The organism is Chitinophaga sp. HK235 (assembly GCF_018255755.1).
Lineage (GTDB): Bacteria > Bacteroidota > Bacteroidia > Chitinophagales > Chitinophagaceae > Chitinophaga.
The window spans coordinates 4,866,199-5,327,571 of record NZ_CP073766.1; the positions used below are offsets into that span (position 1 = coordinate 4,866,199).

At 46.7% G+C, this 461,373-nt stretch carries 398 protein-coding genes, 2 tRNA genes and 1 riboswitch (2 of these 401 cut by a window edge); of the genes, 174 read left to right on the forward strand and 226 right to left on the reverse strand.

Annotated elements, in window-relative coordinates; translation table 11 throughout:
* Positions 1-572: the beginning of a UDP-N-acetylglucosamine 1-carboxyvinyltransferase gene (gene murA, locus KD145_RS18000; RefSeq protein WP_212000463.1), read on the reverse strand. The gene continues 742 nt to the left of window position 1, outside the view; 572 of the gene's 1,314 nt are visible here — the first part of the coding sequence; it begins with the start codon at positions 570-572; its stop codon lies off the left edge, out of view.
* Positions 569-1,291, reverse strand: coding sequence for a DUF4290 domain-containing protein (locus KD145_RS18005; protein ID WP_212000464.1), 723 nt, complete (start codon positions 1,289-1,291; stop codon positions 569-571). Before KD145_RS18005 ends, murA begins: the two co-directional genes overlap by 4 nt.
* A 141-nt stretch (positions 1,292-1,432) precedes the next feature.
* Here KD145_RS18005 and KD145_RS18010 point away from each other — a divergent pair, with 141 nt between their 5' ends.
* Entirely contained in the window at positions 1,433-2,182 is a 750-nt protein-coding gene (locus KD145_RS18010) for an SDR family NAD(P)-dependent oxidoreductase (protein ID WP_212000465.1), read from the forward strand.
* A 105-nt stretch (positions 2,183-2,287) separates the two neighbouring features.
* Positions 2,288-2,998, forward strand: a complete 711-nt coding sequence (locus KD145_RS18015) for an alpha/beta fold hydrolase (protein ID WP_212000466.1) — start codon at positions 2,288-2,290, stop codon at positions 2,996-2,998.
* A 4-nt stretch (positions 2,999-3,002) separates the two neighbouring features.
* Here KD145_RS18015 and KD145_RS18020 read toward each other — a convergent pair whose 3' ends face one another.
* Together KD145_RS18020 and KD145_RS18025 are read right to left on the reverse strand one after the other, a co-directional pair.
* On the reverse strand, positions 3,003-3,932 hold the full coding sequence (locus KD145_RS18020; protein ID WP_212000467.1) for a tryptophan 2,3-dioxygenase family protein: 930 nt from the start codon (positions 3,930-3,932) through the stop codon (positions 3,003-3,005).
* A gap of 64 nt (positions 3,933-3,996) precedes the next feature.
* Positions 3,997-4,464, reverse strand: coding sequence for an Lrp/AsnC ligand binding domain-containing protein (locus KD145_RS18025; protein ID WP_029465139.1), 468 nt, complete (start codon positions 4,462-4,464; stop codon positions 3,997-3,999).
* Between the two features lie 468 nt (positions 4,465-4,932).
* Between KD145_RS18025 and trmB the strand changes: the two genes are divergently transcribed.
* The 9 genes from trmB to KD145_RS18070 all read left to right on the forward strand — a co-directional run bounded on the left by trmB (position 4,933) and on the right by KD145_RS18070 (position 11,448).
* On the forward strand, positions 4,933-5,640 hold the full coding sequence (gene trmB, locus KD145_RS18030) for a tRNA (guanosine(46)-N7)-methyltransferase TrmB (protein ID WP_212000469.1): 708 nt from the start codon (positions 4,933-4,935) through the stop codon (positions 5,638-5,640).
* Between the two features lie 25 nt (positions 5,641-5,665).
* Positions 5,666-5,812, forward strand: coding sequence for a DUF5522 domain-containing protein (locus KD145_RS18035; protein ID WP_249219851.1), 147 nt, complete (start codon positions 5,666-5,668; stop codon positions 5,810-5,812).
* Complete coding sequence (locus tag KD145_RS18040; RefSeq protein ID WP_212000473.1) at positions 5,742-6,164, forward strand: MGMT family protein; 423 nt, start codon at positions 5,742-5,744, stop codon at positions 6,162-6,164. The genes KD145_RS18035 and KD145_RS18040 overlap by 71 nt, the downstream gene beginning before the upstream one ends.
* Before the next feature lie 34 nt (positions 6,165-6,198).
* On the forward strand, positions 6,199-6,642 hold the full coding sequence (locus KD145_RS18045; RefSeq protein WP_212000475.1) for an IPExxxVDY family protein: 444 nt from the start codon (positions 6,199-6,201) through the stop codon (positions 6,640-6,642).
* A gap of 94 nt (positions 6,643-6,736) precedes the next feature.
* Entirely contained in the window at positions 6,737-6,967 is a 231-nt protein-coding gene (locus tag KD145_RS18050) for a 4a-hydroxytetrahydrobiopterin dehydratase (protein ID WP_212000477.1), read from the forward strand.
* Positions 6,968-6,988: 21 nt separating this feature from the next.
* Positions 6,989-9,067 carry a histidine kinase gene (locus KD145_RS18055; protein WP_212000478.1) on the forward strand — a complete coding sequence of 693 codons (2,079 nt, stop codon included), beginning with the start codon at positions 6,989-6,991 and terminating at the stop codon, positions 9,065-9,067.
* 30 nt (positions 9,068-9,097) lie between these two features.
* A complete protein-coding gene (locus KD145_RS18060; RefSeq protein ID WP_212000479.1) occupies positions 9,098-9,847 on the forward strand; it encodes a LytTR family DNA-binding domain-containing protein in 750 nt (249 codons plus the stop codon).
* Between the two features lie 294 nt (positions 9,848-10,141).
* Complete coding sequence (locus KD145_RS18065; protein WP_256441221.1) at positions 10,142-10,789, forward strand: TetR/AcrR family transcriptional regulator; 648 nt, start codon at positions 10,142-10,144, stop codon at positions 10,787-10,789.
* Positions 10,790-10,842: 53 nt separating this feature from the next.
* Complete coding sequence (locus KD145_RS18070; protein ID WP_212000483.1) at positions 10,843-11,448, forward strand: outer membrane beta-barrel protein; 606 nt, start codon at positions 10,843-10,845, stop codon at positions 11,446-11,448.
* Positions 11,449-11,645: 197 nt separating this feature from the next.
* Here the strand turns inward: KD145_RS18070 and rho are convergent, their stop codons facing one another.
* Positions 11,646-13,352: a transcription termination factor Rho gene (rho, locus tag KD145_RS18075; protein ID WP_212006809.1), complete on the reverse strand. Its 1,707-nt coding sequence runs from the start codon at positions 13,350-13,352 to the stop codon at positions 11,646-11,648.
* Positions 13,353-13,816: 464 nt separating this feature from the next.
* On the opposite strand from rho, the gene asnS reads away from it, so the two are divergent.
* The 4 genes from asnS to chrA all read left to right on the forward strand — a co-directional run bounded on the left by asnS (position 13,817) and on the right by chrA (position 18,574).
* A complete protein-coding gene (asnS, locus tag KD145_RS18080; RefSeq protein WP_212000485.1) occupies positions 13,817-15,256 on the forward strand; it encodes an asparagine--tRNA ligase in 1,440 nt (479 codons plus the stop codon).
* Positions 15,257-15,431: 175 nt separating this feature from the next.
* Complete coding sequence (locus KD145_RS18085; protein WP_212000487.1) at positions 15,432-15,962, forward strand: biopolymer transporter ExbD; 531 nt, start codon at positions 15,432-15,434, stop codon at positions 15,960-15,962.
* A 97-nt stretch (positions 15,963-16,059) separates the two neighbouring features.
* Positions 16,060-17,016: an isopenicillin N synthase family oxygenase gene (locus KD145_RS18090; protein ID WP_212000489.1), complete on the forward strand. Its 957-nt coding sequence runs from the start codon at positions 16,060-16,062 to the stop codon at positions 17,014-17,016.
* A 364-nt stretch (positions 17,017-17,380) separates the two neighbouring features.
* Positions 17,381-18,574 (forward strand): chromate efflux transporter, encoded by a 1,194-nt coding sequence (gene chrA / locus KD145_RS18095; RefSeq protein ID WP_212000491.1) that lies wholly within the window; start codon positions 17,381-17,383, stop codon positions 18,572-18,574.
* Between the two features lie 4 nt (positions 18,575-18,578).
* On the opposite strand, the gene KD145_RS18100 is transcribed toward chrA, so the two are convergent.
* The 5 genes from KD145_RS18100 to KD145_RS18115 form a co-directional block, all read right to left on the reverse strand.
* The gene (locus KD145_RS18100; RefSeq protein WP_212000493.1) at positions 18,579-19,910 is read right to left on the reverse strand and encodes a sigma-54 dependent transcriptional regulator; all 1,332 of its coding nucleotides are present in this window, start codon (positions 19,908-19,910) and stop codon (positions 18,579-18,581) included.
* A gap of 97 nt (positions 19,911-20,007) precedes the next feature.
* Positions 20,008-20,526 carry a DUF4199 family protein gene (locus tag KD145_RS18105; RefSeq protein WP_212000495.1) on the reverse strand — a complete coding sequence of 173 codons (519 nt, stop codon included), beginning with the start codon at positions 20,524-20,526 and terminating at the stop codon, positions 20,008-20,010.
* Between the two features lie 25 nt (positions 20,527-20,551).
* Positions 20,552-22,405 carry a DNA ligase D gene (gene ligD / locus KD145_RS18110; RefSeq protein ID WP_249219425.1) on the reverse strand — a complete coding sequence of 618 codons (1,854 nt, stop codon included), beginning with the start codon at positions 22,403-22,405 and terminating at the stop codon, positions 20,552-20,554.
* A 50-nt stretch (positions 22,406-22,455) separates the two neighbouring features.
* The gene (locus KD145_RS32315) at positions 22,456-23,076 is read right to left on the reverse strand and encodes a DNA polymerase ligase N-terminal domain-containing protein (RefSeq protein ID WP_249219427.1); all 621 of its coding nucleotides are present in this window, start codon (positions 23,074-23,076) and stop codon (positions 22,456-22,458) included.
* Positions 23,073-23,864: a Ku protein gene (locus tag KD145_RS18115; protein WP_212000501.1), complete on the reverse strand. Its 792-nt coding sequence runs from the start codon at positions 23,862-23,864 to the stop codon at positions 23,073-23,075. Before KD145_RS18115 ends, KD145_RS32315 begins: the two co-directional genes overlap by 4 nt.
* Positions 23,865-23,976: 112 nt before the next feature.
* On the opposite strand from KD145_RS18115, the gene KD145_RS18120 reads away from it, so the two are divergent.
* A complete protein-coding gene (locus KD145_RS18120) occupies positions 23,977-24,324 on the forward strand; it encodes a hypothetical protein (RefSeq protein WP_212000503.1) in 348 nt (115 codons plus the stop codon).
* Between the two features lie 161 nt (positions 24,325-24,485).
* Here KD145_RS18120 and KD145_RS18125 read toward each other — a convergent pair whose 3' ends face one another.
* Positions 24,486-25,052, reverse strand: a complete 567-nt coding sequence (locus KD145_RS18125; protein ID WP_212000505.1) for a ferritin-like domain-containing protein — start codon at positions 25,050-25,052, stop codon at positions 24,486-24,488.
* 32 nt (positions 25,053-25,084) lie between these two features.
* The gene (locus KD145_RS18130; RefSeq protein ID WP_212000507.1) at positions 25,085-25,288 is read right to left on the reverse strand and encodes a hypothetical protein; all 204 of its coding nucleotides are present in this window, start codon (positions 25,286-25,288) and stop codon (positions 25,085-25,087) included.
* Between the two features lie 307 nt (positions 25,289-25,595).
* On the opposite strand from KD145_RS18130, the gene KD145_RS18135 reads away from it, so the two are divergent.
* Both KD145_RS18135 and KD145_RS18140 read left to right on the forward strand, forming a co-directional pair.
* Entirely contained in the window at positions 25,596-27,026 is a 1,431-nt protein-coding gene (locus KD145_RS18135; protein ID WP_212000508.1) for an ATP-binding protein, read from the forward strand.
* Positions 27,027-27,082: 56 nt separating this feature from the next.
* Positions 27,083-28,546, forward strand: coding sequence for a hybrid sensor histidine kinase/response regulator (locus KD145_RS18140; protein ID WP_212000511.1), 1,464 nt, complete (start codon positions 27,083-27,085; stop codon positions 28,544-28,546).
* 6 nt (positions 28,547-28,552) lie between these two features.
* Here KD145_RS18140 and KD145_RS18145 read toward each other — a convergent pair whose 3' ends face one another.
* The 4 genes from KD145_RS18145 to KD145_RS18160 all read right to left on the reverse strand — a co-directional run bounded on the left by KD145_RS18145 (position 28,553) and on the right by KD145_RS18160 (position 33,323).
* Entirely contained in the window at positions 28,553-29,056 is a 504-nt protein-coding gene (locus KD145_RS18145) for a low affinity iron permease family protein (RefSeq protein ID WP_212000518.1), read from the reverse strand.
* Between the two features lie 123 nt (positions 29,057-29,179).
* A complete protein-coding gene (locus KD145_RS18150) occupies positions 29,180-30,613 on the reverse strand; it encodes a sigma-54 dependent transcriptional regulator (RefSeq protein WP_212000519.1) in 1,434 nt (477 codons plus the stop codon).
* Between the two features lie 66 nt (positions 30,614-30,679).
* Positions 30,680-31,078 carry a response regulator gene (locus KD145_RS18155; protein ID WP_249219429.1) on the reverse strand — a complete coding sequence of 133 codons (399 nt, stop codon included), beginning with the start codon at positions 31,076-31,078 and terminating at the stop codon, positions 30,680-30,682.
* Positions 31,047-33,323 (reverse strand): glycosyltransferase, encoded by a 2,277-nt coding sequence (locus tag KD145_RS18160; RefSeq protein WP_212000521.1) that lies wholly within the window; start codon positions 33,321-33,323, stop codon positions 31,047-31,049. Before KD145_RS18160 ends, KD145_RS18155 begins: the two co-directional genes overlap by 32 nt.
* A 606-nt stretch (positions 33,324-33,929) precedes the next feature.
* Between KD145_RS18160 and KD145_RS18165 the strand changes: the two genes are divergently transcribed.
* Positions 33,930-34,208, forward strand: a complete 279-nt coding sequence (locus tag KD145_RS18165) for a hypothetical protein (protein WP_113616295.1) — start codon at positions 33,930-33,932, stop codon at positions 34,206-34,208.
* A 14-nt stretch (positions 34,209-34,222) separates the two neighbouring features.
* Here KD145_RS18165 and KD145_RS18170 read toward each other — a convergent pair whose 3' ends face one another.
* From KD145_RS18170 to KD145_RS18220, 11 genes are all read right to left on the reverse strand, one after another.
* On the reverse strand, positions 34,223-35,251 hold the full coding sequence (locus KD145_RS18170; protein WP_249219431.1) for an NAD(P)H-dependent glycerol-3-phosphate dehydrogenase: 1,029 nt from the start codon (positions 35,249-35,251) through the stop codon (positions 34,223-34,225).
* A gap of 158 nt (positions 35,252-35,409) precedes the next feature.
* Positions 35,410-36,777 (reverse strand): efflux RND transporter periplasmic adaptor subunit, encoded by a 1,368-nt coding sequence (locus tag KD145_RS18175; protein WP_212000523.1) that lies wholly within the window; start codon positions 36,775-36,777, stop codon positions 35,410-35,412.
* A gap of 24 nt (positions 36,778-36,801) precedes the next feature.
* Positions 36,802-38,157, reverse strand: a complete 1,356-nt coding sequence (locus KD145_RS18180; RefSeq protein ID WP_212000524.1) for a TolC family protein — start codon at positions 38,155-38,157, stop codon at positions 36,802-36,804.
* A 146-nt stretch (positions 38,158-38,303) separates the two neighbouring features.
* Positions 38,304-38,969 (reverse strand): ABC transporter ATP-binding protein, encoded by a 666-nt coding sequence (locus KD145_RS18185; RefSeq protein ID WP_113616291.1) that lies wholly within the window; start codon positions 38,967-38,969, stop codon positions 38,304-38,306.
* Positions 38,970-39,056: 87 nt separating this feature from the next.
* Positions 39,057-41,465: an ABC transporter permease gene (locus tag KD145_RS18190; protein ID WP_212000525.1), complete on the reverse strand. Its 2,409-nt coding sequence runs from the start codon at positions 41,463-41,465 to the stop codon at positions 39,057-39,059.
* Between the two features lie 11 nt (positions 41,466-41,476).
* Positions 41,477-43,870 carry an ABC transporter permease gene (locus tag KD145_RS18195; RefSeq protein ID WP_212000526.1) on the reverse strand — a complete coding sequence of 798 codons (2,394 nt, stop codon included), beginning with the start codon at positions 43,868-43,870 and terminating at the stop codon, positions 41,477-41,479.
* 21 nt (positions 43,871-43,891) lie between these two features.
* Positions 43,892-46,297 (reverse strand): FtsX-like permease family protein, encoded by a 2,406-nt coding sequence (locus tag KD145_RS18200; RefSeq protein WP_212000527.1) that lies wholly within the window; start codon positions 46,295-46,297, stop codon positions 43,892-43,894.
* Positions 46,298-46,390: 93 nt separating this feature from the next.
* On the reverse strand, positions 46,391-48,781 hold the full coding sequence (locus KD145_RS18205) for an ABC transporter permease (RefSeq protein ID WP_212000532.1): 2,391 nt from the start codon (positions 48,779-48,781) through the stop codon (positions 46,391-46,393).
* A 10-nt stretch (positions 48,782-48,791) separates the two neighbouring features.
* On the reverse strand, positions 48,792-51,191 hold the full coding sequence (locus KD145_RS18210; RefSeq protein ID WP_212000539.1) for an ABC transporter permease: 2,400 nt from the start codon (positions 51,189-51,191) through the stop codon (positions 48,792-48,794).
* A gap of 31 nt (positions 51,192-51,222) precedes the next feature.
* Positions 51,223-51,912 (reverse strand): ABC transporter ATP-binding protein, encoded by a 690-nt coding sequence (locus KD145_RS18215; protein WP_113616285.1) that lies wholly within the window; start codon positions 51,910-51,912, stop codon positions 51,223-51,225.
* A 63-nt stretch (positions 51,913-51,975) separates the two neighbouring features.
* Positions 51,976-53,223, reverse strand: coding sequence for an efflux RND transporter periplasmic adaptor subunit (locus KD145_RS18220; protein ID WP_212000540.1), 1,248 nt, complete (start codon positions 53,221-53,223; stop codon positions 51,976-51,978).
* Between the two features lie 214 nt (positions 53,224-53,437).
* Between KD145_RS18220 and KD145_RS18225 the strand changes: the two genes are divergently transcribed.
* From KD145_RS18225 to KD145_RS18245, 5 genes are all read left to right on the forward strand, one after another.
* Complete coding sequence (locus tag KD145_RS18225) at positions 53,438-54,784, forward strand: sigma-54 dependent transcriptional regulator (protein WP_212000542.1); 1,347 nt, start codon at positions 53,438-53,440, stop codon at positions 54,782-54,784.
* Between the two features lie 47 nt (positions 54,785-54,831).
* A complete protein-coding gene (locus KD145_RS18230) occupies positions 54,832-56,172 on the forward strand; it encodes a PAS domain-containing sensor histidine kinase (protein WP_212000543.1) in 1,341 nt (446 codons plus the stop codon).
* A gap of 49 nt (positions 56,173-56,221) precedes the next feature.
* Complete coding sequence (locus tag KD145_RS18235; protein WP_212000545.1) at positions 56,222-56,893, forward strand: lysoplasmalogenase; 672 nt, start codon at positions 56,222-56,224, stop codon at positions 56,891-56,893.
* Positions 56,894-57,056: 163 nt separating this feature from the next.
* A complete protein-coding gene (nadB, locus tag KD145_RS18240; RefSeq protein WP_212000547.1) occupies positions 57,057-58,655 on the forward strand; it encodes an L-aspartate oxidase in 1,599 nt (532 codons plus the stop codon).
* A gap of 54 nt (positions 58,656-58,709) precedes the next feature.
* A complete protein-coding gene (locus KD145_RS18245; protein WP_212000548.1) occupies positions 58,710-59,582 on the forward strand; it encodes a lysophospholipid acyltransferase family protein in 873 nt (290 codons plus the stop codon).
* A gap of 55 nt (positions 59,583-59,637) precedes the next feature.
* Here the strand turns inward: KD145_RS18245 and KD145_RS18250 are convergent, their stop codons facing one another.
* The 6 genes from KD145_RS18250 to KD145_RS18275 all read right to left on the reverse strand — a co-directional run bounded on the left by KD145_RS18250 (position 59,638) and on the right by KD145_RS18275 (position 64,237).
* Entirely contained in the window at positions 59,638-60,009 is a 372-nt protein-coding gene (locus KD145_RS18250; RefSeq protein WP_212000550.1) for a LysM peptidoglycan-binding domain-containing protein, read from the reverse strand.
* A 19-nt stretch (positions 60,010-60,028) separates the two neighbouring features.
* Entirely contained in the window at positions 60,029-60,517 is a 489-nt protein-coding gene (locus KD145_RS18255) for a BON domain-containing protein (RefSeq protein ID WP_212000552.1), read from the reverse strand.
* A gap of 258 nt (positions 60,518-60,775) precedes the next feature.
* The gene (locus KD145_RS18260; protein ID WP_212000554.1) at positions 60,776-62,179 is read right to left on the reverse strand and encodes a rhodanese-like domain-containing protein; all 1,404 of its coding nucleotides are present in this window, start codon (positions 62,177-62,179) and stop codon (positions 60,776-60,778) included.
* Positions 62,180-62,315: 136 nt separating this feature from the next.
* Positions 62,316-62,675 (reverse strand): helix-turn-helix transcriptional regulator, encoded by a 360-nt coding sequence (locus tag KD145_RS18265; RefSeq protein ID WP_073084462.1) that lies wholly within the window; start codon positions 62,673-62,675, stop codon positions 62,316-62,318.
* A gap of 214 nt (positions 62,676-62,889) precedes the next feature.
* On the reverse strand, positions 62,890-63,567 hold the full coding sequence (tsaB, locus tag KD145_RS18270) for a tRNA (adenosine(37)-N6)-threonylcarbamoyltransferase complex dimerization subunit type 1 TsaB (protein WP_212000555.1): 678 nt from the start codon (positions 63,565-63,567) through the stop codon (positions 62,890-62,892).
* A 7-nt stretch (positions 63,568-63,574) separates the two neighbouring features.
* On the reverse strand, positions 63,575-64,237 hold the full coding sequence (locus KD145_RS18275; RefSeq protein ID WP_212000556.1) for a 3-hydroxyacyl-CoA dehydrogenase family protein: 663 nt from the start codon (positions 64,235-64,237) through the stop codon (positions 63,575-63,577).
* A gap of 298 nt (positions 64,238-64,535) precedes the next feature.
* On the opposite strand from KD145_RS18275, the gene KD145_RS18280 reads away from it, so the two are divergent.
* Positions 64,536-64,919, forward strand: coding sequence for a RidA family protein (locus tag KD145_RS18280; protein ID WP_212000557.1), 384 nt, complete (start codon positions 64,536-64,538; stop codon positions 64,917-64,919).
* A gap of 64 nt (positions 64,920-64,983) precedes the next feature.
* Here the strand turns inward: KD145_RS18280 and KD145_RS18285 are convergent, their stop codons facing one another.
* The 4 genes from KD145_RS18285 to KD145_RS18300 form a co-directional block, all read right to left on the reverse strand.
* On the reverse strand, positions 64,984-66,657 hold the full coding sequence (locus KD145_RS18285) for a murein L,D-transpeptidase (protein ID WP_212000559.1): 1,674 nt from the start codon (positions 66,655-66,657) through the stop codon (positions 64,984-64,986).
* A gap of 192 nt (positions 66,658-66,849) precedes the next feature.
* The gene (locus KD145_RS18290; protein ID WP_212000560.1) at positions 66,850-68,400 is read right to left on the reverse strand and encodes an Rne/Rng family ribonuclease; all 1,551 of its coding nucleotides are present in this window, start codon (positions 68,398-68,400) and stop codon (positions 66,850-66,852) included.
* Positions 68,401-68,856: 456 nt separating this feature from the next.
* Entirely contained in the window at positions 68,857-69,699 is an 843-nt protein-coding gene (locus KD145_RS18295) for a M48 family metallopeptidase (protein WP_212000562.1), read from the reverse strand.
* Positions 69,700-69,723: 24 nt separating this feature from the next.
* Positions 69,724-70,011, reverse strand: coding sequence for an HU family DNA-binding protein (locus KD145_RS18300; protein WP_073084475.1), 288 nt, complete (start codon positions 70,009-70,011; stop codon positions 69,724-69,726).
* Between the two features lie 219 nt (positions 70,012-70,230).
* On the opposite strand from KD145_RS18300, the gene mutY reads away from it, so the two are divergent.
* The 6 genes from mutY to KD145_RS18330 all read left to right on the forward strand — a co-directional run bounded on the left by mutY (position 70,231) and on the right by KD145_RS18330 (position 76,180).
* On the forward strand, positions 70,231-71,304 hold the full coding sequence (mutY, locus tag KD145_RS18305) for an A/G-specific adenine glycosylase (protein WP_212000564.1): 1,074 nt from the start codon (positions 70,231-70,233) through the stop codon (positions 71,302-71,304).
* Positions 71,305-71,502: 198 nt separating this feature from the next.
* A complete protein-coding gene (locus KD145_RS18310; protein WP_113616271.1) occupies positions 71,503-71,964 on the forward strand; it encodes a single-stranded DNA-binding protein in 462 nt (153 codons plus the stop codon).
* A gap of 167 nt (positions 71,965-72,131) precedes the next feature.
* Positions 72,132-73,442, forward strand: a complete 1,311-nt coding sequence (gene gldE / locus KD145_RS18315; RefSeq protein ID WP_212000567.1) for a gliding motility-associated protein GldE — start codon at positions 72,132-72,134, stop codon at positions 73,440-73,442.
* Between the two features lie 27 nt (positions 73,443-73,469).
* A complete protein-coding gene (locus KD145_RS18320; protein ID WP_212000569.1) occupies positions 73,470-74,072 on the forward strand; it encodes a hypothetical protein in 603 nt (200 codons plus the stop codon).
* 45 nt (positions 74,073-74,117) lie between these two features.
* A complete protein-coding gene (locus KD145_RS18325) occupies positions 74,118-74,714 on the forward strand; it encodes a DUF3109 family protein (protein WP_249219432.1) in 597 nt (198 codons plus the stop codon).
* Between the two features lie 89 nt (positions 74,715-74,803).
* Entirely contained in the window at positions 74,804-76,180 is a 1,377-nt protein-coding gene (locus tag KD145_RS18330; protein WP_212000571.1) for a LutB/LldF family L-lactate oxidation iron-sulfur protein, read from the forward strand.
* Here the strand turns inward: KD145_RS18330 and KD145_RS18335 are convergent.
* The 3 genes from KD145_RS18335 to purH form a co-directional block, all read right to left on the reverse strand.
* Positions 76,177-77,298, reverse strand: a complete 1,122-nt coding sequence (locus tag KD145_RS18335; RefSeq protein WP_212000572.1) for an energy transducer TonB — start codon at positions 77,296-77,298, stop codon at positions 76,177-76,179. The two genes, KD145_RS18330 and KD145_RS18335, sit on opposite strands and share 4 nt — an antisense overlap.
* Complete coding sequence (locus KD145_RS18340; RefSeq protein WP_249219433.1) at positions 77,291-77,851, reverse strand: RNA polymerase sigma factor; 561 nt, start codon at positions 77,849-77,851, stop codon at positions 77,291-77,293. The genes KD145_RS18335 and KD145_RS18340 overlap by 8 nt, the downstream gene beginning before the upstream one ends.
* A gap of 151 nt (positions 77,852-78,002) precedes the next feature.
* The gene (gene purH, locus KD145_RS18345) at positions 78,003-79,517 is read right to left on the reverse strand and encodes a bifunctional phosphoribosylaminoimidazolecarboxamide formyltransferase/IMP cyclohydrolase (protein WP_212000580.1); all 1,515 of its coding nucleotides are present in this window, start codon (positions 79,515-79,517) and stop codon (positions 78,003-78,005) included.
* A gap of 202 nt (positions 79,518-79,719) precedes the next feature.
* On the opposite strand from purH, the gene KD145_RS18350 reads away from it, so the two are divergent.
* A complete protein-coding gene (locus tag KD145_RS18350) occupies positions 79,720-80,589 on the forward strand; it encodes a hypothetical protein (protein ID WP_212000582.1) in 870 nt (289 codons plus the stop codon).
* Here KD145_RS18350 and KD145_RS18355 read toward each other — a convergent pair.
* The 4 genes from KD145_RS18355 to KD145_RS18370 all read right to left on the reverse strand — a co-directional run bounded on the left by KD145_RS18355 (position 80,586) and on the right by KD145_RS18370 (position 88,404).
* Positions 80,586-82,733 carry a ComEC/Rec2 family competence protein gene (locus tag KD145_RS18355; RefSeq protein ID WP_212000584.1) on the reverse strand — a complete coding sequence of 716 codons (2,148 nt, stop codon included), beginning with the start codon at positions 82,731-82,733 and terminating at the stop codon, positions 80,586-80,588. The two genes, KD145_RS18350 and KD145_RS18355, sit on opposite strands and share 4 nt — an antisense overlap.
* A gap of 438 nt (positions 82,734-83,171) precedes the next feature.
* The gene (carB, locus tag KD145_RS18360) at positions 83,172-85,988 is read right to left on the reverse strand and encodes a carbamoyl-phosphate synthase large subunit (protein ID WP_212000589.1); all 2,817 of its coding nucleotides are present in this window, start codon (positions 85,986-85,988) and stop codon (positions 83,172-83,174) included.
* Between the two features lie 468 nt (positions 85,989-86,456).
* A complete protein-coding gene (locus KD145_RS18365; RefSeq protein WP_249219434.1) occupies positions 86,457-87,617 on the reverse strand; it encodes an MFS transporter in 1,161 nt (386 codons plus the stop codon).
* Positions 87,618-87,657: 40 nt separating this feature from the next.
* Complete coding sequence (locus tag KD145_RS18370; RefSeq protein WP_212000590.1) at positions 87,658-88,404, reverse strand: DeoR/GlpR family DNA-binding transcription regulator; 747 nt, start codon at positions 88,402-88,404, stop codon at positions 87,658-87,660.
* An 84-nt stretch (positions 88,405-88,488) separates the two neighbouring features.
* Between KD145_RS18370 and KD145_RS18375 the strand changes: the two genes are divergently transcribed.
* Positions 88,489-89,025 (forward strand): 5'(3')-deoxyribonucleotidase, encoded by a 537-nt coding sequence (locus KD145_RS18375; protein ID WP_212000593.1) that lies wholly within the window; start codon positions 88,489-88,491, stop codon positions 89,023-89,025.
* Positions 89,026-89,252: 227 nt separating this feature from the next.
* Here the strand turns inward: KD145_RS18375 and KD145_RS18380 are convergent, their stop codons facing one another.
* Complete coding sequence (locus tag KD145_RS18380) at positions 89,253-89,864, reverse strand: helix-turn-helix transcriptional regulator (protein WP_212000596.1); 612 nt, start codon at positions 89,862-89,864, stop codon at positions 89,253-89,255.
* 460 nt (positions 89,865-90,324) lie between these two features.
* Here KD145_RS18380 and KD145_RS18385 point away from each other — a divergent pair, with 460 nt between their 5' ends.
* From KD145_RS18385 to KD145_RS18395, 3 genes are all read left to right on the forward strand, one after another.
* Positions 90,325-90,591: a hypothetical protein gene (locus KD145_RS18385; protein ID WP_113616258.1), complete on the forward strand. Its 267-nt coding sequence runs from the start codon at positions 90,325-90,327 to the stop codon at positions 90,589-90,591.
* Between the two features lie 277 nt (positions 90,592-90,868).
* Positions 90,869-92,782, forward strand: coding sequence for an acetate--CoA ligase (gene acs / locus KD145_RS18390; RefSeq protein ID WP_212000597.1), 1,914 nt, complete (start codon positions 90,869-90,871; stop codon positions 92,780-92,782).
* Positions 92,783-92,882: 100 nt separating this feature from the next.
* On the forward strand, positions 92,883-93,827 hold the full coding sequence (locus KD145_RS18395; protein ID WP_212000598.1) for an alpha/beta hydrolase: 945 nt from the start codon (positions 92,883-92,885) through the stop codon (positions 93,825-93,827).
* A 186-nt stretch (positions 93,828-94,013) separates the two neighbouring features.
* On the opposite strand, the gene KD145_RS18400 is transcribed toward KD145_RS18395, so the two are convergent.
* From KD145_RS18400 to KD145_RS18425, 6 genes are all read right to left on the reverse strand, one after another.
* The gene (locus tag KD145_RS18400; protein WP_212000599.1) at positions 94,014-94,577 is read right to left on the reverse strand and encodes a murein L,D-transpeptidase family protein; all 564 of its coding nucleotides are present in this window, start codon (positions 94,575-94,577) and stop codon (positions 94,014-94,016) included.
* A 107-nt stretch (positions 94,578-94,684) separates the two neighbouring features.
* A complete protein-coding gene (locus KD145_RS18405) occupies positions 94,685-97,627 on the reverse strand; it encodes a pitrilysin family protein (RefSeq protein ID WP_212000600.1) in 2,943 nt (980 codons plus the stop codon).
* 168 nt (positions 97,628-97,795) lie between these two features.
* Entirely contained in the window at positions 97,796-98,125 is a 330-nt protein-coding gene (locus KD145_RS18410) for a hypothetical protein (protein ID WP_212000602.1), read from the reverse strand.
* 29 nt (positions 98,126-98,154) lie between these two features.
* Complete coding sequence (locus KD145_RS18415) at positions 98,155-99,117, reverse strand: outer membrane beta-barrel protein (RefSeq protein WP_212000606.1); 963 nt, start codon at positions 99,115-99,117, stop codon at positions 98,155-98,157.
* Between the two features lie 17 nt (positions 99,118-99,134).
* Positions 99,135-100,220 (reverse strand): anti-sigma factor, encoded by a 1,086-nt coding sequence (locus tag KD145_RS18420; RefSeq protein ID WP_212000608.1) that lies wholly within the window; start codon positions 100,218-100,220, stop codon positions 99,135-99,137.
* Between the two features lie 40 nt (positions 100,221-100,260).
* Positions 100,261-100,746 carry an RNA polymerase sigma factor gene (locus KD145_RS18425; protein WP_212000610.1) on the reverse strand — a complete coding sequence of 162 codons (486 nt, stop codon included), beginning with the start codon at positions 100,744-100,746 and terminating at the stop codon, positions 100,261-100,263.
* Between the two features lie 384 nt (positions 100,747-101,130).
* On the opposite strand from KD145_RS18425, the gene kbl reads away from it, so the two are divergent.
* From kbl to KD145_RS18445, 4 genes are all read left to right on the forward strand, one after another.
* Complete coding sequence (kbl, locus tag KD145_RS18430) at positions 101,131-102,318, forward strand: glycine C-acetyltransferase (RefSeq protein WP_212000612.1); 1,188 nt, start codon at positions 101,131-101,133, stop codon at positions 102,316-102,318.
* A 163-nt stretch (positions 102,319-102,481) separates the two neighbouring features.
* Positions 102,482-103,288, forward strand: coding sequence for a class D beta-lactamase (gene blaOXA / locus KD145_RS18435; RefSeq protein WP_212000614.1), 807 nt, complete (start codon positions 102,482-102,484; stop codon positions 103,286-103,288).
* Between the two features lie 192 nt (positions 103,289-103,480).
* On the forward strand, positions 103,481-104,503 hold the full coding sequence (locus KD145_RS18440; protein WP_113616248.1) for a VWA domain-containing protein: 1,023 nt from the start codon (positions 103,481-103,483) through the stop codon (positions 104,501-104,503).
* Between the two features lie 15 nt (positions 104,504-104,518).
* Entirely contained in the window at positions 104,519-105,298 is a 780-nt protein-coding gene (locus KD145_RS18445) for a tetratricopeptide repeat protein (protein WP_212000617.1), read from the forward strand.
* 501 nt (positions 105,299-105,799) lie between these two features.
* On the opposite strand, the gene KD145_RS18450 is transcribed toward KD145_RS18445, so the two are convergent.
* Positions 105,800-106,663, reverse strand: a complete 864-nt coding sequence (locus tag KD145_RS18450; protein WP_212000619.1) for a helix-turn-helix domain-containing protein — start codon at positions 106,661-106,663, stop codon at positions 105,800-105,802.
* Between the two features lie 128 nt (positions 106,664-106,791).
* On the opposite strand from KD145_RS18450, the gene ispG reads away from it, so the two are divergent.
* From ispG to KD145_RS18465, 3 genes are all read left to right on the forward strand, one after another.
* Positions 106,792-108,753 carry a (E)-4-hydroxy-3-methylbut-2-enyl-diphosphate synthase gene (gene ispG / locus KD145_RS18455; protein WP_212000622.1) on the forward strand — a complete coding sequence of 654 codons (1,962 nt, stop codon included), beginning with the start codon at positions 106,792-106,794 and terminating at the stop codon, positions 108,751-108,753.
* Positions 108,754-108,833: 80 nt separating this feature from the next.
* Positions 108,834-109,232: a hypothetical protein gene (locus tag KD145_RS18460; RefSeq protein WP_212000624.1), complete on the forward strand. Its 399-nt coding sequence runs from the start codon at positions 108,834-108,836 to the stop codon at positions 109,230-109,232.
* 132 nt (positions 109,233-109,364) lie between these two features.
* The gene (locus tag KD145_RS18465) at positions 109,365-110,258 is read left to right on the forward strand and encodes a LysR substrate-binding domain-containing protein (protein ID WP_212000626.1); all 894 of its coding nucleotides are present in this window, start codon (positions 109,365-109,367) and stop codon (positions 110,256-110,258) included.
* A gap of 7 nt (positions 110,259-110,265) precedes the next feature.
* Here the strand turns inward: KD145_RS18465 and KD145_RS18470 are convergent, their stop codons facing one another.
* The 7 genes from KD145_RS18470 to KD145_RS18500 all read right to left on the reverse strand — a co-directional run bounded on the left by KD145_RS18470 (position 110,266) and on the right by KD145_RS18500 (position 114,506).
* Positions 110,266-110,802 (reverse strand): GNAT family N-acetyltransferase, encoded by a 537-nt coding sequence (locus tag KD145_RS18470; RefSeq protein WP_212000629.1) that lies wholly within the window; start codon positions 110,800-110,802, stop codon positions 110,266-110,268.
* A 25-nt stretch (positions 110,803-110,827) separates the two neighbouring features.
* Entirely contained in the window at positions 110,828-111,574 is a 747-nt protein-coding gene (locus KD145_RS18475) for a metal-dependent hydrolase (RefSeq protein ID WP_212000630.1), read from the reverse strand.
* 117 nt (positions 111,575-111,691) lie between these two features.
* Entirely contained in the window at positions 111,692-112,183 is a 492-nt protein-coding gene (locus KD145_RS18480) for a lipocalin family protein (RefSeq protein ID WP_212000632.1), read from the reverse strand.
* A 127-nt stretch (positions 112,184-112,310) separates the two neighbouring features.
* Positions 112,311-112,796, reverse strand: coding sequence for a hypothetical protein (locus KD145_RS18485; protein WP_212000635.1), 486 nt, complete (start codon positions 112,794-112,796; stop codon positions 112,311-112,313).
* A 130-nt stretch (positions 112,797-112,926) separates the two neighbouring features.
* Positions 112,927-113,406: a hypothetical protein gene (locus KD145_RS18490; protein WP_212000637.1), complete on the reverse strand. Its 480-nt coding sequence runs from the start codon at positions 113,404-113,406 to the stop codon at positions 112,927-112,929.
* Positions 113,397-113,876 carry an RNA polymerase sigma factor gene (locus KD145_RS18495; protein WP_212000645.1) on the reverse strand — a complete coding sequence of 160 codons (480 nt, stop codon included), beginning with the start codon at positions 113,874-113,876 and terminating at the stop codon, positions 113,397-113,399. Before KD145_RS18495 ends, KD145_RS18490 begins: the two co-directional genes overlap by 10 nt.
* Before the next feature lie 129 nt (positions 113,877-114,005).
* Positions 114,006-114,506, reverse strand: coding sequence for a GNAT family N-acetyltransferase (locus KD145_RS18500; RefSeq protein WP_212000647.1), 501 nt, complete (start codon positions 114,504-114,506; stop codon positions 114,006-114,008).
* Positions 114,507-114,670: 164 nt separating this feature from the next.
* On the opposite strand from KD145_RS18500, the gene KD145_RS18505 reads away from it, so the two are divergent.
* Genes KD145_RS18505 through KD145_RS18515 form a run of 3 tightly spaced genes read left to right on the forward strand, consistent with a single transcriptional unit; the run spans position 114,671 to position 117,546 of the window.
* On the forward strand, positions 114,671-115,942 hold the full coding sequence (locus tag KD145_RS18505; RefSeq protein ID WP_212000649.1) for an acetyl-CoA hydrolase/transferase family protein: 1,272 nt from the start codon (positions 114,671-114,673) through the stop codon (positions 115,940-115,942).
* 25 nt (positions 115,943-115,967) lie between these two features.
* Positions 115,968-116,975: a lipid A deacylase LpxR family protein gene (locus KD145_RS18510; RefSeq protein ID WP_212000651.1), complete on the forward strand. Its 1,008-nt coding sequence runs from the start codon at positions 115,968-115,970 to the stop codon at positions 116,973-116,975.
* A 31-nt stretch (positions 116,976-117,006) separates the two neighbouring features.
* Positions 117,007-117,546 carry a hypothetical protein gene (locus tag KD145_RS18515; protein ID WP_212000653.1) on the forward strand — a complete coding sequence of 180 codons (540 nt, stop codon included), beginning with the start codon at positions 117,007-117,009 and terminating at the stop codon, positions 117,544-117,546.
* Positions 117,547-117,551: 5 nt separating this feature from the next.
* Here KD145_RS18515 and KD145_RS18520 read toward each other — a convergent pair whose 3' ends face one another.
* Positions 117,552-118,016 carry an SRPBCC family protein gene (locus tag KD145_RS18520; protein WP_212000655.1) on the reverse strand — a complete coding sequence of 155 codons (465 nt, stop codon included), beginning with the start codon at positions 118,014-118,016 and terminating at the stop codon, positions 117,552-117,554.
* A gap of 157 nt (positions 118,017-118,173) precedes the next feature.
* Between KD145_RS18520 and KD145_RS18525 the strand changes: the two genes are divergently transcribed.
* Complete coding sequence (locus tag KD145_RS18525; RefSeq protein ID WP_212000657.1) at positions 118,174-119,649, forward strand: Ig-like domain-containing protein; 1,476 nt, start codon at positions 118,174-118,176, stop codon at positions 119,647-119,649.
* Positions 119,650-119,713: 64 nt separating this feature from the next.
* Entirely contained in the window at positions 119,714-120,331 is a 618-nt protein-coding gene (gene recR / locus KD145_RS18530; RefSeq protein ID WP_212000658.1) for a recombination mediator RecR, read from the forward strand.
* A 138-nt stretch (positions 120,332-120,469) separates the two neighbouring features.
* Here recR and KD145_RS18535 read toward each other — a convergent pair whose 3' ends face one another.
* A complete protein-coding gene (locus KD145_RS18535) occupies positions 120,470-120,682 on the reverse strand; it encodes a hypothetical protein (protein WP_212000659.1) in 213 nt (70 codons plus the stop codon).
* Between the two features lie 415 nt (positions 120,683-121,097).
* Here KD145_RS18535 and KD145_RS18540 point away from each other — a divergent pair, with 415 nt between their 5' ends.
* The 6 genes from KD145_RS18540 to KD145_RS18565 all read left to right on the forward strand — a co-directional run bounded on the left by KD145_RS18540 (position 121,098) and on the right by KD145_RS18565 (position 126,997).
* A complete protein-coding gene (locus KD145_RS18540) occupies positions 121,098-122,114 on the forward strand; it encodes a homocysteine S-methyltransferase family protein (RefSeq protein ID WP_212000660.1) in 1,017 nt (338 codons plus the stop codon).
* 42 nt (positions 122,115-122,156) lie between these two features.
* Positions 122,157-124,931, forward strand: a complete 2,775-nt coding sequence (gene metH, locus KD145_RS18545) for a methionine synthase (protein ID WP_308219026.1) — start codon at positions 122,157-122,159, stop codon at positions 124,929-124,931.
* 86 nt (positions 124,932-125,017) lie between these two features.
* Positions 125,018-125,782 carry an exodeoxyribonuclease III gene (locus tag KD145_RS18550; RefSeq protein WP_212000661.1) on the forward strand — a complete coding sequence of 255 codons (765 nt, stop codon included), beginning with the start codon at positions 125,018-125,020 and terminating at the stop codon, positions 125,780-125,782.
* Between the two features lie 49 nt (positions 125,783-125,831).
* Entirely contained in the window at positions 125,832-126,134 is a 303-nt protein-coding gene (locus tag KD145_RS18555) for a DUF4286 family protein (protein WP_212000662.1), read from the forward strand.
* A gap of 316 nt (positions 126,135-126,450) precedes the next feature.
* Positions 126,451-126,720, forward strand: a complete 270-nt coding sequence (locus tag KD145_RS18560) for an HU family DNA-binding protein (RefSeq protein WP_012788562.1) — start codon at positions 126,451-126,453, stop codon at positions 126,718-126,720.
* Positions 126,721-126,871: 151 nt separating this feature from the next.
* Positions 126,872-126,997 (forward strand): 30S ribosomal protein THX, encoded by a 126-nt coding sequence (locus KD145_RS18565; protein ID WP_212000663.1) that lies wholly within the window; start codon positions 126,872-126,874, stop codon positions 126,995-126,997.
* 110 nt (positions 126,998-127,107) lie between these two features.
* On the opposite strand, the gene pdxH is transcribed toward KD145_RS18565, so the two are convergent.
* Entirely contained in the window at positions 127,108-127,755 is a 648-nt protein-coding gene (gene pdxH, locus KD145_RS18570; RefSeq protein ID WP_212000664.1) for a pyridoxamine 5'-phosphate oxidase, read from the reverse strand.
* 86 nt (positions 127,756-127,841) lie between these two features.
* Between pdxH and KD145_RS18575 the strand changes: the two genes are divergently transcribed.
* Entirely contained in the window at positions 127,842-128,957 is a 1,116-nt protein-coding gene (locus tag KD145_RS18575) for a DUF3298 and DUF4163 domain-containing protein (protein ID WP_212000666.1), read from the forward strand.
* A 79-nt stretch (positions 128,958-129,036) separates the two neighbouring features.
* Here the strand turns inward: KD145_RS18575 and pyrH are convergent, their stop codons facing one another.
* From pyrH to KD145_RS18605, 6 genes are all read right to left on the reverse strand, one after another.
* The gene (gene pyrH / locus KD145_RS18580) at positions 129,037-129,750 is read right to left on the reverse strand and encodes a UMP kinase (RefSeq protein WP_212000668.1); all 714 of its coding nucleotides are present in this window, start codon (positions 129,748-129,750) and stop codon (positions 129,037-129,039) included.
* Between the two features lie 200 nt (positions 129,751-129,950).
* A complete protein-coding gene (tsf, locus tag KD145_RS18585) occupies positions 129,951-130,775 on the reverse strand; it encodes a translation elongation factor Ts (RefSeq protein WP_212000669.1) in 825 nt (274 codons plus the stop codon).
* A 115-nt stretch (positions 130,776-130,890) separates the two neighbouring features.
* Positions 130,891-131,895 carry a 30S ribosomal protein S2 gene (gene rpsB, locus KD145_RS18590; RefSeq protein ID WP_212000670.1) on the reverse strand — a complete coding sequence of 335 codons (1,005 nt, stop codon included), beginning with the start codon at positions 131,893-131,895 and terminating at the stop codon, positions 130,891-130,893.
* Between the two features lie 62 nt (positions 131,896-131,957).
* On the reverse strand, positions 131,958-132,347 hold the full coding sequence (gene rpsI, locus KD145_RS18595) for a 30S ribosomal protein S9 (protein WP_212000671.1): 390 nt from the start codon (positions 132,345-132,347) through the stop codon (positions 131,958-131,960).
* Between the two features lie 14 nt (positions 132,348-132,361).
* Positions 132,362-132,805, reverse strand: a complete 444-nt coding sequence (rplM, locus tag KD145_RS18600) for a 50S ribosomal protein L13 (RefSeq protein ID WP_212000672.1) — start codon at positions 132,803-132,805, stop codon at positions 132,362-132,364.
* 400 nt (positions 132,806-133,205) lie between these two features.
* Positions 133,206-133,898 carry a zinc metallopeptidase gene (locus KD145_RS18605; protein WP_212000673.1) on the reverse strand — a complete coding sequence of 231 codons (693 nt, stop codon included), beginning with the start codon at positions 133,896-133,898 and terminating at the stop codon, positions 133,206-133,208.
* 555 nt (positions 133,899-134,453) lie between these two features.
* On the opposite strand from KD145_RS18605, the gene radA reads away from it, so the two are divergent.
* From radA to KD145_RS18635, 6 genes are all read left to right on the forward strand, one after another.
* The gene (gene radA, locus KD145_RS18610) at positions 134,454-135,833 is read left to right on the forward strand and encodes a DNA repair protein RadA (protein ID WP_212000687.1); all 1,380 of its coding nucleotides are present in this window, start codon (positions 134,454-134,456) and stop codon (positions 135,831-135,833) included.
* A 26-nt stretch (positions 135,834-135,859) separates the two neighbouring features.
* Entirely contained in the window at positions 135,860-136,549 is a 690-nt protein-coding gene (locus tag KD145_RS18615; RefSeq protein ID WP_212000689.1) for a ComF family protein, read from the forward strand.
* Positions 136,550-136,658: 109 nt separating this feature from the next.
* Positions 136,659-137,180: a glutathione peroxidase gene (locus tag KD145_RS18620; protein ID WP_212000691.1), complete on the forward strand. Its 522-nt coding sequence runs from the start codon at positions 136,659-136,661 to the stop codon at positions 137,178-137,180.
* Positions 137,181-137,294: 114 nt separating this feature from the next.
* On the forward strand, positions 137,295-137,843 hold the full coding sequence (locus KD145_RS18625) for a hypothetical protein (RefSeq protein WP_212000693.1): 549 nt from the start codon (positions 137,295-137,297) through the stop codon (positions 137,841-137,843).
* Between the two features lie 34 nt (positions 137,844-137,877).
* Positions 137,878-139,017, forward strand: a complete 1,140-nt coding sequence (locus KD145_RS18630; RefSeq protein WP_212000695.1) for a hypothetical protein — start codon at positions 137,878-137,880, stop codon at positions 139,015-139,017.
* A 146-nt stretch (positions 139,018-139,163) separates the two neighbouring features.
* A complete protein-coding gene (locus KD145_RS18635) occupies positions 139,164-140,639 on the forward strand; it encodes a regulatory iron-sulfur-containing complex subunit RicT (RefSeq protein WP_212000697.1) in 1,476 nt (491 codons plus the stop codon).
* A gap of 190 nt (positions 140,640-140,829) precedes the next feature.
* On the opposite strand, the gene KD145_RS18640 is transcribed toward KD145_RS18635, so the two are convergent.
* Entirely contained in the window at positions 140,830-141,882 is a 1,053-nt protein-coding gene (locus tag KD145_RS18640) for a nucleoid-associated protein (RefSeq protein ID WP_212000699.1), read from the reverse strand.
* 146 nt (positions 141,883-142,028) lie between these two features.
* Between KD145_RS18640 and KD145_RS18645 the strand changes: the two genes are divergently transcribed.
* Complete coding sequence (locus KD145_RS18645; protein WP_212000701.1) at positions 142,029-142,898, forward strand: SMP-30/gluconolactonase/LRE family protein; 870 nt, start codon at positions 142,029-142,031, stop codon at positions 142,896-142,898.
* A gap of 82 nt (positions 142,899-142,980) precedes the next feature.
* On the opposite strand, the gene KD145_RS18650 is transcribed toward KD145_RS18645, so the two are convergent.
* The 8 genes from KD145_RS18650 to lptB form a co-directional block, all read right to left on the reverse strand.
* Positions 142,981-146,010 (reverse strand): glycoside hydrolase domain-containing protein, encoded by a 3,030-nt coding sequence (locus KD145_RS18650; protein WP_249219437.1) that lies wholly within the window; start codon positions 146,008-146,010, stop codon positions 142,981-142,983.
* 126 nt (positions 146,011-146,136) lie between these two features.
* A complete protein-coding gene (locus tag KD145_RS18655) occupies positions 146,137-147,624 on the reverse strand; it encodes a RagB/SusD family nutrient uptake outer membrane protein (protein ID WP_212000703.1) in 1,488 nt (495 codons plus the stop codon).
* 24 nt (positions 147,625-147,648) lie between these two features.
* Complete coding sequence (locus tag KD145_RS18660; protein WP_212000704.1) at positions 147,649-150,816, reverse strand: TonB-dependent receptor; 3,168 nt, start codon at positions 150,814-150,816, stop codon at positions 147,649-147,651.
* Positions 150,817-151,062: 246 nt separating this feature from the next.
* Positions 151,063-152,160, reverse strand: coding sequence for a FecR family protein (locus tag KD145_RS18665; protein WP_212000706.1), 1,098 nt, complete (start codon positions 152,158-152,160; stop codon positions 151,063-151,065).
* 71 nt (positions 152,161-152,231) lie between these two features.
* A complete protein-coding gene (locus tag KD145_RS18670) occupies positions 152,232-152,864 on the reverse strand; it encodes an RNA polymerase sigma-70 factor (protein ID WP_212000707.1) in 633 nt (210 codons plus the stop codon).
* A gap of 105 nt (positions 152,865-152,969) precedes the next feature.
* Complete coding sequence (fabG, locus tag KD145_RS18675; RefSeq protein WP_212000708.1) at positions 152,970-153,719, reverse strand: 3-oxoacyl-[acyl-carrier-protein] reductase; 750 nt, start codon at positions 153,717-153,719, stop codon at positions 152,970-152,972.
* 17 nt (positions 153,720-153,736) lie between these two features.
* A complete protein-coding gene (locus KD145_RS18680; RefSeq protein ID WP_212000709.1) occupies positions 153,737-155,269 on the reverse strand; it encodes a GH3 auxin-responsive promoter family protein in 1,533 nt (510 codons plus the stop codon).
* Between the two features lie 22 nt (positions 155,270-155,291).
* Positions 155,292-156,053, reverse strand: coding sequence for an LPS export ABC transporter ATP-binding protein (gene lptB / locus KD145_RS18685; protein ID WP_212000710.1), 762 nt, complete (start codon positions 156,051-156,053; stop codon positions 155,292-155,294).
* A gap of 172 nt (positions 156,054-156,225) precedes the next feature.
* Here lptB and KD145_RS18690 point away from each other — a divergent pair, with 172 nt between their 5' ends.
* Positions 156,226-157,179, forward strand: coding sequence for a methylenetetrahydrofolate reductase (locus KD145_RS18690; protein ID WP_212000711.1), 954 nt, complete (start codon positions 156,226-156,228; stop codon positions 157,177-157,179).
* Between the two features lie 286 nt (positions 157,180-157,465).
* Here the strand turns inward: KD145_RS18690 and KD145_RS18695 are convergent, their stop codons facing one another.
* The 5 genes from KD145_RS18695 to KD145_RS18715 form a co-directional block, all read right to left on the reverse strand.
* Positions 157,466-158,188, reverse strand: coding sequence for a porin family protein (locus KD145_RS18695; RefSeq protein ID WP_212000712.1), 723 nt, complete (start codon positions 158,186-158,188; stop codon positions 157,466-157,468).
* Positions 158,189-158,329: 141 nt separating this feature from the next.
* Positions 158,330-158,995: a porin family protein gene (locus KD145_RS18700; protein WP_212000714.1), complete on the reverse strand. Its 666-nt coding sequence runs from the start codon at positions 158,993-158,995 to the stop codon at positions 158,330-158,332.
* A gap of 214 nt (positions 158,996-159,209) precedes the next feature.
* Entirely contained in the window at positions 159,210-159,830 is a 621-nt protein-coding gene (locus tag KD145_RS18705) for a porin family protein (RefSeq protein WP_212000715.1), read from the reverse strand.
* A gap of 143 nt (positions 159,831-159,973) precedes the next feature.
* Positions 159,974-160,687 (reverse strand): porin family protein, encoded by a 714-nt coding sequence (locus tag KD145_RS18710; RefSeq protein ID WP_212000717.1) that lies wholly within the window; start codon positions 160,685-160,687, stop codon positions 159,974-159,976.
* A gap of 123 nt (positions 160,688-160,810) precedes the next feature.
* A complete protein-coding gene (locus KD145_RS18715) occupies positions 160,811-162,217 on the reverse strand; it encodes a TlpA family protein disulfide reductase (protein WP_212000719.1) in 1,407 nt (468 codons plus the stop codon).
* 97 nt (positions 162,218-162,314) lie between these two features.
* Between KD145_RS18715 and rlmD the strand changes: the two genes are divergently transcribed.
* The 12 genes from rlmD (at position 162,315) to KD145_RS18775 (ending at position 175,282) form a co-directional block, all read left to right on the forward strand.
* On the forward strand, positions 162,315-163,733 hold the full coding sequence (gene rlmD / locus KD145_RS18720; protein WP_212000721.1) for a 23S rRNA (uracil(1939)-C(5))-methyltransferase RlmD: 1,419 nt from the start codon (positions 162,315-162,317) through the stop codon (positions 163,731-163,733).
* A gap of 125 nt (positions 163,734-163,858) precedes the next feature.
* A complete protein-coding gene (locus tag KD145_RS18725; RefSeq protein WP_212000723.1) occupies positions 163,859-164,563 on the forward strand; it encodes a rhomboid family intramembrane serine protease in 705 nt (234 codons plus the stop codon).
* Positions 164,564-164,610: 47 nt separating this feature from the next.
* The gene (locus KD145_RS18730; RefSeq protein WP_212000724.1) at positions 164,611-165,555 is read left to right on the forward strand and encodes a rhomboid family intramembrane serine protease; all 945 of its coding nucleotides are present in this window, start codon (positions 164,611-164,613) and stop codon (positions 165,553-165,555) included.
* A 93-nt stretch (positions 165,556-165,648) separates the two neighbouring features.
* Positions 165,649-166,716 (forward strand): endonuclease/exonuclease/phosphatase family protein, encoded by a 1,068-nt coding sequence (locus KD145_RS18735; protein ID WP_212000726.1) that lies wholly within the window; start codon positions 165,649-165,651, stop codon positions 166,714-166,716.
* A gap of 66 nt (positions 166,717-166,782) precedes the next feature.
* Positions 166,783-167,889 carry an endonuclease/exonuclease/phosphatase family protein gene (locus KD145_RS18740; protein ID WP_212000728.1) on the forward strand — a complete coding sequence of 369 codons (1,107 nt, stop codon included), beginning with the start codon at positions 166,783-166,785 and terminating at the stop codon, positions 167,887-167,889.
* 159 nt (positions 167,890-168,048) lie between these two features.
* Positions 168,049-169,545, forward strand: coding sequence for a cysteine--tRNA ligase (cysS, locus tag KD145_RS18745; RefSeq protein ID WP_212000730.1), 1,497 nt, complete (start codon positions 168,049-168,051; stop codon positions 169,543-169,545).
* 21 nt (positions 169,546-169,566) lie between these two features.
* Positions 169,567-170,559: a M28 family peptidase gene (locus KD145_RS18750; RefSeq protein ID WP_212000732.1), complete on the forward strand. Its 993-nt coding sequence runs from the start codon at positions 169,567-169,569 to the stop codon at positions 170,557-170,559.
* Between the two features lie 54 nt (positions 170,560-170,613).
* Positions 170,614-171,240 (forward strand): DNA-3-methyladenine glycosylase, encoded by a 627-nt coding sequence (locus tag KD145_RS18755; RefSeq protein ID WP_212000734.1) that lies wholly within the window; start codon positions 170,614-170,616, stop codon positions 171,238-171,240.
* 39 nt (positions 171,241-171,279) lie between these two features.
* Positions 171,280-171,900, forward strand: coding sequence for an alpha-ketoglutarate-dependent dioxygenase AlkB (locus tag KD145_RS18760; RefSeq protein WP_212000736.1), 621 nt, complete (start codon positions 171,280-171,282; stop codon positions 171,898-171,900).
* 17 nt (positions 171,901-171,917) lie between these two features.
* Positions 171,918-172,796 (forward strand): hypothetical protein, encoded by an 879-nt coding sequence (locus KD145_RS18765; protein WP_212000738.1) that lies wholly within the window; start codon positions 171,918-171,920, stop codon positions 172,794-172,796.
* A gap of 109 nt (positions 172,797-172,905) precedes the next feature.
* Entirely contained in the window at positions 172,906-173,634 is a 729-nt protein-coding gene (locus KD145_RS18770; protein WP_212000739.1) for a DUF4377 domain-containing protein, read from the forward strand.
* Positions 173,635-173,734: 100 nt separating this feature from the next.
* On the forward strand, positions 173,735-175,282 hold the full coding sequence (locus tag KD145_RS18775; RefSeq protein WP_212000741.1) for an IS1182 family transposase: 1,548 nt from the start codon (positions 173,735-173,737) through the stop codon (positions 175,280-175,282).
* 153 nt (positions 175,283-175,435) lie between these two features.
* Here KD145_RS18775 and KD145_RS18780 read toward each other — a convergent pair whose 3' ends face one another.
* From KD145_RS18780 to KD145_RS18805, 6 genes are all read right to left on the reverse strand, one after another.
* Positions 175,436-175,804, reverse strand: coding sequence for an IPT/TIG domain-containing protein (locus KD145_RS18780; RefSeq protein ID WP_212000744.1), 369 nt, complete (start codon positions 175,802-175,804; stop codon positions 175,436-175,438).
* Between the two features lie 214 nt (positions 175,805-176,018).
* Positions 176,019-176,765, reverse strand: a complete 747-nt coding sequence (locus KD145_RS18785) for a succinate dehydrogenase/fumarate reductase iron-sulfur subunit (RefSeq protein ID WP_212000746.1) — start codon at positions 176,763-176,765, stop codon at positions 176,019-176,021.
* A 10-nt stretch (positions 176,766-176,775) separates the two neighbouring features.
* Entirely contained in the window at positions 176,776-178,686 is a 1,911-nt protein-coding gene (locus KD145_RS18790; protein ID WP_212000748.1) for a fumarate reductase/succinate dehydrogenase flavoprotein subunit, read from the reverse strand.
* Positions 178,687-178,692: 6 nt separating this feature from the next.
* Entirely contained in the window at positions 178,693-179,361 is a 669-nt protein-coding gene (locus KD145_RS18795; RefSeq protein WP_212000756.1) for a succinate dehydrogenase cytochrome b subunit, read from the reverse strand.
* Positions 179,362-179,402: 41 nt separating this feature from the next.
* On the reverse strand, positions 179,403-180,569 hold the full coding sequence (locus KD145_RS18800; RefSeq protein ID WP_212000757.1) for a porin: 1,167 nt from the start codon (positions 180,567-180,569) through the stop codon (positions 179,403-179,405).
* 143 nt (positions 180,570-180,712) lie between these two features.
* The gene (locus tag KD145_RS18805; RefSeq protein WP_212000758.1) at positions 180,713-182,875 is read right to left on the reverse strand and encodes a S46 family peptidase; all 2,163 of its coding nucleotides are present in this window, start codon (positions 182,873-182,875) and stop codon (positions 180,713-180,715) included.
* Between the two features lie 248 nt (positions 182,876-183,123).
* Here KD145_RS18805 and KD145_RS18810 point away from each other — a divergent pair, with 248 nt between their 5' ends.
* The 5 genes from KD145_RS18810 (at position 183,124) to recA (ending at position 188,139) form a co-directional block, all read left to right on the forward strand.
* Entirely contained in the window at positions 183,124-183,567 is a 444-nt protein-coding gene (locus tag KD145_RS18810) for a hypothetical protein (RefSeq protein ID WP_212000760.1), read from the forward strand.
* Positions 183,568-183,641: 74 nt separating this feature from the next.
* Entirely contained in the window at positions 183,642-184,244 is a 603-nt protein-coding gene (locus tag KD145_RS18815; RefSeq protein WP_212000761.1) for a ribonuclease HII, read from the forward strand.
* 121 nt (positions 184,245-184,365) lie between these two features.
* Positions 184,366-185,862: an RNA polymerase factor sigma-54 gene (rpoN, locus tag KD145_RS18820; RefSeq protein ID WP_212000763.1), complete on the forward strand. Its 1,497-nt coding sequence runs from the start codon at positions 184,366-184,368 to the stop codon at positions 185,860-185,862.
* 10 nt (positions 185,863-185,872) lie between these two features.
* Positions 185,873-186,568, forward strand: coding sequence for a hypothetical protein (locus tag KD145_RS18825; RefSeq protein ID WP_212000770.1), 696 nt, complete (start codon positions 185,873-185,875; stop codon positions 186,566-186,568).
* Positions 186,569-187,128: 560 nt separating this feature from the next.
* On the forward strand, positions 187,129-188,139 hold the full coding sequence (gene recA, locus KD145_RS18830; protein WP_212000777.1) for a recombinase RecA: 1,011 nt from the start codon (positions 187,129-187,131) through the stop codon (positions 188,137-188,139).
* 372 nt (positions 188,140-188,511) lie between these two features.
* Here recA and typA read toward each other — a convergent pair whose 3' ends face one another.
* From typA to KD145_RS18845, 3 genes are all read right to left on the reverse strand, one after another.
* Complete coding sequence (gene typA, locus KD145_RS18835) at positions 188,512-190,320, reverse strand: translational GTPase TypA (RefSeq protein WP_212000781.1); 1,809 nt, start codon at positions 190,318-190,320, stop codon at positions 188,512-188,514.
* Between the two features lie 317 nt (positions 190,321-190,637).
* Positions 190,638-192,869, reverse strand: coding sequence for a patatin-like phospholipase family protein (locus KD145_RS18840; protein WP_212000782.1), 2,232 nt, complete (start codon positions 192,867-192,869; stop codon positions 190,638-190,640).
* A 117-nt stretch (positions 192,870-192,986) separates the two neighbouring features.
* On the reverse strand, positions 192,987-194,030 hold the full coding sequence (locus KD145_RS18845) for a COX15/CtaA family protein (RefSeq protein WP_212000784.1): 1,044 nt from the start codon (positions 194,028-194,030) through the stop codon (positions 192,987-192,989).
* 183 nt (positions 194,031-194,213) lie between these two features.
* On the opposite strand from KD145_RS18845, the gene KD145_RS18850 reads away from it, so the two are divergent.
* Positions 194,214-194,663 (forward strand): hypothetical protein, encoded by a 450-nt coding sequence (locus tag KD145_RS18850; protein WP_212000785.1) that lies wholly within the window; start codon positions 194,214-194,216, stop codon positions 194,661-194,663.
* A gap of 126 nt (positions 194,664-194,789) precedes the next feature.
* On the opposite strand, the gene KD145_RS18855 is transcribed toward KD145_RS18850, so the two are convergent.
* On the reverse strand, positions 194,790-197,690 hold the full coding sequence (locus KD145_RS18855; protein ID WP_249219440.1) for a glycoside hydrolase family 3 N-terminal domain-containing protein: 2,901 nt from the start codon (positions 197,688-197,690) through the stop codon (positions 194,790-194,792).
* 357 nt (positions 197,691-198,047) lie between these two features.
* On the opposite strand from KD145_RS18855, the gene KD145_RS18860 reads away from it, so the two are divergent.
* The 4 genes from KD145_RS18860 (at position 198,048) to KD145_RS18875 (ending at position 201,275) form a co-directional block, all read left to right on the forward strand.
* Entirely contained in the window at positions 198,048-198,635 is a 588-nt protein-coding gene (locus KD145_RS18860) for an adenylate kinase (RefSeq protein WP_212000788.1), read from the forward strand.
* Positions 198,636-198,802: 167 nt separating this feature from the next.
* The gene (obgE, locus tag KD145_RS18865) at positions 198,803-199,840 is read left to right on the forward strand and encodes a GTPase ObgE (protein ID WP_212000789.1); all 1,038 of its coding nucleotides are present in this window, start codon (positions 198,803-198,805) and stop codon (positions 199,838-199,840) included.
* Positions 199,841-199,901: 61 nt separating this feature from the next.
* Positions 199,902-200,600 carry a hypothetical protein gene (locus KD145_RS18870; protein WP_212000791.1) on the forward strand — a complete coding sequence of 233 codons (699 nt, stop codon included), beginning with the start codon at positions 199,902-199,904 and terminating at the stop codon, positions 200,598-200,600.
* Between the two features lie 63 nt (positions 200,601-200,663).
* The gene (locus tag KD145_RS18875) at positions 200,664-201,275 is read left to right on the forward strand and encodes a hypothetical protein (protein ID WP_212000792.1); all 612 of its coding nucleotides are present in this window, start codon (positions 200,664-200,666) and stop codon (positions 201,273-201,275) included.
* A 64-nt stretch (positions 201,276-201,339) separates the two neighbouring features.
* Here the strand turns inward: KD145_RS18875 and KD145_RS18880 are convergent, their stop codons facing one another.
* The 4 genes from KD145_RS18880 to KD145_RS18895 all read right to left on the reverse strand — a co-directional run bounded on the left by KD145_RS18880 (position 201,340) and on the right by KD145_RS18895 (position 204,300).
* Complete coding sequence (locus tag KD145_RS18880) at positions 201,340-201,918, reverse strand: N-acetyltransferase (RefSeq protein WP_212000793.1); 579 nt, start codon at positions 201,916-201,918, stop codon at positions 201,340-201,342.
* Complete coding sequence (locus KD145_RS18885; RefSeq protein ID WP_212000794.1) at positions 201,905-202,270, reverse strand: hypothetical protein; 366 nt, start codon at positions 202,268-202,270, stop codon at positions 201,905-201,907. The genes KD145_RS18880 and KD145_RS18885 overlap by 14 nt, the downstream gene beginning before the upstream one ends.
* Positions 202,271-202,537: 267 nt before the next feature.
* Positions 202,538-203,758: a PepSY domain-containing protein gene (locus tag KD145_RS18890; protein ID WP_212000795.1), complete on the reverse strand. Its 1,221-nt coding sequence runs from the start codon at positions 203,756-203,758 to the stop codon at positions 202,538-202,540.
* A gap of 242 nt (positions 203,759-204,000) precedes the next feature.
* Positions 204,001-204,300, reverse strand: a complete 300-nt coding sequence (locus tag KD145_RS18895; protein WP_212000796.1) for a YbaB/EbfC family nucleoid-associated protein — start codon at positions 204,298-204,300, stop codon at positions 204,001-204,003.
* A 141-nt stretch (positions 204,301-204,441) separates the two neighbouring features.
* Between KD145_RS18895 and KD145_RS18900 the strand changes: the two genes are divergently transcribed.
* From KD145_RS18900 to KD145_RS18910, 3 genes are read left to right on the forward strand one after another with little or no spacing between them, the layout of a single operon-like run.
* A complete protein-coding gene (locus tag KD145_RS18900; RefSeq protein WP_212000799.1) occupies positions 204,442-205,677 on the forward strand; it encodes an NAD(P)/FAD-dependent oxidoreductase in 1,236 nt (411 codons plus the stop codon).
* A gap of 11 nt (positions 205,678-205,688) precedes the next feature.
* Positions 205,689-206,783, forward strand: a complete 1,095-nt coding sequence (locus KD145_RS18905; protein ID WP_249219442.1) for a DUF2891 domain-containing protein — start codon at positions 205,689-205,691, stop codon at positions 206,781-206,783.
* Between the two features lie 29 nt (positions 206,784-206,812).
* Positions 206,813-209,371 carry a DUF3857 domain-containing protein gene (locus tag KD145_RS18910; RefSeq protein WP_212000800.1) on the forward strand — a complete coding sequence of 853 codons (2,559 nt, stop codon included), beginning with the start codon at positions 206,813-206,815 and terminating at the stop codon, positions 209,369-209,371.
* Here KD145_RS18910 and KD145_RS18915 read toward each other — a convergent pair whose 3' ends face one another.
* The 4 genes from KD145_RS18915 to KD145_RS18930 all read right to left on the reverse strand — a co-directional run bounded on the left by KD145_RS18915 (position 209,372) and on the right by KD145_RS18930 (position 213,478).
* Complete coding sequence (locus KD145_RS18915; RefSeq protein WP_212000802.1) at positions 209,372-209,695, reverse strand: Dabb family protein; 324 nt, start codon at positions 209,693-209,695, stop codon at positions 209,372-209,374.
* A gap of 22 nt (positions 209,696-209,717) precedes the next feature.
* Positions 209,718-210,914, reverse strand: coding sequence for an FtsX-like permease family protein (locus tag KD145_RS18920; protein ID WP_212000804.1), 1,197 nt, complete (start codon positions 210,912-210,914; stop codon positions 209,718-209,720).
* Positions 210,915-210,923: 9 nt separating this feature from the next.
* Positions 210,924-211,583, reverse strand: a complete 660-nt coding sequence (locus tag KD145_RS18925; protein WP_212000806.1) for an ATP-binding cassette domain-containing protein — start codon at positions 211,581-211,583, stop codon at positions 210,924-210,926.
* Between the two features lie 110 nt (positions 211,584-211,693).
* Positions 211,694-213,478 carry a DUF4836 family protein gene (locus KD145_RS18930; RefSeq protein ID WP_212000808.1) on the reverse strand — a complete coding sequence of 595 codons (1,785 nt, stop codon included), beginning with the start codon at positions 213,476-213,478 and terminating at the stop codon, positions 211,694-211,696.
* A 223-nt stretch (positions 213,479-213,701) separates the two neighbouring features.
* On the opposite strand from KD145_RS18930, the gene KD145_RS18935 reads away from it, so the two are divergent.
* Positions 213,702-213,977, forward strand: a complete 276-nt coding sequence (locus KD145_RS18935; protein WP_113616158.1) for a YciI family protein — start codon at positions 213,702-213,704, stop codon at positions 213,975-213,977.
* Between the two features lie 50 nt (positions 213,978-214,027).
* On the opposite strand, the gene KD145_RS18940 is transcribed toward KD145_RS18935, so the two are convergent.
* Entirely contained in the window at positions 214,028-215,044 is a 1,017-nt protein-coding gene (locus tag KD145_RS18940; RefSeq protein WP_212000809.1) for a GyrI-like domain-containing protein, read from the reverse strand.
* Between the two features lie 82 nt (positions 215,045-215,126).
* Positions 215,127-215,612, reverse strand: a complete 486-nt coding sequence (gene msrB, locus KD145_RS18945; RefSeq protein WP_249219443.1) for a peptide-methionine (R)-S-oxide reductase MsrB — start codon at positions 215,610-215,612, stop codon at positions 215,127-215,129.
* 321 nt (positions 215,613-215,933) lie between these two features.
* Between msrB and mutL the strand changes: the two genes are divergently transcribed.
* A complete protein-coding gene (mutL, locus tag KD145_RS18950) occupies positions 215,934-217,835 on the forward strand; it encodes a DNA mismatch repair endonuclease MutL (protein WP_212000811.1) in 1,902 nt (633 codons plus the stop codon).
* 83 nt (positions 217,836-217,918) lie between these two features.
* Here the strand turns inward: mutL and KD145_RS18955 are convergent, their stop codons facing one another.
* Positions 217,919-219,379, reverse strand: coding sequence for a gluconokinase (locus tag KD145_RS18955; protein WP_212000812.1), 1,461 nt, complete (start codon positions 219,377-219,379; stop codon positions 217,919-217,921).
* A gap of 83 nt (positions 219,380-219,462) precedes the next feature.
* Between KD145_RS18955 and KD145_RS18960 the strand changes: the two genes are divergently transcribed.
* The 3 genes from KD145_RS18960 to KD145_RS18970 all read left to right on the forward strand — a co-directional run bounded on the left by KD145_RS18960 (position 219,463) and on the right by KD145_RS18970 (position 223,532).
* Entirely contained in the window at positions 219,463-221,202 is a 1,740-nt protein-coding gene (locus KD145_RS18960; protein WP_212000813.1) for a GMC family oxidoreductase, read from the forward strand.
* 47 nt (positions 221,203-221,249) lie between these two features.
* Complete coding sequence (locus tag KD145_RS18965) at positions 221,250-221,939, forward strand: gluconate 2-dehydrogenase subunit 3 family protein (protein WP_212000814.1); 690 nt, start codon at positions 221,250-221,252, stop codon at positions 221,937-221,939.
* A gap of 141 nt (positions 221,940-222,080) precedes the next feature.
* Complete coding sequence (locus KD145_RS18970) at positions 222,081-223,532, forward strand: Gfo/Idh/MocA family protein (RefSeq protein WP_212000815.1); 1,452 nt, start codon at positions 222,081-222,083, stop codon at positions 223,530-223,532.
* A 182-nt stretch (positions 223,533-223,714) separates the two neighbouring features.
* Here KD145_RS18970 and KD145_RS18975 read toward each other — a convergent pair whose 3' ends face one another.
* Entirely contained in the window at positions 223,715-225,463 is a 1,749-nt protein-coding gene (locus tag KD145_RS18975) for a RagB/SusD family nutrient uptake outer membrane protein (RefSeq protein WP_212000816.1), read from the reverse strand.
* Between the two features lie 10 nt (positions 225,464-225,473).
* A complete protein-coding gene (locus KD145_RS18980; protein ID WP_212000817.1) occupies positions 225,474-228,539 on the reverse strand; it encodes a TonB-dependent receptor in 3,066 nt (1,021 codons plus the stop codon).
* Between the two features lie 244 nt (positions 228,540-228,783).
* On the opposite strand from KD145_RS18980, the gene KD145_RS18985 reads away from it, so the two are divergent.
* Together KD145_RS18985 and KD145_RS18990 are read left to right on the forward strand one after the other, a co-directional pair.
* The gene (locus KD145_RS18985; protein WP_212000818.1) at positions 228,784-230,547 is read left to right on the forward strand and encodes a carboxypeptidase-like regulatory domain-containing protein; all 1,764 of its coding nucleotides are present in this window, start codon (positions 228,784-228,786) and stop codon (positions 230,545-230,547) included.
* Positions 230,548-230,653: 106 nt separating this feature from the next.
* Positions 230,654-231,301: a hypothetical protein gene (locus KD145_RS18990; RefSeq protein ID WP_212000820.1), complete on the forward strand. Its 648-nt coding sequence runs from the start codon at positions 230,654-230,656 to the stop codon at positions 231,299-231,301.
* Here KD145_RS18990 and KD145_RS18995 read toward each other — a convergent pair whose 3' ends face one another.
* The 3 genes from KD145_RS18995 to KD145_RS19005 form a co-directional block, all read right to left on the reverse strand.
* Positions 231,302-232,591, reverse strand: coding sequence for a D-alanyl-D-alanine carboxypeptidase (locus tag KD145_RS18995; RefSeq protein WP_212000821.1), 1,290 nt, complete (start codon positions 232,589-232,591; stop codon positions 231,302-231,304).
* 80 nt (positions 232,592-232,671) lie between these two features.
* Positions 232,672-234,006, reverse strand: coding sequence for a Gfo/Idh/MocA family protein (locus KD145_RS19000; RefSeq protein WP_212000822.1), 1,335 nt, complete (start codon positions 234,004-234,006; stop codon positions 232,672-232,674).
* 42 nt (positions 234,007-234,048) lie between these two features.
* Positions 234,049-235,014, reverse strand: a complete 966-nt coding sequence (locus KD145_RS19005) for an SUMF1/EgtB/PvdO family nonheme iron enzyme (RefSeq protein ID WP_212000823.1) — start codon at positions 235,012-235,014, stop codon at positions 234,049-234,051.
* A gap of 178 nt (positions 235,015-235,192) precedes the next feature.
* Here KD145_RS19005 and KD145_RS19010 point away from each other — a divergent pair, with 178 nt between their 5' ends.
* The 4 genes from KD145_RS19010 to KD145_RS19025 all read left to right on the forward strand — a co-directional run bounded on the left by KD145_RS19010 (position 235,193) and on the right by KD145_RS19025 (position 238,906).
* Complete coding sequence (locus KD145_RS19010) at positions 235,193-236,119, forward strand: hydroxypyruvate isomerase family protein (protein WP_212000825.1); 927 nt, start codon at positions 235,193-235,195, stop codon at positions 236,117-236,119.
* Between the two features lie 207 nt (positions 236,120-236,326).
* Complete coding sequence (locus KD145_RS19015) at positions 236,327-236,680, forward strand: phage holin family protein (protein ID WP_212000827.1); 354 nt, start codon at positions 236,327-236,329, stop codon at positions 236,678-236,680.
* 36 nt (positions 236,681-236,716) lie between these two features.
* Complete coding sequence (locus KD145_RS19020) at positions 236,717-238,690, forward strand: thiamine pyrophosphate-dependent enzyme (protein WP_212000829.1); 1,974 nt, start codon at positions 236,717-236,719, stop codon at positions 238,688-238,690.
* A gap of 72 nt (positions 238,691-238,762) precedes the next feature.
* A complete protein-coding gene (locus KD145_RS19025; RefSeq protein WP_211327105.1) occupies positions 238,763-238,906 on the forward strand; it encodes a hypothetical protein in 144 nt (47 codons plus the stop codon).
* Between the two features lie 87 nt (positions 238,907-238,993).
* Here the strand turns inward: KD145_RS19025 and KD145_RS19030 are convergent, their stop codons facing one another.
* The 4 genes from KD145_RS19030 to KD145_RS19045 all read right to left on the reverse strand — a co-directional run bounded on the left by KD145_RS19030 (position 238,994) and on the right by KD145_RS19045 (position 242,341).
* Positions 238,994-240,373, reverse strand: coding sequence for a TlpA disulfide reductase family protein (locus KD145_RS19030; protein ID WP_212000831.1), 1,380 nt, complete (start codon positions 240,371-240,373; stop codon positions 238,994-238,996).
* A gap of 111 nt (positions 240,374-240,484) precedes the next feature.
* Positions 240,485-241,027 carry an O-acetyl-ADP-ribose deacetylase gene (locus KD145_RS19035; protein WP_212000833.1) on the reverse strand — a complete coding sequence of 181 codons (543 nt, stop codon included), beginning with the start codon at positions 241,025-241,027 and terminating at the stop codon, positions 240,485-240,487.
* A gap of 4 nt (positions 241,028-241,031) precedes the next feature.
* Positions 241,032-241,778, reverse strand: coding sequence for an NYN domain-containing protein (locus KD145_RS19040; RefSeq protein ID WP_212000835.1), 747 nt, complete (start codon positions 241,776-241,778; stop codon positions 241,032-241,034).
* Between the two features lie 92 nt (positions 241,779-241,870).
* Positions 241,871-242,341, reverse strand: a complete 471-nt coding sequence (locus KD145_RS19045) for a Dps family protein (protein ID WP_212000836.1) — start codon at positions 242,339-242,341, stop codon at positions 241,871-241,873.
* Positions 242,342-242,517: 176 nt separating this feature from the next.
* Between KD145_RS19045 and KD145_RS19050 the strand changes: the two genes are divergently transcribed.
* Positions 242,518-243,702 (forward strand): MFS transporter, encoded by a 1,185-nt coding sequence (locus tag KD145_RS19050; protein ID WP_212000838.1) that lies wholly within the window; start codon positions 242,518-242,520, stop codon positions 243,700-243,702.
* An 81-nt stretch (positions 243,703-243,783) separates the two neighbouring features.
* On the opposite strand, the gene rmuC is transcribed toward KD145_RS19050, so the two are convergent.
* From rmuC to KD145_RS19070, 4 genes are all read right to left on the reverse strand, one after another.
* The gene (gene rmuC / locus KD145_RS19055; protein ID WP_212000840.1) at positions 243,784-245,244 is read right to left on the reverse strand and encodes a DNA recombination protein RmuC; all 1,461 of its coding nucleotides are present in this window, start codon (positions 245,242-245,244) and stop codon (positions 243,784-243,786) included.
* 142 nt (positions 245,245-245,386) lie between these two features.
* A complete protein-coding gene (locus KD145_RS19060; RefSeq protein WP_212000842.1) occupies positions 245,387-246,463 on the reverse strand; it encodes an iron-containing alcohol dehydrogenase family protein in 1,077 nt (358 codons plus the stop codon).
* A gap of 21 nt (positions 246,464-246,484) precedes the next feature.
* Positions 246,485-247,210, reverse strand: a complete 726-nt coding sequence (gene kdsB, locus KD145_RS19065) for a 3-deoxy-manno-octulosonate cytidylyltransferase (RefSeq protein ID WP_212000844.1) — start codon at positions 247,208-247,210, stop codon at positions 246,485-246,487.
* A gap of 69 nt (positions 247,211-247,279) precedes the next feature.
* Entirely contained in the window at positions 247,280-248,470 is a 1,191-nt protein-coding gene (locus tag KD145_RS19070; protein WP_212000846.1) for a DegT/DnrJ/EryC1/StrS aminotransferase family protein, read from the reverse strand.
* Between the two features lie 117 nt (positions 248,471-248,587).
* Here KD145_RS19070 and KD145_RS19075 point away from each other — a divergent pair, with 117 nt between their 5' ends.
* Together KD145_RS19075 and KD145_RS32325 are read left to right on the forward strand one after the other, a co-directional pair.
* On the forward strand, positions 248,588-249,025 hold the full coding sequence (locus KD145_RS19075) for a DUF4440 domain-containing protein (protein WP_212000848.1): 438 nt from the start codon (positions 248,588-248,590) through the stop codon (positions 249,023-249,025).
* A gap of 683 nt (positions 249,026-249,708) precedes the next feature.
* Positions 249,709-250,422 carry a CAP domain-containing protein gene (locus tag KD145_RS32325; protein ID WP_249219444.1) on the forward strand — a complete coding sequence of 238 codons (714 nt, stop codon included), beginning with the start codon at positions 249,709-249,711 and terminating at the stop codon, positions 250,420-250,422.
* Here the strand turns inward: KD145_RS32325 and KD145_RS19090 are convergent, their stop codons facing one another.
* The gene (locus tag KD145_RS19090; protein ID WP_212000854.1) at positions 250,423-250,713 is read right to left on the reverse strand and encodes a hypothetical protein; all 291 of its coding nucleotides are present in this window, start codon (positions 250,711-250,713) and stop codon (positions 250,423-250,425) included.
* 20 nt (positions 250,714-250,733) lie between these two features.
* Positions 250,734-251,486 carry a glycoside hydrolase family 25 protein gene (locus KD145_RS19095; protein ID WP_212000856.1) on the reverse strand — a complete coding sequence of 251 codons (753 nt, stop codon included), beginning with the start codon at positions 251,484-251,486 and terminating at the stop codon, positions 250,734-250,736.
* Positions 251,487-251,614: 128 nt separating this feature from the next.
* On the opposite strand from KD145_RS19095, the gene KD145_RS19100 reads away from it, so the two are divergent.
* Positions 251,615-252,640 (forward strand): SPASM domain-containing protein, encoded by a 1,026-nt coding sequence (locus KD145_RS19100; RefSeq protein ID WP_212000860.1) that lies wholly within the window; start codon positions 251,615-251,617, stop codon positions 252,638-252,640.
* 156 nt (positions 252,641-252,796) lie between these two features.
* Here the strand turns inward: KD145_RS19100 and KD145_RS19105 are convergent, their stop codons facing one another.
* The 3 genes from KD145_RS19105 to KD145_RS19115 are packed head-to-tail and all read right to left on the reverse strand — an operon-like array spanning position 252,797 to position 253,856.
* A complete protein-coding gene (locus KD145_RS19105; protein ID WP_212000862.1) occupies positions 252,797-253,150 on the reverse strand; it encodes a hypothetical protein in 354 nt (117 codons plus the stop codon).
* Between the two features lie 18 nt (positions 253,151-253,168).
* The gene (locus tag KD145_RS19110; protein WP_212000864.1) at positions 253,169-253,633 is read right to left on the reverse strand and encodes a hypothetical protein; all 465 of its coding nucleotides are present in this window, start codon (positions 253,631-253,633) and stop codon (positions 253,169-253,171) included.
* Between the two features lie 28 nt (positions 253,634-253,661).
* On the reverse strand, positions 253,662-253,856 hold the full coding sequence (locus KD145_RS19115; RefSeq protein WP_113616125.1) for a YtxH domain-containing protein: 195 nt from the start codon (positions 253,854-253,856) through the stop codon (positions 253,662-253,664).
* A 213-nt stretch (positions 253,857-254,069) separates the two neighbouring features.
* Between KD145_RS19115 and KD145_RS19120 the strand changes: the two genes are divergently transcribed.
* Complete coding sequence (locus tag KD145_RS19120; protein ID WP_212000866.1) at positions 254,070-255,125, forward strand: AI-2E family transporter; 1,056 nt, start codon at positions 254,070-254,072, stop codon at positions 255,123-255,125.
* A 1-nt stretch (position 255,126) separates the two neighbouring features.
* Here KD145_RS19120 and nadD read toward each other — a convergent pair whose 3' ends face one another.
* The 5 genes from nadD to paaA form a co-directional block, all read right to left on the reverse strand.
* Positions 255,127-255,696 carry a nicotinate (nicotinamide) nucleotide adenylyltransferase gene (gene nadD / locus KD145_RS19125; protein ID WP_212000868.1) on the reverse strand — a complete coding sequence of 190 codons (570 nt, stop codon included), beginning with the start codon at positions 255,694-255,696 and terminating at the stop codon, positions 255,127-255,129.
* A 93-nt stretch (positions 255,697-255,789) separates the two neighbouring features.
* A complete protein-coding gene (gene paaD, locus KD145_RS19130) occupies positions 255,790-256,284 on the reverse strand; it encodes a 1,2-phenylacetyl-CoA epoxidase subunit PaaD (protein ID WP_212000873.1) in 495 nt (164 codons plus the stop codon).
* Between the two features lie 7 nt (positions 256,285-256,291).
* Positions 256,292-257,056 carry a 1,2-phenylacetyl-CoA epoxidase subunit PaaC gene (gene paaC / locus KD145_RS19135; protein WP_212000874.1) on the reverse strand — a complete coding sequence of 255 codons (765 nt, stop codon included), beginning with the start codon at positions 257,054-257,056 and terminating at the stop codon, positions 256,292-256,294.
* Positions 257,053-257,421: a 1,2-phenylacetyl-CoA epoxidase subunit B gene (locus KD145_RS19140; RefSeq protein ID WP_212000876.1), complete on the reverse strand. Its 369-nt coding sequence runs from the start codon at positions 257,419-257,421 to the stop codon at positions 257,053-257,055. Before KD145_RS19140 ends, paaC begins: the two co-directional genes overlap by 4 nt.
* Before the next feature lie 87 nt (positions 257,422-257,508).
* The gene (paaA, locus tag KD145_RS19145) at positions 257,509-258,507 is read right to left on the reverse strand and encodes a 1,2-phenylacetyl-CoA epoxidase subunit PaaA (RefSeq protein WP_212000878.1); all 999 of its coding nucleotides are present in this window, start codon (positions 258,505-258,507) and stop codon (positions 257,509-257,511) included.
* 190 nt (positions 258,508-258,697) lie between these two features.
* On the opposite strand from paaA, the gene KD145_RS19150 reads away from it, so the two are divergent.
* Together KD145_RS19150 and KD145_RS19155 are read left to right on the forward strand one after the other, a co-directional pair.
* A complete protein-coding gene (locus tag KD145_RS19150) occupies positions 258,698-259,333 on the forward strand; it encodes a DUF922 domain-containing protein (RefSeq protein WP_212000879.1) in 636 nt (211 codons plus the stop codon).
* Positions 259,334-259,382: 49 nt separating this feature from the next.
* Positions 259,383-260,801: a S41 family peptidase gene (locus KD145_RS19155; protein ID WP_212000880.1), complete on the forward strand. Its 1,419-nt coding sequence runs from the start codon at positions 259,383-259,385 to the stop codon at positions 260,799-260,801.
* A gap of 68 nt (positions 260,802-260,869) precedes the next feature.
* Here KD145_RS19155 and KD145_RS19160 read toward each other — a convergent pair whose 3' ends face one another.
* The 4 genes from KD145_RS19160 to KD145_RS19175 all read right to left on the reverse strand — a co-directional run bounded on the left by KD145_RS19160 (position 260,870) and on the right by KD145_RS19175 (position 266,164).
* Positions 260,870-261,772 (reverse strand): M28 family peptidase, encoded by a 903-nt coding sequence (locus KD145_RS19160; RefSeq protein ID WP_212000881.1) that lies wholly within the window; start codon positions 261,770-261,772, stop codon positions 260,870-260,872.
* Between the two features lie 44 nt (positions 261,773-261,816).
* A complete protein-coding gene (gene feoB / locus KD145_RS19165) occupies positions 261,817-263,949 on the reverse strand; it encodes a ferrous iron transport protein B (RefSeq protein ID WP_212000882.1) in 2,133 nt (710 codons plus the stop codon).
* A gap of 150 nt (positions 263,950-264,099) precedes the next feature.
* Positions 264,100-265,788 (reverse strand): PspC domain-containing protein, encoded by a 1,689-nt coding sequence (locus KD145_RS19170; RefSeq protein ID WP_212000884.1) that lies wholly within the window; start codon positions 265,786-265,788, stop codon positions 264,100-264,102.
* A 37-nt stretch (positions 265,789-265,825) separates the two neighbouring features.
* Positions 265,826-266,164 (reverse strand): PadR family transcriptional regulator, encoded by a 339-nt coding sequence (locus KD145_RS19175; protein WP_212000886.1) that lies wholly within the window; start codon positions 266,162-266,164, stop codon positions 265,826-265,828.
* A gap of 404 nt (positions 266,165-266,568) precedes the next feature.
* On the opposite strand from KD145_RS19175, the gene KD145_RS19180 reads away from it, so the two are divergent.
* The 3 genes from KD145_RS19180 to KD145_RS19190 all read left to right on the forward strand — a co-directional run bounded on the left by KD145_RS19180 (position 266,569) and on the right by KD145_RS19190 (position 269,481).
* Positions 266,569-266,862 carry a hypothetical protein gene (locus KD145_RS19180; protein ID WP_212000888.1) on the forward strand — a complete coding sequence of 98 codons (294 nt, stop codon included), beginning with the start codon at positions 266,569-266,571 and terminating at the stop codon, positions 266,860-266,862.
* A 210-nt stretch (positions 266,863-267,072) separates the two neighbouring features.
* Positions 267,073-268,722 carry a SulP family inorganic anion transporter gene (locus KD145_RS19185; protein ID WP_212000889.1) on the forward strand — a complete coding sequence of 550 codons (1,650 nt, stop codon included), beginning with the start codon at positions 267,073-267,075 and terminating at the stop codon, positions 268,720-268,722.
* A 75-nt stretch (positions 268,723-268,797) separates the two neighbouring features.
* The gene (locus KD145_RS19190) at positions 268,798-269,481 is read left to right on the forward strand and encodes a carbonic anhydrase family protein (protein ID WP_256441224.1); all 684 of its coding nucleotides are present in this window, start codon (positions 268,798-268,800) and stop codon (positions 269,479-269,481) included.
* Between the two features lie 153 nt (positions 269,482-269,634).
* Here the strand turns inward: KD145_RS19190 and KD145_RS19195 are convergent, their stop codons facing one another.
* The 3 genes from KD145_RS19195 to KD145_RS19205 all read right to left on the reverse strand — a co-directional run bounded on the left by KD145_RS19195 (position 269,635) and on the right by KD145_RS19205 (position 272,930).
* Positions 269,635-270,768 (reverse strand): methionine aminotransferase, encoded by a 1,134-nt coding sequence (locus KD145_RS19195; protein ID WP_212000891.1) that lies wholly within the window; start codon positions 270,766-270,768, stop codon positions 269,635-269,637.
* Between the two features lie 93 nt (positions 270,769-270,861).
* On the reverse strand, positions 270,862-271,953 hold the full coding sequence (locus tag KD145_RS19200; RefSeq protein ID WP_212000893.1) for a mannose-1-phosphate guanylyltransferase: 1,092 nt from the start codon (positions 271,951-271,953) through the stop codon (positions 270,862-270,864).
* Between the two features lie 2 nt (positions 271,954-271,955).
* Entirely contained in the window at positions 271,956-272,930 is a 975-nt protein-coding gene (locus KD145_RS19205; protein WP_212000895.1) for an SIS domain-containing protein, read from the reverse strand.
* Positions 272,931-273,104: 174 nt separating this feature from the next.
* Between KD145_RS19205 and recQ the strand changes: the two genes are divergently transcribed.
* From recQ to KD145_RS19220, 3 genes are all read left to right on the forward strand, one after another.
* On the forward strand, positions 273,105-275,306 hold the full coding sequence (gene recQ, locus KD145_RS19210) for a DNA helicase RecQ (protein WP_212000897.1): 2,202 nt from the start codon (positions 273,105-273,107) through the stop codon (positions 275,304-275,306).
* A gap of 22 nt (positions 275,307-275,328) precedes the next feature.
* On the forward strand, positions 275,329-276,093 hold the full coding sequence (locus tag KD145_RS19215; RefSeq protein WP_212000899.1) for a DUF3050 domain-containing protein: 765 nt from the start codon (positions 275,329-275,331) through the stop codon (positions 276,091-276,093).
* Between the two features lie 85 nt (positions 276,094-276,178).
* Positions 276,179-276,251 (forward strand) — tRNA-Phe (locus KD145_RS19220).
* 265 nt (positions 276,252-276,516) lie between these two features.
* Here KD145_RS19220 and KD145_RS19225 read toward each other — a convergent pair.
* The gene (locus KD145_RS19225; RefSeq protein ID WP_212000901.1) at positions 276,517-277,074 is read right to left on the reverse strand and encodes a hypothetical protein; all 558 of its coding nucleotides are present in this window, start codon (positions 277,072-277,074) and stop codon (positions 276,517-276,519) included.
* Between the two features lie 202 nt (positions 277,075-277,276).
* Here KD145_RS19225 and KD145_RS19230 point away from each other — a divergent pair, with 202 nt between their 5' ends.
* Entirely contained in the window at positions 277,277-277,534 is a 258-nt protein-coding gene (locus KD145_RS19230; protein ID WP_212000902.1) for a hypothetical protein, read from the forward strand.
* Between the two features lie 46 nt (positions 277,535-277,580).
* Positions 277,581-277,757 carry a hypothetical protein gene (locus KD145_RS19235; RefSeq protein WP_212000904.1) on the forward strand — a complete coding sequence of 59 codons (177 nt, stop codon included), beginning with the start codon at positions 277,581-277,583 and terminating at the stop codon, positions 277,755-277,757.
* A 6-nt stretch (positions 277,758-277,763) separates the two neighbouring features.
* Here the strand turns inward: KD145_RS19235 and KD145_RS19240 are convergent, their stop codons facing one another.
* On the reverse strand, positions 277,764-279,134 hold the full coding sequence (locus KD145_RS19240; protein WP_212000906.1) for a hypothetical protein: 1,371 nt from the start codon (positions 279,132-279,134) through the stop codon (positions 277,764-277,766).
* A 128-nt stretch (positions 279,135-279,262) separates the two neighbouring features.
* On the opposite strand from KD145_RS19240, the gene KD145_RS19245 reads away from it, so the two are divergent.
* The 3 genes from KD145_RS19245 to KD145_RS19255 are packed head-to-tail and all read left to right on the forward strand — an operon-like array spanning position 279,263 to position 280,715.
* Positions 279,263-279,781: an RNA polymerase sigma factor gene (locus KD145_RS19245; protein WP_212000908.1), complete on the forward strand. Its 519-nt coding sequence runs from the start codon at positions 279,263-279,265 to the stop codon at positions 279,779-279,781.
* The gene (locus tag KD145_RS19250; RefSeq protein ID WP_212000910.1) at positions 279,762-280,019 is read left to right on the forward strand and encodes a hypothetical protein; all 258 of its coding nucleotides are present in this window, start codon (positions 279,762-279,764) and stop codon (positions 280,017-280,019) included. The genes KD145_RS19245 and KD145_RS19250 overlap by 20 nt, the downstream gene beginning before the upstream one ends.
* Before the next feature lie 12 nt (positions 280,020-280,031).
* A complete protein-coding gene (locus KD145_RS19255) occupies positions 280,032-280,715 on the forward strand; it encodes a ClpP family protease (RefSeq protein ID WP_249219446.1) in 684 nt (227 codons plus the stop codon).
* Here KD145_RS19255 and KD145_RS19260 read toward each other — a convergent pair.
* Complete coding sequence (locus KD145_RS19260) at positions 280,681-281,112, reverse strand: hypothetical protein (protein ID WP_212000912.1); 432 nt, start codon at positions 281,110-281,112, stop codon at positions 280,681-280,683. The genes KD145_RS19255 and KD145_RS19260 overlap by 35 nt on opposite strands.
* A gap of 207 nt (positions 281,113-281,319) precedes the next feature.
* Positions 281,320-283,737: an ABC transporter permease gene (locus KD145_RS19265; protein WP_212000913.1), complete on the reverse strand. Its 2,418-nt coding sequence runs from the start codon at positions 283,735-283,737 to the stop codon at positions 281,320-281,322.
* 219 nt (positions 283,738-283,956) lie between these two features.
* Here KD145_RS19265 and KD145_RS19270 point away from each other — a divergent pair, with 219 nt between their 5' ends.
* Together KD145_RS19270 and KD145_RS19275 are read left to right on the forward strand one after the other, a co-directional pair.
* Positions 283,957-286,095 (forward strand): alpha-galactosidase, encoded by a 2,139-nt coding sequence (locus KD145_RS19270; protein ID WP_212000914.1) that lies wholly within the window; start codon positions 283,957-283,959, stop codon positions 286,093-286,095.
* Between the two features lie 102 nt (positions 286,096-286,197).
* A complete protein-coding gene (locus KD145_RS19275) occupies positions 286,198-287,745 on the forward strand; it encodes an IS1182 family transposase (protein ID WP_212000915.1) in 1,548 nt (515 codons plus the stop codon).
* A gap of 124 nt (positions 287,746-287,869) precedes the next feature.
* Here KD145_RS19275 and KD145_RS19280 read toward each other — a convergent pair whose 3' ends face one another.
* Positions 287,870-289,888 carry a hypothetical protein gene (locus KD145_RS19280; protein WP_212000916.1) on the reverse strand — a complete coding sequence of 673 codons (2,019 nt, stop codon included), beginning with the start codon at positions 289,886-289,888 and terminating at the stop codon, positions 287,870-287,872.
* Between the two features lie 246 nt (positions 289,889-290,134).
* On the opposite strand from KD145_RS19280, the gene cls reads away from it, so the two are divergent.
* Positions 290,135-291,616: a cardiolipin synthase gene (gene cls, locus KD145_RS19285; RefSeq protein ID WP_212000917.1), complete on the forward strand. Its 1,482-nt coding sequence runs from the start codon at positions 290,135-290,137 to the stop codon at positions 291,614-291,616.
* 4 nt (positions 291,617-291,620) lie between these two features.
* On the opposite strand, the gene KD145_RS19290 is transcribed toward cls, so the two are convergent.
* From KD145_RS19290 to ybeY, 5 genes are all read right to left on the reverse strand, one after another.
* The gene (locus KD145_RS19290) at positions 291,621-292,049 is read right to left on the reverse strand and encodes a hypothetical protein (RefSeq protein ID WP_212000918.1); all 429 of its coding nucleotides are present in this window, start codon (positions 292,047-292,049) and stop codon (positions 291,621-291,623) included.
* Between the two features lie 128 nt (positions 292,050-292,177).
* On the reverse strand, positions 292,178-293,305 hold the full coding sequence (locus tag KD145_RS19295) for a hypothetical protein (protein ID WP_212000920.1): 1,128 nt from the start codon (positions 293,303-293,305) through the stop codon (positions 292,178-292,180).
* Positions 293,298-293,885: an RNA polymerase sigma factor gene (locus KD145_RS19300; protein ID WP_212000922.1), complete on the reverse strand. Its 588-nt coding sequence runs from the start codon at positions 293,883-293,885 to the stop codon at positions 293,298-293,300. The genes KD145_RS19295 and KD145_RS19300 overlap by 8 nt, the downstream gene beginning before the upstream one ends.
* Positions 293,886-294,324: 439 nt before the next feature.
* Complete coding sequence (gene mnmG / locus KD145_RS19305; RefSeq protein ID WP_212000926.1) at positions 294,325-296,193, reverse strand: tRNA uridine-5-carboxymethylaminomethyl(34) synthesis enzyme MnmG; 1,869 nt, start codon at positions 296,191-296,193, stop codon at positions 294,325-294,327.
* Positions 296,194-298,352: 2,159 nt separating this feature from the next.
* The gene (ybeY, locus tag KD145_RS19310) at positions 298,353-298,784 is read right to left on the reverse strand and encodes an rRNA maturation RNase YbeY (protein ID WP_212000933.1); all 432 of its coding nucleotides are present in this window, start codon (positions 298,782-298,784) and stop codon (positions 298,353-298,355) included.
* A 161-nt stretch (positions 298,785-298,945) separates the two neighbouring features.
* Between ybeY and KD145_RS19315 the strand changes: the two genes are divergently transcribed.
* Complete coding sequence (locus tag KD145_RS19315; RefSeq protein WP_078669684.1) at positions 298,946-299,182, forward strand: FeoA family protein; 237 nt, start codon at positions 298,946-298,948, stop codon at positions 299,180-299,182.
* 2,044 nt (positions 299,183-301,226) lie between these two features.
* Here the strand turns inward: KD145_RS19315 and nadA are convergent.
* Positions 301,227-302,234 carry a quinolinate synthase NadA gene (nadA, locus tag KD145_RS19320; protein ID WP_212000935.1) on the reverse strand — a complete coding sequence of 336 codons (1,008 nt, stop codon included), beginning with the start codon at positions 302,232-302,234 and terminating at the stop codon, positions 301,227-301,229.
* A 766-nt stretch (positions 302,235-303,000) separates the two neighbouring features.
* On the opposite strand from nadA, the gene KD145_RS19325 reads away from it, so the two are divergent.
* Both KD145_RS19325 and KD145_RS19330 read left to right on the forward strand, forming a co-directional pair.
* Entirely contained in the window at positions 303,001-305,097 is a 2,097-nt protein-coding gene (locus tag KD145_RS19325) for a peptidylprolyl isomerase (protein WP_212000937.1), read from the forward strand.
* A gap of 116 nt (positions 305,098-305,213) precedes the next feature.
* Positions 305,214-305,720, forward strand: coding sequence for a DUF2480 family protein (locus KD145_RS19330; protein WP_212000939.1), 507 nt, complete (start codon positions 305,214-305,216; stop codon positions 305,718-305,720).
* On the opposite strand, the gene corA is transcribed toward KD145_RS19330, so the two are convergent.
* From corA to KD145_RS19345, 3 genes are all read right to left on the reverse strand, one after another.
* Positions 305,717-306,835: a magnesium/cobalt transporter CorA gene (corA, locus tag KD145_RS19335; RefSeq protein WP_212000940.1), complete on the reverse strand. Its 1,119-nt coding sequence runs from the start codon at positions 306,833-306,835 to the stop codon at positions 305,717-305,719. The genes KD145_RS19330 and corA overlap by 4 nt on opposite strands.
* A gap of 127 nt (positions 306,836-306,962) precedes the next feature.
* Positions 306,963-308,222 carry a DUF3472 domain-containing protein gene (locus KD145_RS19340; RefSeq protein WP_212000941.1) on the reverse strand — a complete coding sequence of 420 codons (1,260 nt, stop codon included), beginning with the start codon at positions 308,220-308,222 and terminating at the stop codon, positions 306,963-306,965.
* 372 nt (positions 308,223-308,594) lie between these two features.
* A complete protein-coding gene (locus tag KD145_RS19345; RefSeq protein ID WP_212000942.1) occupies positions 308,595-308,984 on the reverse strand; it encodes a septal ring lytic transglycosylase RlpA family protein in 390 nt (129 codons plus the stop codon).
* Positions 308,985-309,103: 119 nt separating this feature from the next.
* Here KD145_RS19345 and KD145_RS19350 point away from each other — a divergent pair, with 119 nt between their 5' ends.
* Entirely contained in the window at positions 309,104-310,840 is a 1,737-nt protein-coding gene (locus tag KD145_RS19350) for a thiamine pyrophosphate-dependent enzyme (protein ID WP_212000943.1), read from the forward strand.
* A 66-nt stretch (positions 310,841-310,906) separates the two neighbouring features.
* On the opposite strand, the gene KD145_RS19355 is transcribed toward KD145_RS19350, so the two are convergent.
* From KD145_RS19355 to KD145_RS19400, 10 genes are all read right to left on the reverse strand, one after another.
* Positions 310,907-313,357, reverse strand: a complete 2,451-nt coding sequence (locus tag KD145_RS19355) for a BamA/TamA family outer membrane protein (RefSeq protein WP_212000944.1) — start codon at positions 313,355-313,357, stop codon at positions 310,907-310,909.
* Complete coding sequence (locus KD145_RS19360) at positions 313,357-318,426, reverse strand: translocation/assembly module TamB (protein ID WP_212000945.1); 5,070 nt, start codon at positions 318,424-318,426, stop codon at positions 313,357-313,359. The genes KD145_RS19355 and KD145_RS19360 overlap by 1 nt, the downstream gene beginning before the upstream one ends.
* A 234-nt stretch (positions 318,427-318,660) precedes the next feature.
* The gene (locus KD145_RS19365) at positions 318,661-319,302 is read right to left on the reverse strand and encodes a hypothetical protein (protein WP_212000946.1); all 642 of its coding nucleotides are present in this window, start codon (positions 319,300-319,302) and stop codon (positions 318,661-318,663) included.
* A gap of 103 nt (positions 319,303-319,405) precedes the next feature.
* Entirely contained in the window at positions 319,406-319,996 is a 591-nt protein-coding gene (locus KD145_RS19370; RefSeq protein WP_212000947.1) for a hypothetical protein, read from the reverse strand.
* A gap of 221 nt (positions 319,997-320,217) precedes the next feature.
* Entirely contained in the window at positions 320,218-321,693 is a 1,476-nt protein-coding gene (locus tag KD145_RS19375) for a glutamate synthase subunit beta (protein ID WP_212000948.1), read from the reverse strand.
* Positions 321,694-321,808: 115 nt separating this feature from the next.
* Entirely contained in the window at positions 321,809-326,338 is a 4,530-nt protein-coding gene (gene gltB / locus KD145_RS19380) for a glutamate synthase large subunit (RefSeq protein WP_212000949.1), read from the reverse strand.
* Between the two features lie 680 nt (positions 326,339-327,018).
* Complete coding sequence (locus tag KD145_RS19385; RefSeq protein WP_212000950.1) at positions 327,019-328,560, reverse strand: glycoside hydrolase family 10 protein; 1,542 nt, start codon at positions 328,558-328,560, stop codon at positions 327,019-327,021.
* 86 nt (positions 328,561-328,646) lie between these two features.
* Positions 328,647-330,503, reverse strand: coding sequence for a mechanosensitive ion channel family protein (locus KD145_RS19390; protein ID WP_212000951.1), 1,857 nt, complete (start codon positions 330,501-330,503; stop codon positions 328,647-328,649).
* A 90-nt stretch (positions 330,504-330,593) separates the two neighbouring features.
* Positions 330,594-331,046: a methylglyoxal synthase gene (locus tag KD145_RS19395; RefSeq protein ID WP_212000952.1), complete on the reverse strand. Its 453-nt coding sequence runs from the start codon at positions 331,044-331,046 to the stop codon at positions 330,594-330,596.
* Positions 331,047-331,101: 55 nt separating this feature from the next.
* Positions 331,102-331,617, reverse strand: coding sequence for a ferritin (locus KD145_RS19400; RefSeq protein ID WP_212000953.1), 516 nt, complete (start codon positions 331,615-331,617; stop codon positions 331,102-331,104).
* Positions 331,618-331,773: 156 nt separating this feature from the next.
* Here KD145_RS19400 and KD145_RS19405 point away from each other — a divergent pair, with 156 nt between their 5' ends.
* The 4 genes from KD145_RS19405 (at position 331,774) to KD145_RS19420 (ending at position 335,328) form a co-directional block, all read left to right on the forward strand.
* Positions 331,774-332,370, forward strand: a complete 597-nt coding sequence (locus KD145_RS19405; RefSeq protein ID WP_113616071.1) for a NifU family protein — start codon at positions 331,774-331,776, stop codon at positions 332,368-332,370.
* An 88-nt stretch (positions 332,371-332,458) separates the two neighbouring features.
* Positions 332,459-334,156, forward strand: a complete 1,698-nt coding sequence (locus tag KD145_RS19410; RefSeq protein WP_212000954.1) for a PNGase F N-terminal domain-containing protein — start codon at positions 332,459-332,461, stop codon at positions 334,154-334,156.
* Between the two features lie 30 nt (positions 334,157-334,186).
* Complete coding sequence (pnuC, locus tag KD145_RS19415; protein ID WP_212000955.1) at positions 334,187-334,810, forward strand: nicotinamide riboside transporter PnuC; 624 nt, start codon at positions 334,187-334,189, stop codon at positions 334,808-334,810.
* Entirely contained in the window at positions 334,807-335,328 is a 522-nt protein-coding gene (locus tag KD145_RS19420; RefSeq protein ID WP_212000956.1) for an AAA family ATPase, read from the forward strand. Before pnuC ends, KD145_RS19420 begins: the two co-directional genes overlap by 4 nt.
* A gap of 3 nt (positions 335,329-335,331) precedes the next feature.
* Here KD145_RS19420 and mtgA read toward each other — a convergent pair whose 3' ends face one another.
* Entirely contained in the window at positions 335,332-336,048 is a 717-nt protein-coding gene (mtgA, locus tag KD145_RS19425; protein WP_113616067.1) for a monofunctional biosynthetic peptidoglycan transglycosylase, read from the reverse strand.
* A gap of 173 nt (positions 336,049-336,221) precedes the next feature.
* Between mtgA and KD145_RS19430 the strand changes: the two genes are divergently transcribed.
* Positions 336,222-336,839, forward strand: a complete 618-nt coding sequence (locus tag KD145_RS19430; RefSeq protein ID WP_113616066.1) for an L-threonylcarbamoyladenylate synthase — start codon at positions 336,222-336,224, stop codon at positions 336,837-336,839.
* Between the two features lie 53 nt (positions 336,840-336,892).
* Positions 336,893-337,177, forward strand: a complete 285-nt coding sequence (locus tag KD145_RS19435) for a hypothetical protein (RefSeq protein ID WP_212000957.1) — start codon at positions 336,893-336,895, stop codon at positions 337,175-337,177.
* A gap of 230 nt (positions 337,178-337,407) precedes the next feature.
* On the opposite strand, the gene KD145_RS19440 is transcribed toward KD145_RS19435, so the two are convergent.
* The 3 genes from KD145_RS19440 to polA all read right to left on the reverse strand — a co-directional run bounded on the left by KD145_RS19440 (position 337,408) and on the right by polA (position 342,156).
* A complete protein-coding gene (locus tag KD145_RS19440; RefSeq protein ID WP_212000958.1) occupies positions 337,408-338,550 on the reverse strand; it encodes an aminopeptidase C in 1,143 nt (380 codons plus the stop codon).
* 104 nt (positions 338,551-338,654) lie between these two features.
* Entirely contained in the window at positions 338,655-339,179 is a 525-nt protein-coding gene (locus tag KD145_RS19445; protein ID WP_212000959.1) for a GNAT family N-acetyltransferase, read from the reverse strand.
* Between the two features lie 154 nt (positions 339,180-339,333).
* The gene (gene polA, locus KD145_RS19450) at positions 339,334-342,156 is read right to left on the reverse strand and encodes a DNA polymerase I (protein WP_212000960.1); all 2,823 of its coding nucleotides are present in this window, start codon (positions 342,154-342,156) and stop codon (positions 339,334-339,336) included.
* A gap of 94 nt (positions 342,157-342,250) precedes the next feature.
* Here polA and KD145_RS19455 point away from each other — a divergent pair, with 94 nt between their 5' ends.
* Complete coding sequence (locus KD145_RS19455) at positions 342,251-342,580, forward strand: arsenate reductase family protein (protein ID WP_212000961.1); 330 nt, start codon at positions 342,251-342,253, stop codon at positions 342,578-342,580.
* A 69-nt stretch (positions 342,581-342,649) separates the two neighbouring features.
* Here KD145_RS19455 and KD145_RS19460 read toward each other — a convergent pair whose 3' ends face one another.
* Positions 342,650-343,744: a glycosyltransferase gene (locus KD145_RS19460; protein WP_212000963.1), complete on the reverse strand. Its 1,095-nt coding sequence runs from the start codon at positions 343,742-343,744 to the stop codon at positions 342,650-342,652.
* 346 nt (positions 343,745-344,090) lie between these two features.
* On the opposite strand from KD145_RS19460, the gene KD145_RS19465 reads away from it, so the two are divergent.
* Both KD145_RS19465 and KD145_RS19470 read left to right on the forward strand, forming a co-directional pair.
* Complete coding sequence (locus KD145_RS19465; RefSeq protein ID WP_113616059.1) at positions 344,091-344,339, forward strand: hypothetical protein; 249 nt, start codon at positions 344,091-344,093, stop codon at positions 344,337-344,339.
* 120 nt (positions 344,340-344,459) lie between these two features.
* Positions 344,460-345,599 (forward strand): formimidoylglutamase, encoded by a 1,140-nt coding sequence (locus tag KD145_RS19470; RefSeq protein ID WP_212000965.1) that lies wholly within the window; start codon positions 344,460-344,462, stop codon positions 345,597-345,599.
* 77 nt (positions 345,600-345,676) lie between these two features.
* Here the strand turns inward: KD145_RS19470 and KD145_RS19475 are convergent, their stop codons facing one another.
* The 6 genes from KD145_RS19475 to KD145_RS19500 all read right to left on the reverse strand — a co-directional run bounded on the left by KD145_RS19475 (position 345,677) and on the right by KD145_RS19500 (position 351,545).
* Positions 345,677-346,084, reverse strand: coding sequence for a lysozyme inhibitor LprI family protein (locus tag KD145_RS19475; RefSeq protein WP_212000967.1), 408 nt, complete (start codon positions 346,082-346,084; stop codon positions 345,677-345,679).
* Between the two features lie 167 nt (positions 346,085-346,251).
* Entirely contained in the window at positions 346,252-346,647 is a 396-nt protein-coding gene (locus KD145_RS19480; RefSeq protein ID WP_212000968.1) for a lysozyme inhibitor LprI family protein, read from the reverse strand.
* Between the two features lie 117 nt (positions 346,648-346,764).
* Positions 346,765-348,045, reverse strand: a complete 1,281-nt coding sequence (locus KD145_RS19485) for a pitrilysin family protein (RefSeq protein WP_249219450.1) — start codon at positions 348,043-348,045, stop codon at positions 346,765-346,767.
* A gap of 36 nt (positions 348,046-348,081) precedes the next feature.
* A complete protein-coding gene (locus tag KD145_RS19490) occupies positions 348,082-349,320 on the reverse strand; it encodes a pitrilysin family protein (protein ID WP_212000969.1) in 1,239 nt (412 codons plus the stop codon).
* A gap of 94 nt (positions 349,321-349,414) precedes the next feature.
* Positions 349,415-350,326: an aspartyl protease family protein gene (locus tag KD145_RS19495; RefSeq protein WP_212000970.1), complete on the reverse strand. Its 912-nt coding sequence runs from the start codon at positions 350,324-350,326 to the stop codon at positions 349,415-349,417.
* A 13-nt stretch (positions 350,327-350,339) separates the two neighbouring features.
* The gene (locus KD145_RS19500; protein WP_249219451.1) at positions 350,340-351,545 is read right to left on the reverse strand and encodes an aspartyl protease family protein; all 1,206 of its coding nucleotides are present in this window, start codon (positions 351,543-351,545) and stop codon (positions 350,340-350,342) included.
* A gap of 159 nt (positions 351,546-351,704) precedes the next feature.
* On the opposite strand from KD145_RS19500, the gene mqnC reads away from it, so the two are divergent.
* From mqnC to KD145_RS19515, 3 genes are all read left to right on the forward strand, one after another.
* A complete protein-coding gene (gene mqnC, locus KD145_RS19505; protein WP_212000974.1) occupies positions 351,705-352,829 on the forward strand; it encodes a cyclic dehypoxanthinyl futalosine synthase in 1,125 nt (374 codons plus the stop codon).
* 181 nt (positions 352,830-353,010) lie between these two features.
* Positions 353,011-353,640, forward strand: a complete 630-nt coding sequence (locus KD145_RS19510) for a hypothetical protein (RefSeq protein WP_212000976.1) — start codon at positions 353,011-353,013, stop codon at positions 353,638-353,640.
* A 143-nt stretch (positions 353,641-353,783) separates the two neighbouring features.
* Positions 353,784-354,326, forward strand: a complete 543-nt coding sequence (locus tag KD145_RS19515; protein WP_212000978.1) for a GNAT family N-acetyltransferase — start codon at positions 353,784-353,786, stop codon at positions 354,324-354,326.
* On the opposite strand, the gene KD145_RS19520 is transcribed toward KD145_RS19515, so the two are convergent.
* Both KD145_RS19520 and KD145_RS19525 read right to left on the reverse strand, forming a co-directional pair.
* Positions 354,323-355,783: an amino acid permease gene (locus tag KD145_RS19520; RefSeq protein ID WP_212000980.1), complete on the reverse strand. Its 1,461-nt coding sequence runs from the start codon at positions 355,781-355,783 to the stop codon at positions 354,323-354,325. The genes KD145_RS19515 and KD145_RS19520 overlap by 4 nt on opposite strands.
* Before the next feature lie 120 nt (positions 355,784-355,903).
* On the reverse strand, positions 355,904-356,797 hold the full coding sequence (locus tag KD145_RS19525) for a hydroxypyruvate isomerase family protein (RefSeq protein ID WP_113616048.1): 894 nt from the start codon (positions 356,795-356,797) through the stop codon (positions 355,904-355,906).
* A gap of 361 nt (positions 356,798-357,158) precedes the next feature.
* On the opposite strand from KD145_RS19525, the gene KD145_RS19530 reads away from it, so the two are divergent.
* Positions 357,159-357,443 carry a hypothetical protein gene (locus KD145_RS19530; protein ID WP_212000982.1) on the forward strand — a complete coding sequence of 95 codons (285 nt, stop codon included), beginning with the start codon at positions 357,159-357,161 and terminating at the stop codon, positions 357,441-357,443.
* 80 nt (positions 357,444-357,523) lie between these two features.
* Here the strand turns inward: KD145_RS19530 and KD145_RS19535 are convergent, their stop codons facing one another.
* Together KD145_RS19535 and KD145_RS19540 are read right to left on the reverse strand one after the other, a co-directional pair.
* On the reverse strand, positions 357,524-360,391 hold the full coding sequence (locus tag KD145_RS19535) for a TonB-dependent receptor (protein WP_212000984.1): 2,868 nt from the start codon (positions 360,389-360,391) through the stop codon (positions 357,524-357,526).
* 38 nt (positions 360,392-360,429) lie between these two features.
* Positions 360,430-361,248 carry a GLPGLI family protein gene (locus KD145_RS19540; protein ID WP_212000985.1) on the reverse strand — a complete coding sequence of 273 codons (819 nt, stop codon included), beginning with the start codon at positions 361,246-361,248 and terminating at the stop codon, positions 360,430-360,432.
* A gap of 191 nt (positions 361,249-361,439) precedes the next feature.
* On the opposite strand from KD145_RS19540, the gene KD145_RS19545 reads away from it, so the two are divergent.
* The 5 genes from KD145_RS19545 to KD145_RS19565 all read left to right on the forward strand — a co-directional run bounded on the left by KD145_RS19545 (position 361,440) and on the right by KD145_RS19565 (position 366,767).
* A complete protein-coding gene (locus tag KD145_RS19545) occupies positions 361,440-362,861 on the forward strand; it encodes a cell wall metabolism sensor histidine kinase WalK (RefSeq protein ID WP_212000987.1) in 1,422 nt (473 codons plus the stop codon).
* A 121-nt stretch (positions 362,862-362,982) separates the two neighbouring features.
* A complete protein-coding gene (locus KD145_RS19550) occupies positions 362,983-363,669 on the forward strand; it encodes a response regulator transcription factor (protein ID WP_212000988.1) in 687 nt (228 codons plus the stop codon).
* 24 nt (positions 363,670-363,693) lie between these two features.
* Entirely contained in the window at positions 363,694-364,722 is a 1,029-nt protein-coding gene (gene pheS, locus KD145_RS19555; protein ID WP_113616042.1) for a phenylalanine--tRNA ligase subunit alpha, read from the forward strand.
* Positions 364,723-364,836: 114 nt separating this feature from the next.
* Positions 364,837-365,685, forward strand: coding sequence for a 3-hydroxyacyl-CoA dehydrogenase family protein (locus KD145_RS19560; protein ID WP_212000990.1), 849 nt, complete (start codon positions 364,837-364,839; stop codon positions 365,683-365,685).
* A 104-nt stretch (positions 365,686-365,789) separates the two neighbouring features.
* Positions 365,790-366,767, forward strand: coding sequence for an NAD-dependent epimerase/dehydratase family protein (locus KD145_RS19565; RefSeq protein WP_212000991.1), 978 nt, complete (start codon positions 365,790-365,792; stop codon positions 366,765-366,767).
* Positions 366,768-366,770: 3 nt separating this feature from the next.
* Here KD145_RS19565 and KD145_RS19570 read toward each other — a convergent pair whose 3' ends face one another.
* From KD145_RS19570 to KD145_RS19635, 14 genes are all read right to left on the reverse strand, one after another.
* Complete coding sequence (locus KD145_RS19570) at positions 366,771-367,451, reverse strand: hypothetical protein (protein WP_212000992.1); 681 nt, start codon at positions 367,449-367,451, stop codon at positions 366,771-366,773.
* A 96-nt stretch (positions 367,452-367,547) separates the two neighbouring features.
* Complete coding sequence (locus tag KD145_RS19575; protein ID WP_212000993.1) at positions 367,548-368,492, reverse strand: UDP-3-O-(3-hydroxymyristoyl)glucosamine N-acyltransferase; 945 nt, start codon at positions 368,490-368,492, stop codon at positions 367,548-367,550.
* A 510-nt stretch (positions 368,493-369,002) separates the two neighbouring features.
* Positions 369,003-370,361, reverse strand: coding sequence for an oxygen-independent coproporphyrinogen III oxidase (hemN, locus tag KD145_RS19580; RefSeq protein WP_212000994.1), 1,359 nt, complete (start codon positions 370,359-370,361; stop codon positions 369,003-369,005).
* Positions 370,362-370,366: 5 nt separating this feature from the next.
* Positions 370,367-371,074, reverse strand: a complete 708-nt coding sequence (locus KD145_RS19585) for a sulfite exporter TauE/SafE family protein (protein WP_212000995.1) — start codon at positions 371,072-371,074, stop codon at positions 370,367-370,369.
* Positions 371,075-371,096: 22 nt separating this feature from the next.
* Positions 371,097-371,534, reverse strand: a complete 438-nt coding sequence (locus KD145_RS19590; RefSeq protein ID WP_212000996.1) for a FixH family protein — start codon at positions 371,532-371,534, stop codon at positions 371,097-371,099.
* A gap of 26 nt (positions 371,535-371,560) precedes the next feature.
* On the reverse strand, positions 371,561-372,949 hold the full coding sequence (ccoG, locus tag KD145_RS19595; protein ID WP_212000997.1) for a cytochrome c oxidase accessory protein CcoG: 1,389 nt from the start codon (positions 372,947-372,949) through the stop codon (positions 371,561-371,563).
* A 4-nt stretch (positions 372,950-372,953) separates the two neighbouring features.
* Entirely contained in the window at positions 372,954-374,021 is a 1,068-nt protein-coding gene (locus KD145_RS19600; protein ID WP_212000999.1) for a cbb3-type cytochrome c oxidase N-terminal domain-containing protein, read from the reverse strand.
* 10 nt (positions 374,022-374,031) lie between these two features.
* Positions 374,032-374,211 (reverse strand): CcoQ/FixQ family Cbb3-type cytochrome c oxidase assembly chaperone, encoded by a 180-nt coding sequence (locus tag KD145_RS19605; protein ID WP_212001001.1) that lies wholly within the window; start codon positions 374,209-374,211, stop codon positions 374,032-374,034.
* Between the two features lie 20 nt (positions 374,212-374,231).
* Positions 374,232-376,394, reverse strand: a complete 2,163-nt coding sequence (gene ccoN, locus KD145_RS19610; protein ID WP_212001006.1) for a cytochrome-c oxidase, cbb3-type subunit I — start codon at positions 376,392-376,394, stop codon at positions 374,232-374,234.
* Between the two features lie 40 nt (positions 376,395-376,434).
* On the reverse strand, positions 376,435-376,596 hold the full coding sequence (ccoS, locus tag KD145_RS19615; protein ID WP_113616030.1) for a cbb3-type cytochrome oxidase assembly protein CcoS: 162 nt from the start codon (positions 376,594-376,596) through the stop codon (positions 376,435-376,437).
* 7 nt (positions 376,597-376,603) lie between these two features.
* On the reverse strand, positions 376,604-376,885 hold the full coding sequence (locus KD145_RS19620; RefSeq protein ID WP_212001007.1) for a cupin domain-containing protein: 282 nt from the start codon (positions 376,883-376,885) through the stop codon (positions 376,604-376,606).
* 206 nt (positions 376,886-377,091) lie between these two features.
* A complete protein-coding gene (locus tag KD145_RS19625; protein WP_212001009.1) occupies positions 377,092-379,530 on the reverse strand; it encodes a heavy metal translocating P-type ATPase metal-binding domain-containing protein in 2,439 nt (812 codons plus the stop codon).
* On the reverse strand, positions 379,530-380,084 hold the full coding sequence (locus tag KD145_RS19630) for a hypothetical protein (RefSeq protein WP_212001011.1): 555 nt from the start codon (positions 380,082-380,084) through the stop codon (positions 379,530-379,532). Before KD145_RS19630 ends, KD145_RS19625 begins: the two co-directional genes overlap by 1 nt.
* Positions 380,085-380,192: 108 nt before the next feature.
* Positions 380,193-380,903, reverse strand: a complete 711-nt coding sequence (locus KD145_RS19635) for a Crp/Fnr family transcriptional regulator (protein ID WP_212001013.1) — start codon at positions 380,901-380,903, stop codon at positions 380,193-380,195.
* 53 nt (positions 380,904-380,956) lie between these two features.
* Here KD145_RS19635 and KD145_RS19640 point away from each other — a divergent pair, with 53 nt between their 5' ends.
* The 6 genes from KD145_RS19640 (at position 380,957) to KD145_RS19665 (ending at position 385,926) form a co-directional block, all read left to right on the forward strand.
* Positions 380,957-381,553, forward strand: a complete 597-nt coding sequence (locus KD145_RS19640) for a pseudouridine synthase (RefSeq protein WP_212001015.1) — start codon at positions 380,957-380,959, stop codon at positions 381,551-381,553.
* Positions 381,554-381,690: 137 nt separating this feature from the next.
* Positions 381,691-382,566 carry a YicC/YloC family endoribonuclease gene (locus KD145_RS19645; protein WP_212001017.1) on the forward strand — a complete coding sequence of 292 codons (876 nt, stop codon included), beginning with the start codon at positions 381,691-381,693 and terminating at the stop codon, positions 382,564-382,566.
* Between the two features lie 15 nt (positions 382,567-382,581).
* Positions 382,582-383,070: a gliding motility lipoprotein GldH gene (locus tag KD145_RS19650; protein ID WP_212001018.1), complete on the forward strand. Its 489-nt coding sequence runs from the start codon at positions 382,582-382,584 to the stop codon at positions 383,068-383,070.
* Positions 383,067-384,089: a sensor histidine kinase KdpD gene (locus KD145_RS19655; RefSeq protein ID WP_212001019.1), complete on the forward strand. Its 1,023-nt coding sequence runs from the start codon at positions 383,067-383,069 to the stop codon at positions 384,087-384,089. The genes KD145_RS19650 and KD145_RS19655 overlap by 4 nt, the downstream gene beginning before the upstream one ends.
* A gap of 63 nt (positions 384,090-384,152) precedes the next feature.
* On the forward strand, positions 384,153-384,863 hold the full coding sequence (locus KD145_RS19660) for a response regulator transcription factor (RefSeq protein ID WP_113616023.1): 711 nt from the start codon (positions 384,153-384,155) through the stop codon (positions 384,861-384,863).
* A gap of 394 nt (positions 384,864-385,257) precedes the next feature.
* The gene (locus tag KD145_RS19665) at positions 385,258-385,926 is read left to right on the forward strand and encodes a sensor histidine kinase (RefSeq protein ID WP_212001020.1); all 669 of its coding nucleotides are present in this window, start codon (positions 385,258-385,260) and stop codon (positions 385,924-385,926) included.
* Positions 385,927-385,933: 7 nt separating this feature from the next.
* On the opposite strand, the gene KD145_RS19670 is transcribed toward KD145_RS19665, so the two are convergent.
* From KD145_RS19670 to KD145_RS19680, 3 genes are all read right to left on the reverse strand, one after another.
* Positions 385,934-386,710, reverse strand: a complete 777-nt coding sequence (locus tag KD145_RS19670) for an SH3 domain-containing protein (RefSeq protein ID WP_212001021.1) — start codon at positions 386,708-386,710, stop codon at positions 385,934-385,936.
* 19 nt (positions 386,711-386,729) lie between these two features.
* On the reverse strand, positions 386,730-388,685 hold the full coding sequence (locus tag KD145_RS19675) for a BatD family protein (protein ID WP_212001022.1): 1,956 nt from the start codon (positions 388,683-388,685) through the stop codon (positions 386,730-386,732).
* Positions 388,686-388,871: 186 nt separating this feature from the next.
* Complete coding sequence (locus tag KD145_RS19680; RefSeq protein ID WP_212001023.1) at positions 388,872-389,573, reverse strand: SDR family oxidoreductase; 702 nt, start codon at positions 389,571-389,573, stop codon at positions 388,872-388,874.
* A 96-nt stretch (positions 389,574-389,669) separates the two neighbouring features.
* Here KD145_RS19680 and KD145_RS19685 point away from each other — a divergent pair, with 96 nt between their 5' ends.
* Positions 389,670-390,365, forward strand: coding sequence for a YjjG family noncanonical pyrimidine nucleotidase (locus KD145_RS19685; RefSeq protein WP_212001024.1), 696 nt, complete (start codon positions 389,670-389,672; stop codon positions 390,363-390,365).
* A gap of 39 nt (positions 390,366-390,404) precedes the next feature.
* On the opposite strand, the gene KD145_RS19690 is transcribed toward KD145_RS19685, so the two are convergent.
* From KD145_RS19690 to KD145_RS19710, 5 genes are all read right to left on the reverse strand, one after another.
* Positions 390,405-390,653: a hypothetical protein gene (locus KD145_RS19690; RefSeq protein ID WP_212001025.1), complete on the reverse strand. Its 249-nt coding sequence runs from the start codon at positions 390,651-390,653 to the stop codon at positions 390,405-390,407.
* Between the two features lie 26 nt (positions 390,654-390,679).
* A complete protein-coding gene (locus KD145_RS19695; RefSeq protein ID WP_212001026.1) occupies positions 390,680-391,333 on the reverse strand; it encodes a phosphatidylserine decarboxylase family protein in 654 nt (217 codons plus the stop codon).
* A gap of 125 nt (positions 391,334-391,458) precedes the next feature.
* Positions 391,459-392,343, reverse strand: a complete 885-nt coding sequence (locus KD145_RS19700) for a phosphatidate cytidylyltransferase (RefSeq protein ID WP_212001027.1) — start codon at positions 392,341-392,343, stop codon at positions 391,459-391,461.
* Positions 392,344-392,410: 67 nt separating this feature from the next.
* On the reverse strand, positions 392,411-392,659 hold the full coding sequence (locus tag KD145_RS19705) for a DUF2007 domain-containing protein (protein WP_212001029.1): 249 nt from the start codon (positions 392,657-392,659) through the stop codon (positions 392,411-392,413).
* A gap of 28 nt (positions 392,660-392,687) precedes the next feature.
* The gene (locus KD145_RS19710; RefSeq protein ID WP_212001031.1) at positions 392,688-393,638 is read right to left on the reverse strand and encodes a type II CAAX endopeptidase family protein; all 951 of its coding nucleotides are present in this window, start codon (positions 393,636-393,638) and stop codon (positions 392,688-392,690) included.
* Between the two features lie 192 nt (positions 393,639-393,830).
* On the opposite strand from KD145_RS19710, the gene dusB reads away from it, so the two are divergent.
* The gene (gene dusB / locus KD145_RS19715) at positions 393,831-394,898 is read left to right on the forward strand and encodes a tRNA dihydrouridine synthase DusB (protein ID WP_212001033.1); all 1,068 of its coding nucleotides are present in this window, start codon (positions 393,831-393,833) and stop codon (positions 394,896-394,898) included.
* 44 nt (positions 394,899-394,942) lie between these two features.
* Positions 394,943-395,512, forward strand: a complete 570-nt coding sequence (locus KD145_RS19720; RefSeq protein WP_113616010.1) for an NUMOD4 domain-containing protein — start codon at positions 394,943-394,945, stop codon at positions 395,510-395,512.
* 98 nt (positions 395,513-395,610) lie between these two features.
* Here KD145_RS19720 and KD145_RS19725 read toward each other — a convergent pair whose 3' ends face one another.
* Positions 395,611-398,901: a DEAD/DEAH box helicase gene (locus KD145_RS19725; protein ID WP_212001035.1), complete on the reverse strand. Its 3,291-nt coding sequence runs from the start codon at positions 398,899-398,901 to the stop codon at positions 395,611-395,613.
* A gap of 88 nt (positions 398,902-398,989) precedes the next feature.
* On the opposite strand from KD145_RS19725, the gene proC reads away from it, so the two are divergent.
* Entirely contained in the window at positions 398,990-399,787 is a 798-nt protein-coding gene (gene proC / locus KD145_RS19730; RefSeq protein WP_212001037.1) for a pyrroline-5-carboxylate reductase, read from the forward strand.
* Here proC and KD145_RS19735 read toward each other — a convergent pair.
* From KD145_RS19735 to rimP, 6 genes are all read right to left on the reverse strand, one after another.
* The gene (locus tag KD145_RS19735) at positions 399,784-400,278 is read right to left on the reverse strand and encodes a histidine phosphatase family protein (RefSeq protein ID WP_212001039.1); all 495 of its coding nucleotides are present in this window, start codon (positions 400,276-400,278) and stop codon (positions 399,784-399,786) included. The two genes, proC and KD145_RS19735, sit on opposite strands and share 4 nt — an antisense overlap.
* Positions 400,279-400,451: 173 nt before the next feature.
* Positions 400,452-402,299 (reverse strand): amidophosphoribosyltransferase, encoded by a 1,848-nt coding sequence (locus KD145_RS19740; protein ID WP_212001041.1) that lies wholly within the window; start codon positions 402,297-402,299, stop codon positions 400,452-400,454.
* A 184-nt stretch (positions 402,300-402,483) separates the two neighbouring features.
* The gene (locus KD145_RS19745) at positions 402,484-403,863 is read right to left on the reverse strand and encodes a peptidylprolyl isomerase (protein WP_212001043.1); all 1,380 of its coding nucleotides are present in this window, start codon (positions 403,861-403,863) and stop codon (positions 402,484-402,486) included.
* 210 nt (positions 403,864-404,073) lie between these two features.
* Complete coding sequence (gene infB / locus KD145_RS19750; RefSeq protein ID WP_249219453.1) at positions 404,074-407,715, reverse strand: translation initiation factor IF-2; 3,642 nt, start codon at positions 407,713-407,715, stop codon at positions 404,074-404,076.
* A gap of 91 nt (positions 407,716-407,806) precedes the next feature.
* On the reverse strand, positions 407,807-409,054 hold the full coding sequence (gene nusA / locus KD145_RS19755) for a transcription termination factor NusA (protein ID WP_113616004.1): 1,248 nt from the start codon (positions 409,052-409,054) through the stop codon (positions 407,807-407,809).
* A gap of 16 nt (positions 409,055-409,070) precedes the next feature.
* A complete protein-coding gene (rimP, locus tag KD145_RS19760) occupies positions 409,071-409,535 on the reverse strand; it encodes a ribosome maturation factor RimP (protein ID WP_249219455.1) in 465 nt (154 codons plus the stop codon).
* Positions 409,536-409,743: 208 nt separating this feature from the next.
* On the opposite strand from rimP, the gene KD145_RS19765 reads away from it, so the two are divergent.
* The 3 genes from KD145_RS19765 (at position 409,744) to KD145_RS19775 (ending at position 410,728) form a co-directional block, all read left to right on the forward strand.
* Positions 409,744-410,040: a DUF2752 domain-containing protein gene (locus tag KD145_RS19765; protein WP_212001046.1), complete on the forward strand. Its 297-nt coding sequence runs from the start codon at positions 409,744-409,746 to the stop codon at positions 410,038-410,040.
* 6 nt (positions 410,041-410,046) lie between these two features.
* Positions 410,047-410,397: a TM2 domain-containing protein gene (locus KD145_RS19770; RefSeq protein ID WP_212001048.1), complete on the forward strand. Its 351-nt coding sequence runs from the start codon at positions 410,047-410,049 to the stop codon at positions 410,395-410,397.
* 100 nt (positions 410,398-410,497) lie between these two features.
* Positions 410,498-410,728: a hypothetical protein gene (locus KD145_RS19775; protein ID WP_212001050.1), complete on the forward strand. Its 231-nt coding sequence runs from the start codon at positions 410,498-410,500 to the stop codon at positions 410,726-410,728.
* A gap of 50 nt (positions 410,729-410,778) precedes the next feature.
* On the opposite strand, the gene KD145_RS19780 is transcribed toward KD145_RS19775, so the two are convergent.
* A complete protein-coding gene (locus tag KD145_RS19780) occupies positions 410,779-411,408 on the reverse strand; it encodes an HAD family phosphatase (protein WP_212001051.1) in 630 nt (209 codons plus the stop codon).
* 147 nt (positions 411,409-411,555) lie between these two features.
* Between KD145_RS19780 and KD145_RS19785 the strand changes: the two genes are divergently transcribed.
* The 3 genes from KD145_RS19785 to KD145_RS19795 all read left to right on the forward strand — a co-directional run bounded on the left by KD145_RS19785 (position 411,556) and on the right by KD145_RS19795 (position 414,578).
* Positions 411,556-411,629, forward strand: a tRNA-Ile gene (locus KD145_RS19785).
* A 123-nt stretch (positions 411,630-411,752) separates the two neighbouring features.
* Entirely contained in the window at positions 411,753-413,648 is a 1,896-nt protein-coding gene (locus tag KD145_RS19790) for a hypothetical protein (protein ID WP_212001052.1), read from the forward strand.
* 81 nt (positions 413,649-413,729) lie between these two features.
* Positions 413,730-414,578, forward strand: coding sequence for a hypothetical protein (locus KD145_RS19795; RefSeq protein ID WP_212001053.1), 849 nt, complete (start codon positions 413,730-413,732; stop codon positions 414,576-414,578).
* Positions 414,579-414,774: 196 nt separating this feature from the next.
* On the opposite strand, the gene KD145_RS19800 is transcribed toward KD145_RS19795, so the two are convergent.
* A protein-coding gene (locus tag KD145_RS19800; protein WP_374223485.1) for an IS3 family transposase occupies positions 414,775-415,871 on the reverse strand; the annotation gives its coding sequence in 2 pieces (ribosomal slippage) (positions 414,775-415,625 and positions 415,625-415,871; 1,098 coding nt in all).
* A gap of 84 nt (positions 415,872-415,955) precedes the next feature.
* On the opposite strand from KD145_RS19800, the gene KD145_RS19805 reads away from it, so the two are divergent.
* The 6 genes from KD145_RS19805 (at position 415,956) to KD145_RS19830 (ending at position 420,946) form a co-directional block, all read left to right on the forward strand.
* On the forward strand, positions 415,956-416,219 hold the full coding sequence (locus KD145_RS19805) for a helix-turn-helix domain-containing protein (RefSeq protein ID WP_212001054.1): 264 nt from the start codon (positions 415,956-415,958) through the stop codon (positions 416,217-416,219).
* A gap of 11 nt (positions 416,220-416,230) precedes the next feature.
* Entirely contained in the window at positions 416,231-417,130 is a 900-nt protein-coding gene (locus KD145_RS19810; RefSeq protein ID WP_212001055.1) for a toprim domain-containing protein, read from the forward strand.
* A gap of 73 nt (positions 417,131-417,203) precedes the next feature.
* The gene (locus KD145_RS32605; RefSeq protein WP_374223538.1) at positions 417,204-417,554 is read left to right on the forward strand and encodes a hypothetical protein; all 351 of its coding nucleotides are present in this window, start codon (positions 417,204-417,206) and stop codon (positions 417,552-417,554) included.
* Complete coding sequence (locus tag KD145_RS19820; RefSeq protein WP_212001061.1) at positions 417,535-418,698, forward strand: relaxase/mobilization nuclease domain-containing protein; 1,164 nt, start codon at positions 417,535-417,537, stop codon at positions 418,696-418,698. The genes KD145_RS32605 and KD145_RS19820 overlap by 20 nt, the downstream gene beginning before the upstream one ends.
* 788 nt (positions 418,699-419,486) lie before the next feature.
* The gene (locus KD145_RS19825) at positions 419,487-419,744 is read left to right on the forward strand and encodes a helix-turn-helix domain-containing protein (RefSeq protein WP_212001062.1); all 258 of its coding nucleotides are present in this window, start codon (positions 419,487-419,489) and stop codon (positions 419,742-419,744) included.
* Positions 419,745-419,920: 176 nt separating this feature from the next.
* Positions 419,921-420,946, forward strand: coding sequence for an AAA family ATPase (locus KD145_RS19830; RefSeq protein ID WP_212001063.1), 1,026 nt, complete (start codon positions 419,921-419,923; stop codon positions 420,944-420,946).
* Here the strand turns inward: KD145_RS19830 and KD145_RS19835 are convergent, their stop codons facing one another.
* Positions 420,947-423,391, reverse strand: a complete 2,445-nt coding sequence (locus KD145_RS19835; RefSeq protein WP_212001064.1) for a S8 family peptidase — start codon at positions 423,389-423,391, stop codon at positions 420,947-420,949.
* A 167-nt stretch (positions 423,392-423,558) separates the two neighbouring features.
* The gene (locus KD145_RS19840; protein WP_212001065.1) at positions 423,559-424,794 is read right to left on the reverse strand and encodes a site-specific integrase; all 1,236 of its coding nucleotides are present in this window, start codon (positions 424,792-424,794) and stop codon (positions 423,559-423,561) included.
* Between the two features lie 447 nt (positions 424,795-425,241).
* Between KD145_RS19840 and KD145_RS19845 the strand changes: the two genes are divergently transcribed.
* Positions 425,242-426,534 carry a hypothetical protein gene (locus tag KD145_RS19845; protein ID WP_212001067.1) on the forward strand — a complete coding sequence of 431 codons (1,293 nt, stop codon included), beginning with the start codon at positions 425,242-425,244 and terminating at the stop codon, positions 426,532-426,534.
* A 255-nt stretch (positions 426,535-426,789) separates the two neighbouring features.
* A complete protein-coding gene (locus KD145_RS19850; protein ID WP_212001069.1) occupies positions 426,790-427,869 on the forward strand; it encodes an acyltransferase in 1,080 nt (359 codons plus the stop codon).
* Here KD145_RS19850 and KD145_RS19855 read toward each other — a convergent pair.
* The 4 genes from KD145_RS19855 to KD145_RS19870 form a co-directional block, all read right to left on the reverse strand.
* Positions 427,801-428,277, reverse strand: coding sequence for a hypothetical protein (locus KD145_RS19855; protein ID WP_212001071.1), 477 nt, complete (start codon positions 428,275-428,277; stop codon positions 427,801-427,803). The genes KD145_RS19850 and KD145_RS19855 overlap by 69 nt on opposite strands.
* Positions 428,278-428,339: 62 nt before the next feature.
* Entirely contained in the window at positions 428,340-428,747 is a 408-nt protein-coding gene (locus KD145_RS19860) for a DinB family protein (RefSeq protein WP_212001072.1), read from the reverse strand.
* Between the two features lie 65 nt (positions 428,748-428,812).
* Positions 428,813-429,652 (reverse strand): AraC family transcriptional regulator, encoded by an 840-nt coding sequence (locus KD145_RS19865; protein ID WP_212001074.1) that lies wholly within the window; start codon positions 429,650-429,652, stop codon positions 428,813-428,815.
* Positions 429,653-429,725: 73 nt separating this feature from the next.
* Positions 429,726-430,112, reverse strand: a complete 387-nt coding sequence (locus KD145_RS19870; RefSeq protein WP_212001076.1) for a hypothetical protein — start codon at positions 430,110-430,112, stop codon at positions 429,726-429,728.
* Positions 430,113-430,499: 387 nt separating this feature from the next.
* Between KD145_RS19870 and KD145_RS19875 the strand changes: the two genes are divergently transcribed.
* Positions 430,500-432,512, forward strand: a complete 2,013-nt coding sequence (locus KD145_RS19875; protein WP_212001081.1) for a glycosyl hydrolase family 18 protein — start codon at positions 430,500-430,502, stop codon at positions 432,510-432,512.
* The gene (locus KD145_RS32540) at positions 432,446-434,866 is read left to right on the forward strand and encodes an Ig-like domain-containing protein (protein ID WP_308219028.1); all 2,421 of its coding nucleotides are present in this window, start codon (positions 432,446-432,448) and stop codon (positions 434,864-434,866) included. Before KD145_RS19875 ends, KD145_RS32540 begins: the two co-directional genes overlap by 67 nt.
* A gap of 127 nt (positions 434,867-434,993) precedes the next feature.
* On the opposite strand, the gene KD145_RS19900 is transcribed toward KD145_RS32540, so the two are convergent.
* From KD145_RS19900 to KD145_RS19930, 7 genes are all read right to left on the reverse strand, one after another.
* Positions 434,994-437,453, reverse strand: a complete 2,460-nt coding sequence (locus tag KD145_RS19900; protein WP_212001083.1) for a TIM-barrel domain-containing protein — start codon at positions 437,451-437,453, stop codon at positions 434,994-434,996.
* Positions 437,454-437,587: 134 nt separating this feature from the next.
* A complete protein-coding gene (locus tag KD145_RS19905) occupies positions 437,588-439,138 on the reverse strand; it encodes a RagB/SusD family nutrient uptake outer membrane protein (protein ID WP_212001090.1) in 1,551 nt (516 codons plus the stop codon).
* Positions 439,139-439,162: 24 nt separating this feature from the next.
* Positions 439,163-442,117 carry a SusC/RagA family TonB-linked outer membrane protein gene (locus KD145_RS19910; RefSeq protein WP_249219458.1) on the reverse strand — a complete coding sequence of 985 codons (2,955 nt, stop codon included), beginning with the start codon at positions 442,115-442,117 and terminating at the stop codon, positions 439,163-439,165.
* A gap of 375 nt (positions 442,118-442,492) precedes the next feature.
* Positions 442,493-444,094: a DUF6377 domain-containing protein gene (locus tag KD145_RS19915; protein WP_212001091.1), complete on the reverse strand. Its 1,602-nt coding sequence runs from the start codon at positions 444,092-444,094 to the stop codon at positions 442,493-442,495.
* A gap of 81 nt (positions 444,095-444,175) precedes the next feature.
* Entirely contained in the window at positions 444,176-444,634 is a 459-nt protein-coding gene (locus tag KD145_RS19920) for a copper resistance protein NlpE (protein ID WP_212001092.1), read from the reverse strand.
* Positions 444,635-444,690: 56 nt separating this feature from the next.
* Positions 444,691-445,842 carry an esterase-like activity of phytase family protein gene (locus KD145_RS19925; RefSeq protein ID WP_212001093.1) on the reverse strand — a complete coding sequence of 384 codons (1,152 nt, stop codon included), beginning with the start codon at positions 445,840-445,842 and terminating at the stop codon, positions 444,691-444,693.
* A 92-nt stretch (positions 445,843-445,934) separates the two neighbouring features.
* Positions 445,935-446,087 carry a lmo0937 family membrane protein gene (locus tag KD145_RS19930; RefSeq protein ID WP_212001094.1) on the reverse strand — a complete coding sequence of 51 codons (153 nt, stop codon included), beginning with the start codon at positions 446,085-446,087 and terminating at the stop codon, positions 445,935-445,937.
* A 260-nt stretch (positions 446,088-446,347) separates the two neighbouring features.
* On the opposite strand from KD145_RS19930, the gene KD145_RS19935 reads away from it, so the two are divergent.
* Positions 446,348-446,809, forward strand: a complete 462-nt coding sequence (locus KD145_RS19935) for a PA2169 family four-helix-bundle protein (RefSeq protein ID WP_212001095.1) — start codon at positions 446,348-446,350, stop codon at positions 446,807-446,809.
* 436 nt (positions 446,810-447,245) lie between these two features.
* Here KD145_RS19935 and thiH read toward each other — a convergent pair whose 3' ends face one another.
* The 7 genes from thiH to thiS all read right to left on the reverse strand — a co-directional run bounded on the left by thiH (position 447,246) and on the right by thiS (position 453,254).
* Entirely contained in the window at positions 447,246-448,352 is a 1,107-nt protein-coding gene (gene thiH / locus KD145_RS19940) for a 2-iminoacetate synthase ThiH (protein ID WP_212001096.1), read from the reverse strand.
* A gap of 15 nt (positions 448,353-448,367) precedes the next feature.
* Positions 448,368-449,144, reverse strand: a complete 777-nt coding sequence (locus KD145_RS19945; protein ID WP_212001097.1) for a thiazole synthase — start codon at positions 449,142-449,144, stop codon at positions 448,368-448,370.
* On the reverse strand, positions 449,144-449,773 hold the full coding sequence (locus tag KD145_RS19950; RefSeq protein WP_212001098.1) for a thiamine phosphate synthase: 630 nt from the start codon (positions 449,771-449,773) through the stop codon (positions 449,144-449,146). The genes KD145_RS19945 and KD145_RS19950 overlap by 1 nt, the downstream gene beginning before the upstream one ends.
* The gene (locus tag KD145_RS19955; protein ID WP_212001099.1) at positions 449,770-450,522 is read right to left on the reverse strand and encodes a hydroxymethylpyrimidine/phosphomethylpyrimidine kinase; all 753 of its coding nucleotides are present in this window, start codon (positions 450,520-450,522) and stop codon (positions 449,770-449,772) included. Before KD145_RS19955 ends, KD145_RS19950 begins: the two co-directional genes overlap by 4 nt.
* On the reverse strand, positions 450,498-451,100 hold the full coding sequence (locus KD145_RS19960; RefSeq protein WP_212001101.1) for a thiamine phosphate synthase: 603 nt from the start codon (positions 451,098-451,100) through the stop codon (positions 450,498-450,500). The genes KD145_RS19955 and KD145_RS19960 overlap by 25 nt, the downstream gene beginning before the upstream one ends.
* 13 nt (positions 451,101-451,113) lie before the next feature.
* The gene (gene thiC / locus KD145_RS19965; protein ID WP_308219029.1) at positions 451,114-452,967 is read right to left on the reverse strand and encodes a phosphomethylpyrimidine synthase ThiC; all 1,854 of its coding nucleotides are present in this window, start codon (positions 452,965-452,967) and stop codon (positions 451,114-451,116) included.
* Between the two features lie 83 nt (positions 452,968-453,050).
* Entirely contained in the window at positions 453,051-453,254 is a 204-nt protein-coding gene (thiS, locus tag KD145_RS19970; protein ID WP_212001104.1) for a sulfur carrier protein ThiS, read from the reverse strand.
* 50 nt (positions 453,255-453,304) lie between these two features.
* A riboswitch (TPP riboswitch) is annotated at positions 453,305-453,407 on the reverse strand.
* 117 nt (positions 453,408-453,524) lie between these two features.
* On the opposite strand from thiS, the gene KD145_RS19975 reads away from it, so the two are divergent.
* The gene (locus KD145_RS19975) at positions 453,525-454,004 is read left to right on the forward strand and encodes a lipocalin family protein (RefSeq protein ID WP_212001105.1); all 480 of its coding nucleotides are present in this window, start codon (positions 453,525-453,527) and stop codon (positions 454,002-454,004) included.
* A 6-nt stretch (positions 454,005-454,010) separates the two neighbouring features.
* Here KD145_RS19975 and KD145_RS19980 read toward each other — a convergent pair whose 3' ends face one another.
* The 3 genes from KD145_RS19980 to dnaN form a co-directional block, all read right to left on the reverse strand.
* Positions 454,011-454,262 (reverse strand): hypothetical protein, encoded by a 252-nt coding sequence (locus tag KD145_RS19980; RefSeq protein WP_212001107.1) that lies wholly within the window; start codon positions 454,260-454,262, stop codon positions 454,011-454,013.
* A 42-nt stretch (positions 454,263-454,304) separates the two neighbouring features.
* A complete protein-coding gene (locus KD145_RS19985) occupies positions 454,305-455,144 on the reverse strand; it encodes a sterol desaturase family protein (RefSeq protein WP_212001109.1) in 840 nt (279 codons plus the stop codon).
* Positions 455,145-455,484: 340 nt separating this feature from the next.
* Positions 455,485-456,603, reverse strand: coding sequence for a DNA polymerase III subunit beta (dnaN, locus tag KD145_RS19990; RefSeq protein WP_212001110.1), 1,119 nt, complete (start codon positions 456,601-456,603; stop codon positions 455,485-455,487).
* Positions 456,604-456,987: 384 nt separating this feature from the next.
* On the opposite strand from dnaN, the gene KD145_RS19995 reads away from it, so the two are divergent.
* From KD145_RS19995 to KD145_RS20010, 4 genes are all read left to right on the forward strand, one after another.
* The gene (locus KD145_RS19995) at positions 456,988-458,247 is read left to right on the forward strand and encodes a pyridoxal phosphate-dependent aminotransferase (RefSeq protein WP_212001111.1); all 1,260 of its coding nucleotides are present in this window, start codon (positions 456,988-456,990) and stop codon (positions 458,245-458,247) included.
* 618 nt (positions 458,248-458,865) lie between these two features.
* On the forward strand, positions 458,866-459,447 hold the full coding sequence (locus KD145_RS20000) for a TetR/AcrR family transcriptional regulator (RefSeq protein ID WP_212001112.1): 582 nt from the start codon (positions 458,866-458,868) through the stop codon (positions 459,445-459,447).
* A 10-nt stretch (positions 459,448-459,457) separates the two neighbouring features.
* Positions 459,458-460,072 (forward strand): TetR/AcrR family transcriptional regulator, encoded by a 615-nt coding sequence (locus tag KD145_RS20005; protein WP_212001113.1) that lies wholly within the window; start codon positions 459,458-459,460, stop codon positions 460,070-460,072.
* 9 nt (positions 460,073-460,081) lie between these two features.
* A protein-coding gene (locus KD145_RS20010; RefSeq protein ID WP_212001114.1) for a TolC family protein crosses the window boundary here: on the forward strand, positions 460,082-461,373 show its 5' portion. Its footprint extends 67 nt past the window's final position; 1,292 of the gene's 1,359 nt are visible here — the first part of the coding sequence; its start codon is at positions 460,082-460,084; its stop codon lies off the right edge, out of view.

The following is a 461,373-nucleotide window of genomic DNA, read 5'->3' on the forward strand; positions in this document are numbered from 1 at the left end:
GTGGTGGTTCCCTGTGCCAGTACTGCAGCCATCACGATGTTGGCGGTACCGGTAACACTGGGTTCATCCAGCAGCATATAAGTGCCTTTAAGTCCGCCGGCAGGGGCTTCCAGGCGGAAGTAGTTATCGTCTGCATCGTAAATGAAGCGGGCACCCAGTTTTTCAAAACCGATGATATGGGTATCCAGGCGGCGGCGGCCGATCTTGTCACCTCCGGGTTTGGGGATCAATGCCTTTCCAAACCGGGCCAGGAGCGGGCCGGCAATCATTACGGAGCCACGGAGCCTGCCGGATTTCTTTTTGAAATCGGCGCTCTGCAAATAGACCAGGTCGATATTGTCGGCCTGAAACTCACACTTATCACGGCTGATACGGTTTACTTTTACGCCTGCATCTCCCAACAGTTCTATCAACAGGTTGACATCTACTATATCCGGAATATTGTGAATGGTGACTTTCTCTGCAGTCAGCATCACGGCGCTAATGATTTGTAAAGCTTCGTTTTTGGCACCCTGGGGTATAATTTCCCCCTTCAGACGGTTGCCACCTCTTACTTCGAAGGCACTGCTCACTTGTTCCTGTTTTTGTATTTGTTATTGTGCTTGTTGTTATTGTTTTTGCCTCCGCCTCCGCTGTTGCCTTTGAACTTGTTGTTCTGCTGGAAGTTTTTGCGTTTGTTGGACCGGAAATGATCTCCGCCACCGGTGTTGCCGCTGGTATTGAAAGTCATGCCGCCGGTTTGTGTGTTGACACTGCTGCTAACGCTGGCATTTCCCGGCTGGTAGTCCAGTTCATTATTACTGATGGCCATCAGTTCACCCCTGATAGCATCGTCATGTACACTTTCCTTGTGCCAGTTGGAATAGGCGAGTTTCATGTAGTTGCCGATGCATTGAGTAAACCCTTCCTTCTTTTCCTGGTTGTCTTCATGGATGGCTTTGTCGATCACCAGTTCCAGGTTTTTACCAAAGTGACGGTTCCGGGGATATTTTTTAGGATATGGCAAACGGTCCGGTTTGGCCTGCAGGGCTTCCCTTGTGGGTGTCGGATATGGAGATTCCACATTCAGGTTGAATCCGGATATGTTAAAGATATGGTCCCATAGTTTGTGTCTGAAGTCCTCCACATTTCTCAGGTGCGGATTAAGCGTACCCATTAATTCGATCACTGCCATCGCATTGCGCTGGCGGTCCTCATCATCCTCTATGGTTACCAGGAATTCCACCATTTTCTGGATATTCCTGCCATATTCCTTCATTATCAGGTAATTACGCGTGGTATTATATTCCATTATATGTATTTAAAAATATTATTGATGTAGGAACATCTTAAAAGTGAAGATAGTAAAGTGACTGCATCCATGCAAAAATAACAAAAAAATACAAGGAACATTTAACTGTACAGCATTGTTAAACACCCAAAACGGGATGACATGGGACTTTTAACGGACAAGGTAGCCTTAGTAACCGGGGCAGGCTCCGGCATTGGCAAATGTGTAGCGGAAATTTACGCGCGTAATGGTGCCAGCGTGGTGGTGAGTGACATCGATGAAAAGGGTGGAAAGGCCGTCACAGAAGGGATTACACAAGCCGGTGGCAAAGCTGTTTTTATAAAATCAGATGTCAGCAGGGCGGCTGAATGTGAACAGCTGGTGGCTGCCACGCTGAAACAATACAAGCAGCTCGACATTGCCTGCAATAATGCTGGTATAGGAGGTGAGTCTGCTCCTACCGGTGCTTACCAGCTCAGTGAATGGGAAAAGGTGATCAGCATCAACCTGAACGGGGTGTTTTATGGCATGCGTTATCAGTTGCCCGTCATGGAAAAAGCCGGCAGCGGCGTGATCGTCAATATGGCTTCTATCCTGAGCGCTGTAGGCTTTGCCGGGGCCTGCGCTTATGTAGCGGCCAAACACGCGGTGATAGGGCTTACGCAAACAGCTGCCATGGAATATTCCGCCAAGGGTATCCGCATCAATGCTGTAGGTCCCGGATTTATAGAAACCCCTTTATTAAAACATCTGAGCCAGCAGGAGATGCAGGCACTGATAGCGTTGCATCCCATAGGCCGGTTAGGCAAGCCGGAGGAAGTAGCAGAACTGGTATTATGGTTAAGTTCTCCCCTTTCTTCCTTCGTGACTGGTGGTTATTACCCGGTAGACGGGGCGTACCTGGCCAGATGATTTTCAGGATTTGGAGATTTATGGATTCAGAGAAGTAGAGATTTTGTTATTTTGTTAAAGTAGCAAGACCTTCAGATAACAAAATTTCTAATCCATAAATCTCTAATGCAGCAAAATAAACTCCCCATACTCCTTCTCCACGGCGCACTTGGCGCCGGGATACAGTTTCAGGCGCTGGCCGCCCAACTGGAGCCTTATTACGATGTTCATATTATCAACTTCAGTGGTCACGGCGATGTGCCATTTTCAACCAATGGCTTTAGTATCCACGTGTTTGCCGCAGAAGTGCTGGAATACCTCGACCGGCAGCAGCTCGACTTTGTGCATGTATTTGGTTACAGCATGGGTGGTTATGTGGCCATGTACCTGGCCCGGCATTATCCGGAAAAAATAGGCCGGGTGATGACACTGGCCACCAAATACAACTGGAACGAGGCTACGGCCAGCAACGAGGTTAAACAACTGGATCCAGTACTGATTGAAGAAAAGGTACCGGGGTTTGCCAGAATACTGCAGGAAAGGCATGTGTCCAATGACTGGAAGGAAGTAGTATCACGTACGGCGCAGCTGATAACGGAGCTGGGGCATCAGTCGCTGTTAAAGCAGCAGGATTTTGCGCAGGTAGCATCGCCCTGTATGCTGTTGCTGGGCGATCGTGACAACATGGTATCTTTTTCAGAAACGATCGAAGTATATAAATCCTTGCCGGAAGCTCAACTGACGATATTGCCGGATACGGCACATCCGCTGGAAAAGGCAGATGTACCGCTGCTGGCATATTTTATTAAGAGGTTTACTACGCAGAAAATAGCATAGGGGGTTATTCGCCCATAGCCAGTTTTCCCCAGTTGTTCAATTCTTCTTCTGTCCATAATTCCGGGAAAAACACGATTCGTTTGTTTTTCGGGGGCAGATACTGTTGCCAGTTGGTGCCGCCGGTGGCCACGATGTCTTCCGGTTTTTTGTGCAGGTACCTTACGGCAGATTTGTAATGCATCAGGGGCCAGCGCACGTTGATATTCAGGTCATACTCCTTCAGCAGAGGGATGATGGCCTGTCTGTCTGCTTCCGGCAGCTGCAGATATGCTGACTGGATATTACGTTGTTCGTAACGGGTGGCCAGGTCCAGGAAGGGGCCCATATATTTGAGCTCAAACTGTCGCAGCGTCAGGGTTTTCTTACCGGTAGCCAGTTCTGTGGCACCACTTCTCCAGTAAATATTGTCCAGCACTGTATTCAGCTCACTGTTTATCAGGTCCGCACGTTGGGGCTCATACACCAGATTTTGCAGTCGGGTGGAGCAAATCTCGATCATACGGAACTGACCACTCTGGAATCCGCTGGCCGGCAGCAAAGCCATCCTGAACTGCAGGAACTGTTCTTTATCCATTCCGTCCACCATGATCTCGAAAGAGTTGATCAGGTTTCGGAAATAGTTGTTGATCCTTTTCAGTTGGGTGGTAAACACCGTTGCTGACAATTCCGGTGCCTGGCATATCTGATCGATAGCCTGCAGGGTCAGTTTAAAATACAATTCCGTTATCTGGTGATAAATGATGAAGATGTTTTCATCCGGAATCGGCGTGCGCGGATGTTGCAGGTTGAGCAAAACATCCAGTTGGATATAATCCCAGTATGTCAGATAGTCCGCGTATAGGAGCCCGTCGAGATAGGAAGACAGGTTTTGGCCCATGGCGGAATATTTTTCTTCCAGCCGTTTGATTTTTTCGGCAATTTCTGTTGTAACCATTGGTGAAAATTAAGCATTCCGGGTGAAAAAGCAACTACAGTAGCTTTCAGGGCCGGGCACTTAATTATTCCACCACGTTGATAGTGCGGTAAAAACTTTCTTCGAGAGAGATAAGGGTTTCGGTTCGTTCAATGCCTTTTATTTTCTGTAGTTCATCGTGGAGTATACGGCGTAACTGGGTGATGTCTTTACAAATAATTTCTGCGAACATGCTGTAGCTGCCGGTAGTGTAGTTGAGGCGTACCATTTCCGGGATTTTGCGGAGTTCTTTGGCGACAGTGTCGTACATGGAACTTTTTTCGAGATAGATACCAATAAAGGCGATTACATCATAACCAATCATTTTCAGATCTACATGTAATTTAGTACCTTTAACTATACCCAGTTCTTGCAATTTCTTCATTCTCACATGAATGGTGCCGCCGGAAACGAACAGTTTTTTCCCCAGATCGGCGTAGGAGATTTCAGCATTATTCATCATCTCGCTGATTATCTGCAAATCGAGTTTGTCAATATTCAAATTGTGGCTCATTTTTACAATTTGTTTTTGAATGTTTTAAAGTTATATGCAAATATTTAAAAAATATCGAAAATTCAAAAATTTTTCTTAAAAAATTTGCAAGAAATCAGCCTTACCTTTAGATTTGCATTATAATCATTATTCAAATGGCTATTGAAAAGCACTGGCTGTAATGATAATACAAAATTGTGGGATGATGAAACTGGCAGACATGCCCCCTTGTCTCGGGGGTGGGGAGTTCGGGATAAACGTAGTATAAATGGGTTGACCACTAATCTTAATTGTACTATGGCTAACTGCCCCGTGGAGGTTCGACTCCTCCTCCTACAGCCAATTGGTTTAAAGAGCTCGTAGATCACTGATCTATGGGCTTTTTTTATGCGATCCTGTCCCGCAGAGACCGCAAAGGAAGCCAGGCCAATAAGCTGGTTCTTTGCACCCTTTGTGCCTTTGCAAGAAAATAAGCTAATTTTGCCCTCAATGGGACAGAAAAAATTACAACGCTTTGCAGAAATAGAGACCTTCCCCAATGTATTGATATATCCGGAAGGCATGCAGGGAAAATGGAACGAACATTTTAAGAATAATCATCCGGTTACGCTGGAACTGGCCTGTGGTAAAGGAGATTATACACTTGGGCTCGCCCGCATGTACAAGGACCAGAATTTTATCGGCGTAGACCTGAAAGGCAACCGCATCTGGAGAGGCGCCAAAACAGCCATTAACGAAGCGCTCGATAACGTGGCCTTCCTCCGCACCCAGATTGATAAACTGGACAATTATTTTGCTCCCGGAGAGATCAAAGATATCTGGATTACGTTTCCGGACCCATTCCTTCGTAAATCGAAATCCAAGAAAAGGCTGACACATCCGAAGTTCCTGCAGCTATTCCAGCCACTGCTGGCAACAGGCGCTACCATCAATCTGAAAACAGATTCTCCGGAGCTGTACGCTTTTACACAGGAAGTGATTGCTGCCTCCGGACTGACGCTGCTGGAAGACATTCCGGATGTATATGCGCTGCCGGAAGTACCGTCACTGCTGAAAATACAGACCTATTACGAGGGCATGCACCTGGCAGACGGCCGTACCATCCGTTACCTCAGATTCCAGCTGCCCGCCTCCCGACTGGACTGGCGCAGCATAAAACTGCCTTCCGATGAAGCAACCGTTGGTGGAGAAGATTGATTTTTACTATAACGCGGAGGGTTATATGGTGTTTACCGAAAAGTATCATCTAGACCGCGGCTACTGTTGTGGCAACGGTTGTAAACATTGTCCATTTGCATATGAAAACGTACCCGAACCCAAAAAGTCCCTCCTCCTCAAACGACGCAGCGAAGAAAAAGACGGGCAGTGAGCCCGCCTCTTTCTTTGACGTGGTTTATAAAATAGTCCGTAAAATACCCAAAGGCCGTGTCACCACTTACGGTGCCATCGCGGAAGCCGCTGACATCAAACTCACGCCCCGGATGGTGGGCTGGGCTATGAACGGCGCCGGCCGTGTCAAGCCGGTCGTACCCGCCCATCGGGTAGTCAACCGTAACGGCGAACTTAGCGGACGACATTTTTTTGCCACCCCTACCCTTATGCAGGAACTACTTGAACAGGAAGGGGTTACGGTAAAAAATGACAAGATAACCGACTTTAAAACCGTATTTTGGGACCCGGGCGCCCGAAAAGCACCCTCCGCCGTAAAAAAGAAGGACTGATCACCATTCTCCCGTACAGCAATATTTTTATACTATGACTATACTCAAATTAAAACTGGACCAGGAGCAATTGGTAGAAGATTTTTTTGAGAACACCCACCTGATCGGTATCGCCTCTAGCGCCCGCGATTACCAGCTCTGCTGGCAGATCAACCGGCAGCTATATACCAACTTCAGGGTCAACAACCTCCTGGAAATTACCCTTTCGAAGAAAAACAGGTCCTTCCATTTTACAGTGATGGAGTTTAACGAGCCTACCAATTCCGTCTCCCACTACTTTTACAATAACCACTGCCAGGCAGAATTTTTGCTGCCTGAACTAAAGCACATCCACTTCCTCTGGCTGATCAAAGGAGATTATTACCAGGCTACGGATATAAAAAAATTATTGGACGAATTACGCCTCGTACCGCTTGTACAATTAGTATCTTTACTGGATACGAGAGAGATTAAAAATAGAATGAACCTCATTTTTTAGGACAGGATTTAAGACCGACAGCTGCTTCCAGCATAATATTTTGAACCAGCAACCTACTGAATTGCCTTGTTTTCACCTTTAAACATTCCGCTGTATGTGGGCAAAAAAAGACAATCAACTGTACCGGGCTTTTATCTTCAAAGACTTCCGGGAAGCATTCGCGTTCATGACCAAAGTGGCCCTGGTAGCTGAAAAGATGGACCATCATCCCTACTGGATCAATATCTACAATACAGTAGAAATATACCTCAGCACACATGATGCCGGCAACGTGGTGACAGAGAAAGACCAAAATATGGCGAAAGCCATCGATCAATTGTTATAATCAAAATCTCATACACCATCTGTGAAGCGCATTATTATCCTAATGCTGTTGTACTGTTATACTGCAGGAGCCTTTGCCATTAACCCCTCCCATGATACCCTGATAGCAAAAGACGGTTTTGCTGCCTCGGAACTGGACCTGCGTCCCTACATAAACAGCCTCTCCGACAAAGAGGGTCACCTGAGCATACAACAGGTGACACATCTGCCCTTTACCCCATCCCCACAACTCTTTCATGACTACAAAAAAAATAACGGACAGGTCAACAACTGCTGGCTGCAGTTAAGGGTAAAAAATGAAGGCGCTGCTCCCCTCAATGCCATTCTCTTTGCCGGATGGCACGACTTCATGTACTGGTACGAAAAACCACCCGGCGATACAGTCAGGCTGCTGATGCAAACCGGTCTGATGGCCGACAAGGGAGGCGTAGAAAGATGGGACCACTACGGGTTCAACATCAACATTCCTCCCCATCAGTTCCGCACATTCTATCTCCATATCATCAATAAATCATACAACGAAAATCCGCTCATGCCCATGCTCTTCAGCGAGCAGGCCTTTGCCCGCTTCCATAACCGGCAGCAGGACACCTACCGCAAGGAAACGGTAGTGATACAGGTATTGCTGGGCATGCTGCTGGTGTTTTTCAGCATCTCCGTCATCAACTATATACAGTTGCCTGACAGGTCGTACATCTATTTTGCCATCTATATACTGGGACTGATACTGTTCTTCGCCCTGCGGCTGGAAAGCAAACCCTATCAGCTTTCCTTCTTCCACCGCTGGCCTATGCTGAAGTACTACTGGGACATTCCGGGGCTGCTGTTTTGTTTCTATCTCATGTACCTGATGTTTGGCAACACCTTCCTGAACCTGAAAGAAAGATACCCTTTCATGGAACAGGTGTTTGCCTGGGTATCCACTATTGTGGGCGGGCTGATCATTGTATGTATGTATTGTATCATGATCGAACAATATCATTTGCCGGTGATCATCTATAGTTATGTATATTTTTGTACACTGATACCGCTGCTGGTAGTATTTGTAGCGCTGGCCAAACGCTCCAGGCATCACCCGCTGGTGCGTTTTTTCCTGTATGGGTCTGTATGTCTGTATCTGGCCTGCCTGGGCTCTTTCCTTATGCACATCCGGCCACTGGGGCTGCTCAGTGCACTGGGTGAACTGGCCGCCCCCAGTATGTTGCTGATCGGCGGCGTACTGCTGCAGGCCATGTTTTTCCTGGCCGGCCTCAGTTATCGTAACAAACTGGTACACCTTGAAAGAACACGGACGCAAGAACTGCTGATCAAACAGCTCAACAAAAACAAGGAGCTGCAACGCAAACTCAACGAGCAACTGGAAGAACTGGTAAAAGAACAGACCACGGAAATTCTCCGTAAAAAACAGGAGCTGGAAGAACAACGAAAGATACAGCTGGAGACAGAGTATGATAAAAAACTGACGGAGATAGAGCTGAAGGCCATCCGGGCGCAGATAAACCCTCACTTTATCTTTAACTGCCTCAACTCTATCCAGCTGTTTGTGATGCAGCGGGATTATGAGTATGCCCAGAAATATTTGTCGGACTTCTCCTATCTGATCCGCAAAACGCTTGATTTTTCACGGCGCAACTTCATATCCCTGGCCGATGAGATCACCTACCTGAATACTTATCTGGGTCTGGAGAAAATGCGTTTCGAAAACAGAATGGAGTATGAAATTGTAGTAGATCCGGAGATCGCCACGGCCGAACTGGAGATTCCGGCTATGTTGCTGCAGCCTTATGTGGAGAATGCCGTCAAACATGGTATGACTAATCCGCAGCAGCCGATTGGCCATCTCTCCATCCATTTTAATCAGGTAGCCGCTGATATGCTGGAATGCGTAATCGCCGACAACGGCATTGGTATTGCCCGGTCGAGGTCATTGCGCACCTTGCCCCAGCATCACCAGTCTTCCGGCATGGAGATGAGCCAGAACAGAGCGGAGCTGCTTAATAAGATGTATAATACGGAAATCCATATCGAGATAATTGACAGATCGGCACGTAATGAGGAAGACAGTGGTACTGTAGTCAGGATTCTCATTCCACAGCTGTAAAAAAGTATATTCTTAAACGTTAGTATTAAAATGATAAAAGCAGTCATCATAGATGATGAGAGGAATAGCCGGGATATTATAGCCCTGATGCTGGAGAAATATTGCCCGGAAGTAAAGGTGGCCGCTACCGCTTCTGACTGTGCAGCAGGTATTGCACAGATCAGGGAGCACCGGCCGGAGCTGGTATTCCTGGACCTGGAGATGCCCGACGGCACCGGATTTGATGTACTCACCGGCACTCAGCAGGAAGTGGCTTTTGAAGCGGTGTTTGTGACCGCATTTGAGAAAAAGTTTCTGCATGTGATCCGTTGCAGTGAAGTGGAGCTGATTCTAAAACCAATAGACAAGGAGAGCCTGCTGCAGGCGGTAACACTGGTCAAAACACGTATTGCCAATAATAGCAGTAAGCAGCGGTATGAGGTGTTGCTGGAGAATTTCAACAATGTACAGCATGCATCCTGGAAGCTGCTGATATATGACACTAACGGAGAAGAACGTACGATATTTTTACCTGCAGTAGAATGTTTTGAAGCGCAGCAGGACAACTGCCTGTTCCGGCTGGATTCCGGAGTGGAGGTGCAGGCAGAGCGGCCTTTCCGTTATTACGCAGATCTTTTTTCCACGTTGCAGTTTTACCAGGTCAACAATACCCAGATGGTGCAGCTGGCCAATATCAGCCAGGTGGATCCGCATTTGGGCAAGGTGATGCTGAAAAGCGGTATTGTGCTGGACATTACCGAACGCCGGAGAAAGGACTTACTGAACCGGATGCAGCGGTAGCGGGTATATACAGGGATTTACTTATTCTTATATACTGATATTTAAGGTATTTGCGCCTTTCTGATTGTTCAATTTCAATATTTTCTGGTGGCCCTTTCAATTTCATCCAAGAAAAACCACATTTTTTAACCGGTCTGACGCCCTCTACCCTTTTTTTTCCCTTTTTAACATTTTGCGCGGAGAATACGTAACAATAATTTAACAAAAAAATTTGGTGGAATAACTTTTGATCGTACTTTTGACCCGTCAAACAAAATAGTCAGACAGTCAGACTACAGTATTGACGGAGTATCTATGGCAGAACAAGACCAAAAGCGGACGTTAATTCTAGAGGCTGCTTTAAAGCGCTTCAAGCGGTTCGGTTTGTCTAAAACTACCATGGAAGAGATCGCCAGGGATCTGGAAATCTCGAAAGGTTCTTTGTATTACTATTTTTCAGATAAGGAATCCATTTACGTAGCGGTGGTGGAGCGTATGATAGCAGATTGTTTTTTTGATATGTCTGCTTATGTGGAAGAAGCCACTTCCACAGATGCGATCATCAACCGTTATCTGGAGCTGAAAGAGAGGATGCTGGTGGAGTATCATTTTTTATTCGGGATAAACGAATGGATCAAGGATGTTCCTTCCAGCCGGATGCGGCAAACGATAGAGTTGTTGCAGACCGTGGAAGTTTCTTTTCTTTCTGCCACTATCCGGAGGGGGATCAGCATTGGTGAGCTGAATGAAGCCACTGATCCTGAAGCTACGGCGCAGTTGCTTGTCAACGTATTATTTGGCTTATGGGTAATATGGTGCAAATGGCAGGCGACAGGTTTTGACCCTCATGACCGGAATGGCCTGAGATGCTTTATGGAAAGGGAAAGACAAGTATTGTATATTTTCTTTAATGGATTAAGATATAAACCGACAATCAACCAGGATCGGCATTCATGTATGTAGAAGAATCAAAGAAAGAGAGAACAGTTTTAATGTATATTTAAATTTTACGAAAGATGAAAAAGTTGATTGTAATGGCCGCAGTAGCACTGTTCGGCACACAAGTAGCAAAGGCACAGTTATCAAAAGGCGATGTTATCCTGGGCGGAAATGTTAACGTAAGCACCACTTCTGCTAAAGTAAAAGGCACTGATGCAAAAGAAACAAACACTACTTTCGGTATCAGCCCTAAAGTAGGTTATGCACTGAACTCTAACTGGGTAATCGGTGTATTTGCCAACTCTCAGTTCGGCACCGAAAAAGCAGTATCCGGCGTAAAAACTAAAACCCTGGAAATCACTCCTGGTATCTTCGCCCGTAACTACCATATGATCGGTCAGAGCAAATTTGCTTTCTTTGCTGAAGCTAACGCTGGCTACGGTTTTGGTAACACTAAAGTAGGTGACACAAAAACTGAAACCATCAATGGCTTTAACGTAAACGTACTGCCTGGTATCACTTACTTCGTGACCAAACACTTCATGATTGAAGGTGCATTCGGTGGTCTGGGTTACTCTTATGTTCAGCATAAAAATGAAGCAACCGGAGTTAAAACAAACGTTAGCAACTTCGACTTCAACTTCACTAAACAGCTGAACCTGGGTGTTAACTTCATATTCTAATCCAGAATTTGATTGATGTTATACATAAGAAAGTCAAAAGGTTAGATAGATTGGAGAATCCCGCTGCAGTATTACTGTAGCGGGATTTTTGCTTTTGGTACTTTTTAATTTGCCTGATACATATTGATGCACATGATGCACAACAAAAAGCCCCGCCGGTTGTCCGGCGGGGCTTCATTATGTTAGAAAGAATCTGATTATCCGTTCATGGAGATCAGGAACTCTTCGTTGTTTTTAGTGCCACGCATGTGCTGGAGCATAAAGTGCATAGACTCGTCAGTGTTCATATCTGCCAGGTGATTGCGCAGGATATGGATACGTTTGAGGGAGTCTTTGTCGAGCAGCAGGTCATCACGGCGGGTAGAAGATGCAGATACATCGATAGCCGGGAAGATGCGTTTGTTAGCCAGTTTACGATCGAGCGCGAGCTCCATGTTACCGGTACCTTTAAATTCTTCGAAGATCACCTCATCCATTTTGGAACCGGTATCTATCAGTGCTGTAGCGAGGATAGTGAGTGAACCACCATGTTCAATTTTACGGGCAGCACCAAAGAATTGTTTTGGTTTCTGCATCGCGTTGGCTTCCACACCACCACTCAACACCTTACCGGATGCGGGTGCCACGGTATTGTGAGCTCTTGCCAGACGTGTGATGGAGTCGAGCAGGATAACTACATCGTGCCCGCATTCTACGAGACGTTTGGCTTTCTGCAAAGCGATAGCAGACACTTTTACGTGTTTCTCTGCTGGTTCATCGAAGGTAGAAGCAATTACTTCTGCTTTCACACTGCGTTCCATATCAGTCACCTCTTCCGGACGTTCATCGATCAGTACCACCATCAGATAAATTTCAGGGTGGTTGGTAGCGATGGCGTTGGCCACTTCTTTCAGCAGCATGGTTTTACCTACCTTAGGCTGCGCAACGATCAGGCCGCGCTGTCCTTTACCGATAGGTGTAAACATATCCATGATACGGGTGGAGTAGTTATTGGAAGTAGTTGTCAGTTTCAGCTTTTCGAAAGGGAACAACGGTGTCAGGTAGTCGAAAGGCACGCGGTCACGTACTTCTTCAGGAGACTTACCATTGATGGTTTCCACTTTCAGCAGTGCGAAATATTTCTCTCCTTCTTTTGGCGGACGAACGGAACCCTTAACGGTGTCGCCGGTTTTCAGGCCAAAGAGTTTTATCTGTGAAGGAGAAACATAAATATCGTCCGGGGAACTCAGGTAGTTATAGTCAGAAGAACGGAGGAAACCGTAGCCGTCGGGCATCATTTCCAGCACGCCTTCGCTGAGGATTACACCATCAAACTCGATGTTGAAGATAGCATCCTTTTTAGGATACCGCTGTTTCTGCGCAGCAGGAGCAACCGTATCAATGCCTTCAGGCATCACAAAATCATCATCCTCTTCTTCCTCTTCTGCAGCCGGAACAGCAGTCACTTCTTCCTCCTCTTCTTCTTCCACTTCATCTTCAGTGAAAGCCGGGATAATGATATCATCATCATCATCGAAAGTGAGCGATGGAATGCTGTCCAGGTCTATATCAAAGTCTTTTATTTTGGATTTAGTTGCCGGAGCTGGAGCCGGTTCTGGTTCCATTTCTTTTGTTTTACCGGGAGCTTTTTTGGCAGATTTTTTTGCGGCTGGTTTTTCTTCAGCAACGGAGGGTTCTTCCGTTTCGTGATGCGCTTCGTCTTTCTTTACAGGTTTGCGTTTACGTGCTTTTTTCTCTTCTCCGTTGGACTGGTTATCTTCTGAGGCCATCACTGCTTGCTTGTCCAGTATTTTGTAGATCAGGTCCTGTTTGTTCAGTTTTTTTGCGTTGGGAACATCAAGCTTCTCAGCAATGTCAAGCAGCTCAGGAACGAGCATGTCGTTCAGTTGTAAGATGTCGTACATCATCTGTGTTGTCAAATTTTAGAAGTGTTGTGAGGCGGGTACCACTGCATACCAACATACACCAATTACAAATAATTGTTTTGTGTCAAGAAATTTAATTAGATTATTAAATTTGATAGGGAATGATTGAGTTTAGGAACTGCTGATGAAGATGTGAAAATGAACTTAATCAGTCAGATTATAACGCAAGATTAAAACAAGTTTTATTATTATCCAAAAAAACTTGCCCCCAAATGCCCCGCAGTCACCGTTGTTCAGCTATCTGGCCCCACTACTTCCGGCTATAAAAGCGTAGTAGCGCGGTCCTTAAATCTGAGCCTGATCATATATCCGTTTTAATATTATATCAATTTTTAACATTTCTTTTGCAACCAGACAGGAGTATATTATCTTGTTAAGCCACCATTAGTGTTATGGACTATGGCGGAGAACACTTATTTTTGCAATCCTAAAAAAATTAATTTATGAGCCAAAGAGTGAAAGTCAAGCAAATCCTGTCCGATGACAGGACGCATTACGAAGTAACAGTAAAAGGTTGGGTGCGTTCCTTCCGCAACAACCAGTTTATAGCGTTAAACGACGGCTCTACCAATAATAATCTGCAAGTAGTTATCAACATAGAAAATACCGATGCAGCCCTGCTGAAGCGGATCACCACCGGTGCAGCCATCAGCGCCACCGGAGAAGTTATCCCTTCTCTCGGCAAAGGCCAGCGCGTGGAACTGAAAGCCAGCAGCCTGGAAATACTGGGAGACTGCGATGCGGAAAAATACCCTTTACAGCTGAAAAACAAGCCCAGCCTGGAATACCTGCGTGAAATCGCTCACCTGCGTTTCCGCACCAACACCTTCGGCGCTGTTTTCCGCGTACGCCACTCCCTGGCTTTCGCAGTACACAAGTTCTTCAACGAACAGGGCTTCGTATACCTGCATACACCCATCATTACCGCTTCCGATGCAGAAGGTGCCGGTGAAATGTTCAGGGTTACCACCCTCGACATGAAAAACCCGCCCCGTACGGAATCCGGCGAAATTGATTTCAAAGAAGACTTCTTTGGGAAGTCTACCAACCTGACCGTTTCCGGGCAACTGGAAGGCGAACTCGGTGCGATGGCTTTCGGAGAGATCTATACCTTCGGCCCCACCTTCCGTGCTGAAAATTCCAACACCGCCCGTCACCTGGCGGAATTCTGGATGATCGAGCCGGAGATGGCCTTCTATGAACTGGAAGATAACATGGACCTGGCAGAAGCTTTCATCAAATCCCTCATCAGCCACATCCTGGAGCACAACCGCGAAGACCTCGACTTCCTGGCCGCCCGACTGGCAGAAGAGGAAAAACAAAAGCCACAACAGGAACGCAGCGAAATGGGACTGCTGGAAAAACTGGAGTTCGTACTGAACAACGAATTCATGCGCATCACCTACACTGAAGCCATCGAGATCCTGAAAAACAGCAAGCCTAACAAAAACAAGAAGTTCCAGTATCTCATTGAAGGATGGGGCGCAGACCTCCAGAGTGAACACGAACGCTATCTCGTGGAGAAACACTTTAAAAAGCCAGTAATCCTGACTGATTATCCGAAAGAAATCAAGTCCTTCTACATGAAGCTCAACGAAGACAATAAAACCGTAAGAGCAATGGACATCCTCTTCCCCGGCATCGGTGAGATGGTAGGCGGTTCACAACGTGAAGAAGATTACGATAAACTGGTAAAACGCATGGAAGAAATGCATGTACCGGTAGATGAACTGTCCTGGTACCTCGATACCCGCCGCTTTGGCACCGCACCGCACTCCGGCTTCGGTCTGGGCTTCGAGCGTATGATGCTGTTCGTAACCGGTATGACCAACATCCGCGACGTGATTCCTTTCCCAAGGACACCGAAAAATGCCGACTTCTAACTGTGATGAATAAATCATAACTACCCTGTATGAGCCTTGCTTGTACAGGGTTTTTTATGCTTTTATATTTTTTATTTTTTTGTTCCTCATGTTTTTATGGAAAGTGATGCAGGCTGCATCTATTTAGCAGAAAGCGCTTTCAACCATTTTTTTCGTATATGCAAAACCGTTAGTTATGGCTGAAATGAATACGACTGCTCCCAATGGCCGCCACTGCGGCAAAAGAACACGCAGCAACAAAAAATCAACCCGTGTGGATATGACCCCCATGGTAGACCTGGGTTTTCTGCTGATCACATTTTTTATGCTTACCACTACCCTGGCACAGCCCAAAACCATGGACCTGCTGATGCCCCGCAGTGACGGAGATCCTATGTCACTGGCTGCCAGCAAAGCACTGACTGTTATCCTGGGACCTCAGGGTCGCATCGCCTGGTATGAAGGCATCGGAGATGATCCTTCCCGGCCGCCACAGGTAAATTATACCTCTTTCGCCAACCATAACGGCATCCGCGATATCATCATCCGTAAAAAAGAAGCAGTGAGTAATGCCTTCCACAAAAATGATCTGATGGTGCTCATCAAAGCCGACAAGCAGGCCCGCTATGAAAATGTGGTGGACATCATGGATGAAATGCTGATCAACCAGGTAGACCGCTACGCTATTGTCGACATCCATCCCAAAGAAGAAGCCTATTTTAAGTAATGCTGCGACATGTCTGCAGTCTCCTTATCTGCTTCGGCTGCTGCACCATTCGTACCTGATATTCCGTACCTTTACCGCTCCAAAACAATTAAACGATATGGCAATTACCCACTCCATCCCATCAGTAGACCTGGCAGACTTCACCTCCGGTGATGCCGACAGGAAAGCTGCTTTTGTGCAGCAACTGGGAAAGGCTTATGAAGAAGTTGGTTTTGTAGCGGTAAAGAATCATGGTATTCCCGACGAGCTGATTGCAGACCTCTACAATTACGTACAAGCGTTTTTCAAGCTTTCCTTCGAAACCAAACATACATACGAAATTCCTGAACTGGCCGGCCAGCGCGGTTACACCTCCTTCGGTAAGGAACACGCCAAAGGTTATGAGGCACCTGACCTGAAAGAGTTTTTCCAGTTTGGTCAGACTGTGGAAGACAATGACCCTATCGGGGAAGAATATCCACCTAACGTAGCGGTGGCAGAAGTACCAGCTTTCACACCGACCTTTTTTAAAGCTTACCGCGGCTTTGAGACTTCCGGCAAGCACCTGCTGCAGGCTATCGCCCTGTTCCTGGGCCTGGACGAGCACTACTTCGATGACAAAATACACAATGGTAATTCCATTCTCAGGGCCATCCACTACCCTCCTATCACTCAGGAGCCTAAATCGGCTATCAGAGCGGAACAACATGAGGATATCAATCTGATTACCCTGCTGGTAGGCGCTTCTGCCGACGGCCTGCAGATCCTGGACAAACAAGACAACTGGGTGCCGGTAACATCTCTGCCCGAACAGATTGTGGTAAACGTGGGCGATATGCTGCAACGCCTTACCAACAACCGGTTAAAATCCACTACGCACCGGGTTGTCAACCCACCCCGCGAAAAGTGGCATACCTCCCGTTATTCCATCCCCTTCTTCCTGCATCCTAAATCCGGTATGAAGCTGGATTGTCTGGAAAGCTGCGTTACCGCCGAAAATCCGCTGGCATATGAGCCTATCACTGCCGGTGAATACCTCGATGAACGCCTGCGCGAAATTGGGCTGAAAAAATAAACTGTCTCCTGACATACAAAGTCCCGGCAAGGTTACTTACCGGGACTTTACATTTTATCCTGCGCACGGGCAAGTCTGGTTATTTTCTTTCGGCTTCTCTGTATGGTTATTTTTTCGCTGGTTTTTCCAATATGGTCAGACTTTTAGTCCGGGCACTCTTTCATGCCGGTGGGTTAAATCTTCGCAAGAACAAACTATCACAACGGATAAAAGGCCATATTCGATTAGATAGCCTCCCGTATTACAAGTATTGTGCCTTTGTTACATTACAGATTAGTATAATTAGCAACACTATTGTATTTTGTAGGATTATTTTTACTAACTTATTGAATCCTTTGGAGCGGAATTCACTTTATCAATAACTGTGTTTCTACGTCATATACCTTTTCTCAAAGCGGTGCTATTACATAGCATAACTGCCTACGGTGGCCCGCAGGGGCACCTGGCAATGATGATGAAAACATTTGTGTACCAGCGAAAAGATGTTACCGAGCAGGAGCTGATGGAATATAATGCTTTCTGCCAGTTGCTTCCCGGGGCATCATCATCCCAAACCCTTACCCTCATTGGCTATAAACGCGGTGGCGTATTACTGGCCATCTTTACCCTGCTTATCTGGATCACGCCGGCCTGCCTGATGATGGGCTCGCTTAGTTTCCTGCTGCAGTATTTCGATAAAAGGGCCTTACAAACAGATATTTTTAAATACGTACAGCCTATGGCGGTAGGCTTTCTGGCCTATGGCGGCCTCAAGGCATACCGGATCAGCATCAACAATGTGGCCACCTTTGTGATCATGATCGTAGCTATGTTTGCTGCCTGCTACCTCAAATCACCCTGGACCTTCCCCGCCCTGATCATATTGGGCGGCATTGTTTCCAACTTCAGTAACAAACGTATTCCGGATATTTCAGATAAACCCAAAAAAATACAGTGGGGAAATATATGGCTGTTTGTGCTCATCTTCGTACTGGCAGGTATCCTCTCGGAATATGCCCGCTCCCATGAATGGGTGACGCGCCGTCCCTTCAACCTCTTTGAGAACTTCTACCGTTTCGGCAGCCTGGTATTCGGCGGGGGTGATATCCTGATCGCCATGATGCTGGAACAGTATGTGACCCGTGCCAAATCGCAGTATCTGAGCGCGGAGGAACTGCTTACCGGTGCTGGTATTATGCGTGCGCTCCCTGGCCCCACCTTCTCAATATCCGCTTATGTAGGAGGCATGGCCATGCGTAATCTGGGCATGGGCTACCAGTTTTTAGGCTGTGTGCTGGCACCGATCGCTATTTTCCTGCCAAGCCTGTTACTGGTGCTCTTCTTTTTCCCTATCTGGCATAACCTGAAAAAATATGTGATCATCTACCGCGCCCTCGAAGGCATCAACGCAGTAGTAGTCGGTATCATGTGGGCCGCCACCTTTATTCTCTTTCTGGCGATCCCTACCAACTGGTACAACATCCTGATCATGATCTGTACCCTGGCATTACTGATATTTACGAAACTCCCATCGCCATTTATCGTAATTGCCTGCCTCATCATGGGCTGGATCCTGTAAGCTGCTAAATATTGTACTCTTTGATCTTATTGTACAGCGTAGTAAGGCCGATGTCGAGCAACTCTGCTGCCCTCGTCTTATTGCCCTTTACCTGACCCAGTACTTTGATGATATGGCTTCTCTCCATATCTGCCAGTCGAAGAGAAGATGCGTTGTCATCTTTCCCCTGCTGGAAATCAAAAGGCAGAGAAGACACATCCAGTATATCCGTGTCCGTGAGAATGGCCGCCCTTTCAATCACATTACGCAATTCCCTGATATTACCCTTCCAGCTATGTTGTTGTAAAGCCTGCAGAAAAGCAGGACTCATACCCGTCAGCCGTTTGTTCATCTTGGGCGCGAACTGCTGAATAAACCAGGTAGCCAGTAAAGGAATATCCTTTTTACGGTTGTTCAGCGATGGCAGTGATATCTGGAAAACGGACAGGCGATAAAACAGGTCTTCCCGGAAATGACCGGCAGCGATCTCCTGTTCGAGGTTGCGGTTGGTGGCGGCAATCACCCGGACGTCTGTTTTAATGGCTTTGGGCTCGCCTACTTTATAAAACTCCTGGGCCTCCAGTACACGCAGCAGTTTGGCTTGCAGCTCTACCGGCATCTCCCCCATTTCATCCAGGAAAATGGTACCGCCACGGGCTTCTTCAAAAAATCCTTTTTTATCTTTTACCGCACCGGTAAAAGCGCCGGCCACATGGCCAAACAGCTCACTTTCCAGGATATCTTTGCCGATAGCGCTGCAGTTGACCGCCACAAACGGCTGCTGACGGCGGTTGCTGCCTTCATGAATGGCATGGGCAAACACTTCCTTCCCCGAACCGGTTTCACCCAGCAGCAGCACCGTCATATCCGAAGGGGCTACTTTCCTCGCCAGTTCTATCGCGCTCATGATTTCAGGCGAAGAGCCCAGTATATTGTCAAAATTATATTTGCCGGCAATCTTTTTTTCCAGGTCGCGGATACGGAACTGCAGCCGGGCTTTGTCCATGGCTTTGCTTACCAGCGGCAGGATACGGTTGTTGTCATCTCCTTTGGTGATATAGTCGAAAGCGCCGTTTTTGATGGCCTGTACTCCGTCGGCGATATTGCCATAGGCAGTCAGGACGATGGTTTCAACCTGCGGAAAACGGGTGCGGATCGTTGGTACCAGCTCCACCCCATTGCCATCAGGTAGTTTCACGTCCGACAACACAACACTGATTTCTTCTTTTTCCAGGATTTTCATGGCAGACCTGATATTGCCTGCTTCATGCATCGTATAACCTTCCAATGCCAGCAAACGGCTCAGTAGCTTCCGTAACTGGTCTTCATCATCTATAATGAGTATATGGCCCTTCAAGGTATCTCAGATTTAATTATTTGGATTGTTGCCTGCGGGACTACGGGCCCCACCTATAACAACAACAAAATAACTAAATAAGTACATAACAAAATCCTTAAATGTTGTCCTTGGTGGCATCACCGGCAGACTTTTGATTGGCCTTAAAAACGAGTGCTCCCAGCATAGCGGCCAGCACACCCATAGCAATATCAGCAATCAACACATTGCCTACAAACAGAATCCAGAACCTTTCCTTTTCTGTTTCTATCCCTCTGATAATCCTGGGCGTCTGCTGAAAGCCCTGAGGTATCAGGCGATGAATAGTCCCATTTACTACCAGAACATGAAATATCAGGGCAAATATCCCCAGCAGGAAGGTAGCGAGGAAGGTGGTCCGGATACCCAGGTAAAAAGCAGAAGCCGTAGAAGTCTTCTCTCCATGCCTTCCGTTATAATGTATGATGGAGATTAAAATACCTACAAAAAACACCAGGGCGATACCAAAGCCTGTCCATAACGCACCGTATTGATCGGTTGCATAAAAAACAACTGTGAGTACCATACAAATAACGGCGATAATGATGCCGTATCCCTTCGAATGTACAACGGGAAGATGTAGATGAAACCGTTGCATAATAGGTAGTTTAAAGGTAAACAAGTCAGGCTTTTGTATGCTTTTCCACGTTACTGATGAATCTGTGCAGGTCATTTTTTGTTTGTAGTATATCCTCCCACAAATCTCCAACTTCGTTTATTCGTTGGAGTGAGTTAAAAATATCAAAGTCACTGATCCGCAGCGATTCATTCACTTCTTTCCAGGACAGCGGCATAGACACGGTGGCGCCGGGCTTAGGTCTTACCGAATATGGCGCGGCCACCGTTTGTGCCACCCTGTTCTGCAGATAATCGAGATACACCTTTTTATTGCGGGCCGATTTGGTCCTTGTTACACTGGTAGTCTGAGGCAGTTCGCGATGAACATGCCGGGCGATATACTCCGCAAATAAACGGCAGGTATCGTAACTGTATTTGCCTCCGGTAGGAATATAGATGTGTAGCCCTTCAGAGCCGGAAGTTTTACAGAAACTTTCCAGCCGGTACTGGTCCAGAAAAGCTTTAATATGCAGGGCTACCTCCACTACGTATTTAAAATCTATGTTTTGCGGGTCCAGGTCCATCACTACAAAGTCAGGATTATCCAGGCTGGAAGTACGCGACAGCCAGGGGTTAACCTCAATGCAGCCCAGGTTGATCATATAAACCAGTGTAGCCTGGTTGTTGCAGAGCAGATAATCTACCTTTTTACCGGTGGAAGCAGCCATCAGCGGAATGCTTTTAATCCAGTCGGGTGTTTGTTCCAGGTCCAGGTCTTTCTGGTAAAAAGACGGGTGTGTTATCCCGTTAGGGAAACGATGTAACGACAGGGGCCTGTCTTTCAGGTGTGGCAGGATATAACCAGCTATGGACAGGTAGTAATCGATCAGCTGTCCTTTGGTAATATTTTCTTTAGGCCAGTATATTTTCTGCTGGTTGGTGAGGGTCACCTTTTTACCGTTCAGGGTGATGACACGATTGTTTTCCGCTGTCGCTGTTGCCATAGTCATGGATTTAGGTGTTTCCGTATGTATGTCCGCAGCGGGTTTGTCTTCTCTCAGTCCCAGGAATACAGGCATACGGAGGATACCATCACCTGTCCATTCGGAGAACTTCACCTGGCATACCAGTTTGGGTTTAACCCAGGTAACGGGCATGTCTGTCTTTATTTTCTGCGTAAAAGGCGAAGTCTTTTGCACCAGCGGCATCAGCTTGTTGTACAGTATGGCGAGCATGGCATCATTAAAGCCTCCGCCACAGTTGCCGATATACTTCAGCTTTTTATCTTCATACAAGCCCAGTACCAATGCACCTAGTTTCTTGCGGCTGCCTCTGGGGGCGGTGAAGCCACAGATAAGGGCTTCCTGCTCGTTGGTAACTTTTATTTTCAGCCACGACATGGTCCTCCTGCCTTCTTCGTATGTGCTATCGGTTTTCTTCGCTATAATGCCTTCCCATTGCTGCTGTTGCGCCTTCTGGAAAAAATCCTTTCCCTTCTTCAGTACATGGGCAGAAAACTGTACCCTTTTATCATTCAGCTGGTCTACCAGATCTTTTAACAGGCTCTTTCGTTCCAGTAGTGAGAGCTGTTGTAATTCGCTGCCATTGAGGTGTAACAGGTCGAAGACCATGTATACGAGGTTACCTTTACCGGTAGTTTTATAATTCTGGAGTAATTGAAAATGGGAATTTTTTTTGTTGTCCAGCACGATGATTTCTCCATCCAGCACCACATTATGCGCAATATTCTCTACAGCAGCCACCACAGCGGGATAATCCCTGCTAAAATCTTTTTCATTGCGGGAATAAAGGGATACCTTATGTTGCTGTACAGTGGCAATAGCACGATAGCCGTCCCATTTAGTTTCGAATAACCAGTCAGCATCATTAAACGGAGCATCTACCAATGTGGCCAGCATGGGTTTATAAACTTTTTTGACCGCTTGTGTTTTCCGGGTGATGTGTTTTTTTATTGGCTCAGGTTCGGGTTCAGGAGTAGGTATGGAGCTTTTTTTTTACGGGAAGCTTCCTTTTCGCGGATACCTTTTGTTTTTACACTTTCCGGCGTATAGTCTTCACTGTTATATTGATCTACTGCATACTTATCCCGGTGTTTGATCATCAGCCAGGCGTTGTCGTTAGACGCTTTCATTCTTACGAGGGCAAACTCACCTTTCAGTTTTTTTCCTTTCAGCACAATTTTCAGGTCGCCGGATTCGATTTCTTTCTGTGCATCAGCATCAAAATTTTTTCCGCTGCCACGCATGAGTTCATAGGTGCCCTTATCCCATATATAGACGGTACCGGCACCGTAGTTGCCTTGGGGGATGGTCCCCTGAAAGTCTTTGTAATCATAGGGATGGTCTTCCACCTGCATAGCCAGCCGTTTATCTGCAGGATTCATAGACGGACCTTTTGGCACCGCCCAGCTTTTAAGGACACCAGCCACTTCCAGCCTGAAATCGTAATGCAGCCGGGTAGCATGATGCCGTTGTACTACAAACGCATGTATTCCCTGCTGTGGTTTACCTGCCACCGGTTCTGTAGTGGATTCAAAATTTCTTTTCTGCTTATACCTGCTCAGGCTCATGATGCACGTTTTTTACTGGGGGCAGCTGGTTTACTACCCAGGCTGGCCTTCAGCTGGTCAAAAAGATCATCGCTTTTGGTATGCACGACCTTCATTTTCTTCACTACCGGCTTTTTGCCGCTGGCTTTGGCTTTGATGATCTTCATCAGTTCTTCTTTGTATTCATCCTTATATCGGCTGATATCAAATTCGGCAGCATATTGTTTGATCAGTTCTATCGCCATATCCAGCTCCTTTTTACCTATCCTGACATCAGAAGGCAGCGTCAGGTCCTGCGAGGAGCGGATCTCTTCTTCATAGCGCAGTTGCTGCAGCAACAGATAATTTTCGCGGGGCCTGATCACAGAGAGATGTTCCTGGCTCCGCAATACAAAACGGCTCAGGCCGGCCTTAGCGGTTTTCTGCAGGGCTTCCAATAGCAGCTCATAAGCTTTTTCACCGCCTTTGGCGGGTTCCAGGAAATAGGGATTTTCGAAATAGATATCGTCAATGGAGGCTTCATCCACGAAAGATTCTATTTCGATGATCTTGCTTCTTTTAGGACTGGCTGCTTCGAAGTCTTCATCTTCCAGCACCACGTATTCGTCTTTGTAGAGATATCCCTTAACGATTTGTTCCCATGGTACTTCCTTACCGGTATTTTCATTGACCCTTTTATACCGGATATGAGCCAGCCCGTTGCTGTCCAGCATATCCAGGTCGAGACGGCTGTCCTGTGTGGCACTATATAGTTTTATGGGAATGTTTACCAACCCAAACCCGATTGACCCTGACCATATTGCACGCATGGTATAATGTTTTTGATGATCCGTTGATGATTAACACAAATGGTACCAGTATACAGGTAAAACAGCGCGGCATAACTTTTGGTTTTTCCGTTGTTAACCAAAACCTGTTTTTATGGAAAAGCCAGGAGAAATGACGACCCTCACACGGGTTTTACAACGGTTGCATGAAAAAGGATTTGATCACGAGTTAAAGATGAGTGATCAAGGCAGCATGCAATCACCGGATATACAGAAAGTGTATCATCCGGAAGATCTTTTGATCATTAAAACCTACCGTTTTGAAGGCGAATCAGATCCGTCTGACTCATCCATCCTCTATATTATGGAAGACAAAGAGGGGAACAAGGGTTATGTACTGGATGCATATGGTATGTATACTACTCACGAAGAAAGTGGTTTTGCTGATTTTATCCATCGGATAAAAGTAGAAGACCGGGAAGAGCAAATACTGTTTGGCTGACTGATCCTGCAGATCAAGAACACTTTTTCATTTTCACAAGGCCCGCCATACAGGTGGGCCTTGTTGTGTCAGTAAGACAATAAAAAAGCCCTTGTAAGTTATTACAAGGGCTTTTCCGTTCAACAACTATACAGATCTGTTTTATTAAGCATGGTTTTGGTTTATTCGGCAGCTGCTTCTTCATTAACGGTAGATTCAGCTATCTCTGTAAGCAGGCTGTCAGTATGTTTTTCTTCTTCCAGGGTTTGCTCCAGGAGCTCTGCTACATCAGCATGTCCCATTACATTGGCCAGCGTGCGCAGACATCCGTATGAAGCAATTTCGTAATGTTCGATTTTCTGCATGGAAATGATAATGCCCGCATCCCTGACCATGGAATCAGCTTCGGTATCATCCAGAAACACCTGTGCTTCCATCATCAGTCCTTCCATGGCTTCACATTTTTTGGTCTGGGGCTTTTTCCCCATTATTTCAAAAATTTCTTCGAGCCGCATGACATGATGTTTGGTTTCTTCCAGGTGTTCATCCAATGCATAGGTCAGTTCATCGGAAGTAGTTGCTTTCTGCATCTTTGGTATTGCCTTGAGCAGATTTTTTTCAGCCCAGTAAATATCTTTTAGTTCTTCCATAAAGAGTTCTGCGAACCGGGTGCGATTCATATGTCCATGGCTATTGGACTTATGGGCAGGCCTTCTGGCAGAACCGTGTGCGGATTTTGAAGCAGGCATAAAAATTAAATTTTAGGTTCAACATATGCTACTTATTCCGGCTTGTGTCTATCAAAGGCCTTTTCGGCCTCTGGTGAGGCTGGCTGCCGGGGGACTTCCCGTTCAGGCAGCTCTTCCGGAACAGTATCCGGCGGCTTTTCCGGAGGAGGCTGCACCGGCATCGGATCTTCCCTTCTGGGCTCTTCCCTGTTCGGCGTAGGCTCTTCGTCTGGCTGCTGTTTTCTTTCCGGGTTCATAATTTATGCTTTATGAGTTCAATTACTAAAAAATCAAAGTTCATTCCAATGCGGGTATACCGGCCACCAATATTACAGCACCTATTCATCAAATCCCTGTCAGCATTCCGTTTCACTGATCTACAACCTTTTCCGCAGGCATTGGTGGTACTCTTTCCCGTCGTAGTTTCATGAACCGTAGAAATAAAAAGCATACTGTGGAAATAGTTGCTCAGAAAGGACTTGCCGGATTACGCTGTTTTGTCATCTTTTTTTAAAACATAAAATAGTATCTTGATTGCACTGTAATCATCTATAGTAGAAATCAATGCACTTTCCAGTACATAAAAAAATACGCATCGGATTTTTCATCGCCTTCACAGTTATAATAGCTGCGTCCATATTTTCTTACCTGGTAGCTAAAAACCTGCTGGAGAATGCTGGCAGGCTCAATCATGCGATCGAAGTCTCCAAACGGCTGGAAGTGATCACCCGTCAGTTGAAGGAAGCAGAAGCGGCCATCAGGGGCTATAATCTCACTAAAGACAGTGCCTTCCTCGATCCCAGTATGAAAGAAAGAAGCAAGCGGATTGAGCGGGAATATCTGCTGCTCCGGCAAATAACCGCTGAAAGCCCCCGGCAACAGCAGCATCTCGATACGTTGCGCGATTTACTCGCCATCAAATACCGGCAACTGCTGTCTGGCAGTCATGCTGCTACTGTAGCAAGGCAGGAAAGCTCTGTTAAGGAAGGTGAAAAATCAATGGACAAGCTGGACCGTAAGGTGCAGGACATGATCCGTATTGAAGAAAGCCAAGTACATGAGAAGGCAAGGCTCTTTCATTTTTTCTCTGTTCTTTGGGTACCAGTGATCTTTATTTCGTCGCTTGTAGCGATCCTGATAGGGATCTATTCCTACGTGACTCTCACACGCGAATTCAGGCTGCAACTGCATATAGAGAGCAAAATGAAATCCTATCAGCGTGACCTGCAACAGAACATTTCCCTGCTCAACAAAACCAACCAGGAACTGGAACAGTTCGCTTATGTGGCCTCGCACGATCTGCAGGAGCCGCTGCGCAAAATTTCCACTTTCAGCGACCGGTTGCAGATGAAATACAAGGACCAGCTGCCCCCCGACGCCACCCAGCTGATAGATCGCATGGTATCTGCCGTGTCCCGCATGCGGGTATTGATCAACGACCTGTTGGTTTTTTCCCGGGCAGGCCGCATCACGCCTGAAAGTATCACCACTGTAGATATGAACGTGTTGCTGCAGGAAGTACTGGCTGATCTGGAAGTGACTCTGGAAGAAAAAAATGTAACCGTCACCACCGAAGCCCTCCCGATGATCGAAGGCAGCGCCACCTCCTTCCATCAGCTGTTCCAGAACATCCTGGCCAATGCTATCAAATTCGCCAGCCCCGATAGACCGCTGGAGATCCATATCCGCCAACAGGTACTATCCGGCCGGGAACTTGGCTTTGTAAAAGAAAACCGCTGGGACACCCCCTTCTGCCGCATCAGCATTGAAGATAACGGTATCGGTTTTGATCCCGCCTTCGCCGAACGTATTTTCCTCATCTTTCAGCGCCTGCATGGCATCAGCGAATATTCCGGCACCGGGATCGGCCTGGCCATCTGCAAAAAAATTGTTGACAGCCACAACGGTTTCATCTTCGCCGAAGGCATGCCCAACAAAGGAGCCTCCTTCATCATTGTGCTACCCCTTGCACAAAACAACAAAAATGAGAACTGATCCAGCCACCGATAAAGATTAGCACTTTTCTTGCTGTGTAAACCACCTGACAGCTATTGCCCGAATTTCAACTTACCCAGATGAGCGAGCGTCCGATACAAATACTCATGATTGATGATGATGAAGATGATTTTTTCCTGGTGACGGAATTACTGCGCGATATATCACCCGGACAATACACGCTGGAATGGGCCCCTACCTATCAGAAAGGAGTGGAAGCCATTGAACGCAGGACCCACGATATCTTCCTGGTAGATTACCGGCTCGGCCCACACACCGGTTTGGACATCCTGCATCTTTTCCAGGAAATGCAATACCGCATGCCCGTGATCATGCTCACCGGCAAAGGCGATTATGCAATAGACCAGGAAGCCATGAGGGCCGGAGCATACGACTATCTCGTAAAAGGAGAAATCACCGCCGACCTGCTGGAGCGCTCCATCCGCTACGCACTCGATGAATACAAACATCTGCGTACCATCGAAGAGAGTGAAAAAAAATATTATGGCATCTTCGAAAAAGCACATGATCTCATCGTTCTGGCAGACTGTGATAAAAACATCATCGATGCCAACCCTGCAGCGCTGAAAACCATGCAGTACACCAAAGCGGAAATACTGAAACTGCATCTGCGGGACCTTTTCATTTCCCGCGAACAAAGCGAACAATTCATCGAAAACATCTGCAACGACGGCATAGCCGGCACACAGGAATATGAGTTTAAAACACGGAACAGCAAAAAAATGGTGGTGCTTATCAATGCCGTGATGCTGGACGAAGCAGAACAGATCTTCCTTTGTGTAATACAGGATATCACAGAGAAAAAAAGAGAAGAACAGGAAAAACAACACCAGGAAAAATTTGTTATCACCGGTCGTATTGCCCGGGTAATTGCACATGAGGTCCGTAATCCGCTGACCAACATCCTCCTAGCAGTGAGCCAGTTCAAAGAGGAAGATGAAGTGGCCGCCAGTAATGAGTCTTCGCTCTACACCGATATTATCGAACGTAACTGCACCCGCATCAACCAGTTGATCACTGAGCTGCTGGACAGTACCCGCATGATAGAACTGCACACCGCAGAACATGGCATCAATCAGCTGATAGATAATGCACTCAGGCTGGCCCAGGACCGGATGCAGCTGCATGAAATGCGGCTCAACAAACAGCTGGCCGCTCCGGATATCCGGGTGAATGCAGATGATGAAAAAGTAGTGATCGCATTTCTTAACATCATTATTAACGCCATTGAAGCAATGGCGCCTGGCAAAGGTATTCTCACCGTTACCACCCGGCGTAACCAGGACAAAGCCCAGGTGCAGATTTCAGACAATGGCATCGGCATCCCCGGAGATAAATTATCACGCCTGTTTGACCCCTTTTATACCAGCAAATCCAAAGGCACCGGCCTTGGCCTTACCAGCACTCAAAACATTCTTTTAAATCATAAAGGAACCATACATGTAGACAGCGAGCAGGGTAAGGGCACAACCTTCACCATCACACTACCGGCGGTGTAAATGGCATCAGGCCTGCCCCTTATCCCCCAAACGTAGTTTACGCTTCCGGAGATGCTCTTCATGTTTGCTCAGCGCCCCTTCAATAGCCTCTTCTATAGAGTGTGATTCATTCATGGAAATCCGTTTTTTAGTTTCCTCTGCCATCGCCAGGTAATATCTGTGCAGGATGTCCAGTTCCTCTTCAGATAAATCTTCTACGTCGATCAGCCGGTTGCTGGCCTGTTGATGGGCAGCAATGAGTTCATTCAATTTCAGCTGTATGGATTTGGAGTCTTTATTCTGGGATTTCTGAATGATAAATACCATCAGAAAAGTAATGATGGTGGTTCCGGTATTGATCACGAGCTGCCAGGTGTCTGAGTAATGAAACAAGGCACCTGTTAATCCCCAGAGGATAATTACACTGAGTGCTACAAAAAAGGCCCAGGCGCTGCCAGTAGCGGCAATTACCGTAGATGCCATCGTTTCAAAAAATCTCTTCCCGGATTTTCCCTTAGTAAGAGGCTTCATAGCATTTGGTTATTGGAGTTGAAAATTTTCTCACAAAACAACAAGGTGAGTATATCCTGAAGCAAAAAAGGGAGCAAAGCACTTTAAGTACCCTGCTCCCCTTTTCTCTATAAACCAATACTTTTAATAGTTGATATTCAGCAAACGTAGTTTATTGTAAAGCGTTTTGCGGTCAATATTGAGCAGCTGCGCTGCTTTTGTTTTATTGTATTTCACTTCCTTGAGTACATTGATAATTTTGTTGTACTCTGCCTGTAATGCCACCGTTTTCAGATCGTTGTCATTGGCCATAAGGGCCAGTTCTCCGCTTAGCGGCATTTCTTCAACCGGTTGCGCGAAAGCCTCTTTCATTTCCAGTGGTAGTGCAGACATAGAGATCTCCTGCATTTCCGGAGTGAGCAGACAGGCGCGGCGGATAATGTTTTTCAGTTCACGGATATTGCCTGGCCAGTTGTATTGATGGAAACACTTCCATACTTCCGGAGATATTTTACCACAGGTTTTTTCCAGTTCTTTTTCCACCTGTTCTACAAAGGCTGCCACAAAGAGCGGCAGGTCTTCGCGACGTTCGCGCAAAGGTGGAATGTAGATCGTGAATTCATTAAAACGATGGAAGAGGTCTTCCCTGAACTTGCCACGCTGTACCGATTCAGAGAGCTTTTCATTGGAAGCTACAATAATACGTACGTCCACCGGTATCTCCTTGAGGCTTCCCACTCTCCGGATTACTTTCTCCTGCAATACACGCAGCATCGCTACCTGTATATCATAAGAGAGATTGGATATTTCATCCAGGAAAAGCGTACCACCTTGTGCCTGTTCGAAAGCGCCAATTTTAGTATTGATAGCCCCTGTAAATGAACCTTTTTCATGACCAAACAATTCGCTGGCGGCCAGTTCTTTCGAAAGGCTGCCGCAATCCAGTGCCACAAAAGGTTGTGAAGAGCGTTTACTATGATGATGGATCAGATGTGCAACAGATTCCTTACCGGTACCTGTTTCGCCGAAGATGATCACACTATAGTCCGTTGGTGCTACCAATTTGATCTGGCGAATGAGTTCACGGGCACCATCGCTTTCTCCGTACACATACTTTTCATTTTTTTCACTCTGGTTGCGGGACAACAATGTTTCCCGGGCTTCCGGGGCGCTGCCGGTATCTACCGGCTGTACAGCCATACGTTCTTGTTCGGATTCCTTATGAGCAAATGCCTTATGTACGAGGTTGAGGATTTCATCGGGATACAGTGGTTTGGACAAATAATCATAGGCGCCATTTTTCACCATTTCCACGGCTACACGAACATCGGTATAACCGGTGATGATGATGACAATGGTTTGCGGATTTATCTGTTGTATATCCTGCAACAACTGCGCACCGTCTGTATCTTTCAGCCTGTAGTCACAAAGCACCAGGTCGAATGTTTTTTCCTTCATCATTTTCAGGGCAGCGGCGCCCGTCATGGTGGTGTCCACATTAAATCCGTGTTTGCTCAGGAATTTACTCAGGAGCGTACAGATATTAATTTCATCATCTATGATCAGAATATTTTTCATACTTCTCTAATATGTGGTATTGTCAACAGCTAATTAAAATTACTAATAAATCCCGGCTCTTTCGTGCTAGTGCCTGATACTTCCGATTAATTCATCAACATGTTTTACACTAAAAGGTTTTGCGAGGAAGAAAGTTGCTCCTGCGCTCAAAGCCTTCTGTTTTTCCATGCCGTTATCGTAGGCACTAATGGTAATGACCGGTAAAGTTGGGCACTTTTTCCTGATCACTGGCAATGCTTCCAGCCCCGAACCATCCGGGAGGTGGATATCAAGAAACAGCAGGTCTGGCTGCTGCTGTTGCAGAAACGACAGACCTTCATTCAATGCATGGACATATTTAACATTATATCCATGTCGTACAAGTGTCAGCTGCAACAGTCGGCAGATATCCGGTTCATCATCTATGATCAGAATACAAGGACCTTTCCTTATATCATCCGTTGAACCCAATCCGGACAGGTTCAAGGTTGTCTTTTTTGGTTGTAACATATTTATGTTTGTTCCATTGTTCCATCAAAAGACGTGCGATCAAATAACACACTGTAGACTCTGCTCCCTGGTTCTGGTTGACGTTGTAACGTTCCAGACCATCATAGCAGCCATATGTCAGTGGGTTATAAATCAGCTGTTTGAGATGATTATTTCCCAGGTACCAGCTGAAAGCGACACGCATTTTTTCAAGGTACAATTGATTTTTTGTGATATTATAAAATGTATCCATTGCCAGCATAGTATAAGCTACTTCGATTGACTGTTCTCCACCAGGTTCATTATTGGGAGGTGTATTTTTATGGTACCATGTTTTATTACTGATGACTTTCATGTAACTGTCAGTGAATGTTTTGTTACAAAGGAAAGTCAGGCTTTCTTCTGCTGTTTTGCGGTAATTATGATTACCTGTTACCTGGAAGGCCATCATCATGGCTTCCGGGAGTACGGCATTACCGTAGGTAAGACTTGCTTCAAACCATTTCCATTCTTCATCAGCTTCCAGCACATAATACCCCTGGAGTCTGGCAGCGAGTATATCGAGCAATGTCACAGCCTGTTCCGAGGCGCGATATTGCAGGGAATAATACAATCCCTTCATGGCAAAGGCCATAGCCCTGGGTGAGATAAGGCTGTCTACCCAACGGAGGCCAGGCCTGAAGAGCGATATCACATCCTGTACCGCATCAAAAGGTAGCGACCGGTGATTGGCCAGTGCAAATCCCAATGCCCATATAGCACGACCATTGGCATCTTCCAGATTGACATCATCATTTTGTGTGGTAAAGCCTCCGTCTTTATCTACGTAATTCAGGAACTTACCGGATGCTTTCTGGCAGTAGCCGATAAAGTCGATGTATTTACGCAGCAACGTGGTTGTGAAGCTGCTGGATTTAATTTCCGAGATATACATGCACATAGCGATCAGCGCTCTGGCATTGTCATCGAGGGTATATCCGTAGGCTGGATCGGGCACATCATGCCGGGCAAACTGCAGCATGCCAAATTCATCTGTCATGCGGTCTATATGATCGAGGTATGGCGCCGGTAAGTTAGGCATCATAACCTTATTATCTACCAGCACTTCATTGAACATTGACATGTGGGCGATGGCTACATTATCCCAGATAGAGTTGCGTGTTTTTTCGATGGCATTGATGCTCATCTGCCGGCGCAGATCAGCGTTGCCCAGCAGGTTGATGGCTACGCTGGCCAGCTGTTCCGCGTTATTGAAATCGATGAGGCAGCCGCAGCTTTCATCGAGCATTTCCCGGGCCTGTACAAAAGCGGTGGAAATAACCGCACAGCCGGCGCTCATGGCATATACAAAAGTACCGCTTACAGCCTGATGAGGGTCTTTGGAGGTGAATAGGTAAATATCCGTTAATGATAAGTAGTCCAACAAGGTGTTGAGGGACAGGTAGGTGTTAACGAACCTCACATTGTTTTCCAGCTGGTATTCCTTTACCAGCTCTTCCAGGTGTTCACGGTACTTTTCTCCTTCCCTGGCAACTATTACAGGGTGGGTTTTACCCAAAATCAGGTAGATGGCATCAGGAAAATCCTTAATAATCTCCTTCATTGCGCGGATGCCTGTTTCCAGGCCTTTATTGGCGCTCAGGAGACCAAAGGTGCTCAGTACCAGCTTATTTTCCAGATCATATTGTTTTTTTAGCGCATCTACATCCTCGGTGATACGGGCATGGGTACCATGGGGGATGTAAACGATTTTTGTGTCCGGCACCTGGTATACTTCCCGCAGGAGGTTGACCGAGGCATGCGTCATCACGGTCACTTTAGCGGCCAGGGCACTGATCAGGTTGACTACTTTGCGACATTTCTGATCAGGGGCGGGCAATACCGTATGAAAACGGACAATAAATGGTTTATCCAGTAAGGATAACATGGCCAGCAGATTATGGCCGTATTCTCCGCCGTAAAGACCAAATTCGTGTTCAAAGCAGAGAAGGTCTATTTTGCTATTTTCGTTGATCTGCTGGGCAAATGTGATACAGCTGTCGATATCAAAAGGGTTTACACAATACGTAACAGGGGCCTGCTTGTTTAACCATGGTTTTTCCGAGGCTTCCAGCGCACATACTTCGATATTCAGTTTTCCTGCGAAGCTTTTGTCCAGCGCGTTTACCAGGTCCTGTGCAAAAGTAGCAATACCGCATTCCCGGGGCGGAAATGATGATACAAAAAGCAAGGTCTTAGTCATCGGTTAAATATTTTTAAGGCTTCAATTCATCCCGTTCCGATCGGTGGCCCGGGATGGAAAGCTGGTCAAATATCAATCCAATGCGAGTGTGCTGCATTTTACCGAATTCATCAAACCGAAAGTGTGGAAAATCATCCCCATATATCTATCCCCCTTTTTCCCGCTGTGGAACTTTTTTTTGTTAATTCCCGAGGACGTTAAGATTTCATTAACACTTCGAATAGCTATTTATAATTACAATTGTAAAAAGTTATGCAAATGTAAAGCTTATCATGTAGCGGGGGCTTTAAAGTAAGTATCCTGATGTCCTGTTTTTCTAAAAATAATTTATTATCAAGGGAATTAATAGTAAATATATCAAGGGAATGATTGTTTTCAGGAACGATACAAGCTGTGTAAATGGGATCATTGGAATTTTACACTATCATTTTTTATATTGACAAAAAACGTTAAAACGTATACAATTTTGTTAATTGTCCAAACTTGCTTATTTTTAAATTCATAACCATGTCGATCCCATTTAACCAATAATTAACAACTCCTGGATTGTAACAGTAAATCGCAACTAAATCTATCTATTCATTATAAAAAAACCTTACCGCGCTTATGCGACATATTGCATGTACCCTCAACGTGGATGGTGTCCCCACCAAAATCAACATCCGTAAAGTAGCCAAGGAAAGAAGGTTCCTGGCCATTGTAGATCAGACTGTTACAGAATACATCATTTCTGATGAAACCAATGAAGTGGAATACTACGAAGGACCTGTTCTTAATAACTACCTTACAGAGAAAATAGCCGCCCTGATCAAGCAGTATTTCCCCAAGGTGAAAGCCATTGTGAAAGTGGGTGAAGATAATTATGAGGATTATGACGACTACTAGTCGTCATTGCCCCATTAGATAAAGCCTTTTTCCAGTGACAGGAAAGCCTCGGAAGGATGTACCTGCTGCCATAACACTGCGTATACAGCCTGTGCAACAGGCATATAGGCCCCTATGTTTTTATTCATCTCGTACATGCATTTGCTGGCATAATAACCCTCTGCAATCATATTGAGCTCCAGCTGTGCAGCCTTCACGGAATAACCTTTTCCGATCATATTCCCGAACGTACGGTTCCGACTGTGGAGTGAATAACAGGTCACCAGCAGATCCCCGAGATAAGCACTGGCACTGTAGTTATGTATCATCGGGCCAGTCCCTCGCAGGGCAGCCTTCTGTGCTTCATATTGCTCCAGGAATGTCTGCATCTCCCGGAAACAGTTGGTAATATAAACACTCAGGAAATTATCACCATATTCCAGCCCATGTGCAATACCAGCACCCAGGGCATAAATATTCTTCATCACAGCAGCCAGCTGTACTCCTATCATGTCTGTATTCACGATTGTTTGCAGGTAGCTGCCCGTAAATCTATCGGCGATAGCTTGTGCGGACGCCTGATGTATTCCGGAAAAAGTAAGATAGGACAGTTTTTCATTCGCCACCTCTTCCGCATGACAGGGACCGGTTATCGTGAAATACTGTGTAGCAGGCAACTGAAAACGTTGCTCCAGGTATTCATTAATCAGGAGATTGTTGCCTGGCACCAGACCTTTGATAGCAGAAACCACCTGTTTTCCTTCCAGCGCCTCAGCAGGCAGCTGATCCAGCACATCCACCAGGAATGCAGAAGGAACCGCCAGCACCAACACATCACATGCTGCAACCACCGCCCGGATATCGTTGCTCAACGATAACAGGCCGGTATCAAAATATACGGAAGTGAGATAGTGCTTATTATGATGGCGCTGCTGCATATGACGGATCGTGTCTTCGTTTCTAATCCACCAGTGAATATGCTGTCCATTATCCGTCAATATTTTCGCCAGCGCAGTGGCCCAACTGCCACTACCAATGATACCAATGCTATTCTCCTTGCTCACAATCAATGCAAATTTTACGCAAGATAACACTAACCGCTGATTTATCTGATGTTTCTGATGCGAAGACCCACCGTTATCAAAGCGAAGAAGCCCATGGATGTATGCATCCATGGGCTTCTTCACTTAAATATTTTCCTATATAAGCAACATCAGATAAATCACTTATTCCCTTCGAAAAGTTTGCTCTTAGGCACCACCTGCACCTTTTTACCATTGTTCAGGGTGCGGGACACAGCACTGTAGGGGGCGCTGATCACCTGGTCACCTTCCTGCAGTCCGGAGAGTATCTGGATATTGGTATCATCCTGTACCCCTGTTTTCACGGTTACCATTTTCACGGAATTATCTTTCTGCAATACAAACACCACTTCGCTCATCTCAGATTGGGTGTTGGAGGAATTATCGCGATCGCGGTCATGTTGTTTTTTATCTGCTGTTTTAGCAGAGTCCAGATCGCGGGTAGTTACTGCATTGATAGGGATAGACAGCACATTGTTTTCATGTCTTGTCTGGATATCTACGCTGGCGCTCATTCCCGGGCGGAAAGGAAATGCTTTGTGATGTTTTGCCGCCAGGAGGTCTGCGTATGTTTCAGGCAGGATACGTATGTGAACAATATAGCTGGTCACCTGTTCAGCGGAGGAGGCAGAGGCAGCGGTAGCAGTAGCTGCGCCTTTGCTGGAGCTGGCGATCTGTGTAACGATACCTTTAAAGCGACGGCCGTTGTAGGCATCGACTTCGATCAGGGCGGTATCGCCATATTTTACTTTAGGAACATCGTTTTCTCCGACATCCACCTGTACTTCCATTCTGTTAAGGTCAGCGATGCGCAGCATTTCGGTACCGGTCATCTGGGCGGTACCAACTACACGTTCTCCTTTTTTAACATTCAGCAGGGAAACGATACCATTCATCGGTGCTACGATGGTAGTACGGCCGAGGTTTTTGTTAGCCTCGTTAAGGTTAGCCTGGGCACTTTGAACGCCATATTTACTGCTGTTGATCTGCTGAAGGGCAGCGTTGTAATCTGCCTGAGCAGCCAGGAAGGTAGCTTCGCTGGTTTCGAATTCAGACCGGGAGATCACTTTCTGGCTGAGCAGTTCCTTGTTACGCTGATAGGCTGCTTTATTCTGGTCCAGCTTTGCCTTAAAAGAGTTCAGCGAAGCGGAGGTGTTGGCCAGCTGTGCCTGCGACTGACTTACAGATGCCATGGCTTTATCCACCATGGAGCCGTAGATATCGCCGTAGATACGGGCGACTACCTGTCCTCTTTTTACGGAGTCTCCTTCTTGTACGGTTAATTCGGTGATTTCACCGGAAACGTCTGAGCTAACTTTTACTTCTATCTCAGGATAAATTTTACCACTGGCGGTAACCACCTCAATGATGTTTTTTTTGCCAGCTTTGTCAACAGCAACATTCAGTGCTTCTTCCTTACCTATTACTCCTGATGCTTTCAGCACCATGAGCATAATAACGAGTGAACCTAAAATGCCTGCGAGCCAATAAAGTGTCTTCTTTTTCATAAAGCAGTTTATTACCCGGCGATTCTACAGGGAAATTTTCTGGTCCCGATAGAACTCCAGCAATTTCATTTTAAAAATATAATCGTATTGCGCCGAGACTTTATCAATCTGGGCTTTGTACAATTTGGTTTGGGTTGTTATATAATCAATGGTGTTCATTAATCCCAGGTTAAAACGTTTGGTAGCGAAATCATACGCTTTCTGAGCGGCCATTACACCGGTAGCAGATGCATTATATTTCTGTAATGCAGCTACTGCATTTGCATGGGCGGTATAGATATCCTGCCTTAGTTTCAGGTTGTCCTGATCTCTGGTCAGTTCCAGGTTATACACATTCAGTTTTGCTTTCGCCACATTGGTGCGTTGCTGATAACCGTTGAAAATCGGGATACGCAGCCCCAGTCCGATATTTTTGTTGAATGTATTGTCTATTTGCTGACCGAAGGAAATCAGTTTTTTAGTTAATGGATCATAGTAATTGTTGGCATAACTGGTACTTAATCCTCCTCCGATTGTCAGTGCCGGGTATAACTGTCCCTTAGTAGACCTGTAGGCACTCATGGCGCTTTTAATCTTTAATCCGTCTGACTTAGCCTGCGGATAAGTTGTCAGCGCCGCGCTATACACCATTTCCGGGTCCATTTCAGACAAGGGGGTGATAGGCAGGGATGCTATATTGGCCGGAATTTCCGGAGCAAAGGGAATATCAAAACCGAGGTTCAGATATGCCTTTATTTGCAATATAGATAAAATTACGTCATTCCTGGCAGTTACCAAATTGGTACTATCCTGGGCCAGCTGCGCCTCGAGGTCGGCCTGGTTACTTTCCGGTACTGAGCCTGCGATTACCAGTTTTCTGGTATTCTCCAGATTAGACATGGTTTGTTTTACCTGTACCTCATTTACCTTAAGCTGTTCATTTTTCAGGAGGATCTGCAGGAAAGAAGTAGCTACGTTGAAAGCAAGGTCATTGCGTGCTTTCTGTAACAGAAAACTGTTGGACTCTGCGTCCAGTCTGTTTGCCTCAATAGTGTTTCTTTTGGAAAACCAGTTGAAGATATCTCCAGCCATATTAAACTGCCCACTGGCATTAAAGATAGACTGGTTAATATAGGCGTTATCCTGGATACTGGCGATCCTACCATCAGAGTATCCCGCATTCACATTTGCTGAAAAATTAGGGATCATACTCAGACGGCTCTGCTGATAGGTAAGTTCAGACAGGCGTTTTTGTACCTCCTGTTGTTTTACGGAGATACTGTTTTTCATAGCATAATCCACGCAACGTTGCAAACTCCACGTATCCTGCGCCACAGCCGGGGTTATGTTAGCGAGCAAGCAGTAAAGCAGGAACACTCCTGCGATTTGGGATATTCTCATAACAGGCCAAAAATATACTAAAGGTAAGGATAGTTTCCTTCGCTTCTTGATAGAAGGCAAAATTTTAGTAGGTATGGCACCATACCCTACTAATTGCTGATACAACATACTCTTTTTTTTACAGATTTATAAAACAATCCTTCCTGCTACCCCTGAATTTGTCCGTCACTGATCTGAATAATACGATTGCCATAAGTAGCATTCACATCGGAGTGGGTTACCTGTACAATGGTAATCTTATCCTGCTCATTCAGGTGTTTGAACATTTCCATGATCACTCTAGCCTGGTCAGAGTGCAGGTTTCCGGTAGGTTCATCTGCGAAGATCACACGGGGTTCTGCGACAATGGCGCGGGCAATGCCCACCAGCTGTTGCTGCCCGCCGGAAAGTTGATTAGGAAACAGGTCTTTTTTGGCCACCATGTTAAAACGATCCAATACATCCGCCACCCTGCTCTTTCTTTCCGAACCAGACAAATTTTTATACAGTAAAGGGGTTTCTATGTTTTCATATACAGTCAGCTCATCAATGAGATGGTAAGCCTGGAACACAAAACCGATTGCATCACGATGTAACTGCGTACGTTTTTTCTCATTCATCTTATCTACACGCTCCCCCTGAAACAGGTACTGTCCGCCAGAAGGCTCCTCCAGTAATCCCAGTATATGCAACAACGTTGACTTGCCGGATCCGGAGGGTCCCATAATAGAAACAAATTCTCCCTCTCCAATGTTGAGATCAACGTCTTTTAATATTTCATTTTTACCAAATCCTACCGGATAATGCTTAGAGATTTTCTGCAGTTGTATCATGATAGTAGTTTTTTAAAATTTCAGGCTTCTTGTTAACAATTTCCGGCGAAGCAATATAAATGCATTTTGCCGGATCTTTTCATTCCGCTATTCAGTTTTTAATGCGTCTACCGGGTTACTGAGAGCAGACCGCACCGTTTTTATGCTCATAGTGGCTAATGCCAGTATAACCATTATCATTCCCCCCGCCGCAAATATCCACCAGCTAAGACCTGTACGGTATACAAATGATTGCAGCCACTTGTTCATTACCCACCACGAAAGGGGTACCGCCAGCAGAAATGCCACAAGGACCGGCTTCATAAAGTCCTTTGTCAACAACCGGATTACCTGCCATACACTTGCTCCCAGTACCTTGCGTATCCCTATTTCCCGGGTACGCTGATTGGTGGTAAAAACCACCAAACCTAGTAGCCCCAATGCACTGATAAAAACAGCCAATCCTGAGCACCAGTTCAATAAACCCGCAGTACGCAACTCATTTCGATAAAGATTTTCTATGGTTTTATCCAGAAACTCATAACTGAACTCTTCTCTTGGGTATATCTCCTTCCATACTTTTTCAATGCCGGCAATTCCTTTTTTCCAGACGATCCCCCCTTCTCCGGCATTATGCAGCCGGATATGAAGGGTGCGGTGGCTTTTAGCGGCGGCACTGCCCAGCGCCAGTACAGGAATCTCTCTATGCAGATTGCCAGCATTGAAGTTTTTCACCACTCCAACAACCGGCTTCCCTGAAATAAGCTCCCCCACTGCATCTTCCGGACGTTTGAAACCAAATGCACGGACAGCATTTTCATTCAGCAGCCATTCTCTCACCGTATCCGAATTCATCAGGTTTCTTCCTGCCAGCAGTTTTAACTGATACACTTTTAAATAGGAGCTGTCCACATAGCGCATTTCTACCACCTTCTCGATAGCCTTCCGGCCATCCTTGCGGTCGAGGACAGATGTCATGAAACCATTGATGATCGGTGAACGATTCGACAAGCTCACTACCTCTACTTCCGGCAGCGCGGCAATCCCAGCCTGCAACCGGTTGCGCAGACTGTTATTCTCATCCCGTGGTGGTGTTGCAACTGTAAGAATAGCATCTTTACGGAAACCAAGATCTTTATTCAACGAATAATGAATCTGTTTGCTGACAACCAATGTGGCAATAATAAAAAACTGGGCCACCATAAACTGAGTAGCAGTCAACGTTTGCCTCAACCATGCTTTGTTTCCCGCAGCGCCCGTCTGTGATTTCAGCACCATTACCGGCTGGAAACGAGCTAATACATACGCCGGGTAAATACCGGACAACAATGCCACCACTACCGCCAGCAACAATAAAAACAGTAATACCTGCAAGGAATACAATTGCATGGCAGGCAGGTCCTCCGGTAAAAAATCATGAAAGCACTTTATCAGAACCGGTGCCATCAGCAAGGCAATTACCGCAGCCGTAAATGTGAGCACCAAAGTCTCTCCCAGAAACTGGATCATCAGCTGCCGCATTGTACCACCGATAGCCTTGCGGATACCGGTTTCTTTAGCCCTACGGGCAGCCTGTGCTGTTGTAAGGTTGATAAAATTGATCACCGCCAGGATTAACAATGCCACAGCTATAACAGACAGCATATATAACTGCTGTCTGTCTGCAGTTCTTTTATAAGCATAATAGTTCCTATTGAAGTGAATATCCTGTAAAGGCTGTAACCACAGTGACGTCCTGGAACTTTTATCGTTGTGCAATTCCATGTATTTTGCCAACAAGGCAGTAGCTTGTTTCGGATCGACTCCTGCTTTCAGCTTTACCAGCAACTGGCTGGATGAACTGGTGTTCGTCCAGTTATCGACAGCGTATACTTCTTTCCGGTATTGGCTGGCATAGACCGTTGACATAGACACTATTTCCCTGAACCAGAAATCAGTGCGGTAAGGTAAATCAGCCACCACACCGGTTACCGTTGTCCTGATGGAATCATCGTAAACGATCTCTTTTCCCACAACGGCCGCTGGTGAAAGCCGCGGGAAATAGGTATTAGCCTTCTCCTTTGTCAGCACCACTGAAAAGGGCTGTTTCAACGCGGTGGCCGGCGATCCGCTCAACCATTGATATCCCATCATATCCATGTATGAGGAATCCGCAAAAATGATATCTTCCTTGTTTCTAAAATCCTTACCATCTACCGTAATTCTACCCGTGATATCATCTGTTAAAAAATGAATCGTCTTTTCTACCTGCGGGATATTTTCTCTCACCACCTGTACTACCGGTACCGTTACTCCACTGTTTCTAACACTATCTCCAGAGAAACTGATGGTAGATACTATCCTGTAAATACGGTCTTTGTCTTGTTGTTGCTTGTTAAAACCGGCCTCATACCATACCACCAGGTATACTACAAGCGCCGCACTGATACCGACTACCAGTCCCAGCATATTTAACAGCGAGAACATTTTATTGCGCCAGATATTCCTGACAGCTACCAGGAGATAATTTCGAAACATAGTAAATGCTTTTATTCTGATTTGAGGCTATTTACCGGATTCATCATAGCCGCTTTTACTGATTGCAGACTCACTGTGAGCAAAGCCACCACTACCGCCAGTATCCCAGCCATCAGAAACAGCCATATACTCAGGGAAGCATGATAGGCAAAAGCACTGAGCCAGTTGCCAGCAGCATACCAGGCCAGCGGAGCCGCTATCAGCAAAGCAATCAGTACCAGTCTGATAAAATCTTTCGACAACATGGCCACCACACTGCCTACAGAGGCGCCCAGCACTTTACGGATACCAATCTCACGGGTGCGTTGTTGTGTAGTCAATGCAGCCAGCCCCAGCAATCCCAGGCAGGACACCAGCATCACCACACCGGCAAATATTCCCAGTATCTTGCCTACACGGTATTCCGACTTATACAGTCTATTAAAATCATCATCCAGGAAGTGATAGTCAAAAGGAACTCCCGGCTGCACTTCTTTCCAAAGGCCTTCAATACCCGCTATCAGCTGTTGTTTGTCTTTACCACTTGTTTTGATAAATATCTGTTGGAACCATTCGTATTCGGGGAATACGATGATGGGTTCAATTTTGTTTTTCATGGAAGAAAAATGAAAATCCTTCATCACTCCTTTTACCGTTCCATTACGGCCATTCAACGACATCCTTTTTCCCACGGCCACTTCCGGTGACCATCCCAGCCTTTTGCTGGCTGTTTCATTCAGGAAAAAATGATAAATCCGCTCATCATTTTTTTCTTTGGTAACATCAGCAATGTCTCCGTTGGTGAGATCCTCACCAGCCAATAAAGAGATACCTACTGTTTTCAGGTAATCTTTTTCCACCGGTACCGCTGCGATACCAAGGGAGAAACCAGGCTGGTGATCCTGTATCTGGTTAATGCTGTAACCACCCTGGATGGAGACAGGAGAATCAGCGGATGCCGTCACATACAATATACCGGTGAGTTGCAGCAACCTGTTTTTAAAGGCTTCCATGGCAGTACTACCGGATTTGAAACCATCCAGCACCAACACCTCAGAGCGGTCCATCCCCAGCTTTTTATGCTGGATATACTGCATTTGCTGCTGCACGACCAGCGTACAGATGATAAAGAATACAGATGCCGCAAACTGAAATACCACCAGTGATTTACGGATACCCTTTCCTTTGGGAGTGGCCGTCATGGAACCTTTCAGCACCTGTACCGGTCGGAAACCAGAGAGGAACAGGGCCGGATAAATACCAGTAACAAAAGCCACCAGGAAAAAGATCACCACCAAGATGCCGTAAATACGGTATCCGCTGGCGCCGCCTAATTGAAGTCTGGTATCGGTGAGTTGGTTAAATGCGGGTAATAATAAGCCTGCCAGCAACAGTCCTATCACCAGGGCAATTCCGGTGAGCAAGGCTGATTCCATCATAAACTGCAAGAAAAGCTGAGAACGTTGAGCACCCAATGCCTTACGGACACCTACTTCCCGGCTTCTTTCAGTGGAACGGGCCGTGGCCAGGTTCATAAAGTTAACACAGGCTATCACCAGCAGCATGACGCCTATCAGGGCGAAAATATAGTTGTAGCGGACATCTCCGGCATCTTCGGTGGCGGCACTGGCAGCAGAATGCAGATGGATGCCGGTAACCGGCTCCGGAACAAAGTTGAAGACGGTACCGTTTTTTATATCGTCTTCACTCAGCTGCTGCCTGGCGATCTGGCTCAGGCTGGTCTGCAGACTGCCTAACTGAGCCGGATTACCGACCTGCACATAGGTGTAGTAATTAGCAGATCCCCACTGCTCCTGGAGCTGCAAGGTGCTGTAACTGGCCACAAAATCAAATTTCAGGTGGCTATTGGCTGGCACATCGGCCACCACACCCGTTACCTGTAATGCCCTTTTACCATTGATGAGTAACGTTTTACCAACGGGATCAATATCGCCGAAATATTTTTTCGCCATGGAGGCCGTGATCACCACCATATTAGGGCCGTTCAGCACATTGACAGCACTACCAGACAACAACCGGAAGGAAAACATCTCAAAAAAAGGTGCGTCAGTATATACAAAGCGTCTTTCATTCCAGCTCTTGTCGCCATACTGTACGGTCGCTTCTCTTGGAAATATCCGTGTGACTTTTTTGATCTCCGGCAAGGGTTTGATGGTAGTGGCCAGTATATTCGGCGTCACGGCTATCTGCATTATCTTCTCCCCTTTTTCACCATAGTCCATGCGAAGACGGTATAACTCATTCGCATTTTTATACCAGCTATCGTAGGTCCATTCGTTTTCCAGGTATAAAGACAACAGAATAAAGCAGGCGATCCCCGTTGCCAGTCCGAATACGTTAATACCCGTATACAACTTCCGTTTCACCAGATTCTTCGCGGCTATCTTCAGGTAATTCTTCCACATCGATTTAGAATTTTATTGGTTTTAATCACGCTTGAGGCTATCAACAGGATTGGCCAACGCAGCTTTTATTGTTTGCAGACTGGTAGTGGCCAGGGCAATGATAACAGCCAACAGGCCAACCACTGCAAAAAGCCACCAATGGATATTTACATGAAACTCGAACCGCTGCAGCCATTGCTGCATCAGGTACCAGGATAAAGGAGTAGCAATCAGTACCGCTATCAGTACCAGCTTCAGAAAATCTTTTGAGAGCAGCAGTACAATACCACCTACAGAAGCTCCCAATACCTTACGGATACCGATTTCCTTTTGGCGCTGGGCCATCACCAGTACGGCAATAGCAAACAGTCCCATACAGGAGATCACGATAGCCAGTATGGCCCCACTCATAAATATTTTTGAAAAACGGGCTTCCTGACGGTACAGCCGGTTGGTGTTTTCATCGAGGAAACTGGCTTCGTTTTTGGCCAGCGGGTTAATACCTTTCCATATGGCTGAGATATGTTTCAGCGTGGCCACCGGATTGCGGGTATTTACCTTAACAAAGATGTAGTTCGGATGCGGAATCATTGTCATGATCATCATCAGCGGATCAATCTTTTTACGCAGTGACTCGAAATGATAATCTTTTACCACCCCGATCACATGCAGGGGCACATTACCGGGTGTAATAACAGCACCTATCAGCTCTTTCTCTCCCAGCTGTTTCGCCATTTGTTCGTTGAGCACCACACCAGTTGTGTCTGCCCCGAAATTGCGGGAGAAATCACGCCCAGCTACCATTTTGAGGTCCAGTGTACGCGCGTAATCGTAATCTACTATAATACACTGTGTGTTAATATGACTGCCCATGTAGTCAAATCCCCGGTACCAGTTGCCGGAAGAGCCGTCTTTACCCACTCCCAGGTTCAGCATACTACCAGATACACTCTCTACTTCTGTTTCTCCGGCCAGTCTGCTGCGAAGCGCTGCAATCACCTGCGGCGATGCATTATCTCCCGGTATACTGATCACCTGCGTGGTATTAAACCCTAACGGTGTCGACCGTATGAAATCCAGCTGCTGCCAGATAACAGCTGTGCAGCTGATCAGCAAGGCAGCCACAATAAACTGAACGATGATCAGTCCATTGCGTACACCATTACCTTTGGCCAGGCTCAGCTTACCTTTCAGCACCTGAATAATATTCAGCCTGGCCACTTTCCAGGCTGGGTATCCGCCCGCCAGTAATGTCACCATAAAGAAAATAAATGCAGCTCCCAGTATCAGCCAGATATTACCGAAAAGTCGGAGACTCAGCTCATGGTTGAAAGTGGCGTTGTAATAAGGCATCAGCAGTATCGTCAACAACAAACTAAGTACCAGCGAAATAAAACAAAGCAGAAAAGCCTCACTCCAGAACTGAAACAACAATTGTCTGTCCATGGCTCCCAGCGCTTTCCTCAGACTGATCTCACTGCCACGGGTAAACGATCTGGCGATAGACAGGTTAATAAAGTTGATACAGGCAATACTAATAATCAGGACTGCGAGAATCACCATCAGCCAGGGATAAAATGGGTTCAGACCATTGCTGAAAGAGCTGAGGGCATTAAGATGAAACTCGTTCAGGGGAATTCCGTTTATTCGTATCAGTGCCCCTTCTTTATTGGGTATCCCACCATTCTTTTTCAGCTCTTCAATATTTCCTGCGTAATATTTGTTCGTTACAGATACCAGGCTTTTTTCCAGTGCTGCTGTAGTAACGGATGGTTCCACTTCCATCATCAGGGGATAGTTGCCCACATTCCAGTTGTTGCGGATAGCAGCATAGTCATCCACATTTTCAAAACGGACCAGGGCTTCAAACGTGATGCTGGAGTTATCTGGTATATCTGCTGCTACTGCCGAAACGATAAAGGGACGCCATTGATTGTTGATATTGACTTCTACCGTTTTGCCTACCGCGTCTTCCTGATTGAACAATGACCGGGCTGTCTTTTGTGTCAGCACCAGTTGATCAGGCTGTTGCAATGCTGTAGAAGCGTTGCCCTGCAACAGGCGGAAAGAAAACATCTTCAGGAAATCAACATCCACCATTTCCACATCAAAGTAAATATGTTTGCCATTGTACCTTACTGGCATATCGCCGCCGCCTATACGGGAAACGTGTTTCACTCCCTGCACCTCCTTCCGGAGCGCATCTGCCATCGGCTCAGCAAAACTGGTCCCGACCCTCATGCCTTTAGCAGTACCATCTTCCCGGTATAACTGGTAAATATGTTCCTTATTTATCTGAAAATCATCGTATGTCCATTCCCGATAGGCAGTGAGTGACAGCAATAAGGCCGCACAGATAGCAGCACTCATACCTACTACATTCACGGCTGCGAACACTTTCTGTTTCAGTAAATTTCTCCAGGCAATCTTGATATAATTTCCAAACATGCGCAAAGATTTATAGTATTATTTTAAAAAAGCAGGGCGCGTAGACACACACTCCGATTTGCTGTTCACTTGTTATTCTCTTTATTAATTGTTTTAGTCATTTCTCAATACATTCGCCGGGTTGGCATCCGCAGCACGCCATGTTTGTGAAATAATGGCCAGCAGGGCAATTCCCAGCAAGGCAGCAAAGCTGCCCGCCAGCGTAAAAAATCCTATGTTGATGCGGTTGGCAAAAAGCCGAAGGAATAAGGTACTTCCCAGGTAACCCAATGGCAGGGCTATAATACCGGCCAACACTATCAGGCGGAGATAGCTTTGGGAAAGCAGCATTACCAGACCAGGTACACCAGCCCCCATCACCTTACGGATGCCTATCTCTTTCCTGCGGGTGAAGGTGGTATAAGACACTACACCCAATAGGCCCAGCGCCGCAATCACTGTGATCATAAATACCAGCACAGCGAGTCCGGATACAGGCTCCTTGCCACTGGTTCGTTCAATCAGTTCATCATTCATCCAGCCAGCAGAAAATATTTCACCAGGATGCATTTCCATCCAGGCTTGTTTAATACCAGCCATTACCTGGTCTTTGTCCTGCGTATTCACCAGTACCTGCAGCTGTCTGAATCGCTGTGGGACAAAGCGGATAGCCATTGGCAGTACCGGCATTTCTATAGGTTGATAATTGAAATCTTTCACGACTCCGATGATACTCACCGCTGTGGAATCCGTTAGCCATAAGGTTTTACCGATAGCATCTGCCGGTGTTTTCAGATTCATGGCAGCTACCAATCGCTCGTTTACGATGATATATTGTTCATTGCTTTGGGAGGCTGCTGCCGGAAATCCGGACCCAGCCAGCAATCTGAGCTGCATCAGTTTCAGAAAATCGGCATCACCGGCGTAATAACCCAGCTCCATACGGTTGCCATCCAGAGCGGTACGGGCCTGCAGAAAGCCACTCTGACCGGGCATACCCAAGGTACCGGAACTGGCAGTGGCCGCCTCTACCCCTTTCACCTGCATTAACCGGTCTTTCATCAGCTGAAAATCTACATCAGCCAACGGCACATTCAGTATATTGTTACGGGCAAATCCCATATCAAAGGCCTCTTTGAAAGAAAACTGGCGGTAAACGGTCACAAAAAAGATGATCGCTGTCATTGAAAGCGAAAACTGAATCACGATCAGTGTCTTCCGCAATCCCAATCCGCCAAAGAGTTTGATGTCTACAATATTTTTCAGCACCCTGGCTGGTTGGAAGGAAGACAAAGCCCAGGCCGGGATTAATCCTGCCAGCACACCTGTTAACAGGCTAAACACCAGGAACCAGCCCATCAGTGCTACATCAAACCTTTCACCCGATAAAAATCCAATACCTACATGGGTATACGATTCCATCAGCACCAGTAGTCCCATCGCCAGTATTAATGACAACAGGCACATCACCACGGATTCTACAATAAACTGCATAAATACCTGCGAACGTTTAGCGCCGTTAACTTTACGGACACCTACTTCCCGGGCCCGTTGTAGTGAGCGAACAATAGACAGGTTGGTATAGTTGAAGCAGGCACACAGGAGCAATGCAAGCCCCACGGTTATTTCACCCAGGACTTTCCCCCATGGATGACCGCCTCCCATATCATTATAAAGTTCCTGTGAAGGCGTGATACTGCTTAGTGATTGTTTTTCAAAAGTGATACTGCCAATTCCTTTGGAAGCAGGCTGGTAATATTTTTCAGACAAAAATTCCAGTGCGGTGGAAAGTGAAGCTTTGTTTACACCGGGTTTTAAAACAACATAAGTATAGGCATCCTGTACATTGTTCCAGTTCTGTAACCGCTCCGGCAGCACCTTCTGCTGTTCCAGTGCAGAAACAGAAGACAGGGAAGCATAAGCCTCATAGTTGATATGCGTCAAACCCGGTGCAGGCGCAAGAATACCAGTAACAATATAATCGCCCAGTGTTTCAAAGTGTATTGTCTTACCCATTGCCTGTTGGGTACCGAAAATCTTTCTGGCGGCCTCTTCTCCCAATATAATACTATTGGGTGTGCTTAATGCTGTAGCCGGATCACCGCTTTCCAGTTTAAATCCGAAGACCTTGAAAAAAGAGGGCTCTGTAAAAGCACCATAGACAGGTAATTTCTTTTTTCCATTGATCACATTGCCATTCAGCACGCTATACACACGCACTTCCGCTTCTGTGATGGCATAGTCCTGATGCAACACCGTTGCCAGTGGTAGCGGTGTGCTGGCCATATGATAATGTTTTCCTTCCTGAGTAGTGGCCTGTGAAGTAATCCTCCAGGTCCTGGAGGCTGCCGGATGGAATTTATCGTAGCTGAAATTCTTTTTGGTGGACTTCAATACCATTAAGCATACAGCCATGCTCAGTGCCAGTCCGGCAATATTAATAAAGGCAAACAGCTTTTGCCGACGCATATTTCTGAAAGCGATCTGTATGTAACGGAGAAGCATAAACGATAATTTATTCTGTTCTCAATGATTTTACCGGATTCACCAGTGCAGTCCGGACAGCCTGAAAACTTACGGTCAACAAGGCTATCAGCACTACTACTGCCGCTGTGAGTGCAAACACCCACCATTGTACTGTTATCCTGAAAGCAAAATGCTGCAACCATTTTTCCATACCATACCACGCTATAGGAGAACCTATACAGATACCTAACAACACGAGTTTCAGGAAGTCACGCGACAACAACGCAGACACATTGGCCACAGAAGCACCCAGCACTTTTCGGATACCGATTTCTTTGGTTCGCTGTCTGGATATGAGCATAGACAATCCCAGCAGCCCCATACAGGCGATAAAAACGGCGAGGCCTGAAAAAATGCTGAATATCTTTCCCATCATCTGCTCTTCGGCATACATGGCCTTCAGGTCTTGTGCCACAAAAGAGTAATTGATCGGATTGTCGGGCATAATGCTGTTCCATACCTTTTCTATCTCAGCCAGCTGGGCGGGATGATCGCCCGGGGCCAGCCTTACAGACAGGATAGCTGTATTCAGGGGGCTGATCAGGTACACGGCCGGCTCTACAGAAAAACGAAGAGACCGGAAATTAAAATCTTCCATTACTCCAATAATGGCACCGTGTCTGACGAAGGAGCCAGGCTTCCATTCGATGCGTTTCCCAATAGGGTCTGTAAATCCCAGCCGTTTGGCAGCCGCCTGGTTAATAATAAAAGCATCGGTAGAATCAGTGGCCATTGCTTTATCGAAATCCCTGCCAGCCAGCAGTTTGATACCAGTCGTCTTCAGCAGGTCATAATCTCCCTGAATGATAGCCGATACAAAACCATCCTTGTCTTCTGCTCCTTCCCGGAGTATTGGGTTGTTGTTATACGCCCCAACCCCCATCAACAGGTTGTTCAGGGACGTTTGCTGCACACCGGACAAACCAGCTACTGAAGCCTTTAAAAGCTCCGCTTTCGGTAAAGTATCCATACCGGACAGGTAGATATTCACCAGGCGCTCTTTATCAAAGCCCAGATTTTTCTGCTGCCAGAAACGCAACTGCGTATATACGACAACGGTAGCAACAATCAACGCTACCGCAATGGCAAACTGAGATACCACCAGCCCTCTGCGGATGAATACCCTGGCCCCGGTGGTAACAAAGCTGCCTTTCAGCACTTTTACCGGCATCAGGCCGGATAGATATAATGCAGGGTAGCTACCCGCCATCAAACCGACTATTGTTACGAGCAACAATAATCCGCCATATAGGGAAACACCTCCTGAAGCCAGTATACTCAGTTCCTTTCCGGTGATACGGTTGAATACAGGAAGCAAAGAGAAAGCCAGTATCACCGCCATCACCAGCGATAACAAGCTGATGACCAGCGATTCAGTCAGGAACTGGAAAACGAGGCTTTTCCTTTGTGCGCCCAGTACTTTGCGCAACCCCACTTCCCTGGCCCTTTCATGGGCTCTGGCGGTAGTAAGGTTCATGAAATTTATACAGGCAATAAGTACGATAAACGCAGCAATGGCGATATATAACCAGATCATGGGGGAATTATCCGCACCACCTTTGTCTCCGTCCGGACGGAGATGGACATTGTAAAGCGGCTGCAAATCCAGCTCAAACTTTATTCCATGCCTTTTGACAACCGGATCAATATGCTGTTTTACAAAATCTCTTAACTGGGGGACAATCTTTGGGGGATTGGTACCATCGGTCAGTTGCACATACGTCACATTATTACTGAACATGTACCATAGTTTCTCAAACTCTGTATTCTGCCTCGTCATCGTAGTAAAAGACATGATCACGTTCATCCGAAGGTCTGTATTATGGGGCATATCCTTCATTACACCTGTAACGGTGCAGCTATAACCGTTACCCACTTTCAAGAGCTTCCCTATCGGCGATCCGTTGCCGAAATATTTTTTTGCTGCACTGGCAGAGAGGACCACTGTATAAGGCTCTTTCAGCACAGTGGCGGGATCTCCTTCGAGCAAAGGAAAATCAAACATCTTAAAAAAAGCGGCATCTGCAAAACAGTTCTCTGTTTCCAGTATTTTTTTATCTCCGGCACTAAATAAAGTTGTGCCCGGAACAAAAACCCTTACTGCTTCTTTGATACCACTGACTTCTTTTTTGAGGTTAGGCGCAATGGGAAACTGGGTAGCCGCTCCATAGACTGTTGCCCCGGTGGCCTGTGTATTTTCGACGGTAGTAATACGATAGATATTACCTGCATTTGAATGAAAGCGGTCGAAGCTCAGTTCATCCCGCACATACAACACAATCAGTATACAACAGGCCATTCCCACTGCCAACCCGCAAACGTTGATGGCAGTGATGAACTTATGGCGCTGTAAATGACGGACAGATATTTTGAAGTAATTCCGGAACATAACAGAGGGGTTTTAGAATGGCGGAATAAAATCACACATGAAACTGTTCCTTGATATTTTCTGTCACTACCCGTCCGTCAAAGAGGTTGATAATACGGTGAGCAAAACCGGCATCATAGGGTGAGTGCGTAACCATGATAAGAGTGGTACCGGCATTATTGAGTTCCTGCAGCAGTTTCATTACCTCTTCTCCGTTGGTGGAGTCCAGGTTACCGGTAGGTTCATCTGCCAGGATCAGATTGGGTTTAGCCACTACGGCACGGGCGATGGCCACGCGTTGCTGCTGACCACCGGAAAGCTGTTGGGGGAAGTGGTTGCGGCGGTGCATGATGTTCATGCGTTCCAGCACTTCTTCCACTTTTTGTTTTCTTTCAGCAGGAGCTACTTTCAGATATAATAACGGCAACTCCACGTTTTCATAAACGGTCAGTTCATCGATCAGGTTAAAGCTCTGGAATACGAAGCCAATAGATCCTTTACGCAGTTGCGCGCGCTGGCGCTCACTCATTCTGGCTACTTCCTTGCCCCAGAAATGATACTCACCGTCGCTGGGATTGTCCAGTAAACCGATGATGTTCAGCAGGGTTGACTTACCACAACCGGATGGCCCCATGATCGCTACAAACTCCCCATCCTGCACTTCCATGTTGATGCCATTGAGGGCGGTTGTTTCCACTTCTTCTGTTGTAAATAACTTCTGTAAGTTAACGGTGCGTATCATATGTTTTGATTGTCTAAATGAATGATAGTTTTACAATAGCAGTATATAAAAAATGGATGAATCTTAAAATGCCAGTACGTCCTTGTTACCAAAATTCTCATAAGATGAAGTGATCACCTGGTCGCCGGGCTGTAATCCTTCCAGTACTTCAAAATACAAAGGATTTTTTCTACCCAGTGAGATATTACGTTTTAAGGCACGTTTCCCGCTTTTATCTACCACATACACCCAGTTACCACCGGTGTCGGAAAAGAAGCCTCCCAGTGGCAGCAGGGTCGCTTCCGCAGACTTACCCAATACCAGGCGGATAGGAGAGGATTGTCCACGGCGGATGCCTTCAGGTGTTGTCTTTTCAAAATTCATATCAGCCTGGAAACGACCGCTTTTAACTTCTGGATATACTTTGGTCACCACCATCTCATAGGTTTTACCATCAAACTCAAAGGTGGCTTTCAAACCGGCAAACACCTGTGATACATAGTGTTCATCGATATCGGCACGCAGTTTAAAACCGTTCAGATCGTCAATCTGGCCGATGTTCTGGCCTGCAGTGATACTGGAGCCTACTTCCACATCAATGGAAGACAGCTGCCCGGAAACAGGGGCTCTGACAATCAGGCTGTTAAGGTTTTGTTTCATCAGCTCCAGGTTGCGCTGGGTGCGTGACAATGTGCCTTCCAGCTGAGAGATTTGTTGTTTGGCATTATCGCGTTGATAAGACTGGGACTGCGACATGATGTCGCGTTGCCTTTTCAGTCCTTCCAGTTCTATCTTGTTTTTGTTGAATTCCTGACGGGCAACAATCTTTTCGTCTACCAGTTGTTTGTTACGGTCATACAGGTCCTGGGCCGCATCAATCCTGGCATTCAGTTCGGAAAGATTTTGCTGCATAGTAAAATCCTGCTGACGGATGGACAGGCGCGTATTCTGCAGCTCGTTACGTAAACGGTATATCTCTGTCTCATGGTTTACAAACTCCATCATCATGTGCTGGTTGTCCAGCTTGAGGATAGAATCCCCTTCTTTTACCATGCTGCCGCCTTCCAGGTATTTACGGCTTACATAGCCTCCTTCAATGGCGTCGAGGCGGATGGTCTTCAGTGGCATTACCACTGCCGTTACAGCGATATATACATCGAAAGTCCCTTTTTTCACTTCAGAGATGGTGATCTTATCCTTTTCTACATTGAGGGTAGCGCGGTGGTCGGCAAAGATCAGTGTATACAACAGCAACAATGCAATCAGCCCTCCACCACCAATCATCAGGATGCGTTTTTTATTCCAGAACTTCTTTTCAATTTTTCTATCCATGTTATTAGGAAAAGTTTGTGACTAAGGAAAGTCAATCCATATGCCAAAGCCAAAAACCCTTTACCATCAATGTTTTTCAAGCATTTCTACTTTTAAAAATGTCCTATGGCGGACAACCGGTGTTCACAAACGGACACTTTGAAAAAGGCGCTGAAATTAGCTGCTGATGTAAAAAAATCTTTCTGTAATATTGTTACCCATTCACTATTTGCCCATGACCACAATGCAACCCGGAAAAATTCTGATAGTAGACGATGATGTAGATGTATTGCGTGCCGCACGCCTGCTGCTGAAGAGACATTTTGAGCAGGTGGATTTTGAGAAAAATCCGCAGAAGATACCTTACCTCGTTTCCAACTTTGATTACGATGTAATCCTGTTGGATATGAACTTCACGCGTGACCTCAGTAGCGGAAAAGAAGGCTTTGAATGGCTGGACCGTATCCTCGATATCAAGCCCGATACCGCAGTAGTGCTGTTTACCGCCTATGGTGACGTAGAGATGGCCGTAAGAGCCATTAAGTCCGGCGCTGTGGATTTTGTGCTCAAACCCTGGGAAAATGAAAAGCTGCTGGCCACTATCCAGTCGGCTTACAATAAACGGGCAGCCCGGCAAGGCAAGCCCACTGTCGTTATTAATACCGGCAACCTCATAGTAGGCAACAGCCCTGCCATGCAGGCTGTATTCGATACCGTATCACGGGTAGCTGCCACAGACGCCAACGTGCTCATACTCGGCGAAAACGGTACTGGTAAAGACATGCTCGCCCGGCATATTCATCAGCTCTCCCACCGCAACAAAAAATCGTTTGTCAGCGTAGACCTCGGCGCCATCAGTGAAACACTTTTCGAAAGCGAGCTTTTCGGTCACGTAAAAGGCGCCTTCACCGATGCCCGCGAAGACAGAGCCGGACGCTTCGAAGAAGCCGCCGGTGGCACCATCTTCCTCGATGAAATCGGAAACATCACCATCCCCTTTCAGGCCAAACTGCTGACGGTATTACAAAACAGGTCTGTCACCAAAGTGGGCTCCAATAAAAATATACCCATTGACGTTAGACTGATCTGCGCCACCAACCGCAACATACAGCAACAGGCCGCCCAACATCTGTTCCGCCAGGACCTGCTCTATCGCATCAATACCATCGAGATACATCTGCCTCCCCTGCGCGAACGCCAGGAAGACATCGTTCCACTCGCCGAGCATTTTCTGCAGCTCTACCGCGAAAAATACAAACGCCCGGTCAACAGCATGCATGAATCACTCATACAACAGCTGGAAAAATACGAGTGGCCCGGTAATATCCGCGAACTGCAACATGCCATGGAAAGAGCCGTCATCCTCTCCCAGAGCAAAACACTGCAGGCCAAAGACGTATTCGTTAAAAACAGCAACACCCAGGACCCGCAAATGGATACCGGTTACAACCTGGAAGAAATGGAACGAAACATCATTACCCAGGCGATGAAAAAATGTAACGGCAATATCACCGAAGCCGCTAAAGAACTGGGCCTTAGCAGAGCCGCCCTCTACAGAAGACTCGAGAAATACAATATTTAGTCATCTTGCTTACCGGGGCATACCACCCCGGTAAGTTAAATTCCATCATGAACCGTTTCAGCGTCAATATCAGCCTGCGGGTACTGTTGCTTACCGCTACACTGGCCATCTCTACATGGCTGTACATGCATGGCATGACGCCCCTGTCCCTGCTGCTGTTTCCACTGGTAGCGCTGCAGATGTACGGCATCTATCATTACCTCAACCGTATCAACCGTAAACTCACGCTGTTCCTGGAGTCTATCCGTTATGAAGATTTCTCCATCCGCTTCAGCGGCGATAACAAGCTGGGAAAAAGTTTCCGCATGCTCAACCACCAGTTCAATGAAGTACTGGAAGCCTTCCGGCAAACAAGAGCAGAGAAAGAAGCCAATCTCAAATACATCGACACTATTATCCAGCATATCAGCATCGGCGTATTTTCCTTCGACAGCGAAGGCCACATCGAACTGATCAACCCCGCTGCCTTCCGGCTCCTGGGCATCTACCGGCTGCGTAATATCTCAGAGCTGAAATCCATGCACCCCGGCCTTGCTGAACTACTGAGGGAGCTGTCATCCGGCAATAAAACGCTGTATGCCACCACACAAGGCCAGCAACTGTCCATACATGCCGCCACTGTAAGGCTGCAGGGTCGCCTGATCAAACTGATCTCCATTCAGAACATCCATTCTGAACTGCAGAAAAAAGAACTGGAAGCCTGGCAGAATCTTACCAAAATATTACGTCATGAGATCATGAACTCTGTGACCCCCATCGTGTCGCTCATTGGCACCATGAAAGAAATTGTAGATCTCGACATTGCCCCTACTTCCGGCAGCCATGAAGGCATCGCCGACCTTCAGGAAGCACTGCTGACAGTAGAAAGCCGGAGCAAAGGCATTATGAACTTTGTAAACGCCTACCGTGATTATACCACACTGCCGCAGCCACAGTTCACCCGTGTAAATGTCAAATCGCTGGTAACTACCGTAAGCAGCCTTTTTCAGGCTGATATGAAACAAGCCAATATCCGCTTCCTGCTTGAGGTAGACGCTGAAAATGTAGAGATCCATGCAGATATATCCCAGCTGCAGATGGTGCTCATCAACCTGGTCAAAAACGCCATGGACGCGCTGGAACAAACCTCCAATGCCAGCATACAGATAAAAGTGTACCTCAACAACGTACAACAGATCTGTATTGAGATCACCGACAACGGCCCTGGTATTGATACCGAAGCCATGAACAAAATTTTTATTCCCTTCTTCACCACCAAAAAAACCGGCTCAGGGATTGGCCTCAGTTTGTCACAGCAGATTATTCAGATGCATGGCGGCCAGCTGAAAGTGCTAAGCCCTGGCAATAACGGTAATGGATCTACGTTCCTCATTTTGCTCAACACCTGATCGGGGTCCTGAAAGATTCGTTATATTGTAGTAACAATTACAGGTCCTCATGATAACATCCAGATGGCTAGTCCTCTACTTCATTACCCTATTTGCTGATCTGGTACTGATCGGCCTTAACATGGACGCTTTCCGTTATGCTACAAAACCTTTGCTGGTGCCTTTGCTGGCAGCGTATTTTCTGTCGTCATCAGCAGATGTGCCGGGCAAGCAGCGGATGTGGATGTACGGAGCCCTTTTTTCCTGTTTTCTGGGAGATGTGTTACTGATGTTTGATACCCTGTTTCTTCCCGGACTGGGCAGTTTTCTGGTAGGACACTTGTTTTATATCACCTTCTTCCTCACTATCCGGTATTCCAATCCGCCTGTCCCCTATTGCAAATACCCGCTTGTATTTCTGAATGCTGCTATCATCATTGGCTTTATTCTTTTTCTGATGCCGTACCTGGGCAATCTGGCCATTCCGGTTATAGTGTATTCGCTGGTCATATCCATTACAGTACAGAGTGTCATACATGCCTTTCACTACCGTCACCAGCCTGCAGCCTGGTATTGCCTTATCGGGGCCATTCTGTTCATGCTTTCTGATTCCCTGATTGCGCTGGGCAAGTTCTACCATCCCCTGCCGGCCGGCGGCATCCTGGTGATGCTCACTTACGGCCTGGCACAGGCCGGGTTGGTACATGGGTCTGTGAAGTATTATTTACAACCACAACGGTAATTTTGTATGATTTTTCTGGTGATGATAAGCGGAGATAAAAGCGGAGCCTAAACTGAGGCTGTTTTCAAAAAAATACAGGAGATCTTCCCGTCCATCTCCCCATATCATACCCATCAGAAAAATCAAATGCATCAGTGTCTAAAAAGAGGTATTTTTGTTTTCTATGCAGCAAACAGATTTTCTTGTCATCGGTTCCGGGATTGCGGGCTTGACCTATGCTCTCAAAGTATCACAGCAATACCCCGACAAAAAGATTACCATCATTACCAAAAGCCGTGAGGATGAGACCAACACCAAGTACGCCCAGGGAGGCGTGGCTGTGGTGAATGATCTTGAGAATGACAGCTTTGAAAAACATATAGAAGATACGCTGATCGCAGGTGATGGCCTCTGTAATGAGCGCATAGTGGAAATAGTGGTAACGGAAGGGCCGGAAAGGGTCAATGAGATCATCGAATGGGGCGCCAACTTCGACAAAAACCCGGATGGCGATTTTTCACTGGGCAGAGAAGGCGGGCATTCCGTTTTCAGGGTCATCCATCACAAAGACGTTACCGGCAAAGAGATAGAGCGGGCATTGCTTGAAGCGATACATCGCAGGCCTAATATACAGCTGGTCACACACTGTTTTGTGGTAGACCTCATCACCCAGCACCATCTGGGCTACCTGGTCACCAAGGCTACCCCGGATATCGAATGTTACGGGGTGTACGTACTCAACCTGAACAACAAAAAAATTGAGAAGATACTGTCCAAAGTAACGTTGCTGGCCACTGGCGGCAATGGACAGGTATACCGCAGCACCACCAACCCTACTATTGCTACCAGCGATGGTGTGGCGATGGTTTACCGTGCAAAAGGCCGTATCGAGAACATGGAGTTCATCCAGTTTCACCCTACAGCCCTGTATCAGCCCGGTGTCAACCCATCTTTTCTGATCTCCGAAGCCGTACGTGGTGACGGCGGTATCCTCCGCAATATCCATGGAGAAGACTTCATGCATAAATACGATCCCCGCCTGTCACTGGCCCCGCGTGATATCGTGGCCCGCGCCATCGACAGCGAGATGAAAATCACCGGTACCGAGCACATATACCTCGACTGCCGGCATATGGACATCGACAAATTTATCCATCACTTCCCCAATATTTACGAAACCTGTATAGCAGCCGGCATCGATGTACAACACCAGATGATACCGGTAGCACCGGCAGCTCACTACAGTTGCGGCGGCATCAAAACCAACGAATGGGGCCTTACCTCCATCCGTAATCTGTACGCCTGCGGCGAATGTGCCAGCACCGGCCTGCATGGCGCCAATCGCCTCGCTTCCAACTCACTGCTGGAAGCCATGGTATTTGCCCATCGTTGTTTTATGGACGCCACCAGCAAAATAGACAGCCTCGAATTCAAGGAAAACGTACCCGACTGGGACGCCCGTGGCACTAATGCTCCCCGCGAAATGATCCTCATCACCCAAAGCCTCAAGGAGCTGAAACAGATCATGAGCGATTACGTAGGCATCGTAAGAACCAATGAACGTCTCGAACGCGCGATGCGCCGCCTTGATATACTGCATGAAGAAACTGAAGCCCTGTACCAGAAAACGGAAGTGTCCCCTCAGCTGTGTGAACTGCGCAACCTGATCACTGCCGGCTATCTGATCGTAAAAGGTGCCTCCTTCCGCAAAGAAAGCAGAGGCCTCCATTTCAATACCGACTATCCATTCAAATGCGAACTGGTACAAAACATTGTCTTGTAAGCCAAACCATTGGTTTTCACTACCTTTGCGGGGCATTCAACATCAGACAGGAATATGTATTATCTACTGCTTGCTTTTTGCTACGGCCTTTCCATATTACCGTTTCCGGTACTTTATCTCATCAGTGACATCCTGTATGTGCTGGTGTATTATGTATTCGGTTATCGTAAAAAGGTGGTGCTGGACAACATGAAGCAGGCTTTTCCGGAAAAATCACCGGAAGAAATCCGCAGGCTCGCTAAAAAATATTATCGTAATCTGACTGATATGATGGTGGAAACCATCAAGCTGCTGACCATGAGCAAACAACAGCTGCAGGAACGCTTCACCTGCGACCTCTCTGTTTTACATAAGCTCTATGCAGAAGGCAAAAGCTGTCAGCTTCACCTGGGTCATAATTTCAACTGGGAATGGGCCAACCTGTTCTGTATGCAGGGTGTACAATTTCCTTTTCTGGTAGTGTACATGCCCCTCAGCAGCAGACCCGCTGATCGTATGTTCCGGCACTTCCGCGAAAAGTTTGGCACCATCCTCATACCGGCCAACGATATGGCCAACAGCATGAAGCCCTGGATGGAAAAACAGTATCTCATTGCCCTGGTAGCTGATCAGAACCCGGGCAATCCACGCAGCTGCCTCTGGTACCCTTTCCTCAATAAAATGACACCCTTCTATAAAGGTCCTGAAATGGCCGCCAGAAGAAATGATATTCCCGTTGTTTTTGTGGACATCCGGAAAACCAAACGTGGCTATTATCAAGCCAAGCTTCAATTGATGTTTGAAGATCCGCAACAGGAGCCCGTTGGCAAGATCACCGAAACATTCGTTCGTTTCCTGGAAAAAAATATTCACGAGCAACCTGAAGTCTGGGTATGGAGCCACAGAAGATGGAAACACACCTATCCGGGCCAGCAGACAGCGATATAACGAGAAAGGCCGGAGCACGATGCTCCGGCCTTTCTCGTTATAGTAACCTCTAAGCTTATCCTGGAATTTTCAGTTTCTGTCCGGGATAGATCATATTTGGATCTTTGATCTGATCTTTATTGGCCTCATAAATATCTTTCCATGACACACCTGGATAGTTCTTGGCTATCTTACTCAGACTATCACCGGATTTTACTTCATACACCTGCTCTCCGCCACCATCAGTTACGGAGATGTTCATCACAACATCGGCGGAGCGCATCTCGGGGTCCAGTTTTTCGTAGGTGCTCCACAGTTGGTCTTTCACCTGAGCTGTTGCTTCTCCATCGATATACAGTACACCGTCCTGCTCTCTAACCTGTAAATTGTTGACGCCGGCGCTGTTGGCCTGGCTGATCAGTTCCTGGTACTTATCCTGTAAGCTCATGACAATAATTTTTAAAGGGTTATTTCAATTTAAGGTTGTTGTTAACTTTCTTGGGTTTTGATTCCTGTGCAGTCTGTATGATTTTGCGCAGGTCGCTCTTTTTGGCTTCGCCATTCAGCGTTACTTCGCCATTGGCAACAGCAACGGTCACAGTGGAGAATCCGGCTGCAGCATAGGCAGAGTCAAGGGTTTTCTTTAACACATCGTCGGGGTTGATGGTCACGGGTGCAGCTGGGGCTTGCTCTGGTGCTTTCACCATGATGTTGTTGGTAACAGTTTTCACACCAGCAACACCTTTTAAAGCTTCTTCGGCAGCAGCTTTGGCAGCATCATCGGTTACTTCACCGCTGAGCGTCACCACGCCACCTTTCACTTCCGCAGTAATACCCGGAATAGTACTCAGTTTTTCATTAACTGCCTTTTGGATCTTGGAGTCTGAAGGTTTACAGGCAAAGAAGAATACGCCCATCAACATTAAAAGGGCGAGTGTTAAGGATTTTCTATTCATGGTTACATGTTTTAATTCCCAGAAGATAACAAATAACATGCTAATAGAAAATTTTTTCTTGTTTAACTTATTGTTAATCAATCAAAAAAAGAGCACATTTTTTCCTAAATGGGAAAAGCACATTGTGGAGAAAACAGCCCTAATAAAGGATTTGGGGGAAATCAGACCGCAGCGGTACATATATAATATATTGATTATATTAAAAAAGCCATCAGCACATTTATCGCTGATGGCTATAAAATTTTATGGTCGGATGGATTAGTTCAGTACATTTTTTTCCTGCACTACTTCCAGGCCTTTTTCATCTTTCATTTTAGCGAAACCACCGTCTACATTACGCAGGTTGTGGATGCCTTCCCTTTTGAGGATAGAGCAGGCGATGATACTACGGTAGCCGCCCTGGCAATGTACATACAGATTCAGGTGTTCGTCCAGGTCTGTCAGGTTGAGCGGGTCCATCATATCACCGAGAGACAGGTTGATGGCGCCTTTAATGTGCCCATTAGCATATTCAGCCGGTTTACGGACATCCACCACTACCAGGTTTTCGTCGTGTGGCATATCCATGGCCAGTTCGTCTGCTTCAACGGTGATGATCATGTCTTTTTCCTCACCGGCAGCTTCCCAGGCGGGATAACCACCTTCCAGGTAACCGTTCACGTTTTCGAAGCCTACACGAGCCATTCTCACTACGGTTTCTTCTTCTTTACCCGGTGTGGTCACCAGGATGATTTCCTGATCGAAAGGCAACAGACTGCCAGCCCATTCTGCGAAACGGCCTTCGAGTCCGATGCTGATGGAGCCAGGTACAAAACCGTTGCCGAATTCAGCAGCAGGACGGGTGTCCAGGATCAGCACACCGGCATCGCCTTTTGCTTTAAGAGCAGCAGGTGTGAGCGGTTGCATAGCCTTCGCCATTACAGCCTGCAGGGCATCATAACCTTCTTTGTTGATTTTTGCATTGATCGGGAAGTAGGATGGCGGTGTAGTAAGACCGCTGGTTACTTCACTGATGAATTGTGCTTTATCGGTAGCCAGTAAGGCATAGTTGGTATTTTTTTCTTCACCAATGGTGCTGTAGGTATTCGGGCCCAGGTTTTTACCACAGGCAGAACCAGGACCATGTGCAGGATATACGATTACATTATCCGGCAGTGTTTTGATCCTGTTGTTGAGTGAATCAAACAGATGAGCAGCCAGCTCTTCTTTGGTGAGGTTACCGCTGAACAGGTCCGGACGGCCTACATCCCCCACAAATAATGTATCGCCGGTGAAAACAGCATAAGGCGCTTTGTTTTCATCGATCAGCAGGTAGCAGGTAGATTCCAGTGTATGGCCGGGTGTGTGTAATACTTTGATGGTAATGTCACCGATGGCAAATTCTTCGTTGTCTTTGGCTACATAGGCATCAAAACCGGTTTCTGCATCCGGTCCGAATACAATCTGTGCGCCGGTAGCCTTGGCCAGTTCGAGGTGGCCCGACACAAAATCTGCGTGGAAATGAGTCTCAAAAATATATTTAATCGTTGCATTGCGCTCCCGGGCGAGGTCTACGTATACGTCAATATCTCTTAACGGGTCTATCACTACGGCCACTCCTCCGGATTCTATAAAGTAGGCGGCTTCTGACAGGCAGTTGGTGTACAATTGTTTAACGAACATTGGTTTTTTGATTTTCACAAATTTACAAATAAATCACCCCGTGCACCTATGGATAAAATCTATATGAAAATAAAAAAGTAGCCTTGCGGCTACTTTTTTTAATAATTCAATTCCGTATTTAAAATGGTTAAATTAATTAACCAACAAGTTCTTCCACAAATTTTGCCACCTCAGCAATACGCTGTTTGTTGATGGTGTAGTGGATAAACTTACCATCTCTTTCTGTAATTACAATACCAGCCCGCCTTAATATAGCCAGATGCTGCGATGCTACCGATTGTTCCAGACGCAATTTCACATATATCTCTGTCACAGTCATTTTTTTATGATCTTCCAGCAGTTTGATCATCTGCTGGCGCAACTTATGGTTGATAGCACGCAAAACCATAGCGGCCTTTTTTACGGCAATGTAATCCAATTTGATCTGGTCTTTTTCATTGTTACCTCTAGAAATAATAAGAGTATTAGAAGAGGTAGTTAATAATGTTTTTTCCATCGCATAATAGTTTTTAAAAAATGATGAAATGAAAGGGATCAACGGACAGTAATCGCAAAACAGTTAGACAACAAATGCGGTTATCGATTTATACAAAAATATAATATCTATCACAATAAAAAAAATTTCCATACCTTATTTTATCATATATAACCTGGAGATATGTGCAAATTAGATGTAATTTGACATTTCTATGACAAATAAAACGAACGTGTTAGTGTTTTTGGGGGAAATAAAAGCCTTTGAGGTAAAAAGGGCTGAAATACGCCAGATCTGCGAAGGATTTTTGGTGGAATAACTGTTCAGCGAGCGGTGCCATATCTGCGGCACTCATTTCATAGGGAATAAACTCGGCATTATCGACGGAAGGCAACATGGTGGCCCATTTAGGGCTACCGTTACCAAAAAAATAAATCTTTTTCTGCGCCAGCCAGGCATCAAAGGAAGCCGGCTCCAGCACAAGCGCCTGCGGCTCCATAACAGGCTGCAGGGAGGCATCATAAATAGCAGTAAATACTTCCTGCCGGCGTGCATCCAGCATAGGACAATACCAGGCAGTCGTATCCTTCACTGCATCAAGGGCACCCTGTGCCATCATCTGCAGCGTGGAAACAGCCAGCAGCGGCTTGTTCCAGGCATAACACAACCCTTTGGCAGTAGCTACTCCCACACGCAGACCCGTATACGAACCCGGACCCGCACTCACTGCAATCGCATCCAGGTCGTCGGCTGTAACACCCTGCTCACGGAAAATCTGCTGCACATACAATACAATAGCTGCCGCATGGTCCTGCTGCTGCTCATTGACTAATGTCTGCAATGTTTTCCCATCACGGGCAAGACTAACCGAACCTGTCGTTGTAGCAGTATCTATGCTAAGTATTAATGCCATAATATTGTTATATCGCCTCGTATTCTGTTTGTAGTAAGGCCGCCACCTCATACCGGTCATCACCAGTAACATCGTGCACTGCCTTCAGCACTTCATACACATGTTTCACACCTATTCGCTCACACCATTCAAAAGGTCCAAACGGATAATTGGTACCCAACCGCATAGAGGTATCAATATCATCGCGGGAAGCAGTACCTTCCTCTGCCGTCAGATAAGCCTCATTGATGATCATACATACCACCCTTGGTGTCACCATCCCCGTAGTATCCGCTACCAGCGTACATTCCCAGTTGAGCTGATACATGATATCATCCAGCACCTGCTGCTGACCATCATCCATCAACGTTACCTCCAGCATCGGCAAACTGATAAACCCCGGCAGAAAATTACAGCCCATTATATTGAAGCCCTGCTCAAATGCATATTGGTTCATCACCTCCGATAAGGAAGTCTTTACCATACCCGCCAACACCGGCACACCTGGATTTTTGGCGTACACCGCTGCATGCTCCGGCCGGTCATCAAAAAGGAGATCTATCACCAGATCAAACGCTTTCACCGACAAAACATCCTCCAGATTGGTCTTCCATTGTACCTGATGCCTGGAAAAATCCCTTTGCCTCAACTCGTCATACCGCTGCGCATCTGCTATTACGAGGATATTCATGCGTTAAATTTCAGCAAACCTAAGAAAAAATCCCCAGGGCTGAAGCCCTGGGCTAAATTGTTGTGCAGCTGTTGTATAAGAACAGGTCGGATCTACTTGTTTATGCTTTCCATTAGCTGAAACGCTCGGACAAAAATCCTTCCGAACATATTCAAATCCTTATTCCTGGCCCATCTCCCTTATAAAGTCTCAAATAAAATTCTCCCAACGATGTTCCAAAACCACCGTCTCATCATATCTATCATAGCCCAGGGCTTCAGCCCTGGGACACTAATAGCGAATTGCTTATTTTCGTTTTATGGAAAAGCAAATCATCAATACCAATCAGGCGCCCGCTCCTATCGGGCCTTATAACCAGGCTGTAAAAGCTGGTAATACCCTCTATGTGTCCGGCCAGGTACCACTGGACCCTGTTACCGGAGAACTGGTAAAATCAGGCATCGTGGATGAAGCCCATCTGGTCATGAAAAACCTGCAGGCCATCCTGAAAGAAGCCGGTCTGTCCTTCGATGCGGTAGTGAAAGCCACTATCTTCCTCACCGACATGAATGATTTCCCTAAAGTGAATGAAGTATACGGAAGTTATTTCAGTGGCAACTACCCTGCCCGCGAAACCGTGCAGGTGGCCGCTTTACCAAGAGGAGTGAATGTGGAGATCTCTGTAATAGCAATCGCTGGTTAGTATGATAAAAACTGATTCTCCTGATTAGGCATCAGGAGAATCAGTTTTATCATATCCATCACAGTTATAGTTTGCTGAATAAAGTCGTTGCCAGTCTTGCATCGTGACCATACACGTCGTCACGGAAATTCAGTCTTCCTTTGCTGTCCACGAAGGAGGTGAAATACACGATGAATACCGGTACCTTATCTTTTATCGTTACAAATTTTTCCTTGCCGGCGTTCATGGCGTCATCGATCTTCTGGTCTGTCCAGGAGGAGTCGCTGCGTAACAGCCATTCGGCGAGGTGTTTGGGTTCTGCTATCCTGATACAACCGTGACTGAAAGAACGTTTGTTTTCCCCGAAAAGATAACGGGCCGGTGTATCATGCAGGTAAATATTATATTCGTTCGGGAACAGGAATTTTACTTTACCCAATGAGTTTTTACCACCCGGGCGCTGTCTTACAATATAAGGGAAGTTACCACCGGAATATTTACTGAAGTTGATGGAACCGGGAGGAATCACCTTACCACTGGAACCAACAATCTCCATATTCTGACGGGCCAGATAGCCTGCTCCACTGCGTTTAAGGCCCGGCAACACTTCTTTTACCAGGATACCCGGAGGTACATTCCAATACGGACTAAACACAACATAACGCAGCTCTTTGCTGAATATTACGGAATTGGCGCCGGGTTTTCCTACCACTACATTACAGCTCCAGTCCAGTTTTCCTTTGTCGTACACATACATCGTAAAGGCCGGTATGTTTACCAGAATATAGTCGGTAGTGGGTTCCAGCGGAACCCAGCGGGAGCGCTCCATATTCACCAGTATCTGGCGGATACGCTGTTGTAGTGGTGTGTTGAGGGCATCTACGGTAGATTGTTTGATGATACCATCTACTTTCAGGCCCATGCGTTCCTGGAATGACCTGACAGCGCTGTCCAGTTCCGGCGTAAAACGCTGGCTGCTGTCTTTTACGGCAAGGTCACCCAGTGCTTCCAGTCTTCCTTTGATGGTGGCGATGACGTGGGCAGAATCACCTTTTTTGAAGGTATTTTTTGCGATGTGGATGGAGTCCCATTTGGCGGAGGCTTCAAGGCCGGCCAGTTTTTTCAGCGCGTTACGCAGCAGTTTATACTGTCTGTTTACCGGCTCATCTTCTTCGAAGGCGTTGGATTTTTTGCGCACGACAGAGTCCAGCAGACTCTCCATATCAATTTTTTTGCGGGGGATAAACCATTCCAGGTCTTTTGCAGAATCTGCGGTGAAGCCGCCCCATACTTTGTTGCCGTAGGCAAAGAACTGTGCTGTCAGCAATATTTCAATCCTTGAGCGAGCGGTATCGCTGACTTTCAGACCTGCTTCTCCTACGAGGAGTGAATCGGTGATCCGCTGCAGTTCAGGGTTCATCAGGCTGCTGTCTTTGATGCCGTCAGCAGCATCGTTTTTCATCATGTTGATGAAGTTGGCGGCCTGTTCTGTCAGAGAGTCCTTATTGACCCAGGCGTAGTGATAGTCCCTCTTCTGATAGAAGTTACGGATGTAGGCATCATACGCATCGTAGGTGGTATTGGAGGCGAGAAATTTATTCAGGATGTTACTGTCCAGAGATGCTTCAATATACTCTTCTTTAGTGTAATGCGTAGTATCTCTTATTCTCAGCTTTTTACGCAAACCTCCATTTTGTTGGCAGGCGGCAAAAATAATCAGGGTCAATAAAGAGAAGGCGGTGTAAAAACGTACGGTCATAAATGTAATGGATGTGATTAGATTACTGAACAAAACATGACAGGTAAACAGTATGGGATCAGCACTGTTTTACCACATAAATGTATGAAATATATAGAATTATGGGAGACACATTGTTTGGGGGGAGATAAGGACCTGTGGGGAGATCACGGACGAAGTTGATTCGTGGTGTATCTGCCCACAGATACTTAATTATAATTTAATCTCTTCATCATTAGCGTCGAAGAAGCGATATTCAGTAAGATGATAGTTGGAGTCAGCTTTCAGTTTGATCCATTTTTTGTATTGGAAATACCATTTCCATTGTTTGGATGTCAGGAAGCCTTTGGTCAGATACGCGTACAGGATCGGATGTATCCGGATGGTAAGACCTTTGTGTTGGTGGTTCAGGAGGTACTGCAGATTTTTCTCGATATCTTCCAGTATAAGCATGGATGCGCCGATTTTGCCGGTTCCTTTGCAGGTAGGACAATCTTCGGCTACGGAGATGGTGATTTCCGGTTTTACGCGCTGGCGGGTGATCTGCATCAGGCCGAATTTGGAGATGGGCAGGATGGTATGTTTCGCCCTGTCCTGTGCCATGAATTTCTCCATAGCTTCAAATACGGTCTTTTTGTTTTCCGGCAGTTTCATATCGATAAAATCGATGATGATGATACCTCCGAGGTCGCGCAGGCGCAGCTGGCGGGCTATTTCGGCGGCGGCTTCCAGGTTGGAGGCAAGAGCGTTCTGTTCCTGGTTGTTGCTGGAGCTTTTATAGCCACTGTTGACATCTATGACATGTAATGCTTCGGTAGCTTCAATAATGAGGTAAACACCGCTGTCGAGGTTGACGGTTTTCCCGAAGGAAGCCTTTACCTGGCGGGTGATGCCGAAGTTATCGAAGATAGGAGAGCCGTTGTTATAGTAGTTAACAATATCCTGTTTTTCCGGTGCGATCTTCTGGATATAAGTTTTGGTATCCGTGTAGATATTTTTATCGTTGATCACGATCCGGTTAAAGCTTTCATTCAGCAGATCGCGGAGGATACTGGTGGTTTTTGTTTGTTCACTCAGTATTTTCTGCGGGGCCTGGGCACCGTTCAGGTTGGACTGGATATTTTTCCAGGTTTGAACGAGGGTGGTCAGGTCTTCGTGCAGCTCTGCGGTTTTCTTTCCTTCCGCAGCGGTTCTAACGATCACGCCGAAGTTAGGCGGTTTGATCGCTTCCACGATTTTCTGCAGTCTTTTTCTTTCTTCGGAAGAATGGATTTTTTTGGAAACGGCAACAATATCGTTAAAGGGTGTTAACACGATGAATCTTCCGGGAAGAGAGATTTCGCAGCTCAGGCGTGGGCCTTTGGAGGAAATGGGTTCTTTCAGAATCTGTACGAGGATATTGGGTTTACCGCCCAGTACGTCTGTAATTTTACCGGTCTTTACTATTTCCGGTTCATTTTTAAACTTAGTGAAATCAAATCCTTCAGGGGTTTTATCGCTGATGGCAGTTGCAGTAAATTTAAGAATGGAACGGATATAGGGGCTGAGATCCGTATAATGTAAAAAGGCATCCTTCTCGAAGCCTACGTCCACAAATGCAGCATTTAAGCCGGGTATCAGCTTTTTTACCTTGCCCAGGTATAAATCGCCTACTGCGAAGTTAGGGTTACCGCTTTCGTGGTGCAGTTCAACTAACTTTTTATCTTCCAGTAACGCAATTTCCACTCCTGTGGGAGCCGCATTTATAATAAGTTCCTTATTCAAGCGTCCAAAATTTTAACCTTTAAAACTTCACCTTTTATGCTATGCACACAGCTATGTAAGAACAGCTTACTGCATACCAAACAATAGCTCACTATAAAGTTAGCATATTCTTCACCTATGTGATGATGGATTGCTTAAGGGTTCAGCGATCACTGCAGGCAATGTTCCGGAGAATCTGGTATGCGGGGATCTATGGAAACACCTGCATGACTCAGGCAATTTAAGATTAAATGCCAGAATCATGCAGGATATATGAAAATTTTTTATCCGACCACCGCGCCGGGAAAATACCTGGTTAGTATAAATGGCGGGAAACTGGAGTAATTATTTCTTCTTACTTTTATGCCGGTTCTTTCTCAGTCTTTTTTTACGCTTGTGAGTGGCAATTTTATGTCTTTTTCTTTTCTTACCGCAAGGCATACGCTTAAACGTTTTAAATGATGGAAAAAATAAATATTATCGGATATCTTTGATATAATTATCAACTTCTTTTTTCAGCTCCGGGTCTTTCATAGCCTGTTTGCTTTTTTCAAACAATTCCAGTGCTTTTTTAGTGTTCCCTTTGCTTCTGTAGGATTCTGCCAGTACAAACAGTACTTTGGCATCATCCGGATGTTTCTGCATAACGCCTTCCAGTCTTTCGATAGCTTTATCGAACTGGCCTGATCTAATGGCCAGGTTAGCCAATGTAACCTGTGCGTCGATGTTGTCAGGATTTTTGGCGACCACCTCTTTCATCTTTGCCACCCCTTTCATCGGTTCGCCGGTGTTCATATACACCATAGCTTGCGACATCTTCAGGGTGTCATTGGCCGGATTCAGCAGAATCGCCTGATCAAACAGGGTGGTTGCCTGGTCGGCTTCCCATTTTGCTATCCTTGGATCCTGAGCATGTTGCAGGTGTGCCAGAAACAAATTGGCTGCAAAGGTGAGGCTTTTTTCGGAATTTTCCAACTTAGCGGCCTGTCCGAGATAATAAGCCGCTACGGGCAGCTGGTTCAGGCTGTCCCAGGTGTTATACAATTGTTTGTACGCAGCTATTTGCTGGGCATTCACATCGCCACGTATAACGTTGGTTTCAATTGTGTTGATCTGTAATAATTTTTCAGCAGGAATTTTCCCTTTAGCCGTTTCCAGCAGTTCGGAAAAGGCAATAGGCTCTACACCCTGTCCGCCCTGCATAGGAGCGGCAGTTGACATAGCTTGCTTATCTGACCGGGGGATAGTTCGGCCAAAGGCATATAAAACCACCAATAGTGCTACAGCGGCACCAACCAGGAGAACTTGTGACTTTCGCATCGCCTAAATTATTAGGCTGCAAAACTAAGAACTTTTAAGCTTCTTTACCTCAGCAACAAATTCTTTCGATGGTTTGAACGCCGGAATAAAATGCTCCGGGATCTCCACAGCCACGTTCTTCTTGATGTTACGGCCAATCTTGGCGGCTCTTTTCTTGGTGATAAAACTGCCAAACCCACGGATATAAATGTGCTCACCGTTGGCCAGGGCTTCTTTCACCTCTTTAAACATAGCCTCCAGTGTGACTAACACATCTACTTTGGGGATGCCGGTTTTTTCAGCAATGTTGTTTATTAAATCAGCTTTTCTCATATGAAAGCGAGAGGATTACTTTACTCTCAAAGTTAATTTAAAAATTTTAATTGCTGAATTTTAAGCAAATAAATTTTATCATTTTTTCTTATAACTCTATTGATGATAATTTATATTTATTTGCAGGCCCGGAAAGGGGTATCTGGTGTACCTCATAGGGTTTTTGGACAGCTTTTACCATATCAATTTACTAAATAATTTTATTAAAATAATATATAAATGGCCGATTCCCGACTTTTTTTTACAGAAAAACTATTGGAATGGAACCAGCTCAGCAATACCCGGACCATGCCCTGGAAGGGCGAAAAGGACCCCTATCGTATATGGCTATCCGAAATCATTTTGCAGCAAACCCGCGTCGAACAAGGATTGCCGTACTATGAGAAATTTATAAAAAACTACCCCAACGCCAAAAAGCTCGCAGCAGCACCGGAAGAAGAGGTATTCCGCCTCTGGCAGGGGCTGGGTTATTACGCCCGCTGTAAAAACATGCTCGCCGCTGCCCGGGAAATAGCCACTACCTATAATGGCAAATTCCCCGGAGAATACGAGCAGATCAAAGCCCTTAAAGGCATCGGCACCTATACCGCCGCCGCCATCGCCTCCTTCGGCTTTCAGCTCCCCTACGCGGTGCTGGACGGCAACGTGTACCGCGTACTCTCCCGCTACTTCGGCATCGAAACACCCATAGACACCACCGCCGGCAAAAAACAGTTCGGCGACCTAGCCCAGGAACTGCTCCCGGCCAGCCAGTCTGCCGCCTACAACCAAAGCATCATGGACTTTGGCGCCGTAGTCTGCAAACCGCAACAGCCCGCCTGTGGTACCTGCCCGCTTAACAGAAAATGCCAGGCCAGGCAGCAGCAACTCGTAGACGTGCTCCCCGTAAAATCCAAAAAACTACAGATCAAAAAACGTTATTTCAACCATCTCCTGGTGGAACTGAAAGACAATATCTATATCCGCAAACGGACCGAAAAAGATATCTGGCAAAATCTGCACGAATTTATCCTGATAGAAACTTCAGAGGCGGCAGAGCTCGACGAACTCCGGCAACAGGAGACTTTCCGGCACCTGTTTGAAAATGTTCCCTTTACGGTTGTAAACGTTTCAGCTCCAGTCAAACAGCAGCTCACCCACCAAACCATACACAGCCGCTTTTTCACTCTGGAAGTCGAACAGCCGCTCCCTTTACCCGAACATCTGCTCGTTTCCCGTAAAAAGCTGGACAATTACGCTTTCCCGAAAACAATTACCGATTTTCTGCATAGCAAAAGACTGCAATTATTCTGATCACAAACATATTGAAAATAATTAAAACATATTAACTCGTAAGATTACAGGTTGTTATAATGCATGCAACAAATATTGCTTAACACGCTCTCAGCAAGAAATTTTTCACTGTCGATTGGAAAAAAATATTAACTTTAAGAAGGTTGTTTATTTATAAAAGCAGAACCTTTTAACAATAGACTAAAAAAACCTACAACTATGAGAGGTGTTAACAAAGTAATCCTGATAGGCAATTTAGGCAGAGACCCGGACGTTCAGTTTCTTGAAGGAAATATCGCGGTAGCGAAATTTTCACTGGCAACCACAGAAACCTTTAAGGACAGGGCAGGGAAACTCATTTCGCAAACAGAATGGCATACCGTAGTGCTTTGGCGGGGATTGGCCGAACTCGCACAGAAATACCTGCACAAAGGCAGTCTCGTATACATTGAAGGCCGTTTACGCACCCGCAGCTGGGAAGACAAGGAAGGCAATAAAAAATTTGCCACTGAAGTTGTAGGAGACAACCTGGTTATGCTGGATAAACGCATGGACCTCAATAGCACTGATCACCCCATACCTCACCATAGCAGTACAGGATCTTCAACCGGAGAAAATTTCGCTGGTAACATGGAAATACCCCCTTCGTTGAACGAGCCCGCAGACGATCTGCCATTTTAGTTGCCCGTTAAAATATTAACTTTCCGTAAGTACGTAATCCCATAAAGGGACATTACTTATATTTGCGTGCGTGGAAATGTAGTTATGTGAATTACCTTTCCTAAATTTGATTTATTACATCAAAGTTGAATATCTTGGAGATCCTCTCGGCAAGCAACATATCCTGTTTGTTACAAGTAAATGCACCTATTGCTGCACCTAATATGGTTGTGTTTTTACTTGTCATTTTTGTATTACTGCTGCTTACCTTTATCGTTTCAGGCGCAGAAGTAGCCTTCTTTTCCTTGAACTACAAGGACCTGAATGTGCTCAAAACACGGCAGAACACCTCCGGCAAGCTCATCACCAAACTGCTGGAAAAGCCCAAATCACTCCTCGCCTCCCTGCAGATAGCGGGCATCCTACTCATGATTGCATTTATCATGATTACCAACTATCTGATCACCCAGATGGAAGACCTGCAGACCCTGCCGGTAGTTTCCTTTGTGGTGCGCATTGCCTTCATCTGCCTCGTATTGCTGTTCTTCGGCCAGATACTCCCCCGGGTATGGGCCGCACAGAACAATATCCGTTTCGCCACTTACTTCGCATGGTTCGTCAGCCTGATTCACGCTACGCTGGAGCCTGTCAGCGACTTCTTCGTAAGCATCAGTGGCAGCATTGAAGCGCGCCTGTTCCACCGCGGAGCCGGCCCGGTCAACTACCACGAAATTGACGAAGCCATCGAAATGAGCGTAGATCCTACCGCCTCCCAGGAAGAAAAAAACATCCTGAAAGGCATCCTCAAATTTGGCAATATCACTGTCAAACAAATCATGCGCGGACGCCTCGACGTAAACGGCATCGAATATGACAGCACCTTCGATGAAGTAGTGAAACATGTGGCCGACCTCCACTACTCCAGGCTGCCGGTTTATAAAGGCAACCTCGACAGCATCGTAGGCGTTATCCACACCAAAGATCTGCTCCAGCACCTTGATAAAGGCAACAAATTCGACTGGCACGAAGTCATGCGCCAGCCTTTCTTTGTACACGGCCATAAACTGATCGAAGACCTGCTCTCAGAATTCCAGAGCAGACGCATGCACTTTGCCGTGGTAGTCGACGAATTTGGCGGCACCTCCGGTATCGTGACCCTCGAAGATATCATGGAAGAAGTCATCGGAGACATCAAAGACGAATTTGATGAAGAGGAATTCAACTACAGCAAGTTGGACAACTTCACCTACGTTTTTGAAGGGAAAACCATGCTTAACGACGTTTGCCGTATCATGAACACACCACCGGAAACATTTGAGACGGTAAAAGGAGAAAGCGACTCCCTCGGCGGCCTCATCCTCGAACTCGCCGGAAAATTTCCTGAAGAAAACAGCGTTATCAATTACAGCAACTATGATTTTACTGTACTGGAAGTCACCAAAATGCGCATCCAGAAAGTACAGGTAACCATCCGGCCGGATGCTTCCGCAGAAGCCTAGTCCGTCCTCCTAAATGAGATCCGAACAATGCCATACTTAAAAGGAAAGGGCATCCTCCTATCCCTGCTGACAGTCCTCCTCGCTGTGGCCTGTAACACACCTCCCACTCCCAAACCAAGGGGGTTCTTCCTCATGAAGTTTCCCGAAAAAAAATATCGCACCTTCGATGTGCCCGGTTATCCGTACACTTTCGAATATCCGGTGTATGCCAATGTGGTAAAGGACACTGCCTTCTTCGGGGAAAAACCGGAAAACCCTTACTGGATCAACATCGACTTCCCTACCCTCAATGGTAAAATATATCTGAGCTATAAAATCATCGGCGAAAACAATAATACCTTCCAGAAACTGGTGGATGATGCTTTTAAAATGACTTATAAGCACACCTACAAGGCGGAATATATAGACGAAAATAAAATCCATACCCCCAACCATGTGGCCGGCACCTTCTATGAAGTAGGCGGCAACGCAGCTTCGGCCAAACAGTTTTTCGCTACCGACTCCGTTCGGCATTTTCTGCGGGGTGCGCTATACTTCTATGCTCCCCCTCAGGCTGATTCCCTGGCACCCGCCAATGAATTCCTCGAAAAAGATATGTGGCATCTGGTGGAAACCCTCCGCTGGAGATAAGCCGGCAATCATGTAACTTTGTGGTCTTTAAAATGCGTGCTGGCCTTGTCTGGCCATCAAAAGACCAATTACCCGATGATCATCATTGACGATAAATACATTAGTGACGAAATAGTTGAGGAGCAGTTTGTATGCAATCTGTCTGCCTGTAAAGGTGCCTGCTGCGTAGCCGGCGACTGCGGCGCGCCGCTGGATAAAGCCGAAACCAAGACCCTGAAAAAAATATATCCGCAGATTAAATCCTATCTCCGCCCTGAAGGCATTGAAGAGATAGAACGTACCGGCACCAACACTACCGACAAAGAATACGGATATGTAACACCGATTGTCAACAATGGCATCTGTGCCTATGCAAATGTAGATGCCAACGGCATCGTGGGCTGCGGCATAGAAAAAGCTTACAACGACGGCATAATCGATTTTAAAAAACCCGTCTCCTGCCATCTGTATCCTATACGTATTACCAAATACGAATCGTTTGAAGCGGTTAATTACGACCGCTGGGATATATGCAAACCTGCCTGCAAAAATGGTAAAGCACTGAAAGTGCCTGTGTACCGCTTTCTGAAAGAAGCTATCATCAGAAAATACGGCACGGAATTTTATGAAGTACTGGATAAAATTGCTACCAAAAAGTATTGATCCATTTTTTTTGATTTTGATAGTGTTGATAACCAGATCAAAATCAACTTCAAATGATCTATCTTTAATAAAGGAATTATCGTTTGCTTATGCATCAAACAGCCTCCTCTTTTCTCGAAGCGAGTGAAAAAAAAGCGTTAGACCTTGGTCACCGCCAGACGATCAACTTCAACATAGGAAAATATAATACTGCTGTGAAGGCCGGTAAACAACAGTTTGCCGATCTCGCCATAGCACGTGAAAGAGCCAAGAATATCAAGTGGAGGGCGATCGAACATCTCGACAACCACCTCGAAGAGTTTGAGATGAACTTCACCAAACGTGGCGGGAAAGTTATCTGGGCCGAAACAGCCGAACAGGTGCAACAGGAAATCCTCGCCATCTGTCAGGCCAAACAATGCAAAAGCATCGTCAAAAGTAAGTCCATGGCCACCGAAGAAGTACATCTGAACGACTTCCTGGCGCAGCACAACATCGAATGCGTAGAAACGGACCTGGGTGAATATATACAGCAACTCGACGGAGAACCGCCCTACCATATTGTAACACCCGCCATGCATAAAAGCAAGGAAGATGTGGCCCGGCTCTTTGCTGAAAAACTAGGTACCGCACCTGACCTTACTCCCGAACAGCTCACGCTCGTGGCCCGGGAAAAATTAAGACAAAAATACCTGGAAGCAGAAATAGGCATCACCGGTGCCAACTTCATCATCGCAGATACCGGCTCTGTAGCGGTTACCGAGAATGAAGGTAATGCCCGCCTCAGCACTGCTTTTCCTAAAACACATATTGTACTGGTAGGCATCGAAAAGGTATTGCCTTCTGTGGCTGATCTGGCCCTCTTCTGGCCACTGCTGGCCACCTACGGCACCGGACAGAAAGTGACCGCCTACAACTCTATCTTCAGCGGCCCTCGCCAGGAAGGAGAAATCGATGGCCCGGAAGAAATGTATGTGATCCTGATGGACAACGGCCGGACCAATATCCTGAAAGACACCAGCGCCCGTGAAAGCCTTTACTGCATCCGTTGCGGCTCCTGCCTCAACGCCTGCCCCGTATATAAAAATATTGGCGGCCACAGTTACGCCACTACCTACAGCGGCCCTATCGGCTCTGTCATCACTCCTCACCTGAAAGGGATGGACAACTACGTGCACCTTAGCTTTGCCTCTTCTCTCTGCGGCAACTGTACAGAAGTATGTCCGGTGCGAATCAATCTGCATGAGCTGTTGCTCCATAACAGACAAAAGGCCGTAGAAGAAAATCATACTTCCGGCGGGGAAAAATTTGCCTGGTTTGCATGGAAACAGGGCTGTACCAGCCGTAAGATGATGAACATGGCCAGTGGTAAAATGAAGAATTTCCTGTTGCGTAAGTTTTTTGCTAAAAGCTGGGGAGACAACAGAGAGCTGCCGGTATTTGCCGCCAAGTCTTTCAATCAGCTGTGGAAAGAACGAAAAGGTTAATCCGCTTTCACTTTAAATATCACCTCCAGTGTAACCCTGGCAGGTTTTCCATCTGATGCTGGCTTCCATGCCGGCCCTTCCTTCACCACCCGGATTGCTTCTGCATCGCAGGCAGCATTCAGGCTTTTGACTACTGTAATCTCATGTAATGTACTATCAGGCATTACGGTAAAAGTGAGTGTGACCACTCCGTCAAACTTATTCTCCGGGTTGATGGTATGGTTTTGCAGATACTGTTGATAAGCGATACGGCCTATAACCGGTGCAGGGAGTGTATCATAAGGCATTTGAATGCGGGCTCCTCTTTTAGACATCACAGCTACTCCAGGGGTTTTTCCCTGTACAGCTTCAGATACCGCATAGTTACCCGCATATGCATTGCTCATTCGCTGACTGTCTTCTCTGGAGGCTTTGTCAAACATATGTCCATCGCTCTTCGCCGCCTCAGCTGCCGGCGGAGGTGCCATGGCAGGGCTGGCAGCCAGTAACGCCCCTTCAGCCGGAGCTGCCTTTTTAAGCATCAGCACAGGCTCCCGTTTTAACGTTTTCTCTTCTGCAGCTTTAGTTACCTGTTTATCATCACGGGCTGTTACATCTGCTGCAGGTGCAGCTATTTCAGCCTGAATGGTGGCAGGTGCGGTACGCTGCCGCACATATCCTTCTTTTTTATCGGCGGCCTTTTCTGTTATACCTACTGCAGGTGCGGCGGCAGGCGCCGGTACAGCAGAAGGAGCAACAGGTGTTTCCTGTTTGGTTATATCTGCCTGGGCAATGGATACTTCAGTTACTTTCCGGTGCTGTTCGTGGAACAGGAACCAGCCTCCGGTAAATAACAGCAACAAAATAGCCGCAGCGGCTGCCCAACGGGTATACATTGGCCGGACCACTGTTTTGCGCGGCGCTACCCGATCGGCCAAACGGGCCATCAGTTCATCCTGATGAACTTGCTGGTCAGGGTTGTGCAGGGTATAACCTTCCAGTGCGTCCGCCAGGAACGGGTCATCCAGCGCCTGGCGTTCCAGGTCGTGCATGGCCTTGTCATTCAGCTCTCCGGCCAGGTACTGGCGGATTAGCTCGGCGCTTACGTTGGGCTTGTTATGTGCGTCCTTGTCAGGCATGTTGTTGCTCCATACAAATTTTAAGGTTACGTTTTCCGTTCTGGATATAACTCTTCACCTTATTCAGGTCATATCCGGTGATGACAGACACCTCGCGGTAGCTTTTTTCTTTCAGGTAAAACAGGTTTACACTGCGCTTTTGCTCTTCCGGCAAGGTTTCCAGACATTTTTCCATAGTCTGGAGGTTGTCTTCCAGCGTGACTTCACCGTCATGATGCGCCAATTCTCCGTTTTCCATAAGCGGCGAATCATCTTCAATGGTCACCTGCATAGACTCCTTGTTTTTCATGGCCCGGATCTTCATCAGGCAATGATTTCTGGCCAGCACATGCAGCCAGCTTTTGAAGTTCTGCACTTCATGCTGCTTCAGCTTGCCGATCAGGTCCTCAAAGATCTGCATCACAGCGTCTTTGCTGCCTTCTTCATCAAAATACTGCAGACATACCCCATACACCAGGTTCATATAACGCTGGTACAGGGCAGCCAGTAACTCCAGATTGCCGGAAGTTTTATACTCCCGGATCAGATCTGAGTCAGCGGTTTCCCGCATCATATTATGCTGAATAAAGGCCATGGACAACAATACTATGGATTTTCAGGCAAAGGCGCCAGTTTTTTTTATGCTGCTGATTACAAAAAAGCGGAGCATCACCTTCCGGTGATCTCCGCTCTCTGTAATATGTAGTGTATTTGCTTTAAGAAGATTAGTGGCGGAAGTGACGCATACCGGTCATTACCATCACCATATCATGCTGTTTGCAGAATTCAACTGAATCGTTGTCGCGAACAGAACCACCCGGCTGAATCACCGCATTGATACCCTGTTCGTGAGCAATACGTACACAGTCATCGAATGGGAAGAAGGCATCGGAAGCCATCACCGCGCCTTTCAGGTCGAAGCTGAACTGGCCTGCTTTTTCAATAGCATGACGGAGTGCATCGATACGGGAGGTCTGACCACAGCCTTTACCAATCAGCTGTTTGTTTTTCACCAGCGCAATCGCGTTGGATTTCAGGTGTTTGCACACAATATTGGCAAACTCCAGGTCAGATTTCTGCTCTGCTGTGGCTGCGTGAGCCCCTACATCATTCCATTCTTTGTAGTTACCGTTGTCACCATCCTGCAGCAGCACGCCGTTCAGTACATTTTTAAACATGTATTTGCTGCTTACGGGCTGTTTCTGCTCCAGCAGGATACGGTTTTTCTTGGCTTGCAGTACAGTGAGGGCTTCTGCTTCAAATCCGGGAGCAATCAGTATTTCAAAGAAAATTTCGTTGATGGCTTCGGCTGTTGTTTTATCGATGGTTTTGTTGGACACCAGCACACCACCAAAAGCACTTTCCTTATCGCCGGCCAGCGCTGCATCCCAGGCTTCTTTCAGCGTAGGACGGGAAGCGATGCCGCATACGTTGGTATGTTTGATTACGGCGAAGGTTGTTTCGGTAAACTCCTGGATCAGCTGGCAGGCAGCATCTACGTCCACGAGGTTGTTGAAAGACAGTTCCTTGCCATGCAGCTTGTTAAAGATCTCATTCAGGTTACCGTAGTAAACACCGCGCTGGTGAGGGTTTTCACCGTAACGGTTCACTTGTCCCTGCGGAGCAGACACCTGGAAATAATCACCGGGCTCGTTGTTCAGGAAATACTGAGAGATGGCCACATCGTAGTTGGCACATACTTCAAATGCTTTAGCAGCGAAGTTTCTGCGGTCCTGGATAGTCGTAGCGCCATTGTTTTCAGTCAGCACCTTTTCGAGGTCAGCATACTGGTCTTTGGAGGCAACGATCACTACGTCTTTGAAATTTTTGCCTGCAGCACGAATCAGGGAAACACCGCCTATGTCTATCTTCTCAATGATCGCCTGCTCTTCTGTTGTACTCTTTACGGTTTCTTCGAAAGGATACAGGTCTACGATCACCAGGTCTATTTCCGGGATCTCGTATTGTTTCAGCTGTTCCAGGTCCTGCGGATTTTCGCGACGGGCCAGGATACCACCAAATACTTTAGGATGCAGTGTTTTCACACGGCCACCCAGAATAGAAGGATAAGCTGTCAGATCTTCTACTGCCACACACTTTACGCCCTGCTCCTCAATAAATTTTTGTGTACCACCGGTAGAATAGATGGTCACACCTTGTTCACCTAACTTTTTTACAATGTTCTCCAGGTTATCTTTATAGAAAACGGAGATCAGCGCTGATTTAATTTGCTTTTGCATGGATGGAAAACATTAGAAATTTTAATAACATAGGCTCCCTGGTGCGGAACCGAAAAGCTGCGCGAAGTTAACACGTAAGTCTCATTTTTCCATTGCCTGCTTGTCGAGACATAAAATTAAAGTACCCGTAAAGCCAGACAGGGTGGGAAAACCATTAATTTGGTTTTTATTTTTTTCACCTATCAAAATCAGCATTAAACCTATGAAGTTATTGTTATCCCTTCTGTGCTGTACCATCATTCTGTTGTCAGCAAAAGGACAAAGTTATCCGGACATTGTTACCTACCACACCACCCAGACTGCTACTTATGGCACCAAAATCAAGACTAATCTGGGCTTTGTGAATGGCAATCACATGCCCACCATCATTATTGAAGGCTATAATTTCGGGACCGGCGAAACGATTGGGCTGGTCATCAATTTTTACATTTATGGAGATGTGTTTATGCGCTACAATGTAGCCTCCTTCGGCTCCTTTACTCCCCCCATGTACCTCGCCAACGAGGGCGGGAAGGTGGTAATCTTTATGGACAGCCGTGAGTATTACCAGCGTTTTGCCGTAAGAGCTTTCGCCAAAGGACAGGCCGATTACGCTGCCAACTATCAGGGATGGACAGTTGCAGACGAAGCCATTAGCCCAACTGCCACACAGAAAACACGCCTTACCTATCAGAACAAGTTTCCCGGCCAGATAGTGTTGCCTGGGAACAGCCTCTGGACCGAAACCAATGTAGGTATTGGCACTACCAATCCCGGTTCCGCCAAACTGGCTGTAGAAGGCCTGCTCAGTGCCCGTAAGGTAAAAGTGACAAGCGTCAACCCATGGCCCGACTATGTTTTTGAAAATAACTATCCGCTGATGTCTCTGGAAGCCACGGAAGAATATATCCGTACCCACAAACATCTGCCTCAAATGCCCACTGCCGGGGAAGTTGCTACCAACGGCCTTGATCTGGGAGAGATGAACCGCAGACTGCTGGAGAAAATGGAGGAAATGACCCTTCATATGATTGAAATGAAGAAGAAAATCAATGAACTGGAAGATAAGCTCCGGCAACAACAGCAGCCTTAAAAGCTGATCATGCAGGCTCCTTCATCCGGAATACTGTAACAGGGCTGTTTTAACTCCCGGCATTCCTGCGTCCAGCGCCGGATACGGCCGGACGAACAGGCAGCACCAAAGATGACGGTATCACAGCGGAAGTACTCCCGTAGCTGCCGGATGTTTAGCGGCGAGTTGTGGTTGAGCAACAGATAATTTATTTTAATTCCACTGGGATGGGCTGCTGGCAGTGCACTATCCCCGATGCTGGTTGTTTTACTCCCCTTCCTGTAATAAGAAACCGGCAGTGCACTGTCGATGATCAGCAACCGTTTGTGGCCAAAGTGCAGATAGCGGCCGTGCTGCCGGCAGTTGCTGACCATTCCGGGAGTCACACCCAACATTGTTCTTGCTGAACGTAACTGTGTAGCGGCAGGCATCTGCCAGAGACTGTCGCTGCCTATAAACTGTACCTTACCCTCTCCAATACAGTCGATCGCCGTATAGGCGGGCACGTTATAGATGATCAGTTGCTGCCGTTGCAGCGTTAGCAGTTGACGGACTGCTTTGTCAGCCACCATGGCCCAACCGCAGACCAGCGCCACCCATAGTCCGGTGCGGAACTTCTGCAACCACCATACCGCGAGACCCGCCAGCAGGGCGTAAAAGCAGCCGGTTTGCAGGAGGCTTAGCTGCAGGTCTCCGATGACGGCGTAAGGTAGTTCTCCCAACCATTCCACCCCGGCATTCATCCACCGGATTACCAGCCGGATAGCCAGTCCTGTCCATTCTGCGAGCATAACACAAGGCGTCATCAGCAGTAATAATACTTCTCCATAAATCACTACAGTAGACAGCGGAACAGCCAGCAGATTGGCTGGTAGAAAATAACAGGGGAACTGATGAAAATAGTAAATGGATACCGGCAAAGTGAGTATCTGTGCAGCTATTGACAACGCGGTCGTTTGCCACAGCAGTGTGGCCCATCTCCACCTGAACTGCAGCAGTTCAGACAGGGGCGTATAAAACAACAGGATACTCAGCACCGCCAGGTAAGAGAGCTGAAAACCTGCGTCCACAGCCAGCCAGGGCTTATAGCACAACAATACAAAAGCCGAAGCAGCCAGGGTGTTGTAGGTGCTGGCACGCCGGTTCAGTAACAGTTGTCCGATTGTAATACCGGAGAACATAACGGCTGCTCTTAATACAGATGCCGAAGCCCCTGTCAGCAGGGCGAATCCCCATAATACGCTTAAAATAACCAGGGCTTTCACCCCATTGGCGAGGGTGCTGGCAGGCAGCCAGCGCAACAGCCATAACAGGGTACCGTATAGCAGTGCCAGGTGCATGCCGGAGATAGCGATGACATGTACAATACCGGTATTGCTGTAGCTGTTGACCATGTCTTTGTCGAGGTCCTGGCGGTAGCCGATGAGCAGCGCTTCTGCCATACCGGCTTCAGGCCCTTCTCCGATATTTGTTTTCAGGCTATGCAGACAAAAATCTCTTGCCTTCAGCAGCCAGGCGGTCAGATCCCGGACCGGAGGCTGTTGCAGCTGGTGATAGTCTCCGGCACGCAGATATACCTGGTGATAGATCTGCTGTGCCGCACAATACTGCCGGTAATCGAACGCACCGGGATTGCCGTTGTTTTTGATTATAACAGGCTTTTTAGCCAACAATAACCGTGCTCCGTACACCAATCCCACCGAAGCGGTGTCCCTGCTAAAATAGGCCAGTAAATGCCCTTTTACAGGTTTCAACTTACCATGTGTGTATACCCCCTCAATACTCAGGACGGTTTTGCGCGTGCGGACCTTCTCCTGCAGAGGTTCTTCTACCTTTGCCAGCAGGAAATTTCCCTCATTTTCGGGTGCAGAAAAGTACCCGTCTTGTCCTCGAATGTCGGCACAAACCAGCAACAGCGCCCCGCTGCAGAGGATCATGATAAAAATAAGCAACCCACCAGCCCATGAATAACGATAGCGATAAGCCAGTGGCAACCGGCTCAAGCCCCATACCACCCCAAATGCGGTCAGGATAAGTATATACAGGGATAATGCGGAAAGCTGTAAATTCAGCTGTATGAAAATACCGGCCAGCAAAGGGACCGTCAAACGTAGAAAGGGCGCACGTTTCCAGTACGCCACAAACATGGGGGATTCAAACTGCATGGGGTTAACATTTTTTGCAGTCTTAAATGTAGGAATTAAACCGTCTCAAAAACGCAAAAACAGCATATACGAAAAATGTATGATAGCTTGGTAACTTCTGCTTCAGGACGTGTTAACGTAAATTATGTGCTAAAAATTCAACTTATTTAATATATTAAAAATCAATCATTTCAATATTTTAACTTTCCAAATCTGTTATTGATTAGTTAACATCTTCTTTAAATATAATATTATTTGTAAAATGCATTACCGGTCACGCTATTTGTGTCGTATCAAGATTCAATAGTCGTGTCTTTAATGGTTATTTTGAGGGAAAAGAAGGAGCCTGATCTTTATCAGGCTCTGTTATTTTAGAGCAATTCCAAACTAAAACAATATAAGCAAAAAGCCCGTCAGTATAGAACTGACGGGCTTTCGCTTTTTATATCTGACACTGTCTTATTTAGACAGGTACATGCTTTTTTCTTTATACAACTGCCTGAAATAAGGATCTCTCAGGTCTTTGATAAAGCGGATGGCTTCACCGGTGGACTTCATTTCAGGGCCGAGTTCTTTGTTCACGCCCGGGAATTTATTGAAGGAGAACACTGGTTCTTTGATAGCAAAGCCGGTGAGTTTCTTTTCAATCGTGAAGTCCTGCAGCTTATTGGCACCGATCATCACTTTGGTAGCAATGTTCAGATAAGGCACCTGGTAAGCTTTTGCGATGAAAGGCGTAGTACGGGAAGCACGTGGGTTGGCTTCAATCACGTATACCTGTCCGCCTTTGATGGCAAACTGAATGTTGATGAGACCACGGATATTCAGTGCGCGGGCAATTTTCTCTGCGTAGTATTCCATGGTTGTCACTTCAATCGGAGTGAGGTTGAAGGCTGGCAGCAGCGCATGGCTGTCACCACTGTGGATACCGGCAGGCTCAATGTGTTCCATTACGCCCATCACGTGGAAATCAGTACCGTCGAAGATACCATCAATCTCAGCCTCCTGGCAACGATCCAGGAAGTGGTCGATCAGGATCTTGTTGCCTGGCAGGTGACGCAGCAGGCTCAGTACAGACTGTTCCAGTTCTTCTTCGTTGATCACGATACGCATACGCTGTCCGCCCAGTACATAGGAAGGACGTACCAGCACAGGGTATCCTACTTCCTTGGCCACTTCAATAGCTTCATCAGTATTGTAAGCGGTGCCATATTTAGGATAAGGAATACCGAGGTCTTTCAGCATATCGGAGAAACGGCCGCGGTCTTCCGCGATATCCATGTTATCGAAAGAAGTACCGATGATTTTGATACCTTTTTCTTCCAGGCGTTTGGCCAGTTTCAGGGCAGTCTGACCACCCAGCTGAACGATCACACCTTCTGGTTTTTCCAGCTCAACGATCTCCCACAGATGCTCCCAGAACACTGGTTCGAAGTACAGCTTGTCAGCCATATCAAAGTCGGTAGACACCGTTTCAGGGTTACAGTTTACCATGATCGCTTCATAACCGCAATCCTGGATTGCCTGCAGACCGTGTGTACAGCAGTAGTCAAACTCAATACCCTGGCCAATTCTGTTAGGACCGGAACCCAGTACAATGATTTTTTTCTTATCGCTAACCTTGCTTTCGTTTTCTGTATCGAAAGTGGAATAGAAGTAAGGTGTTTTAGCTTCAAACTCAGCGCTGCAGGTATCTACCATTTTGTAGGTACGAACAATGTTGAGGGCTTTACGTTTTTCGTAAACTTCTTCTTCTTCGCAGTTACCGAAGATGATAGACAGCTGTTTGTCGGAGAAGCCCATTTGTTTGGCATCTTTCAGCATGTCGGCCGGAACGCTTTCCAGGTCATGCTCAGCCAGTTGTTTTTCCAGATTTACGATATCCTGTATCTGGTGCAGGAACCAGCGGTCAATATGCGTCTGCTGGTGGATATGTTTCACAGAAGCACCTGCCATCAGGGCATCTTTGATACGGAAGATACGGTCCCAGGTAGGACGTTTCAGTTTTTCGATGAGATCTTCAGTTCTCATCAGTGACTTGCCGTAGTAGCCCAGACCCAGCGCATCGTTTTCGAGGCTCTGACAGGCTTTCTGCAGCGCTTCCGGGAAAGTACGGCCGATGGCCATTACTTCACCTACAGATTTCATCTGCAGGCCCAGGGTGTCGTCTGCACCTTTAAATTTATCGAAGTTCCAGCGTGGCATTTTTACGATAACGTAGTCCAGCGCAGGTTCAAAGAAAGCGGAAGTAGTTCTGGTGATCTGGTTTTCCAGTTCATCCAGGGTGTAGCCAATCGCCAGTTTGGCAGCGATTTTTGCAATCGGATAACCGGTTGCTTTGGATGCCAGGGCAGAAGAGCGGCTTACACGCGGGTTGATTTCAATAGCGATCAGCTCTTCATTTTCCGGATTGAGGGAGAACTGTACGTTACAGCCACCGGCGAAGTTGCCGAGATCACGCATCATCATCATGGCTTTGTTACGCATGTCCTGGAAAGCGGTATCGCTCAGGGTCATGGCCGGCGCCACCGTGATGGAGTCTCCAGTGTGGATACCCATTGGATCGAGGTTCTCTACGGTACAGATGATCACAACGTTGTCATTCTTGTCGCGCAGCAGTTCCAGCTCATATTCTTTCCATCCGAGTACCGCTTTCTCAACCAGTACTTCGTGGATAGGAGAAGCTTTCAGACCACGGTCCAGTGCTTCGTCCAGGTCGTCCTTGCTGTGAACGAAGCCCCCACCTGTACCACCAAGGGTAAAGGAAGGACGGATTACCAGCGGGAAGCCTATTTCCTGTGCAAACTCCTTACCTTCCAGGAAAGAGTTGGCCGTTCTGGCAGGCGCTACCGGTATGCCCAGTTCAATCATCCACTGACGGAACTGTTCACGGTCTTCAGCCTTGTCGATCGCTTTGATGTCTACACCAATGAGGCGAACGTTGTTCTTTTCCCATATTCCCAGCTCATCTACCTCTTTACAAAGGTTCAGCGCTGTTTGACCACCCATGGTAGGCAATACAGCGTCAATCTGGTTTTCTTCCAGAATCTGCTCAATGCTTTCCACGGTTAATGGGAGCAAATAAACCTTATCGGCCATCATAGGGTCCGTCATGATGGTAGCCGGGTTGGAATTAATCAAAATCACTTTAATTCCTTCTTCCCGCAGCGAACGAGCTGCCTGGGAACCGGAATAGTCAAATTCGCAAGCCTGACCAATAATAATGGGACCAGATCCGATAATGAGGACAGATTTGATAGATGAGTCTTTTGGCATTTTTGTAATCTATTGAAAATGAAAAACCACATTGATTTTAATGCCGTGCGAGGGACCAAAAAAATCGTGCAAAGTTACGTGATTTGAAATTTAATAGTGGAATTAAATTTGTTTTTTTAGAAAAGATTTTTGGGAGAAAGATGACTATAAGCTTTTTTTGAATACAATAATTATGACATATGATGAGTTACCGCAAGGTTATCTTCATAAAAACAACAACAGGCATAGCTTCTTTTTCAGAATTCCCAGGGCTGAAGCCCTGGGCTATAGTTTGATGTTCTTTTAAGCCTTGTTAACTACACCCTATGCTGCTGGGGTTGAAGCCCTGGGCTATAGTTCGATGTTATTTTAAGCTTTGTTAACTACACCCTGTGATGCTGGGCTGAAGCCCTGGGCTATAGTTTGATGTTATTTTAAGCTTTGTTAACTACACCCTATGCTGCTGGGGCTGAAGCTCCGGGCTATATATTACCATTTGATACGTGTGGACATCACTGCAATAGCCGCTCCCATCACCGCTATGATGGAAAAAGAAACTGCCAGACTGGTGGCCTGTGCCACAAAACCGATCAGTGGCGGGCCAAACAGAAAGCCCAGGTAACCAATCGTGGAAACGGCCGCCAGCGCCATTCCCGGAGACATCACTTTTGACTTGCCAGCAGCACTATAAACCAGTGGTACTACAGACGAGACGCCCGCACCTACCAGCATAAAACCAAACATAGCACTGACAAAATAAGGGAATACCACCGCTATCAGTAACCCGCTGGCAGTAAGAATACCGCTGATCAGCAACATCTTTCTGGTGCCCAGCCGGGTGATCATCCAGTCGGCTACAAAGCGGCCGGAAGCCATGGTGCTCATGAAAGCTGCATAACCAGCGCCCGAAAGACCATCCCGCACATGTATCACCCTGCGGAAATACACACCGCTCCAGTCAAACATAGTCCCCTCGCATATCATGGAACACATGGCGATTATACCCAGCGTCAGCAGGAAAAGATCTGGCTTGACAAACAAAGGCTGATTCGATTGCAGATTGGCATCCTGTTGTACTATATGACGCATGGTCAACAACACCAGCGTCCAGGCAATACCGGTAATCAGCAGGAAGTGATATACCGGTGCTATGTTCAGCCCGCTCATCGCGGTTCCGATGGCTGCTCCTGTAAAACCGGCCACACTCCACAATCCGTGAAAAGAGGCCATAATAGACCTTCCATACATAGCCTCCACAGCCACCGCCTGGGTGTTTACCGCAATATTGGCTAGGTTGCCACAAAAGCCGAAGCAGATCAGCACCAGGATTAATTCCCAGGGCGCCTGAGCCAGTCCCAGCACGGGTAACAGCGCCCCATAAGCGACTGCCGCCATAATCAGCACCTGCCTGCTTCCAAAGCGGGACACCAGTACTCCTGCCACCGGCAAAGAAATAAGTGAACCTACCGGCAGCGCCAGCAACACACTTCCCAGTCCGGCATCATTCATATGCAATGCCTGCTGTATATCTGGTATACGCGAAGCCCAGCTGGCAAAACATAAGCCGGTAAGGAAAAACAACGCACTCACCGCTATACGTGCACCTCTCTTATGTATCAGCGGTGCCGATAATTCCTGTAACATCATCATCAGTTCAGATCAGATAAAAAAATACTTCCGCTTTAAGCGGTTAAATCACCTGTATACCCAGGTTTAAATACGGTTTGAGCGAAGGCAGGTCAGGATTGTCTGTAACAATTGTATCCAGCTCGGTAATATCGCACACCTTGAATGGCTCAGCCGTACCCATTTTATCACTGGTGGCCAGTGCAATGTTTTTATTAGCCGATTCCACCATCACGCTTTTAACCTCTGCTTCCTCAAGGTCCAGGCCAGTTACGCCGGCATCGGGATGCAGGCTGCAAATACCCATGAAATTGAGATCGGCATGGACCTTCTGCAGCATGCGGATGGTTTCCATACCGCAGGCTGTCTGTGAGATTTTGCCGATACGGCCACCGGTAAATATCACTTCAATGGTAGGATGTTCCACCAGTTGCGCAACAATCGGAACACTGTTGGTGATGACTGTCAGCCGCAGATTGGGCGGAAACATTTTCACCAATGCCAGCGTGGAAGTTCCTCCATCTATAATCACCGTTTGCCCATCGTGCAGAAAAGAGAGCGCTTTGCGGGCAATATGTTGTTTATCCGCAGCATGCAGTTCACTTCTCTCCTTAAATGCCAGCGGATTGGGAGAATGCGGGATAGCCCCTCCCCTTACTTTGATAAGCTGACCGTTTTGCGCCAGCACTTCCAGATCCCGCCGCACGGTATCCTCAGACACCTGTAAATCGGTGCTCAGCTCCGCCTGCAGTACCTTTTGGTCGGCCTGCAGCTTTTTTAATATATAATCGAGCCTTTCCTCTTTTAACATAACACCTGCTATTTTCTGCAATATTATGAAACATTTTGCGATAATTTGCAGAATACTGCATATCTTTGCAAGAAATAGCAAAATATGGCAAGAATAGCAATCGATATGGATAATGTAATGGCAGACATCACTACGCATTATCTTACTTATTATGAAGCAGAGAACGGCATTAAGTTAAACCCGGACGACCTGCAGGGAGTTCCGGAAGGAGAAGCCTTACCGGAAGGGATGGTACGCCGGTTTCTGAACACACCTGGTTTTTTCAGGACGGCACCGGTTATGCCGGGCAGCCAGGAAGTGATCAAAGCCCTGTGTGAAAAATATGAGGTATTCATTGTTTCCGCAGCGATGGAATTTCCGTTGTCGCTTAAAGAGAAACTGGAATGGCTGAACGAACACTACCCGTTCATCAGCTGGCACAACATTGTATTCTGCGGCTCCAAAACCATTGTGGAAGCGGATTACATGATCGATGACCACGATAAGAACCTCCGCCACTTTAAAGGAGAAAGGTTATTATTTACAGCACCGCATAATATCAACCTAACCGATTATAAGCGGGTGAACAACTGGGAAGAGGTAGCAGAAGAATTGCTGGCCACCGCTCCTGCCGCCCATTAAGCATTTTTCCCGCCACACCGCCGGTACTGCCTGGGTATCAACAATAAAAGCCCATCCACTGCTGGCCTTATTGAGCCAGGCGGTCCCTGTTTTCATATTTTACGGCTGGATGGTAGATATCAACCGGATGGGTTATGCCGGTTCATTACTGATTTTTTTGCCGGAGTATACGCCTGCTGCGTATGTGCATGTAGAGGATAGTACTGATATAGGCTTTACGTTGTTTCTCAGGCCTTCTTTGCTTTGCCTTTACGGTACGTGGCCAGCTCTTTTTTCAGTTTGATCATATCATCTTTAATGACTGCATAACTCTTCAACAGTTGGTTATGCTCCTCCAGGATTTTGTAATACTTCTCACGAAGCACCATCATTTCCTCGGTTTCCGTTTGCCGGGTTTCCTGTATGGTGCCGGGATTGAGGAAAGCTTCTGTGGTCATGTCCAAACCGCGGGCTACCCGGTCCAGTTCATCCGGTGAGAATGTTTCCTTTTCAAAAACATTGTACATGGTCCGCCTGCTCATATTGAGGCGTTCGGCCAGTTTGCTTTTGTTCAGTCCCTTTTCAGCGATGAGGTCCTGTAACCGGTTGCCGTGGTGAATATTTTTCCCATTTGCCAGTTGGGTGCTGCCGTTCCACCGGATAAATTCATCGGGGGTGATTCCTATCAGCTGACAGAAACGTTCCAGGTTAACCCGTTTCATGTCGCTGTTTCTCAGGTGATAATGGGCAATCTGATTAGTAAAGCCGGCCATTTTAGCAAAATCGATGATTTTTATTTTTTTCTGCTTCAGTATCTGCTTTAGCCGCTGGCCCATGTGTATCAAACTCGACTGCATCATTTAAGCTTTTTTATAAATAATTGTATAATATAACAATTAATCTTTCATTTCGTAAATAAAAATATAGAAATGCGATAAAAAATAATAAAATGATCACAAGTCCATTTGCATGAAAATCAGGTACACCCATTAGGCATATACGAACCCAGAAAATATTTTTTTCACATCATTTTGAATGTAATCAACCCCCTTTTGACTTGTTAACATGTGAATAGAGGATCACATAAAATCATGATGAAAATTTCTCCACGTAACTTGATCGAAAATCTATCTTAACAAACGCTCAAATCCAGTACAGTAAAGGATTATCCATGATTTTTTAAAACTAATAGTGTAATTTTATGATGATAATTTGCACAATTAGAAACACATTTAATTACGGCTTTAACAATTATCATTTTAGCGGTGATAACAATGTGTAAATAATTGGGTTATTCAAAAATCTAAAGTATCCCACATTATGAGCCGGGAACCCTCAAATCTTCTTTTTGCAATTCATGAAAAGTTCTCCGGCCTTGCGGCCGGATTCCGGGAAAGGGTTTGTGAAGACTGTAACTGGAGCACTCCTACTTTCTACCGGAAAATGCGGGCCAAAGAAACCCGTGGCCCTGCTGATAAAGGCAAACAAAGCACTTATCTCAGCAGTGCCGAAAGACAGCGGATTGTGGAAATCATGGACGAAGTATACGATGCCTTCTGGAAGTCCATGGCTAAATACCGTAAATAACCCCACACCGCCCCTCTCCACCTTTCACAGTTGTGAATACGTCCCATTGTCCACCTTTCCAAACACCTTTAGCGGCATGCTGGTCCCTCTCTATCACAGGGGTGGCGATTGTCATGCTCTAAAGGTGCTTTACCATGGCCTTTCTTCAAATGTATTTTGAAAAATAATCTGGTTTTAACATGTTTTTTTAGATTTTCTCTAGCGAACCGTCGGGTTTTTCTTAAATTTAGAGCCCGTTAGCAAAAATCTACTTAACCAATAAACAAATGATGGTGCTATGTCGTACCCATACCAGATTAAGACTTTAGAAGATTATCAACAGGCTTATCAGCAGAGTGTAATGGACCCGGAAGGATTCTGGGCCAATGTGGCGGACCACTTTATGTGGCGCCGTAAGTGGGACAAAGTATTGGACTGGAATTTCAAAGATCCTGAAATCAAGTGGTTCTCCGGCGCCAAACTGAACATCACCGAAAACTGTCTGGACCGCCACCTCGGCACCCTTGGCAATACCCCTGCCATCATCTGGGAACCCAATGACCCCGAAGAACATCACCGTATCATTACTTATCGTGATTTATACAATAAGGTATGCCAGTTCGCCAATGTGCTCAAAAACAACGGCGTTAAAAAAGGCGACCGCGTATGTATCTATATGGGCATGATTCCTGAGCTGGCCATCGCCGTACTGGCATGTGCCCGCATCGGCGCCATCCACTCTGTGGTATTCGGCGGCTTCAGTGCCCAGTCCATTGCCGACAGGATACAGGATGCCCAGGCCAGCCTGGTGATCACCTGCGACGGCGCTTTCCGCGGCAACAAAGACATCCCGCTGAAATCCGTTATCGATGACGCCCTGATGAGCTGCCCTTCCGTGAAAAAAGTAATCGTATGCACCCGCACCCGCACTCCGGTGAGCATGCTTAAAGGAAGAGATAGCTGGTGGGAAGATGAAATCAAACAGGTGGAAACCATGGGCAACCCTCCCTGCCCCGCCGAAGAAATGGACGCAGAAGACATGCTCTTCATCCTCTATACTTCCGGCTCTACCGGCAAACCCAAAGGTGTAGTACACACCTGCGGCGGCTACATGGTATATACCAACTACACCTTCGTCAACACCTTCCAGCATCAACGCGGCGAAGTATTTTTCTGCACTGCAGACATAGGCTGGATCACCGGTCACAGCTACATCGTATATGGCCCGCTCAGCGCCGGCGCCACCACCCTCATGTTTGAAGGCATGCCTACTTATCCGGATGCCGGCAGACTGTGGGAAATCGTTGACAAATTCAGGGTAGACACCCTCTACACCGCTCCTACCGCCATCCGCAGCCTCATGGGATACGGTCTCGGCCCGGTTAATCATAAAGATCTCAGCTCCCTGAAAAAACTCGGCAGCGTAGGCGAACCAATTAACGAGGAAGCATGGCACTGGTTTAAAGACAATATCGGCAAAGGCCGCTGCCCTATCGTTGACACCTGGTGGCAAACAGAAACAGGCGGTATCATGATCACCCCTATTGCCGGCGTCACCCCGGAAAAACCCGGCTTCGCCACCTTGCCACTCCCCGGCGTTCAACCGATCCTGGTAGACGAAAATGGTCAGGAAGTGAAAGGCAATGGCGTAAACGGTAACCTCTGCATCAAGTTCCCATGGCCTGGTATGCTCCGCACTACCTACGGCGATCATGAACGCTTCCGTAAAACCTACTTCTCCACATACGAAAATCTCTACTTCACAGGAGACGGCTGTATGCGCGACGAAGACGGGCACTACCGCATCACCGGCCGCGTAGATGATGTACTCAACGTCAGTGGCCACCGTATTGGTACCGCAGAAGTGGAAAACGCCATCAACATGCACGCCGGTGTCATCGAAAGCGCTGTGGTAGGCTATCCCCACGATATCAAAGGACAAGGCATCTATGCTTACGTGATCCTCGAAAGACTGTCACATGATGCTGAACTCACCAAAAAAGACATCGCCCAAACCGTGGCCCGCATCATAGGCCCGATCGCCAAACCGGATAAAATCCAGATTGTAAGCGGTCTGCCTAAAACCCGCTCCGGCAAAATCATGCGCCGTATCCTGCGCAAAATCGCAGAAAACGACCTCGATAACCTGGGCGATACTTCTACACTCCTCGATCCAGCGGTAGTAGACGAAATCAAAAACGGAAAACTGTAAACCAGTACCCATATTAACGCGCAAAGGAGCAATGGTGCCAAACACACCCTTTGCTCCTTTGTTGCTTTATCAGACCTTTGTGCAAAATTTAAACATCCACATGCGGCGCATTCTCAAAAAAGTCCTGTATACCCCGCTGTTCCTGGTGCTGTTGCTCAACTTCATTGCGGCCTTCCATGCCTGGAAGTTCACTCACTTCTATGAAGATAACCGCCACCGCAACAAACGCCCTGAAGAAATGAACACAGGGGAAAAACTACAGATCATTTTTCTGGGAGTACGCTTGTCTAAATCCATTACCAGCACTCATCCTGATGTACCCTACGAGACTGTCAGGCTCCTTACTTCCAACGGTCTGCACCTGGAAGGCTGGTGGATGCCGGTAACCAACGCCAAAGGTGCGGTTATTCTCTTCCACGGTTATGGTGGTAACAAAGGGTCACATCTGCCGGAAGCCGACTGGTTCCGGCAACTGGGATACAGCACTTTTATGATCGATTTCCGTGCACATGGTAACAGCGACGGCAGCACCTGCAGCATCGGTTATAAGGAAGCCGAAGATGTAAAACTGGCCTGGGATTTTGTAGCTTCCAAAACCCGGCAGCCCATCACCCTCTGGGGTATGAGTATGGGAGCTGCAGCCATCCTGAAAGCCGTACCCGAATATCATCTCACCCCACAAAAAATTATTCTCGAATCACCATTTGCCTCGCTGGTGGACGCTGTAAAAAGCCGTATGCGGTCCGTTCATCTCCCAACAGTTCCGCTGTCGCAGCTGCTTACTTTCTGGGGTGGCACAGAACAGGGCTTCTGGGGCTTCAGCCATAACCCGGAAGATTACGCCACACAAATACAGGTGCCGGTGCTCTATATGTGGGGCCAGCAGGATATCCGTGTCACTTCCGATGAAACACAGCGGGTTTTCAGCCATCTCGCCACCAACAACAAAAAGCTGTATATTTTTAAAGATGCGGGCCATCAATCCTTTTGCCTGAAAGACGGTCCTGTCTGGAAAAAACTGACACAAGACTTTATGGCCCAATAAAAAAGCGCGCACCATCCGAGTGGAGCGCGCTCTTCACAGGAACCTGACCCGCCGTATATATTGGAGTCATGGTACAGTAACGGATTACTGACCACTAGATGCAATACACTTTATGCAGTATAAAGGTACAAACACCTGCTGCCATTGGAAAACACCTGACCCAACTGTCGCAAAAACCTTACCTTTTTAACGACGGATTACCACGGGTGTGCCTACTTTAATAATTTCATATAATTCGTTCACATCTGCATTTTTCATACTCACACAACCCATCGTCCAGTTCTCGCGGCTATCCACATAATTATCGCGGATACCGGCACCATACTCCACGCCGTGAATGCCAATACCACCGCCTATCGTGGCGCTCTGTGACAATGACCCGTCACTCTGAAGCTGCTGGAACTTCCGTTTGGAGTCTTCGTTGGGGTAATCCAGTAACATAAAGCGGCTCCAGCGATTATCCAGCCTTTTGCTCTGAATATGAAACGTACCTTCCGGTGTCTTCCGGTCTCCTTCCACTTCCTTGTCTCCCTGGTCTTTATTACCAAAAACAACCTTGTAAATTTTTCTCAGCGTTACATCTTCATAAAGGTACATGCGGTAATCGCTCTTGTCTATCAGCAGGAAAATCTTATCCGGATTGACATTGCTCGTAGTGAGCCGTACATTGTACAGGTCACTGTTGCCAACAAATGCGGATAATGGCATCAGCAATAGTATTACTGCATACCAGTAAAATCGGTTCATCATAGGGTGATTAAATATGCTGATAACGTTGATAAAGATTTATTTATTGCGGCCCAATAAAAAGCGCGGCATACAGGTGTATGCCGCGCTTCGCTTCAAATATGCATGGATTAGTAACCGAAAATCTCTTCCAGGGAAAGTGTTTTCACCTGACCGATTTTTTTCAGATCATCCATATTGACTTTCTTTTCAGAAGCTACCACACAATAAGTGTAAGGCTTGTGGGCAATGTTTTCATCGTGGAATTTCTTCACATCGCTGAAATTCATTTTATTGATAGACTCATACACCTGTTTGCGGATATCTGTGCTCAGACCCAGTTTCTGTGCAGCCAGGTAACTGAAGATAATACCGTCGTTGGTGATACGTTCTGTTTCAATATCCTGCTTCATGGATTCTTTAGCTGTCTCCAACAGCTTATCAGAACGGGGGATATCATTCAGCAGCTCATTCATGCCTTTGATAGCCTCACTCATTTTATCTGCCTGACTGCCTACATAAGCGATCTGAGAATAACGTTCTCCTTTTTTGTCCGGAGATACAAACATCGCATAGGTAGAGTAAGCCAGTGCTTTAGACTCACGGATGGTCTGGAACACGATAGAGCCCATACCTCCGCCGAAGTAGTTATTGAACAGGGTGATGATGCCTGTATTGGCAGGATCATACACTGATTCGTTACCTACCCAGTTTACTTCTGTCTGTACCATGTCGTAGTCCGCAAAAAGTACCTGGTTGTTGCTCTGGGTTGTTTTTGTGAATTTCACGGCAGCTGGTGCTTCTTTAAAGCTGGCTGGCAGCGTGTGTACTTTCTTCACATCAGCAACAGCAGTAGCAAGTGGCTGAGGACCATAGTAGATAACAGTATGCTTATAGGAAGGCAGCTCATGCAGCAGTGTGGTGAGCTCTGTAGCAGTCACCGCATCCAGATCTGCCTGACTCAGTTGGTTATTAAAAGGATTGCGTGCACCAAACATCGCATAGTTGACAACCCCTTTCATGATAGCACTCTTGCTGAGTTTCGCATCAGAGCGGGATTTCTGCATACGGGCTTTCAGGGAAGCCAGTGCAGCATCATTAGGCTGGCAGTGTGTCAGCACGTTTTCAAACAGTGTAACGGCTTTATCGAAGTTTTCCTGCAGACCTGTGATAGTAATGGTAGTATTTTCAGCGGAGGCAGCTACGCTGAAGTTGCAGGCGATATTGTAAAACTCTTTGCTGATCTGTTCTGCAGTGTATTTATCAGTACCCAGGAATTGCAGGTACTGAGCAGCCAGACCCAGTTTTTTGTTGCTCCAGGAGCCCATATCAAAACGGTAATAGAGGCGGAACAGACCGTTATCTTTGTTCTGCACATACATCATGTTGGTATTGCCAACAGAAGCAGTCTGGATATCTTTTCCATAATCCAGCCACTGAGGTTGCACTGGTGTGGCTGGCATGGCAGCTACTTTCTGCAGGAAGGCAGATTGTGCTTCGCGATTTACCTCTACCGGGGTGATAGCAGGTTTCTCTACCTTTTGGATGTTTTTATCTTCGCCTTTACGTTTGTACACCACAACGTAGTTGTTGCTGAGGTATTGGTTGGCGTAGTCAACGATCTGTTTTTTGGTCACTTTACCCATATCATCAACATAGGCCACATCGTAGGTCCAGTTGGCGCCTTTGCTCTTAATGAAAGCATCCATGATGGAGGTAGCGCGGGTATTGTTGCTTTCCAGGCCCTGCAGTTCGGACAGTTTAGCATTGTTGACAATCGCTTTCACGAGTGACTCGTCGAACTCTCCTTTTTTGAGGATGTCCAGTTGACCAAGCAGCAGGCTTTTAACATCATCCAGTGTTTGGCCAGGTTTGGCTTTACCGGATAAAGACAAGATGGAGTAGTCTTTCAGGGACATTACACCGGCGCTTGAGTTCAGGACCTTCTGTTGTTTGTTGATGTTGAGATCGAGCAGACCAGCTTTACCATTTTGCATGATGCTGGACAGCACACCCAATACCAGCGAGGATTTGGTATCCAGTGCACCAGGCAGTCTGAATGCGATATCGATGCTTTCTGCATCAGGACCAAATACTTCTTTTACCACTGGTGCTTTGAAAGCCGCTTCCGGAGCAGGTTTGTATTCTTTTACCGGTTGAGTTTTCATGTAGCCGAACTTATTGTCGATGGTTTTGATCACGTAGTCCGGATCAAAGTCACCAGCCATTACAATGGCCATGTTGTTGGGCACATAATAGGTATTGTAGAAGTCGCGGATGGCTTTCAGGTTTGGATTCTTGAGGTGTTCTATGGTGCCGATGGTAGACTGCTGCCCGTAGTTATGAGTTGGGAACAGTGCTGCCAGCAGGGCTTCGTAAACCTTACGGCCATCGTTGTCGAGACCACGGTTTTTTTCCTCGTATACAGCTTCCAGCTCGGTATGGAAGAGGCGGAATACCGGGTCACGGAATCTTTCTGACTGAACGGTCAGGTATTTATCGATGGCGTTGGAAGGAATATCTTCTTCATAGATGGTTTCTTCCACCCAGGTATGTGCGTTGGTACCCTGGGCGCCCATGCCTGTCATCATTTTATCGTATTCGTTGGCGATAGCGTATTTAGCGGCTATGCCGGAAACGCTGTCGATCTCATGATACACAGCTTTACGAGCGGCAGGATCTGTTGTTTTGTTGTACTTGTCATACAGACGTTCGATCTGGTCGATATAAGGTTTTTCCTTAGCCCAGTCGAGAGAGCCGTATTGCTGGGTACCTTTAAAGAGCAGGTGCTCCAGATAGTGGGCCAGGCCGGTATGATCCTTCGGATCGTTGTTGCTGCCAGCGCGGGTACCGATCAGTGTCTGGATACGGGGCTCTTTTTTATTGACACTCAAGATAACAGTAAGGCCGTTCTTCAGGGTATAAAAACGGGCTTTCATGGGGTCATCCGTTACATAACGATAGGAGTAGCCTCCGGAGGTGGCGTCTTTCCATTGGAATTTGCCCTGCGCAATGGCTGTTTGCAGTGTTCCGGCAAACAACAACAGCGATACAGTTAGTTTAAGCAGTTTCATAAGAAATCTGTTGGTTGGTTTAGAAATTGTCACCAAATATAACCGGAAGGGGAAAAATAACCGCGCTAAAAAAATGATAATTCTATGAACGGCAAGGCATAGGAATATACAACCGATTGAAAATCAACCAGCATCACAAGACAAGCATACCACTCATCTAATTAAAGATCAAGGAATTAGGTTATTCAATAAAAAATTTGAGTGTTTACTGGCTACCAGTCCATTCCAGAGAGAATCGGCGGGCGGCACAGCATGATGGCGTTTTTTGGCAATTGTGGGTTTGGATGGAGCTGTATGAACGGCAGGAGCCGGACGGCTGGCTGTCGCTAAAATTTTCTGCGGGGCTTCCTGGTTGCTGGCAATAGCCGGAACATCAACAGGAAGTTGCAGAATTCCACCCGTATTTCTGGTGACTTTTACACCAAGCAGGCGTTTATCACAGGAATGCACCCAGGCAATACAACCAATACACGCCATCAGGGCGATGAATGAACGCATAAAGATATTTTTGGTCTGGTCAAAAAATGTTAGAATCCATTTAACCGTAACCCAATAGAAAACGGATATTGCTGTAATCCGTAGTCATGCAAAGGCGTGAGGGCGAAGTTTCCATAGAGTTTTACAGGGCCATAGCCAAGTTCACTAGTGAGTCCGAAACGCCATTTGTTGAGGTTGAAATCATCGGTTTTCCGCACTTTGCCTCTTTCTTCACTGATTTGTTTGGTTCTGGATTTGATCAGGTAACCACCGGAGACACCAAAGCTCGCCTGAAATGCGCGATTAGGGCGGGCCGGGTTAGAATTAAAGTTAAGCATCACCGGGATCGATATATATTCGGCAAATAACTTGTTTTTTGAAAACTCTATTGTATCCCTGATAATCCTGGTCGCATAGCCAGGTTGGTAAGTTATATTTCGGGCATACCTGAAGTTGTTCATCTCCAATCCTAAGGCATATAACAAGTTCAACTTGTGTTTTGTTATATTCAGCCGTTGTTCAAAAAGCCAGATATTAAAATTGATCGATTTTCCGGTGATAAGTTTAAATTCAGCTGGTGTTAAAGGTTCACTTCCTTCTCTGGGTGCAAAAGTGGCCAGACCTGCAGCGGAATAGTTGTAAGTTTTGCTGGTAGGCTGAGCGCCATTGTAAAAACTGGTGGTATTGGGATAGTATGCAATATAACTGGCACCATTATACTCACTTCTGTCAATATAATTATTGAACCCTATATCAAAGACAAACCACCTGGTATGCAGGTTCTTTTTCAGTCTTGCACGTGCGTAGGCAGTATCGCTATAAATTTTATAGGAATTGCGGCCCTTTTCATTTTTTCCTTTGATGATGATCAGGCCTTTGATCCAGAAGGTATCGGGAAGGGGAGCTGTGATAGCAGCTGCTGTGATACCCTGGTGGCTGGTGTCAACATTTTGTCCCTGGGCCAACCCTACACATAATACCAGTAATAAACAGAGTAAAACTTTATGCTTCATATGTTTTTACCATCATTTTATTTATTCCTTTTTCGGGAGAAAAATTTTGCAACATTGGTGACCTTGTCCAGAATACGGCTGTCGCTTCCGCTGACAGACAGAATCAGTTCTCCTTTTACCGGAGCAGGAGCAGCAGGTGCAGGTGGTGCTGCTACCGGGCTTGCAGCAACCGTTTTGCTGGCAGCCGGGATATTAGCGGCCATTACCGTTTCCCTGGGGTGATTGTTATCTGCCGGACTGGAGGCAGCAATACCGGTATTCTGCAGGTGTTTTTCCACTACTTCATCGGAGGTATTCCGGGGAGAAGGCAGGGCAGAGATCACAGGTACCTCTGCCGGTGCAGGAGCTGCTACAGTATTATTTTGTTTTTGTGATGCTGTACTAACATCCGGAATGGAGGAAGTGTTCTTTTTAGCCAGGACAATTTCCTTTTTTCTGATGGCCAGCCTGGCTGCTTCACCAACGCCTGCTGGCTGGGCAGAGGCCGCAACGGACGCCGGGGTTTCGTGTGGTACAGGGCTGACAACCGGTGCTTCATGCATTACCGGTGCTACAGTGTTATGGGCCATGGTCCTGGCCAGGGGCTGACTGGTATGGTTACCGGCAGGCAGCAGCCAGATCAGCAATCCTGCTACCACAGCAGCGGTAGAAGCTGCGCCCCACCAGTATACCGGGATAATCCGTCCTTTATGGGCGCTGCGATACAGACTGGCTTTGTTTTCAAACACTATCCGGTGGTCTGGTTCCAGTTTGACCAGCTGCAACAGGGCCAGTTCCTGCTGTGCCTGGGGCTGCTGCTGCAACCAGGATTTTAACCGGGCTGTTTCTTCAGCAGACAATTCTCCATCTACCTGGCTCAGCATCAAAGACTCATAATCAGTAGTCTCTGCTGAGGAAGTCCGGTACAGGGCTGCTTTATTATCGAATACCAGCTGCTCATCGGGTGCTACACGGATGTTCTCCAGCAGTTCCAGCTCAGCCCGCAGTTGTGGGTGCTGTTCCAGAAATTGCATGAGGGCAGCTTTCTCCGACTCATTCAGTTCATTATCCACATAACTGAGCAGATAGGACTCGTAATTTGATATGTTAATATCTACAGCCAAAAATTTATTTATTATTAATCAATTAACAATTATAAAAATTTTATATAACGTTTTCCATCTTTACAAGGTAATTTTTCAGATGTATCCTGGCCCGATGGAGGTAAACCTTTACCTGAGAAGGATTCAGCTCCATAATTTCTCCGATCTCTTCATAGCTGTAACCTTCATAATCCTTCAACAACACCAGCGACCGCTGTACCTCACTCAGATTGGCTAATGCCCTGGCAATCACCTCTTTGGCATTATTGATCTTATGATCTGCCACTTTCATCTCATCCTTAAACTCGTCTACCAGTGTTACCCGCTTCGTTTTCCGTACATGATCGATCATATTATGGTACGCAACTGTAAACAGGTATGACTTAGCCTTTTCAAAAGGCACATCCTGACAGTGCTTCCATAATATTTCGAATGCGTTCTGTACTACGTCTCTGGCATCCTCCGCATGATCCAGATTTTTAATGATAAAGCGGAATATATTGTCCGAATACAGATCCACACATTTATTGTACTCCTTTTCCGTCATTCCGGTGGTGCGGGATTTTTGTGCTAAGTTCCGACATTTACTTTTAATACCTATCATGACCATCATCCAGCCTTACCCACACCCTCACATTCATTGGCATCCTCATTTCTGATTTGCATAGCAGGAAAAGTATCTTAAAAACTGATCATCAACCTATTATCCAGTACATCATTATCCCATCTGTTCTATCCCGGTCAAATCTTCAGTTTTCCGCTACATGGCATCGTTAAGCATGATAGTACTATGACGGAATGCTGCCCGCAAATGTTACACCTCGGTCAAACTTTTTACAGTCAAAGCCCTTACCTGTTCGTGCCACACATAATCGTAATACATTTATTGCCTATAACTTTGCAAAAGCGTTATTAAAATATTGCACTTACTATGAATGAGAAGTTTATATCCCGCTTGCGGGAAGAACTGGAGGAAATCAACAATGCCGGTCTGTATAAGAGAGAACGTATCATTACGTCTGAGCAGGGAGCAGAAATACAGGTTGGCGGTAAGACTGTCGTGAATTTCTGCGCCAATAACTACCTGGGGCTGTCTTCCCACCCAACTGTGGTAAAAGCTGCCAAAGAAGCCATCGACACCCATGGTTATGGTATGAGTAGTGTTCGCTTTATCTGCGGTACTCAGGACATACACCGTGAGCTGGAGCTGAAAATCGCCAAATTCCTGGGCACAGAAGACACCATCCTGTATGTGGCCGCTTTTGATGCCAACGGTGGCGTATTTGAGCCTCTGTTCGGTGAACAGGACGCCATTATCTCCGACGCCCTGAACCATGCTTCCATTATCGACGGGGTACGTTTGTGTAAAGCACAACGCTTCCGTTACGAACATAACAACATGGCCGACCTGGAAGCCAAACTGCAGGAAGCCAAAGACTGCCGCAGCCGTATCATCGTTACCGACGGCTCCTTCAGCATGGACGGAACCATCGCCCAGCTGGACAAGATCTGTGAACTGGCCGATAAATATGACGCTATCGTTATGACCGACGAAAGCCATTCTTCCGGTTTCCTCGGCAAAACCGGCCGTGGTACCCACGAATACCGCAATGTAATGGGCCGGGTAGACATCATTACCGGTACCCTCGGTAAAGCCCTGGGCGGTGCTTCCGGAGGTTTCACCAGCGGCCGCAAAGAGGTGATCGACCTCCTGCGTCAGCGCAGCCGTCCGTATCTGTTCTCCAACTCTGTGGCACCCAGCATCGTAGGTGCTTCCATCGCCGTACTGGATATGCTGAGCGAAACCACCACCCTGCGCGACAAACTGGAGTACAACACCAAATATTTCCGTACCAAAATGACGGAAGCCGGCTTCGATATCAAACCCGGTGACCACCCTATCGTACCGGTAATGCTGTACGACGCCGTGCTGAGCCAACAGATGGCGGAAAAACTGCTGGAAGAAGGGATCTACGTGATCGGCTTCTTCTTCCCGGTAGTTCCAAAAGGACAAGCCCGTATCCGCGTTCAGCTCAGCGCTGCCCACGAACAGGCTCACCTCGACAAAGCCATCGCCGCATTTACCAAAGTAGGCAAGGAACTGGGCGTGATCAAATAATCACAACCCATTGAAAATAAAGCGTCAAGCCGTTTCTATAGCCCCCAGGACTGAAGCCCTGGGCTATAAGAAACGGCTTGACGCTTTTCAGGAGACAATTCTCTAATCGTAACTTTTCTTCCCTACTTTTGCACCTGATTATTTACCAAATCTCATTATACTGATGAAACGACTCGGCTGGATGGTATTAGCGTTGGGGCTTCTGATGACGGCCTGCGCACCGAATAATGTTAAGGAAGAAAAAAGCTGGGAAAAATATTTTACCCAGTACAAGGTGGAAGGCACCTTCATGTTATTCAACAATGCCCAGGGAACATTTAAAGTGTATAACCTGGACAGGGCCAAGGAACGTTTCCTGCCAGCATCCACCTTCAAGATCTTTAACTCCCTCGTAGGCCTGCAAACCGGTGTGATCTCCGATACCGGCATGGTTATTCCCTGGGATGGCGTTATACATCCCTCCGACCCGGAATGGAACAAAGACCTGAGCATGCAGGAGGCCTTTAAAGTATCGTCTGTCCCTTACTTCCAGGAGGTGGCCCGCCGTATCGGCAAAACCAATATGCAGTTATGGCTCGATTCCGTAAAATACGGTAATATGAAAATCAGTCGTATCGATACCTTCTGGTTGGATAATTCCCTGCAGATCTCCTCTGATGAAGAACTGGGATTTGTGAAAAAACTGTACTTCGATCAGCTGCCTTTTGCCAAAACCAACATGAAAGCAGTACGCGACGTGATGCTCATGGAAAAAACGCAGAAGTATGAACTGTCCTACAAAACCGGCTGGGGTACTGTAGGGCCTAAACAGATTGGCTGGATCGTAGGCTGGATAGAAGAAAACAGACATCCCAGCTTCTTTGTGCTCAATCTGGAGAGCGAAGACCCGAAATTTGATATGACCAAAGCACGGATGGATATTCTCCGGAATATTCTTACAGATGCCGGTTATTTTAAAGGAGAAATGTAACCAACGAAAGGTTCCTATATAGCAGGAAAGGCGCAAAAGGAGCGAAAATTTTCGCTTTCTTTTGCGCCTTTCCTGCTTTTAAGCCCATCTCTGCGTTAAAAAAAACCTAAACCCCTATCCCCGCTCTTGTAATACGTAACAAAAAAATTATTTTTGAGATCTTGCCCTGGGCAAGCGATCTTAAAATTGTATATGTTACGTTTTCAGCATAGTGAATATTTATGGGCGCTGACTTTATTGCTGGTACTGCAGCTGGCCTTCCTGGGCGTGTCCTGGTGGAAGCGCCGCTCCATACGCCGCATGGGTGATCCTGCCCTGGTAGAGAAACTGTTTACCGGCTACTCGCGCAAACTGTTTGTGTTTAAATTCCTGCTCATTTTCCTGGCTTTCTTCTTTGGTGTGCTGGGACTGGCCAATCTGCAGAAAGGCAGCCGTATGGAAAAAATCACCCGTAAGGGAGTGGACGTCGTGATCGCCCTCGACGTGAGTAAAAGTATGATGGCCACGGATATCCAGCCCGACAGGCTTACCCGTGCCAAACAACTGATCAGCAAGTTGATGGACAAACTCGACAACGACCGTATCGGCCTGGTTGTATTTGCCGGCAACGCTTACCTGCAAATGCCACTCACCATCGACTACTCCGCTGCCAAAATGTATCTCAGCACCGTATCCCCCGATATGATCCCTACACAGGGCACCGCCATCGGACAGGCTATCCAGGTAAGCGACGATGCATTCAACAAAAAAGAAAGGAAACACAAAGCGCTGATCATCATCTCCGATGGAGAAGACCATGATGAAACAGCCCTGCAGAAAACCAAAACAGCTTTTGATAACGGCGTAGTAACCAACACCATCGGTATCGGATCTGTAGCCGGTTCCCCGCTCCCCGATCCGGAAACAGGCGGCTACAAAAAAGACCGGGAAGGCAATACTGTTATCTCCAAACTCAATGAAGGTGAACTGAAAGGGATCGCTGCCGCCGGAAAAGGCATTTATCAGCACCTGGACAATAATACCGACGATGTAGTGAATTCGCTGGTAAATAAGATCGACAGCATGGAACAGAAAGAGTTCGGTGAAAACGTATTTACAGATTATAACAGCTATTTTCAATATTTCCTGGGCCTGTGCCTGGTGCTGCTGCTGATCGAGTTTTTTATTCCTGAAGTACGCCGCCAACGCGTACCCGCAGAAACAGCCACCGCTTAATTTATACAACGGATCATGAAAATTACTTTTATAAAACAAACCTGTTTCATCATAGCCATTATGCTCAGCGGCTTCTCGGCCTTTGCGCAGAATGGCACCAACAAGTTTATCCGTAAAGGCAATGAACTGTATCAGAAACAGCTGTTCAGCGATGCAGAAGCCAACTATAAAAAAGCGCTCGAACAAAACGCTCAATCTGCAGTAGGTAGCTATAACCTGGGCAACTCCCTGTATCAGCAAAAACGATATGATGATGCGCGTACCCAATACGCCAACAGTCTCAAAACGGCCGATAACAACCACATCAAATCAGATGCTGACTATAATATCGGCAATACCTTCATGGAAGCAAAAAAGTGGGAAGAAAGCATCAAGTCTTACAAGCAGGCGCTGAAAATAAACCCTTCCGATGAAGACGCCCGCTACAACCTGGCTTATGCCCAGTCTATGCTGAAGAAACAGCAGGACAACAAAGACAAGAAGGATAACAAGGACAAAAACAAAGACAAGAATAAAGATAAAAACAAGGATAAGCAGGATAAAGACAAAGACAAGGATAAAAACAAGGACGAGAAAAACAAGGATCAGAATAAAGACCAGAACAAAGATCAAAACAAAGACAAGAATAAAGATAAAGACCAGCAGGAGCAACAAAAACCCGAACCACAGCCCAGCAAGCTGAATAAACAGGAAGCAGAACGTTTATTGCAGGCACTGTCCCAGGAAGAAAAGAAACTGCAGGACAAAGCCAAAAAGATAAAAGGTCAGCCTGTTCCGGTAGAAAAAGACTGGTAAAACGCCTCTACACAACAAAATGGTTAGAATCCGGTAGTGCCGTTGGTGCTGCCGGATTTTTTTATGGAAACAAAAAAACCGGAACAGGAATATTCCGGCCATTTTACCTAAACCTACAACAGTTACGCATGGTAACAGTACCTTGCGACTGTAATAAAGTAAGGAGGAGATGCCTGCATCCGGACTGGTTACTCTTTACCTGTTTCTCCAGCCTTAACATTCATTTATTCATCTTTTGTTATCAGCAAGCATCCCCCCACACTTTAAAACACACATATTTTAAACAGCATGATGCTGCATCACATTTTTCTGTGGCTTTGCTGGCATAGACCATCACTTTTCGGGAAGACAGGTGCTGGCCGGGGAGCAATTCTCTTTTTACAGCACAGTATTTTTTGTGGGCAACCTCAGCATGATTTTCTTTTTTTTAGCATCCAATAAGTACACAAAGCTAAGCAGCAGGTATCCAACCTGCTAGGACAATTAAGCTATTAACTTGGACTATTTGAACATCATGTCCCGAAAATCCTGAGGAGAGATGCCGGCATTATTTTTAAAGAAGCGGCTAAAGTAGGCAGGGTCTTCAAATCCGAGCTCGTAGCAGATCTCTTTCACGCTTTTATGGCTAAAAGCAAGGTTACGCTTGGCTTCCAGCACAATACGGTCGTGCAGCAGCTCTGTTACCGTGCGTCCAGTAGTTTCCTTGGTGATCTCATTGAGCCTTTTAGGCGTGAGGGCAAAAGCATTGGCATAAAAAGCTACCTGATGTTCTCTTTGATAATGTTTCTCCAGCAGGCGGCGCAGTTGTACTACCCTGGCATCGTGGTGATCAGGCCCCATGGCTTCTGTGGCATTCCGCTTTTTTTCTCTTTCTGCGAGCAATAAAAAAGCATTGAGATAGTGTTTGATGATGCTGCGGCTGTTGGTCCCTGGAACCCGCTGTTCCCTGCTCATCAGTTCTACCAGGCCCATCAGGGACGGGATGGTATTTTCTCCGATGGAGATCGGTCCGTAGCCATGCCAGTTATCAAAAAGATTGGAAAAGTCGTACAGGGTTTCCTTATCGTGTTTGTTGGCAAAATAAAAGCGCTCTGAAAAAAACAGGCAGTAGCCCTCTCCTTCACATTCCAGCTGGTGAACCTGTCCGGGGCGGAGCAGGAACAGCATGTTATCTTCCAGTTCATACCACACAAAATCCACCATATGACGGCCACAGCCCCTGGTAAACCACAGGACCTGGAAGGTGTGATGCCGATGAGGTTGATTAGTGAGGTCTGTCACATACGTCCCCAGCGGTGAGATGTTGAACTGTGTTTTCAGCGGTCCATCCTGATAAGGGATGTCCAGGCCTTTATTGATAAACATATGTGTTTCAAAATTAACGGATTACTCTTCTTAACCGTCCACCGTTCGTGGAATTTAATGTAGCTTTAAGACAGGCGGCAATTGCCACCCAGGTTTATTAACTTTGCACCTGCAGAAAACAAACACGTATGCAGCTTTATTGCAACTCATTAACAGAATACAAGCGACTGGCCACACTGGAAGTAAAAGTAGGTGACCTGCTCATCGGCAATTTCAACCCTATCCGTATCCAGACAATGACCACAACAGACACCATGGACACAGCAGCCACTGTGGCTCAGTCTATCCGGTGTATCGAAGCAGGGGCTGAACTGGTGCGTATCACCGCTCCCAGCAAGAAAGAAGCCGAAAATCTGTTACATATCAAAAATGAGCTCCGTCGCCAGGGATACCATACCCCCCTGGTAGCAGATATACATTTTACCCCCAATGCCGCGGAAATAGCCGCCCGTATTGTGGAAAAAGTAAGGATCAATCCCGGCAACTACATCGATAAAAAGAAATTCGAAACACTCGAATATACTGATGCAGAATACCTGGAAGAAATAGACCGTATACGGGAACGTTTCACCCCGCTGGTAAACATCTGTAAGGAATATGGTACCGCCATGCGTATTGGCACCAACCATGGTTCCCTGAGTGATCGTATTATGAGCCGTTACGGAGATACTCCCATGGGCATGGTAGAAAGTGCCATGGAATTTCTGCGTATCGCAGAAGATCTTCATTACCGGAATATCGTGCTGAGCATGAAAGCCAGCAACCCTCAGGTAATGGTACAGGCTTACCGGTTGCTGGTACAAACCATGCAGCAGGAACTGGGGCATTGTTATCCGCTGCACCTGGGCGTTACAGAAGCCGGCGATGGAGAAGACGGCCGTATCAAATCCGCCATCGGGATAGGCACCCTCCTGGAAGATGGTGTGGGCGATACCATCCGTGTGTCGCTGACAGAAGATCCGGAATTTGAGCTGCCCGTATGCCGCGATATTGTTAAACGGTATACCAACAGACAACCGGAACAACCAGCTTCTTCCAGTCCGATTGGTACCCTTCCCTATTCCCCTTACGCCTACAAACGCCGGGAGAGCAGTGCAGCTGACAATATCGGCGACAAACAGGTGCCGGTAGTAGTAGCAGACTATCAGGGAAATACCCACCTCCAACCATCAGACCTTAACGCTATCGGCTATACGTACGATGAACCATCCGATAAATGGAACATCGCTGATGCCGCTGCTGACTATATCTATTGCGGTGCGCAGACGCCATCTTTTGCCCTGCCGGGAACTCTTCAGGTAGTGGTAGATGCTACCCACTGGCAAACACTGGCAGACAAACAGGCTGCTGTGCCGTATTTTGATGCCAGCACTTATCTGGACGCCATCGCCGCCGGACAGACCGCTCAAAAGAACTTTGTGGCTGTTGCCTGCAACAACCTCGACACGACAGCCGTGAACGCCCTGCTGACACAGCTGCAGCATCCGGACATCGCCCGAGCTACCGTCCTGACACCCTATGCTACCGGGCACAACGCCATGGCCAGCATCAGAAGGTTCTTTATCCTGCTGGCAGAAAACCAGCTGACAGTGCCGGTGATCATTCACAGCATCAGCCAGCATGCAACTGCCGATGAGCACCTGATCCATCATGCCACCGAGGCCGGCGCCCTGCTGCTCGACGGCTTTGGAGATGGCCTCTGGCTGAGCAACCATGGTCCTGCCCAACAGGCTACACTCAATAATATCGCTTTTGGTATTCTGCAGGCGACCCGTACCCGTATCTCCAAAACAGAATATATTTCCTGTCCTTCCTGTGGCCGCACCTTGTTTGACCTGCAGGAAACTACCGCCCGCATCAGAGCGGTGACCCATCACCTGAAAGGTGTTAAAATAGCCATCATGGGCTGCATCGTAAACGGTCCGGGAGAAATGGCAGATGCTGATTTCGGTTATGTAGGCAGCGGAGTAGGAAAAATCACGCTCTACAGAGGAAAAGAGATTGTAAAACGTGGCCTCAACAGTGATGTGGCCGTTGACGAACTCATCAATCTTATCCGTGAAAATGGCATGTGGGTAGAAAAGAATTAATTATTAAATATTGCTTAAAATGAGGGGGTAAAATGTTTTATCCTCAATAAAAAAGCTTAATTTTTGGTAAAACATCTCTTATGAAAAAGTTCCTCACAGGTGTTCTGGCAATGTTTATGGGCTTAACCGTAGCAATGGCGCAGGCTCCTGCCACCACCACCCAAAAAGAAGCTAAATCCAAAGCTAAAACGGAAGAAAAGGCAGCAAAGAAAGAAGTTGCCAAGAAAGGCAAAGAAGCAAAAGCAGCTACCAAAGAAGCAGCTAAGCCAGCTCCAGCTGCCAAAGAAGCTGCAAAACCAGCCGCTTCCGCACCTGTAGCGAAAACAGAGCATGTTACCAAAAGCGGTACTCCTGACAAACGTTTTAAGGAAAACAAAGGTGCTACCACTACTCCTTCAGAAGGACCTAAAAAGAAAGACGGTACTCCTGACATGCGTTACAAATCCAATAATACAAACGCAGGAAAGAAAAAATCCTGATTTATAACAGCTAATTAGAATAAGGATTAAACCTTCAGTGGTTTAATCCTTATTTTTTTACCTTTAGCGGGATAACACGTTATCTGCCCAACAAACCAACCATGGCCCTCTAAAAAACAGTACTTTTATTGCATGTTCGATTTCAGACTCAGGGTATTCCATACCGTAGCCAAAAGGCTCAGCTTCACCAAAGCAGCAGAAGAATTGTATATCTCCCAACCAGCTGTTACCAAACATATCCATGAACTGGAACAACAGTTGGGCATGGCCCTGTTTGAAAGGATAGGCAACCGCATCAAACTCACCCGCGCCGGACAGCTTGTCCTCCATCATGCAGAGATCATCTTCACCGACTACCGCAATCTGGAATACGAAATCAACCAGTTAAAACATACACAGGGCGGCCTGCTGGCCATCGGCGCCAGCACTACCATCGCACAATACCTGATACCACCGCTGCTGGCCAAATTCAACCAGCGGTACCCGGATGTAAAAACATCGTTGAGCACCGGCAATACCGAACAGATTGAACAGGCACTCTTTGAAAAGAGCATTCTGCTGGGTATCATCGAAGGCAGCTCCAAAAACCCATTGCTGAAATACGTAGAGTTTGCCCGTGATGAAATAGTGCTGATCGGCAACCCCAAACATCAATACGGCAGTGGAGAACCGCTTACTCCCAATGAACTCAGAACAATCCCTTTACTGATGCGGGAACATGGCTCCGGTACCCTGGAAGTAATCACCGATGAACTGAAACGATTAAAACTGAAGATCACAGACCTGAATGTGGCCATGTACATGGGTAGTACCGAAAGTATCAAGTCTTACCTGCATCATTCTTCCTGTGCGGCATTTATATCACTGCAGGCAGTACAAAGAGAAGTGGAAGCCGGCGAATTTGTAGTACTGCCGGTAAAGAACTTCAGGGTTATCCGTAAACTGCATTTTACTTATCTCCAGGGGTTACAAGACAAGCTGGCACAGCTTTTCATCAAATTCGCCAAACAACATATAACCGAATAGTTTTTCACTATTGTGTGTCTTTGCGTAGTGCGGTAAAATCCTTCTTCAGCAACTGCCAGCGAATCATATTGTCATGAATGCCTGTTTGCTGCATTCCCAGGCGTTGCAATACTTTTCCGGAAGCGATATTACTGATATCGCACTCTGCTTCAATCCTTTTCACAGCAGGTTGCTGAAAAGCCCAGTCAATCAATGCAGTAGTGGCTTCCAGCATATATCCCTGGTTACGGTGATCCGGGAGCAGGGAATAACCTATTTCCACCATTCCATTTTCATCGGGGCGTCCTTTGAATCCGATATCTCCCAGTATTGTTTTGCCGGTAGCAGAGACGATCACCCAAAGCAGCCAGGGAAAAGACTTGGGATCATGCTGCAGTAATTTTATGAGATGTGGCAGTAATTCTTTCAGTTCAGCCTGCGGCCAATCCGGAGGTATCTCCGTATTGAGTGTAGCAGCGGCTTGCGGGTCCTGCAGATAGATCGCAGTGATTAGTGGCAGGCGGCAAGGACATATTAATAAGCGGTCTGTGGTAAGGGGTAACATATAAGGATGGTTTTAGAAAGGGCAGCTACCGATGGGGCTGCAGGATGGCCAGGTCCAGTTCTTCCCCTGATTTAAGGGCATGTATCTGCAGGCGCTCCTGGTCTTGTGTCAGCTCTTTCAGCCGCTGTGGAGTACCGGTCAGGGTGGGCATAGTACCATAATGGCAAGGGATTACATGTTTTACTTTCAGCAGCCGGATAGCAAAAGCTGCTTCCAGGGGGCCCATCGTATAGCGGTCACCGATAGGAAGGATAGCGACGTCTGGTTCGTAGATTTCACCCAGTAATGCCATATCACTGAAAACGGAGGTATCTCCGGAATAATAAACAGATACATCATCGCTCATCCAGATGATAAAACCGTTGGCAGCATGTGTATAGCCGATTTTACCATCGGGCTGGTATACCTGTGCAAAATGGAAGGCGTTGGTCATCGTCACCTTTGTATGCAGGATAGATACGGTACCGCCGGCATTCATCTGTTCAAATACATGCTCCGGAACACCCTGTTCCTGTAAGAAAAGCCGGACGATGGGGTTAGCGATCACTTTGGGGGAATGTGTACGGATCAGCTCAATGATTTTAGTATCGAGGTGATCACGGTGGCCATGGGTGATCAGGATCAGGTCTATTTTTTCCGGGAGGGTATAACCTTCCGGCAGGGCCGGATTACCAGTAAACCAGGGATCTATTAAGATCGTATGATCTTCCGGTGTTGTTAATTGAAAGCTGGCGTGTCCCAGAAATTTGATTTTGGAGTTTTGCGTGCTCATATTCATCCGGTTTTTTACCTTATCTAAATATACTATTTCTTCCAAGACACCGGTAAGGAAAAAAAAATCCTGCCCCGGAATAACCAAGGCAGGACGGTTTTGTATAAACGGGTAAAATTATCTCCGTTGCAGGCTGTAGATGATAGCAGCAGATTTGCCTTCGAAGTTTACGTTTGCTCTCCAGGTCATTGCGCTACCGGCTTCTGTTATTTCCATCAGATAACCGCTGGTTACGTTTTTAGCTTTGGTACCGCTGTACAGTTTTTTGAACCCGAACATGGTCACATTTCCCTGTTTGGTCAGCGTCCATACTATGTTCTGGGTAACCGGGCTGCAACCTTCGGCAGTAGAAGATAATGTATAGGAACCATTTGCATTATTGTCTGGTAATACCCATTGGCTACCGATAAAGCATTTGGCATTAGCCTCATCAAAAACGGTTACTTTGGCATTGTCGGGGATACCTTCATAACGGATGTTCGTCAGTACCCAGTTGCCTTTTACAGCGCCTTTGTTAATATTGGTGGTAACACCCTGTTTAGGGGAACAGGCAGTACCGAGGATTGCGACCAGTGCCAGAAACAATGCTGCTAATGATAAATTTTTCATGGATTAATGAATTTGTGATTAAAGCCTCTTTGCATTCAAACAGCTGTATTCAAATAAGGTTTAGCTGCCGGAATACCGTGGCAAGTTCAGCATTTACAAGAAACGTACCAAATGAATACCTGAGTGGTCAGTGGCCGGCAGGGGGTAATAGCTCTTCAGCAGGGGTTTTAAGTTTTATCAGGACTTGTTCCAGCTGAGAGGTTCTTTTGTACAGATACCAGGTGCTGGCGGCCAGTGACATAGTGAGTACGCAGAGGGCGAGGAAGGCGCAGCGCCACCAGATGCTGACGGAGATTTGCCGGTTCCATCCGGGTTTGATATTGATATAAACAGGATCAGCGGGTGGAGGATTGTGTTGATGTCTGTTGTAATAGGATTCGTGATGTTTATAACGTCTGGCCTGTTCCATCACGTCATCTTTCAGGTAAGCGGGAGGTAAAACAGCTTCTGCCAGGATCTGTTTTTCGATCCGCAGCTCTGCTTCCGCTATTTCCTGTTCCAGCATGGGATGTAATCTTCTCATATACATTAGTTCCCTCTCCTGCTCAGGTGTGGCAAGGCCGAGTAAATAACGCTCAATTACTCCACTGTCTATATAGTTTTTTAAGTCCAAAGCACTGATTTAAAAAACCGCATACCATCAAGAGACATGATTGATAAACACAATATTTACGAACCGGAATGGCTGGTTGGATTGTAAAAATGAGAAAATAATTTAAATTAACGATTGGCAGACAGGAATATTATATATAAAAAATATTTTCTTTTTGCTGATGTATAAAAGTGGTAACAGCAGCGCGTTCCTGTTCTTTTTCCTTTTCCTGCCGATATTTCAGGTAATAGAAGATGGCAAAGAAGAGGAAGATTTTGGAGAGAATGAAAATGATGATGAAAAAGATTTTCCACCAGCGGTGTACGGAGATATGACTACCGTCTTTGGGCTGGATATTGATAAAAGTATAGTTGGAAGACTGTGAATCGGCTCCTGCGCCGGCATATTCCCAGCGGACTTTTTGCAGTACCCGTTCCCGTGTTGCCACAGGGGGCAGGACAGCTTCATCAAAACAGGCTTTTTCCAGGCGCCGTTCCACCAGTTCAACTTCGGTGTCCAGCTCCGGGAACAGCTTTCTCATGTGTTCCAGTTCTTCCACCTCTGTTTCAGAGGCAAGTCCAAGAACATAAGATTCGATGATGCCGCTTTCTATGTAAAATTTTAGTTCCAATTGTCTTTTAAAAATTTTCTGAAGGCTTTCATTGCTTCCCCCAGTATTTCATTTACCTGCCCTTCCGGCATTGCCAGCATACGGGCTATTGTCGTGATAGATAATCCTTTAAAATAACTAAGCCGGAACACCTGTTGTTCCAAAGCTGGCAGTATGATATAGAACTGCTGCAAAATACCTTCTTCTTTCCTCATCAGCTCTGTACCCGTGAGCGCCGTTTCCGGAATGGCCTCCTTAATGGCCAGTTCCCTTGTTTTACGCAGTAACCAGGCAAATAAAGTGCGGTAACCTGATGAATGGAATGCGTTAATATGCTGGAACGCCCAGGCAAAAACCTTTATGATTACATCGTTGGCCCTATCTTTTATAGGCACCAGCTGCAGCACAACTCCATACAGTGCGCCGGCGTAACGATCATAAAGTAGCTCTTTTGCTGCAGGATCCCCTGACACCAGCCTTTCAATAAGCATTTGCTCACTTATATGTGTCAGATCTCTCCTCAAACAGTTGTGCTACCTATTTAAGTTTGCTAATATAAGCAATCTGTTGATTGCTTTCTGCTGCAATTTATTCACATTAAAAGCTGAATTGGACAATCTTTACAAAGCCATCTTGTAGAGCCAGTATTGTTGTCCGAGTATCGGTGGCAGTTCCCGAATCAGGGAGAAGCCCAGCTGATCGTACATTCTTCGGGCACCTGGCATCATGGTGCTGGTGTGCAGTCCCAGGACCTTTTCACCGGAGTTCCGTGCCTGTTCTATCGCCATTTCCATCAACCGCCGGCCTATGCCCATCCGCCGGAAGGCAGGGTCTACTCCCAACCGCCGGATATGGGCCCAGTCTGCCGGATAAATGGAGGTGGCCATACCGGATGGTACCAGAAAAACAACTCCTACCAGCTGGTCACCAGACCGACAAACCAATGTAGCCGAACCCTTCATCAACGCGGTCAGATTTTCCATGTCTGACTGGTTTTTATGCATGGTATTCCAATGGGCAGGCTCCAGCACGGCAGCAAATTCACCGTAGCTTAAAAGAGAGAGGTCGCGTATCGCCGCAGCATCTGCTGGCGTGGCCATTTCATAAAAAAGGGTATCCATGTTGCTGAGTTTCCTGATGTTTGTTTATCCAACAAATAAGGACGGCTGGTTGTTGGATTAATACAGCGTGTATTAAAAGTACAAAACATGATATAACTCATACATGATTTAACTCATAAATATTCATTTCAACGCACGATAAATTTGTTCAAAACAACGAAGGAATGTCATACACTACTATCGAGAATGCCGTGCAACTTATTCAGTCTGGTCAAACCGTGTTTATCCACACCGCTGCAGCCACTCCCCGGGAACTTGTGAAAGCCATGTCTGCCCGCAGCCATGAGCTGCAACAGGTAAGGCTTGTGAGCATTCATACCGAATGGGATGCCCCCTATGCGAGTCCTGAGCATGCCCATGCCTTTCACACTGATACTTTTTTTGTTGGCAAGAACATCCGCAAGGCTGTCAATGAAGGAAGGGCCCACTATATCCCCATGTTTCTCAGTGAAATACCGCGATATTTCCGGACCCATGAACCCGGCATTGATGTGGCACTGATTACGGTATCCTCTCCCGATAAAAACGGGTATTGTACACTGGGGGTTTCCTGTGATGTATCTAAAGCAGCCATTGATGTAGCAAAAGTTATTATTGCAGAAGTGAATCCAAATATGCCAAGGGTGCTGGGTGATGGAGTAATCCATATTTCCCGCATCACGGCAGCGGTAGATGTGAACTATCCCATCTATACGCAAACCATACACCCGCCAAGTGATGTAGAACGCTCCATCGGCAAACATGTAGCTTCGCTGATAGAAGATCGGGCTACCCTGCAGATGGGTATCGGTGGCATCCCTAATGCAGTGCTGCAATGCCTTTCCGGTCATAAAGACCTGGGCATCCATACGGAGATGTTCTCCGATGGTATCATAGACCTGGTAGAGCGGGGTGTTATTACCAACAGATATAAAACTATTCATCCGGGATTGCTGGTATCAAGCTTCGCCATGGGCAGCCGGAGGCTATATGATTTCATGGACAACAACCTGATCATCCGGCTGATGGACGTGGAATATGTGAACAATCCGACTACCATCCGTAAGAACCCCAAAGTGACTGCAATCAATAGTGCGATAGAAATTGATATTTTCGGACAGGTATGTGCTGACTCTATCGGGTTCCGTCAGTACAGTGGTGTTGGCGGTCAGATGGATTTCATGCGTGGAGCAGCCCTCTCCGCCGGAGGGAAGCCTATTATTGCCATTCCGGCCGCTACCTCAAAAGGTATTTCCCGTATCGTCTCAAGACTGCAGCCCGGTGCCAGCGTTGTCACCACCCGTGCCCATGTGCACTATGTAGTGACCGAGTACGGCATCGCCCATCTGCTGGGCAAAAATCTGAAACAACGTGCGCAAGCATTGATCAATATAGCCCATCCGGATCACCGGGAACAGTTGCAGAAAGACGCTTTTGAAATATTTAAAGTGTTTTAGGAAACCATGATTAAAATGATGGCCTATGAAAAGGTTTTTGTGTGGGATATACATTTTTCTCAGTACGCTGACCATCGCACAGGCACAGATCACTCAGAATGCCACCAGACTGCTGCGCGTGCATGAAGATGACGACTTCTTCAGTTTTTGGGGCCGGGGAACAGACAGGGCATATTCAAACGGTACTGGTTTCGGCTATGTGTATATGAAGAGGAAAAAATCCACCTTTATCGATAAATGGATATTTCCTACAGCTGGCCCCAATTCAATCAATGTGTTTGAATGGGACGGGATGCAACTGATGTTCACACCCGATGATCTGTCTGATAGCCATTTCATTCCGGGGGACTTCTATTATTCGGCAGCCGTCGTGGCTACACATGGCCTGACCTCCTACAATCCTGTCAAAAAGTACCGGATACATTCCGAGCTTGTGTTTGGAATAATGGGCCCCTGGGCACTGGGAGAACAAGCCCAGATCTTTGTCCACAACCTGCTCGGTGATCAGCCTCCTCGGGGATGGGCTAACCAGCTCCCTAACGCTCCACTGCTCAACTACAATATTTCCTATGAAAGAATGTTATGGAATCCACGCCCGAGTCTGGAAGTAATCGGAGGGTTTTCTGCCAGGGCCGGTACCATGGTTGATGCAGTAAGCACCTGGGGGTATGCCCGGTTCGGGCTTATCAATCCCTATTTCGGCGACCCGGACCTCCATACCGCCACCCGCAGAAAGTTTCAGATTTACCTGATGGCCAGACCCCAGTTCTCTATCACCGCATACAACGCCTTGCTACAGGGCGGTCTCTTCAGATCTTCAGATGCAGATTTCGAAGAACACAGAAAACTCCAGACTTCCCATATGAACCCCTTCATAATTGGCATGGACTATGGCTTTGCCATAGGAATAGGACGCACCACTATCAGCTATACCCAGCAAACTTCCAGCCCCTGGATGAGCACCACCCGCAAACACTCTTTTGGCAATATCACTTTGTTAATTCCCATCTCCAAAGCAACACATTTCCCATAATCGTATTAACTTCCAGTAAAAGAAAATTATCATGAACCTCCGTCTTTTTTTTCCTGCAGCGCTCACCATTCTGATAGCCTCCTGCGGAGGACCTTCCCAAAAAAACACTATCCCGGTTGCCGTTACTAACGACACCGCTATCAATGTACAGGCAGATGCATCCAGCAGCCTTGATGTACAGCCACTCAACGGCTATTTTGTAAAAAACAATATCAAGGTAAAAGACAGTCTTACCTACTGGCTGATTGACAATCCCGCTACCTTCGACAGTATTTTCGGCATGGCCCAAACCATGAACAACAAAATTGACCGTCCAGACTTCGGTACTCAGATGGTGGTGGCAGTTACCATGCCGGCTACTTTCTACGGCACACAGATACAACTGTCTTCTGCTACCGCAGATGACCTGACCAACAATGCAGAGATGCACTTTGTGGCCAGTTCCCAGGCACAAAAGGGATCTTCCAGCATTGTTCCGCTCTGGCTGGGCAGTATTCCTAAAACCGGGAAAAGCGTTATTAAAGTGTATACCGGCGATCAGCTCGCCACTACATTTAAAGCGAAAGAATAAAAGGGTTATTTTCCAAAGCGGTCTTCCACTACCCGGAGCCTGTAGGCAAAAATATTCTCCAGCTGGCGTCTGACAAACAGTGCATGGGCCAGGCGCCCCAGCCATCCCAATGGGAGGCGGTAGTGTACTGTATCCTGCATCTGCACCCCTCCCGGCACTTCGACAAAATGATGTTCATGGTGCCAGAGGCGGTAAGGACCTACCCGCTGTTCATCTACAAAATAATCATGCTGCTGCACATGGGTAATTTCCGTTACCCATTCCAGCGGAATACGGGCTACCGGGCATACGGTATAGGAGATGATCTGACCGGCATAAACCCGTCCTTCATAAGGGGGTGATGTAACCCGGAACCGCATATAGGCAGGGGTGATCCTTTCCAGGTTGTTGGGGTTGGAAAAGAAGTCCCACACCGCTTCCAGCGGAGCCGGTATAAACTGGGTCTGTTGCAGCAGATAAACACTAGGCATAAGGTAAAGATAAGAAATGGTGCCTGCCGTGCCGGGATAATACGGGGTAATATCAGGAGAATCAGCGCCATCATGTGAATCACAGTTACCAAAAGAAAAACAAAGCTTTCAGCCGTTTTCGTAAGTTTGCAGCATTATTTTTAATCCGACCGGTAATATGTATCGATATATCAGGAGCTGGGCATTCTGGCTGATTTCTTTAATGATCGCTATTTCACTGACCCGTTGTGCCAACATAGTGCCTCCTGGTGGGGGACCACGTGACAGTATTCCTCCCAGGCTGATGGCTGTAAATCCTCCCGACTCCTCCCTGCACTTCAAAAACAAAAAGGTATATTTTGTATTTGATGAGTTTGTGGAGCTGGATAATGTGAATGATAAACTCATCGTATCTCCTACCCTGAAACGCACGCCTATCGTAACAGCCAAGTTGCGTACGGTGACCCTGGAGCTCAGGGATACGTTGCAGGCCAACACTACCTACACCTTCAATTTTGCCGATGCGATCCGCGATATCAACGAGCGGAATATGATTGCTGAGTTCCAGTACGTAGTGTCTACCGGCAATTACCTGGACAGCCTTCAGATAAAAGGACATCTTATCGAGGCCGAAACCGGCCGGCCAGACAGTAACGTGGCCGTGATGTTGTACCGCAACCTGGAAGACTCCATCGTATCAAAGGAAAAGCCGGTGTATTATGCCAAAACAAAGAGCGATGGCTCCTTCTGGTTCAAAAACCTGGCTCCCGGTACCTATAAGATCTTCGCCCTGAAAGAAGAAGACCGTGATCTTCAATATAATCAGCCTTCAGAGATGATCGCTTTTATAGAAAAGCCGATCGTGATCCAGACACAGAACCTCTCTGATGTAAACCTGCTGCTGTTCATGGAGCGCGATAGCACCATCAAACAAGCACCCGAGCCGTTAGACTCACTGGACCTGGAGCTGGAACAAGAGAAGGAGAAAGAGAAAGAAAAGGAAAAAAAGAAGAAAACGCCCAAACTGCAGGCTGCCCCTGCGCTGGATGGAGGTCTGCAGGAACTGCCGGCACCTCTGCAGCTGACATTTAACCTGCCCCTGCGGTCGCTGGACAGCTCCAGAATGATACTGGGAGAAGATAGTGCCTATACACCGGTGACCTTCCACAGCAGTATGGACTCTACCCATACCAAACTTTCTGTGCATTATCCCTGGAAAGAAGGCTTACCATATCGCCTGATTATCCCGAAGGATGCAGCCACCGATACTACAGGGCAACAGTTTGTCAAAGCAGATACTATCAGCTTCAAGTCGAAAAAAGCCAGTGACTACGCTATTTTCGGGGTTACCCTCAAAATCAGCGACAGCACCAGGAATGCTATCAATGACGACTCCATGCATTATGTAATACAGCTGGTGCAGGATAAAACCATCAAGTATTCCGGGACTGTGGTGAATGGCACCTGGCTTCAGAAGTTTATCACGCCTGGCGAATATGAGGTACGGGTACTGCTGGATGCCAACAACAATGGCAAATGGGACCGGGGACAATATTACAAGGAGCCTAAGCGGCAACCTGAACGGGTGATCCTGGTACCAGGCAAGCAGAACCTGAAGGCATACTGGACGCTAAAACCAACGATAGAAATATAATTTAAATAGCTGCACGGGCCAGCTCATGCAGCTGGTACCGTGCCAATATTCCTAACTTTGCAACATGGTATTTTCCTCCGCGCTGATTGAAAATGCAGTTAATGAATTCGCCAAGCTGCCGGGCATCGGTAAAAAAACAGCCCTGCGCCTGGTACTGCACCTGTTGAAACAGGAGACAGTACAGGTACAGCAGTTTGGGGAGGCGATCGCCCGTATGCGGCAACAGATCCGGTTTTGCAAGGTATGTCATAATGTTTCCGATGAGGAAATATGTGGCATCTGCAACAGCCATTCCCGGCAGCGGCACGTAGTATGCCTGGTGGAAAGTATCCGTGATGTAATGGCGATTGAAAATACCCAGCAGTTTAATGGCCTGTATCATGTACTGGGCGGTATTATCTCCCCTATTGACGGCATTGGTCCGGAACAGCTGAATATCCAGTCACTGGTGGAAAGAGTACAGCACCAGGGGGTGGAAGAGGTGATCATGGCGCTCAGCCCTACTATTGAAGGAGACACTACCATTTATTTCCTCTCTAAAAAACTGAAGGATTTTCCGGTGAAGATTACCACGATAGCCCGTGGTATTGCTTTTGGCGGAGAGCTGGAATATGCCGATGAGATGACGCTGGCCAGATCTATCTCTAACAGGCTGCCTTTAGACAGTTATGTCAAACAATAGAATTTATTCATTTATTTATTTATTCATTGGTCAATATCTAAATTTCAAATTAAACAAATAACCAAATCCTTAAATAAAATACGGGCGTTGAATAACGCCCGTCTTCGTTTAACCTGTAATTCCACGTTATGAAAAAGGTTAGGGTACGTTTTTTTCAGGCGTACCCTGAAATATAGTATGATTGGTTTCTGATTGTTTCTGTCGCTCCTGCCAACGTTGCATTTCATGCTGATTCAGGAAGGATATCCTGAAAACTGTCGGCTCACTCCCATCATTCACTTCCGGAACTGGTTGCAGTCCCAGACCAGCCAGGTGTTTCCTGAGCGCATGGATATGTTCTGCTATCGTCATGACGAAAAAACTTTGTTTAGTTGTAATAAAAACCGGGAAGAACTTTTAATGATAGACTTTTTCTGCCTTAACAGCAGCACCCCGAAGGACAACAGGCATAGGGTTGGCGGGGCGCCATGGCCGGGTTCAACATCATATTCAGGTCTCTTTGTTGCATGGTGTTTTCTATTACCCTACAAATATAGTAGACTTTATAGACTTCCACCAAATAAAAATTTCAATATAGACAAAATCTATACAAAACACATACAATATAACATGATGATTAAAGATTAGGGCAACCAGGCCAGGACCGACAAATAAGCGTTTTAAGATATTAAAATAGCTTATCTTTACGGGATATTACGGGGGTGGATTTGTTTATTGTTCGACCCCGTTACAACCTAAAACAGCAACTAATAAACATCTTACAAACATGAAATCTTTACAAGACTGCGCTAATGAGCGTGTGCTCATCATTGACGGTGCCATGGGCACCATGATCCAGCGGTACAAACTCCAGGAAGAAGACTACAGAGGCACCCGTTTTGCCAATTACCACAGTGATCTCAAAGGCAACAACGACCTGCTTAATCTCACCCAGCCACAGATCATAGAAGCCATTCACAAGGAATACCTCGAAGCAGGAGCTGATATTATTGAAACCAATACTTTCAGCAGTACTTCCATTGCCATGGCTGATTATGACATGCAGGCGCTGGCCTATGAGCTGAACGTGGCTGCCGCCAGCATCGCTAAAAAAGCTGCGACTGAATATACTGCCAAAAATCCTGACAAACCCCGGTTTGTAGCTGGTGCCATTGGCCCGTTAAACAAAACCCTGTCGCTCTCTCCGGATGTGAACAATCCAGGCTTCCGTTCCGTTACCTTTGACGAAGTGGCCGAAGCCTACGAAGAACAGATCAGGGGCCTGAGTGATGGTGGTGTAGACGTTCTGCTTATCGAAACCATCTTCGATACGCTCAACTGTAAAGCAGCCATCTATGCTATTAAAAAGTATTTCCGGGAATCCGGCAAGCCGGAACTGCCGATCATGATCTCCGGTACCATTACGGATGCCTCCGGCAGAACCCTGAGCGGTCAGACACTGGAAGCTTTCTATATCTCCGTGATGCATGCCAACCCCTTCTCTATAGGCCTCAACTGCGCCCTCGGCGGACAACAGATGCGCCCGTATGTAGAGGAACTGTCCAACATAGCCAGCTGTTATGTTAGCTGTTACCCCAACGCCGGCCTGCCTAACGCCTTCGGTGAATATGATGAAGAGCCGGAAGATACCGCCTGCATTATTGAAGACTTCGCCTCCTCCGGCTTTGTGAATATTGTAGGAGGTTGCTGTGGTACTACACCAGACCACATCCGCCATATTGCCGAACACGTAAAACACATCCAGCCCCGTCGCAAGCCGGAACTGATGGACTCCCTGGCATAAACGGACACACAGGTTTTCATGTAAACACGAGTATTTGCAACCATGAGCGCTACAAGTATACCCTCCAATACGACTAACGAAGTAATGATCACAGACACCGATATCGCCCCTTCACGGGTAATCAGGCCTTTTATGCGCTTAAGCGGTCTCGAACCGCTGGTGGTAAGGCCCGAAACCAATTTTATCAACGTTGGTGAACGTACCAACGTTACCGGTTCCAAAAAATTTGCCCGGCTGATACGGGAAGGGCTTTATGAAGAAGCATTATCTGTAGCCCGCCAGCAGGTGGAAAACGGCGCCCAGATCCTGGACGTGAACATGGACGACGCCCTGCTCGACGGGGAAGCCGCCATGTCAACCTTCCTTAAGTTACTGGCCGCAGAACCAGATATCTCCCGTATTCCCATCATGATCGACTCCAGTAAGTTCAGTGTTATTGAAGCCGGCCTGAAGTGCGTACAGGGTAAATGTGTGGTCAACTCCATCAGCCTCAAGGAAGGAGAAGCCAAATTCATTGAGCAGGCCCATATCTGTAAAAGCTATGGTGCCGCCGTGGTAGTAATGGCCTTCGATGAACATGGCCAGGCCGACACCGAAGAAAAAAGGGTCAGCTTCAGCCACAGAGCCTATAAAATACTGACAGAAGTAGTAGGCTATGATCCGCAGGACATCATCTTCGATCCCAATATCTTCGCTATCGCTACCGGTATCGAAGAACACAATAACTACGCAGTAGAGTTTATCAACGCTACCCGCCGTATCAAGGAACTGATGCCACTGGCAAAAATAAGTGGTGGTGTCAGCAACGTTTCCTTCTCTTTCCGTGGCAACGAAACCGTGCGGGAAGCCATGCACTCCGTGTTCCTCTACCATGCCATCCAAGCTGGTATGGACATGGGTATCGTTAATGCTGGTATGCTGCAGATATATGATGACATAGAACCACAACTGCGCGAGCTTTGTGAGGACGCCATACTAAACAGAAGAGAAGATGCTACCGAAAGACTGATCCAGTTTGCCGACACTGTAAAGTCCAAAGGCAAAGTGGTAGAGAAGGATGAAACCTGGCGCCAGGGCTCTGTGGAAGAAAGACTGAGCCACGCACTGGTAAATGGTATCACCGATTATATTGAAGCCGATACAGAAGAAGCCCGTCAGAAATATCCTCGTCCGCTGGACGTGATAGAAGGACCGCTGATGGACGGCATGAATGTGGTAGGTGATCTGTTTGGCAGTGGTAAAATGTTCCTGCCGCAGGTAGTGAAAAGTGCCCGTGTAATGAAAAAATCCGTAGCCGTTCTCACTCCTTTTATCGAAGAAGAGAAGCTGCGCAACCAGGCTATCAATGGCGGAGAAATCAAGTCTGCCGGCAGAATTCTGCTGGCCACTGTAAAAGGGGATGTACACGATATCGGTAAGAACATCGTTGGTGTAGTACTGGCCTGTAACGGATATGAAATCATTGACCTGGGTGTAATGGTACCTGCGGAAAAAATTCTGCAGACTGCCCGCCAGGAAAAAGTAGATATCATCGGCCTCAGCGGCCTGATCACCCCCAGCCTGGACGAAATGGTGCATGTAGCCCGTGAGCTGAAAAGGCAGGACTTCGATATTCCGCTGATCATCGGCGGAGCCACTACCTCCCGTACCCATACCGCGGTGAAGATCGCACAGGAGTATGCACATGGAGTAGTACACGTACTCGATGCTTCCCGCAGTGTGACCGTAACCGGCAGTCTGCTCAACAAGGCCCTGAAAAAAGATTTCCTGGCTACCATACAGGAAGAGTATACAAAGCTGAACGAGTCTTTCAGAAACAAAAAACCCGTTAAGCAGTACCTCCCATTTGCAGTAGCACAGCAAAATAAAGCAGCTATCAACTGGGACGCTTTCACTCCGGTGAAGCCCCGGTTTACCGGCATCAAAACCTTCGAAAACTACGATCTCGCAGAGATCGCCCAATACATTGACTGGCAGCCGTTCTTCATCGCCTGGGAACTGCATGGTAAATTCCCGCAGATCCTGACCGACGAAGTAGTGGGCCAGGAAGCCAGCCGGCTTTACAAAGATGCCCGCGAACTGCTGGACCAGGTGATCCGCGAAAAATGGCTGGGTGCCAATGCTGTCATCGGCATTTATCCCGCCAACAGCGTTGCCCCCGACACCATCCAGGTGTCACCGGAGCAGGCGGACATAACACCGGTAAAACTGGAGTTCCTGCGGCAGCAGATCAAAAAAGCGCCCGGACAACCCAACCAATCCCTTGCCGATTACATTGCCCCCGCATCTACCGGTAAAACAGACTATATCGGCGGATTCGCCGTTACAGCGGGCATCGGCATCGAAAAATGGCTGGAAAAATTCAAAGAAGAACACGACGATTATAACAGCATTATGCTGAAAGCGCTGGCAGACAGGCTGGCAGAAGCTTTTACAGAATTGATGCACGAGCGCGTACGTAAAGAGTTCTGGGGATATGCCAGCGAGGAACACCTGAGCAATGAAGCCCTGATCCGGGAAGAATACGCCGGTATCAGACCAGCACCAGGCTACCCTGCCTGTCCGGAGCATACAGAGAAATACAAGCTGTTTGACCTCCTGGATGCCACCAAAAACACCGGCATCACCCTGACAGAATCGCTGGCTATGTATCCTGCCGCCAGCGTAAGTGGATGGTATTTTGCCAACCCTGAGGCAAAATATTTCGGCCTCGGTAAAATTGAAAAAGACCAGGTGACCGACTACGCCGGCCGTAAAGGCTGGAGCATAGAGGAAGCAGAGAAGTGGCTGCGTCCCAACCTGGAATATGACATATAATTAATCAATTGCAGATAACACATTATGGACTTGGGCGAAGAGCAGATCTTCGCCCAAATTCGTAATTCCCTTTAAACATCTTCAACATGAGAATCATATCCTACAATGTGAATGGCCTCCGTTCGGCTATGACCAAAGGTTTTACAGAATGGCTGCAAACAGACCCCGCAGATGTCGTTTGCCTCCAGGAAATCAAAGCCCACCAGGACAACGTGGACTTCAAAAAGTTTGAAGAGCTGGGTTATGAACATTACTGGTTTCCCGCCCAGAAAAAAGGTTACAGCGGTGTTGCGGTTCTTACCCGCATAAAACCCGATCAGGTACACTATGGCAGTGGTCATGTCCAGAGCGATGCCGAAGGGCGTTTTATCCGCCTCGATTTCGGTAATCTGACCCTGATCAACACCTACTTCCCTTCCGGTACCAGCGGTGATGAACGGCAGACCTATAAATATCAGTGGCTGGATGAGCTTTCCGGACATCTTGATGAGCTGAAGAAAACACGGCCCAATCTGGTGCTGTGCGGAGATTACAACATTTGTCACAAGCCTATCGACATACATGATCCGGTGAGCAACAAAAACTCAACAGGTTTTTTACCGGAAGAAAGGGCCTGGATGGACCGTTTCTTTGAAAGCGGCTTTGTGGATACCTTCCGGCATTTTAATCCAAACCCGCACCAGTACAGCTGGTGGAGCTTCCGCGCCAATGCCCGGAACAATAACAAAGGCTGGCGTATAGACTATATCAACGTCACAGCTCCCTTGAAGGAAAAGCTGAAACATGCTACCATTTACCAGGAAGTAAAACACTCCGACCATTGTCCGGTATTCCTGGAACTGGCGTTATAAGCGGCTTTGACTCATTCAGACAGATGGATTTTTTATTGACAGATATACCATGATCATTTACAATGTTACAGCGAAAGTAGCCACAGATGTGCATCTACAGTGGTTACAATGGATGCAGGAAGAGCATATTCCTGCTGTATTGAGCACCGGTCTTTTCAGGGATTCCCGTATCTGCCGGCTGCTGGAGCAGGACGACTCAGAAGGACCTACTTATGTTATACAGTTCTTTACCGATAGTCTGGAGCACTACCAAACCTTCCAGGCAGTGCAGGCAAATACCCTGCGGCAAAGGGGTTACGACCTTTTCGGGGACCGTTTTATCGCCTTCCATACCGTTATGGAGAGCCTTTAATTGATGCTTAACAATTAAATTTATCCACAGGAAATTCACTATTTTCAAGGTGTCTGGACTTTGGTACAATAGTTGAAAAGGACTTGCGTTTAATGATAAAAAACCGGGAAAGTTGCTATGGGCCACAGTTCTGTGGAAACCTGCTAAAGTTTCACCCTTTAGCACTCAGGACCCCAATCAGCTGTAACCGTTACCAGTAGCGTTTTTCAGCCGATAAAAATTTCTATAAAAAAGTTGTAAAAAATTTGGTAATCTGATAAAACGCGCTATATTTGCTCACATCAAACATTTTTTCACTAGTTAAATCTTACTAACTATGAACAAAGCCGAATTAATCGACAAGCTTGCTAAAGACGCAGGTATCACTAAAACCCAAGCTAACGAAGCGCTGGATTCTTTCACCAAAGCTGTTGCTGACACCCTGAAAAAAGGTGGCAAAGTAACTTTAGTTGGTTTTGGTACTTTCTCCGTTTCCAAACGTGCTGCACGTAACGGTAGAAACCCACAGACTGGCCAGATCATCAAGATCAAAGCTAAAAAAGTTGCTAAATTCAAAGCTGGTAAAGCTTTATCCGACAAGCTCTAATCAGTTAGCACAACTTATTCAAGCAAGGAACAATCATGTTTCTTGCTTTTTTTTTATATGAAAGCCAGGCTGTAGACTATTTAAGCGAATTGGCGTATTTTGCAGCCTGATAACATCATTTTACAAAACCACAAATTTCAAATTATTTGTTATGGGTAGAGGAGATATTAAAACCAAAAGAGGTAAAATCTTCAGCAAATCTTTCGGTAAAGTTAGACCTGCAAGAACCAGGAAATCTGCTGCTGCAGCGGCTCCTAAAGCTGAGAAAAAAGCATAAAGATTTAGGCATTTAGATATTTAGGTATTTAGATATTGAAATGCAGCGAAGAACTGCAACGGATCAAATACCTAAATATCTAAATGCCCAAATGCCTAAATACTTAAATATCACGGTGCCAGTCTTTCTATCTTCCAGCTGCCATCTGCAGTAAGGGTATACAAAATACGGTCGTGTAAGCGGCTGCTTCTTCCCTGCCAGAATTCTATCGCCTCCGGCTTCACAATATATCCACCCCAGTAATCGGGCCTTTGAGGCGCTTCCTGTTCACATTTTGCGGCGACCTGTGCTACCTGCTCCTCCAGGAAGGTACGGCCGGAAATCACCTTGCTTTGCGGCGAAGCGATAGCTCCTATTCTGCTGCCCAGCGGACGGCTGTTGTAATACTCATTGCTGACAGCGGCAGCGGCTTTGGTAACGGTGCCCTCTATACGTACCTGTCGCTCCAGTTCGCGCCAGAAAAACAGCAACGTCACCCGGGGATTCTCCGCCAGCTCCTGTCCTTTACGGCTTTCGTAGTTAGTGAAAAACATAAACCCTTCTTCATTGAAACCCTTCAGCAATACGATGCGGGCGGAAGGACGGCCATCCGGCGTACTGGTAGCCAGTGTCATGGCATTAGGTTCATCTATCTCGCTGGTAAGGGCATCCTGCCACCATCTTTCGAATTGCTCCAGGGGACCAGGCGCTACATCACTCTCATCCAGGGAGGCCAGCTTATAGTCTTTTCTCAGATCAGCTACTTTCTGGTTCAACATGTTGTAAATATTTAATTGGTTTAAACCTGTAAACAAAGGTATGGAAGGATAATAGTAATTTTGGGCGACCTGATATAAATCATAGTATGAAAAGAGTACTCCTATTACTATTGCTGGCTGGCAGCCTGTTGCCTGCCTGTAATAGCGGCAAGCAAGAAAAGGCTAAAAGTGACAGCACTAGTATAGTGGTACCGCTGGCCAGCACCCCTTATTATTATACCCAGCTGAAAGGCGCCATAGGAGACCGGCATATCACCATGCAACTGATGAAAACTGCCCCTAACCTGTACCGTGGTTATTATTGTTATGACAGTACTGGCGTTCCCATTAGTATATGGGGCAGCCAGGATGCAGACCAGGTAAAGATTTACGAAGATAACAGCAACCGGGAGGAAGAACGTTTTTTCGGAGGCACGCTCAACGATGATGGTATCTTCAAGGGAGTATGGCATGGCGACAGCACCTCTTACCATTTTGAGCTGCATACAGATCTTCGGAAAGCACAGCAGTTACAGGTTTTCTACAGTGCCGATTCTATCAGACTGCTTCCCTCCTTTGCGGGCTCACCGCTGGGGCTTGCTTCCAATAGTATTATCTGGCCAGACTCCAGCACAGATAGTACCCTATCGGCATTTCTCCGCAAAGAGATCACCGGTGATGTACATATCAGCGATCCGCAGCAGTTTGTCAGAAGAGCCATTGATTCTTTTGTGACCAGTTATCGTATAGCCGCCAAAGATGCCGATACCAGCGATATAGCAGATGGACAGTCTGCATCCTGGAACTGGACTACCGAAAGCGATATGAAGGTAGTATGGAACACCTGGCCTTTGCTCGTGATTGAGAAGTATGCCTACGATTTTACCGGCGGAGCGCATGGCAACTGGGGAGCTACCTATCGGACGCTGGACCTCTCCAAACGCAAAGTGCTGACACCGGATGACTTCTTCAAACCGGGTTATAAGGAAGTGCTGTCTCCTTTGCTGGATAAGGCTTTCCGGAAGAAGTTCCATATAGATGAAGATGAGTCACTGGACCAGAGCCTGCTGGTAAAGACGATAGTACCCAATAACAACTTTATTGTTACCGGCAAGGGGGTTGCTTTTAGTTATGTACCCTATGAGATAGGGCCATATGCGTTGGGGCAGGTAACGTTGTTCATTCCGTTTACGGAGCTGAAGAGTATTATGAAGAAACAGTAACAGACAAGGATATTAAAAGACAAAGACCTGAGCGATGATGAACATTGCTCAGGTCTTTGTCTTTTAGAGAAAAAGTATCTTATCCTTTCACCAGGGTACCTACATTTTTGCCCATGATTACGTTCAGGAGGTTACCTGGTTTGTTCATGTCAAATACGATGATAGGCAGTTTATTTTCCTGGCAGAGGGTGAATGCTGTCATATCCATTACGTTGAGTGATTTCTGATATACTTCAGAGAAGGTAATGGTTTCGAAGCGGGTGGCGGTGGGATCCTTTTCGGGGTCGGCGGTATAGATACCGTCTACGCGGGTTCCTTTAAGGATTACATCGGCCTGTATTTCGATAGCACGGAGTGATGCGGCGGTATCGGTTGTAAAGTACGGGTTACCGGTACCGGCGCCGAATATAACCACGCGACCTTTTTCCACGTGGCGGATAGCGCGGCGGCGGATATAAGGTTCTGCGATTTGTTCCATTTTGATAGCTGATTGGAGGCGGGTATAGAGCCCTATTTTCTCCAGTCCGCTTTGCAGGGCCATTCCGTTGATCACGGTGGCGAGCATGCCCATATAGTCACCCTGGGCTCTTTCAATGCCGGTTTCGGCTTCATTCATTCCACGGTAGATATTACCGCCACCGATGACGATGGCCACCTGAACACCCAGGTCGGTAACAGCTTTGATATCGTAGGCATACTGGGTAATTACCTTATGATCAATACCATAATTTGCATCTCCCATAAGGGCCTCACCGCTCAATTTGAGCAAAATACGCTTATACTTTGGCAACATGACGCTATAAAATATTGTAAGATTGTGATTTGTAATGTAATTACGGTATCCTAAGATACAATTAAATGGCAAAAAGCTGCAAGGGAAAGCAAAATGTCGATGATTTTGTTGTATGCAGGAGTTATGCCGCCGACTGGATTTACAGTGCGCAAAAAAAAGGAGAGAACTGGTATTCTCTCCTTTTTAATAATATGATTGTATTAACCTAAAGCGATTCGCTTAAAGCTGTTTACTTTCAGGTCAGCATCTATTGATTTCAGGTAATCTGCTACGGATTTGTTGTTATCCTTAACAAAAGCCTGTTGCAGCAGGGTGCTTTCCTTGAAGAATTTGTTCACTTTACCGGCAGCGATTTTCTCAGCCATTTCAGCTGGTTTACCTTCTGCTTTTACCTGTTCAACAGCGATTTCTCTTTCGCGTGCGATTACGTCGGCAGGAACGCTGTCAGCATCAACAGCGATTGGGCTCATAGCAGCGATCTGCATAGCGATGTCTTTACCTACTTCTTCAGAAACAGGTTTAGAGAAAGCTACGAGTACGCCCATACGGTAGTTACCGTGGATGTAGGCAGTAACGCCACCAGCTTCTACGAATTCGAATTTATTCAGGGTGATTTTTTCACCGATTTTAGCAACCTGGTCGTTTACTTTATCAGCAACGGTAGCGCCATCCAGTTCAGCAGCGTTCAGGTCTTCAATAGTTTTGATACCTTTAGCCAGCGCCAGATCAACGATAGCCTGTGCAAATTTCACGAAGTCTTCGTTTTTAGCCACGAAGTCAGTTTCACAACCCAGACCTACTACTACACCGGATTTACCATCAGCAGCTACTTTAGCGATGATAACACCTTCTTTAGTTTCGCGGTCGGAACGCAGAGCAGCTACTTTTTGACCTTTCTTACGCAGGTAGTCTACTGCTTTTTCGAAATCACCTTCGCTTTCTACCAGTGCTTTTCTGCAATCCATCATACCCGCACCAGTTTGCTGACGCAGTTTGTTTACATCAGCTGCTGTAATTGTTGCCATGAGCTATATTGATTTAAGAGTATTAAAGTTTTGTTTCGGGATTTATTATTTAAAATGCAGCGAAGGGTGTCTTCGCTGCATTTTAAACAAAATATCAAGAGAATGTCGATTGATATTATTTACCGGCACCTGGTTTTCTAGGAGCACCGCCGCCAGCGTTGGCAGGACGACGTTGTCCACCACCTTGACCGCCACGGTTACCACCCTGGCCGCCACCACGGTTACCACCCTGGCCACCGCCACGGTTACCACCCTGGCCACCACCACGGTTGCCGCCACCCTGGCCACCGCCACGGTTACCGCCACCCTGGCCGCCGCCGCCTTGGCTTCTGCGACCTCTTTCACGGTCTTCACCGCCTTCTACTTCAAATTTGCGTGCTTTATCATCTGCTTCTTCTTCCTCTTCTACTTCTTCAGATTTTTCAGTAGCTCTTTCAGACAGACCTTCTGCGATTGCTGCGCAGATGTAGCTGGTGATGATAGCGATGGATTTGGTAGCGTCGTCGTTCGCAGGAATAGCGAAGTCAACTTTGCTAGGATCGGAGTTGGTATCAACCATACCGAAGGTAACAATGCCCAGACGTTTAGCTTCTGCCAGAGCAATGTGTTCGTGGCTGATATCCACCATGAACAGAGCGGCTGGAACACGTGCCAGTTGGGCAATACCACCCAGCACTTTTTCCATTTTCTCTTTATCACGGCTTAAAGTCAGACGTTCTTTTTTAGTGATGTTGTCGAAAGTTCCGTCCTGCAGCATTTTTTCAATGCTCTGCATTTTCTTCACGCTCTTACGGATAGTAGAGAAGTTGGTGAGCATACCACCTAACCATCTTTCAGTAACGAAAGGCATGTTGATGTTACGCGCAGCATCTGCTACGATTTCTTTCGCTTGCTTTTTAGTAGCAACGAACATGATCTTTTTACCGCTTTTTGCGATAGATTTCAGGGCAGCTGCTGCTTCCTGTAAACCTTCAACGGTTTTGTTCAGATCAATGATATGAATACCTTTCTTTTCTGCGAAAATATAAGGCAGCATTTTAGGATTCCATTTCTTCTTCAGGTGACCGAAGTGAACACCTGCCTCCAGTAACTGCTGCTGCAATGAGGTATTATTTTCCATGTTTATATTGCTCAATTAAAAGGATCAAATAATGTTTAGCGATAATGGCTAAGTACTCAAAATTAGCGTTTAGAGAACTGGAAGCTTCTTCTTGCTTTCGCTTTACCTGGTTTCTTACGTTCTACGCTTCTAGGATCACGTTTCAGCAGACCGGCTGCTTTCAGTGCGGGACGGAACTCGATGTTCACTTCGCACAGTGCACGCGCAATACCCAGTTTAATCGCTTCTGCCTGTCCTTTGATACCGCCACCCTGTGCATTGATCTTTACGTCAAATTTATCGAGCGCTTCGATGGTTTTGAAAGGGAGCTCCACCTGATTTTGCAGGTAGATCAAAGAAAAGTAGTTTTTATAATCCTTGTCGTTAACAGTAATGTTACCGGTACCCTTGTTGATATACACGCGGGCAACAGCTTCCTTACGACGACCTATTGTATTTTTTTGCTTTTCCATGTATCAGAGAAAAATTAGAAAGTTAATGGTTTTGGTTTCTGCGCTGCATGAGGATGCTCTGTGCCGGCGTATACAAACAGTTTTTTGTACATTTTACGACCGAGACGATTTTTAGGCAACATACCTTTGATCGCCTTTTCAATCATTACCTCTGGACGGCGACGGATCAGATCCTTAGCCAGTTCTACTCTCTGACCACCTGGGTAACCAGTGTAGTGCATGTATTCTTTTTCCGCCATTTTATTGCCGGTCAAAGCGATTTTCTCCGCATTGATCACGATGATGAAATCACCACAATCAGTATGAGGCGTATAGTAAGGTTTGTTTTTACCTCTCAGTATGGCTGCCATCTTCGCACAAACTCTTCCGAGCGTCAGGTTGGTAGCATCTACTATATGCCAGTCGCGCTTTACGTAAGCGTCGTTAGCTGATTTAGTTTTAAAGCTTAATGTGTTCATTGTTGTATACGATAAAAGTTACGTCTTGTAAACAATCCCCTGTTGTGGGGAGTGCAAAGGTACATTCCGCATTTTTAATAACCATACATTTTAGTTCTTTTTTTACAGCATACCTTTGCAATTGATTGATTTTCAATAAAAATTTTGTATAAAAGTTATTAACACAGAACTGTAACGCATCTGATGATGCTGATGCACCTGATGAATAAAGATAAACCGAAGACCCATTGACCGTTTTGTCAATGGGCTCTCTGAATAATTCAAAAAACATCAATGCATTTATAATTAACTATATACACATTGTAGATATTTAACACTTTAATGAGGAATTTTATATATCTGTATCTGGCAATGCATAAGTATGCATGAACTATCAGGAACATCCGCAGCAGCATCCTCATCACCGGTTCCGGTCCCGTGCGCCCATATATATAAGAATATACTGGAACAGGGTAGCCAGAGAGGCCAGTGCTGCCACTACATAGGTCATCGCTGCCCACCAGAGAGCATCTTTGGCCTTATCGTGTTCCTGTGGCTGCATCACCTGACTCCTGTCGAGCCATGCCAGTGCACGGCGGGAAGCATCAAACTCCACGGGCAGGGTAATCAGGGCAAAAACCGTGGTAATACCAAAAAGGATAATACCCCCCAATAATAGCTGAGGAAAGGTGTTAATCAACAGGATTCCGGCCAGTAATACCCATTGTACCAGAGAGGCACTGAACTGCACCGCCGGCACCAGCCGGGAACGGAGCCCCAGCCAGGGATAGGCAGCAGCATGCTGTACCGCATGGCCACATTCATGGGCTGCCACCGCGGCGGCAGCCACATTAGCGCCCTCATATACGTCCGGGCTCAGGTTGACCGTTTTATTGGCCGGATTATAGTGATCTGATAAAAATCCATCAACAGACAATACCTGCACATCGTAAATATTATTATCCCGCAGCATCTTTTCGGCAATCTGCTTCCCGGTGAGTCCGGATGAAGTAGGTACCTCGCTGTAGGTCCGGAACTTGCTTTTTAAAACGTAGCTTACAAGAAAGCTGATCCCCACAAAAATCAGCGAAACAAACATGATTCCTGGTGTCATACTTTATGAAATTTGGTCTTAAACAGGCACAAATATCCGTCCAGACACCCCGTTTTAAGTTTTATTTAAGACTTTTCCTGACAACCCTGTCTGTCTCTTCCCTCGCACAAATTTAACACTGCCATTTTGTCTATTTTTCGTAAAAAAGCATGAAAATACGGCCGGTTTGGCAGCCGGAAGCCCACATCTTATGTTAATTTTTTCATATGCAAAAATCATCAACATCAACCCTATTTATCAACATTTTACGAGTTGCCAATGAAAGTAATATTGGACAAAACAGCGCCTGAAACAAGCGATGGCAGCCACTTTCTTACATTACGAAAATCAATCAAAAGTTATTCACATCAATTAAATAAACTTTTTTATTCTGAAGCCATTTTGTAATTTAGACCTGAATTTAATGGGTTAGTAAGTAGAAAGAGTCAACGGAATCTTCCGTTTGGCTCTTTTCTCTTTTAAAGACTTTCTTCCCTCCTTTTTAACCCCTCTTTTAACATTTCAACCCCATATTTTTTAAAACCACTTACTTTGTAACTCCTGTTTAAAAATTTTATGAGTAAGATAAGAACCGCTTTTTTTTGCCAGCAATGTGGATACGAATCCGCCAAATGGAATGGTAAATGTCCTAGTTGCGGACAATGGAACACCTTCGTGGAAGAAAGAGTCCAGAAAGACATTCCCGGCAAACAACAATATGAATGGAAAAACAACGACGGCCCCAACGGCCGCACACAGAAAATCATTAACCTCTCTGAAGTTATCACCAACGAAGAAAAACGTTTATTAACTCCCGACAACGAATTAAACCGTGTGCTCGGAGGCGGTATTGTAGCCGGTTCACTCGTACTGGTAGGCGGTGAGCCAGGTATCGGCAAATCCACGCTGTTCCTGCAGAATGCCCTTCAACTGAAAAACACTAAAACACTTTATATCAGCGGTGAAGAAAGTGAACAACAGATAAAAATGCGGGCAGACCGCATCCAGAATTCCAACGAACAGTTTTATCTGCTCACTGAAACGTCTACACAGACCATCTTCTCCGAAATCAAAAAACTACAGCCTCAGCTGGTGATCGTAGATTCTATTCAGACACTGCATACCCCCCTGATAGAATCCGCTCCCGGCAGCGTATCCCAGATCAGGGAAACGACCGCCGAGCTGCAACGCTTTGCCAAAGAGAGTAATATCCCCGTCTTTCTCATTGGTCATATTACCAAAGATGGTTCCATCGCAGGCCCTAAAGTACTGGAGCACATGGTAGACACCGTATTACAGTTTGAAGGTGACCAGCATTATGCCTATCGCATCCTGCGCACCATCAAAAACAGGTTTGGCTCTACCGCCGAACTGGGCATCTATGAAATGACCGGCACGGGGTTAAGACAGGTTACCAACCCTTCTGAAATACTCATCTCCCAGCGTGACGATCTGCTGAGTGGTGTGGCTATTGCTGCTACCATGGAAGGCCTTCGCCCGTTGCTCGTAGAAGTACAGGCTCTGGTCACCCAATCCGTATATGGCACGCCGCAACGTACCGCTACCGGCTTTGACCTGCGCCGCCTGCAGCTGCTGCTCGCCGTACTGGAAAAACGTGGTGGCTTCCATTTCGGCGTAAAAGATGTTTTCCTCAATATCGCCGGTGGCTTACGGGTAGAAGATCCGGCCATTGACCTCGCTGTGCTTTGTGCTTTGCTCTCTTCTTATGAAGATAACGCCATCGCCAACAAAATATGTTTCGCCGGTGAAGTAGGACTGAGTGGTGAAATACGCGCTGTCAACCGTATCGAACAACGCATTGCAGAAGCGGAAAAGCTGGGCTTCCATAAAATATTTATCTCCCGTTATAACAAAAAAGGAATCGATCTCAGTAAATTCAACATAGAGGTAATTCCTGTAGGAAGAGTGGAAGAGGTATATCAACAGCTGTTCTGATATTCCATACATATAATACTGACCCAATGTTTACCCGTTTGTTATCCCCTTTGTTACAATTATTTTATCCGCATTGCTGTGAGATATGTGGTGAGGAGCTGTCTCCGACGGATAACCTGTTGTGTCTGCACTGCCGCGACAACCTCCCTGTTACTAATTTTCACCGCTATGAAGGCAATCCGGTAGCGCATATTTTCCGCGGACGCCTGGATATTGCCCATGCCACAGCCGCCTATTACTATAGCCAGTCATCCGGATTGCAGCTGCTGATACATCACTTCAAATACCGGCAGCGAAAAGACATTGCTACCTGGCTAGGCACCCAGGCCGGTTATATGTTGCGCGAATGCAGCTGGATAACGGAGATAGATATGCTGGTACCGGTGCCACTGTTTCCCCGCAAGGAAAAACAGCGCGGTTACAATCAGGCTACCCTGCTGGCCACTGCTATGGCCGGTGTGATAAACATGCCAGTGTTACCGCGGGCATTGGGCAGACTGCAGTATACCGATACACAAACCAGGAAGAGCCGGATCAGCCGCTGGGATAATGTAAAAGATGTATTCAGGGCAGACCCCGCATTACTAACGGGCAGGCATGTACTTTTAGTAGATGATGTAATCACTACCGGAGCCACTACCGAAGCCGCTGGTCGTGCCTTGCAGGAGGCAGGCGCAACGGTAAGTATCAGCTGTCTGGCCTGGGCTTTCGGCTAACAAAAAGTTAATTCAATTTATCAACAGGGATAATTATCTTTACACCGGCGTTGACTGCCACGCGCCATTGCGTTTCAAAAATCTGATTCACCCCTCTAAAAATATTTTTATGTTTAAAGCGGCCTTACTTTCAGTCCTTCTTTTCTTTGCTGGTCCACGTATCTACGATTTCAAGGTGGATAGCCTTGATGGAAGCAAGATTGACTTCTCCCGCTTCAAAGGCAAAAAAATCATGATTGTCAATACAGCCTCTCTTTGTGGCAATACCCCACAATATGCAGCGCTGGAAAAAATATACCAGAAATATCAGGGCAAACTTGTGATCATAGGTTTCCCGGCGAACAATTTCGGTTCGCAGGAACCCGGCAGCAATGCTGAGATCAAAACTTTTTGTACCAAACAGTATGCGGTTACCTTTCCAATGGCCGCCAAGATATCTGTAAAGGGAGATGATATCCATCCTCTGTACAAATGGCTGCTGGAAGAAAGCAAGGCCAAACACCTGGAACCTGCCGACGTTAAGTGGAATTTCCAGAAGTATTTGCTGGATGAAAAGGGAAACCTCGTAGCTGTGTTTTCTCCCAAAACACAACCGGATGCACCTGAAGTAATTGCTGCTATCGAGAAGTAGCCATTACTTTTTTTACTCCTTTTACCAACTTAGTGTAATAAAAAGTTACACGCCTGCGTATATACTTATACGTTAGTGCGCCTGTGTCATTACAACAGTGGATATATATAGTACATGAGAAACCGACATTCCGTAGCCCTGAGGAAAACCGCTATTCCGGTTTTCATGGCATTTGTATTGTGCCTGGCCGCCTGTCAGCAAGACATCGAGACTCCAGTTCTTTCCTGTCCGGAAATAACTATTACGGGCACCGTACAGAACACCACCCGCCCTATGAACCTTAGCACCAGCACGCTTTTCCGGCAACAGCTGGATAGCGGTGGTACCAAAGTACTGAGTATGGAAGCGCTGAGCGACAGCTTTAAACTGGTCATCAACCTGGTAGATGGTCCCTATCCGGACGCCACCATTGGTAACGACAGCCTTAAACTGAAGACCTACGTGTATTCCAAAACAACCCGGCAGCAGAACGGTCTGGTAGTAGCAGCCATCTACAACTCAGGAAGCTATACCTATTTAAACACAGACACCTCCAGCATTACGCTGGACTTCATTAACACCAAACTGAAGAAAGTAAGCGGACACTTCTATTTTGAGGCTTCCGGGCACAAGGTGACCGGCTCCGGTGTATTCCGGAATGCATGTTATGTGACGTTACATTAATCATGGATTACCCCCTTTTCAGTATCTTGCGACCATGCTTTTCTCTGAAATTATAGGACAGGCAGCTGCCCAACAACAACTGATTCAATCCATACAACAGAACCGGCTCAGTCATGCCATGATACTACTGGCGCCTGAAGGGGCCGGCGGACTGCCCTTGGGGCTGGCCTTTACCCAGTATCTTGTGTGTGAAAACAAACAAGCACAGGATGCCTGCGGTCAATGTCCGGCATGTCTGAAAGCATCCCAACACATACATCCCGATATTCATTACTCCTATCCGGTCATTCCCCGGAAACCGGGAGATAAACCTGTCAGCACAGACTATATTTCCGAATGGAGGGAGTTTGTGGCGACTAACCCATATGGTAATGCCTATGACTGGCTGCAGTTTATCGGAGCAGAAAACAAACAGGGTAATATTACAGCCAGCGAATGCCAGGACATCATCCGCAAACTGAACCTCAAAAGTTTTGAAAGCGGCTACAAGATCCTGGTGATGTGGATGCCGGAGTACCTGGGCAACGAAGGCAACCGCTTGCTGAAGCTGATCGAAGAGCCTCCTGCCAACACGCTCTTTATTCTGATTGCCGAAAATCAGGAACAGATCCTGGCTACCATCCTGTCACGCACACATCTCATCAAAATAAATCCCCTTCAACGGGATGAAATGGAAAAAGCCCTGATGGAAAGGGCCAAAGTGCCTGCCGCCAGGGCCCGGCAGGTTGCCACTATCACCGCCGGCAATTACCGGGAAGCGATCTTCCTGCTTCAGAACTCAGACGATGATTATCACGAGCTGCTGCGTAACTGGCTCAACTACCTGTTTACAGGTAACCGGGTAGCGTTGCAGGAATGGATAGAAGGAATTTCCAGCGCCAAAACAGGTCGTGAAAATCAGAAACAGTTCCTGCGGTATTTTATCAACCTGCTGGAACATACGCTGCGGTTACGGTACCTCGACAAGGCACAGCTGGCATTTTCAGATGAAGAGGTGGACTTTGCCACTAAACTTTCAAAGCTGGCCGACCTGGAGCAGACTGCACAGATTGTGGAAACACTGGATAATGCCTATTATCATATTGAGCGGAATGCCAATGCAAAAATGTTATTTCATGCACTGTCTATCAAGCTACAATATATATTCAAAAAGAAACCTATACCAGTTCTGTAATAACCGGAAAGCCGCTCTCCTCTTGTCATGGCATTTCCTTACCTTTGTTAGCTCCGGTCTTTTTGTTTTTCTGCAAGGAAAAGCGTATTTTAAAGGATTGGAATAACCTGAAATGCTTATTTATAAAATTTAAACTAATTATTAATATGGCTTGTGCCGGATGTGGTACGGGTGTGGATGGAAAGCCGTCAGGATGCAAGAGTAATGGAGGATGCAGCACGGGAGGTTGTAACAGACTGAATGTATTTGACTGGCTGTCCAATATTCCACTTGGCGATAGCTTAGCACCATTTGATATTATAGAAGTGAGTTTCAACAATGGCAGTCGCAAGGACTTCTACCGTAATGTTACCAAACAGCTTTTTGATAAAGGCGAGATGGTGACTGTAGAAGGTGTAAGCGGCTTTGATGTTGGCACAGTAAACCTTACGGGCGAACTGGTAAAGCTTCAAATGAAGAAAAAGCGTGCGGAAGACACCCCCGATATCAAAAAAGTTTTACGTCGTTCGAGTAACGACGACCTTCAAAGAATGGCCGATAATAAAGCCCGCGAAAAAGACGCCCTGATAAAATCCAGGGCCATTGCACGCAACATGGGGCTCGAAATGAAACTGGCCGAAGTGGAGATACAGGCTGATGGCCGTAAAGCCACTTTCTTTTACACAGCAGATGACCGTGTCGATTTTCGCGAACTCATCAAAGTATATGCTTCTGAATTTCGGGCCAAGGTGGAGATGCGCCAGATAGGCGCCCGCCAGGAAGCCGGAAAAGTAGGTGGCATCGGCAGCTGCGGCAGGGAACTTTGCTGCGCTACCTGGCTGTCAGACTTTAAAAGCGTTAACACCACTGCCGCCAGATATCAGAACCTGTCTATCAATCAGGCCAAGTTATCCGGTCAGTGCGGACGCTTGAAATGCTGTCTCAACTACGAACTGGACACCTATCTGGATGCCCTGAAAGAATTCCCGGACGATGTAGATACCATCGAAACTGCCGCTGGCGTTGCCAATCTGCAGAAAAGGGACATCTTCAAGAGCCTGATGTGGTATTCCTATGAAGGCAGCAACAAACAATATCCGCTTACTATCACCAGGGCAAGGGAAATCCGTCAGCTTAACCGGCAGGGTATAAAACCCGACGAACTCAAACCGGTGGAAGTCATGACTGCCAAACCGAAAGAAGCCGACCTTGGCTTTGCCGATGTAGTAGGCCAGATCAGCCTGAAATCGCTGGAAAAAACTGCGCAGAAACGCAAACAAAAAGATAAAGACCGCCAGAAACAACAAAAACCAGGCGGTGAACAAAAACAACAGGGTGGCGGTCCTAAAACCGAACAAAAGCAGGAACCCAAACAGGCAGCTCAACGTCATGAACGCCACGAGCGCCATCACCCTGAACGTAAAAACAAACAGGAAGGCCGTGGTAAACAAGGTCCGGGACAGCAGGGCGGTCAGCCAAAACAAGGCCGCGAACAGCAACCCCGGCAGGAACAAGGCCCAAAACCTTCTCAAAACCAGGGCCAGCAGGGACAAGGCGGGCAAGGCGGACAACCCAAACAAGACCGTCGCCCACCCCGGCATAAACCAAGGCCCAACCAGCCCAATAACAATAACAAATCTTAAAAGCATAAAAAAAAGACAACCGTAATGGTTGTCTTTTTTTGCTTAATTAAGTAGATATATAAAATAAAAGGCCGCCCAGATGAGGCAGCCTTTGTTAACAATTGGTTTTTGCTTATGAGAAAAACTTAAAAAATATTGTGATCATCTCTCTCACCAATTCAACAACACGGCTACCTGTGGCCTCTACCGCTTATGTCTCGTTTTCAAACATCAGCTTATAGTAGTTCAGGTTTGTGGCTTCATCGAAACCGCGTTCAATCATTTCGCGGTTACCATGAATATAAATATGAAAGTTGCGGTCCAGCTTCAGGATACTCTTAAATACCTTCTGTTGTTTCTTCACTGCTGGCGCTGATATTTCAAATTCGTCAGGGATCTCCTGCTGATAAGTTTGCTGGTATTCGTTCCTGTATTCCTTAAATGATGCAATCGCGTCGGGATGGCCCAATACCTCCTGTGCAAAATCTTCCAGCTGGAACTGCTCTTTCTCCTTAAAATAGGCGGCTGATTTATTTAACAGATCTACCTGGTCTACACGGTCCATTTCATATTCGGTTGGCAGCTTGTTGTGAATAAACTGTTTGCACATATTCACGGCAGTTTCCGTCTGATGGTAGCTGTCTTCACGGCGCTGCACCTGTAAAAACGCGTCTTTCCAATATACTGCTTCCGTTTGTTTGCTGATACTGTCAACTATACTGACCTTATATCCGTTATCCTCTTCTGTATTAAAGATCAGACATCCTTTGTCAAGCTTATTGATATTAATACCATCCTCATAATTTACCTGATAGTTCTCATCAGATAAAAACACTTTCAGATAGGTATCCCGATTTTCCGATTTGAATATGCCAATGGCTGCTACTTCCTCCCCATCAACCTGACACTTGCTAAAGTAGGCTATATAAAGCTCTCCCCCCTTAACTTTTGGATGGGTGGAATGTTTATATAGATGTTTGGCGATATTAACAGACTGCTCCTGAAATTCATTCTGGTCAGTAAATATACGGCGACAATATTGAAATATTTCATTCAATTGTAAATCTGCCTCATGATAAAACCGGAAAAACTCCGCTGCATTGGTAAAAGGCTGTATAAAATAAGTAATCAGCAGCTGGGCGATGGTCTCATCTTCCAGCTGTAATGGCGCCTTGGAACAAAGAAGCGGTTCCTCGTTAGCTGAGTTGCCCACCTTATGGATCGTAAGCTGTGAAAGGTCTTTAAACTCCGAAACGTGAATCATGGGCGCAAAATTAAGAAATAAGTTGACAGTCCCCTAGCCTCTCCATCCCTGAAAAAACACCGCAGTCCACCACCACCCGCTCCCAGGGATATACATTAAAAAATCACTAATTCTTGTTTAACTTAACCCTTCAAATATTCTAGCTCATGAAAAAATACCTGTTACTCCTGGCTATGGTGGCCGGTCAGCGCCTCCCTTCTCTGGCCCAATCTGCCCACCCCCTCTATGAAGCCAGAGACCTGACTGCCGAAAATATGTTCTCTGTCAACATTGAAGGCCCTAACTTTGATAAAGCCGGTAATTTTTATGTTGTCAACTTCCAGAAAGATGGTACCGTCGGTAAAATCAATACCAAAACCGGCGAGGGCGAAATATTCATCACACTCCCCGAAGGCAGCGTAGCCAATAGCGTCAACTTCAACAGCAAAGGTGATATGCTCCTCCCCGACTTCAAAGGACATAACATACTGATCGTCAACATGAAGACGAAAAAAATCAGTGTTTACACCCATTCCGATAAATTCAATCAGCCCAATGATCTCTGCATCAATAAAAGAGATCAGATCTTCGCTTCCGACCCGGCATGGGCCAGCAACGGCGGCCAGATCTGGCGCATCGATCCCAACCGCCAGCCCGTACTCCTCGAAACCGGTATGGGCACCACCAACGGCATCATACTGAGCCCCGACGAAAAAACACTCTACGTTAACGAAAGCGTACAACGTAAAGTCTGGAAATACGATGTTGATAAAGCCGGTAACGTCTCCAATAAAACCCTCTTCACCTCCTTCCCCGACTACGGCCTGGATGGCATGAAATGCGATGAAGCTGGTAACCTCTACATTGCCCGTTGGGGCAAAGGTGTTATCGCCATATTCTCTCCCAAAGGTGAACTTATCCGCGAAGTTCCCCTCAAAGGCAAACAATGCAGTAACCTCATCTTTGGCGGCAAAGACCGCAAAACGGTTTATGTGACATTGCAGGATAGAAAATGTGTGGAGATATTTAACCGATAAAAGCAAAGGGCCCATTGATATGATTCAATGGGCCCTTTGCTTTTATCTTCGCTCATCAGGAGCATCAAAAAAACAGCATTTATCAGCGGTTCGGTTTGATGAGCAGTAACCAGCCTTTGTTTTTCGTCACTGGTATTTTTGCGTCCTTGCTGAATACCTGACCTTGCTGAAAATTGCGTATGTCCGGCGCCGTTATAACAGCTTTGGCGGGATCTATTCCCAGTGCCTTCCAGTCGATGGACAGCTGGATAGTGGTATCTTCTTTAGCCCAGCTGGCCAGGGATATCAACACAGCACCATCTTTTTTATAAATAGTAGCCGGCACCAACGGGTTATTGGTTTTAACAGGATTGTTGTCTACCCAGTATCCGATCATCCGGGTTCCCTGCATACCAAAATCATCCCATACTTTCCAGATAGGGCGCGGATCTGCATTATCAGACCAGGGCATGCGGTTGGTCATGCCATATACCATACCCCGCCATGGATTGCCTCCATCCTGCAACATCTCTCCCATCAGACCAAAAGGAATACCGCTGACTTCCGTCAGGAAGAAGTCGGGGCTATTGTTTTCATAATCGAAATACTCACCAAACCAAAGCCTGTTCAGGTAAGGGAAGTGTTCCATATACAACATAGCGCTGTTGATAAAACCATCCGATTTGTTGTACTGATTGGCAGAGTGAAGGTCGATGATGCCCGGATGTCCGCTCTGGGTAAGCACCCGCTTGATACGTTTCATCGTCACCCTGTCAAAAGCCACATCATCCAGGTAAATACCATCAATACCCACATTTTGCACCAGCCAGTTCATTCCTTCCACATAGTAGTTATGCCAGCGGTTCATACCACTGTTGATGATGGCTGCATCTTTAAACTCCGGCACAAACCACGCAGCAATATAATCGCTGTCAACATGTTCCTGCAGCCAGGAGAAGCCACCTCCCTTACCCGGGCTGTATACCTCATGTCCCAGACTGCGGAGCGGGAACGTCTCCCAGGCATGATTGGAAAGCTCACGCACCGTATTATAGATTTTTACTTTCAGCCCTTTGCTGTGCGCCACATCAATATAGTCCTTCATCTTCTTCCATTCGATGAACGGATAGTTGATCCATGGATTGATATCATTACCGTGATGGATATTGACCACAGTAGCACCGGTAGCTTTGATGCTGTCCAGGTTATTGTACTTGTGATAAAAGCGGGTGCTCCACTGAAAATCGGTGTTGATCGGGTGGAAAGGAGTAATAATCAGGTGGAAGTTGAAATACAGGGTATCGCCTTTGTGCAACGTACGTTCGCCACTGTAACAGTTTGCCAGTATCGCCTTTCCTTTTTCACCGATAGTGATACCGCCTTTGTCACCATTACCCCAGGAAGCGGGTAACAACAGCGGTTTCTGGAGATAGAAGTTGGTATTGAGCGGACGCACATAATGTTGATCCCGGAGGGTGAACTGAAGGCCGGCGTTCACATCACCCAGCCAGGCCCCATCCTGGTTTTTATGTTGTACAACCCATTTCCAGTCGATTTTCTCCGGGCGCAGCCCACCTTTCTGATTAAGGCCCATCATATATTTCGCGGCACCTTTTTCAAACGGCAGGTGAAGGGTAATATCTTTCAGGGCTATATCTTCCAGTGCCAGCACTTTTACGATATAGTCCACAGAGCCGTCAAATTCCAGTGAAGCCTGTACATCCATTTGCAGGCCAGTAGTGGTGTTGGTGGCTTTCCAGCTGATCTTTCCGGCATCTTTGGCGATGAGCTGCCAGCCATTGCTCTTCCATTTCAGGTCCTTTCCATCGGCAGCAGCAATGAAGTGAAAATGTACCGGTTCTGTAAAGATGTTCTTCGCCTCTGAAGACAAGGAAGTCATTTCCGGTGTAAAGAAAGTTTGTATCTGTGCGGGGAAACCATCTTTATGAATACCCATCTTACGGCCCAGGAGACTGATCACGCTATCTTTTATTTCCAGTGGTGTGTAAGGGGCGATCACTGTATTTTCCTGTGCCATGGTGGAGTTCAACCACTTCAGACGGGTCTGTTTCCAGGGTTCATTAAATCCACTGTTGACTGCTGTTTTACCTGTTACCGTGAGATTAAGCCTTATCGGCATGGCAGGCATGCCGTCGGGGTGGATGGTAGCCACTCCTTTATAAAGGCCTGGTGCGGCGCTGGCAGGCACGTCTATGCCACACCACATGGCCTGTATCGTTCCGGCAGGCACCTCTACTTTAGCGGTAAATGGTTTAGCGTCGTAGGTAGTACCGTTGGTATTGATACAATTGAGTTGTGCAGCCGGGATAGTTTTACCGTCAGCTGTCTTCAGATCGTTGAAGGTAATGGTAACGTTTTTCAGTGTTTTCAGCGCGTAGATGCCCAGCTGGAAAGCGTAATACTCACCTTTGTCAGCCTGGCCGGAGAAAGCCTGTGACGGCCCTTGCTGTATCCAGCGCTGGGGAAGATCCTTCGTCATTTTGATGGGGAAGGCACGGTCTTCCGGGAAAACCAGGTAGCCGGCACCGGGGTGTTTCAGCAGCAGCTGTTTTTCTTCAGTCGCTGTGGCAATCACTTCCATCGGATAAAAGGAATTGAAGGTATCGATAGCTTCCAGCTCACGCAGGGTGGCATTGGGTTTTGGCGGAATGACCGCTGTTTTTGCCCAGCTATTGCCTGCAGCGGTTTCTGGTGTCAGATACACTCCTTTAGGGTAATTGGACCTTCCTTCATTTTTATAAGGCAGATAATAGATGTAATATGTTCCCTTGCCGGATGCGGCTTCAAAGAGAATGTCGCCCTGTTCGCGGTTGATGGCCAGCGGCAGCACGTTGTCTATTTTCTTTTTCGTTTGTGCGTCCTGGATGATGATACGTTTCTGTTCCGGGTGTTCGTCGCGACGGCGCCATGGGATGACTACACGGGCAGTTCCGGCGTTTCCGTTGAAGTTGACTACGGCGCGGTGATTTCCGAGGGAGTCGGCGTCCCAGCTGTTGTTACCGGCAGTATACTTCACCTGCTGCGCCATAGCGGCGCCGAGAAAGGAAAAGGTAAATCCTGCCAGCATCAGTCCTTTCCGCACCAGGCGGAGATGGTGATTGCTCTGATACATGTAAGAGAATAGTTTTTATTTTTTCATTGTGTCACTGCGGGGCTGAATTTACGCAGGAAACCTGTTTTTTCCCTGATTATTATTATAAATGGAAAAGCCCCGCTGGGCGAGGCTTTTCTGTATTTTTTACTGAATCGGGTTCTGTACCAGGTTGGGGTCCAGCAGGATTTCCGATTCGGGAATAAAGTGTACCACTCTGGCATCGGTGTATTTCACTGTCTGCGGGTGGTCTGGCTGTACGCCCGGATAATCACGGAAAAGGTTTTTGTTGTTCCGGAAAAGGTCGAATACACGATGTGTTTCAAAGGCCAGTTCCAGCCTGCGCTCGTCCAGTACCACGTCCAGCACAGTAGTATATCCCAGCATATTGCTGGAAGAGAAGAGGGCATTACCACTCAGACCGGCTCTGGTGCGGATGATATTTACATCACTCAATGCCGCAGCATCATTACCCATCTTGGCATTGGCTTCCGCCCTGATCAGGTACATTTCCGCCAGCCGCAGTACTACAGGCGAACTCAGTGTAGGTACGTTGTCCTGATTGGAGTACTTGAGGATATACCATTTATTGATTCCGTTACGTTTTGCCATCACTTTCACACCATTTGCGTCCAGAGAATCCTGACCGTTCTGGTCTTTCAGGTATACTGGTTGCACAAAGGCATGCCTTACATCTTCCGGATGTTTGTCGAGCAGTGCGCGATAAGCATCAGAGGCATATATCTCCCCATATCCTTGGCCACCCGGAGACATATAATACATGGAACCGATGGAGCTCCATGTCCGGTCGTCCTGCAGGGTGTGATGGATGGCAAAGATTGTCTCTTCATTATTCTCATTGCTTTTGGCAAAGTACCGCGGAAGCTCTCCGGTGCTCACCAGCTGGTATTTTTTACCATAGGTGATCACAGAATCTGCATAGATAGCAGCAGAGTCGTTGCGGCCCATATACAGATACGTCCGCGCCAGCAGCGCCATGGCAGCGTTTTTGGTGGCATAACTGTTGGCATTATCGTTGTTCATCAGTTTTTTGGCACGTGACAGATCTGCCACGATCTGTGCATATACCTCTTTTACCGTATTACGTTTAGGCATAGCCGTTATATCATATTTGGTGATAACGGGAACGCCTAAATTAGTTTCCGGACTTTGAGCATAAGGCCGTCCAAAGGATCTTACCAGACCGAAATGTACAAACGCGCGGATGAACAAGTTTTCCCCGATCAGTTCATCAATAGCGGCGGATTTACCTTCAGGCATTACTTCCAGTAACCGGTTGCAGCCATTGATCGCTTTGTATCCCATACGCCATATCTGCCTTGTATTTCCCTGATTGGTGATATGCCCGTAGGTATAAGAATAAAACAACGGGTCGGTAGTAGCACCACTCAACGTTATATCATCACTTGGAAATTCACCCATCTGAAAATAGTTGCGGGTAAAATCCTCTTCCTTCAGCAAAGCATAGTTACCGGCAGTAGCAGCGGGCCATTTGGTTTCATCCTTCAGAATGCCATCATCGGGAATAGCACTATAAGGTTCTTTATTCAGTGAGCAGGACGCAGTGAGTGCTATCAGCGAGAGTCCTGCAAAATATTTTGATATCTGCTTCATAATAATTTTCGTTTTTGCGCCCTGTTAAAAATTGATTTCCAGTCCGGCAAACCACTTGGTACTCATAGGATATTTAGTACCATTAATACCTCTGTCGTCCACTTCCGGATCAATGCCGGAGAATTTGGTAAGGGTCCACAGGTTATCACCACCAACAGACACCCGTACGTTGTTTATGCGGGCGCGGTCCAGCCATTGTTTAGGCAGTGAATAACTCAGGTTCACATTCCTCAGACGGAGATAACTACCATTCTCCAGGAATCTGGAAGATGGTTTGTGTGCATTCTTGTTGCCGCCGATTTTATACTTCGGATGGGTAGCAACATCACCAGGGTTCTGCCAACGGTTCCAGCCTTTATCGAGCTGCATCATGTTGTAGGTATAATAAGCGCCGTCGTTGTCCATCAGCTCACGGGTGCTATTGTATACGTCATTACCCGATACAAAAGCCAGGAAGGCTGATAACTGGAAGTTTTTATAAGACCATACGTTGCGCATACCGCCAAAGAATTTAGGCGTTGCAGTACCCACCACCTGAAGGGTAGCCTCGTTATAGTTGCTGGTAGTGGTGCGTGTAACCTTTCCTTCAGCATCTGTTGTAAGCTTTTCCCACATTGGATTACCATTGGCCGGGTCTACGCCTGCCCATTTACGCATATAGAAGCTGCGCATATCCTGGCCTTTCTGCAAAATGAAATAGCCACTCAGCGGATCGGTGATATAACTTTTTCCACCATAGAGGTCCTGTACACTGTTTTTGTTGAAGCCGATATTGAAATCTGTAGTCCATTTAAATTCCCCTACGAAGTTATCAGTACTCAGGTTGATTTCTATCCCTTTGTTCCTGACACTACCTACGTTTTGAGCGATGAAGCTATAGCCAGCGGTACCAGGCAGCGGTACGTTGAACAGCAGGTCTTTGCTGTCTTTCTGATACAGGTCAACTGTCAGGTTGATACGGTTAAACAGCCCGAGATCAAAACCGATGTTGGTATTGTAGGCTTTTTCCCAGGACAGGTTAGGCACATTGTAAACGCCTGGATATGCACCAGGGAATCCGTTGTACTGTGTATTGATGGCATATGCGCCGATAGCAGCATAGTCGCCGATTTCAGCATTACCCGTAGTACCGTAGCTGGCACGTATTTTCAGGTTGGTAATAGCCTTGATTTGTTTGATAAAGTTTTCTTCGGAGGCAGCCCAGGATGCACCAAACGCGTAGAAGTTGCCATACTGCTGGTTAGCGCCGAATTTGGAAGAGCCGTCTCTTCTGAAAGAAGAAGTGAAATAGTATTTGTAGTTGTAGTTATAGTTGGCCTGAATAAAATAAGAGTTGAATGCGCGATCAGTTTTACCTCCGCCAATAGACATGGGGGAAGAAGTGGCACCCAGTATATCTTTACCAGCGAGAATACCCTTTCCTTTTGCGTTGATGCTGTTCAGGTTGACCTGCTGGAATTCAGCGCCTACCAGTCCATCGATATTATGTACCTTATTGATGGTGTAACGGGCCTTCAACAGGTTGGAACTGATGTACGCGGAAGAATCCTGGTAATAGTTATACAGGTTACCCCGATCATCTGAACCAGCGGAAGTTCTCACGTCACCATTACTTTCATTGCGGTAATGATAATACTGCGCACGGTTGGTGGTGCTGAAAGACAACCATTTGGTAATGTCGTATTCCAGTTTCAGCAATCCTTCGAGTGACTGTCTTTTATTTTTATCGTAGTTGTATTGCTGATCATACAGGAAGTTGGACATATCACGGCCATACCAGTTGGCAGCTTCCAGTGGGTTCACGGGTTTGCCTTGCTGATCGTAGGCCTGGTCCCAGGGCAGGTTGGTGTAATACTGGTACAATGATCCACCGGAATTGTCCCGGTCTGATTGCTGGACACCCGCGAAATTAGCGCTGACACGGAGTTTTTCCGTGATGTTATGATCGATGTTCAGTCTTGCGCTGAAACGCTCTACGCCTGTTCCTTTCAGGATACCATCTTCTTTGTAGTAGTTACCACCGAGGTAGAACTTTGTTTTTTCGTTGCCACCGCTGGTAGAAAGTTCATAGTTCTGGTTGGAAGCATTCTGGAAGGCGAGTTTTTGCCAGTTGGTATTGATGCCTTTGAGAGAAGGGTCCAGGCTTCTGCCTGCTGCAGTTTGCAGGTCATAGAGCTGAGCACCATCCATCAGGTGGAAATGGCCGGTATTGAGCTGGGCGGTTCCCACGTTGGTACGGAAATTCACCTGTGTTTTACCCGCTTTACCTCTTTTAGTGGTGATGACCATTACACCATTGGCAGCACGGGCACCATACAATGTGGTAGCTGCTGCATCCTTGAGAACGGTCACGGTTTCGATATCGCTGGGGTTGGGCAGGCCACCGATGATACCGTCTACCACTACCAGCGGAGCGTTACCGGCAGTGAGTGTACCATTGCCACGGATACGGATTACAGGAGCAGCAGCGGGATCGCCGGAGCTATTGCCAACGAATACACCACTTACTTTACCCTGCAGCATTTTATCTACGCTGGTAGCCTGTACATCCTTCAGTTTGGCACCACCTACTGACTGAGCTGAACCAGTAAGGTTTTTAACAGTAGTGGTGGTATATCCCATTACTACCACCTCTTCCAGTTTTTTAGTGTCGCCTTCGAGCTTCACATTAATTTCAGTCCGGTTGTTTACGGGCACTTTCTGCTGCACATATCCCATAAAGGAGACAATGAGCATACTGTTGCCGGAGGGTACCTGTACGGTATAGTGACCGCTGGCATCCGTTACAGCACCACCTGTAGCGCCTTCTATGGTAATGGTAACACCTGGCAGTGGCTCATTGGTAGCCGCATCTGTCACTCGTCCGGTGACTTTCATCTGCTGGTTGTTAACAGGAGTGATCACCACCAGGTTGTTTTCCAGTACCCGATAAGTAACATTGGCGCTGGAAAGCAGCTGACTGAGGACATCATTTATTTTTTTGTTTTTTACATCGACAGAAACTGACCTGTTGAGGTCAGCGAAGTTTTCGTTGTAAAAAAAGCGATAGCTGCAGGAGTTTTCAATAACCTTGAAAACTTCACGGACAGTTTTGTTTTCTACGTGTAATTCACTGATTTTTTCCTGAGCGGAAATGGTAGCAGATACTTGCAGGATACTTCCGAAAATCAGCAACCCCGTCATTCTCATCATAAGCAATGATTTTCGCCTGGGGCAAAGAAATGCCGCCAAGTTTAGAGTGGATTTCATAAACTTGTATAGATTTTAGTTAAACGATTAATTACGGCAGGCTGCCCGTCGCAAAGGCAGTATGCCCAAAAGTGATTTTCGTTGGGTTGGGGTAAGTCGCATTACCCCAATTTTTTTCAGTTGTTCTTACTGTTCATTCATTGGATTTTACAGGTGGAATAATTGTTTTTCATTTGCCTGCTTTTTGACTTATTTACCGTTTCGCAGGGCGTTGGCATATTTTTCTTTCAGTGCTTTGTCCTCTCTGATGGTTACTGTTCCTTCTTCTATTTTATAGTCCAGTGGTGCGGTGAGTTTCAGAATATTGAGCACCTGCTCCAGTGTCTCCTGGCGGAATGTACCGCTGAAGCGGAATGTTTTGAGTGCTTCATCTTTAAAGATCACGTTTACATTAAACCTGCGTTCCATGGTGATGGCCAGTTCTTCCAGTGATTGACTGGTAACGATCCAGTTTCCATCTTTCCAGGCTGTGTATATCTCTGTGTTGCTCACCTCTCTGGTTTCTACAGGGGTGATGGAAGCTGCTGTTCCGGCAGTTATTCCCTTTTGGTTGTTACCTGTGATGGTGGCTGGTTGTTTATACACAACGTGCTGGTGCGGTTTCAGCATTATTTTGAATGGACTGGCTGTCTGACTGCCGTCAATTCTTACTGCTCCGTCCACCAGTGTGGTCACTACACCTTTGTCTTCCGGATATGCCTTCACGTTGAAGGAGGTCCCCAGCGCCAGTATTTTCAGATCAGCTGCATTTACCGTAAAAGGTTTCCGTGAATCGGTATGAACCTTAAAAAAAGCTTCTCCTTCCAGTTTCACCTCCCTGCTGTGGTTATTGAAAGAAGAGGCGTATTGCAGGCTGCTACCGGCATTCAGCCATACTTCTGTACCATCAGACAGTTCTATTTTGGTGGTTGCTCCTTTAGGGCTGGTCACTGTCACCAGTCCCTGTCCATTGTCTCCTTTTTTAAGAGAGAGCCAGGCAAACACTACGCCGCCACCCAATACAAAAGGAAGTGTAAAAGAGGCTGCCATTCGCAGCACCTGTTTCCATCTTTTTATGGATACCGGAGCATTGATCTGTTGGAGCTCGTGCCAGGCCGCATCAGCAGTATAATGCCCGGGGGTGGCGGTGGCCATCCAAACATCCCGCAGCGCTGTAAAGTACGCGCGGTTGTCCGGGCTGGCGTCGATCCATTCTTCCAGCGCTCTTTGGTCTTCCGTGGAGATGTTGCCAGACAAAAATTGTGTGATCAGGTCATCCATCTGCCCATTTGAATAGTTAGGCTGCATAGTTATAAAACAAGTAGTAAGACAATTTTCTGATCACAGCAGGGTGACAAGACTTTAAAAAAAATCCGGAATTATTTTAGCAGCGGCAGTAATTCATCCCTCAAACGCTGCAGGGCGCGGGTCATTTGTGTTTTCACGGTATTCACGGAGATGCCCAGCTGACGGGATATTTCGGGATAACTCAGCTGTTCGAAACGACTTAGGCGGAAGATGTCCTGGCACTGTGGTGGCAGTTTGCCGATGGCTTTTTCCGCCATCTGTTCCAGTTCGGAGTGTTCCAGCCGTTCTGCCGGCGAAGGTGCAGCGGGCATATTCATTAAGGCGATACGGGATTCCAGCTGTTGCAGTAGTTCGTGGCCATATCGTGCTTTGATTCTGTCCTGCTTGATATAGTTGAGGCAATTGTTTTGAACGGCCCGGTACAGATAGGCTTTTGCAGATATTCGTATATCCAGTTCATCATAACGTTCCCAGATACGGAGGAAGGTGTCCTGTACAATTTCTTCCGCCAGTTCATGGCGGTTTACAAAATCAAAGGCGAAAGTACAGAGTGCAGCATAATGCGCTTTGAAGAGGCCTTCAAAAGCTGGTAGCTGGCGTTGATCCTGTTTAATATTTAAACTTACTTCCTCCAAAGTATGCTGGTCCTGGACAACTGATGGTATTTGCTCATTGTTCACCTCACTGTTCGATTCAATGTTCACTGCAGACAGATATATTACACCGTCATGAAAAGATACGACAAGTTAACAGGATAAAAAAACGCGGGTGTTTTACCCGCGTTTCTGTTTTATATCTATTCAGGAATATTACATGCACAATCCGCCACAGGCGCTGATTGTCTGGCCTGTCACATAGCTGCTGAGGTCAGAAGCCAGGAAGAGGCATACATTGGCGATATCTTCCGGAGTACCAAAGCGTGCCAGCGGAATCTGCTGGATATAGCCAGTGGCAGCTTCTCCTTCTTTGAGATAGCTGGTCATATCTGTTTCGATAAAACCGGGAGCTACGGCATTGCAACGGATATTGCGGCTGCCCAGTTCCTGTGCGATGGATTTGGAGAAACCGATGATACCGGCTTTAGAGGCGGCATAGCTGCTTTGTCCGGCATTTCCCATGATACCGATTACGGAGCTCATGTTGATGATGCTACCGGATTTAGCTTTCATCATAGGACGGATTACCTGTTTGGTCATGTTGTACACGCTCTTCAGGTTGATGTTCATCACGTCGTCCCACTGATCGGGGCTCATTCTCAGCAGCAGGTTATCTTTGGAGATACCTGCATTGTTTACGCAGATATCAATTTTTCCGAATTCTAACAGCACTTCCGATACCAACACTTCACTTTCTTCGTACACACCTGCGTTTGACTTATAAGCTTTTGCCTGTACGCCCAGCGCCCGGAGTTTATCTTCCAGGATTTTCGCTTTTTCATCAGAGCTTACATAGGTAAAGGCCACATTGGCTCCCTGTGCTGCAAACTTCAATGCAATCGCTTCTCCAATACCGCGGCTCGCGCCAGTGACAATCGCTACTTTGTTCTCCAGTAATTTCATGTTATAGTTGATAGGTTTTAAGTGTTCATATTCTCTGCCGCGAATTTCAGAATTTCTTCGAGATAATTGCGGTCATTGTTGAGACGAGGCACTTTGTGCTGTCCGCCCAGTTTACCCTTGCTTTTGAGAAATTCACAGAAAGTGCCTTTGGGCAATACATGTACTACCGGAGGGCGCAGGGCAATATTTTTATACCTTTTGGCTTCGTAGTCCGAGTTAATGGATTTTAATGTATTGTCCATTACGGTAGCAAAGCTGTCCGGGTTTTCCGGTGCTATTTCAAATTCTATTGCCCATTCGTGTCCGCCGTTACCATGGTCGCTGAAATATACGGGAGCAGCGGTATAATCGTTTACCACGGCGCCGGTAACTTCGCAGGCTTTGGCGATGGCGCTGTCAGCATTCTCCACTATCACTTCTTCTCCGAAGGCGTTGATAAAGGATTTGGTCCGGCCACTCACCTTAATGCGATAAGGGAGCAGGGAGGTAAACTGAATGGTATCTCCTACCAGATAACGCCACAGACCACCATTGGTGCTGATAATGAGTGCATAGTTTTTACCGGTTTCCACTTCCTGGAGCTGGAGTGTCCTTGGATGTTCCTTCCCCAGTTCTTCCATTGGCATAAACTCGTAGAAGATGCCATGGTTGAGGAACAGGAGCAACCCTTCTTCACCGATTACATCCTGTGCGGCGAAGAAACCTTCCGAAGCATTATAGGTTTCCTGATAGTGCATCAGGGGATTGCGTATCAGTTTGGCAAACTGGTCGCGGTAGGGAGTAAAGCTCACGCCACCGTGCATGTACAGTTCCAGATTGGGCCATACATCAGCCAGGTTGTCTTTCCCGGTCAGTTCAAAGATCCGTTTGATCAGAACGATGGTCCAGGTAGGAACGCCGGCAATGGAGGTCACGTTTTCGTGGATGACGGCATTGGCCATACGTTCTATCTTTTCTTCCCATTCGTCCATCAGGGCGATTTCCAGGTCGGGAGTGCGGATCATGTTGCCATAGAACGGCATGTTCTGCAGCATTACGGCGCTCAGGTCTCCGAAGTAGGAGTCGCTGTCTTCCGACAGTTTGTTTACCTGGTGGCTTCCACCGATGACCAGTGATTTCCCGGTAAATACGTCGGAATCAGGGAAATTATTGTAATACAGGGAAATAACATCCCGGCCGGAGCGGTAATGGCATTCGTCCAGGCTTTCCACTGTTACGGGAATAAACTTGCTTTTATCGGCGGTGGTACCGCTGGATTTTGCAAACCATTTGATCGGGGTGTTCCACAGCACATTCTGCTGTCCTTCCATGGTACGCTGTATATACGGTTTGATGGTATCATATGTATGTACAGGGACCCTTTGTTTATATTCCTCTATTTTATAGATTTTGGAAAAGCCGTATTGTTTGCCAAACTCCGTATACTGGGCGGCGCTGATAAGGTTTTGGAATACCTGCTGCTGCACCTGCACGGGATACTGCATGAAGTATACGATGCGTCCCATGCGCAGACGTGCGAGTTGTGATATGGCAGGACTTAAAATTTTCATATAGGATGCTGTGGCGTGTTTTTTATTGTTTAGCTGCTTCGTCCAGATAATTCTTTCTCCGCAGAACGAAATTCTGGCCAAGATACACTTTTCTCACCTGTTCATCCTCGGCCAGTTCTTCGGCTGACCCGGATTTGAGGATTTTCCCTTCAAACAATAAATAGGCCCTGTCGGTAATGGACAAGGTTTCCTGCACGTTGTGGTCTGTGATCAGGATACCGATATTCTTGTATTTGAGTTTAGCTACGATAGACTGGATATCTTCCACAGCGATAGGGTCGATACCGGCAAAAGGTTCATCGAGCAGGATAAACTTGGGATCTACGGCCAGTGCCCGGGCAATTTCGGTACGGCGGCGCTCTCCCCCGCTCAATACGTCTCCGGGGCTTTTACGGACGTGCTGCAGGCGGAATTCACTTAAGAGTGCTTCCAGCTTTTCTTTCTGGGCAGCCTTTTTCAGATCGGTCATCTCCAGTACGGCGGCGATATTATCTTCCACACTGAGTTTCCGGAAAACCGAAGCTTCCTGTGGCAGGTACCCTATCCCCATTTTAGCCCTTTTATACATGGGTAACTTGGTGATATTGATATCATCCAGGTACACATTGCCCTGGTCTGGCTTGATAAGCCCTACTACCATGTAAAAGGAGGTGGTTTTACCCGCCCCGTTAGGGCCGAGCAGCCCTACTATCTCCCCCTGGGATACTTCCACAGACACGTGGTTTACCACTGTTCTGGCCCCATAGCGCTTTACCAGCTGGTCCGTATGTATTCTTAATGCCATATGATCAAACTTAGCAAAATTAAGCATTTCATTCACTTGGCCTAGTTATAGTTCTCTTAAGATGAAAAAACCTATGATATTGATGGGGGGATATGTTATTTTTGTTCCCATAAATTTTCAGGAGGAATAAGGTTTGGACCAAACAGCCATTATTCCGCAAAGCTCACAACCGATGAAAGTAACAGAACATATTGCCCGGGCGAAGGATACCCTGATTTCTTTTGAAATCCTCCCCCCGCTGAAAGGTAAAAGCATCGAATCTATTTACGACCATCTGGATCCGTTAATGGAATTCAAGCCGGCCTATATTAACGTGACCTACCACCGCAGTGAGCATATGTTCAAAAAGAAGGCCGACGGCTCTTTTGATAAGGTGGAGATCCGCAAACGCCCCGGTACAGTAGGTATCTGCGCCGCCATCATGAACCACTACACCGTGGATGCCGTCCCTCACCTTATCTGTGGCGGATTTAGCCGGGAGGAAACGGAAAATGCCCTTATAGACCTGAATTTTTTAGGAATAGATAACGTATTGGTACTCAGAGGAGATGCCCCTAAAAACGAAACGTTCTTCGAAGCCGACCCGCATGGGCATAGTTATGCGATTGAGCTGCTGGACCAGGTAGCACATATGAATAATGGGATGTACCTGGAAAACGATCTGCAGGGCGGTGTAAAAACCAATTTCTGCATCGGTGTGGCCGGTTATCCGGAAAAACACTTTGAAGCACCCAATATGCAGACTGACATGGGACATCTGAAGCGCAAAGTGGAAAACGGAGCAGATTATATCGTTACTCAGATGTTCTTCGATAATCAGAAATTTTTTGATTTTGTGGCCAAATGCCGTGAAATGGGCATCACTGTGCCGATCATACCAGGACTGAAGCCAATCACTTCCAAAAAGCAGATGACCATACTGCCGCGTATTTTCCACGTAGACCTGCCTACAGAGCTGTCTAACGAGATACTGCGCTGTAAAACGGACAAAGAAGTAGAACAGGTGGGCACCGAATGGCTGATTACCCAGTCCAGGGAGCTCAAACAGTTTGGTGTTCCGGTACTGCACTACTATACGCTGGGCAAGCCCAATGTGGTACGCAAAGCGGTGGAAGCCATCATGTAAGGATTAACCATTGTTATATAAATAAGAAAGGGAATGACGAAAGTCTTTCCCTTTTTTGCTTTTCTTTCATATATAATGCCATTACGTAGAGACGTAGTGGCATATCCCTATAACTGTCACACATTTAAATTAACTGTCCAATGATCATCGCAACCCTTTCGGGAAGCAACTTTCTGTAAAGAAGACGCACACCAAAATCGTCACCCCTACTTCGTGTCAAAAAAAAAGAGGCCGCCCTTACGGACGGCCTCTTTGCCTTTAATTGATTAACTATTAAGTAGTTACATTATTTTTTACCACCAAACAGGAAACCTGCGGAAACACCGAAGTATCTGTTTTTGTGAGATTCTTTATCTTCAACTGCACTGTTGGTCAGACCCAGGCTGTAGTTTACGCTAAACTGCAGACCATTTTTCAGTTCATAACCCAGGATGAAGTTTGCACCAGCATCCAGTGCTTTGTAGTGTGAATCTTTGTTATACGCTGCTTTTTCCTCAGCAGTACCGTCTACAGGGTATTTTTTACCGTCGAATTTAACTTTTGAATCGCCATCTGCACCGATGATGCCAGTGCCAACGCCAACCAGACCGGAATATTTGGTTTTACCACCCAGACCCAGTGCTACATAAGGACCGAAGCCACCGAAGAATTTACCGGAACCCAGCTCAGTTTTGTACAGGAAGTTAATGGGAACTTCCAGATAGTTCATGCTGGTAGTCATTTTCAGACCTGCGGAAGCTTCTCCGGAAGTTTCTTTTTCCTGGAATTTAAAGCCTTTTTTGCTGTAGAGTAATCCTGGCTGCAGGGCAAAGTTTTCTGCCAGGGAGATGTCGGCAATAACGCCAACGTGGAAGCCAGTCATGGATTTAAGACCGTCCACTTTTTTGTCGTCAACTTTTTGGCTGGTGCTGGCAACGTTTAAACCAGCTTTTACTCCAAATTTTACCTGCGCGTAAGTGGAAAGGGATCCTACCAGTGCTACGGCGATTAACAGAACATGCTTTTTCATAGAAAGAGAAAATTAAATATGATTTGCAAATATATATGCATATATATCATATCTAAAAATGTCTTTTACAGAAAATTATCGAGCAAATAAAAAAGGTTCTTCCCTATTTGAGAAGAACCTTTTTCTATTATATTTCTGTTTTTACCAATCTTCCCGATTCAGCAGAACCCCAAGACTGATGCCGAAATACCGGTTTTTTACCGAGCCGGCAGATTTGTCAATATCTACTAATCCATGGCTGTAATTGACACCCAAGGTAAGATAACAGTTAAACTCAATCGTTGCCGTCGCATTTAAGCCGGCATCCCAGCGTTGCAGATTGAGGCCGGTTGAAAAGACATTGGGATCCTTGCTAAAGTCCAGCCGCTGGGAGCTGGATTGCAGCAACTGCCCCTCCTTATAAATAGCCAGCTCATAGTCTCCACGCGTGCAATAGGCTGCATAGCCTCCACCACCCAGCGCCAGCTTACCAATGCCAATCGGTATCTTATATACCAGATCAACAGGCAGCTCCAGGTACTGCAGTTTTATCCGGGTAGCACCCGGAAGTGCCACGCCTACATTTTGTTCTCCAGTAAACGGCAGCTTGGCCCCCTTGGTAATAAAGCTGAACCCAGGTTGCAGCGCTCCGTTAGGGAAAAGCGGAACATTCAGATAAAAGCCGGCTTGCCAGCCATGCAAGGATTTCATATCTGCATTACCGTTGCCCCCGGAGGAAACATCCATACCGGCATTAACATAACCGCTCCTCAGGCCTAAACTTACCTGAGCATCAACAGTAGTGGCACAGGCCAAACAGGCCAACACACATAGGGTTGTAAAACACTTCATCTAGAACTGTACTACGGGATTAAATAATCAGTGTATCTCGAAATATCGTTATGAACTTTAACCGGGATTCTTATTTCAATCGATGGTTTATAGGGCGAAACTAATCAAAAGGTTTTGAATTCAATAAAAAAGGCCGTCAGGAACTTACCTGACAGCCAGTTAATTAATTATTATGAGGGTCTTACAACAATCAATGTCCACCAAACTTATATCCTATTGATACACCAAAGGAGGACATCTTGAACTTACGATCATTGCTGGTGTTGTCAAACGAGTTGACCATTCCCAAGTCGCCATTTAAGCCAAAATATAAGCCTATCGGCATTTCATAACCCACCTGAAAATTACCACCCGCATCAAAGCGTTTCAGTTTGTACACAGCAGTGGCTTCATCTTTAAACGCCTTAGGATCACCCAGAATAGGCAGGTCTTTATATTTACCGCCCAAACCCAGTGCTACATAAGGACCTAATGCCAACACCAGTCTGCCACTTCCCACTTCCGGTTTAAACATAAAATTGACAGGCAACTGCAGGTAAGATAAATCGACCTTGCCCAGGTCATGCTTAAACTTACCACCCCGGTTGGCATACAGCAGTCCGGTACCAACATAGAAATCATCCCCGATAGGAATATCAACAGTTACCCCTGCCCGTAAACCCACGCGAATGCTACTGGTTTCCTTTGACCCTCCGGCAAATCTTGTATTTACACTTGAAAACTGAGGGCCGGCAACGATGCCCCACTGCACCTGACCAAATGTAACACCTGCGATCATTAAAGCGACCACAGATAAAAATACTTTTTTCATTTTTATGTGTATTTGGATGATGGTAAAAGTGGCACCAACAGGCGGTGGCGCCACTTTTTTCTTTCTGATCTATTATAATCAGCCTGTACTTTTTGCTTGCTGTAATTACAAAACGAGAGAAGAATTGTTTTGTTAAAGGGTTATTATCTGCCTCCAAACAGATAACCAACGGAAACACTGAACACCCGGTTCTTGTTTTTATCATCTGCGTTGTTATCCTGTCCGGAATATACTTTGGCAAAGCCAATTCCATACTGCGCACTGATCAGGAAATTGCTGATCTCCGCACCAACCTGCACATTGCCTCCCCAGTCAAACCTTTTCCACTTGTCACGGCCCTGGTTCAAGTCGCCATTATTAAAAGGGGTATCATCGTCCCACTTGATGTCTGAAGACCCACTGGCAGCACCAGCTACTGTGACTGCTTCATATTTGTTCCTGCCTGCCACCCCGAATGCAAAATACGGGCCGACACCGGCAAACAAGCTGGCACCCTCTCCTATAGGCAGCTTGCCAATAAGATTCAACGGAACTTCGATATAAGATGGGTTCTGGCTATACTTAGCATAAGGACTCGTAAGAGATACATGGTTCTTATCTCCTACTTCTGACTTGGTTCCTTTTGTAGTGTAAAAAACTCCCGGCTGAAAAGACAGGATACGTGGCACCAGCGGCAAATCCGCTATGACACCTACGTTGAAGCCTGACAACGTTTTGGCGTCTTCAGTACTTCCGCCGCTAGTAGTAGTAATATTGGAAAGGTTCCAACCACCTTTAACGCCTACACGGGCTTGCGACATCGCTGCAACAGAAATCGCCATCGCTGCTAATGACAGGAAAATCGTCTTCTTAGTCATAACCTTAAATTTTGGTCCGGCAGCCAAAATTCAAAGAGTATGCCAAAAGAATGTTAAATTTTACTAAACAATTGATTTTCAATAACAACAGAGGCGTATATTCTACATTCTACACCCCGTTTTCTACAGTTTTGCAGCTATCTTTTTTTGTCCGGCATGTTCTAAAAATTCGTTTAGCTGTTCTACCGCCAGGCGCTTGGCAACGATTTTTTTGTTTTCATCCAGCAGGTATACTACCGGTGTACTATACACGTCATACAAACGGCGATAGTTCGTCGTATTATCTGCATCCAGTGCATGTATCCAGCCATTGAGCTTATGTTCCTTAATAAAGGAAAGCCAATCTTCCCGTGTACCTTCTGTTTTGATACCGATGATGGCTACCCCTTTATTTTTCCAGCTGGCCTTAAAAGCGGAATCCAGACGTGGCACTTCGGTCTTACAGTGGCCGCAGGTAGGATCCCAGAATACCAGGACGGTGAATTTGGCTTTTGTTTTATACAAGGAAACAGGTCTGGAGGCAGTATCCTTCAGTTCCAGCGGGGCAGCCTGTTGCCCGATCAGATTAGGCGCCAGTGTGTAAGCCCGGTTAACGATCTTGTTCAGCTGTTCATCATTCAGCCAGAAAGCATCCCCTGGCACATAGTACTTCTCCACCAGGTGTACAAATACAGCATCCATGCCCATGTAAGGAGAACTTTCATAGTTATACGTAAGCCACCAGAGCACAAATTTGAATGCCTCCTTGCTCTTGCGGGTGCGGGCTATGAGGGCGTCGCAGTCTGCAATGATGGAGTCTGGCATATTTACCACCAGCTGGGTAAAGTATTTCTTCAGTTTGCCTTCCAGTACCGGCGTTCTAACCAGACGATCTGTGGACAGCTCTACATCATCCCAGTAATGGCCTTTAAAATAACGATAAGCAAAAGTGGAATCTTCTCCGGCCGGCTGCTGTGGTATCTCTGGCTCTTTCATGGCCTTGAAAATGGCCGACAGGATAGCATTTGGATTTTTTTGGACCAGTTCCTGCCGGTATTGCTGCAGTTTTTTACCCAGCTCCTGCTGTAAAGGCAGCACCTTGGCAGAGTCTGCAGCTGTTTGCGCAGCTTTCAGCTGGCTGGCAATATTATGGGTAAGCGCTTCCTGCTGGAAGATAAACCGGTTGTACTCCAGAAACAGATCGTTATCCGGGGAGCCTTTGTAAACGGTTTTGTTGATCAGGTCAGTGGTATCGATTGTTACACTGAATACCTGCTGCTTGTCGATCAGTGTTTCCACATATTGCTGTTTGCCGGGCAGTACGATCAGATAAATGCCGGGCAACAGGGGTGTTTTCCCCTTCAGGATAACTTCCCCGGAAGGAGATACGTCGGCAGAGTCAGCCAGGTAGGTGGTCCGGCCCATATAATTGGCCAGAAACAGTTTTCCACTGGTATAATTTTTCAGCTTAATGGAAAGCTGATAACCCTGTGCTTGCAGGTTTAACTGTAAAGCGAGTGCTGCCAGGAGCAGGAAAAATATTTTACGCATAGGAATTGGTAACAATATGTAAAAATAAGGGTAAAAAAGGTAATTGGTATATCCTTTTAAGATTACCGATTCACGAATTCCTTTTACCTTTGCAGCCGTGAGGAAAAAAAATGTTGTTTTAGAAAAAGTACCTGTATCCGGCTATGCCGCAGAAGGTAAGGCCCTGGCGCGGCAGGACGGTAAAGTCATCTTTATTGAAGGTGGTGTAATGCCCGGCGATATTGTAGACGTACGACTGAGTAAAAACAAAAAAGACTGGGCCGAAGGAAAAGCCATTCATTTTCATGCCTACTCAGACAAACGGGTAGAACCATTTTGTGCGCATTTTGGTACCTGTGGCGGTTGTAAGTGGCAGATGATGCCTTACAGCCTGCAGCTGGAATACAAACAGCAACAGGTGGCAGATCACCTGCAGCGTATCGGTAAGCTGAACCTCCCTCCCATGAGCCCCATCCTGGGATCAGCCCATACAGAGCACTACCGCAACAAGCTGGAATTCACCTTCAGCAACAAGGCATACCTCACCAACGAAGAAGTAAGGGCGCTGAACGGGGAGGAAATTCCTGTAAGGCCGGCACTGGGCTTTCATGTGCCCAAACTGTTCGACAAGGTGCTGGATATCAACACCTGTTACCTGATGCAGGAACCGGTGAACCTCATCCGCAACACCATCAGGGAGTACGCCATACAACATGAACTGTCTTTTTATGATATCCGCCTGCAGGAAGGCTGGCTGCGGAATCTTGTTGTACGTTTGTGCACAACCGGGGAGATTATGGTGAACCTGGTGATCCATCATGAAGATAAGGCAAACAGGGTAGCGCTGCTGGACCATCTGCAGAAAACAGTACCAGCTATCACCACCCTGTTATATACCATCAACCCCAAGAAAAACGATTCCATCTTCGACCTGGAACCACAGGTGTATTCCGGTAAAGGTTATGCAGAAGAAAAACTGGAGGACTTTGTATTTAAAATAGGTCCGAAATCTTTCTTTCAGACAAACACCTACCAGGGCGAAGTGTTATATAAGGTTACACGTGACTTTGCAGAACTGACCGGTTCGGAAATTGTATACGATCTGTACTGTGGTACCGGTAGTATTGGTATTTTTGTATCCCGCAAAGCCCGGAAAGTTGTGGGCATTGAACTGATCAAGGAAGCGATTGATGATGCCCGGGAAAATGCAGCCCGTAACCAGGTAAACAATGCAGAATTTTTTGCCGGTGATGTAGTGGATATTTGTGACGATGCTTTTTTTGCCCATCACGGACAGCCGGACGTTATTATTACCGACCCTCCACGGGCTGGTATGCACGAAAAACTGGTCAATAAACTGCTGGAGATTGCTGCCCCAAAAATCGTTTATGTAAGCTGTAACCCGGCTACACAGGCCAGAGATCTGGCTTTGCTGGATGCGCTGTACACGGTGGAAAAGGTACAACCCGTAGATATGTTTCCGCATACCCACCACATCGAAAATGTGGTATTGCTGAAGAAAAGAGAAAATAAATAGAAATAATGAACGAGTACAGGCCCGGAAAATTTCAGTTTTTACCCCTGGTGATCAAAAACCTTTTGATCATAAATGGATTGGTTTGGTTGGTCCAGATTACCCTGCTTAAAAAGTACGGGTATGATATGAATGACCTTTTTGCTCTCCATTACTGGGGGTCACCGGGATTCCGGCCTCATCAGTTCATCACCCACCTGTTCATGCACTCTACCAGCGATCCCTGGCACCTGCTCATGAACATGTTTACGCTCTGGATGTTTGGCGCTACCCTGGAAAACAGGTGGGGGTCCAAAAGGTTCCTGATCTTTTATATGATATGCGGCATAGGCGCTTCGCTCTGTTATATGGGCGTTCAGACCTATGAGAATATGACCCTGGCCAAATATGCCAATGCTTTCCTGGACAACCCTACGTTCAGCAACTTCGTGGCGCTGGATAAGAAGTTCCATCTGGACAATGCCAATATCAGCATGAGCGATATGAAAGAGGCTATTGCACAGGGTAATACACTGGCTATCGATATGGCGAAAATATATGTCAAACAATATATGCTCGCTTACAGCAACAGCATCGTAGTAGGCGCTTCCGGCGCGGTATACGGTATCCTGTTTGCTTTTGGCTATCTCTTCCCCAATGCTATCATCTTCCTGTATTTCTTCCCCATAAGGGCCAAATACTTTGTGGCTTTTATGATCCTGACGGAAGTATGGGCCGGGATACAAAACTCTCCGGAGGACAATGTGGCACACTTTGCTCACCTGGGCGGCGCACTTTTTGCGTACCTCCTGCTGAAAGGCTGGAATAAGAGGAACAGAACTGATTTTTATTGACGCAAGACTATATTTAGCCGTAATTTTGTATTGAAAATACTCGTACCATGCATGCGTTGGAAAAAGAGAAAATGCCCCGCCTCTCCCTCGGAGAAGAACGGAATATGGTCACCCAACTAGTGATTTTTAACCTCACTGCTTTTATATTCCTCCTTTTTACACTTGTGATTTACAAGATGGAAGTAGGGAAAGATGGAGAGGCTATTTTCTATAAAAATATTATGAACTGGCTGCGGTTGCCAGCTGATCCGGCCAAACTGATGGTTCGCCCCTGGACAATGCTGACTTCTCTGGTTACTCACATAGAAGTGTGGCAGATTTTTACCAATATGGTGTGGTTATGGTGTTTCGGCACTTTCCTGCAACATATTGCAGGCCATCAGCGTATCCTGCCGATATACCTTTTTGGCGGCCTGACAGGCAACCTGTTTTACATACTGGGTGTACAGGCAATTCCGGCCCTGCACGCTCTTCTGCCTAATGGTGCCATTATGGGAGCTTCTCCCAGCATTATGGCCATGGCAGCAGGCGCTACCCTCATCTCTCCCCGCTACCGTATTTTCCCTTTACTGGCAGGTGGTATTCCTCTCTGGATCATCACCGTGGTATATGTGGGCCTGTCTGTAGCCACCAGTGTAACAAGCCTCAGCGGCATTGCCTATCTGATCCAGATTACAGGCGGTGGTCTTGCTGGTCTGTTGTTTATGTACAGCTGGAGAAAAGGACGTGATTGGGGTGCAGGCTTCAACAGATTGCTCTTCAAATTAACCCATGTTTTTCATCCGGCTGCTCAGCGGATTAATCCGGAAGATCTTAAAGGCGCAGCCCAAAATATCCCCGCTGCCGGAGAAAATCAGCCTTTCCGCCGCGTCGGACAGGTGCCTGAACAACGCCTCAACGAAATACTCGATAAGATCAATGAAATGGGGCTGGACTCCCTGTCCCCTGAAGAACGGGAAACATTGCTGCGGGCCAGCAAGTCTTCCAAATAATATTTGGTTATTTAGTCATTTGGTGATTTGGTCATTAAAGTAATATCTTACTATACATCAAATAATCAAATGACTAAATAATTAAATCCCTAAATGAAATTTGTTTGTGTACCGTTGCTCGTTTCATTGTTGTTAAGTGCCTACCTCCCCTTACTTAACCCCGGCGATTATTGGATAGCCGGATTTGCCCCCCTCGCCTTTCCACTTCTTTTCCTATTATGCCTGTTGTCGCTATCTTTCTGGATATGGCGAAGAAAAAAAAGATATGTTTTCTATACCATCGCTGCATTGTTATTATGTCTCCGGCCCGCCTTACGTACGTGGGGATTCCATATACTGCCCAAGGACAATATCACCAAAACTTCCGGCAGCCGGGAGTTTACGCTGATGACCTATAATACCAGCAGCATGGGATTACAATCCTACAAGATCAATCCGCAAATACGAGCAGCTGTTTTCCAGCAGATCAATGAGAGCCGGCCCGACATCCTGTGCATGCAGGAGTTTTACACCAACGATCATCCTGAATTATCAAACCATATAGATTCCCTGCGGAACATCGGCCAATATCCTTATCACTACTTCACCTGCGACCAGGTATCCTGGAACACGTGGTATTACGGTATCGTTCTCTTTTCCCGCTACCCCATTGCTGCTGCTACGGCCATCCCATGTGATGAAGAAGCCAATGGCAGCGGGCGTAGTTTCCTGCAGGCAGATATTGTTATCCAGCAGGACACGGTACGGGTTTTCAGTGTACAGTTTACTTCGTATATGTTTTCCCGTAATGATTATAGCAACCTGAGATCACATCCTGTATTGGTGATGGGGAAAATGAAGCGCACCTTTCGTCGCAGGACTGCGCAGGCCCGGCAACTGGCCTCACTGGTCGCAGCCAGTCCCTATCCGGTGATCGTTGCCGGAGACTTTAATGATCCACCAGCCTCCTACAGCTATCATACCGCAGCAGCCGGGCTGCAGGATGTTTTCCTGCAAACAGGCTTTGGCTGGGGGCGTACACTGTCGTATCTGTCGCCCACCTTACGGATCGATTATATCCTGCCGGACCAGCATTTTGATATCAAAGGATGCCGGGTCCTGAAAACACCAACGTCAGAGCATTTCCCGGTAATATCCCGTCTGTCGTTGAAAAAACACTAACTTTATTCATTCAACAAACGTGGAAACGCGGTGCGATTCTTAAGACTATTTACGAAAGGCGTTTTTGTGATCATCAACCTAGGAGTGGTGTTACTGTTTCTTGCCGCCTGCCTAGCACCGTACATTTCACCGGCCTGGTTCTGGCCGATCAGCTTTATCACCCTGGCATTTCCTTTTTTACTGGGGCTGCTGGTAGTGTTTATGGTTGGATGGCTGTTTTTCAACTACCGGTATGCATTTTTATCCCTGATCGCGCTGTTCCTGGGATGGAAGTCTATCAGCGCGTTTCTGGCATTTAACCTGCCGGCGGGCAACAAGCCGGCCCCTCCATCAGAGAGCCTGACGGTGATGAGCTACAACGTCAGCCAGTTTGGCCTTTACCGGGAAAAAGACAGTAAATACAACCGCCAGGCTATGTTTGCCCTGATTAAAAAACAGGAACTGGACATCGCCTGCTTCCAGGATTTTTATACTTCGGAGAAAAAGAACGATTTTAACAACCGGGAAGATATTTCCAGAGAGATGAAGTTGCCCTATCGCTTTTTCTCCAGCGATTTTAACCGCAATGGTATGCAGCACTGGGGTTCCATCATCTTTTCAAAATACCCTATTATTGCGTCCGACAAGGTAAAAATGAGTATGGGTCCTCTGAGCGAAAGCCTGATCTATGCGGATATTGTGAAGGATGATGATACGATCCGCATTATCAATATGCACCTGGAATCGTATCGGTTCAATGAAAAGGATTATACTGATATCAAAAAAATCAAGAACCAGGAAGATACCGGGCTGGTGGCCACCAAAAATATCATCCAGAAAATGCGGGAGGCATACATCCGTCGCAGTCAACAGGCCGATATTGTAGGTAATTTTATCCGGCAAAGTCCTTACCCGGTGATCGTATGCGGGGATTTTAACGACACCCCGGCTTCGTATACCTATTTTACCATCAAGGGTGATCTGCAGGATGCCTTTTTGAAGAAAGGACTGGGTGTAGGGCGTACTTTCGGAGGGCTGGCCCCTACCCTGCGCATCGATTATGTGTTTGCCAGCACCGATTTTAGAATCAACAGCTTCCGGAAGATTATTTCAGACCTGTCTGACCACTATCCGGTTATCGCAAACCTTAGCCTTATCGGCGGCGGTTTACGGGAAGTAGAAGTAAACAAATAAGTATAAATTATCATGAAAATGTTTAATATTTTGAGATCTGACCGATGTTGTTCCCGGACTTTTAACTTACGTCTGAAACAATATTTATCTTTGCCATCCACCACCGGAGAAAAAGCGTGTTGTTAACGGCACGCCACCGGACATTCTTAATTACAGCATATGTCAGAACTCAGAATATACAATTCATTACATCGTCAGAAAGAAGTATTCACCCCCTTACACCCTGGCCACGTAGGCATGTACGTGTGCGGTCCTACCGTATCGGGTGAATCTCACCTGGGCCATGCCCGCCCCTACATCACGTTTGATGTGGTATACCGTTATCTGCAGCATCTGGGCTATAAAGTGCGTTATGTACGCAACATCACGGATGCCGGCCACTTTGAAGAAGAAGGCCGTGCTGCGGAAGACAAGATTTCCAAGTTTGCCGTACTCGAAAAGCTGGAACCCATGGAGCTGGTGCAGAAATACACCAATCTGTTTCACTGGGCGATGTTGCAGTTCGGGTGCCTGGAACCAAGCATTGAACCTACCGCTACCGGCCATATCATAGAACAGATTGAAATGATCAAAACGATCATGGAAAAGGGATATGCCTATGAAGTAGACGGCAGTGTTTATTTTGATGTGAAAAAATATGCCGCCAGCTACGATTACGGTATCCTCAGCGGCCGTGTTCTGGAAGACATGCTGGAAACCACCCGTGAACTGGAAGGACAGGACGACAAACGCAACAAGGCAGATTTTGCCCTCTGGAAAAAAGCACCAGCTGAACATATCATGCGCTGGCCAAGCCCCTGGGGTGAAGGTTTCCCCGGATGGCATATCGAGTGCTCCGCTATGAGTGCCAAATACCTGGGTCACCAGTTTGATATCCATGGTGGCGGTATGGACCTGCAGTTTCCTCACCACGAGTGCGAAATCGCGCAGAGTGAGGTTGCCCATGGCGATATGATGGCCCGTTACTGGATGCACAACAATATGATCACCATCAACGGACGTAAGATGGGTAAAGCCTATGGCAACACCATCAAACTGACGGAGATGTTTACCGGCAGCAATTCACAGCTGGACAAGGCTTACAGCCCTATGACCATCCGGTTTTTCGTATTGCAGACCCATTACCGCAGCACACTGGACTTCTCCAACGAAGCATTGCAGGCCGCGGAAAAAGGATTGCAGCGTCTCTGGGCTGCTCATGAAACGCTGCAGAAACTCAGCTACAGCGCAGCCGCTGGCCCACTGAACGAAGAGCTGGACAAACAGGTGCGCAACTGGTGCCTGGAATGCGCGGAGTTCATGAACGACGACGTTAATACCGCCAAAGTGCTGGCCAACCTGTTTGAGCTGACACCGGTTATCAACTCGCTGAAGGGCGGTCAGATCAAGATGCATGAGATCAGCGAAGACACCTTCGCCCTGCTGCAGCAAACCTGGCAAACCTATCTGATAGACATCCTGGGCATACAACAGCCACCTGCAAGCAGTGATGACCATCTGCTCGACGGTGTGCTGCAGATGCTGATATCCATGCGTAAGGAGGCCAAAAGCCGTAAGGACTATGCCTCTTCCGACAAGATCCGCAATGAGCTGCTGAGCATTGGCATCCAGCTCAAGGATGAAAAAGACGGTACTGTTACCTACAGTGTTCAATAAGCTAAATATTTGAAGAAGATAATGCGTAAAGCTCTGATCATTTTGACAACGCTGGCCATCACGGCCGGCGCTTGTCAACAGCAGTCAACAAAAACGGAAAATACTGCGGACAGCACCGGGGCCAGTAAAGTGGCCAAACTGGCCGTGCCCGTACCGGCCTTCAACGCGGATTCCGCATATGCCTATACCGCCAAACAGGTAGGCTTTGGCCCTAGGATACCCAATACACCGGCACAGCAGAAATGTGCAGACTGGATGATCAGCACCTTGCGGAAGTGGGCAGATACGGTATATGTGCAACGCACCACCGTTACCGGCCCTCATAAAGAGAACCTGCCCTGTATCAATATCATCGCCAGCTTTAACCCGGCTGCCAAACAGCGGGTGCTGTTGCTCGCCCACTGGGACACCCGTCCCTGGGCTGATGAAGATGCCTTTGATAAAAAGGGTAAACTGGATGGTGCTGATGATGGCGCCAGTGGTGTAGCCGTGCTGATGGAAGCTGCCCGGCAGTTCCGTGCCCAGCGGCCGGAAGCAGGGGTAGACATTCTGCTGGTAGACGTAGAGGATTATGGCGTAAAAGACAATGAAAACTCTTTCTGTCTGGGTACCCAGTACTGGGCTAAAAACCCGCATGTAAAGGGCTATAAAGCCAACTACGGCATACTCCTGGACATGGTAGGCGGTCGCGGTTCACAGTTTTATATGGAAGGTTCTTCCCAGCAATATGCTTACGGGCCTATGAAAATGTTCTGGGACGTGGCCAATCAACTGGGATACTCCGACTTTTTCCGTTACGAGAAAAACGGCTCCTACATTACGGATGACCACATTTATGTGAACACCATGGCCAACATCCCCACTTTTGATATTATCGCCTGGCAAGCCAACGGCAATTTTGCTCCGCACTGGCATACCCAGAATGATAACATGAGTGTGATTGACACCAAAACATTAAAAGCAGTAGGGCAAACGATTCTGCAGGTGATTTATAACCAGCCGTTTACCTATTGATATCACCGGCCGGAGTGCAGGATTTACAGGATATATACATTTAACCGATAGTTTATGCCCAGCCCATCTGGTACTCCGGTAACGGAGCACGCTTATATAGCTCATCTCTGCAAAGACAAAAAGCTGCAGAAGATTATCGCCGGCCCGCTGGCGGCGCGGGTAAAGCGAAAGAATTTTGCCGTGCGCCTGATGCAGGCCATTATGAACCAGCAGCTCTCCACCAAAGTGGCTGACGTGATCTACGCCCGTTTCCTGGCCCTTTACAGCCATAAGGAACCTACTCCCCAACAGGTGATGGATACACCGCCGGAGGTACTGCGTGCTATTGGCCTGTCCAATGCCAAAGTATCCTATGTGCAAAATGTAGCCAACTTCGTGCTGACGGAAAAGCTTACAGACGCCAAACTCCACAAAATGGACGACGAAGCCGTGATCATATGCCTCACCCGTATCAAGGGTGTGGGCCGGTGGACGGTGGAAATGCTGCTGATGTCACACCTTCATCGGGAGGATATTTTCTCTATCGACGACCTGGGCATACAGCAGGCCATGACCACACTGTATAAGCTCGACCCCAGTAATAAAAAGCTTTTCAGGGAAAAGATGAAAACGATCTCTGATAAATGGTCTCCTTACCGAACCCATGCCTGCCGCTATCTCTGGCAGTGGAAAGATTCCTGAATGTAAATACGTTGCGTAGTACCTCACTAAATTTGTGCTATGAGTTTGCAGGGAAGTCTATTCGATGAACCAGCCCCCGGGAATGTCATCAGTTTAAAGAACGGAGAACTGGCTTATTATCCGCACTTTTTCAATAAAGCGGAAAGTGATACGTATATGCAGACATTGCTGGACACCATCGCCTGGAAACAGGAATCAATGCGGATGTACGGCAAAGAGGTTTTATTTCCCCGGTTAATGGCCTGGTATGGCGATGCAGCCACTTCCTACAGTTTTTCAGGCAATACGTTTGTGCCACAGCCCTGGACGCAAGCATTAACAGACATTCGCGACCGTATTACCCCAACGGCCGGCACCACATTCAACAGTGTATTGCTCAACCTGTACCGTGATGGCAGCGACTCTATGGGATGGCATGCTGATGATGAGCCGGAACTGGGCCCTCAGCCAGTTATCGCCTCTGTTAACTTTGGCGCTGCCCGCCGCTTTTTGTTACGCTATAAAAGTGATCATCACCTGAAGTATGAAATATTGCTGGAACACGGCTCCCTCCTCATCATGAAAGGGACCCTGCAGCAATACTGGGAACACCAGGTACCCAAAACAAGCCGCCAGATCTCCGGAAGGATCAACCTCACCTTCCGCTTTATCCACCCGTAAAACCATATACACCTGCTATGAACAACCTTATTTTACTCATTGGAAATGATATCAACAACATTTCCAGCGGACAAAGCTGGAAAGACCTGTTGCAGGATATTATCACCTTCTGTCATACAGGCGACTGCGTGGAACTGGATGATAAAAAACCATTCCCGCTGCTGTATGAAGAAGTGTTTCTAACCGCCATCAAAAGAGAAAAAATGCGGGAAAGGGAACTGAAAGCATTTATTGCCATCAAAGCCGCTGAAATAAAATCCAACGGCATCCATGAAGCAATCAGAGCACTCAAGCCGGCGCATATCCTCACCACCAACTATGAGTTCACCCTCGAAGGCCGCACCCCGTTTGAGAATACCAGTCTTATCAATGAAAAATTCTACAGCATCTTCCGGAAATATACCATGGATGATATTCACTACTGGCATATTCACGGTGATTGCCTCAACCCCATGAGCATCAACCTGGGCTTTGAACATTATGGCGGTCAGTTGCAACTGATGCGTAACTATGTGGTCAGCGGCACCTTCTATTCCAACAAGGAAGTACCAAAGGCTTCCTTACTGAGACGCATACACGCCAAACAGGTATACTTCCATTCCTGGATAGATTTTTTCTTTACCCGTGACATCCACATCTTCGGACTGTCGCTCGATTTTGTGGAAACAGACCTCTGGTGGCTGCTCACCTACAGAGCCCGGCAAAAATTTCATCATAAAAATATTCCGGTGCCCAATATCATCTACTACTATATTCCGGAAGAGCTAAAGGTTGCCTGCAAATTCAAGCTGGACCTACTTTCCGCCAATGATATCCGGATTGTAAGTCTTCCCGGAAAAGATAAACGGGCCTATTACAACACCATCATCCAACGCATAGAAAAGATGAAATCGTAAACACTGATTGTAACTTTCTGCACACTGGCAGCGTTTTTGCAAACAAGAGGTATACTGACAAAAGTAAACCGTCAGGTATCTTTTGTTGTTAAAGATTAAAATCACAATTATGTTTTTCGAATTAGCATTGACGCTGGCTACTACATTGATGACACCCGGAGAACCCGTGCAAAAGCAGCAGCCCGCAAGAAACCAGACCATTTATGTGAAAGAAGCCAAAGAACCCTGCACCGGCGTAGCCCCCATGGAATGCCTGCAGATAAAGGGACTCAAGGATACAGCGTGGTCAAACCTCTTCACCAACATCGAAGGATTTAAATATATTCCCGGCTATCGTTACAAATTGTTAGTAAGGGTTACTACCATTAAAAATCCTCCGGCCGATGGCTCATCCATTAAATACACGCTGCGGAAAGTATTGGAGAAGAAAAAAGTAAATACGACTGCTGCTGAAAAAACAGTTAATACTGAAAATGGCCGTCTGTGGGCATTTATCACGAGCAAAAGATGGAACCTGATCAAAATGGGTGATAGCGTACTCACACAATCCGGTATCTGGGTTGAATTTGATCCGGCCACCAAACGCTTTCACGGCAAAGGCGGATGCAACAACATCTCCGGTGGTTTTAACGCCAGTGGTGAAAACATCAGCTTTACCATGCCCATCAGCACCAGAATGGCCTGCATGGATGAAAACGTAATGCGCCGTGAACACGAATTTCTGACCATGATCGGTGAACACAACTTCCGGTATGATGTAGCAGACCAGACACTCAACCTGTACGACAACAACAAATTGGTACTGATGTTTGGTATGCAGCCCAAGGAAAATAAATAACTACTTACTCACTCATTAAGAAAAGAAGAGGGTGTATCAAAAGGCACCCTCTTTTTTTATGTAAGGTCAAACCAAATGAGGTGTTTTTGGTTTTTATAGCATGCCCAAAGGAAAAACACTTTCAGTAGTCTTTAAAGCAAACCTACAACACCAGGCGATGCTTTTTCCACCCGAAATTGGAGATCTGATAGCAGAGAATCACCCAGTCCGTGTTGTGGATAATGTGATCGAAAAGATCGACATCACTTTATTATTAAAGCGGTATAAAGCAGGAGGGACGAGCAGTTATCATCCCCGAATGCTATTGAAAGTTCTTATTTACGCCTATATAAATAACATTTACAGCAGTCGTAAAATAGAAGAAGCACTAGGACAGAACATCCACTTTATGTGGGTAAGCGGAATGAGTAAACCTGATCATAATACTATCAATAGGTTCCGCGGCGAACGCCTACAAAAAGTATTACAGCCTATATTTACCCAAGTGGTCCTGCTGTTATGTGAAGAAGGCTTATTAAACATAAAAGAGTTATACACTGACGGGACAAAGATAGAAGCCCAGGCCAATCGCTATAGTTTTGTATGGGGCAATGGTATTAAGAATAGCAAAGAAAAAATAAAACAGCAGCTAAATGACTTGTGGAAATATGCCCAATCAGTGGCAGCTTCAGAGTTAGATGATGATACAGACCCATCTGGCTATGACAAAATAGACAGCGAAAAAGTCAGTAAAACAATAGCCGCTATCAATGAAGCCATCAAAGACAAACCAGTAGATAAGCAGATCAGACAAAAGCTGGGATATGCTCGCCGTAACTGGCCTACAGCCTTGGAGAAGTATGAAAAGCAAGAAGAAATCTTAGGTACAGACCGCAATAGTTATAGCAAAACCGATCCCTCTGCCACCTTTATGCGAATGAAAGAAGACCATATGGGGAATGGTCAGCTCAAACCAGCATATAATCTTCAAATAAGTACTAATAATCAATATATCGTCAATTACAGCCTCCATCAGCAGACTACAGACACTTCCACTTTAATTAATCACCTCCAACAGTATATAAATCAATATAAGCGTGTACCCAGCAATATTACAGCAGATGCAGGGTATGGTAGTGAACAGAACTATCAGTGGCTGGAAAACAAGCGGATCACAGCTTATGTAAAGCATACTTCCTTCGACCGAAATCAGCGCCAGTCAACTAAAGCAGCGGAAAAGTTCAAGGTTGAAAACTTACCCTACAATGCTGAAAAAGATTATTACATCTGCCCTGCTGGCCAGCGAATGCGCAGAAAAAGCATATTCCCCAAAACAAACAAAAACGGTTATGAACAAACGATAACTACGTATCAGGCTAGAACATGCGAGGGGTGTACATTACGGACGCAATGCCATAAACAACCAACAAATCGTGTCATAGAAGTAAATCATAATCTAAATCGCCTTAAATCTCTGGCTGACAAGCGATTAAAAACGAAAAAAGGTATACAGAAGCGCAAACAACGATGCTACGATGTGGAGCCTGTCTTCGCTAATATCAAGCATAACCATGGCTTTAAAAGATTTATGCTGAAAGGGTTGGATAAAATAACCACCGAAATAGGATTACTGGCCATGGCTCACAATCTTAGAAAGAAAACAGCATAAAATCGGACTAACCCTTCACTCCTAAAAATGAAAATCACAAAATCATTATAAAAATCTGGATATCAAACAAAGAAGCCGTCTCTTGTTTTGAGACGGCTTCTTTTTCTTTCTTTACTAATAAAGCTATGGTATAACAACTAAAACACTGTGTTATTAATAGGCGTCATTGCCTGGTCCCTGCACGGCAGCTACCAGCTTCCGTGTGGGATGATATTCAAACAACATAGCGTTGGAGATGTTGTCTCCTACTGCTACTACCACTTGTACAGTATCAGCTTTCTGCTCTGGTACCTGTACCAGCAGATAATCAGCATCAGCATGCAATACCTGTGCTGATACTTCACCAAAGATCACTTTGTTGGAAGCCTTATCCTGGCTGAAACCATGACCTCTGATGATCAGAAAATTTCCGGCGTTACCGGCTACTGTAGCTGTTTCTTTCTTTTCCTGGTTTGGGGTACAAGCTGTCATCGCTGTTATCATCAACAGCAGGGATACCACAAACATTCTTAAATGTTTCATGTTTTTATACTTCTTTTTGGGGGCGGGTAACAAACCCTGTTACAAATAAATCCGGGTTAACACTATCGCATGTTGCAACTCTTATCCGCAACAGTATATAATCGGTATTAAAACGGACGCAAATTTACGACGATTCTTTGTAAAAACAATCGAGTTAACCAACAAAATTTTAAAATTACGTACTACTACGTATCATCCTTATTCAATCAGCATATCACTTTTTTAACAGCTGCAACTTGTTGTATTCCCAGTTCATACGAGCGATGTGCAATACCGAAATCTGCTGCGGACATTCTGCTTCACAAGCCTCTGTATTGCTGCAATGACCAAACCCTTCCGCATCCATCTGGTCTACCATCTGCTGCACTCTTTCTCTTGCTTCTATTTCTCCCTGTGGCAACAATGCCAGGTGCGTTATTTTAGCACTGGTAAACAATGCAGCGCTGGAATTTTTACACACCGCCACACAGGCACCACAACCAATACACGCCGCCGCATCAAAAGCAGCTTCCGCCACACCATGCCCCACCGGTATACTGTTGGCCTCCGGCGCCTGCCCGGTATTCACTGAAATAAAACCACCCGCCTGTATCACACGATCCAAAGCACTGCGGTCTATTTTCAGATCACACCTTACCGGAAAAGCAGTAGCACGAAACGGCTCTATATATATCACCTCTCTTTCCCCGAAACTGCGCATATGCAGCTGGCAGGTGGTGGTGTTTTTCAGCGGCCCGTGTGCACGACCATTGATCATCACACCGCACTGTCCGCAAATGCCTTCCCTGCAATCATGGTCGAACTCGATAGTCCGTTCGCCCTTTCCCAGCAGCTGTTCATTCAACATGTCCAGCATCTCCAGAAAAGACATATCCGGATCAACTTCTGCCAGTTCATAATCCAGCATCTTACCAGCAACCTGGCTGTTTTCCTGTCTCCATATTTTTAATCGTATATGCATACACGATAGTTTATTTATAACTTCTCACGGTAGGTATAACAAATTCAAACTTCAGTGGCTCTTTATGCAATACAGGTGGGTTGTCTTTTCCTGCCCATTCCCAGGCCGAGATAAAAGAAAAGTCCTGGTCATTGCGCCTGGCTTCTCCTTCCGGTGTCTGATATTCTACCCGGAAATGAGCGCCACAGGATTCTTCGCGCGTCAGCGCATCATAACACATCAGTTCACCAAGCTCCAAATAGTCTGCAACCCTACCTGCTTTTTCCAGTTCACTGTTGATGGCCATCCCCCCGGGTATGTAAAGCTGTTCATAAAACTGCTGCCGTAATGCCTTTATCTCACTGATAGCCTGCTCCAGGCCTTCCCTGGAGCGAGACAGGCCACATTTGTCATACAGAATTTTACCCAGTGTTTTATGGAAATGATCAGCAGATAACTTACCACCTATAGACATCAATGCGCGCAACTGCCCTTCTACTCTTGCCGCTGCACTCTCGAAAGCAAGCTGACTGGTATCTATCGGAGGCGTTTTGATTTCATCAGCCAGATAGTTGCCCAACGTATAAGGTGCAATGAAATAACCGTCCACACAGGCCTGCAACAGTGAATTAGCTCCCAACCTGTTAGCACCGTGATCAGCAAAATTGGCCTCGCCCAACGCAAACAGGCCCGGGATGGTTGTCATCAGCTCATAATCTACCCACAGACCTCCCATCGAAAAATGTGCAGCCGGCGAAATACGCATCGGTTCTTTATAAGCATCGACCCCGGTGATTTTTTCGTACATGCGGAAGAGGTTACCATACTTCTCGCGGATTTTTGGCTCTCCCTGTTCCTTAATGGCCCTTGAGAAATCGAGGTATACCGCATTTTTTAAAGGCCCTATGCCATAACCCGCGTCTATACGCTCTTTGGCAGCCCTGGAGGCAATATCCCTGGGCGACAGGTTACCAAAAGCCGGATATCTTCGTTCCAGATAATAATCCCGATCTTCCTCCGGAACCTGGTTGGGCAGACGTTTTTCGTCCTTGTTTTTGGGCACCCATATACGGCCATCATTGCGCAGTGATTCCGACATCAGCGTCAACTTGGACTGGTATTCGCCCGACTGTGGCAGGCTGGTGGGATGGATCTGCGTCCAGCTGGGGTTGGCAATGAGTGCGCCCTTTTTATGTGCCCGCCAGATGGCAGAACCATTACATCCCATAGCCAGGGTAGACAGGTAATAAATCTTACCGAATCCGCCAGTGGCCAATATCACAGCATGGGCACCATGACGCTCTATATTGCCGGTATCCAGATTCCGGACAATCACACCCCTTGCCTTTCCGTCTATCGTTACCAGGTCCAGCATTTCATGACGGGCAAACAACTGCACCGTGCCCAGGTGTACCTGCCGCATCAATGCCTGATAGGCTCCCAGCAATAGCTGTTGACCAGTTTGTCCCCGTGCATAAAAGGTCCGCGACACCTGTACCCCACCGAAAGAGCGGTTATTGAGATAACCACCGTATTCCCGGCCGAAAGGCACGCCCTGCGCCACCGCCTGGTCTATCAGACTGGCACTGCATTCTGCCAACCGGTATACATTGCCCTCCCTTGATCGGAAATCACCTCCTTTGATCGTATCATAAAACATACGGAAGATGTTATCTCCGTCATTTTTATAGTTCTTACAGGCATTCACACCTCCCTGCGCTGCCACTGAATGGGCGCGGCGTGGGGTGTCCTGAAAACAGAAGCTTTTTACCCGATATCCCATCTCCCCAAGGGAAGCTGCAATAGAGCTTCCGGCCAGTCCGGTGCCCACTACAATTACCTCCAGCTTCCTGCGGTTGGCCGGGTTGACCAGTTTCGCATGCTCCTTGTAATAACGCCACTTGTCCTCCAGTGGCCCGTCCGGTATTTTTGATTCCAGCATCTCAGCTTATTTTAAGAAGTGAACGTAAACCGGTATCAACGCAAAACCAGCACAGATACCTACACTGTAAAGCCAGCCGAAAACCTTTATCCATCGAACATATCGCGGATGATATACACCCAGCGTTCTGGCTGCACTAAAAAAACCATGTATCAAATGATAGCATAACGCCACCATACACAACACATATATCAGCACATACCAGGTTTCGCTGTAGACCGCCACCACCAAGGTGTACAGGTCTTTGTTTCCCCTCGCGTCCAGCGGTAATGATCCAAATTTGTACACATACCAGAAATCCCTGAAATGAATCACCAGAAAAATAAAAATGATCGTACCCAGCAATCCCATATTACGCGTATACCATTTGCTGACCGTCCCTCTCCTGTCATAATGGTATTTTACATCTCTTGAACGTTTATTCGTCAACGTTATAATGATTGCATATATCACATGCACAATGATACTGATGTATAACACCCAGGAAATAATTTTGATGATGATATTTCCTGACAACAGATGCGAATAATAATTGAATTGCAGATGTGCCTTCTCCTCCGGCAGCAGCAGCTGCAGGTTTCCCAGGAAATGAATGACCAGAAAAAGACACAGGAATAATCCCGTAAATGCCATCCAGTTTTTTCTGGTTAATGTTTTTTGTTTCCACTGACCCATAACCTGATATTTTTAAGTCGACGGTAATCAATAATGGCCTTTTATAATCTGCATTGTACCTGCACGATCATCAGATTGCTGCTGTGCGTTTTGGTACCGGGGATATCCTTGTCATAGTCGTCGATCTGCATGCCCAGTTGTATGCGTCCTCCATAATCTTTCAGAAATGCAAGACTTATCATCGGGATATAGGAACGCCGCGCATTGCCGGCATGCCTGAAATCCTCATTAAAATATTCATAGCGCATAGACACTTCTATCGATGTGAGTTTGTGATAATTGATCTTATAACGGAAGTTGGGTAGCACATAAACACCATTCATCTGATAATCACTCAGCGGTCCTTTCCGGAGGCTGTCTGCCAGGGAGTAGAACAACCGGTGATTAGTACACTGTTTGAATTCTGTTTGCAGCTGCAGGTCCAGTTTTTCTGCCAGTGGAATTACTCCGCTGAAGTCTATCCCCAACGCATAAACGCCATATCTTCTTACGGCACCAAATCCGCCATTGAGGCCCAGCGACAACCTGTTCATGTCTCCAAACTCCAGCCTGGTGGAAACCAGTTTTCCATTATCATCATCCGATATCTGGTTGCGGTTGTTGCCATTCACCACGTTGATAGCGTATTTAATGGGCCATCTCGCCATCTTCCGGAAGGTGCCGAACATAGACACACCCACCTGAAAACTTTGCCAGCCATTATTTCCGAATGCATAATACTGATTAGAGAAATCCATCGACTGGATAATATCCACCGGATAAAGGTCTTCCAGGCCGAAGGAAGGTCTGAACTGTCCTACCGTAAAATTGACCGCATCATTCCAGCGGTAGGATATAAAAGCGTTTTCCAACACTTTTCCTTTGGGGTCGCTGGCAAAATCGGCGAAGTTAACCAGACAGCTGGCTGTAAACCGGTCGCTGACCTGCGCTTTCACCTGAAGCCTTGCCCGTTTAATACTGAAACTGTTGCGCACCACTTCCTTTTCTTCGTCTGTTTGGTGTACTCCGTTCACATCTATGTTCGATTTGAGAGACAGCGTATAACGGGCCTGGAATACTCCGCCCAGTGTCACTCGTTTCAGAAAACCAACTTTCTGTGCAGTGGTATCAACCGAGGTGGTATCTATCGCCAGCCCATTTCCTGCATACGTCAACGGGATCCCTGCAACTAAAAAGGTGGCAAATAGTAAGACACTTCGTTTATGCATGCACGGTTGTTGTGAATTTCAGAATAGGCGGTTATTTATTGGGGATAACAATATGCAGCAGGGAAATGTTTGGAGGCGGGCAGGATAAAAAAATCCCGTTCCGGCATAACCGGAACGGGATCTGTATTTTTAAGCAGAAGGACTTATTTCACCAGCTTCAGCTCATCGATGATGTTTTTGGCACCACCCAGTTTTTCGATGCACCACAGCACATAGCGTACATCTACGCAGATAGTGCGGTTGTAGTCAGCGTCGAACTGGATTTTGTGGCTCAGCGCTTCGTAGTTGCCATCGAAGGCCAGACCAATCAATTCGCCGTTAGCGTTGATCACCGGAGAACCGGAGTTACCGCCGGTAATGTCGTTGGTAGTGATAAAGGCCACTACTACGTCGTTGCGTTTAGCGTCTTTGTATTGACCGAAATCTTTTTTGTTGTACAGGTCCATGTAGTTGGCCGGGAGGTCAAATTCGTAGTCACCTGGTACATATTTCTCGATCACGCCTTTCATGGTAGTAACATAATCGTAATGTACAGCATCGCGTGGAGAATATGGTTTCACCTGGCCAAAAGAGAGGCGCATGGTGAAGTTGGCATCAGGATACCTGTTGGCGTTAGGTTGCATCTGCATTACACCTTTCAGGTATTCGCGGCACAGGTCGTTGTTTTTCAGCGCGAACTGGCTATAGATAGGCTGGTATTTACCGGCGTAGTTTTTAATGAAGGTGCTGACATAAGCAAAAAGAGGATCGTTTTGCAGGGTTACAGCATCCGGATTGGCCATAAATGCTTTCCATTTGGCATCATCAAAAATGATGGTGTTGTTCATCAGGTAAGCAGCCCAGAGTTTCCAGGTGTTGTCATCTTCGAGGCTGCCGAATTTGTTTTTCAGCGCTTCGTAGAAGCCGATAGGTTGCTGATCTTTAGGCACGTCGTTGTAGAACATGCGGGCAGTAGCAGCCAGGATTTTCTGATCACTGGGTTTGTTTTCGCTTTCGAAGAAAGTGATTCTTGCTTTATCAGCAGCAACAGCAGCCTGTTGAGCGGCATCTTTAGCGCTACCTGGTGTTACCAGTGCTTTTTCCACTGCCATCAGGGTACCTGCATAAGCAGCTGCCGGAGAACCGAGAATACCTTCATTCAGATATACACGGTGTTTGGCATAAGGGCTCCATGCTTTGTAAGCAGCAGCATAATCGTTCATGATATTGGCGAACTCAGGTTTATCCTGTGCCCATTTGGCGAAAGCAGCTTCGTTCTTTTCTTTTTGTTCCAGTACGTGGTGTTGTTTCAGCTGTTTGGTTTCGCCGTCAAAGAACTTCCAGTAGTTGGCGATACCGGCATAATTAGACGCCAGTTTCAGTTTTACTGCCGGATCTTTCGCCATCTGTTCCATCATGGCTTTCAGTCTTACGTCGCGCAGATTTACCAGAGATGGGTTTTCCACTTCTGTTTTCAGCTTGATGCCATAAGAAGTTTCGTAACGGTTGGTACCACCAGGGTAACCGAAGATCATGGCGTAATCATTTTCTTTTACACCTTTGATGGATACCGGCAGGAAGTGTTTAGGTTTCAGCGGAACGTTGTCTTTGGAATAAGACGCTGGTTTACCATCTTTGGTAGCATATACGCGGAAGACAGAGAAATCACCGGTATGACGGGGCCATTCCCAGTTGTCGGTATCACCACCGAATTTACCTACGCTTTCAGGAGGAGTACCTACCAGGCGAACGTCTTTAAAGCGCTCGTATACAAACAGCAGGTATTGATTAGCTTTGAACATGGGCACCACTTTAGCTTCGTAGCCGGTGCCGGTGGTAGCTTTGGTGATGATATCGTTGTAAACATCCTGTTCTTTTTTCACTCTGTCAGCGCCGTTAAGCCCTTTCAGCTGTGCTTCCACATCTTTCGTTACATCTTCCACTTTTACCAGGAACTGTACAGAAAGCATGGGGGAAGAAATTTCTTCCTGTTTATTTTTTGCGTAGAAGCCGTTTTTGAGATAGTTATGTTCTACAGAGCTGGCAGCAGCAATTGCGCCATAACCGCAGTGGTGGTTCGTAAAGATCAAGCCTTCATTGCTTACAATTTCACCGGTACAACCTCCGCCAAAGATTACGATCGCATCCTTCATGGAAGCTTTGTTGATGCTATACAGCTGCTCTTTGGTTAATTTGAGGCCTCTTTTGACCATGTCATTGTAGGTTTGCTGGCCCAATAAATAAGGGAGCCACATGCCCTCGTCTGCTTTCGCCCATTGAATGCTTATGCTGAGCAGGAGGAGCAAAACCACTAATTTTTTTCTCATATAAATTTGGTTTTGTTATAAAAGGACCTCAAACCTAGCTATTTTTTCGTTAACGGACGCATGTGTAGGTATAATGCACAACATTCTACCAACCATTAAATTGCACTAATAATTTATATATATTTTTCAGTCTGTAAATAATGTGTTCCGCGTGTGAACAAAAAAACTGGAATATGTTTTGATAAGGGGGGAACAACAAAGTACCCGTGCCAAAAATCATATTTTCTAACAGTTTAAATCAGTTGACCATGAAAAAAATAATGTTATTACTGGGAGTAGCAGCATTTCTGGCGTGCAACGAGAATAAAAAGCAGCAGGAAAAGAAAGAAGAGGTGAAGGAAGGCGCTACTAAAGTTAAAGAAGACGTAAAAGCCACTGCCAAAAGCGCCGGGGAATACCTCGACGAGCAGAAAAAGCAGGCGGAGGAAGCTATCAGAGAGCGGATCAAACAAATAGACAAGACCAGTGACGAGTTAAAAAAAGAAGGAACTGCGAAAAGCAAGGCAGCCCGTAAAAAGCTGGAGAGCCTGAAAGCGGAGATGAATCAAAAGATGAAGGATGTCCAGAACAGCAGTGCCGATACCTGGGACAGCACACGTAAGGCCGCTGATGAGCTGATGAAAAAATCTGATAAGGAGTGGACAGACTTCAAACAGGATTTCAAAGACCTGTTCAAACGTGATTCCGAGTAAGACGCTAAAATTCCGTAGTCCTTGTTCCTTGAACATTAATCTTGTAATTTTACCCGTCTTAAACAGAACCGGATTTGCTACTATCTCATTATCAGAACGAATTATTGGAGGCTGGCTGTGACGAGGCCGGAAGAGGGTGCCTGGCAGGCCCTGTGTTTGCGGCAGCTGTGATTTTACCAGCAGGTTTCAGCCATCCGTTACTCAATGATTCCAAACAATTGAGCCCGGCAGACCGCGATCTGTTGCGCGGAGTAATAGAAAAAGAGGCATTGCACTACGCTGTTGCCAGTGTAGACCATGCGGAGATTGACAAGATAAACATACTAAAAGCCTCTTTCCGGGCTATGCACCTGGCATTGGAGCAACTGAGCCGGCAACCGGAATTCATCATCGTTGATGGAAACCGGTTTTATGCCTATGGCAAAACACCTTTTGCCTGCATTGTCAAGGGAGATGGTAAATATGCATCCATTGCGGCCGCCTCTATTCTTGCCAAAACGTACCGGGATGAGTATATGCAACAGTTGCATCAGGAATACCCGCACTTTGGCTGGAATGAGAACAAAGGCTATCCTACCAGGCAGCACAGGGAAGCACTGCGGGAATTTGGTGAATCACCTTACCACCGCAAGTCATTCCGCCTGTTGCCCGATGAGCAACTGGAACTGGATTTATAGCCCTTCCGGCTATCAGCCGCCCACCGTTAGCCAAATATCCGCTAACTGTTGACTGCTATAGACGGTAAGGCTATCGTTAACCTTATACTTATTAATTTTGCCCTGATAGGGAACGATTATTATGCTAAAGCAGACACAACAGCAAAAGTTATTGCAGAAACTTTCACCACAGCAGATTCAGTTGATGAAACTGCTGCAGGTGCCTACTGTCAACCTGGAAGAGAGGATTAAAGAAGAACTGGAGGAAAACCCTGCACTGGAATATGGTGAAGATGCACATGAAGATGAGTTTAAAGAACAGGAAGAGTTTGATGCAAAAACTGAGACTGACGAAGAGGATGAGTTTGAGCCGGATGGCAGCGAAAACGAATACGACAATATTGATATTTCCGAATATGTGAGCGAAGGGGATGATGATGTAGCGGATTATAAACTGCGTGACGACAATTACCCTGATCCGGACGAGAGCAACAAAACCATCCCTATTCGGGTGGAAACCTCTTTCCATGAGCATCTTCTGAGTCAGCTGGGCATGCTGGAACTCGACGAGCACCAGAATACCATTGCAGAACATATCATTGGCAGTATTGACGATGACGGCTATCTGCGCCGGGAAGTAAGTGCAATGGTGGACGACCTCTCCTTCTCTCAGAATATAGACACCAGTGAAGAAGAGATCCGTGAGCTGATCAAAAAGATCCAGGATTTTGACCCTGCCGGCGTATGCGCCACCGACCTGAAAGAGTGCCTGCTCTTACAGTTGAAACGCAAAGCTCAGGAAGATGAAGGTGTACATAATGCCTACCTGATCCTCGAAAATTATTTTGACGAGTTTACCAAGAAACACTACGAAAAGATCCAGAAGGCGATGAGCCTGAGTGATGAGGGCCTGAAAGGAGCCATCAATCAGATCATCAAGCTGAATCCCAAACCGGGAGGCAACTATGCGACCCTCAATAAAGCCGAGAGTTATGTATTGCCTGACTTCTTCATTATAAATAATGCCGGCAAGCTGGAACTGACGCTCAATTCACGTAATGCACCGGACCTCCGTATTTCCGGCGGTTACCGCGATATGCTGCGGGAATACGACCGGGGAGACAAAAAGGACAAGCGCCAGAAAGAGGCCGTACTGTTTATCAAACAGAAGATCGACGCCGCCAAGTGGTTTATTGATGCTATCAAACAACGTCAGCATACCCTGTTATCTACTATGGAGTCCATCATGGACTATCAGCGGGAGTTTTTCCTGACCGGCGACGAAACCACCATGAAGCCGATGATCCTGAAAGATATTGCCGACCGTACACAACTGGACATCTCCACGGTGAGCCGTGTGGCCAACAGCAAATATGTGCAGACGGAATTTGGTACTTTCAAGCTGAAGTTCTTCTTTTCTGAGTCCCTGTCTACTGATAGCGGGGAGGAAGTATCCACCAGGGAGGTGAAGAAGATCCTCTCTGATCTGATAGAGGCAGAGAACAAGCGGAAGCCGCTGAGTGACGAAAACCTCACGAAGATGTTGCAGGACAAAGGATATAATATTGCCCGCCGTACGGTGGCCAAATACAGGGAGCAGCTGAACATACCGGTTGCCCGTTTACGTAAAGAATTATAAGAATAAGAGAATGATGCAAGAACACGCAGTACCGGAAAGGAACATCACTAACCAGGAATGGCCGGTATTTCCGCCTGTTGCCCGGTCCGCCGCGCAGGTTATTTCCTATATCACCCATCCGTTGTTTATACCAACGCTGGTCACTTTCCTGATACTGCAGTCTATTCCCGAATACATGGTGGCGTTTAAGCCGCAGAGCATGCGTTTTGCGTTTGATATGCTGTATTTCCGGGTGGGCATCATCACGGTGCTGTTTCCGTTGTTGACAGTGCTGCTGGCCAAGCAGCTGGGATTTATCCCGTCTATTTATATGAAAACGCAGCGGGAGCGGATTATTCCTTATGTGGCGATCATTATTTATTATTTCTGGGCATTTTATACCTTTTTACAGGAGGGTCGTGCGCCCCGTTTTTATTCGGCCTTTTTCCTGGGGTCTTTTCTGGCCATTTCCATTTCCTTTGTTACCAATACTTTTATGAAGACCAGTATGCACAGCATTGGCTGGGGCGGGGTGATCGGATTCCTGCTGTCGCTGATGTGGGGGATGCATATGAATGTGTCGGTGCCGCTGGTGATCACCTTTTTTGTGACGGGTATTGTGGCTACAGCGCGGATGGTGCTGCATGCACATTCGCCTGCGGAGATTTATACGGGTATCTTTATCGGTATTATCACGCAGCTGGCCGCGTGCTGGATCCTGGTCTGACCGGTATCCCATCCTGAACAACCTATTCCTTGCGGTTTTCCTCTTTTTATCCAGGAAAAACATAACAAGGAATAAGATATATTCAGGATGGGGGAAAGAAATTTTTGGGGTTTACCTTGTTTCAGCCGGATTGCCTTTTCCGGTAACCATGGATGCAAGGCCGCAAGGCAGGTTAACAAACAGACTAACAAACATTGGGGTAACAATCATCAACAACTAAACTTGACAATGCAAAAGTCCGATATTCTGCATTGAACCTCAAGCGTATAACTACGCTTTTTCAAAATGCAGTATTTTCCCTTTCCCCCGTCGCTGAGAATTTTTTGAGAAAGAAATGATTACGCACATTCAATGCGTAATGGCTTCCCATCTTTGTATTGTCGTTACGGGCAATGCAGATGTGAAGAAGAGAATGAGTGATAGTTCGATATAAATACTACTTTTTTTAGCATTAAAAATAAAATGCTAAAAAATTTAGGAAAATCAAAAATTAGGTTATAATTTAGCATTCCAGTTGGAGATATGCTTTTCGATTAAATTTGCAAAAAACAACTACAGATATGTCTACAGCCAATACTGAAAAATTGAAGGCGTTACGCCTCACAATGGATAAGATAGAGAAGGATTTCGGTAAGGGATCCGTGATGATGATGGGCGAAAAAGCAGAGGCTCCAATGGAAGTAATTTCTTCTGGTTCATTGGGTCTTGATATCGCACTGGGCATTGGTGGTTTTCCTAAGGGCAGGATTATTGAGATCTATGGTCCTGAATCTTCCGGTAAAACAACAGTAGCCATTCATACTATTGCGGAAGCGCAAAAGAAAGGTGGTATCTGTGCCATTGTGGATGCGGAGCACGCTTTTGACAGCAGCTACGCCCGCAGACTGGGTGTTGATGTGGACTCCCTCCTCATTTCACAGCCAGACCATGGTGAGCAGGCACTGGAGATCGCAGACCGTCTGATTTTATCCGGAGCGGTAGACGTAGTGGTAGTGGATTCTGTAGCTGCACTGGTACCGAAGAGCGAGCTGGAAGGAGAAATGGGTGACAGCAAAATGGGTCTGCAGGCACGTTTGATGTCTCAGGCACTGCGTAAGCTGACAGCCACCATCGCTAAAACCAACTGCTGCTGCATATTCATCAACCAGCTGCGTGAGAAAATCGGTGTTATGTTTGGTAACCCGGAAACGACTACCGGTGGTAATGCACTGAAGTTCTATGCTTCTGTAAGACTGGATATCCGCCGCATGAGCCAACTGAAAGATGGCGACGAAGCGATCGGTAACCGTGTAAAAGTAAAAGTGGTTAAAAATAAAGTGGCGCCTCCATTCCGTCAGGCCGAATTCGATATCATCTATGGTCTGGGTATTTCCAAAATGGGTGAAATCATCGATATGGGCGTAGAATATGGTATCATACAGAAAAGTGGTAGCTGGTTCAGCTACGACACCAATAAACTGGGTCAGGGCCGTGATGCAGTAAAACAATTACTGAACGACAACCCGGAACTGTCTGCAGAAATCGAAGCAAAGATCAAAGTGAAAATTGCTGAGAAACGAGAAGAAGCTTAATTATTATGTAATTAGCTTTAAAGTAGAATTACCTTTTTTAAATACATAGAAGTTAGTTTTAGTTTTAGTAAGCATTGGGTTAGTATGCACATCCCTGCCTTATCCTGGGCGGGGATTTTTATTTTGGACTGTGATAAATCCTGATGGAGATGATGGCCCTGATGAATATTGATAATGGTAACTGTGATGGAAGATGATGAGCCCTGATGGATATTGATAATGGAGGGGTTAAGCACTAATGTGCTCTTCATCATGCTTATCAGCATTCATCATAAAAATCGGCGGTCAGTCAGTGGCAAAAAAAAACCGCCCCATATGGAGCGGCTTTTTATCACTGTTTATCTTACTATCTTATCAAACAAAGCCTGGCTATTACGCTTCAGCTTTCATGCTTTTTGCAGTTCTCTTACGTTCTTCTTCGTCCAGGATGGTTTTACGCATACGGATGAAGTTAGGCGTAACTTCAATACACTCATCGTGCTGAATGTATTCCATGCATTCTTCCAGTGTCATCAGGATCTTAGGAGCGATATTGGCTGCACCATCACTACCGCTGGCACGCATGTTGGTCAGTTTTTTACCCTCGTTAGGGTTTACTACCAGATCACCAGGTTTGTTGTTTTCACCGATGATCATGCCTTTATATACTTCTTCTCCCGGATCAACGAAGAAAGAACCTCTGTCCTGTAATTTGTCGAGAGAGTAAGCGGTAGTAGAACCAGCTTCTTTCGCGATCAGTACACCGTTGTTACGGCCAGGAATCAGACCTTTCCATGGTTTGTAGTCGTTAAAGCGGTGGGCCATTACAGCTTCACCAGCAGTAGCGGTCAGCATCTGTGTACGCAGACCGATCAGACCACGGGATGGGATTTCAAATTCGAGGTGCTGCATTTCACCTTTGGTTTCCATGATCAGCATCTCACCTTTACGACGGGTAACCAGGTCAATCACCTTGCTGGCGAATTCCTGCGGAACGTCTACCACCAGTGTTTCATATGGTTCGCTTTTTTTACCGTCAATGTGTTTCACGATAACCTGCGGCTGACCAACAGTCAACTCATACCCCTCACGACGCATGGTCTCAATCAATACACCTAAGTGCAGGATACCACGGCCATAAACCAGGAAGCTATCAGCACTGTCTGTATCAACAACGCGCAGCGCCAGGTTTTTCTCAGTTTCTTTTACCAGACGGTCACGCAGGTGACGAGAGGTAACAAACTTACCATCCTTACCAAAGAACGGAGAGTTATTGATACCGAACAGCATGTTCATGGTAGGCTCGTCTACGCTGATTACCGGTAATGCTTCAGGAGCTTCCGCATCAGCAATAGTGTCACCAATATTAAAATCTTCTACCCCTACTACAGCGCAGATATCGCCGGCCAGTACTTTCGCTACTTTCCTTTTACCTAAAGCTTCAAAAACATACAGTTCACGAACCTTCTGTTTTTTAGCGGTACCGTCAGCCTGCATCAGGGTGATCCACTGGTTTTCTTCGATAGCATTACGGGTCACTTTACCTACTGCAATACGGCCCAGGAAGGAAGAATAATCCAGGGAAGTGATCTGCAGCTGGAGAGTGCCTTCCGGCGTTTTAGGTGCCGGTACATGCTCAATGATACCATCCATCAGCGGAGTGATGTCTGAGCATTGCTCCAGAGAACTGTTGAACCAGCCATTCTTACCGGAACCGTAGAAGGTCGGGAAGTTCAGCTGCTCTTCAGTTGCGTCCAGGTTGAAGAACAATTCAAATACAGCATCGTGTACTTCATCAGGACGACAGTTGGCTTTGTCTACCTTGTTGATAACAACAATTGGCTTCAGGTTCAGCTGTAATGCTTTCTGCAGCACAAAACGGGTCTGTGGCATCGGTCCTTCAAAGGCGTCCACCAGCAGGATTACACCATCAGCCATTTTCAATACGCGCTCTACCTCACCACCAAAGTCGGCGTGGCCCGGCGTATCGATCACATTAATTTTGGTACCCTTATACTCAACAGAAGCATTCTTACTGAAAATGGTAATACCACGTTCTCTCTCGAGATCGTTGTTATCCATGATCAGCTCGCCAGATTCCTGATTAGCCCTGAATACGTTTGTCTGATGAAGGATTTTGTCAACCAGGGTAGTTTTACCATGGTCTACGTGTGCGATAATTGCAATATTACGAATGTTCATATACTTATATCTTTAGCTATCAGCTACTAACTAAATTTGGGCTAATAGCTACAAAAATGAGGCGCAAAGGTACGAAAACCTGACGAGAATGCCGGATTCACGTTTTAAATAAATGTAACCATTTAGTCACTTGTTAAAAATGCGCCACAATCAACTGAATAACAATTTGTTACAATTGGCCATCCGCCATCATTATTCCTCCCGGCCGCACCAGGCCTACATATGGTGCAGGCCGCCTATCTCCCACCCATAAGACTATACGAAGTTTACAACGCCATACCGGCGCCTGACCATAATAAATAGGAAAGATGGGTGGATTATTCTGCCATCTGTTTGACGACAAAATCCAGTGCACTTTGGTTGGCAGGGTTGTCCAGTGCATGAGCGATATCCAGCTTCTCCCGGGAAGTAAGGTGCCAGGATAATGCGGCCGCCTTATCCTGCTTCTGAGGCACATACTGGAAAATAACGCGGTGGAACTTATTCGGGAAATAACCCTCCATATAATTGATGAGGTCGTCCTGATCAAAATCCTGCATGGCGCTCCAGTGCTGCTGCATAGTAAACAACGGCTCAAACAGCAGATCTCCCAGGTCCTTCGTTTTTTTAATGGGGGTAATATCGTTTTTACGGGTATCCCTCACCTGGATATATACCACCCCGCTGGTATTTTCATTGATCCACTTACTGAAGGTATAGAGAAACCGCAGCGTGGTCTGCTGTCCGAAATTGTCCCGGATACCTGCGTCCATCACATCCACAATAGGATTGCTGGGCAAAAAGGTATTAGGCAGCACATAGGGAAAAGTAGCGCACATACGGATGGCGCTGGTGACCCGTAAATCCATTGCATCCTGTCCTGCGAAGTACTGACCGAAGTCCACCCCGTCAATATCCCGTATCTGTCGTGTTGGATAGAGGTACTGCGGACTGCAGAGATAGCTGACTGACTGCGGGGAGATCATCAGCCGGCGGCCATCGGCATTGATGGTCGCATTCCAGATAAGCATCGGTATCAATGCTTTATGCTCTGGTTCCCTATAATCTTTCAGGGTTTTGTTCAATATATAGTCGGTGTTCTGGTTCAGCTGCATTTCAAAGGCATACCCTCTGTCCTTCGCATAGCGGTGGCCATCTAACTGAAAAGTGCGCCATGGGGTGATAAAGTCATTCACCGCCATAGTACTGAAAACCGGGTTCAGCAGGTCTCTTGATACTCTATCTATATAAATGCTGTCGGTAAGCCGTACCGGCTTGCCCATGAGCTGCTCTAAGTACAGCTCCCGGAAATAACTGGCCCCAAGCATACCGCCGGAAGCGCCTGTCATCAGTACCGTGTGTTTCATCAAATCACCACCCAGCAGACTATCCAGGCGCTGCAGTACATGCAGTGACCAGGTGGCCGAACGGCTGCCTCCCCCACTGAAATTCATTACAATCAACCGCGGTTTTTTGTCAACAGGAAACCGCCCCCTCCATCTATGCAGAATTTCCAGCGTCTTCAATCTGTCTGCTTCATATCGCTCGCGGGTAAAGAAATGCTGCAAAGCCTCCAGGCTGTAATCCGGCCGGGCTTTCTTCTGTTGATAATCAAGTCCGTATGCTTTATTTCGGTTATCGATCCAGTTGTGTTCCACCATCCAGTTCAGCCCCAGCATCAACACCAGCACCACTGGTATAGACCAGGTTTGCAGCAGATAAGAGTATGCGCCCGCCACGCCTATCAGGAAAGCAAAAAATATAAGGACACTGGCTCCGGCCGGAATCCTGAACACCTCATAGTCCATCATATAAGCCAGTATCACCAGAAAAATAAGGGCACAGCCCACGGTGATCATGGCAGCAAAATGGTGTTGTTTGAGGATGCTGTCGAGGTAGTGTTTGTTGTAGTGATCAACATTCCTGGCTCTTCGTATTCGCCAGGGCGTTGAGAAATAGTTGTGTACCGGCAGCGCGTTTTCGTCTGGTTCCTGGGTGGGTTTGAGGATCACCCGCAGAAAATTGCGGGGATTACCGAAACGTTTTTCCAACCGCCGGCCAATGTTTTTATCTGCATTAAAAAAGTAAAAGAAGCAGAAGAAAACAATAAAGAGAGCGCCGCATATAAACCCTTCTCCCAGCAGTAAAATTTCCGGAATAGTGCTCAGTTGCTCGTAACGCTGGTATTCCCAGCCCCTGTAAAGCAGACAAATAGAAAAAGCCAGCGGTATGAGAGAGTTGTTGAGGCAGTACCGGAAAAAAGGCTGTGAGGTAGTGGCCAGGAACTTAAACCGGCCGGTATGCAGGATGAAGGTGGTAATCTGCCAGCTCATAATAAACATGCCGGTAGCCAGTCCGAGAATGGCGGTACTGTAAAAGTTCACCTTCCCGAGGTATTCCGGTGCCAGAAAGAGGGCATCTCCCCCAAAAACCTTGGCAAAACCACCGTTTATCGTACCGAAAAGGATAACCCAAAAGATGAGCAACACCTGATATTTCCTGAAATGCAGCAGGAGCAGCTGGACAGGGAAAGAATAGTACGTTTTTATTAGCAATAGCTTCACCTTCATCAGACGATTATTACCAATAAACCTACGTAAAAAATTACGAATTGCGAATTACGAATTACGGGCCTGAAATGAAGATCATCTTCACTCCAGGCCCGTAATCTGTATTTTGTTTTTATGTTATTGTCTTGCTCTGCTTAGATACAGCGTCCATACCAGCGACAGGAGCAGCAGCATACCCACGCACTGATGCAGGATTCCGTAGGTAATCGGTATTTTAACCTGGCTGTTCAACAGGGTGAGCACCCCTAATAACACCTGTAATAACACCAGCAGCAGCGGCAGGTAACGAATACCATGCAGCAGGCTATTGCCAGGTATTTGCGCGGATTTCCACCACCAGATGGCAATCAGAATGGTGATCAGATAAGCCAGACCGCGGTGTATAAACTGAATAGTAATGGTATTATGAACAATATCAGTAAAAAATCCGCCCTGGGCAAACATCCCTGCGGGCACCCAGGCCCCGTTAATATCCGGCCAGGTATTGGCCACCAGGGCAGCATGCAGACCAGCCATAAAGGCACCGTATATCAGCTGTACTGTTACCAGTACCAGCAACCATATATTCAAACGTTTCAGGGAAGGCACTTTCAGCACCTCAGCAGACGGGATGCTTATCTTAAGGGCAAACCAGAACAGGTAACACAAGAGCACCAGCGCTGACATAAAGTGTATTGCCAGGCGGATATGGCTAACATACAGATTTTCATCATTCAGGCCGCTCTTTACCATAATCCAGCCAATAGCGCCCTGAAGACCACCCAGCACAAAAAGCACAATCAAAGGATTGATCATACTTCTGTCGATTTTCTTCTTAATAATGAAATAAATAAACGGAATTATAAATACAAACCCGATCAGTCGTGCCCAGTCACGGTGCAGCCATTCCCAGAAATAGATAAACTTAAAATCTGATAAGGTGAAATGGTTGTTGATATATTTATATTGTGCAATCTGCTTATATCCATCAAAGGCTTTTTCCCAGGCCGCTTCATTCATTGGCGGGAACGCACCCAATAAAGGTTGCCACTCTGTAATCGACAGGCCGGAACCGGTTAAACGGGTCAGTCCTCCCAATAAGACCTGAATCACCAACATGCCCACTCCTATATAAAGCCAGATGGCTACCGCGCGGTTATTCTTTATATTAGCTGTTTCCATAAACGCTGCAAAAATAGTGAATTACCGCTCCCGAAATACTCACATTCTTTTAACAATCGCGTAATATTCTGTTAACGCTGACATCGGAGCTTTGCATTGAAAATTAACAAAGGCACCATTGTATTAGCTAATACCGCCCAGATTTAAAAAAGCAAAAAGACAACATTAAAAAAAGATAATGTCATGAAACACTTATGTTTTGTTTTAGTACCCAAAGTAACGATGTTAGTATTAGCCGCTATCCTCATTCCCTTCATAACCATGCATGCGCAGGACAAATCATTTGCTTACAACAACAGATTCGTCGCTGAGCAGCCTTCATCCGAAGCCCCCAGAAAGGAACTGGAAGTGGAAATCTCCCAACCGGTAAAAGAATCTCTGAACTTTACCCTGGCTGTCACTAATCCTGACAACGAGAAGCTGACACTTTATATTAAAGATAGCTTTAACAACACCCTTCACCGGGAAGTATTACCTGCAACTGTTAGATTCGAAGCACGCTACAACCTCCAGTCTCTGGAAGATGGCCAGTACATCTTCGAAATCAGAAATGGTAAAAACAAAGTAGCAGAAAAATCCATTGGCATCAAAACGCAAACAATGGTCAACAGACTTGTTTCTGTAGAAAAATAATTTTGACCTGATTACTTTCTGATTTGGTTAATTGGTTATTTAAAAAAGCGGCGGAGATCATGAGTATGATCTCCGCCGCTTTTTTATATCATATCATGTCCATCACTTACATCATATCCATCACAGTTACAGTTGCATGGCTTCATATACTACGTCCATCATTTTGCCCCTGGTATTGAGGGTGGACAGTTTAGTGTTGGAACCACCATCAGGATAAACCCTGTTGCTCAGGAAGATGAACACCATTTTGCTGGCAGGGTCGGCCCATACGCAGGTACCGGTGAATCCGGTATGGCCAAAGGTAGCACCGGAGGTAAGTTTGGAAGGATAACTTTCCCGGCGGGTATTGTTGTCTTTCTCCGGTTTATCGAAGCCCAGCCCGCGACGGCTGATACTGCTGTTGTAGGCAGTAAATAACCGTACTGTTTCCGGTTTGATATACTGTACTCCGTTAAAGGAGCCATTGTTCAGCAACATCTGCATAATCACGCCGAGGTCATGCGCGTTTGAAAACAGGCCGGCATGGCCAGCTACACCACCCAGCATGGCTGCGCCCGGGTCATGTACATCGCCGCGGAGCAGCTGCATCCGGAAAGAACGCTCGTGTTCTGTAGGCACCAAACGGGACAGCGGAAATCTTTCTCTTGGCAAAAATCCGGTGGAAGACAGTCCCAATGGTTTATAGAACGTTTCCATTACGTACTGGTTTAATTTTTTCCCACTCACAGCTTCCACAATCTTACCCAGGAAAAGGAAGTCCAGATCACTGTAAACATAACCCGGATGCGGGTTTACTTTGCTGTCCAGTATCTTTTTCCAGATGGTGTCCACATAGTTGTGGTCCAGATACATATTGTCTGCCACCCTTACGGAATGTAATTCGTCGGCGGTGGAATGATACAACATCGTGTCCGGACGGCCGTCAGCATATAACGTTTCTTTATAGAACGGAATAAACGGTACCAGTCCGGCCTGGTGCAACAGCACATCACGGACTTTTAATTTGGCTTTATCGGTGCCTTTTACAAAGGGCAGGTAATCACCCAATGTGCCTTCCAGGCTTACTTTTCCTTCATCATACAAGCGCATGATGGAGATAGTGGTAGCACATACCTTGGTCACAGAAGCCAGATCATAAACAGATCCCGGCGCTACTGGTTCCTGGCGATTATATTCATAATTACCGAAGGTACGGTTGTAGATGATTTTACCATCTTTCATGGCCAGCACTTCGCAGCCCGGGGCCGCGTTGCGGGCGATCATGTCATTGGCGAGGGCATCAATGCCAGCCAGGTGAGCTTCGTTGATACCTACTGCAGCGGGTGCGTCGGTAGGCAATTGGGTAAACTTGTTTACTTCATAAGTGATACCAGTTCCTTCCGGCATACCGCATACCGTCACCGGCAGTTTGCCTTGAGGGCCCAGTTTGCCAAACAGCAGATCGGCAGCCACTTTCTGGGTGATGCTGTCATCTTCATAGGCAGCTACGATAGCAGGCGCGTCGCACCAATGCTGAATAGCATACGGGTTACCGAATATAACGGTAGCAGAAGGCATCTCCTGTTGTAAATGTTTTACAATCAGGCGTTGTGCGAGAGACAGTCCGAAGTTGTTGGCCGGACGGCGACTGAAGCCATGCACACTGATAATCACTGCTTTATAATCGCGCTGAATCCGGGATACGATAGGCGCAATCTGTTCCACACTTTGACGGGAGGTAAAGATAAATGCGTCTGTACCTGGTTTGTAAGCTTTTACGGCATCCAGGAAGGCATTGTGGCCATCGGCACCGACTGCGATCACAGCCAGCTTTTGCTGGGTCATAGCCGGAGAGAACGGAATAAGCTGCTTATCATTCCTAACCAGCGTGATGGCTTTTTCCGCGATGCGGCGGGTAAGTGTGTCGGTCATGGCATTGAGATCGTTTGTCAGATTGTTGACATCGATCTGTTGCGGTTTCCAGAGACCGAGATCGTACTTGGCACGTAGTACTTTTTTCACACGGTCATCTACTTCCTGCTGGCTGATCTGGCCTCTTCTGATACCTTTCATAATGGCCGACACGCTGCCGGCAGCGGTAGAAGGCAGTATCATCAGGTCGTTGCCTGCCAGCAGTGACTGTAAGGATTCCTGTCCTTTGGAATAGAATTTAGCGATGCCTTTCATTTCGAGGGCATCGGTTACCACCAGGCCTTTATAGCCCAGGTCGTTTTTCAGCAGTTTGGTTACTGCTTTATAAGAGATGGAAGTAGGTGTATTGGGTTTATTGTCAATAGCCGGGATAAAGAGATGGCCCACCATGATGGAGCCTACGCCTGCCGCGATGGCTTCCCGGAAAGGATACAGTTCCAGGGAGTCGAGGGCCTGACGGCTCTTGTTGATCGAAGGCAGGTCGAAGTGGGAGTCTACGTTGGTATCGCCATGGCCAGGGAAGTGTTTGGCACAGGCCATTACGCCGGTAGATTGCATACCACGGACGGAAGCAACACCAAGACGGGCTACCTGGTATTTGTTTTCCCCAAAGGAGCGGTCATTGATAACCGGGTTGTTGGGGTTGTTATTAATATCCATATCGGGAGCGAAGTCGAGATGGATACCGATGCGTTTGCATTGTTCCCCCATTACACGGCCTGCTTCGTAGGCCAGGGCCGTATCTCTGGTGGCACCGATCATCATATTACGAGGTAATGAGATCACGCTGTCCAGGCGCATGCCGAGTCCCCATTCCCCGTCCACAGAGATGAGGAGGGGCACTTTGGAGATGGACTGGTAATAATTGGTGAGGTTGGCTTCTCTTACGGGGCCACCCTGGAAGAAGATCAATCCTCCTACTTTGTTGTCTTTGATGTCTTTAACTACAGCATCAATGTGATCCTGTCCCAGATTGGAATGGGCTCTGATCACGATAAGTTGGGCAATACGTTCCTCTGGTGTCAGGGATTGAAATACGCTGTCAACCCATTGAGAAGCCTTATCTTGTGGCTGGGTGGAAGTGGTGTTGACTCTTTTGTGTTTTTTTCTGTTCATAACGCCGGGTGGCATAGGTATAGCGCTCCCAGTCATAAGCAAGCCCGTAAGTCCTGCTACCAATAATTGTTTCCTCATGTCATAAACTTACAAATAATCAGGCAAGAATTCATTAGCAAGGCCTGACTATCAAATAATTATTAATTAATCCTATATGATTTTGTCAAATCGCAAGATATTCGTTAAATTAGAATATCTTTTTAAAGATATTTTATGATTTCACCATAAACATTAAAATATCTTTACTATTTTGTCTAAATCTTTTACATTATTTAACCAATCGCAATTTTAATTGCCAATACATTCAATTGTTTGTTATATTTGCAACCTTGCGAGTAAAGTAGATTTTAATTAAACATGGTCAATCTCATTTTATTTGGCCCTCCCGGTAGCGGCAAGGGTACACAAAGTACTAAGATAATAGATAAGTACGGACTTATACACCTGTCTACAGGCGATTTGCTGCGTACTGAGATTAGCAATAAAACCCCCTTAGGCCTTGAAGCCACCAAATTTATGGACCAGGGTTTACTGGTACCAGACGAGGTGGTAATTGGTATGATCAGCTCCAAGTTGGATGCCAATCCGGAAGCGCGGGGTTTCATCTTTGACGGTTTTCCGCGTACTACTGCTCAGGCTGAAGCGCTGGACAAACTGCTGGCATTGAAGAAAACGGCCATATCTGTGGTGCTGTCTCTGGAAGTTCCGGAAGATGAATTGATCAAGCGTCTGCTGAACCGTGGGCTGACCTCCGGTCGTAGCGACGATTCCTCAGAAGATGTGGTAAAAGCCCGCATTGTGGAATATCATAATAAAACAGCCCCTGTAGCCGACCACTACGCTAAATTCGGCAAGTTCAGGAAAGTAAAAGGAGACGGTACTGAAGCCGAAGTGTTTGAACTGCTGTGCAAGGAAATTAATGAGCTGGTAGCGGAGAAAGTATAATCTACCTTCTCCGCACTAAGAAATATTATAATATCATTTCTTAAACAACGCAAAGATTGTAAGTTGTTAGGTTTATCGTACACGGAAGTGTACTAATTAGCCTAAACTTAACGATCTTTGCGTTTTGTTTTTGTGGGCAGCCCAGCTGCTTCTTTAAAATCTGATCAGTGGAAAAAGCGAATTTCGTAGACTATATCCGTGTATTTTGTAAATCTGGTAAAGGCGGCGCCGGCAGTATGCACTTCATGCGTACCAAGTTTAATGCCCAGGCTGGTCCTGACGGCGGCGACGGCGGCAGAGGCGGGCACGTTATACTGAGAGGGAACTCACAACTGTGGACCCTGCTGCACCTGCGCTGGCATAAAAATCTGCTGGCTGAAGATGGGGAAAACGGTAGTGGCGACAACTGTACCGGCCGTTTCGGAAAGGATATTATCATTGAAGTTCCGCTGGGCACTACTGCCAAAGATGAAGAGACCGGTGAGATAGAGGCCGAAATCCTGCACGACGGACAGGAAGTGATCTGGTTACCCGGTGGCCAGGGCGGCCGTGGCAATGCTTACTTTAAATCTGCTACCAACCAGACACCAGAATACTCCCAACCTGGTATGCCCGGCCAGGAAGGCTGGAAAGTAGTGGAACTCAAAGTACTGGCCGATGTAGGGCTGGTAGGTTTTCCCAATGCCGGTAAATCCACCCTGCTCTCCACCATTACTGCCGCCAAACCTAAAGTGGCCGACTATGCCTTTACCACCCTCACCCCCCAACTGGGTATGGTGGAATACCGCGACAACAAATCATTCTGCATCGCAGACCTCCCCGGTATTATCGAAGGCGCCCACGAAGGAAAAGGTCTCGGACATCGATTTTTACGACATATTGAAAGAAACGCCGTATTATTATTCCTCGTTCCTGCTGACAGCGCCGATCACCGCAAAGAGTTTGAAGTGCTGGTCAACGAACTGGAACAATATAATCCTGAACTCCTGGATAAACAGTTTTTGCTGGCCATCAGTAAAAGCGATATGCTGGATGATGAACTGAAAACAGCCATCTCCGCAGAACTGCCGAAGGATGTGCCGCATGTATTTATCTCCTCTGTAGTACAACAGGGACTCAGTGAGCTGAAAGATATGTTATGGAGAGCCCTGACCGATAAAGACAACCAGATAAGTACTGCCAACACCGCCAACGCGGAGGAATAAACTGACAGGGACAGGGAACAGGTAACAACGCCAATGTTCGTTTTACACGATCCCAGATACCATGAAAACACTATTTAATATCGTAGGGCCATCATTCATTATACTGATGATGGCCTGCCAACAACCAATTACGCCTGTCAAGGAAAAACCTGTTCAGATTGATACTATGCAGCTGATTGCCCTCCCGGCCCCGGCTGCTGAAAAAATCGCGTCCAATGAAGTATCTGTTGTAAGCCGCGACAGCACTACGTATGTGCGTTTTGGTGACTGTTATTTTTCACTGGACTGGATTACGCCAGACCAATACCGCAATGATTTTGAACGGCATCCCGATACCATTTTCCTCTCCCTGGCACCCAAACATTCCATCGAAGGACAAATGCTCGCCATCACCACCGGAGAAGCCGAAAAAATGAAAGTATGGCAACGTTATGAAACCAGTATCCGCGTAGGACAACAACTGATCAAAAACTGGAAACACCACCAGGGCAACTGGGAGCAACTTCACCCAGAAGCCAGCAACTTCTTTATCTGCCGGAAATATACCACCGCACAAACAGCCCTGTTTCCCGAAGCCAGCATCGAGGACTTGCAACAACATGTAAAAAAACACTACAGCAAAGAACTCTATCACGCAGTGGCCAACCTGGAAACAATGCCCCGGGCGGTCATCAGCACCTATTACCTGAAGTTCAACGGCACCCTTCGCAACTCCCCTACCAAAATCAATAAAGTACTGATCATCGATGTGACACTGTAATACCATGAATGTTGTATTACACAAAAAAATAATGTCTATATATTACCGGAAATTCTTCCTGCTATGGCCATTATGATCGGTACGATATTCACCGGTAGCATACATCAATATAAAAACCAGGGTATCAGAACAAAATTTGTCATCATTGGCCTTCCGGTATTTCCGGTTTCTTCCTACTATAAAATCAGCGCCAACCAGGGCATTCCCCTTCCCCTCAACGGCAAAAGCATATGGCATGGATACTCCCGCACCACCTTCCTGGCGATGGGGATTGTCGGCCTGCTGTTTGCCCGGGAACTCCCTGTGCCTTTGCTGATACTGGCTTTCGCAGCCTTCTTCAACGGGCTATACTCCTGGGCATTATATACCATCCTGCCCAAGGAAGAAGAAGCCACCCGGTACTATTTCTCAAAAGCCTTCGACTATAACATACTACCCGAGCTGTTGCCACAGGACATTCAACTGGCACTTTTTCAGGAACTGTTACAAGTGTACCGCCACCAGATCGATAGTCCGATAGACTGGGAACAAATGATCACTCAGGGACATATCAACGAAAACAATAAATACCTGCTATATACAGCGGCCTATTATCACCACATAGTAACCGGCGAACAGAAATATCTTTCCATGCAGGAAACCTTTAAACCCCTGTCACCAGAAAATCATGGATAAATCACCCGCGTACGGGATATTATAAAATAAAGAACCGGTAATGCAGAAGCATCACCGGTTCATATCAATCGGCTGTACTTAACAGAACAGGGTTTTTCAATTCCGGCGGACTAAATAACATAGCGGTGCAGAGGCAATTCGCAAAATGATGTCCTGCCAGGATCGGATAGTTAATGCAGCTCTTACAACCTGCCCAGAAACTGGAATCGGTCGTAATTTCGGTATAGGTAACCGGCTCAAATCCCAGCCGGCTGTTTAACTTCATCACCGGCAAACCGGTAGTGATACTGAAAATTTTTGCAGATGGATATAATGAACGACTTAATTCGAATATCTTTTTTTTGATGGCCGCCGCTACCTTCAGGCCCCTGAATTCCGGCACTACGATTAAACCACTGTTAGATACAAAGCGGCCACCCTGCCAGGCTTGTATATAAGAGAACCCCGCCCAGATACCACTTTTCGTAAATGCGATCACCGCATTCCCCTGCAGGATCTTTTTCTTGATGTCCAAAGGATCTCTTTTGGCGATACCAGTGCCTCTGGCCCTGGCGGATGATTCCATTTCTGCCACAATAGGCAGGGCAAAATCTACGTCTTCCGGAGACGCGACCCTAACAATTATCTCTTCATCTGTTTCCATGACTACTGAGTTGTTGTTGTATATAAAGACCATAAATCGCATCCGGTATCAGCGAATATATCCTGATCCGGCTTAAGGCATCTCCCAGCGGAATCTGGCTCAAGGCTGGCACAAATACCCGGGTGATAGCCCCTTTTACCACTTCATTACCTTTTTCATATAACCTCCCGGCCACGTGAAGGCACTTGCCGGCTACTGCGTAATTCTGTTCCCGCAACTGCTTACCAGTATATTCACTGAAGCACCCCACGGTGTCGTACACGTGAAAAATAGCCGGAAACTGATGCAGAGCTTTTTTAAGTGCCGGTATATGATCTTCTATATAAGCCGGCACTTCATATTGGTTTATCATGGCTTTCCTTGTTACATACAGGTAATGCCAAATGCTGTTCCACAACAAGCACAAAAACGTTAAAATGCAGTACTGTCAAAGCATTTTAACAATTACAGTACTTCCCGCGAGGAGCGCAGGTCTTCCATTTTTGCATGGTTATTTCCAAAAGTGCAGGATGGATTGAAAGCGATGGGATAAAAAAATGGGATATCAAATGATATCCCATACACAAAATCATTATTTAAAATCGCTGATACTACGCAGGTATCAGGGTCATCAAAACCATCAAAGTTGAGTGACCACTTCCTTTTTATTTTTAGTAGTTTTCTTTTTCTTCATGGTCCTGTTGATCCACAGGATAGTGCCGGTAGTGGGGAAAGTGGCGCCCAGCAAAGCCAGCAGCAACGCAAAAATTTTAGACGGCAGCCCGAAGATGGCACCTGTATGTAAAGGTTTGATTGTACTACGTACTTTCTGGCCCAGGTTCTTTTCACTGAAAGTCTGCGACTGCAGCACCTGACCGTTATACTGGTCGAGGTAATAACTGGTGGTAGCTCCTTCATGCAGGGCGCTGGCGGGCAACAGTGTTACCTGTACCGCTGCGGCGCTGTCTTTGGGCATGGCTACAGCATAATACTGCGCATCAGGAACCTGTTGTTTTACCTGTGCCAACGCGGCTTCATAGGAGACCTTCCCGGTTGTTTCCGGAGCGACCGCGGATACCGGCGCCTCTGCAGCCTTGGGAGAGGTACCCAGCACAGCGTACAGTCCCTTGCTGAACCATTCGTAGGACCAGGTAAGTCCGGTAAACACTGTTACAAACAGGAAAATACTGACATAAAAACCCAGCACTACGTGCATATCATGGTTCAACCGTTTCCAGCCGCCATCCCACTTTACTTTGAGGCGTTGCTGTAAAATTTTGCGGGTCTTGGGCCACCATAATATAATGCCGGTGATCAGAATAAAGAAAAAGATGAGTGTGCTGGCGCCGGTGATCATCTTACCGGTATCTCCGGCAAGCAGCCAGCGGTGTAAAGAAAATATCTGGTAATAAAATGTTTGCTGGTAACTGTATAATTCAATGACTTTACCGGTATAGGGATTTACAAAGGCGGTACGGCCCTTTGCTTTTTTAGGCGCTTCACCTTTTTTGCCGGCGGGCTTTTCGCCCTTTTTACCTTCTGCACGGGGTGCTTCTCCCTTCGCTTCCTTCTTCCCGCCTTTCTTGCCTTCTTCGAGCTGTACAGCCAGCGAGCGGGAAGGGTCTGCATATACCTGTATGCGGGCGATGCCTGCGCCCGGTACCTGCTGCTTCACCATTTCAGCTATTTTGTCCAGCGGAAGCCGTTCTTTCTCCGGCTGCACGTAATAACGGTTATGATTAAACGCTTCTGTCAATTCCTTTTCAAATACCAGCAAGGCGCCGGTCAGGCAACTGATGGTAATAACCAGGCCTGCCGTCAGCCCCAGGTATAAGTGAATACGGCGAAAAAAAACTTTCATATTAGATTGATCCAACCACAAAAAAACAACCTTGCGCGGGAAATATAAGGGCGAAGCAGGAAAAAGATTTACGAAATCCGGAATTTTTTACCGGAGGGAAGAAAGAAGAGAAGAAAAACGAAAGAAGCAAAGCAGAAAAGATTAAACTTATTCTAAATATGTTTAATTCCTCCCTGCTTTGGCTCTTATCGATGACCAGCATCTTTGCTGTCTTGTGTTTTCTGTTCGACGCTTTATGGATATTACAGCAGTCCGCCCAGCATACCACCGGCTGCGCTCTTCATTTCTGCTTCCCAGCTGTTTTCTGCATTTTTCAGAGCTCTGTTCAGCGCTGTCAGCAGCAGGTCTTCCATTTCTTCTTTATGCTCAGGAGTAAAAAGGTGCTCCGCTATTTCAATACTTTTTACCTGACGGTTGCCATCTACTGCTACTTTTACCGCACCATCGCCGGCTTCGCCTTCCAGCGTAACTTTTGCCAGACGCTCTTTACCTTCTTTCATTTTCTGCTGGATCTGCGTCAACTTGCCAAATAAATCAAACATATGCTTGTGTTTTTTAAGGTCGTAAAGATAAGTGTTTACCTGCTGTCAGAACAAGGGTTTTGACATTCAATATTTCAATAATATAAATACGTACCGCTAACAATTACGTATCTTACCATCAGGTAATACTATCAACAAAAAATGGAAACAAAAGTTTGTATTATAGGTGCCGGACCAGGCGGTGCCTGTGCCGCATTACAACTGGCACAACTGGGGATATCATGCATTGTGGTGGATAAAGCGGTTTTCCCAAGAGATAAGGTATGTGGAGATGGATTAAGTGGAAAAGTATTGACTATCCTGGAACGTATAGACAAAGGTATCGGTCAGCGCCTTCAACAGGCCGCCTTTAAAATGGATAGCTGGGGTGTGACATTTGTTGCCCCTAACCGTATTGGAATGGACATCCCCTACAGACTGGATTACCAGAACAACAGAAATGATCCCCGCGGCTTCGTCTGCAAACGCATCGACTTTGATAACTTCCTGGTAGAAGAATTGAAACGCCGCCCCGAAATCCGCTTATTCGAAGGGGTTAGCATTGATAAATATGAACTGAAGGAAGATGGATATCATCTTTCCGACAAAGAGGGTAAGTTTCAGGTAAAGGCCGACCTGGTCCTGGTGGCCAACGGTGCTCATTCTTCCTTTACCAAAGATGTTGCCGGCATTAAAATGGAACCGGAGCATTATGTAGCTGGCATCCGGGCCTACTACAAAGGTATTTCCAACCTCAGTACTGACGGTTTCATTGAACTACACTTCCTGAAAAGCATGCTGCCCGGCTATTTCTGGGTATTCCCGCTTCCCAATGGTGAAGCGAATGTGGGAGTGGGTATCCTCAGCAGTGTCACCCGCAACAAAAAGGTGAACCTGAAAAAACTCATGCTCGACACCCTCGCCACCGACCCGGTGATGAAAGAGCGGTTTAAAGATTCGACGCTTATTGGCAATATCGAAGGGTATGGGCTTCCACTGGGCAGTAAAAAAAGAAAGCTGCATGGAGAGCGTTACATGCTGATCGGTGATGCCGGCTATCTGATAGATCCCTTTACCGGCGAAGGTATCGGCAATGCGCTCTACTCCGGCCAGATTGCAGCCAAACAGGCTGCTGCCGCTATCGCGGCTAACGACTTCTCCGATAGTTTCCTGGATGCCTACGACGTCGATGTATACCGCATCCTCGGCCCGGAACTGGAAGTCAGCACCAAACTGCAGAAACTGATCAAATACCCGTGGTTGTTTAATCTGCTCATGAAAATGGGCTCCCGCAATAAACAGCTGAAAGACCTGATGTCTTGTATGTTCCATGAGGTAGACCTGCGGAAAAAACTGGGTAATCCCATGTTTTATGTGAAGCTTTTATTTAACCGATAACCTGTTTTTCTGTGAGATACATAACCAGACTTGCCATCTTTTTATTATTCCCGGTTGCTATCAATGCACAAACGAATAAAATGAGTCATGAACAGCTGCCTAAAATGACGGTCCATACAGCTAACCAGCTGGCGGCCCTTCCACTGAAATGCCTCGATCTGCAGTATCCTTACAAAACAGGGATCGTATTTGCGGATAGCACCCTGCTGGGTGCTCCTTCCTCCTATCATCCGGCTTTCTACGGCTGCTTCGACTGGCATAGCAGTGTACATGGCCACTGGATGCTGGTACGCCTCCTGAAAATGTTCCCTGACATGGAAAAGGCCGCCGAAATCCGTACCCGGCTGGCTCAACACCTTTCTGCAGCCAATATTCAAACAGAACTACAGCTGTTTAAAAGCAAGGAAAACAAAAGCTTCGAACGTATTTATGGCTGGAGCTGGCTGCTGCAGCTGCAGCGGGAACTGCTTACCTGGAACGATCCCCTGGGCAAAGAGCTGAGCCGGAACGTGCAACCCCTCGCCAGCCATTTCGCAGCGTCCTATATCGACTTCCTGGGTAAACTGATGTATCCCATCCGTGTAGGCGAACATACCAACCTGGCCTTCGGCCTGTGCCTCGCCTGGGATTATGCTCAAACAACCCACGACCAGGCTTTGCAGACAGCCATCCATGACGCAGCGATGCGCTTCTATGCAAAAGACAAAAACGCTCCCATCGAATGGGAACCAGGAGGCTATGACTTCCTGTCTCCCAGCCTGGAAGAAGCCGACCTGATGCGCCGTATCATGCCGGAAAAGGAATACCGCCCATGGCTATACGCTTTTTTACCAGGACTGTTCAAAAATCCGATCACCATTCTGCAGCCCGGCCAGGTGAAAGACCGTACTGACGGAAAACTCGTGCACCTCGACGGCCTCAATCTCAGCCGCACCTGGTGCCTTGAAGCCATTGCACGCCATGGTGGCAAAAACCAACAGGCCATCCAGGCCCTCGCCAACAAACACCTGTTGACATCTTTTCCACAGATCGCCAGCGGAGACTATGCCGGCGAACACTGGCTGGCTTCCTTTGCGGTATACCTGCTCACTGCGGAGCAGCAGTAATACTGCTACAAGCTAAAAACCCCTACCCGATGACCTATACCGTGAGCAGACTACTGTTGTTACTGCTGGCATTTCTGCCCGCAGTAACAACAGCCCGAAACACCCACATCAGTACCAGTCCCACGCCATCATGGCTGGTACCCTGGCAACCCGACCTGCATAAAAAACCCAATGCCAACAGTATCGTCGATGGATACTACCTGCTGCTGGCAGAAGAACAGCAACACGCAGAACTAAAAAGCACCTACCGTCACTATATCCGGCAGATCGTTTCGGAAGCCGGCATACAAAACGGTTCAGAGATATCTGTCAACTACAACCCGCAATACGAAAAGCTGAGCTTCCACAGTATCATCATCAGAAGGAACGGTCAGGAAATAAACCGTCTGCAAACCGCTTCCTTTAAAGTGCTGCAACAGGAACAGGATCTATCCCGCTTTATCTACAGTGGTACCTATACCGCCTTCCTCATCCTCGAAGATGTGCGTAAAGGTGACCAGATAGAATACAGCTTCTCCCTTACCGGCACCAACCCTATCTTCGACAATAAAATAGATGCCCGGCTTTATCAGGTGACCCTGGAACCTATTGTCAATTTCTACAATAACATTATCGCCAATCCACAAAGAAAACTGTATTTCAAACCATTCAACAACGCCACCATGCCTCAGCAGCGCAGCTGGCAGGGGTTTACCGTTTACGAGTGGAACAGGATTGAACAGAAAGAGGCCGACAATACCAATAACCAGCCTTCCTGGTACAATCCTTTTGTCCGTATACAGATCAGTGAATACAACAGCTGGAAGGAAGTAGCCCAATGGGCACAGCGTGTCAACACCATCCCTCCTCCCGGAGAGGCTGTCAAACGCAGAATCACGGCCCTGAAACAATCTTCCGGCGACAACCCGGAAAACTACCTCCGGCAGGCACTCCGGTTTGTGCAGGACGATATCCGCTATATGGGTATAGAAATGGGAGAATATTCCCATCGAGCCAATGCTCCCGACAAAGTACTGGCTCAGCGTTTCGGTGATTGTAAAGACAAAGCCCTGCTATTGTGCACCCTGCTCAACGCCAATGGTATCAATGCCCGCATGGCTTATGTTAATACTGATATGAAAGGGACTATCAGCAGCCTGCTGCCATCACCCACCGCTTTTAACCATGCCATCGTGTATGCTTCCCTCGGGGGCAAATCTTATTGGCTCGATGCTACCATCTCCTACCAGCGCGGCCAGCTGACCGGCTTCTGCGAGCCCGATTATCAGCAGGCCCTCGTGATCACTGATACCACTACCCAGCTGACGCCTATCCTCAAAAAAAACAGCGGGCATTTGGTAATCCGGGAAAAATTCACGCTCCCGGAAGCAGAAGGGCAAGATGGCTCTCTACAGGTCACTACATCCTGGTTCAAAGAAGACGCCGATGCACAAAGGGCCACGATGGCCTCTGCCAGCATCAGGGAAAAGGAGAAAACCTTTCTTCGCTTCTACCAGAAATTTTATGGAGAAATAACCACCAAAGACTCTCTCCTTCTGAACGATGACCCAGATAGCAACATCCTCCGCATCCGGGAAAGTTATCTGATTCATCATCTCTGGAAAAAGGACAGCAGCACCAACAAACTCCTGTTCTCTCTGGCCGCTCAGTCTCCATCGGATATATTACCCTATATGACGGATGAAAAAAGAAAAACACCACTGGCCATCCGTTATCCTTATGAACAGGACTATCAGGTCATCATTCATACGCCCATCCAATGGTCGCTGGAGCAATCTCCGGTACATTTCAAAAACGAATATTACCAGTTTGATTTCACTTCCACTGTGAAAGGTGAGCAGATCATCCTTTCCTATCAGCTGAAAACTTTCCAGGACCACGTGCCAGTGGCCTTTCTCTCCCAATACACGCGGGAAATAAAGGAAATACAAAGTACTACTTCGCTGGACCTGACCTATAAACCAGCATTTATGCGTGCCCCGAACCGTCCCGCAGTACAGGGCAACTGGCTGGCTATTGTACTGGCTTTGCTGGCCATGGCTGTTTTTACCCACCTGGCCATCCTGTATTACAGACACTCCAACCTGCCGGTACAGCATCCGTTGGAACCTTTGCCCATCGGAGGCTGGCTGTCGCTGCTCGCTATCGGCCTGGTATTTTCACCCATGTCTGACTTTTGGTATCTGTGTAATGCGGACGTATTTAAATATGATGTATGGGTAACGGTATCCAGTCGTAAAGATTTGGGGAACATCTCGCTGGTACAGCTTTATCTGATTGGAGAAATCATCATCAAGGCCTTTCTGCTGTGTTATTCTATATTACTGGCAGTGTTGTTCTTTAACAGAAGGGATACATTTCCTTTTGCGCTGGCCACCTATTATTTTATCACCATCCTGTATCTGTTTGCGGGCAATCATCTGAATGATTACTACTTTGGGGAGGGTGGCACGCAGAAAAACATCTGGGGACAAGGCTCTCTTGTGTGGCCAATGGCCAGAATGGCCTTGTGGATACCTTATCTGCGGATGTCTCCGCGTGCCAAAGCAACGTTCATCATGCCACATCCGGCATTGTTGCGGGATTAATCAGATGGTTTCAGAATCGAAGACCACCGCTTTGGCCCAATACTGTTTGCACTGCTCTATAAAACTGAGATGTACCGGGTGGGTTTGATACACATCGTGCGCTTCTATGTCTTCAAAAACACAGAGCAGGCAGTAATCATAACTTTTATCGATGGTGGGCCGGTCGTCTATAGGGGCTGGCTTGCCAACGTTAAAAATTTTGATTTCATCGATGGTATGCAGGCTGCTAAGACCCGCCTCAAAGTGCCTTCTGTCTTCCTCTGACAGTCCGGGTTTGAGATAGAAGTTTACCACATGTACCAGTTTTTTGTCCAGTGCTTTCATGCAATATGATTTAATAATTTAATCAGGATTCTTTATTGACATAGCGGGTTACCGTCAATAGATTCACCAGATACACCAAACCCAGTACCAGCAACGCGCCTGCAAATACACCAGGGCCAGGCCAGGGACTTACCACCATGTCGTGTTTGGCCAGTACCGCTGCTGCAGCATACTGTAAAGAGGTGAGCAACAGCAGGCATACCACCCCTATAATAATGTACAAAGGCACAAATTGTTTCAGCAGATAACGTTTTAACTGACGGGGAGCTGTTCCCAGCATCACCAACAGCTGGATCTCCTTTTTACAGGAAGCTATAATCAGCTGTATGAACATACTGAACACCAGCATGGCAAACAGCAGTAATATGAGCCCGAAAAATCCGATTACAGATACGATAGTTTGTACGATCAGCCTGGTTTTGCTGAATTTCAGCTTATCCTGGTTGGTGGTATATCCGTGATCGTCCAGGAACTTCACCAGTGCCGGGTTTGACGGGTCGGGTGTTTTGATGATCACCCTGGAAACAGGTGCTTCTCGGGTAGTGCCATACTTTTCATTGGCCCAGTTCATAAAGGATGCCGGAACAAGGAAAGAGGATATTCTGTCGGAGAAGCCTGCCACATGCCCGATAAACTGTTCGGAGCTGAGGTTATTGGAGATGACCACCTGGAGGGGCAGCGCTTTGACGGTCTCCTGTGATATCTGGGGCAGGTCCTGGCTCAGGGAGAAGCCGAAGTTGTACAGGTTTAAAAAATCGCTGGGCAGGATGATGGGAATGGTACGGTCGCCGGTGTTCCATTTCCAGTCTTCATCCTTTACATCCAGGAAGCTGTCGGGGACAGATTCAAAAAACATATCTGTTGCAAAATGCAGATCGCCGGGGGCCTGCACCACTACTTTAAAGCGGCTGGAGGTAATTAACCCGAAGGCCTGTACGAAAGGCTGGGCTTTGATCTGTGTTATTTCTTCAGGGGTGAAGGCGCTTTTACCGCTTTGGCCCATGATGGCGTTGGTGATTTTTTTATTGATCACCAGGAAATCGGCGGTTTCGTTCTGGTTTTTGGCGCTGTACAGCAGTTGGCTGAAGTTGGAATGTACCTGTATAGCCACCAGTATGAGCAACATAGCGATACCGAGGCCAACGGAGGCCATCAGGAAGCGGCTTTTGCCGATGCCGGTATGTATGATCTTTTTGAGTAGGTCGAAAAAAGGACGCATGGAAAAACATTAAAGCTGATAATGCGCATCATATTGAAAATGATGGTCATTATCCAGGTCGGTTAAAATAAACCCGGCATTGCGGGCTTTGCACTCTTCTGCGATGAGGTCTGCAGCGCGACGGGCATTTTCTTCGTCGAGGTGACTGAAGGGTTCGTCCATCAGTAGCCACTGAAAAGGTTGTACCAGGGCCCGGATGATGGCAATCCGCTGCCGCTCCCCGTAGGACAGTGTTTTGCTGCTCTGTTGCAACACATGCGTTACATTGAGTCTGGCAGCCATTTCCCTGATCTTTTCGTCGCTGCAGTAGGGATTAGCCAACATGACTCTTTTCAGGGAGATGTTTTCCACGGCCGTCAGCTGTTCAAATAGCCGCAGGTCCTGAAAGATGATACTGATCTGTTGCTGGCGTATGGCAGCCAGTTCGTTTTTACTATAGGACTGCCAGGGTTGTCCGTTTACCAGCACCTTGCCGGTATAATCCTGACGGATGTGGTAGAGGTAATGCACCAGTGTGGTCTTCCCGGTGCCGGAAGGGGCTTTTATTTTCACAAAACTGCCAGGGCTGAAGGTCACCTCCTGGTTCCAGATACCGGAGGTCCGCTGCAGGAGTTTATCCTTCAGCGGAATCGGCATCAGGTTCTCTATCTGAATTTGCATACGCTTCATTTGAATTACGAATTACAAATTACGAATTACGAATTAAAGCGAAGGCCCAAGCAGAGATATTAAATCCCTCACTTGAGCCTTCGCTTTAATTCGTAATTCGTAATTCGTAATTATTTAATAATGGTGGTAGCTGTATCTACTGGTGTAGCGAACAGGCTATCTTCCATCGCTTTATTCTTTGCTTTTTTGGCATCCATGATTTTAGCCATTTCGGTACCGAAGTTCATCAGTTGCACCAGGCTGTTTTCATCCTTGTTTTTGAAGTTAAGGATCACTTCAGACTCAGAAACGTTGCCGTTAGCTGGCTTGGTCACCATGGACATATCTTTCATCAGGCCTTTCAATTTAACCAGGATAGGTCTGTCAGCTTCATCGGCTTTATCTTCAGGAATGGAGGTGATAATCTTTTCCAGATCTACATAACCGCCCATCATGCTACCTTTTATTTTGCCTTCGATGCCTTCAGGCAGTTTGATGCTGCCTTTGCCGGCCAGGTAATCCTGTAACAGTACGCTGTCGGAGCCTACAGTAATGTATTTCTCAGTGATAGAGAGCGGCGGCATACCGGCAGCCATCATCGGGTTGCTGAGAACGTAGTGGTCACCTTCTTTAGTGAAGATCTCTTTCAGCATCGGAGAAGTCATCACTTTAGTGAAAGCGTCTTTATTACCAACTTTCAGGCTGAAGATCCATTTAGCAGAAGGCTCTTCGGTAAATTCACCTGGGAAGTATTTGGATTCTTTTTTCTGGATACCGAAGTCAGAAGCGACATAAGTCAGCTGGCCTTCAAACGCATTCAGGATATCGTCCATAGCCAGGCCGGATTTGCTGGCCAGGAACATGTTTACGATACCGTCCATGCCAGTGGATTTGATGATCTCACCTACCATGTGGAAATCAAAAGCGTAGGAAATGAAACCGGTGATATTCTGAGAAGGATATTTCTTCAGCATGCTCATATCGATTTCCTTGTTGCCATATTTTTTGTAGATGCTGGCAACTTCTTTACCCATGTAGTAGGAACCATTTGCTACGATTTTGCCTTTTTCGAAGTTGACAATACCGGTATAGAAGGTACCTTCCATCAGTTTTTTGAAGTTGGCCGGGATCATGGTAAACCTGCCGCTGTTGTAGATCGCTTCGGGGTTTACAAATACGCCCATGTCAGCATTTTCTTTCAGCAGTTTGGCAAATGGTTCGAGAGAACCGGCAGTTTCATCCTTTTTCAGGTGGAAGAGGTGGTCCACTTCTGTCACCAGGCTTTTGGTGATTTCGTCATCACCGGAGGTGAGGGCGGCAGGAGTAGCTACAGCTGAGTCTACTGCTACTTCACCATCGTCAACGCCAGGCAGGCCGGGAGTTCCTGCAGGGTTGTATTTGTTCAGTCCTTCTTCAGGGTCGAAGGCAGCGATATAGATAACGGTAGATTTGTTCCATGCTATCACGCCTTTGTTGTCTCCTTCAACAGCATATTTGAATTCATTACCTGTTTTCAGGGAGAAGTTTTTCTCACTTTTTTTCAGGAAGGCTTCAAACTTATCTGCATCGGAGAGGGTGGCAGTGGCGCTCAGGTAGGATTTATGTTCTCCAGCCTGTCCCTGGAAAACGAAAGAAACAAAAAAATGTCCTTTCAGATCGATACCGGAGTTTTCAGCATCTTTCCAGGCTTTCATTACATCGTTAGCTGTATCTTTGGATTGTACAGCGGAGAAGATTTTATCCATGGTCAGGCCGTTGGTAGCCAGTTTCTGGGTAATTTCCTTCGCATTCAGGTCAATAACTACGCCGGCTGTTTTAGGGATATGTTTACTGACATCCGGCACTTTGGAGCAGGATGAAAGCACTACCGCTGCTGTAACAGCAATTAACAAAACTTTGGAAATTGTTCTTTTCATAAAAGATATAAAAATTAAAAAATTGACTACAGGGGGAGCAGGAATCATTCACTGCTGCACATTCCCACTATCGTGGTATATAATTCCTGCAAAAGTACGTATATTTTTGTAGCTTATATGTCCCTATTTTTTCCGGGAGTACCTACAATATTTTCTTATCAATATAGTTAATACCTTTGTTGCTTACTATGAGACTAACAATTAAAACCATCGAAAAACCTTTATGTACCTGATCCTTCTGCAATACATCCGTCCAGTAGCGGCGGTGGAGCATTTTATGGAAGCGCATACTGCGTTCCTTCAGAAATACTTTGACAACGGCAAGTTTATCCTGTCTGGTCGAAGGAAGCCCAAATCCGGCTCACTGATCCTTTGTCAGGCGTCCAGCCGTAGAGAGGTGGAGCAGATTATGAGTGAAGATCCACTGGAAAGAAATCAGCTGGCTGTTTATGAGATCATCGAATTTGAGCCGACTTACGCCTCCATAGCCGAAAAATAGTTTTCTTCAGTAGTGCCAGCTTCGTGTTTCTATTTACCTCTCTCTGATTACTACTTCATAAAGTAAATGACTTTAGTCAGCCATTTGCTACTATCCTTTTCTTTGCCTGGATCTGTCACATACATCTCAATCGTTGGCGGGATTATTTTTTTACCCTTGTTTTCGATAAACTGCTGAATAGCCACATGGGCGTTGGCAATTTTGTCGTAAGGACCGTAGTAGTCTACATAAGCTGCCTTTGCAGCCGGGAGTTTGATGATTTCAAAGCCGGGCCCCAGTTTGCTGCCTTCCGGTACGGGGATAGCGGCTGCCATGTCTGTTTCGTGTTTTTCCTTATCCCAGGTAAAAAAGAGCCCGCAAGGCACGCCAGGCTGTAGTTTTGCAGCTGTGGCCGCTTCATAGATCTTACCCAGGTTATTGCGGTAGTAGCTGGTAATATTTTTTATGGGGATGGTTTTTCTGAGTGCAGCATAAGTGGTGGCAGGATAATTCATTTCCCTAACGGTGACGTTCATACCAGTCGGAGTACCCGGACCACTCTTGTCGGCCTCCGCCATTTTTTTGAGGTTATCCAGTCCTTTGGCAAAATCATTTTCCAGGGCACCTTTCATAAAAAGCGCCATCACATTCTGTGGCCGGCCGTAATGGGCATCAAAGCCCCATACCACCTTGGTTTTACCAGCAGCTTCAGACAGCTGAAAAAAAACGTCTGATTCAGATTTGAACGGTGATATAAAGGTCAGTTTCTGCTGGATGGATTTGTAGGGATCCAGTGAAAGATGTTGCAGTTTGCCTTCTCCGATTTTTTTTCCTTTCCAGGCATCAATTGCACCCACGGTTCCGTCATCACCGGAAATAGTGTATACGGCGGTGGAGTCCATCTGTTTCCAGGTGCTCCATTGGTTAAACTTCTCGAACCGGACAATATTATTCCATACGATGGAGGCTGGGGCATTGATTTCCACCGAACGTTCAACATGTATCTGGGTAGGGGCAGCAAAAATGAGGATGATCAGAACAAGCAAGAGAATACCTACTATCCAGGCAAGTGTTTTTAAGACTTTCATAACTCCGGGGTATTGATTACAATAAAAATACGTTTTTTTATCGTGTGACCGCCGGAGCGTCGGCATCATGGGTAACGATGGGTTACTCTTTTTCCTTTTCTTCTTTTTCTGAATAACGTTTGTCGGCAGCAGCAGCTTGTTCAAAATCCAGGATCACGGAGTTGATGCAGTAGCGGAGGCCTGTTGGCGGGGGGCCGTCATCGAAAACATGGCCCAGGTGTGCTTTACAGCGGCCGCACAATACTTCGGTACGATACATGCCATGACTGTTGTCCGGGGCATAGATCACGCTGGATTTGGCAACGGGCTCAAAAAAGCTGGGCCAGCCACAGCTACTCTCAAATTTGGCATCAGACACAAAAAGCGGATGTCCGCAGGCTGCACAGTAATAGGTTCCGGTTTCCTTGCTGTTCCAGTATTTTCCGGTAAATGCCCATTCTGTTCCTTTTTCTCTGGCGATGTTGTATACTTCCGGTGGCAATATCTTCTTCCATTCGTCGTCCGTCAGGTTCACTTTACTTGTGTCCGAATGGGAGTATACGTCTCCCTTCTTTTTTCCTTCTTCCATTGAATTCTTTTTTACGCTTTTGCGCGGGTAAGTACAGTTGGTGACTAATATAACATGCTCAAAATTATCAGATTCCGTATGTTCATACATGGTGATTCTTTTCGTTAACTTGTCGTTAACACTATCATTGTGTTTCTCTGTTGGCCTGATGAATATTTTTTCTCTTAATAAATTACGAATGAACCAGCTTCATGGATTGTTAAATCCTGCAAATCAACCGGGTATTTAGCAAATCTCGTACTTAAATGTTTAAAACAGTCTGATAATCACCCGCGAGCAACTGCGTATAAATTATTAACTTTACGCCAAAAGGCTAGTTAAGTGGCGGACATTATCAATTTATTACCAGACAATATAGCGAACCAGATAGCTGCAGGAGAAGTGATACAAAGACCGGCATCAGCGGTAAAGGAATTACTGGAAAACGCAGTAGATGCAGGAGCAACCGAGATTCAGCTGATCATAAAAGATGCGGGCAAGGAATTGGTGCAGGTAATCGATAATGGTGGTGGTATGAGCGAAACAGATGCCCGTATGTGCTTCGAACGACATGCTACCTCCAAGATACAATCCATAGACGACCTCTTCCAGATCCGGACCATGGGATTCAGGGGGGAAGCTCTGGCTTCCATCGCTGCCGTTTCCCAGGTGGAGCTCAAAACCCGTAAAAAAGGCAGCGAAGTAGGCAGCTACGTAGAAATTGACAACAGCCTGGTGAAAAAGCAGGAGCCCTGCCAAACAGCAGAAGGTACCAGCATCGCCATGAAAAACCTGTTCTTCAACGTGCCCGCCCGCAGAAACTTCCTCAAAAGCAATGCGGCCGAAATGCGGCATATTGTAGATGAATTTATCCGGGTGGCCATGGCCTATCCACAACTGCAGTTTTCGCTCACGAGCAACAACCAGCAGCTGTTCCATCTCGACAAAGGTTCCCTGAAACAACGTATCGTCGCTATTCTCGGACAACAATATAACTCCCGGCTGGTAAACGTAAAGGAAAGTACCGACTATATGAACGTTTACGGCTTCGTCGGTAAACCGGAAACCGCCAAAAAAACCCGCGGCGACCAGTTCTTTTTTGTCAACAACCGTTATATCAAAAGCCCTTACCTGCACCACGCAGTCATGAGCGCTTTTGCAGATATCATCCCGGCAGACAGCTTCCCGCTGTACGTACTTTTCATTGATGTCAACCCAGAACATGTGGACATCAACGTACACCCTACCAAGCAGGAAATCAAGTTTGATGACGAAAAAGTGATGTATGCCTTCATACAGGCCACTGTAAAACATGCCCTGGCCCAGTTCAATGTAACCGCTACCCTGGACTTTGACCTGGACCCCAGCATACAGGCCCTGGACGCTGTAAGCAAACCATTTACCGCACAACAGCAGGAAGAATACACTCATTCTCCCCTCTATAAATCCTTTACACAGGCCAACCAGGCCCACATGATTGACAAAAGCAGCAACAGCAGCAATCTGAAGCACTGGAAAGACCTGTACGAAAGCAATAAAACAACGCCTAACACCGACGGATATACTATCAGCTCCTACACCGTGGAGCCGGAAACCCGCCCGGCCGTTACCTACGAAAGTCAGGCTCCTTCCACCGCCTCCGTGATCGATGAACGCTGGCAGGATACCGCAGCCGACCAGAAAGTACCGGTACAGGTGCACCAGCAGTATATCCTGTCGCAGATAAAATCCGGTTTTATCCTGATAGACCAGCAGGCCGCCCATGAACGTATTCTTTACGAACGTTATATGCGTGCCCTGCAAGAGGCTCCCATGGCCACCCAGCAAAGCCTGTTCCCCCAGACCCTGCAACTGCCTCCCGCAGATGCAGTGATGGTCAGCGAAATGCTCCCTGAATTACAGGCACTGGGTTATGAGCTGGAACCGTTTGGCCACCATACCTTCGTAGTACGTGGCACCCCTGCTGATATGCAGTCGGGTAACGACCAGGCGACCATCGAAGGCCTGCTGGAGCAGTTCAAACACTTCGGCGACCTCAAAATAGACCGCCGCGAACAGTTGGTCCGCTCCATGGCCCGCAACAACTCCATCCCGGCCGGCAAAATATTATCTGCCCGCGAAATGCAGAACATGATCGATGAGCTCTTCGCCTGCAGTATGCCGAATATAGCACCAGGAGGGAAATTCACCTTCATCTCCTTCAAACTCACCGATCTGGCCAGGATGTTTGAACGAGGCAACTAAGCATTATATTTTTATAGATAAAATAAAGAGGCCCCAGGACTAAAGTCCTGGGCTATGTAAGTCCTGGGCTATGTTTTTTATGACTACACATCTTCCAGCACTTCGTATAGCCGGAGAAACCGGCGATATCGTTGCTGATAGCTGGCATACAGGTCTCTATCAGGATAAAACGTGGTGGCCGGCTGGTTGTTCCCTCCTGTCCAGGGCAGCTGCAATTCTCTGGCTGCCAGCATGATAGCCCCTATGGCAGATGCATCATTTTGCTGGCTTAGCTCCATCTCCTGCCCAAAAATATCAGCCAGCAGCTGTATCCAGCCCGGAGTGGCGGTAAAGCCGCCGCTGACCGAAATACGTTGTACAGGTCCTGCTGTTTCCGCTAATGCGGTTTTGATACTCAGCAGGGCAAAACAGATCCCTTCCAACATCGCCCGCATAAAATGAGCCGCCGTATGATATGGCCGTATCCCGATGAAAGCCGCCGTGGCGTGGCTGTTCCATACCGGAGCCCTTTCGCCCAGCAGGTAAGGCAAACATATAAGGCCGCCGGTATCGGTTTCCAGGGCTGCTGTCACCAGGGATGGCAGGGTGGCAAGTGGCTGCTGCAGAAAATCTCTTACCAGCCATTGCAACAGGGCACCACCATTGTTGCTGGCGCCACCGGTGATATATACCTCATCAGTCAACAGGTAGGTAAACAGCCGCTCCTGTGCGTCGGTCTGAGGCCTGGAACCAGCCATACGCACCGCAGCACTGGTGCCGATGGTGATGGTGGCATGCCCCGCGTCCAGGGCCTGGCTACCCAGTTGGGCCAGACAGCCATCACTCCCCCCGATAATCAATGGCGTATCGACCGGAATGCCCAGTTCAGCTGCTACTGCAGGCAGCAGGCCGGTCAGCCGGGTATTGGCAGGTACCGGCAATGGTAATTGCGCCGCCGTAATACCCGCATAACGCAGGGCTTCGGCGCTCCATCGCAGCGTGGTAATATCAAACAACCCGGTGGCGGAAGCAATGGAGTGGTCGGTCACATATCTCCCTAAAAAATGGTACAGGATATATTCCTTGATACCGGGGAAGATAGCGGCGCGGACAAACAGGTGGGGTTGTTGTTCCTGCATCCAGCGTAGTTTACAAAGGGGCGACATCGCATGAACAGGCGTACCTGTTTGCTGGTACAGCATTTTGCCGGAAGGCGTGTTGCGCAGGGCCAGGGCCTGTGGCTCGCTGCGGTTGTCGGCCCAGATGATAAGTGGAGTGAGCGCTTCCCCGTTGGCATCTATTGCCATGATACTGTGCATGGCACTACTAAAGGATATAGCAGCAGGAGGATATCCTGCTGCGGCCACTACGTTTTTAATACCTGTTTTGACGGCATCCAGCAACAGGAGCGGGTCCTGTTCTGCATATCCCGGCTGCGGGTAATGGGTGGGATAGGCTTGTTGAAATACCCCGCTGACAGACCAGTTTTGTATATTAAGCCCAATCGTTTTAGCACTACTAGTCCCGATATCCACACCGATGATGTAAGGTGTCTGTTCGCTCATAAAAAAAAGACTACTTTTTCAACATTTAATTTATAGATTTAAAACCGGTGTTCTTTAAATAAAGTCTAAAAATTTCCACGCAAATGGCTTTTGAAATTAAAAAACAGGCAAAGCTTTATGATGTTTGTATTGTTGGTTCCGGTGCCGGCGGCGGCATGGCAGCCAAAGTATTATCGGAAGCCGGTCTGAAAGTAGCGCTCCTGGAAGCAGGGCCCAAATATGATCCGGCAGATCCGGAGCAGGCCACACAACTGAAATGGCCCTATGAATCACCCAGAAGAGGCGCCAGCACAACCCGTCCCTTTGGCGACTTCGACGCCGCCTACGGCGGATGGGAAATTGCCGGAGAGCCCTATACAAGGAAAAACGGTACCCAATTCGACTGGTTCCGCTCCCGTATGCTGGGCGGACGTACCAACCACTGGGGACGTATCTCCCTTCGTTTCGGCGAACGCGACTTCAAACACAAAAGTTATGATGGCCTGGGTGACGACTGGCCTATCAGCTACCAGGATGTAGCACCTTATTATGACAGGGTAGATAAGCTGATCGGTGTGTTCGGCTCCAAAGAAAACCTGCCCAACGAACCAGACGGATTTTTCCTCCCTCCTCCCAAACCAAGATTACACGAGCTGATGGTAAAAAGAGCCGGCGAAAAACTGGGCTTGCCCGTTATTCCCGCACGACTGTCTATCCTCACCCGCTCTGTCAATAAAGACCGCAGCCCATGCTTCTACTGCAGCCAGTGTAGCCGCGGCTGTACCGTTTATGGCGACTTCTCCTCCTCTTCTGTACTGGTAAAACCCGCGATGAAAAGTGGTCACGTAGACCTATATACGAACGCGATGGTAAGGGAAGTACTCACCGACAACAGTGGTAAAGCTACTGGTGTGGCCTATATCGACAAAGCAGATATGCAGGAATATTCTGTTAGTGCCAAAGTAGTAGTGCTGGCGGCCAGCGCCTGCGAATCTGCCAGGCTGCTGCTTAACTCCAAATCTGCCAAACATCCCAATGGTCTCGCCAACTCCAGCGGCGTAGTAGGTAAATACCTCCACGACTCTACCGGCGCCTCCAGAAGCGGATTCATGCCCGCACTCATGGACCGCAAACGCTACAACGAAGACGGCGTTGGCGGTATGCACCTTTACATTCCATGGTGGGGTGATAACAAAAAACTGGACTTTGCCCGTGGTTACCATATCGAAATGGGCGGTGGCATGCACATGCCTTCCTATGGCTACGGCTTCGGCATGGAAAACATGAACGGCAAATATCCCGGCCGCGATGGCAAACCCAAAACAGCAGGCGGCTACGGCGCTTCCCTGAAAGACGATTACCGCCGCTTCTTCGGTGCCCACATCGGCTTTGCCGGCAGAGGTGAATGTATTGCCCGGGAAGACAACTATTGCGAAATAGATCCCAACGTAGTAGATAAGTACGGTATCCCCGTGCTGCGCTTCCATTACACCTGGACCGACCATGAGATCAAACAGGCCAAACATATGCAGGATACTTTCGAGCAGCTGATACTCGAAATGGGTGGCGTGCCTTCTGGCAACAAACCAGGCGCGGAAACCCTCTACGGATTGGAAAATCCCGGCCGTATCATCCATGAAGTGGGTACCACCCGCATGGGCGATAACCCGTCTACTTCCGTGCTCAATAAATTCAATCAGGCCCACGAGGTGAAAAACCTGTTTGTTGTGGATGGCGGCGCCTTTGTATCACAGGCAGACAAAAACCCAACCTGGACCATCCTCGCACTCTCCATGAGAGCATCGGAATATATTGTGGACCAGCTGAAGAAACAGAATATTTAATCATGCAGGCACTCATTTTATGAAGATGAGCGCATAAAAAATATAACATGGATAGAAGAGAATCCCTTAGAGCCATCGCGCTGGGAACTTTATCTGTAGGCACCATCTTATCTGCCACCGGTTGCGAAGACAACAAAACCGGCGGTGACAAAAAAACAGCCGCCAATACGCCCGGCTATGGCCGTACACCGGACGAAGTCAAAAGGGACAAGGCCCTGATGGAAGATAAATTCTTCACACCTGAAGAGATGAAAACCATCACTATCCTCGCCGATATCATCATCCCGGCCGATGAGCATTCCGGCAGTGCTTCCGATGCCAAAGTGCCTGAATTCATCGGGTTCATCGTAAAAGATATGCCCGACCACCAGCTGCCCATGCGCGGCGGCCTCCGCTGGCTCGATGTACAATGTGCCAAACGTTATAATAAATCCTTTGCAGAATGTAGCCCGGAACAACGTATCGAGATGGTAGACCTTATCGCCTACCCCGAAAAAGCCACACTCGAAAACACGCAGGGCGTTGCCTTTTTCAACCGTATGCGTAACCTTACCGCTACTGGTTTCTTTACCAGCAAAATAGGTATCAAAGACCTTGGATATGTAGGTAACACTCCTAACGAGTGGGATGGGGTGCCTGCTGATGTGCTGAAACAGTATGGCTATGCCTACGACGAAAAAACCCTGGCCACCTGCCTCAAAATCGAAGATAGAGGCAAGATCATGACCTGGGATTAAATAAACGTTATGAATGAACGAATCAGGCGGTGGAAATGATAAGTGGATATAAAAATCTGGTTTCACCTTTTATCTTAGCTCTCCAATCCGCGATTCATCATTTATCCGCAATCAACAAGTACCTAATAAACTATATCACTCATGGTTCCAGAAAAAAAGAGCGGGACAAACCAGGTATCCCGCAGATCATTCCTGAGAAACGGTGCATTAGCCGCCGCCGGATTTATGATCGTTCCACGTCATGTACTGGGTAGAGGTTATACAGCACCAAGCGACCGTCTCCGTGTAGCCGGTATCGGTGTTGGTGGTAAAGGATTCGGTGATATCTCCGAATTTGCCAAAGGCCCTGCCGACATCACCTTCCTCTGCGATGTGGATACACGTCGTGCAGCCGATGCCGTTAAGAAATTCCCTAAAGCCAAATTCTATACTGACTTCAGGGAAATGTTCGATAAAGAGCATAAAAACTTTGATGCGGTATCTGTGTCCACCCCAGACCACCAGCACGCTGTAGCAGCCATGGGCGCCATGCAGCTCAACAAACACGTGTATGTTCAGAAACCTCTGACCCACGACATCTACGAAGCACGCATGCTCACCCAGGGCGCCCAAAAACATAAAGTGGTAAGCCAGATGGGTAACCAGGGCTCCTCCGGCGACGGCGTACGTCAGCTGATGGAATGGTACAACGCCGGCCTTATCGGTGACGTACATACCGTTTACTGCTGGACAGACCGTCCTGTATGGCCACAAGGCGTTGCATGGCCTACCGAAAAGAAAGACATCCCGAAAGAACTCAACTGGGACCTGTGGCTGGGAACCGCTCCAAAAAAGGACTATGTAGACAACCTCGTGCCTTTCAACTGGCGCGGCTGGTGGGACTATGGTACCGGCGCCATCGGCGATATGGGCTGCCATATCATCGAACCTCCTTTCCGTGTACTCGGCCTGGGCTACCCCACTTCTGTGGAATGCAGCGTAGGTAGTGTATATGTGGGCGAGTTTACCCGCGGCTATTTCCCCGAAAGCTGTCCTCCTTCTTCCCATGTTATCATGAAATTCCCCGGCAAAAACGGCAAGGAAATCACACTGCACTGGATGGACGGCGGTATTCAGCCAGAACGTCCGGAAGAACTGGGTCCTAATGAAGTCATGGGCGACGGTGGCAACGGCGCCATCTTCATCGGCGATAAAGGTAAAATGATGTGCGGCACTTATGGCATGTATCCCAAACTGCTGCCTACTTCCCGCACCAACGAAGTAAAAGTACCACAAACCATCGCCCGTGTACCGGAAGGCCACTACGTTCAATGGGTAAATGCAGCCATCGCCGGCTACAACAGCAAACAAGCAAAAACACTCAGCTCTCCGTTTGATATTGCCGGTCCGCTCACAGAAAGCATCCTGATGGCCAACCTCGCCATCCGCAGCTTCGACCTCCGCAAGCCCAAAGCCAGCGGCAAAGGTTACGACTACCCCGGCCGTTATATCAAACTGCTATGGGACGGCGCCAATATGAAGATCACCAACTTCGATGAAGCCAACCAGTTCGTGAAACGTACTTATCGCGACGGCTGGTCTCTGGGCGTTTGATGCTGATCCGGATTAAATATTTTAAATAAAAAATGCAGCGAAGCGCTTCGCTGCATTTTTTTTCCCAGGGCTGAAGCCCTGGGCTATTTTTGAAGCCTTGGATATGAAGTCCGGGGTTAATTATGACGTTCTTAATATAACCACCGGAATCGATATTAGCCCAGGGCTTTAGCCCTGGGACGTTATTTATATGGCACTTGTTGCTCCAGGTTGCTGTTCTTACGGATCTCTGCGGCAGGAATAGGCAGCAGGTAATCTTTCTCCCTGAAAGTACGGTCCTGTATACTAACAGGGCGGTATACAAACGGGTGATTAGCTATCATGGAGCCCAATACTTCAATACCTTTGGCACTGCCGTTGAACGCAGTCATCGCATCCGTTACCCATCTGCGGGCATCAAAGAAACGGTGTTCTTCAAACGCCAGCTCATAACGTCTTTCATATTTGAGTACGTCTTTCAGCGCATCTCCGGTAGCTGCAGTAGCCGGCATACCAGCCCTGGTACGGACACTGTTCAACACCGGCAATGCGTCAGCCTCCTCTCCCAGCCAGATACTGGCTTCTGCATAGTTCAGCAGCACTTCTGCATAACGTATAAAGATCCAGTTCTGGTCACCACGGAAAAACTGCGCATCCAGGTTTTTGTCCATGAACTTGCGCATATAATACCCTGAGAATGTACCATTCCAGTTTTCGATGGTGCTGTTACGTGTATCGAGGCCCCACACACTATCTACGCCGCCATTTTTGGGTTCATATTTACCAGTCTGGATTACTCCTGCAGGATCTACTTCTGCACCGTCTTTGGGACGAGGCTTCCATTTGGCACCGTCATACAGGATGGTGGCATAGAAACGTGGATCACGGCCTACATAGGGCGCCTGCGCCTGTGCTGCATTAACCCAGGAGAAAGCAGAGCCGTCCCGCATCTGATAGCCGGAAACGAAGTTTTCAAGTGGCACATTGCCTCCCCAGTTATGATAACCATTAGGACCGTTGTAAAGGTCATGAGAAGTGCCCAGCAAAGCCTTGTCATATTGTTTTACAAAAATCAGTTCCTTGTGGTCCTTGTCCAGGAAGATACGGCTGTAATTCTCTGCTGCTGAATCAGTAGGATGATACAGTTCGTAGATGCCCAGGTCCATCACCGCTTTGGCCGCATCTTTGGCCAGACGGAAACGGACCATCTGATCCCCGGTAGTATAGCCCATCAGTGGGCTTTTCACTTGTTTGTTAAACAGGTCACTGGCAGCAAACAGCAGCATCCTCGATTTCAGGGACATTGCGGCACCTTTGGTTACCCTACCTTTGTCTTTTACAGCTTCATAGGTCAGCGGCAACAACTTAGCGGCACTGTCACACTCATCAGCGATAAACTTCACACAAGCTTCAAACGTAGCTCTTTTGGTATTTAAGATTTCCTGTTCATCGCCTTTTACGTTGTATGTTTTGGTGATCAGGGGCACCCCGCCGTAATATCTCACCAGCATTTGATAGTACCAGGCCCGCATAAAATGGACTTCTCCCTTCATCGTATTACGGGTGGCATCGTCTACAGGCACTTTATCAATCTTCTCAAAAAACATGTTACAATTACGTATCTCTTTATAATGCCCGTCCCAACGGCTGAAATCATTGAGTGCCCCAATATCATCCGGTGAGATATTGCCCTGTACTACCCGGGAAGTATTGTAGTCGTGGATAAACCGGCTTTCATCGGTCATAGATGACAACATTACTTCATTAAATCCGGGACGCATCTGCACATACAGGTCATTCACAAAAGCCTGTACCAGCCCCTTGTCCTGCCACACTTCCGACTCCTGATACTCGGTCAGTGGCTTCTTTTCCAGAAAATCCTTGTTACATGCGGTAGTGGAGTACAATAATGCCGCCACTGCCAGATATTGTATGATGTTTAATTTTTTCATGGCTCGTTGTTTAGAAAGTGACATTTAATCCCACATTGTAAATCTTCGTCTGCGGATAGTACTGACCGCTTCCCATGGGGGCTTCCGGATCAAATATTTTTACATTGTCGATGGTCAGCAGATTTTGTCCGCTTACATATACCCGTAGTTTCTGCAGACCTATCCTTTTGATCAGCTGTTCAGGAACGGTGTATCCGAGGTCGAGGGTTTTAAGACGGGCATAATCTGTTTTCCAGAACCAGAAGGTATTCTGGCGGCTTACCCAGTATTCGCGGTCACGGTCATTTACACGGGGCCAGGAAGCATCGGTGTGATCAGGTGTCCAGCGGTCTTTAATGTATGCTTCAGGGAAGTTGCCGATAAGGCCGGACTCCGTATGCAGGTATTGACTGGCGCCGGTAGCACCCTGCCACAGCATGGTGAAGTCGAAGTTGCGGTATTTGGCGGTAAAGGTGAGGCCGAATATCCAGGTCGGATTTTCAGTGCGGTTTACCCGGATACGGTCCAAGTCATCGATTTTACCGTCACCATTAATATCGGCGAAGATGATATCTCCCGGACGGGCGCCGCTTACATGTGGTGTTTTATCCACTTCTTCCTGTGTTTTGTAGATGCCGATAGCTTTGTAGTACAACGGTGCTTCAATCATTTTTCCGGTTGACTTCTGCCATTCCGGTACGCTGGGCACTTCATCCCAGAAGAGAATCTTGTTCTGGGCATGAGTAACGGTACCGGCTATTTCATAATGGAATTTGTTGATATCGTTTTTGTGTTTAAGCACTACTTCAAAGCCTTTGTTTTCCACTTTGCCCAGGTTTTCCTGTGGCAGTGTCATACCGGTATAAGCCGGCATAGACAGGCTGCGGCTTACCAGAATGTTGGCACGACGGGTATAGAAATAGTCTGCTTCGAAAGACAGTTTTTCACCAAGCAATGCTCCTTCCACACCTACGTCGAAGTTGTTGGCCATTTCCCAGGTGATAGCCTCATTAGGAGAACGCAGCTGGTAGATACCTTTGTTGAGATCTCCACCCAGCATCACACCACCATCACTGAAACCGTAGGTACTGAGGTATTGAAAAGAAGGTATCTGGTCGTTACCCATTTGTCCCCAGGATGCACGGATTTTGAAATAGTCCATAACGCGAACACTATTTTTCCAGAAGCTTTCATTGGAAAGCACCCATCCGGCAGATGCGCCGGGGAAGAAGCCGAAGCGGCTGTTGCGCGGGAAGTTCTGTGTACCGTCATAACGGGCATTAAAATCAAACAGATAGGTTTCCCGGTAGTTGTAGGATATACGTCCGAAGTAGTTACGACGGGCAAAGGAGAAACCACTGCCACCGTTGCTTTTTTCCTTATCGCCACCGGCAAACAGCTGATCCAGTTTATCACTGATGAAATACCGGCGGTTGGCCAGCATAGTGTCACCATTAAAAGTAGCCTGCTCAAATGCGATGAAAGTATTCAGGTTGTGTTTTCCAAAAGAACGATTATAGTTGATTTTGAAATTCACAGTAGACAAGCGGTTGCTGTTGAAGCTTTCATTGAGCTGTGGTGCGCTTACACCTCTGGAAGCCGGATTCAGCTTATGGTCCGGGCTGTTGGGGTCCAGTGTATAAAGCGTCCATGGTTTTATCCAGGTTTTGAGGAAGTCGAAGTTCTGGTCGTAGGCGAAGTTTCCATCCAGAGACAAACCACGTACCCAGGGGATATTAATAGTAGCACCGAGTGTCCCGTTGAGCACATAGTTTTTGTCATTCGTATATCCGATGGTGTTAGTACTTGTAACTACCGGATTATCACCGTATTCGATATCGGGGCCGGGCATACCGTTGGGCCAGATGGCATTTTCGGTAGGGCGGCCGCGCATGAGGGAACGGAAGATTGAACTGGCATTACGGGGAGGGAAATTTCTGTTTTCCAGTCTTCCCGCCAGATCGAGGCGCAGGTGGATGTTTTCGTTCACATGTGCATCCAGATTGGCCCTTACATTCTGTTGTTTGTAGTTGGTGGCGCTGGTTTTATAGATAGCGTCCTGATAGAGCGTACCGAGAGAAACGAAGTATGTCATTTTTTCGGAGCCGCCGCTGAGTGACAGATCGTGCCTGTTCTGCAGGGAGTTATTTTTAATAACAGCATCATACCAGTTGGTGTTAGGATACAACCAGGGATCTGATCCGTCACTGAATTTCTTGATCTGGTCTTCAGTAAAGCGGGGTTTATCGCCGCCATACTGCAGGATTTCGTTGACCAGGCGTGCATAAGTGGGCGCATCTGCCATTTTGGGCAGACGGGTTGGTGAAACAAATGACTGGTTGAAGCCGTAGTTGATAGTTGGCTTTCCTACTTTTCCACGTTTGGTGGTGACCAGTATAACGCCGTTGGCTGCACGGGAACCATAGATAGCGGCAGCTGCATCCTTTAGTACAGACACACTTTCAATATCGCCGGGAGCCAGACGGGCAAAGCCTTCGCGGGGGATACCATCGATCACATACAGTGGTGTGCTGACACCCAGGGTGCTACGGCCACGAATAAAAATACGGGAGTTGTCGTTGCCGGGCTCTCCGCTGTTATTGACCGCAATGATACCTGGAATACGGCCTACCAGGGAGTTGGAGATGTTGACGTTAGGTGACTGTTGTAATTCAGCACCTTTTACAGATGCGACAGCACCTGTTTTGGTTACTTTTTTCTGCGTGCCATAACCCACTACTACATATTCATCCAGGGTTTTCTGATTTTCCTTGAGTACAGCACTCAGGGAAGTACGTCCATCTACTCCGATTTCCTGGGCATCGAAACCAACATACTGCAATACCAGTACAGCGCCTCTTTCTACATCTTTCAGAGAGAAGTTTCCCTTAGGATCTGTGACAGTTCCGCGTTTCGTGCCTTTGATAAGCACTGTGACCCCGGGCAGGGGATTTCCATGAATGTCTTTGACTTTTCCTTCAACGGTTAGATTTGCCTGTTGCCATACCGCAGGTACCGACGCACGGGCAACGACCGGGCCTGATGCGGCGGCGGAAAGGCATAGCAATAGCATTGCCTTCGCATAACGTGGATTCATAAATGAGATTTTTGGGTGATAAAAGTGCTACGTTTTACGTTTACTGTTCAGTTTTACTGTTTTTCAATAAAAAAATAATAAGGGTAATTCATACCATTAGGTAAGATATTCAGAAAATGTTTAATTTTTTTCTAAAAATAAGCGTGCTTTTTACGCCTTTTTCTAAAGGACCCGCACACATACTAATAATATATTATATTTGCTAACGCGCAGTTTACGTCATTCCCTGCGTACCCCCTTTATTATGAAAACAACTATACTCTGGCTGTTGGCCTGCTGTATGCTGTCGCTGGCAGCCTGCGACAAAACAATGGTGACAGTAGATAATCCTCCTGAAACCACTACACCTGTAAATCCCGGTACGACACCACTCCCTGACAAACAAGTAAAAGCAGGATTACAGGGTATCATCACCGATGAAAACAATGATCCGCTGACAGGCGCCCGTGTACAATGCGGAGATCAGTCTGCCGTTACAGACCAGTACGGTGCCTTCCGGTTTTCACAGCTTGATCTCAAAGAAGCCGCAGCAGTGGTTACCGTACAAAAGACAGGTTACTTTAATGGTGTCCGTACTTTTCGTGTAACCGGTGCCGGTAGAGAGCAGTTTGTACAGATTCAGCTGCTTCCCAAAACAGCAGCCGGTTCTTTTGATGCCGCCACTGGTGGTAATGTAAGCGCCTCCAATGCACAGTTTATTTTTGTCCCCAACCAGGTGTTGGACGCATCTAACAAACCTTACAAGGGCAAAGCCACACTGAACTATGCTTTCATCAATCCGGAAAGAACGGATTTTTCCGATATCATGCCCGGCGATCTGCGTGCTGTTAATGATAAAAACGAAGTAGTGGCACTGCAATCCTTCGGTATGATGGCACTGGAACTACAAGGTGAAAACGGAGAGAAACTGCACCTCGATGGCAGCAACAGTGTTACCTTCCGGATGGTAATACCTGCCACGCTCAGAAACACCGCCCCTGCTACTATCCCGCTGTGGCACTTCAATGAAACCACCGGCCTGTGGCAACAGGAAGGCAGCGCAGAAAAATTAGGTGACAGCTACGTAGGTACTGTTAAACACTTCTCCTTCTGGAACTGCGATGCCCAATTTCCGATTGTGAATTTCAAAGCCAGTTTCAAAGACGATAAAAACAATCCGCTCGCCAATACTGCCGTACAGATCACCAGACCTAACGGCAGCAGCACCTACGGCTATACCGATGCCAACGGTGAGGTAAGTGGCGCGGTACCCTCCGGCGAACAGGTGACTATCTCCGTAAAAAACAAGTGTAACCAAGTTATCTTCTCTAAAAAAGCCGGCCCATGGACCACTGATGCCAATGCAGGTACCTATACCGTTACACTGGACCCTGTTAGTGCAATATCTGTGAGCGGAAAGGTGAGCAATTGTACAGGTACTGTTGTTACTAAAGGTGTAGTGAATATACAGGTGGAAGGTGTGCACTATACTGCCGTTATTCAGAATGGCAGTTATGCTACCACCATTGTCCGCTGCCAGTCCGGTTCAGTAAATATGGTACTGAATGCTGTAGATGAAACAGCCAACAAGATGTCCACTATCACAGTGCCGGTATCTCCTGGTCAGTATACACAAGACCTCCAGGCCTGCGACGCCATACAGGCAAGTACTGTGTCTATTCTGCTGGAAGGACAAACGATCTCTTTTAGTAGCCCTGCGGACTCCATAGCGTTATACAACAGCAGCGGGGACACCCTTGTCAACTATAGCGCTGCGGCCTCCCGTAAAGCCAACCCGGACCACATCGGCTGGAACATGAGCAGTATCCAGGTAGGAACCCAAACTTCCAGGTATATTAATATCAGTATCGGTGGCAAAAAGTACTATCAGCAATCCATGAATGTTAACATCACACGCACCGGTGTCCCCGGAGAATATCTGGAAGGAACACTTTCCGGCAATGTTACAAGATCAATGGATAGTGTTGCAGTCCCCATCAGTGGCTCATTTAAATTAAGAATAGAATAACATAAAATCCTTATACAAGAAAAAAGGCCAATAGTAAAAAAACTATTGGCCTTTTTTGCATAAATTCATAGGAATGAACGTTATACAGTAACCAGATCTTATTTTTATGAAGAACCTCCACTCACTATTAATGATTTTGGCAGGCTTCACATTGCTGATTGCCTGTAGTAAAGAAATGAGCAAGGACGGGACAGGTTTCCTCCCAACCTGTGATTATGCTCCTTACACCATCGGCTCCTCCTTTTCCTACATTGATGTTGGCCAGAAACAAGACACGACCTCATACACACTCACCGTTTCCGGTGATACTACCATCAACGGTACCTCCTATAAAAAGGTCCGCGATGACAGTGTGTTTTTCTGCTCCAACTGTAAAGATGGCATCTACACACAGATTGCCAGCCTCCTCACTTTCCAGGGATATAAAGCCGATAACGTTCCGCTTACCTACCTGAAGGAAACTGTACCTCAGGGCAGTTCCTGGCAGGACACCGTCAATGTCAGTAACGGTACCGTTACTACCAAGGCGATCCTGCAACATACCATCATCCAGAAAGGCTTCACCAAAACCGTCAACGGTAAAAACTACCCTGACGTGATCGCTGTCAAACTGGATGCCTCAACAATTCTACTGGAGAACGCCGTACCTGTCGGTACCGTGTCTACCAGCTACTACGCCAAAGGCATTGGCCTTATAGAAGCAGACCAGACTCAGGATACCATCAAACTGGTATCCTATATCATCAAGCCCTGATTAATAATCCTTCCATACCATCGTCAGAAAGCGCTCTACGGCTCTTCGTACGTTCGTGGTCGTATCCTGATGGTTATTCACCAATACACTGAAGACCAGTGTTTTATTTTTCTTTGTCACCAGATAACCGCTCAGCGCCACTACCCCGCTCAGCGTGCCTGTTTTAGCGTGTACAAACTGCTGCTGATAATAATTACGCAGTGTTCCCTTTCCTCCGGTGGGAAATATCTCCCATAACCTTTCCTGAGGATACTGTTGGTACAGCATGGTTAATACACTGACAAAATCCCTGGGTGTAAAGAGATTATAACGTGACAGACCTGAACCATCCACCCACTGCGGAGGATGTGGCAAGGCTTTCAGATCGCCTTCCAGCAGCCAGTTGATCATTTTTTTGCTGCTGATGGTATCCCACATGGCTGCTGATGCCATCATAAGAGTTTGTTCTGCAAAGAAGTTGTCACTCCGGTGCATCATTGGTCTGAATAAAGAGTCTGCCGGTATGCTTTTTAATAGTTTAAAGACAAGGTTGCCGGTGTTAACGGCAAGGCCTATACGCTTATGCAAGGTGTCCTGCAGCCTTTCCCGCAGTTGTTGTTCTGCGCCTGTAATAAAAGGCACCTCCGTCAGGGAAGCTTCTTTATAGTCAGGGTTGTATTTCAGGAAGAAGAGATTGTTCCTTTCATCCCTGTCGGTAGATACTTTGCTGATCGTGCGGTCTGCCGTGGCTTCCAGGTCATACAGTGCGGGGATCATGTGGCTGGTATCACCATGATGATAAAGGCGAATCACGTTGCCGTACATAGGCCATTCGGTTAGCTCAGGCTGGTAGTCATCTGCATAGTCAGACCATGACCATCCCGGACCGTAGCGTTTATTCAGATTAACAGCCGGCACCAGATAGATGGACTTACCGGTTTGTTGCAACAGCTGCAGCAGCGGCTGGAAAGTATAGTCCGGATGCAGGAAAGACGGGTCCGCTACTCCTTTCACAAAAATGGCGGTATCATTTTCATAGTAACGGGCAGCAGGCAGGGAATCTCCCAGCAATTTCATCCCGGTAAACAGGGAAAATATTTTGGTATTGGAAGCGGGTGTAAAAAACTTGTCATCCTGATACTGGTACCAGTATTTTTGAGTGGCTGGCTCATAGATAGAAATCCCCACGTGTGCCTGTTCCAACGGCTTTTCATGCAGCAGGGAGTGGTTGGCCCACTTGCTGATGGCCGCAGTTTGTGCAGATACCTGTAAAGACAATCCAATTGCAGAAAGGAGTAAAAGAAATCTCATGGTGGGAAATTACTGATAAATAAAATGGGAAGATATCCGCAGACATCTTCCCATGATGTTAATTACTGAATTGTCTGTAATCAGGAAACGAAGTATTTGGTGATGCCCGGTTTGGCGTAGGCGTAGTTACCGGAAGCATCAGGCAGTACCGGAGGAGGCGCATCAAAAGCATATACTTTCGGCTGCAGATTCAATCCGGAGTTAAGCGCAGTATCCCAGTTGATCACCTGGCCGGAATAGGTCGCCAGACGGCCGATGATGGCGGAAAGTGTAGCTTCGGCGCCACGCTGTGCATCCGCAAACTTATACTCTCCTTTGGCGATCGCCGCAAACAGTTCGTCGTGTTCTGTCTGATAAGGATTGTTTTCCTTTTTCTTGTCAAACTGGTACAGCACTTTTCCTTTATGATCTACTATCTGGGCTCTGTCGCAGTAAATGCGGCCCTTAGTACCTACTATCTCCTCATCTACCTTGCTGGGTGCGTCTTTCCAGTGACGGCACTGGCTGTTCATTACCACTCCGTCGGCATAACGATACTCTACATAGTGGTGGTCGAATATTTCACCGTATTCCTTGCCGGTACGCACAGCACGGCCACCCATACCACCAGCTGTTTGCGGGGTGGCATTCTTAAACCAGTTACCTACGTCGATATTGTGGATATGTTGTTCTACGATATGGTCGCCGCAGAGCCAGTTGAAATAGTACCAGTTACGCATCTGGTATTCCATTTCAGAGTATTCAGGTTTACGTGGTTTTACCCACAGTGCGCCCTGGTTCCACCATACCTGCATGGAGAGGATGTCACCGATGATACCATCCTGTGCGCGTTTGTAGAGTTCGCGGTAGGAGTTCTGATAACGACGTTGCAGGCCTACTACTACGTTCAGTTTCTTTTGTTTGGCGATGGCTGCAGCTTCCAGCACTCTTTTGATACCAGCAGGATCAGTGGCTACGGGTTTTTCCATAAACACATGTTTTCCTTGTCTGATGGCTTCTTCAAAGTGGATAGGCCGGAAACCCGGAGGGGTGGTGAGGATGACTACATCGGCGAGTGCGATGGCTTGTTTGTAACCATCGAAGCCGATGAATTTATTTTTTTCCGGAACGTTTACGCGACTGGCTTTATCGCCTAAAGCTTCCTTGATATTGTTATAGCTGTCGTTCAGCCTGTCCGGGAAGGCGTCGGCCATGGCTACCAGCTGTACGTTTTCTTTAGTGCTCAGCGCCTGTGTGGCAGCACCGGTACCGCGTCCGCCGCAGCCTACCAGGGCTATTTTGATCACATCGGAAGAACCGGAAAAGTAATTGGCTTTAGATAAGATGGGTAATGCCAGCAATCCGCCTGCAAGCATAGAGGTTTGCTTTACGAAATCGCGGCGTCCCTGACCGTGGAATTTTTGTTCGTTTTCCATAAATACGTTGTGCTTTAAATTTTTTTAGGAGGATGAGTGGTACTAACGTGAGCCTTTATATTTGTCGATAATTTCTTCGAAGAATTTTTCTGCCTCTTCAGGAGTGGGTTGTTTTGCAGGCCTTACAATTCTGAAACCGATGAACGGAGCATCTGCATTCCACCAGGAGCTTTTAGGGATCTGCGGATCTCTGCGGTTCCATATCGGATCGGATTTCAGGCGGGCTGCACTGCGCAGTGCGGGAGCAGCATCATTGTAGTTCCCTCCTTTGATTACGCGCGACATTTTCGCGGTGGGCATCGTCCAGGGATCGGTGGCGATAGCATTGGCCACTCCGCTTTCATCATACTGATCGAGTGTCCATTCTGCCACGTTGCCCAGCATGTCGTACAGGCCCCAGGCATTGGGTTGCAACTGGGCTACTTTATGATATTTCTCGCCACTGTTTTCTTTAAACCAGGCGTATTTTTTCAGTTGAGATTCATCTGCACCAAAAGGATAGGCGGTTTTGGCACCAGCACGACAGGCATATTCCCATTCTGCTGCAGTGGGGAGGCGGTAAAAGACGCCTGTTTTGGCATACAGCCACTTACAATACATCAGGGCGCCATACTGGCTCATACTGTTGGCCGGGAACCCGCCTGCCTTACCCATGCCCAGGGTAAGATCGATATATGGAGGGCTGGGACGGGTCATCCCGTCGGGGATGGGAGTTTTGTCCTTTTCCGCATCCGCATAAATATCATACTCGTCGAAAGTCACTTCTGTGGCTCCCATCCAGAAATCAGCGATGGTTACATTTTTGGCAGGTCCTTCATCCTTGTTTCTTCCTTTTTCATTGTCCGGGCTTCCTAACGCAAAAGTGCCTCCTTTGATGGGCATCATTTTAAAACTTACCGTGGTTCTGGGGATCTGTTGCTCGTACGGCGTGAAGGTTTGCTGTGCCTGTACTGCAGTACTATTGCTGAGCATACCGCCCAGCAATAAGGTCACGTAATATCTAGTCATCCAAACGTTTTATAGTGGGTGAATTTAAAAAATACAAAAATGGAATGCAATATTTTTTTATGAATGCGAAAAATGCAGGATGGATTGAATTTTTTTCAGCTTTGTTAGCATTTCCTTATAAAAGCGATTAAATTTAGCCGAATGTCCTTTTATGTCATTTTAAAATTAACCTAACGTTATGGAAAGAAGAAAATTCCTGCAACAGGGCACTTTAGCCGGTATCTCCGCGCTGGCACTGGGCGGTATCGCCAGCAAAAGCCAGGCTGCTCCTGCCGGTGAGCGTGCCGTCAAGGAAAAACCTTTCAGCCTCAACTATGCCCCACATGACGGCATGTTTAAAAACAGCGCCGGCGCCGACTTTCTGGACCAGATCAAATACGCTTACGACCAGGGTTTCCGATCTATTGAGGATAATGGAATGATGCACCGCCCTGTAGCAGAACAGGAAAAAATAGGCAGCCTGCTTACCAAACTGGGTATGACTATGGGCGTGTTTGTAGTAGACACCGGCAACAACTGGAAAACTTCACTGGCTTCCGGCAAACAGGAGTTTACCGATGCTTTTGTGAAAACCTGTAAAGAAAGTGTGGACGTGGCTAAACGCTGCAATGCCAAATGGGCCACTGTAGTACCGGGCTTCTTCGACCGCAGTCTGCCTATGGGCATCCAGACCTCCAACGTAGTGGCAGCCCTGCGCAAAGGTGCCGCCATATTTGAACCACATAATCTTGTCATGGTACTGGAACCGCTGAGTGATACCCCCGAGCTTTTCCTCCGCACTTCCGAACAGACCTACGAAATCTGTAAGGCTGTCAACAGCCCTTCCTGTAAAATATTATACGATATCTACCATATGCAACGCAATACCGGCAACCTTATCCCTGTGATAGATATGTGCTGGGACGAAATTGCGTATATCCAGATCGGTGACAACCCTGGCCGCAGAGAACCTGGTACCGGCGAAATCAATTACAAAAACATTTTCAGACATCTCCGTAAAAAAGGATACCAGGGAGTACTGGGCATGGAACACGGCATCGCCGGCCAGGGCAAAGAAGGAGAAGCTGCACTGATTAAGGCATATAGGGAAGCCGACGAACTGTGATTTATGTGATGAATGCTGATGTACGAAGATCTACGCGAATCATTCAAGATAATTTTTTAGCAAGAAACCCGTCTGATAGTTATCAGACGGGTTTTTGTTTTTTATGATGTTAATCTCCACACATCAGGCGCATCAGTACCATGATATAAATCAAGTTACAGTTATGTTTTTTTTTGTTACCTTAACTATACCTTAAAACACTATACTATGGGTGGTTTTTTGCTTCGCATATTAGTGAGTGCGCTGGCAGCGATGTTAACAACTTATCTGCTGAAGCCAGCTGTGAAAATAGACAGTTTTGTTACGGCCCTGTTACTCGCGCTGGTACTGGCATTGTTAAATGCGTTGGTACGACCACTACTGGTACTATTCACCCTTCCGGTAACCCTGTTGACCCTGGGGTTATTCCTGTTTGTTATCAATGCTGTGATCATCCTGCTGGCGGCCAAAATTGTTCCTGGTTTTAAAGTGGATGGTTTCTGGTGGGCGATGTTGTTCAGTATTGTGATGACTATCATCAACAGTGTTCTGAGCAGCCTTGCCGGCGCCAATAATGATTAGCCCTTACCCTAAACATTGTAAAATAGCCTGTACATCATGTATTTCGACCGGTCTAACCTAAGCGACACGGAGCTGCTGTCTTTTTACAGAGCGCTGCTATACCCCCGACTGATAGAGGAAAAAATGCTGCTGCTATTGCGGCAAGGAAAGATAAGTAAATGGTTCTCCGGCATAGGCCAGGAAGCTATCGCAGTAGGCGCCACCCTGGCACTCGAGCCGGATGAATGGATTATGCCGCTTCACCGCAACCTGGGCGTGTTTACTACCCGGAATATGCCACTCAGCAAGTTGTTTATGCAGTGGCAGGGCAGTGAAAACGGCTACAGCAAAGGCCGTGAAAGGTCCTTTCACTTTGGCAGCCGGCCATACCACATCTGCGGTATGATCTCCCACCTGGGCCCTCAACTCTCTATTGCCGACGGCATTGCACTCGCTCATCAACTCAAAAAGGAACATAAGGCAGCACTTGCCTTCTCCGGAGAAGGCGGCACCAGTGAAGGTGAATTTCATGAAGCCCTCAATGTGGCAGCCGTATGGGGACTACCCGTTATTTTCCTGGTGGAAAACAACGGTTATGGCCTCAGCACCCCCGTCAGTGAACAATACCACTGCAACAGTCTTGTAGACAAAGCCGTTGGTTATGGTATGGAAGGTGTTCAGGTAGATGGTAACAACCTCCTGGAAGTTTACCAGACCATCCGCACAGCACGGGCTTATGCTGTCAAAGAACAGAAACCTGTGCTGGTAGAAGCGATGACTTTCCGTATGCGAGGCCACGAAGAAGCCAGCGGTGTAAAATACGTGCCCCCGGAGCTTTTTGAGCAGTGGAGCAAAAAAGACCCGGTGATGCAGTTCGAAACTTTTATGCAGGAAATTCATCTGTTGAATACGGAAAGCATTGAAAGTATCCGGCAGGAACTGAAACACCGTATCGAAGAAGAAGTGGCCAAAGGGCAGGAAACAACGCCTCTTGTAGTCAATACCGATAACGAGCTGGCAGACATCTATGCGCCAGCACCACCGGTAGTATCTCCTTCCGGCACCGCCACGGAGAAACGTTTTATTGATGCGATTACCGAAGGATTGCAACAGTCTATGGAGCAATACCCCGAGCTGGTCCTTATGGGCCAGGACATTGCAGCCTATGGCGGAGCCTTTAAGATCACAGATGGTTTTCTATCCCGGTTCGGGAAAGAAAGGGTGCGTAACACCCCGATCTGTGAAAGCGCTATCGTGGGCACGGCCCTGGGGTTGGCTATCGGCGGATTTAAAAGTATGGTGGAGATGCAGTTTGCGGACTTTGTAAGCTGTGGCTTTAACCAGATCGTCAACAACCTTGCTAAGATACACTACCGCTGGGGCCAGACGGCCGATGTGGTGATCAGAATGCCCACCGGTGGCGGAGTAGGCGCCGGCCCCTTCCACTCACAGAGTAATGAAGCCTGGTTCACCCATGTTCCCGGCCTGAAAGTAGTATACCCTTCCACACCGGAAGATGCCAAAGGGCTGCTGACAGCTGCCCTCGCCGATCCCAACCCGGTGATGTATTTTGAGCATAAAGCTTTGTACCGCAGTATCAGCGGACCGGTACCTGAAGCGTATTATACGGTGGAAATAGGGAAGGCAAGGCTGGTGCAGTCAGGAGATGATATCAGCATCATCACCTATGGCAGCGGTGTACACTGGGCCATGGAATATGCGGCAGCACATCCGGAAATCTCTATCGCTATCCTGGACCTCCGTACCCTTCTGCCGCTGGACTATACCGCCATCAGCGAAGTCGTGGCCCTTACCGGCAAAGTGCTGGTGCTTCATGAAGATACCCTGATCGGAGGCTTCGGTGGTGAAATAAGTGCCTGGATTGCAGAACACTGTTTCCACCTGCTGGATGCGCCCGTTATCCGATGCGCCTCCCTGGACACCCCCGTGCCTTTTGCCTCCCCTCTGGAAAAAAATTTCCTGTCCAAATCCCGGCTGGACAAGTGTATCCAACAATTAACCCGCTGGTAACGACCGGTATGATTGGGAATTTAACCCGAAAGTTTTAATTTGCACCCTGGAAATAAACAAAATCATTATACAATGTTGATGAATCTTTTAACAGTAGTACAGACCACCAACTTTTACAAAGTAGGCGACAGCATTGGTCATTTTCTGGCACCGGTTGCCATCGTTGTTTTTGCGCTGATGTTCATTTATGCATGGGCTAAATACGCAAAACTCTAATCACCCTGTTTTTTCACATCGCATTATAGAAGAAAAGGCTTCCTCAACGGAAGCCTTTTTCTTTGTTACTCATGTCTTTATACCTGATCAGCCATTGCTGAGAGTCTTTTCTATCAGTGCTTTCAGCTCCGGTGTAGACGGACGGGGTGCATCAATCGTTACGATATTGCCTTTCTGGTCGAACACCATAAAACGGGGAATCCCTTTGATATCGTAAAACCTGGTAATGTCGCTCCAGCCAGCACCAAAGAGCTGTACACCTTTCATTTCCTGTTTTTTCACAAAAGCCGCCCATTTCTCTTTGTCTTTTTCTTCATCTACAGAGAAACCAACAAAAGTGACGTTTTTGCCTGCCATTTCCTCTTCCAGCTGCTGCAGATAGGGCAGTTCCGCTTTACAAGGTCCGCACCAGGTAGCCCATACATCTACTACCACTACTTTTCCTTTCAGATCGTTGAAAGCCACCTTTTTACCGCTCATATCTTCACCGGTGAAGTTAAAGCCAGCCTCTCCGGTAGCAAATTTGCGTACAGCCTTTTCTGCCGCCAGGTAACGCTGCATCTGACCGTCAGTAACCAGGTATTTTTTAACCGGTGCTACCGCTTCTGTAAAGGTTTCAAAGGTTTTGTAACCACCCAGACTTTCTGTAATAAACAGCCCTTTGATGGTATCGTTACAGAAAAGGCCGGACATTTTTTCCAGTGTAGGAAGTCCTTTGGGCTTCTCTTTTGCCATCAATTGGGTAAACATAGCGTATAAACGAAGGATGCCCGCAGCCTCACCATTTGCCAGCAGTTTGCTGTCACAGAACTTTTTGTCCTGTACCACCTGCTGATAGTAGGCCGGATACTGGCTATGCTCCGGGTGTTTGGAACGCGGCGTCATCAGAAACAGGATGGCTGCATTTTCTACATCCACATCCATGGTGTATTGCAGCAGCTCATTGAATTTTTTGTTGGGTGTGTTCACCGCTTTTTTCAGACTGGCTACTTTAGGCACAAAAGCTTCGAGCTTCGGAAAAAAGGAGACATAGCTGGAAGTGTCACTCAGGCTGGCAGGTTTGGAGATCACGCGCAGCTGGTCATTCCATTGTTGCAGCTGTTTGTTTTCTGCCGATCCGGATTCCACCGTGTAGGTCCCGTTGTCCATCTTCAGTTTCAGCTGATCTCCTGGCTTCACATAGATACGGGTATCTCCGCCACGGTCTCCTGCGGAGAGGTAGTAAAAACCTTCCTTAGGTGCGGGTACTGCAAAGGCAAAGGCATGCTGTGCATTTACCATCGCATTGGCGATTTCTGTTTTGCGGCCTTCATCTACTGCATACAGTGTTATTTTTTTGGCTTTTTCAGGGGCCTGGCCCTGAATAACGGCGAGAGAGGGAACGGTTGCCGGCCCTGCAACTGCACGGGCAGTCAGTACCACGCAGGCTACCAACGGCAGCAGTCTGCTTACGTTAAATTGATTCATTTTAATGGTGGTTTGGTTTTGGTTTTCGATTATAATCGTTGTGGCCCAAATATAGAAAAGGCAATGAAGATGGGACAGACAATTTTTTCAGCGGCTCAAAACCGTTATGAGTCATTCTTCAGGGCGTATGTACTGGTTGTAGTAGTGTTGGGCTAACTGGTAATTTTCATCATCAAAACATACGAGCACCACTTCTTCTATTGCGTCATCCTCTTCAAGGAAGTGGACGATGGTCTCCATGGCAATGCTGGCGGCCAGGTCTTTCGGGAAATGATAGATCCCGGTGCTGATATTCGGAAAAGCAATGGAGGTAACATGATGACGGGACGCCAGCTGCAACGAATGTAAATAACAATTGGCCAGCAGCTGCATTTCGTTATGGTTGCCTCCATTCCATACCGGACCTACGGTATGGATCACATACTTTGCCGGCAACCGGCCACCGGTGGTAATGACGGCTTCTCCGGTTTTACAGCCACCCTGACGAGCTACAATTGCTCTGCAGTCTTCCAGGATAGCAGGACCACCGGCTCTGTGGATAGCACCATCTACGCCACCGCCACCCATCAGAGATGTATTGGCAGCATTCACAATAGCCATCGTTTCCATTTTGGTAATATCGCCTTTGATGATCCGGATTTTCCTATATGCCATAACGTTATACTGTTCTTACATATACCAGTTTACCGGTTTTTTTACCGCTTTCCCTGATATCAATTTCGAAATTAGGAAAACTTTTTATCAGCTGTACCAGCTTGTTAAAGCCGTAGTTACGGGCGTCGAAGTCAGGTTGTTTCTTCAGCAACAGGTTACCCAGTTCACCGAGGTAGGCCCATCCATCTTCGTCTGCGATATCGTTGATACTGGTAGACAACAGGTCTATCAGCTCTTTATCCGCCTTGCTGATACCTTTAGGCTTTTCTTTGCTGGATTTGGGTTTGCCAGGTTCCGTTTTCTTTTCTCTTATCTGTAATATTTCCAGATAGATAAATTTATCACAGGCAGCACGAAAGGCACTGGGGGTCTTCCTCTCGCCCATGCCGATGACACGCATACCGGCCTCCCGGAGTCTGGTGGCCAGTCTGGTGAAATCACTATCACTGGATACGAGGCAGAAACCATCTACCCTGCCGGTGTACAGGATATCCATCGCATCAATAATCATGGCTGAGTCGGTGGCATTTTTTCCGGAAGTATAACTGTACTGCTGGATGGGGGTGATAGCATAGTCCAGTAAAACACCTTTCCAGCCTGTAACGGTGGGTTTTGTCCAGTCTCCGTAAATTCTTTTGAAGGTGGGGTTACCGTATTTGGCTACTTCTTCCAGCATCCCCTTGATATTGTGGTAGGGTATATTGTCGGCATCTATCAGTACTGCAAGTCGGAGATCGTTTATATTGTCCATGTGGAATACTTTGGGTGTATTTAGGAATCTGGTTATTTAATTAACTGAATATAAGTAATCAGTTCATCAAATAACCAGATTCCCAAATATTACTATTTGAGATAAGAACGAATCATCCATGCCAGTTTCAGGTGTTTCTGCAGCAGTTGTGTTGCAAAGTCGCTGGAGCCTTTATCTTTATATTTTTCATCGAATTCGTCGATCAGTCTGCGCAGGTTACGGATGATGGTTTCGTGATCGTCCAGCAATTCCTGTAACTGTTTTTTCTGATCGTTGGAATATTCAGATTCGAGCAGGTTGGTAAGTTTCAATACATCGGAATAGCGGCCTTCCGCATAGTGCCCTACCTGACGGATATATTCTGCCACTTCATCAGCAATTTCTTCCAACTCTTCATATTGATCTTCATAGAACTTATGCATTTCCATGAAATTAGGCCCTTCAATATTCCAGTGGCAATTACGTGTTTTTGCATAAACCAGTAATTCATCCGCTAACACTTTATTCAACTCCAATGCTATTTTCTTCGCGTGATCCGCTGTAATACCAATTTCGATTTTCATATCTTGAATTTTTTTGGTTTAAATAAATGTACGATTTCTTAAGACGGGCTACTATGATGTTTATCATAAATTAACAACCGGTATAATAAACAGGTACATAGGCTCTTTTGTTCAGGTTTTAACCATTAGGCCAACATATTTGCGAAAATTGTACCATAGTTGTTAATTTTGCGTGCATGGACCATTCTTCCGGAAAAATCTACACCCTGCACTTTATTCTCTTATGCCTGAGTAATGCACTATTTTCTGCCAGCTTTAATATGATGATCCCTGAGCTGCCCGCCTATCTGAGCAAAATGGGGGGAGCAGATTACAAAGGATATATTATTGGTTTGTTTACACTAATGGCCGGATTATCGCGTCCATTCAGCGGTAAGCTTACCGATACGATCGGGCGGGTGCCGGTGATGATTTTCGGTTCGCTGGTATGTGTTGTTTGTAGCTTGCTTTACCCACTTGTCAGCACTGTTGGGGCATTTCTGCTACTCCGTTTTTTTCATGGTTTTTCCACTGGTTTTAAACCTACTGGTACTTCTGCCTATGTTTCCGATATCATTCCCTACAATCGCCGTGGTGAAGCCATGGGCATGGTAGGACTGGCCAGCACTATTGGTATGGCGCTGGGGCCCGCCATTGGCGGATATATGGCTGTAAGGTGGAATATCAATGTGATGTTTCAGCTGTCTGCTGTGTTTGCCCTTTTATCTGTAGTGATATTGATTGGCATGAAGGAAACACTGGCCAACAAACAATCTTTCCGGTTTTCTTTGTTGAAAATCAAAGGAGAAGAAATATTCGAGCCACTGGTATGGTCGCCGGTGATCATCTGTTTTCTGACGTATTTCAGCTATGGAGCGATGCTGACCATCATCCCTGACTTCAGTGCATTCCTGGGTATTAACAACAAAGGACTTTTCTTTACCTTTTTCACTGCCAGTTCTATCGGTATCCGTTTGCTGGCCGGTAAGGTATCCGATCGTTATGGCCGTGTGCCGGTGTTAAAGGTTTCTGCCTTGCTAATGGCCGCTTCCATGCTGATGATGGGCTTTGCCACCACCGCTGCCCTACTGATGGCTGCCGCTGTTGTATATGGCATCTCTGTAGGGCTTAATGCTCCGGCTATTACCGCCTGGACCATCGACCTCGGTCAACCGGAACATCGCGGCCGGGCGCTGGCCAGCATGTATATTGCCATGGAAGCCGGTATAGGACTGGGGGCCTATTTCTCTGCCTTTGTTTACAACAACAATGCTTCCCATTTCCCGGCCACTTTCTATCTGTTTGCCGGTATTACACTGCTGGCCACCATTTACCTCTCCTTCTTTTATAAGAAGCCGGCCATGGCGACCAGAGAATGTTGATCCATTTGCTTCCACTACCTAATGCTCCGTTTTGTTTCTTCATTCCGGAAACATCAGCTGGTGTAGCTTACACTAGTCCGGCTAAGATCTTTCCTGAATAGTACCATTAGGCGACTGTGCCGGATGCTGCACCGTGATTGCAGGAGCAGGTATTTCATCTGTTGCAGCAGGTAGTGTGGACTCTTCTTCTGTTGCAGCCGAATCCACTTCCATCGTCATCTGGCGCGGCAGATTCTTTTTGTTATCCAGTCCCAGACGTCGCATCCGCTCAGCTCTTCCCACCAAATTTCCATGGCCGGTGCTCAGTTTGTTCATGGCATTTTCATACACATTCTGGCTACGTTTCAGGTGTTCACCGATCAGCCCCATATCTTCTGCGAAGCCTACAAACTTGTCGTAGAGCGCACTGCCCTGGCGTACAATTTCTTCCGCATTTTTATTCTGGTTGTCCAGCCGCCACATAGCATCGATGACGCGCAGGGTTGCCAGCAGTGAAGGCACACTCACCAGAATGATCTTACGACGGAAGGCAAAATCATACAGATCTTCTTCCTGCTGCATAATGGCCAGCGCATAAGCCGGTTCTATCGGAATAAACAACATCACAAAATCGGTGGTATTGTTGTACAGTGTATGGTAGGCTTTTCTGCTCAGCTCATTCACGTGGTTCTTCACAGACTGCACATGCTGTTTCAGTGCCTGCTGCCGTTCCGCTTCGTCTGTTGCGCTGCAGTACTGCTCATATGCCTTGAGAGACACTTTGGAGTCGATGACCAGCTGTCTGTTTTCGGGCAGTTGTAATACCAGGTCGGGCATTCTCAGCTGTCCTGTTTCATCCCGCTGTGCGTCCTGGGTAACATAATGGATACCTTTTTCCAGGCCGGAAGCTTCCAGCACTTTTTCGAGGATCATTTCTCCCCAGTTGCCTTGTTTTTTGGTATCGGCTTTCAACGCTTTTGTCAGGTTGTTGGCCTCTTGTGAAAGGGTCTGATTCAGTTGCAGCAACCGCTGCAGCTCTGTTTTCAATTCCGCCCGCTGGCTGGTTTCCGCCACAAGTGACTGTTGTACACTGCTTCGGAAATTATCGATCTTTTCGGCCAGTGGCTTCAGCAGATCATCCATCTTCACCTGGTTCTGCTGCATAAATGTGCCGGATATACGCTGTAACAGCTGCTGGGCTGTGTTCTCAAACTGCAGTTTGAAATCCTGGTGCATCTGTTGTAACCGATCCTTTTCGCTCTGCAGCTGTTGCTGCAGATATTTGTTCTGCTCCATCAGCCGTCCCTGTTCCGCCATCAGCGAAGCAAATTCTTCGTTGAGCCGTTCCAGTTGTTCCTGTTTTTCACGGACTGCCAGCTGCTTGTCATCCAGCATATTCTGCAGATAACCCTGCTTTGCTTCCAGCTGGTTATTGCGTTCCTGCTGCTGGCCCACTGCTGACTGCAGGGCCTGTTGCTGATTCCGGGCCGTATAATACAAGAATCCCAGCACAGCTGATGCTATCCCTATGACAATCAATAATATCAACAAGATCACATTCATAATAGGCAATATCGTTTTTGACTACGCATTAGATCTGCGTTATAAAAAGAGCTCTGGGAAACTGCCGCCAGTCCCCCGAATAAAAAGGGACTGACCATTGCCTGGTCAGCCCCCTTTGTTATATTTTTAATCCTGTAAAACCTTACAAACGCTCGTACAGTTTTCTCAGGCGCTCACGGGTCATGATTTCCTTCCAGTCTTTACCCAGTGCATTTTCCCACAGCGGGGCCATGCCTAAGGATACATTGATCATGGTGTCAAACTGCTCATCTGTCAGCCCTTTGGTGATACCCTGCGGGATGTCGATGTTGTGCTTTTTCACCATTTCCTTGAATTTCTTTACCCCATCCGGATAAAACTCTTCCAGTTTGTCAAACACAATACAGTTGCCGATACCGTGTTTGGTGCCCAGCAGATAGGCCAGTCCGTAACTTACGGCGTGGGCCACCCCTACCTGGGAATAAGCAATGCTCATACCGCCGGCGTAGGATGCCATCATCAGTTTCTCATCGCAGTCATCGTCCCAGGTATCTTTCTCCAGAAAAATCTCTTCACACAGCTCCTGAGCTTTTTCACCATAAGACTGGCTGAAGGCATTGAGATAAGTGCCTGTCAATGATTCCACGCAGTGGATAAAGCAGTCCATCGCTGTATAAAACCGCTGGTTAGGCTCTACAGTATTGGTCAGTGAAGGATCCAGCACGATCTGGTCAAACGGTGTAAAGTCAGAGTTCATGCCCAGTTTGCGGGTAGGACCGGTCAATACACAGGTACGGCTTACTTCAGCACCGGTACCGGAGATCGTAGGTATACCTACTTTGTATACGCCCGGGAATTTCACCAGGTCCCAGCCCTGGTAATCTGCAGAAGAGCCGGGATTGGTCATCATCAGCGCTACTGCTTTGGCCATATCCATTACGGAGCCGCCACCAATACCGATAATACCGGATACTTCCCCGAATTCAGCTTTCAGTTCATCACGTATTTTATCTACTGTAACGGTTTTAGGTTCGTAGGTTACATCAATCACCACTACTTTGTCTTTGCCCTGCAAAGGAATACGGGACAGAAACGCTTGTTTGTCCTGGAAATACTCATCCACGAAAAATATCATGGGAGCATCGCCTTTACGCCTGGGGGCCAGTATTTCGCCCAGCTGATCAAAACATCCGCTGCCGTAAACTACGTAGTCCACCATTTTAAAATTCCTGAATTTCATATATCCGTTTTAGTTAGATGTTTACAAATATTTGGCTGCCTTCTCCAGGTCTTCGGGGGTATCTATTTCCACGCCCATATAGGAAGTGGACACCATCTTCATGGGAATACCATTTTCCAGGTACCGCAGACATTCGACCTTTTCTGCCAGTTCCAGCGGGGTAGGCTCCAGCTTTGTGAAGTCAAGCAGGGTCTGTTTGCGGAAAGCATAGATGCCGATATGTTCGTAATAGATGGATTTAATGTCTTTGTTGCGCGGATACGGGATCACGGAACGGGAGAAGAACAGTGCGTTGAATTGTTTGTCTACCGCCACTTTCACATAGTTTGGGTCTGCAATAGACGCTTCATCGTGTAGTTCCTGCATCAGCGAGGCCACCTGTACCTTTTTGCCTTCTTCCCCTTCGAACACCTTCAGGAGTTTTTCCAGTGGTTCTTTCTGGGTGAAGGGTTCATCACCCTGTACATTCACCACAATATCAGCGTCCATATCTTCCGCGGCTTCGGCAATACGGTCGGTACCGCATTCGTGTTCCTTTTTGCTCATGACCGCCTTGCCACCATTACTGACAATCTCATTGTATATCAGTTCACTGTCGGTCACCACCATTACCTCGTCGAATACGCCGGTATTAACGGCTGATTCGTAGGTACGCAGGATGACTGCTTTACCGCCCAGTTTGGCCATCATTTTGCCCGGGAAGCGGGTAGCGCCATAACGGGCAGGTATCAACGCTATTTTCTTCATGTTCGCGGTTTGGTCACGCAAAGGTGCAAAGAGCAGCAAAGGCGCTGTAATGCGCCTTTGCGTGAAATATTATAATGCGCTTTTTACAGCTTTTACCAGTTTTTCTGCCCTTTCCTGTACTTCGGCATCGCTCCAGGCCAGGTTGATAGGGGTAGAAATGTTCCTGCCGATTATTTCGTCTGATGCAGGGAACTGTTTGGTTTTATAGATCTCCATTGCCTGTTTCAGTCCTGGAGCAAACGGTGTCAGCACATCTCCGTTTTTGAAGTGGTCCCATTGACGGATATAATGCCAGTTGTTGTCGTAATAGTAGAAGGCAGGCAGACCGGCTGCTTTCATGGCTGCAGCGGCGTTTCTGGCCTGGTCTTTCTCCGGCAGGAAGAAAGACAGGAAAGTGGCACTGTCTCCAGCTTCATCAGGCAGGCGACGGAAAGTCACGCCCGGAACGGTGGACAGCGCATCTTTGAAGATTTTCTTTGTTTTCCGCTGAATGGCCAGGAAGTGATCCAGTTTGCGGACCTGAGCCAGTCCTACTGCAGCATGCAGTTCGGAGATACGATAGTTGTAGCCGATAAACGGATGCAGGTCGGCTCCGCGGTCAACGCCCAGGTGGTCGTGGCCGTGGTCGGTGTATCCGTCACATTTGATATAAACGTCTTTGTTGTTGGTGATAATAGCACCACCTTCAGCGCAGGTAATTGTTTTTACGAAATCGAAGGAGAAAGTGCCGGCATCACCGATAGAGCCGAGCGCTTTGCCTTTATAGGTAGCACCAAAAGACTGGCAGGCATCTTCCAGCAGCAGCAGGTTGTGTTTTTTACAGATGGCCTGTAAAGCGTCCAGGTCGGCCATAGCACCGCACATATGTACCGGCATCACTGCTTTGGTACGGGGGGTGATGGCTGCTTCCACCGCTTTAGGGTCCAGAGTAAGGGTATCGTCAACATCTACCAGCACCGGTGTGGCACCAACGGAGAATACAGATTCAAAGCTGGCAACAAATGTAAAGGTAGGCATGATGATTTCGTCGCCGGCACCCAGTCCGAGGGCTGCCATCGCCGTAGTCAGTGCGGCTGTACCGCTGGAAGCAAGCTGTGTGTATTGTACGTTCAGTTTATCGCAAATAGCCTGTTCGAGCTCTTTTGCTTTCCAGATGCCTTTACGCGGACCATCAAATCCGTAACGCATCATGATCCCTGTTTCCAGTACATCGTTTACTTCTTTTCTTTCTTCGGCGCCAAATAGTTCGTATCCGGGCATAAGCTGTTGATTTTTAAAATATAAATTGAAAGTGATGTCAAAATAGTGCTGCAAAGTTACTATAATCAGTGTTGCGTTACATCGTAAAAACTATTTATCTTTTGCTAAAAATTCAACATGCGTTTTATACTGTTCCTGATCATGATAGGAAGTTTTGTTTTGCTGCCATCCCGTTATGCTGCTGCCCAGCAGAGCGACCAGCAGAAGATCGAAGCCCTGATGGCGGCCCAAACCAGTGCCTGGAACCGGGGTGATGTGACCGCTTTCATGCAAACCTATTGGCATTCCGACTCTCTGCTTTTCATCGGTAAAAACGGCGTCACCTATGGCTGGCAGGCCACACTCGACCGCTACAAAAAATCCTACCCGGATACCACTGCCATGGGTAAACTCGATTTTAAACTGCTGGAATTCAAACGTCTGGCACCGGACATCTACCTGGTAGTGGGTAAATGGCACCTGCAGCGGAGCATCGGCGATCTTCAGGGCCACTTCAGCCTTACCCTGCGCAAAATAAAGGGAGAATGGAAAATCATTGCAGACCATAGCAGCTGATCTTTCATCACAAAAAAAACCATCCTAAGAGTAGGATGGCCGCTATACACCACAACATTAAAGAAGAAACTAAATAATAAGCTGTTATCTTCTTACAATAAAAAAACGTTCGGGTCTTCACCGGATATGGAAATTATATTCATCACGTTAGGACTTTTCTTTCTTTTTCTCTCCCAGGGCTGAAGCCCTGGGCTAAATTTGTCTCACTGATCTCCATCACTTTACATACCATCCCGGTACCCTGAAAAGGTGCCGGGATGAAGGTTTAGCATCACCTTCACTATTAAGCTGACAAACACTATTCCAGACAGAAAACCGCCTGTTTTGCCCCAATAGCGGACTGGATACGGGGAGCAGGCTCCCCATATGCCGTATATGAGTGGGAAAAGTTCCCTACAACCCGCCATGGACAAGAAGATGCCAGTCATTAACATTCAGTTTGCAAAAACAATCTCTTTTTTTCAGAGCAAGCCATTATCTTCGTGACCTCAAGATTTTTTCTTGTACTGATTCTAACCCATAACCTCTGAACTACCACTGTGTAGTTTTAATCATTGTCCCTGAAACCACTATAGTTTTAATCCTTGTCCTGTTTAGAGCCTGTATCTATTCATTTATTCATTTTTTTTAATTTTTAACTGGTTATGACAGGGAAATTTATTTGTGCGACTTTATGTGTATGTATGACTGTAGCGATTTTTATGGGTTGTTCAAAAGATTCAGGCCTTATCAATCCACATCCGGCGGACTCTTCAACGACGACGCCCAACAAGCCGAGCACCTCAACTTCATCTACCGCGGACACCTCCAGGGCGACTCCTGGCTCAGGTAATACCAATCCGGGTACGACTAACCCCGGCACTACTAATCCTGGTACCACTAACCCGGGCACTACCAATCCTGGTACCACCAATCCGGGTACTACTAATCCAGGTACTACCAGCCCTGGCACCACTAATCCGGGTACCGGCGGCACCAGCTCAGGCGTAGCAGGCAACAATATTGACCGCGCCACATTGCTCAACCTGGTAAACGATGTACGTAGCAAAGGCTGTAACTGTGGCGGTGTTCAGATGCCACCTGTAGGACCGCTCGTATGGAACGACCAGCTTGAAAAAGCAGCCTACAACTTCAGTGTAGACATGAACACTAAAAACTATTTCAGCCATACCGGCGCCGACGGCTCTACACCTGGCACCCGTATCACCGCTACTGGATATCAGTGGAATACTTACGGGGAAAATATCGCCAATGGCTATATGAATGAACAGGCCGTTATCCAGGGCTGGATCAATAGTCCCGGACACTGTAAAAACATTATGACTGCCGACTTTAAAGATATTGGTATTGGCCGCTCCGGTAATTACTGGACTATGGACCTCGCCAGAAAAAGGTAGCTAACGGGGCGCGTCCATCTTCTTACGCCAGAAACGCCATATCATATAGAGGTAGGCTAACAACGATACACCAAACCAGGTGTAGAAAAAAAACATTCTGCGCGGAGTGGATTCCTCCGGTATAGCAAATCCCAGGTACAGGCCCAGGAAAATATTGATAAACATCCAGAAGAACCCGACAAATATGGTACGCATGATCTTTATGAGAAACCAGAAAAGGTCTCTGTCCAGTTTGTTCGGGTCCTCCTCTGGGGGTCTTTCCGATTCTTCTATTTCCGTTTCTTCGGTCATATAAGGATTGTTCAACATTGCTAAGGTATGCACAGTTTTGCCAGATCAGTGCTATCTCCTCTAAATACGTTAAAATCAACGGTCGTTCTGATACCGTTCACCCTGCCGATATCGCTGTGCTGCCAGAAGAGCCAGGATCTTTGAGACGCCGGCCGCTCCTTCTGATAATAATGCGCTATCCATAGGGGATATTCATCAAACTCACTGCCAAGATACGTTTCATAGAAGTGAATATTGGTGTAGATGATGGGCTTTACCTTATAGGCTTTTTCCATCTCTTCCAGCCATATTTTAGCAGTACTGCGGATAACAGCAGCAGGCTGATTGTTGCTCGTTTCTATATCCAGCACTGGCGGCAGGTCTCCTGACTGCAGGTCTACCACATTCTGAAAATTGATCGCCTGTTTGAGCGGGTCCCGGGTACTGTAAAAAAAGTGGTACGCCCCTCTGATCAATCCGGCTTTGCCTGCACGGTCCCAGTTTTGTTTGAATGAGGCATCCTGTCGGGTGATACCTTCTGTAGCCTTAATAAAGGCAAAGGATATACGAATTTTCTCCACCTGCATCTGCTTCACCGCATGCCAGTTGATGTCTTTCTGAAACTTCGACACATCGATACCATGGATCTTATAGTTGACTGGCATGTCAATGCCAAATTCCTCGTATCTTACAAACGATATCCTTTCTCTACGGCTGTGCAACCATAAGTAGCCCGTCAGGGCCAGCACAATTAGCAATAATGTCCATAATAAGCGGGTCCTGGTACTTTTCACGTTGTTTCAGTTAGTTGCAGGGAATCGGGAAAGGGATGCTGCTATCATGCTGCAGACCTTTTTTACAGCAAGTATAGGCTATAATTTGTTTAAAGAAACTACTTTTACATAGGTCAAGAGATTTTTATATGCCCGATTTTAACCTGAATGACACCCTGAATCTCGCTTCCAAATTCACTTTCCGCCGGGCCTGGAACGCCGGGAAAGTGCTGGGTAGCTACTTTATAAGCAAGTGGACCAATAAACCGGTACAATGGGGATATCCTATATCCATTTCCTTTGAGCCCACTACTTCCTGCAACCTGAGGTGCCCTGAATGCCCCAGTGGTCTCCGGGCTTTTACCCGTCCCACCGGTATGCTGGAACAGGACTTCTTCCGGAAAACCATCGATGAGATATCCAAAGAGTTATTATACCTCATTTTTTATTTTCAGGGAGAGCCCTACCTCAACACCAGCTTCCTGGATATGGTGAAGTATGCCTCGTCCAAAGGTCTCTATACCGCCACTTCCACCAACGCCCACTACCTGACAGATGCCAACGCTAAAAAAACTGTTGAAAGTGGCCTCGACAGGCTGATCATCTCCATCGACGGCACTACCCAGGACGTATACACGCAGTACCGGGTAGGCGGACAGCTCGACAAGGTAATACAGGGCGCTAAAAATATCGTGAAATGGAAAAAGGAGCTTAAATCCACCAAACCCTTTGTGTTCTTCCAGTTCCTCGTGGTAAAACCCAACGAGCATCAGATAGAAGAAATCAAAAAACTGGCGAAGGAAATTGGTGTGGACCAGGTACGGTTTAAGACGGCCCAGGTATATGACTATGAAGAAGGCAACCGCCTTATTCCTACCATCGACAAATATTCACGATACCATCGCAACGAAGACGGTACCTATGCCATCAAAAATAAGCTGGGCAACCATTGCTGGCGCCTATGGCATTCTCCTGTTGTCACCTGGGATGGACTGGTAGTACCCTGTTGTTTCGATAAGGACGCCCAGCACCGCCTCGGCAACCTTAAACAAGAATCTTTTAAGGCCTTGTGGCATAACAAAGAGTATATCCATTTCCGTAGTCAGATCCTGCAAACAAGAAAAAACATCGATATCTGCGCCAATTGCAGCGAAGGCACTAAAGTCTGGGGCTAGCAGATGATATCATAAACCACACTGCCCGTTGGAAAATAAATCCAACGGGTTTTTATTTAATAGGTAGATGCGCTGTTCAATATGAAAAAGCGGTCCGATGAAAGAAGAACGGATATAAGGATAACGTATACGCCTACCCTGTTTTTCAGCTGGCAGTTACTCCGCAGCCTTCTGCGCTCTTTTCCGTTTGCGGCGGTTGCTCACCTTATTGAAAAGATTTATACCCAGCTGTACACCGACAAACTCCAATACCGTCATCAGGGCACCAGTAGCAAAGTTTTTGAACTTGCCGCTACTCCAGGCCACTTTGGCCACGTTGGCTGCAATATTCAGTACCCCGCTATGTCTGGCGCTGCCGGGGATAACCGCATTCAGCGCCATTTTTTTATAATTGTGCTTGAAATAGTCTGCCCGCCGGCCCAGGTCCTGTTCCAGTTTTTTGGTACGCATCTGTAAACGAGCTATCTCCCGGTCAAGGTCTTCCTGGGTGGTGACTTTTACCTTCCGCATGTGTAAACATTTTTCATGTTATCCTCTTGAGGTGTTTTCAGTAGCTTCTTCATTAGGCACATGCCCATACATATCATCTTTGTGATCATATCCGGGCTGATTATGCAGATGACCGGATTGTTCATCACGTTCCACTATTTCTTCTACCAGTTCGGACAGCAGTAACCTGGTCAGGGGCTTCTGTATCAGCTGTTTACGGAACAACAGGATCGCTACAAACAAGAGTATAAACAATCCCGCTGCACAGGAAAAGCCAATGGTAAAGCTACCTGTCATTTCACCAATCCAGAAACCTACTACCATTCCGAGAAATACAATCACGAAAAAAAACAACAGGAAAGCCATCGTCACAGAGAAAAACAATCCCAGTGCTTTCGAGAGCTTTCCTGCTGCCTGGAGCTTAAGCAGGTCCAGCCTGGTTTCCAGGTATTCCTTGGCTACCTTGCCCGTTTGGTTAAAATAGTTGCCGAAGTTATCTTCCATGCAATGTTATTTAATCTGCCAAGGGGGGTTACGCCAACTCGTTTTCCAACTCGTCCTGTAATTGGTCTTTCCTACTTCTCCATTTTGCTTTTAGTCTGTCGGTCTGGCCTTTCAGCTTTTCCACCAGCTCATCTTTTTTATCAGAATTGAGGAAATACCCTACGGCAACACCTACGGCCGCACCTACGATAAAGGAAACAACAGCTTTGGAACTCTTACTCATAAAATAGGTTTTTTAAGATGAGAGAATAAAGTTTTCATTTTTTGGTACATAAAGGTTCACAAACACCATTCCATAAATGAATAATGTATAAAACTTTCCCCCTAAAATTCCGGGTTTAAGAACAAGCAGTACCTTTATTTGTCTGGTTATCGCCAGCCAGCTGTACTGGTTCGCTTTTTGCCCGTACCGATTAATTATCCGATATTATGTACTATGAGCTACCTGGACAACGACCGACTCAAACAAATTGGTTTTCTCTTACTGATTCTTTTCCTGGTGATTCTCCTGTTCATGGAGTTGTATGTGTTCTTCCCCGGATTCCTGGGAGCCATTACCCTTTATGTGATTTGCCGGAAGTGGATGTTCCGGCTGGTGGAAGTGCGTAAATGGAAGAAAAGCCTGGCCGCCGCTCTGCTGTTGACGGCCTCTTTCCTGATCATCCTGCTCCCGATAGGCGCGCTGGTCAATATGTTATCTTCCAAAGTGGCATATGCCGCTACCCACTCTGCAGAGCTGATCAGCAAGGCGCGGGATGTCAACGAAAAGCTGCACCAGGAAATCGGGATAGACCTGCTTTCCACCACACAGCTGCAAAAGATACAGAATGGGCTGACTGCTTTCCTGCCGGGGTTTCTGGGAGCTACTTTCAATACACTCACGGCGATCGCTATTATGTACTTCATCCTGTATTTCATGCTGGTCAACGGACGGCGGATGGAGGAAAGTCTGTATGAATATATTCCACTGAAAGATGAGAATGTGGAAAGACTGGGGAGAGAGTTTAATACGCTGGTATTTGCCAATGCGCTGGGGATACCACTGATAGCGGTTGTTCAGGGAGTGGTATCACTGATCGGGTATCTTATTTTTGGTGTTCCTCAACCACTATTCTGGTTTGTGGTCACCTGCTTTACCGCCATGCTGCCGGTGATTGGGGCTGCTGCCGTATATGTGCCTATGGGCGTGTATCTGCTGGCAACAGGCAGTACCTGGCAGGGAATCGCTGTGCTGGTGTACGGCTTTGGTGTGGTAGGCACCTCTGATAACATAGCCCGTTTTCTGCTGGCCAAAAAGATTGCAGATGTGCATCCGCTGATCACCATTTTCGGCGTCATCATCGGTGTGAACCTCTTCGGCTTCATTGGTCTGATATTCGGTCCCCTACTTATTTCCATGTTTATCCTGCTGCTGGAAATATACTCCAACGAATACCTGGTAAAAAGAAGGGACCGTCACAAAAGAGGACAGCCTCACCGGGAGACTATGTAAATCAGCGGAAGTAGTTATTGTCCTGGATATAGTTGATCACATTGTCTGGCACCATGTACCGGACAGATTTCCCTTCCTTGATCCATTTGCGGATATCAGTAGCGGAGATGTCAAGCATGGGCGCATCCAGTATCTCCACCTTCGCACCATAAGTATCTGTGATCTCATGCCCCGGACGACGGTATACATAGATCGGGTAATGGTTGACGATATGTGTATAGTTCTTCCACCGCGGCAGGTTCTGAAAACTGTCGCTGCCCATAATAATCGCAAATTCCTGCGTCGGAAATTTTTCTCCCATATACGCCAGTGTATCCACCGTAAAGGATGGCCGGGGCAAGGAGAACTCAATATTGCTGGCGCGCAGCCGTGGCTCATCTTTGATGGCGAGTTCCACCAGATGGAAACGGTCATGCTCATTCAGCAAAGCAGAGGAAGATTTCAGTGGGTTCTGCGGGGAAACCACAAACCAAACTTTATCCAGGTCAGTATTGTATGCTACATAATTGGCAATGATCAAATGCCCTGTGTGTATAGGATTAAAAGACCCGAAATACAAACCTATTCTCATGTTTTCATCGTATAATTTGCCAATGGCCAGTAATAATACGTGTAAAAATAGGCATTTCCTGCGAGAGCCATTACTGTAACCTGTAAAGCGCGCTTACTCCAGTGGCTTGAATTGTTCAAACACCTGGCCACATGACTTACAATAATGGATAGCGCGACAGAGCGTAGATCCGAAAGGTGAACGAAGATAAGTATGCTCACTGCCGCAATGCGGGCAGGGTGTGTTAAGCATAATTTCCGGCTGCATCTCCCCTTCTACAGCCTGCGGTGGGGCTATGCCAAAGTTCTTCAGCTTTTCTTTGGCAGCAGCGGTCATGCGATTGCTTTCCCAGTGCACCTGTTTGTCTATTTCTACGGTAACGGCTATACCAAGAGTGTTTTCCACTACCGTCCGTATATTGTCTTTGATATAGCTGATCGCAGGACAGGCTGCAAACGTAGGGACCATTTTGATATGCGCACTGCCGGGGCCTGTTACTTCCACGTCTGTGATCATACCGAGGTCTATCACGCTCAGCACGGGTATTTCAGGGTCCATCACCTGTTCCAGTGCGCGGTATATATCTTCCTGAGAAATTACTGGTGACATCATCATATTACCAACTGGCCTCCGTGTCCAGATTAAACACCTCTCCCATTTCTTTCAGCAGCGGGCCCAGGTGGGTGGTATGAAAACCTTTCCTGCCGCCGAACTCCGGTGTAATACTGTCCATGTCCGGCAGATTAAGGGACGCTTTTACCAGGATCGGGTAAATACGGTCCAGCCAGCGATGGTACAGCTCTTTTTCACCGGGATATATTTTTTCATCTATGAGTATGTCTTCATAAATAGCAGCTGGTTCGAATATACCGGCGGCCAGTGCAATCGTTTCGTTGAGTGCGGTCTGCATCCGTGCATAACTTTCTTCATTGGCCCTGCTCAGCTGCATGATAAAAGCATTGGCGTGCAGGGTATGATATTTCAGTTCGCCCTTCAATTTTTTGCTGAGTTGCTGAAACGGTTCAAAGCTGCTGTCACGCAGGCTTTCATAGCGTACTGTTTCGGCATGATCGAATAAAAAATGTCTTATCAGGCTGAAGTCGTATGCGCCGTTGGGCAGCTCTACCAGATGAGAACATTTAAATGCACTTTCGGGGCGTACAAAAGCGAAGCGGTCGGGGTCTTCACCTTCCAGGTTTTCGTGGAGGATACGGTATAATGCCCATGCATGGCCAATCTTATCCTGTGCCATGGAGGAGAAGGCGATGTCTTCTTCCATAACGGGGCCCAGGCCGGTCCATTCGGAATTGCGATGACCCTGTATCAGTTCATCGTCTGCCATCTTTACTATGAGGTCTGTTAATGCTGCGTTGTTGATCATTTGGACTGTTTGAATTTGTTGATCTTTTCCATCACTTTAAAACCACTGGCATCACGATAATTTTTATCCAGATTGTTGGCAAACATATCTTCATCTTCCACATCAAAAGCAAGAATATCGGCACTTCTAACTACCCAGAGGTTGACACATTTTTTACGGCGGGCAAACTGTTCCTTGGCAAATACCAGCGCCAGCTGCGGATCGGGTGCGTGTACACATCCTACATGTTCGTGACGGGCACCTCTTTTTTCCTGATGAAATACTTCATATACGTTCCAGTTCTCTCCTTCTTCCACCCTGATCACTGTTCCGGCGTCATCCAGTTTCAGCCTGTTTACGCGCGGATCTAAAGACTCGTTAGACATGAATTTACTGATTGGTTTTTATTAAATGGAATAACCTCCTGACGGCACACTATGCCAACAGGATATAACGTGCAGGTATATACGAATTTAAGCGACCGGCAGTGCGTGCCGTTCTGACGGGTTCATTAATGCCTTGCGTACCCAGCGGCCGTGTTCTTCCGCCCATTTCCTTACCTGCAGGCGTTCTTCATTGCAGGGTCCACCACCGTTGATCACCCGGAAGAACTCATCCCAATCAGGATCGGTATACTCCCAGCGGCCGGTGTCCGGATTTTTGCGCAACAGCGGGTCCGGCAGGGTAAGTCCCAGTTCCCATATCTTAGGAACATAAGTATCGAGGAACTGGTTGCGCATTTCATCATTGCTCGCCATTTTCACTTTCCACATCATCAGCTTTTCGCTGTGCTGGGAGGTTTTGTCGGGAGGGCCGAAGAAATGCATGATGGGCTGCCACCAGCGGTTGAGTGCGTCCTGCAGCATTGTTTTCTGTGCCGGAGTGCCTGTGGCCAGTTCTATAAAGGCGTCGTGCCCTTGTTTGAGGTGAAAACTCTCTTCATAGCAGATGCGTTCCAGTGCCCGGCAATAGGGCCCGTAGGAACCTTTGGCATTGGCCACCTGGTTAACGATCGCTGCAGCATCGATAAGAAAACCGATTACCGTAACATCCGCCCATGTTTTGGCGGGATAGTTAAATACATTGGAATATTTGGATTTGCCGCTGAGCAGGTCATTGATCATGGCTTCCCTGGATTTGCCGAGGGTTTCTGCTGCATTGTAGAGCAGCTGCCCGTGGCCGATCTCATCCTGTACCTTGGCAATAAGCGCCAGTTTGCGCTTAAATCCGGGTGCACGGGTAATCCAGGTGCCTTCCGGCAGAGCGCCAATCACTTCAGAATGAGCATGTTGTTCAATCAAACGGATGAGCTGTCTGCGATATTCAGCCGGCATCCAGTCTCCGGGCTCTATCTTCTCCCCTCTGCTGATTCTTTCTTCAAAAGCTTCCAGCTTTCCCGGGTCATCGTGCTGTTGTTCTTCCCGCAGCTGTTTTCCGTTTGGTTCATCGAAAATATATCCGCCGCCGTACATAGTGCGATTGTTTTGGTTGGAAGTAAATTACGGAAAAAAGCCCGTTTCCGGCAGAAAAATGATTGTTAAAACACCGGCCAAATGTTATAGAATTTACAAATTTTCCGTCCGTGCAACGGGCAGCCAGTCATTTTCCTAATTTTAGTCTCGTTGTAGTTAAAGCATGCCATCTTTTTTACATATATTATGTATGTTTTTTCTGCCCTTCGGGCAGATGAAAGTGCGCACCCTCCCCGCTCCTCCCACCAAAATAACAGCGATCCAGCTGACGATTGAAGACCGGGAAGAAACCGACAAAAAGGCGGCAGATACCCTTTTTTATTCGCCCGCACGTAAGCTCCGCTGGGATGACTTCCTGGGCAAACCGTCCCCTGCCGGCCCCAGCGCCGCTGTATCCTACACCAGCTTTTCCTATGAAGGCAGCAGCAACCTCGTCCACGATACCCTGAAGATCAGGCTCATCATGCAGGTATTCTTTATAAAAAGTGCTTCCTGGGTAAGGGATGATGCCAGGGAAAACTATGCGCTGATGCATGAACAGCTGCATTTTGACATCACCCGCCTGGTGGTGGAAAGATTCAAACAAAAACTCCGGCAAACAGCATTGAACCGGGACGACTATGATAGTGTTATACAATATCAGTATCTCCAATCTTTCCAGGAAATGAACCGCATGCAGTACGCCTTTGACCGCGAAACTCACCATGGTACTGATATGGCTGCGCAAGTCCACTGGCGAGACAAAATTATCCTGGGCCTCAAAAACAAGGGTGTAATGCCGGAAGAACTCGGGTTTGACCTCTTTGGCAAATTTGGTCCGCAATAGTTCAGGACCGATACTCGTTTATTCTATGCAGTTATGCTAAATTTGTCATATGCAACCAAATCAACCCTTCAGGTGGCTGATCACCTGCTTTTTATTTGCCGCGATCTTATCCTCCTGCAAAAAAAATGACCGCACTGATGCTCAGCGGGTCTGGCCCAATATCAATGACAGTATTTTCGCTGCCTTTAAAGATATCTACCTGTGGTCGGATGTAATCCCCGATTCCGCTACTTTCAAACCGGAAAGTTATACGAGACCCGTGGATATGTTCAGCGCCCTCATCAAAATAAAGAAAAACAACACCTCCGGAAAAGCACTGGACAAATACAGCTTCCTGGATGATGGCACCACCTCCCGGGCCCTTCAGGAAGGCATGGTTGGTAATGTAGGCTTTGAAGTAGGCTATCAGACTGATTCCACGCTGTTTGTTATTTATGTGTATCCTGGTTCACCGGCAGACAAAGCCGGAATCAAGCGCGGGTGGCAGCTTACCAGCGTAAATGGCATCTCCCGTTTTCAGGTAGGACAGGTCACCGATAACCTGCTCAATAATGCCTTCTCTACCAATTCCGCTTATACTTTTCTCAAGCCCGGCAACAACAGTCAAAGCCTTACGCTCGCTCCTGCCAACTATTCGCTGAATCCCATCCTGTACGCCAACACTTTCAATTTCAATGGGACCAAAGTTGGCTATATCGTTTTTAACAACTTCGTTGCGCTCAATGATGTAAAACCACAGTTCGACTCCCTGTTCAACGCCTTTTCACAGGCCGGTGTAACCCGCATGATCATGGACCTTCGCTACAATGGCGGCGGACTGCTGGAAACAGCTGAATACCTCGCCAACAATCTGGCACCAGCCAACGCCAATAACACGGTGATGTATACCCAGTCTTTCAACAATAACGTCAACACCAATCAATACAGCTATATCTTCCGGAACATGAGGGCGCTTCCCTACTACCCTACACGGTACTGGTACGACATTTTCCGGCAGGAATCCACCACCTATAAAACAACTTCATTTAAGAAACAAGGTTCCCTTGGACTCACTAATCTGAGCTTTCTTGTCACCTATAGCACCGTTTCTGCCAGCGAGCTGCTGTACAATGTGCTGAAGCCGACGATGCAGCCGCACCTGATTGGTACCACCACTTACGGCAAACCAGTAGGTTTTATCAACATCCCCTTCGGGCAATATGATATGTATGCCGTTTGTTTCCAGACATTTAATGCTAACGGTGAAGGCAATTATTTCGACGGTATCGCTCCCAACATCACCGTAACAGATGATTATACCAACAACTGGGGCAGCTTTAATGATCCGATGCTTCGTACAGCCCTCACCGATATGGGTATCCCGGTTAGCCAGCTGGGAAGGGCCGCCAGCCTTACCACCAACCGGAAGGCTGTTATACATCAGAGCACAGACCGCTTCCAGGGCATGATACAGACAAACAGAAACTAACACTATTATAAAGACGAAGCCCGCAAAGTTTTACACTTTGCGGGCTTCGTCTTTATATCTCCGGGAGATTAATTCATTCCGGTATCTATGTCTTTTGTTACCTGGAGGATGGTTTTCACCGCCTGATAATAGAAATGATGATTAATACGTGTATACTCATCCGTTAGCTGGTGATAATCCGGATGATCTTCCACCCCGAAGTAGAGGAATGGTATCTTCCGGGCATTAAAAGGGCCCTGGTCACTCTGGTTGGTCCAGTCATCCCCGCCGGAGCCGGGTGTATCATGGCCTGCCAGCAGTTTGACAGTGCTATGCGCCGCCACGGTATCGATGTATTTTTTCAGCTGAGGATAAGGCGCGGTGCCACAGACGTACAATTCGTTTTTATCGTTGTGCGCCACCATGTCCATGTTGATGTCGAGGATGATTTTATTCAACGGCACCGGAGGCTGCTGCACAAAGGCTTTGGCGCCCTGGAGTCCTTGTTCTTCTGCGTCGAATGCAACAAACAGCAGTGTGTGTTTGGGCGGATTCTTTTTAAAATAGGCAGCCAGTGCCAGGATGGTACCTACACCGGAAGCGTTGTCATCTGCGCCGTTATAGATGCTGTCCTTTGCTGCATTGGGCCTTCCGATACCGAGATGATCGTAGTGGGCGGAGATAACGATAACATCGTCGGTTTGTCCCTGGATATAACCGAAGAGGTTAGTACCCATTATCCTCTTGGGACCTAATTGAAAATAGAAGGGATACTCATAGGTACTATTATAGGGAGTGATCCCTATCTGTTTGAACCTGTCAATGATATAAAACTGTGCCATGCGGCTGCCGGGAGTACCGGTTTTGCGGCCCTCATATTTATCGGCAGATAGGGTGCGTACGTCGTTCATTAACAGGGACGAATCGACGGTAGACTGCGCCAGCAATGGCCCGGCGAAAAGCAGACATAAGCTGTAACAAAACAATTTCATAGTAATGCGTTTTGGTGAGCATTACCTGCAATGTACAAAAGATATTATTTGAAGATATTAAAGATAATCAGGCTGCAGATATACGCCAGTGAAGTCATGTAAGTGAGCTGCAGTACTGGTATTTTCCACGATTTTGTTTCCCTTTTTACGATGGCCATTGTACTCATACACTGCATGGCGAATGCATAAAAAAGCATCAGAGACAAGCCTGTGGCGAGCGTGTATACCGGCCTGCCGTCGGGCCATTTGGCCGACGCCATTTTTTCACGCAGGGTTGCGTTGTTGTCTGCCGGATTTTCGCCCACACTGTATAAGGTGGCCATGGTGCCCACAAATACTTCACGGGCAGCGAAAGAGGTGATCAGGGCAATACCTATTTTCCAGTCAAATCCCAGCGGACGGATAGCTGGTTCAATAGCATGTCCGAGGATACCGGCGTAGGAATGTGACAGTTTCTCGGAGCGGAACTCCCTGTCCAGTGCATCTGCCTGTTCGGAGCCGGCTGGCACCGCGGCTATCAGTTTTTCATATTTGGCATGTAGCGGCTCCATTCTGCTGGCAGGCCCATAAGACGCCAGGAACCAGAGACATACAGAGATGACCACGATCACCTTACCGGCATCAGTGACAAAGATGCGGGCTTTTTCCACCATGGTAGTTCCCACGTTTTTCCAGCGCGGAGCGCGGTATACGGGCAGTTCCATGATAAAATAGCTCTTCTCTTTAATGCGCACAAACAGCTTCATAACGGCTGCAATGAAAACCGCCATAAAGAAGCCCAGCAGGTAAAGGCCCATCATCACCAGTCCCCTCAGGCCCAGGATACCGAGCACTCTTTTATCGGGGATTACCAGCGCAATCATCATGGTGTAGATCGGCAGCCTGGCGGAACAGCTCATCAACGGGGTGACAAGGATGGTGATCAGTCTTTCTTTTTTGTTTTCGATGGTACGGGTGGCCATGATGGCAGGCACTGCACAGGCCACGCCACTGATCAGCGGCATCACCGATTTACCATTCAGCCCTACCTGTCGCATGAGGCGGTCGGTCAGGAAACTGATACGTGCCATATATCCGGTATCTTCCAGAACGGTGATCAGGCCAAACAGGATCATGATCTGCGGGATAAATACCGCAAATCCGCTGATACCGGCCAGGATACCATTCACAAAAACATCTGTGATTTTGTTGTTGGGCAGTACAGCAGTAAGCCAGCCGCTGAGTTTTCCGAAGCTTCCTTCTATCCAATCCATCGGATAGGAAGCCAGCCAGAAGATACTCTGGAACAGCAGGAACATCACTACCAGCAGGATCACATATCCCCAGAAACGATGCAGCAGCAGGTCGTCGATTTTTTCGGAGCGCAGCTGTTTCTGCAGTGGATCTGTTTCCACCACGGCCGCTTTCATGATATGCTTGATACGGTTGTACCGTTGCATGATCTCTTCGGCCTGTACTTTGGTTTTATTGAACTGGTTTGTTTGCAGGGATTGACGGATGGCCTGTTTCTGCCCGGCGTCGAGGAAGGTCAGTTCCTCGGTGTTAACGGCGATGTGCAGCGCACCATAGTCGCTGCTGGCCGGCACCGCTTTTTTGACATCGTCGGTTACTGCTTTAGCCAGGGCCGCATTGGCGATAAAATCCCTGGGGGCTGCGCTGTAGTGGCCGCGGGCGGCCAGCTCGATGATTTTTTTGAGCTCAGTCACCCCTTTGTTTTTGCGGGGGTTGATAGCTACGATCGGCACGCCCAGTTCCCTTTCCAGCCCATCGATGTCTATTTCCACGCCTTTTTTGCGGGCGATGTCCATCATAGTGAGGGCGATGATCACCGGTTTTTTCAGGTCGATGATCTGGGAACAGAAGAGGAGATTACGTTTCAGGTTGGAAGCATCGGCTACAATGACTATCAGGTCCGGCTTGTCTTCATTGCCCGGATTGATCAGCACATCGTAGGTTACGTACTCATCGGCACTTTTAGGGTACAGGCTGTAGGTACCCGGAAGGTCAATAATGTTGGTCGAAAGCCCGGGAACGATGGTGGCCGTTCCGGTTTTCTTATCTACCGTTACTCCGGGGAAGTTGCTTACTTTCTGATTTAACCCGGTCAGTGCGTTAAAAAGGGAGCTTTTTCCACTATTCGGATTTCCTACCAGCGCGATGTTTATAGGTGCCTGCATCCTTATCTTATCCTATTTTTTAATATTATATGCCGAATACACAAAGTTAAACATTAATCGGCCTGGGTAATGATCGGATCGGGAAAAAAGAAGCGGGGCTGACCTTAAAAGGCCAGCCCCGTTCTTATTTGATTGGCTGAGAATATATAACTACTTGCGTATGGTGTCATTACCTTTATAGTGGTAGACAGCTTCGGTGGAATCCCGGCTGATTTTTGTTTCTGAGGACTTTTCAGCTGATTCGTCAGAAATTCCTGATGGCGTCATTTTCAGGGTGCTGGAACCGCTTCTGTCATCCCAATCGTCGGAATCGCTGCCAATAACCCAGTCATCGTCATTATAGCGGCGGCCGTATTTATCGAAAGAGAAATGGCGGTAGATCTCGTCTCCTATTTCGATGTTTTTGCCTACCGGTACTTTTACCACCATCAGCAGACGCTGACCGCGGAATTTAGAATGCCTGGGCAGGGAAAATCCTTCCGGAATGTACAGCACGGAGTCTTCTTGTTTAAGGCTGAATTGTATATCGTTGGCCAGCTGGTTCGCCTGTTGCAGCGTACGGCCCTGGGAATAGCGGTACAATTCCACCTTGAAGCTGTCAGTCTGGCTTTTTTCGACCCTGAGTTTTACCAGGTTGATCACGGTTGTATCATCAGCTACCAGCAGGTTGCTGTCGAAGAAGGAAAAGTCATTGTGACCGGTGAGCATACCCGGAGCCACGCGGAGGACAAGTTTGTTATGGGATGGCTGTTTGATAGCCACCACTTCCGCTGGCAGGTTACTGCGTCTTCTGAGGTCCTTCACTACAGAGGTAACAACGATGCTGCCTAAAGCCAGCCCCAGTAACCAGAGGAACATCAGGGTATATCCGGCATAACGGCTGCCTTGTTTAATACCGGTGAGCTTACGGACAATGAAGATCAGCAGTGCCACTACTGGTATTCCAAACAGCAGCCCGAAAGCTGGCCAGAAAAGATATTTCTGTGTCGGAGTGCTGAGCATCAGGTCATTCAAAGGAAACAGGGCCGCGGAAGAAATAGCGATCGCTACGCCTGTTACAATCAGGCAGATCAATATAACTACTGCCAGAAAGTAAAAGAATCCTTTGGTAACAAACATCACGACATTTCCCAGCCCCTTTGCAAGGTTCATAAAAAAGTGCTCCAGGTCATTACCTACTTGTTTTCCGCGGCCCTGAGAAAAATTTCGGAAATCATTTCCTACGTTTTTCATTTGGCCCTTCATGTTATTTAATTCTTCCTGAATGGTGGTTTTGATGTTGTTGAGGTCCACCTTTTCGCCTCTCATTTCCAGCTTTTCAGCAGCGGTGTCAGCAGAAGGTGTAGCTACCCAGAGGATAAAGTACACCAGTACGCCGCTACCGAAGCCTCCGATGGCCAGGAGGGCGAAGATGATACGGAAGATCACCGGGTCTACGTTGAAATAAGCACCCAGACCGCTACAAACACCACTCAGCACTTTATTTTCCGGATCGCGGTAGAGGCGTTTACGCGGACGGGGAATGAATGCCTCCGCATTGTCTGTGGTTTGAGACTTGGTATTGCTGTTACCGGGGGCATCATCAAACTGCTCAGGCGTACCCATAGAGGCTTTTACAGCCACCACGTCCTCATCGGTAATGCAGTGGGCACCTTTTTTCAGTTTGTCCTGGAACAGCTCAGCGATACGGCTTTCAATGTCAGCCACAATTTCGTCGCCTCCATCTTCTTTTGAAAAATATGATTTCAGACTGTCCAGATACTGACGCAGCATCTCGTAAGCACTATCCTCAATGGGAATGAGCCGACTCGACAGGTTTATGTTAATAATCTTTTTCATTTGTTGGTTCTTTTAGATTTTAGGTTTAGGTATATAGCTACACAGCTGAGCTGTTCTGTGTGAGTTGATGGACCGCATTGGCCAGTTCGTTCCAGGTGCTTTCCAGCTCCTTATAAAAGGTTTCGCCTTTGTCGGTCATGGAAAAATATTTCCGGGGTGGGCCGGAGCTACTTTCAACCCATCTGTAGGTGAGTAACTCCGCATTTTTGAGCCGTGTCAGCAAGGGATATAAGGTACCCTCCAGAATGTCGAGCTTTGCCTCTTTCATCTTTTCAATGATGTCTGATGGGTAAGCTTCTCCTTGCTTGATTACGGACAGAATACAAAACTCAAGCACCCCCTTCCGCATTTGTGACTGTGTGTTATCAATGTTCATGGCAAGTGAGCTTTAATTGTTTATTTATGGTGGTTTTTGATTTTAGTCAGTCGTCAGTCCTGTACACCTACCTCCGACTTTCTGATACAAAAATAGGAATTATTTACTACTATGCAATACACAATACCATATAAAGCAAAATAACTTGTTTTGAATATTACCGTAAAATCAGTGGAAAGTGGCCACAGATATACATCTCCTTAAAAAATCAGAAAATGCGTTGGAACAAACAAAGTGATGAATGGTTAATATAGAGGATAAATGGCAAAGTGCATTGTTTTGACATATTATTAAAGGGGAAACAAATCCATCCACTGATCATAAATCGCTTTAACATTTTTTTAATTACCGTAACTTAGTATATATCGGTTCCCTCAATTACTTTTGTATCAGTGCTTAACACAATGAAGAAAATTATCGGCATATTTCTTTTGGGCCTTATGGTTTCCCAGTTACTTCCTATTAAGGAAGTAGGAAAGCTGCTGTTTAATAATCAGATTGTGGAAGAACATCCCATTGATGCGGGTGGTGACCATGTGAAAATGGCTAAAGAACTGAAGTTCTGTAAAGTATTTGATCCACTTGAGTTTAACCCGGTATTATTATTAGGCGTTTTGCAACCTCTTTTAATGGAGGATATCCCCAGCAATCCGGCCCAGGAAATCCACGCACCTCCTCCCAATAACTATAGGGCGTAATCAGATCGAGCTACTGTAATCACAGTCAGCCTGTTATTTCTATTTTCTTATTGTTTTTTTCAACATTCAGACACTTTAGGGACATCGTGTATCCGTTAGCGTGATACCGTTATATGTACCCCAAAGGGTGTGTCATCTGTAATAATTTCCGTGGTTGCAGCGCTGGCTGCTGCCCGGAATGGCGATCCTTCAACGGAAAAACCATTTTTTATGAACAAGCAAACATCAATCTTCTCCAATATTAAGGGGGACTTCTCCGCGGGTCTCGTTGTTTTCCTCATTGCTGTGCCGCTGTGTCTGGGCATTGCCCTGGCCTCCGGCGCTCCGCTCTTTGCCGGTATGATCGCCGGTATTATTGGCGGTCTCGTTATCGGTTTTTTCAGCGGTTCACAGCTGAGTGTGAGTGGTCCGGCCGCAGGCCTTACCGCCATTGTGTTGTCGGCCATTACCAAACTGGGGGCATTCGACATCTTTTTACTCGCTGTTGTAATCGGTGGCGCCCTGCAGCTGCTGCTGGGGCTCGTTAAGGCAGGAACGGTAGCCAACTACTTCCCTTCCAACGTCATCACGGGCATGCTGGCAGCCATTGGTATCATCATCATTTTAAAACAATTGCCTCACGCGTTTGGCTATGATGCCGACAGCGAAGGCAGCATTGCCTTTTTCCAGGCAGATGGGGAAAACACTTTCAGCGCATTGCTGTCAGCTGTCAACCACATCAATATCGGAGCAACAGTTATCACCCTCATATCCATTTTTATCATTCTGTATTGGAGCAAGGTCCCCAAATTAAATCTGGTACCAGCACCGCTCGTGGCTGTAATTGCAGGCATTCTGCTGAACCGTGTATTTGCAGGCAATGAAGTGCTGGCACTGGGGACCAATCACCTGGTAAGTCTGCCGGTACCGGAAAGTTTTTCCGACTTCCTGGGCCAGTTTACTTTCCCGAGGTTCAGCGCCATTACTAATAAAGAAGTGTGGATAACCGGCCTTACCATTGCGATCATCGCCTCTGTGGAGACATTGCTCAACGTAGAAGCCACCGACAAGCTAGATCCGCTGAAACGTTATACCTCTCCTAACCGGGAACTGAAAGCGCAGGGTATCGGCAATATCGTCAGCGGGATGATTGGCGGGTTGCCTATCACTTCCGTGATAGTTCGTTCCAGCGCCAACATCAATGCCGGCGGACGCACCAAACTGGCCTCTATGGTACACGGCGCCCTGCTCCTGATCTGTGCAGGCCTGATACCAATGGTGCTCAACATGATCCCGCTGGCCACCCTGGCTGCTGTACTGCTGGTTACCGGTTATAAACTGTGCAAACTGGAGGTCTTCAAGGAAATGTTCAAAAACGGTAAATACCAGTGGGTGCCTTTCGTAGCCACCGTGGCAGCGATCGTATTCACCGACCTGCTGATCGGTATCGCTATTGGTATGGCCGTTAGCATCCTGGCTATCCTGCGTGGTAACATGAAGAGCTCCTACTATTTCCGTAAGGAAAAATATCAGACCGGCGACAGCATCCGGCTGGAACTGGCCCAGGAAGTGTCTTTCCTCAATAAAGCCAGTATTCTCCTGACCCTGGACCACCTGCCTTCCGACACTACCGTAGTGATAGACGCTGAAAAAACGGCCTATATCGACTTCGACGTATTGCAGACGATCCGGGAATTCAAGGACATCAAAGCACCACAAAAAAATATTACGGTCATCCTCACCGGGTTCAAGGACGTATACAAAATTCCTAACACCCCCGGGAGCCAAGTAGAGGAGCACAATCGCCGGAGTAACGGCAACGTACACACGATAGCCGCCGGCAATCATAAAGAATTGCTCAAACAATTGCAACTGAACTAGACGGATGGCTTCAACACAAATCGAGGCAAGAGAAAGGAAACCATGCTCTCTTCCCTCCTTTTTTCACCCAACAAAATGAATATCATGAAAACACTGAATAAAGTATCACAGAGTGAGATTACACCAAGACAAGCTTTGGAATTATTAAAAGCAGGCAACCTGCGTTTTGTGGACAACCTGCGTATCAACCGTAACCTGCTGCAGATGGTGAATGATACCTCCGACGGCCAGTGGCCGATGGCTGCCATCGTAAGCTGCATGGACTCCCGCACTTCCGCGGAACTGGTATTTGATCAGGGACTGGGAGACATCTTCAGTATCCGCCTGGCAGGTGCCGTTATTTCCGACAACGTGCTTGGAAGCCTGGAATATGCCTGCAAGGCTGCCGGCTCCAAATTTATTGTGGTATTGGGCCATACCAAATGCGGTGCTATCTGCGGCGCCTGCGACGCTGTAGAAATGGGCAATCTCACCGGTTTGCTCAACAAAATCACTCCGGCTGTATTTGCAGAAAAAACCATCACCGAAAACCGTACTTCCAAAAACCCGGAATTCGTAAGTGCGGTGACCAATATACATATAGAACGTTCCGTACAGGCGATCATGGAACAAAGCCATATCCTTCGTGACATGATCCTGAAAGGTGATGTGGGTATCATTGGCGCTATGTACGACGTGGAAACGGGGGTCGTAACTTTTATGGAACATACACTTATCCTGAACAACGATAAGGAAACGGCTCCAGCCATGGCCGTTTAATAAAATGTCTCCCTTACCGGAGATGTATGTTTGCTTGTGATATTAATGGGGCTGAGATAACAATGTTTAGCGGGTTTTTATAGGGGTACCAGTTAAACCGTTATCAAGGCCCCATTATATCTTTTTTGTTTGCTGAGGCAGATATTTTGGGCGCTATATCGCTCTTAACCTTGCTGCAGCCTGTTCCAGGGTGGTTTCTTTTTTGGCAAAACAGAAGCGGACCACATGATCATCCTTTCCATCCTGATAAAATGCGGACACAGGAATGGCAGCCACGCCAAATTCTTTTGTCAGCCTCACAGCAAATTCCTTGTCTCCTTCCGAAGAAATCCGGTCATAGCGCATCAGCTGAAAATAACTTCCCTGGCTGTGTAATGGCGTGAAACGTGAATCTTTCATTAGTTCCAGAAAATAGTCCCTTTTCTGCTGGTAAAATGCCGGCAGTTCGAGATAATGCGCGGGGGTTTCCAGAAACCGGGCCAGTCCGTACTGCATCGGAGTATTTACAGAAAAACAGAGATACTGGTGCACTTTCCGGTATTCTTTCATCAGGTGTTCCGGCGCTACGCAATACCCCATTTTCCAGCCGGTGTTGTGGAAAACCTTTCCGAAGGAAAAGGTCACAAAGCTATTACGGTAAATCGCCGGATAGCGTAACACACTCAGGTGGCGTGCGCCATCAAACACCAGGTGTTCATATACCTCATCAGACAGTACGAGGATATTAAATTCCGCTACCAGTTTTTCCAGCTCTGCCATGTCTTCTTCCTGCAGGATGCTGCCGGTAGGGTTGTGTGGTGTGTTGACCATGATCATTTTAGTGCGGGGCGTTATTTTGCTGCGCACGGTTTCCCAGTTGATCCGGTATTCCGGGAAAGACAAGGGGATCAGCACCGGTTTGCCACCGTTGACCAGTACATTGGGAATGTAGCTGTCATAGGCGGGTTCAAAAATGATCACTTCATCACCCGGATGGATGTAGGTAGCGATGGCCGTATAGATCGCATAAGTGCCACCAGGGGTGATGGTAATGTCGGTGTCCGGGTTGATGTTTTGCTGATAAAGACTTTTGATTTTAGCGGCGATGGCTGAGCGTAGCTGCATCAGGCCGGGCATGGGCGCATATTGGTTATGCCCTTGCTGCATGGCCAGTGAGACCATTTCCTTCAGTTCATCGCTGCAATCATAATCCGGGAAGCCCTGTGAGAGATTAATAGCCTTGTGTTCCGCTGCCAGGGCTGACATAACGGAAAAGATGGTGGTTCCTGTGTGAGGTAATTTGGACATAGACAGTTACAATTACGGACTACAAATTACGAATTACGAATGGTGTTATTTGTTATTCGTAATTCGTAATTTATAATTTATAATCCGTGATTGTTACAGGAATTTATCGCCTTTATTGCGTTTGATTTCTGCTACGTATTCCTTGATTTGCTGTTCATTATCTTTTTTGCAGATGAGCAGCACGTCCTGGGTGTCGATTACGATAAATTCGTCGAGTCCCTGCAGGAGTACCAGTTTATCATTGGGGACTTTCACCATACATTTGGTGGCGTCTATTACGACAACATTTTTGCCCTGTACTGCATTGCCGAGGTAGTCTTTTTCGAGGTTTTCGTAGGCGGAAGCCCAGGTGCCCAGGTCGCTCCAGCCAAAGTTGGACGGGATCACGTATACATTATCTGCTTTCTCCATAATACCGTAATCTATGGAGATGTTGGTGCATTGCGGGTATACTTTTTCGATCACATCTTTTTCTTCGGGGGTATTAAGTGCGTAGGAGCTTTGTGCGAAGAGCTCGTCTATTTCCGGCAGGTATTCCCTGAATGCGGAGAGGATGGTTTTAACGTTCCATACGAAGATGCCGGCGTTCCAGAGGAAGTCGCCGCTTTGCAGAAATGTTTTGGCCAGTTCCATGTTGGGTTTTTCGGTAAAGGTTTTCACCTTGTACACGTTGTCGGCCACTTGTTGTGGTTCGTACTGGATATAACCATAGCCGGTGTCGGGGCGGGTAGGTTTGATACCCAGTGTTACGAGGGCACTGTGTTTCTGAACAAACAGGAGTGCATTGAGGCAGGCATTGGTAAAGGCTGGTCCATCGACGATCAGGTGATCGGCGGGGGCACAGATGATGTTAGCCAGTGGGTCCTGCTTATGTATTTTATGGGAGATATAGGCAACACAAGGGGCAGTATTTTTACGGGATGGTTCGCTGACGATATTGGCTTCAGCGATCTCAGGGAGTTGTTCGGCAACCTTCCCGGTATATTGCTGATGGGTGACCACAAAGATATTCTCCTTGGGGATGAAACTTAAAAATCGTTCATACGTCCATTGAAGCAATGTTTTCCCGGTATTCAAAATATCCAGGAACTGCTTGGGATTATCTGTGCGGCTGTGAGGCCAGAAGCGACTGCCGATTCCACCGGCCATAATTGCCACGTAAAAATGGCTGTTCAGTTGTGTCATTGCTATATAATTCCTTCTCTGATTAAATCATGTAAGTGAATGATACCACTATACCGCTCGCCGTCCATGGCCAGCAGCTGGGTGATATCATGCTGGCGCATCATTTCCAATGCATTGATGGCCAGTTCATTTTGCTGGATTGCTTTAGGGTTGACAGACATAATATCTTTTGCTGTCACCTCTCCTGTGGAAACATTTTTTTCCAGCATGCGACGCAGATCACCATCGGTGATGATGCCCTGTAATCCACCTTTTTCATCCAGTACAGCTGTTACACCCAGCATTTTGGAAGATATCTCCACGATCACTTCCCGTAAGGTACTGGTTAATAGTACGCTGGGAGCCTGGTGTAGTTTGCTGAGATCTGCTACTTTCAGGTATAGTTTTTTGCCCAATGCGCCACCGGGATGGAACTTCGCAAAATCTGCCGCTGTAAATCCGTGCCATTCGATCAGGCAAACGGCCAGCGCATCTCCCATAGCCAGCTGAGCGGTGGTGCTGGTCGTGGGTGCGAGGTTGTTGGGACAAGCTTCCTGGCTTACGCTGGTGTTGAGGATATAGTCTGCTTCCTGTGCGAGGAAGGAGTTGGTATTTCCTACCATAGCCACCAGTATGTTACCAAAATTCTTAACCAGGGGGACCAGCACTTTAATTTCCGCGGAGGTACCACTTTTGGAGATACACAACACGATATCTTCCTGACGTATCATCCCCAGGTCGCCGTGGATGGCGTCCGCTGCGTGCATGAACAAAGCCTGCGTGCCCGTGGAATTTAATGTGGCCACGATTTTCTGGGCGATAATAGCGCTTTTACCGATGCCCGTCACTACCAGACGTCCCTCACATTGGGCGACCAGTTCAACAACTCTTTCAAAATCTGCATCTATAAACTGCTGCAAATCATTAATAGCCGCTGCCTCCATGGCAATTGTCCGTTTGGCTACTGTTCCGATGTTAATAGTTCCATTCCTTTTCATGACGATTTACAAATTTATCATTTTTTAGTCAGCACCAGTACGATCATGGAATTTATATTGATACTACGCGCTTTTTTAAGTAACTTCGTGTCCCCTAAAAAACATATAGAACTATTTCATCATTTGTTGATTCTTTAGAGTTTAGAGTTTACCGTTTTTTTAAATTTGAATGCAATGGCTGTTGTAAAGGTAAGTTTGATGGATGCATTACGCGAACACTTTGGGTTCGATTCCTTCAAGGGAAATCAGGAAATAATCATACAAAGCATCCTGTCGGGTAAAGATACCTTCGTTATCATGCCAACAGGCGGAGGTAAATCCCTGTGCTACCAGTTGCCGGCACTGATGAGTTCGGGTTGTGCACTGATTGTATCTCCGTTGATAGCGCTGATGAAAAACCAGGTAGACCTGGTACGGGGTTACAGTAGTAAAGACAATGTGGCGCACTTTCTGAATTCTACCCTCTCCAAAGCGCAGATCAAAAAGGTAAGGACCGACCTGCTGACAGGGAAAACAAAGCTCCTGTATGTAGCGCCCGAAACGCTGACCAAACAGGAAAACCTCGACTTCTTCCGTGAGCTTGAAATTTCCTTCATCGCCGTGGACGAAGCCCACTGTATCTCTGAATGGGGACACGATTTCCGCCCGGAATACCGTCGCCTGAAAGAGATGATCGAACAGATCAACGACAAACTGCCGATCATTGCCCTCACTGCAACAGCCACTCCCAAAGTACAGAGCGATATCGTAAAAAACCTGGGCTTAAAAGATCCCAATATTTATATCTCTTCTTTCAACCGTTCCAACCTGTACTACGAGATCAGGTCCAAACGTAAGAAAGATCAGACTATCAAGGACATCGTCAAGTATATCCATCAGCATAAAGGAAAAAGCGGCATCATCTACACGCTCAACCGGAAAACCACCGAAGAGCTCGCTGATATGCTGTCTGCCAACAATATCAAGGCGGTAGCTTATCATGCCGGTCTTGATCCTACTACCCGTGCACAACGTCAGGATATGTTCCTGCATGAAGATGTGGAAGTGATTGTGGCCACCATTGCCTTTGGTATGGGTATCGACAAACCGGATGTACGTTTTGTGATCCACTACAACATCCCCAAAAGCCTGGAAAACTACTACCAGGAAACCGGTCGTGCCGGCCGCGATGGACTGGAAGGCAACTGTGTCTGCTACTACTCCCATAAAGATGTACAGAAACTGGAGCACCTGATGCGCGACAAACCCCTCAGTGAAAGGGAAATGGGCGCTCAGCTGATCAATGAGACTGTGGCCTACGCCGAAAGCGCCGTATGCCGCCGTAAAGTTATCCTGCACTACTTCGGAGAAAAATATGAAACAGAAGACTGTGGCCAGTGTGATAACTGCCGCAATCCGAAAGAAAAGATAGAAGTAAAAAACAGGGTGGTAATCGTACTGAAAGCCATCCGTGCCCTGGAAGAACGTTTTGGCAGCGAGTATGTTGTCAATGTGATTGCCGGCAAAACCAGTCCTCAGATCTCCACCTACCGCCACGATCAGCTGGAGGTGTTTGGAGAAGGAAAGGAATTTGATGCTCACTTCTGGAATTCCCTCCTCCGCCAGATGATGCTGGAAGGTCTGATAGAAAAGGATATCGAAGAATATGGCCTTTTGAAAGTGACCGACAAAGGCAAAAAATTCCTCAAAAAGCCCTACTCCATCATGGTGGCCCTCAACCATCAGTTTGACGAAGAGGGTAGCGAAGAAGAGGAAGAAGCCAATGCCGAATCCCACGCCTCTGCCGACCCGGCATTAGTCGAAATGCTGAAGGAGATGCGTAAAAAAGTGGCCAAGGAAAAGAACCTACCTCCTTTCGTGATCTTCCTGGAAACATCCCTCGAAGATATGGCGACCCAATATCCGACCACCGTACAGGAACTGGAAAAAATACAGGGTGTCAGCAAAGGCAAGGCCATCCGCTATGGTAAACAGTTCATTGATGTGATCGCCAAGTATGTGGAAGAGAACAACATTACCAAACCGGATGATTTTGTAATGAAGAGCGTGGTCAATAAAAGCGGTATGAAGGTGTTCATCATCCAGAATATCGACAAAAAAATCCCGCTGGAAACCATCGCCAAAAGCAAGGAACTCAGTATCTCCGAATTACTCGATGAAATGGAGACCATCGTAGCCAGCGGTACTAAACTAAACCTTGACTACTGCATCGATGAAGAACTGGATGATTACGCGCAGGAAGAGATCATGGAATACTTTAAAGGCTGTGAAACGTCCAGCCTTGCACTAGCCAGGGAGGAGCTGATCGAAAATGATTACACCCTGGAACAACTAAAGCTGGTAAGGATCAAGTTCCTGGTAGAATACGGCAACTAGTAAGCATAAACTGTCATGTAGAATGAATATCGAGAAAATACAGGAGACCATCGCAAACACACGGGAAAAAGTCATTTCCCATCCTCTATATGCTTCCCTCGAAAGCCTTGACGACATCCGCCTTTTTATGGAATACCATGTGTATGCCGTATGGGATTTTATGTCTCTGCTGAAAGGTTTACAACAGCATCTCACCTGTGTACAGGTTCCCTGGGTACCGGTTGGCAACGCAGCTACCCGTTACCTGATCAATGAAATCGTTACCGGTGAAGAAAGTGATGTGGATATGGACGGCAACCGTTGCAGTCATTTTGAGCTGTACGAACGGGCCATGGAACAGGCAGGTGCTGATACAAGCAAAATAAAGGCGCTTATTTCGGCTATTTCCGCCGGTACGCCCGTAAGCTCCATTTTGGAAAAATCCTCGCTTCCTGAAGCTGTAAAGGGCTTTCTCGGCTTTACCTTTGAGGTGATCGCATCCGGCAAACCACATATCATGGCAGCTGTGTTCACTTTTGGCCGTGAAGACCTTATTCCGGACATGTTCCATGCCCTGGTAAAAGACATGGACCGGAAATTCCCCGGCAAGCTCGGCACCTTCATCTATTATCTCGAAAGACATATCGAAGTGGATGGCGATCATCACAGTCAACTTGCCATGCAGATGGTACAGGAGCTCTGTGGGAACGATTCTGAAAAATGGGAAGAAGCTGCCGAATATGCCCGTAAGTCGCTACAGTGGCGCACTCAGCTCTGGAGTGGTATCCTTCAGGAAAAAGTTTTTTAAAAAATCTGAAGAAAAATTTTGCAGTTATAATTTTTGTCTTACCTTTGCAATCCCTTCACGAGAGGGACACACAAAAAAGAGACATGGTGCGGTAGCTCAGTCGGTAGAGCAAAGGACTGAAAATCCTTGTGTCGGCGGTTCGATCCCGCCCCACACCACTAAAAAGACCACTTTTAAAGTGGTCTTTTTTTTTGCGTTTTATTTACCCTAATCTCTTACCTATGTCTGCATTGTTTTCCACTCCCAGGCGCTATATGTGTTAAAACGGGATGATATCTGCGGGATAGAGATGTATCCGGAATCGAACGTGTTGCTGACCACCACTATTGAGAAGTTATATACCCAATCATCCATCCGTAATTTCACGCTGCCCTATATGCTGGCATATCTGAAGTATGTACAGCAAAATGTAGAAAAAGTCCTTTACGGCGTACCCGGGAACTTTTCCACGATGCCGAAAGAATGAAATATATCATACCCAAAATAACCCCTGCTATAATCCACCACCACATAGTCTGCTACTATCACCTTCGGGTATTGGGAAAAATCAAACACCAGCTCTTTATCCACACCCTGATGATGAATAATCACCGAAGGCTTCTCCATGGAAGTGATCCTGCCAGTGCTGTCTACAGCGATATGTTTTTTCTGAATAGGCAATATCAGCCCCTGGTCCATACTGTCTGCAGCGCTGTAGTTGATCAGCAGAAAAAGAAAACAAACGATCCCTCCATACGATAACAGACTGTTAGACAATGCATAAAAGATTCCTCTGATGCCATACACACGGTTGTAGTGCTTATGGACCAGCAAAAAAGCGATACTCCCAGCTGCCACCAGCACCCCTACCGGCACCAACGGAGGGATAAACGTACGCCGGTAAAGCAGATAAGCGAGCACCAACAGAATAATACCTATGACTAACAGGAAGATATATACGTTTTGGTAGAAATTCGGGCTCTTGCGAAAGCGCTGTATCATGCGAGGAAAAGTTTTTCAGCGTGGATAGAAACACCCGTAAGTTACGATTCTTATCAACAAGGCAATTGTTTTTGCCTGTTACTGCAAACCTGTTACAGTGGCCGATTGATACCGGTTCAATACGCATATCCACTACGCAGCCCCCTGCTACCTTTGAATTGTTAGCTATGAAATTTCTTTTTCACCATTGATCCCATTACTTATGAATGAAACAAATTTCTGGCAGATCATTGAAACTGCCTGGACAGCCTCCCCGGAATTAAATGCCGCCCGCAAACTGGCCTTAAGAACCAACGATCCCCTCCTGCTTGAAGCCCTTAGTTACGAGCTTTCTGATGTTATCGGTGAAAACCTGCGCCAGTTCCTGGAGCCACTCGACAAAGAGGAGTTGGTTTCCTTTAATCATATTATGGAGCAGAAATTATATCATATAGACCGGCAGGAAATTCACCGTTATTGATGGCTCTGACGATAGTTTTCTCTACAGCCGCTGTTTTATAGTTGGCATGGGAGAAGCCTACTACAACGGTATTGACAGCAATCCGGCGCTGGCCACCATGGATGTGGAAGCAGAAAGCATCGGCTTTATCGGATATGAAGTATACCTTGAAAACTTCAACGAGTCTTTCCAGCGCAACAGCCTTTACTGTATTGAAACCTGTTCCAACAAAAAGGGCTGGTAATGCCTGTTATTCCAGGTATACAATGCGGATGATATTGTTTTTCTTCATATCAGTGCTGATATCAAACCGCCGGCTGATATTACCATAGTGAATACGTAGTGCAGCCGTATTGGGAGGAATACTGCCCAGGTTGTCGGCCATGAACTGTAACTTGTTCTCACCTGGTTTTAACGAGAGCTTTATTTCCTGTATTTGTTTTTTAACCGGAAAGCCGTTTACAATCCATTCATTGTTAAGGCGCAGGGAAATACTGTCTCCGTCTTCCGTCTGGGCATCCCATAACTCCAGTGTTACCTCTTTTTGTTTGACAGTGAGGTTGGTAACCCACTGGTCCTTACGACTGGAAATCAGCCTGGTACGCAAAGCGGTATCACTTTGAGCAGCCGGAGTGGGCGTAACCACGGATGGTGGCAGCGGCACTGGTCTCCGGTAAAGCTGTGCCACCAGAAAAGTGGCGAAAGCATTAGTACGATCGCTGAAATCAAACGAATATTTTTTACCATCTGCATTGATACGCATATCACCGGTATTAGGCGGAATACGGCCATAGTTATCAGCGAAAAAAGCCAACAGATTTATGCCGGTATCCAGCTTTATCTGCTGTGATCTGGTTTGCTCATTGATTTCACTTCTGTTCATCAGCGTCTTGCTATTGTGTATCAATGTTACCGTGTCTTTATCCAGTTGATCTTCATCAATAATGGTCAACTGTACCGTACTATCGTTAACGTCTATACGCCTGTATAATCCCAGGTAAAACGAATCTCTCTGCAGACGAAGAAAGTGTTGCACTTCCGCGTCTGGCCAGGGTTTGTCACTGACCTTTTTAAGTTGTAAATCGGTGCGATACAGCATGTCGCGTAAGGTCACTTTCATACTTTCATATATTTCATCGCCCTCATAAAGACCTTTCATAAAAAGGCCGAAGTCTTTTATCCACATCCGTTGTATTGACATCACCGGCGCTTCGTTCCCTTTGCGGGAGTAGTTCAGTGTGCCATTGAGATATAACAACCAGGCACCCAGTCTAAAAGGGGTTTCCTTTACCGCATGTTTATACCTGCCGATACCCAGCTGCCCGTCATTTTTACGGGCCAGCAGTACATAATAACGACCGAAAAAGGGGGAATAATCCAATGTCAGCACGGCGGGGTACAACATCCCGCAGATGCCCTCTCCTATCTGCAGTTCCATATTCACGCCCGGGATATGCGGCCAGGGTTTGTATGCCATTTTCCAGGTACCGGGCCATTTATCTGTTACGGCGGGCAATGATGCCTGGCGTGCAGTGGCTGCTGCTGTGCGGCGATTGGACTGGCTATATACAAAAGAAAGGCCCATAGTGAGGGCAAGAAACAAAAGAACAAGGCTTTTCATACATTGAGTATTCGTTAACAACAACTTATTGCAACATACATCATCTACTTCGAAATCCTGCCTAATTTTTTTTATTTTCCGGGTGATATTCCCACGTTTTTTGACACTACTATTAAAACGTGTTTAACATGCTTATTCATCATAACGCACAGTTCGAAGCGATATATAAAGACACGCTGCCGAGAGTGGCCCGGATGGTGCATCAGATGGGAGGCGATCCGGACATGGCGAAAGATATCTTTCATGATGCCGTGATCATCTGGATGGAAAAAAAACAGGCCTCTTCCCATACAATCACCTCAGATACCGCCTATATACAGGGCATCGCCCGCATACTCTGCCTGCGCAAGCTGAAAGATGACCATCAATACCTGTCTATCGATGCAGATGATGATCATTACGCGGTTCCGGCCGACTTCTATGAAACACCGGCCGTCCGCAAACCTGTGATCGATTATCTGAAATCAGCCGGCAGAAAATGTTTACAGCTACTGCAGGCCTTCTATTACGATAAACTGTCTATGGCTGAAATAACCCGCAGCATGCAATATAAAACGCAGCATGTGGCCACCGTACAGAAATACAAATGCCTCGAAAAAATAAGAGAACAAGTAAAACAGATAGATTATGAGGAAGCAGCTTTGTGAAATCAGAGAAATAGAACAATACCTGGAGAATAACCAGGAAAGTACCGACAGGCTTGTATTTGAAGCCAGGTCTTTTATTTCTCCCCAACTGAGCGCCAACATCGGCTATCAGCAAAAAATAATGCAGTTGGTCCGCTGGTTTTCCCGTAAGGAAAAACGTAAACAACTGGACGACCTTTATCTGCAGGTAATGAAAGATGAACAATACCGGCAGACCTTTATCTCCATCTTCCAATAAACACCTATCCATATGGCTTTTCTGATTCCTACCGTTATTGACGGCGATGGCCGCAATGCCTTTGATATATACAGTCTGCTGCTGAAAGAGCGGATTATCTTTCTCGGTACATCCATAGATGACCAGGTGGCCAATCTGATTGTTGCACAGCTGTTGTATCTCGACAGCCAGAGCCACCAGCCGATCAGCATGTACATCAACAGTCCGGGTGGTGTGGTGTATGCCGGACTGGCTATCTACGACACCATGAAAATGCTTAAATCGCCTGTTTCCACCATGTGCATGGGCTTCACCGGCAGTATGGCCACGGTGATCCTCACCGCCGGGGCACAAGGCCAGCGATATGCTCTTCCGCACGCCACTGTACATATGCATCCTACCGGCGGCGGTGCCAAAGGTTACACCGAAGACGTCCGTATCGCCTACCGGGAACAGGAACGACTGCAAAACCAGATCTTCTATCTTATTGCCCTACATGCGGGCCGCCGTACAGAAGAAATTGAAGCTGCCTTCGAAAACGATCATTTCATGAATGCTATAGAAGCCCGCTCCTTCGGCCTTATAGACCAGGTGTTAGGTAGTACGGAAGACCTCATTGCGTTGGAACACGCGCCCTTCCGGGTGGCACTGATGCAACAGCTCCTCTCTCAGGAAAAAACCCTTATTGACAGCTCCCATCCAACACTGCCCGGATGACTTGAGCCACTGCAGTCGTCCTTTGCTGAAAACGAGGCGGAGAACGGGTTACCAGCAAGTCAAAATAGTGTATGCGTCCCCGTTGAGTGGCAGTCTTTAGAAATTCCAGATCCCGCTCACTGATAAAACGCTTATCTGACCAGCTGCCCGCCAGCACCAGATAATGCAACCTGCATCCAGAAGCCTCCAGGTATGGCAATACCTTCCTGATATCCCGTTCTCCTTCATCGAGAATAAGACTGAGCATAACCATACATGCAGGAGAAGATAAGGTATGGCGACGCAATACCTGGCTGATATGCACACACAACGCGCCCGAAGTATGGCGGCGATTGGTCCTGTTGATCACTACAAACCTGTTGCTTTTAAAAACAGCCGGTAAAAAGGGCTCCTTCATCGGAAAAAAATGTTTGCGCTCAAAAAGCTCCTGCAACATCTTCTTCTTTCCTGAATTCGGGTAACCAATAATAACAAACAATGGTTGTGGGTTAAAAAACATCTATCAAAAGAAAAAAAATTTTCTCAACAGAATGTTAATTACTTCTTAACACGATAATATTTTTTCTCCGGCAGGCAACAGCACAGTGCCTGCCGGATATAAGCATTATTCTGTTCTCAGGCTCTTCACAGGATTCATCACAGCCAGCCGCCGGGTCATACCCCAGACAATCATACATACCAGCACTACCAGCGACACCGCTACTGCAACGAAAGGAAACAGATTCAGATCTATGCGGTAAGCATAATTCATCAGCCACTGACGCAGGATAAACCAGGCAACCGGCCATGCTACCAGGTTGGCAATCAGCATCACCAGGGAAAACTCCTGCGCAAAAAGTCCTGTGATCTGTAAGGCCGAAGCACCTAGTATTTTTCTGATACCCATTTCCTTGTTCCTTCTGGCCATGCTAAGTGTCACGATACCTAACACTCCCAGCAACACGATCAGCAAAGCCACCACAGTAGCCCATTGCGCCGCCTTCTTCATTTGTTGTTCCCTGGCATATAGTTGTGCAATCATATCATCCAGAAACTTGTATTCAAAAGGCGCTTCCGGAAACAACTCCAGCCATTTCCGCTGAATGGCTGCAATTCCCGTTCCCGGATCTCCAGACTTCAAACGGAAGGATAAATAGCGGAACTGCTGCGATATATAGGGATGCATAAAAAACGTAGGGGCTATCGGTACATGCAGACTGCTGAAATGAAAATCACGTACCACACCCGCTACATACAACACCTTTGGATAGTTGTACATTTTCACCGGCTGGTTGATCGCCTCTTGTGCGCTCTTCCACCCCAGTGCCCGTACTGCAGACTCATTCAGCACCAACTGGGTAGAGTCCCTGTTTTTCTCCGGGGCACCAGAGAAGAAACTGCCGGCTTCCATTTTGATATCGTAAGTATGGCTGAACTGCTCATCTGTGATCAGCGATACCGCTGTCACTGCCTGTGTGGAGTCTGTTTGAGGCCTGTAGAGCATGTTGGAGCTGTTGTTATTCCCATTGGGTATTTCATAAGAATAACTCACAGACAATATCTCCGGAACATTAGCAAAATCATTCCTGACAGATTCAATATGCTTTACACCATTCATTGTCCAGTCACGTGGCACAGGTGTTGTGATCACATGATCTTTGTTATATCCCAGGTTTTTATGGAAGAAGAAAGTTAACTGACCATTGATCACTATAGCGGCCGAAAATACTATGATAGCAGTTACAAACTGCACAACGATCAGTGATCGTCTGAATACCACCTTTTCTTTCACCTGCTGCAGCTTACCTCTTAAAGCTGTTACAGATGGCTGTGAAGACAATACAAATGCTGGATAAATGCCCGCAGTCAGGCCGGTCAGCAGAATGGTCAATACGGGGAAAATAACAAACCAGTATGGAAAACTGCTCAGGTCTGGTATATCCTTCTCTAACATATGACCGAACAATGGACGTAGCAAGGTAAACAACATCAGTGCTACGATAAATGCAAAAGCCGCTACCAGTACCGATTCCGCTATAAACTGAATGATCAGTTGCTGCTTCCTCCCTCCCATTGCTTTTCTGACGCCGATTTCCTTTAACCTTGTAAGTGAATTGCCAATGGAGATATTGACAAAATTGATGATAGCCATGATCAAAATAAACAAGGCCACCAATACCAGTGCAGTGATCATTTTCTCTGCAATACCGTTGTTCATCCCAAGGTAATATGATCTCAACGACACTGGTTCTACAGTCAGGTTTTTATATACGTCTGCCGATGCATTCGTTTTCAATAAAGTGGCTGCCGCCTGTTGTATCTGGGCCGGTGTCACACCAGGCTTCACTTCCACATAGGCAACCGTATAACGTGCGCCCCAGTTTTCAAACAGGCTTTGTCTCCCAAAAAAGGCAAGGCTGCCGGGAGCCAGGAAAATGTCGTTCATAACGGTCCTGGTATATCCGGAAACCGTGTTGAAAGGAGGATCCTGTAAAACAGCTGTCACTTCAAAATGCTGCTTTTTGCCATCAAACGACTGAATATCCACTGTTTGTCCTACTACATCCGTCTTTCCAAAAAACTGCCGGGCTTTGGAAGCTGTTAAAACTACTGCATTGGGCTGTTGCATTGCCGTTCGGCCATCTCCGTGCAATAACGGAAAGCTGAACAGCTGCAGAAAAGTAGAGTCTCCTGGTTGCAACCTTTCCCTGAAATGCCGGTCGCCAACACTCACAATGGAGGTGATGGCATCATTCCTGTAACAGGTACTTACCAGAGATGGATAATGCTCCTGTAATGCCTTTGCCAGCGGGCCGATGGATGTTCCTTCAAATCCCATATCGGAATTAACCCATTTACTTTTGAGTGCAAAAATCCGCTCATTATTTTTGAAGAAAGCATTCACCTGCCATTCTCCCCATGTATAAGCAGCGATCAACAGCACAAAGGCCATCCCTATTGATAAACCAGTGATATTTACTGCAGTAAAGAATCTGTTCTTTTGGAGATTTCTCCACGCTACCAGAAAATAGTTTTTTATCATAAAAAGGATTGAAAAAAACGTGAACCCAATATAGACACCAAAAAAATGCCACCACACAATCAATTGAAAATCAAATATGTTATTCTGTTTCTTTGTTCATATTCGTACATGCATGTCCGGTACTGCACAAAAGAACCGTTTTCTGGTAAATTACCATCAGCTCCATTGATCAATATTTGTATTTTGTACGCTTAATCTCCCGCGTATAAAAACTGACACATGAAAAAACTACTAAGCATAGGCCTGTTGCTGTTTTCCCAATGGGTACAGGCCCAGCAGATACGGATCAATACCCTTAACAGCAGCCTGGTTTACAGCGTTAATGGCCAGGGCCGGCTTGTACAGGAATATTTTGGCAAGACGCTTCAACCAGCAGGCGGTAACAACAGTAGCCAATCAGGGCAGGAAGCCTATATCACCGCCGGTATGGAAAGCCTGCTGGACCCGGCCATCCGCATAGTGCACAACGACGGTAATCCCTCGCTGGAACTGAAATATGTAACATTCCAGTCTGCCAAAAAAGATGATAACGTTACCACCACCGATATCACCCTTAAGGATCCCGTATATCCGGTAACCGTTATTCTTCATTTTGAGGCCTATTTCCGGGAAGATGTGATCAAAGCCTGGACAGAGATCAAACATACCGAAAAACAGCCCGTATTGCTGACCGCTTACGCATCCTCCATGCTACATTTTAAAGCAGGACACTACTGGCTCTCTCAATTCCATGGCGACTGGGCCCGGGAGGCGACGATGGTGGAAGAACAACTTAACAAAGGCACTAAAATACTGGACAGCAAACTGGGTGTTCGGGCTAATATGTATCAGTCACCCATGTTTCTCCTCTCGCTGGACCAGGCTCCTGAAGAAAACAGCGGAGCCGTACTGGCAGGTACACTTGCCTGGACCGGTAATTTCCGTTTCGGCTTTGAAATAGACGAAAAAAACGCCTTGCATGTAAGTGCAGGCATCAATCCTTACGCCAGCGACTACACGCTGAAACCCAATGAAGTATTTACCACCCCGGCCTTTATCTTTACCTGGTCTGACAGCGGTAAAGGCCAGACCAGCCGCAACCTGCAGCACTGGGCAGTTAATTATGGCATACTCGATGGGCATACTCCCCGTCTCACGCTGCTCAATAACTGGGAGGCCACCGGTATGCATTTTGATGAACAAAAGCTGACCAGCCTCTTTGGCGGAGCAGCCAAGCTGGGAGTAGATCTCTTCCTGCTCGATGATGGCTGGTTTGCCAACAAATATCCCCGTAATGATGATAAAGCCGGCCTGGGTGACTGGGACAACAACAAGGAAAAACTACCACATGGCTTAGGTTTCCTCGTAAAAGAGGCACAAAAACAAGGCGTTAAATTCGGTATCTGGCTGGAACCGGAAATGGTAAATCCTAAAAGTGAACTTTACACCCAACACCCCGACTGGATACTGCGTCTGCCCAACAGGGCCGAACACTATTACCGCAACCAGATGGTACTGGACCTGATAAATCCTGCCGTACAGGACTTTGTTTTTGATGTGGTAGACAAAACCATGTCAGAGAATCCCGGTATAGCCTACATTAAATGGGACTGCAATCGTACGCTCACAAATACCTACTCTCCCTATCTGAAAGAAAAACAATCTCATCTTTTTATAGAATATACCCGCAGTTTGTACAAGGTACTCGAAAGGGTACGTGTCAAATATCCACATCTTCCGATCATGCTGTGCTCGGGTGGTGGCGGTCGTACGGACTATGGCGCCATGAAGTATTTCACCGAATTCTGGCCCAGCGACAATACAGATGCACTCGACAGAATATATATTCAGTATGGTTATTCACACTTCTTCCCTGCCAATACAATGGCCGCACATATCACGAATATGGGCAAACAGTCGCTGAAATTCAGAACAGATGTAGCGATGATGGGCAAACTAGGTTATGATATTAAAGTGGATAATTTTACACCACAGGAGTTGCAGTTCAGTCATGATGCGGTTACTACGTATAACCGTGTACGTGATATCGTATGGTATGGCGATCTGTACCGGCTTGTTTCTCCTTACCAACAGCCCAGAGCTGTATTTCAGTATACCAGTACAGACAAACAGAAAACAATTGTATTTCACTATCTGATGAATACCCGCCGCGGAGATGTATTTCCGCTGGTGAAGCTGCAGGGTCTTGATCCGAAGAAAAACTACCGGGTCAATGAAATCAATCTTTTCCCCGGAACAGCCTCTGCTTTCAACAACAAAGTATATAGCGGGGATTTCCTGATGAATGCAGGCATCAGCCTTACACCCGGAAAGGTAAAACCACTGACCAGTAATATACTGGAAGTAGTAGCGGAATAACATCAGGAGATATTATAACGAGAAGGGGGTGTCTCAAAAGACACTCCCTTCTTTTTTTTTGGGGGGGGAAATCTGCGGGGTAGCTTTTTCCGTTTTTATAGTATGCCCAAAGGAAAAACACTATCAGTAGTCTTTAAAGCCAATCAGCAGCACCAGGCTATGCTTTTCCCTCCCGAGATTGGGGATCTGATAGCCGAGAATCACCCAGTTCGTGTGGTGGATGACGTAATAGAAAAGATCGATATAACTTTATTGCTGAAGCGTTATAAAGCAGGAGGAACCAGCAGTTACCATCCCAGGATGTTATTGAAAGTCCTTATTTACGCTTATATAAATAACATTTACAGTAGCCGTAAAATAGAGGAGGCACTAGGCCAGAACATCCACTTTATGTGGCTTAGTGGTATGAGTAAACCCGATCATAATACGATCAACAGGTTCCGTGGTGAACGCTTGCAAAAGGTATTACAACCTATATTCACCCAGGTGGTATTGTTGTTATGCGAAGAAGGCTTACTGAACATAAAAGAACTGTACACTGACGGGACAAAGATAGAATCGCAGGCAAATCGCTACAGTTTTGTATGGAGCAATGGCATTAAGTACAGTAAAGAAAAAATAAAACAGCAGCTTAATGACTTGTGGAAATATGCACAATCAGTGGCAGCTTCAGAATTGGGTGATGATACGGACCCATCCGGATATGACAAAATCGACAGTGAAAAAGTCAGTAAAACAATAGCGGCCATCAATGACGCCCTCAAAGAAAAACCCATAGACAAGCGGATCAGACAAAAGCTGGGATATGCTCACCGTAACTGGCCTTCAGCGTTGGATAAGTATGAGCAACAGGAACAAATAATAGGCTCTAACCGCAATAGCTATAGCAAAACAGATCCCGCCGCTACCTTTATGCGTATGAAGGAAGATCATATGAAGAATGGTCAGCTTAAACCAGCTTATAATCTCCAGATAAGTACTAATAATCAATACATCGTCAATTACAGCCTTCATCAGCAGTCCACGGATACATCAACTTTAATCAGTCATCTCCTGCAGTATATACGGTTATATAAACGAGTGCCCGCCAATATTACAGCGGATGCAGGGTATGGCAGCGAACAGAACTATCAATGGTTGGAAAACAGGAGAATTACGGCTTATGTTAAGCATGCTTCCTTCGATCGCAACCAGCACCGGTCAACTAAAACCAGGGAAATGTTCAAGGCCCAAAACCTACCCTACAATGCTGAAAAGGACCACTATATCTGCCCTGCCGGCCAGCGAATGCGTAGAAAAAGTACGTTCCCAAAAACAACTAAAAACGGGTACGGGCAAACAATAACTACTTATCAAGCCAGAACATGCGAAGGATGTACATTACGGCAGATGTGTCATGATCAACAAACAAATCGCATCATAGAAGTAAATCATAATCTAAATCGTCTTAAGGAGCTGGCTGACAAACGATTAAAAGGAAGAAAAGGAATACAGAAGCGTAAACAACGTTGCCATGACGTGGAATCTGTCTTCGCAAATATTAAGCATAATCATGGCTTTAAAAGATTTATGCTAAAAGGGATGGATAAAGTGTCAATCGAAATGGGATTAATGGCTATGGCACACAATCTTAGAAAGAAAACAGCATAAAATCAGGTTAACCCTTCACTTCTAAAAATGGAAACTGGAGAATCATTATAACAACCGGAATTTATAAAAAAGAAGCCGTCTCTTGTTTTGAGACGGCCCCTTTGTACTTTATTATTTTGATATATTATTTCAGACTCACGGATAAGGTAGCGCCTTCTTTTATCGTATATTCTTTGCCGTTAGCGATTATCAATAATTTTCCTGCTCCTTTTCTTTTTACTTCCAGGTTGAATATTTTTCCAAAGGCGTGGATGTTCTTCAGCGTCATGTGGTCCCATGCTACAGGCAGGCGGGGCGTACATTCAAAGCTGTTGAACCCGGTAGGGCGCATGCCAAAGAGACCTTCCGTGTAAATACGGCAATAGAGGCCACTTTCGGCGGAAAGGTGACGCTGGTTGCCTTCAGGATAGGCTTCTACCGGATAAGGCACGTGTTCACCCAGCAGGCGGCGCTGGGAGTAATATCTGAGCTTATCCATTGCTTTGGTAGTTTCGCCGGCAGCCAGTACCCCACGCAACGCGTAGAGGGTGCTGCGGTCCCAGAAGGTTTTGTCACCGGCCTGGGAAGCAAGACCGTCTTCTGTCCATAGTCTGGGAGAAAACAATGCAGCGATGGTGCCTTCTTTCCTTTCAAACAGCCCAGTGGTCAGCGGTGTGGCTATCCACGCGCGCAACACCTTGTTTTCTTCATAGTAGCGGTAGGTATCAAATCCTTCTACATTGGCACCAAAAAAACGATCAATATTTTTCCGGAGTATGTCTGCGCGTTCTTTATAGTCACGGGCGGGGAGCTTTAATTGTCCGGCCAGCAGCACAGCCGAGCGCAGTGCATCGTAATACAATGCGCTGGTGTTAAGATTGGCTTTTCCTGCTGGGAATCGTCCTTCCAGCTCATCACTATCGGATTGTACGACACCGTTTTCATTGACGTTCCTGTGCAGATATTCCAGGCACCATTCTATCAGTGGCCATAAAACACGGGCAGAATCAGCATTACCGGCAGCCAGGGCATAGCGGCTGGCTCCATAAGCGATCATAGCCATGTCTCCCCTGTCTTTGGCGCCATGCCAGATACCATCGCCTTCTGCCACAATAGAGCTGGGGATAGGTTTATAATCCGGGTTCATAAACTTTGCAAACCAACGGTAGGAATTCATGGCAGAATTTAAGGCAATACTATCTCCCAGAAATGCAAAGAAAGGATTTACATACTCGGCCTGATCGTTGGCCCAGATAGCAGCATAATAGCGCAAACCACCAGGACCGTGCAGATAACCACCTTTGGTCAGGTAAATGCTTTCAGTGGCCCTTATTTTGGCAAAATTGAAAGCAGTATTCAACAAGGTGTCCGGTGTTTCCAGCTGCAGGAGTGAGAGAATACCTGCAATACGGGCTTTCCTGGCCAACAGCTCTGTGTCAGTGTTTACAGACAGCGGCACCTCATTACCCCTCCGGGCACTGTAGGCAATTACAAAGCGGACAGAATCTCCAGGGGCTACCTCTTGCCGGCCAGCACCAACCGTATTCATCACAAAATGCAGTGGTCCGTTAGAGCTGCGGCTTTCAGCTGGCGTACGCTCCTGCTGCATGTCTTCCATTTCTATAGTGGCCGGCTGTGACCCATGGTTGATAAATACCAGCTGTTCCAATGCTAAAGGCTGATCGTCTGATGGGAAAAAAGATCGTTTCAGCTCAATCTGACGGTCATTGCCCAAAACACAGCTGATACTGGTTATCCCCATGTGCCGGATGCTATTTACTTTTTCGGGCAATGGCTTTACCGGTCCACCGTTATAGACGTCCTGCTTCCAGAGTTTATTATTAACAAAAAAGCGGGGCAGCATGTCATCCTTGACGGTGTACATCATAGCTGTCTCTGTTTTATTGGGGACCATACGGAAGGTGGGAAAGATGATCGTCCGTGTGATGGCGCTGGCACCGCTGCTGTCTACCCCATACTGGAGCCATAGGGCCACCTTCTTACCCGCCATTTCGATATGGTCGTAGTGAGGAGTACTGCCGGCTATATTCCAGATAATACTACCGTCCGGCTGAATTTTCCATCTGTCTAACGTCTGCGCATATACGCAATTTGACAGCAATAGCAAACCGGCCGTTATTCGCTTCCTAAGTATCGTTTTCATGTTGTTACGTGGATATTGCGGAAATGTCTTTTCAAACAAATTATGCAGTCGTATGCATAAATCATAGTTTTTTTAAAACATGGTTGGAATTGGGTAAAATAATATAAGGGGTTCATTATCTTCACGGGCAGAATACCCGGCAGGCCCCTCTTCCGCCCCGTGGTGGAAGGTAGGCCCCCGTCGTTCATAACTTTTTCAACAGGCAAACGTTAATACTACACAAACCTTTTAAACTATACAATCAGGGTGCATACACTCATCAATTATCTGACCGGCTCAAACTGGCATCTTTCCGTCAAAATCGGCAGTACAGTAATGCTGATATTAACATTTGCCGGTATCGTATTCACTATCCTGATGGAAAACCGGAATCCCATAAAAGCTGTCGCCTATATCCTCCTGCTGATATTCATCCCTATTGTAGGGTTGGTGGTGTATTATTACCTGGGCCGTGATCTGCGTAAGAAAAGAAGGTTTACCCTGAAAGGCAGCAAAGATGAAGTGCTGTTTGCCAAATACTGGCAATCGCAGCGGGCAGAGATAGAGCAAATGCAGCTGGAATTGCGGCATCTGGTAGGTAACAAACAGGAGTTGTCGGCTATGTTACTGAATACCCGGCAATCTGTGCTGACTAAAAATAACCACGTAAAACTGCTGATCAATGGTGAAGAGAAGTTTCCCGAGGTACTGGCAGCCTTAAAAGCCGCCAAACACCATATCCACATCGAATACTACATGATAGCCGCAGATGATATCGGTAACACCGTTATCGAAATACTGGTAGAAAAGCTTAATCAGGGTGTACAGGTGCGCTTTCTGTATGATGATGTTGGAAGCAACAACATTAAAAAACTTCCCCGTATTCTGAAAGAAAACGGAGCCAGTGTATATCCCTTCTCCCCTTTGCTGGTAGATCTTTATCTCAATGCCAACTACCGCAATCACCGAAAGATCATTGTAATAGACGGCAATGTTGGTTTTGTAGGCGGTATTAACCTCGACGATCGTTATGTCAACAATGGCAAACATGATCTTTACTGGCGGGATACGCACCTGAAAATAGAAGGAGATGCAGTAAACCTGCTACAGTTGCAGTTCCTGATGAGTTACCGTTATTGCAGCAAGGAAGTATTTCCTTTTGAAGCTCCTTTTTTCGGAAGATCTGCTCCGCTTATAGGCACTTGTTTCACGGATATTGTAGCCAGCGGTCCGGATTCTGAATGGCCGATGGCTATGGAATGTATTCTGATGGCTATTAACGTGGCTAAAAGAAGAATACGGATCACCAATCCCTACTTCATTCCTACCGAGCAACTGCTCACGGCTCTGCAAATGGCTGCGCTGGCCGGGAAAGATGTACAACTGCTGCTTCCGTTTAAAAGCGACTCATTTATCGTACAGCATGCGGCCCTGTCTTATATGAAGCCGTTGCTTGCTGCTGGTGTGAAGGTATTCTTTTACACAAGAGGATTTATCCATGCCAAAACGATGGTCATAGATGATAATCTTGCCTGGGTTAGTTCTGTTAATTTTGACAACCGCAGCTTTTTCCTGAATTGTGAAATCGGAGCACTGGTGTATGATAAGGAAACTGCTGCCAGGCTGGACCGTGCATTTGATGAAGATCTGCTGTATTCCTTGCCTCTACAGGAAACCCGTTGGAATAAACGGAACCTCGCCAAAAGATTTATGGATTCGGTATGCCGCTTGTTAACACCACTGTTGTAACGTATTAATATTTACCGTCCTCATCCTCTTCTTCCAGAAATTCTCCATTGTCTTCCTCCAGGTCCCGGTGTCTGTCGCCGCCCAGGCTGTAGAGGTTGTTTTCTTCATCTTCTTCTCCAATGTTTTCTGAAGCGTCGTCCAGTTCTGCGCCGGGCACATCCAGGTCGTCCCCGGTTTTATCCTGGCGCCAGGTTTCTTCCTGTTCATCGCTTTTGCGCGGGCTTTTATTATTTCCTGGTGATAGTTCGCTGTTATGCCGGAAAGAACGGGTTACATCGTCCATATCCAGGTCCACTTCGTTTATTCTGTTGTCCCTGTTCATAATATCTTCGCTGGCCGGATATTCAGGGTATCCCGGATATTCGCTTTCACTTTCCTTGCCGGCTTTTTTCTTATCAACCGGCGGGTTCTTTTTATCACTTTTCTTTGCCATAAAGATGGTTTTTAGATGAATAAAAAAAGCAGAAAATGCCATGCCACCTACAGATGATAACAAAGGACGATAGTGATTGTTCTGGGGCTGAATAGCAGCCTATGGCGGTTATCGGGACATACTGTTTTTTACCGGGTCAGTGTTAGCTGGAGTGTAATGCCGGCAGAGTATAGTTTCACCTGTCCATATCCCACCCCATTCAGCGGAATTTTGACATAGGGTTGTACTCCCAGCAACAGCTGACGTGACACCTCGCGCTGATACAGTATGCCCGCATTTAAAACAGAGAGATAGTTTGGCTGCTGGCTCAGAATGGTTAGTTCTTTGGGATCTCTGTATTCATACTGGTAGCGGTATTTTTCCTTCAGCATAAAATAATTGGATAATCCCAGTGTGGCGCTGGTCCTGTCTTTTTTTCCGGAAAGAAAAGTATAATTGAGGTTCAGCGGTATATCCAGCATACTACAGCTGGCATTTATTTTTTTAAGTTTATCATAAGGTAAGTTTACGCTGCCATTCCGGTAATCTTCCGGAGCAGCGCCGTACATTTTTTTGTTGTATATCACTCCGGTGGTTACAAATAACTTAGGATCAAAATAGTAATGTAACAGGATACCTGCATCCACTCCGATGTTGCCATATTTGAAGGATGGTGCCACCGTAAAATCCGGTCCCAATACCACCCCTACATACCATTTTTTCTTTTTGGGTGAAGGTCTGGTTATAATGCTATCCTGGTTGTAAAACGTAATGGTGGCAATATGATCAGGGGATAGATTAATTTTCGTGTATTCGTTTAAGTTATATTTATTCGTATAGTCGTTAGTGTTAATTGCACCGATTGGTGTTAATACCTCTTTAGGTTCTTCGGAGGTTTGTGTTTGTGTGACTTTTTTGCTGATTGTTCCACAGGCAGGCTGCTGGTGGCACATGACCGGCTGTTTTATTATGGGGACGGGGGTTTTAACGGCGGTTTCCGTTGTCCTCCAGGATGTTTTATTTCGTTTGGAGTCTTCTTTTTTTTCAGGTTGATATATCACCTCTGTTGCATTGTCTGATGGATTATACATCAGCCACCAGGCTACCAGCACCAGCAGGAGCATGGCAGCAGAGGTCCACCAGCGGATGAAGATGGTTTTTCGGTCTTTGTCTTCTTCATCCAGCATTCTTTCCATTTTCACCCATGCTGCCGGATCAAATGGAAAATCAGCTTCGCTTAACCTGTCACGGATTTTATATTCAAACTCTTCACTCATTTTTATGGATAGAAAGGTTTACCGATGTACTGTTGACAGTGCTACCGGAGGCACTGATGATTTTTACCTGCAACACCTTTTTTGCTTTAAACAGATTTGATTTGGATGTTCCTATGGAAATACCCAGCATTACTGCAATCTCATGATGTTGATAACCTTCTATGACGTACAGGTTAAATACGGTACGGTACGCAGGAGAAAGGGATTGTACGTGCATAAGCAATTCATCGTAGGAAAGTTTATCTATCACTTTATCATCTTTCCACAGATCGCTCAACTGTTCTATGCTATCAGTAAACACCAGTTTTTTCCGGCTGCGCAGGAAATCGATGGCCGTGTTGACCATTACTTTGCTCAGCCATGCTTTAAAAGGTCGGCTGCTATCGAAGGTATCAATTCGCTGAAAGACTTTCAAAAAACCATCGTTCATTATCTCCAGCGCTTCTTCTCTGTTGGGTGCGTAGCGCATGCATATACTGAGTGCATACCCGAAAAACTTACGGTATAACAACTCCTGGCTGCTGCGTTCCTTATTACAGCAACCTGTTATGAGGTCATTAATTTGATTCAGGTCTTCCACAGAGTATTGCTTGCCTGTCTTTGGCTAAATCCTGACTGTACCCGTTACGGATTTTTTCAGTGTATGCTCCATCAAACAGTTGGTTGAATACAATGCATACGAGAAGTGATTAAAAATGGTTGTTCCGGGTAATAAAAAAATGATGATTCCTGATTTCGATGCAATTAAATGAAAGTTCCTGCAGTAGAAATGCACACACCCTTATTTTGGCCATTTTTAGCCTCATTTTCAGACATTCCTCGTTTTTGAATACTTTCTATCAACCAGGAAGTGTTTCTTGAAATTTACCCCATTTCTGAAGGTCGATTTTTGGGCTTTTTCGTCGAAAAAATTCTTTTTGGAGATTTTTTTGAGATTTTTTTTTGGCATTAAAAAAGAGAAGGACTGACTCAAAAAATTGTCAGTCCTTCTCTTTTAAATTTTTTATATGTCATCAATTTTATCTTCCCATGTAAACCATCAGGATTTGTACATCGCTGGGATTTACGCCGCTGATCCTGCTGGCTTGTCCTAAAGTATGTGGGCGGATTTTGGAGAACTTCTGCCTGGCTTCGCTGGATAGTGAAACAAGTTTGTTATAGTCGAAGTTTTCCGGGATGATAAGGTCTTCGAGCTGGCTCATTTTTTTCACCAGTTCATTTTCCTTTTCGATATACACATCGTATTTGATCTGGATCTCTGCCTGCTCCAATACTTCGCTATCAAATCCAGTCAGTGCCTGTTCAATTTTAGGTACAAAAGATTTCATGGAGAAGATATCGAGTCCGGGACGCAGTAATATCTGATGGGCTCTTTGTTTTTGGGTAAGCGCAGCAGAAGATTTTGCTTCCAGGAGAGAACTTATTTCTTCCGGTTCTACAGACAGTTCCTTGAGGATGGATTTGATTTTTTCCACCTGTTCTTTTTTCTGTTGCACCCTTACCATACGTTCTTCTTTGGCGAGGCCCATTTGGTAGCTTTTTTCCGTGAGGCGGAGGTCAGCATTATCCTGGCGGAGCAGGGTACGGAACTCGGCTCTGGAAGTAAACATGCGATAAGGTTCTTCAGTGCCTTTGTTGATAAGGTCGTCTATCAGTACACCGATATAGGCTTCACTTCTTTTCAGGATGAATGGGTCCTGTTCAGCGGCTTTGAGGTGGGCATTGATCCCTGCCATTAATCCCTGGCAGGCAGCTTCTTCATAGCCGGTGGTACCATTAATCTGTCCTGCAAAAAAGAGGTTCTGAACCTGTTTTGTTTCCAGGGAGAAGTTGAGCTGTGTTGGTGGGAAGAAGTCATATTCGATGGCATAGCCAGGGCGGAACATCCGGCAGTTTTCGAAACCGGGTACAAGTCGGAGGGCTTTCATCTGTACATCTTCCGGCAGGGAGGTAGAGAATCCGTTGACATAAATTTCTACGGTATCCCAACCTTCTGGTTCTACGAACAGCTGGTGTCTTTCCCTTTCGGCAAAGCGGTTGATTTTGTCTTCAATGCTGGGGCAATAACGGGGGCCGGTGCCCTGGATACGTCCCTGGAACATAGGAGACCTGTCGAAGCCGGTACGGAGCATTTCGTGTACGGCATCGCTGGTATAGGTAATCCAGCAACTTCTTTGCTGGGCTGGTTTGATTTTTTCTATGTTGAGGTAGGAGAAGCCAACAATTTCCTCATCCCCCAGTTGTTCTTCCATTTTGGAATAGTCCAGGCTTCTGCCGTCAATGCGGGGAGGTGTACCTGTTTTGAGACGGTCGCTTTCAAAGCCGAGGGAAATCAGTTGTTCGGTGATCCCGGTAGCTGCTTTTTCAGCCACGCGGCCGCCACCAAATTGTTTGTCACCGATATGGATAACACCATTGAGGAAGGTACCATTGGTCAGCACCACTGCTTTGGCTTTTATTTCATGTCCGAGTCCGGTGATTACACCATAACAACGGCCATCTTTTACCAGGAGACCTTTTACCATGTCCTGATAAAAATCCACATTGGGGGTTTTCTCCAGTGCTTCGCGCCATTTAGCTGCAAAAAGCATACGGTCACTCTGCGCGCGGGGGCTCCACATAGCCGGACCTTTTGAGCGGTTCAGCATACGGAACTGGATCATAGACTGATCTGTAATAATACCGGAGTATCCTCCCAGTGCATCTATTTCTCTTACAATCTGTCCTTTGGCAATGCCTCCCATGGCGGGGTTGCAACTCATCTGTGCGATGGTTTGCATGTTCATGGTCACCAATAAAACCTTAGAGCCCATATTGGCGGCAGCAGCAGCAGCTTCACAGCCTGCATGCCCGGCACCAACCACAATTATATCGTATGATGGAAACATAGTTAATAAAGAAAGTGCAAAATTACATAGAAGAAGGGATATTGTAGAGAGAATCTCAAATGTTCCACGTGGAACATTCGGTATGTGCTGATACCCAGACTTGAAGAGGGAGCTGATCCGTAAAATACGGTTAAGGGTCAAATAGCAACTTCCCTTTTAGTCCTGCAATACCGAAGCTGATCCGTAAAAAGGCCAGGTTAAAAGAATATGGCTCTCTTTTAATGATTTCCTATAGGCTAAAAGGCCGGGCTCATCGATATCCGGGCCGCTCCGACGTATAGAATCCTATATCGGTATGCTAAGTGTAGTGTTCGCCTTAAGGGCATTTGGAATCTCCGCAGCTGCACTATATCTAAATTAGATTTTAAACAGCAGATACAATTATGATTTGGGATTTACCTCATCTAGTTATGCTTAGTGTAGTACTCGCCTTTACAATGAATACTCAGCGTTATATCTAAAATCAGATTCCAGGACTCATTTATCGCAGCAAATACAATCATCATTGGTATTACCTCCTGTCTGTATATCCATGCTGAGATCTATCATTGTCTGCTTAGTGTAGTGCTCGCCTTTAGGATGAATACTCAGCGCTATATCTAAAATTAGATTCCAGGACTCATTTATCGTAGCAAATACAATCATCACTTGAGATTACCTCCGTTGTTATAGATCCGGTGCATTAATTGTAGTGCTTGCCTAAGGACAGTCCTTTCCTTTAGATACTCCTGTTGCCATGTCCAAAATAGGAATCCCATTTTGGGCTGATTACTTTTAATGCCTTTAGCAGGAAAGGTAGGTTCACAACTTTCCGTTAATTCTACCTTCCTACACTAAGCTTCCTCTGATGTATCCATAATGGAATTCCAAGTATATCAACCTGGCTTCCCTCATAATGGTAAAATGAGGATACTTCCTTATCTCCTTTGTTTTCATTCAAAGGTAGAACCAGGCACCGGATGATCCAGGTAGAAACGACCAACCTGACTTTCCATTACGCCAATCTCCTTCTGATAATCCAAGACATTATTCTGTTTTCTATTTGTCTCACATGCATGACTCCCCTATGCTCAGATTCCTTAAAAGGATCCATAATGTTTTTGACCCCTCCCTTTTGTGGCCGCTAAAGGTTTATTCCACTCACTCAAGTCATAGCGCTATCTTCTACTTTCACATCCCTAACACCCTCTGTATTCCAGTTTCCTTTCATATTGCACATGGACTAACTGCTAACCTATTCCGGAACAAAGCAGCCCGGAGGTTGAGAAGAACAATGCTATATGAAGCGAAGAAAAGGGGGTACCCAGGAGTTCCTTGTGAGGTTGAACATACAGCACACAATAAAAAGCCAGGAGATGATAGCCTTCTTTTCATAGCCTACAACCCATATATAGACCTACTCCCCATATCTAAAAAAGAGGTCCTTGCAGCTCCTCACTCATTCATTAGGACTCTCATGTTACTCGGATAAATCATCCGGGTTCTAACGAAGGCAATAAAGGAAAGGGCTACTATCCCCTTCCCCATGGATTCTTTGTTCCTGAAGAAATGGTTAAGAAAGGTATTCACGGGCTGGAAGTTGTGGAAAAGGATGCATTTCCACGCATCAATCAGGGGCATCATTTCCTTGGATGCTCAGGAGGCATATGTGTATGTTTTAATTCCTCCAAATGCTAAATCATCCCTTGCAAATCAAGAAAAGGGATAGATCATACAGGAACAGTAAAAGAGTATCTAAAGGAGATATAAATAGTGAACACAAGGAACTGCAATGGATGTTTGTTCACTATGAGAAATGGATCTATCTCGAGGGGTAAATAATGGGCAATATCTCGGAATAGAACATAAAGGGTGCAATCATCTGGGATATAACTTAAATCTGGCCCTCACAATGAATCTTCTAGTAGATATCGGGCATGGCCTGGATTCAACAATATCGAAGGATAACCCCTGTCATTAGATGGCTATGCAACATGTTCATCATAGACTCCCCAATTAAACATGGAAGTAGGTACCTTCTCACTGGACGCTTGTGCGATATATTCCCCAATAGACCTCTAAGGATACTTCCTCTTCTTGCTAAGGTTGAATACTCAATGTTCCACGTGGAACATTCATCCTAAAACCAATAGTGAATGTTCCACGTGAAACATGCTGCCTTAATTCAGCGAACCAAAATATTTAATAAGATATTCATCTTCTTTTTTCCTCATCAAAGCATTCTCCACCTTACTTTTATCTTTAAATCCACATAAATGCAAAGCTCCATGGAATATTACCCTATGCAGTTCCTGATTCACAGGAACATTGAACTTTTCAGCATTCTCTACCACCCTATCAAAACTGATATAGATTTCTCCTTCTGTAACATCGGGATCTTCCCCCATCTCAAAAGTGACGATATCAGTGTAAGTATCGTGTTGTAAAAATTCTTTGTTGATTTCCAGTAAATAGGCATCTGAACAAAAAATATAGTGCAGTTCTTTAAGACCTTGCCCTTCACTGGCAAACAAATCCTTTAAAAAAGATTTCAACTTTCTCTTATCCTTCAGGTTCACCTTTATTTCGTGAGCCGTAAACTGAATTGCCATCTAATTCTAAAATTATTAAGGGTGTAAAAGTAAAGTGAAATTTTGGATTGACTGCCGTATTCTTTTTGCATATTCCGTGCTCAGGGGTACCTTTGCTCAGTCATCCATGGTAAAATTGACCCCCGTTGCCAAATAAAGTTTAAACAGATTAATACGTTGCTATGAAAAAAGGCATTATGAAATTATCTTCCCTGGCAACAGGTAAAAGCGCAGTAATCATAGAATTTGAGAAAGATGATCTTCATATCAAACTGATGGAAATGGGCTGCGTTCCAGGTGAAACCGTTAAAATTGAAAAAATCGCCCCACTTGGCGATCCTATTTCAATTATGGTGGCAGGATACAATCTGTCACTCAGAAAAACTGAAGCTGATCATATTTGGGTAGAGGAAATATAATTCCTCTACCTCCTATTCCCGATTTATTTTAGCAGATAGCCCTCATCTAAACCATCCCACCCCACTTTAATTGATTTCTCCACACATTCAGCGTTACAACCAGGCTTCAAATCAAAAAATTTTGATTTTTCCCACATTAGAGGCTCTATTTATCTTAAAAAACAAAAAAAAATTTCATTTTTCCACTCATCTACCTAAAACCTTCACCCAAAAAGGATAATTCATAACACTTTTCCACATCCGCAAGCGCTTTTAGCATAAAAAAGAAAAAAAATCTTCAGTTTTTCACATAAAATGCTTTCTCCTACATAAAAAAGAAAAAAAAATTTGACTTTTCAACATCATGATTCCACTTTTTCTTGAAAAACAGAAAATTTTTCTCCGTTTTCCACATTCTGCTGCTCATTCCTTCTGAAAAAACAAAAAAATTTTCCATTTTCCACATTCAGATCTTCATTTTCTCTGAAAAACAAAAAATTTTCTCCCATTCTCCACATCCTGGCCACTATTTTTTCTGAAAAACAAAAAAAATTTCTTCATTTTCCACATTCCGGCCTTCATTTTCTTAGAAAAACAAAAAAAATTTGATTTTTCCACATCTTCATGAGAAAATCAGTCTGTTTTCTACTAAAATCAACCACTTCCATTCACTTTTCCACATTTTCTCTTATTAAAAACAAAAAAATTTTGAAAATTTACTCAATCAGCAATCTTCTGGGGATAACCAAGCGAGAAAATTGAAAATCATTTCTAAAATTGTCCAAAAAAGAAAGGGTCCGACACTGCAATATTCCTCCATATCCTTCCACTACCCTGAAAACTACAAACTCACAACATCCTCAGCCCCTTCTCTACAGTCTTAGAATTATATCGCCCGATCATTCCTACGATTCACCAAAAACCGTTCAATTCTCAGCTCACTGCCAATGCGCTGACAATAAATTCAATTAAAAATTTTCATCCTCTGTATATGCACTTAAAAAATATCGCATTCTCAACGCCTTCCTTTCAAGTTGACATTCGCGTAAAATAATCCCCATACATCTTAGCATAAATGAAAAAAGAATATTGAATTCTCAGCGCCTTCATAGTGCCTTGACAATCCAATATTCTTTTTACCCCGAAACTACTCCAATTGCTCCTTTCAAATATTCGATTCTCAGCGCTTTGCAAGAACGCTGAGATTTACACGAAATATGCCTTTTTACCCAAATTCCAGGACTCTGAAAAATATTCGATTCTCAAAGCACTATGAAGGCGCTGAGAATTCAATATTTTTTTTGAGTCCGGCTATACCCCAATACTGACATCATTCTCGACAGACGGACAGTGCGCTGAGAATCATTCGAAAAACAAAACACTGGGGTAACCCTTGATTTTAAAAAAATATTTGATTCTCAGAGCACTCATAAAAATCAATGCAGTAAAGCCCCATAACCCGAGTCTGCCTGGAAAAAATAAATTCCACATCACTGTATCACAGCATAATGCACAGCATTTAATGTCAGCTAATGCGTAAATAACTCCGCTCTTTAAAAAATGAATGGCTCGAGAATCGAATGGAAATTGAATATCCGTGGTATGCACATCGATGAGAAAAATATCGCATTCTCAGCGTCCTCAAAAAGAAGTGATCTACAGCACAATAATCAAAAAATCAGGATGGGATTGCAGCAGGATCGCAAATATGACAGTCTCACGAAGTTTATAGCGCTGTGAGAATCTCATAAAAAAAAATTTTCCGGGTAAACCCAAGGGGCAAAAAAAATACTAAAATCTCAAGGCCTTCAATTTTACGAATAAACAGGTTATTCACATCCAAAAAAGGAAAAAAAACTGCATACTGTTGAAATAGACGGGTAACAGCTGGGAAAAACAGTGGATAATCAATTCTCAGCGCCTTCATAACACGCTGAGAATTAAATAATTCGGCTTAAAACGAAGAAGCCCCGAGGATATAAAATCCTCGGGGCTTCGATGATGTGGAAAGATTTCAATTATATAAAAAAAATATTCGAATACTATTGAAAATCAGAACGTTAAATTATAATCCAGCTTGTGCACTAATCTCCAGCATTCTGTCTATCGGCTTTTTAGCGGCGATTCTCAGGTTTTCTTCCATCGTGATTTCCGGCTGTTCGTATTCCATGCACAAGTACAATTTTTCCAGTGTATTCAATTTCATGTGTGGACAGTCGTTACAAGCACATGCATTATTCGGTGGTGCAGGGATGAAAGTCTTTCCGGGATTTTCTTTTTGCATCTGGTGAAGAATACCGGTTTCGGTTACCACGATATATTCCTGTGCATCATCTTTCTGACTGAATTTCAACAGGCCGGTGGTTGAACCGATGTAATCTGCAACCGCAAGTACTGCTGGTTCACATTCCGGGTGGGCGATAATTTTCGCTTTCGGGTGACGAGCCTTCAGTTTGGTAATCTTTTCCAGGGAGAAAATTTCATGAACCATGCAAGCTCCGTTCCACAAAACCATATCACGACCCGTTTTTTTGATCAAATAAGACCCCAGGTTACGATCGGGGGCAAAAATGATCGGTTGGTCCGCCGGAACACTTTCGATAATTTTTTCGGCGTTGGAAGAGGTACAGATGATATCACTAAGCGCCTTGATACCCGCAGAACAGTTAATGTAGGAAATCACTATATGATCGGGATATTTGTCGCGGAACTTCTTAAACAGTTCAGGAGGAGCACTGTCGGCCAGGGAACATCCGGCTTTAAGGTCTGGCAGCAGCACTTTTTTCTGAGGGCTCAGAATTTTTGCTGTTTCAGCCATAAAGTGCACACCGGCAAAAACGATGATGTCGGCATCTGTTTTGGCGGCCTGCTGGCTGAGGCCCAAACTGTCTCCGATGTAATCTGCCACATCCTGGATATCAGGCTCCTGGTAATAGTGCGCCAGTACGATCGCATTTTTTTCTTTTTTCAAATTTTCGATCGCTGCAAATAAGTCCAAAGCCGGGTCAACCGGTATATCCAAAAATCCGTTATGCTGCAAATTTTTTTTCGCGACAGCGATTTCAGTAATCATAGCTATATACTTATTTATTTATTTAAAAAGAAAAGCCCACTACTATTAGGGCTGTGAATATGTGGAAATTAATTTTCCAGCTCCTGTACAAATGTAGTTGTTATTCCTTTTTTATACGCTTTCCACATCTAATTAACATGCCTTTTCCGCGTCATTACTGGATTTTGGGTATTTCATCCACATACGTGGATATCGTTGTTGGTGAAAATCTTTTTTGTGATGTGGGTATTGGAAAAATGTTGAAAGAACGCTTTTACTATCCACAATCCACACTCCGTATTTTTGAGGTGAAATTTTGGCAAAAAAACAAAATTACTTTTACCTGTGTGTAGAGGTACCTTTTCCCACCTTATTTTCACTTTTACAGGGGGTTTTACACACCAATTGTGGAAAAAAAAGAGCCGGACGACAAAAACCGCCAAAAAGCAACTGTTGTGAAAATAGACCTATATTATTCACATTTCCCTGTGGATTATGAAAAACAGCTTTTGCACAAATGTGAATAAACTATCTACCCCCAAAAGCAGGTCATTTTCCGGAAATACCAGTCATAACGGGCATTCAAAAAAGCTAAATCATTGAAAAAAAATGGATTGCCAAATGGGAACATCTGTGGAAAACCTGTGAAAGAAAAGCAGTCCATAAAAGTGCTAAAATGCCCTCAAACCCTTTGCTGTATTGGGTTTGAGGGCAAAAAATACTCTTTTGCAGTTACAGTTATTTTATTCTATTTTTGCTATCCTTAAAAATGTAGACTATATAATATATGTCAGTAATTCAGAAAATCAGGGACAAATATGCCGTCGTGATCGTAGTAGTGATTTGCCTGGCTATTGTTAGTTTCCTGTTGCAGGATGCCTTTTTTGGCAAAAGTTCTCTCGCCCGCCGTTCAACTACTGTGGGTAAAGTAAACGGTCAGGAGCTGGATGTCGCAGACTACCAGCGCCGTATTCAGGATGCCGAAGCAGGCGCACGCCAGCAGATGCCTAACGGTAATATTGACGAACAAACTCGTCAGTATATCCGCGAGCAGGTTTGGAACCAGTTTCTGAATGAACAGATTATGCAGGCCCAATATAAAAAACTGGGTATCGCTGTAACTGAAGCAGAAATCGTAGACCAGATCAAAGGTAAAAACCCGAACCCGATCGTTGTTCAGCAATTTACCCGTGATGGCCAGTTTGACCGCGCAGCACTGCAGCAAACTATCGCACAGGCCGGACAGAACCCTCAGATCCGTCAGGCTCTCGAGCAACTGGAAACCTACATCGCCAAATCCCAGGAACAGGTTAAATATATCACCCTGATCAAACAAGGTGTATATTATCCTAAATGGATGGCTACCCAACAGCAGGCAGATAACAGCAAAACTGCTACTATCTCCTATGTAAGTGTTCCTTATGCTTCTATCGCTGATTCTACTATTAAGGTAACAGATGACGAACTGAACCGCTTCATCCAGGACCATAAACAACTCTTTAAAGTGGAAGAGTCCCGTAAAGTGGAATATGTATCTTTTGATGCTGTTCCTTCTGCCCAGGATTCCACTGCTGCCATCCACCAGATCCTCGCTCTTAAAGCTGAACTGGATACCACTCATGATATTGCCGGTTTTATCAACCGTAACTCCGACATCAAATACTATGATGGCTACGTTTCCAAAAACGCAGCACAGGTACCACAGAAAGATTCTATCGTAAACCTGCCTGTAGGTGCTGTATACGGTCCTTATTATGATAATAACCTGATCGTATTCGCTAAAATGGTTGACCGTAAAAGCATGCCTGACAGCGTGAAAGTACGTCACATCCTGATCGCTTCCGGCGGACCTCAGGGCGGATTACCTGATTCTGTAGCTAAAAAACGTGCTGACAGCATCGCGGTAGCTGTAAAAGGTGGAGCCGACTTTAAAGCGCTCGTTGCTCAGTTCTCCGATGATCCGGGTAGCAAACAAACCGGCGGTGAATACGATATCACTCCTTCTACTCCGTTTGTACCTGAATTCAAAGATTTTGCTTTCGAAGGCACCAAAGGCCAGATCAAAGTGGTGAAAACCCAGTTCGGCTACCATGTAATGGAAATCATGGACCAGAAAAATATCGGTCCTGCCATTAAAGTGGCTTACCTCGGTAAATCTGTTGAAGCCAGCAAGGAAACCAACAACACCGCTTACAACGCTGCCGGCGACTTCGCTAGCAAAAGCCGTAACGGTGCTGCCTTTGAAAAAAATATCCAGGAAGGTAAACTCAACAAAAAAATCGCTGATAACGTACGTCCTATGGACTTCGTAGTTCCTGGTATCGGACAGGCCCGCGAACTGGTTCGTTGGGTGAACGATGCGAAAAAAGGTGATGTAAGCCCGGTATTTACCCTGGATGAAAAATATGTGGTAGCGCTGCTGACCAGCATCCGCCAGGAAGGTACCGCTCCACTGGAAGACGTAAGACCTCAGGTGGAAGCTGAAGTGAAAAAGCATAAAAAAGCAACACAGATTATGGCTAAACTGCAAACTCCGGCTAACCTGGACGCTGCTGCCAAATCCTCCAACCAGCCTATCTTAAAAGCTGAAGGTGTTAGCTTCGCTTCTCCGTTTATCGCTTCCCTGGGCTTCGAACCCCGCATTGCCGGTGCTTCCTTCAACAAAGACTGGGGTACTGCTAAAGTATCTACCCCTATCGAAGGTAATGCTGCCGTATACGTGATCAAAGCTGATAGCTATGAACCAGTAGCACAGCCAGCACAAAGCCTGACAGCTCAACAGGCTGCTTACGAACAGGGTGTTAAATCCCTGCTGGACCAGCAGCTGTTTGAAGTGCTGAAGAAAATGAGCACTGTTAAAGATAACCGCGGCAAATTCTTCTAGCAGACAGATACATTTTTAACTGACATAAGAAAAGGGAAGCAGTAATGCTTCCCTTTTTTCATGGCCATATTCCTTGACCATATCTTCGTAAATTTGTTGAAGTAAAAAACAGACCTATGGATGAAATAATCAATAAAGTAGCACAGAGTGGCCTGGAAACCATTGACCTGGAGAATTATTTTCCTAAAGGAGAAACTGTCATTTTTGATATGAAGGATTATCTCTTTATGGGCATGATCCTGAAAGAAAAAGATTTCCGCGCTGCCATGCAATCGCTGGACTGGGAACAATTCCGTGGAAAAAATGTAGGCCTGGTATGTACAGCAGATGCGGTTATCCCCCTGTGGGCTTATATGCTGGTGATGACCAACCTGGAGCCTGTAGCTGCCTTTGCTGCCTTCGGAGACGCAGATTTTATATATAAAACATTGTACCTGAAGAATTTATCCACTATTGACGTTGCGTCTTTCACAGATAAACGTATCGTGATCAAAGGATGTGGGGATAAAAGAGTGGGCGAAGTGGCCTATGCGGAAATAACCCGGCTCCTGCGCCCGGTAGCGAAAAGCATCATGTACGGAGAAGCCTGTTCTTCAGTGCCGGTATATAAGAAAAAGGCCTAGAACCAGCCTCTCTTCCGGAAAACAAAGATCATCAGGATCAACAGTAAACCCATACCTCCCAGGGTATAGAAATAGCCATTCCGCGATTCCAGCTCAGGCATATTGTGGAAGTTCATACCATAAATGCCTGCTATCAATGTAAGCGGCGTAAGCAGGGTGGTTACCACTGCCAGCACTTTCATGATCTCATTCATTTTGAGGTTCAGCTGCGAATGATACAGGTCCTGCACGTTCAGGATCATATCGCGGTAGTTATCTGCCAGATCATTACACTGGATAATGTGATCATATACATCCTTATAGTATTTGGTCACATTATCTTCCAGTAAATCACTTTCACTTTTGAGATAACCGTTCACCAATTCCCTTACTGGTGCTACTCCCCGCTTGAACAGAAATACCTGCCGCCGCAGAAAGTTAATACGTGCCAGTGTACGGGTATTGGGTTCGTGCTGTACCACATCTTCCATCAGTTCTATCCTTTCTCCCAGCTTATCCAGCACCAGGAAGTAGTTATCCACAATCACGTCGAGCAGTGAATAACAGAGGAAGTCCATGGTACCATTACGGATGCGGGAACCGGGTATCCTCAGCTTATCCCGTACCGGGTCAAAAACATCCCTGGTAGGATCTTCCTGAAAGGAGATGACAAAGTTTTTCCCCATTACAATGCTCACTTGCTCCTGGTCTATGGTAGAAGTTTCTTTGTTGAAATACATCATGGGCAACAAACAAAAGAGGCGCTCTCCTATTTCATCCATCTTGGCGCGCTGCCCTATACTGAGGATATCTTCTTCTATCAGCGGATGGATCATAAAATGCGCACAGATGGTATGCACATCTTCTTTACGGAGGCCATCAATATTAATCCAGGCAAACGTTGGGTTGTCGCGATAAGCAAAAGTTTCTTCCAGCGATGACAATACTTTCTCCGTACACCCGCTGCCGTTATAATCAAAAACAGTGATTTTACTGCATTCAGAAGGCTTGCGGGAAGCTACTCCTGTAGCAGGATTAAAATTCATGATACGCTGTTTTTTAACCTTAAAAGGATTCAGCGCATCCAGCATACCCACACCCGGGATCGGCAATTTATTTTTTACAGACTTCAGCATATCTGCACTAGCTATGTTTCGAACCCAATTTAAAGGAAAATGGCACGCAAAGGAACAAAGAGGCCAGGAATGCAAAGGATTTAACAGAATCTCTTTAGCAACAGCATTCCTGGCCCCCTGATGAAAGTTAGAACCTTGGCAGCTCTATCTCCGGTTGTTTGCCACCGGCAGGACGCTCGAAGATATCCCCGTATTGTGCATTGGCAGGCTTGAAGCCGCTGGTCCACAGGTAAAACCAGCCATTTTCGGAGCCGCCGCCGAAGTCAAGGCGGTCTTTGGCTTTGGCAGTGGCATCGTTTGTGAATTTGGCTTTGGTGAGCTCTATCCACTCGCCGGTATTGGTTTTGATCCAATGGTTGCCATAATAGCCTTTGCGGCCTAGATGTCCGTTTTCAAAGGAAAAGTTCTCCAGGAAAGAATAGAGATGTCCCATGTATTTGCCGTCTTTAGGCGCGCGGAAGCTGGCGATCAGTTTCCACTCGTGATGCTCGGGAACGTAGAAGTAAGCGGTGTAGGTAGTGATAGTACCTACGGGTACAGCGTGCATCAGGAAACGATAGGTTTCACCGGCTTTCCAGTTATATAGCCAATGACTATGGCCACCAGTACCCTCTCCGCCGAAGCCGCTGGCGTATACGCTATCCCCTTTTGCGAGCAGTACCACCTGATCTTCGTATTTAACATTGCTGCGCTTGTCAGGCTCAGTACCCGCATCCCATACAGAGAAAATAATTCGTCTCTCAGCAGGACCATTCACCTGCATCCCGAAATATCCACGATGAAAACCACAGGACATGAAGTAAGTGCCCAGTTTGTCTTCTCCTTCGGGTACTTTTATTTCACCGTAAAACCATTCTACATTTTTTCCTTCCGGCACCGGATAGTTCAGGTGTACGGATGCTGAACGGCGCCAGGATTTTGGGTTGAACTGGATATCCTTTGTAGCAGGACCTTCCAGGCTGATTCCTTTTACGGCTGCATATATTTTTCCGGATTTCTCTATGCCCTTCAGGGTAATGGTATAAAAACCCGGTTTGGAAATTGTTGTTTGCAGAACGGAAATATCCGTATATTCATTATTGTTAGGAATACTTACTATTTTTGTCGTTCCATTTAATGTGACAGATACTTTACTACCAGCGTCAGATCTGGCTTGCAGGGTTACTTTTAGTTTTCCTGCAGTAGCTGCATGAAAATAAAAATTGACGGTGTTGTTATTGCCGGTCCAATCTATCACGCCATTGCGGTCGTTGATCTCTACATCTTTTTCTTCCGGATCGGCGTAGGCAGTAAAACCTGGTAGTACAACCGGTGTCGTTTGGGCAAAAATTTGCTGCACAGACAGGCATATCACCAGTAGTGCATTGAAAAGGAAATATTTTTTCATTGTTCTGTAATTAGTATTCAGCAAATAAAACAGCCACATCCTCCATATGCAACGCTTCCGGTAAAAAATTACACTGGAATGAGAATCCATTTTATCTACGGTGTGGGAAAAAATCTATACAGCCGTGATGCAGCCGCTGGCAGAGGAAATAGCCGCCGGCAAGGTTTTTTTTCGGGGAATTGTTTTTGTGTTATTTAGAGGAAGATGATAGACTGTGGTTTTTGTTGTGTTTGTCAAAACAGATGGTAGACAAACGGGTATTGCGATGTGGAAGAGAACGTGTTGCACAATTCAACAAGTAATCTGCTTGAGTTAAACGGGCACCTGTTATGATTAATAAGAGAGGGGGAAATGTCACCGCATTTCTCCTTCTCATTTTTTTGGCTGCTTGTATTTTATCTCCACAGTAGCCACGCCGGTTTTGAGCATACCCAGTTTGGCCGCTGCCTTCCGGGACAGATCGATTACTCTTCCAGGCGCGAAAGGTCCTCTGTCGTTAATGCGCACTTTTACCGTACGGCCGTTGGCGGTGTTCATCACTTTTACTTTGGTACCAAAAGGGAGTGTCTTATGGGCTGCTGTAAGCCGGTATTGCCGGAATGTTTCTCCACTGGCAGTACGTTTCCCATCAAAGGAGTCTGCGTAAAAAGAAGCTTTACCACTTTGGGTAACCTTACGGCTACACGCAGTAGTGCTTATCATCAGTGAGATACCAGCCAGCAGCAGGTATTTGTTTTTTACAGAGCGTAATGAAGGTGTCATAAAGATGTGCCGCAGTTTAGGTCTATAAATATAGAGATTATTTCTGATGGGATTGACTTAAACAAAGTGTTATCCCTGTTGTTTTTCTACAGAAAATCATCCGGAAAAAATAAAAATATATGGGAAAGTTAGTTGCCGACCAATTAGTGGAAATGCTGGCCGATGCCGGCATTAAACGTATTTATGCTGTAACGGGAGATAGCTTGAACCATCTGAATGATGCGGTACGCAGAGACGGACGTATTCAGTGGGTCCATGTAAGGCATGAAGAAGCCGGAGCCTTTGCCGCCGGTGCCGAAGCACAGCTCAACGGACTGGCCTGCTGTGCAGGAAGCAGCGGACCAGGACATGTGCACCTGATCAACGGATTATATGATGCACATCGTTCAGGCGCCCCCGTGATTGCTATTGCTTCTACCTGCGCCAGCAATGAGTTTGGCAGTGATTATTTTCAGGAAACGAATACCATCAAGTTGTTTGCAGACTGCAGCCATTACAACCAGGTGGCTTGTACACCGGAACAGGCCCCACGCATGTTACAGGCCGCCCTGCAACATGCAGTACATAAAAAAGGCGTGACCGTACTGGGCCTGCCGGGTGATGTGGCTGCCGCAGGGGCAGTATCCATCAGCACTTCCCTGAAGCTGTATCATACCTCGCCGGTATTGCGCCCTGCCGAGGCAGAACTGCAACAGCTGGCCAACCTGTTACAAGGGGCCGAAAAAGTGGCCATTTATTGCGGACTGGGAGCTACCGGCGCCCATGATGATGTAATGACCCTGGCCACTTTGTTGAAAGCACCTGTCAGCTACTCCTTCCGCGCTAAAATGGGCATTGCATATGATAACCCCAACGACGTAGGCATGACTGGGCTGCTTGGACTGGCATCTGCCTATAAAAGCATGCACGAAGCAGACGTAGTACTGCTGCTGGGCACCGACTTTCCCTATACTCCATTTATGCCTGAAAAAACGAAGATCATACAGATAGACAAACAGCCGGAAAGACTCGGCCGCCGTGCCTCCCTGGAGATGGGGCTCTGTGGTGATATCGGCCCTACTCTGCAGGCTTTATTACCGATGATACTGGAGAAAAAAGACAGGAACTTCCTGGACACCATGACAGACTTCCATCAGGAAGTAGAACAAAAACTGCAAACCTATGTAGAAGACCGTGGAAAAGAAGAGGCCGTCAGCCCGGAATATGTTGCCAGTGTTGTCAACAGGCTGGCTTCTCCTGATGCTGTTTTTACGGTTGATACGGGTATGACTAATGTATGGACTGCCAGGTATATTACGGCTACGGGTAAACGTACATTGCTGGGGTCTTTTAATCACGGTTCCATGGCTAATGCTATGCCACAGGCTATCGGCGCTGCATTGTGCCAGCCGGACCGGGAAATATATGCCCTATGCGGCGATGGAGGCCTGACCATGCTGTTGGGAGACCTGATGACCATCCGTCAATATAACCTGCCGGTAAAAGTGATCGTTTTTAATAACCGTTCACTGGGCATGGTCAAACTGGAAATGGAAGTGGCGGGTCTGCCGGACTGGCAAACAGATATGATTAATCCAGACTTTGCAGCAGTAGCCGCCGCTATGGGATTCACGACTTTTACCATCCGTGAGCCGGATGAAACGGAGTCGACACTCGTGAAAGCATGTAAAGCCTCCGGGCCTGTGCTGGTGAACATTTTCACCAACCCCAGCTCACTGGCCATGCCTCCGAAAATAGAATTTGAACAGATGAAAGGGTATGCCTTGTGGATGGGGAAACTGATATTGGGAGGAAGATTTGATGATGTGCTGGATGCTGTAAAATCTAACTATAAGCATATCAAAGATGTGCTGTAAATAATTGGGGATTTTGAGATTTTGAAAGAATGGTGATAATATTCAAAATCTCAAAATCCCTAAATACTAGAATGGGTAACCGATAGCGATATTCAATATCAGATTTTTCTTTCGCCAGTCGGGATCACCGAAATTAATTTTATTAAACACCCATCGTTCGTTGGGCGGAAGATAAGGAATACGGAAAGGTGTTGCCAGGTCGAAACGTACTACCACGATGGATGCATCTATTCTGAGGCCTAAGCCGCCACCCACAGCAATTTCCCTATAGAAAGTATCAAATTTGAACTGGCTACCGGGCTTCTCCGGAATATTCTTTTGCAGCCATATGTTACCCGCATCAATAAAGGCAGCGAGGTTAAATACACTGGTCAGGTGAATACGTACTTCCGAGTTAAATTCCAGCTTGATATCCCCGGCTTCATTGGCCAGCAGGGAGCTGGTATCCTGGGCTTTGTCGAAATAAGAACCGGGCCCCAGTGTGCGGGCTCTGAACGCACGGATACTGCTGCTACCACCGGTGAAGAACTGCTTAATGAAAGGTAGTGTTGTAGAGTTGCCATAGGGCAGGCCATACCCGATAAAAAGGCGGTTGACCCATTGTTTGCCTTTGCCTATACTCCAGTAGTGACGGCCTTCGAGGGTAAGCCGCTCATATTGGGCAAAAGGGTTTTTTAATATGTTTTTGGTAGAATCTCCTTTTTTGATGAGCAGCCCTGCAATATTTCCTGACACGTCGATATTGCCGCTCAGGAAAAAGCTGTGTATACGGTTGGCAGTCTGGTTATTGAAGGTGATCGTATAATTGCCGCCCATGATAAATTGTTTTTCGATGGATGCCCGCTGGCTGGGATCATTGGCGAGGATACTGTCGTAAGCTTTGGTTGTTTTGGTAGGCAATACATAGGTGACTGCAATGGGTGACAGGGCATGATTGAGATAAGCTGATTTCTGCCACAGGTATTGCAGCTGCAACGTATAGGCGTTGAGGTCATACAGGTTTACCCGGCTGTACAGCTCGTAAGACGCACTCATACGGGTGCGTGGCACATAGGGTGTGCGGATATTGAACGGGATAGGTGTCAGAAAACGGGGAAAAGTCACCGCTACTTCCGCCCCCAGATTGTAGGAGTTGGAGCCGCCCCCGCTATTATTACCTGTTTGCCATTCCAAACCACCCCGGAGCCCTATTTCCAGCGTTGTAGCAGAATGCAGCCAGTTACGGTTTTTAGCTGTAATACGCGCTTCCGAACCGATGTAGCCATTGGATTTGGAAGTACCTCTCAACTCTGTTTGTAAGGAGCGGCTTTTATAGGGGGTCAGGTAGAACTTGGCATCGAGCCAGCCACTGTCGAGTGATACCCGGTTATTGACCATAGCGCGGTAAGTACCGGCGAGCGCGGTGTCGCGGCGATAGGTGCTGTCGGCGCCGCGTTGTACGAACCGGGGCCTGGAGGTATCTCTTATGGCAGGTACATTAGGATTGCCGCCGGTAATGTTGTGGCGGGAAGTATCTCTTACCGGCCGGAAAGAGCCTTTCACAAATTTGAATACGCCCAGATTGATAAGACGTTGCAGCGTGATATTGTGGGAACTCAACCGGTAAAGGCTGTCTGGCCGCAGGAACACAGAACGATCAAATACAATGGGCTTAAAACGTTTGGCGGAATCGACAATATACATGCCGTGGTAATACAGCGGTGTACCCTGGGTAGACAAGGAATCGTTGTCCAGCGAATAGTCTGGAAACAGGCTGATATCGTGCATCCGGTAAGGCCGGAGTGCCAGCAGTGGGGTATTGTCTTTTATCTTCACAAACAGGTCTACCGTACCATTGTTGGTGGTATCGGCCTGTACCAGCAGATAATCCGGCGTAAAATAATAATAGCCCTGTTCTTTTAAACTGGCGTGTATACGTTCCCGTTCGGCCTTGATAGAATCCAGTGAATAAGGTGCTCCTACTTTCAGTGAGCTTTTGTCGTAGGTTTTAGTGACAGTACGACCAATAGCGCTTGTATCAGTAAGGTAGGTAACACTTTTGACGGTGTAGCGGTGATTAGGTACTGCTTCGTATTGGATAGAAGCTTTTTTGCTGCCTTTATATTTTATGGATGAAGAAACTTCAGCCTGAAAATAGCCATGATCTACCAGATAGTTTTCCAGGACCTTGCCCGTATAATCGGGTTTAGCCTGGCTGAGCAATACAGGTGGTTCTCCCCATTTTTTGCGTAAAAGGTAGTTCAATCCTTTTTTCTTAGGCTCATGGCCCATATTATACAACCACAGCTTGATGGGCATGCCCAGGAACCTGCGGTTGGGACGAGGGCGTGTCCTCTTTTCCATTCCTTCGTCCAGAGAGCTGTAGTCTTTCGGTTTTTTTCCTTTCCAGTGGATACCGCTGCCGGTAAAGAGGCGGTCTCCTTCCGGTACCGAACGGGTAGTGCTGCAGGAGCTGATAGCCAGGAAGCCCAGGCATAAAATGACACATATGATGATATAGCTATTTCCCTTCTGCATTACTTCTTCTGATTTGTTTCTGCCTGCTTTGCCTCCTTTATGGCCTTTTCATCGCGCAGGCGCTGTTGTCTGAATTCTTTTTTGGAGCGCTGGAATATTTCCCTGAATTCATCATAATCCATCACCAGCATAAAGGCAACACCGGTTTCGGTGTACTGACCCTGTATAACGGTTTGGTTATCATTGCGCTGATATACCCTTAACCGGTATCTGCCATCGCGGCTCAGCTTATATTCTACGGAGATATCACCTACCAGAGAACTGGCGTTTTGCTGGTTGCCTGAGAGCATGATATTGGAACCAACGGAAACGGTTAAACGTTCATTAAATAGTTTTTTGGATGCGCCGATATTGAGGTTGGTCGTTTCCTGCGCAGAGCCGGTAGAATAGTCTTCTCTGCTTTGCAGGTCGAAGCTGAGGTCTACTCCTTTGATCAGGTTGCCGGCCAGGTTATTCAGCTGTTGGGATAATATCTTGCTTACGCTGTTGCGTGCAGCCTGACCTACGGCGTTTCCGCCATTGTCCAGTGTGCTCATCGGGTCATCAGGAATGAATGTGTTGAGCACCAGCAATCCCATTACCTGTTTATTCAGTTCAGATGGTACCAGGTTGATCTGTTTGATACGGTTATAAGGCATACCGTTGAACACGTTGCGTTCCCTTTCAGGCATATCGAGCTGGAAGCTAATGTCTGGTTTCAGCAGACTGCCTTTGATCTTGAGATATACATCGAAGGGAATACGTTGTTTATAAGTATTCCGTTGTTCTGTCGACATGCCACCAAGCTGGTCCTGGATGAGGTCTATGGCGGGGGCGTTGACACTGTATTTGGCGGTGATGTCCAGATCGGCACTCATGGCATCTCCGTTGAAAGAGATGAAGCTGCCTTTCTGGATATCGAAGGAGCGTTTGATGAGCTGATTAAGCGACATTTCATACTTTCCTTCAGCGATTTCGTAACGGCCGGTAATACTCATTTTGCTGCTGGGATCCAGCGTGGCATTGAGGTTGGCGGTACCTTTGGCCTGTACGAAGTCTCCGTTGTCTTTATCGATAATGATTTTCAGCATTGATTCCGGCGTGATTTCGAGATTGCCGGAGAAGAAGACGCCTTTGAGTCTTGGGTTGCTGTATTTGGCGCTGTCCAGTTTGGCCATCAGGGCGGTATCTATCGGATGATCTTTGTCAATAAATTCCACGATGCCTTCCCTGTCGGCAAGTCCGGGCTCTTCCTGCGGCAGGATCATGGTGACGCTGGATTTGTCGCGGAGTTTTACATTGGCATCTACTCTGGGCAGATCCAGGGAACCACGAACGGTGACTTTACTGTCAATAAAGGCCGGACCATAGATCCACTGATCGTTGTTTTGCTGTTTGCCCAGTGCCATGAAATTATCGGCTGTGATGCTCAGGTTAAAGCCGTATTTGATAAAATCAGTGGTGTTGATACGGCCGTTCACAATGAGTTCATTGTTGAGACTGTCGGCCACCACCAGGTTGTTGAAAAGAATACCTTTTTCATCTATCACAATGTCTTCATCGGGTAGGTGCAGATTGCTGCCGATGTAACTGATTACACCGCCGGCATTCTTGAAGTGAAGGTCCCCTTTTACATTAGGTTCGCTGGCAGTACCAGTGATATTAAACTGGCCGTTGGCGTTACCATACATATGGGTGATGCTACCCATGGTGAAAGGTTCCAGGGAGGCCATTTGCAGATTGGCGACAGTCACCTGTGCGTTGATAGTGCTGTCGTAGGTACCGGCGATATTCACATCGTTGCCATGTCCTTTGAGTGTGGCATTGAGTTTATACGTTTCCGGCGTGGCATTGTCAACGGTGGCGTCGAGTGTGCCCAGCTCGGCTGTTTTTACAGTAAGGCTGTCCACTTTGAGTTTGGCGTGAACGAGTGGGCTGGCGTTCCAGTTGCGGACCAGTGCTTCTGCGTTGAGGAGGCCGTTGGCCAGCAGCGTATCTGTGGCAAGCATACCGGTGATGGTGGCCAGCTGGAAGTTGCCGATACGGACCTGCAGGGCTGGAGTGCCTGTGGTGTCAGGAATGGTGTTGACAGCGATGGACTGTTCACCCTGGAATAGTTTGATGTTGGCTGTATCCGGGGCGCCGTTTTTGATGCGCAGGATATTGTTTTCAGCTACATTCCAGGGCTGTTTATTCAGCAGCAGATCGGGTTTAAGCGTCAGCTGCATTACATTGTCCGGCAGGAAGGATAATATCCCGCCGAGCCGGTATTTAGGTTGTCGTTTAATATCATCAAGCAGCAGGCCGAAGTTGACCACACCGGTATTAGCATGTGCTGACAGTACGGTATGGTACAACGGGAAGGAAGGATGTTTTATGTCCGCGATAGACAGGCGGGTTTGCAGGGAGGTGTCTATTATGCGGGCATATAACTGCAGGCTGTCTACCTGGATAGAGTCGTAGTTGAATTTAGGAAGATTGGCTTTTACAAACAGTAAACTACTGTCGCTGTTGAGACGGCCGCTGATATCCATCGGCATATCCATCCGGAGGCCGGAAATCAGCGGAGCAAAGCTCCGGGGCACCTGCAGGGAGGCCGCGAATTCCAGATACTGACCTGGCGGAACGATTACAATACGGCCGGAATCGGCAGGCAGCAGCGGTTTCATGATGATCCGGCTGAAGGCGTCGCCGATTTTGGTATAATCCATATGGCCGTTGGCCGTGATGGGGCCAAACGGACTTTTGATGTCGATGTATTGCCGGTCGTGATAATGAGCTACTAATGAAACCGTGTCTAACGGCACTATCTGGTCTTTGGTGGTTATCTGCCAGCCGGTCAGCAGGGCGTTACCTTCCAGCCGCTGTGGTGCCAGGCTGCTGAAGTCTGCCACCAAATTGCCTTTCAGACTCAATGGCTCTGTGTACCAATGGGTAGCATAGAGGTCGGCATTGGTAATCTCCATATTAGCTTTCAGCGACTGCAGGGCTGTATCACCCAACTGGCCACTAATGTCAAAAGTCGTATTGATACTGGTGTCTGCACTTTCTCCATTTGCCTGGAAGGCTCCTTTATGGATACTGGCGTTTATATTGATATTGCGGTAAGTATAGCGGTTGTAGGTCGCATCATACAGCGTGACAGCGGCTTTAGCTGCCATTTGCTTCAGCGTATAGCCCTGACCGGTAGCCGACAGTTTACCGCTCATCCATCCATAGGCGGTGTCATAGAGCATAATGCCAGGATGTATCCTGAAGGATGGAATGTTGACATCGTAGGTACCGCGTATGCTATCGGTGATATTAGACAGTTTGGCGTTCACATTGGCATTGGCGTAGTCGCTTTTCAGCTGCAGCTGTGTCAGCATATTTTTCATGCCGCCTTTGAAGAGGCCGGTGATGATCATATGTTCGGGCAGCCGGGGCGTATCCGGCAGTGTGCCGGCTGGCAGCCAGGAGCGCAGCGGTTTATTACCCGACTGAATAAAAAGATCCGGCAGGTTGGCATTTAAACGGTCCACATCAGTTACATGCTCTACTTGTCCGTTGGTGGCTTTGATGAGGTTGCCGTCATGGTCGTTGAGGTACAGCTGTTTGATATTCAGCATTCCCAGATTGCCTTTTAATATAGCCGACAGCGTTAGCTGTTTTTTCCACAGTGGATTGAAGTATTTGTTCTTGCGCGCATCGGGTACAAAAGGAAGCCATTCTGCCAGGGCTATCTGCACGGAATCGAGATTGGCGTCCAGGCCCAGCTGGTCCATATGATCAGCGATACCATCCCAGGATGGAACGGTAACGGCTATATGTTTTCTGAGAATACTTTTGTTGGTTTGTACCAGGAAGTTTTTCAGCGTAAGGCTTTTAGGCGTAAAGGAGAAGTCCATATTGGCCTTACGGATGGTGAAGCCTGACCAGTCACGGGCGGAGAGGCTTTTTATGCTGGCCAGGGTGCTATCCGGGCTGTACTGAATATTGGTAATTTTTGAATAGATGCCGGTCAGAAACAGGTGGTTGTAGTCCGGGTCGGGGCCAGCAGCCTTTGGTGTGGGCGTACCGTTATCGTACCGCAAACCAAGGCGGTCGAGGTTGACCTGTGTGGCAAATACCTGCCATGTATTGGGCGTAGTGTCGGGAGGTGGCGGCGTATTATCCTTACCGGGCACCATGGACAGCGATCCGGTAGTATTACGGATGGTCAGGTCTCCTACTTGTATCCGGGTAGAATCGGTATCGAGGCTGCTGTTACGTAATACCAGATCTCCTATTTTCCAGATGGTGGATATGCCGATACCATCACTGCTGTACAGGAAAGAACTGTTTTTTATCTGCAGCTTTTTCATCAGCAGGTGAATGCCGGGACTGCTGGTGTCTTCGGGCGGTGGCGGCGGAGCCGCATTGGTAGCTACTGAAGGGATATACTGCTGTTGGAAGAAACCTTTGAAGCCAACCAGCTCAATTCCCCTGAAGGCATAGATGCCATCCTCAACAATCAGGTCGTCGGGTGATATATGAAGAGTATCCCAGGCAGCGATAGTGCTCATCCCACCGGGTTGATCTTCATAACGCAGTCTGGCATGTCGAAGGGATACATCTTTGATCCTGAACTGGAGCGTGGTCCCTGAGGCAGGCGCGATAGTATCCGGAGTTGTTTTTTTGCTGGAGAAGGCATCAATGGCAAACTGATAGTTGAATGCAGAATCACCTTTATAGCGGTAAACATTGATCAGCAGCGAATCCCATTCCAGCTTGTCAATTTGAAGTTCGTTGTTGATAAGGGCCAGCAGGTTATAGTGGACTTTAAGGGAGCTGGTATAAAAAAGGGTTTGCTGCGAAGTGTCGGCCACATAAACGTTCCGTAGTTCCAGGTACTGCCATCCTCTTGCCCGGAGGTAGCCTATCTGTACTTTGGTCTTCAGTTTCCGCTGTAAATAGATTTCCCCCTGTTCTCTCAGGTAGTTCTGCACTCCATTCAACTGCAATAATAATACTGCCATTACGGGCAAAAGAAGCACCGCAACAATGATCCATAAAAGCCAACGCCACCAGGGGCGTCCGCGTTTTTCTCCGGTTTCTGCTGGTTCTGTCACTATGTTTGATTACTAAAAGTAATTTATGAAATAAAACGCACGAGCGTTCCAATGGTTTATTTTTCGGGTTTAACCCTGAGTTTCCGCCTACTAGCCCTGTAGCAGTACAAAATCCATACCCGCAGGTATTGGGGGTGAATAATATTGCAAGGATACATTAAAATACGTGAACGGGCATACTGAAAATTGATGACAGGAGTGGGAAAGGCCGTCTGTTGCTGGTGGTTGGGTAGATTATTTCCCGCTTTGAGGGGAAGGCAGGGAGGGTTTGTTACGCTGATTAAAACGGGAAATATAATATTCGAGCTTGTCTTTTTTGTTTGGGTCTGTCCTGAATTCTTCCAGTAGTTCGGGATCTTGTGGCAGAATGTATTTCCGGAGATTATAGAGAGACAGTTCCAGTATCTCGCCGGTAATGATGTTGATAACTTTCTTCAGATGTATGGGGGTGTTGAGGGTATTGACAGTCATATCTGCCTGGTTGTAGATACTGCGGGACGGCTGAACACCATGGATTTCGTAGGTGCAATAATAACCGGCCTGCTGTATTTCATTCAGGCCATTATCTTTTATGTAGACATGCTGACCATCGCAGAAGCCCCAGTAGCTTTTTATTTTATGCTCCTGCCCTGCCCGGTCGCGCATCACTAGTTCAATCCTGCTGGCGAGCAGGTAAATCTGGGCCGCGGTACTACGGCTTTTTATCACCAGGTCTCCTTCTTCCGAAGGGCTGTTGAACTGAAATTCCCGGAATGATTTATAGAGTCCTTTTTTGAGTGTGGTGGCATACAGGATAAGGTTCTCTTCTCCCTGTTCCTGCGCAGCAGCAGAAAGGCAAATGAAAAAAAATCCCCAGAGGCAGCACCATTGTTTCATAGATAACAAATGTATCCGGAATCATGGCTGGGCGCAGGGGAAATAGCTGAACGGCGGATTTATTTCTGCTGATCTGTTAATTCTGTCTGTAAAACTATCAAGCTCAGGATGGCTTTTTCGAGATAAGGCCGATTTCTTCCCAGCGGTCAAGCAGGGTTGCTGACAGGCGTTTGAAAATTTTCTCCGCGGCGAGGTCGGTGCGGGTTTCCAGGCGGGCCTTCCAGAGAATGAGCTGTCCGGTTGTATTATCGTACAGGTTGATTTCAAAGATTTGTTGCGTCCAGTCTATCAGTGGTCTGCCGGACTTGAATTCATCCCCGTTAAAGCCATCAGTGGTAACGTTTTGTATAGAGGTAGGAGTAACCACCATATACAGATCGGGATGATGTGTTTTAACAGCAGTGTTAATCTTTTCCTGCAAGTTGTCAGACTCCGGGCCTACATATTCAACAGAACATGCCATCCCTTTTTTCTCCAGTCTTTTTTTCATTTCATACTGGAGGTCCTGTATATATTTTCTGCTGGACATGGGACCGGAAGAGAGCAGCAACAGTGTTTTCCAGGGCCGCGCTTCTATGGAAGCTCTGGAGATTTCATACACCCGGAAATAGGTTTTCCCTTCGTTATGTTTTTTCTGTGCCTGCAGCTGGAAAAAGAGCAGGCAGGTAGCGGTAACAGCAATGAATCGTTTCATGGTACAGGTTATAGGGGCCGTAAAAGTAATCCAATTCCGGCAAAATAAAAGGCCGGGTAAAAACCCGGCCCGGCTGAAGGTTACAACAAAATCTAAACCTGCTTATGAGAAAAGCGTTAATAAATAGCTACTAGCTTTTAGCCGTTAGCTGTTATCATATTTTATGAACGTTGCCTTCAGCCTGTTAAGAGCAACAGGCTAAAAGTTTACCGCTATTATTATCAGAGCGCCATTGCCTGTAAGGAATGGTCTTTGCTTTCCAGCTGGGAGCTTCCCATCAGGAATTCATCTACTTTTCTCGCACACTCGCGACCTTCGCTGATGGCCCATACCACCAGTGATTGTCCGCGGCGCATATCGCCTGCAGCAAATACTTTAGGAATGGATGTCAGGTAATCTTTTTCAGTCGCTTTGACATTGCCTCTTTCGTCTTGTTCTACATCCAGCTGTTCCAGCATGCCGGTATGTTGCGGATGTATGAAGCCCATGGCCAGCAGGGCCAGTTCGCAGGGAATGTCTCTTTCAGAGCCAGGCACTTCAGTAAATTTGGCCGGTCTGCCATCGGTACCCAGAGACCATTGCAGGTCTACCAGGCGGAGTGCTTTCAGGTGGCCGTTTTCGTCACCCACAAAGGCTTTGGTGGCGATAGCCCATTGGCGGTCGGCACCTTCTTCATGGGAAGAGGATGTTTTTAATATCATCGGGTAGGTAGGCCATGGCATAAAGTCGGTACGCTCACCCGGAGGTTTGGGCATGAGCTCCAGCTGGGTAATGCTGATGGCACCGTGACGGTTGCTGGTGCCTACGCAGTCGGAACCGGTATCACCACCTCCTATCACTACCACATTTTTGCCGGTGGCCAGAATATCCTGACCATCCACGGGAATATTACCTACTCTTTTGTTTTGCTGTTTGAGGAAATCCATGGCATAGTGAACCCCTTTCAGTTCGCGACCGGCAATACCAAGATCGCGGGGAATGGTGGAGCCGCCGGCGAGCACGATTGCATTGTATTCCCTCAGCAGATCGTTGGTACTAACGTTAACGCCTACGTTGGCATTACATTGGAAAGTCACGCCTTCTTCTTCCATCAGTTTGATCCTGCGGTCGATGGTCCACTTTTCCAGTTTGAAATCGGGAATACCGTAGCGGAGTAGTCCTCCGGGTTTATCATCTCTTTCAAACACGGTTACAGTATGACCGGCATAGTTGAGCTGCGCAGCAGCAGCCAGCCCGGCAGGTCCGGAGCCAACAACGGCTACTTTTTTGCCGGTCCGCATACGGGGAATTTTAGCCTGTACCAGTCCTTTATCGAAGGCAATTTCAATGATATGCTTTTCGATTTCCTCGATGGCCACCGGTGGCTGGTTGATACCCAACACACAAGCGCTTTCGCAGGGAGCCGGACAGATACGGCCGGTAAATTCCGGGAAGTTATTGGTAGATGTCAGGATATCATAGGCTTCCTGCCAGTCCTGACGGTAAACAGCATGATTAAATTCAGGTATTACGTTGCCGAGCGGGCATCCGCTGTGGCAGAAAGGCACGCCGCAGTTCATACAACGGGCAGCCTGCTGGTTCAATTTGTTGTCAGGAAAACGTTCTACAAACTCGTTGTAGTGACTGATCCTTTCCCGGGGATCAGATTTCCCGGGCTGCTCTCGTGTAAATTCCAGGAATCCTGTAGGTTTACCCATAAGTATTTTCTCATTTTTTTATTTAGTTATTTGGTTAATTATTTTGGGCAGTTTATTCGCTCTGTTCATTTGCTCGCTCAATAATTAAATAACCAAATAACCTAATAGCCAAATATTAACGGTTTATCTTCTGTCCCTGAGCCACACCAGCTTTCAGTACGGCCTTGTATTCTTTCGGGAATACTTTCACGAAGTGGCGCAACTGGTTTTCCCAGTCTTTTAATATGAATTTAGCCACGGTACTGTTCGTGTAGGCGTGATGTTTAGTAATCAGGTCGTGCAGGGCGGTCACATCATCCTGGTCCAGCGGATCAAGATCAATCATGTCGCGGTTGCAGTGGTTGGCGAAGGAGCCATTAACATCGTACACATAAGCGATACCGCCGCTCATGCCTGCGCCGAAGTTGCGGCCTGTTTCACCGAGGATCACTGCTTTACCACCGGTCATATATTCGCAACCGTGGTCGCCTACTCCTTCTGCCACGATGGTAGCACCGGAGTTGCGTACGCAGAAACGTTCGCCGGCTTTACCGCGGATATAGGCTTCACCGGAGGTGGCGCCATAGAAACATACGTTGCCCGCGATGATATTTTCTTCGGCTTTGAAACCAGCTTCTCCGTGAGGATAGAGGATCAGTTTGGAGCCAGACAGCCCCTTACCGAAATAGTCGTTGGCTTCTCCTTCCAGTTCCATGGTGATGCCCTTGGTGGTGAAGGCGCCGAAGCTTTGTCCGGCGGAGCCTGTGAATTTGAAGTGCAGGGTATCTTCCGGCAGGCCTTCGCTTTTGTAGCGTTTAGACACTTCGTTGGAAAGAATGGTTCCTACTGTGCGATCTGTATTTTTAACGGTATACTGCTGATATACCCTTGTTTTTTTGTCCAGGGCGGGCTGGGCTGCTTTGAGCAGTTGCCAGTCCAGCACTTCGCTGATACCGTGATCCTGTTCTTCCTGTTTGTACAGGCCTGTTTCAGGGGCGGCTGGTTCTTTGTAGAGTATCGGTGAGAGGTCCAGTTTCTGTGTTTTCCAGTGGGTAATGCCTTCGCGCATCTGCAGGCAGTCTACCTGGCCAACCATTTCGTTGATGGTACGGAAGCCCAGATCGGCCATGATTTCGCGCAGTTCTTCCACCAGGAAGTGGAAGAGGTTTACCACGTGCTGAGGATCGCCGGAGAAGCGTTTACGCAGCTCTGCGTCCTGTGTGGCTACACCCACAGGGCAGGTATTGAGATGGCATTTACGCATCATGATACAGCCTTCCACTACAAGGGCAGCGGTGGCTACGCCCCATTCTTCAGCTCCAAGCAGCGTGGCGATAGCGATATCGCGACCTGTTTTCAGCTGTCCGTCTGTTTGCAGTACTACCCTGCTCCGCAGTTTGTTTTTCACCAGCGTCTGGTGAGATTCTGCGAGGCCCAGTTCCCATGGGAGGCCGGCATGTTTGATGGAGCTTTCCGGAGAGGCGCCGGTACCACCATCATGACCGGATACCAGTACTACGTCGGCATGTGCTTTGGCCACGCCGGCAGCGATGGTGCCTACACCGGCTTTGGATACCAGTTTTACACTGATACGGGCGGCACGGTTGGCATTTTTCAGGTCATAGATGAGCTGTGCCAGATCCTCGATAGAATAGATATCGTGGTGCGGTGGTGGCGAGATAAGACCTACACCGGGAGTGGAGTGTCTTACTTTCGCAATCCAATCATCCACTTTATGGCCGGGCAGCTGTCCGCCTTCACCGGGTTTTGCACCCTGAGCCATTTTGATCTGCAGTTCGTCGGCATTGGTCAGGTAGTAACTGGTTACGCCAAAACGAGCGCTGGCTACCTGTTTGATAGCAGAACGCATAGAGTCGCCGTTGGGCAGCTGCTCGTAGCGTATTTCATCTTCTCCCCCTTCACCGGTATTGCTTTTGGCACCAATACGGTTCATGGCAATGGCCAGGGTGGAGTGGGCTTCGTGTGAGATGGAACCGAAGCTCATAGCCCCTGTAGCGAAACGTTTCAGGATGATGCTGGCTGGTTCTACCTCCTCGATGGAGATGGAGGCACGGTTACGCTTGAACGAAAACAGGCTGCGGAGTGTGCAGGCTTTCTCGCTCTGGTCGTTGACGGCCTTGGAATATTTTTTAAAGATGCTGTAGTCGCCCATACGGGTAGAATACTGCAGCAGGTGTATGGTAGTAGGATTAAAGAGGTGGAATTCCCCTTTGCGTTTCCACTGGTATACGCCGCCTTCGGTAAGCCGTTGTACTGGTTTTTCCTTGCGGCCATAGCCCATCCAGTGTTTGGCCAGCGTTTCACGGGCAATTTCATCGAGGCCGAGGCCTTGTATGCGGGAAACGGCGCCGGTGAAGTATTTGTCTACCACCTGCTGGTTGATGCCCAGTATTTCGAAGATCTGTGCACCCTGATAAGATTGCAGGGTGGAGATGCCCATTTTGGAAAATACTTTCAGGAGGCCGTCGCAGATAGCTTTGATATAGTTTTTCTTCAGTTTGTCCACATCGCAGGAGGTGTCCAGTTTGTTGGACAGCTTCAGGTCGCGGATGGTGCTGAGGGCCAGATAAGGATTTACAGCGGTAGCGCCGAAACCGAGCAGGCAGGCAAAGTGGTGTACTTCCCATACATCACCGGCTTCCACAATAAGACCTACCGAGCCACGGATACCTTTGCGGATCAGGTGGTGGTGTACAGCGGAAGCAGCCAGCAGAGAAGGAATAGCAGCATGTTCAGAGTCGATCGCACGGTCTGAGAGGATGATCACCTCAAAACCGTCTTCCACTGCATCTACAGCGTAGCGGCAGAGACGTGCCAGGCCTTTTTCAAGGGAGCCGGGTTTGCCGTCGGCCTTGAAGTAGGTGTGCAGTGTTTTAGCCTGAAACAGCCCGGTGTCAATACTGCGAATCTTCTCCAGCTCATAGTTGTTGAGAATAGGATGGCGCAGTGCCAGGCTATGGCAGTGCAGCGGATCTTCATCGAGCAGGTTGCCATTGCCACCTACGAAGGTTGCCAGCGACATCACCAGCCGTTCCCGGATGGGATCGATAGGTGGGTTGGTCACCTGGGCAAACAGCTGTTTGAAATAGTTGGCCAGATGTTGCGGCTGGTTGCTCAGTGCAGCCAGCGGGGTATCGGTGCCCATGGAGCCTATGGGCTCTTTGCCGTCGATAGCCATGGGTGAGATGATATGCTCCAGGTCTTCTGTGCTGTAGCCAAAAGCGCGCTGGTATTTGAATATCTGATCGTGTTCGAGGTGGGTGAAGGTAACCCTTGGCTCTGGCAGCTCTTCCAGGCGGATCTTGTATTTGTTGAGCCATTCGCCGTAAGGCTGCTGGGAACAGATCTGTTGTTTGAGCTCTTCATCGCCTATAATGCGGCCCTGGTCCATGTCTACGATAAACATTTTACCGGGTTGCAGACGGCCTTTCTGTTTAACATTTTTAGGATCGATAGGTAATACGCCGGCTTCTGAGGCCATGATCACGCGATCATCTTTGGTCACTACAAAGCGGCTGGGGCGTAAACCGTTACGGTCCAGGGTGGCGCCGATGATTTTACCATCGGTGAAGGAGATGGAGGCAGGCCCGTCCCATGGCTCCATGAGGGAGGCGTGGTATTCGTAGAATGCTTTCTTTTCAGGCGCCATGTCTTCGTTGCCATCCCATGCTTCGGGGATGAGCATCATCATTACATGAGGCAGGGAGCGGCCGGTCATGGTCAGCAGCTCTATGACATTGTCGAGGCTGGCGGAGTCTGACTGCCCTTCTTCTACGATAGGCAGCAGCATGTCCATTTCCTCCGGAGTGAAATATTTGGATACAAAGTCACGCTCACCGGAACGGAGCCAGTTGAGGTTTCCTTTGAGTGTATTGATTTCCCCGTTGTGAGCTATATAGCGGTAAGGGTGGGCCAACCGCCAGCTGGGGAAAGTATTGGTAGCAAAACGGGAGTGGATGAGGGCGAAGGCGGATACCATCTTCTCATCGCTCAGGTCAGTATAATAATGACGTACCTGATAGGTCGTCAGCTGACCTTTATATACGATTGTTTTATAGGAAAGGGAGGCGATGTAGAACAGCGCTTTTTCCTTTGGAATAGTATTACGTACGGTTTTGGAGACGTAGTTGCGGAGTACGAACAGCTTACGTTCGAATGCTTCCGGATCGCTGATATGATAAGGACAGGCAATGAATACCTGTTCGATTTCCGGTTCTACAGAGAGGGCGGATTCACCGATGCCATCGGGACGAACGGGTACTTTGCGGTAGCCCAGTATCTCCAGGCCCAGCTTTTCAGCACTGCGTTGCAGTATTTCCCGGCATTCTTCACGCCAGCGTGGTTCTTTCGGGAAAAAGATCATGCCTACGCCATACTTACCAAATTCGGGTAAGCTGATACCTAATCGCAGGCATTCATCATACAAAAATTCATGAGGTACCTGAAACAGAATTCCTGCACCATCTCCTGTGTTTTGCTCACAACCGCAGGCTCCGCGGTGTTCCATGTTTTCCAGCATGGTGAGGGCATCACGTATAATATGGTGGGATTTACGCCCTTTGATGTGGGCTGTAAAACCTGTTCCGCAGGCGTCATGTTCAAATTCCGGACGGTATAAACCTTGCGTTTGCTTCACTTCATCCATTGGTTTAGATTTTTTGCTTTGACACACCCCTCCCTTCTGACTTGCGTCGATGGGTGGTGTACGATATAATTCGGGAACGGTTTAAAGATACTAAAGGAAGGCGGGATTTTTTATACAAATTTTTGTTAGAAGCAAAAAATTTAGAAAAAAATAAAATGAAGGCGCTTATTGTTAGAATTTATAAAAAAATGACTGCAGCGTGGGGCCGATTCCTGTTAGTGAATGGTAAAAGCCCCTTTTTAGAGGTTTTATTATTATAATAAGATCACTTTCATCGCAGGAAGTATGATTTCCCTGATTTTAATGACCATTTGCCATTCTATAACCCGGCCCTATACACGATGTTATTAAAATATTCCCTGGTACTTGCCGGCTTGCTGACTGGTTTTTCACAGCAGAGACTGACCAGGTATCCCTCCGGGGACACCATGAAGTGATCAATACCAAAAAGATAACATTGACGAGGGAAACTCAGGGATAAACTACTGTTTAAAGTCAGTGGCATCGAGGTATGGGACAGATGACCGACTGCTGGGATATTGTGAGATGGAGAAGTATACAGGTGTGTACAGGATATGTTTCTTCCTATAAAAAGACAGGCTACGGACCCTCGTCCACCGGCGACTGCTATTGATATGGAAACGGGCGCATTTATTTTCTAATACGCCCGTTTCTGAATATTATGGTTCAAAGACAAATGTCGTCTTTCCGTTCTGGATCTGCATCCTGAGTGGTTCGCTGAGCGGGCTTTCGTTCTGAAGCCTGTCGAGTGCTGTTACCACATAGGTGTAGAGTTTACCCTTTACGTACGTCAGGTCTTTGTATTCCGGATCAGAGGACTGTGGAAGGATAGCGAGTATCTTCGTTGGGTCGCTGACGTTAATAGATTCGTTTTGCTCAAAACGATACAGCACGTATTGTTTGGTGCGGCCGCTGGTATCATCATCTGACCAGTGTATTTCCAGGCCTCCCTGCTTTTCAAAGGCATCTATAAAATAAGGAGGATACGGTGTGGTGTTGGGCAGCCAGGGCATCAGCGGACGCAGCGCCGGATATTTGTAGAAATGGTTGCGCAGGGAGTCTTCGATACCGAGGGGATTGCCTCTGAAAGACTTGGCACTGTAGAAGATGCTGCCCTGAACGGTGTTGAGGGTACGGACTTCTTCGATCTGCCTGGGCAGTTCATCCGGATTTTTCCAGGCGGCGCTGCTGCCTATCCGGTATACACCGTGTCCGATAAATATATTCCGGCCGTATCCATGCTGGCTCCACCAGTTGAGCAGCACTTCATAATCGGCAAGGCGATGACCCCGTTCCCAGTACAATTGAGGGGCTGCATAGTCTATCCAGCCTTTTTTCAGCCATTTTAATATATCTGCATAAAGATCATCATAATTGGTCATGCCTCCGCGTGTGTAAGAGCCTTCAGGGTCTTTGCTACGATCGCGCCATACGCCGAAGGGGCTGATCCCGAATTTTACCCAGGGCTTTTCAGCCTTGATGGCTGTACTCAGCATTTCAATGATGGCATCTACGTTGGCTCTGCGCCAGTCGTCTTTCATCACACCATTGCCATAGAGGCGGTAGGAAACATAATCGGGAAATTCCTTGCCCGGCACCCGGTATGGATAAAAGTAGTCATCAAAGTGAACGGCGTCGATATCATAGCGTTTAACTACATCCCGCACGATCATGGTAACATAGGTCCTTACCTCCGGGATACCCGGATCGAAGTATTTTTTGTTATCGTAGGTGAGAAACCACTGTGGCTTCAGACGGGTGATGTGATTGGGTGCCACATTGTTGCGGCTTACATTAAACACGGCCCTGTAGGGGTTGAACCACGCATGGAACTCCATACCGCGCTTATGTGTTTCTTCAATCATAAACTGAAGCGGATCATAATACGGGTTGGGTGCCTGTCCCTGAGTGCCGGTGAGGTATTCAGACCAGGGCTCGTATGGAGATGCATAGAATGCATCTGTAACCGGACGTATCTGTGCTACCACGGCATTCATGCCGTTACGCTGCATCTGATTAAGCAAATCGATGAATTCCTGTTTCTGCTGTTCTGTGGGCAGGCCCCGTCTGGAAGGCCAGTCAATATTTTCCACTGTGGCGATCCACACCCCTCTCAATTCCCTTTTGGGGGGTAACTGTGCCGATGCCTGTTGCGCTAAACCCACACACAAGGCTACGCCGGCTAATAATTGCTTCAACATCTACCTTATTTAAACCGTAAGATGCGAAAATAGCAAAAAGGAAGTCTGTTTTTATCGCTAATTATATGATTCTTATGCAGGTATGATCAGGGCTTGTTTTCCATCTTCACTTTAAATGCAGAAGCTTCATCATTTCCGGGCATATAGGAAGCGGGAATGGTGGTATTACCATTGCGGTGGGCATGGTATTGCGGTGACATGATTTCCACACCAGCCTCATTAAAATGGTCCTGTATCTGTTGGTTCAACAGGGAGTATATATGAGCCATCTGATGGGACTGATCGGTGTAGGCATTTATTTCGTAGGCCACGGAAAAGTCGTTGAGTGCAGTTTGCAGTACGAAAGGTGGACGGTCTTGTAAAATACCTTCGGTGGCGAGGGCAGCCTTGATCAGCAGTTCATGTACCTGTTTCCATGGGGTATCATAACCGATGGTAACGGTAGTATGCAGGATCAGCCCAAGATCCTTACTGGAAGAGGTGAAGTTGACTGTGTGGCCGTTTAATATGCTCGCGTTGGGTACGGTGATTTCTTCATTTTTGATGGTACGCAGCCTGGTCACCAGCAATGTTTTTTCGATCACATCGCCGGTGATCTCTCCTATCCGGATACGGTCACCAATTTTGAACGGGCGCATATAGGTGATTACGAAACCGGCCACCACATTGGATATGGCAGATGATGATCCCAGAGAGAACAAGATACCCAGAAATACAGACACGCCCTGGAATATTTTGGAGTCAGAGCCAGGCAGGTATGGAAAGATCACTACAAACATAAAGGCATACAGCAGGAACTTAATACCGCTGGCGGTAGGCCAGGCCCAGTCTGTATAAAAGCCATTGATCTTCAGGTTGCCGTTGGCGATTTCCGCAGCCAGGTAATTGACCAGCTTCACCAGGAAACGGGTCACCAGGTAAACCACCACAATGGTGAGTAGTTTGGGGAGATAATGGAAGATGCCGGCCAGCATGGCTTTGATGGGCGATAACGTCCAGTTAACCAGCTTATCAGCGATACCTTTTGTCCAGGGGAAAATGCTGAAGACAAAAGGCAGGGTGATGTAAAATACCAGCAGTATCAGTACGATACGTGCTACCCGGAGCACATTGTACATGATGCTGAGTTGTTTCTGCTGGTTGAGCAATGCATAGTCCTTCACCTTTACGCCTTTAAAATAGCGGTCTTTCTCTTTTACCAGGCGTCTCCGGAGGTATCTGAACAGGCGGTTGATACAGAAAACGATGATGCCGAAGATAAGCAGGATCAGTGTGAGCCATGCAATGCGCACCAGTATGTGCTGCAGGCTGTTTTGTTCTTTTTGCCGGGTGATGGCCTGACGTATGATAGCAGTGTATTCGCCGGCTACCTGGTTTTTATCCTGATCAAGCCACAGGGCATCGTCGTCGGTCACAGTGAGGAGAATAAGGTCATTATATACTACGTCCGCATTTTCTTCATTGAGGAGTACTTTGATGGAGTCTGCCTCGAAGAGGGGATCGTTTTCCAGTAGCTGTAGTTTATGGGCTGTATTGGCGGCACGGTCGCTGGGTTTAAGCGGACCGAGTTTATTATATACCCGGAAGAGCGTATCGTTGAATGGGGCTACCGGTATGCCGGGAGTGATGGCTTTTAATTGGCTGATACGTTCCCGTTGGCTGGCTTTTTTCAACGAGTCGGCCTGTTCGAGGTTGGCCAGCTGTTGCTGTAGCGCTTTTTTTCGTTGGTCATTATCATTCTTTAATAACTGTATCTGTTCTTCGAGACTGGCTTTTGCGGCAGCATCGGCTTTCAACAGGGAGTCGCTTTGCCGTAGTAGCCGTGTGGTGGCAATTAACCGGTCGTTGTTGGCAGAATCGTACTGTGTTTTACTGCTGTCCTGTGCATGGACATGCTGCAGGATGGTAAGGAGTGTTAATAAAATCGACAAAAAGAATCTCATTCCCGAAGCTTTCACTTAATGTACGGAAAAATTCCGTGGGCGGGAATAGCTGCAGGCAATAATACCGGGAATTTATAAAGACGGAACGGTTTAGATTTTCCGCTGCATGTACTGAGAATAATCCGGAAGGATTACTTCATAGTCCTGATGCATCAACGGAGATGTGAGGAGGAAGTCGGCAGATGCGCGGTTGCAGGCCACGGGGATATTCCATACTACGCCCAGGCGCAGCAGCGCTTTGATATCCGGATCGTGTGGCAGTGCTTCCATGGGGTCCCAGAAGAAGATAATCACATCGAGTGCTCCTTCCGCTACCAGCGCGCCTATCTGCTGATCGCCGCCGAGAGGGCCACTCAGCAGTTTCCTGACAGAAACATCCAGTGCTTCCTCTATCAGCTTGCCGGTGGTGCCGGTAGCATATAGTTCATGGCGGCTTAATACTGTTTTGTTGTAGGTAGCCCACTCAATCAGTTCGGCCTTTTTGTGGTCGTGTGCGATCAGTGCTATCCTTTTGCGTGCTTTCAGCGTCTTTGTTATCTGCATAGGCTACAAAAGTAATAAGCCGCCAGTAAAAAATAAATGTGAAATTTAAATAATATTATCGTCCGTCGACTGTATTAAAAGTGGTCAGGTCCCGATCAAAGCTATAGAGGCCGCCTTTGTCTTCACCGATGATCTTCAGTTTGTCGAGGATATGACGGGCCATACGTTCTTCTTCGATCTGTTCGGTTACATACCACTGCATAAAATTGTGGGTCGCGTAGTCTTTTTCGTTCAGGGAGAGGTCTACCAGGTGGTTGATTTCCTTGGAAACTTTCAGCTCGTGGGTATATACCTGATCAAAAATATTGTGTAAGTCCTTGAATTTCAGGCCGGGCTGTTTTAATGCGGGGACAATGCCGTGTCCGCCTCTTTCATTGATGAATTTCAACAGTTTCAGCATATGCACTCTTTCTTCATCAGAATGCCGGTAAAGAAACTGTGCAACGCCGTTATAACCTTGTACTTCGGCCCAGGAGGCCATAGCGAGGTAATACTGTGAGGAGGCGGCTTCCATTTCTACTTGCTGGTTCAGGGCAGCTTCAATTTTTGAGGAGAGTTCTTTCAATAACATGACCTTAAATTTTAATGTAAATAAGAGGAGGGGCAGCGTGGATAATAGTATTGTTGCTGCTTATAACGTTATTGTAAAATTCGATGAGGTTTTCCACATGACCGGGCAGAAATTCTGCCTGGAAAATGCTACCTTTGTCAGGAAAATTAGGATAAAATGATTAAAACAGGAAATCCGATCATCAGCATATATACGGAAATGACACCCAATCCGGAAACAATGAAGTTTGTGGCTAACAAACTGTTGTATCCGGGCAAAAGCATTGATTTTCCGGATGAAGCCAGCGCAAAACCATCACCCCTGGCGATGGAATTGTTCAGCTTCCCTTTCATCAGGGGAGTATTCATCATGGCCAACTTCATTACGCTTACCAAAACCAGTGAAACAGACTGGAACGATATAATCCCTACGGTAAAAGCCTTCCTGAAGGAGTACCTGGAGGATAACCGCCCTGTTATCAACGAAGACGAAGTGGTAGTGACCAAATCCACCGCCAGCAACGCCGTAAGTGCTGATGACAGCGACGTAGTAAAAAGAATTAAGGAACTGCTGGAAAACTATGTGAAACCTGCGGTAGAAATGGATGGCGGCGCCATTCAGTTCAAAGGCTATGATGCCGGCACGGTTACACTGATGTTGCAGGGTTCCTGCTCAGGCTGCCCGTCTTCCATGATTACGCTGAAATCCGGTATTGAAGGGATGATGAAACGTATGATCCCTGAAGTGAAGGAAGTAGTGGCAGAAGCAGAATAAGCCATAGTTGAGTGAATGATAGTGTTAAACGAAAGCACAGTCTTTATTGGCTGTGCTTTTTTATTTTTTTGTTTTAGAATTAGCGACAATGAAAGGATTACTGGTTTTGTTGACCGGACTGGCCATAGCTGCCCAGCCGGTACAGGCACAAAAAAAGAAGAACATTGACAGCAGCGCTGCCATTATCACCTACGGGATGCGCAGCAACGGAAAGGAATCCGGTAGCGGACTGCAACTGATCATCGACCACAACAGGGCACATATCATTCCCGGCGGACCTGCTCCCAAAGAACAACAATACCTCGACCTGACTGAAAAAAACACCTATCAGGTGCTTGGCACTCCTAACGGGAACATCTACACGCTAAAGAAACCCTTTGGAGAATATACACAGGCCGAACTGCTGTCCGGCACTGATACCATCCTGGGCCAGGTATGTAAAAAAGCCCGCCTCTTTATCCGCTCCAACACCATCGAAGTATGGTACACCGATAAACTGGCCCTCAAAGGAACACCCAATCTTACCATCGCACCCGGATTGGGCCTGGTACTCAAAATAGTACGCAACGGCAACAGCGAAACCTACGCCAAACAGATCACCTACCGCAAAATCACACCTGCAGAACTGGCCTGGCCTTCCCAATTCGGACAACAGGTAGACGATGCCGCCTATATGCGCGAAGTCATCGACAGCCGCTACACCACCCTGCCGGTGTTTGAACAGGAACAGATCAGCTGGGGCAACAACAACACCAATCCTGCCGATAATCAGACCGGCCTCACCTATCACTATGCCGGTGGTACCGTGATCCTCAAAAAGGTAAAACTGCCAGCTTCTAAAAAGGGAGAAACCATGTTCGCTGAACTGGTGCAATACTCTAACGGTGACGCCTATGACCGTACCGGCTCTGTATTCATGATCCCTACCGACAAAGCAGCCTCTTTCCTGGACGGCCTCCGCAAAGGCGCTGCTGCATTGCCAGTGTTTACCGCCAGAAACGGCAAACAATATCAGGGTATGGTGGCGACAGACAACTATCTGCCTGCGCTGGAAATACTCCGCTTTTTCACACCATTTGGTGTACATCATTTCAACGACCAGGTGAAAATCAAAGGTTATCACTGGGCTGATTCCGTGATGTACAAACAGGATATCACAGAACTGCAACACAGATTACAGGGAGAAGTATGGCTGGGTGTATACATCGGCAACTACGACAAAGGTGGTCATAAGGTAAGCCTCCGCTTTAAATACTATCCCGGTGATGCAGAAGATGAAAACACATCCACGCCCAACTGGAGCCTTCCCATCTTCAACACTACCAACCTGATGGAGATGGCTGGACAGGAATATCCTTCCCTCTTCGATAAGGATTCCCTGACCGTCACCGTCAATATTCCTGAAGGTATCCGTAACCTGCAGCTGCGTTATATCACCACCGGCCACGGCGGCTGGGGCGGCGGCGATGAATTTAATCCCAGGCAGAATGAAATATTTGCAGACGGAAAAAGAGTGTATCACTTCATCCCATGGCGCACCGACTGCGGCACTTACCGCCTGTCTAATCCGGCATCCGGCAACTTCGGCAACGGACTGTCTTCTTCAGACCTGAGTCGTTCCAACTGGTGCCCGGGTACGCTGACATCACCAGTGTTTATTTCACTGCCAGACATGACGCCGGGTATACACACTATCCGTGTGGCCATTCCGCAGGGCGCTCCTGCCGGCACTAGCCAGAGCTTCTGGGATGTATCCGGAACACTGATCGGTACATTGAAAAAATAATTCATTCGCTGCAATACTTACATTTGTTTTATGAATGATATCATAGCGGGTTTGCAAAACAGCCTTCATGAAATGACATGGCTGGAAGCTATTGCAGTGCTATTTGCCGTATTGTCGGTCATCTTCCAGAAAAAAAACAATATTCTCGTATATCCTACCGGTATCATCAGTACCGGTATTTATACCTATCTCCTGTCCAGAGAACATTTTAAACTCTATGCAGACGCTACGCTCAATGCCTATTACCTGGTGATGAGCGTTTATGGGTGGGTATACTGGGCCCGGCAGGGCCCGGCCAAACCAGCGGTGAAGATCAGCCGGAGCACTCCACGGGAGATGACCATGGCGATCTTCATCGCCTTGATGGGCTGGGCTGTTTTTTATATACTGCTGGTGAATTTCTCCGATTCCAATGTGCCGGTTATGGACGCCTTCATTTCTGCCACGGCCTGTGGCGGTATGTGGCTGCTGGCCAAAAGGAAACTGGAAAACTGGATACTGCTCAACATATCCAACTTTGTGGCGGTGCCCCTGTTGTTTTACAAGCATCTATACCTCACCGCATTCCTGACCGTCTTTTTGTTTATCATCGCTATCTTCGGATATCTCAGCTGGCGTGAGGCAGTGCAGGAACAGGAAATAACGCATTCATGAAAAAAGTAGTAGTCATAGGGCCTGAGTCTACAGGCAAAAGCACCCTCAGCGCAAAACTCGCGGAACACTTTCATACGGTGTGGACACCGGAATATGCCCGTGAATACCTGGAGAAACTGTCACGCCCCTACGAACAGCACGACCTGCTGGCGATTGCCGAAGGACAGCTCCGGCTGGAACATGAACTGGCCGCCAGGGCCAATCAGGTGCTGATCTGTGATACCGATCTGTATGTGATAAAAGTGTGGAGTGAACATAAATACCAGGAATGCGATCCCCGCATCCTGAAAGAGATAGCGACGCAGCAATGTGATCATTATCTGCTGACCTATATAGACCTGCCCTGGGAAGAAGATCCCCAGCGCGAATATCCTGATCCGGAGATGAGGACTTATTTCTATCAGGTGTACAGGGATATCGTGATGCAGTCCGGGGTAACCTGGACGGATATACGAGGTAGTTATCAGCAGCGGGAAGCGCTGGCTATCGAAGCCGTAACGCGGTTATTACAATCGTAAGGACTATTTAAGGCCGGTAACGAGTTCCATGATATCCGGATCCGGCGCGAGGTTACGCATCTGTATCAATATTTTCCGCTGTCTCCAGGCAGTTATCCGGGCCGGCGGATTAACAGTATACTTTACCGGATTGGGAAGACTGGCCGCAATCATGGCGGATTCTTCCCGGTTCAGACTGGCGGCATTCTTGTTATAGTAAGCCTGTGCTGCAGCTTCTATACCAAAGATGCCGTCGCCCGTTTGGGCCACATTGAGATACATTTCCAGTATACGCTGTTTACCCCAGATCTTTTCGATCATAAAAGTGAAATATACTTCCAGCCCTTTCCGTACCCAACTGCGACCCTGCCAGAGAAACACATTTTTAGCCACCTGCTGACTGATAGTGCTGGCGCCTCTTATCTTCTTGCTGGTTTGGTTGTGTTTCATCGCCTTTTCGATGGATTTGTAATCGAAGCCATCGTGATCAGGGAAGAGCTGGTCTTCGCTGGCGATGACGGCCAGTTTGGCGTGCTGGGATATTTCATCGTAGCTGACCCAGGTTTTGTGAAGCGTTTTGTCTGTGCCCCACAAGCTGAACCAGCTGGATATCATGGTGAGCGTAATCGGTGGATTCACCCACCGTAGTATGATAATGTAGACTAATTGTGCGACAAATAGGACCAGCAATACCCGTTTCAATCTTCTCCACGTTCTGGGGACAATGCCTTTTAACTTCATTCAACGTAGGTTTAGAAAAATCGGGCTGAAAGGTAGGAAGTAATTGTGGAATTATGAATTACAAATTGCAGATTAAGTTATAGTGAGTATATAATTTGGTAAATTTACACTAGCAGCAAACGAATACTGCGCAGGTTGTCATTGAGCATTTTTCATTTCTAATCATTAATGTTATGCTGTTGAACGTACACCCGGAAAATCCGAACCCACGTCATATAAAAACGATTATCGAATGCCTCAGGGATGGAGGTATCATTATCTATCCTACAGATACCGTATATGGTCTGGGCTGTGATATTACCCAGCACAAGGCGATTGAACGGATTGCCCGTATCAAACAGATAGATCCTAAAAAAGCACATTTTTCCTTTATCTGCTATGATCTGAGCCATCTGTCAGACTACGCCAAAAGTGTAGACACGCCGGTGTTCAGGATGTTGAAAAAGGCGTTGCCAGGCCCTTATACTTTTATCCTGCCAGCGAGCAAAATGGTACCTAAACTGCTGAAAACCAAAAAGGACACTGTGGGTATCAGGGTGCCGGACAATAATATCTGCAGAACGATCGTAAAAGAACTGGATAATCCGCTGATGAGTACTACCCTGCCGATAGAGCATTACGTGGAAGAATATACGGACCCGGAAATCATTTATGAGAAATTTGGGAAGGTGGTAGATATTGTGGTAGATGGAGGTCCTGGAGGGATGGCATTTTCAACGGTGGTGGACTGTACCGGTCCGGAACCGGAACTGATCAGGGAAGGCCTTGGTAGTTATGACGCGATTTCCTAAAGTTTACTTCAGATAATAAGATGATAAAACGTTGGATAACAGTTTGTTTGATCATGGGACCTGTTTTAGCGCAGGCGCAAACGCTGTTGCGGAAGCCGGTCCGGCTCCTGCCGGCAGGTAAGCCGGTGGGATCTGTTCTGGCCTTTCGCCCCGCTCCCGTTTTTTCCCGGCCGGCAACGATGGTATATCCAATAAATCCCCTGGCACCCAATGCTTATTATGACCAGCATTTCGGCTTTTTTTGTAAACAGGAATGGACCTGGCAAAAACATACAGGCGTCCCCGTTAAATTAAGGTTAGGCAACTACGATTATACCCAACGTTACGAAGGAAAATGAATCCAACACATTAAAAAATAATCAGTTAAAAACGAATGCTTGACTCCGTCAAATAAATATATTTGACAAAAGCAATTAAATAAAAAATCATTTTAAAAACGAAGCCCACATTGATTTTACGTCAATGTGGGCTTCGTTTTTAAAAAATATAATCATCTGCTTCCATCTTCCCATCAGGCGAATCTGCATTGAGCTTCGCTCATCAGGAGAATCAGCAGCATCAGCATTCATTAGAGTTTCAGCTTCTTCGCGATTTCAGCCGGCAGTGCTTTTTTGTTGACCATAAAGCAAGTGGTTTTGTATGCGAAGTAAGGCATGGAAGCGTAGAAATATCCCTGGCCGAAGTTGTCGGTGCCCCAGGAGTTTTTCACGCGGAAGTATTTGTTGCCGTTCTGATCTTTTACGATGCCTACGATGTGCATGCCGTGGTCGTCCTGTGTTTCGTAGTTATCGAAGGCCAGCTGGCGTACTTCGGGGGTGATGGTTTTTTCTGTTCCTGGCTGGAGGAACAGGTTTTTCTTTTCTTCAGCAGACATATCGGACCAGTCTTTTTCTGGAACGATGGCCAGTCCTTCTTTGAAGTTGAAGCCTTTTTCGCTTACGTCAGCAGCCCAGGCGAGCGTGTAACCGTTGGTTACGGCTGTTTCCGCAATACGGGTGAAATCGTCGAGGGCTACGTTGTAAACTTTTTCCCAGTTCCAGTTATCCGGCACTTCCAGTACAAACTGTGAGTTGTACGGGTGGTGGGTGAAGGAAGAGATCAGGACATAATCATCCGCATTGAGGCCCAGTTCTTTAGCAAAGGACTGCGGCGTATAGGATTTGCCGTTATAGGTGAATTTCTCAGGAGCTTCGCCCATGTAGCCGTTCAGCACACCATCGAAAGCTTTTTTCCAGTCGGGGTTGATGTTACCATTGGCATTGCCGATGGTTTTCGCCAGACCTTCCAGGAGGTTTTCCATTTCGGCGTGGTTGTACATTTTACCCTTGTTACCATCGTAAGCGCTCTGTGGTACGAGGCCGTATTCACGCAGGCAGAGCAGATCGTCAGGGAAACCACCGCCTTCGCCGAAGTTGGCTTTGCCATGCATCCTTACATAGTTGGTGGCTTTCAGTGGGTACATTTTACGTACAACGAACATTTCGCTCAGATTAAGGCCTTTGCCTTTACCATTACGGAGCAGTTCAGACTCAAAAAAGGACAGGCCGGAGAAAGACCAGCAGGTACCGGTGCGACCCTGGTTCTGTACATCTCCAGCATCCATATTTTTAATAACGGTAAACTGGTAGCGGCTACCCTCCACATTGGTGCTGGTTTGTGCAAATGCTGCGGTGCTGCAAAGCATAGCTGCACTAATCATCCATTTCTTCATGAGTTAAGACAGGTTTTTAGACAAGAGCCAAAAATAAGGGAAAGGAGGTATTCATCATGAGAAAAGATGGATGAACGGAAGCCTGCTACAGCATTACATCGTTTTTATTGTTCCTGATATTGTACTCTGGTAATTTCCCACTCCCAGAGATCTTCATTTTCTTTGTTTTTAACAGTGCCGACAAAACGCATTCCTGCTTTTTGTAATATCTTAACGGAAGCATTGTATTCTTCTTCGGTATGGGCAATGACTTTTTGTACGTATGAGTGGCCAAAAGCGAAGCGGACAAGTGCCTGGGCCATTTCGGAGCCCAGCCCCTGTTCGCGGTAGTCCTGGGATATTTCATACCCCATCTCCACTATGCCCTGATGGTTGGGTTTGCCCTTAAAGCCACCAGCACCAATCAGGCGTTTATCTTCCCGGTGAATAACCAGGTAAAAAAACCATCCCAGCATGGATGGGTCATTGCGTAATTTGTCATATGCTACCAGCACCATTTCGGGATATTCGGTCCAGCCTTCCGGAACGGTGATGCCCAGAAGATCGGCGAGTGTATCATTGCCTTGTAATAGCGACTCAAAGTGCTGCAATGTACAAGGCAACAATTGTAGTCGGGGAGTTTGAATCATGTTCTGAAACTAGTAAACTGTTTTGGGAAATACAAGAGGTTATCAAAATTGCGCATCTGCGGAAATGAACAGCGAATACAAGCAGAAAGTCTTAATAGTCAACTATATAGACGTCTGCTTGTACTTTACTATTCATCACAGGAATGCCGTTTTATTAGTGGGCCTGCAGCCAGTTTTCGCCGGTTCCCATTTCTGCTTCTACAGGAACGGTCAATGGTAATGCATTTTTCATGCATTCCATTATCAGGGGTTTAATGATGTCGAGTTCGGAACGATGGGCGTCAAACACCAATTCGTCATGCACCTGCAGGATCATTTTTGATTGCAGCTTTCTCTCTTTAAACGCCTTGTGAATAGCGATCATGGCCAGTTTGATCATATCAGCGGCCGTACCTTGTATCGGCATGTTGATCGCATTCCTTTCTGCATAGCCACGTACTACCGCATTGGAAGAATTGATGTCTTTCAGCCATCTTTTTCTGCCCAATATCGTTTGTACGTAACCGTTAGCTTGTGCAAACTGTATCTGATCATCCATATATTTTTTAATGGACGGATACTGTGCGAAATAGTTATCGATCAGTGTTTTGGCTTCACTTCTGGCGATGCCCAGGTTTTCCGACAGCCCGAAAGCACTCACACCGTAGATGATACCGAAGTTCACGCTTTTGGCGTTGCGACGCATTTCGGAAGTCACTTCTTCCAGCGGCACGTTGTACACCCTGGCGGCGGTGGCTGCGTGAATGTCTATCCCTTTACGGAAAGCATCGATCATCTGTGCGTCTTCACTGATGGCCGCGATGATACGCAGTTCTATCTGTGAATAGTCAGCAGACAGCAGCACATAATCTTCACTGCGGGGCACAAAAGCTTTCCTCACTTCCCGGCCGCGGTCAGTGCGGATAGGAATATTCTGCAGGTTCGGATTGTTGGAACTGAGACGTCCGGTTACTGCTACTGCCTGATTGTAGGAAGTGTGTACACGGTTGGTCCGTTTGTTGAGCATTAACGGTAACGCATCTACGTAAGTTGACTTCAGCTTGCTGAGCTCACGGAAGATCAGGATGTCTTCCACGATCTTGTGTTTGCTGGAAAGCTTCTGCAGTACGTCTTCTCCGGTGGCATACTGTCCGGTCCTGGTTTTCTTGGCTTTCGGATCCAGTTGTAATTTTTCAAACAGTACCTCACCCAGTTGTTTGGGAGATGCCAGTTTGAATCTTACGCCGGCTTGTTCGTACACACTTTCTTCTGCACGTTTTATTTCTGTTTCCAGTTCGCGGGAATAGTCGGCCAGTGCCACTGTATCGATGGCAATGCCTTCATACTCCATGTCTGTCAGCACTTTCACGAGTGGGTTTTCCACATCGTAAAAAACTTTTTCCACGCTTTTCTGTGGCAGCATTGGCGCGAAGGTATGTTTCAGCTGTAAGGTGATATCAGCATCTTCTGAAGCGTACTCTTTTATTTTTTCCACTTCCACGTCCCGCATGCTGCCTTGTCCCTTCCCTTTTTTACCGATCAGGGATTCGATGGGTACAGGCTCGTATTGCAGGTATTGTGCACTCAGCGCGTCCATGCTCCTGCGGCCTTCCGGCTCAACGAGGTAATGGGCGAGCATGGTGTCAAAAAGAGTGGTGGTAACATCCAGTCCGTACCATTTGAGTACCAGCATATCATATTTGATGTTCTGGCCTACCAGTGTGATGGAAGGGTGCTGAAAGAGTGGTTGAAACTCATGCAGGATGGCCTTGGCAGCCTCATGGCTGGCAGGCATGGGAATGTAGTAAGCGGCGCCTTTTTTGTAGGAAAAACTCATACCCACAATGTCGGCCTCGTTGGCATCGGTGCCGGTGGTTTCTGTATCAAAGGCTACCTCCTGCTGTTGGAGCAGGGAAGCCAGCAATTCGGCTCTTTTTTCCGGTGTGTCTATCAGCACATAATCATGGGGCGTATTGTGGATATTTTTGTCCGGAGCGAGGAAAGTGGTGGCTTCGATGGTCTCTTCTGCTTCAGCCACGGCTGTTTCCACTGGCTGACCGAAGAGGTCGGTTTGCACCACTCTGGCTTTGGCTTTGGGTTCAGGGGCGCTGCCAGCGAAAGCGAAGCTGTCACCCAGCACTCTTTTGCCGAGGCTTTTGAATTCCAGTTCTGTAAATATTTCCGACAGTTTTTCCTTGTCTATCTCCGACAGGCTAAAATCTTCTTCATGAAATGTTACCGGTACATCGGTGATGATAGTGGCCAGTTCCTTGGACATCAGGGCGTTTTCACGACCTGCCTTGATTTTTTCTGCCATTTTACCGCCGATGGCATCTGCATTGGCCAGCACATTTTCGAGGGTTTCGTATTGTGCGAGCAGTTTCATAGCTGTTTTTTCACCAACGCCGGCGATACCAGGGATATTATCCACCGCATCGCCCATCAGACCCAGGATATCAATTACCTGGTGTACATCTTTGATCTGCCATTTTTCGCACACTTCCTTAGGGCCCAGGATTTCTTCCTTGCTACCCATGTATGGCGGTTTGTAGATGAACACGTTGTCTTTTACCAGCTGCCCGTAGTCTTTATCGGGTGTCACCATATACACCGTATAGCCAGCGTCTGCGGCTTGCCAGGCAAGTGTTCCGATCACATCATCGGCCTCATAGCCATCCAATTCCACCACCGGAATATTGAACCCTTCGATGATCCGTTTGATATCAGGGAGGGCATCCAGCAGATCTTCAGGCGCATCTTCACGGTTGGCTTTATAATCGGTAAAAGTAGTATGGCGTTCTGTGGGCGCATGTGTATCAAAAGCTACAGCCAGATGGGTCGGTTTTTCCTTATTGATGAGATCCAGCAACGTAGTGGTGAATCCAAACTGCGCATTAGTATTACGTCCGGTGCTGGTAAGCCTTGGATTTCTGATCAGTGCATAATATGCCCTGTAAATCAGCGCCATGGCGTCCAGTAAAAATAATTTCTTTTGCATTACTAAACCTACAAGAATTAATTTGATGCACAAAATTAAGATAGTACCACAATATTCACGCAGAATGTAATTTTAACCTGGAAATAAGTAGCATATGAGCAAGATATATCATTTGTCCACCTGCAGTACCTGTAAAAAGATCCTTGAAGAAATCAAGGCAAAAGAAAGAGGAATTGCACTACAGGACATCAAAAAAGAAAAAATTACACCGGAGCAGCTCGAAGAGATGCATGCCCTGGCCGGAAGCTATGAAGCCCTGTTCAGCCGCAGATCACAACAATACCGTCCGATGGGCCTTCATGAGAAGACGCTCACTGAACATGATTACCGCGATCTGATTCTGCAGGAATATTCTTTTCTGAAACGTCCCGTGGGAGTTGCTGCAGGAAGGATTTTTATAGGGTCTGAGGTTAAACAAATGTAACTATGATTCTATGTGATGATGCTGATTCTCCTGTTGAACGGGATATCAGCATCATCACATAAATCTCGCTTACAGTTTTGTTATGAAGTTTTTTACCACATCCTTGTACAGGTACATGTCCTGATCGTGGTGGAATGATTTGAAGGGAAAGCGGGCTGCTTCGTCGAGGGCGGTTTTAAGATTAAACTGTTCCTGAGGAATGGAATAGAAATAACCTTTTTCCATCAGGTATTCGCCGAGGTATACCTGTTCTGACTGGCCGGGAGTAGGCACCAGGATGGCTCTTTTGTTGAGCTTGGCCAGGTCCATAAGGGTAGTGTAACCAGAACGGCTCAATACCATGTCGGAGGCCAGCATGGCTTCGTTTAACTCTTTGGCGTTCAGATGGTTTACCTGGGTAACGCCGGGAGCTACCTCTTCATGGTAGGGGGTGCCGGGTTTTCCGCTGACGATCAGTGCTTTAAGTGAGAGTGTTTTTACCTGGTCGAGGATCAGTTTCTCCAGGTTGGAGCGTTGAGGCTCGGGACCGGAGATGAGAACCAGCAGGTCGTATTTTTTTTCGATGTCTGTGCGAGGCTCAAAGCGGCTCAGACAGCCGATATAGGTCGTGTTGGCAGGGAGTTGCGCAGGATGGGCCAGTTCACCGGAAAGGTTATTGTTGCCGGCAAAATCAGGAATCCAGCAGGCGCTGTATTTACGGATAAAGCTGTAGTTGAGTTTCTGCAGGGTCCTTTCTATCCAGCCGCCGAAAGGTGTTTTGATCAACAACTGATGTGTGATGAAAACGGTGGGAATTTCCTTGTGGTACAGACCGAAGCGGTTGTCGGAGATGACGGCACTGATCTGGTATTCTTTTACCACTTTATTCAGCCAGCGTTGTTCATATTTTATCGCGCTAACGATCTTTGGAATTTGTTGTATGATCTTGATTCCGAAGAACTTGCCTTTTTGTGCATACTGAATGCGGTAGCCGGGGAGCGGTAAAATGGTGATTTCCGGAAATTCCTGTTTTAACAATGCGGCATGCTTGCCTTCGGCGGCAATAAAAACCTGCGCGCCTGCGTTAAGCATTTCATAGATGAGCGGAATATCGCGGGTGGCGTGTCCGAGGCCCCAGTCCAGCGGCACGATTAAAATTTTTACGGGAGGCAGGATTGTGGACAAATAAATTGGATTTTTTTTGCGAATTTAGCTTAAATTACAAAGGGTGATTGTTAAGAAAAGGTAAACTCTTAGAGGGAAGGATTTATATTTAACTGGAAGTATATTAATTAGCAATATGAAAAGGCTCAAATGGATGGTGATCTTTTTTCTGTGTGGAAGTTTAACGGTGACAGGTTGCAAAGTATTTAAGAAAAATGATTGCGGTTGTCCCACTATGAACAAAAAACGAATGCATTAAAGACTCATCTGACACCAAACATTGAAAACGATTTTTACCTTATCTTTTTGGATTATCCCATGAAAACCTAGCCAAACAATATTTCGGGGAACAGTCAAAAATTTTTTCATGAAACCGGTAGATAGAGATTTATTAATCCTGCTACATGAAGATAGGTACACAGAGCAGCAGATCCAGTCTGCTGTAAGGCAGATCAGTGAGATGTTGTCCTTAATTGAAACGATGGATTATCTGTGCGCAGTAATGGAGGTAGTAGATTGCAACAAAAGCAGAATTACCAGCAAACGATCGGCGCTGGAAAAAGCAATTTCCCGCAAAGCACACAAACCTTTTGAGTTCATTATTCATCGGAACTAGCAGTAGCGCGTCACACATCACAATTCCCGCAAAGTAGCCATTGCCAGCTGCTCATCGCTTCATTGTGCATTTTATTAAATTCTTGTTGTACGTTTGCCATCAAACAAACCCAAATAAGTGATGGCAGATTTTTCGCACCTGCAGGATTTTTTGCAACCTGTTTCCAAAGCATTTCTGAATGATGATCTGGAGTATGATGCATTCCAGATCGGAGGTGTTATTGATGCTTATGAAGAAGACCATCATCCGGACCTGGATGCTGCTGATATTGTATTGCTGGGTGTAGGAGAAGAAAGAGGCAGTGCCAGCGGCAAAACCGGCACCCAAGGCCCCGACGCCATACGCCGGGAATTTTTCCGCCTGTATAACTGGCACCGTGATATCAAACTGGCCGATGTCGGAAACCTCCGCTCCGGCGCTTTCCTCGCAGATGCCTATGCAGCTATGAAAACAGTGGTCGGAGAACTGATACAGGCCAATAAAACCGTTATCATACTGGGTGGGTCACATGATCTTACCTATCCCCAATATAAAGCCTATGCGGCTCATCAGCTGATCATAGAAGCTACAGTGGCCGATGCACTCATCGACCTGCAGGAAGAGTCTTCCCTGCGCAGCGAGCGGTTCCTGATGGACATTCTCACTGAACAGCCCAACTATCTCCGTCATTATAATCATCTTGGTTTCCAGAGTTATTTCGTACATCCGCGCATGTTAGAAACACTCGACAAACTGCGTTTCGACTGTTACCGCCTGGGCCGTATCCGGGAGAACATAGAAGAAGCAGAACCCGTACTGCGCCATTCCGATATGTTCAGCCTCGATATCAATATTATCCGGCATACAGATGCACCGGCCAATCACCTCTCTCCCAACGGCTTCAGTGGCGAAGAGGCCTGCTCTCTCACCCGCTATGCCGGCATGAGCAGCCGCCTGTCTTCCTTCGGTATCTATGGTTATCGCCCCGAAAAAGACAAAGAACAACTTACTGCACGTCAGATCGCGCAGATGATGTGGTACTTTATGGACGGACGTTCTGTGAAAAATAAAGAAGCACTCCTCGAAGACCGCGACTCTTTCTGGGAATTTCATATAGCCTTCTCCGATATAGAAACCGTATTCCTGAAAAGCAAACGTACCGGCCGCTGGTGGATGCAACTACCCGACCAGGAGTTTGTGCCCTGTGCTTACAACGATTACCTGCTGGCCAGCAACAATGAAATGCCGGAACGCTGGTTGCGTCATCAGGAAAGAATGTAAATCATTTAGGGATTTAGTCATTTTTTTATTTGGTGATTTAGCTTTACATCAGCACAAATCACTAAATAAAAAAATACCTAAATCTGTAAATCAAGAAGGGCCGTAACCCTGTCTTTTACATAGGCAGCTTTGTTGTCGGTGGAGATCATGTCATCATCAAGCCCGTTCATGGTGCTTTTATGCATCTTTTCCACCCGCTCATCTATCTTACGGAAATATTCTTCCCGCTTCTCTTCCCATGCTCCCTGTTCTGTTTGCAGGGCACGTAGCTTGCCCGGATCGATCTGGGTGTAAAGACGCTGAAGGGTACTGTGCAAAAGGCTGTCGAGCTGCTTGTAATAAACAAGCGCACAGCTGTAACTATTACTGCCTTTAGACAGGCAATGCTGATAACGGATTTCCAGTGAGTCCAGGGCCGCTTGGCGCGACTGGGCATATGCATTACTACACAGAAATACCGCCAGTATAAGGATAAGGTTTCGCATAGGCGCTGTGTGTGAACGCCAAAGATAACGAAATTATTATATAAATATATGATGTAATTTGTTTGGGTGGCCCCCTCTGAGATTTTGCTGCGTGCAAAGAGGATAATGTCAACCCCAAAAGCCTTTACGGCAGGCGTTTTCGCGGCTTCGGAAGTTCACCGTAAACCTTACTCTGTTGCACCTACAGATCCGGTGCAGGTTTCGCCGGGAGGAAGTCCGTTCAGCCAAACCCGGAGGGCTTCGGTCCGCTGGTTGGTTAGCTCCGCCAGATAATTGGACTTACATGCCGGGAACATACTACCATAACTTTTGGCAGATTCAGGATACATAGCTTTCAGTTGCGCATCGCGAAGCTGTACCCACAGTCTTTGTGCTTCTTTAAAATTGTTGATGAAAGTTTTGTTGGCCGTGTATTTTTTCAGGATCTCCTGGTATATCGTATTCAGTTTTTTGTCAGCCTCCTTGTATTCCAGTCCGGCCTGTTTGTTCATCTCTGCCTGTGTTTGTGCAACACCGGCGATGCTGCCGGCCATTAATAACAGTGCAATAAAGAATGATTTCATATGGTGATAGTTTAAGGATGAATACTGATACTTCGGTTGATTTCAGACGGCCGGAAAAAACGTATCCTGCCTTGGAATATTGCAGGATACGTTCTCTTAGTATATTTTCTGATGGCATCAGATCACCACCAGTTCGTAGAAATCAGCGGGCGAAAAATATTGTTTCGCCAGTTGCTGGAGTTCTTCCGCAGTGATGGTTTTGATGGTTTTAATGTTATTGTAGAAATAGTTTTCGTCCAGATCATTGAGGATCAGGTTTTTCCAGCGTTGTATCACCTGGAAGGTACCATCCAGATCGCCGAGGATGGAACCGACCATATAGTTGCGCACGAGGTCCAGCTCTTCCTGGGGTATTGTTTCGTTTTGCAGGATTTGCAACTCTTTGTATACTTCTTCGATAGTGGCTTCACACACATCTCTGCCGGCTTCTGTCTGGATATTGATGGCACTTACCTGTCTGAAGTTATAGAGCTGTGAATAGATACCGTAAGTATAACCTTTTTCTTCCCGGATATTGCTCATCAGTCTGGAGCCGAAGTAGCCTCCCAGGATGGTGTTGAGCACCAGCATTTTAGGGAAGTCAGGATGATAGCGGTTAGGGAAAGGGCGTGCTACGCGAATAGCACCCTGTACCCCGTTTTCATCGTTGAAAATGCGGAATTTTTTTTCTTCTGCTGGTTGTATCGGCAGGTCCAGTTTGATCAGATTGGATTGGCCATTCCATTGGCTGCTGCCGAAGTATTTATTCAGCAATGCGATCATGTTGGCAGGCATATTACCGGCAACAAAGATGCGGCAGTTATTGTACGTATAATGCTTCTGATAGTAGGCCCGCAGTGTTTCGGACTGCAGCGCATCATAAGCCATCATGCTGCTGACACGGCCATAGGGATGGAATTCACCAAACAGGTATTTATCGATGAAACGATTGGCCACGAAATCGCATTTCTGCAGGTTGACAGCCAGCTTCTGTTTCTGGTTTTGTTTGTAGAGCTGTAGCTCTTCTTCCGGAAAGATAGGATCGAGGATGACTTCCTGCAGCATGGGCAGCAGTACCTCTGTATGTTTGGAGAGGCAGTGCAGCGTAAACGTGGCGTTTTCATGGTAGGCATTACGGTTCAGGTATGCGCCATGATAGTCGAAGGTTTCGTTGATCTCCAGGGCAGTATGTTTACTGGTACCGTTTTTCATGAGAAAGTTGGTAGCCGTGGCTTCCAGGCTTTCACTTTCGTACCAGGAACCTGCCGGAAATACCAGTTCCAGCTGCAGTGTTTCCTGCTCTTCCGATCTGAGGGCATAGACGGGAATACCGTTGTCCAGCTTAAATAGTTCGTAAGGCTTCAGCGTTATATCAAACTCCACTGCATCTTTAATGGAAGGAGGAATCGTTCTGTTCATAATGTCTCATTTATGCCGTGCAAAGGCCGGGAGGGCCTAGTTTTCGGCGTAATAATAAATCGTGTTGGCATTCTTTTCATCAAAGAGCAGTTGGGCTTCTCTGTGAATATCGGCGGTTGTTACGACTTCGTAGTTTTCAAACTCTTTGTTCATCAGGCTGGCATCTCCCAAAAGCTCATAAAAGGCCAGGTTGTTGGCACGGTTGAGCAGGCTCATATCTTCAAATGCCAGGAGGCTTTCCACACGGTTTTTCACTTTCTGCAGTTCCCGGTCTGAAATGATTTCGTTCTGTAGTTTCTCCAGTTCGACCTGAATGGCTTTCTCTGCATCCTTCATCTTAACACCTTTCACCAGCTTACCTTCAATGGTCAGCAGACCGGCGTCGAGGCTACCGAAATGATAGCAGTCAATATTACTGAACAATTTCTTCTCTTTCACCAGCACCTGATGCAGACGGGAAGAGCTGCCACCACCAAGGATATCGGTGATCAGGTCAGCCGCGTAATAACGTTTGTCTGCCCGGGGATACATATGATAACATTTGTACAGCGCATCCAATGGAACATTGGCTTTTACCTCCAGTTTATGTGCTTCTGCCTGCGCTGGTTCTACCGGCAGGTTGCGATTATATTTTTCTCCGGAAGGGATATCACCAAACCATTTCTCTGCCAGTGTTTTTACCTGTTCTACAGTCACATTGCCGGCTACGGAAAGGATCGCATTAACAGGACGGTAAAACCGGAAGAAGAAGGCTTTCACATTTTCCAGTTGGGCATTCTCGATATGGGAAAGTTCTTTGCCAATGGTCATCCAGCGATAAGGGTGCGTGGAAAATGCCAGTTCACGCATCTTATGCCATACATCGCCATAGGGCTTGTTGATATAGTGTTCCTTAAACTCTTCTGACACTACTTTCCGCTGAACGTCCAGGCTTTTTTCGCTGAAGGCCAGTGAGAGCATGCGGTCGCTTTCCAGCCAGAAAGCCGTCTCAATGTTTTCAGCTGGCAGCTGGATATAGTAGTTGGTAAGATCGCTTGTAGTGTAGGCGTTGTTCTCCCCTCCCGCCATTTGCAGAGGCTCATCATATTCGGGAATATTAACAGATCCGCCAAACATCAGGTGTTCAAACAAATGGGCAAAACCGGTCTGTTCCGGGTTTTCGTCTCTGGCTCCTACGTCGTACAATACGTTTAATACGGCCATAGGTGTGGAGTGGTCTTCGTGAACAACGACCCGCAGCCCATTAGCCAACGTAAATTTATTATAATGAATCATAATGTAATATTAGTGTAAAAGTAAAAATAGGGGAAAAAACAAGGAATTGCGCATTCAGGGGCAGGAATTGCGGAGGATTTACCGAAAGGTTTTTTTATTCGATGTACAACTCTTTTTTTGAATAGTTGATGATAACGGTAAACTGTTTCCAGATATCATAACCAATAGAGCCGGCTATTTCCGTGAACACGCCAACATCGTTAATGTCTTTACTGTAGCTGACAGGCACGTTGGGAATGGTTTTACCACCCAGTTGCATGGAAGGTATGTTGCTGTTGATATAGTAAAGCACCCTGACCATATCCTGTACCCGGTCTGTGTTGATGGTAGGCAGACTGTTGATCCGGTTGGAGTCTACATAAGGCCAATTAAACAGGATACCGTAATCTCCGCCGGTAGTGATATGGTAATGACCGGGAAGATTCCGTCCGTCGGGTAGCTGGACGGCTGCATCTACTACTGGGGTGGTATAGTTGAGCTGAAAGTGCAGCAGGCGGCCGGTATTGCCTATTGGCGTTTTGCCGTTGCGGTACAGTACCAGCTGCTGTTGCCGGTAATCAATTTTAACGATGTAGAGTTTAAGCAGGTCTACTCCGATCACACCATCTATCTGTCCGATATCGTTGAGGTTTTCGAGATAAGCCTTCACGTAGGGAATGCGCAACTCTTTCAGGTATAGTGCGTTGAGCGTTACCACCAGGGTTTTGATCATGGCGTTGTTAGTACCGCTCATGAAGGACTGATGTCCGCTGTTGATACGCATCTTCTGCGCCACATGCTCATGCAGGATGGTGATTTCCGCGCCGCTATCAAACACAAAATGAAGGGTATCTGTACTGCCGGACAGCATTACAGGAATGACTACCTGTTTGTCTACCATGCGAAAAGGAATAACAGCCACCGGTTTGGTATTGTCCTCTGCCGGTGTTGTGTTTCTTCGTTGTGCAAAAGCAGGCATGAAGGTGTTAAAGGATATGATGATTACGGTCCCTAGAAAACGCCACATGCTGCAAATAACGCTAAAGAATGCTTTTTATTGGCAACTTTTTAATTAACAGTTCATTATCCCTGGCGACCAGCATGGTGGCCCTGGTGCCGATATTTTTAAGCATTTCGCGGAAGAGCTGCAGGTTAGCACCCAGGTTGTTGTTGATAGCCAGGATGATATCTCCTTTGCGGAAACCGGCTTTTTCGGCAGGTGATCCTTTGATGATGTCGGTGACTTCCACCCTCCCATCGATAAGATAGATGATCAGTCCTGTATAGGAATAATCAAACATGTCTTTGAAGTGGGAGTTGGGCATCAGGTATATTTCCTTTTTGGCGTAGTTGAGTGTGATATTAAACCGGCGTAGCAGGTCATTGCCGATCATGCCGCCGAGAAACGGATAGGCGGTGACGTTGGTTTTATCATCGAAGATATAAGTCGGCACATTGCGGAAGGAATAGCTGCCAACACGGAACTCAGGTATAGTGGTGAGCGACATCTGCATTTTGCCACCCAGGCCCTGAGCTTCTGTCTGGATGATCTTCCGGCTTTTGCGGTGATTGCTGAGCAAGGCACTGTCTTTCACAAACTGTGTAGAAATCAGCAGGCACATACCGGCACCGGTATCAAAATAATAGCGGTTGTTGACAGTCTTTTTGTTACTCCTCAGCGGGGCTGTGATCAGCGGTATCTGTGTGAGGGAGGGTCTTAGCAGTTGTCCGCCCCTGGGATAGGTATAATGCCCTTTGGAGTAAACGATGATTTCTTCTGTGTCATAATCTACGGTGACGATATACCGGCTCAGAAAACTGTATCCGATGATACCATCTACCTGTATCCCGTACACCTGGCTGATCAGCTCATAGTCGTTGACGTGAAAGTCGAGGCTGTCCATGGTAAGGCCGGGTAGTCTGAGGGTTCGGTTCATGGCAAAGGACACGGTTTTGGCGGCTCCCAGTCCTTTCACCACCTTGTCAGTAGGCGTTAGTTTGATGCCCAGTCGTATACAGGTGGCAGTGTCCAGCGATATGCCGGCGCTGCCGGTATCGAGGATAAACTGCAGGGTATCCGGCAGGTTATCCAGCAGGGCTGAAATAACTACAACGCCACCATAATACTGCTTGAATTTAAAGCGGGTGACAGGCATAGAGGCAGGGGTACTATCATGCTCAAAGATGGCATTGCCGGCAAGTACCGGCTGAGAGAAAGCAACGGTAGCTGCGATAGTAAGCAGCATGGCAAGTAACAGATTTGGTCTAGGCATACAGAAGATGCAGGGGGATCGTTTTCCTAAATTTAATGTTAAATATGCTACATATAAAATATTTTTATTACCCGCTGTTATTGTGCGATATACTACCTTTGTCGGGTTATTCAGCGACTAGAAAAACAGCATATGGAACTTCAGGATTTATACCAAAAGGCACAGCAGTTTGAGTTTCTGACAGCAGAAGAAGGTGTATTCATGTTCGAAAATGCACCGCTGGCAGAATTGATGCACATTGCCAACGAGTTACGCAAGCAACAGGTGCCGCATGGAAAGGTGACCTGGCAGATAGACAGAAACGTGAACACTACCAACGTGTGCACGGCCAACTGTAAGTTTTGTAATTTTTACCGCATACCCGGCCACGCCGAAGCATATATTACCGATATCGAGGAGTATAAACGCAAGATCGATGAAACCTTGAAATATGGCGGCGATCAGCTGCTGTTACAAGGTGGTCACCATCCTGAGCTGGGGCTTAGCTTTTATACCAACCTGTTCAGAGAACTGAAAAAACTGTATCCTACCCTGCGTCTGCATACGCTGGGGCCCCCGGAAGTAGCACACATCACCAAACTGGAAAAAAGCACCCATATTGAAGTGCTGCGTGCCCTCCAGGAAGCTGGTATGGACAGCCTTCCGGGAGCAGGTGCCGAAATCCTGAACGACCGCGTGCGCAGACTGATTTCCAAAGGTAAATGTGGTGCCCAGGAATGGCTCGACGTTATGCGTGCAGCCCATAAGCTGAATATCGCTTCCTCTGCCACCATGATGTTTGGCCACGTAGAAACAGTACTGGAACGTTTTGAGCACCTGGTAGACATCCGGCAGGTACAAAGCGAAAAACCGGAAGGTCACTACGGTTTCACCGCCTTTATCCCCTGGACATTCCAGGATGTAGATACCCTGCTGGCCAGAATCCGCGGTGTACACAACATGACTACATCAGAAGAATATATCCGCATGATCGCTATGAGCCGTATCATGTTGCCTAATATCAAAAATATCCAGGCTTCCTGGCTCACCGTAGGTAAACAGGTTGCGCAGCTTTGCCTCCACGCAGGAGCCAACGACTTCGGTTCCATCATGATCGAAGAAAACGTGGTAAGCGCTGCTGGTGCACCTCACCGCTTCACCTACCGCTCTATGCAGGAAGCAATCAAGGAGGCCGGCTTTGAACCACAACTGCGGAACCAGTTGTATCAATTCAGAGAGATACCTGCCAACATTGAAGAGCAGATAATCAATTACTAAGTGAATTGTTTTTAATATTAAAAGCCCTGTCAGCATTTTGTCTGACAGGGCTTTGTTTTTTCCTGCTTTTTCTCCGCTTATCATCATCCTATAAAGAATTGTTAAAACTATCTAGTGGCTGTTACCATTTATTCTTTCCTACGTCTAACAGATGTAACTCATCAAAACAAAGGAGGGAACCATGAAAAAGCTGGGTTTAATATTATCAGGATTGGTGATTATGGCGATGGCTGCCTGTAGTACGAAGATCACGTCTTCCTGGAGGGCCAATAACGCACCGCAACTGCAACGCGACAAAAAAATAATGGTGATGGCGCTGGTTCCTGAAAAGAGCCGGGCACTCAGAAGTCAGATGGAAAACTTCACCGTTTCTGAGTTCAGGAAAAGAGGTTATAATGCTGTTTCTGCATTACAGGAATTCGGTCCCGAACAGTTTATACAAATGGGTGAAAAGCAGGCTGTCAGAAAGCTTCAGGGTAGCGATGTTAGCCAGGTGCTGACCATTGTAATGGTGGATAAAGGCAGAGAAAGAAGTTATGTACCTGGATATGCCTATTCTCCTTACGGTTATTATGGATTCTGGCCTTATTATTCCCGCTGGTACGGTACCTATTATTCTCCGGGTTATATCACCTATAATACGAAGTATCAATGGGAAGGTAACCTGTATGATCTGCAAAGCGGACAGTTGTTATATTCTGTACAATCACAATCTTTTGATCCCCCTTCCACCGAAAGAATGGCCGTTTTATACGCACAACAGGTGGTAAAAGATATGGCGAAAAGGCAGTTACTGGCCAGGAATCAATGAATGCAGTAATGACGAATGAAGTGTGAAGTGCTGAGCAGATCAATTATTGATCTGCTCAACTTTTTTATGGATGATTCATTATCAATAACTTCGAAATTCGTAATTTTCTTCGTAGGTTTATCCCCCATTTATTATTTCCAGTTATGTTAGAGGTACCCGTTAATGAAGATATATACCTGCGGCAACTACAGTTGCAGGATGCGCCCCTGGTGTACAAACAGCTGGATGTTTCCCGTAAAAATCTTCGCAAATTCCTGCCATGGGTGGATTATAACACCAATGAGGAGCATAGCATGCGTTTCATTCAGATGATGCAGCGGAAAGCAGAAGAACAGGAAGCAGTAGCACTGGGTATCTGGTACAAGGAGCAGTTATGTGGTGTGATGGACCTGCACGGATGGGATCATCAGCTTCAGAAAGCGGAAATAGGCTACTGGGTAGCAGAATCATTTCAGGGTAAAGGCATTGCTACGGCGGCCTGCAGGGCACTGATCTCCTATGCTTTCAAAAAATTACGACTCAATAAAATAGAGATCCGTTTTGTGCTGCAGAACGAACGCAGCGGGCAAATCCCTATCAAGCTGGGATTTACCCGCGAAGGTATTCTCCGGCACAACGCCAAACTACATGGTCAGTTTGTAGACATGGTAGTGATGGGCGTATTGCGCAAGGACTGGAAGTTTTAATGACCGGCGTCTGTAGTTTGCCTCACCCGGCTGTGTTTCCTGCCGTAGCAGTAGTATATAACCATGCCCACGGCCATCCAGATGATAAGCCTCAGCCAGGTATCCAGCGGAAGGAATACCATCATCCCCACACAAGTGAGTATACCCATAATCGGCACAAAAGGTACCCAGGGCGTTTTAAAAGAACGAGGTGCATCCGGCATGGTATAACGCATGATCCACACACCCGCACATACGATCACAAAAGCCAGCAGTGTGCCGATGCTGGTCATCTCTCCCACTACCTTAATAGGCACCAGCGCAGCAAACAAACTGATAAACACACAGAAAAGAATGTTAGACTTCCACGGTGTACGGAAACGGGGATGTATCTCCGAAAATACTTTCGGTAGCAGTCCATCTTTAGACATCGCGTAAAATACGCGTGACTGTCCCCAGAGGTCTACCATGATTACAGAAGTATAACCAATGATGATAGCGAGTACCACCATCTGTCCGAGCCACTTGTAAGGTGTATGGGCAATAGCGATGGATACCGGTGCACCACTGTTTTTGAACTCAGTGTAAGGGGCGAGGCCCGTCATAACATGGGAGAAAACAATAAACAAGACCGTACAGATAGCCAGGGAGCCCAGTATACCGATAGGCATGTTACGCTTCGGATTTTTGGTTTCCTGTGCAGCAGTACTCACAATGTCAAAGCCCAGAAATACGAAGAACACCACGCCTGCACCCCGAAGGATACCGGACCATCCGAAATGACCGAACTCACCGGTATTTTTAGGGATATAAGGTACCAGGTTGGCGGGCTGTACATATTTCCATCCCAGTGCAATGAAAACCAATACTACGCCTACTTTCAGCGATACCACCACTGCATTCCAGATCGCGGAACCTTTGGTGCCCCGCATCAGGACGTAAGACATCAGTATCACGACTAATGCCGCCGGCAGGTTAAACAGGCCATGTACAACTTCTCCACCTGGCAGCGTAATTGTTTCAAATGGAGAATGTACCAGCCGTGGTGGTAGATAAATACCATAACCCGACAGGAATTCAACCAGGTAATTAGACCAGCTGATAGATACTGTAGCTGCTCCTACTGAAAACTCCAGTACCAGGTCCCAGCCTATGATCCAGGCAAACATTTCTCCCATGGTGGTATAGGCATATGTGTAGGCACTTCCGGCTACCGGGATCATGGAAGCAAATTCTGCATAACATAAACCAGCAAAGGCACAGCCAATGGCTGCTACTATAAAGGACAAGGTAACAGCAGGGCCTGCATTGTTGCCCGCGGCCAGTCCTGTTAGCGAAAACAGGCCCGCACCAATGATTACGCCCAATCCCAGCATGACGAGCTGAAACCCGCTCAGGGAGCGTTTGAGACTATGACTCCCCTCCTCGCCTGATTCCTGTAGCAGCCAGGACAACGGTTTTTTGTAATATTGTTTCATTTGAATACTCTACTTGTTTGGTGGACTAATTGCGCGCAAAAGTAGGAAAACATTTGGTTATTGGAACATTTGGTTACCCGGATATTTCTCTGGATAACCAAATGTTTATATATCAGTACGTTATGAAATGTCGCAGATATGAATAGCGTTGTTCAGGGAAGCCAGTTTGTCTGCATGGGAAGGAATAAACTCCTGTGCCACATAACCTTTAAAACCGGTTTCGTAGATGGCTTTCATGATAGCCGGATAGTACAGTTCCTGGGTCTCGTCGATTTCGTTACGGCCAGGAACACCGCCGGTATGGTAGTGTGCGATATATTGATGATGGTCGCGGATATTGCGGATCACATCACCCTCCATGATTTGCATGTGGTAGATATCGTACAGCAGTTTGAAGTTTGCGGAGCCTACTGACTTACACAATGCCACACCCCAGGCGGTATGATCACATTGATAGTCATGGTGATCTACCTTGCTGTTGAGCAATTCCATCACGAGCGTCACTTTTTTCTTTTCTGCATAACCGATAATACGCTGCAGTCCTTTGGTGCAGTTTTCAATGCCCTGTTGATCGCTGAGACCATTACGGTTGCCGGAGAAGCAGATTAGGTTGGAGAAACCGGCTTTGGCTGTTTCGTCGATATAATGTTTGAAGTAGGCTTCCAGTTTATCGTGGTGAGCCGGGTTGTTGAAACCTCTGGTAATACCCCATTCCTTACCGTTACTGGCCACCATGGCGCAGGTCATGTCATGCTTTTTCAGGATAGCAAAGTCCTTGGGATCTACCAGGTCGATAGAGGGGATGCCGATTTTTTTGGCAGCCACACATAAGTCGTCCAGTGGAATGTCGTAACACCACGCACATACGGAGTGGTTGATTTTTCCTTTTAATGGCTCACCAACAGCTTTGTCGTGAGCGGATACCCTTTCAGTGAGGGATGATAACGCGGTGGATGCCAGTGCCATAGTCGCTACTTTTTTGATCATGTTACGGCGTGAGTTGTCCTCGTGCATATAAGGAGTGCTTTTAAGTGGGATGAATTTAATGGAAAATAAGCGTATTTTCAACACTACTGTGATGAATGTTGATATTAGTGATGTTCCTGATGAGCGAATTCAAACAGCGACTGCGATGAGTGCTCATGTGGCAGATGCTCCTGATGAGCGAAGATGGGTGAGACCGGCTGCTGTTGGGGCTGCGTATGATGGGGAGCAGTGGCTTATTTTCCGGGGAAGATTGTCGCGGGAATATGCGTTTTTTTCATTTTGCGTATTTCCCTGTCATGTGTACACGCCCTGAAAATGCTACCTTTACAACAGGAATTCTTTTTGGTAAGTAATTTGTTTATGTATTGAAAAGCGGAGGTTGAAAAAAATGGAAAAAAAGTATACTCCTAGTTTGTGGATCTGCATCCTGATGGACCTGATTGGTTGTGCCAGCTATACTGTACCGGTTTTGGGCGAAGTCAGCGATCTTATCTGGGCCCCGGTTTCTGCCTTTATTTTTTACCGCATGTTTGGAGGCTCCATTGGTACTTTTGGTAGTGCCTTTAACTTCATTGAAGAGTTATTCCCCGGAACGGATTTTATTCCCACCTTTACCATCGCATGGGTTGTAAAACGAATATGGGCCGGGAGAAGAGCGATGTCTGTGGAGTGATTGGATGATTTTCGATTTTTTGATTTGGTGATTTGATCGGTACAGAAAATCACTAAATCAAAAAATCGAAAATCCCTAAATTAAAAGTGGTTCATCCTGAAACCACCTTGTCCGCCTCTGGGACCCATCATCCGCATACCTCTGTCGCTTCCTTTGGTGTTGCCACCAAATTTGTTCAGGAAATAAGTGAAGCTCACCATAAAATACTGCTGCAGTACATTCGACCGCACGTCTTCTATATAGTTGTCGGTTACATCGCGGGAAACGCTTACATACTGCTTCAGCAGGTCGAAAGCCTGCACCTTGATAAGCCCCTGTTTCTTCGGAAATACATATTTGGCCACATTGGCATTCCACATGGTGGAAGTGAGGTTATAACCGGTTGTACGGCCTCTGTTGAGCGTACAGGTCACATCTGTGCCAACCATAAATCCCAGCGGCAGGTTTACGTTCACATCTGCATTGAAGTTGTAGTCAAAGTACTGCGTATTGGGAGTTGACGGCAACGTATAGGAGGTAGCGTTATAGTTTACACCGGCGCCCAATGCTGCGTCCAGCAACTCTTTGTACATATAGTTCACGTTGACGGACTGTGACAACTGCAACGTGTTTTTATAGTTCATCACTCCCTGCGTCATGTTCACATCACGGCTGTAACCGATCATGGTACCGGTATTCAGGTTCTGTCCGGGCGTGCGGGACAGCGGAATGGAGTTATGCAACATGCCGGTAAGGCTGTAGTAGCCATTTACGTTTACCGGTTTGCTGAAAGTCTTTCCGGTGGCGGTATCCAGCTTGGTGGAGTTGATGATTTTGTTGGTGCCGAAAGAACCTCTCAGTGAAGCAAACATGCCTTTGAAAGTAATGTTGTTAAACTGGTTGTAGTTAATGCGCAGGGTATTGTTGAAAGATGGTTTCAGGTCTGGATTACCCTGTTGCACATACAACGCATTACTATTGTCCGGCACTGGTTGCAGCTGTTGTACGGTAGGCTGCTGTGTGGTACCGTTGTAGTTTATGCGTAACCGTTTGTTCTTCGCAAAGGTGTAGTTAAAAGTGGCATTGGGCGCGAAGTTGACGGTATTCTGACGGATAACGCTGTCTCTCTTTGTACGGAAAGAATAGGTGTTATTGTCGAGATTATTGAACAATACATTCAGCCCAAGGGAGTAGTCGTATTTCAGCTTGGTAGTGCGGAAGGTAAGACCTGCCTGCTGGTTAAGTGTATTGTTGGTAAATGCATTGCTCAGCGAATCATTGAGTTTATCATAGATTCCTTTGCTTTCGTCGAAGTCGTAGGTATATTTTGTGCTGTTGCTTTTGTATTTGGTGAAACCATAGTTGGCTTCCAGATAACGATCGCGGGCAATAGGCTCGGTGTAGGTGATATTTACGCCGGCATTTATGCTGGTGCTGTTGATCTGGTTGTTTTGATTGAAGGTGGAAAGGCTATCGTTGGCAAAATAGAATACGCTTGACCTGTTAAAGTTTTGCTGGTCGTTGATGGTATTATTATAGTTCAGGTTCATGCTGAAGGAACGGCCAGGTGTTTTGAACCGTTTTCTGAACAGCAGTGATCCGCCTATGTTTTGATTGTTGCCTTGTCCATCATTGGTAGTTGTTCCTTTGTTGATTGTATCCTTTTTGTTGTTCAGCGTCTGGTAGTCCCTGGAGCTGAAGGTGTTTCCATTGGTGAGGGAATAAGAAGGAGAAAATATTACGGAATGAAATGAGTCTATCTGGTACTCCACCCTGGTATCAAAGCGATTGTTGCTGTTATCCGTCTGAGACATGGAGTTTTCATTGTAATAGGTGGTTCCGTTATCTGCAAAGGTTTGTCTGGAAGTTTGCTGAGCCAGGTTGTTTTTGGTATCGTTAAAGAAATAACTGCCGCTGAAGAGAACTTTTTTACTGAAGTTTTCACTGAAGTTAAGCCCGGCGTTCCAGTTGCGGGTAATACCGGGATTGCTGTTACTGCTGCTGCCGGCGCTGATGAGGACATTGCCTCCTCCTCCGCCGCGGCCTCCTCTTCCACCACCGCGTCCACCGCCACCACCGCCACCGGCGGGACTGAAGCTCATCTGGTCCTGGATGGTATAACCGGTATTGTTGATATTATTACCCCCAGCAACAATGCTCATCTGCTGGTTGTCGCGGAACCGGTTCAGGTTAAGGGAGGTGTTGAAACGGTCGTCGGTGCCATAACCTGCGGATGCACGTCCGAAGAGCCCTTTCTTTTTATCTTTTTTGATGGTGATATTGATGGCTTTTTCGGTTTGTCCGTCGTCTATCTTGGTAAACTCGGCCTGGTCGGATTTTTTATCGATTACCTGTACCTTGTCGATAATGTTGGCAGGAAGATTTTTGGTGGCCATCTTTGGATCGCTGCCGAAGAAGGGTTTCCCATCTACATATACTTTGGTGACAGTTTCTCCCTGTGCGGTAATAGCTCCGTCTTTATCAACGGTTACACCGGGGAGTTTTTTAAGCAGGTCTTCCACCACGGCGTTTTCGCGTGTTTTGAAGGCGTCTGCATTAAATTCAAGGGTATCTTTTTTTACAACGATGGGGGGCTTTTCATCCAGTATTTCCACGGCATTGAGGTTTACACCTTTGAGTTCCATACCCAATGTGCCGAGGGTAAGCAGTTTATTATCGTCGTTGATTTTAACGGGCCTGTTAATAGGTTTATAGCCCATGAAGCTGATGTACAGGCGGTAGTCGCCGTTGGCAATGCTGCTGATCTCAAAATTTCCTTTGTTGTCAGTAATAGCGGTATTGGCTACAGTAGAGTCTTTGGCATGCAGTAATACTACTGTTGCCGCAGGCATTGCTTCTTTAGTGCTCTGGTCGGTTAGCTGTCCTTTAATCTTTCCTTGCTGAGCCTGGGCCTGAGAGCACAAAACTCCCAAACCCAATACCAGCAAGAACTGTATAATTTTTTTCATAGTCGAGAATCCACGGAAAAGTAAGATAGGATGAATTTTTACATTTGAGGTTGCCGCTTACGTAATTTCTCCATCTCTTGTTGTCTGATTTCCCGCAGTTGTTCCTGGCTCACTTTTTCTGCACCTGCAGGGATGGTGAGATCGGTATCGGTAACGGGTTGCAGGCTTACGCTGGAGGCGTTGTAGGAACGTCTGCTACCTTCTGCCACCAGCACCACTGCATTGTTTTCCGGCAGTAAACCATTGATCGGAGAGAAACTGAAAGGCAGCTCTGTAGTGTACCAGACGGTATAGGTATCGTCTTTCAGCTTGATGGTGGCCTTTTTACAGGGATATCCGGCGATTTTTTTAGTCTTGTCGCCAGCTTTGTTATCAGCGGTAATAACAAAATCTTCTTCTGCGTAATATGTTTTCCGGTCATCACCGAAGGTGGTAAAAAGCTGGATGATTTTTTTGTTGGCGAGATCAAAATACTGGGCGTTGTTACGGCCCATCATGCCCATACCCGCGCCCATTCTGCGTTGGCCCTGCCATTGACCGCCCTGTCCCTGCTGCTGTGTATTGGCACTGTCTCTACGGGCTCTGCCTCTGCCGGCACCGCCGCCCAAGTCGGGTCTTTCGGTGGTCAGTTTGGCGTGACCGTTGCTGAAGGTGAGAGTTTGTTTAAAAGTAATCACATCGGGAATTTGCGGGGCTTCATCACCATCACTACCACCCCGCTGAAAGCCGCGCATCCGTTCCGGATCTGTTTTAGCAGTCACTTCGTAAATAATAGTGCCGGATTGCTGCGCCAGTAGCGGTTGGGTAAATGGCAGCACCAGGGCTGCACTCATGATGATTCGGGAAATACGGTTCATGGCGGTATGTTTTATCGGCAAAAATCCCGCTTCCCGCCCTCTTTTTGCGTTAAAAAGCTTTATTTACTGTTATTTACTGTTAAGGATTATCTGCCAGCGTTAAAAAGGCTTATTTACTGTTAATTATTGTTAAGGATTTCGCCCCTTTAGCGGGGGAATGGATAGTTTTGTAGGGATATTAAAATCTATTGATGCGACAAAGAATCCGAAACATCCTTATCCTGATGTGTAGCTGTATCCTGGGAATATTTCTTTTCCAGGGTTACTGGTTATACAATTCCTATCACATCCGACAGGAACAATTCAGTAAAGAGATCAACGAAGCCCTGCGCACAGCTGTTTTCAACAAGCAGTTTTCAGATGTGCACCGTCAGTTCCCTGAACTTCGCGGTTACCGCTACTACACCAGGATAAAAGACAGTGCACGTGTGGTGATCGCACAGGAGGGTAAATTTGAAAAGAAGCATCACTGGCATGGAGCCCCGCCAGGTCCTCCGCCCGACAGCCTGAGGGGTGATGCACCAGCCCGCATCTACGCCGATACACTCGCCCGCCGGATCTCTGAATTTCTGATCACCAACGACCACAATGACAGCGTCAATCTAAAAAAACTGGACTCCATCTTCCGCGCTGAACTGCATAACCGCCAGATAGCCACCCCTTATAAACTGGATACCTTCCACATGAGCTACAGCGGCTTCGAACGGGAAAGCTTCCGCGACAGTATCCGCAAAAGAGAGCCCCGGCAAACAGGCAAAATCCCTTTCAATCCGGCCAGCAACCTGTTTGTAAGGGCCAGCTTCGAATCACCCCTTCAGTTTATCCTTCAGAAAATGATATGGACATTGCTGAGCTCCCTGGCGCTGCTGGTGCTCACCGTCCTCTGTTTCGTGTACATGCTCCGCACCATCCTGAAACAGAAAAAACTGTCTGAAGTAAAAAACGATTTTATCAATAACATGACGCATGAACTGAAAACGCCTATTGCCACCGTATCTGCTGCAGTGGAAGCGTTGCAGAACTTCAATGCGTTGAATGATCAGCGTAAAACACAGACCTATCTCGATATTTCCAAAAACGAACTGCAGCGCCTGTCGGACCTGGTGGAAAAAGTATTGCATATCGCGGCAGAAGAGAAAGAAGACTTCGACCTGTTCCGGGAAGAAACAGATCTTAATGAGGTGATCGACAATATCCTTACCAACCATCAGCTGAAGGCCAACAAAATGCTGCAGGTGCGGTACGACAACAAGCTGACCAGGCCCACTGTCTACGTAGACAAAACCCATTTGGGCAATGCGATCAACAACCTGGTAGACAACGCGATCAAATATTCAAGAGAACAGGTACAGCTGTATATCAGTTGCAGTGAAGAACGCGGGCAACTAAAACTGATCGTCAGAGACAACGGCATTGGTATTTCCCGTTCCTATCAGGAAAACATCTTTGATAAATTTTTCAGGGTTCCCACCGGAGACCTGCATAATGTAAAAGGTTTCGGCCTTGGCCTGAGTTATGTGAAGAAAATCGTGGAAATGCATGGCGGCACTATCCGTGTGCATAGCGAACCAGACAAAGGCACGGAATTCGTTATTTTTATTCCCCAGGGCTGAAGTCCTGGGCTATATTTGTTTAAGCTGGTAATGATGAATTTATATTAAGTTAAGTATAAACGCATCGTCATTGTCCAACTAACATAGCCCAGGGCTTTAGCCCTGGGAAAAAAGATATTTCATGGCAAAAGTTTTATTAATAGAAGACGAGTGGCAACTGGGGCAGATTGTTAAAGACAGCCTGGAGACGCGTGGCTTTGAGATGCTGTATGCATCGGATGGCCGGGAAGGGCTGCGTTTGTACCAGCAGGAACATCCTGATGTGGTGGTGCTGGACATCATGATGCCCAATATGGATGGTTTTTCTGTGACGGCGGAGATCCGCAAGCAGGATAAATTCACGCCTATTATCTTTCTGACGGCCAAGTCGCAGACGGCGGACGTGGTAAAGGGCTTTGAGCTGGGCGGAAATGATTATCTCAAGAAGCCTTTCAGTATGGACGAGCTGATTGTCCGTATCAAGGCGTTGCTGAAGCGTTTCAGCGACCATCCGGCAGTGAGGGAGATGGAAGAAGGTTCGGTGATGATTGGGCAATATATTTTCAACTATGCCAAACAAACCCTTAGCCGTAATAACACTACAGAGTTTCTCTCCCACCGGGAGGCGGAGATATTGCGCCGGCTTTACGACAACAAAAATGAAGTGATGGAGCGTAAAACCGTGCTGATGGACCTGTGGGGTGATGATAACTTTTTTAATGCCCGCAGTATGGACGTGTTTATCACCAAATTGAGGCGTTATCTGAAGGAAGATACCCGGGTCCAGATCGTTAATATCCGTGGGGTTGGTTATAAGCTGATATTTTAGCATTATCACTTATCTTTGTTCTTTATGGAACAGTTAGTACAGCAAATAGCAGCCTATAAACAGGAAATAGCGGCTTTTACGCCTGCCAATGCGGCCGATCTGGAGCAGTACCGGATTAAATTTCTGGGAACCAAAGGTATCGTGAAGGCCCTTTTCGGGGAAATGAAACAGGTGCCCAACGACCGCAAGAAAGAGTTTGGACAGATCCTGAATGAATTTAAGCAACTGGCAGAAGCCCGCTATGAAGAGTTTGAAGGGTTGAAAGAAGCTGCAGGTGCCAATCATCAGGAAATTGACTATACCATGCCTGAAGCCCCTCACCGGCTGGGCACCCGTCATCCTATCAGTGTGGTGCGCAACAAGATCATCCGCATTTTCGAGCGGCTGGGCTTTACCATTGCTGAAGGACCGGAAATTGAAGATGACTGGCATAACTTTACCGCATTAAACCTGCCGGAAAACCATCCTGCGAGGGATATGCAGGACACTTTCTTTATCAGCAAAAATCCCGACTGGCTGCTGCGTACTCAAACTTCTTCCGCCCAGGTAAGGGTGATGGAGCAAGGCAAACTGCCCATTCGTATCATCAGCCCGGGAAGAGTATACCGCAATGAAACCATTTCCGCCCGTGCACACTGCTTCTTCCATCAGGTAGAAGGACTGTACATCGATGAAAATGTTTCTTTCGCCGATCTCAAACAAACCCTTTATCACTTCGTAAAAGAGCTGTTCGGTGAAAACACCGGCATCCGTTTCCGCCCGTCTTATTTCCCTTTTACAGAGCCCAGTGCAGAGATGGACATCTCCTGCTTTATCTGCGGCGGTACTGGTTGTTCTGTATGTAAACATACCGGCTGGGTAGAGATCCTGGGTTGTGGAATGGTGCATCCGAAAGTGCTGGCTAACTGTGGCATTGATCCTGAAAAATATACCGGCTTTGCTTTCGGTATGGGTATAGAACGTATTACCATGCTGAAATACCAGATCAAGGACCTGCGCCTGTTTTCCGAAAACGATACCCGCTTCCTCGAGCAATTTGAAGGGACGGTATAGATATTTGGCTATTGGGTTATTTAGTCATTTGATTATTTAAAATGCAGCGGAGACAGATCTTTGCTGCATTTTAAATAATCAGATAGCCAAATGAAAGAATAAAAAAATTCCCCGATGATACACTCTATTGCTGTATGCGGCGCTGGTACCATGGGTGCCGGCATAGCCCAGGTAGCAGCTTCCAGCGGTTTTAAGACGATCCTGTTTGATATCCGGCAGCCGGGGCTGGACAAGGCCCGGGCGCAGATTACCAAAAGCCTGGCCACTGCTGTAGAGAAAGGCCGGCTTGCTGCAGCCGAACAGGAACAGATACTCGAAAGGATTACTTTCACCAGTGATATCTCCCTGTGTGTGGCAGATGTGATCATAGAAGCGATTATAGAGCAACTGGCGGCCAAAACAGACCTCTTCACCCAGCTGGCAGCCATCAACAAACAAGACACCATTTTCGCCTCCAATACCTCTTCCCTGTCTGTTTCCGAACTGGCAGCCACGATCCCTCATCCGGAAAGAGTGGCTGGTATGCACTTCTTCAACCCTGCCCACCTGATGAAGCTCGTGGAAGTGGTGAGTGGTATCCAGACATCACCGGAAACAGCCAACGCTGTTTATGAGCTGGCTCAGACTATGGGCAAGGTACCAGTAAGGGTAAAGGATTCTCCGGGGTTTATCGTAAACCGGGTGGCGCGGCACTATTACCTCGAAGCGATGCTGCTGGCAGAACAAAAGGTGGCTGATTTCAGTACGATCGACCAGCTGCTGGAGAATGCAGGCTTCAGGATGGGACCTTTTGCGCTGATGGACCTCATCGGCAATGACATCAACCTGGCCGTAACACAGTCGCTGTATGATGCTTTTAAACAGGCACCACGCTTCAAGCCAAACGAGTTGCAGGAACAACGTGTGAAAGACGGAAAACTGGGCCGTAAAACAGGACTGGGCTTTTACAGATATGAGCAATAACAGTCCCAAAAAAGTTTTAACAGTTATAAAATCCGTAGAATAGCTCAAATCACGGAAATCATTAGTTAATTTTGAGCCTCCATAAGTAAACGAATAAGTCTTTCATGATTTTAGTAACCGGCGGAACAGGATTTTTAGGCAGTTATTTGATAAGGGCATTGGTCGCCGCAGGGAAACCTGTAAGGGCCTTGTACCGCAAAGCACCTTCTCCCCGGTTGCAGGACCTCTCCGGAAAAATAGAATGGGTACAATGTGATATCCTGGACGTATGTGCACTGGAAGACGCCATGCAGGGCGTTACCCAGGTATATCACTGTGCAGCAGTAGTTTCTTTTCAACCGGGTGATGTAGCCAATCTGATGAAGATTAACGTGGAAGGTACGGCCAACGTAGTGAACATGGCGCTGGATGCCGGTGTGGAAAAGCTGCTGTATGTAAGCTCTGTAGCTGCCATCGGCAGAGCAAAGGAGCAGGCAGCCATCACGGAAGACTGCGAATGGGAAGAGTCTCGCAACAACTCCCGTTACAGTATCAGCAAATTTCAGGGAGAGATGGAAGTATGGAGAGGCATCGCTGAAGGGCTGGATGCAGTGATCGTAAACCCGTCTATTATCCTGGGTGCTGGTTTCTGGGATGAAGGTTCCGGCACATTACTTAAAAATGCCTGGAAGGAATTCCCTTTCTATACCGAAGGTGTGAACGGTTTTGTAGATGTAAAGGATGTGGTAAAGGCCATGACTATGCTGATGGATAGCAGTGTCAGCGGAGAACGGTTTATCCTTTCAGCAGACAACTGGAGCTACCGCCAGCTGTTTACCACCATGGCCAATGCACTGGGCAAAAAACCACCTCATATAGCCGTAAAACCCTGGATGGCTGAAATGGTATGGCGACTGGAAAAAATTAAAGGGCTCTTCACCGGCAAACATCCGCTGGTAACAAAAGAAACAGCACGTACAGCCCAGCTGAAAGTATATTACGACAGCAGTAAAATCCACAATACGCTGCCGGAATTTGTCTTCCGTCCTCTGGAAGAAACGATCCGGGAAATATCCGCGGCTTTTCTGGCCTCCCGGAACTAATGATTACTTCAATAACAATGCAGCAATAGCGGCGGCCACTGTTTTGGCCGTCTCAGGAGGGGTATCTTTGCTTATCCATATCCTGGGCTTTTCGCCGGATATAACAGCTGCTACCGGCTGACCGCGATACTGGAACTCATAACATACGTTCTCGTAGGAATTAACCTTGCCGAAACGGTTATGTGCCGTTACCCGGATGTCGGTGTCTGCACAGCGGAGTATACCGGCTTGTTTGTTACTGTTCAGCTCCAGGTAGGTGGGTGATTTTAAAATCAATTCCCAGCGTTTCAATGGCTCATTTTTGGTGCCGTTGATCAGCGCGTAATAGATGGGCGCATTGCCATCCAAACTGCTTAAAACAGCCGGTAAATCGCGATTGGAGAATGCAATCCGGGAGGTGCTCATTGTTTGTACCAGGATCTTTTCTTCATTACCGGAGATATAGAAGCTGAAGGGGTTTTTAGGGTCTTTGATAAAGCTGCCCATTGCATCGGTCACACCATTTTTTCGGGAGGATGTATTGTAAAGTCCGAAGGTGATGGTTTTGGCAGACATCCAGCTGTCCTTCACTTTTACAGGCCATTCCTGATCATGGCTGTACAGGTTGTCTGCTGCGGGTGTCTGGGTGGGTTTGGTGGTGGTGCAGGATAACAGGAACAACAGCGGTAAGAGAAGCTTCTTCATAATGGCATATTTTTGAATTACGAATTACAAATTACGAATTACGATTGGGAGAAACCTCCTTCATTCGTAATTCGTAATTCCTAATTCGTAATTGAATCAAAGGGATTTTACTTTGTCCCAGATTGCTGGAATACGTTTTACCCAGTTCAGCTCTCTTTTTTTGTCGCTGGCTAGTTCTGCGGGGCAACCGAAATATACTTTTCCACCTTCGAGGCTGCTGGGTACACCACTTTGTGCGAGCACAACGGCACCTTTGCCGATAGTGAGATCTTTGTTGACACCAACCTGTCCCCAGAGGATAACATTATCTTCTATTTTGGCTTTGCCGGCGATACCAACCTGGGCCGCAATGAGGCAGTTCCTACCTATCACGGTACCATGACCGATATGGATCATGTTGTCCAGTTTAGTGCCACGGCCGATGATGGTATCTCCACTTACTCCTTTGTCGATAGTGCAGGCGGCACCTATCTCCACATCATCTTCGATGATAACCCGGCCACAGCTTACGAGCTTGTCGTACATCACTTCCCGCTCGGCTCTTTTCTTGAAGTAAAAAGCATCTGCTCCCAGTACGGTACCTGCATGAATGATCACATTGTCTCCAATGATGGTATGGTCATAGATGGTTACGTTAGGATGTATCAGACAGTTGCGTCCAATGCGCACATGATTGCCAATGAATACGTTAGGTTGAATGTGTGTACCCTCTCCTATCACTGCGGAGTCACTGATTGCTTTGGTAGCAGGTTCAAATGGACGGAAGCGGTTCACCAGTTTTACGTATGCACTGAAAGGATCTTCCAGTACTAACAGCGCCTTACCTTCGGGACATTCCACTTTCTTGTTGATGATGATGATGGTTGCCGCAGATCCGAGGCTGGCAGTATAATATTTTTCGAAGTCTACAAAAGATATATCCCCTGGTGTTACCTTATGTATTTCATTGAGGCCTGTAGCCATCAGCTGGCTGTTGCCAACCAGCTCTGCGCCTATGTATGCCGCGATTTCCGTTACTGCAACGGGTGCTTCAAACTTCATATTTTCTGTGTTGTTGAATAATGTTAAAGTGCGACAAAGGTAGTAAATCGATGAACGCAACAAGCAAAATATGAAGGGGGTAACAATCGATAATCGGCAAGTTTCAGACTGCTGTTATCCACAATTATTTTAGTAGTGTGAATAAAATTTTTTGTAAATTTTTTCTTTTGTCATGAAATTCTTTTTAATATTGTGTAGGGAATCTTGTTTCCCTGTACTTACTAACCCATTCACATAATAAGAAAGTCTGATTGTTCCAACGATCAGACTTTTTTTATTGCCTCTGAAACCCTTTGCCATACAGTATTTCAGCCTGCAGTTATTTCCTTGTAATGGTTTTTGTGAAGGTCTTGTAAAAGGACAAAGGGAACAAAGTACGCAAAGTGTCGGTCTCTCTCTTTTATCCCGTTTTATCTTCTTTGCCCCTCTTTGCTCCCTTCGGAGTATTTTATTTCCCGTTTTTTTTCGGGATGTTTTTATGCGTTTTTTTGCCGGCTTTCTTTTACTGATTTAAATAGCCTGGCTAAATAACTGACTTTGCGGCAATTTGCGCCACAGCCGGGCATCAAAAGCCATACAGATATTACGGATGAAAGGCCTTCCCGTGGCTGTTACAGCTACCTTTTCAGGCATTACTTCCACAAGACCATCTCTTTCCAGTTCCTGTAATCTTTGCAGTCCCTCTATCACTGCATCGCATTGTGTGTCTGCCTTGCGCCAGCTTGTTTCAAAGGTGCACATCAGATCGCGGATATGTCCTTTGAGCAGCTGATCTTCTTCGTTGAGGATATGCCCGCGAACGATCGGAAACTCACCCTTGCCTACCAGCTCCTGATAGGCTGATACCTGCTTTTCATTTTGTACATAGGCATAGCCGTTATCTCCTATGGAAGACGCTCCCAGCCCTACCAGCAAAGCGGTATGGGTTACCGTATAGCCCATGAAATTACGATGCAGTTCACCCTTCTCTGCTGCGATAAACAACTCATCACCAGGCAATGCAAAATGGTCCATGCCGATCTCCGCATAACCGTTTCTGGCGAACAGTAATTTGCCCAGTTCGTAAAGCCGTCTTTTCTCTTCATCTTTGGGAAGGTCTGCTTCGGAATAACGACGCTGACCAACTCCTTTTATCCAGGGAACATGCGCATAACTGTAAAAGGATATCCTGTCCGGACGCAGCTGCATCACCTTGTCAACAGTGTCCTGCATACCACAGGTCGTTTGTAATGGCAGCCCGTAGATAAGATCGAAATTAATAGCAGTAAAGCCAATCCTTCTCGCATGTTCCACCACTTTGGCTACCATCTCAAAAGGTTGCACCCGGTTGATAATTTCCTGTACCCTGATATCGAAATCCTGTATACCTAAACTAACACGCCGGAAGCCAAGATTGAACAATGTCTGCAGATGTTCCGGAGTAGTATTACCCGGATGTCCTTCGAAGCCAAGAGATGCATCCGGCAGTAATATAGCATCACGATAGATGCCTTCCAGCAGCATCGTCAGGTTGGCGGCACTGAAAAAAGTGGGGGTACCACCACCCAAATGTATCTCCCTGATTCTGGGGGTGCCTTCGAAAGCGGCCACATACAGTTGCCACTCTTTTAACAGTGCCTGTATATAAGGAACTTCCACGGCATGGTTGACGGTGATATGTTTATTGCAACCACAGTAGGTGCACAGCTTTTCACAGAACGGAAGATGTATGTATATACTGATCCCTTCTTTGTCGTTGGTAGCCCGGAAAGATTTTTTCAGCAGCGTTTTCCATTCCTGCAGACTGAAGGTGCTTTCATCCCAGTAAGGTACTGTTGGGTAACTGGTATACCGGGGTGCGGCAGTATTATATTTACGAATGAGATTCATGATGATTATGGTTTATGACAACAACGTTCAACAACTTTTTCACTATGGGAAGACATGACCGGACTGATATAAGGGATGCCCAGATTAAGTCCGCGCAGGATCAGCAGAATGCCCATCACCCCTACTACTACCGGTATGAGAGAACGGATCCTGTTGCGTATACCGATACTCACCAGGTGACTGAACCAGGCAACTGTGGTCATCGCCGGAAGTGTGCCTGCGCCGAAAGCTGCCATAAAGAGACTGCCTTTCCATACTTCACCGGTAGCTACTGCTCCTGCAATAGCGAGGTATACCAGCCCGCAGGGTAACAATCCGTTCAATACGCCTATGCCATAAAGTGTGCTGAACTTTTGCTGACGCAATAATGCACCCAGTGCGGATTTTATTTTTGTGAGATAGATGCCAGGCAGATGACTGCTTTTTGTTCCGGATGCTCCGGTGTATTTTAACAGTACTGCAAGCAGGAGGACAACACCAATACCTATAGACAGCCACTGCTGAAGGCCACCGAGATACAGCTGCCGGCCCACCCAGCCAAAGATCATTCCCAGCAGGGCATAGGTGGTGATACGGCCGGCATTGTACAGCAGGATGCCTGCCATTTTTTTATACCCTTCCAGATGTTGAACCGGCAATGTCAATGCAATCGGACCACACATGCCGATGCAATGAAAACTGCCTACAAAGCCAAGAATAAGTGCGCCAATCATGGTCGGTAGTATTTGTAATCAATTAGTTAACATGAAAGGCTGCTTCCTGGTAAAACGGTTTGCCCTGATTTTCCCATTGCACTTTCACGAGATAATTACCTTTGCTGAACAGCTGACGGTTAATCATCTGTCTGCCATCATTATTCAGTATCAATGGCATCTCCACATCCATCGCTGCATCTGATGGTCTGTAAAACTTTATTTTACCAGAGAGATTAGTGCCATGCAGCTCCTGCGGAAAGGTAACAGTAATCCCTTCAGACTGCTGGGTAATGCTGATGGGTGCAGACAGGGTGCGGGCATTGACTTTCCCGTCTATCACCTGCTGATATTTCAGCTCTTCCGTGTAATAGTCTTTGGTGACCATGTCTATTTTGGTGCGCATGCTTTTGGTAACCAGTGTGATAATACCGGCAGCAAAAACAACAAACACGATAATGATTTTATGTCCCCAGTTCATGGTAATGATGTTTTGTGATATAATGTTTATTGTATCGGTCCGAGGAAGGTGGTGCGCATAACGGCAATCCTTTTATCGCCTTCATAGAGGCCGATGTAAAGGGTTGATTTCCTGTTGTGCAGTGCCGCCTTTGGTACTACGATAAAAAAGGTGCCTTCGCCCTGTCCTTCAGCCTTAACGGTGATATGACTTTTACCTATTACTTCCACATGTCCTGGTTCTTCTTCCAGTTTAAGGATCAGTGGTATCTCTTGGGTGGTTTTATTGATCAGTTTAATACGGTAGAGGTTAGAGATACTGTCTTGTCCTCTCTCCTGGTACAACATACCGGTGGTGCGGATGATAGTGCCACTTACCGGCTTGCGGCTCGTCAGCATAAATACGATGGAGCCCAGTAAGAGGATAAGGATACCGGAATAGATGCGCAGACGGGGTGTAAAACGCAGCGGCGCATTTTGTGCAATGCCGTTTTCGGAAGCATACCGGATCAATCCGCGGGGGCGGCTGGTTTTGTCCATCATGTGATCGCAGGCATCTATGCAGGCGGTACAGTTCACACATTCCAGTTGAGTACCATTACGGATATCGATACCGGTAGGACATACTTTCACACATTGGGCACAATCAATACAATCACCGATAGCTCTGGAGTCGTCTTTACGGTATTTACCGCGGGGTTCTCCCCTTTTATAATCGTAGGCTACCAGTATTGAGTTTTTATCGAGCAATACCCCTTGTAAACGGCCGTAGGGACATACAATGGTGCATATCTGTTCGCGCATAAAGGCAAACACGCCGTAGAAAACCCCTGAAAATATCAGGATGGCGATAAATCCGCCGGTGTGTTCAGATAAGGGAGAAGTAATGATTTTGCCCAGGGATTTTGCGCTGATGATATAAGCGAGGAATATGTTGGCAATCAGGAAGGAGAGCGCGTAAAAAACAAGGTGCTTACTTGTTTTACGGATAATTTTATTGGAGGTCCATGGTTGTTTGGCCAGCAGCTTTTGCGCGGCAGCATCTCCTTCGATCCAGTATTCAATACGGCGGAAGAGCATTTCCATAAAAATCGTCTGCGGGCACATCCATCCGCAGAAAAGGCGGCCAAACGCCATGGTAAACAATACTACAAACAGAATGAAGGCCAGCATGGCAAGCCCGAAGATGAAGAAGTCCTGAGGCCAGAAGATAGCACCGAACAGGATAAATTTGCCTTCCACTACATTGAGCAGAAATAAAGGCCTGCCATTTATGGAAATAAACGGCAGGCTAAAAAAAACACTAAAATAAAAGATACTGAGAACGCTCCGGATATTGTACCAGCGGCCTTTCGGCTGCTGGGCAAATATCCAGTTACGTTTTCCTTGTTTATCAACTGTGGCTATACTATCTCTGAACGTATTGCTATCGGCCATGACTTTATTCTTTTACTCCTTGCGGATCTTTTGGATTGGCAGGGTTACTACCATGGATGGATTTGACAAAGCTTGCCAGCTGAGCCAGTTGTTTGGGGGAGAAGTCTTCCTGCCATGCTTTCATGCCTTTGTCTGCTACCCCGTATTTGATGGTTTTAAATACTTCGTTGATTTTGCCACCGTGCAGCCAGTAGTCATCGGTGAGGTTGGGTCCTACTACGCCCTGACCCTGAGGGCCATGACAGGGAGCACAACTGGCAACGAATATTTTCTGTCCTGCTGCCAGGTCATCGGCGCCATCCAGCATTTTTACATTGTTCTCATCGATGTTGTTGGCTGCATTTTTCAGGTACTCTGCTTTGGCGACGGCGGCCTTCTCTTCGGCCATGGCCAGCTCCTGTATCTGGTTAGGAGCAGAATGAGAGATCTCTGTGCGCCAGAAGTATACTACGCCGAAACAGATGCTGAATATAAAACCCCAGTTCCACCATGGTGGGGTGGGGTTGTTCAGCTCATGGATACCATCGAAGTCGTGGCCCATGTCTTCTTCTGTTTCGGACGTAGTATCCAGTGTCCTGGTTTTGTTGATTTTTTCGAGCCAGGAAATGCGGGGCTTGGCGGGATCAGCAGCCTTGGCGGACTTACGTTTACTTTTGATGCCGGCGAGAAAACGCAGCACAAAGAGCAAAGAGATGATCACACCAATTTCCACAATAACAATGGTCACGAGTAGGTATAGGGACTGTTTGGATAAGGGCGTATAATAGGCAGCAGCTTCCGGTACAGCGCTGGTGGCGCTGGCTGGCAGACTGACTGCCATAGAGAGTGCTATCAGGGTGATGATGACCGGCAGTTTAGCGGCTTCCTTTTTCATTCTTTCGCGGTAGAGGTCCATCGCACCTACTACTGCGTTGCCGAGGATGGCGATCACCAGTACCAGACCGATGATAACACTCAGCAGCACGAGGGCTACCGGATCTGCCAGTTCGGAAGGTGGCTTGGGACCGTTGGCCATTGCGGGCAGGCTGCAAAACAAACCGCCGCTGATTACATATAATAGCTTCCTGTTCATACCAAGTATTTTATAGGCTTTGGGTATCATCATTATCTAAGGGGATGCGGCTGATCTGGTCTACCATGTTGCGGTCTGCCCTGAAAGCCCAGAAGGCGGCAAAAACAAAGAATATGGAGAAGATCAGCAGGGAGGCCATCGGATAGACGCTGATGCCTGCAATTGATTCCAGATAATTAATGAACTTCATGATCCTGTTTTTTATGTTGACTAAAAATCATTTTTGGTGGTGGCCTCCGCATTGGCGTTAGCGGGTGCTGCAGCCGGGGCCATTTTGATGTCTTTACCCATACGTTGCAGGTAAGCGATCAGCGCTACAATCTCACGATCAGCTTTGATGGGCAGCTTGTCTTTTTGCAGTGATGCTGCGATACTGTTGGCTTGTTTGTCCAGATCAGCGATGGCCTGTTTTTCATAACCATCAGGATAAGGTACCCCCAGTTTGCGCATTACATTGATCATAGCAGGTGTTTTGCCTCTGTCGATGCGGTCCTCAAACAGCCATGGGTATGGTGGCATAATAGATCCCGGAGACATAGACGTAGGGTCCAGCATGTGGTTGTAGTGCCAGCTGTCAGGATATTTGCCGCCTATTCTGGCCAGATCCGGACCAGTACGTTTGGAACCCCACTGGAACGGGTGATCGTAAACAAACTCGCCGGCTTTGGAGTATTCGCCATAACGGGCTACTTCATCACGGAAAGGACGGATCATCTGGGAGTGACAGGTATAACAACCTTCACGCAGATATATGTCACGGCCATGCAGCTCAAGTGGTGTATAAGGTTTTACACTGCTGATGGTAGGAATGTTGCTGCGTACCAGGAAGGTAGGCATCATTTCCAGGGCACCGCCTACAGCTACTACTAACAGACTGAATACTACCAGTTGTATCGGACGACGCTCGATCCAGTTGTGCCAGTGAGCTTTGCCATGAGTAGGAATTACTTTAGGCAGTGGTGCGGCTTCTGCTGCTTCATTGGCCACAAAGGAACCACGACGGATAGTCTTCCAGAGGTTCACGATCATCAGTACCAGCCCGCTCACATACAGGGCGCCACCGAAGGCACGTAATGCGTACATGGGAACGATGGTGGTCACTGTTTCGAGGAACTGATATTTCAGCTGTCCTTCTTCAGTGAATTGTTTCCACATCATGCTCTGTGTAAAAGCTGCCCAGTACAGAGGAATCACATAGAAGATGATACCCAGGGTACCGATCCAGAAGTGAGTATTGGCCCATTTCCTGGAGTACAACTGTGTAGAGAAGATGCGTGGTATCAGCCAGTACAGGATACCGAAGGTCAGGAATCCGTTCCAACCCAGAGCACCAACGTGTACGTGGGCAATGGTCCAGTCGGTATAGTGGCTGATGGCGTTCACGTTTTTGAGAGAGAGCATCGGGCCTTCGAAAGTAGCCATACCATAACAGGTGAGCGCTACTACAAAGAATTTGAGGATAGCGTCTTCTCTTACTCTGTCCCACGCGCCACGAAGGGTAAGTAAACCGTTGAGCATACCACCCCAGGAAGGTGCGATCAGCATAAGGCTGAATACAGTACCCAGTGATTGTGCCCATTCAGGCAGGGCGGTATACAACAGGTGGTGAGGACCAGCCCATATATAGATAAAGATAAGTGACCAGAAGTGGATGATAGACCAGCGATAAGAGTATACAGGTCTGTTGGCGGCTTTCGGCACAAAGTAATACATCAGGCCGAGGTAAGGAGTGGTGAGGAAGAATGCTACCGCATTATGGCCATACCACCATTGTACCAGTGCATCCTGTACCCCTGCATACCAGCTGTAACTTTTAAACAGTGACAATGGATACTCGAAGGAGTTGATAATGTGTAACATAGCAATCGCCACCCAGGTGCCGATATAAAACCAGATCGCTACATACAGGTGTGCTTCACGACGACGCAGGATGGTACCGAGCATGTTGGCGCCAAATACTACCCATACCAAAGTGATGGCGATGTCGAAAGGCCATTCCAGTTCGGCATATTCCTTACCGGTGGTGTATCCCAGGAAAAGGGTGAGTGCACCACCTGCAATGATAGACTGCCATCCCCAGAAATGGATTTTACTCAGCAGGTCGCTGAACATACGGGCCTTACACAAGCGTTGCAGCGAGTAGTAAACACCCATAAAAATACCGTTGCCTACAAAGGCAAAGATCACGGCGTTGGTGTGAACGGGCCTGAGGCGCCCGAAGGTAGTAGGGGCAAATCCCATGTTGAGATCCGGGAATACCAGTGACAGGGCTGCCCACAAACCTGCAAGCATTCCTATCAATCCCCAGAACATACAAGCGTAGGCAAACCATTTTACCGTGCGGTTGTCGTAATAAAATTTTTCGAGAGACATAGTGCTGTTTATTGTTGCTTAATTGATGGTGTTTTTTCGTTTATTCGTGGTCGTTATCATCTTTTTTATCTTCAAAGAGAATACGATGTGCAGGAGAGAAATCATCTTCAAACTGCCCGTTCCTGACAGACCAGATGAAAGCGGCCAGAAAGCCTGCTGCTACGGTAAGGCTGGCGCCCAGCAAAAGAATAATTACACTCATAACATTATTATTTTACCAGTAAGAACCTGGCTGTTTCCAGGGCCTGTAAGGCATGTATTTCTTTAGCATGAAAGGTGAGCACATCACCGGTTTCCAGCACTGTAACCTCGTCGTTCAGCATGAAGGCAATTTTTCCTTCGAGTACCAGCACCATGGCGTCGACAGGTGAAGTATGCGGTGGTATCTGCTGACCCTGCTGCATGATGATAAGCGTGGCTTCAAACCGTTTTGTTTTCAGCACTTCCCGGCTTTTCACCTTATCGGTCCCTTCTTCCTGTATTACGTTCATGGTTTTCATCAGCATATAAGTCGTGATGTAAGTGTGTTAAAACCGACAGACAAGGAGAGCCCGTTATGCACGAGCAGCCTTGCTTTCAGGCTGCCCGTACATCCATTTCAATCGGGCTTTAATACTGGCGCTTTTAAGATTTCACTGTGTGTGTTTGTATTGATAGCAAAGGTAGCAGCACCTGGCGGCGACTGCAATGATATTACTCAATCAGAAATATGATTTTTATCAGACATTTGGCTCAATGCTTTACTGGCAAGCCTTTTACCGTGCCATTCGCTGAGCAGAAAGGTCATCAGCACAATGCTGATAGAACTCGCAGGCATCAGAATAGCTGCTACAAGCGGAGATAAAATGCCCTGCACCGCAAAAAATAACCCTGTTATATTATATACCAGTGAAAGAATGAAACTGGCCAGGATAATACGTTTGTTGGCCTTGCACAGTTTTATGAATGACAACAGTACCGGCAGTTGTTTTGCTTCAAGTATACCATCGCTGGCCGGTGTAAAGTTGTTGCTGTCTTCTGTGAGGGAAATACCGATATCGCTCTGTTTAAGCGCTCCGGCATCATTCAGCCCATCCCCTATCATCATTACTTTTTTACCCTGATTTTGCAGGGAGATGATATAAGCGAGTTTGTCGGCAGGCTTCTGTTCAAACAATAAAGTGGTATTGGGACCCATGAGTTTACGGAGGTTCACGGCTTCCTGATCATTATCTCCGGAAAGCACAGACATGGGATAATACTGTTGCAGCTGTTTTAATAGTGGTCGTATGCCGCTGCGGTAATTATTGCGGATGGTAAAAAGGCCGGTCAGTTTTTCGTTGATAGACAAATACACGATACTGCCGTCTACTTCTTCTTTCCGGTGTGCACCGGTGAATTCTGCATTACCCAGCCGGATAAAGTTGCCCTGTACCCAGCCACACACACCTTTCCCGGCATAGTCCATAAAATCAACCACCGGCATAGCTGTGCCGATATTGCAATAGCCGGCAATAGCCTTGCTGAGAGGATGTGTGGATTGCAGTGCCAGGCTGGCAATCATGCTTTCCTGAAAAGGCGCGAGTGTATTACCAAAATACATTACCTCACTGCCGGTTTTGCCGGTGAGGGTACCGGTTTTATCGAAAACAATATGCGTGGTGTTGGCTAGATTTTCGATGGCCTGAGCATTACGCAGGTACAACTGGTGGCGGCTCAGGATACGCAGGATATGCCCGTTGGTAAAGGAAGAGGCCAGCAGTAATGCACAGGGACAGGCAATGATCAGGATGGCTGTTACAGCAGGCCATATCCGGGAAGGATCATGCATAGCCCAATAACCAGCGCTGATGGCGGCAATCACCAGAACTACCCAGGTGAAGTTACGCCCCAGCAGGTGCACGAAGGATACATGTTTTTCTTCCTTGTTTTTCAGCTCATCGCGGTTCCAGAGGCTGGTAAGATAACTTTGTGCTACTTCCTTGATAGTCAGTATCTCTATATTTCCTTCCAGCTGGCGCCCGCCGGCATATAAGATCTCTCCTACTGATTTATTGACAGGCGTGGCTTCTCCAGTAACAAAACTATAGTCTATCAGTGCTTTCCCGCGGACAATAATACCATCTGCAGGTACCAGTTCGTTGTTGTGTATCAATAAGGTATCGCCTGTTTTGATGTCTGGCAGTGTAGTCGGTATTTCCTTTTCTTCCTTTATAACGCTGACGGCTATAGGAAAATAAGCGGTATAGTCACGGTCGAAGGAAAGGCCCTGGTACGTTTTATCCTGAAGGATACGGCCGATCAGCATAAAAAACACAATGCCGGACATGGAATCGAAGTAGCCGGCCTGCCCCTGTGTTACATCTACAATACTGCGGATGAAAGTGACTACAATAGCAAGTACAATGGGCATATCGATATTGAGGAAGCCGTGTTTGAGCCCACTCCAGGCTGACTTGAAAAACACCTGCGCGCTATAGAAAAATACAGGCAGAGCCAGTACCAGGTTCATATAACGGAACATCCGGTTCATACTTTCATCGGTATGTCCGCTGCTGGTGAAATATTCCGGGAAACTGAGCAGCATAATGTTGCCAAAACAGAATCCGGCAACGCCGAGCTGGTAAATAAGGCTACGTTTTACACCAGGCTTTTTATGCTGAAGGTCCTGCAGGCTGATATAGGGCTCATAGCCAATGGCGGTGAGCACTTCGGCTACATGCCGCAAGGTGGTCTGTGTTTCTGAAAAAATAATCAGCGCTTCCTTCTTACTAAAGTTGACGGTTACACGTTGTACACCCTTATCCAGTTTATGCAGGTTTTCGAGCAGCCACAGGCAGGAGCTGCAATGAATATGCGGAATATAGAAGCTGACATGCGTCTGGGTGTCGTCCCTGAACTGTATGAGCTGTTGTTGTATTTTCTCATCTTCCAGGAAGGCGAACTTATCTTTTCTGACCGTAATACGTTGATTTACACCGGGATTCTCATTCAGGTCGTAATACTGGCAGAGATCGTACTGGTGGAGTATTTCGAATACCAGTTTACATCCTTCGCAGCAAAAAACTTTTTCTTCCAGGGTGATGTTCCTGTTGTTGCAATCTTCCCCGCAGTGGTAGCAGGCAACTTGTACGTTGGTGTCAGAAGTGGTAGCCATTAGTCGATGCTTACAGTGTTAATAATTTCTTCCTGCCGGATAACGATCGTGTTGGCCGGTAAAACGGCCGGGTACAGAATATTTTGTTCTACGTATATCCATTGTTGCAGGAGCTGTTCGAGGGAATACATATCGCTGATACATATTTTATAGGCAGCGCTCCAGTGTCCCTGCAGGAGGTAGTTACCGGTTACCTGGCGAAGTTTCTGGAGCAGCAGTATGATCTTCTGAAAGGATTGCTGTATGCTGTCATAGACGGCTGGTTGCAGGCTCTTCTGGCCCTTGTTGTGGATGGCGGCGTTGCGAATGACCGGGAAGATGATGGACGTTTCTTTTCGCATCAGCTGGGTAAATTCGGTCTGCATTTTAGTGAAGAGCAGTTGCTGCAGATCTGCTGTGGCCGGGGCAGATGGGTCGTCCTGCCTTTCCAGGTTAAACCAGGCCATTATTTCTTCCGCAGTATGTTCTATGGGTTGGTGGAACTTACTGGTGATCACATCGCAGAGTGCTGCGGGTGTGAGTTCATGAAAGTTGATGATAGCATATGGATGCATGGATGGATGGTATTTTTGATTTTACAAAAGTACCAGTACCTCCACGCTGATGGAATGATATGTGTCAAGGCAGAATATGATATTTATCAGCCGTATGTGAAAGGCTGACTAGTCCTGCAGATTGGCTGTTTTGATGATCTGCGGGATATCGAGGAGGCGTATTTTTTTGCCGTCGAGTTCTATCATGCCGTCTTTTTTGAATTCGGAAAGCAGGCGGATGGCGGATTCGGTGGCAGTGCCTACGAGGTTGGCGATTTCTTCGCGGGAGAGGCGTACACTAAGAGTGGCGCCGTCTTCTTCCAGACCGTAGGTTTCTTTGATAAAGAGGATTGTTTCAGCGAGGCGTTCCCTAACGGGTTTCTGGGCGAGATGGGTGATCTTGAGTTCTGCTTTGCGCAGCTCGCTGGAGAGAATACGCATCATTTCAAAAGACAGGGAGGCATCTTTTTGCAGGATGCTCATAAAGAGGTCTTTCGGGATGAAGCAGATGGAAGAATCTTCCAGAGCAGTAGCAGTGGCGGTATAACGTTCGCTGCTGAGCAACGCTTTATAGCCCATGATATCGCCGGCTTTAACCAGGCGGATAATCTGTTCGCGGCCATCGTCGCCACTGTGGGACAGCTTTATTTTTCCGTCGTTGATGCAGTATACGCCAAAAGGGTAAGCGCCTTCATGAAAGATCACCTGACCTTTCTTGTATACAGAGCATACTTTAGCCGCGTCAATCTGTTCGAGATTGCACTGTTCTGCCTTGCAGAAAACGGACGAAAAACGGTCCTTACAATTTTGACACGCAGGATTTTGAATTGTACTACCCATATCAATCTGCAAAATTACTAATTTACAGCTCCTTAACCAAAGCAAATGCTGTCGTGTCGTTAATTTATTATGTTATTTATAAGCCATATGAAGTTCTGACAAGGTTTACACCGGAAGGAAACAAAGCCTGTCTGGCTGATTACTTTGAAGTACCACGGGATGTGTATCCAGTGGGTCGTCTGGATTATGATAGTGAAGGTTTGTTGTTGCTTACAAATGACAAGTCATTGAATAACAAGCTTCTGCTTCCTCGTCATGCGCATGAAAGAGAATACTGGGTGCAGGTAGATGGTGCCATTACCAATGTGGCTGTCCGTCAGCTGCAGGAAGGGGTGGATATCACTGTAGATGGGAAACCCTATCATACAAAACCCTGTTTTGCCGAGATCTTCCAGGAAGAACCGTTTTTGCCACCCCGCAACCCTCCTATCCGTTTCCGTAAGAGCATACCAGCGCCCTGGGTGCGGATGGTGTTGCATGAAGGGAAAAACAGACAGGTCCGGAAAATGACAGCCGCCGCTGGTTTTCCTACGTTGAGGCTTGTCCGTTACAGAATGGAAGATATCACCATAGAAGGGATGCAGCCCGGTGATATGAAACAGCTGAGCCGGGATACCGTCTATAAAAAACTCCGGCTTAAATCGTCCTGATGTGAATGCTTTTGATTATTTTGATAGTTAATTGCCGGTTTTCAGAGAAAAATCTGGTATTTAGCATCAAATAACCACTTGTCAACACTATCAAATACACAAATTTTAACTAGGTTTGTTGCCTACAAATATCTATTATGCTGAAATCAATGACTGGCTTCGGAAGGGCGGAAAGCACCAGAGGCGAAACAAGTATAGTGGTTGAAATCAAATCGCTGAATGGAAAGCAGTTTGAAGTGAACCTGAAATTCTCGCCATTGCTGAAACCCTACGAATTTGACATCCGCTCGCTGATGCAACAGGTGCTGATACGCGGGACCCTGGATGCCACCATCAACATTCGTCAGAATGGTGCTACCAAACCGGTGGTTATCAATACCGACCTGGCGAAGTACTACTACCAGTCTATTACCATGCTGGCCAATCAGCTGGAGCTCCCACAGGGCGATATGCTGAATGTGCTGATGAAGCTCCCGGAAGTGGTGAGCCCCGCTACTGAGCAGCTGACAGAAGAGGAATGGAAGGATGTGGAAGACACCCTGAAAGAAGCGCTCACCGATCTGGACATGCACCGCCAGGATGAAGGCCAGATGCTGGACGCCGATTTGTTACAGCGTATCACCAATATCGAAAGTTATACCGAAAAGGTGCGTGAACTGGACCCGTTGCGCAAAGACCGTATACGTCAACGTCTGGAGTCTCTGCTGGCTGAATATGTAGGCAAAGAAAATGTGGATGCCAACAGGCTGGAGCAGGAGCTCATTTTCTATCTGGAAAAACTGGATATCTCTGAAGAACTGGCGCGTCTGGAAAACCACCTCCGCTATTTCCGCGAAATCCTGAAAGATGACGAAGTTGCCAAAGGTAAAAAACTGGGCTTCGTATTGCAGGAGATCGGCCGCGAAATCAATACTACCGGTTCCAAAGCCAATGATGCCGGTATCCAGCAATGGGTAGTGCTGATGAAGGATGAACTGGAGAAAGCCAAAGAACAAGTATTAAACGTTTTATAGCAAGGCGTATACCTTATGAAAAGACTATTTCAGGTAACAGCAGGCTTACTCTTACTGGCTGCGGCCTGCAAGCCGTTAAAAATGGATGTCTACGAGAAAAACCTGGAAATACCGGGTCATAACTGGGCCTATGATTACCAACCCTCGTTTGAAGTAAATATCCTGCCGGAAGACACTGCCAACCTGTACGATATCTATGTGAATGTAAGGCATAGCGATGCGTACCCTTACAGCAATATCTGGCTGTTGGTAGGTACCCGGTATCCAAACGATAGTATACCTAAAGAACAAAGGGTAGAGCTGCCACTGGCAGATATCAACGGCAAATGGCATGGAAATGGGATCGATGATATTTATGAACACCGGGTTCTCATCCAGCAGAAAGCACTCTTCAATAAACCAGGCACCTATAAGTTTACGTTCGAGCAAAACATGCGGCAAAACCCGCTCCCCCATGTGATGAATATAGGTCTGCGGATAGAGAAAGCCGGCAAACGGCCATGATGAGAAAGTTTTTCAATAAAATGCAGGAAGGAAAGTCTGTTTCCTTCATTTATCTGTTGGTATTAGCATATACGATTGTCGCCCTCATCTGGTGGGGCGTGCTGCTGTTCCGCCAAAGCGAGCAGATCAGTGCCTTCGAAAGACAAAACCTCTCCCTGCGCATCGATAGCCTGGCACAGCCGGTAGAACACCAGCTCGAGGTACAGCGGATTGATAAAGACGCTCATATGCGTTCTTTTAAGTATATAGGGGAAGGATCTATTTTTTTAGGAATTATACTGCTCGGCGCGCTCTTTGTATATAGAGCTGTTTGGAAATATATGAAGCTTAGCCGGCAGCAGCAGAATTTTATGATGGCCGTGACACATGAACTGAAATCACCCATCGCTGCTGCCAAACTGAATCTGGAAACGATCCGCAGACACAAGCTGGATGAGGAGAAACAAGCCAAGCTGATTGATAATACCATTCGGGAAACCAATCGCCTGGACCAGCTCTGTAATAATATTCTGCTGGCAGCCCAGCTGGAAACGCATGATTACAAGCTGTTTAAAGAACCGCTCGACTTCTCTGCCTTGCTGGAAGCCAATATCAGAGAACTGCGCAATCGTATCGGCACACATGTCATAAATGCAGACATTCTGCCACATGTACGGATGGAAGGTGATAAACTGATGTTGCAGATCATCCTCAGCAATCTCGTGGAGAATGCAGTGAAATACGCTCCCCGCAACTCCACCATCACCGTTCGCCTGTTTGAGTCCGAACACCACCACCTGAAACTTCAGGTGGCCGATGAAGGACCCGGCGTACCGGAAGAAGAAAGAGAACGCATCTTCCTGAAGTTCTACCGGCTGGGCAACGAAAATACCAGAAAAGCAAAAGGCTCCGGACTGGGACTCTTTCTCACGGCTAAGATCGTGGAACAACATAACGGTACCATCCGGGTAAAAGATAATTTGCCCACCGGCGCCTGCTTTGAGATAACCTGGCCGGAATATTCCGTGCAAACAGCGTAACTTAGATGACGGATTCATGCTCATACATGTCCGCGGTTTATAGTAAAATCAAACGATTAACACATGAAGGAAGCGACTAAAGCATCCATACTGCTGGTGGAGGATGAAGAAAATCTTCAGGAAGCGTTGAAGCTTAACCTGGAACTGGAAGGATATGAAGTGACCGCTGTAGACAATGGTACCGCTGCCCTGAAAGCAGTAAAGAATGAATATTTTGACCTCATCATACTGGACATCATGTTGCCCGAAATGGACGGCATCGCTGTATGCGAAAATATCCGCATCCAGAACAACGAAGTTCCCATCCTGTTCCTGAGCGCCAAAAACAGCAGCGCCGACCGCGTACTCGGCCTCAAAAAAGGTGGTGATGACTATATGACCAAACCCTTTAACCTGGAAGAGCTGCTGCTACGCGTGGAAAAGCTCATCGTCAAAAACAAAAAAATACAGGATAAAGACAGCGTCCCCAATGTATACCGATTCGGTAACAATACCATCGACTTCGCCGCCCAGGAATGTGTTGGCAAAGACGGTAAACATTATGAGCTGAGCAAGAAAGAAGCCATGCTGCTGAAACTGCTCATCGAAAACAAAGGCGAAGTAGTAACCCGTGAAAAAATATTGCAGGTGGTTTGGGGCTATAACGTATACCCCACTACGAGAACTATCGACAACTTCATCCTCAACTTCCGTAAATACTTTGAGGAAGACAGCCGCAACTCCAAATACTTCCACTCTGTAAGAGGCGTCGGCTACAAGTTTACAGAAGCCTGAACATTTTGGGATTTATGGATTTTGGGATTTGTTGATTTGAAATGTAATCCCCCAATCCCCCAATCCATAAATCTCCAAATTCATAAATTCATAAATCAGGCGATCCCCAAATCAAAACCACTTTTCCGCAAATTCTCCCCACTTGCCGGTTAAAATCTGCCTCCGGATAAATACCACTTCCCATTCGCATCGATTTGACCGATATTTAATGAGCTTATCAGCAAGCCGTTCAACTTTCCTGTAAACCTTAGATGTGGTACAACATTTCGATGAAATAGTTTTTGCTGCGGGATGGCCGTACTGGCTGTTTTTTTTGTTAAGTCTCCTTGTACTGGTAGCGTTTTTCATTTTTCGTGAAAAAAGAATTAAAAGAGCCTCAGCGAAAGAAATAACCATGCAACACTCCCTGATCAACCTGGAACTCCATGCCTTCCAGGCTCACATGGACCCGCATTTTATTTTTAACAGCCTCAACGCTATTCACCACTATATCCTTACTACCAGTACGGATATGGCCTCCCTTTACCTCACCCGGTTTGCCCGCCTCATGCGGCTGATGATCGGAAACTTCAACAAGGAATGGGTGTCTCTGCATGACGACCTGGAAGCCCTGGAACTCTACATACAACTGGAACAGCTCCGGTTTGATCAGCAGTTTTCTTATCAAGTGAGGATTACGGAAGAGGTGAATCAGCAGGATACACTGGTGCCTCCCCTGATTATTCAGCCCTATGTGCAATATGTGATCTGGCACCGGCTGCTGTTACGCCCCCAGAAAGCTGGCGGACGTCTGGTGATCCACATCGGTAAAGACCACAACCGGCTTTATATCCAGGTGGAGGACAATGGCATACTCGCCACAGAACTGCTGGATGATACCGGAGAAAGACAGGCTTCCGGCATTGATATCGCAGCGGAGAGATTGTATATGATGAGTGAGAAATATCAAATGAGAGCCGGTATCCAGGCACAACAGCTGTTTGATGAAACCCGTAACCCCAATGGTAACCGTCTCACCATCAGTATGCGGCATATGCTGACACACCAGTCTATGGCCGTATAGCCAGTATTTACAGGCGTTTGATCAGCCCGCAGCTGACCCACCCCGTTTTCCCGTCGGCCAGTGAAATTTTACAGAAGTCCTTTGTCGCGTCTGAGATACGCACCTTCATACCTTCCTGTACTTCGAAGGCATCTTTACTATTATCGTCGGGAGCTGATTTTACCTTGGTATTGCCTTGTATGATAATGCCGGACTGATGGTCATTGGCCACGGCATAGGTATCTATGGCCATGATCAGGTATAGGGCAAACAAGGTCCCCACTACATAATTGCCCCAGCGGAGGAATTTGTTTTTCCAGCCAGGCAGGAACTGATTGAGCATAATACCGGCAATGACCAGCCAGAAAAATACGATACAGCCGGCGGCCCAGCCATTGGGTTTGTGCAGTAGCTGCAGCTGCCGCCACCATTGCTGAAAGAATACTAACGGTAACTCATCTACGTAGCCGCTTACTTTCTGGTTGGCGAGTGCCAGGTTGTGTTTGAGGGTCTCGTCACCGGGGGCGAGCTGTAAGGCTTTTTCGTAGTTGTATACGGCTTCGCCGGTTTTACCCGCTTTGTAATAAGCGTTGCCGGCGTTGTAATACAGTGGTTTCAGCTCAAATCCTTCATCGATCAGCTGTTGATAGGCAGCCGCTGCATCGGTGAACTTGCTTTGCTGATAGAGGTTATTGGCGGCATCAAAACGCTGTTGCGGAATGGCCTGCTGTGCCTGTGCGATACTACCCGTCAGCACAACGGCCAACAGGAAGAAAACCACTTTGATATTTTTATGAATAGACATGTTCCCTTTCCTTAGGTGATTAATTCTTCAGCGCATCTTCAAGGTTAGTGATGATGGTCACTGCTTTGGAGTAGGTGCCCTGCATCCGGTCGTTGCCGCTGCCGGGAGCATACAGGGCCACTTCACAGTTGTCGATCAGCTCAAACAGGTCGCTGGTATTGGTGCCGTTGATATGACGCGCAGCCAGCTTGTCCTGTATCAGTTGTTTGCTGAGATCTGCGAAAGGTATTTTAAGCTTGTGGCTGAGATAACCCCATACAGCACGGGATGTCTCCTCATAGAAAGCTTTGTCTTTGCCTTCTTTCAGGTACCGGGCTGCCAGTTCCAGCCTTTTGAGGGCTACCTTATTGGCATAACGGTGTTTCAGCAATGCTGCGTTGGTGGTATTGTAGTCTTTTCTGCGTTTGTAGTATATCAGTGCGGCGGCGATCAGCAGCGGCAGCAACAGCAGCACGTAGAACCAGGGGCTGACGATCAGCCATTGACGGTTTTGGGTCCACTTGTATATGCCACCATCAATTTTCACCAGTTCATTTTTACCCACACTGAAATCATGTTTGTCTTGTCGTATCCTTTTTCCCTGGGTAATATCGATCACGAAAGCTTCGGAGCGGAGTGTTTTGTAACTGTTGGCTACCGGGTCGAAGTAGGAAAATTCTACCGCCGGGATGGTATGCTGGCCTGCTTCCTGTGGCATCAGCACATATTCAAACTGCCTGCTGCCGGAGAGCGGGTTGCTGTTTTTTTCGATATCATCAGTCACTTTGGGATCGTATTTCTCAAAGCCGCTGGGGATGTCCACTTTAGGGGAGTTGAGAAGGTTGACGTTGCCTTGCCCGCTGATGTTTATTTTCAGGGTGAGGGCATCATCAGTACTGAGTGACTTTTTATCCACTGTGGCTGTCATTTTGAAATGACCGACGGCGCCGTTGAAACTGGAGGGGCGGCCGTCTACCGGCAGTGATTTGACATTTATCTTGATTGGATTACTCTGAATTTTATAAGGTACATCCTGGTATTCCACCTCCGGACGGTTGAAAAAGTCGTCGAAGAAAGGATCTTTAAAAGCCGGGTCGTTGAAGAATTCTTCAAACGGATCTTTGCCGCCACGGGAGCGTTTGTTGCCTACCAGTTTCACCAGGCGTACCTGGTTGTCTACTTCCACAGGGTCCAGTTCCAGGGCGCCTGACTGGAGTGGGAACAGCAGCGTTTTACGGATAGTGAATACTTTAAAAGGCACGCCGTTGATTCTTTCTTCTGTAGCCTGCGGAGGGTTGGGAAGCTCGATATCTTTAGCGGAAAAGCCTTTGAATGCTGGCACTTTGGTGACGCTGGAATTGGTCGGAAGCCGGGTATAGAGTTTATAAGTAGCGGTCAGCTGATCGCCTTCATACAGGTTGGTTTTGTCAACTTCCACTTTCAGGAAGATGTTTTTACGCAGTTTCTCCTGAATGTCCTCCCCTTTTTTGAGCAGCCCTTCAGACACATCTTCACTCAGGCCGTTACCACTCTGACCGCGATGCTGCGGTATTGCCTGCTGTTGGGATGGCTGTGGTGTCTGTGTCTGTGCCTGTGCATTGCCTTTTCTGACTTCAATGAGTACCGGGTTAGACTTGATCACGTTGCCATTTACCCGGGCCTGGGCGCCGGGAATGGTGAAACTGCCCACATGTTTGGGCTGCAGCACATAATTCAGTGCAAAGTATTCAGAGCGACGGCCATTGAAGATGGATTGACCCTGCATTTGTGAGGGGCCTTGCAGTACTTCGAAGTCTTTAAAGTTGGGCGGAGTAAAGCTGGTGATATTGCTTCCGTTTTCCAGCATAAACTGAATCTGAAATGGTTCATCAACAGTTATGGAGTTGCTGCTTACGCTGGTGGTAAAACGGAGCTCTTGTGCGCTGGCGCAGACGACTAGCCCCAGACAACATAAAATGGAGAAAATGTATTTTTTTATATTAAATCTGTCCTTCATAGTTATGTCAACAAATTTAACCAAACCCGCTCCGGAAGCGGTGTTAACTGCCGTTAAAACTTAGTTAAAAGAATTATATATGAAATAGCCCATTATCAATTACAAATGATCGATTACGAATTATGAATGATGAATGGAGTGATTTTACTGAAATTCGTAATTCGTAATTGATAATCCGTAATTGGCTCAGATATCTCCCAGCATTGGTCTGAGCTGTATTTCCTCAATAACGGTTTGTTTGGCGAGTGTAAAGGCATTCCAGATTACGCTGGCAATATCTTCAGGAGGCATCATTCTGTCGGGTGGGGCTTCGAAGCCATCCCAGGAGGCCGTAAGGGTTGGGCCGGGGCTAACAGCGGTTACACGAATATTGTGAGACATGAGTTCCCGGCGAAGGTTTTTGGTGAATCCCAGCAGGGCATATTTGGTGATGCTATAGGAACCGCCGTTGGGATAGGCATGGTAGCTGGCTGTAGAGCACATATTAAAAATATGCCCATTGCGTTGTGACATCATCAGTGGGAGCAGTTCCCGGGTAAGGTGATAGGCACTGTATACATTAACGGCCATCAACTTTTCGAGCAGGCCATCCGCTTCTTCATGTAACGCTCCGGGAATAAAGATACCGGCATTGTTAACCAGTATGTCCACAGTAGACCAGGTAGCTTTGATTTTTTGGGCAAATGCCATTACCTGGGCTTTATCTCCCATATCAACGGATTCAGCTATAACCGTTACCGCGGGGTTTTGCTGCTGTATTGCTGTCCGGGCAGCAGCCAGCGAATCAGCATTCCGTGCACAAATGATCACATTAAACCCTTCTGCTGCCAGTCTTTCTGCAATAGCCTTTCCGATGCCCTTGCTGGCACCTGTAATAACTGCATTCATATTGTTCGTTGATTGAATCGGTAAAATACTGAATTTAGTTGAATGACGCTTCTCCGGAAACCCCATCTGTCAGGTATTTTGTACCTTTGCCCCGTCATGAAATACAAACATCTTTTCTTTGACCTGGACCATACGCTCTGGGACTTTGAGACCAACGAACAGGAAACCTTGCTGGAACTGTACAACAATCACAACCTGGCCAACAGAGGGGTACCTTCTTTCGAAGCATTTCACGCTTCTTATCAAGGACACAACGAACGGTTATGGGAACGTTTTCGTAAGGGATTTATCAACAGAAATGAGCTGCGCGACAAACGTTTCCGGCTTACACTGCTGGATTTCAAGATAGGTGACGAAAAGCTGTGTCAGAGCCTTGCCGTGGGTTTCCTGGACATACTGCCCCATAAAAAGGCGCTGTTTCCTGAAACCATCGAAACACTGGACTATCTGGCAGCCAAAAACTACCCGATGCACATGATCACCAATGGATTTGAGGAAACCCAGCTGCTGAAGATGAAGAATTCGGGGATTGAACATTATTTTACACATATCATCACTTCAGAGGTAGCGGGTAGCCTGAAGCCTTATCCGGCCATCTTCGAATATGCCATTGCCCAGGCTGGTACTACTGCCGCGGAAAGTATTATGGTGGGAGATGCGATGGAGCTGGATATTAAAGGGGCTCATGGGGTCGGTATGGACCAGGTATATTTTAATCCTGCCAAACCGCCGGTCGATTTTACGCCTACTTATACGATCGGGCACTTAAAGGAGCTGAGAGAGATATTATAAAACAAAGCGGGATTCCGATATTCGGAATCCCGCTTTGTTTTATTGTGCTTTTTTAGCTGCTCTGAGTCCTGCCGTTCTGGAAGGCTGCATGCAGCAGCTTTTTTTGCCTTGTGCAGAGTCCTGTTTTGGCTGCGCGCCGTGGGCAGTCCCACAACAGCTTTCTCCGGATTTTTTGGAACAACTGCTTTTCGTTGTAGCAGCGGAAGACTTACTCCCGGACTTATCCTGGGCAAAAGCTGCTCCGGATACGAGAAGCAGGGCGGTTAATACAGTCAAAACATTTTTCATGCGGAATATTTTAGTATACTAATATATTAGATTTTTGCTATCACTGTCTGGCCGCCTTTCACCACCTGTTCCAGTTGTACGGTCACTTCTGTGCCCAGTGGCAGGTAAAGGTCTACACGGGAACCAAACTTGATAAAGCCCATTTCCTCATTCTGTTTTACTTCCATACCTGGTTTCAGGTAGTTAACGATCCTGCGGGCCAGGGCGCCGGCGATCTGTCTTACCAGAATATCCGCCTTGTTATTGCCGATCACCACAGAATGCCTTTCGTTTTCAGTGGAGGATTTCGGGTGCCAGGCCACGAGGTATTTACCGGCATGGTACTGAGACAGCTTAACGGTACCGCTGATCGGGTTGCGGTTCACGTGTACGTTGGCTGGACTCATGAAGATAGATACCTGCAGGCGTTTGTCCTGAAAATACTCCGGTTCAAAAACTTCTTCTATCACTACAACTTTACCATCGCAGGGAGACATAACGAGATTATCCCCGGTAGTGTACTGCCTTGCCGGAACCCGGAAGAAAGACACGATAAAGAGGAAGAACAGTATGGAAAAGATCAGGATGGTATAGCTAAGAGCCGGCATATGGCCCAGCCAGTAAAATACTGCTCCGTTGATCAGTGCCAGTACCAGGAATACAAGGGAAATGGTAGCAAATCCTTCACGATGGATCTTCATTTTTTTCTTATTTGTTAAGTTGTTTATATATCTCCGGCAATGCCGGAAAGGTTAAAGCCTGATGCGAAGTTACTTCAGAAATACGTTTTTCTGTCAAATGGATAATAAAAACCGATTATGTGTAATTAAGCCATCATGAAGAAATGCACATAAATCCAGGCAAAGGGAGCGGCGAGCAGCAGGGAATCGAAGCGATCGAGGAAGCCGCCATGACCAGGCATGATAGTACCGGAATCTTTTACACCGGCCATCCGCTTGAGTCTGGACTCCAGGAGATCGCCGATAGTACCGAAGATGGCAGCAATGCCGGCCAATACCAGCCAGTGTTGCAGAGAGAGATACTGCTGACCCCAGTAATAGCCATATACGCCGGCAGCGACTACTGCCAGTATCATCCCTCCTACTGTTCCCTCAATGGTTTTTTTAGGCGAGATAGACGGGAAAAAAGGTGTACGGCCTATCAGAGAACCTACAATATAGGCCATGGTATCGTTGATCCAGATAAAAATAATCAGCAGCAGGGGAATCAGCCAGCCCGGTGCGGTACCCACGTTTTCAGGTGTATAGTGGATATCGATAGCGCTGAGCCGGATATTGACCAGCAGGCTGAAGGGAATTACCACATACAGCAGCCCCATACAGGAGTAGCCCACATTTTTAGGAGAGAAGTCTTTATCCAGTAATATCTCTCCCAGTGGTAATACCAGCAGGAAGATAACGGCAACCCACCATCCGATAAAGCCGGTAGAGATACTGCCTATATAAAAATAATCGCCGGTAAAAGCCAGCATGATGGCAGCTCCGGCAACCGTTACCCCCCATTTGTGCCAGGAGGGAATGGTGGCATAACCGGGATCGATCAGGCGCATCAGCTTAAAAAATTCCTGCAGCGCAAAAAAGCTGACCAGGAAAAACAGCAGAAAGAAAGTAAAGGGACTCCATAAGATACCTCCCAGCATGACTGCCACAAACACCAGCGCGGAGGCAGTGCGGGTAAAAAACGTCTTCATTATGCCTAGTTCTGTTAATTGATTCTGAAGCACAAAAGTGTACAAAATTACCCGTTGAAGCAAATTGCTATTCCGGTATTACCGCATCGGCATCGCCTCCGGTAACGTTATTGTGATTTTGCACCAGGTCTCTGGCTACTTGTTCTTCCTGTTCGTGCACATATATTTCAGCCAGACCGGGGAGTGTAATGTTATAGGAAGATGATTGACGGTTGAGTAGTACAGCATTGATACCGTTGTCTGCCAGCATGCCTTTTACAATTTCCGCCTCAAAGGGGCGGTCGCTCGAAAATATTTTCACCCATCCTTTTTCCATAATAATAACATTTAGCTCAGTTGGTAAGTTACTGATTTTCATCCATACCGATACGGTCAACATCCTTGTCAACAGACTGTTTTACAGGATCTGTCATGACCATAGGAGTTGATTTCTGGCGGAGAGCCCATAACAATCCAATCGTCACTATCCCGCAAAGCAGGGCCGTATACCAGGCCACCGGCGTGTCTTTAGACGGGTCTGTCTGTATCATGCCATGCTGGAACAGGTACATCAGCACCACCTTGGTGCCGTTGTTGAGTATGTGGGCCAGTATACTCAGCCACAGGTTGCCGCTGAGCACATAGATGGCGCCCAGCACAAACCCGAGTACTGCTATGGCCATGAAGTCCAGTATTTCACCATGAACGGCACTGAAGAAAATAGAGGATAAGACTACGCTAAGCCATACTCTGCGGGTGCTTTTGATAAGCAGACGCTGAAATACCCCTCTGAAAAACAGTTCTTCAGCGATAGAAGGAACGATAGCGACCAGTATCAGGTTGATGATCAGATCTTTGATGCCTGGCATGCGGAGCATGAGGTTGACCATTTTTTCGGCTTGGGCCTGCATATCACGGGCATCCTGAGGCACGTTCCAGGTCTGATTCCAGTCGCTCACAAACCCGGCCACCCACAGCGCACCATAAATACCCATCAGCGCCAGCACGATCTGTATCGCTTTGGGAGCGGGTTTCAGGCCAAGATAACGAGCCGGGTAAGGTTGCCAGAGATAAGCAAAAACAGCGGCCGGAACTAAGTAAACGATCACAGTATAGAAAAACTGTGTAATTTTCAGATAGCCGATAAGGTTAGGGTCTGTCAGGTCTCCATTCTGGATCTCCATGATGGTGTGCCCGGTAAGGGGTTCCAGCAGCAATTGCAGCCCTGTAATGTATATCAGAAAGAAGCCGATAAAGAATCCAATGAAGGTGACGAACTGCAAAGCGGTGGGAGACTGTTTCAGATAACCGGTCATAAACACTTACTGTATTAAATTTGCGTAAATTTACATCGTGAAATCCAGTTTGCAGCGATATGGTGATCTCCGTCATCTTTTTGTATCCTGCCTCTTACCGCGAGGTAAGGAACTGTTACTTCCCGCTGTGAAAAAGAGTAATATAAAGTATAAAAATAATAACTACAGGTAAAGAGCTGTGGTATTTAATTTATGGTGAAGATAGGAAATATTGATCTGGGAGAATTCCCCTTACTGCTGGCACCTATGGAAGATGTGAGCGATCCCCCCTTCCGTGCGGTGTGTAAGGATAACGGGGCCGACCTCATGTATACCGAGTTTATTTCTTCGGAGGGACTTATCCGTGATGCCATCAAAAGCCGGCAGAAGCTGGATATTTTCCCTTATGAGCGTCCGGTAGGGATCCAGATTTTCGGTGGGGATGAAGAGCCCATGACCATGGCAGCCCAGATTGTAGAGGCTACCAACCCCGATCTGCTGGACATCAACTTTGGATGCCCTGTAAAAAAGGTAGTCTGCAAAGGCGCCGGGGCCGGCATCCTGAAAGACATTCCTAAAATGGTAAAACTGACGGCAGCCGTGGTAAAAGCCACCAAACTGCCCGTGACCGTTAAAACCCGTCTGGGCTGGGATGAGGATTCCAAAAATATTGAAGAGGTAGCGGAGCGTCTGCAGGACGTAGGTATTAAAGCGTTAACCATTCACGGCCGCACCCGCACGCAGTTGTATAAAGGTCATGCAGACTGGACGCTGATCGGAAAAATTAAAAACAATCCGCGTATACACATCCCTATCTTTGGTAACGGTGACATATGTACGCCGGAGCAAGCTATCGCCGCCAGAGAGAAATATGGCGTAGACGGGGTTATGATAGGCCGCGCTGCTATTGGCTATCCCTGGATATTCCGGGAAATCAAGCATTTTATGAAGACAGGCGAACATTTGCCGCCTCCAACTGTTTTGGAAAGAGTAGAAGTTTGTAAAAAACATCTGCGCCAGTCAGTGTCCTGGAAAGGAGACGTTGTAGGAATCCTTGAAATGCGCCGCCACTATACCAATTACCTCAAAGGGCTGCCCCATATAAAAGAATTCAGACAACAATTAGTAACTTACAAGACATTAGCGGAAATAGAAGACGTACTGGATGCGGTTGTTTTACAATACAAGGACCACATATTCGAAAGGACTGCTCCCACACTAGCTGAACATAATTTCCCGCCGGCTGATAATGAAATGGCTGGTTGTAACGTTTACGTATAAACGCTCTAACCCCATCCAAACAAAAAATAATAAATTACTTTCACATGACCACAATTAAAAATCTGAGAAATGAAGTCTGGAAAGACTTACAGATTAAAAACAAATCTGCCCTGCGTAAAAAATACGCGGTTTCAAACATGGGGAGAGTGATCAGTTATCATGAAAGTACCGAAGATGGTAAGCTGCTCACGGGTTCTACCGTGGAAGGCTATACGGTTTTAAATGTAAAACCGGCAGACAGTTACCAGTCACTCTACCTGCACAGGGAAGTGGCCAAGCTTTTCAACAAAAAACCAGGCCGCAACTATCGGTATGTTATCCACCTGGACTACGACAAGAAAAACAATAAGGCCAACAACCTCAAATGGGCAACCAAGGAGGAAATGGAGGAACATCAGCAGAATAGCCCGGCCAAACTGGCTTACAAGGAAAAACAACGTAACCGGGTAAAAGGCCTCAAGCTGAACGTGACGAAAGTGAAGAGTATCAAGCGCCTGCTGAACAAGCCCGGTAAAAAAACCATGAAACAGATCGCCGAACAGTTTGATATCAGCGAAATGCAGCTGTACCGCATCAAAAGCGGTGAAAACTGGGCACACGTAACACTGGATTAAAGCCTGGTTTTCCAGGAATGATCATATATGATGTTGTCTGACTATGGCCATACGATAAGTGTGGCCATAGTTGTTTGACACCTTATCCAGGAAAAACCCTACAGTTGCCCCCGGGTCATTTCAGCCAGCACCCTCCTGTAATGCGGACTCTCACGCAGCGCCGGCTCGTAGCCCATCAGCACCACCTGTTTCCGGGCACGCGATAATGTTACCAGTAATTTACGGTCTACCTCTATCTCTGTTTCTTCCCAGCGGAAGCTGCCCAGGCTTTGCAGGGTGTGTACCTGCGCTGCATGGTATACCGCCAGCGATACAATAATAATATCGTTTTCAGAACCCTGAAAACGCTCTACTGTATCGATATTCACCTGCTGAAGCACCTTGTCTTCCGACAACAGCTCCCGTATGAGGCTGATCTGTGTACGCCATGGCGTGACCACCCCCACTGTATCTTTGGTAAAGGTTTCCCCGTATTGCGCCTGAAGATATCGTAACAACGATACTACCCGCGCAGCCTCCGTTTGGTTCATTTTGGAGGTGGCCTCATAAGGACTGGGGATAAATACCTTCCGGCCTAAAGCCAGCACCTGCTTCCACGACGTTTCTTCCACAGCGGGCCCGGGCTCAAAGGCAGCCTGCTGCTGCTCTCCGCCTGAAGCAAGCTGCCCTGCGTAATAGTGATTTACCAGGTTGGCGATACTGTCGTGCATTCTGAAATGAGTGTTCAACATGCCCCAGGCATGCCGCCACTGAGCTTGTTTACAGCGATGCATCAGCCGCTCAAAAATGGAAGCACGCAGATCATGTATGCCCAACTGCTGCAGCACCGGGTCTTTTACCCTACAGAAAGATGCTTCCTGGGCCACAACCGGCGGCAGCTGGTTCTGGTCACCGATCAGAATAAATTTCCGGAAGGGCATCAATAGTCCCAGCAGCTGAGGTTCTGTCAGCTGCGAAGCCTCATCCACGATCAGGGTATCGGCCGGGATGCCCATCATCAGCAGCTGTTCCAGCCGGGTGGCCATCGTGGCAACGGTGGCTACAAATACATGGTGGCCGGTGATGTAAGCTCGGGCATTGTCAAGATTGCCTTCCAGGCAAAGCTGCCGTAGCTGCTGTGCTGACTCGGAGCTACGTCCCCCCAGCCGCAGATAACGGACCTGCTTTGCCTCCAGTTTATTACATATTTCATCTACCGCCTTGTTGGTAAAGGCTACCAGCACTACATGGCGGCGTTGTTTGACCATCTCCCCTACAATAGTGGTGAGCAAAGATGATGTTTTGCCTGTGCCGGGAGGTCCCTGTAGCAGGTAGTAGTCCTGCGCCTCCAGGGCCTGCCTGACGATCTGCTCCTGATTGGCATTGAACATGGCCGGCGCCGGAAATGGTAAGGGGTGCCAACGGGGTATTTCCAGGCCCAGCAGCAGACGGACGCGCTGTGCATTTAAAGGTGATAATACATGGAATAGGGCTGCAGCCGCAATCCAGTAGTTGGATTCGTAGATATCATGCTCAATAATCCATTCATCAAACTGACGGAAGAAATCCAGCGTCATCTGACGGTTGTTAAGGGAAAAGGTAAGCGTATCTTTTCCCAGATCGTCGATACGGCCTTTCAGCAGCTGTTGTTGCATGGGGCGTAGTTCGGCGCCGGTGCGCGGATAAATGATGGCGGTATCTCCAACCCGGAAGTTGTGGCTAACGGGATCGGCTATATCAAATAAGACCGCACTGTTGACGGTATCAAATTCACGGAAGCACAATCCGGAGATAATATTGAACCGGGCTTCCTTTTCCTCTTCCGTTTGCAGCCACAGGGCTGAGAATCCATCGGCATCTTCTTCCCGGTTCACTTCAGAAAACATGCCGCACTTGGCTTGCAGGTATTCCCTTAATACAAAAGAGAGATATTGCTGATAATAAGCTTTGGCCTCCGGTGGTGCCGAGTACCAGGCTTTTTCAAAGGCTGTAAAATGGTTGGCGCTGAAAGAAGGTAGTCCGGTAGCGGCTGTGCCGGTGATAGCCGATAATATTTCGTACTCTTCCCCTGCCAGTCGCAGCAACATGGCGACCACCTGGTTGCGGAGCAACAGCAGATCGTTTTCAGTACGGTGGGTACTGCTTACGTTCCGGAGCGGACTGGCCGCAGCGGCAGAATATAAAATAGCAGAACTGCCTTTGCGTTGCCGGCCAAAGGCGGAGCGGAGCAACAGGTTGTAGCCTACTACCTGCATCTCATGGTTCCTCCAGGTATTGAAGTCGGGCGCTTTGCCGCTTTTCAGTTCAAAGATCTCTTTACGGTGAGGGTCCTGATCGTCTTCAGTCATGAGGTCCAGCCTTCCCTGCAGACCGTAGCGGGCAGAGAAAAAGGTGGGCTCTATCCTGACTGGTTTGTCCTGCAGATCGCGTACCGTTGTATGGAGATTGCCCCAGTGCTGCTGGCGGATGTCCCGGTACATTTCATTCAGTTGTTCGCGACCGTAGGCTGCTGCCTGTAATACGTTTTCGGCCACGGCTTCCACGAAAGAGGTTTTAAAATCTATCTCGCGGTTGCGCAGCATCTCGTCCAGCAAGGCGTTGACCAGGTTACCTTTGAATGCTGCCGGCGAGGCCTGCTGCGGCGTAAGCTTTTTGACCAGGTACAGCAAGCGGTTGGCGCCTTTGTGGGTGAAACATTCGGCGAGGTCGCTGATATCAATGAGCAGGTCTGGCTCCAGTATGACGAGGCTTTCAGCAGTGGTGATATAAACATCCTGGCTGTTGCCCTGGCGGCAATGATGTACCAGGATGGTGTCGTAAGGGCGCAACAGCGGATGCAGCGCTACTACCGTAAGATCGTCCAGGTGGTCGAGCAACAGCTCAAAGTCACCCTGTTCATCGTTCTTAACCTGTATCGTAAAAGTATGTTTCCCGCTATCGTTCAGGTGCAGTGCGCCGGTAGCGGTGATCATACATTTCAGCAATGGGATATCAGCAGGATTATGCTGATAGGACAAGGCAAGCCGGGTATTGCCTGTTGTCAGGAACAGTTGCCGTAAATCATCCGGTTCCTGTTCCTGGTAAACCCAGGCTACTGCAGCGGTGAGTGCTTTGATACACAGCAGATGCTCATGGTCCTGCAGGGGGAACATGCCGGCGGTGGTTTTGTTGGTGAGGAGACGCAGGGCTGTCAGCTGTTGGCGGATCTCAGGAGGCACTACCTCTTTGTCGAAATAAAACTGCATTCGTGCAAACAGGTTACCGAAAGACCGGGATTCTTCGCGCGTAAGGTCGCGGAAGAGGCTTTCCAGTATTTGTTTGTATTGTCGGAATTTTTCTTCGGGGCTGGATGTATGATGCGCTTCTTTTATCCTCGCAAAAAAAGCAGCTGCCTTAAATGTCGCCTGCATAGTTGCAAGATAAGCATTACAGCACGGTTTGCATCAGTGGCGCAATTGTTATACCTTCCGTAAGATTTCTCATTGAAAATATATTTTTATGTCAGCCAAGAAAATAGCCATTATCGGGGGAGGTAACCTGGGGTCGGCCATTGCACAGGGACTGGTGAAGAGTGGTTTTTCCAGCCCTGCAGATATTACCGTTACCAAGCGCAATACCGGTACCCTGGCCGATCTGAAGGCAGCAGGCGTACAGATAGAGACAGACAATGCTAAAGCCATCCGGCAATCTGAAGTGATTGTGGTGGCACTGAAACCATACAATGTGCGGGAAGTGCTGCAACAGTTCAAAGAGGAACTGGACCCGACCAGACATATTCTTATCAGCGTAGTTACCGGTGTCAGCATCGCCGACTTGTTACATATTGTACCGGAGATACCTTTGGTAAGGGCCATGCCTAATACTGCCATCGCGATACAGGAGTCTATCACCTGTATCTGTGCCGCCAATACCACCGATGAACAAATCCGGTATGTAAAAACGATGTTTGATCAGCTGGGTGCTACTGTAAGCATCGACGAAAAACTGATGGATGCCGCTACTGTACTGGGAGCCTGCGGTATCGCCTTTGCATTGCGGTTTATCCGTGCCAATATTCAGGGTGGCATTGAGATCGGCTTTGATGTCCGTACCGCCAGCCTGATAGCGGCGCAAACCGTGAAGGGTGCGGCAGAACTGCTGATCCGTGAAAATCGTCATCCGGAGGAGGAAATTGATAAGGTAACTACCCCCAAAGGCTGTACGATTGCGGGACTAAATGAGATGGAGCACCAGGGCTTCAGTTCTTCTCTGATAAAAGGTATCAGTACATCCTATAATAAGATTGTGAAGGGTTAATTATTACGCGGATAATCGAAGAAGAGAAATTTTTTGGTGGCCATGTCAAAATCTTTCCAGCTGTCGGTATCTGCCTGAATGGCAAAGATGCCGGTGGTGGGCACATTATCGATGCGGATTTCTTCTGTGAGATAGTTGGCAAAATCGGTAATCCCGGGGTTATGTGCGAAGATGGCCACAGCGTTGAAATCATCATCTATCCGGGTGATCACTTTCAGGAAGGTGGAGGCGTAACAGAGGTACAGCTCTTCTTCCAGGAGGATGGCCTGTTTGGGATAGTGCCATTCTTCGGCCATGATTTTAGCCGTGGTGCGGGCGCGTTTAGCCGGGCTGGTGATAATCAGTTCGGGGACCATGCCTCTTGTTATGAGGCGCTGGGCCATTTCGGGGGCGTTTTGTTTACCTCGTTTGTTGAGCGGCCTGTCAAAATCATCCATGTCCGGATTGTTCCAGCTGGATTTTGCATGACGGATGAGTAATAGTGTTTTCATGGTCTGAAAACGAGTAATTTACATGGACGAAAATAAGATTTTAAAGGAAGTTAATGTGTTAAGGGTATAATGTTTTCTTCCAGGGGCTGATTTAAGAGAAAATTAACATGCGACAGCGCATAAAAAAAGCGAAGACCAACGGTGGTCTTCGCTTTTTTTTATGTTGATGAAAACTAGTATCCTCTTTCGTTTTTACCTTCCATGAAGTTCATGAAGGCTTTGTTTACCACGCGGTTGCCGCCAGGGGTCGGATAGTCTCCGGTGAAGTACCAGTCGCCCAGATTGTTGGGGCAGGCTTCGTGGAGGCTTTCGATAGACTGGTAGATGACTTCCACTTTGGCACGGATGCCTTCGGGAGTGAGTATTTCAGCGATTTTAGCTGAAATCTGCTCTGGTGTGAAAGGCTTATAAACATTTTTCACTACGTTCTGAGCATGGAGTGTGTTGGTGCGTTGCAGCTCTTTACACAGGCCATAGGCTTCCTGCAGGATATGTTCCTTGCCATGGTCTTTCAACAGGGCGATGGCAGCCTGGAAGGCAACGAAATCACCCATTTTGCTCATATCGATACCGTAGCAGTCGGGGTAGCGGATCTGCGGTGCAGAAGACACCACGATGATACGTTTGGGTCCGAGGCGGTCCAGCATTTTAACGATGCTTTCGCGGAGGGTGGTACCTCTTACGATGGAATCGTCTATCACTACCAGTGAGTCGACGCCGGGTCTTACAGTACCGTAGGTGATATCATATACGTGCTGTACCATTTCATTACGGCTGGAATCTTCCGTAATGAAGGTGCGCATTTTTACGTCTTTGATGGCGATTTTGTCGATGCGTATACGACGATTGACCATTTCGGTCAGTTTCTCTTCATCGAAATCCTTGTCCCAGGAGAGAATCCTTTCCACCTTGATTTTGTTGAGATAGTCTTCCAGACCTTTGAGGAGTCCGTAGAAGGCCACTTCGGCGGTATTGGGGATGAAGGAGAAGATGGTATTTCTGAGATCGTTGTCGATGGCTTTGAGTACAGTGGCAGACAGGTTACGGCCGAGGGCGGAACGTTCCTTGTAGATTTTTTCGTCGTTGCCACGGGAGAAGTAGATCCTTTCAAAGGAGCAGGCTTTGCGTTCTTTGGGTTCCAGGATTTGTTCTATGGAGTACTCGCCGTTATTTTTAACGATGAGGGCGTTGCCGGGCATGAGTTCGAGCACTTCATTTTCGCCTACGTTGAAGGTAGTGCGGATGGCGGCTCTTTCGGAGGCGGCTACGATTACGTCTTCGTTGATATAGTAGTAGGAAGGACGGATGCCGTTAGGATCGCGGATCACAAAGGCGTCGCCGGTGCCGATAAGGCCACAGGCGTGGTATCCGCCGTCGAACAGGGAGAATGCCTGTTGCAGGATATTTTTAACATTGAGCCCGTTGCGGTGTTCTTCATCTTCTTTAGCAAGAAAGTGATGAACGGTTTCGAGCATGGCGGCGAGGTCGCTGTTTTTGTGTACTTCGCCTGGGTTTACCTGAACAAATTTAAAGAGCTCGTCGGCATTTACCAGGTTAAAGTTCCCGGCCATGGCCAGGTTGCGGGCGGGGATGGTGTTGTAGCGTACAAAAGGGTGGCAGAGTTCCACGTTGTTTTTGCCCTGGGTAGCGTAGCGGAGGTGGCCCATCAGGTTTTCACCAAGGAACCGGATATGTCCTTTGAGGAGTCCGGGATATTTGGTGATTTCGGGCTGATACTTTTCGATTTCCTGAATTTCTTCCCGGATCTTACTGAAAACATCGCCGATAGCCTGTGGGGCGGCGCTGCGAATCCTGTGCATGAAGGGAACACCAGGTTCTGTGTTGAGTTTTACCGTTGCCACACCAGCGCCATCCTGGCCTCTGTTGTGTTGTTTTTCCATGAGCAGGTACAGTTTGTTCAACCCATAGAATACAGTTCCATATTTCTGTTGGTAATAAGAGAACGGCTTTCTTAATCTTATAAATGCCAGGCCGCATTCATGTTTGATCGCATCACTCATCGCTGAAAATTGAAGACGCAAAGTTACGCCAAAAAAATGCCAATTACGAATTGTACGTGTTAAGTCGTGAAGGGAAGGTCAAAATGGTGGGTATCAGGAAAAGAAGAAGAGCGAAAATAAAAGCCAATACTCGCTTTTATCTTCGCTCTTCAGCAGAATCAGTTTGCATTACTGTGCACCCCGGTTATTGTTTGGCAAGGGCTGCCATCCACTGACTGATATGTGTACAGTTTTTATATTCGTCATCTACGTGTACGTAGAAAGTAGGTATTTTTTCTATCAGCCATTTGTTGATGGCTTCTGCACGTTTGATATCGAGTGTACGTTGCTGGATACGGGAATAGTCGTCGGTCAGGTTTTCCCTGTGCGGCTGGGTCCGTGTTTTCAGGAAAACGATCCTTACGCCGGCGCGTCCATTGTCATCCGTAAAGGCTACGGGTGCGGAGAGCTGGCCTGGTTTCAGGGTATCGAGCATCAGTACGATATCTCTTTCGGAGGGATCGTCGAGCTGATCGATGGAGAGCAAGGTGCCTTCACCGGTTTTGGACTGGATCATACCACCGTCGAATTTGGCGGTTTGGGCGTCGCTATATTTGGCCACTGCTTCAGAGAAGGTGGTTTTGTTGTTAATGATGAGGGTCCGGATGGAGTCCAGCTTGGTGGTAGCGGCTGAGAGGTCGGCTTTGGTTACCGCTGCTTTCAGCAGGATGTGCTGTACGGTTACGTTGTCACCGGAGCGTTTCAACATCTGGATCAGGTGATATCCGAACTGGGATTTTACCGGTGAGGATATTTCGCCTTCTTTCAGACGGAAAGCTGCTGCCATGAAATCAGCGTCCCATTGTTTATCACCGCGGTTCATGACATACACGCCTTTGTTTTCTTTTACGCCGGGGTCTTCAGAGTACAGGATGGCGAGGGAGCCGAAGTCAGACTCCTTGTTGATCACCCTTTTTTTGAAGTCCTGGAGGCGTTCGATGGCGTAGTTGTCCATTTCGCGGGTTGCTTTTGGTATGAGAACGATCTGGCCAATTTCCAGTTCAGACTCATAGAAATGGAGACTGTCTTTGGGGATGGCGTCGAAGAAGCGTTTTACTTCGGATGGCGTCACCTTAACAGGCTCTACTACTTTATTGCGCATGGCTTGAGCCAGCAGATTTTCTTTAATGGGCTGGCGGAAGCGTTCGCGGAGCTGGTATACAGAGTAGCCAGTAATTTCCTTCATTTTTTCTTTGGAGCCGTAGAGCTGTTCGAAGTAGCGGATACGGTTTTCCATTTGCGCTTCCACTTCTCCATCAGAAACGGGCAAGCTGTCCCTTTCTGCCTGGAGCACCATCACCTTTTGGGAGATCAGCATTTCCAAGGTGTTACAAGGAGCCTGTGGGCTGATATTTCCATCGGGAGAGTTCCGTTGCTGCTCTGCGAGGGCGCCGTCCATATCGGATTTGAGGATGATTTTATCACCAACAACGCCGATAATTTTGTCTGCCACCAGTTTTTGCTGTGCGACAGCGGCTTGCCATAACAGCAAGGTCCCTGCAGATAATGCCAAAAGTTTCTTCATACTATAGCGGTAAAGTCCAAAAATAACCAATTAAAGATCAGTACGGTATTAGATATCGACGGATTTAACAAAAGTTTAGATAAGCCTCTGGTTCACGTCGTTTGGGCGGGATTATCAAGAAAAAAAGCTGTCAAAAGCGGGGATATAGTATCTCCTTTTCTGACAGCTTTTTTATTATTTCAGCCGGGTCACGAGGGCCTGAGGCTGTTATTAGAGTGTTCTTTTTACTTCCACTTCTTCGAAACCTTCGATGATATCGTTTGGTTTGAGATCGCTGTAGTTGCGGATACTCAGACCGCATTCCATGTTGGCGGCTACTTCCTTCACGTCATCTTTATAACGTTTGAGGGAGGCGAGTTCGCCGGTGTGGACTACGATACCGTCGCGTACTACGTTGATGCGGGTGTTTCTGCTCAGCTTGCCATCGAGAACGAAGCAACCTGCCACAGTAACCTTGTCGAAGCGGTATGTTTCGCGTACCTGTACGTTGCACACCACTTTTTTCTCGATTTTGGGTTCCAGCATCCCTTCCATCGCGCTCTTGATTTCTTCGATAGCGTCGTAGATGATGGAGTAGTTGCGGATTTCGATATTTTCTTTTTCCGCGAGCTTGGCAGCTTGGGAAGAAGGTCTTACCTGGAATCCGAGGATGATGGCATCGGAGGCAGTAGCGAGCAGTACGTCGGATTCGGTGATCTGACCTACAGCTTTGTGAACGATACTGATCACGATTTCTTCGGTAGACAGTTTCTGGAGGGAGTCGCTCAATGCTTCCACAGAGCCGTCAAAATCGGCCTTGATGATGAGGTTGAGCTGTTTAAAGTTACCCAGTGCCAGCCTGCGGCCGATTTCATCGAGGGTGATATGTTTCTTGGTACGGATACCTTGTTCGCGAACGATTTGTGCCCTGCGGTTAGCGAGTTCTTTTGCTTCAGACTCGTCTTCATACATTTTGAATTTCTCACCAGCCTGAGGAGCACCGTTGAGGCCGAGCACCTGCACCGGCATAGAAGGACCGGCTTCGTCCATACGTTGGCCGCGTTCGTTGAACATGGCTTTGATTTTACCGTAGAAGGAGCCGGACACGATGGTGTCGCCCTGGCGGAGGGTACCGTTTTGTACCAGCAGGGAGGCAATGTATCCACGACCTTTATCGAGGGATGCTTCGACGATGCTACCAGAACCTTCGCGGTCCGGGTTGGCTTTCAGTTCGAGCAGTTCTGCTTCCAGCAGGATTTTCTCCAGCAGGACATCGATATTGAGGCCGCTCTTAGCGGATATTTCCTGGCTTTGGTATTTACCACCCCAGTCTTCTACGAGGAGGTTCAGTTGAGCCAGTTGTTCTCTAATTTTCTCAGGGTTGGCGCCGTCTTTATCTATCTTGTTGATAGCAAATACCATTGGCAGACCAGCAGCCTGGGAGTGGGAAATAGCTTCCCTTGTCTGAGGCATGATGGCGTCATCGGCCGCTACCACGATTACTGCGATGTCTGCAGCTTTGGCACCACGGGCACGCATGGCGGTAAACGCTTCGTGACCAGGTGTATCGAGGAAGGTGATTTTTTTACCATTGGCAGTAGTTACCTGGTAAGCACCAATGTGCTGGGTGATACCACCGGCTTCACCGGCTACTACGTTAGCACTGCGGATATAGTCGAGCAGGGATGTTTTACCATGGTCAACGTGACCCATGATGGTAACGATCGGAGCGCGTGGTTCCAGATCTTCCGGTGCATCGATGTCATCTTCTTCTTCAGATTCTTCCACTGCGTCGAGGCCGATGAATTCCACTTCATAGCCAAATTCGCCGGCTACGAGCTCGATTACTTCTGCGTCGAGGCGTTGGTTGATGGATACCATGATACCGAGGCCCATACATTTGGAGATTACTTCCGCGAAGCTAACGTCCATGAGGTTAGCGAGTTCACTTACGGAAACGAACTCAGTTACCTGGAGTTTGTTGTTTTCAGTTCCCTGCTGTGCTTTCTGGCTGTTTCTTTCCTCGCGTTTTTCTCTACGGTGTTTGGCTTTCACGTTTTTACCGCGACCGCCGCCACCGAGTTTGGCCATGGTTTCTTTGATCTTATTCTGGATCTCGTTTTTATCGATTTCTTTTTCTTCAACGCGTTTGTCATCACGACTGCCTGGACGGCCGTGTCCGCCTTGTCCGGGTCTGTTGAACTGTCCGGGTCTGTTGCCCTGGCCCGGGCCTCTGTTGAAGCCACCGCCCTGGCCGCCGGGTCTGTTTCCACCCTGACCTTGACCTGGGCCTCTGTTGAAGCCACCGCCTTGGCCTTGACCTTGACCTGGGCCTCTGTTGAAGCCACCGCCCTGGCCTTGACCCTGACCCTGGCCTCTGTTGAAGCCGCCGCCTTGGCCTTGACCCTGACGGTTACGGTTATCGCCCTGCTGGGTGCGGTTATCACCCTGCTGGTTACGATTGTGACCACGGTTGTCGCCGCCACGGTTATCGTGGTGTGGGCGGTTTCCGGCAGCGCCACCTTCCTTATCGCCTTCTTTGAAGTCTTTAGGTTGGATGGGTTCCGGTTTTTTCTCGACGATAATGCGTTTGCGTTTGCGTTTTTCGTCGCGGCTGAAGTTGCCTTTGTTATTATCACGTCTGTCAGACTGAACGGGCAGTTCTATTTTACCGATTACTTTAGGGCCGGTTAATTTTTCGGCCTGTATGTTGGTAATGACTGCCTGTTGTTGTTCCTCCTGGGGAGGAGGAGGTGGTGTCTGGCTGTTATTATCGGCAGCAGCAGGAGGAGGAGTGTTGCGTTGTTCTTCCTTTACGGGCTGTTTAACAGGAATGTTAGCCGGTTCTTTGATTGCAGCCGGTTTTGCCTCTTGTATTACTTCTTCCACTTTGTTAACTACAGGTTTATCTTGAACCGGTGCGGCTTTTTCCGTTTTTTCTGTCGTATCGGTTTTTTCTGTTTGCGCTACTTTCTCAGCCTGTGGAGCGGGTTGAGCGGGAGTTTCCGCTTTTTCCGCTTTAGGAGCGGTTTTTTCCACTACTTCTTCGGTACGGGCAGCGGGGGCTGCGGGTTCAGGAGTGGTGGCCGGTTTTTCTTCCGGTTTGATGGTGGCTGTGGGAGGAGTTTGTGGTTTTTCCTCTTTGGCCGGGACAGCAGCGGGCTGTTGCGGAGCTGGAGTTGTTTCCGGCTCAGCTTTTTTAGCTACTGGTTTTTTATTACGGTTAAGGGCGTCGAGGTCGATAGTAGTAATGACCTTCGGGCCGTTAATCTTAGGAGATTCTGTTTTAACCACTTCCGGTTCGGCGGGAGGAGCTGGAGCCTTGGGAACTTCCGCAACAGGGGGAGCTGTAACAGCCGGAGGTTCTTGTTTAGGCTTGGGTTCCTCTTTTTCCTGGGCCGGAGGAGGTGTAGGTTGAGCCGGAGCAGCCGCCTGAGGTTCCTTTTTAGGGGTTTCCTTCGCAGGTTCCTGTTTGGGTTCGGGGGCTTTTTCAGCTTTGGGAGCTTCCGCTACGGGTGCAGCCTCTTCTTTTTCTTTAGTCTTTTTAGCCGCAGCCTCCGCTTCCTCTTTCTCTTTCTCCTTCTTCATCTTTGTTTCTAACACGCTTCCTTTGGGCAGGGCTATCTGGTCGCTTTTGCGTTTGTTAGCCTTGTCCTGTTGGAATTCCGACTGCAGTGCTGCGTACATGACAGCCGTAAGGCGGGCATTGGGAGAACCAAAGCCACCCATATCGAAGCCTTTATTGCCAAGGAAATCGATGAGGGTTTCCTTACCAATATTAAACTCTTTGGCTGCAGCCAGCAATCGTGGTGTGTTGTTTGTTGTTTCAGGCATATCGTAATTCGGGCCTCCCCTGTTTCCCGTTTCTTCCAAACGGGATGTTTTTTTACGTTTAAACAATAAATCGAAAAAATCAATTCCCCTTCTTATAAGCCCTTTACCTGGGAAGGGTTCTGGCTGGGCTTTATTCTTTGTCAAACTCTTCCTGTAATATTCTTCTTACATCCTGCACTGTCTCTTCTTCCAGATCCGAACGGCGAACCAGTTCTTCCGTGGTCAGCTCTAATACGCTGCGGGCAGTGTCACAACCTATTCTTTTCAGTTCGTCAATGATCCATCCTTCGATTTCATCTGAGAATTCTTCCAGATCGATATCAAATTCAGCTTGTTCCTGTGCTTCATCGCGGAATACATCGATTTCGTATCCTGTGAGTTCGCAGGCGAGTTTGATGTTTACGCCTTTTTTACCTATGGCCAGTGATACCTGGTCAGGATTGAGGTAAACGGAAGCGTACTTGTTTTCGTTATCCACTTCCATGCGGCTGATCCTGGCGGGTGTGAGGGAGCGTTGAATCAACAGCTGGATGTTGGTCGTATAGTTAATGATATCGATATTTTCGTTTCTGAGCTCGCGAACGATGCCGTGAATACGGCTACCTTTCATACCTACGCAGGCACCAACAGGGTCGATACGGTCGTCGTAGGACTCTACGGCCACTTTGGCCCTTTCGCCGGGTTCACGAACTATTTTCTTAATTACAATCAGACCGTCAAATATCTCAGGTACTTCAATTTCCAGCAATTTAGCCAGGAAGGATGGATGTGTGCGGGAAAGAATGATAAGTGGTGCATTGTTTTTCATTTCCACTTTCTTTACAACCGCCCTTACATTTTCTCCTTTTTTGAAATAATCTGTTGGTATTTGTTCTGATTTGGGCAAAATTAACTCATTCCCCTCATCATCAAGCAATAAAACTTCTTTTTTCCAAACCTGGTAAACTTCCCCTGTAACAATTTCGCCGGCTTTATCAGCATATTTCTTTACCAGGATGTTCTTTTTCAGGTCGCCGATACGGGCGGAGAGGGTTTGTTTGGCAGCGAGGATAGCCCTGCGGCCGAAGTCGAGGATCTCCACTTCTTCATAAAGATCTTCCCCTATCTGATAGTCTGGTTCTACTTTAATGGCGTCAGAATAAGCGATCTGAGCATTGTCGTCTTCCACTTCTCCGTCGGCAACGATAGTGCGACGGCGTAATATTTCAAGGTCGCCTTTCTCTGTATTTACAATCACGTCAAAGTTCTCATCCGAGCCATACTTTTTCCGCAGCAATGTTTTGAACACATCTTCCAATACCTTCATCAGTGTTGGACGGTCGATGTTTTCTGCCTCCTTGAACTCGGTGAATGACTCAATCAGGTTAATACTAGCCATGTTTAGTTGTTATATTTTAAAACACGATGCACACCTTTGTGTGCTTTATTTCATTAAGTTTTAAATCCGTTTGTTTGGTTTCTTTCTTTTTGCCGACTGTTTCCTCGATGGTGATTGAGTCATCCGTAACTGTTAGCAATGTACCTTCTTTCACTGCACCGTCAAGGAGAGTGACCTCCACCTTCCGACCAATGTTTTTCAGGTATTGCCTGTGCAGTTTCAAGGGCTCGTCCAGACCGGGGGAAGAGACTTCCAGAGAGAAGTCATTGTTGGGAAAGAGCTCACTGGTTTCCAGCAGTGCATAGAGTTTCCGGTTAAAAGATACCAATCTATCTACCGGCACTCCTTTGTCCCCATCTAAAAAGAGTTTTACGTTGTTAGTGGGCTTAATTCTGATGTCTACCAAAAAATTGTCGGGATCATTTACCAGCAGTCCTTCTGCTAATTCCCAAATAGCTTTTATCACTTGTTCGTTTGCCATACAAAAAACGAGAAGGGGACAATCTCTCGTCCCCTTCATTTGAATCATTTTTCCTGATGCAAATTTACAATTATTATTTTGATTGAAAAACAAATTCTTTACCTTGTATAACAAATTATTGACATTGCAGCGCAAATTGTCGACTTTTTATCGTTACTAATTGAACCGCAGCGTTGGCCTCAGCACATACAAATATTAAACTTGTTTAATGCGAATGTCCTTGTACAGAAAGCTCAATCCGGAATTGCTGGCCTGGCCTGCAGGACTGCTGTGCTTGTTTTTTCTGGACCCGGCAGCTAACCACCCGTCACTATGCCTGCTCAAAAACGTCGGCATCCCTTTCTGCCCGGGCTGCGGACTGGGACACGGGGTACATTATTTGCTGCACGGACAATGGCGGGAAGCTGTACATCACCACTGGCTGGCCCCCGTAGTGGTCGCCACACTGCTCTACCGTACCTTTCAGCTGGCCCGGCAACAATACACTGATTTTAAATTACAATAAAACGCTATGTCTGATTTTTCATTTGCCATGTTACCTGGTATCGAACAGGAAGAAATGCTGTGGTTACAGGAACTGACCAAAAGCTACAGCTCCGAAAACAAACAACGGTTCCTGGCCCTCTATTCAACCCGCCGTAAAGACCCGCAGATGATATTGATCTGCAGCCTCGTCGGACTGGTAGCCGTAGCAGGCGTTCAACGTTTCCTGCTCAACCAGATACTGATGGGTATCCTCTACTTCATAACCGTAGGCTTTTGTTTTGTAGGTACTATCCTGGATGCGATCAACTACCGCAAACTGGCCTGGGAATATAATAAAAAGGAAGCAGTAAGCAGCGCCGCCCTGCTGGGTCTGTAAGCAGGTAACGTTAAAGAAACCTTAAAATGAGGGCCTTGTCCGGCTGTCGAAATAGTTATTCTGCTACCTTTGTCGGACTATGTTGAGATTTTTGCTATATATGTTTTTTGCGTGGCTGCTGTATAAGCTGGTATTTGACTTTATCATACCGGTTTACAGATCCACCAAAGCTGTGCGTAAGCAGATGAGCGATATACAACAGCATATGCGCCAGCAATATGAGGAACAACAATCCGCCCAGGGTCAGGCGACCCAACAGGCCCCTCCTGTTTCCCGTCCGGCATCCAAACCGGGCAAAGACGATTATATCGATTTCGAAGAGATAAAATAGTAATAAGTAATGTTTTTTTTGAAGGCCGGTTGTATCAACCGGCCTTTTTATTATCCGGCATTTTGCGGCCTGAAAATATCCAGTATCGTTTTAGGAGTCTGCAAATGGATAGTTTGCAGTCCCACAGCCTTCGCCCCTTCTATATTGGGTAACGTGTCGTCAATAAATAAGGTTTCTTCAGCCTTTAGCCCGTTTTCTTCCAGCACCATCAGATAAGATTCCCTGTCCGGCTTGCGGTAGCCCATCAGGTGAGAATAATAAGCCTTGTCGAAAAATACCGCCAGAGAAGGAATACCCCTGCTCTCCTGCAGTATCCTGTTGAAGGTTTCCAGGTGGATGGCATTGGTATTACTCAACAGATACAGTCCATAATACTGGCGCAGCTGTTGAAGTAACTGAAGCCGTTGTAAAGGAAAGTCGAGCAGCATGGCATTCCAGGCATCCGTAATCTGTTCCGGAGTCACCTGTTCCGGCACATGTTTTTTCATTTCCGACAGGAAGGCTTCGGGGGTAATATGCCCGGTTTCCAGGTCGTTGAACAGGCTGGAGCCCTTAAACTGGTTGTATAACTCGTTGAAGTTCTGTACCCCCAGTGCAGTAAAAGCTTCGTAAGTCCGCTGATAGTTGATATTGAGGATTACTCCTCCAAGATCAAAGATGATGTTTTTAATGCCTTGCATACGCGTCTTGAATAGACTACAAAGAAAGCAGTTTTTGTTAAGTGTAGGCGTTGACGTGGCAGGGGGATAAAAAAAATTTAGGATAATTCGGGAAAATAATTAATTTTGCCGTCCCTTCAAAAGAGGGAATTTTAGTTCTTCGGAACGGCTCCTATAGCTCAGTTGGTTAGAGCACCTGACTCATAATCAGGGGGTCCCAGGATCATGCCCTGGTGGGAGCACACTACACTAAAGGCTTTCAGCGTATTGACGTTGGGAGCCTTTTTTCATTTGATACATGTTTTGATACATGTTTTCGCTTGTTAAAGATATCTTTGTTTGACACAAAAATGACATCCCCGAATATGAATTCAGTACCTACGTTAAATCGTCAATTTTTTTGTATAGTTAATCGAAAAGAAACTGTGCTCGCCGCAGTTGTAGCCTCCTATATATACTCTAAGACTAGTTATACCCCTATTTTCGAAATGGCAGGTTGCACAGTCGCAAAGAATGAAAAAATTGATACAAGTAATCAAAATAGTGCAGATTCTATTAACGAGCATGGAATGTCACGAGCACGAGCCGACGAAACGAGTGTGTATATAAATAATGCCTTGGTTGCCTTAGGTAGTGATGCCATTGAAAATGTAATTTTTGTAGGGTTGACACCTGAGCAAAAAAGTTATCTAGAGTTCCCTTCCTCCACCAATATCATAGAAATCAATGATCTTGATGAAGTATACTTTATGCTATCAAGTTTTGAAAGCGAGGAAAAGCAAATATTACCTTGTCGAGAAGAGCAGATATTAGAAGGTTTAGCAGTGGCGCAAAGAAATGGATGGTGGTTGAGAGTTGATGTAAGTGCAGATATAATAGACTTACCAAGTAGACTAGATGGCAATAGAGGCATTATTGTGATAGAAGACGATTTTTCTACTAGTCCAGTCATAGCAGTTCATTATGCATCCTGTGTAGATGCAGATGTCCAACTGGTAAAAAAAATAGACAGAAATGGGAAAAAAGACATTGAGCAACTCCTTTTACAATGGGGCCAGAAAGAAGAAATTGATGAAGATAAAGCAGATGCGGTCCTAAATGAAATCTCGGAAATTGTAAATAATAGAATTGGATTATTCGATTTTAGCCATTACTTGTATGTTACATATTTTACAGTTGGTATTCCTTATACTTTGGTTACCAAAAATTCTATCCCTAGCTCATACGTCCACCTACAAGCAAGGCCAGATTTTTTTATTTATAGGAGTATTCTCGCAGAGAATGCTCAAATCGTAGGGTCGGCGGTTATTTTTAATCCTAATTTCCTTATTAAAAACGAAATCAATTTTGTAGAGAAAACACTTAGTGATAAAAATTATGATATAAAGAAAATATTTGGAAAAAATGCGACCGAAAGGAACCTTAGTATGGCTATTGAATACTATCCATATGATCTTTTTCATATTTGCACACATGGAGGCAGAGCAAAGGGAAATATTGTTGAGCTTGCTTTTAATGACTCTCTCGGCAATTCACACATCTGCGAATATGCAGAGGTTGTAGGAATAAGCCTAGTACCAGGTGATAAACTTTTTAGAGTCAATGCAAAAGTATTTCCACTTAAGTTAAATGGCAATCCATATTCGCAAGAAGTCTATGCTGCGAGTTATCCAAGAACAATCGGAGCAGATTTGTATAATGCTGCATTTAGAGCATCTGTAAGACAGAAAAAATATCTTCACAAAAATGTAGAGATCAATGGTTCATGCTATATTTTATGTAAGGATACAATTCATCAGGGAATGATTAACAATCTAGCGAATGGAGAGCATCCGGTCATATTTAACAATAGTTGCTTTTCGTGGGGTGAAATTGCACTAGGGTTTCTAAATTCTGGATGCCGTGGATATATCGGCTCCCTATGGAACGTAGGGAACAGCGTCGCCGCTGCGTTTGCTAACAAATTTTATGAAAATTGTTTTAGTATGCCAGTTATGAATGCAATACATTTGGCCAATCCTGAATGTGATGGAACGAATTCTGAAAATACATATATTTATTGGGGACTTCATTTTACAAGTCTGAAGACTGCTGTAAGTAAGATTGAAAGTAAGCGGAATGTATGTAAAAGCCTATTTTTTAATTATAGATTATGGCAAAGTAAGTCATTGTCACTTCAGGATAGAAAAATAAAAGAGTCGATTAAGGATATACTTAGCTGGCTGTTGACGGAATTGCGGAACTACAAACCTAGAAAGTGAATATAAAGGAATATGGAAAAACGATATGTAAGTTTCCCCATAAAGTTATTATCGAACCATCATTACCTTAACGAAGTTCCTGTGGAAGGAAAGGTTACAAATCGATTCAATTTTTTGATTGGTTGGTATGATCTTTATGCGGCCCAAATTATAAGATCTGGTAATTGTATTACTTTATTGAGTAATACTCAAATTATAACATTGGATACATTCTGGAATACTAATCACTTTGAGGATATCAGTAAGTATGTATTCTGGACTTTCAATGACAGCTTCCAGCAGAACTTAATTCAACAGTTAGTATTAATCCCAGATTCAGTAATAACCAGGTGTAATGACCTGTTAACTCAGTTCGCCGTCCCATACAACGAGGCAGACCATACAAACCCGGATGAGGAATTACAATGGTGCTTTGTGAAAAATGCTTCTTTAAAAAAGTCGGGAAAGTATGAACTAATGTATTGCCGGGACCAAGAGAATAGAATGGCCATAAAATCGGCTTTGAAAGCTTTTATTGATCGTTCGCCCGCTGAACAGGTTACCGTAACTATAGCCAATGAAAATGCCCCTTCTTTTTTGAGTATGTTAGTTCCCAACAATGGTAGTCAGCTGGTAACACTCAATTATATCAATGAAAAAGTAAAAGCGTCCGGGTGTAAATTTGACATCTTCCGGTCAGTTAAGAAGTCTAAAGGTAACCGTAATCCTTATGGTTTTAATGGCTGTGTTGCCGCCGTCATTGATTATTTCTATCAACTCAATTACTTCGTTTCCTCGTACTCGTTAGAAGATATCTTCCTGGCTTACTTTGAATATACGGGTAACACCATCGCAAAATTCAGCACTTTTATGTCCGAATTCAGGCAGGATAACAGTTACTTAAAACATATGGAAATGCTTAAGCAATTGAATATTAATAAATTAAGATGAATTCTTTAATCATTCCCCAATTGCCTAAATCCCTTCCCTAATCTCCCTGATTTCCCGTCCTTCCCTGTGGATATTGCAAACAGTTGATAACAATTAAATCAAACTGTTATGGCAATTATTAATCCATTCGATTTAATCATTTCTAAAATTGACGTTTTACAGGCATCTTGTAAGTACCCCATCTAGGTAACAGTGATTAATTGGAGTTTCTGGATTTTTGCAACTCCGCTTTCCATTCGCAAGGCGTCATGTTCTTCAAAGATTCGTGAGGTCTTCTTTGGTTATATTCTTCCATCCAGGTATAGGTTAATTCCCTTACCTGGTGCAAGTCCTCAAAGATATAGGCATCGAGGACAGCTTCTCTGTAAAGACGATTAAATCGTTCGACATAACCATTCTGCATTGGTCGGCCTGGTTGAATGTATTGTAGCCGGATACCGTGCTGGTGGCACCACTGTTCAAAATAACCTGAAGTAAATTCCGGACCATTATCAGTTCTTATCGCGGCTGGTTTGCCTCTGGATTCAATAATTCTTTCCAATACCCGTACAATTCGGTATGACGATAGTGAAGTATCGACTTCTATACCCAAGACCTCCCGGGAGCCATCATCTATCACGTTAAATGTTCTGAAGCGTTTGTTTCCAATCAGGCTATCACTCATGAAATCCATGCTCCAGATGATATTAACATTGGTTTGCTGTTGTAATGGTTGTTTAATGCGTGCTGGCACTCTGCGTTTCAGCTTCCTCCTCTTATTCAGCTTAAGCAGCCTGTATACCCGGTATACTCTTTTATGATTCCAGTGATGACCTGCACGCCTCAAATAGGCGAAAAGCTTGCGAAAACCGTAGGAAGTATGCTTAAAAGCAAGGTCCTGAAGGGCATCAATCAGTACCTGGTCATTTCTACGACTACGATAATAAAACTTTGAACGGGGAAAGGAAACTATTCGACAGGCCCTGCTCACAGAAATACCCTGATCTGCGACCAATTCTTCTGCTACTTGTCTTTTTGTGGAAGGGCCCAGCCTTTTTTTGTGAATAGATCCTTCAGTATCTGATTGTCAAGGGATAGGTCAGCATACATTCTTTTGAGCCTGGAATTTTCTTCCTCCAGGTCTTTGAGGCGCTTCACATCTGAAGCCTCCATGCCTCCATACTTGCTTTTCCAGTTATAGAAAGTAGCTTCAGAAATGCCATGTTCGCGGCAAATGTCCTTTGTGGCAAGCCCATTTTCCTGCTGCTTCAAAATAGACACAATCTGAGTTTCTGTGAATCTGGTCTTTTTCATGATAGTAGTTCAGTTTAAATTTAGCCTTTTTTATCTAAGTTTAAACTGTCACCAGAAAAGGGATACTTACAATCTGTAAACGGCTTGCGCGAAAACAACAAGAAACCCATTGTTGTTCAGCCGGAAGATCCTGACAGATTGTTGAATCTGGTGGAAGCCGCAAATGTTCTGCGTAAGCCAGTGGGGACTGTTCGTTATTACATTCACCACAAATCACTACCAGCCATTAAGGTAGGTAAAGGATATGTAGTGAAACATTCTGCATTGATGGCATGGGTTAATGAATTCCAGGTGAGGCCCAATGAGAATACGGCTGGCAAAATGAGATACCGATTTGCAAAACGCTAAAATACTACTAAATGCAACGTGTGAAAGACCTGAAGAAATGGGATTTAGTAGACCTGTTATCTAAACTCGGCTACGAGCCTAGTAAGGTAATAAGGGACGATTACTGGTACTTATCCCCGCTTAGAGTAGAGAAAACACCATCATTTAAAGTAAATCGGCGGCTGAACGTCTGGTATGACCACGGTACGGGTCAGGGTGGTGACCTAATCGATTTTGGGTGTTTGTATAACAACTGTTCTGTCAGCGACCTTCTGAAAAAATGGGACCGCCTCCCCTCCCCTGCTTTTTCTTTTCACCCGCTAGTTGCTGGTGAAAAGAAAAATATTGCCGGAGATGGCATTGCTGTTCTGGGAACAAGACCAATTGCTGATCACCATTTATTGAGGTATTTAGACAGCAGAGCGATACCGCACTCTCTGGCTGCCTCTTACTGCAAGGAGGTAGACTTTTCCCTGCATAACCGCCAATATAGGGCCCTGGGATTCCAGAACAACGCCGGAGGCCACGAGCTGAGAAATGCTGACTTTAAGGGCTGTTGTGCGCCGAAGGACATCACCCTGATCACCAACAAAGGGCGACAGCTGAACATATTTGAAGGATTTTTTAGTTTTCTTTCATACCTGGCCTGTCAGAAAGAAGCGGGAACAACCGGCGATGATTTTCTGATATTAAACTCTCTTGCACTATCGGGAAAAGCCACGGACCTAACGGAGAAATACCCTAAAATCTCCCTGTATTTGGATAATGACGAAGCCGGGAGGCGAGCAGCGCAATCCCTTAAAACGAGTGACCGATTCTCAGATGGTTCCTCGCTTTACCGCGGATTTAAGGACATAAATGACTGGTGGGTAAATCAGAATAAGCCCATGCAAAAGGTTATGAATAGTGTCTGGCGTGGGCTTCGTCGTTAGGAGCAAGCCATGTTTCCGCTACGCTTCAACGGCTTGAAAAATTGGTAGTCACTTCGTTCTAATGCTTGAAATTATGGCGAGACCCAGGAAAAATGAAAGTGAAAAACGTACCGTTCAGGTGAATATCCGATTGACATTATGTGAGAATCAGAGAGTGACTGAACTGGCAAAATCGGCAGGTATCACCCCTGCCAACCTCATTCGACAAAAATTCTTTTCAGGCAGGTTTCCGGTAGTAAAACACTCTCCCATTGAAATTGATCTTTATCGGGAACTTCATAAGATTGGCGTAAATCTCAATCAGGCCACGCATAGAATTAATAGAAACGAGTTTCCCGGTGAGTATTTATCTATTCTGATACAGCTTTCGAGAAATGTTAACCATGCAATTAAACTGTTAGTGGATGACGGCCGATCAGGTTAAGGGAAAGGGGTTTAGGGGCGCATTGCGCTATAACCTGGCTAAGGTGGAAAAAGGTGTTGCAGAGATATTGGACACTAATTTTTCCGGTATCGGAGAAAATATTATAATGAAAGAAGTCGCTATGATAAAGGCTTTGCGTCCTAATCTTCAGAAGTATTTTTATCATACCTCATTGAACTTTCCGCCTAAAGAAAATTTATCAAATGAACGGATGAAATCTATTGCCAAAGACTATTTATCGGAGTTGGGCTTTAATCAACATCAGTTTATTGTCTTCCGGCATCGGGATGCAGATCACCCTCATATTCACATTCTGGTAAATAGAATTGGTTTTGACGGTAAAGTTGTTTCAGACAGCCAGGATTATGCCCGCAGTGAAAAGGTAATTAGGGACCTCGAGAAGAAATATAATCTCACTCCCGTAGCATCCAGTAAGCAAGCCGTGGAACGGGCAATGACAAAGAACGAAATGGAAATGATGAAGCGTACCGATGCGCTATCTGTAAAGCTTAAACTTCAGACGATCATTGGTAATGCCCAAAAACAAAGTCATTCCGTTCCCGATTTTATACAGGCACTAGAAGCCCGGGGGATAAATATACTCTTTAATCAGGCCCAGACTGGTTTTGTGAGCGGTATTAGCTACGGTTTTGAAGGTTTGATTTTTAAAGGTTCAGCCTTGGGCAACGGTTTTAAATGGACACAGTTAAAAGGAGGGTTAAACTATGAACAAGAAAGAGATCATGCAACAATATGCGAAACAAACACTAGGACAAGATCCATCCTATCAGATAATGGATTACGGCAAAGTGTTGGAGATGGTGCAATCCATCAAACAGTGGCATCAAACATGCCTAAACGAACAACAGCGTCTGCACAGAGAACACCTGGAGAGGATGACACAAGCATATCGAATTTTGCGAGCGGACAGCGCCAATCTTCACAGAAATTTGGACGAACTGAATCAGCTAGTGAGGAACCTTCACAGCGGCACTTTGAATTATCTGAAGTTGCAAAGGAGGCGGGAATTCTGGTTGGCGGTATTATCCGGGGTTTGCTCAGCCCTGTTGATACTGATAATTATGAAGATATGGCTACTATAAATGAGTTCAAAAAGAAGAAGAAAAGGAAGATCCGGCGCTGATAAGTAAAAACGGCAATTGCTCTATGCAATTGCCGTTTTTACTTATCAGCGTAAGGCAGAAATTATTGTGTATGTTTTGTCCATTGCCTCTTTTGTGACTCGTAATATACAGTCTTTTTCTGCGTTGCTGAGAACTACGGGCCGTCTTGCGTCAGATTGATCAACGGCCTGACACCGCAATTTCCTATAAAATGTGGGGGTACTCCAGTTACATTCTTTGCATACCGTCTCTCTAATCGCATGCGGCATTTTCGTAAAGTGATCGTGTAAGATTGATAATACGTTCTCTAATTTTTCCATGGTAAAACAGTTTATTGGTTAATAGAATTTGAGGGTTGTACCCCTTGAAGAAAGTCAAAGCGTGGGCAATACGGTCTTTAAAGCCGTTCAATTTCTGTATTAAATAATCCGGAGAAGTGTTGGGAGAGAGCAATAAAAAAGACGCAGAGCCCAACAGAGTGTCCTGGAGGTACTGGTATACCTGGCGACGACTAAGTGAGCCCATGCGCCATAGCATGGGCTACTCACCTTGTATCCCTCGTCGCCTTTCAAATTACCAGTTTTCCAGGACGAGATCTAAAGCAAGAAGCTTGAATATCTTTAGATCACTAAAATAAAGAATTTGCGTTTTCCTAACCCGATAGCAGTTTCATAATAACAATATTTGTTAGCAAATTAAGTAAAAAAACAATAAAAACCACTTATAAGTAGTAAAATATAAGTAGTTTCTTATCAGTAGTAACATATAAATGGTTACTTATTTGTAAACTATTCATTTATTTTACTATATGGATAGCAAAAAAGAAAACTCCAAAAAAGTACCCCTTGATCCGGATGATCAGCTAGCAAAGTTGGGCGCACGAATCAAGGCGCTCCGTATTAAAGCCGGATACAAAAACTATGAGGTTTTCGCGTATGAAAATAATATCCCCAGAGCCCAGTATGGGCGCTATGAGCAAGGAAAAGACCTGCGGTTTAGTAGCCTGGTGAAGGTTGTGAGTGCGTTGGGAATGACAATGGAGGAATTTTTTAAGGAAGGATTTTGATTAAACACAACTGATATTGTATTGTTTTTTTGTTGTATTAATCGTAAATTAACGTGTGCATTAACCCCGATCTTTTCTAACTTTTACTGCTCTATGTCAGTAACTTTCTTAGTTGCTGCAGGCTATTTAAATTCGAAAACTCTAATTTTGTTCCTTGTTTAGAAAAGAAAAATCTCATGAGTCAACTTAATTACATAAAAGATATTGCAAAATTCGGGTTAGAAAATGACCAGGAAAGGCTATTGTCGGTACTTAATGAACTCATTGAGCATTCAAAAAAAACGAAGAAGATTAATTTCGCAATACAGCTCCAGTCGATTTTGAAAGATGCGATCCGTGTTCAGAAAACTAGTTCACTTACGAAGGCTGGTTCTGATGCATATTTTAATCGTCTTGATGATAAAGAAACAGGAGAGTTAATTTTAGAAAAACTTACATCTGACTATACCTTTGAGAATTTGGTTGCTGATTTAGAAGTTAAGGAACAGCTATCGTTTTTTATTAAGGAACATCAAGCAGCAGATGTGTTACGCGAATATGGACTACCAATAGCAAATAAAATTCTGTTTCATGGCCCTTCGGGTTGTGGTAAGACATTAGCATCTTATGTTATTGCAGGAGAGCTGAATAAAATGATGGTAGTGGTAAATTTAGGCGCTATTGTATCTTCTAAATTAGGAGAGACAAGCAAGAACCTTGCGAAAATTTTTCGAAAAGCAGCATCTGAGGACTGTATAATTTTTATTGATGAGTTTGATACGCTTGGTAAAATACGAGATTATGATCAAGATCATGGAGAAATGAAGCGTGTCGTAAATACTATCTTGCAGTTGTTCGATTATTTGCCACAAACAAGTATTGTTATTGCTGCGACTAATCAAAAGGAAATGTTAGATGATGCACTCTTAAGGAGATTTGATGTCAACATCAGGTTAGATTTACCTAATGAAAGTCAGATTATTGATTTGGTAAATTTAACTCTCAGAAATGGACAGTTTAAGTTTGCTACAAAGGCTTCAATAAAGTCAATTATAAAAGATGCAATAGGATTAAGCTATTATAGTATTCAAAAAACACTCATAACTGCAATTAAGAGGAGCATTTTTTCCAATATGGCCGCTAAAGTAGCCTCCCCCCCTACTATTGATTTAAAAGTATGGAGGGAGTTAATTGCTGCTGAAAAAAAGGCACTGCATAATTGACTAAACATCTAGGTCAATATCATTTTCATTGATCACTTCTGCTATATTTCTGATATCATTGCAACTAATCATCTCTTGATAAAGCCTGCCATCAACCTGATTAATTGGAATTTCTGTAATCCTAATTACAATTGAGAATCTATGTTGATTGTTACTTGCATGTCTTCTATAGCTGTCGGGGATCTCATCTTTACATAAGCATCTTACAGCTATAGCGATAGCATTTTCAACACTCAATAGGTCAGCGGGCTGCAATGTATATGAAGTTGATTGAGCATTCGAAAAAAGCCTATTTTCAATACCAAAGTGATCCTCACTCCAACTGAATCCTTTTTTAATTCCATATTGCCCTTGTTCTGCCTGTGCAATCGTTCGAATATCAAGGTTACGAACAATATTGAAAGCCATATAAATTGGAAGGTAATTTAAATGGTTGTCTCTCAATGGCAGAAAACTATAGCATAATGTTATGTCAAATTTTAATTTATTACCAGACTTTTTAATATATTCTGGAAGATAAATTGGCATGGTAATAATCTGTCCGACAGAAATCTCATCTTCAATGACAAATAAAATGGAATTGTCGTCCGTAGATAGCAAGGTACTTTTTTGTGGTCTGCCGAATCCTACCATACTTTTTAATAAACTATCAGTGCTGGTACTAAAATGTGGTAAATCTTTTCTCTTATGAAAAGTTGCAGTATTGATGAGTAGAGCTTTTACTGTCTGTGTCCTAAGGGAAGGATAATTATTGAGTATTTCAGCAGCATAGGACGCACCAAGCGGAGTCGCTATACTAGTACCGCAACTCCTACCGAAGTATTTTTCCGTTTCGGCCATTGGTGATCGAAGAATTTCAATACCTGCCTCGTAGCGGAACAAATCCCCACCTTCGAACACGAGGTCTGGTTTATTGAGATATTTGTTCCGTTGGTTCCTCTTTAAAGGGGCTGCGTTAACAGCCTGATTATAATCAAAATGAAATTTGCGGCTATAATATGCTGGATATAAACTATTGGGTGTTATGTCCGAATTGTCATCTTTCTCTAAGTTCCCTGCTAAAGCACCAACTGAAATATTATTTAACGATTCGGAGGGCTCAGAAATATTAGTATTCCGGCAACTGTGAAATTCACTTGTGCTGTCTATTTTATAAAAGAAAGCCGGATATTCATGATCTGGATGGGTATCTTCAATCAATAGCCCTTCAATATAATCACTATTTATATTGCCTACTGAAATAAAAATCAGTAAATCTTCCTCATATGCTAGCTTATCTAACTCGTAAGCGAATTGACTGTATCCATCATTATATTTTTTTGCAAAAGGAATATTTAATGACATATTGAATAAACGAATGCCGTGAGTTCTCTTAGCATCTCGAATATCCTGGATTAATCTGGGGATATTTATTTCGTCATCCTGATTATGAATTGCCTTTATAACTGAAATTTTGGCTTTGGCAGTATAACTTTCCTTTATTTCGGCTGGGAATTCATCGCCTAATGTTACTAAGCCAGCAACTAATGTTCCATGTCCTACTTCGTCCCAATAAGCACCCATATTGGTGTGGTCATAGGCTGTATCTGAAATTAACCTTTGGAAAGGCTCGATTCTGTTAACACCAGTATCAATAATTCCAACTGTAGTAAGACCATCGGGTACATTCACTGTAAAGCCAAATTCCCTTCTGACAGTACCATAAACACCTGGTCTCACCTTTAATGCCCTAGTACTGGTAACTGTTTTGACTATATCGAAATTTGCTGCTACTGTATGTGTTTCTTCTCTGGTTAAGTTTTTAACTTCTATAATATCAGGGCTGGTCTCTGTATAAGTTACATTTGCCTGCCGACCATATAGATACTCTAAAAGCATGTTTTTTTGATCTAGATATGCAGTATTGGCAGAGGAAATAAGAGTAAATAAGATGCCGGTTTCATTACTTGTGAATAGGCGTCTGCGTGTGCCAATAAATTCAAATTTCAGTACTAAGGCCAATAGATTATATGGCTGATTCTCATAACTTGTTCCCTCGGGACTTTCGACAATTAGTTTGATATGTTCAGAAAAAGATTTAAATAGTTGATTGTCAATTATTTCTAACATTACGGTTTTGTTGAAATGTGTATATTCAACAGGACTTAAACCATAACGTTCAAAAAACTTTTTTTTGAGGTCATCATCAAAGACACAGAAAAAATAGATACGTACTAAATCAATAATGGGCCCAGGAATGGTTCGATTTTCATTTCTCGCTTTTCGTTGGATATAAAATGCCGCATAATCATTACGCAATTCTTCTTTTTTGAATTCATGAATGAATTTTGGCTCATTAGTTTCTTCATCCTGTGGGTCAGGGGTCGAATCAAACCCACGCTGACGTTTGAATGATGAATTATCAGCTTTGGGATTGATAATAAATACGTGTCTATTATCTGCCATTGTATCAGTTTTATGTATAGGGTTAATACTAAAAAAGATTTAGAATTGAAAAATGGGGGGAGGGTAGCCCTACTAGTACAATTCTTTGTATTAAAGTTCAACACAATTTAAGGGATTAAATTGTAATAACCTTTGCGTGTGGACTAGATAATTATATTAAGTCAGTATCAAACAGGATGTTCAAAATCCACTAATGCCTTCGCATACTCCTCCTGCACCCCCATCTCAAACCCAGCAAAATACCTTTCCGTGGTCATCAGACTTTGATGCCCCAGGTTGGTACTGGCAAGCTTCAGCGGGGCACCGCTCTGAACAAGGATCGTAGCATATGAATGCCGGGCGACATAGGTAGTCACCGGCATCTCAAAGCCCAGCTCCTCCCCTATCTTCTTCATCCACTTATTGGTGTTTTTAGTGAACTGCTTCACCTTCTTACGAATGGTTTCTGCATCGTCACCGATTTCGGCAATGTTGAAGATATAGCCGTCAGGGTGGGTATACGGCTGGCCCCATTTGGCTATGATCTGATCTATATAGGTGTTCCGGGTGGCTATAATGTTAACAGGATTCCCTTTGGTGGTACGTTTCGTCTTTTCCCGAAGGAAGGTAATATAGGATGGATGGGCGTTTCGGTGCTTCAGCAAAGCGATGTCCATCATGTTGATGCCATTACATAGGTAACTGAATATCCAGAAGTCTTTCGCCTTTTCCATGCCGGAATCCTGATCGGTAGGATATTCGAAGATCTTTTTCAGCTGGGATTTAGACAAGGCCTTTTTAATGTTTTTACCGGTAGGGATAATGTACTTACGTTTACCGAACGGGTAAGCTTCCGGCTTAATAAGGCCATTTTCACGGGCAATATTCATAATGGTCCTGAGAGGCCGCAGGTAAATGCCTACCGTCGTAATGGACCGACCCCGGGAAAGCATCCAGGCTTCAAACCCTTCCAGATACTCTTTGGTGATATGGGCGAGCTGAGGAGCCCTCCGGTACTTTTTCAGACAGTTAATAGATGAAGTGTAGGAGTCGGCGGTGCCGTGCTGGTCTTTTGATTTTAGCTCAGATATATAGTTATTGTATAATATTTCTATGGATTCCGTGTAAATCCGCTCCTTAAAGAAGCTGGACTCAAATTGGGAGAAAGAGAAAGGAACAATCCCCTCGCAGCACCGTTCCGCGTCTTTTTCAATAATACCTATCTCCTGACGGATTCGCCGGAGGTCGCCTTTGGCTTCAGCAGTATTCAGCTGGTCCCATTCCGCCGCCGTGGCGTCGTAGCCGGTAGCGTAGTATTTGCGGACCCCTTTATAGGTTACACGGAGCTTTAAGGGGAACCGCTCCCCGTTTTTAACCCTCCGGAGGTCCGGGACCACTTTGATGTTTACTTTATCCTGCTTCATGATAATTTCAGTGATTGTTTTTGATACATATTTTGATACATGTTTCTGAAAAATATCCCGAAATGATATGATGCAAGTGTAGGTATAAATTCAATACAAAGCGCCATGGTAAAGGATTACTGACGTAATCGGGGGGTAACTGAAAGTAACTGAAAACATGAATTTTAGTGACTCATAATCAGGGGGTCCCAGGATCATGCCCTGGTGGGAGCACACTACACTAAAAGGCTTTCGGCGGTTTTTCGCTGGAAGCTTTTTTCGTTTGCCTAACAAATGACCTAACATTTGTGGGAATAGCGATAGTTTGTTATTAGTCATCTTATTACCAGATAATTGTTATTGGGGAGCCCCTGCCCGAAAACAGATATACTTATCTACTGGTTTTCCTGTATATGTCGCAGTTGTTGAATAGCCTAATTTTGTATTCTCAGATAAACTATCAGAACTATGCTTTCTCAACTTCGTAATTCGATCCTCATCGCTTCTGCCTTATTGCTGCTTGCAGCTATCCCTGGCAAAAGTCAGGCTCAGGGTACATTCGACAGCAAACTGCTGAAGAGCGGAAAATATACATTGGCCTGCTATAGTGTAAATGGTGGCAGCGAGTCGGAGATCGGTACTTTCACGATCGGTATCAACACCACCAATGATAAGCTGGCACTAACCACCATCACGGCCCTTTCCGGATTGGAGGAGTGGAAAGATACTGCCATATCAGATCTGAGTACCTTCAAACCTATTTACCGTGCATCTCACAATACCATGAAAGAAATGGTGCTGCACTTCGGAAACGATGTTACCGGATATTATCTTGATAAGAAAACAGGTAAGAAGAACCAGATCAAAGAAGCCGGTAATCAGTATTTCGTTGACAGCTATACATATCCTTTCTTACTGTCGCTCCTGCCGCTGACCTCCGGTTATAGTACCGATCTGTCAGTGTACGAATATAAACCTACCAACAATGGTAATGTGAAAAAAGCCATCGTGGAGGAAGTAAAGAACAGCTCCTACGTGAGCAAATTTACCGGAAAGCATGATGTATGGGAAGTGATGGTGTTGGAACCTTCCACGGATGCAAAGTCTGTTTCCTATATTGACAAAAAGACCCGCCGCCTCTGGCAGGTGGATATGTTTAGCAATGGCCAGCAGATAAGAATGGTGGATATGGAGACGGATTTCAATTCCATCAAGGCTCCTTTCGATAAAGAAGCCACCATGAAAATGGTGAAAGGCGGCAATGCTATCATTTCCGGACAGGTATTTGCCCGTGACTTCAACGGTAACAACAAGATGCAGGTGATGAACATCCAGGCCAAGCAGGTGGCTCCCCGTGGTACACAGGTAGTCCTGATACCATACAACGATTATTTTAAGGAATGGGTCAAAGTAAACGAAGACCAGCGGAAAAAAGGCAGGGAAGGTATTGCTATTTCAGATGATGCTGCGCAGTGCATCAAAAGCACCAAGGTGTATGATGAGGCCGGTCACTTTGAATTTGTAAACCTTATGCCCGGAGAATATCTGTTGTACACCGAATTCAGCTTTGCCCACTCTTATAGCCAGCGTGAAGTGGTAGGATATACTGATCACTATATTAACGGTATGTTCCAGAGCACCACTGCCAATACAGTGAACAGGAATTACAGTGTGGGCACCAGTGCTACGGTGAAGAAGATAGTAACCGTGAGCAAACCCGGAGAAAAAGTGGAGGTAAAACTCAAGAAAACACATGCCTGAGCATAAATAGTTCGCACTACACTAAAAGGCTTCCGGCGGTTTTTCGTCGGAAGCTTTTTTATTTATCTGTAAAGCATTTGATTGTTTTATACACACCTATCTTTTGGAAAATGGTACCCCAAACTATATCCTAATGTTTCAAATGCTCAGAAATGGGTATCAAGCCCCCATTCAATTGGGTGACAACAGGTGCTTCCGTATATAACTTCGTGATAATATCATTTTTCTCGTTATCTTGATCAAAATAATAACTAAATGATTAAGAAAAGATTATATGAGATTGATATTTTAAGATTTTTGGCTGCAATCATGGTTGTAGCTTTCCATTATACTATTAATACCAAGTCCTATAACCATATATACCCTATTGATAATAAATTTCTGACTCCGATATTTTTACATGGTAACTCAGGCGTTCTTCTTTTCTTCATCATCAGCGGCTTTGTAATATTGATGTCTGCCCAGGCAGAGTCGCCCATGACCTTTCTCAGATCAAGATTTGTAAGACTGTATCCAGCCTTTCTTCCCGCAATTATATTCACATTTATTATAGGAAGAGCATTTATACCTTTCTATACGGCAGGAATCAAAGACCTTATTGTGAATGCTACATTGGTAGGGTTGTTTGCTAACTGGCGCTTGCATATACAGTTGGTAGCAGGGGTTAGCTGGACCTTAATGATAGAGATGCAGTTTTATCTGTTCATTTTTATCCTTATGCAACTACGTCAATTAGATAATATCAGAACATTTCTAGTGGCGTGGCTTGTATTGTCTATTGCTACTTATTATGGGGAAGCACATTATCCCAATATTTCTGCATTCTATTTTGTAAGATTATTATTTGTTACTGAGCATTCGTACTATTTCATTGCAGGCTGCTATTTTTACCTGATAAAGTATCAACAGAAAAAGCTTGATTTGCTGATGCCGGCCATCTGCCTTGTTGTAAAACTGTTGTGTTATGATGTAAAAGCTCCTGGTCAGATAGACACCCTTACTGTGGTATTCAATGTTTTATTCTTCCTGGTATTTTACATGATCTCCCTGAGGGACTTTACTTTCAATAAAGGCAAAGAAACAATAAAAGCACTTGGAGCTATTACCTATCCCTTATATCTAATTCATGAGTTACTGGGCGTTGCTCTCTTCAGCGCTTTGTTGCCCTATGTGAATGCTCCATTGCTGTTTGTGATGTTGATTACATTCGCTGTATTACTGGCTTATTTATTTAACAAGTTTATAGAAACACCTATTACGTCTAAATTAAGGCAATGGATGCTGCCAGAGAAATCGCCCGTTGTTTCTAAACCGAAGAAAGAGGTAATAGCGTAACAAGGTCATGAGGTAATAATCAGGCGTTGCTTTTCCACACAAAGGCAGCGCCTTTTCATTCGAGCTGTCCGGTCTATCTGCATCACCCCAGTCTTCCTCTGTCATAGGGTCTGGCATTTCTACATCAAACTGTATTTTCTGGATCAGAACTCCTTTCAGATAATCTTTGTAAATGGAGCGCAACTGGACAAATATCTCTTCTAGTGCAGTATCTTTTTCGAGATACAGCTGGAATTGGGATTCAGAGATGCCTGTGGCACTCATGATATCTTTATCTTCAATAATAACCTGTTGTTTCAGTGCTTTCTCTTTCAGATACTGAATTGTTCCGGTAAAAGTTTCTTCTGCATTGTCATCGGCTGTTATCATTGCGGAGAAGGTATGCCGTATGGTAATAGTTTTTTTCATATCTCATGGTACACCCTTCCGGATGCACCATGAGTGTCTGTAAACAATTCACTATCTGCCATCTAGTAGATATACTCCGGTGGAGTGATCCCTTTACAACGCAGGTAGGTAGTAGCCTGGCCACGGTGATGTGTGATATGGTCCAGGGTAGCGTAAACACCATGGATGGTTTTTTCATCTGGTGTAATGGCTTCGATGCTCTGTTTCAGTATATCGAAACTTTTATTGAGATACTCTTTTGTTGCCTTTGCGTTTTGGGTGATGGCTGGTGGGTTCCAGTCTGAAGGTGTTTGGAGAATATAGTTTTCATTCCACCAGATGATACCGTAGCCGATATGGTGCATCAGTTCGTTAAAAGTCCAGATGGCGGTATCTGGTTTGTAGTCATAGCTGTTGGCCGGCATCGCCGTAGCTACGCTGGTGGTGTAGTTACGGGCATTTTCCAGTGTGGTTAATAATTGCGCTTTCATATCAATTGTTTGATAGCAAAAGTATTTCACCACCCTTGGGGATATTTAAGGAAAATTGCTGTTTTTTAACGTCGTCTCATTTGAGAGGGTGAAAGGCCATATCGTTGTTTATAGGCTGCAGAGAAATGTTCCAGGCTGTTGAAGCCGGTGTCAAAAGCGATGCCTGTAATAGGCTGACTGGTATGGCGTAGTTGCAGGTGGGCTTGTTTTAACCTGACTTGTAACAGATAGTTGTAGGGTGTGATACCGGTCATTTGTTTGAAGGTCCGGTTGAAATGAAACGGGCTCATATGTCCGATGCCGGCAAGTTGTGGCAGGGAAATATCTCCGGACAGGTTGTCGTTGATGAATGTTTTGATGGAGGAGATAGTGGGAAGGTAATTTCGTTTCTGCCTCACCGTTAGTTCCGGAATGACTTTGTCGCGGCCTCCTGTTAGTATGAGTGAAAAGAGGTCCATCATGAGCTGTTCCACCCATAATTGCGGGTAGTGGGGTTTCTGCAGAAGGTTGAAAATATGATGATGCAGGTATTCCATTTCAGGAGTGGCCTTTATCAGGACAGCATGGAGGTCGGGGTTTTTCAGAAACCAGGCCAGTTCACTGCCCTGTTCTTCCAGCAGTCCAATGTTTTCCGGTGGGAAAGAGAAGATGGTACATTGGTCGGGCATATCATGAACATGCCCCACCCGATGCTCATAACCAGGCTTGCAGACCAGGAAAAGGCCGTGGTAGGCATCCAGGTCGTTGCGGAATACTTTGAAGAGGAAATTGCCCTGTCGGATAAAGGCGATGGAAAATCTTTCCTGGTGTTCCTTTCCTGATATATTACACTGCTGGCACTGACAAAGGAAATTGCGTACCTCACAGATAGGAGAATCATATATGGTTTGAATGATGGCTTCCATTTTCTGATAGTTGGGATATGGAGTACTTTAGACAAAGATAGTAACATCCTTTCTTTTATTAAACCCCGGTCTGCTAATCATACCAGCCTGGTAACTCCATCACAGGCACTGTTATTTCATTCAGGAAATAAATTTCCTCCTGTTCTACCTGTTCTTCCCTGAAGACGCTGTGATGGTGCTGATGCAACAATCCGGACAGTTGTTTTTGCTGATAATGTTTCATCAGGGAGGCCAGGTTCTCTGTGGCGACGCAGGCCTGTTTAAGTATCGCTTCTTCTTCTGCCTTGCTCAGGCAGGATTTTAACCGTTTGTATGATCCGGTACTATCCGTATTTCTCATTTTCCGGTAAAAGGTCGGTTCGCTCCAGTTACATTCACTACATACCATTTCCCTGAAGTCGCCGGAGAAAATACTAAAGAGAGAATAAATATCATTGAGCAAGTTATCGCCTGGTTTCATTGGTTTTTCATGTTGGTGAAGAAAAGGAGGTCTTGTTTTAATGCAGCTATCACAGCTGCTTTCAACAAGTTACATCATCATTGCGCAAAGTATTTGCGTGCTGTCTTTTTACAAAATAAATGATAAAGCAGGAATCCTATCATAATAGCTTTTAATACGGCAATTACACTGCAGTATCGACAAAAAAAATATGTTTTTTATCATGGTACTATCCTGCTGCTGGCCCGACTCCCCCATCGTGCTGTTTTCCCACGTGTAAATCTGTAATCCAACATAGCCAATGATCTGAAAACCTAACGATAGCCTAGCTTTAACCCGTACGAATATGTCAAACACATTTAGCTGAGCACTAGTATTTATTAACCATTATCTAACAAACAAGTCTCTATGACACCAAAATCTACCAATGGAGGCACAGCTGTCCGCTGTCTCACATTTATCTGTTGGCTGTTACTGGTACTGTTGGCGCCTGATTGTTTCGCGCAGGTGAGCCCTACAGTTCCCGCCACGACTCATCAACACAACAAACAGGTAATCGGCTACATTACCCAATGGGATGCCTGGAAAAACGTAGCCGGCACCGTTCCGGCAGGTGGGTATAACCATCTTAATGTGGACTATTCACAGTACACCATCCTGAACTTTTCATTTTTTGGTGTTGCCCAGGATGGTTCCCTGCACAGCGGTGATTTCCGCAACAAAAACATTTATCAGGTGGGCGCTGTCCAGGCCCCGGCCCCGCTGGTGAATGAAGACATCTACAGCAGCTGGGATATGTATCTGCTGTACGGAGAACTGGACGTCCTCTACTATATCCCTGATGGCAGTTATGCCTACTCTCTGGGATACCGTAACGGTGGTAGCGGATGGACTAATGTCAACACCGGTAAAACCGGCAGCTTCCCGCTCTCTGTACCCAAACAGGGTGGTGCTCCCGGTGTTATTGACCTCGCCCATCAGAAAGGCGTGAAAGTACTGGCTTCCGTAGGTGGCTGGAGTATGTGCAAACACTACCCCGAAGTGGCCGCCGACGCTACCAAACGCGCAAAGTTCATCGCCAGCTGTCAACAGCTGATGAGCATGGGTTTTGATGGTATCGACTTCGACTGGGAATATCCCAACGATGCGGGTATGAACATAGAACATTACAGCACAGCGGATTATACCAACTTCGCGATCCTGGTGGAACAGGTAAGAGCGGCCATCGGTCCCAATAAATTGATCACAGCAGCCTTCTCTCCTGCTGTCAACAAGCTGTCCGGATTTGACTGGCCCCGGCTGAACAATGTGATGAACTATTATAACATGATGACGTACGACTACAACGGTGGATGGTCCAATAAAGCCGGGCACAACTCTCCGTTGTATGAATACCCTAACCAGGAATTTGCCGGCTTCTCCCTTGATGCTACCACCAAAGGCCTGCGTACACTGGGTGTTAATCTGAGTAAGGTAAATCTCGGAGCTCCCTTCTATGGCCGTGGTGTGATCACCAATGGCAATGCCGCCCTTAATGCGCCTACTGTAAAACGTGCTGAAACCGTACAACCAGACGGTCCTATCCAGACATGTGCTGATTACACCAACTGGACCAAAGACGTATGGGACGGTACTCCCAATTACAGTTATATAACTCAGAACACTGGCTCCGGTTCAGGCTGGACTGAGTACTGGGATGACGTGGCCAAAGTGCCTTATAAAACCAAAGGCAATTTTTTCCTTAGCTACGACAACGAACGCTCTGTTGCTGCCAAAGCACAATATATCAAAGACAACAATCTGTCCGGCATCATCATCTGGCAGGTATACGGAGATATGCTTAATATGACCAGCGCAACAGTGCCAAAAGGGAAGCTGATTTATTGCCCTAATACCACATCTCCCCTTGTTAATAAAATCAATGAAACATTTGCCAGCGGCGGCGGTAGCACTAATGTACCGCCTACTGTGAGCATCACCGCTCCGGCAAACAACGCCACTTTCACTGCTCCGGCCAGTATCACGCTGCAGGCTACTGCCAGCGATTCTGACGGACAGGTCGTAAAAGTGGAATTCTATAATGGAGCCACCCTGCTGGCCACCGATAGTACCGCTCCTTATAACTATGCCTGGAACAATGTACCGGCAGGCAGCTATACCGTGAAAGCTATTGCCACAGATAACAAAGGTGCTGCTACTACATCTGCCCTGGTAAATATCACGGTCAATGGCTCCGGCACTGTTCCGGATACTTCCGGCGGCAAAGTGATCGTCGGCTACTGGCAAAACTGGGGGCACCTACGGATGCTTCTCCGTATATCCCTCTCCGTAATATCAACCCGAAATATAACGTGGTGGAAATTGCCTTTGCTGTCAGTGGAACTGACCAGGCTACTATTTCCTTTGTACCTGAAAACGTAACATCAGCACAGTTCCTGTCGGATGTACAATACCTCCAGTCTCAGGGCAAGAAGGTGTTACTCTCTCTTGGTGGAGAAAACGGTTCCCTCAATCTCACATCAGCTACCCAGAAACAGGCGTTTATCACTTCCATGAAGGCGGTGCTGGACCAGTATAACTTTGATGGCTTTGACCTGGATATTGAAGGTGGTACCAACCTGCAGCTGGACAATGGTGACAAGGATTTCACCAATCCTACTACACCGAAGGTGGTGAACCTGATCGCTGCTGTTAAAGAGATCCTTGCTTACCGTAAGGCTCAGGGGAAAAATGCATGGCTCACCATGGCACCAGAAACCTATTATGTACAAACAGCCTATGGTTCTACCTATAGCCCGCTGGTAGGTGCTTACCTCCCGATTGTTTACGGGCTGCGTAATGAACTTACATTCATCCAGACACAATACTATAATACCGGCTCTGTAATGGGACTGGACAATGGTGTATACAATCAGGGTACATCCGACTTTATTGTGGCAATGTCTGAAATGCTGCTGAAAGGATTCCCTGTTTCCGGTACCAGCCTGACTTTTCCGGCACTCCGTCAGGACCAGGTGGCCTTTGGCCTGCCAGCTACACCCAGTGCTGCAGGAGGTGGTTACACTACACCTGCGAATGTTAAAAAAGCACTGGATTATCTGATCAAAGGACAGTCTTATGGCGGTGCTTACCAGCTGCGTAACCCGGCCGGCTACCCTAATTTCAGGGGTATCATGACCTGGTCTATCAACTGGGATAAAGCCAATGGAGACGAATTTGCTACCAACTACTACAATTATTTCTTTGGTACTACGCCTATCAACAAACCACCGGTGGTAAACATCACTTCACCGGCCAATAATGCTGTCTTTACAGCTCCGGCTACTGTGAACATCCAGGCTGCAGCGTCAGATAGTGACGGTATAGTAACCCGTGTAGCCTTCTACAATGGCAGCACCTTATTGGGTGTAGACAGCGTAGCTCCCTATACCTGGACCTGGAACAATATAGCCGCCGGTACTTATAGCCTTACCGCTAAAGCTACCGATAATGCAGGCGCTACTACTACCTCTGCAGTGGTGAGCATTACAGTAAACACCTCCGGTAATAAACCTCCTGTGGTGAACATCACATCACCGGCCAACAACGCCACTTTCACAGCTCCTGCAACTGTGAATATACAGGCTGCAGCATCTGATAGCGACGGTGTTGTTACCCGTGTAGCATTCTATAATGGCACTACGTTGCTGGGTACAGACAGTGTGGCTCCTTACACCTGGACCTGGAGCAATGTGGCTGCCGGCACATACAGCCTCACCGCAAAAGCTACTGACAATGGTGGTGCTACTACCACTTCTGCAGCTGTGAACATCACTGTTTCCGGTTCTACCGGTGGTTGTGATGGTATCCCGGCATGGTCTGCCACTACCGCTTACAACGGTGGCGCCAAAGTGGTATATAACGGTAAAGTATATACGGCTAACTGGTGGACACAGGGAGATCAACCGGACCTGAACAGCGGTGCCGGTAAACCATGGAAATACCTGAACGATTGTGGTGGTAACCCTGGTAACCAGCCTCCGGTAGTAAGTATTACTTCTCCTGTCAATAATGCTTCTTTCACTGCTCCTGCTACTGTAAACATACAGGCTAGTGCCAGTGATGCAGATGGTTCTGTTGTACAGGTGGCATTCTACAATGGCAGCGCGCTGCTGGGTGTGGACAGCACTGCTCCTTACGCCTATGCCTGGACCAATGTAGCCGCGGGATCATACAGCCTGACAGCCAAAGCTACAGATAACAGCGGTGCTGTTACAACTTCTTCCGCTGTAGCTATTTCTGTTACCGGCGGCGGTGGTGGCGGAGACTGCAACGGTATTCCGGTGTGGTCTGCTTCTACAGCTTATAATGGCGGTGCACAGGTAGTATATAACGGTAAAGTATACTCTGCTAAATGGTGGACACAAGGCAACCAGCCTGACCAAAGTACAGGCGATGGCCAGCCATGGCAGTTTGTACGTAACTGTTCCGGTGCTGCACTGACATCTGCTGCACTGACATCCATTCAGGCAGAACAGGTAATTGCTTATCCTAACCCGGTAACTGGTCCGGACCTGCAGATACAGGTGAGTGCCAATGCCGGCGAAAAGCTCCTGGTGGAAGTACTGGACCTGAGAGGTAGCGCACCAATACTGCGACAGGTACATACCGCCAATGGAAAAGGCAATCAGCCGCTGCGCCTGGACGTATCCAACGTGCCCAATGGTACCTGGATTATACGGGTGACCAGCCAGCAAAGCAAAAAAGTATGGAATGGTAAAATCATAAGGATGTAACCCCTCTATATAAAATGCAAAAAAGACGCAAAGGAGCTCCCCCCTTTGCGTCTTTTGCATTTTATATCCCTGGTCGTAGTGTTAAATAGGAAGACCCCCCGGTTAAGCCAGGGGGGCCGTTCTTTTCTCATAAACCCACGTTAATAAACTCGTTGCTGTTGACAAAGGTGGACTGTTGTATCGTACAGCTCTCTGCCGGTATAAAAGATCCCTGCGGATCAAACCGGGATATGGGCGATAAAAAAGAAAAAGGACTGGTACTTACAGATACTGAACTACCGTTGACGGATATACGCTGATTAGCATCAAAACCATGTAATATCAATCTGATATATTTAAACTGGCTGGTATAGCTGCCTGCTACCTTCGACAATGTGAGTTTTCCGGCAGCAGGATCATAGGTGATAGCCCGTTCATAATAGCCACCCTTCTCGTATGAAAAACTTTCTCCATCATCTTCATAATAAACAAAAGAGCTGGCTTCATCACCCTTGTAGAGGTGAAGGAAAAGTGTATCTGTCGGTTTTTCAAGCGTAGACTGTATCAGCGATTGCATAGGAATGATACTGCTTCCCTTCACGTATACAGGTAAGGTTTTAATGCTGAGCGGAGTAATCACCTCCTGCTGGCCGTTGCTGACAGCGTCTGTATAGAGATTATACCACTTCCCTTTGGGGAAATAGATGCTGCCAAACTCTTTGGTGCTTTCAAAAGGAGCTACCATAAAAGCAGCGCCGAACTGATACTGTTGTTGAAACCGGGTATCGTATACATTGGGGTCAAAAGTGTTGTTGATTGCCAATGTGCGGACTACGGGCATGCCTGTACGCGATGATTCATACATGGTGCTGTAGAGGTAAGGCAACAGCCGGTAGCGCAGGTTGATATAGTTTCTTGTTATTTCAAGAGCTTCTTCACCAAAAGCCCAGGGTTCTGCTGATTTGGTGTTTACACCGGTATGGTTTCTGAAGTAGGGAATGAAGGCGCCTATCTGCATCCATCGGGTGTACAGACTCACTGTAGGGTTGCCGGTAAAGCCGCCTATGTCCATGCCAGTGAAGGGGAAGCCACTCAGGCCCAGGCTGTTCAGCAGCCGGACACCCAGCAGCATATGGTCTTCTTCTGCGCGGTTATCTCCGGTCCATAAGGCGCTATAGCGCTGGCTGCCGGCATAGGCAGCACGGGTCAGGAGGAAAGGCCGTTTTTGCAGGGCTTCCCGGGTTCCTTCATAGCTGGCACGCGCCATCTGCAGACCGTAGATATTATGTCCCTGGAGATGCGTGGTGGGATGGCCTTCGTAGTTGAAGATCACGTTGTTAGGCATCTTTTGCCCCCAGGTGGCTATTTCGTTCATGTCATTCCAGATGCCGCTCACACCGTCACGGATATACGATTTTACCTGTTCTTTCCACCAGCTGCGACCTTTGCTGCTGGTGAAGTCAGGGAAATGGCACCAGCCGGGCCATACCTGGCCGGTATAGTTTTCTCCATCGTTATACTGAAGGAAGATGTTTCCCTTTTTTCCACTTTCATAGGCGGCATAGCCATTTTCCACTTTTATGCCGGGGTCTACGATAACGGTTACACGAAATCCCATTTCCCGGAGGCGACTGGTCAGCTGCTGAGGATTAGGAAAACGTTCCTTATTCCAGGTAAACAGCTTGTAGGCATCCATGTAATGGATGTCTAAGGTGATGCCATCGGCGGGGATTTTCTTTTCCCGCAGTGTTTGTGCTATACGCAGTACTTCTGTATCGGGATAGTAGCTGTAGCGGTTTTGTTGATAACCCAGGCTCCATAGTGGCGGTAGTGGCATGCGTCCGGTGAGACTGGTATACGATTTAATAATATCTGCCACCTGCGGATGGTAGATAAAATAGTAGTTCATCTCCCCTCCCCGGGCGCCAAAAGAAGAAAAGCGGTTGTTGCTGGCGCCGAAGTTGAAATCGCTCTGGTAGCTGTTGTCGAAGAAGATTCCGTAGTTCTGGCGGTGATGGATACCGATATAAAACGGAATGGTAGCGTAAATGGGATCTCTGTTGGTAGCATAACCAAATACATCTGAATTCCAGTTCGTATATCCTTCTCCTTTACGATCTAAGTTGCCCGTTTTTTCTCCCAGCCCGATAAACCGCTCCTGTTCCTGCATTTTCTTATAGGTGGTCACTTCATCACCAATCCACGAGGTCGTTAGTCCTGGTTCATCCTCATTAATCACTTCGCCCGAAGGGCTAAAAAAGCTGATGGCAAAAGGGCTTTTCCGGATTTGCATGCGCAGTGAATCCGTAACGATACTGATTTCGCTGTTGTTTTGTGTTATCTGTGTTTTGACGGTCTGTGGGCCTGTGATAACAGCATAGGAGAAATCAGCAGTCAGCGGCCTTTTGTCCATCCTTACACGAATAACGGCAGGACTGTATACGGTTATTTCTGCATAAGCATTTTCGGTTTTTATTTTCACCTGTTGTCCTGAAATGCTGACGGCATTTACCTTACCTGCCGTGACCACCTGTGTTTGTGCACGGGAATGACTATACGAAAAAAGAAGCAACAATAGGAAAATGGCCGGCAGCGAAATCTTATTCATGGTCTTGTTGGTTTGCTGAACAAAAAAATCCTCTCCTGCACCCTGCAATACAGAGCGAAGTATCAGATGAAATATTGTATGGTGGATAATTCTGACGGGAACAGGAAACCCTGTTCCGTCAGAAGGAGTATGGTTTAGTAGCCGGGGTTTTGTACCAGATTTCTGTTGACAGCAAGGTCGCTGGTTGGGATAGGGAACAACAGGTTCCTTGGGTTATCGGTTGGTTTCAGTTGCCATGGAGTGAGGAACTTACCGAACCGGATGAGGTCCTGTCTTCTCCAGCCTTCCCAGTACAGTTCACGGCCTCTTTCGTCCAGGAGGGTGCTGAGGTCGAGTGCTCCCAGAGAGGAGGCGCTGCGCGCTGTTCTGAGTTCATTTACCAGTGCCAGTGCGCCGGCTGCGTCTCCGGTGCGGAGCAACGCTTCTGCTTTCATCAATACTACATCAGCATAGCGGAAGAAGACGTAGTCGTTGCTGGCTTCGTTGTTATCTTTTGATTTATCGGAAGTATAAAAATCCGGTACGTATTTGATTACCCTGATACCGGTCACTTCCAGATTGTTACCGGATTCTTTGAGTTGTACATCCCGGGTGAAGGCCAGCGGGTTGTCTTTTCTGTCTTTCAGCGGGTTGTGGTGAGCATCGTATTGCTGGCCGATGAGGAAGCCTACGAGCATACCACTGGTGTCAGTAAGTCCGGTGTAGGCACCGCCTCTTCTTCTGTCTGAAGCTTCAAATTTATCGTAGAAGTCAGACAGAGTGGCAAAGCCATTCCAGCCGCTTGGGTTCATGTTATAGTGCACGGTGAATTTCCAGCGGGCATAGGTGGCGTTACCATTGCGGACAGTGCTGAAGCCAGGGCCATTCTGCTGGGTGAAGATGTTTTCTTTGGATTTCACATCATTATCACGGGCGAAGTTGTCGAAGTAGTCGGTGCCCAGGTTATAGGCGCCGGTAGCTTTGATCTGGTCTGCCAGCTGTATCACCTTTTGCATATCGGCTGCATCAAAAGTGGGTGCTGCTCTGTTCAGGAAAGCACCTTTGTTGAGATAACATTTCATCAGCAGGAAACGCACGGCGTCCTGGTTGGCCACGTAGGCAGCGGTAGCCGGACGGGTGCCCAGGTCGCCCTGTATGGCGTTTAATTCTGCAATGATAAAGTCCAGTGCTTCCTGTGCTTTCATCACTTTAGGTGCATTCAGCAGGGTATCTGATGGATTTCTGAAAGGTACCTGACCCCAGAGGTCCAGCACGGTGAACATTGAGAGGGCGCGCAGAAAGCGGGCTTGTGCAGCCTGGTTTTTATCGGGTTTAAAATTCAGTACGTTGGTGGCACTGAATTGTAAGGTCAGCAGATTGGTGAATGCATTTTGAATGTGGGCATGGTCTGCATTCCAGGTATGTTCATGCAGGGCACGCCATACGCCATTGTCGTCCCAGTCGCCGCCACGGGTGGGGCCTACGGTTTCATCAGTGCTCATCTGGGAGAGCCCCCAGGTATTACCAAAGTCCTGGTAAGGCATCTGAAGGTTGTCGTAAGCTCCTTTTAACAGGGCAGGCACTTTGATCACGGAGTCGGCTTGGTTCTTGGTGAGCGTGGAGCCAAGCTGTTCATTCAGACTGCAGGCCTGGAAGCCTACTACAGAGGCAATTACTAAAGCGGATCGGAAAATATATTTAGTCATGATAGTAGTTTTTGTGTGAATGGTTTATAAAGAGAACAGGAGACCCAGCATCACCGTTCTGGCGGTTGGATAGGGTGAGTACTCAATACCAAAGGAGGTAACTCCATTCACATTTTTGTCTGTATTTACTTCCGGATCGAAGCCAGTGTATCTGGTGATTACAAAGAGGTTCTGGCCGGTAGCATATACAGAGGCGTTTTTCAGGACACGGCCCACATTACCGATGTTGTAGGTAAGAGTGACGTTATCCAGTTTGAAGAAGCTGCCGTTTTCCAGGTAACGGGAAGATACTGTGATGGGGTTGGAGAGGTTTTCTCCGTTGCCCAGCAGCGCCTTGGCGATATTTCTGGAACCGATGTTGCCGATAGGCAGTACGGTATTGGCGGTGTTGTTATATACCTGATGGCCGAAGGCGCCATGGCCGCTGGCTGCGAGTATCCATTTTTTGTACACCAGTTCTGTATTCACGCCCAGCAAGGTTTTGGGGTTGGGGTTGGTGAGATAGTACAAGGTATTGCCATTGTCGGCATAGATGCCCTGACCTTTATCATCGAAGCCCTGGAACTTACGTACGTAGAAGGTATTGAGCGGATAGCCGTTGGCGAGTCGCTGAGCGGTGGCACCGGAAACACCTTGTCCGCTGATGGAGCCGGTGAGCACAGGAGGACCATCATAGTTTTTCAGCTCATTACGCAGGGCGGTAGCGTTCACACCCAGTGTCCAGGAGAGCTCTTTTTTACGAATGATATCTCCTTTCAGGGATATTTCCACGCCTTTGTTGATCACATTACCGGGGAGATTGATCCAGTAGGTGGAAGCAGGTGCGGGTTGAATGGCGGGGAAGTTGAACAGCAGATTGCTGGTGTTTTTGTAGAAGTAGTCGATATTACCATAAATACGGCTGTTTACCAGACTGAAGTCTACGCCTGCATTGAATTGTTTGGAGGTCTCCCATTTGAGGTTGGGGTTGGCCACATTCGAGAGTGCGGCGGCTCCGGAAGCACCCAGCCCGTATTGTTCCTGGGCTGCGCCGGCAGGAAATTCCTGGTTGCCGGTAACACCATAACCCACTCTCAGTGCGAGGTTGTTGATGGTACGGTTGTTTTTCAGGAAGTCTTCACCAGTAAGGTTCCATTTGGCGGCAAAAGACGGGAAGTAACCGTATTTGTTGTTAGACCCGAATTTGCTGGAGCCATCGGCCCTCATAGTACCGGTGATGATATATTTTTCATAGAAGTTGAGGGTCACCCTTCCGAAGAATGACTGCAGCTCTGAACTGGGATTACGGAAGGAACTCATGAAAGTGTTGGCCTGTGAAGGAGCCTGCAGGATGTCAGTGTATTTTACTGCATAAGTAGGGAAACCGTTGGCGCCCAGACCCATACCAGAGTAGTCAAATTTCTGGTACTCCTGTCCTACCATGGCGCTGAGGCTGAAGGCAGAAGTCAGTTGTTTGTTGAAACTCAGGGTGTTATTGAACAACTGAGTAGTCAGTTCTGCATTACCGTAGTAGGCCTGTCCCTGTTTGTTTATACCTGCAATATTGATAAAGGAAGCTACCTGCGATTCACGTTTGCCTACCTGATGGTTGATGCTGTAGAGTGCGCGGTATTCCCAGTTGTCGTTGAATTTATAGTACGGAGAGATACTGGCGAGTACATAGCTGATATTGACTTTATCGTCGTAGGCTTGTGACATGGCCAGCGGGTTTACGGACTTACCTTCATCGAGGATATTGAGGGAACCGTCGGCATTTCTGATATTCATGGTAGGGTTCCACTGGAGGGCCATACCGATGAGGCTACCGGTAAAACCGGCATCGTTGGTGATGGGGGCCAGTTGTTCAGTTGTTTGAGCCGCCATGATGTTATAATCGATACCGAGTTTTTTGCTTTCGAGGAATTTATTCTGACCATTGAGGGTGGCGGTATATTTTTTCAGGCCGGATTTTTTGATGATACCTTCCTGGTCGGTTACGCCGAAGGAAGCTCTGTAACGGCTGGTTTCACTACCACCGCTCATGGCGACGTTGATATTGTGAGTGATGCCGGTGCGGAGGATAGACTTCATACCATCGGAGCTGCCGCCAAAATCGCCGCCGGTTTGGTTGTATGTTTTGAGGGCGGCGCGGTATTCATCTGCGTTGAGTACCGGGAGTTGTTTCATAATGCTGCTGGCACCTGCGGAGTAGCTCACATCCAGACGGGTGGCGCCGGGTGTACCTTTTTTAGTGGTGATGATGATGACACCGTTGGCACCGCGGGAACCGTAGATGGCGGTGGCGGAGGCATCTTTCAACACGTCCATGGAGGCTATATCGTTGGAGTTGATGAAGTTGAGCGGGTTGGCGTCAGGAGTCTGGCCCAGTCCACTAACGTTGATGGCGGGGCGTGCTACCCGTCCGTCCAGCGGAACGCCGTCTACTACGTACAGGGGCTGGTTACCTGACCTTACGGAAGATACACCCCTTATACGTACAGTAGTAGAGGCGCCGGGGGCTCCGCTGTTATTGAGCACCATCAGACCGGATACTTTACCTTGTATCAGCTGGTCGGGGGCGGTAGTAATACCGCGGTTAAATTCGCCGGCTTTCACCTGGGAGATGGCGCCGGTAATATCTTTTTTACGGGTGGTACCATAACCTACCACCACTACATCAGTGAGGGTAGTGTTTTCGGCTACCAGCTTTACCGTTACATTCGTTTTGTTGACAATGTTGATTTCCTGGGCTGTCTGGCCGATAAAGGAAATGATCAGGGTGGTGGCATTCGGTCCTACTGATACTTTGAAGTTACCATCCGGGTCTGTGGTGGTACCGCTTTGAGTGCCTTTGATCTGCACGGATGCGCCAGGGATAGCGGCGCCTTTTTCATCGGTTACCTTACCTGTCACGGTCCGGTTCTGGGCCATGGCCAGCCCCTGTAACAACAGCAGGAGTGAGCATAGGAGGAGATGTCTGAAAAGTCGTGTTTTCATCATAATGTGGATTTTTTGAGCAGTGAAAGAGCTGCCCGGTTTTACCGTGGATTTAATACATTATAAAACAGTAGTTGCTGCATGTGGAGGCTCGCTCAACATTTTTGAACAACGTGGATCAAGTGAAATAAATGGTTTTTACGTGGGTGGCTTAATGCCTTACATCTAATTGGCGTTTAAATTCAGAATTTTGGTTTTACGCTTCCTGTTTGTCAAAGTAAGAAAGCAATGTTTAGGTGAACAACTTATACAAGGTAAATATAGAAAATAAAAGGCTATTTTGAGTAGTTTAAAAATGTATAATATTGATAGTCAGTTACGTATAAACATATATATTTTTTGTATATATTGATACTTTAAGTCCTTTTCAGCGTGTTTTCAGAGTGCTTTTATTGCCATAATCCGGTCTTCGAACTCCTCATTAGGGACCAATGACCGTTTTTTGATTTTGGTTTTATAAGCGTAAATCGTGTTGACAGAATACTCCAGGATGCGGGCAATTTTTTCATTATCAGAGATGCCTATACGAATGAGGGCGAAGATCCTGATATCGGTATTCAGTAATTCATTTTCCTTAAGCACCACCTGGTTGCCTTTTTCAAACAGGGCATTAAATTCTTCCACAAAATGGGGGAATATCTTCAGAAATACCCGGTCAAAATTGGTAAAGAGGTCTTCCCGCTCCTGACGGATATTAATATTGCTGACCAGATATTTAAGCTCTCCGGGTTTGTTTTCGGCCAGTTTCTGCTCCAATGCCTGTTTGATTTTTTCAATTTTGCTGATGTAGGAAGCGGTAATATTGAAGCAATAACCAACATATTCTTCCTTGATCTTATTGGCTTCGAGCAGCTGACTATTGATTTCCTGTTGTTTGAGATGAGCGGCAGTGATGATTTCCTGGGCTGTTTTCAGTTTCCTGACCTGCCGCGTTACAATAACTGCCAGCATAATGACGGCTATCAGCAACAGGGTTACAATGGCGGCATAGATCAGCAATGATCTGGTCCTTTCTTCCGCGGTATTTATTCTTTCCTGCTCAATGATGGGTAAAATACTACTAACCTGTACTTTTCGTTGCCTTGCTCCATAAAATACTGCTTCTGCGATGGCTTTTTCAATAAAACGGGAAGCGTTTTTGATATCACCTTTTTCGAACAACAGGGTGGCCAGGGTATACATGGCCATGGTTTCCTTGGTAGAGGATCTGATATCAGCGATAGCTGAGCGGTACATCAGTTCGATAGCCGTATCGGTCTGGTGGGCATGGAGGTAGATATATCCCAGTGTACAGGCAGCCACGGCCAGCTGCCGGTAGTTGAGCCCGGGCTGATTAAGATCGGGATAGTTGTTACGGGCGGCTGTGGGGTTACCCATTTTATAAAACTGCAGCCCCTTATTGTATTTATATTCAAAAGAAGAAGGCGACATCAGGTGAAGGGCGGAATCCATATATACACTACCCTGGTGTATATAGGCGGGTGAGTAGTACCGGTCCTGATTGTAATCGGCCAGGTCATAGTAAAACCGGCTTTTCATCAGATAAACCTGTGTACGGATACTATCGGGCATACCAGTAACGTCTATACTATTGAGAAAAGCGGAAGTTTCGGTAAACATACCCGATGACAACAGAATAAAACCAATGCGGGTACGGGCGTAAGTAAGCCGCAGCGGGTCCTGCAGCTCTCCGGCCAGCTTTTCCATCAGCCGGGCATACACGAAGGCGGAGTCAAAATTAAACACCTTGTATTCTTCATAAAGCTGTTGGTATATACGGTACCGGGTAGCCGGATCAGCACCTGCGTTGGCAAGGGTATGTTTGATGCTGTCTATACCTTTTACCTTCATGGCATCATAAACAGGGGCTTTTTCGATGCTGCGGTTCAACTCCTTCAACAAGCTATCCTGTGGAGGTTTTCCAAATACATTCATCAGCAAAGTCAGCAAAACAAGCAGGCAGCCTAAAATACGCGTCATAAAATTGGATGATAAAAGTCACTGGTGACGCTAAATTTAAGCGACTTTTTTGAAATTATCGGAACCCGTGTTACCGGGGTTTTAACCAGTTTTCTTCAGACTATAGTTTAGCGTGCTTTGAATAGGTTGTTTGTCCTTGTCGAGTTGCTGGAGCTCGTTCTCTCCTACTTTCTTGTAAAAGCGTTGCAGATTCTGGTCCTTATCGGGGTTGAGCTGGATAATGACAGCATCCGGATTGTCGGATGGGCTGGGTAATATCACATAAATGCCATCGCTGTTAAAGGTCTGGTCTTTTCCTTTTACTCCCTGGTAAACTTCTTTCAGTTTAAAAAACTGACCACCGCCAGGGCCTTGTTCTTCAAGGCTCAGGGTGGTGAGGATACCGTTGCAGTCTGCACAGGGTAAGGTGCCGGTGTAGTTGATCCAGGTAGATTGCGGGGGCAAGCGGGTGCTGGCGGTGTTTCCAGGTGTTTTGGCCGCGTGGTGGGGTTGCCGGCATGCAAACAGTACAAGCCCGGTTATTATAAGGAAGTATCTCATACAGGAGGTTTTTCCCCGTATAACAACCAGGCGCGTCATTTAGTTAAGGCAGGGTATCAGGGCACCAGCTCAAACACAAAAAACTGACTTTCTTCTGCTGCGGAAAAGTTGTTGTCTGCCACAAATACCAGGCTTTTATGGCCATTGGGCAGTACGGGGCCGAAAGTTACCCCTTCAATATTATCAATATATTTCCCCAGTGTGGCAAAATCAAAAAGTAAGGATTTGGTAACAGGCTTTACTCCGGTGGCTGTTTTCAGGGAATTGATCCGGCTGACATCTGTTGCCTGGTCTATGTTGACGATGAACACTTTAACCGTACAGTCTTTTACGCCGGAGGAGAAGGACCTTTCTATTGACAACAGCTGATGTTCAGACAATACCATGATATCGGAAATGCCGTTCACTTTAAAGGCGTTGGCGGGGATAGCGGGATGGGCTACTGGCTCCAGCCGGTAAGCATATTGGGCTACAGGTTGGCGGGTGTTGTTGTCAAATTTTATGATACGGGTAATAGCGGTGGTATCTCCTACATCAGCTCTGGGGCCGTCTTCATAGCGGGGTTCTTCCAGGCTTACGAAGGTATAACGATAGTCGGGTGTGAAGCCGAGGCCTTCGAAAGCTCCGTTGCGGCGGGGACCATTGTCTGTGGCCTGCATCCGGAAAGCGGGCGGCAGTGCGAAAGAATCAAGATAATGGCCATCGGGTGAGATTTCATAGACACCGGGATTGGTGAGGATGGTGTCTTTGGTATTAACGATACGTTCTCCTTCACTGCTCCATACAAGGCAGCCTTTTTTAGCATTGTAGCGCAGTGCCTCCGGATCGGGTGTGAGAGCCGGATTTACTTTTGCGCCCGGATAGGTGCTGCCATCTTTTTGAAGGAGGTTGGTCACGTTGGTAAAACGAATGCTATCGAATGACTGTGCCGTGAAATACAGTTTGGCGGTATAGAAGCGTGCAGGCGCCAGTTCAGAGCGGTCGTCGCAGATCATGTAATACTGTTGTCCGGAGACATCGTAGTCTATACCGGACAGGCCGCCGATGACGGTGCCTTTGAAGGGCATATTATGTGGAATGATCTGTTGGCCGATGAGGCGGAGACGGCCGAAATTGTTGGCGGTAGCGGTCGTTGCTTTGCGGGTGCTGGCACAACTGGTGATAGCTGCTGCAGCAATCGCCAGCAGGAAAAAACGGATTTTTTTCATGGCGGCAATTTAAGCAAAAGGGGCTAACAAAAAATTGCGGACAACGTTGTGTCCGCAATCTATAAAAATGTAGTTCATTGGCAATAGCAAGCTCACACCCCTCTTCCTCTTATTATATTGATCAGGATGGCAATAATGGCAAGTACTAATAAAGCATGTATTAAAGCGCCGGCGGAGTATACAAAGAACCCCACTGCCCATCCTATTATGAGTATCACTGCAATCAGATATAAGAGATTGTTCATGTTTTAAGGCATTTGTTCTCCAATTAATATTTAAAATGTATGCCAACCCGCTTAAATGCCTTAAATACAGCCATATGTGGGCTATTGCAGGACTCTCTGGGTGTGGAAGCTATTCCACCATACGAGAAAAAAAAGGACGGACTGAGCAGGGGGCTGCCATTGGAAAGCATTGTAACAAAAAGAGTTTGCAAAGTGGTCACATTTTTGGGACATGTTAATATTAGGGCAGGCTATTTTTTAATCATAAAAACGTATTGATCATGCAACAGCAGGAACCGCTAGAAGAAATACTAAGCGACCTCGTCAAGATTAATAACGACCGGATAGAAGGATACCAGCAGGCTATTGCAGCAACGGATGATGCAGACTTGAAAGCCTTATTTCAGCGTATGATTGATGACAGTGTTCGTTATGCTGACGAGCTCAATGCAGAACTGCTGGCCCTAGGTGCTGAGAAATGTACAAGTACTACACCTTGTGGTAAGTTATACCGTGCGTGGACGGAGCTTAAAACAATTTTTACCGGACAAGACCGCCATGCTATTCTTTCTTTTTGTGAATATGGTGAAGATGCAGCTCAACGGGCCTATAGCAGTGCTTTCAAAACAGAAACGTCTATGCCCTACCGGATACGGGAGCTGATAGCAGACCAGCAGAAACTCCTGCAAAATGACCATGATATCATCAATGCCTACAGAAACGTACAAAAGATAGTATATTAAACCAACCTTTCGGGGTTGGTTTTTTGTGCAGGAAAAATGCCAATTGTTCATTTTGTTCAAAATGGAGCAAAATACGGTTGTTCAGGAATAGCGATTTACTTTTGAGTAGCGGTATTCCAATCATACTTATTTTTATAAGTAATATGGCAACTACGGGATTTTTCGGTACAAGGCTGCTTCTTCATCGTGAAGCAGCCTTTTTATTTATCCGGCAACTGAGACTGAAGAGACCGATGATAAGCCGGGTTTTAAAAACAGGGAATTGTGTTCACGCTGACACACTTTTATTCATTTTGTTCATTTTTATTGCTCTGCTTTTTTGTACCATTAACCATCCTATCTTTAATTGATTGAGAGAAGTTACAACCTTGTAATATTGCTTTTTTAACCAACTATGAAAACAACAAAGGTGGCCATAATAGCCACCTTTGTTATTTTAACCGAATACCTTATCCCAGTCTTTCCATACCGGCTCATATCCTTTCTGTTTGAGCATCTGCGCGATAGCTACCGCACTTCGTTCATCCGATATTTCAAATTGTTCCAGCGACTGATGATCAGTAGCATAACCGCCGGGATTGGTGCGGGAGCCAGCACTCATACTGGTAATACCCAGCCGGATAACATGATCCCTGAAGGATTCCCTTTCTCTGGTGGAAAGGCTTAACTCCACTTCCTGGTTAAACAGGCGATACGCACAGATCAGCTGTACCAGCTCCCGGTCGTTCATTTCCACTTTAGGAGCGAGGCCCCCGGAAAATGGGCGCAGACGGGGAAAAGAGATACTATAACGTGTTTGCCAGTACGTTTTTTCCAGGTATTGCAGGTGAAGGGCTGTGAAAAAACTGTCTGTACGCCAGTCTTCCAGACCGATCAATACACCCAGACCCATTTTATGAATGCCCGCACGTCCCAGCCGGTCGGGTGTTTCCAGGCGATAATCAAAGGATGATTTGCGGCCTTTGGGATGGTGTTTTCTATAATCTTCCTGGTGATAGGTTTCCTGATATACCAGTACAGCATGCAGGCCCAGCGGGATAAGTGCCGCATAATCTGCTTCATCCATCGGCTGTACTTCCATGGAGATATTGGAAAAATGGGGACGCAACAACTGCAGGGCGTTTTTAAAGTATTCCAGTCCCACCTGCTGATGTGCCTCACCGGTGACCAGCAATACATGGTCGTATCCCATTTCCTTGATCACGGCAGTTTCTCTTAATATCTCCGCAGCACTGAGGGTTTTGCGGGGAATTTTGTTGTTGAGACTAAAACCGCAATAGGTACAGATATTTTGGCACTCGTTGGACAGATACAGCGGAATATACAGCTGCATAGTATTGCCGAAGCGCTGTAAGGTGCGCTGGTGGCTTATTTCTGCCATTGGTTGCAGATAGGCCGCTGCTGCGGGTGATATCAGTGCTGCAAAATCATTGAGTGTGCGGCGCTGGTTGTGCAGGGCCTGTTCCACATCTGCCGCTGTTTTAGCATAGATGCTTTCCTTTACCTCATCCCAGCTGTATTGTTCAAATATGCTTTTAAACATGACCTTGTTTTTAAGTTATACTTCATCGAGGAAGGCCACCAGCGGGCTGGAGGCTACAGCCCGGGCATTGACGGGTGCCAGTCCTGCTTCATAAGCCATGCGGCCGGCCTCTACAGCTGCTTTAAAGGCAGTGGCCATTTTCACGGGTTCTTTAGCTACGGCCAGCGCGGTGTTGACCAGCACTGCGTCTGCTCCCATTTCCATAGCCCTGGCGGCCTGTGAGGGAGCGCCGATGCCGGCATCTACTATCACTGGCACATTGCTTTGTGCAATGATAATCTCAAGAAAATCGGCCGTACATAATCCTTTATTACTGCCGATGGGAGCGCCCAGGGGCATCACTGCGGCGGTGCCCACTTCCTCGAGGCGTTTGCACAGTACCGGATCAGCATGAACATAAGGCAATACGACAAACCCCAGCTTCACCAGTTCGGCCGCAGCCTGCAGGGTTTCTACAGGGTCGGGCATCAGATAGCGGGGATCGGGATGTATTTCCAGCTTCACCCAGTTGGTCTCAAGGGCTTCCCGGGCCAGCTGGGCGGCATATACGGCTTCCCGGGCCGTGCGCACACCGGAGGTATTGGGTAACAGCTGTATATGCGGATGTGACAGATGCGGAAGTATATCGTCTGTTTTATGATGTATATCTACCCGTTTGAGAGCTACGGTCACCAGCTGAGTGCCGGAGGCCAGCAAGGTTTCTTCCATCACCGCAGCGGACGCAAATTTGCCGGTACCTGTAAACAGGCGGGAGGTGAAGGTTTTACCCGCAATGGTCAATGGTTGTATCATCATTGCTGATTTAAAAGTTCATAAATATGCTGCACCAGCGGCTGCCGTGCTGCTGTTTGTGTAATCAGGCCACTTACGGCAATGCCGTGTATACCTGTTTGCAGAATGGCCGGTATATCATCGGTCAGGATACCTCCAATAGCAACAATGGGGATATGTATCTGTTGCTGACGGAGTGATTGCAGGATAGTATGGTATCCTTCCAGTCCGAGTATAGGGCTGAGATTTTGTTTGGTGGTGGTGAAGCGGAAGGGACCCAACCCGATGTAACTGGCGCCGTTTTTAACGTGTACCAGTATATCTTCGAGGGTGTTGGCCGTACCACCTACGATTTTATCAGCTCCTACTATGGCCCTGGCTTCGGCCACGGTCATATCTTTCTGGCCTACATGGACACCGGCGGCATCCACCGCTACCGCGATATGCGGGTAGTCGTTGATGATCAGTGATGCCTGGTATTGATCACATATTTTTTTAGCGGCGATGGCTACCGGCAATATGTTTTCGTGCGTTTCATTTTTGATACGCAGCTGTATCCATTGACAGCCGGCATCGCAGGCTGCCAGGATATTGTCGGTATGACTGCCGGTAGCTGTTTGTTGTGAGATATAATGCAGTTTGTTGATCATATGTGATGGTATCCTGTTAGAGAAACATGACTTGCTAATAATTTTTCCGTGTATACTTTTCCGTTAGTACAGGCATCCGGTAGTGATTGACCCTGGGCCAGACAGGCGGTAATGGCGGCAGACAACACACAGCCGGAGCCGTGTTTGGGATACACCGGACCAGGACCTGCAGGGAACGTATATACGTCGTCTCCGCTGTAAAGCGTGTCTGTGCCGGGTCTACCCTCATGATGTCCTCCTTTCAGCAGTACGGCACACTGGACCGCGAGTTGTTGTGCAGCTTCTTCTCCATCGGTCATGCCAGCCAGTAGTGTGGCCTCGTGATAATTGGGTGTAAGAAGGTACAGTTCAGATAGCAGTTCCTGCCAGGCCTGGTGCTGGATGCTTCCGTGGAAAGTATGTCCGGCGGAGGCTTTGAGCACCGGGTCGAGGATGATATGGATGCCGGGCGACAGGTGTTTGACCGTGCGCACCAGTTCCAGCATACCGTATACATCGGCCATGATACCGATTTTGCAATAGCGGATGCTGTTGGTGGCCAGCAAAGGTCTGGCCTGCGCCAGGATACAGGGCAGCGACAACCACTCCACCGAAATGAAGTCGCTGGCTGTTTGCACGGTGAGGGCGGTACATACGCCCAGTCCGTACACGCGGTGCTGTTCAAATGTTTTGATATCTGCCAGCAGGCCGGCTCCACCGCTGGGGTCGAGGCCTGCAAAGCTCATTACGGATGGTCGTTGCTGTTCCATTGTGCCTGAATACGCTGATAATTGTTGACCGCCTGTTCCGGTTGTTGCCAGATAGCGCCCAGCAGGGCGGCGCCATCATAATGCCAGTCTTTTAACCTGCTGATGTTGCTGGCATCGATGCCTCCCATGCCTAACACCTGCCTTCCCTTTTTATCGGGAAGGGGTTGTGCAAAGCGGCCATTGTAGCCTGCTTTGGATATGCTGTCAAATACGGGGCTTAACAGCAGTGTGGTAAACTGTGGTGCCATGGAAGTGATGTCTGCCATATCATGGATACCTGTGCTGCAATTCCTGTAGCGTTGCAGACAAAGCTGTAACTCTCTGCAGTTCATGCTTTCCCGTACTTTACCACTTAGGTGGAGGCCTCCCACCGGAAACCGCTGACATACCTGAAAGTTATCGCGGACAATGATGCGAGCATAACAGGATGGGTCTGTTTTGTCCAGCAAGGCCATGTATTCCCTCGGTTGCCAGCTTGGCTTTCGTAGCAGGATACGATGGGCTCCTGCCTGCAGCAGGTCCGCGATTATTTTTTCTTCTTCGTATATGCGTTCTGGTGAGGTGATGATCCAGATCATACGGATGTGTTTTTTATTGATATATCTCGCCACCTTGAGCCGTAAATGCTTTTGATTGCTCTGTCATGCCGGCTTCCAGTGCTGTTGTTTCATCGAGTCCCTGTTTGGCAGCGAAGTCACGTACTTCCTGGGTAATTTTCATAGAGCAGAAGTGAGGGCCGCACATGGAGCAGAAATGGGCGATTTTGGCGCCTTCTGCAGGCAGCGTTTCGTCATGGAAAGAGCGGGCTGTTTCCGGATCCAGGGAAAGGTTGAACTGGTCTTCCCAGCGGAATTCAAAACGGGCCTTGCTGAGGGCGTTGTCGCGGTGTTGTGCACCAGGATGGCCTTTGGCGAGATCGGCAGCATGTGCCGCGATTTTGTAGGTGATAACACCTTGCCGTACATCTTCCTTGTTTGGTAGGCCCAGGTGTTCCTTGGGCGTAACATAACACAGCATGGCGGTACCAAACCACCCTATCATGGCGGCTCCTATGCCGGAAGTGATATGATCGTAGCCGGGAGCGATATCCGTAGTGAGAGGACCAAGTGTGTAGAAGGGTGCTTCATGGCAGTGTTGCAGCTGTTTGTCCATGTTTTCTTTGATAAGATGCATGGGCACGTGACCCGGACCTTCTATCATTACCTGCACCTGATGTTTCCAGGCTATTTTGGTGAGCTCTCCCAATGTTTCGAGTTCTGCAAACTGGGCGGCATCGTTGGCATCGGCGATACTGCCGGGACGAAGACCATCACCCAGTGAGAAAGAAACGTCGTGGGCTTTCATGATTTCACAGATCTCTTCAAAGTGGGTATAGAGGAAGTTTTCCTTGTGGTGAGCCAGACACCATTTAGCCATGATAGAGCCGCCACGGGATACTATGCCTGTTGTTCGTTTAGCCGTCAGCGGTATATAACGAAGTAATACACCTGCATGAATGGTGAAGTAGTCTACACCTTGTTCTGCCTGTTCGATAAGGGTGTCGCGGAAGATTTCCCAGGTAAGGTCTTCTGCTTTACCGTTCACTTTTTCGAGCGCCTGGTAGATAGGTACTGTACCAATGGGCACCGGGGAATTGCGGATGATCCACTCTCTTGTTTCGTGAATGTTTTTACCGGTGCTGAGGTCCATGATGGTATCGGTACCCCAGCGGCAGGACCATACGGCTTTTTCCACTTCCTCCTCTATGCTGGAGGTCACGGCGGAGTTGCCAATGTTGGCGTTTATTTTTACGAGAAAGTTACGGCCAATGATCATGGGTTCACTTTCCGGGTGGTTGATGTTGGCGGGTATGATGGCGCGTCCGGCGGCCACTTCCTGTCTTACAAATTCGGGTGTGATGAGTTTGGGAATATGGGCGCCCATGCTATTGCCCGGATGCTGATGCCAGAGCGGGTCGTTTTCCCGGAAGAGTTTGTCTGCGTATTGATTTTCGCGGATAGCGATATATTCCATTTCGGGGGTGATGATGCCTTGTTGCGCATAATACAACTGTGTCACATTTTTTCCGGGAAGTGCGCGGAGTGGTTTGGCGCTGATGCTCATTTGTGGCATGTTATCGCCTTGTTGCTGCAGTTGTCTGACGTAGGGACTGGTGTATTGCTGCAGCTGTTCCACATCTCCCCTGCTGCTGATCCATGATTCGCGCAGTCGGGGTAGTCCGCGGGTAACGTCGATGTTAATGGCGGGGTCGGTGTAGGGACCGCTGGTATCGTATACGATCACAGGTTCATTAGGGCTGGCGGTGCCATTGCGGCCATTAGTGCGTGTATCCGTTAAGGTTATCTTTCTCATAGCCACCTTTACGGGGTGGATCGTTCCGCTAACATAGATTTTTTCTGAAGCGGGGAAGGGAGTACGGCTGATGGCCGCGGGTTTTTGTTGCATGATGTAAGAATTTTTGGACATGGGAATCGCGCTTCCGTTTGATATAACGGAAAAGGGTAAACGAAGAAAAATTAATACAGGTTTTATCCGCCCTGCGTGGCGCGGATAATGGTTATACTATCGGCGTTTTGTAATGGTTGCTGGTCCCAGTTGTTTTTGGGGACCACCTGATTGTTGACCGCGATAGCGATACCTTTTTGAGCAGAGAGTTGAATAAACTGTAATAGGGCAGCAATAGTTATCCCTTGCTGCACCGCATAAAGTTTATTGTTTACAAGGACTTCCATGCGTGTTGGAATTTAAGTGAAACAATAAACTTTAAGGATGTGGAAGATGAGAAAGTTCAGTTACTTTTCCCTACGGCAGTATGAACTGCTTCAGGTACTGAGGGTATCATCTCAGCTTATCCCTGTTCAGGATAAACACCCCTAAAGTGATTGTAAAAGTAAAAGAAAAAATGATAATGGAGAGGGAATATTATTTTTCTGCGAGGGCTGCTGGTTTGGAGTGGGCAAAAAATATGGGTTGTATATAGTCGTAATTCGTAATTTAGTTTCATGCTAAGGAAACAGTTACCGTCACTATTGCCATTTTTATTGTTATTAATTGCCTGTAAGCAGAAAGCCGGCAGGGCACCGGAAGAGGTAGCTCATGACAGCAGCCTGATAGTTATAACAGATAGCAGCAATGCCGGCGTTACCGACAGCATCGCTGCTGTAACTGATACACTGCATATTGATGCAGCTAAGCTCATAGGGAAATGGATACAGCCCGTAGCGGGCCTGGATAAGGAAATGCAGGGATTTCAACTGCGCAGTAACGGGACAGCCCGCTCTATTAACATGTACACGCTGATATATGAAAAATGGGCGCTGAATAACGACACACTGTTATTGTGGAGCCATTCGGAGGGAGTAAAGGATACTGCTGCCATTGTGGACACCACTATTATCAGGGAGTTGTCAGATACATCGTTGGTATTGTTTCCTATAAAAGCTGCTGAGGGCTATACGGACAGGTACCGTCGTCGCCAATAAACCTACTCAGCTATAAATCTGCCACAGTCCTACCAGGCAGGCTACTACCGACATGAAGATGCCGGCGGCGGCGAGCTGCATATCATCGATGTTTTTTCTGCCGATAAAGAGGGAAATAAGACCGAGTATGCCAGCTACAACACCGGATGTAACGGCATAGGCGGGCGTTTTGGTAGTAAAGGCAAATGCTGCGGCGATAACGCCGATTACCAGTGCAGCAATGCAGGTTGTTTTTGTGAGTGTGGTTGAGTGTTGCATATATATTCGGATTTAATGAACAGATGAAGAAAAATCGTACAATTATAGGTTACTGCTTACTCCACTTACCTTGTCTTTGTCAGTTACAGGGTGTTCCCAGGGCACTTTGAGCAGTGGGCCTACTTCCTGGTAACGGTTATCCGTATATTCATCCAGTCCGTAACGGATGGAGGTAGTATCGGGAACTGCTTTAAAGGTGCCGAAAAGGCGATCCCATATAGAGAAAATATTGGCATAATTGGAGTCTGTTTCCGGTTGGTAATGGCTATGATGCACCTTATGCATGTCGGGTGACACGATCACCCAGCTGAGGATATCATCGAGTACTTTGGGCAGCCGTATGTTGGCATGATTGAACTGCGACATAAATGCGGACAGGGTCTGGTAAAACATCACCATCCAGAAGGGTACTCCCATGGTGATGATGGCCACAAAGAGGGCGGCTACCCGGAAGATACTTTCTACCGGATGATGGCGCAGCGCGGTGGTAGCGTCAATCTGGGTGTCTATATGGTGTATTTTATGGAACTGCCACATCCAGGCGGCTTTATGTTGTACGAGATGGATCAGGTAAGCGCCTATCAGGTCGAGCATCAGGAGGGCCAGTATGGTATGGAGCCATAGGGGGAGATGGAGCCAGTACAGGAGTCCGAAGTGGGTGCTGCTGGTCCACAGGGAGGCTTTGACGATCAGGAAGGCGCAGGCAGTGTTGATGACGAGGGTGGTGAGTGTAAAGAACAGATTCGTACCGGCATGACGGTACTTGTTGTTACGGAAGTGGAAACGGGGCACCAGGCCTTCTATGATCCACAGTAACAGCAATCCGCCCACGAGGATAGCGGTGCGGTAATAAGATGGAATATTTTCAAAAAATGTTACCATATACTGGTAAGATATATTCGGAACTGTCTTTAACGTTGCTTTAATGCATACTGGAGGTTTTTTCGGGCCGGCAACAATTTCTAACGGGTGGATATTCGGGAGTAACTAATCTATACAAATACTGTTTCTACTGTTGTTTCTATAAGCTGTTTTTTCTGTTTACTCCGCTTAAAAATTACAACATTTTGGGGAATAAATAAGCGCTCTTTTCCGCCATGGGCAAAGAAAAAAGCAACCTCTTTGGAAGAGATTGCTTTATATATAAGTTTTTAGCTATAAGCATGTGACTTTTAGTATATCCGTTTGCTTTAGGCGGGACTAAAAGTTACTTTTTTACAGTTTAGTTATTCAGCATCAGTGGCATTACCAGCATGAGCAGATCTTCATTTTCTTCTTTTTCGGAAGGTTTGAGGATACCTGCTTTGGTAGCGGTGGCCAGTTCAACGGTTACTTCATCCCCTTCTGCGGCGTTGAGCATTTCGATGAGGAATTTGGCGTTGAAGGCGATCTGCATATCTTCGCCGGTGTACTGGCAGTTCATACGTTCGTTACCTTCAAAGGAGAAGTCTACGTCCTGGGCGGAGAGCTGCAGTTCAGTGCCGGTGATATTGAGTGCTACCTGGTTGGTGCTTTTGTTAGCGAATACGCCTACACGTTTCAGGGCATTCTGGAAGTCGCTTTTTACCACGGTGAGGCGGTAAGGGTTGTCTTTAGGTATTACCACCTTATAGTCAGGGAAACGGGCATCGATGAGGCGGCAGATCATCTGGGCGCCTTCGTGCTGTACGAAGAAGTGGTTCTGGCTATAAGATACCTTGATTTCAGTATCGTTGTCCGGCAGGGCAGATTTCAGGAGGTTCAGCGGTTTTTTAGGAACGATGAAACTGTCTGCCTGTGGACATTTTACGTCTGTTCTTACATATTTCACCAGTCTGTGGGCGTCGGTGGCCACGAAGGTGAGATGTTCGGTGCCCAGCTCGAAGAAAACGCCTGTCATAGCAGGACGGAGGTCGTCGTTGCTCACGGCAAAGAGCGTTTTGTTGATAGCTGTTACCAGGCCGGTAGAGGGCATGGTAAAAGATGTGGTTTCATCAGCAGCTGGTTCTTTGGGGAAGTTTTCCGGATTTTCTCCCATTACCTTGTACTTACCATTGTCTGAAGTGATTTCCACGGCGTAGGAGTTCAGATCAATGTGGAAGGTCAGGGGCTGATCGGGCAGATTTTTGAGGGAGTCCATCAAAATTTTCGCCGGGATACAGATCCGTCCGTTTTCTTTGGCTTCCACCTCCAGCTTCACCCGCATAACGGTTTCAAGATCAGTTGCAACTACGGTCAACTCATTTTTATCAATCAGGAACAGGAAATCCTCCAGAATTGGCAGGACTGTATTGGAATTGATAACACCGCTGATCTGTTGTAATTGCTTTAATAAAGTAGAGGAAGAAACAATAAATTTCATGGTCTATATTAGTTTGCTTGTCATTCTTAGTTGTTAGGGAGATGTGCCCATCTGCCTGTCCACTTCACATGGCACCCCTAAAAAGGTGTAAATGTACTGTAAACAAAGATAGAAAGTTTTGTTATTCTCCCTAATTTCATCACATCTTATGCACTAAAGATAAGCGGTTTTGCACAAGATGTCCGCCGGGAAAGACATATTTAAAATTAAGATAATGCTAAATGGAAAGCAATATTTATGCAGTTTGATTAGATAAATTGCAATAATGAATAGTCTGTATTGATGGATACAAAAAGAACGGGGCTTTTCTTTTAAATTATGTTCAAATCGGTTACTTTTGCCGCGCTGAAAAATTATTCTAAAACCAACAAAAAATAGCAGGTTATGAAACTGTCTCATTTAGCCGAAACATTGATTGGATCAGAAATCATCAAGTTAGCAGCTGAAGTCAAGGAGAAACAGGCCAAGGGCGAGAAGATCTACAACTTCACCATCGGCGATTTTGACCCGAAGGTGTTCCCTATTCCGGTTGAATTTGAACAGGAAATCATAACTGCCTATAAGGAACACCTGACCAACTATCCGCCGGCTGATGGTGTCGCCGAGCTGAGAGCTGCTGTGGGTGATTTTATAGCAGAACGGGAAGGATTGACCTACGATCCGGCCAAGGAAATCGTGATCTCCTGCGGCGGACGTCCTATCATTTACGCTACCTTCAGAACTATCGTAGACCGTGGAGAAAAAGTAGTTTACGCTACCCCCTCCTGGAACAACAACCACTACACCCACTTCCTAGAAGCAGAACATGTGGTGCTGGAAACAAAAGCGGAAAATGACTTTATGCCTACGGCAGCTGAACTGAAACCGCTGCTGAAAGGCGCTACCCTCCTGGCTCTTTGCTCTCCGCAAAACCCTACCGGTACCGCTTTCCACAAACAACAGCTGGAAGAGATCTGCGACCTGGTTATCGCTGAAAACAAAAGCAGGGGTGCCAACGAAAAACCGCTCTTCATCATGTTTGACCAGATGTACTGGGTACTGACTTTCGGTGAAACACACCACTACAACCCGGTAATGCTGCGTCCTGAACTGAAAGACTATACCATCTTCATCGACGGTATGAGTAAGGCTTTTGCCGCTACCGGCGTAAGGGTTGGTTGGGCACTGGGCCCTGCCCATGTGATCGGCAAAATGAAAGCCATCCTGTCTCACGTAGGTGCCTGGAGCCCTATGGCGGAACAAAAGGCTGCCGCCCGCTACCTGGTACAGAAAGAAAATGTGAATAAATATCTCCAGCACTTCAAAGCAGAAATTGAAGAAAGACTGGTGAAAATCTACGAAGGCTTCGATAACCTGAAAAAGGCTGGTCATGCTGTAGAAGCCATCGCTCCACAGGCTGCTATCTACCTCACCGTGAAGCTGGACCTGGTAGGTAAAACCACTGCCGACGGTACTGTACTTCAGGACCAGGCTGCGGTAACTTCCTACATCCTGAATGAAGCTAAGCTGGCACTGGTGCCTTTCTACGCTTTCGGCTCCTCCAAAAATTCCCCCTGGTACCGCCTCAGCGTAGGTACCTGTGTGAAACAGGAGATCCCCGAAATGTTCGAAAAGCTCAAATCCGCTCTCGAAAAATTAAAATAATCATACAGGCCCGGGTGATCCCCGGGCCTTTTTTTGCCCCACATTTTTGCCCCGGTGAGCTGGTTTGTCCCCAAGCTGGTGAGCACTAGTGGTACTTTTTGCTTCAGCAGCGCCGCTGGTTTATCCCCAGCCCGGAGTGCTATGGGTATTTTCAGCTCCGGCAGTGGTCAAAGGGTTTCTTGTTTATCCCCCCAAGTGCTACAGGAACTTGCGCCCCAAAGAGTATCTGATTTATCCCCAGGCTTCCTATTATAATAGCTTTTGCCAGCAGTGCTGAAAAATCTCCCTCCCCTATCTATCCGATCAATCTCCCTTGTTAATTGTTTGATAAGAAGGTGATCATCCCAACAAAAAACACCCAGCTAAAACAGTCTCTTATTGATCATATTTTATTATTAATAATTTTAAATGTTATTGAAATTCAATAATTTAATATTTATTCTTATCATGATAATATAATTATCTAGTTGGCTATAATTGACTTTTTGACTTTTGTCATCAGAAAGTTAAATACCTGTTAAATAGTCAACCAGCTCTACTATTTTGAAAAAACTTCCTAATTTTGACCTTGAAACTAAAAAAGTCAGAAAGTTAATGCATGCAGAGAATAAAGACGAAATGAGGGACAAGATCCTGGAAGCGGCTCTGAGGCGTTTTACACATTATGGCGCTGCCAAGACCACGATGAACGAGATCGCTGATGATCTCCACTGCTCCAAGGCATCTTTATATTATTATTTCCCGGACAAGAAGGCCATGCACCTGGCTGTACTGGAGAAAATAGCGGAAGCATATTTTACAGAGATGGCCAAAGTGACAGAGAACATCCAGTCGGCGGCCCAGGCTTTGTATGACTTAATAGATGTCAAAAAGGCTTTCATCAGTAAGTTTTGCCGCCTGGAGATCTTTAAGATACAGCACGATGGGGGTGCCGCCTTCGAGGAAGGTGTCAAAAAGGCCAAGCAGATAGAGATCGGTGTATGTACAGAGATTATCAAAGTTGGCATTGCCTCCGGAGAGTTCAATGTGTTCGATGCTGCACAAACAGCAGAACTGATGGTACAAGCGCTCGTAGGACTGCGTTTCTCCGTTCCGGGCCGTTTCGCCAACGAAGCAGACATGGACGAGGAAACGTTTGAACTTGTGATTGAAAAACAAAAAATGTTGCTGGACATATTCATAAAAAGCATGAAGGCATAAACAGAAGATCATGGTAGCGAGGGAAAGAATTTTAGAGGTGGCATTAAAGCTGTTCAGAACATACGGCGTAAAAGGAGTGACCATGTTTGATATTGCCCGCGACTGCGGCATGTCCAAAAAAACTGTTTATGAGCATTTCTCTGATAAACAGTCGCTCATCAACGAAGGCATGGAGCAGATGATAAACGGCCACAGTGCAGCTTTTCAGGAAACACAGACTACTGCTGAAAATGCTATCGATGAACTGGTCCGTAATATGAAATATATCACCAGCATGGCCAGATCGTTTAACCCGGTTATGCTGTTTGAAATACAGAAATACCATCCGGATACCTGGAACAAAATTGAAAACTTCCAACGCAACTGTATCCTGTATGGCATCACAGAAAATCTGAAAAGGGGAATGTCGGAAGGCCTATACCGGCAGAACCTTGATCTGGATATTATTGCGCGCATGCGCCAGCTGCAGCTGGATGCCGCTTTTGACCAACTTCAGTATCCGGTAGACAAATTTGAAATGCCGGTAGTAATGGAACAGGTCACCGCTCACTTTATACTGGGAATTGCCACTATCAAAGGCCATAAGCTGGTAAACCAGTATTTGCAAATCAAAGAAGAAGAATAACATTAACGTATGAAGCGATTAAAGTTAACGCTTATCCTCTTGATGGGGATAGGGGGATATCATGCCTACGCCCAGGCGCCACTGACTTTACAGGAAGCGCTGAAGTTTGCACTGAGTAACAACCACCAACTCTCCAGAACAAAAATGGAAGAGGAAATGGGTAAATTCAAAACCCAGGAAGTCCGCTCCCAGGCGCTTCCCCAGGTCAATGCCAGTGCCTCTTACACCGATAACCTGAAACTGGCCAAGTCACTCATCCCTGGTACTGCTTTAGGTAAACCTGCAGACAGCTCCGTGACCATTACTTTTGGTACCCAGTATACCGCCGGTGTTGGTGCTGAACTGGAACAGCAGATCTTCAACAAATCTGTTTTCACCGGTCTGAAAGCCGCCAAGGCAGGAGAAGAATATTATTCCCTGCAAACACAGAAATCTACTGAAGAAGTGATCTATAATGTGTCTCAGCTCTATTACCAGTTGCTGGTAACACAGGAAAAAATCACGACTATTAACAGTAACATCGAAAAGCTGACCCAGCTGGTGAATACCACCCAGTCACAATTTGATAACGGCCTCGCCAAAAAAATAGACCTGGACCGTATCAAGGTAAACCTGACCAATTATAAAACCCAGCGCACCCAGCTGCTCAACGCATCAGCGACGCAGACTAACAACCTGAAACGTGTAATGGGCATGCCTTTGCAGTCCAGTTTTACCATCCCGTCAGCATCACTGAAAGATATCGAAAACAAAGCCGCCGGCGTATTGCAATACGATGATATGAACCTGGACAACAGGACCGAATTCAAACTCATTCAGAAACAGGAACAACTGCAGGAGCTACAGAAAAAAGCTTACCAGGCAGCATACTTCCCGGTTCTTTCTGCCTTTGGCCGTTATTCCTATAACGGGATGAGCCAGCAGTTCCTGTTTGCCAAAGACCCGGCTAATTCTACTTTCTGGTACGGTGCGGCTTCCATAGGTCTGTCACTTCGTATACCCATCTTCGATGGTTTTGGCCGCCGCTCAAAAGTAAGCCAGGCCAACGTTGCGCTGCGTCAGCTCAATAAACAGAAGGAAGAAATCGCACTCGGCCTGAACACCGAATACGAAAATGCCAAACTGCAGGTGCGTACCAATCTGTCTACCATCCATACACAAAAGGAAAACGTGGACCTGGCCAACGAAGTGTACTATTCTACCCAGAATAACTACAAACTTGGCCTCGCCAACCTGACAGACCTGCTTAACGCAGAAACCTCCCTTACTGATGCCCAGAACAGCTACAACGAAGCACTGCT

Bases quoted from the DNA above. Each gene is read 5' to 3' on its own strand.
- KD145_RS18005 (WP_212000464.1), bottom strand. From the start codon at position 1,291: ATGGAATATAATACCACGCGTAATTACCTGATAATGAAGGAATATGGC.
- KD145_RS18010 (WP_212000465.1), top strand. From the start codon at position 1,433: ATGGGACTTTTAACGGACAAGGTAGCCTTAGTAACCGGGGCAGGCTCC.
- KD145_RS18015 (WP_212000466.1), top strand. From the start codon at position 2,288: ATGCAGCAAAATAAACTCCCCATACTCCTTCTCCACGGCGCACTTGGC.
- KD145_RS18020 (WP_212000467.1), bottom strand. From the start codon at position 3,932: ATGGTTACAACAGAAATTGCCGAAAAAATCAAACGGCTGGAAGAAAAA.
- KD145_RS18025 (WP_029465139.1), bottom strand. From the start codon at position 4,464: ATGAGCCACAATTTGAATATTGACAAACTCGATTTGCAGATAATCAGC.
- trmB (WP_212000469.1), top strand. From the start codon at position 4,933: ATGGGACAGAAAAAATTACAACGCTTTGCAGAAATAGAGACCTTCCCC.
- KD145_RS18035 (WP_249219851.1), top strand. From the start codon at position 5,666: ATGGTGTTTACCGAAAAGTATCATCTAGACCGCGGCTACTGTTGTGGC.
- KD145_RS18040 (WP_212000473.1), top strand. From the start codon at position 5,742: ATGAAAACGTACCCGAACCCAAAAAGTCCCTCCTCCTCAAACGACGCA.
- KD145_RS18045 (WP_212000475.1), top strand. From the start codon at position 6,199: ATGACTATACTCAAATTAAAACTGGACCAGGAGCAATTGGTAGAAGAT.
- KD145_RS18050 (WP_212000477.1), top strand. From the start codon at position 6,737: ATGTGGGCAAAAAAAGACAATCAACTGTACCGGGCTTTTATCTTCAAA.
- KD145_RS18060 (WP_212000479.1), top strand. From the start codon at position 9,098: ATGATAAAAGCAGTCATCATAGATGATGAGAGGAATAGCCGGGATATT.
- KD145_RS18065 (WP_256441221.1), top strand. From the start codon at position 10,142: ATGGCAGAACAAGACCAAAAGCGGACGTTAATTCTAGAGGCTGCTTTA.
- KD145_RS18070 (WP_212000483.1), top strand. From the start codon at position 10,843: ATGAAAAAGTTGATTGTAATGGCCGCAGTAGCACTGTTCGGCACACAA.
- rho (WP_212006809.1), bottom strand. From the start codon at position 13,352: ATGTACGACATCTTACAACTGAACGACATGCTCGTTCCTGAGCTGCTT.
- asnS (WP_212000485.1), top strand. From the start codon at position 13,817: ATGAGCCAAAGAGTGAAAGTCAAGCAAATCCTGTCCGATGACAGGACG.
- KD145_RS18085 (WP_212000487.1), top strand. From the start codon at position 15,432: ATGGCTGAAATGAATACGACTGCTCCCAATGGCCGCCACTGCGGCAAA.
- KD145_RS18090 (WP_212000489.1), top strand. From the start codon at position 16,060: ATGGCAATTACCCACTCCATCCCATCAGTAGACCTGGCAGACTTCACC.
- KD145_RS18105 (WP_212000495.1), bottom strand. From the start codon at position 20,526: ATGCAACGGTTTCATCTACATCTTCCCGTTGTACATTCGAAGGGATAC.
- ligD (WP_249219425.1), bottom strand. From the start codon at position 22,405: ATGCTGGCCACATTGGTAGATGCTCCGTTTAATGATGCTGACTGGTTA.
- KD145_RS32315 (WP_249219427.1), bottom strand. From the start codon at position 23,076: ATGAGCCTGAGCAGGTATAAGCAGAAAAGAAATTTTGAATCCACTACA.
- KD145_RS18115 (WP_212000501.1), bottom strand. From the start codon at position 23,864: ATGCGTGCAATATGGTCAGGGTCAATCGGGTTTGGGTTGGTAAACATT.
- KD145_RS18120 (WP_212000503.1), top strand. From the start codon at position 23,977: ATGGAAAAGCCAGGAGAAATGACGACCCTCACACGGGTTTTACAACGG.
- KD145_RS18125 (WP_212000505.1), bottom strand. From the start codon at position 25,052: ATGCCTGCTTCAAAATCCGCACACGGTTCTGCCAGAAGGCCTGCCCAT.
- KD145_RS18130 (WP_212000507.1), bottom strand. From the start codon at position 25,288: ATGAACCCGGAAAGAAAACAGCAGCCAGACGAAGAGCCTACGCCGAAC.
- KD145_RS18135 (WP_212000508.1), top strand. From the start codon at position 25,596: ATGCACTTTCCAGTACATAAAAAAATACGCATCGGATTTTTCATCGCC.
- KD145_RS18145 (WP_212000518.1), bottom strand. From the start codon at position 29,056: ATGAAGCCTCTTACTAAGGGAAAATCCGGGAAGAGATTTTTTGAAACG.
- KD145_RS18150 (WP_212000519.1), bottom strand. From the start codon at position 30,613: ATGAAAAATATTCTGATCATAGATGATGAAATTAATATCTGTACGCTC.
- KD145_RS18160 (WP_212000521.1), bottom strand. From the start codon at position 33,323: ATGACTAAGACCTTGCTTTTTGTATCATCATTTCCGCCCCGGGAATGC.
- KD145_RS18165 (WP_113616295.1), top strand. From the start codon at position 33,930: ATGCGACATATTGCATGTACCCTCAACGTGGATGGTGTCCCCACCAAA.
- KD145_RS18175 (WP_212000523.1), bottom strand. From the start codon at position 36,777: ATGAAAAAGAAGACACTTTATTGGCTCGCAGGCATTTTAGGTTCACTC.
- KD145_RS18180 (WP_212000524.1), bottom strand. From the start codon at position 38,157: ATGAGAATATCCCAAATCGCAGGAGTGTTCCTGCTTTACTGCTTGCTC.
- KD145_RS18185 (WP_113616291.1), bottom strand. From the start codon at position 38,969: ATGATACAACTGCAGAAAATCTCTAAGCATTATCCGGTAGGATTTGGT.
- KD145_RS18190 (WP_212000525.1), bottom strand. From the start codon at position 41,465: ATGTTTCGAAATTATCTCCTGGTAGCTGTCAGGAATATCTGGCGCAAT.
- KD145_RS18195 (WP_212000526.1), bottom strand. From the start codon at position 43,870: ATGTGGAAGAATTACCTGAAGATAGCCGCGAAGAATCTGGTGAAACGG.
- KD145_RS18200 (WP_212000527.1), bottom strand. From the start codon at position 46,297: ATGTTTGGAAATTATATCAAGATTGCCTGGAGAAATTTACTGAAACAG.
- KD145_RS18205 (WP_212000532.1), bottom strand. From the start codon at position 48,781: ATGCTTCTCCGTTACATACAGATCGCTTTCAGAAATATGCGTCGGCAA.
- KD145_RS18210 (WP_212000539.1), bottom strand. From the start codon at position 51,191: ATGTTCCGGAATTACTTCAAAATATCTGTCCGTCATTTACAGCGCCAT.
- KD145_RS18215 (WP_113616285.1), bottom strand. From the start codon at position 51,912: ATGATACGCACCGTTAACTTACAGAAGTTATTTACAACAGAAGAAGTG.
- KD145_RS18220 (WP_212000540.1), bottom strand. From the start codon at position 53,223: ATGGATAGAAAAATTGAAAAGAAGTTCTGGAATAAAAAACGCATCCTG.
- KD145_RS18225 (WP_212000542.1), top strand. From the start codon at position 53,438: ATGACCACAATGCAACCCGGAAAAATTCTGATAGTAGACGATGATGTA.
- KD145_RS18230 (WP_212000543.1), top strand. From the start codon at position 54,832: ATGAACCGTTTCAGCGTCAATATCAGCCTGCGGGTACTGTTGCTTACC.
- KD145_RS18235 (WP_212000545.1), top strand. From the start codon at position 56,222: ATGATAACATCCAGATGGCTAGTCCTCTACTTCATTACCCTATTTGCT.
- nadB (WP_212000547.1), top strand. From the start codon at position 57,057: ATGCAGCAAACAGATTTTCTTGTCATCGGTTCCGGGATTGCGGGCTTG.
- KD145_RS18245 (WP_212000548.1), top strand. From the start codon at position 58,710: ATGTATTATCTACTGCTTGCTTTTTGCTACGGCCTTTCCATATTACCG.
- KD145_RS18250 (WP_212000550.1), bottom strand. From the start codon at position 60,009: ATGAGCTTACAGGATAAGTACCAGGAACTGATCAGCCAGGCCAACAGC.
- KD145_RS18255 (WP_212000552.1), bottom strand. From the start codon at position 60,517: ATGAATAGAAAATCCTTAACACTCGCCCTTTTAATGTTGATGGGCGTA.
- KD145_RS18260 (WP_212000554.1), bottom strand. From the start codon at position 62,179: ATGTTCGTTAAACAATTGTACACCAACTGCCTGTCAGAAGCCGCCTAC.
- KD145_RS18265 (WP_073084462.1), bottom strand. From the start codon at position 62,675: ATGGAAAAAACATTATTAACTACCTCTTCTAATACTCTTATTATTTCT.
- tsaB (WP_212000555.1), bottom strand. From the start codon at position 63,567: ATGGCATTAATACTTAGCATAGATACTGCTACAACGACAGGTTCGGTT.
- KD145_RS18275 (WP_212000556.1), bottom strand. From the start codon at position 64,237: ATGAATATCCTCGTAATAGCAGATGCGCAGCGGTATGACGAGTTGAGG.
- KD145_RS18280 (WP_212000557.1), top strand. From the start codon at position 64,536: ATGGAAAAGCAAATCATCAATACCAATCAGGCGCCCGCTCCTATCGGG.
- KD145_RS18285 (WP_212000559.1), bottom strand. From the start codon at position 66,657: ATGACCGTACGTTTTTACACCGCCTTCTCTTTATTGACCCTGATTATT.
- KD145_RS18295 (WP_212000562.1), bottom strand. From the start codon at position 69,699: ATGCGAAAGTCACAAGTTCTCCTGGTTGGTGCCGCTGTAGCACTATTG.
- KD145_RS18300 (WP_073084475.1), bottom strand. From the start codon at position 70,011: ATGAGAAAAGCTGATTTAATAAACAACATTGCTGAAAAAACCGGCATC.
- mutY (WP_212000564.1), top strand. From the start codon at position 70,231: ATGGCCGATTCCCGACTTTTTTTTACAGAAAAACTATTGGAATGGAAC.
- KD145_RS18310 (WP_113616271.1), top strand. From the start codon at position 71,503: ATGAGAGGTGTTAACAAAGTAATCCTGATAGGCAATTTAGGCAGAGAC.
- KD145_RS18320 (WP_212000569.1), top strand. From the start codon at position 73,470: ATGCCATACTTAAAAGGAAAGGGCATCCTCCTATCCCTGCTGACAGTC.
- KD145_RS18330 (WP_212000571.1), top strand. From the start codon at position 74,804: ATGCATCAAACAGCCTCCTCTTTTCTCGAAGCGAGTGAAAAAAAAGCG.
- KD145_RS18335 (WP_212000572.1), bottom strand. From the start codon at position 77,298: ATGCCTGACAAGGACGCACATAACAAGCCCAACGTAAGCGCCGAGCTA.
- KD145_RS18340 (WP_249219433.1), bottom strand. From the start codon at position 77,851: ATGATGCGGGAAACCGCTGACTCAGATCTGATCCGGGAGTATAAAACT.
- purH (WP_212000580.1), bottom strand. From the start codon at position 79,517: ATGCAAAAGCAAATTAAATCAGCGCTGATCTCCGTTTTCTATAAAGAT.
- KD145_RS18350 (WP_212000582.1), top strand. From the start codon at position 79,720: ATGAAGTTATTGTTATCCCTTCTGTGCTGTACCATCATTCTGTTGTCA.
- KD145_RS18355 (WP_212000584.1), bottom strand. From the start codon at position 82,733: ATGCAGTTTGAATCCCCCATGTTTGTGGCGTACTGGAAACGTGCGCCC.
- carB (WP_212000589.1), bottom strand. From the start codon at position 85,988: ATGCCAAAAGACTCATCTATCAAATCTGTCCTCATTATCGGATCTGGT.
- KD145_RS18365 (WP_249219434.1), bottom strand. From the start codon at position 87,617: ATGATGATGTTACAGGAATTATCGGCACCGCTGATACATAAGAGAGGT.
- KD145_RS18370 (WP_212000590.1), bottom strand. From the start codon at position 88,404: ATGTTAAAAGAGGAAAGGCTCGATTATATATTAAAAAAGCTGCAGGCC.
- KD145_RS18375 (WP_212000593.1), top strand. From the start codon at position 88,489: ATGGCAAGAATAGCAATCGATATGGATAATGTAATGGCAGACATCACT.
- KD145_RS18380 (WP_212000596.1), bottom strand. From the start codon at position 89,864: ATGATGCAGTCGAGTTTGATACACATGGGCCAGCGGCTAAAGCAGATA.
- KD145_RS18385 (WP_113616258.1), top strand. From the start codon at position 90,325: ATGAGCCGGGAACCCTCAAATCTTCTTTTTGCAATTCATGAAAAGTTC.
- acs (WP_212000597.1), top strand. From the start codon at position 90,869: ATGTCGTACCCATACCAGATTAAGACTTTAGAAGATTATCAACAGGCT.
- KD145_RS18395 (WP_212000598.1), top strand. From the start codon at position 92,883: ATGCGGCGCATTCTCAAAAAAGTCCTGTATACCCCGCTGTTCCTGGTG.
- KD145_RS18400 (WP_212000599.1), bottom strand. From the start codon at position 94,577: ATGATGAACCGATTTTACTGGTATGCAGTAATACTATTGCTGATGCCA.
- KD145_RS18405 (WP_212000600.1), bottom strand. From the start codon at position 97,627: ATGAAACTGCTTAAACTAACTGTATCGCTGTTGTTGTTTGCCGGAACA.
- KD145_RS18410 (WP_212000602.1), bottom strand. From the start codon at position 98,125: ATGCGTTCATTCATCGCCCTGATGGCGTGTATTGGTTGTATTGCCTGG.
- KD145_RS18415 (WP_212000606.1), bottom strand. From the start codon at position 99,117: ATGAAGCATAAAGTTTTACTCTGTTTATTACTGGTATTATGTGTAGGG.
- KD145_RS18425 (WP_212000610.1), bottom strand. From the start codon at position 100,746: ATGACGGAAAAGGAGTACAATAAATGTGTGGATCTGTATTCGGACAAT.
- kbl (WP_212000612.1), top strand. From the start codon at position 101,131: ATGAATGAGAAGTTTATATCCCGCTTGCGGGAAGAACTGGAGGAAATC.
- blaOXA (WP_212000614.1), top strand. From the start codon at position 102,482: ATGAAACGACTCGGCTGGATGGTATTAGCGTTGGGGCTTCTGATGACG.
- KD145_RS18440 (WP_113616248.1), top strand. From the start codon at position 103,481: ATGTTACGTTTTCAGCATAGTGAATATTTATGGGCGCTGACTTTATTG.
- KD145_RS18445 (WP_212000617.1), top strand. From the start codon at position 104,519: ATGAAAATTACTTTTATAAAACAAACCTGTTTCATCATAGCCATTATG.
- KD145_RS18450 (WP_212000619.1), bottom strand. From the start codon at position 106,663: ATGTTTATCAATAAAGGCCTGGACATCCCTTATCAGGATGGACCGCTG.
- ispG (WP_212000622.1), top strand. From the start codon at position 106,792: ATGCAGCTTTATTGCAACTCATTAACAGAATACAAGCGACTGGCCACA.
- KD145_RS18460 (WP_212000624.1), top strand. From the start codon at position 108,834: ATGAAAAAGTTCCTCACAGGTGTTCTGGCAATGTTTATGGGCTTAACC.
- KD145_RS18465 (WP_212000626.1), top strand. From the start codon at position 109,365: ATGTTCGATTTCAGACTCAGGGTATTCCATACCGTAGCCAAAAGGCTC.
- KD145_RS18470 (WP_212000629.1), bottom strand. From the start codon at position 110,802: ATGTTACCCCTTACCACAGACCGCTTATTAATATGTCCTTGCCGCCTG.
- KD145_RS18475 (WP_212000630.1), bottom strand. From the start codon at position 111,574: ATGAGCACGCAAAACTCCAAAATCAAATTTCTGGGACACGCCAGCTTT.
- KD145_RS18480 (WP_212000632.1), bottom strand. From the start codon at position 112,183: ATGAAAAATTTATCATTAGCAGCATTGTTTCTGGCACTGGTCGCAATC.
- KD145_RS18495 (WP_212000645.1), bottom strand. From the start codon at position 113,876: ATGCTTATTGAAAGGCTGGTGTCAGGGGATCCTGCAGCAAAAGAGCTA.
- KD145_RS18500 (WP_212000647.1), bottom strand. From the start codon at position 114,506: ATGGATACCCTTTTTTATGAAATGGCCACGCCAGCAGATGCTGCGGCG.
- KD145_RS18505 (WP_212000649.1), top strand. From the start codon at position 114,671: ATGTCATACACTACTATCGAGAATGCCGTGCAACTTATTCAGTCTGGT.
- KD145_RS18510 (WP_212000651.1), top strand. From the start codon at position 115,968: ATGAAAAGGTTTTTGTGTGGGATATACATTTTTCTCAGTACGCTGACC.
- KD145_RS18515 (WP_212000653.1), top strand. From the start codon at position 117,007: ATGAACCTCCGTCTTTTTTTTCCTGCAGCGCTCACCATTCTGATAGCC.
- KD145_RS18520 (WP_212000655.1), bottom strand. From the start codon at position 118,016: ATGCCTAGTGTTTATCTGCTGCAACAGACCCAGTTTATACCGGCTCCG.
- KD145_RS18525 (WP_212000657.1), top strand. From the start codon at position 118,174: ATGTATCGATATATCAGGAGCTGGGCATTCTGGCTGATTTCTTTAATG.
- recR (WP_212000658.1), top strand. From the start codon at position 119,714: ATGGTATTTTCCTCCGCGCTGATTGAAAATGCAGTTAATGAATTCGCC.
- KD145_RS18535 (WP_212000659.1), bottom strand. From the start codon at position 120,682: ATGACGATAGCAGAACATATCCATGCGCTCAGGAAACACCTGGCTGGT.
- KD145_RS18540 (WP_212000660.1), top strand. From the start codon at position 121,098: ATGAAATCTTTACAAGACTGCGCTAATGAGCGTGTGCTCATCATTGAC.
- metH (WP_308219026.1), top strand. From the start codon at position 122,157: ATGAGCGCTACAAGTATACCCTCCAATACGACTAACGAAGTAATGATC.
- KD145_RS18550 (WP_212000661.1), top strand. From the start codon at position 125,018: ATGAGAATCATATCCTACAATGTGAATGGCCTCCGTTCGGCTATGACC.
- KD145_RS18555 (WP_212000662.1), top strand. From the start codon at position 125,832: ATGATCATTTACAATGTTACAGCGAAAGTAGCCACAGATGTGCATCTA.
- KD145_RS18560 (WP_012788562.1), top strand. From the start codon at position 126,451: ATGAACAAAGCCGAATTAATCGACAAGCTTGCTAAAGACGCAGGTATC.
- KD145_RS18565 (WP_212000663.1), top strand. From the start codon at position 126,872: ATGGGTAGAGGAGATATTAAAACCAAAAGAGGTAAAATCTTCAGCAAA.
- pdxH (WP_212000664.1), bottom strand. From the start codon at position 127,755: ATGTTGAACCAGAAAGTAGCTGATCTGAGAAAAGACTATAAGCTGGCC.
- KD145_RS18575 (WP_212000666.1), top strand. From the start codon at position 127,842: ATGAAAAGAGTACTCCTATTACTATTGCTGGCTGGCAGCCTGTTGCCT.
- pyrH (WP_212000668.1), bottom strand. From the start codon at position 129,750: ATGTTGCCAAAGTATAAGCGTATTTTGCTCAAATTGAGCGGTGAGGCC.
- tsf (WP_212000669.1), bottom strand. From the start codon at position 130,775: ATGGCAACAATTACAGCAGCTGATGTAAACAAACTGCGTCAGCAAACT.
- rpsB (WP_212000670.1), bottom strand. From the start codon at position 131,895: ATGGAAAATAATACCTCATTGCAGCAGCAGTTACTGGAGGCAGGTGTT.
- rpsI (WP_212000671.1), bottom strand. From the start codon at position 132,347: ATGGAAAAGCAAAAAAATACAATAGGTCGTCGTAAGGAAGCTGTTGCC.
- rplM (WP_212000672.1), bottom strand. From the start codon at position 132,805: ATGAACACATTAAGCTTTAAAACTAAATCAGCTAACGACGCTTACGTA.
- KD145_RS18605 (WP_212000673.1), bottom strand. From the start codon at position 133,898: ATGACACCAGGAATCATGTTTGTTTCGCTGATTTTTGTGGGGATCAGC.
- radA (WP_212000687.1), top strand. From the start codon at position 134,454: ATGAGTAAGATAAGAACCGCTTTTTTTTGCCAGCAATGTGGATACGAA.
- KD145_RS18615 (WP_212000689.1), top strand. From the start codon at position 135,860: ATGTTTACCCGTTTGTTATCCCCTTTGTTACAATTATTTTATCCGCAT.
- KD145_RS18620 (WP_212000691.1), top strand. From the start codon at position 136,659: ATGTTTAAAGCGGCCTTACTTTCAGTCCTTCTTTTCTTTGCTGGTCCA.
- KD145_RS18625 (WP_212000693.1), top strand. From the start codon at position 137,295: ATGAGAAACCGACATTCCGTAGCCCTGAGGAAAACCGCTATTCCGGTT.
- KD145_RS18630 (WP_212000695.1), top strand. From the start codon at position 137,878: ATGCTTTTCTCTGAAATTATAGGACAGGCAGCTGCCCAACAACAACTG.
- KD145_RS18635 (WP_212000697.1), top strand. From the start codon at position 139,164: ATGGCTTGTGCCGGATGTGGTACGGGTGTGGATGGAAAGCCGTCAGGA.
- KD145_RS18640 (WP_212000699.1), bottom strand. From the start codon at position 141,882: ATGATTCACGTTTCGGAGTTTAAAGACCTTTCACAGCTTACGATCCAT.
- KD145_RS18645 (WP_212000701.1), top strand. From the start codon at position 142,029: ATGAAAAAATACCTGTTACTCCTGGCTATGGTGGCCGGTCAGCGCCTC.
- KD145_RS18650 (WP_249219437.1), bottom strand. From the start codon at position 146,010: ATGTATCAGAGCAATCACCATCTCCGCCTGGTGCGGAAAGGACTGATG.
- KD145_RS18655 (WP_212000703.1), bottom strand. From the start codon at position 147,624: ATGAAGCAGATATCAAAATATTTTGCAGGACTCTCGCTGATAGCACTC.
- KD145_RS18660 (WP_212000704.1), bottom strand. From the start codon at position 150,816: ATGATGAGAATGACGGGGTTGCTGATTTTCGGAAGTATCCTGCAAGTA.
- KD145_RS18665 (WP_212000706.1), bottom strand. From the start codon at position 152,160: ATGCAGCCTAACTATTCAAATGGGCAGATGGATGACCTGATCACACAA.
- fabG (WP_212000708.1), bottom strand. From the start codon at position 153,719: ATGAAATTACTGGAGAACAAAGTAGCGATTGTCACTGGCGCGAGCCGC.
- KD145_RS18680 (WP_212000709.1), bottom strand. From the start codon at position 155,269: ATGAAAATTTTAAGTCCTGCCATATCACAACTCGCACGTCTGCGCATG.
- lptB (WP_212000710.1), bottom strand. From the start codon at position 156,053: ATGGCATTAAGAATACATACGGACCAGCTGGTAAAGCGCTATGGGGCC.
- KD145_RS18690 (WP_212000711.1), top strand. From the start codon at position 156,226: ATGAAAGTAACAGAACATATTGCCCGGGCGAAGGATACCCTGATTTCT.
- KD145_RS18695 (WP_212000712.1), bottom strand. From the start codon at position 158,188: ATGAAAAAGCATGTTCTGTTAATCGCCGTAGCACTGGTAGGATCCCTT.
- KD145_RS18705 (WP_212000715.1), bottom strand. From the start codon at position 159,830: ATGAAAAAAGTATTTTTATCTGTGGTCGCTTTAATGATCGCAGGTGTT.
- KD145_RS18710 (WP_212000717.1), bottom strand. From the start codon at position 160,687: ATGACTAAGAAGACGATTTTCCTGTCATTAGCAGCGATGGCGATTTCT.
- KD145_RS18715 (WP_212000719.1), bottom strand. From the start codon at position 162,217: ATGCGTAAAATATTTTTCCTGCTCCTGGCAGCACTCGCTTTACAGTTA.
- KD145_RS18725 (WP_212000723.1), top strand. From the start codon at position 163,859: ATGAATGACCTTTTTGCTCTCCATTACTGGGGGTCACCGGGATTCCGG.
- KD145_RS18730 (WP_212000724.1), top strand. From the start codon at position 164,611: ATGCATGCGTTGGAAAAAGAGAAAATGCCCCGCCTCTCCCTCGGAGAA.
- KD145_RS18735 (WP_212000726.1), top strand. From the start codon at position 165,649: ATGAAATTTGTTTGTGTACCGTTGCTCGTTTCATTGTTGTTAAGTGCC.
- cysS (WP_212000730.1), top strand. From the start codon at position 168,049: ATGTCAGAACTCAGAATATACAATTCATTACATCGTCAGAAAGAAGTA.
- KD145_RS18750 (WP_212000732.1), top strand. From the start codon at position 169,567: ATGCGTAAAGCTCTGATCATTTTGACAACGCTGGCCATCACGGCCGGC.
- KD145_RS18755 (WP_212000734.1), top strand. From the start codon at position 170,614: ATGCCCAGCCCATCTGGTACTCCGGTAACGGAGCACGCTTATATAGCT.
- KD145_RS18760 (WP_212000736.1), top strand. From the start codon at position 171,280: ATGAGTTTGCAGGGAAGTCTATTCGATGAACCAGCCCCCGGGAATGTC.
- KD145_RS18765 (WP_212000738.1), top strand. From the start codon at position 171,918: ATGAACAACCTTATTTTACTCATTGGAAATGATATCAACAACATTTCC.
- KD145_RS18770 (WP_212000739.1), top strand. From the start codon at position 172,906: ATGTTTTTCGAATTAGCATTGACGCTGGCTACTACATTGATGACACCC.
- KD145_RS18775 (WP_212000741.1), top strand. From the start codon at position 173,735: ATGCCCAAAGGAAAAACACTTTCAGTAGTCTTTAAAGCAAACCTACAA.
- KD145_RS18780 (WP_212000744.1), bottom strand. From the start codon at position 175,804: ATGAAACATTTAAGAATGTTTGTGGTATCCCTGCTGTTGATGATAACA.
- KD145_RS18785 (WP_212000746.1), bottom strand. From the start codon at position 176,765: ATGCATATACGATTAAAAATATGGAGACAGGAAAACAGCCAGGTTGCT.
- KD145_RS18790 (WP_212000748.1), bottom strand. From the start codon at position 178,686: ATGCTGGAATCAAAAATACCGGACGGGCCACTGGAGGACAAGTGGCGT.
- KD145_RS18795 (WP_212000756.1), bottom strand. From the start codon at position 179,361: ATGGGTCAGTGGAAACAAAAAACATTAACCAGAAAAAACTGGATGGCA.
- KD145_RS18800 (WP_212000757.1), bottom strand. From the start codon at position 180,569: ATGCATAAACGAAGTGTCTTACTATTTGCCACCTTTTTAGTTGCAGGG.
- KD145_RS18805 (WP_212000758.1), bottom strand. From the start codon at position 182,875: ATGAGAAAAAAATTAGTGGTTTTGCTCCTCCTGCTCAGCATAAGCATT.
- KD145_RS18810 (WP_212000760.1), top strand. From the start codon at position 183,124: ATGAAAAAAATAATGTTATTACTGGGAGTAGCAGCATTTCTGGCGTGC.
- rpoN (WP_212000763.1), top strand. From the start codon at position 184,366: ATGCTAAAGCAGACACAACAGCAAAAGTTATTGCAGAAACTTTCACCA.
- KD145_RS18825 (WP_212000770.1), top strand. From the start codon at position 185,873: ATGATGCAAGAACACGCAGTACCGGAAAGGAACATCACTAACCAGGAA.
- recA (WP_212000777.1), top strand. From the start codon at position 187,129: ATGTCTACAGCCAATACTGAAAAATTGAAGGCGTTACGCCTCACAATG.
- typA (WP_212000781.1), bottom strand. From the start codon at position 190,320: ATGAACATTCGTAATATTGCAATTATCGCACACGTAGACCATGGTAAA.
- KD145_RS18840 (WP_212000782.1), bottom strand. From the start codon at position 192,869: ATGAAGGTGAAGCTATTGCTAATAAAAACGTACTATTCTTTCCCTGTC.
- KD145_RS18845 (WP_212000784.1), bottom strand. From the start codon at position 194,030: ATGGAAACAGCTAATATAAAGAATAACCGCGCGGTAGCCATCTGGCTT.
- KD145_RS18850 (WP_212000785.1), top strand. From the start codon at position 194,214: ATGAAACACTTATGTTTTGTTTTAGTACCCAAAGTAACGATGTTAGTA.
- KD145_RS18855 (WP_249219440.1), bottom strand. From the start codon at position 197,690: ATGAACAGAAAAAAACACAAAAGAGTCAACACCACTTCCACCCAGCCA.
- KD145_RS18860 (WP_212000788.1), top strand. From the start codon at position 198,048: ATGGTCAATCTCATTTTATTTGGCCCTCCCGGTAGCGGCAAGGGTACA.
- KD145_RS18870 (WP_212000791.1), top strand. From the start codon at position 199,902: ATGAAAACACTATTTAATATCGTAGGGCCATCATTCATTATACTGATG.
- KD145_RS18875 (WP_212000792.1), top strand. From the start codon at position 200,664: ATGGCCATTATGATCGGTACGATATTCACCGGTAGCATACATCAATAT.
- KD145_RS18880 (WP_212000793.1), bottom strand. From the start codon at position 201,918: ATGGAAACAGATGAAGAGATAATTGTTAGGGTCGCGTCTCCGGAAGAC.
- KD145_RS18885 (WP_212000794.1), bottom strand. From the start codon at position 202,270: ATGATAAACCAATATGAAGTGCCGGCTTATATAGAAGATCATATACCG.
- KD145_RS18890 (WP_212000795.1), bottom strand. From the start codon at position 203,758: ATGAAAGTTTTTTTTCGCCGTATTCACTTATACCTGGGGCTGACGGCA.
- KD145_RS18895 (WP_212000796.1), bottom strand. From the start codon at position 204,300: ATGTTTGATTTATTTGGCAAGTTGACGCAGATCCAGCAGAAAATGAAA.
- KD145_RS18900 (WP_212000799.1), top strand. From the start codon at position 204,442: ATGGAAACAAAAGTTTGTATTATAGGTGCCGGACCAGGCGGTGCCTGT.
- KD145_RS18910 (WP_212000800.1), top strand. From the start codon at position 206,813: ATGACCTATACCGTGAGCAGACTACTGTTGTTACTGCTGGCATTTCTG.
- KD145_RS18915 (WP_212000802.1), bottom strand. From the start codon at position 209,695: ATGAAAGCACTGGACAAAAAACTGGTACATGTGGTAAACTTCTATCTC.
- KD145_RS18920 (WP_212000804.1), bottom strand. From the start codon at position 210,914: ATGCGTCCTTTTTTCGACCTACTCAAAAAGATCATACATACCGGCATC.
- KD145_RS18925 (WP_212000806.1), bottom strand. From the start codon at position 211,583: ATGAAGCGTATGCAAATTCAGATAGAGAACCTGATGCCGATTCCGCTG.
- KD145_RS18930 (WP_212000808.1), bottom strand. From the start codon at position 213,478: ATGAAAAGAACAATTTCCAAAGTTTTGTTAATTGCTGTTACAGCAGCG.
- KD145_RS18935 (WP_113616158.1), top strand. From the start codon at position 213,702: ATGTACCTGATCCTTCTGCAATACATCCGTCCAGTAGCGGCGGTGGAG.
- KD145_RS18940 (WP_212000809.1), bottom strand. From the start codon at position 215,044: ATGAAAGTCTTAAAAACACTTGCCTGGATAGTAGGTATTCTCTTGCTT.
- msrB (WP_249219443.1), bottom strand. From the start codon at position 215,612: ATGGAAGAAGGAAAAAAGAAGGGAGACGTATACTCCCATTCGGACACA.
- KD145_RS18955 (WP_212000812.1), bottom strand. From the start codon at position 219,379: ATGAGCGAACAGACACCTTACATCATCGGTGTGGATATCGGGACTAGT.
- KD145_RS18960 (WP_212000813.1), top strand. From the start codon at position 219,463: ATGGCTTTTGAAATTAAAAAACAGGCAAAGCTTTATGATGTTTGTATT.
- KD145_RS18965 (WP_212000814.1), top strand. From the start codon at position 221,250: ATGGATAGAAGAGAATCCCTTAGAGCCATCGCGCTGGGAACTTTATCT.
- KD145_RS18970 (WP_212000815.1), top strand. From the start codon at position 222,081: ATGGTTCCAGAAAAAAAGAGCGGGACAAACCAGGTATCCCGCAGATCA.
- KD145_RS18975 (WP_212000816.1), bottom strand. From the start codon at position 225,463: ATGAAAAAATTAAACATCATACAATATCTGGCAGTGGCGGCATTATTG.
- KD145_RS18980 (WP_212000817.1), bottom strand. From the start codon at position 228,539: ATGAATCCACGTTATGCGAAGGCAATGCTATTGCTATGCCTTTCCGCC.
- KD145_RS18985 (WP_212000818.1), top strand. From the start codon at position 228,784: ATGAAAACAACTATACTCTGGCTGTTGGCCTGCTGTATGCTGTCGCTG.
- KD145_RS18990 (WP_212000820.1), top strand. From the start codon at position 230,654: ATGAAGAACCTCCACTCACTATTAATGATTTTGGCAGGCTTCACATTG.
- KD145_RS18995 (WP_212000821.1), bottom strand. From the start codon at position 232,591: ATGAGATTTCTTTTACTCCTTTCTGCAATTGGATTGTCTTTACAGGTA.
- KD145_RS19000 (WP_212000822.1), bottom strand. From the start codon at position 234,006: ATGGAAAACGAACAAAAATTCCACGGTCAGGGACGCCGCGATTTCGTA.
- KD145_RS19005 (WP_212000823.1), bottom strand. From the start codon at position 235,014: ATGACTAGATATTACGTGACCTTATTGCTGGGCGGTATGCTCAGCAAT.
- KD145_RS19010 (WP_212000825.1), top strand. From the start codon at position 235,193: ATGGAAAGAAGAAAATTCCTGCAACAGGGCACTTTAGCCGGTATCTCC.
- KD145_RS19015 (WP_212000827.1), top strand. From the start codon at position 236,327: ATGGGTGGTTTTTTGCTTCGCATATTAGTGAGTGCGCTGGCAGCGATG.
- KD145_RS19020 (WP_212000829.1), top strand. From the start codon at position 236,717: ATGTATTTCGACCGGTCTAACCTAAGCGACACGGAGCTGCTGTCTTTT.
- KD145_RS19025 (WP_211327105.1), top strand. From the start codon at position 238,763: ATGTTGATGAATCTTTTAACAGTAGTACAGACCACCAACTTTTACAAA.
- KD145_RS19030 (WP_212000831.1), bottom strand. From the start codon at position 240,373: ATGAATCAATTTAACGTAAGCAGACTGCTGCCGTTGGTAGCCTGCGTG.
- KD145_RS19035 (WP_212000833.1), bottom strand. From the start codon at position 241,027: ATGGCATATAGGAAAATCCGGATCATCAAAGGCGATATTACCAAAATG.
- KD145_RS19040 (WP_212000835.1), bottom strand. From the start codon at position 241,778: ATGGACAATATAAACGATCTCCGACTTGCAGTACTGATAGATGCCGAC.
- KD145_RS19045 (WP_212000836.1), bottom strand. From the start codon at position 242,341: ATGAAAATCGAAATTGGTATTACAGCGGATCACGCGAAGAAAATAGCA.
- KD145_RS19050 (WP_212000838.1), top strand. From the start codon at position 242,518: ATGGACCATTCTTCCGGAAAAATCTACACCCTGCACTTTATTCTCTTA.
- rmuC (WP_212000840.1), bottom strand. From the start codon at position 245,244: ATGAATGTGATCTTGTTGATATTATTGATTGTCATAGGGATAGCATCA.
- KD145_RS19060 (WP_212000842.1), bottom strand. From the start codon at position 246,463: ATGAAATTCAGGAATTTTAAAATGGTGGACTACGTAGTTTACGGCAGC.
- kdsB (WP_212000844.1), bottom strand. From the start codon at position 247,210: ATGAAGAAAATAGCGTTGATACCTGCCCGTTATGGCGCTACCCGCTTC.
- KD145_RS19070 (WP_212000846.1), bottom strand. From the start codon at position 248,470: ATGCCCGGATACGAACTATTTGGCGCCGAAGAAAGAAAAGAAGTAAAC.
- KD145_RS19075 (WP_212000848.1), top strand. From the start codon at position 248,588: ATGCGTTTTATACTGTTCCTGATCATGATAGGAAGTTTTGTTTTGCTG.
- KD145_RS32325 (WP_249219444.1), top strand. From the start codon at position 249,709: ATGACTGTAGCGATTTTTATGGGTTGTTCAAAAGATTCAGGCCTTATC.
- KD145_RS19090 (WP_212000854.1), bottom strand. From the start codon at position 250,713: ATGACCGAAGAAACGGAAATAGAAGAATCGGAAAGACCCCCAGAGGAG.
- KD145_RS19100 (WP_212000860.1), top strand. From the start codon at position 251,615: ATGCCCGATTTTAACCTGAATGACACCCTGAATCTCGCTTCCAAATTC.
- KD145_RS19105 (WP_212000862.1), bottom strand. From the start codon at position 253,150: ATGCGGAAGGTAAAAGTCACCACCCAGGAAGACCTTGACCGGGAGATA.
- KD145_RS19110 (WP_212000864.1), bottom strand. From the start codon at position 253,633: ATGGAAGATAACTTCGGCAACTATTTTAACCAAACGGGCAAGGTAGCC.
- KD145_RS19115 (WP_113616125.1), bottom strand. From the start codon at position 253,856: ATGAGTAAGAGTTCCAAAGCTGTTGTTTCCTTTATCGTAGGTGCGGCC.
- KD145_RS19120 (WP_212000866.1), top strand. From the start codon at position 254,070: ATGAGCTACCTGGACAACGACCGACTCAAACAAATTGGTTTTCTCTTA.
- nadD (WP_212000868.1), bottom strand. From the start codon at position 255,696: ATGAGAATAGGTTTGTATTTCGGGTCTTTTAATCCTATACACACAGGG.
- paaD (WP_212000873.1), bottom strand. From the start codon at position 256,284: ATGTCACCAGTAATTTCTCAGGAAGATATATACCGCGCACTGGAACAG.
- paaC (WP_212000874.1), bottom strand. From the start codon at position 257,056: ATGATCAACAACGCAGCATTAACAGACCTCATAGTAAAGATGGCAGAC.
- KD145_RS19140 (WP_212000876.1), bottom strand. From the start codon at position 257,421: ATGTCTAACGAGTCTTTAGATCCGCGCGTAAACAGGCTGAAACTGGAT.
- paaA (WP_212000878.1), bottom strand. From the start codon at position 258,507: ATGTACGGCGGCGGATATATTTTCGATGAACCAAACGGAAAACAGCTG.
- KD145_RS19150 (WP_212000879.1), top strand. From the start codon at position 258,698: ATGTTTTTTCTGCCCTTCGGGCAGATGAAAGTGCGCACCCTCCCCGCT.
- KD145_RS19155 (WP_212000880.1), top strand. From the start codon at position 259,383: ATGCAACCAAATCAACCCTTCAGGTGGCTGATCACCTGCTTTTTATTT.
- KD145_RS19160 (WP_212000881.1), bottom strand. From the start codon at position 261,772: ATGAAATTGTTTTGTTACAGCTTATGTCTGCTTTTCGCCGGGCCATTG.
- feoB (WP_212000882.1), bottom strand. From the start codon at position 263,949: ATGCAGGCACCTATAAACATCGCGCTGGTAGGAAATCCGAATAGTGGA.
- KD145_RS19170 (WP_212000884.1), bottom strand. From the start codon at position 265,788: ATGAAAAAGATTATTAACATAAACCTGTCGAGTCGGCTCATTCCCATT.
- KD145_RS19175 (WP_212000886.1), bottom strand. From the start codon at position 266,164: ATGAACATTGATAACACACAGTCACAAATGCGGAAGGGGGTGCTTGAG.
- KD145_RS19180 (WP_212000888.1), top strand. From the start codon at position 266,569: ATGAAGAAAATTATCGGCATATTTCTTTTGGGCCTTATGGTTTCCCAG.
- KD145_RS19185 (WP_212000889.1), top strand. From the start codon at position 267,073: ATGAACAAGCAAACATCAATCTTCTCCAATATTAAGGGGGACTTCTCC.
- KD145_RS19190 (WP_256441224.1), top strand. From the start codon at position 268,798: ATGAATATCATGAAAACACTGAATAAAGTATCACAGAGTGAGATTACA.
- KD145_RS19195 (WP_212000891.1), bottom strand. From the start codon at position 270,768: ATGTCCAAATTACCTCACACAGGAACCACCATCTTTTCCGTTATGTCA.
- KD145_RS19200 (WP_212000893.1), bottom strand. From the start codon at position 271,953: ATGACACAACTGAACAGCCATTTTTACGTGGCAATTATGGCCGGTGGA.
- KD145_RS19205 (WP_212000895.1), bottom strand. From the start codon at position 272,930: ATGAAAAGGAATGGAACTATTAACATCGGAACAGTAGCCAAACGGACA.
- recQ (WP_212000897.1), top strand. From the start codon at position 273,105: ATGGCTGTTGTAAAGGTAAGTTTGATGGATGCATTACGCGAACACTTT.
- KD145_RS19215 (WP_212000899.1), top strand. From the start codon at position 275,329: ATGAATATCGAGAAAATACAGGAGACCATCGCAAACACACGGGAAAAA.
- KD145_RS19225 (WP_212000901.1), bottom strand. From the start codon at position 277,074: ATGATACAGCGCTTTCGCAAGAGCCCGAATTTCTACCAAAACGTATAT.
- KD145_RS19230 (WP_212000902.1), top strand. From the start codon at position 277,277: ATGAATGAAACAAATTTCTGGCAGATCATTGAAACTGCCTGGACAGCC.
- KD145_RS19235 (WP_212000904.1), top strand. From the start codon at position 277,581: ATGGGAGAAGCCTACTACAACGGTATTGACAGCAATCCGGCGCTGGCC.
- KD145_RS19240 (WP_212000906.1), bottom strand. From the start codon at position 279,134: ATGAAAAGCCTTGTTCTTTTGTTTCTTGCCCTCACTATGGGCCTTTCT.
- KD145_RS19245 (WP_212000908.1), top strand. From the start codon at position 279,263: ATGCTTATTCATCATAACGCACAGTTCGAAGCGATATATAAAGACACG.
- KD145_RS19250 (WP_212000910.1), top strand. From the start codon at position 279,762: ATGAGGAAGCAGCTTTGTGAAATCAGAGAAATAGAACAATACCTGGAG.
- KD145_RS19255 (WP_249219446.1), top strand. From the start codon at position 280,032: ATGGCTTTTCTGATTCCTACCGTTATTGACGGCGATGGCCGCAATGCC.
- KD145_RS19260 (WP_212000912.1), bottom strand. From the start codon at position 281,112: ATGAAGGAGCCCTTTTTACCGGCTGTTTTTAAAAGCAACAGGTTTGTA.
- KD145_RS19265 (WP_212000913.1), bottom strand. From the start codon at position 283,737: ATGATAAAAAACTATTTTCTGGTAGCGTGGAGAAATCTCCAAAAGAAC.
- KD145_RS19270 (WP_212000914.1), top strand. From the start codon at position 283,957: ATGAAAAAACTACTAAGCATAGGCCTGTTGCTGTTTTCCCAATGGGTA.
- KD145_RS19275 (WP_212000915.1), top strand. From the start codon at position 286,198: ATGCCCAAAGGAAAAACACTATCAGTAGTCTTTAAAGCCAATCAGCAG.
- KD145_RS19280 (WP_212000916.1), bottom strand. From the start codon at position 289,888: ATGAAAACGATACTTAGGAAGCGAATAACGGCCGGTTTGCTATTGCTG.
- KD145_RS19290 (WP_212000918.1), bottom strand. From the start codon at position 292,049: ATGGCAAAGAAAAGTGATAAAAAGAACCCGCCGGTTGATAAGAAAAAA.
- KD145_RS19295 (WP_212000920.1), bottom strand. From the start codon at position 293,305: ATGAGTGAAGAGTTTGAATATAAAATCCGTGACAGGTTAAGCGAAGCT.
- mnmG (WP_212000926.1), bottom strand. From the start codon at position 296,193: ATGTTTCCATCATACGATATAATTGTGGTTGGTGCCGGGCATGCAGGC.
- ybeY (WP_212000933.1), bottom strand. From the start codon at position 298,784: ATGGCAATTCAGTTTACGGCTCACGAAATAAAGGTGAACCTGAAGGAT.
- KD145_RS19315 (WP_078669684.1), top strand. From the start codon at position 298,946: ATGAAAAAAGGCATTATGAAATTATCTTCCCTGGCAACAGGTAAAAGC.
- nadA (WP_212000935.1), bottom strand. From the start codon at position 302,234: ATGATTACTGAAATCGCTGTCGCGAAAAAAAATTTGCAGCATAACGGA.
- KD145_RS19325 (WP_212000937.1), top strand. From the start codon at position 303,001: ATGTCAGTAATTCAGAAAATCAGGGACAAATATGCCGTCGTGATCGTA.
- KD145_RS19330 (WP_212000939.1), top strand. From the start codon at position 305,214: ATGGATGAAATAATCAATAAAGTAGCACAGAGTGGCCTGGAAACCATT.
- corA (WP_212000940.1), bottom strand. From the start codon at position 306,835: ATGCTGAAGTCTGTAAAAAATAAATTGCCGATCCCGGGTGTGGGTATG.
- KD145_RS19340 (WP_212000941.1), bottom strand. From the start codon at position 308,222: ATGAAAAAATATTTCCTTTTCAATGCACTACTGGTGATATGCCTGTCT.
- KD145_RS19345 (WP_212000942.1), bottom strand. From the start codon at position 308,984: ATGACACCTTCATTACGCTCTGTAAAAAACAAATACCTGCTGCTGGCT.
- KD145_RS19350 (WP_212000943.1), top strand. From the start codon at position 309,104: ATGGGAAAGTTAGTTGCCGACCAATTAGTGGAAATGCTGGCCGATGCC.
- KD145_RS19355 (WP_212000944.1), bottom strand. From the start codon at position 313,357: ATGCAGAAGGGAAATAGCTATATCATCATATGTGTCATTTTATGCCTG.
- KD145_RS19365 (WP_212000946.1), bottom strand. From the start codon at position 319,302: ATGAAACAATGGTGCTGCCTCTGGGGATTTTTTTTCATTTGCCTTTCT.
- KD145_RS19370 (WP_212000947.1), bottom strand. From the start codon at position 319,996: ATGAAACGATTCATTGCTGTTACCGCTACCTGCCTGCTCTTTTTCCAG.
- KD145_RS19375 (WP_212000948.1), bottom strand. From the start codon at position 321,693: ATGGGTAAACCTACAGGATTCCTGGAATTTACACGAGAGCAGCCCGGG.
- gltB (WP_212000949.1), bottom strand. From the start codon at position 326,338: ATGGATGAAGTGAAGCAAACGCAAGGTTTATACCGTCCGGAATTTGAA.
- KD145_RS19385 (WP_212000950.1), bottom strand. From the start codon at position 328,560: ATGTTGAAGCAATTATTAGCCGGCGTAGCCTTGTGTGTGGGTTTAGCG.
- KD145_RS19390 (WP_212000951.1), bottom strand. From the start codon at position 330,503: ATGAGATTCTTTTTGTCGATTTTATTAACACTCCTTACCATCCTGCAG.
- KD145_RS19395 (WP_212000952.1), bottom strand. From the start codon at position 331,046: ATGCAGATAACAAAGACGCTGAAAGCACGCAAAAGGATAGCACTGATC.
- KD145_RS19400 (WP_212000953.1), bottom strand. From the start codon at position 331,617: ATGTTATTGAAAGAACTCTCCTCAAAAATTGAAGCTGCCCTGAACCAG.
- KD145_RS19405 (WP_113616071.1), top strand. From the start codon at position 331,774: ATGATTAAAACAGGAAATCCGATCATCAGCATATATACGGAAATGACA.
- KD145_RS19410 (WP_212000954.1), top strand. From the start codon at position 332,459: ATGAAAGGATTACTGGTTTTGTTGACCGGACTGGCCATAGCTGCCCAG.
- pnuC (WP_212000955.1), top strand. From the start codon at position 334,187: ATGAATGATATCATAGCGGGTTTGCAAAACAGCCTTCATGAAATGACA.
- KD145_RS19420 (WP_212000956.1), top strand. From the start codon at position 334,807: ATGAAAAAAGTAGTAGTCATAGGGCCTGAGTCTACAGGCAAAAGCACC.
- mtgA (WP_113616067.1), bottom strand. From the start codon at position 336,048: ATGAAGTTAAAAGGCATTGTCCCCAGAACGTGGAGAAGATTGAAACGG.
- KD145_RS19430 (WP_113616066.1), top strand. From the start codon at position 336,222: ATGCTGTTGAACGTACACCCGGAAAATCCGAACCCACGTCATATAAAA.
- KD145_RS19435 (WP_212000957.1), top strand. From the start codon at position 336,893: ATGGGACCTGTTTTAGCGCAGGCGCAAACGCTGTTGCGGAAGCCGGTC.
- KD145_RS19440 (WP_212000958.1), bottom strand. From the start codon at position 338,550: ATGAAGAAATGGATGATTAGTGCAGCTATGCTTTGCAGCACCGCAGCA.
- KD145_RS19445 (WP_212000959.1), bottom strand. From the start codon at position 339,179: ATGATTCAAACTCCCCGACTACAATTGTTGCCTTGTACATTGCAGCAC.
- polA (WP_212000960.1), bottom strand. From the start codon at position 342,156: ATGCAAAAGAAATTATTTTTACTGGACGCCATGGCGCTGATTTACAGG.
- KD145_RS19455 (WP_212000961.1), top strand. From the start codon at position 342,251: ATGAGCAAGATATATCATTTGTCCACCTGCAGTACCTGTAAAAAGATC.
- KD145_RS19465 (WP_113616059.1), top strand. From the start codon at position 344,091: ATGAAACCGGTAGATAGAGATTTATTAATCCTGCTACATGAAGATAGG.
- KD145_RS19470 (WP_212000965.1), top strand. From the start codon at position 344,460: ATGGCAGATTTTTCGCACCTGCAGGATTTTTTGCAACCTGTTTCCAAA.
- KD145_RS19475 (WP_212000967.1), bottom strand. From the start codon at position 346,084: ATGCGAAACCTTATCCTTATACTGGCGGTATTTCTGTGTAGTAATGCA.
- KD145_RS19480 (WP_212000968.1), bottom strand. From the start codon at position 346,647: ATGAAATCATTCTTTATTGCACTGTTATTAATGGCCGGCAGCATCGCC.
- KD145_RS19485 (WP_249219450.1), bottom strand. From the start codon at position 348,045: ATGAACAGAACGATTCCTCCTTCCATTAAAGATGCAGTGGAGTTTGAT.
- KD145_RS19490 (WP_212000969.1), bottom strand. From the start codon at position 349,320: ATGATTCATTATAATAAATTTACGTTGGCTAATGGGCTGCGGGTCGTT.
- KD145_RS19495 (WP_212000970.1), bottom strand. From the start codon at position 350,326: ATGTGGCGTTTTCTAGGGACCGTAATCATCATATCCTTTAACACCTTC.
- KD145_RS19500 (WP_249219451.1), bottom strand. From the start codon at position 351,545: ATGCTGCTTACTATCGCAGCTACCGTTGCTTTCTCTCAGCCGGTACTT.
- mqnC (WP_212000974.1), top strand. From the start codon at position 351,705: ATGGAACTTCAGGATTTATACCAAAAGGCACAGCAGTTTGAGTTTCTG.
- KD145_RS19510 (WP_212000976.1), top strand. From the start codon at position 353,011: ATGAAAAAGCTGGGTTTAATATTATCAGGATTGGTGATTATGGCGATG.
- KD145_RS19515 (WP_212000978.1), top strand. From the start codon at position 353,784: ATGTTAGAGGTACCCGTTAATGAAGATATATACCTGCGGCAACTACAG.
- KD145_RS19520 (WP_212000980.1), bottom strand. From the start codon at position 355,783: ATGAAACAATATTACAAAAAACCGTTGTCCTGGCTGCTACAGGAATCA.
- KD145_RS19525 (WP_113616048.1), bottom strand. From the start codon at position 356,797: ATGCACGAGGACAACTCACGCCGTAACATGATCAAAAAAGTAGCGACT.
- KD145_RS19530 (WP_212000982.1), top strand. From the start codon at position 357,159: ATGGAAAAAAAGTATACTCCTAGTTTGTGGATCTGCATCCTGATGGAC.
- KD145_RS19535 (WP_212000984.1), bottom strand. From the start codon at position 360,391: ATGAAAAAAATTATACAGTTCTTGCTGGTATTGGGTTTGGGAGTTTTG.
- KD145_RS19540 (WP_212000985.1), bottom strand. From the start codon at position 361,248: ATGAACCGTATTTCCCGAATCATCATGAGTGCAGCCCTGGTGCTGCCA.
- KD145_RS19545 (WP_212000987.1), top strand. From the start codon at position 361,440: ATGCGACAAAGAATCCGAAACATCCTTATCCTGATGTGTAGCTGTATC.
- KD145_RS19550 (WP_212000988.1), top strand. From the start codon at position 362,983: ATGGCAAAAGTTTTATTAATAGAAGACGAGTGGCAACTGGGGCAGATT.
- pheS (WP_113616042.1), top strand. From the start codon at position 363,694: ATGGAACAGTTAGTACAGCAAATAGCAGCCTATAAACAGGAAATAGCG.
- KD145_RS19560 (WP_212000990.1), top strand. From the start codon at position 364,837: ATGATACACTCTATTGCTGTATGCGGCGCTGGTACCATGGGTGCCGGC.
- KD145_RS19565 (WP_212000991.1), top strand. From the start codon at position 365,790: ATGATTTTAGTAACCGGCGGAACAGGATTTTTAGGCAGTTATTTGATA.
- KD145_RS19570 (WP_212000992.1), bottom strand. From the start codon at position 367,451: ATGAAGAAGCTTCTCTTACCGCTGTTGTTCCTGTTATCCTGCACCACC.
- KD145_RS19575 (WP_212000993.1), bottom strand. From the start codon at position 368,492: ATGAAGTTTGAAGCACCCGTTGCAGTAACGGAAATCGCGGCATACATA.
- hemN (WP_212000994.1), bottom strand. From the start codon at position 370,361: ATGAATCTCATTCGTAAATATAATACTGCCGCACCCCGGTATACCAGT.
- KD145_RS19585 (WP_212000995.1), bottom strand. From the start codon at position 371,074: ATGATTGGCGCACTTATTCTTGGCTTTGTAGGCAGTTTTCATTGCATC.
- KD145_RS19590 (WP_212000996.1), bottom strand. From the start codon at position 371,534: ATGAACTGGGGACATAAAATCATTATCGTGTTTGTTGTTTTTGCTGCC.
- ccoG (WP_212000997.1), bottom strand. From the start codon at position 372,949: ATGGCCGATAGCAATACGTTCAGAGATAGTATAGCCACAGTTGATAAA.
- KD145_RS19600 (WP_212000999.1), bottom strand. From the start codon at position 374,021: ATGAACAGGAAGCTATTATATGTAATCAGCGGCGGTTTGTTTTGCAGC.
- KD145_RS19605 (WP_212001001.1), bottom strand. From the start codon at position 374,211: ATGAAGTTCATTAATTATCTGGAATCAATTGCAGGCATCAGCGTCTAT.
- ccoN (WP_212001006.1), bottom strand. From the start codon at position 376,394: ATGTCTCTCGAAAAATTTTATTACGACAACCGCACGGTAAAATGGTTT.
- ccoS (WP_113616030.1), bottom strand. From the start codon at position 376,596: ATGAGTGTAATTATTCTTTTGCTGGGCGCCAGCCTTACCGTAGCAGCA.
- KD145_RS19620 (WP_212001007.1), bottom strand. From the start codon at position 376,885: ATGAACGTAATACAGGAAGAAGGGACCGATAAGGTGAAAAGCCGGGAA.
- KD145_RS19625 (WP_212001009.1), bottom strand. From the start codon at position 379,530: ATGGCTACCACTTCTGACACCAACGTACAAGTTGCCTGCTACCACTGC.
- KD145_RS19630 (WP_212001011.1), bottom strand. From the start codon at position 380,084: ATGCATCCATATGCTATCATCAACTTTCATGAACTCACACCCGCAGCA.
- KD145_RS19635 (WP_212001013.1), bottom strand. From the start codon at position 380,903: ATGGGTAGTACAATTCAAAATCCTGCGTGTCAAAATTGTAAGGACCGT.
- KD145_RS19645 (WP_212001017.1), top strand. From the start codon at position 381,691: ATGCTGAAATCAATGACTGGCTTCGGAAGGGCGGAAAGCACCAGAGGC.
- KD145_RS19650 (WP_212001018.1), top strand. From the start codon at position 382,582: ATGAAAAGACTATTTCAGGTAACAGCAGGCTTACTCTTACTGGCTGCG.
- KD145_RS19655 (WP_212001019.1), top strand. From the start codon at position 383,067: ATGATGAGAAAGTTTTTCAATAAAATGCAGGAAGGAAAGTCTGTTTCC.
- KD145_RS19660 (WP_113616023.1), top strand. From the start codon at position 384,153: ATGAAGGAAGCGACTAAAGCATCCATACTGCTGGTGGAGGATGAAGAA.
- KD145_RS19665 (WP_212001020.1), top strand. From the start codon at position 385,258: ATGCAACACTCCCTGATCAACCTGGAACTCCATGCCTTCCAGGCTCAC.
- KD145_RS19670 (WP_212001021.1), bottom strand. From the start codon at position 386,710: ATGTCTATTCATAAAAATATCAAAGTGGTTTTCTTCCTGTTGGCCGTT.
- KD145_RS19675 (WP_212001022.1), bottom strand. From the start codon at position 388,685: ATGAAGGACAGATTTAATATAAAAAAATACATTTTCTCCATTTTATGT.
- KD145_RS19680 (WP_212001023.1), bottom strand. From the start codon at position 389,573: ATGAATGCAGTTATTACAGGTGCCAGCAAGGGCATCGGAAAGGCTATT.
- KD145_RS19685 (WP_212001024.1), top strand. From the start codon at position 389,670: ATGAAATACAAACATCTTTTCTTTGACCTGGACCATACGCTCTGGGAC.
- KD145_RS19690 (WP_212001025.1), bottom strand. From the start codon at position 390,653: ATGAAAAATGTTTTGACTGTATTAACCGCCCTGCTTCTCGTATCCGGA.
- KD145_RS19695 (WP_212001026.1), bottom strand. From the start codon at position 391,333: ATGAAGATCCATCGTGAAGGATTTGCTACCATTTCCCTTGTATTCCTG.
- KD145_RS19700 (WP_212001027.1), bottom strand. From the start codon at position 392,343: ATGAAGACGTTTTTTACCCGCACTGCCTCCGCGCTGGTGTTTGTGGCA.
- KD145_RS19705 (WP_212001029.1), bottom strand. From the start codon at position 392,659: ATGGAAAAAGGATGGGTGAAAATATTTTCGAGCGACCGCCCCTTTGAG.
- KD145_RS19710 (WP_212001031.1), bottom strand. From the start codon at position 393,638: ATGACCGGTTATCTGAAACAGTCTCCCACCGCTTTGCAGTTCGTCACC.
- dusB (WP_212001033.1), top strand. From the start codon at position 393,831: ATGGTGAAGATAGGAAATATTGATCTGGGAGAATTCCCCTTACTGCTG.
- KD145_RS19720 (WP_113616010.1), top strand. From the start codon at position 394,943: ATGACCACAATTAAAAATCTGAGAAATGAAGTCTGGAAAGACTTACAG.
- KD145_RS19725 (WP_212001035.1), bottom strand. From the start codon at position 398,901: ATGCAGGCGACATTTAAGGCAGCTGCTTTTTTTGCGAGGATAAAAGAA.
- proC (WP_212001037.1), top strand. From the start codon at position 398,990: ATGTCAGCCAAGAAAATAGCCATTATCGGGGGAGGTAACCTGGGGTCG.
- KD145_RS19735 (WP_212001039.1), bottom strand. From the start codon at position 400,278: ATGAAAACACTATTACTCATCCGTCATGCAAAATCCAGCTGGAACAAT.
- KD145_RS19740 (WP_212001041.1), bottom strand. From the start codon at position 402,299: ATGAGTGATGCGATCAAACATGAATGCGGCCTGGCATTTATAAGATTA.
- KD145_RS19745 (WP_212001043.1), bottom strand. From the start codon at position 403,863: ATGAAGAAACTTTTGGCATTATCTGCAGGGACCTTGCTGTTATGGCAA.
- nusA (WP_113616004.1), bottom strand. From the start codon at position 409,054: ATGGCTAGTATTAACCTGATTGAGTCATTCACCGAGTTCAAGGAGGCA.
- rimP (WP_249219455.1), bottom strand. From the start codon at position 409,535: ATGGCAAACGAACAAGTGATAAAAGCTATTTGGGAATTAGCAGAAGGA.
- KD145_RS19765 (WP_212001046.1), top strand. From the start codon at position 409,744: ATGCGAATGTCCTTGTACAGAAAGCTCAATCCGGAATTGCTGGCCTGG.
- KD145_RS19770 (WP_212001048.1), top strand. From the start codon at position 410,047: ATGTCTGATTTTTCATTTGCCATGTTACCTGGTATCGAACAGGAAGAA.
- KD145_RS19775 (WP_212001050.1), top strand. From the start codon at position 410,498: ATGTTTTTTGCGTGGCTGCTGTATAAGCTGGTATTTGACTTTATCATA.
- KD145_RS19780 (WP_212001051.1), bottom strand. From the start codon at position 411,408: ATGCAAGGCATTAAAAACATCATCTTTGATCTTGGAGGAGTAATCCTC.
- KD145_RS19790 (WP_212001052.1), top strand. From the start codon at position 411,753: ATGAATTCAGTACCTACGTTAAATCGTCAATTTTTTTGTATAGTTAAT.
- KD145_RS19810 (WP_212001055.1), top strand. From the start codon at position 416,231: ATGCAACGTGTGAAAGACCTGAAGAAATGGGATTTAGTAGACCTGTTA.
- KD145_RS32605 (WP_374223538.1), top strand. From the start codon at position 417,204: ATGGCGAGACCCAGGAAAAATGAAAGTGAAAAACGTACCGTTCAGGTG.
- KD145_RS19820 (WP_212001061.1), top strand. From the start codon at position 417,535: ATGACGGCCGATCAGGTTAAGGGAAAGGGGTTTAGGGGCGCATTGCGC.
- KD145_RS19825 (WP_212001062.1), top strand. From the start codon at position 419,487: ATGGATAGCAAAAAAGAAAACTCCAAAAAAGTACCCCTTGATCCGGAT.
- KD145_RS19830 (WP_212001063.1), top strand. From the start codon at position 419,921: ATGAGTCAACTTAATTACATAAAAGATATTGCAAAATTCGGGTTAGAA.
- KD145_RS19835 (WP_212001064.1), bottom strand. From the start codon at position 423,391: ATGGCAGATAATAGACACGTATTTATTATCAATCCCAAAGCTGATAAT.
- KD145_RS19840 (WP_212001065.1), bottom strand. From the start codon at position 424,794: ATGAAGCAGGATAAAGTAAACATCAAAGTGGTCCCGGACCTCCGGAGG.
- KD145_RS19845 (WP_212001067.1), top strand. From the start codon at position 425,242: ATGCTTTCTCAACTTCGTAATTCGATCCTCATCGCTTCTGCCTTATTG.
- KD145_RS19850 (WP_212001069.1), top strand. From the start codon at position 426,790: ATGATTAAGAAAAGATTATATGAGATTGATATTTTAAGATTTTTGGCT.
- KD145_RS19855 (WP_212001071.1), bottom strand. From the start codon at position 428,277: ATGAAAAAAACTATTACCATACGGCATACCTTCTCCGCAATGATAACA.
- KD145_RS19860 (WP_212001072.1), bottom strand. From the start codon at position 428,747: ATGAAAGCGCAATTATTAACCACACTGGAAAATGCCCGTAACTACACC.
- KD145_RS19865 (WP_212001074.1), bottom strand. From the start codon at position 429,652: ATGGAAGCCATCATTCAAACCATATATGATTCTCCTATCTGTGAGGTA.
- KD145_RS19870 (WP_212001076.1), bottom strand. From the start codon at position 430,112: ATGAAACCAGGCGATAACTTGCTCAATGATATTTATTCTCTCTTTAGT.
- KD145_RS19875 (WP_212001081.1), top strand. From the start codon at position 430,500: ATGACACCAAAATCTACCAATGGAGGCACAGCTGTCCGCTGTCTCACA.
- KD145_RS19900 (WP_212001083.1), bottom strand. From the start codon at position 437,453: ATGAATAAGATTTCGCTGCCGGCCATTTTCCTATTGTTGCTTCTTTTT.
- KD145_RS19905 (WP_212001090.1), bottom strand. From the start codon at position 439,138: ATGACTAAATATATTTTCCGATCCGCTTTAGTAATTGCCTCTGTAGTA.
- KD145_RS19910 (WP_249219458.1), bottom strand. From the start codon at position 442,117: ATGATGAAAACACGACTTTTCAGACATCTCCTCCTATGCTCACTCCTG.
- KD145_RS19915 (WP_212001091.1), bottom strand. From the start codon at position 444,094: ATGACGCGTATTTTAGGCTGCCTGCTTGTTTTGCTGACTTTGCTGATG.
- KD145_RS19920 (WP_212001092.1), bottom strand. From the start codon at position 444,634: ATGAGATACTTCCTTATAATAACCGGGCTTGTACTGTTTGCATGCCGG.
- KD145_RS19925 (WP_212001093.1), bottom strand. From the start codon at position 445,842: ATGAAAAAAATCCGTTTTTTCCTGCTGGCGATTGCTGCAGCAGCTATC.
- KD145_RS19930 (WP_212001094.1), bottom strand. From the start codon at position 446,087: ATGAACAATCTCTTATATCTGATTGCAGTGATACTCATAATAGGATGG.
- KD145_RS19935 (WP_212001095.1), top strand. From the start codon at position 446,348: ATGCAACAGCAGGAACCGCTAGAAGAAATACTAAGCGACCTCGTCAAG.
- thiH (WP_212001096.1), bottom strand. From the start codon at position 448,352: ATGTTTAAAAGCATATTTGAACAATACAGCTGGGATGAGGTAAAGGAA.
- KD145_RS19945 (WP_212001097.1), bottom strand. From the start codon at position 449,144: ATGATACAACCATTGACCATTGCGGGTAAAACCTTCACCTCCCGCCTG.
- KD145_RS19950 (WP_212001098.1), bottom strand. From the start codon at position 449,773: ATGATCAACAAACTGCATTATATCTCACAACAAACAGCTACCGGCAGT.
- KD145_RS19955 (WP_212001099.1), bottom strand. From the start codon at position 450,522: ATGGAACAGCAACGACCATCCGTAATGAGCTTTGCAGGCCTCGACCCC.
- KD145_RS19960 (WP_212001101.1), bottom strand. From the start codon at position 451,100: ATGATCTGGATCATCACCTCACCAGAACGCATATACGAAGAAGAAAAA.
- thiC (WP_308219029.1), bottom strand. From the start codon at position 452,967: ATGCAACAAAAACCCGCGGCCATCAGCCGTACTCCCTTCCCCGCTTCA.
- thiS (WP_212001104.1), bottom strand. From the start codon at position 453,254: ATGGAAGTCCTTGTAAACAATAAACTTTATGCGGTGCAGCAAGGGATA.
- KD145_RS19975 (WP_212001105.1), top strand. From the start codon at position 453,525: ATGCTAAGGAAACAGTTACCGTCACTATTGCCATTTTTATTGTTATTA.
- KD145_RS19980 (WP_212001107.1), bottom strand. From the start codon at position 454,262: ATGCAACACTCAACCACACTCACAAAAACAACCTGCATTGCTGCACTG.
- KD145_RS19985 (WP_212001109.1), bottom strand. From the start codon at position 455,144: ATGGTAACATTTTTTGAAAATATTCCATCTTATTACCGCACCGCTATC.
- dnaN (WP_212001110.1), bottom strand. From the start codon at position 456,603: ATGAAATTTATTGTTTCTTCCTCTACTTTATTAAAGCAATTACAACAG.
- KD145_RS19995 (WP_212001111.1), top strand. From the start codon at position 456,988: ATGAAACTGTCTCATTTAGCCGAAACATTGATTGGATCAGAAATCATC.
- KD145_RS20000 (WP_212001112.1), top strand. From the start codon at position 458,866: ATGAGGGACAAGATCCTGGAAGCGGCTCTGAGGCGTTTTACACATTAT.
- KD145_RS20005 (WP_212001113.1), top strand. From the start codon at position 459,458: ATGGTAGCGAGGGAAAGAATTTTAGAGGTGGCATTAAAGCTGTTCAGA.